This is a genomic window from Bradyrhizobium sp. USDA 4506, assembly GCF_054058795.1.
This window is the reverse complement of the sequence record NZ_JBSSBM010000002.1, coordinates 3580974-4023059: the sequence shown is the minus strand read 5'-3', so window position 1 is coordinate 4023059 and position 442086 is coordinate 3580974. Positions and strand designations below refer to the sequence as shown.

Below are 442086 nucleotides of genomic sequence, written 5' to 3'. Positions count from 1 at the left end.
GACCGCCGCGTCCTCAATGGCATCTTCGTGCGCAATTTCGGAATATTAGAAGAATGTCCCTGGGTTGCCCGACGTGTCAAGTCGCCTGGTCGAACGCCGGCCCGAAAGGCCGGAGGAGACGGTGTTGGGCGGCATGGACGCCGCCCAACACGATCATGAATCTCATTTTGCCATTGCCGTCCTGGCGGCCTCGATTTTAGCCTTCACGGAATCGAGGTTGAAGCTCGCGCCCTTCTGCATCGGCGGAAACTCGATTGCGGTCATGGCCAGCTTCTCGACCTCCTGTTGAACGAACACGAAGCGCCAGAACTCATATTTGAACCAGTCGAAGTACTGTTGGGCGCCGTATTTGGTCCCGCTGTCGGGCCAGCCCGTTCGCTCGAACGGATCTAGGCGGAGGTTGATCAGGTAGGGGACGTCAACCTTGGCTTTTTCGCCCAGCCAGCCACCGGGCTGGTCGATGAAACGATACTTGTAGTCGTCGATGCGCACGGCCCCCAGTTCGCTCTCGCCGAAGTACCAGATTTCGTGTCGATTCGACGGCCCCTTGCCGGTGATCATGTCCATCTGATTATAGCCATCCAGATGGCACTTGTAGTTGCGATCCCCGATTTGCTTGCCCTTCTTCAGTTCCTCGGCAATGTTCGGGTTGCCGGCAGCCGCCAGCAAGGTCGGGAACCAGTCCAGCCCGGAGATGATGCCGTTCTCGACCTTGCCCGCCGGCACCTTGCCCGGCCAGCGGATCATCGCCGGCGCGCGGAAGCCGCCTTCCATCACCGTACCTTTGCTCTGCGCGAAAGGCGTCTGTCCGCCATCCGGCCAAGTGAAGACCTCGGTGCCGTTGTCCGTGGTGAAGATGACAATGGTGTTGTCATCCACGCCCATGTCCTTGAGCTTTTTCATGACGAGGCCGACATCGTCGTCGAGCTGCGCCATGCCGGCTTCATGAATCGACCAGCCGTTCTTGGAGTTGCGCATCGCCTCGTACTTCGGCGACAAATGCGTGACGATGTGCATGCGGGTCGGATTGAGCCACAAGAAGAACGGCTTGTTATCGGCCTTGGCCCTTTCAATGAACGACAAGGCGAAGTCTCGGATTTCATCGTCCACCGTTTCCATCCGCTTGGGATAGAGCGTTCCGGCGTCTTCAATCCTCTGCTTGCCGACCTTGCCCCAGCGGGGATCCACGGTGGCGTCGTCCACATTGGTTGCCCACGAATGGATCATGTTGCGCGGGCCGACCTTGTTCAACAGCTCCTGCGGATAGGCAGGGTGAGCCGGATCTTCCATCGCGTCGAGGTGATACAAATAGCCGAAGAACTCGTCGAAGCCGTGCACGGTCGGCAGAAAGTCGTTCTTGTCGCCAAGGTGGTTCTTGCCGAATTGGCCGGTGGCATAGCCCATGCCCTTGAGCGCGGTGGCAATGGTCACAGCCTCCGCCGGCAAGCCTGTGGGGGCGCCGGCCTGGCCGACCGTTGTCATGCCGGTGCGGATCGGCAGCTCGCCGGTGATGAAGTTGGCGCGGCCTGCGGTGCAGCTCGCCTCGGCGTAATAATCGGTAAACAGCATGCCTTCTGCGGCGATCTTGTCGAGGTTCGGCGTCCGGCCGGCCATCATGCCACGATGGTAAGCACCGATATTCCAGATGCCGATATCGTCCCCCATGATGACGACGATATTGGGCCGCTGGCCGCTCGGTGCCTGCTGCGCCTGGGCCAGTGCCTTTTCGACCGATGCGGCGGCGCCTAATGCGGATGCCGCCGCCAGGCTTGTCGTCGCGAGCAAAACATTTCGACGGCTCATATCGCGTGAGGCGTTATCCTTGTCGTCGCTCATCACTTGCTCCCTTCCTTATGATGCATCGAAGGCCAACATGGCTCGTGGACGTATCCACCGCTTCCGCATGGCGCGCAGCCGGGCGATAGCGACGGCAGTAGTTCGGCGCGCAGAGATGCGAGCCGCCTTTGAGAACCTTGCGGGGAATCTTGATCTTGGGCAGAGACGGATCGTGGCTGTCTTGCTCTCGCCCGCCGCGTGGATCCTGAGGAACGCAGCACGCCTTGGCCGCGTCGGGCGCATGCCTGGTGGACCACCAATCGGTGGTCCACTCCCAGACGTTGCCGATCATGTCATGAAGGCCGTAGCCATTCGGTGGGAACGCCATCACCGGCGAGGTGCGCGCGTGACCATCGTCGCCAAGATTCTGGTATGGAAAAACACCTTGCCAGGTATTCGCCATTGGCCTGCCGCCGGGCATCAGCTCGTCGCCCCAGGCGAACTCGGCTCCGTCGAGGCCGCCGCGCGCGGCAAACTCCCATTCGGCTTCGGTCGGCAAGTCCTTGCCAGCCCATGTCGCGTAGGCCTCGGCATCGCGATAGGCAATGTGGACCACCGGATGATCGTCGAGGCCGCTGATCGAACTGCGGGGGCCATATGGCCGGCGCCAGTTGGCGCCAAATTTGAAATTCCACCATTGCGACCAGTCGCGCAAATCGACCGGACGCTTCGGTGGCGTGAAAACCAGCGAGCCTGCCTTGAGCATGTGCGGCAGTGCGCCCGGATAGTCCTTTGCGTCAGGCCGCGTCTCCGCTGACGTCACGTAGCCGGTTGCGTTGACGAACTTGCGAAAATCGCGATTGGTGACCGGCGTCCGGTCCATCCAGAAGCCGCTCACCGAGACGCGATGGACCGGCGCCTCTTCGGCATAGTGCCTGTCTGAGCCCATGCGGAACGTGCCGCCCGGAATCCAGACCATGCCCCTCTCACTGGGCCCATCCGACAAAGGTACGCCTGCCGCAACGCCAACGTCGTGCATGGGCTACTCGCAGTGAACGAGTTTCAAAGTTACGATCGCCGCCCCGAGCAATTTCGAGAATCTCTCGGCAGCTTTCTAGCTCGCCGATTCGTCGGGGGAGCGTTTAACGCCTTGGTCAGTCAGAAAAGACGATCGAGTATCTGGAGCGCGAGGCCGACTACGCCGTTCGCAGCGGCACAACCTAGAGTATCACGTTGTAGCCGGGCAGCAAAGGTTTGCAATCCGGGCAGCAAAGGCAATCATGCTTGTAACAACTAAGTGTGAAGGCGCGACTACAACCCAGAACATCCTGGATCAAGTCATGAGGACGTCCGATCTATCCCCCGGCAGCAGGCGCCGCGGCGACAGTGCGGGTTAGTTTGGAGCCTTTTTCTTTTTGCTCGCGCCCCGCAAAGCTGCTGCCGAGGTCGTGACTGATCCATCAGTCATTTGAAGACAGGTCAAGAGATCGACATAGCTCGCTTCGCCTATCGTCGCCTCGGCCTCACACTGGGTCCTGACTGCCGGGGAGTACGAAGACCAAATCGGGCTCAGCTGTTCACGCGCCGAGTTCTCATCGCTCAAACACTTGCCTAAACTTTGAGGCAAGCTCAAATTCATCGCCTTGTCGGCTTCTACCGACGCTCTGCAAGTAGCCTCGACGTTGAATTTTGGGACAGCATCGGAAATGGGCGTCAGCAATTGGGTAGCCGCCGCCATGGCCATGATTGCTGGGTGCATGGGATATCCTCTCCAATACCGGGCTGCCCAATGCGAGCCGCCCGTCATCCAAGCCGATCCGCGCCGTGATGCGGCGGATCCAGCAGAAGATTTTCAGCCGTGGCCATAACGACTGGCCCGTCGTTCAAGAGAAAGCGAATCTTGGGCAACGTCCGAGAAGATGGTCGATAGAAATGGAAGGCGCAGGTCCAAGTCACAACGCCGCGCCTACGAACCTAGCAAGATGAGATGCTTCCAGTAACGCATCCTTCATTTATTGATCTAGATCAATCGAGCCAGGCCGCCTCGTCTTTGCCGAGAGCCCCTGACGACTATGCAGAAAGTGCCAGGGTTGTGGCGTCAAGGACACAACCTTTCAATAAACCTCCGGCTGAACTCAACTATGCCGAATTCGCGTGGACGAACGGCGGCGTCAGCTTATTCTTTCCGAGTTTCTACCCCGCCGGAGCAATGGTGGGATCGCGAGAGTCGGGGAATCGGCGATGCGGTACTTTAAACCGAATTTGGGACGCAGATTTTTTTCGCAGTGGCATTTGAGTGTTGGGGTGCTTGCCGCTCTGCTGGTGCTTTCCACCCAAGCGGCTCGCGCCGATGAAAATGGCATCAGCTTTTGGATACCCGGATTTTTTGGCAGCCTCGCGGCCGTTCCTCAGCAGGCGCCGGGCTGGTCGGTAACCACGGTTTATTATCACACCTCTGTTTCCGCCGGCGGCGACGTGGCACGGTCGCGCGAAATCACGCTTGGTCGCTTTCCCGCGAATCTAACGGCCAACGTCAACGCGAACGTCAATGCGAATGTGAACCTTGGCCTTGTGGCCGGGACCTACACCTTTGCAACACCCGTGCTGGGCGGTCAGGCTTCTGCCAGCCTGTTGGCGACCTACGGCTCCAACTCCACGTCGCTGGCGGGATCGCTCGTTGGGACATTGACGGGACCAGGCGGCGGCACGTTCCCCTTCTCCCGGTTTGACAGCATCGACAGCTCGCTCATTGCATTCGGCGACCTGATCCCGCAGTTCGCGCTGCGCTGGAATGCCGGTGTCAACAATTACATGACGTACGTTACCGCCGACCTTCCGGTCGGCGCCTACCAGTCGGGCCGCCTGGCGAATCTGGGGCTTGGGCACTGGACAGTCGACGCAGGCGGCGGCTACACCTATTTCGATCCAAAGACCGGGCATGAATTTTCGACGGTGCTGGGATTCACCTACAACTTCGTCAACCCCTCCACCCAATATCAAAGCGGCGTCGACATGCACCTCGACTGGGGCGCATCGCAATTCCTGACCAAGCAGTGGCAGGTCGGCCTCGTCGGTTACCTCTATCAGCAGCTCGGCTGCGACAGCGGCTCCGGCGATCGCGTCGGCTGCTTCCGGTCGCGCGTGGCCGGTGTCGGCCCGCAGGTCGGCTACATTTTCCCGGTCGGAGACATGCAGGGATATCTGAACCTGAAGGGCTATGGCGAATTCGCCAATGAAAATCGGCCAGCAGGCTGGAACGTCTGGCTGACGTTCAATCTTCAGCCCACGGCGCCAACGCCGCCGACATCCACAAGGCCCAGATTCACGAAATAGCAATAGCGGTGACGCTGCCACCGGTGCCGTTCTGAAGGCTCAATCTGGCGCGGCGGTAGCGACGCAATCAGCCAATGGATACTCCGCGAGCGTGCGGACATGTCCGGGTTGGGGCCCTGGTTGGATTAAAGCAGGCTGAGATTAGGCTGCGCCCGCAAATTGGGCGCGTCCCTTCTCCCGCCTGGGGGCGAGGGGACGCGGGAGCAATTTCGGAATATTAGAAGAATATCCCTGAGTTGCCCGACGTGTCAAGTCGCTTGGTCGACAGTGTCAGTAGCTCGTGATCTGTCGCCTGTTTGTAGCTCGTGAAGTGTCGTGTTTTCGGTGCTCCGGAACAAGGGGGGCACGATGGGCACGGCATCCATTCACGAGGGTGTACGACGGATGCGGTTTTCAGATTTGCTGGATCGGACGGAGGCGAAGGAACTGACGCAGGAGGCAGCTTCGGAGGTTCTTGGGATCAGTGTTCGGACGTTTCAACGCTGGGCGGAGCGCTATGAGGCGGAGGGCGACGACGGGCTTGTCGACCGCCGGCTGGGGCGTCGTTCGCCACGGCGGGCGCCGGAGGAGGAGCTGGAACGGATGCTTGCGCTGTACCGGGACAAGTACGCGGACTTCACGGTGAAGCACTTCCACGAGCAGATGCAAAAGCGGCATGATTATGTGCTGGGCTATACGGTGACGAAGCTGGCGCTGCACGCGGCAGGGCTGGTGCGGAAGGCTCCGAAGCGTTCGGCGCACCGCAAGAAGCGGCCGCGGCGGCCGCTTCGGGGCATGCTGCTGCACCAGGACGGATCGCGCCACGTTTGGATCGAAGGCCTGCCCGCGAGGGACCTGATCGTCACGATGGACGATGCGACGAGCGAGATCTACTCGATGGTGCTGGTCGAGGAAGAAGGAACGGCCTCGACCTTCCAGGCCTTGCGCGAAGTGATTGGCGAGCATGGCCTGTTCTGCGCGCTCTACACCGACCGCGGCAGCCATTATTTCCTGACCCCAAAAGCTGGCGAGAAGGTCTCGAAGACGCAACAAACCCAGGTGGGACGGGCTTTGTCGCATCTTGGGATCGAGCATATCGCAGCCTATTCGCCGCAGGCGCGCGGGCGCTCCGAGCGGGTGTTCGGCACCTTGCAGGATCGGCTGCCGAAGGAGCTGCGGCTTGCCGGGATCACGACGGTTGAGGCTGCCAACGCGTGGCTGAAGGCGCATTACATCCCCGGGCACAACGCCGCGTTTGCGATCAAGCCCGAACAGGAAGGCTCGGCATTCGTAGCCGACCGGCATGAGGCCTGGCGCGAGGCGCTGTGCGTGATCGAGGAGCGAACCGTCGCCAACGACAATACCGTTGCATGGAACGGTCGGCGGCTGCAGTTGCCGGAGAGCCGGCTAAGACCTCACTTCGTCAAGGCCTTGGTGCGGCTACATGAGTATCCCGATGGCACCGTCAGCGTGTTCCTTGGACCGCATCGATTGGCGAGGTTTGCGCCTGACGGACAGCAGATCAGCCCCGACGCGCTTCAGCCTGGCGGCGTGCTCGGAGCCGTCAAGGACAAGCCCTGGCGGGCGCGCAAGCGCGCGTCCTTGACCGCTCCTGCGCGCGCCGCCGTCGAGAAAGCGCGGGTCGGGACGGAGAAACGGGCTTCAAGTCGAACAAAGAAACTCACCCACAGGGCTAAAACCGCCACAACAGCCGTGGCATGATCAATCAGGGAAAGCCGTCCCCGCCTTCCGGCTCCCCTGCAAATCAGAAACGAAGGCGACAGATCACGAGCTACAAAAACACGACATCTTCACCCGCTACGGACAGTCGCTTGGTCGACAGTCGCTTGGTCGAACGCCGGCCGCCGCCGGCTACTTTGCATGGGGTTGTTTTCGATATTTTGGCAGCGCCGCCTGCGACGGCCCCATAACTCAACCCGCTTTAGTGCCGCACCACCAGCACCGAGCATTTGGCGTAGCGCACTACGTGTCCGGCATTGGAGCCGAGGAAGTAGGTGCGCATCGCCGGCCGGTGCGAGGTCATCACGATGAGGTCGGCCTTCATGGTCGCGGCCTCCTCGAGGATCTCGTGATAGATGCCGCCCTGACGGACTACGCCCGAGATGCGGGAGGGCGCGATGCCGGATTCGCGCGCCACGATCGCAAGCGCTTCTTCCGACGTTTCGCGCTGCTGGCTGTCGAAATCCGCCGGCACATATTCGGCGAGCATCACCGGCGTCATCGGCAGCACGTTGAGCAGACGAACCGTCCCGTTCCATGTTTGCGACAATGTTGCAGCGGTTGCGATCGCCGGCTTCGCCAGATCGGTATCGGCGAGGTCGATCGGAACGAGAATGGACTTGTACATCTGCGCCTCCTGTCCGCGATTGGTCTGGAGCCGTTTGGTCCCGGTGCCCGGGACGCGCGCCTTCTTTTTCTTGAAGTCGTTCTGGTATCGACGCGAACCGGTCCCCCTGTCGCGCAGAGGCCAATATAGCATGGCCGCGCGGCGCTGTCCGCTTGCGTCAGCTGCGCGAGGCCTGCTTCAACAGCTTAGGGCTGATGAACAGGACGAGCTTGCCGCGCCGGAACGAGACGTCGTTCCAGTCGTCGGTCGCGAAGTCGAAGACGGCGAGCCCCGAGGTCGGCAGATTGTCGCCGAGCGCGCGCTTCGCGGCCTCGTCGCCGCTGCCGGTCAGCGTCAGCGCGAGCTCGTGCATGCCGGGATTATGGCCGATCAGCATCAGCCGCTTCGGATCGGTGACCGAAGCCATCCGGATCGCGGTCAGCAATTGCACCGGATCGGCGCCGTAGAGGTCCGGCACGAATTCGACTTTCGGCGCAGGCCCGGCGCCCTTCAGCACCTCGCGCACGATCTCCCAGGTCTGCCTGGTGCGGACCGCCGGCGAGACCAGCGCCAGATTGGGCGGGGGCGGATGACGGGCGATCCAGCCGCCGATCTCCGCCGCGTCGCGGTGGCCGCGCTCGTCGAGACGGCGGTCCTGGTCGTGCCCCGAAGGCGCGTCGTGTTCGGTCTTGGCGTGACGCAGCAGCAGCAAACGGCGCATGGACTTCCATTCTCGATTCGGTCAGGTCGAATTAAAATTCTACAGGCTCATGCCCTGGACAAGGTGACAAGCGCTGCAGCGGTTCGTAAGAAACGCTATGAGCGAGAGTTCCACAAGTGCGGCAGACGGCCCCGATCAGGCGGCCTCGCCGTTCCGCGACCGTCTGGCGTTCGACCTCGACGTCGACATTTGCGTAGTCGGGGCCGGGCTGGCCGGCCTGACTGTGGCGCGTGAGGCGGCGCGACTCGGTGCGAGCGTTGCGGTGCTCGAAGGCCGCCAGATCGGCTGGAACGCCTCCGGTCACCATCTCGGCACCGTGATGCCGGGATTCGGCCTGCCGATATCAGACGTGATCGAGCGTGTCGGCCGCGACGATGCCCGCGAATTGTGGGCACTGTCGAAGGAGGGCGCCGATTATGTCCGCGCCACCGCTACCGAGGATTTGATCCCGGGCATCAAGCCGAGCGACGGCGCGCTGGAAGTCTCCAATGTCGATGTCGGCGAGGCGCTGATCGGCCGCCTGCAGACGCTGGGCGAGGATTTCGCGACCGAGGTCGAGGGCTGGCAGGTCGATCGCGTGCGCAGCGTGCTGAGGACCGGCCGCTATTTCCACGGCATCTATTATCCGAAGGCGTTCCAGATCGATGGCCGCAAATATGTGGATGGCCTCGCCGCGCTGGCGATGCGGGCGGGCGTGCGGATCTTCGAGGAGACGCCGGTCGTCAGTATCGATTTTTCGGGCATCCGTAAGCGCATCGTGACGCCGACGGCGCGGCTGCGGGCCAACCATATCGTCCTCGCCGGCAACATCCATCTCGGTGCGCCGTTGAAGCGGCTGTCCGATACGCTGCTGCCGGTGTGGCGCTACGCGGCATTGACCGAGCCGCTCGGGGAGCGGCTGGCGGAGTCCATCGCCTTTCCCGGCTCGGTCGTCGACAGCGACGGCATCGACCATTTCCGTGTCGTCGATGGCGATCGGCTGTTGTGGGCGAGCCCCGAAACCACCTGGGACGCACGGCCGGAGCGCCTCGGCTCGGCGGTGCAGCGCCGCGTCGCCACGGTGTTTCCGCAGCTCGGCAAGGTTCCGATCGCGGAGATGTTCGGCGGCGCGGTCGGCGTCACCGTGCATGGCATGCCGCAGATCGGCCAGTTGCGCCGGGGCCTGTGGGTGGCGAGCGGCTTCGGCCGGCAGGGACTCAACACCTCGGCGCTCGCCGGGCAGCTGATCGCGCGCAGCATCCTGTGGGGCGACGATCGCTGGCGGCTGTTTTCGCCGTTCGAGCTGGTCTGGGCCGGCGGCGCCACCGGCCGCGTCGCCGGTCATTTCGTCAGCCTGTGGGCGAGGGGGGCCTCGTCCGTGGCGGGTGTTCTGGCGCGCTACCGCGAGGGTGCACGTGCGAAGGAACGCCTGCGCGAGGCGCGGCTCGCCGAGGCCAATCTCAGGGCGGGAACCAGGGGACCCGCACCCCGCCGTCCACCCCCGTCGGCTGTGCGGCCGGCGCGTCCGTCCGCGCCCAGGCCGATCGAGGACGGCGAGGCGCCGTATCCGGATGCCTCGCAAGAAAGTGAGCGGATCTCCGACGGGCGGATGTAACGTCCGGCGGCGGGGTTCGTATCTGTTGACGAACCTCGGGCGCGCCCCCTGAGCCGTCCGCACCGGAGATGATTGATGATCGATCGCCGCATCCTGCTTGCTTCCGCCGCCGGCCTGTTCGGCTTCGCCGCCTTCCGCTGGCTGCGCGCCTCGCCGGCGCAGGCCGCCGAGAAATTCGAGATCGAGAAGACCGACGCCGAATGGCGCGCGCAGCTGACGCCGCAGCAGTACGAGATCCTGCGCAACCAGGGCACCGAGCGGCCGGGATCGAGCCCGCTGCTCAAGGAGCACCGCAAGGGCACCTTCGCCTGCGCCGGTTGCGACCTGCCGCTGTTCTCGTCCGAGACCAAGTATGAGAGCGGCACCGGCTGGCCGAGCTTCTGGAAGCCGTTGGAGAATGCGGTCGGCACGACGTCGGACCGCACCTTCGGCATGGTGCGCACCGAGGTGCATTGCCGCCGCTGCGGCGGCCATCTCGGCCACGTCTTCGACGACGGCCCGAAACCGACCGGACTGCGCTACTGCATGGACGGTTTCGCGCTGGTGTTTCACCCGGCGGCGCCGTCAGCGACCTGACATTCCTTCCCGGCAATTGTTGCCGCTCCCGGCAAATGTGCCCCGGTCGAACGACCGGGGCATTTTTTTCAAGCGGATGATTTTGTTACGTTTTGTTTCGTGGCACGACCTTTGCGACATGCTCCGCCGATGCGGCCATTCCTGTGATTGCCAGCCGCCGGGAATCGAATTGGAGAACATGTCATGGGTATCTTCGGCGCTCTCACGACGGCTGTCGGTGGCTTGCGCGCGGGGTCGTACGCGCTCGAAAACATCTCCGGCAACATCGCCAACTCGCAGACCACCGCCTTCAAGCGCATCGATACCTCGTTCCTCGACCTCGTCCCGCAGACCGCGCTGACCGCGCAACTTGCCGGCGGCGTCACCGCGCAGTCCCGTTCGACCAACTCGGTGCAGGGCGACGTCCAGTCGGCATCGGTCGCGACCTTCATGGCGATCAACGGCAACGGTTTCTTCGCGGTGCAGAAGCCGGGCAGCTTCACCGACGGTGCCCCGGTGTTCGACGGCGTCGACCGCTACACCCGCCGCGGCGATTTCCAGCTCAACAAGGACGGCTATCTCGTCAACGGCGCCGGCTACTATCTCGAGGGCGTGCCGATCGACCCGACCACCGGCAACCCGGCAGGCTCATCGCCGCAGGTGCTGCAATTCAAGAACGACTTCCTGCCGGCGCAGCAGACGACCAAGATCGACTATCGCGCCAACCTCGCGTCCTATCCCTTGACCACCGCGCACGACACTTCGGTTCCCGGTTCCGAGCTGATCCGGCCGGGCGCGTTCAGCAGTGGAAACAATCCGTTGGTGCTGGGCACGCCGGCTGCGCCGTATACCGATTCCGCCATCACCGGCACCGCGCAAAACAACAAGGCGACGCCGTCGGTGGCCATTACCGCCGCGACCCTGCTTTCAGGCGCAGCCGGCACCGATTCGATCAATACCAACTTCAGCGCCGGCTCTGCGGGCCCGCCCGTCGTGCCCGCCGACACGATCACGGTCAACGGCACCGTCATCACCTTCGTGGCGTCGGGGGCGACCGGCAACCAGCTCAACGTCACCGACAGCATCGGAACGCTGCTCGCGAAGATCGACGCGATTACCGGTACCACGACGCCATCGACGATCAGCGGCGGCAAGATCACCCTGCACTCCGGCAAGTTGGCCGACCTCAACGTGACGAGCTCGAACGCGACCGCCTTCGCGGCGCTCGGCTTCACCGGCTCGGCGGTCGCGGTTCGCGGCGGCGGCGGCACGGTCGGCACCGGCCAGGTTATCGGCAACGACAACTCGACCTTCCTGAACGAATCCGTCTCGGGCGGCGCCGTCACGGCCTACGACGTCTCGGGCGCGCCGGTGAACCTGCAATTCCGCTGGGCCAAGACCGACAGCTCTTCGTTGGGCGGCACACATACCGATACCTGGAACCTGTTCTATCAGGTCAACCCCAATGCGACCGGCACGCAGGTCTCCTGGCAAAACGTCAACGTCAACTTCACCTTCGCCTCGAACGGCCAGATGTCGCCGGCGATCTCCTCGGTGGCGCTCACCAATGCCGTCGTCAACGGCGTGTCGCTCGGCAGCCCCGTGATCAATTTCGGCTCCGGTGGCGTGACGCAGTTCGCCGACGCCAACGGCAACGTTCAGGTCAACCAGATCCAGCAGGACGGTTTCCCCGCCGGCCAGCTGCAGTCGGTCAGCGTCTCCACCAACGGCCGCATCGTCGGCAACTACACCAACGGCCGCAACATCGACCTCGCCGAAATCTCGGTGGCGACCTTCAACGGCACCAACTTCCTCAAGCGCATAGACGGCGGTGCGTTCGAGGCAACCGACGAGTCCGGCGCGGCGCTGTTCGGCAAGGCCGGCACCATCGTCGGCTCCTCGCTCGAGAGCTCGAACACCGATATTGCCGACGAATTCACCAAGCTGATCGTAACCCAGCAGGCCTATTCGGCAAACACCAAGGTAATCACGACGACCAATTCGATGGTGCAGGACCTCCTGAACGTGGTGCGCTGATCGCGTCGTTGCTGCACGTGTGAAGAAGTAAAGGCGAGTACATATCATGGGTTTGAGCCAAGCCCTTTCCACCGCGATGTCGGGCCTGCGCGCCACGCAGGCCTCGCTCTCGCTCGTGTCGTCGAACGTCGCCAACGCGGAGACGCCCGGCTACGTCAGGAAGACGCTCAACCAGGTCACCGGCACCACCGGCGAGTACGGATCGAGCGTCCTCATCACCGGCGTCAACCGCCAGCTCGACGAATTCCTGCAGACCCAGCTTCGCACCGAGACGTCGGGCGCGGCCTACGCCGACGTCCGCTCGGATTTTCTGGCCAATTTGCAGGGCGTGTACGGCAATCCCGACTCCACCGGCACGATCGAGGACGCCTACAACAAGTTCCTGACCGCGCTGCAGGGGCTGTCGACCAGCCCGGAATCGCAGTCGGCCCGCATCGGCGTGATCAATGCCGCGCAATCGATGGCGCAGCAGCTCAACGCGACCTCGCAGGGAATCCAGACGCTGCGCGCCAACGCCGAGGCCGGCATCAGCGACTCCATCAACAGCGCCAACAATGCGTTGCAGCAGATTGCCCGCCTCAATGTCCAGCTGGCGGCCAATGGCGGCACGACCGATGCCTCGACCGCGGCATTGCTCGATCAGCGCGACCGCTACGTCACGCAGCTCTCGCAGCTGATGGACATCCGCACCGTCACCAACAGCCAGAACCAGGTGAGCGTGTTCACCAATTCCGGCGTGCAGCTGGTCGGCACCGAGGCCGCGACGCTCAGCTTCAACGCCCAGGGCACGATGACGCCCAACACGTTGTACAATACCGACCCGACCAAGAGCACGGTCGGCACCATCACCATCACGTTCCCGCATGGCGGCACCTATGACATGGTGTCGACCAACTCGATTCGCTCCGGCAAGATCGCCGCCTATCTCGAGTTGCGCGACAACACGCTGGCGCAGGCCCAGACACAGATCGATCAGTTCGCGGCCGCGATGTCGAGCGCGTTGTCGGACAAGACGGCCGCAGGCACCGCGGCGACGGCGGGGGCGCAGTCCGGCTTCGACCTCGACCTCTCGGGGCTGCAGAACGGCAACACCATCCACGTCTCCTACAAGGACAACACCACCGGCCTCACGCATAATCTGTCGATCATTCGCGTCGACGATCCGAGCGTGCTGCCGCTGAGCAATACCGCGACCGTCGATCCGAACGACGAGGTGCTGGGCATCGATTTCTCGGGCGGCATGAGCTCGGTGCTGTCGCAGCTCAACGGCGCACTCGGCGGAACCGGCCTGCAATTCTCCAATCCGTCCGGGTCGACGCTGCGCGTGCTCGACGACGGCGCCGTCAACAAGGCCGATGTGACCGCGGCGTCGGTCACGTCGACGGTTTCGTCGCTGACCTCGGGCGATCCGCACCTTCCGCTGTTCACCGACAATGGCGGACTCTACACCGGCGCGATCACCGCGAACGGCTCGCAGACCACCGGCCTTGCCGCGCGCATCAGCGTCAACACCGGCCTGATCGGCGATCCCTCGCGCATGGTGGTGTACTCGACCAATCCGCAGACGCCGGCCGGCGACACCACGCGCGCCAACCTCGTTCTGAACCAGCTGTCGAACGCCTCGTACAGCTATTCGCCGCAGACCGGCCTTGGCACGTCAGGCGCGCCGTTCACCGGCACGCTGCTCAACTTTGCCAAGCAGTTCATCAGCCAGCAGGGCGAGTCGGCGACCGCCGCCAAGCAACTGGCTGACGGCCAGGACGTCGTGCTGAACACGCTGCAGACCAAGATGGACTCGACCTCCGGCGTCAACATGGACGAGGAGATGGCGCATCTGCTTTCGCTGCAGAACGCCTATTCCGCCAATGCGCGCGTGATGTCGTCGATCAAGCAGATGTACGACGCGCTGCTGCAGCTCACGTGAGGGTAACATGTCGATCGACGGCGTAAGCGGCAGAACTTCCTATATCGGCACCACGATCCTCAACCTGCGGAATCAGCTCAATGACCTGACCACGCAGCTTGCAACCGGCAAGGTATCGACGACCTATGCGGGGCAGGGGCTCGATCGCGGTTTCGCGCTCAGCCTGCGCGCGCAGATCAGCGGCATCAACGCATTCTCCGATACCGCCACCAACCTCAACACGCGCCTGAGTGTCGCGAACTTCACCTTGCAGGGCCTGTCCGACGTCGGGACCCAGGTGAAGAACGCCGCGACGACGGCAACGCTGACGCTCAACGACAGCGGCCAGACCTCGGGCCAGATCACGGCGCAGGCGGCCTTCGCCAACGCGGTCGCGATGCTGAACAGCCAGTCCGGCGACCGCTATCTGTTTTCCGGCCGCGCGATGGATACGCCGGCCACGGTGTCCGCCGATACCATGCTCAAGGGCACGGCAACCCAGGCCGGCCTGACGCAGCTCATCAATGAGCGCAAGCAGGCCGATCAGGGCGCCGGCATGATGGGGCGCCTGAGCGTCTCGTCGCCGCCGGCGACCACGACGGTCACGAGTATCGCCGAGGACGGCTCGCCGTTCGGCCTGAAGCTCTTGTCGGTGCAATCGTCGTTGACGGGTGGCGCCACGGTGACGCAGCCGACCGGCACGCCGAAATCGGCTTCGGTCGATCTCGGCGCCGTCAATCCGAAGGACGGCGACAAGATCAAGTTCAACTTCACGCTGCCCGACGGCACCACCGAGGCGATCGAACTCACGGCGACGACGACGAACCCGCCGCCCGCCGGCTCGTTCCTGATCGGCACCGACACCGCGGCGACGACGGCCAACCTGCAGTCGACGCTGACCTCGTCGATCAAGACGTTGAGCGACACGTCGCTGGTCGCGGCGTCCGCGGTCGCGGCGTCGAACAATTTCTTCAATCCGGTCGCAACCGTCTCGGGCGCGGCGGTCAACAACCATAACACGCCGCCGGCGCCGATCAGCGGCGCCACGGCGCTGTCGGGGGCGGCGGGCACCGACTCGCTGTCGACGAGCTTTGCCGCCGGTGACACCATCACGGTGAACGGCACGCCGATCACCTTCGTGGCCTCGGGCGCCACCGGCAACCAGGTCAATGTCACCGACAGCGTGCAGACGCTGATGGCCAAGATCGACCAGATCAGCGGCACCAAGAACCCGTCGACCATCAGCAACGGCGCGATCACCCTGCACGGCGCCGATGGCGAGAGCCTGTCGATCTCGAGCTCCAACACGACCGCACTCGGCGCACTCGGCATCGCCAACAACACCACCGCAGCGCCGGCGCCGCTCAGGGTAGGGGGACCGCCGTTCGACACCGCCACCAACCTGGTCGCGGGCACGCCAGGCAACACCGTCTACTGGTACACCGGCGAGAACGGCCCGGGGTCGGCGCGCGGCACCGCGGTCGCGCAGGTCGATCAGTCGATCACCGTGCAGTATGGCGCGCGCGCCAACGAGCAGGCCTTCCGCTATTTGCTGCAGAACGTCGCGGTGTACGCAGCCGTCACCACCAATGCCAGCAACCCGAATGCGAGCGCGCAGGTGACGGCGCTCGCGCAGCGCGTGAGCGCCAACCTTGCCCCGCAAAACGGTCAGCAGCAGATCCAGGACGTGCAGGCCGAATTCGCCGGTGCCCAGACCGCGACCAAGGCGGCCACCGATCGGCAGACCCAGCTGAAGGGGATGGCGGAAACGATGCTCGACTCGGTCGAGGGCGTCAATCAGGACGAGGTCGCGACCAAGATCCTGGCGCTGCAAACCAGCTTGCAGGCGTCGTACCAGACCACGTCGATGCTGTATCAGACGACGCTGCTGAAATATCTGCCGATCAGCTGATCACGCGCCCCTGAACTCCAGCCAGCAAAAAGGCCTCCGCGCGGAGGCCTTTTTCGTGTGTGCCGAGCATGACCGGCAGCTTGGAGGTGGAAGTCCTCTATCCAGCCTGATGACGGTGAAGGATTAGCGAAGCGCAAGGGCGTCATCGCGAGGTGGGGTCTGAAGGAAGCGTGGAGCAAAGCCGCGGCCCGATGGACAAAAACCGGATAACGAGGCCTACCCGGCCGGACGAGCGAGCACGTGATCGCGAAGTCCACGGTCATCAAGGGCCGGGGTGGTAAATCCGGCGGGCGTGCGGCGAAGGCGGTCGATCTTACCTCGGGAGATCTGCGCTGCGTCTCGGCAACGAGACTGAGGTCGTCGTAAGGCGATCTGACCGCAGTGCAGAAGTCAGCAGAGGGCATAGTAGGCGGAACGAGTTTCGCCGAAGGCCTGAACGCTGGAAGTGACGAGTAGATGCAGCGATATCGCATCGGCCATGCGACTGAATTCCGGGCAACTGGCCTCGGAACGGCGGGAAGGGGTGAAACCCTGACTGACGCTGATCAGAGGAGTCGAAGCTGGCGCGACGATTGCTGACACCCAAACTACGGCGGCAACAGAACAACTCTTGCCGCTTAATCCAGCGAACCGCCGTATACGGACCCGTATGTACGGTGGTGTGGGAGGGGAGGGGCTGCGAGGCTCCCCCCTATCCCGATTCAGGCGAGTGGGGCTAGAGCGTTTTCAAGCGACGTGGACGCCGGTTCGCGCGAAGAAACGCGTCAAAACAAGAAGCTCTACGCGCTCTTGCGTGTGTCGTCCCGTTCGGCGTTCTGCTGGTCGCGCGCGGTTTCCAGCAGCTTCTCTTCGTGTGCGATCAGCTTCTTGGATTCCTTCAGCGCGTGATAGAGGTCGCCGTTGAGGATGAAGTTGTTGACGCTTTCGATGAAGGGCCACGCGCTCGGCATCGCGGTGATGATGTCGCGCACCAGACTGAAATAGGTCGGGTGGTGCGCCATCGGGTCCGGCGACAGATACATCAGCTGCACGGCCAGATAGATCAGCTTCGCGGGCGTATCCGCGGTCTCGGGCGTCAGGATATCCTTCTCGCGCAGGATCGGGATGCGGTCGCCGTCGATCAGCAGGCGGGCGCGCTGGTCGGTGTTGGTGATCACGCAATTGCCGACGATGATGCGTTCGTTCGGTTTGAGTTCGACCTTCAGGGCCATGACCGTTCTCCTTTGCCTGCAGTCGCGCGATGTCTTCGCTGGCGGAGCGAAGTGGTTCGGCACTGCTTAGCAGCCGCCGTTGCGGGCAGGGGCCGATGCGACAGCGATCCTTTCCCATGATGGTTAATGCTTGGTGAACGAGGGGCGGGCGCTAGCGTCGTTATCTAGCCGGAATTGTCAGTCGTCTCAGTAGTTTTCGGGGCGAACCTCGCCCAATGGCGACAATTTTATTCTTCGGCCTTTGTCTCAAATGCCGTGCTGGAGATTTCTTTTTCCTTCGCGGCCAGACCGCAGGATCGGCCATCCGCCCGATCAGAAAGGATTGGAGCGGCTTTTTCCTCAGTTTCACACCAGAAAGGTATGAAAATGTCCGATATCATTCTCTCCTCCTCCGTTCGTCAGAACCTCCTCTCCCTCCAATCCACCGCCGATCTGCTCTCCACGACGCAGAACCGCCTTGCCACCGGCAAGAAGGTCAACACGGCGCTCGACAACCCGACCAACTTCTTCACCGCGCAGTCGCTCGACAACCGCGCCAGCGACATCAACAACCTGCTCGATGGCATCGGCAACGGCGTGCAGGTGCTGCAGGCCGCCAACACCGGCATCACCTCGCTGCAGAAGCTGGTCGATACCGCGAAGTCGATCGCCAACCAGGTGCTGCAGAGCCCGACCGGCTACACCACCAGGTCGCAGGTCACCTCGACCGCGGCGCTCGGCGGCACGTCTGCCAACCTCGTCGACGGCACCACGATCAAGAGCGGTGACGTGCTGGCGATCGCGGCTTCGGCCGGCCAACCCGCCTTCAGCTTCACCTTCGGGGCCAGCACGTCGCTGGCGCAGCTGAACACGTCGCTGGCGGCCAGCAACCTCACGGCGAGCCTCGACAGCTCCAACAAGCTTGTCATCACCACGACCAATGACGCGGCGTCCTCGACGATCGGTGCGGTGACCTTCACCAACACCGGCGGCGGCACCGCGACGTTCAGCGCGGCCGGCACGGCGCCGGTTGCCGACCAGGCCTCGCAGTCGGCGCGCGCCGCTCTGGTGACGCAGTACAACAACACTATCGCGCAGATCACGACCACGGCGCAGGACGCCTCGTTCAACGGCATCAACCTGTTGAACGGCGACAGCCTGAAGCTGACCTTCAACGAGACCGGCAAGTCGACGCTCAGCATCACCGGCGTCACCTTCAATGCCAGCGGCCTCGGACTGAAGGCGCTGACCGCCGGCACCGACTTCCTCGACAACAACTCGGCGAACAGCGTCATCTCGTCGCTGAGCTCGGCGAGCTCCGCGTTGCGCAGCGAAGCCTCGACGCTGGGTTCGAACCTGTCGATCGTGCAGATCCGTCAGGACTTCTCGAAGAACCTGATCAACGTGCTGCAGACCGGTTCGTCCAACCTGACGCTGGCCGACACCAACGAGGAAGCGGCCAACAGCCAGGCGCTGTCGACCCGCCAGTCGATCGCGGTCTCCGCGCTGGCGCTCGCCAACCAGAGCCAGCAGAGCGTGCTGCAGCTGCTCCGCTAAACGCGCCGGCAAGTGCTTCGAGGACGGCGGGGGAAACCCCGCCGTTTTCTTTTGTCTCCGGGATATTACGGTGTCTGTCCATGCCGTCAGAACGACGCATTTCGTAACGCCTGCTAACCATATTTAAAGGCGCCGGATGCATAAATATCGGGCGCTAGAATTGCGTCTTCGCGGCTCGAGAAATCCGCATCCCATCGAGGTCATTGAATGTCGAATGCAGCCCAGGCCTACGCTCGTACCTCCACGACGACGGCGTCCCCACGTGAAATCGAAGCGCAGGCGCTGTTGAAGGCCGCGCGGCAGCTGCAGGAAGTCCAGACGAACTGGAACGGTCCCGACAAGGCGCTCGATCACGCGTTGCTGTTCAACCGCCGGCTGTGGTCGATCTTTCTCAGCGCCGCGCAGGGCGACGACAATCCGCAGCCGCTCGAGATTCGCCAGAACATCGCCAATATCGGCGTGTTCGTGATGAAGCAGACCGTCGACATCCAGATGAATCCGGATCCGGCGAAACTGAAGTCGCTGATCGATATCAACTGCAATATCGCCGCCGGCCTCTCGGGTCGCGGCTGATCGATCGATTCCTGACGGAGCCCTCGGCATGGCCGACGTGTTGAGCATCCTGTCGGCCAACTACAAGGCCGCCGGCCTGACGGTCCCGTCGAAGACGCCCTATGTGGCCGTCGATCCGAACCTCTATGAGGGCAGCTGGAGCGGCAAGTACGCCAACAACAAGTCGTTCAACATCTCGGTGTCGAACGTCGATGGCTTCCGCGCCAAGGTCCACTACCAGAGCGACGGCACCAGCAAGTATCAGGACGTGCTGATCAAGGATGGCGGGTTCCGGATCGGCGACACCAAGTTCGCGCTGGTGCAGCAGGGGACGGCGTTGATCGCCAATGTCGTCACCGATCCGGCCACCGGAGCGACCTATCTCGACAAGGCCTACGCCACGCAGAAGACCTGAGCGGTCGTTGCTCCGCGCCTAGGCGCGACGATCGGTGGCGCGCACCCGCGTCGGCGCGTCCTTGCTGAGATCGAGCGCGTGGAAATAGGCGCGGCGGCGCAATACGGCTTCTTCCGGAAACTGCCTCACCACCAAATTCGTGCGATTATCGACCACCTGATAGACCACGGCGCGCGCGTCGCGGTCGATGATGACCTGATCGCTGACCGACGGAGCCTGATTTGAAATCGATGCGTTGACGGCGTTGGGATCGATGGTGACGCGCACGCTCGGCTCCGGAGCGGTGACGCTCTGGCTCGCCGGCAGTTCAGTCTTGACCGCCTTCTGCGCCGTATCGCTCGTGGGAGAGACCATCGGCGCCGCGACCGGTGCCCCCACCGGCTTGATGCTGAAATCTGTACTCATGGCAGCCTCGTAGTGCACAGGCACTAGTTTGCTTGAGTCAAATCCCAACCCCTCACGGTCCGCAACTCTACGGGGAACCTCTCAATAGGCTGTTAGAAAACACGCTGAATGCCGCGCTGCCGGGGCGGCGTCGAATTGAGCTAAATTGTAGGCGTAGGCGTCAGAGTGTGCGGCTGATCGCGATCGGCGTCATGTTGCGGGGGCCCGGCGTGGCGCGCTGTCCGCTCGCGGTATAGGTGTTCGGAATGTTGCGGCGCTGCACCTCGGCATTGACGCCGCGCACGATGCCTTCGGAGACGGCGTGCGCGGTTGCAAGCACGGTCAAATTGACCTGCAGCATGGCGCGGAATGTCTCGTGATGACGGCGCAGTGTCGCGAGCAGCTCGGGATCGGTCTGCGACAGCATCTTCTGCATCGATTTCAGATGCTCCACCGCGAGCATGTAGCGCCGCGACAGCTCGGACTTCTGCGGCTCGAGCCGCATGCCCTCGCGGATCTTGCCGGCGCGGACGAACTCGGTCTCCTGCTCGATCACGGCAAGCAGGCCACTCATCACTTCGGTCAGCTCGTTGGCGAGACGCGCGACGTCCGGCGGCGTCGACGTCGCGGACCGCGCGGCGGAGGCGGATGCTACTGGCCGCGGCTGCTGTGGACGCTGGTTCATCGCGCTGCTCCTTGAAACCCTAGCTCTTGTTCGCCTGCTGCAGGATCAGCGAGCGGAACACTTCGTTGGAAATGCCGACGCCGCCGGCCTTGGCGAAATTCTTCGAGTATTCGTCGGTCAGCATCGACCGCCACGCGCCGGTGCCGACGGTGTCGCCGTACGGGCCATCGCCCTTCAGGCCGGTCGTCATCTGCGAGAACATCGAATTGAGGAACATCGATTCGAAATCGGTCGCGGTCGCCTTCGCCTTGGCGGCCTGCTGCGGCGTCACCTTCTTCAACGCGTCCTGCAGCACGGGATCGGGGCGGCCGTTGAACATCGGCATCAACGCCTTGTTCGGCATGCTGCCGGTGGTGCTGTTGATCAGGCTCGCCATCACATCACCTCGATGTCGGCTTCGATCGCGCCGGCGGCCTTGATCGCCTGCAGGATACTGATGAGGTCGCGCGGTCCGATGCCGAGGCCATTGAGGCCGTCGACCAGTTGCTGCAGCGAGACGCCGTCCTTGACCACGGCGAACTTCTTGCCGTCCTCGCTGACGCCGACGCTGGTGCGCGGCGTCACGACTGTCCGGCCGCGCGACAGCGGATTGGGCTGGCTGACCTGCGGACTCTCGGAGATCGAGACGGTGAGATTGCCCTGCGCGACGGCGACGGTGGCGACGCGAACGTCGCGGCCCATCACGATGATGCCGGAGCGCTCGTCGATCACGATCTTGGCCACCAGATCGGGATCGACCTGCAGCTGCTCGATCTCGGTCAGGAAGGCGACGACGTTGCCCTTGAACTCCGTCGGGATCGCAAGCTGCACCGTGGAGGGATCGATCGGCTCGGCGGTCTTGACGCCGAGATAGTCGTTGACCGCGGCGGCGATCCGCTTGGCGGTGGTGAAGTCGGCGTTGCGCAGCGCGAGGCGCACATTGGGCAGGCGGTTGAGCGCGAATTCGATTTCGCGCTCGATGATGGCGCCGTTGGCGATCCGGCCGACGGTCGGCACGCCGCGCACGACGCTGGCGGCGGCACCTTCGGCCGCGAAGCCGGCGACCGCCACCGATCCCTGCGCCACCGCATAGACATTGCCGTCGGCGCCGAGCAGGGGGGTGACGAGCAGGGTGCCGCCCTGCAGGTTCTTGGCATCGCCGAGCGCCGAGACGGTGACGTCCATGCGCGTGCCCTGGGTGCCGAACGCCGGCAGATTGCCGGTCACCATCACGGCGGCGACGTTGCCGGTGCGGATGGTTGCGCCGCGGATGTTGACGCCCATGCGCTCGAGCATCGCTTGCAGCGATTGCTTGGTGAAGGGGATGTTGTTGAGCGTATCGCCGGTGCCGTTGAGGCCGACCACGAGGCCGTAGCCGATCAGCTGGTTCTGGCGCACGCCCTCGATATTGGCGAGATCCTTGATCCGCGACGTCGCGGCCGCCGGCATGACGGAGGCCGCCAGCGCCAGCAACGCGGCGCAGGCCACTCCGAACAGATTTGCGATGCGGATGCCGGGCATCCCGATGCTCCCCTCGAACTGAACTCGCGGATTGCGCGACACTCCCATGACGGCGATCCGCCATTAACCATGCGAGCTGCGTGCCACTCCGCTTCGCTTTGGCAATGTGTTGATATATTTATCGAAATTGTCGGAGCGTCGTTTTACTCCGGTTCGCCAGGGAGCGCGAAACTGCCGCGCGGCGGCAGAAATTGCCGGGTCGTTTACGCGCCGTTAACCATAAAACAGCGATGCTCGGCCCATTCAGGCCTGCGGGATCATCACGACGATGCGCATCTACGGACCGAACGGCACCACGCTTGGCACGTCCACCAGCGCCACGCGGCGCACCTCGTCGAGCGGCTTCTCGCTGCCGGATGCGACGACCGCGCAGGAGGAGGTCCGCTCCACCGCAGCGCCGAAGGCCGCCACCAGCCTCGATGCGCTACTCGCATTGCAGGGCGTCGAGGACCCGACCGAGCGCCGCAAGCGCTCGGTGGCCCGCGGCAAGGGCGCGCTCGACGTGCTCGATGCGCTCAAGCTCGGCCTGCTGTCCGGCAATTTCGATTCCTCCACGGTGAACCGGCTGCGTGACGCCGCGGCGAGCCTGAAGGAATCTTCCGGCGATCCCGGTCTCGATGCCGTGCTCGGCGAGATCGAACTGCGCGTCGAGGTCGAGCTCGCCAAGGCCGGGCAATACTAGGCTCCTCCCGATCAACTCACCTGTCCGACGCCGCTGGTGCCTCAGGCCGCCAGCGCCTTGCGCTGCGCGTCGTAGCGGCGCTGCGCGGCCAGCACGTCCTTCAGATTCCGTTCGGCCCAGTCGCGCAGCGGATCGACGGCTTCGGCGAGCGTCGATCCGAGCGGCGTGATTGAATACTCCACCGTCACCGGCACCGTTGCGATCGCCCGGCGACGCAGCAGCCCGTCGCGCTCCAGGCTTTTCAGCACCTGCGACAGCATCTTCTGCGAGATGCCTTCGATCGCGCGTCGAAGCTGGTTGAAGCGCATCGGCTCGCTGCGCAGCAGCAGCAGGATCAGCACCGCCCATTTGTCGCCGACCCGGTCGAGGATCTGGCGCGTCGGGCAATTGGCGGCATAGGCGTCCGGCTTGAGGCTCGTGGCTTTCATCGCGGTTACTCCGGCGTGATCAGGTGAGGCAAGAGTGCCTTCTTCACACCTACATCCTTTTCGCTATCTAGTCACCATTGGAAACTATCAATCGGAGACTTGAGATGAAGATCGCCATCGCCGGCGCGTCCGGCCAGGCCGGCTCGCGTATCACCGCGGAACTCGCCCGCCGCGGCCACGCCGTCACCGCCATCGCCCGCAGCCCGGAGAAGATCGCCAGCCTGCCCAATGTCACCGCCCGCAAGGGTGACGCGAACGACCAGGCCGCCCTGGCCGCGCTGTGGGCCGGCCACGATGCCGCGGTCAGTTCGATCCATTTCCTGGCCAGCGACCCCGCCAAGCTGATCGGGGCGGCCAAGTCATCCGGGGTCGGCCGCTATCTCGTGGTCGGCGGCGCCGGCAGCCTCGAGGTGGCGCCGGGCGTCCGCCTGGTGACCACCCCCAATTTTCCGCCCCAATACAAGGCCGAGGCCTCCAAGGGGGCTGAATTCCTCGACCTGCTGCGCCAGGAGAAGGACCTGAACTGGACCTTTTTGTCGCCCTCGGCGCTGTTCGTGGCCGGCGAGCGGACCGGCAAGTTCCGCCTCGGAACCGACCAGCTTCTGACCGCAGCCGACGGCAAAAGCTCGATCTCGTTCGAGGATTTCGCAGTTGCACTCGCCGACGAAATCGAGCGCCCGGCCCATATCCGCCGGCGTTTCACGGTCGGCTATTGAGGGGCAGGGCCGTCCCCGGGCAGGGCGGATAAGTTTGCCTGTGCAAGGCCTTGGGGGCGGCCCGCCTTTCGCGGTGGCAGATATTGTCTGTCACATGACGTGGCTATATAAGGCGCCGCGCGGAGGAGTTGTGTTCCCTCCGCCTGACAGGGACATGGCTGCCTTTGGAAAAGCTGAAGAACTACCGGCCGACTGAAAAAGAGCCTTTCATGAATGAGCGGCAGCGCGATTATTTCCGCGCCAAGCTGCTGGCCTGGAAGGATGAAATCCTCCGCGAATCGAAGGTCACGTTGCAGACGTTGCAGGAAGAGAACGTCAATCATCCCGACCTCGCGGACCGAGCGTCCTCGGAAACCGACCGCGCGATCGAACTTCGTGCCCGCGACCGTCAGCGCAAGCTGATCTCCAAGATCGACGCGGCGCTCCAGCGCATCGAAGACAACACCTACGGCTATTGCGAAGAGACCGGTGAACCGATCTCGCTGAAGCGGCTCGAAGCCCGCCCGATCGCAACGCTGTCGGTGGAGGCGCAGGAACGCCACGAGAAGCGCGAGAAGGTCTATCGCGACGAATAGTGGCGACGGATCGCCACGGATTGCTGCCGGCGCGTACCGGTTGTACGTTCGCGCCGCCATGATGACACGCGCTCTCAGCATCGCTTCGGTGTTTTTGCTGGGCTGATCCCGCTTCCTCCTGGAAGCGCTGAGCGGCCCCACGAGCTTTCGCTCCTGGGATTCCAGTGAAACCGAATGAGCCGGTCAGGTTCCGCGCATCGCGGAGCATCGATGGCTGGCGACAGTTTGAGAGACAATCATGACCCATCGAAACGACGCGCGTGCGCTTGACGGCGCGCAGATCGAGCAATTCATCCAACAGGGCTTTGTCCGGATCGACAGCGCCTTTCCCCGGGAACTCGCCGACCAGGGACGCGCCATCATGTGGCGTGACCTGCCGTGCAGCGAGCACGACCCTGCGACCTGGACGCGCCCGGTGATCCGGCTGCCCGGCTACGGCGGCGCGCCGTTCCGGCAGGCGATCAACACGCCGCTGCTGCACCGGGCGTTCGATCAGATCGCCGGTCCCGGCCGCTGGCGCCCGCGCGACGACATCGGAACCTTTCCGGTGCGCTTCCCGCATCCGGACGATCCCGGCGATGCCGGCTGGCACATCGACGTCAGCTTCCCCGGCGAGGATTGCGACCCCAACGAGCGCAGCGACTTCTCCGCCTGGCGGGCCAATGTCGTCTCGCGCGGCCGGGCGCTGTTGCTGCTGTTCCTGTTCTCCGACGTCGGAGAGGACGATGCGCCGACCCGGATCAGGGTCGGCTCGCATTGGCCGATGGCCCGCTACCTCGCGCCGGCGGGCGAGGCCGGGCGCGCACGCATGGTGCTCGACGATGTCGGCGCCGACTGCGAGGTCGCGCTCGCGACCGGGGAGGCCGGCACGGTCTATCTGTGCCATCCGTTGCTGGTGCATGCCGCGCAGAAGCATCGGGGCACGACACCGCGCTTCATGGCCCAGCCGTCGCTCGCTGCCGGCGAACCGTATCGGCTGGAACGTGCGGACGGCGCGTATTCGCCGGTCGAGATCGCGATCCGAAAGGCGCTTGGCATGGAGTGATCGGACGCCGATCTGAAGGCGAGGCGATATTCAGGCCAACCCGGCTCCGAGTATCGCCTCGCTTGCCTCCGCCTGACGGCGCGGGCCGAACGTCTTCGACCATGCCAGCAATTCGCGGAAAGCCGGCGTCAGGCTCCAGGCCGAATCCGTCAGCTCGTATTCGACCTGCAGCGGCTTCTCGGCGAGCACCTTGCGCGCCACCAGGCCGTCGCGCTCGAGCTCGCGCAGCTGCGCGGTCAGCATGTGCTGGGTGATCGGCGCGAGCGCGCGGCGCAGCGCGCCGAACCGCACGCCGCCATTCATCAGCGTGAACAGGATCTCGAGCTTCCATTTTCCCCCGAGCGCGTGGATCGCGTGCTTGAATTCGATCAGCACATTGGGGTCGGTGGGACAGCTCTCGCATTCACCGCCGTCACACATATCGCTGGTATTGTTTTCCATACCGGTCTCGAATTTCATCCTACTTGTCCAAGGTCAGATAGTGACCAGATGCGGCCTGTGCAGGGCGGGCAGTGCAATGTTGGGCCCATCCGCCGAACCATGAAGAGGGCAGGGACATGAGCACGGTTTTGGTCACAGGCGGATCGGGATTCATCGGCGTGCATACGATTCTGCAGCTGCTCGCCGACGGGCACGCGGTGCGAACGACGGTGCGCAATCCGGGTCGCAGCAACGACGTGATCGCGATGCTGCGCGAGGGTGGCGCGCTGGCGCCCGACCAGGTCGGCTTCGTCACCGCCGACCTGCTGCGCGACGATGGCTGGCGCGAGGCGGCCACCGGGTGCGACTACGTGCTGCATGTCGCATCACCGCTCGGCGCCTATGTGCCCGAGGACGAGAATGAGCTGATCGTCCCGGCGCGGGAAGGCACGCTGCGGGTGTTGCGCGCCGCGCGTGACGCAGGCGTCAAGCGCGTGGTCGTGACGTCGTCGTTCGCGGCAATCGGCTACGGCCATCCGCCTCAGGCGGCGCCGTTCAACGAGACCGTGTGGTCCAATCTCGATGGCGAGGGCGTGCAGGCCTATCCGAAATCCAAGACGCTGGCCGAGCGCGCCGCCTGGGATTTCGTGGGGCGCGAAGGCAATGGCCTCGAGCTTGCCGTGGTCAACCCCACCGCGGTGTTCGGCCCGGCGCTCGGTGCCGATTTCTCCGAGTCGATCGGCATCATCAAGGCGCTGCTCGACGGCGCGATGCCGGTGGTGCCGCGGATCCATTTCGGCCTCGTCGACGTCCGCGATGTCGCCGACCTGCATCTGCGCGCCATGATGTCGCCTGAGGCCAGCGGTGAGCGCTTCCTGGCGGTCGCCGGCGAGACCATGTCGATCCTCGGGGTCGCCCGGGTGCTGCGCGCAAAGCTCGGCAGCAAGGCGCGGCGCGTGCCGCGGTTCCAGGCGCCGGACTGGATGATGCGGCTCGCCGCACGGCGCAACCCGATGGCCCGTGCCGCGCTGCCGCTGCTCGGCAAGGTGCGCCGCGCGACCAGCGCCAAGGCGCAGCACCTGCTCGGCTGGCGCCCGCGCGGCAATGAGGAGATGATCGTCGCGACCGCCGAGAGCCTGATCCGGCTCGGCCTCGTCAAGGCCTGACGGTAGCTCCCGTGCAGCGTGCTTGCCAGACGCGTCGGCGAGTGCTGAATTGCAGCGAGCAGACGGAGGCGCCACCGCGCCGCCGAGAACACCAGGGAGGCTGCGCAGATGGATCGGGTCCTCGCGGCCGCAAAGGCGATCGCCAGCGCGCGCCGCAGCCGGGCGCCGCTCAAGGCGCTTCCGAAGGACGTGGTGCCGCGCGACGAGGCCGAAGGCTATCAGGTGCAGTACGCGTTGCACGCTCTGATGCAGCCACACGTCGGCAGCCTCGTCGGCTACAAGATCGGCTGCACCAGCGCGGTGATGCAGGAATATATCAACATCCCGCACCCCTGCGTCGGTGGCGTGTTCGAGAAGGTCGTGCATGACAGCGGCGTGCGGCTGCCGGCGGCCGAGTTCGTCCATGTCGGCGTCGAGTGCGAGATCGCGGTGCGGCTCGCCCGCAATCTCGCTCCCAGCGAGGCGCCGTTCACCGCCGAATGGGTCGCGGAAGCGATCGATGCCTACTATCCCGCGATCGAGATCGTCGACGACCGCTACGTCAAATGGGAGACATTGGGCGCGCCGACGCTGATTGCCGACGACTTCTTCGCCGCCGGTTGCGTGCTCGGGGAGGAGGTGCCGCGCATCACCGTGCCCGATCTGCGCGCGGTCGCGGGACGCGCGATCGTCAACGGCAAGGAAGAAGGCCGCGGCACCGGCGCCGACGTGCTCGGGCATCCCCACAACGCGCTCGCCTGGCTCGCCAATCATCTCGCTACTGAAGGCCGCGGCCTGCATGCCGGCCAGATCGTGCTGACCGGCAGCCTGGTCAAGACGGTGTGGCTGAACGCGGGCGACACGGTCGTGATGGAGCTCGACGGCCTCGGCAAGGTGGAAGCGGCCTTTACGTGAGGTGACGTTGTGCGAGCCTGCCTCCATATGAGGACGTCGTCCCTGCGAAAGCACTAGGGCATTTACACATCTCTTCGAGGCTAGAAAACCGACTCATCATCAAGGGGTTAGCTACTAGGCGAGAGCCGAAATCGGCGGGCGCAACCCTAGTGCAGATGAGTAAGTTCTCTGCGGTTTTCGGCCAACTCTTTGAGAAGACTCCGGAAAGACTGCGGAGGATATGTATATACGCTAGTGCGAAAGCAGGGACCCATAACCACGAATGCTGATTGTTGCGCGGCGCGGGAGCGACGAGCGCGGTTCGCGACAGCCGCTGCGGGGTATGGGTCCCTGCTTTCGCACTAGGGCATGCACACATTTCTGAGGCTCCATCCGAGAGCGACGGCGCGGAAGTAATCGAGACCGTTTTTGAAGGTGATGGGGCCTGGTGGCTTGGAGGACGGATAGCCGTCCCATCCTCCAATGCGGCCGATAATCCAGGCCGCCCAGGCAAGACGATCGGACGGATGCGGGTTCTTCAGTCGTCTGTTCCTGGCTTCAAGCTGCTGATTGAGGGCGGTCAACGCATCGATCTCGCTGGGATTGAAGGCAACGTGAAGCGACTGCTGGCTCCCGTTGCGCGCTTGCAGGAGCTGGATGGTGATGATCGCGGCCTTGGCAGCGATGGCAACCAATTTGAGAAGCCGGCCGGCGGTGCCGATCTGGCTATCCTCGAGCTTGAAGCCCTGCGTCTTGAGGACGCGGAAGAACTGCTCGATGATCCAGCGCTGCTTGTACCAGGCGACGATGCGCCAGGCATCGTCTGAACTGGTGACCTCGTGAGAGGTGAGAAGACGCCAGTGCAACGGCTCGACGTTGGGATCGGCATTGATCTCGCGGACGTCAACGATGGCCAGATGCAGGCTTTTCGGCAAATGGCGCAGGAACTTGCTTTGCGGCCGGGCCAGCTCGATTGCGCCGAAGCGAAGTTCGAGGTCCATCGGACGTGCAGGCCGCCCCGCACGCGCAGGCAACTCGATGATGCGACGCTCTACCGCCGTCATGGCGTCGATCGCCGCATACAAACCCGTCGTGTCGGCCAGCTTGCGATCATGCATGCTGCGGGCGATCACGCGGTAGTCTTGCTCGGCTGCGCTGGCATAAAGAGCAAAGATGTCGCTCTCGCGGTCACCAAGCAGGGTCACCATTGCAGCACCGGTAAGCAGCGGCTTGGCCGCAAGGGCGGTGGCAATCCAGCGCTGCGATTCCTTGTCCGACAGGTCGCGGCTGTCATGCGAGACGCTCCGAGGGCCTTCACGCGTCCACACCTCGCCGCTCAAAAGTCCCAGGCAGGTGCCATTGTCCGCATCCACCGCCAGCATCGGGTGCAGCAGCACGCCGTGGTGATTGCCCTTGCCGATCTCCCCGAGCCCGCGCCGGCGTTGCGGCGTGGTGTTGAAGTGGATCTCGCTGGTGTCCTGGATCGCCAAAACATGGCGGCCTGTAACCGCCGCAGCCGTGCTTTCGCTCCAGCTTTCGATGATGCGCTCCTTCGTCACCTTGGAGTTACCGAGAAAGCGGTTGAACCGCACCTCCAGCGCGCGGTCTCCCTTGGAAAGCCGCCGAAGGCATACATCCTTGCCCGCGACCATGCGTCCGATGAGCGCCGCCCCCCTTTATCGAGACGACCATCCTCGAACCGGCCCAACGTCCAGTCAATCCGCGACAACATGCTGGCACCTCCGCCCAAGCCGAAGTGCCGTAATAGAAGTCACCGAGACCCCCGATTCTGGAATCCCCAATCTCTGACCCGAGTCAATCCGTCGCACCAGATGTGTGCATCCCCTAGTGCTTTCGCAGGGACGACACCGAGTGTGTAGCGCGACCTTGACCTGACTTTACTGAATTCACCTGACTTTCAAGTCGCCGGGCGCTTGGCGTCCGTGACCAGTTCGACCTTGCCGTCGGTCAGCCGGTAGACCGCGCCGACCACCCTGAGCTTGCCCTGATCGACCGCGGCGCTGAGGATCGGCGTTGCCGATTTCAGCTTCGCGACGTTGTCGATGACGTTCTGCCTGATGGCGTTGGCGAGCCGGTCGCCTCCCTTGCCTTCGGTCGCCTTCACCGCCGGTGCGATCGCATTGACCAGCGAGGGCAGATGGCCGGGCAGGGTGGTGTTGTCCTTCAGCGACTTGATGGCGGCGTCGACCGCCCCGCAGCTGTCGTGGCCGAGCACCATGAACAGCGGCACGTTGAGCACGGCCGATGCATATTCCAGGCTCGCGATGGTCTCGTCGCTGGCAAAATTGCCCGCGATGCGGCAGACGAACAGATCGCCGCGGCCGGTGTCGAAGGCGTATTCCGGTGCGATGCGGGAGTCCGCGCAACTCAGGATGCCGGCGAACGGATTCTGTCCGCCGGCCAGCGCCTCGCGCTCGTGCTTGAAATCATGCCGCCGCGAGACGCCTTCGACATAGCGCAGATTGCCCTTCACCAGCCGCTCCAGCGCCGCGTCCGGCGCCAGCACATTCTGCGGCTTCGGCGGCGATTTGGTTTCCCTGGCGGAAACCGGCGGGGCAAGGGCGAGGCTGGCGGCGGTGCAGGCCGCGGCAGCGAGGAAGCGGCGCCGGGAGGTCTGGGTGGGAGCTGCGATTTCGCAAAGCTGGCACATCAAAAATCTCCGTAAAATTATCCGAGAATAGCAATCGCGTCCGTGCAAAGGTTGTAGATCATGCGCAGTGCCACCGCAACGACACGGTTTCATGCTCGGTCCCTGCTCCCATGTGCAATTGCGCACAAGGCAGGGATGACGGTGATGACGAGTCGCAATTCAAGATGTCAAACAGCGCGGTGTGATGACCCGCTAAAGCGAAAGCGGGTGATCCAGTATTGCAGAGACGGCTGTGCTTGAGCCGAGAGGCCGCGGCGTACTGGATCGCCCGGTCCCGTCTTCGCCAAGGCTTCGACGAGGCCATGCATCCTTGGCGCGCCGAAGCTTCAGCGGAGGCGGCGAGCCGGGTGATGACAGAGCGGATTCCACACACACACGATCGTCGTCCTGGCGAAAGCCAGGATCCATAACCACCGCACTTGATGATGAGCGGGATCGTGGCCCCAGCGTCGCGCAACAACAAACGGCTGGGGTAATGGGTCCCCTGAGTTCACAAACGAAGTGCAACACTTCCTTGAGGAGGTGTTGCCATGGGGCGGACTTACAAGCAGCTCTCTCTGGACGACCGATGCGAGATTGCCTGCCTATCGGCCAATGGCAGCTCGGTCCGGCAAATCGCGGCAGCTCTGGATCGCTCGCCATCAACGATCTCTCGGGAACTGAGGCGCAATCGGGGGAGCCAGGTCGGCTACAAGCCGAGCTATGCCCAGCACCAGATGCGAGCGCGGCGCTGGACGGGCGGACGCCTCGAACGGGAGCCCGGCCTGCGCCGCGCGGTGTTGCAACGCCTTCGCCGCGGCTGGTCGCCCGAGCAGGTCGCTGGCCGGCTGGCCCGCGAGCACGGGCGCAAGGTGATCTCCCACGAGACCATCTAGCGCTTCATCTATGGCCAACTCAGGCGCACCACGGACTTCAACTGGCGGCGCTATCTGCCGCGCGCCAAGAGCAAGCGCGGCTGCCGCGGCAAGCGGGGCGGCAGCCCCGCAAGCTTCATCGAAGGCCGTGTATCCTTGGCAAATCGGCCGCTCGAAGTGGCCGACCGCAGCGTGCCCGGACACTGGGAGGCCGACCTGATGATGTTCTCGAAATACGGTCAGGCCGTGCTGACCGTGCACGAGCGCACCTCGCGGCTGCTGCTCGGCATCCGCCTTGCCAGCAAGGTCGCGCGCGGTGTCGCCCGCCATCTCGTGGGCTTCTTCGCGCCCCTTCCACAAGAGCTGCGCCAGAGCGTTACCTTCGACAACGGCACCGAGTTCGCCGGTCACCTGGCGCTGCACCGCCTCTCGATCGCGACCTTCTTCTGCGATCCCCATGCCCCCTGGCAGAAGGGTGGCATCGAGAACGCCATCGGCAGGATGCGCCGCTTTATTCCCCGCAAGACGGATCTCGTCACCCTCTCGACCGCCAGGTTCCGCCAGTTCATCGCCGCCTACAACAACACCCCGCGCAAATGCCTTGACTACCGCACGCCTGCCGAGTCCTTTGCTCAAGTGTTGCACTTCGAATGTGAATCCACCTCCTGGCTTTCGCCAGGACGACATGGAATGTGTTGCGCGATCTGTGAGTCAAACTTCCGCATTCTCGCGACATGATTTGCCCGAGCTTTGCTCTTCGTTCCGCCCTGAGTTGCCCGACGGGCCGATCGCCGCCACCGGATAACCTGCGGGTTATGAAAGGCGCGGGCGGTCTTGTTGTGCCATCGAGCCGGAAAGCCTCAGGTGGCGCGGCCGCCGTCGAGCCGCCGAAGTTTGCGATTGACTCATCCATAGCTGGTTGGTTATACGTCAATCCATAACCAATGGGTTATTGATCGCAAATGCCTGACGCTCACGACATCCTGTTTCGAACCCTTGCAGACCCGACCCGCCGGGCCATCTTCGAGCGCCTGTGCCGCGAGGGCGAGCAGACCGTCGGCGCGCTGACGGCCCGCGCCAGGATCTCGCAGCCGGCGGTGTCGAAGCATCTCGGCGTGCTGAAGCAGGCCGGGCTGGTGCGCGACCGCCATGAAGGCAGGCAGACCCATTACAGCGCGCAACTCGGCGCGCTGGCGCCGCTGATCGACTGGACCAGCCAGATGGCGGGCTTCTGGCAGAACCGGTTCGACCACCTCGAAGATCTCCTCAAAAGGATGGACCAATGAACAAGACCACCGCTGAAACGCGTTCCGCGATCGTCGAGCGTGAATTTCCTCATCCGCCGGAAAAGCTCTGGCGCGCGCTGACCCAACCGCATCTGATGGAGGAGTGGCTGATGAAGAACGACTTCAAGCCCGAGGTCGGGCACAGCTTCAACCTGCGCGGCGAGTGGGGCGGCGTGCTGGACTGCAAGGTGCTCGCTGTGGAGCCGCACAGGACGCTGTCCTACACCTGGAATTTCGTGCATGCGGATGCCGCCTACAATCTCGAGAGCGTTGTGGTCTTCACGCTGACGCCGACGGCGACCGGCACCCATCTGCGCGTCGAGCAGTCCGGCTTCCAGCCGCATCAGAAGCAGGCCTATGGCGGCGCTCATGCCGGATGGAAGCAGTTCCTCGAGAATCTCGATCAGCTGATGGCGCGGCAAGGTTGACGGCCTCTCTCTCTCGTCATTGCGAGCTAACGGGTCGGCGCATAGCGCCGCCCGATGACAGGCTCCGCGAAGCAATCCATCGTGCCGCATACACGGATAGATGGATTGCTTCGTCGCTTCAGCGCAAAATTGCTCTGCAATTTTGTCGGGAGCTCCTCGCAATGACGCTGGATCATTCACTCACCAACAGGAGGTCACATTGAACTGGAACAACTGGATCCGGCAATCGCACCGCTGGCTCTCGATCGCCTTCACGGTCGCCGTCATCATCAACATCGTCGCCATGGTCCTGCAGCAGCAGGCGGTCTGGATCGGCTTGCTAGCGCTGTTCCCGCTGATCTTCATGCTGCTCAGCGGCCTTTATCTGTTCGCGTTGCCATATCTGTCGCCGCGGCGTCAGCATGGGGGATCGACGTCCGCGTCCCAAGTGTGATTGCATGACGTGACGACTTGGGGCGGATGAGGCGCGAGAGACAGCAATGACGGCATCGGAACGTATCGACCAGATGATCGAGGACCTCACCGACTGGCGCGGCAAGACGCTCGCCAGCCTGCGCAAGAGCATCCTCGCCGCCGATCCTGAGATCATCGAGGAGTGGAAGTGGATGGGCAGCCCGGTGTGGTCGCGCGACGGCATCATTGCGGTCGGCAACGCCCACAAGGGCAAGGTCAAGCTGACCTTCATGTATGGCGCGCAGCTGCCCGACCCCGACAAGCTGTTCAACACCGGCTTCGAGGGCAATGCGCGGCGCGCGATCGATCTGTTCGAGGGCGACAAGATCAACGCCCCTGCGCTGAAGACGCTCATTCGTGCTGCGATCGAACTCAACCAGGCCAAATCCAGGAAATCTGCGAAGAAGCCGGCAAAGAAGGCCGCGGGTACCCGCGCGACCGCAAAGAAGAAGGCGTGAGCTGCGCCGCCATGGTGCTCGCGATCCATCCGCGATGATCAAGACCAGGCTCGCCACATTGTCCGATGCGGACGCCATCTCCGCGCTGTTGACGGCCAACAACGGGGAGCACGGTGGCATGCTGCTCGGGCAATGGCCGCGCGACGTGATCGAGACGCGCATTGCAAGCGGGCAATCGATCGTCGTCGCGACCGACGATGAGGGCAGACTGCTCGGCGCGCTCCTGACGTCGGAGAAGGGATATGGCGAGGCGCCGCCGGTGCAGGCCATGCTGAAGGCCTGGCCGGGGCGGGCAGATGCGTATGTTTATGGTCCGGTGTGCGTCTCGCGGGACGCGCGCGGCCTTGGCGTGCTGGATGCGTTGTACGCGAAGCTTCAGGCGACGTTCCCCGGCCGCGAGGCAATCCTGTTCATCAGGGAAGACAACCCGCGTTCGCTCAAGGCGCATCTGCGGCTCGGCATGCGCGAGGTCGCGCGATACGACTTCGGCGGCAAGGTCTTCATTGTCCTGAGCGACAGGCCCGACGCGTGAATGCGGCCGTCGCGCTCCCGCGCAGGCAAGCTAGGCCGAGATGTCGACCGCCTGGCCGGCCTTGCCGGCGTTCTTCTGGAACGCCTGCTCGATCAGCTCCTTGATCTTCTGCTCGACCGCGGCGCGCTGATCCGGCGTCATGTTCTTGAGATCTTCTTCCGACATGCCCATGCTTTTGAGGATGTTCGCGCGCATCCGGTCCATCGGGCTGATCTGCGCATATTTGAGAAACTTCTGCTCGACGGTGTCGCCGAGCGAGCTGCCGCCGGTGGCGTCGGCGGTCAGCGGTTTCTTCAATGTGCCAGTCGTCATGCTGGCGGTGACCGATCCAAGGGCCGAGATCGACGTCATCTGCGCGCGCAGTCCCCATTGCAATGCTGCAATCGTGGAGCAAATGGCGTGCCATCCGTTGCAGCCGTGATTTCAACGGGATCGCGACGCCGCCACGCGCGCACGACGCGCAGCCGGCAGCTTCTGCCGGGCGAAGTTTGCCGGTTGCGGCCTTCAGGCTATGGTATGCACGATCACTGGACCCGCAACCCGGTTGCGGCCGTTATGCCTTGGTATGCACGATCACCGGACCCGCAACCCGGTTGCGGCCGTTATGCCTTGGTATGCACGATCACTGGACCCGCAACCGCGGTGGCCTGGCCGACCAGCAATGGGCCGAGATTGTCATCGATCCAGGCCAGCGCGCGGCGGTTGGCCTCTTCGGCGCCGGCATGGTTGTTGAAGACGCTGATCGCGGTGACGGTATCGTCGCCGGCATAGACCACGTAATAGGCCATGAAGCCTTCGACATCGCTGATGATCGGGATCGCGCCTTCCTTGATCCGGCGCGCGAGCTCCTCGGCGCTACCAGTCTTCGCCTTGGCGTGACGGATGGCGGCATACATTCGTTCCTCCTTCCGGCTGCATCGATCGGGCTGCGCTTCGCGCAAGCGCGATCGTACGCCGGACCGGGTGGCGACGCCATCGGGATTGCGGACGGATTAGCTGAAACGCCTGCTCACGACCGTCGTGCGCCGGCCCGGGAGCTTCGGCAGCCTCGCCACACCCGCGCGCGTCGTCGTGATCCTTGGGCCGGGGGCGGGCTCCGGCTCCTGTTGCTGCAGAAACAGCGTGGCTTCGAACAGCACGCCGGGGGCCTGCTTGGCCGTGCCCGAGCACACCGCCCGGTTGCCGTTGAACGAGCCGGTCAGCTGCGCCTCGACCTCGTCGCATCCGAACACGGTGGTGAACGGGCCGTCGGCATAGCGATGCGTCGTCAGCGTCGCCGTGAAGCGGTCCTGATCGAGCTGGTAGGTGCCGCCATAAATGAACATGGCGTCACCGCCCGAGATCCTGCCATTTGCAAGCTGGACTATTCCGGTGCCTTCGCCCCGCGGCGTCCGGAACCACGCCGCATATCGTCCGTCTCTTTGCATGACCGTCATACAAACAGAAAACCCTGCGTTGTCGTCTCCCTACGTTGCAAGCGCCGGGACTTCTACTGTGCGCTGCTGCGAGGGTTAACGAACCGACAAGGCGATGGCGCGACTTTCGTGAAGCGGTATCGGACTGCGCGCGGCGACCGCGCCGGCGCACGCCACCGGTCACAAAAAGCCACGGCCCTCGCCAGGGGAGCTAGCGAGGGCCGTGTTGGTACACCGCGCCGCGCCTAGGTTCGCGACGAGATGTGGGAGCTCGTAAAAGTCCTACTCAGGCATGATCCGTTTCCGAAAACCGGTTTCCACTCTTCGGGATCATGCCGTCAGAAGGGCAGCAGCACGTCGAGAACCTGCTGGCCGTAGCGCGGCTGTTGCACGTCGGTGATCTGGCCGCGGCCGCCATAGGCGATGCGGGCCTGCGCGATCTTCGAGGAATCGATGGTGTTGTCGCTCTGGATGTCCTCCGGGCGCACGATGCCGGCCACGATCAGCTCGCGGATTTCGAAGTTGACGCGAATCTCCTGCTTGCCTTCGACCACGAGGTTGCCGTTCGGCAGCACCTGGGTGACGACCGCGGCGACGTTGGTCTGCAACGCTTCCTGGCGGTTCACCGAGCCCTTGCCGTCGCTGGAGGCCGTGGAGTCGGCGGTCAGGATGCGGCCGGGCAGGATCTTGTTCGGCTGCGTGATGGTCTGCGAGCCCAGGAAGTTGGTGACGCCCGAATCCTCGGAGTTGGTACGGCTGCGCTGGGTCTCGTTGGCGATCGCGGCCTTGTCAGTGAAGTTCACCGTGATGGTCAGGATGTCGCCGACGCGCGCGGCGCGCTGGTCCTTGAAGAAGGCGCGGGAGCCGCTGCGCCACAGCGAGTTCGGACTGTAGGAGGCGACCTCGGGCTTCGGCATCGGCATCTGCACCGGCTTGTAGCCGGGCTGGGTGGTCGGATTGTCGATCGACGACAGCTTCGGCTGCTCGCCGATCTGCGAGAGACGGTCGATCGACGAGCAACCGCTGGCGATCGTTCCGAGCGCGAGCAGCGCACCGGTCAGGACGAGGCGGTTGATGCGGTACTGGGACATGAACTTTACTCGGCGTTTGGTGCGACTGAACTCAGCTTGACGGAAGCGGAATTGGATTCGGTGGCGTCGGCGGTCGGCGCCGGGCGCGGGGTCGCGACCGAGATCGAGACCTCACCGCGGCCGGTGACGACGCCGGAGACGGCACGCTTGGACTGCAGATTCATCACGCTGACGGTGTCGCCCTCGGCGCCGCCATCCATCGCCTTGCCGCGGATCGTGAGGTAAAGGCCGGCGGTGCGGTAGATCAGCGTGACGTTCTGGTCGCGGGTGACGAGATCGGGCTTCGCGAGGTCGGCGACGCGCAGCGCCTGGCCGGGGCGGAGCTGGCGGCGGACCTGCATGCCGACGGCGCTGTCGCGCACCGCCGCGTCGTTGCCGATTTCGGCTTTCGGACGGCGTTCGACGATCACGTCGGAGGCCTTCAACACGTCGCCGCGCTCGACATTGCGCGTCAGCACGGCGGCCTCGATAGTTTCGATCGCGGTTCCGGTGAAGCGCAGCTTCGACGGCGCGGCGCCGGCGTCGTTGCCGATCTCGAAGGTCAGGTCGAAACGCGTCGAGCGCGGGTCGTAGCGCACGGCGATCGGCTGCATCGCGCCGGTATTGGTGGCCTCGAGGCGGATGTCGCCGGGATCGCGGTCGAAGGTCAGCGCGATGTTGCCGGCCCTGCCGAGCCCGTGGCGGCCCTCCAGCGCGCGCGACACCTGCTGCTCGATCTCCTTGCTGTCGATGGTGCGTGCCAGCCGGGTGACGGTGATCTCCTTCAGCTCGCGGGTATCGACGCCGATCACCTGGTGCGAGCGCAACACGTTCAGCACCTGCGCGACCGGCAGCGTGCCTGTCGTGCCGAGGTCCGGAGCGCGGTAGACCGCGACGCTGCCGGCGCTGCCGGCGTTGTCGATGAGGTCGCCGACCCGCACGATGTCGTCGGCGACCGTGATGCTGGCGCGCAGCATCGGCACCGCGATGGTCTCGCGGCGGCTTTGCGCGGCGGACGGTGCCACGGTGACGGCGAGGAGCGCAGCTGCGATCAGGAGTGAGCGGGCGATCATCGACATCATCCTCAGCGGAACAGGTTGGAGGTCGACTGCATCATCTGGTCGGCGGCGGAGACCACCTTCGAGTTCATCTCATAGGCGCGCTGTGCGGCGATCAGGTCGGAGATTTCCGAGACCACCTCGACATTGGCCTGTTCGAGGTTGCTCTGCTGCATGTCGCCATAGCCGTCGGTGTTGGCGGTGCCGTCCTGCGGCTGGCCGGAGGCCGGCGTTTCCTGGAACAGATTGTCGCCGATCGGCATCAGGCCGGCCTTGTTGATGAATCGGGTCAGGCCGATCTGGCCGATGTTGGTCGATGCGGTCTGGCCCGGCAGCGTCACCGAGACCTGGCCTTGCGCATTGATGGTGAGGCCGGATGCGTTCTGCGGGATCGTGATCGTCGGCTGCAGCAAATTGCCCTGCGCGTTGACGATGCGGCCCTGATTGTCCATCTGGAACGAGCCGTCGCGGGTGTAGGTGAAGGTGCCGTCCGGCATCAGGATCTTGAAGAAGCCTTCACCGCGGATCGCGATGTCGAGATCGTTGCCGGTCGGCGACAGCGTGCCCTGGGTCATCATGCGCGGCGTGCCGACGGTCTTGACGCCGCCGCCGAGGTCGATGCCCATCGGTATGATGGTGTTCTGATCGGAGGCCTGCGCGCCGACCCGGCGCACATGATCGTAGATCAGGTCCTGGAACGCGGCGCGCTGCTTCTTGTAGCCGGTGGTGCGCAGGTTCGCGATGTTGTTGGAGATCACCTGAACGCTGAGTTCCTGTGCCGCCATTCCGGTCGCAGCTGTATAAAGTGCGCGCATCGGTCAATCCCCCCGATCAGTTCGGCACGTCGGCGAGTTTCTCGATCGCCGATTTGTGCAGGTCGCTCTGCTGCTGCAGCAGCGAGGCGATTTGGGTGTAGGTCCGCGTGATCTCGATCATGCGGCTCATCTCGACGACGGAATTGACGTTCGACTTCTCGATGAAGCCCTGGCGGATCTGGGCCTTGGTGTCCGGCAGCGCCTGCGTGCCTTCGCCCGGCGCGTAGAGGTTGGAGCCTTCCTTCAGCAGGCGCTGGGCCTGCGCGAACGAGACGAGGCGCAGCTTGCCGCGGATCGAGTCGAGGCGGGAGGTGCCCTCGAGCACGGTGATGTTGCCGTCGGCGGCGATCGAGACGTCGTGGTCGGTCTGCTGGAAGGTGATCGGGCCGGCGGTGCCGAGCACCTGATAGCCCGAGGCGGTGACCAGCTGGCCGCGATTGTTGATCTGCAGGCTGCCTTCGCGGGTATAGCGCTCGCCACCCGGCGTCTGCACCACCAGGAAGGCATTGCCGTCGATCGCGACGTCGAGCGGGTTCTTGGTCTCTTCGGTCGGACCCTGCGAGAAATCGTGGAAGGTCGCGCGGTCCTGCACGAAGGAGACGCGGCGGTCGGAGGAGGCGAAATTGTCCTCATGTGCGTTCGAGGACAGATATTCCTGGAACAGCGACCGGTCGGCCTTGTAGCCGTTGGTGTTCATGTTCGCGATGTTGTTGGAGACGACATCCATCTGCCGTTCCAGCACCATCTGCTTCGATAGGCCGACCAGAAGCGTATTCTGCATCGGTGGTTCTCCCCTGTGAGGTGATCCGAATGCAGGTTCTCCCAAACCTTCACGCCGGACCGTCGGTAACCATTGGGTTCTCCCAAACCCGCGGGTTACGCCGTCCTCTCAGCGAAAGCCGTGCCAACTTAGAATATTCAAATATTTGAATGACTTAGGTGTTTGTCTGGAGGCCCGGTAGGGCGGCAGAAAGGTCTTGTTGACCATGTTTGCCCGGCAGTTTTTTCCTAGTGGAAGGTAAATCCTAAGCTTCCGTTAACCATTATGACCCCAGTGTTGCCGGCATTGGGGCGCGTGTGCGCCGGCGGCATTTGTATCGCGTCTTCAGGCCAAGGCTGGGGCAAATCGCGTTCGCATCCTTCAGAGTGAAGCGGGCGGACGATGGCGGACGAGGAAAAGACGGACAGCGGCGAGGGCGCGGCCGCTCCGACGAAGGGCAAGCTCAAGCTGATCATTGCCGTCGTCGGCTTCCTGGTCGTGCTCGGCGCGGGCGCCGGCGGCTGGTTCTTCTTCATGCGCGGCCACGGCGAGGAGCAGCACGCCGAAGCGCCGCCGCCGAAGCCGCCGAGCTTCGTCGACGTGCCGGACATGCTGGTCAATCTGGTCGGCGCGCCCGGCGAGCGCGTGCAATATCTCAAGCTGAAGCTCGTGCTCGAGGTCAAGGAAGAGAAACAGGTCGAGGCGATCAAGCCGGCGCTGCCGCGCGTCACCGACCTGTTCCAGACCTACATGCGCGAGCTGCGCCCGAGCGACCTCAACGGCTCGGCCGGCCTGTTCCGCCTCAAGGAAGAGCTGACCAAGCGCGTCAATCTCGCGCTGGCACCCAACCAGGTCAACGCGGTGCTGTTCAAGGAAGTCGTGATCCAGTGACGGGGTGGATGTAAAGCCATGGCCGGCAACGACCAGATGGACCAGGACGCCATTGCGGCGCAGTGGGAAGCCTCGCTCGATTCCGAGGATCCCGCGGCGGCCGCGGCGGAAGCGGCCAAGAACGAGCTCACCGAAAACATGGCGCTGCAATGGGCCGCCATGGTCGAGGACGGCAGCCGCGACTTCGGCAGCAAGAGCACCAATGGCGAGCGCGTGCTGTCGCAGGAGGAGATCGACAATCTCCTCGGCTTTACGGTCGGCGATGTCAGCCTCGACGACCATTCCGGCATTCGCGCCATCATCGATTCCGCGATGGTGTCCTACGAGCGTCTGCCGATGCTCGAAATCGTGTTCGACCGCCTGGTGCGGTTGATGACGACCAGCTTGCGCAATTTCACCTCCGACAACGTCGAGGTCTCGCTCGACCGCATCACCTCGGTGCGCTTCGGCGACTACATGAACTCGATCCCGCTGCCGGCGGTGCTCTCGGTGTTCAAGGCGGAGGAGTGGGAGAACTTCGGGCTCGCTACCGTCGATTCCAGCCTGATCTATTCGATGATCGACGTGCTGCTCGGCGGCCGCCGCGGCCAGACCCAGCTGCGCATCGAGGGCCGGCCCTACACCACGATCGAGACCAACCTCGTCAAGCGCCTGGTTGAGGTGGTGCTGTCGGATGCCGAGCAGGCGTTCCGGCCGCTGTCGCCGGTGACCTTCACGATCGACCGGCTCGAGACCAACCCGCGCTTTGCCGCGATCAGCCGCCCGGCCAATGCCGCGATCCTGGTGCGTCTGCGCATCGACATGGAAGACCGCGGCGGCAATGTCGAATTGCTGCTGCCCTACGCCACCATCGAACCGATCCGCAACGTGCTGTTGCAGATGTTCATGGGCGAAAAATTCGGTCGCGACCCGATCTGGGAAGGCCATTTCGCCACCGAAGTGGCGCAGGCCGAGATCTCGGTCGACGCGGTGCTCTATGAAGCGGACATTCCGCTGAAGGAGCTGATGAAGCTCAAGGTCGGAGACACCCTTCCGCTGGATATCCGCTCCGACGCGCTGGTCTCGGTGCGCTGCGGCAACGTCACCCTGACGGAAGGGCGCATGGGCCGGGTCGGCGACCGTGTCGCGATCCGCGTCACCAAGAATTTGCGTAAACCCCAAACCACCTTCGCGATGTTCGAGAAGGCGGACGAGCGGACCAAGATGATGGAGGCACCATGAGTCATGTGCTTGGACTAGCAATCGAGAGTCTGGTAGCCGTGCTGCTGATGCTGACGATCGGCTATTGCTGGCTGCTCAACAAGCGGCTGCAGCGGCTGAAGGCCGACGAACATTCGCTGAAGGCGACGATCGCCGAACTGATCACCGCGACCGAGATCGCCGAGCGGGCGATCGGCGGGTTGAAGCACGCGGTGCGCGACGTCAACGAGAACCTCGGCAATCAGCTCGATGCGGCGACGCAGATGTCGGCGCTGCTGAAGAACCAGCTGGCGGAGGGTGACCACGTGGTGCGCCGCCTGTCCAAGATCGCGATGGCCGCGCGGCCGTCCGAGCCCGCGCAGGCACCGGCGCAAGCAGCCGCGCCAGTGGCGCCGGCGCCCAGGGTCTCGGCCGCGCACGCGGTTGTCGCGGCGGCTGAAGCCTTCACCGAGCGCAGGAGGGCCGGCGGTCTCGCTGCATGAAGTTGCTTCGTGACATCAGAGTGATGCCCGTGGTGCTGGTCGCGATCTTCGGCCTGATGGTGCTGAAGGTCGCCGGCCTCGTGCTCGATGGCGGTTACGTGTTCGCCGACGATACGCCGCCGGCCGGCCCGGCTGGCCCATCTTGGGCGCAACAGAATTTCAACTTCCCCGGCGCCGGCAAGGCGGTGGTTGACAGCAAGATCAAGGCCGATCCCGGCGACATCACGGGATCGGTCGAGCACAAGGACGCCAAGAAGGACGAGGCGCCGAAGCCGGCCGCACCGGCCGCGGAGCCGTCCAAGCCCGATGGCGTCGTCGTCAACCTGGATGCGCCGCCGCAAGTGTCGGCATCCGAGCGCGCGATCCTGGAGCGGCTGCAGGCGCGCCGCCGGGAGCTCGAGACGCGTGCGCGCGAGGTCGAGATCCGCGAAAGCCTGCTGAAGGCCGCCGAGAAGCGCATCGAGGCCAAGGTCGAGGAGGCCAAGGCCAATGATGCCAAGACGAATGCCGATGCCGCGGCAAAGGCGGAAGCCGATGCCGCGCGCTTCAAGGGCATCGTCACCATGTACGAGAACATGAAGCCGAAGGACGCCGCGAAGGTGTTCGATCGCCTGGAAATGAATGTGCTCTACCAGATCGCCTCGCAGATCCAGCCGCGCAAGATGTCCGACATCCTCGGCCTGATGCAGCCGGAAGCCGCCGAACGGCTCACGGTCGAACTCGCCCGCCGTGCCGGCGGCGACAAGTCGGCCTCGACCGACGATCTTCCCAAGATCGAAGGCAAGATGCTCACGCCGAAGACGAATTGATGGGAGCTATCGGAAAGTCCGCCAATTGGCGGTGGCCTGGTCAGCCGTAAGCCAGATCCGACTTAACACCGGGTTGCCTGCATCGCATCCATATCATCGCGACGAGGGTCGCGCACATGAACGGACCGACGGGCACGAGCGCGACCGGGTAGGTAAACCCCGCCAGGACAAGCACGCCGAACCCGATCCGTAGTTCGGAGCGATTCGAGAGAAGCGCGCCATGTTCGGCCATGGGCGCGTTCATGAGAAAGATGATCGCGAGAGCCAGTAGCGCCGTATCGTAGATCGCGAAGTAGGGAGAGACGAGCAGGGTCGCGACGAGCAGGCACGCGGCCTTGACGGCGAAGCTGACGTTGCGGCGCCATATGATCAGCGTCCACGTCGCGGCTGCCGCAGCGACCGCGACGTGCAGTGCCATGGCCGATCCATAGCCAAAACCGGCAAACCGAAGCACGCCGTAGACGCTCTGCAGTTTGTACCAAGCCAGCGTGCCGGTGAGATGGAACTGCGTCGTTGCGAAGACGGCGGCCTCACGGAACCCCTCAAAAGTGTCCCAGCCGAAGGTAAGCCCGGTAAGCAGCAAGAGCACCGGTGTCACCAAACTGGCTGTGATGAAGACGGTCCAGCGTCCAGTAGCTATCAAAACGAGGGGAAGCAGGACGCCATATTGCGGCTTGAAGATCAGCAGCGCGATCAGGAAGCCGCTGACGATCGGACGCCGGTCCAGCGTCAGCAGAATCGCGCCGAGCAGCGATGCCGCCAGCAAGGAGCTTTGGCCGACGATGAAATCGTACAGGACGGCCGGCACGGCGAATGCCAGCAGCAGTACGGCGAAGCGCGGCCGGATGGCGGAAACAACGAGCGCCCAGCACAGCAGCTTTGCGGTGCTCCAGATCCAGAACGCGGTCGGAAACGGCAATAGTGCCAGCAGTGCCGCCGCAAAGAGAAAAAACGGCGGGTAGAAAAACGGTATCGGTACTTCGTAAACGGGGAACGGAGCGTCGTTCAAGCTGGGATGTATTTGAATGATCGCTTGCCGCAACCGCGGCCAATCGTAGGCGGTGGCGGCATGGCCATCGAGGGCCATTTTCCCCGCGCTCCAAAAGCACGAAAAGTCGAGCCCGGTCGCGCCGGTACCGTCAACGACTTTCGGTAACACGCAGTACAGCGTAAAGCCCAACACGATGAGGCAGGCAATGGCCAATGCACGGTCGTATCCGCTGCGCTCCGCACGGGCGCGCACCATTCCAAATCCGTTCATGAAACTGCCAGAAACTAAGAATTGCTTGAAATGCAAGCGGTTGTATACCGCAACTGGCGGTGGCGCAAGCGAGTGGCCGATCTCCCTGCGGCGTTGGGTTAATCGCTGGAAGTTCCGCGGATGCCCGGTGGATCGAGGTTAATCCTCTCGTGCAAAGGCCGAAGCCGGCGCCGTCCGGAGGCGCTGCAGCGCCATGTGCCGGCTGGCAGACGCGGATGTTCGCCTCCTCCGATGGTGTGGGCTCGACGAGGTCTCCGCGAAGCCAAACGCCTATCGACGCCGAGAAGTGTACGCCGGTTATGGTAGCCTTAAACGGTAGCGTTAAGTTGCAACCGATTTGTCATTCTGGAATTGAAGTCGCTATGTCTCAAGGTGGTGTTTTGGGAATTGCCAATGCTGAAAGACATGCCATGGCTCACCGCGCCGCGCGCCCGATTATACGTGAGTGGCATCGCAATTGTGCTGGTGCTGACCCTTGCGAGGTCGCTTTTGCTGTTTTACCGCGATGGCGGCTATGGCGCGAATAACTTTCTGCTCGGCTCGGACTTTTTGACCTTCTGGGCCGCGTCGCTCCAGGTGTTGGCCGGGCATCCCGCCGAGGTTTATGTGCCCGAATTGCATCTGCTCGCGGAAGCTCCATACCTGCGAGAGGGCTACGAGGCGTTCTTCTATCCGCCGACGATGCTGCTTTTGTGCGTGCCGCTCGCGCTCGCGCCGTATTTCGCCTCGCTGTTCGTGTTCATTGGTATGACGGCGGCGTCGTTCGCCGCGGTGATCTGGCGTATCTTGCGAACGCCTTGGTGCCTGGTCGCGATCCTTGCCTATGCGCCGGTCTATCTTAATGCCGTGGCGGGGCAGAACGCCTTTCTGACGGCATCGATCCTTGGGTGCGGTCTCAACATCATGGACCGGAGGCCGAAGCTCGCGGGCGCGATCCTCGGGCTGATGGTGATCAAGCCGCATTTGGCGCTGGCCGTGCCGATCGCCCTGATCGTCACAGGTCGCTGGCGGACGCTGATCTGGGCAGGCCTGTCGTCGATTTCGCTCGTCGTGCTGTCCGCGCTGCTGTTCGGCCTCGATACATGGCTCAACTTCCTCGACGTCTCTCACTCGGCCCGTCAGGCTCTGGAGAACGGCGACGTCGAGTTTTCATTGCTGCAGAGCGTGTACGCGACAGCGCGCCTGCTCGGCGCCGGCGTCAACACGGCCTTTATCATTCACGGCCTCGTGGCGCTGGGCATGACGTGTGTGCTGGTCTGGATGTTGCGTCAGAAGATCAGTGCTGCGACTGAACGCTCGATCATCGTGCTCACCTGCCTCCTGATTACGCCGTTCTGCCTGTTCTACGACATGCTCATCATGGCGCTGCCGCTGGCCTGGATGCTCAGCGAATGGTTGAGGGTCGGCTTTCCGGCCTGGTCGAAAATGGTCCTTGGCGTGACGTTTCTCGCGCCGATGGTCTTCTACCTACCTGTCCTCTATCAGCTGTCGGTCGTGAAGCCGCTGCCTTTTGGTTCTCCGGTCATCATCCTGTTCTGCTGGTTGCTGGTCCGGGAGAGCATGCAGACGCGGCAAGCGGCGCATGGCGAGCGAGAGGTCGCGACGGTCTGAGTTCGGAGCACCTCACGCGGACCTCCGTAACATCGCGGGGAGTGTCCAGTGCTGGGCTGCTGGGCTTTGATTCGGCGGAGCATCCACCGCCGCGATAAATCAGTCGCGTTGCCATTGGCGCGGGAGCAAGGGCGCAGAACAACGCTGGCGGCGCCAAGGCCATTGCAACCGAGCCATCGCGGACATTGCCAAAGTGCTTGATGCGGGTCTAGCATTGGCGTGAGGAAGGCCAGCGTGACTTCGCTGTTTTGGAGCCTTCCGCGATTGCGATCGCATGGACCGCCGCTTGAGTTGATTGATTGAATGCTCTTGTGCCGGGCGCGAAGCTGCGCCCGATCAGAAATTGAATTTTTCATCACCAAGAAATTTCGAGGAAACCAATATGCGTAGCCTGTTCATGATGCTTGTCGTCATCGCCACCGCCAATCTGGCATGGGCCCAACCCGAACTCGTCAAGCGGGGCGATTACCTTGTCAACGGCATTCTGGCTTGCGGCAATTGCCACACGCCCAAAGGACCGAACGGCGATGTTTTGGAGAAGGCGTTCTCGGGCGGGGGATACTGGGACGAGCCGCCGTTCACAGTGCATGCCGCCAACATCACGCAAGACAAGGAAACAGGCATCGGAAGCTGGAGCGACGCCGATATCAAGAAACTGCTGCGGACCGGGCAAACCCCAAAGGGCGTGCATACCGCGATGATCATGCCGACCAGCTTCTATCACATCCTGACGGAAAATGATCTCGACGCGGTCGTCGCATATTTGCGTACGATCACGCCGGTCCACAACAAGGTGCCCGATCCGATCTACAAGGTGCCTCAAGTCGAGAACGTTCCGCCGGGCGGCGAGAACCCATTCGCCGAACCGATGATGAGCGACAAGGTGCAGAAGGGATTCTATCTCGTCACGATCGCGCATTGCATGGCGTGCCATACGCCGATTGGACCGAGGGGACGAGAATACAAGAGCAGTCTTGGCGCGGGTGGCGTCAAATTCTCCGGGCCGTGGGGTATCTCGGTTTCACGCAACATCACGCAGAACAAGACCAATGGGATCGGCGCATGGAGTGACGACGAGATCAAGCGTGCGATCACCGACGGTGTCAGCCGCGACGGCAGCCGTCTCGGTCGACCGATGGGATACCACTACTACGCACGGATCAGTTCAGATGACCTCGATGCCATCGTGGCGTATTTGCGCACGGTACCCGGCAGCGCGGAGTAAGGCTCGTTGCAAGGCCAATTCCTGTCCGGTCACAGCCGCGCAGCGGGCCCCTGGCTGACTCCAATTCTGCGAGGATAGCGCGCGCCGCGATCTGCGCAGCTAGGCGGCGCTCGGAACAAGCTTCAGCTTCAAACCGAGCGCTTTTGTCGCCTTGTTCAGGGTTTCAATAGTCGGATTGCCGCCGGGCCGGAATGACTTGTAGATCACTTCGCGGCTCAAGCCAGTTTCGCGCGAAAACTGCGATACGCCGCGAGCTCTGGCGATGTCGCCGATAGCTGTCGCGATGAACGAGGGATCGTCCTCTTCCAGCGCCGCTTCGAGATAGGCGATCTGCTGCTCTAGCGTCTTCAGATGATCCTTGATATCGAACTTGGTCGTCTTGAGCGGCATCTCAAATCTCCTTCACCATCGTCTGGGCCGCCTTGACGTCCTTGCTTTGGGTTCGCTTGTCGCCACCGCAGAGCAGGAGCACGATGGTTTTGCCTCGACGCGTGAAATATACCCGGTAGCCGGGGCCGTAATCGATCCGCATCTCGCTCACGCCTTCGCCCACCGATTTCACATCGCCTGGATTTCCGAGTTCGAGACGCCGGATGCGTGCGCCGATCCGGGCGACCGCTTTTATGTCGGCTAGCGAGTTGAGCCAGTGCGCAAAAGCGTCGGTCTGAACGACCTGGATCAGGTGTATTATCATACACAACGCGGTCGATTTGTCAACTATAGTACACAGTCATTCCGTGGCAGGGGCCGGTCCGAAACAATCCGTTGACGTTAACAGCTCCTTAACGCCGCCCGATCCAAGATCGGGAAGCGTGGGCGAGGGCGCTTCGCGCTTGGTATGGCTGGGGTCCCGAGAAAACGTTTCGAGATGGCGCGAACGGCTGCCGCTGGAACATGGTCGCTAGGCCGCGCCTGGGCGCGGACCGCGCGTCTGTGCCTGCTTGCCACCGCCCTTGCGCTTACAACCCTTACCTATCCGACTGCGGCGCGGGCCGAAGACGCGGTGCCAGGTGAGGCGACATTCTCTGCCGCGAACGGCTATGCCCGGCTGGTGCTGAAGCTGAAGGAGGATGTCGAGTCGGAGGTCACGACCGCCGGCTCGATCATCGTGATCCGCTTCAAACGTCCGGTCGATATCCCCGTCGAGAAACTGCAGGATGCGGTGCCCGATTATGTCGGCGCCGCGCGCCGCGATCCCGACGGCTCGGCGATCCGTCTGTCGCTGGCGCGCCGCGTCTCCATCAACACCATGACCGCCGGCGAGCGCATCTTCATCGACTTCCTGCCCGACAGCTGGACCGGCCCGCCGCCGTCGCTGCCGCAGGAGGTGATCCGCGAGCTTGCCGAGCGCGCCCGCGCCGCCGAGCGCCTGCTGCGCATGCAGCGTGCCGCCGACGCCGCCAAGAAGAAGCCGCCGGTGCGGGTTCGCGCGCTGGTACAACCCACCTTCGTCCGTTTCGTGTTCGATGTGCCCGACGGGGTCAGTGTCTCCTCGGTGCTGAACGAGCAGAAGTTGACACTGTCCTTCAACTCGGTCCTGACCTTCGACCTTGCCGATGCCAAGGTCGCCGCCCCACCGAATGTCGCGTCGATCAGCGCGCGCGCCGACACGGACACGTCGGCAGTCGACGTGTCGCTGATGGGCGATGTCGACGTGCATTCGTTCCGCGACGAGAAGAACTACATCGTCGACGTCGCCTTCCAGCAGAACGAGCAGCAGGCGGCAAAGCCCTCGCTGAGCTCAATGTTGCCGACGCCGCGCGCCAAACCGAAAGGCGCCGCGGCGATCGCGCCGGTGACGTCGGAAAGCATCGCCCAGCAGGCCAAGATCGAGATCAAGCCTGAACAGTCCAAAACCGAACCGCCGAAGTCCGAGCCTGCCAAGTCCGAACCGCTGCGCTCCGAGCCGCTCAAGCCGGAGCAAGCCACGAGCGAGCAACCGGCGGCCGCGCCCGCCAATACGGAGCAGCCCCGATCGGAACCGTCCGATCCCGAGCTGCCGAAAATCGCGGCGGCACCTGCGGCCAACGCCGAGAACGCTGCTGCGCCGACCCCGCCGCACGACGGTGGTGCCGGCTCTGCGGCGGAACAGAACACGGCGCCCGTGACCGACGCACCACGGCCGGTGCCTGCTGTCGCCGCCGCGCCGGCGATGGAAGCGCCGGAGGCGGCTGCGGCGCCATCGCCGCCCGCTGCGGAGGCCCGTGCCGGCGGCAAGCCCGCGGTCGAGGCCCAGCGCGACAGCGACGGCCTGCGCGTGACGTTCTCATTCCCCGGCGCGACGCCGGCGGCGCTGTTCCGCCGCGCCGACACGGTTTGGATGGTGTTCGACACGGCTGAGGCAATCGACGTCGATCCGGTCCGCGCCAAGGCCGGCTCGCTGATATCAGATGTCAGCCGGATCGCGCTGGAGAAAGGCCAGGCGGTGCGCTTCCGCCTCAACCGGCCGCAGATGCCGTCGCTCGAAAGCGACGACCGCTCGCGCGGCGTGAGCTGGACGCTGACCTTTGCCGACCGCGTGCAGAAGCCGCCATTGCCGCTCACCGTGGTGCGCAACATCTCGGAGCCCTCGCTCGCCAATGTCAGCGTACCGCTCGCCAATCCCGGCCAGCTGCACAGACTGGTCGATCCCGACGCCGGCGATACGCTCTGGGTGGTGACCGCGCCGCCGCCGACCCGCGGCATCATCAAGCGGCAGGATTTCGTCGAGCTCTCGCTGCTGGAATCGATCCACGGCGTCGTGGTTCATCCGAACGCGGACGACGTCAAGGCCGAGGTCGGCGCCGACAAGGTGATGCTGGGCCGGCCGGGCGGCCTGACGCTGTCATCGGCCGACGTCGCCGCCGAGCGCGCGACCGCGGCGGTGAAGCCGTTGTTCGATCCGGACGAGTGGCGCAAGAACCAGTCAGACACGTTCCTCAAGCAGCTCGACGGCCTGATTGCGGCGACCGCGTCGGCCAATGCCGAGCAGCTGCCGCAGGCGCGGCTCGATCTCGCCGACTTCTACATGGCGCGCGGCATGTACCAGGAAGCCCATGGTGTCGCCAATCTGATCCTGTCCGAGAGCAAGCGCGGCAGCGAGACGGCGTCGGTGGTGATGGTGCACGCGGTCGCCAGCATCCTGATCGGCCACCCGGCGCAGGGCCTCAAGGATCTCGCCAATCCCGTGATCGGCAACGGCTACGATTCCCAATTGTGGAAGGGGCTCGCCTTCGCCCGCGAGGGCAAATGGGCCGAGGCGCGCGAGAAGTTCAAAAACGCCGAATTCGCGGTGGCGACGCTGCCGCCCGATTTGCAGCGCATCGTCACCATGGACTCGATGAAGGCCTCGCTCGAGGTCAAGGACTATGCCGGCGCCGCGCGGCGCAAGAGCGATCTCGACGTAGTCGGCGTTCCCGGCGAACTGAAGCCCGCGGTTGCGGTGCTGCGCGGCCGGCTGGCCGAGGCGCTCGGCCAGGAGAAGGATGCGCTCGACGCCTATCGCTTCGCCGCCAATTCGGCCGATCGCCAGGCTGCCGCCGAAGGCAGGTTGCTGGAGACGCTGCTCAAGCAGAAGCGCGGCGAGATCGGCCGCGACGATGTGCTGAAGGAGCTCGAGCTGCTGTCGATGCTGTGGCGCGGCGACAATATCGAGCTGAAGACGCTGTATGTGCTGTCGAAGATCTACGCCGAGACGGCGCGCTATGCCGACGCCTTCGCGGTGACGCGTGCGGCGACCCGGCTGCAGCCGAATGCGCCGGAATCGCGCCAGGCGCAGGATGGCGCCTCGGCCTTGTTCGTGCAGCTCTACCTCGGCCCCAGGGGCGACGAGATGTCGCCGATCGATGCGCTCGGCACCTTCTACGAATATCGCGAACTGACGCCGATCGGCCGCCGCGGCGACGAGATGATCCGCCGTCTCGCCGACCGCCTGGTCGGCGTCGATCTGCTCGACCAGGCCGCCGACCTCCTGCAATACCAGGTCGACAAGCGGCTTGAAGGCGCGGCCCGCGCCCAGGTCGCGGCGCGCCTTGCGATGGTCTATCTGATGAACCGCAAGCCCGACCGCGCCATTGCCGCGCTGCGCTCGACGCGGATCGCGGATCTCTCCGGCGAGCTGCGCCAGCAGCGGCTGCTGCTCGAGGCGCGCGCGCAGAGCGACGTTGGCCGGCACGATCTCGCGCTCGACATCATCTCGAACATCACCGGCCGCGAGGCAATCCGGCTGCGCTCCGACATCTATTGGGCGTCGCGGCGCTGGCGCGAGGCGTCCGAGCAGATCGAGCTCTATTATGGCGACCGCTGGCGCGACTTCACCCCGCTCAATCCGGGCGAGAAGGCCGATATCATCCGCGCCGTGGTCGGCTACGCGCTTGCCGAGGACGCCATCGGGCTGTCCCGGTTCCGCGAGAAATACGCGCCGCTGATGTCCGGCGATGCCGACAAGCTCGCCTTCGACTCGGCCAGCAAGCCGGTGGCGACGTCCAGCGCCGAATTCGCCCAGATCGCGCGAATGGCCGCCAGCGTCGACACGCTCGACGGCTTCATCCGCGAGATGAAGACCCGCTTCCCCGACGCCACCGCCCGCGCGCCATTGCCCGATCCGGTCGCGACCGGATCGGTGACTGACAAGCCAAAGGTCGCGCCGGTGAGCGCGCTGCCGGCGATCAAGGGCGAGCGCCGCGCCAGCGCGGCGCCGTAGCCGCGCTGGGTCTCACGGCCCGGCAGACACCCACGCGGTCGAAATGATCCCGGTGGCGTCGAGCGCGATCCGCCAATGCGAGGCGCCGTTGGCGTGCCGCACACTGTAGACATCCTCGCCCTGCGCGCCGACGCCGAGGAAGCGGGTGGCTTCGATCGCGCCGAGGTCGGCGAGGAAAGGCTGCAGGTGTGGCAATTGCTCGCGGGTCGCCGCGGCGAGCGCAGGGGTCATGTCCGCATAGTCGGGCTGTCCCGATGCGACCCCCTCGATCAGGCGGCGGACCGCAGCCTCGGTTCCTGGAGCCGGCGACTGTTTCTTCACACGCTCTGCGGTGCGATCCGCAATCTGTTTCGCACTTGCAGCGTCAATGCGCGGCATCGGCTTGTCGCCATTTTGATGCAGGATCAGTGACGTCGCCTGACCGTCAGCCGCGATGACAAAGCTGATCTGCGCGTCGACCTCCCTGGCGAAAAACTCGGTCTGGCTCTCCGCAAAGAACGGTACGGCACGCTGCCCGGTGAGCTGTACAGCCAAGTGGTGATCCTCGCGCATCACACTGAGGACGGCCTGCTCGCTGAGCTGGTAGAAGCCGGCATAGCGGTCGAGCACCGCCACAGCGACTGCGATCTCTTGCCGCATGACGTCCGGCGGCGATTGCTGAGCGGAAGGCAGCACATCGGCGGATCCGCCGGCGGCCCGTATCCGTGCCGCCAGCGTGTTCCAGTCGCGCTGGCCGAATAGTTTGGCGATCAGTTCCAGGCTGTCGCTGTGGGTGAGGGGGATCGATTTGGCGCCGAGCGCTTCGCGCAGCGTCTGAGCCATGGCCTTGGCATCACGAAAGTCGCGCATGGGATCAACCTTTGCATCGACGAACGGAAAGCGTCAGGGGCTTGCGTTGCTGACCCGTTCGTGCGGGCAAAGGAAGCCTGAAGCATGGCTTGATACCTTCACCGTCCCCGGGCGGGGTGCAAGCGGCGGGTGGTATCGACCCTGCCAAATGTTCGCCGGGGACGAGTATTTTGTCAATTGCAACTGGTTGTGATCGCACGCGATGCTCTCGACATCGTGCCGTCAAATCGGCAACCATGGCGTCCGTTGCACAGCGCCGGGAGGACGTCGTTACATGAGCAAGCCGATCAAGACCGAAGCCGAACTGATCGCGATGGCGCGGGCCGAGTTGAAGGCCCATGCCGACTGCCCCGACGGCATCGACATCTCCGTGCTGCGCGACGGCGACAGCTGGGAGTTTCGCGCCAGCGCCGATGACGCCACGGTGGCGAGGCCCGGCTATCCCGAATGCGTCGCGATGCTGGTGCAGATCGGCGACCATCTCAGCAAGCAGTATGACGTGGAGGCCGACTAAGGCCTGCATCGACGAATGCCTGTGGCCGCTTGCCCCGAGAGCGGCGCCAGGCAGCCACGCCTATGTTGACGCCATGGGCCAACCGGCGACATTCCCGATCTCGATCATTCAACCGAATCCATGGTATCGCTAAGGGCTCGTTGAACCCAAGCATTCCCGACCAATGCTTTCAGTCTTGAGCAGCAGAATAGCAATGGTCCTCCTCGCTTTGGCATGTTCGCTGGCGATCTCGGCCGGTCACGCCTTTGGCGATGACGAACAGGCCTGGGTGGCATTGAAGCGAGGCGGCATGGTTGTCCTGCTGCGCCATACCCACGTCGATATGCGAGAAGGGATCGGGCACCTCGCGCCCGGAAACTGCTCCGAGGAAGTAAACCTTTCCGCCCGCGGCATTGAGCAAGCCAAGCGGATCGGCGAAGCGTTCCGTGCCCACGGGATTGCGGTCGGAGAGGTCCTGACCAGCCCGTATTGCCGTTGCATCGACACTGGGAAGCTTGCATTCGGTCGCGCGGCGCCTGTCCAATATCTGATGCCTCCAGGTGTGTTGTCCGAAAGCCAGGCGAATTCGGATCAGGAGCGGGTCTTGCAAGACATCCTTGAGTATCGGTCTTCCGCAAACCTGGTGATGATTACCCACGATCTCAACATCTCAAACATCGTTCTTGAACCATCGATCGCCATGGGAGATTTCTTTGTACTTCGGCCCAATGGGACGAATTTCGATGTCATCGGCAAGATACAGTTCGGCGACAAGTGAGAGATCGACGTCAATGTCGTCCAAGGTGTCTCCAGCGAAGGAGCCGTCATGGACCGCATCGACGCCATGAAAGTTTTCGTTGCGGCGGTCGACGAGGGCAGCCTCGCCGGTGCCGGCCGGAAACTGCGGCGCTCGCCGGCGGCGGTCAGCCGGGCGATCGCTTTCCTTGAGCACTATGTCGGCGCCGAGCTGCTACATCGCACGACGCGCTCGCTGAAGCTGAGCGATGCCGGCCAGCGCTATGCAGCCGCATGCCGTCGTATCCTCAGCGAGCTCGAGGAAGCCGACATCTCGGCGGGTGGCGAGCGGTCGGTGCCGCGCGGCACGCTGACCGTCACCGCGCCCGTCGTGGTCGGCGAGGATTTGCTGCGGCCGGTGCTCGATGCCTTCATGACGGACTATCCGGCGGTGTCGGTGCGGCTCGTGATGCTCGATCGCACCGTCAATCTGATCGACGAGGGGATCGACGTCGCGCTGCGCATCGCCCATCTCGCCGATTCCAGTTTCATCGCGATCAAGCTCGGCGAGGTGCGCCGCGTGGTGGCGGCATCGCCCGGCTATCTCGCGCAGCATCCGCTGATCAGCGAGCCGGGTGATCTGACGAAGCACCAGATCATCGCCATGACGCATTTCGGGCTCGACTCCTGGAGCTTCCCGCCGGCCGCGAAGTCGAAGATCGCGCGCGCGGTCCAGTTCACGCCGCGGCTGGTCGTCAACACGGTGCGCGCGGCGGTGGCCTCCGCCAGCGAAGGACACGGCGTCACCCGGCTGTTCTCGTATCACATCGCCGACGAAATCCGTGACGGGCGGTTGCAGATCCTGCTCCCCGGCGACGAGCATCCGCCGCTGCCGGTGCATCTTTTGGCGCCGCAGGGCCGCTTCGACGTGCCCAAGGTGCGCGCCTTCGTCGATTTCGCGACGCCGCGGCTGAAACGCTATTTCGAGCGGCTGTCGCGCGAGGCCAGCAAGGCTGGCGCCATTCGTTCGCGCCGCGGAAGAGTGTCTGCCGAATAGCGGACATTCGCGCGGAAAGCGGATGTATCTAGCTTCTTCTCCATCGAAGCGGCGCTGGGTCGCTTCAGCAACAGATGGAGAGAGATCATGGGTGCAGAGCAGAAGGTTGCCATCATCACCGGTGCGTCGCAGGGCCTCGGCGAGGCCATCGTCAAGGGCTATCGCGACCGCAATTGGCGCGTCGTCGCCAATTCCCGCAGCATCAAGCCGTCGACCGACAGCGACGTTCTGACCGTCGCCGGCGACATCGGCGATCCCGAAGTTGCCGACCGCATCGTCAAGCAGGCGCTCGGGCGCTTCGGCCGCATCGACACGCTGGTCAACAATGCCGGCATCTTCCTGGCCAAGCCGTTCACCGACTACACCGACCAGGACTACGCGCAGGTGCTGGCGACCAATCTCAACGGCTTCTTCTACATCACCCGGCGCGCCGCCGGGGAGATGGAGAAGCAGGGCTCCGGACACATCGTGCAGATCACGACCAGCCTCGTCGATCACGCCAACAGCAACGTTCCCTCGGTGCTGGCCTCGCTGACCAAGGGCGGCCTGAACGCCGCCACCAAGTCGCTCGCCATCGAATATGCCGCCAAGGGCATCCGCGTGAACGCGGTCTCGCCCGGTGTGATCAGGACACCGATGCACGCGCCGGCAACGCACGACTTCCTCGCCAAGCAGCATCCGGTCGGACGCATGGGTGAAGCCAAGGACATCGTCGACGCCGTGCTGTTCCTGGAAGGCGCGGGCTTCGTCACCGGCGAGATCCTGCATGTCGACGGTGGCCAGAGCGCCGGTCATTAACGAGCACGATCCGGAGAGTGCCATGCCTATCGTCACCATCCAGGTCACGCGTGAGGGGACGGCGCCGGGGGCGTCGTCCACCACGCCGGAGCAGAAGGCTGCATTGATCAAGGGCGCCAGCGAGTTGCTGCGTGACGTGCTTGGCAAGCCGATGGAGTCGACCTTCGTCATCATCGAAGAAGTCGATACCGATAATTGGGGCTGGGGCGGGCTGCCCGCGCTGGACTATCGCAAGAAGCTCGCTGCAGCTGCGGCGTCCAAATCTTCCCGCTGAAGGCTTCCCCCAAACCGAATGTGCACCTCTCCCGATCGGGAGAGGTGAGCCGTGATCGCTGCGAGCGATTGCTGCGATCGCAACTAATCATTTTTCACGAACGGCCGGAGGGCCTACTGCGATGTTCATGTCAGCCAACGTCAATCATCAGCCGCGCCATCATCACGCCGCGCCGTATCGCGATGCAGGCGGGCCGTTTTGGCTGTCCGCGGCCGCGGGGCTGTGCGCCTCGCTGGTCGGGCTCGGACTGGCGCGCTTCGCCTACACGCCGCTGATCCCGGCTTTGATCGCCGCAAAGTGGTTCACGCCGGCGGAAGCGGTCTATCTCGGTGCGGCCAACCTTGCCGGCTATCTCGCCGGCGCGCTGATCGCCCGCGATCTCGGAGCGCGCATCGGCTCGGTGTGGGCGCTGCGCGGCATGATGGTGCTCGCCGCGATCACCTGCTTTGCCTGCGCGGTGCCGATCTCCTTCGTGTGGTTCTTCGGCTTCCGCTTTCTCGCCGGCGTCAGTGGCGGCGTGATCATGGTGCTGGCGGCAACCGCGATCCTGCCGCATACCGCGCCGAGCAAGCGCGGCCTGATCGGCGGCGTGATCTTCGCCGGCGTTGGCCTCGGCGTCGCCGCATCCGGCACACTGGTGCCGCTGTTGCTGCAGCAGGGCGTCAAGCAGGCCTGGTACGGCCTTGGCGTGCTGTCGGCGGTGCTGACACTGATCAGCTGGAGGGCGTGGCCCGCCGAAGCTCCTGCCGCGCGTGGCGTGGTCGAGCAGCCCGTCGCGTCGCATGGCCTGCGCTCGCCGCTGGTGATCGCGCTGTGCCTGGAATATGGCCTCAACGCGCTGGCGCTGGTGCCGCACATGGTATTCCTGGTCGACTTCGTCGCGCGCGGCCTCGGGCAGGGCATCGCGGCGGGATCGCATTACTGGGTGCTGTACGGTATCGGCGCCGTGATCGGACCGTTGCTCACGGGACACCTCGCCGATCGCGCCGGCTTTGCCGCGGCGCTGCGCGCGGCGTTCCTGATCGAGGCCGTTGCGGTTGCGCTGCCCGCCGTGACGAATTCGCCTGCTGCGCTGATCGCGTCGAGCCTGATCGTCGGCGGCTTCACGCCCGGCATCGTGCCGCTGGTGATCGGCCGCATCCACGAGCTGATCCCGCATTCCGCGGCGAGCCAGCGTTCAGCCTGGGCGCAGGCCACCACGACCTTCGCGCTGTTCCAGGCGGCGGGCGCTTACGGCCTGTCCTGGCTGTTCGCACGCAGCGGCGGCGACTATGCGCTGCTGTTCGCGATCGGCGCGGCCGGAGTGGTCGTCGCGCTGGCGATCGAACTGTTCGGCGTCGTCGGACTGCGGCACAAGTCCGGCTAACCGCGCAGCGCTTTGGTCAAGACCGCGACGAGGCGATCGACATCGGCCTCGTCGTTGAAAACGTGCGGCGAGATCCGCATCCGGCCAAGCCGCAGCGCGACATGGATGTTCTCGGCGGCGAGCCGCGCGATCAGCTCCTTCGGGATGCCGCCGGCCATGCCGAGGCTCAGGATGTGCGGCGCACGTAGGTCGCGCGCCAGCATATCGAGCTTGAGATCACGCACGCCGCCCGCGATCCGCTCGTTCAGCATCGCGAGCCGCGCGCTGACGGCCGCGGCGCCCCATTCCGCCATCATCTCGATGCCGATCGAGGCCATCTCCAGGGTGATGAAATGATCGCGCTCGCCCATGTCGTAACGCGTGGCGTTGTCGACATAGGCGAGATCGCCGAAATAGACCGGATTCTCGGAGTTCACGTTGCGGCGGCCGCTGGAGGTCTGCTCCAGCGGCACGCCGTTCTGGTGGCGTTTTGCAATGTAGAGGAAGGCGCGCCCGTAGGGGCCGATCAGCCATTTGTAGGTCGGAAACATCACGGCGTCGGGGTCGAGCCTCGTCACGTCCATCGCCACGACACCCGCGCTCTGCGTCGCGTCGATCACGAACATTGCGCCGTGCTGCCGAAGCGCGGCCTGCACCTTGTCGACGTCGATCATGCCGCCGTCCGACCAGTGCACCGAGGAGATCGAGGCGAGGCCGACCGGCGGCGCGCCCGGCCGCTCGATCGTTGCAAGCACTGCCGATGTCCAGTCGCCGTCGGCGGGCTGGCGCACGGTGTCGACGACGAACCCTTGCGCCTCGGCGCGGGCGTGCCATTCGAGGACCGGCGAGGAATGGTCGTTCTCCAGCACGATGACGCGGGTGCCGCGCGGAATGCTCAGCGCCTTCGCCACCGTCGCGACGCCGTAGCTGATCGCGGGGATCAGCGCGACATCGTCAGGTGCGGCATTGATCAGGCGGGCCGCCGCGCTACGGGCGCGCTCATGCTGCCGGCCGGCGAAGCCGGGATCGATCGTCCATGGCTGGCCCTTGCGTCCCACCGCCGCGCGGCCGGCATCGAGCGTCTTCAGCGGCAGCGGGCTGTAGGACGCCGAATTCAGGTAGCAGACCTCGCGTGGAATCTCGAACAGATGGCGCTGGGAGGGAAGCATGTCGTCTCGTTTGCTGGAATTTGCGGATCATGACGTGACGCCGAAGAGCGCGCGCTCATCCGTCATACTGGTCCGGCCCCATCGCCCAAGGCGCCTGGTCATAGCCGTTGGCGAAGGTGCGGTTGGTCTGCGCCGGATTGCGATTGACCAGCGGCCGCAGAAACATCGGATGCGTGGCGCTGCGCACCTCGTGCTCGACGGTGAACAGATGTCGGCCGTCGGCCGGATCGACGATATCGCAGAAGCGGTACTGGTATTGATTGTCTTCGCGGGAGACCAGATTGCGTTCGCGCAGTCGCTGGTAGGGGCCCGAGAAGTCCGTGATGTAGATCTGGATGTGATGGCCGTCGAATTCGCCCTGCGCAGCGTCGCTCTCGCGGAATTGCAGGTACTGATCCTTGCCGACTTTTGCGCGCGCGACGACGCCGTCGCCGTTCACGACGCTGGCGGGGATGCCCATGATCTCAGGATAGAACCTGCAGATCGCCTCAGCCGTGCCGCGCGGCACCTCGAACTCGACATAGGGTATGCCAAGCGCGATGCGCCCGAACCGTTCGGCGTCCGGTTCGAAGCAGCGCAGGCGGTTGCCCCAGGGGCAGATGGCCTCGACGTGATCATTGCGCTCGCGATAGCTGAACGCGGTGCCCTCGAGCTTGGGCGCGACGGCGGCGAGCCGCTGCAGCAGGGCCTGCCGCCCGGCGATCACGATGCCGGTGTGGCCGCGCAGCACCTGCTGGCGGCCGCTCGGCAGATGAAACTGGCTGCGGCCGACATTCACCCACATGTTGCTGTCGGAGACCATCAGATAGGGATCGCGGGTCAGCCCGATGCCGGCGACGTAGAACAGCGTGGCGAGGCGCTGGTCCGGCACCTGCACGTTGACATGCTCGAGATGGATGGCGTTGCCGAGATCTTCTGCGGCGCGGTCGAATGGCTGCTGCACGGCGCGGCTCCCTGGATGCGGTGCCGCGCATGATAGTGCAACGGTGTGGCCGATCCAGCTGACCGGCCATGAATGTTTCGCAGGGCGCTACCCGCCGTAACTCTGCACCAGGCTGCCGGCGACCAGGGCCCAGCCGTCGACCAGCACGAAGAAGATCAGCTTGAACGGCAGCGAGACCACCACCGGCGGCAGCATCATCATGCCCATCGACATCAGGACCGAGGCGACCACGAGGTCGATGATCAGGAACGGCAGGAACAAGAGGAAGCCGATCTCGAAGGCGCGTTTCAGCTCGGAGATCATGAAGGCCGGCACCAGGATGCGCAGCGACATCTCCTCCGGCGTCGCCGGCGGCGGCTCGCCCGAGAGGTCCATGAATAGCTTCAAATCCTTCTCGCGGACGTTCTTCTGCATGAAGCCGCGCAAGGGGACCGAGGCGCGCTGCAACGCGTCCTCAACGCCGATCTGGTTGGCGACCAGCGGCTTGATGCCGTCGTCATAGGATTTCTGCAGCACCGGCCCCATCACGAAGGCGGTGAGGAACATCGCAAGCGCGATCATCACCGAGTTCGGCGGCGCGGTGGCGGTGCCGAGCGCGGTGCGCAGCAGCGACAGCACGACCACGATGCGCGTGAACGACGTCATCATGATCAGGATCGACGGCGCGATCGACAGCACCGTCAGTAGCGCAATCAGCTGGATCGCGCGCTCGGTCACGCCGCCATTGCCGCCGCCGAGATTGATGCTGATATCCTGCGCCATCGCCGGATCAGCGAGGGATCCGGCGGCGATCAGGACAGCGATGAAAAAAACTCTACGCGGGACTGCCCCTGGCCTCACGAAGGATTCTTCGGTCGGCCGAGCAGCGAGGCCATCTCGTCCTCGAGATTCTCGAACCCGCTCTTCTGTCCGCCGGCGGGCGGGGCGGGCGGCTCGCTGCGCTGCGGGCGCGCCGGCGGCGCCTCGGGCGCAACCGGCGGCGCGACGGTCTCGCCGGCGCCGGTCGGGCGGCGCAGCGCCGCTTCGAGCCGTTGCGCCATCTCGGCGAGATTGGCGTCGGCGTTCGATGGTGGCGGCGGAGCCGGAGGCGCCTGCGTTGCAGCCGGCGGCGGTGCCTGGGGAGGCGGTGGCGGCGGCGTCACGGCGCGCTCGGTTGTGCGCAGCGGTGGCGGCGCCTTCGGCGGCTCGGCGGCGCCGCGCGGCGGACGCGGGACGACCGGCTCGGAGCGCGGCGGCAGGCGTGGCGGCATCGGATCGGGCCGCGGCTCGCCGCGTTCGGGCGTGAAGCCCGCTAGCGGATCGCTGCGACGCTCGGCGATCGGCGACGGGGGCCGGCGCAGCTCGTCGGCGAAGGAGGGCCGCGTCTGACGCGGCGGCAGCTCCGGCTCGGGAAGGTCGAAATTGTCGGAGCGGGCGGCTTCGCTCTCGTTCCAGGCTGCATCCGGAAGCGGCGCCACGCGCGGCGGCGCGGCATCGGCTGCGACAGCGGGGCGGGTCGACATTTGATCGCGCGCGGGCATCGCGCGGACGATATTCGGCTCGACAACGATATCGGTGGGGCCGCCGATCATCAGGAGATGCTCGATATTGTCGCGGCGGACCAGCACCAGGCGGCGCCGCCCGTCGACGGCGGCAGCGTCGATCACCGCCAGGCGCGGCATGCGTCCTCGGTTGGCGTTGGCCCCGAGGCGGTTTCCGGCGAAGCGGCGGACGAGCCATGCGGTCACGCCGATCAGCGCCAGCACGACAACGAATGCCAAGACGAATGTAATGACCTGCATATTGGAGTCCCCGGCCATCTTGGCCTTCCTCAGCTTTCGCCATCAACGGGCGCGGATTGATAGGTGCGGTTTGCGCAGCGAATCGCGCCCGAGATTCGCCTTATTTCTTAATTCCCAGCGGCTTGCAGCCCACTGTTCTATTAATAAACCAAGAATCGCTTGTCCCAAAACGACTTCTCAGTGCCCCACACTGTCTTGGTTTGTGCTGGTTAACGCAGCATTCGTGGCGAAAATGCGCTCGCAGGCTGCAGTTGCGGCGTTCTCCACGGATCCGTCCGGCATTTTAACCACCCGTTAACCATACACCGGGCAAATTCTGCCTACCTCGGAAGAGCCCAGAGGTTAACGGAGCCGCGGCGATGGCCATGAACGATCTCCCGATCCTGTCGGCGTTGCGCACCAAGATGCAGTGGCACCAGGAGCGCCAGCGGGTGCTCGCCGAGAACATTTCCAATTCCGACACGCCGAACTTCCGGCCGCGCGACCTGGTCGAGCCGAAGTTCGACCGGGCCGGCGCCACGGTTGGCGGCGGCGTGGGGACGCTGCCGATGATGCAGACCAGCGCTACCCACATGGCGGCGTCCGGCGCGCCCGACAGCTTCGACAACGATCGCGGCAAGAGCGGGTTCCAGACCCGTCCGGCCGGCAACGCGGTCAATCTCGAGGAGCAGATGCTGAAAGTGTCGGCCAACCAGATGGACTATGCGGCCGTCACCGCGCTCTACAGCCGCAGCCTGCATCTGCTGAAGACTGCGATCGGCAAGGGCTAGAGCAAGGGTAGCCCGCCTGACGGCGGCAGGAGGATCCCATGGCAGATGGAACAAGCGATTTCGCCCGCTCGATGAGCATCGCGACCTCAGGCCTGCGGGCGCAGGCGGGGCGCATGCGGGTGATCTCGGAAAATATCGCCAATGCCGATTCGACGGCGCAGACCGCGGGCGGCGACCCTTACCGCCGCAAGGTGCCGACCTTCTCCTCCACGCTCGATCGCACGCTCGACGCCCAGGTCGTGGCGCTGGGCCGGATCCGCCCCGACCAGTCTTCGTTCCGTGTCAAGCACGAGCCGGGCAATCCGGCGGCGGACGCCTCGGGCAACGTCAAATATCCGAACGTCAATGCGATGGTCGAAATGACCGACATGCGCGACGCCCAGCGCTCCTACGAGGCCAACCTCAACATCATCAGCGCGACGCGGCGGATGATCCAGCGCACGCTCGACATCCTCAAGTCCTGACGCAACAAGAACAGGGAACGTAAATCATGGCTTCACCGACAGTCGCCGCCAACGCCTACGCCAACCTCGCCAAGATGATGGAGCGCGGCGGCGCCGAGAAGGCCGGGCAGGCCGTCGCCGGCCCATCCTTCAGCGCGCTGCTGAAGGACTCCGTCGGCAGCGTCCTGGAGGCGGGCAAGAAGTCCGACGCGCAGACCATGGCGATGACCTCGGGCAAGGCGAACGTGATGGATGTGGTGACGGCGGTCGCCGACACCGACGTTGCGGTGTCGACGCTGGTCTCGGTGCGCGACCGCGTGATCCAGGCCTATGAAGACATCATGAAGATGCCGATCTGACGTCGCTTGCGACGCCATCCCGGGGCGATGCGCAGCATCGAGCCTCAGATGTGCAATTGCACATCAAAGATCTCGAGGTTCCGGGTTCGATGCGTTGCATCGCCCCGGAACGACGGTGCAAACAACTGACAGCGAGAACTCAACAATGACCGGCCCCGAAACCCTCGACGTGGCGCGCGATGCGATCTGGACCATCGTGGTGGTGTCGTCGCCCCTGATGGTGGTCGGCCTCGTGGTCGGCGTCGTGGTGTCGCTGTTCCAGGCGCTGACGCAGATCCAGGAACAGACCCTGATTTTTGTGCCGAAGATCCTCGCGATCTTCGTCACATTGCTGCTGGCGCTGCCGTTCATGGCGGACTCGCTCAGTAGCCACATGATGCGGATTTCGTCGCGAATCATCGGCGGTTGATGCACTAATGCCGCGGTCATGCGCATCGATGTCTCCCTGCTGCCGGCGCTGGCCGCGATCTTCGTGCTGGTCTTCGCGCGCGTGGGCGCGATGGTGATGCTGCTGCCCGGTTTCGGCGAGAGCAACATCCCGGCGCGGGTCAAGCTGTCGATCGCGCTGTTGCTGACGCTGATCATCCTTCCCCTGCATCGCAACGCCTATCATGTCGACCTGACGTCGATCTCCTCGCTCGGCGTCCTGATGGTGCATGAGCTCATCATCGGCATCGTGCTCGGCGCGACCGCGCGGGTGACGTTGTCGGCGCTCAACGTCGCGGGCTCAGTGATCGCGCAGCAGCTCGGCCTCGGCTTCGTCACCGCCGTCGATCCGACCCAGGGGCAGCAGGGCCAGATTATCGGCAACTTCCTCACCATCCTCGGCCTCACGCTGCTGTTTGCGACCGACAGCCACTATCTCGTCATTGCGGCGCTGAGCGAGAGCTACCGCATTTTCTCGCCGGGCGAGATCATGCCGACCGGCGATGTCGCAGCGCTTGCGACCTCGGCCTTCTCCGCCGCCTTCAAGATCGGCCTGCAGCTGTCCGCGCCGTTCCTGGTGTTCGGCCTGGTCTTCAACATCGGGCTTGGCGTGCTGGCGCGGCTGATGCCGCAGATGCAGGTCTATTTCGTCGGCGTGCCGCTCTCGATCATGGTCGGGTTCCTGATCTTCGGCGTCGTGCTCGCCGCGATGATGAACACCTATCTCGACTATTTCCTCGGCGTCATGCGCCAGCTCGCTCCGATGAATTAGGGGGAGAAGCAGTGGCGGACGATACCGAAGACAAAACAGAAGACCCTACGCAAAAACGTCTCGATGAAGCCCTCGAGAAAGGTGACGTTGCCAAGAGCCAGGAGGTCAATACCTGGTTCGTGATCGCCGGCGGCACCTTGGTGCTGTCGACCTTCTCGGGCTCGATCGGCAGCGGCATCTTGATGCCGCTGCGCAACCTGATCGCCAATTCATGGATGATCCGCATCGACGGCGCCGGCCTGCTGGCGCTGACACAGTCGCTCGGCTACGCGGTGGTCGCCGCGATCGGCGTGCCGTTCCTGTTGCTGGCGCTGGCCGCGATCGCGGGCAACATGGTGCAGCATCAGCTGGTGTGGTCGGGTGAGCAGCTGAAGCCGAAATTCTCCAAGATCTCGCCGGCGGCCGGCTTCAAGCGGCTGTTCGGCAAGCAGGCGGTGGCGAATTTCCTGAAGGGCCTGTTCAAGCTGATTGCGCTCGGCGCCGTGATGGTCGCGGTGCTGTGGCCCGACCGGATGCGGATGGAATCCTTCCTGCGAGTCGATCCGGCCGAGCTGCTGCCCGCCATCACCGGCATGACGGTGCACCTGTTGGCGGCGGTGGTCGCCATCCTCGCTGCGGTCGCGATCGCCGATTACTTCTTCCAGTACCGGACCTGGTACGAGCGTCACAAGATGTCGCTGCAGGAGATGAAGGAGGAGTTCAAGCAGTCGGAAGGCGACCCGCACGTCAAGGGCAGGATCAAGCAATTGCGGGTCCAGCGCGCCAAGAAGCGCATGATGGCCCAGGTTCCGAAGGCCTCGGTGATCATCACTAACCCGACCCACTATTCGGTGGCGCTGGCCTACGACCGCAGCATGTCGGCGCCGATCTGCGTCGCCAAGGGCGTCGACAATCTTGCCTTCAAGATCCGGGAGATCGCCAAGGAGCACGACATTCCGATCGTGGAGAACGTGGCGCTGGCCCGGGCGCTCTATGCGACGGTCGAGCTCGACCGGGAGATCCCGGTCGAGCACTATCACGCGGTTGCCGAAATCATCGGCTACGTGATGCGGCTGAGGCGCGGCCTGTCCGGCCTGCGGCAGTAAGGGGCGGAAAACCCGCTTGAAATGCGCGTAACTTGCGAAATTGCCGCCTGTTGGACTTGCGTTTTCGGGTCCGATTCAGGCACTCAGGGGCGAGGTGGCCGGCCGGTCGCCTTCGTGATGCAGACGAGCCATGTCTCTCCAGATGACCGCCGATAGCAACGATCCTTCCGTGACCGAGCCGTTCGTGGCCCACGGGCCAGCGCGGCGGAACGGCAGCATCCTGCTGGTGGTCCTGATCGCCGCCGGCATCGTCGCGGTGGCGGTCTGGCTGATGACCATCGGCCGCACCGAGGCGCAGCCCTATATCCTCGGCGTGCTGGCGCTGCTCGCCACAGTCGGGCTGTTCAACCTGTTCGCCCTTGCCGCCGGCATCATCCGCTTCTCCGACCGTGCCACCGATGATCCGGTGATGGCGCGGATCGCCGACCAGGCCCAGGAAGGGCTCGTCGTCACCGACTCCCGCGGCCACGTGGTCTATTCCAACGCCGCCTATCTCACGCTGACCGGCGCGGCCGGGCCGCAGGACGTCCGTCCGGTCGAGCGCGTCTTCATCGGCAACCCCGACGTCTCCGAGGCCGTGTTCCGCCTTTTGAAGGCTGCCCGCGAGGGCAAGCGGCAGCAGGAGGAGGTCCGCGTCGCCGGCCAGGAGGCCGGCCAGGGCCGCTGGCTGCGCCTGCGGGTACGCCCACTCGGCGAGGGTAAGCGCGATGCGAAATATGCGGTTTGGTCGATCGCCGACGTCACCCGCGACCGCGAGCGCCAGGAAGACGTGTTCCAGGAGCTGCGGCACGCGATCGAATATCTCGATCACGCGCCATGCGGCTTCTTCTCGGTCAATCCGGCCGGCGAGATCGCCTATGTCAACGCCACGCTGGCCAACTGGCTGGACTACGATCTGGCCGAGATCGGCTCGGGCGGCCTGAAACTGACCGACATCGTCTCGGGCGACGGCGCGGCGCTGTTGACCTCGATTGCGGCGGTGCCGGGCGAGGTCAAGACCGAGGTGTTCGACATCGACCTGCGGATGCGCGGCGGCAAGACCGTGCCGGTGCGGCTCTATCACAAGCTCGCTTTCGGCTCCGACGGCGCGGCGGGCGCCTCGCGCACGCTGGTGATCAGCCGCGCCCGCGACGAGCATTCCGATCCGGAGCGCGCCGCCGAGGTGCGCTTCATGCGCTTCTTCGACCATACGCCGATGGCGATCGCGACCGTCGATCGCGGCGGCAATGTGGTCGGCGCCAATGCGCGCTATGCCAAGCTGGCGCAGGGCCTGAACGGCGACGGCGGCGCCGCCAAGTCGATCTTCCGCGCCGTCAATCCGCGCGACCGCGGCCTGCTGATCGCCGCGATCAACCAGGCGGCCGAGGGCCAGGGCGACATCGCGCCGGTCGAGGTGATGCTCGACGGGCCCAAGGAGCGCTTTGCCCAGTTCTTCGTCACCACCGTCGAGAAGGACGAGCGCGACGCCGAGACCGCGATCGTCTACATGCTCGAAACCACCGAGCGGCGCGCGCTGGAAAACCAGATCAACCAGTCGCAGAAGATGGAGATGGTCGGCCAGCTCGCCGGCGGCATCGCGCACGACTTCAACAACGTGCTGTCGGCCATCATGATGGCCAACGACTTCCTGCTGAACGCGCACAAGCCGACCGACCCGTCGTTCCAGGACATCATGCAGATCAAGCAGAACGCCACCCGCGCCGCGACGCTGGTGCGGCAGCTGCTTGCATTCTCGCGCCGCCAGACGCTGCGGCCGCAGGTGCTCGATCTCGGCGATGCATTGAGCGACCTCACCATGCTGCTGCGCCGGCTGATCGGCGAGAAGGTCAAGCTCGACCTCGTGCATGGCCGCGACCTGTGGCCGGTGAAGGTTGACGTCTCGCAGTTCGAGCAGGTGGTGGTCAATCTCGCGGTCAACGCGCGCGATGCGATGCCCGACGGTGGCAAGCTGATCATCCGCACCGCCAATGTGCCGACCGAGGAAGCCGCCCAACTCGCCAACAAGGGCATGCCGGCGGCGGACTATGTGAAGATCGAGATCGCCGACACCGGCACCGGCATTCCGGCCGAGATCATCGACAAGATCTTCGAGCCGTTCTTCTCGACCAAGGAAGTCGGCAAGGGGACCGGTCTCGGCCTGTCCACGGTCTACGGCATCGTCAAGCAGACCGGCGGCTTCGTCTATGTCGATTCCGTGCCGGGCGGCGGCACCACGTTCCGGATCTATCTGCCGCGGCATCGCCAGCAGCAGGAGGTCGCACCGGAGGCCCATGCCGGCAACGGTGCGGCCAAGGAAACCGCCGCCGTCACGGAAGCCGCCAAGCCGAAGCCGGACCTGACCGGGCAGGGCACCATCCTGCTGGTCGAGGACGAGGACGGTTTGCGCTCGCTCAATGCGCGCGGCCTGCGTTCGCGCGGCTACAGCGTGATCGAGGCGGCGAACGGCGTCGAGGCGCTGGAGGCGTTCGAGGAGAAGAACGGCGCCGTCGATCTCGTCGTCTCCGACGTCGTGATGCCGGAGATGGACGGCCCGACGCTGCTGAAGGAAATGCGCAGCCGCAACGCGGAGCTGAAGATCATCTTCGTCTCAGGCTATGCCGAGGACGCCTTCGAGAAGAGCCTGCCGGAGAACCAGCAGTTCGCGTTCCTGCCGAAACCCTTCACGTTGACGCAGCTGGTCGCCGCGGTGAAGGAAACCATGACGGCGAACTAGCCGGTTGCCGCGGCAACCGGCTTTACTTCTCGCAAGTGCGAGGCGAAATTCCGCGGTAACTGTGGTTGAAACCGGGCCTCATCCCGCGGTAGGACGCGCCGTCGCATCCACAAGGACCATAGTGTCACATCTCCGCGACCGAGGGCCGCAGCCGCGGTTCCCGTTTCCCGCTTCACTTTTAACCGTCCCTGCCCATCTTAGGGGCGTTTCCCCATGCCGGGGAATCCTTTGAGGAAACCAACATGAATTTCTCGCAACGCACGCGTGGAATTGTTCGGGCGATCGCCGTCGCGATGGCACTGGCGCTGCCCGTGATGATGACCGTTTCGGCGGCCGACGCCCGCGTTGGCGGCGGCGGCTCGCGCGGCTCGCGGACATTCTCCGCGCCGCCCTCGACCAACACGGCGCCGGGCTCGGTTGCGCCGATGAACCGCACCTTCAGCCAGCCTGGTAGCCCGAACATGGGCTCGCCGGCGGCGGCAAATTCCGGCGGCCTGTTTGGTCGCGGCGGAATGGGCCGCGGCCTGCTCGGCGGCCTGGCCGCGGGCTTCCTTGGCGCCGGCCTGTTCGGCATGCTGTTCGGCGGCGGGTTGTTCTCGGGTCTCGGCGGCTTGTCGTCGATGCTCGGCCTCTTGCTGCAGATCGGTCTGATCGTGCTCGTGGTTCGCCTTGCGATGTCGTGGTGGCAGCGCCGCAACACGCCGGCGGCCGCCTATGCCGGTGGCCCCGACGTCGGCCCCGGTCCGCAGGCGAACGCCCGCTCGGGCTTCGGCTTCGGCCTTGGCGGCGGATCGAATGCGCCGGTCGAGATCACGCCTGGCGACTATGAGACGTTCGAACGGCTGCTCGGCGACATCCAGACCGCGTGGTCGAACGAGGACATCGCGAAGCTGCACACGCTCGCGACGCCGGAGATGGTGTCGTACTTCTCGAAGGATCTCGAGGAGAACAAGGCGCGCAACGTCACCAACAAGGTGACCAATGTGAAGCTGCTGCAGGGCGATCTGGCGGAAGCCTGGCGCGAAGGCGACAGCGAGTATGCGACGGTCGCGATGCGCTACTCGCTGGTCGACACCGTGCTCGAGCGCGGCACCGGCCGTCAGGTCGGCGGCGGCACGCAGCCGGAGGAGGTCACTGAGGTCTGGACCTTCGTACGCCAGCGCGGCGGCAATTGGGAGCTTTCGGCGATCCAGCAGACCAACTGATCGGTTGCCGGAGAATGGCAGATACAAGGCGCCGCGGCCTCGTCCGTGGCGCCTTTGTTTTGTGCCTTCATTCACATGTCGCGGCGCCGGAATATCCGGAGGCCCTGCGGGTTGATCTCAGCGGACCATAACAACCATCGGGAGGATTGAGATGAAGATCGTTGCGCATATTGCGGTTCCGGCCTGTCTTGCGTTCGTCGTCGTGGCGGCGCCGCCGGCGGCGGCGCAGACCGCCGACACCAGCTTCTTCCTGACCAGCAACGGCATCGGCAACGGCGGCAATCTCGGCGGGCTCGCCGGCGCCGACAATCATTGCCAGACGCTGGCGCAGGCCGCCGGCTTCGGTGCGCCGAAGACCTGGCGCGCCTATCTCTCGACCCAGGCGGCCGACGGCAAGGCAGCGGAGAATGCGCGCGATCGTATCGGCAAGGGACCGTGGAAGAATGTAAAGGGCGTCGTGGTCGCCAAGGACGTCGCCGACCTGCACAGCGCCGGCAACAATCTCACCAAGCAGACCGCGCTGTCCGAGAAGGGCGAGGTCGTCAACGGTGCCGGCGACACGCCGAACCGCCACGACGTGCTGACGGGGTCGCAAGCAGACGGTACAGCGTTTGCGGCCGGCGAGGACCGCACCTGCAAGAACTGGACAAGCAGCACACAAGGCGCCGCCATGCTCGGGCACTTCGACCGCAAGGGCCTGCGCGACGACGAGCCGTCAAAATCCTGGAACACGTCGCATCCCTCGCGCGGTCCCGACGGCGGCTGCTCGCAGGCTGACCTGAAGAGCACCGGCGGCGACGGCCTGCTGTACTGCTTCGCGGCTAACTGAGAGAGCGCATCTGCTTCGTCATTGCGAGTGCAGCGACGGAATCCATCCTACCATAGGCCCGGAGCGATGGATTGCTTCGTCGCCTCGCGCCTCGCAATGACGGGATAGCACGATCGCGCTCAGCTCTTCCTGCGCTTGACGGTCTTCTTTGCGGTCTTCTTCGCGGCCTTCTTTTTCTTCGCGGTTTTTTTCTTCGCCGCGAAATAGGCTTCGACCTTCTTCGAGGAATGTCCGACCGCGGCGACCGCGGTCTTGAGCCGGGCAGGGGTCACCTTGAACTTCTTCGACCAGTAGCGGACCTCGTAGGGCTCGCTGATCGCGATCCGCGCGCGGTCGGCGGCCTTGTGGCGCTGCTCCTCGAAATGGGCTTCCACCTTCTTGGCGGAATGCCCGACCTTCTTGACCGCGGCCTTCAGCTTCGCCGGCGTGACCTTGAACTTCTTGGACCAGTACGCAACTTCGTAGGACTCGCTCAACGCGATCAGAGCGCGATCTGCCGCGCCCCGCTTCTTCTTGCTGTCCGCCATAAGATGATCCCTCATCGAAAGATTCGACGTTGGAACCTTAGCAGCCTCTGTGCGGTTCGCACAGGCAGCGGTGCGCGATGGACGATCTGACCGCGGCGTGGCTACGATCGAGGTGAAGCGAAGCGATGCGGCGAAGTTTTCGGAGGTAAGTGCATGCACTATCAGCTTTACTACTGGCCGATGATCCAGGGCCGCGGCGAATATGTCCGCCTCGCGCTCGAGGATGCGGGCGCCGGCTACACCGATGTCGCGCGCGCCAAGAGCGGCATGGGTGCCATGACGAAGATGATGGAGGCACACAAGGGCACGCCGCCCTTCGCGCCGCCGTTCCTCAAGGCCGGCAGTCTCGTGATCGGGCAGACCGCCAACATCCTGCTCTATCTCGGCGCGCGCCACGGCCTCGCGCCGAAGGCGGAGGGCGGAAAGCTCTGGGTGCACCAGCTGCAGCTGACGATCGCGGACTTCGTGGTGGAGATCCACGACACCCATCATCCGCTCGGGCCATCGCTGTATTACGAAGACCAGAAGGCTCCGGCGAAGAAGCGCACCGCGGAGTTCTGGGATTCGCGGGTGCCGAAATATCTCGGCTATTTCGAGGATCTCGTGCAAGCCAACCGCGGTGCGTTCGTCACCGGACGCCGGCTGACCTACGCCGACCTCTCGCTGTTCCAGATCGTGGAGGGCCTGCGCTACGCGTTTCCGAAGCGGATGGCGGCGTTCGAGAAGAAGATCCCGCGCCTGATCGCGCTGCGCGATCGCGTCGCCGAGCGGCCGAACATCAAGGCGTATCTGGCGAGCGAGCGGCGGATTCCATTCAACGAAGAGGGCATTTTCCGGCGCTACAAGGCACTGGATTTGTGATCGCCGTCATTCCGGGGCGCGAAGCGAACCCGGAATCTCGCGCCACAATCTCTGGATTCCGGGTTCACGCTCCGCGTGCCCCGGAATGACGGCGTGGAAGGCTACCGGCTCCGCCCATCCACCGGCGTCATCGCGATCCTCGACAGATCGATGCCATCGATGCAGCTGACATTCAGCGCCACGATGTCGGTGCCGTCGGGCTTCTTGCCGCGCGCGAACACGTCGACGCCGCAATCGACGCAAAGCTGATGGCGGATCGCATGGCGGTTGAAGAGATATTCCTTGAGGTTCTCGGCGCCGGCGCGAAGCTGGAAGCTCGACGGCGGCATGAACACGAAGTGCAGGCCCTTCTTGGTGCAGATCGAGCAGTTGCAGGCCGTCACCATGGCCATATCGGTGGTGCATTCGAAGCGGACCTGTCCGCAATGGCAACCGCCGGTGTAGGTCTTGCTCTCTGCCATGATGATCCCTCACCACAGCCCGGGTACGAGGCGGTAGCGCACCCGTGCCGCATAATCGGCGTAGCCTGACAACCCCGTCACCAGCGCGCGCTCCTCGATCCCTGTGCGGATCGCAAACATCACGAAGAACACCGGCACGAAGGCGAGGCCCCACCAGGAGCCGAGCGTCAGCGGCACGCCGATGAAGAACAGCATCACGCTCGTATACATCGGATGGCGGACCAGCGCGTAGGGACCGGTCGAGATGACGTGATGGTCGCGCTCGGTCTGCACCTTCACGACCGGCGCGGCGAACGAGTTGGTGCGGAACACCCACAGGATCGCCACGGTCGAGACCAGATACAGCACAAGGCCGAGCACGATCAGCGGCACGCCGTCATTGACGTCGCCAAAGCGCCGCTCGAGCCCCATCGCGACGAACCACAGCACGGCAACGACCAGGAACACCAGCATGAACCGCTTGTCCTCGGTGGGCTGGCCTTCACGCGCGGTGAGGCGCATGCGCTCGGCCAGCAGCCCGGGATCGACCTTGGCGAGCCACAGCCCGCAGGCCGGGCCGATCACGGCCGAGGCGATCAGATAGGCCCATGCGCCGGGCCAGTGCAGCGTACCTGCGAAGGCAAACAGCAGCACGGCCATGGCGATGACGAAGAAGGTATTCTGCAGAAGGAGCTTTGCGATCATGAGCGGCTCCGCGCGATTCCAGTTGATATTATCGCACCGTTTTCCCGGCAAACATGCGACCGCAGCGATCAACTTTCGGAGCAGGCGAGACGTTCCAGCGTCGCGACTGTCTTGACAATCATATAAGCAATTGCTTATATACTTTCATGCCTGTCGCCACGCAGCTGACCGATGTGTTGAAGACCCTCGCGGACCCGACGCGGCGAGCGGTGTTCGAGCGGATCGCGCGGGAAGGCGAGATCGCCGCGACCGGCCTGGTGCAGGGTTCAAAGGTGTCGCAGCCGGCGGTGTCGCAACATCTGCGCGCGCTGCGCGATGCCGGGCTGGTCGCCGAGCGGCGCGAGGGCCGCCATATCCATTATCGCATCGCGCCGAAGGGGCTCGGTCCGCTGATCGACTGGCTCGGCCACTACGAGACGTTCTGGACCGAGCGCTTCGCAAATCTGGAACGGCTGTTGAAGGAGAGTGAGTGATGGGTGAGACGCACGCGATCACGGTCGAGAAGGTGCTGCCCTACGCGGCCGAGAAGATCTGGCGGACGCTGACGACGAGCGATCGGATCACGAAATGGCTGATGCCGAACGATTTCGTGCCGGCCGTTGGCCATCGCTTCAATTTCCACACCAAGCCGATGGGCGACTGGGACGGTGTCGTGCATTGTGAGGTGCTGGATTGCGATCCGCCGCGCCTGTTGCGCTACTCCTGGAAGGGCGGCGCTGATACCAATCCGGAATACGGCTCGAAGCTCGACACGATCGTCACCTGGACGCTGACGCCGGTCGAGGGCGGCACCCATCTGCGGATGGTGCATGACGGCTTCGTGCTGCCGGGCAACCGCTTCGCCTTCGACATGATGAGCCCGGGATGGGGCCGGGTGCTCGACGCCATCGCGCGCATCACCAGCGAAGGCTGATCACTCGTTGTTGCCGCGGCGAACCGTGATCGAGGCGTCGGTCTTGTTGCGGGTGCATTCGAGGTTGAGGCGGCGATAGCGCATCGTGATGGTGTTTGCCGCGCAAGATGCCCATGCGCTTCAGGCAGCGCGAGGTGCCGGTGACGGCGTCGTCCTTCGGCACGGTGAAGATCAGCGCGGTGGCGGAGCCGACCAGGTTGAAGAACTCCGGCTTCATCTTGCGATCGGTCTTGGCGTAGAGCTCGATCGAATAATCCTTGCCGCGGCAGCCGAGCGACAATTCCTTTGCCGCCGGATGCGTGAGGTAGGTGATGTTGGCGGCGCTGAAATTGACCTTCAGTCCGTCGATCTGGCCGGCGAGCTGCTTGGCGATGTCCACGCAGGGATCGGCATGCGCAGGCGCTGCGACGAAAACCGTCGCCAGCGCGATCAGCGCGGCCGGCAGAGTGGAGCGGATGCCCAAAGGCAAGCGTCGGCGCAACGATGCTGTCACGAAATACCCCCCGCGGTATGAAAGTACGCGAAGCTACATGCAGGCTCCCGCGGAGCGCGTCAATATGGCCACGTCAGGACGCGCACCTGCCGTCCTGCGCTTTGGAAGCCCCGGCGGCCCGGCGCTCGCAATCATTGCCATAGGTCTTGCCGTCGCAGCCGCATACGGGCTTGAAGATCTTGTTGCAGATCGTCGGGCGGAACGCGCAGGTGCCGGTCTGGTCGAAGCGGCCGCAGGTCCCGGGCTTGAACTGGCAGAACTGGCCGCGACCGCTGCATTGCAGTCCGGCAAGGCCGCCGCAGGGCCTGCCGAGGCGGGCGGCATCGGCGCCGGTCGGGATCGCGATCAACAAGGCCAGCGCCGCGAACCGGACGAAAAGCGCTGTCTTCATGAAGGTCTCCTGATGGCTTCCTGATGGTTTCCTTGGCCGTTCCGCGGCTTGCCGGCGTTGTGGCAACTTGGGATTACGATGGCATGAAACATAGCACGTGGATTGCCAGTCCCGCGCATGGCTGGAAGGCGGCCCGCTTCCCTTTCCTTTGTCGGAAAAAGGCTTAGAACGGCTCTACATTGCCGGCGGCCCCGCGGCCGGCACCGGCCTTTCGAAACCGACGAGCAGCTCATGAACGCCCCCTCAGCCTTTCCCGACCAGCAAAAGCCTGTTCCGCCCTACAAGCACACGCCTCTGTTCCCGCTTGGTGCCGACACCACGCCCTACAAGAAGGTCACGAGCGAGGGCGTCCGGGTCGAGAAGGTGTTGGGCAAGGACATGCTTGTGGTGTCGCGGGAGGCGCTGCGCGCGCTCTCCGAGGCCGCCTTCGGCGACATCAACCACTATCTGCGGCCGGGTCATCTGAAGCAGCTCCGCTCGATCCTCGAGGACAAGGAAGCCAGCGACAACGACAAGTTCGTCGCCTTCGACTTCCTGAAGAATGCCAACATCGCGGCCGGCGGCGTGCTGCCGATGTGCCAGGACACCGGTACCGCAATCATCATGGGCAAGAAGGGATGCAACGTCATCACCGACGGTGACGACGAGGCTGCGCTGTCCGAAGGCGCGCGCGATGCCTATCTGCGCCGCAATCTGCGCTACTCGCAGGTCGCTCCCTTGTCGATGTATGAGGAGAAGAACACCGCCAACAACATGCCGGCGCAGTGCGAGATCTACGCCGAGGGCGATGATGCTTACAAGTTCATGTTCATGGCCAAGGGCGGCGGAAGCGCCAACAAGAGCTTCCTGTTCCAGGCGACGCCCTCGGTGCTGACCAAGGACCGGTTGCTGGCCTTCCTGAAGGAGAAGGTGCTGACGCTCGGCACCGCGGCGTGTCCCCCGTACCACCTTGCGATCGTGATCGGCGGCACCTCGGCCGAGCTCTGCATGAAGACCGTGAAGCTTGCCTCGGCCCGCTATCTCGACGCGCTGCCGACCCACGGCTCGGCCGACGGCAATGCGTTCCGCGATCTCGAGATGGAGCAGGAAATCCTCAAGATGACGCAGTCGCTCGGCGTCGGCGCGCAGTTCGGCGGCAAGTATTTCTGCCATGACGTGCGCGTGATCCGCATGCCGCGCCACGGCGCCTCGCTGCCGATTGGGCTCGGCGTCTCCTGTTCGGCGGACCGCCAGGTGCTCGGCAAGATCACCAGGGACGGCGTCTATCTCGAGGAGCTCGAGCACAACCCGGCGCAGTATCTGCCTGCGGTGGAGCAGTCGCTCGGCGGTGAGGTCGTCAAGATCGACCTCAACAAGCCGATGAAGGAGATCCTGGCGACGCTGTCGCAATATCCGATCAAGACCCGCGTCTCGATGACCGGCACCATGATCGTGGCGCGCGACTCGGCGCACGCCAAGCTGCGCGAGCGGCTGGAGAAGGGCGAGCCGTTGCCGGATTATTTCAAGAACCATCCGGTCTATTACGCCGGTCCCGCCAAGACGCCCGATGGCTACGCCTCCGGTGCATTCGGCCCGACCACGGCGGGACGCATGGATTCCTTCGTCGACCAGTTCCAGGCGGCCGGCGGCTCGATGGTGATGGTTGCCAAGGGCAACCGCGCGGTCGCTGTGCGCGAGGCTTGCAAGAAGCATGGCGGCTTCTACCTCGGCTCGATCGGCGGCGCCGCGGCGAACCTCGCCGAGCACTGCATCAAGAAGGTCGAGGTGGTCGAGTATCCCGAGCTCGGCATGGAAGCGATCTGGCGCATCGAGGTGGTCGATTTCCCGGCCTTCATCATCATCGACGACAAGGGCAACGACTTCTTCAAGGAATTGAATCTCGGTTGAGGATCGGGGTTGATTGCGGTCGGCCTCGACGGGTTCTCCAAGGGCTGGGTCGCCGTCACCATCGACGGCGACCAGCGTACGATTTCCTTTCACAGCGATATTGCGGACGCGCTTTCGCGTCCGTTCGATCGCGCCGGGATCGATATCCCGATCGGTCTGACCGATGACGGCGAGCGCGATTGCGACCTTCTTGCGCGCGTGCGATTGCGCCCGCACACCTCGCGCGTCTTCACCGGCGCGCGGCGCTGGCTGTGGCAGCAGTTTGACGATCCCGATCTCGCGAATGCGGAAGCACTGCGCCGCGGCCAGACCCGTGTGTCGCGCCAGCTCTGGCATCTCGGCAAGAAGATCATGGAGGTCGATGCGTTCGTGCGCGCGAACGCCACGCGCGATGTCCGCGAGGTGCATCCCGAACTGGTGTTCTTGCAGCTGAACGGCGGCGAGCCCTTGCCGCGCAAGAAGTCGGAGGAGGGCGATGCGCTGCGCTGCAGGCTGCTGAAGCGATCAGGCTTCCGCGAGATCGATCGCTGGCTCACCCGGATGCGGATCGGCACCGGCGCGAAGCGCGACGATGTGCTGGATGCGTGTGCAGTGGCGCTGGCTGCGCGCGAACCATGCGGAAGCGTTCCCGAAGCGCCGCCGCGAGACGCGCACGATCTGCCGATGCAGATCTGGTTCTAGCTGCAGTTCGTCACCTGGTTGGAGCACAGGCTGCGCCACCAGCCGCGCACGCCGTCATGGCTCTCCACCAGCGCCCAGTGCCCGCTGCAGGCGAGGATGCGTTTCGGACCGTCGTCGGTGTCGAACTCACCGCCAAGCTTGCGCAGCGCCGGCGTCCATTTGGCATCGACAAAGGGCGCCTGGAACAGCCCGCCCATGCGGGTGTAGCCGTTGGCGTAGCTCGCGCCGACCTTGTTGGCGGCAACCCATCCGCGCCCGGCATAAGGCTTTGGCGCGTTGCGCGGATAGCGTTTGTCGTCCTCGTAGGCCTTGCCCGGCGGCATCGCGCCCTCGATCAGGAACCAGCCGTCCTTGAACCCGATGATACGAAACTCGGTGAGCCAGCCGCCCTCCGGCGTGTTCTCGGCCCCGCCCATCTTGAGATGGTAAGGCGGCGGCAGCTTGCCGAGCACGCGTGCCTTCACTGACGGCTCCGCGCGCACGTTGAGGCCTGCGAGGTCCTTGTCCTCCGACCAGGCGCCGAGGTCGCATGGCTCGGTGCCAGCGGGCAGTGCGTTTCGCTTCGCGTCAAGCTCGGCCTGGCGTGCGGCAAAGTCATTGTCCGACCCGTCGGCATGTCCGGTCGCGATGTCGCCGGGACCGCGCGGCTTCAATTCGGCCGACAGCGCCGTCGTGCCATCCTTGCTTAGGGTCACAACCATCATCTGACGCGGCGCGAAGACGCTTGCCGGCGTCTTCGGGTCGTCTGCGCTCGCGGCATAGACCGCGAGGTAGCCGGTGGTGCCGGCGGTATCCGTGCTGGAAGAGCTGCCCGCAACATATCCGGCCGGCACCAGCGCGACCGCGCTCGCGCGCCACGCCGGTTCGGCTTCGCTTGCCTGCTGTGCGGAAGCCGTCGTGGCTGATAACGCCAGGACGGTAACGGATGCCAGGATGCGCATGCGTGGTGCGCGTGCTGCGGTTACGCCCGCGTGCCGGTGAAGGGGAAGCTGCCCATCGGGCCGATGCCCATCTCGCCGGAGATGCCGTCGCCGGAGACCTTGCCGGTGAATTCGAGCGTCAGCGGCATCGGGTTGGTGATGGAAACCTTCCAGGCGACGTCGTCGCCGTTCACGGTGCCGTCGAAGATTTCGGTGGAGTTGCCCTCGGCGCCCTGCGTGCCGGTGAGCGTGCCGCCCGAGCTTGCCAGCGACAGCGTCGCCTTGCGCTCGCCCATCGGCGTCGTCATCGTGAGATTCCAGTTTCCGTCCACCGCCATTGATGTCTCCCCTCCAGGTGAAGCGCCTTCAAGCGAAATGGCTACCGGTTCGCGTGAAGAAAACGCTTGCGCGGGTATAGCCCATCTTGCCGCGCGCGCCTAGTTCGCGGCTTGCTGCGATCAGGCGCGGGCGGCGGCGCGCAGCCGGCTTCCGACCAGGACGCGGAAGGCGACATACTGGATCGCGAAGGCGGCGATCTTGGCGCCGACCAGCACCACCGACACGTAGAACGCCCACAGCTTCATGTCGCCGGTCGCCGCGATCGCAATGGTGCCGGCGGCGAGAATGAACATCAGCCCGGCCCAGGCGTAGCCGGCGAGGGTGGCGTATTCCGGAATTGTCTCGGTCACGATCGGCGGCAGATAGCGCAGCATCCAGCCGCGCTTGAGCATGATCGCGCCGATCGCGATGTGGCCGATGGCCGGCTTCGCCAGCACGAAGCGCGGATCGTTGGTGAAAAGCGTCGCGCCGCCGAGCACGATCACCAGCCCAAGGCTCGCCCAGGTCATGTAGCCGAGCGACTGTCCCTTGACCCGCGCATAGACCACTTGCGCGATTGCGCCCGCGATCGCAACGCCGGTGGCGATCAGGACATTGTCGGTGGCGAAATAGACCACCAGGAAGACGATGGTGGAGAGGAAGTCGCTCGCAAGCCTGGCAAATACGCTCTTCATCGTCGTGGTTTCCGTTTCCTCGGGATGATCGTGGTGATGTCGTTATGGTAGCGTCTAGCGTGAGGGCAGCGCGCCGGCCGGCGGCGTCGCGTCCTTGACCGCGCGATAGTGCGGATACCAGTGGGTAAAGCCGACCGCGGCATTGCGTGCGGCGAAGGCGATCAAGAGGCCGGTCCACAGCGGCAGCGCCGGCACGTATAGCACCGCAACGTTGCCAATCAGCATGAGCAGCATCGCGGCGGTCCAGGCGCCGGTGATCAGGTAGTTGGCATGGAGGAAGCCGGGCAGCTTCGCGGTCTCGGCATCGACCTGCTCCAGCGCATATTGCCGCGTGAAGGGACGGCCGATCATGATCGAGCCGAGCGACACCAGCAGGATGCCGGCATCGACCGCGATCTTCACCGCGGTGTTGCTCGGCGTCGCATCGACGAAGGTGAGGTAGAAGCCGATCGCGGCGAAGATGACGACCGAACCGACGCCGAGGATCTTGATGCTGCGGCCGCGCGCGACATCGAACGCGATCACGGCAAGGCAGATCAGTGCAGCACTGAGCAGGCTCACCGTGGCCGAGGTCACCAGCATCAGCATGGCGAAGGCGCCGTAGGGAGCGAGGATCAGGAAGATCGTCATGGTGAGCCTCATCGGCTTATCTTTACAACGTAAAGATACCCTAACGGTGAGCAATGGAGGCGTCAAGCGAAATCTTTACAGTGTCAAAATCGTGAGGTGGCGGAAAAATAAAAGATTTGCCAATGACATAAAGTGGCGACCGCTCGTTTTCGGTCGGCGGCGGCAACGACGTGGATGCCCGGGACAAGCCCGGGCATGACGCGTGGAGGGGTTGGCGCACTGACGTCCGGGGTGGTCGTCGGCTACTCCGCCCCCACCCAATTGCCGTGGAATCCATCGGGCACGCGGTGGCCGAGATGGACCAGCGCGGTCGGGCCCGCTTCGACATCTTGCGCGTTGAACACGGCGAGGTCGCTGCGGTTTTCGCGGGCGCGCCAGACCACCGCGAGCAGCCAGCCGTCGCCTTCCGCGGCGTCAGCGCTGCGCTCGACGAACACAGGCTCCGAGATCGTGTCGCCGGCGGGCAGCAGATAATGGCCGAGCCGCTTGCCACGGCCGTCGACATGCACGATGCCCGACAGCGCACCGAACATCGGCAGATCCGGGTTGGCGCAGGCGTACCAGCCGTGATTGCTGGCAAATCCGGCGCGCCGATCGTCGACGCGGGGGAATTCGCCGGTGAGGTCGTCGAGATAGGTTTGCGTGAAGCGGTCGGTGTTGCCGGAGAGGTCGAAGGTCCAGCGGCAATAGCGCGCGCGGTTCTTCTGCGGATCGGTCGGCGAGCCGTCGGGATGATTGAACAGCGGCGCTTCCTCGAACTGCATCACGTCGGCGATGATGCGGTTGCCATCTTCCCACGCGTTCATCACGTGGAAAACGTAGCAGGTCTCGGCGCGGAACCAGACGATGTCCTTTGACGCGCCGCTGCGCTTCATCACGCCGACATAGGCGCCTTTCTCCGGCTCCCAGGCGTACGGCGCCTGTCCGCGCATCGCGCGCTGCATGCTGCCGGTGATCGGCAGGATCGGAAACAGCACATGATTCTCGGTGACGATGAAGTCGTGCACCATGCTGGCATAAGGCGCCTCGAAGCGTTCGAACCGCGTCACCACGCCGGACGAGCTCACCGCGCCGAACGACAGCGCCGGCGTCAGCGGGCCCGCGGCGTTGTAGCCGAAGAACACCATTTCGCCGGTCGCCGGATCGATCTTGGGATGCGCGGTGAAGGGGCCGGAGATCGCACCCTTGTAGTCGCAATAGCCGAGGCGATTGAGCGTGCCGGGCTCGATCTCGGTCGGCAGATGGCCTTCCTCCAGCGCGAGCAGCCGGCCGCCATGGAAGATGATGTTGGTGTTGGCGACGCCGCCGTCCGTCGTCGTGGTGGCCGGCGCATCCGGCATCTTGCGGCCGAAGCCGCCGAACAGCGCGCGGCCGGCATCGTGCTCGGCCTGCCATTTCGGCGTACGGACCCAGCGGTTGCGGTAGCTGGCGCGGCCGTTCTCGAGATGGAAGGCGTGCAGCATGCCGTCGCCGACGAACCAGTGCGCACCCGGCGCCTCGAACTGCGGATTGGGGCCGTTGCGATAGAGCGTGCCGTTCAGCTCGCGCGGCAATTCGCCCGAGATCTTCAGGAACGGCGCGTCGGCTTCGAATGGGATCGGCGCCAGATTGGTGCGCGCAGCGTTGGATGTGACCTGGTCGAGCATTCCGCATCTCCCTGCATTATGATCTTTACATCGTAAAGATATCAGTAAGGATGACGCCGCCGATCGTCAAGCAAAATCTTTACAGTGTAAAAATTGCGACCTATAAGGGCCCGATGGCAAGAATCTCCAAAGAAAACAAGGCGACTCGCCCGGCACGGGCTCCGACCCGCCGGGTTGGACGGACTGTGGCAGCTCGTCCGGTCCAACGGCGGCGCCGCGCCAACGACACGCCGTATCACCATGGCGATCTGCATGAGGCACTGTTGAAGGCCGCCGAGCGCGTGCTCGAGCGTGATGGATTGGCGGGGCTGACATTGCGTGCGGTGGCGCGCGAGGCCGGCGTATCGCACGCCGCCCCGACGCATCATTTCGGCGATCTCACCGGTTTGCTCAGCGAACTCGCGGCGATCGGTTTCCGGCAATTTGGCCTCGCGATGGCGGCTGCGGACGCTTCGGCGGCCACGACGCCCGAGAAGGGCGTGGCGAGCGCCAAGGCTTATGTTGCCTATGCGCAGGCACATCCCGGCATGTACGGGCTGATGTTCCGCAGCGAGCGGCTCGATCATTCGCGCCCGTCGCTGCACGAGGCATCCGAGGCTTCGTTCGCAGGGCTGACCCGCGGCGTCGGCGCCAGCCGGCACGAGCAGATTTCCAAGGAGCAGCTTACGCTGGATCAGGCCGCCGCGATCGCGTCGGCCTGGTCGCTGGTGCATGGTTTCACCATGCTGCTGCTCGACGGACGCCTCAAGACGATCCTGGATCGGTCGCCCGAGGGCACATCCGCGGAAACGCTGTTGACCGCAATGCTGCGATTGTCCGCGGGCCGCTCGGCGCGGCAATAACCGGTGCTGCCCGTGGACTAGTGTCCCGAATCCGAAGTTCGCATCATTTGCCGCACCTTCGGAGCGAACTTCGGATTCGATAAGGACACTAGCAAACTTATGATTCTAGTGTGCTTTATGAATGCGAAGTTCGTGAAAGTGGCTGCCGCGAAATCGCACGAACTTCGCATTCAGCGCACTAGCGCCTCACAAGCGACGTGGTCCGGCCGCTCTGTCCGATCGTCTTCACCGTATCCGTGCCGCATTTGAAATCGCGGGCGAAATCGTCGGCGGCCTGCCGCGCCAGCGCGTTGGCGTTGGGATTGGCCGCGACGTCGACAAAGGCGACATGGCAGACATCGCCCGGCGGCAGCCGGGTCACGGCGAGCATTGCCCGCGAGACAGGACCGCCGCGCTTGTCCTGTTCGCTGTTGTCGGCGATCTGCCAGCGCTGGATAATCGCAAACGGCCTGCCGCCGGCTGCACGCCATTCGACCCTGTCGCCGGTCGAACTGAACGGGCCGAACCAGGCCTGCGCGGCCGGTTCCCTGGCGGCTGCCTCGCCGTTTCGGCCCACCGAGACCACTTCACGCAGGTCGCCCTCGTTGATCAGCACCACAAGCCCGGATTTTCCCGGACAGACCCTGGTGGTGCTGCCGTCCTTTTCGCTGGGCTTGCCGATCATGCGGCAGGCCTTCGGCGCGGTCGATGTGTAGCTGCTGCTGATCGTCTCGGAGCCGGCATGACCGGGATTTGCGCTGGCAGCCGCCATAAAGACTGTTGCAAAAGCAAGGTATTTCATCGGGGGAAACCTACGATCCGGACGTTACTTTGTCTCTGACATATGCAATCTGGGGAAGGTTCAATAGACATGCGGGAAACACCTGACAGGCGCGCGGAATCGTCCTAGAAGGGCGGCTTCGCAACTTCTGTCGCGTGCACCTGCGTGCCGTAACCTCGATCGTCATGCCCACGATATCATCCAACAAGCCCTATCGCGTCGGCCGTTCCCGTACCGGTCTTGGTCTTTTCGCCACCAAGCCGATCAAGAAAGGCACCAAGATCATCCGTTATTTCGGGCCGTTGCTCGACTCGAAGAAGAAGGATGAGGACGCGATCGAGAACAAATATCTGTTCGAGCTCACCAACCGCTGGACCATCGACGGCTCGATCCGCGAAAACGTCGCGCGCTATATCAACCACGCTTGCAGGCCGAACGCGGAATCCGACGTTCGCCCACGCAAGCGCAAGGTGTTCATCCGCGCCATCAAGGACATCGAGCCGGGCGACGAAATCAATTACGACTACGGAACCGACTATTTCAAAGCCTATCTGAAGCCGATCGGCTGCAAGTGCGATGCCTGCGAGAAGAAGCGCAAGAAGAAGCGCGCGGAGGCGAGGGCGGAGCGGGTGCGGCTGAAGGAAAGGGCCGAGCGGAAGGCACAGCGCAAGGCCGAGAAACTGGCCGAGGAGCGGGCCAGGCAGAGGCAGGCGAAGAAGGCAGCCAAAGCAAACGGCAAGCTCGCCAACGGCACGGCGCTGAACGGCAAGCACCTGAATGGCCACAGCCTGATCAACACGGCGGGCAAGAAGGCTGCCTCGTCGAAGCGCGGCACCGCTCGGGCGCTGAACGCCTGAGACTCACGTCGCTCGAAAACGCTCTAGCCGCTCGGCCGGTGCGCCGCGCGTGGCAACGGTGAATTGCCGAAATCCAGCGTCGAGCGCTGGATGATCGTGCCGTGCTCGTCGATAACGAGACGGAAACGCTTGCTCCCCGAGAAGAATGTGAGGCGATGGCGCCCCTGATCGGCGTCGAGCCCGCGCTCCGAGCGCGTCGTGATTGCGCCCGAGCGCATCCCGGCCTGCAGCAGCGGAACCCCGATGCCGAGGCCTTCGGCGACGATGTTGGCGTCGACCTCGAACGCGCCGTCCGAGAATGTGATCGTCGTCATGATGCCCTCGCGGGATGGCGGACGGGACGCGGCAGGTAGGCGCATTCGGCGAGCGTCGTTCCGTCGAGCTCGCGCATGAAGGCCTCGCGTGCCGCCGCAAGCTTCGCCTTCAGCCGGCAGCGCGGCAGCAGCAGACAATCTCCGCCATCATCCCTGAAACATTCGACCAGCGCGCTGTCGCCTTCCAGCGCACGGACAACCTGGCCGAGGGTGATGGTCTCCGCCGGCCGTGCCAGCGAAAACCCGCCACCGGCGCCGCGCTGGGTGGCAATGAAGCCGGCGTCGGCAAGGTCGCGCACCACCTTGGCGAGGTGATTGCGGGAAATGTCGAACTCGGCCGCGATCTCGCTGGTCGCAAACGACCGGTCCGGCTCGCCGGCCAGCCGCATCAGGGCGCGGAGCGCAAAATCCGTGAACGATGTCAGGCGCATGGAAGCCCTTCGAAATCAGCACTTGGCGGATCAGCTATAGCAGGCTAAATAGGCATTTGAAATACCTATTTAGGATGTAAGCCATGACAGGAGCAGAGCGCCGCGAGCAGATCACCGCCGGGATTGTCGCGCGGACCGGGATCACCGAGGCCATGATCGAGCAGCTGGTGCACGCCTTCTACGCCAAGGTCCGCAAGGACCCGATGATCGGGCCGGTGTTCGAGACCAGGATCAGCAATTGGGAGCCGCATCTGGCGCAGATGTGCGCGTTCTGGTCCTCGGTCGCGCTGATGACCGGGCGCTATCACGGCACGCCGATGATCAAGCATATGCCACTGCCGATCGACGCCGCGCATTTCGACCGCTGGCTCGAACTGTTCGAAGCGACCGCGGCCGAGCTGTGCCCGCCTGACGCGGCGGCGCATTTCATCGATCGCGCGCGGCGCATCGCCTCGAGCCTCGAGATGGGCGTCGCCAGCGGACAGGGCCTGATGCTGGCGGTCGGCGAGCGTTACAGGCGAAGCGAAGCAGGAGCAGTGCAATGAGGAACAGGGCGAAGGCAATTGCGCGCGCCATCGACGGCGCGTGGTTTCATCAGGATCAGGCCGATCCGTTTTCCGGCAGCAGTCTGGTGCCGATGCTGATCATCGGCCTGGCGCTGACCTTTGCCGGCATGATCGTCGCGGTCGTGCTGAGCTGACGGAAACGGCCGCCGCGTTTGCCGCGACGGCCGCTCGTCACGTCCGGCATTCGATTTACGCCGCGACCGCCTCACCGCTGCGGCGCAGCCCGACATATTGCAGCTCGGCGAAAACGCCGGTGGCGATCGCCTGGGCCAGGATCACGATGGTCCCGAAGAGGTTCGGCGACACCGCGCCCGACAGCAGCAGCGCGATGCTGGCGAGCGTCCAGGCCGCGTTGCCGACGACCACCAGCATCACCAGCGGCTTCGGCACCGACATGCGCGTGCCGAGCCAGCCGACCAGCGCGGTATAAGCGATCAGGAACAGGCCGGTCTCGCGCAGCAGCGCTTCCGGCAGGCCGAGCAGCGATGCCAGCGCGCCGGCGTCGAGCACCATGGCTATGGCGGATACGCCGCTGAAGACGGCGTCGGCAAGCAAGGCGCGGCGCAGCAGCTGGGACGAATGGATCATGGCAGTGTCTCCTCTGGTTGGGATGGGGGTGGTCAGCGGAACTGCGACTGCAGCTGACGCCACAGCCGGAGCGGACACAGCGCCTTGCCGACCCTCATCTCGACCGCATAGACCTGCGCGAAGACGAACACGCCGGTCGCGTGCACGAGCGGCTGCGGCATGTTGAGCGAGCGCGCCAGCAGCCAGGTGGCCAGATGCACCAGCCACGGGAGCAGGACGGCGAGGACGCGGACAAGGGACAGCATCAGCATGGTCATCTCCTGTGTCGTCGAAGATGATCCGGCCGGCGCGCCAATTCGATTACCTCAGGCGTAATGGAACGGGCGAATTCCGCATGGTAGGTTTTGCACCATGAACGCACATGCATCCATGGCGCGGGCCGAGCCCGCCAAACCCGTCCCGATCGGCGAGCACCTGCGCGAGTGGCGGCAGCGCCGTCATCTCAGCCAGCTCGACCTTGCCGTCGATGCCGAGATCTCGGCGCGGCATTTGAGCTTCGTCGAGACCGGCCGCTCGGCGCCGTCGCGCGACATGGTCCTCAAACTGGCGGAGCGCCTCGACGTGCCCCTACGCGAACGCAACGTACTGCTGGTCGCCGCGGGTTTCGCGCCCGCATTCCCGCAACGCTCGCTGGATGATCCGGCGCTGAAATCGGCGCGCGAGGCCATCAACCTGGTGCTGAAGGCGCACGAGCCGAATCCGGCGCTGGCCTATGACCGGCACTGGAATCTGGTCTCCGCCAACCGCATGGTGGCGCCGCTGCTCGAGGGCGTGCCGCAGCGGCTGCTCGGCCAGCCCTTCAACATCCTGCGGCTTGCCTTCCACCCCGAGGGCCTCGCCCCGCGCACCGTGAACCTCGCGGAATGGGCCGCGCATCTTCTGGAGCGGCTGCATCGGCAATGCGAGGCAACGGCCGATCCGGAGCTGCTCAAGCTCTACCAGGACCTGAAGTCCTATCCGATCCCGGCGCGGTCGGCCCCGATCACCACCGACAACAACGTCGCGCTTCCCTTCAAGCTCCGCCTCAATGGCGAGATCCTGAGCTTCATCTCGACCACCATGGTGTTCGGCACGCCGGTCGACATCACGCTGCAGGAACTGGCGCTGGAGACCTTCTTCCCGGCCGATGAGCTGACCGCCGAGCGGATGCGGCAGATGGCAGCCAGTATGAAATAGCGGCTTGTCTTGGGGCGCGTTCGGCCTAACCTTGGGGTTCCATTTTCCGCCGGGAACCCCGCCATGAGCGATCTGAAGCCGCTTCGCCTCGACATCGTCTCCGACGTCGTTTGCCCCTGGTGCTATATCGGCAAGCATCGGATCGAGGATGCGCTCAAGCTGGTGCCCGATGTGCCGGTCGAGGTGCATTGGCGGCCGTTCTTCCTCAACAATTGGGTGCCGCGCGAGGGCATCAGCCGCGAGGAATATCTCACCGCCAAGTTCGGCTCGGTCGATGCCTATAAGGGCATCGCCGGCCGCGTGGTCGCGGCCGCCAATGAGGAGGGGCTCACCTACCATCCCGAGCTCGTCAAGCGGCAGCCCAACACGATCGACTGCCATCGCCTGATCCATTGGGCCGAGGCCAAGGGCAAGGCGGCCGAGATGAAGCAGCGGCTGATGGAGCTGTATTTCCGCGACGGCGGCGATCTCACCGACAGCAACGTGCTGGTGCAGGCGGCAAGCGATGTCGGGCTCGATGCCGACGACGTGCGCAAGCGTCTTGCCACCGACGAGGATGTCGCCCTGGTCTCGGCGCAGGCCCAGGAGGCCGCCGAGAAGGGTATTTCCGGCGTGCCGACCTTCGTGTTCGCGCAGAAATACGCGGTGTCCGGCGCCCAGCCGGCCGAGCAGCTCGCCCGCGCCATCCGCCAGGTCTCGGCCGAGATCAACACAGAGGCTGCGGAGTAGTCCGCAATCCCTATCGAAAGCCCGGCTCATGCCGGGCTTTTTCGTTTGCCCACATCATCCATCGGAAACAATCAGGGGAGACCACCATGATCTATGAGCTGCGCACCTATACGGTCCGTCCAGGCGCCGTCGGCGAGATGGTGAAGGCGGCGAGCACGATCTCGCGCGATATCCGCGCCGACAATTTCGGCAAGCTGGAAGGCTACTGGATCACCGAGATCGGTCCGCTCAATCAGGTCATGCACATGTGGAGCTACGCCGATCTCAACGAGCGGACGCGGCTGCGCGCCGAGCTCGCCAAGAACCCGCGCTGGACCGGCGAGTATATTCCGGTGATCCGTCCGCTGCTGGTGCGGCAGGAGGTGCGGCTGCTCAATGCAATCATCCCGCCGGTGGCGCCGGCGACATCAGGCAACATCTACGAATTCCGCAACTACCGCGCCAAGCCGGTCGGCGGCGCCAAGCAATGGCTCGATCTGATCACCGGCGTGATGCCGGAGCGCGAGAAATACTCCAAGATCGTCGGTCTCTGGACCACCGAAGCCGGGCAGCCCAACGAGGTCTGCCACATCTGGGCCTATCCCGATCTCAACGCCCGCGCCGCCGCACGCGGCAATGCGATGAAGGATCCGGCCTGGCTGGAATTTTTGAGCAAGGGCACGCAGGTGCTCGAGGAGATGCACTCGACCATCATGCTGCCGGCACCGCACTCGCCGTTGCAGTAAGGGCAGGCGCTGGTCGCGCCGCGTTTCCCAATGATGCGCCGAGCGCGAGACAGAGAGGCCGCCGGTTGAGGCGGCCTTTTCGTTTGCCGTCAGGACGTCGCGAGCGCCGGCAAAAAGCCCCATCCGATGTTTCCATCAGATGAGGCTTTCGAAGCAAGGGCGCGCGCCGTCTGAGAACCAGCGCGCCGCAACGCTAGTCGGGCCAGCTGACACCAACCTGACGGCAGCAGTCACTTGTTTCCCGATGTGTCTGCATGCCTACGAAAGGGTAAACCGCATTATCCGGGCTTGCCGCGCCGGCTGCGGATGAAGCGGACGGCGCCGCGCGCCCCTTCGTAGGCGAAGTTGTTCAGGGTCAGCGCGGCGTGAATGGCCGGCACCAGCGGATCGCGGCGCCGCAGCGGCAGCAAGACGTCGCCGATCGCGAAGCGGCCGCGCCAGATCGGGTCGATCATGGGGTGGCCGGGCGCCGCGGTGGAATCGGCCGAATTGATCGCGGGATCGGCGCAGAGATGGCGCGTCAGCTCCAGCGTCAACTGCGTGCCGGGCGAATGTTTCGCAAAGCGCTCGTCGACGCCGATCTTGAAGAAGAAGGCGCGGTCCTGGTGGCGCACCACGATGCCGCCCGCGACCGGCGTGTCGCCCGCATGCAGCGTGATGATCTCGCAGCGGCCGGCTTCGGCCATTGCCGACGTCGCGCGGCGGATGAAGGCCGCATCGCCGGCATGCTGGCTCAGCGCCGTGCCGCGCTTTCCCTTCCAGCCACCGGCTTCGAGGACAAGGAAAGTCTCGAGCGCCGTCGCAACCTCGCGCGGCGTGCAGGCGACATCGAAGCGCACCGCGCCGTGGTCGGACAGGCGATGATGCTGGCGGCGCAGCTCCTTCAGCTTCTTGGGCCCGAGCGCGTCGCGCAACAATTCGTCGGCATCGCGCGTCGCATCCAACTGGGCGCGCTGATAGGCGCTCACTATGCGCGGCTGCAACCCGTCTCGGGCCAGCACCGCGCGGATCGCCGCCATGGCCGGGCCCTCGAGCGACATGGTGCGCAGGATCAGCGCATGCGCGCCCGCATTGCGCGCCTGCCGCAGCATCTTGCCCACCGCTTCCTCGGCGGCGTCGCGGTCGAGCAGCGGCGTGCACAGCGTGCCATAAGGTTCGGCGCCGACCAAAGCGGGCAGGGGAATCCGGTAGATCCGCCGCATCGGAACGACCGGCAACAGCCCGATCAGTTGCCCGGCATCGCCGGCGGCGCTGAGCAGCGCCGCGCCGGTGCGGCCGCGCGCGGAGGCATCGACCGCCAATTCCCAGTCCGCCTGATAGTAGCCATTGGCCTCGATCGCGCGCGCGGCAAGCGCGCGCCATGCATTGAGCGGCGTGGCCGACAACGGCGGCAAGGTGCGATCGTCCGTGGCATCCTTGCGCGATGCACGGTGGATCATTGCCTGGTCAGCAATATCGGCCACGTCCCTGTTTCCCCAGTCCGCGAGGCTGATTGGCCTTGCGTTCGTCAGGGCAACGCTAGTGGAAAGAAATGGAAAATGCCGTTGAGGCCACCGCGCAATTTGAACGGTCGTGTTAACGGGCCGTTCAGCATACCGGTGCGCGGCGGCCCGGCCGGGTCGCCGGCTCAAGCGCTAGGGTTTGGCGCTCCGTTGCGCTTCCGCCGCAACGGTGCTCTCGACCGGTTCGTAAGTCTCCGTCACGCAATTGTCGTCGGCCCCGACCTGCCGGCGATCGAAGATCGAGCCTTCATTGATGAAGACGCGATAGGTCTGCGTCCCCAGCGGCTTGCCGATCACCGATGTCAGTTCGGCGCGCACGCAGGCGGTCCAGCCGGTGCCGCGCGGGTCGTGCAGCGGGGCGGAGACCCGCACATGGGTCGGCTGTGAACCGGCCGTGAACACCGAATCCAGCTTGCCCGCGACCAGCCGTTTGACGTCCGGAGGCATCTCGAGCGGCGCCGGCTCGGCGGCCTTGACCTTCAAGGCCTCCGGCCACACCGCGTGGCTGTCCGCCAGCCCGCAGCCACTCAATATTAAGGCGACGCCGGCCAGCAGCGCCGCCAGATGTACTTGTCCCTGTCCCATTCAGCGCATTTAATGTGCCGCCGTCAGGATTGCGCCCCCTGGTGGCGCTGAATTCGCATCAGGCGGCGCTTTGTCGATCAACAAATGTCGAGCGACAAGTTATCGTTGGGGTAGAGGTATTACCGGATGTTGCTGCGGCGGCGGGGAGACAGACTGACATGAAACGCTTCACGGTTGCTGCCGTCATTCTGGCGCTGCTCGCGACACCCACCCTGGCCCAGGGCCGGCGCGGGGGCGGTGGAGGCGATACGAAGACGGAGCAGAAGCCCAAGGTCGACGAGAAGGCCTACAAGGCCGCGCTCGATCGGATCCCCGAGCCCAAGGAGAAATACGATCCCTGGGGTGTCACCAAGCCGGCAGCGGATCCGGCCAAGAAGCCGAAATAGCCGGCCTCACCAGGTCTCGGCGGCCATTCGACATTCGACCGGCGTCGGTCGGCAGCACATTTGCCGCAAGGCATGAACCTTGGCCTGACGGCCTCCGACCCATCTTCGATGTCATTGTCGGAGGTCGCCATGCTTCGCCGTTCGCTCCTCAGCCTGATCGTTCCGGCAGCGATCCTGCTCGGCGCCGTGCCGGCGTCGGCGGAAAACCGGCTGGCGCTGGTGATCGGGCAGTCGGCCTACAAGTCGGTGCCCGCGCTGCCGAATCCGGCCAACGACGCCAAGGCTGTGTCGCAAATGCTGACCGATGCCGGATTTGCGGTGACGGCCGCATCGGACCTGTCGCAGGACGAGATGCGCGCACGGCTCAGCGATTTCGCTGGCCAGGTGGCGGCGAAAGGCGCCGATACCGTGGCGCTGGTGTTCTATGCCGGGCATGGCCTGCAGATCGACGGCGAGAACTATCTGGTGCCGGTCGATGTCGATCCGAAGCGCGAGGCTGATATCCCGATCCAGGCGGTTCGGCTCAACGACGTCCTGAATACGCTCACCTCAGTTCCGAGTCGGATGCGCATCGTGCTGCTCGATGCCTGCCGCAACAATCCATTCCCGGAACTCAGCAAGACCGCGGGGCATGGGCTCGCCATCGTCGATGCCAGGGTCGGCGCGCCCGGCACGTTTGTCTCGTTCTCGACCTCGCCGGGAGCGGAAGCCGAGGACGGCAGCGGCGCCAACAGCCCCTACACCACCGCGTTGCTGGCCTCGGCCAAGGAGCCGGGTATCCCGATCGAGGACACCTTCAAGCGCGTTCGCCTGGCGGTGAACAAGGCAACTGACGGCCGCCAGACGCCGTGGGACTCGTCCTCGCTCACCGACGACTTCCGTTTCATGGCGGGTGCTGCGGCGTCGCCCGCAGTGACGCCGCCGCCGGCCGCGGCCAAACGCACCGTCGACGAATGGAAGCGCGAATTGCAGGGCAAGCCGATCGAGGCCGCGAATGAACTGATGGTGATCGATGGCTCCGACGAATCCTATGAGGCCTTCGCCGCGATCTTCGCCGGCACGCCGCGCGGCCTGCAGGCGCGCGACTGGCTCGACCGGCATCGCCGCATGCTAGCGTGGAATAACGCGATCCTCATCAACACGGCGGCGGCCTATCGCGGCTTCCTCGCGCAATATCCTGACACCGACCTGACAGCGACCGCGCGCAAGATGATCGAACGGCTGCGCTACCGTCCCGATCCGGCGCCCGCCGTCGCGCTCAGCGTGCCCGCGACCAGCGTCGCGCTGGCGGCACCGACCTGTCCCTGCAACGCGGCGCCGCCGCAACAGCCGCTGCAGCAGAGGGCCAACGTGCCGGTGAAAAAGCGTGCCGATCCCGATCCGCCGCGGCGCGCGGGCAAGAGCCCGCAGCGCGTCGTCGTTGAGGACGACGTCGTGGTGGTGCGCCGTCCGCCTCCAACCGTGGTCTACGAGCCTGCCGGACCGCCGATCGGAATCGGAATCGGGATCGGCATCGGCGGCGGCGGTGGTGGTTATCGCGGTAACTACGGCGGCGGCTATCGCCGGGGTGGATACTGACGCGACGATCGCGTAAATGCTTTCCCGCATGAGATGCGGCGCCCGGTGATCGCATCCTGGGGGAGGACGCGATGCGGTCGCTGTTTTGCCTGCTTGCCGCGCTGCTGCTGTGTGGTCAGCCGGCGCGCGCCTGGGAGTATTGGGGCGGCGACCGCGGCGGACAACGCTTCTCGCCGCTGACGCAGATCACATCAGACAATGTCGGCAAGCTGCTGCGCGGCTGGGAATTCCGCACCGGCGATCTCGATACTCGCCCGCCCGAGGTCATGAAGCGCACCAAGTTCGAGGTGACGCCGCTGTTCGTCGAGGACAGCCTGATCCTCTGCACGCCGTTCAACGAAGTGATCGCGCTCGATCCCGGCACCGGTGCGCAGAAATGGCGTTTCGATCCGAAGATCAGCATGGCGCAACGGCCGGCCAATCGCTTTGTCTGCCGCGGCGTCGCGTACTGGACGGATGATCGCGCGGCGGAAGGCGCCGCCTGCAAGTCACGCATCTTCACCGGCACCAACGACAGGCGCCTGATCGCGCTCGACGCCAGAACCGGCAAGCCTTGCGCCGATTTCGGCAACGGTGGCGAGATCAAGATCGACGTTGGCATGAAGCTGGAATGGCCGGGCGAGTTTCAGATCACGTCGGCGCCGGTGACGGGACGCGGCGTGGTCGTGGTGGGGTCCGCGATCGGCGACAACCGGCGGGTCGACGCGCCGCTCGGCGCGGTGCGCGCCTTCGATGCGCGAACCGGCCAGCCGCGCTGGAGCTTCGATCCGCTCGTGCATAATGGCGTCGAGGCCGGCCACAGCAATGTCTGGGCGCCGATGTCGGTCGACGAGGAGCGCGGCCTGGTGTTCCTGCCGACGACATCGCCCAGTCCGGACTTCTGGGGCGGCAAGCGCGCGCCGGCAATGACGAGCACGCCAATTCCGTGGTCGCGCTGCGGATCGAGACCGGCGAACTCGCATGGGCATTCCAGACCGTGCATCACGACGTCTGGGACTACGACCTGCCGGCGCAGCCGACGCTGGCGCGGATCGACACCGGCGATGGTCAGCGCGACGTCGTGATCCAGCCGACCAAGCAGGGCTTTGTGTTCGTGCTCGATCGCGACACCGGCAAGCCGGTGTGGCCGGTCGAGGAGCGCGCGGTGCCGCAGAACGGTGCCGAGGGCGAGAGGCTGTCGCCGACGCAGCCGTTCCCGACCCATGTGCCGCCGCTGCTGACGCAGCGGATGACGGCCGACGATGTCGACGGCCTGCTGCCGGGCACCGGGAGCTCGGCTTGCGAGACGCTGCTCGCGCAATCCCGTAATGAGGGCCTTTACACGCCGCCGTCGACGCAAGGCACCGTGATCTATCCGATGACAGGCGGCGGGGTGAACTGGGGCGGCGCGGCGTTCGATCCGGTCAATCAGCTCCTCTACGCCAATGTCAGTCATGCGGCGCACATCGTCACACTGATTCCGCGCGACCAGGCCAAGGGCTTCAATCCGCCGCCGGGTCATGAATTCGGCCAGCAGGAAGGGGCGCCGTTCGCGATGTCGCGGGCGCTGGCGAAGTCGGCGGTCGGGTCGCCCTGCAACAAGCCGCCATGGGGCGAGACGGTGGCGGTCGATCTCAAGGCCGGCAAGATCCTCTGGCATTCGTCGGTCGGCACCAGCGAGGATCTCGCGCCGCTCGGCATCGCGCTCAATACCGGCACGCCGCTGGTCAACGGCGTCGCGATCACCGCGGGCGGCCTGGTGTTCACCGGCGCGATGGATGCCTATCTGCGCGCGTTCGATGCCAGGTCGGGAAAGCAGCTGTGGCTCGGCCGGCTTCCGGTGCCGGGCGTCGCCAATCCGATGACCTATCTCTGGAAGGGCGAGCAGTACGTCGTGATCGGCGCCGGCGGCCATTCCGAAGCCGGCACCTCAATCGGCGATAGCGTGGTGGCGTTTCGCCTGCCGCGCCAGGGCGAGGATGCTTCGCTGTGGACCCGCCTGATCGATCGTCCCGGCGGGCGGTTCACCGCCAAGGCTGTGGCCGGCGGTCTTGTGCTCGTCGCCATCGTCGCGCTGTTGTGGCGCTGGCGGCGGAGCCGTCGCTCGCGATCCGCTTAGGTGCGGCCTGCCGCAGGCGCGCCGCCAAAATATCGAAAACAACCCCATGCAAAGGAGCCAGCGGCTGCCGGCGTTCGAAACGCAACTTGACACGTCGGGCAAATCAAGGCTATATTTCCACTATTCCGAAATTGTGCAAGCATCGCCTCGCTCCGCTAAAGCGCGATGAATTCAGGTTCTTCGCCGCCTCTGACTGGTCCGGTATTGGGTGCAGTCCGGACTTCTCATCAACGATCCTCGACCGCCGCATTTGACCCATCTCCGACATCATCCCTCCGGCACCCCGGCTACGCGCATGCCCTCGCAAAGGCGCTCTTGTCCCGCGAGATAAATAGGATTGTCGCTTATCTTGGCGGCGCGCAAGCGGCGGATCGTAAAGCCTGGGTTGAGCGCAAATCCCGCTTTCGCAGCAGTTCGCGCCTCATCCAGCGCGCCGAGCAAGCCCAAGGCAGCGGCGAGCGAAAAATGGGCAAGAGGATGAGTGCGGTTGGCCTCAATGCTTCGTCGCAGCCAACTGACCGCTTCGGCATCCGCACCGAGCTGTAGCTTTGCAGTGCCCACAAAACGCATCAACCGGTTGGCAACGAGATCGCGAGGGGACAGACGGAGAGCCTCGAGTACATGGCCTTCAGTCTCGGTAGGACAACCCATATAGAGTTTGGCTAAACCGATAACGCCATGAGCATAAGCCAAATTGCGATCAAGTGCTAATGCCTGCTCGCATTCGGTAATCCCTTGCGCGGCGCGGTTTGTGTTAATGTAGACGAGTGCGAGTATCAGACGGGCCGCGGCAATGTTGGGAGCTAGTGAAAGTGCTTTGATCGCGTTCGCTTCGGCTGCCGAAAGAAGCGCGGCTCGCTCGTCCGTTAGCAGGTCGGCTCCCACTGTCAGATCGACGTTTGCCATGCCGATCAACGCCCAAATCGCTCCGGCCCCTCGGGGATCGATCACCAAAGCACGCTCAAAAAAGCCGCGCGCCCGGGTCGCGTGTTCAAGGGTCGGCCCGTTGTAGAAGCAGGCAGTACCCTGAAAGAACAGGTCTATTGCGTCGGGGTGCAGCAACCGCTCCGCCTTTCGTGCCTCGACTACAAAGAGCTGGACACCTAACGAGTTGGCGAGCCTTGATACGATTTCGTCCTGCATATCGAAAAGATCGGCGACAGGTTTTTCGAAGCGCTCGGCCCAAAGATGTTTGCGGCTTTCTGCATCGGTGAGCTGCACGTTCACTCGAAGCCGCTTGCCGCTGAGCTGCATGGAACCTCCAAGCACGTACCGGACGTTCAACTCGCGGCCGACTTGCCGTACGTCGATTGCTTTGCCCTTGTACGAGAACGCGCTGTTCCGGGCGATTACGAACAAGCCACTGATGCGCGACAAGTCTGTCGTTAAGTTCTCGGTTACACCGTCGACGAAATAGTCCTGTTCAGGATCGCCGCTGAGGTTGGCGAATGGCAGCACAACGATGGAAAGACGAGGCGGTGAAAGCGCGCTCGATTCCGTGCGGTGAGATCGTGTCGTTGGGCCGGATTCATCCCACGTCACGGCATAGGTCCGGACCGGGCGGGTGATGTTTTTGAAGTTTTGATCGCCCAAATCGACGAACTCAACGCCGACCTTGCCTCGCACTTGATCGTAGGCAGAAGACGAGATGCAGATGCCGCCCGGCTCTGCGAAACCTTCAAGCCGCGCCGCGATGTTAACGCCGTCCCCGAATATGTCATGGGCCTCGACGATTACGTCGCCGATGTTGACTCCCACGCGGAAGGCAACGCGCCTTTCTTTCTTCTCTTGGATTGTTAGTTCCTTGATGTGGGTCTGAAACTGTATGGCGGCTCGGACAGCCTCAACTGAGCTTGTAAACTCCGCCAAGAACCCATCGCCAGTGTTCTTCACGATACGTCCGCCGTGTTCAGCGATTGCTGGCACAACAGCGTCCGCCAGGAGCGCTGTCAATTTGGCGTGTGTCGTCTCCTCGTCATCGTGCATGAGCCGCGAATAGCCAGCCACATCGGCGGCTAATATCGCCGACAACCTCCGCTCGACAGGGAATGGCCGCTCCTGCACCATGGCTCTCAACCCAACCGACGAGATATTGTACGACGGATCGGGAGATCGGGCTACACTGCTAATATCGCCTGATGGCCTCGAGCGGACATTCACCGCAGCATCGCCGATGTCGGCTTTTGAGAGCGACACCGACCTCGCTATCCCCGCTCGCATACACTGGATTCTCGACTACACGCCCTGTTCTCATCACGCTTTAGCGCGGCGCCGTCACAAATCAGAAACACGAATTCTCAATCCGTGCACTGAAGCGACGTGCAGGCAAACTTGCGCGATGCCGTGCTTGCGTTCGATGTAACGCATCGCTTACGGGTCGCGGGCGGACACGCTGGCTTTCCCAGCGACCGGTTCATTCCAGATCATTGCCCATGGAGATTGCGATGAAGATCACTGCCTCGATCATGCTTGCCGCCGCGCTCGCGCTGTCGTCGGCACCGGCCAGCGCGGCCGTGCTCGATCTCTCGACCATGACCTGCAAGCAGTTCGTCGACGGCGGCGACGACACCATCAAGATGGTGCTGGTGTGGATGGACGGCTGGTACAAGGGCGATTCCGACGAAGCGATCATCGACACCGACGTGTTCACCGAGAACGCCAAGAAGTTCGGCACCTATTGCGGAAAGAACCCGACGATCAGCATCGTTAATGCGGCGGAGGCCGTGCTCGGCAAGTAAATCTTGCAGCGTGATTAGCCTGAACCCTCATGGTGAGGAGCGCGGAACGCGCGTCTCGACGGAATTGGTTTACTCAGCTTGCTCAGTGTCATCACCCGCGCATGCGGGTGATCCAGTATTCCAGAGACGGTCGTGCTTGAGCCGATAGGCCGCGGCGTACTGGGTCGCCCGGTCGAGCCGGGCGACGACAACAGTAGATGCGGACAAAGCCTCACATCTCTCAGGATGACGGTGAGGCAGCGTAGTTCATTCCACGCGCGTCGCCTCAGCGTCCTATCCCGGCAGCATCGCGAACGCGCTCGACACCATCGCCACCGGCTTGTTGTCGGTGGCGGAAGATAGCGTGACGCGACCGAAGCTCATGGTGCGGCCGAGCCGGACCACGCGAGCGTCGGCCAGCACGTCGGACGCCGTCACCGCGCGCATGAAATGCGTGGTCTGGTCGACCGTCGTCATCGGCCGGTAGCCCTTGTTGGCCGCGAGGTTGGCGAGCACCATCGCGGTGTCGGCGAACGCCATCAGCGCCTGGCCGCAGACGATGCCGCCATTGCGGCACAACCGCTCGGAAAACGGCATGCGCAGGATGGCGCCGGGCTGCCAGTCGGCATCGCCGGCAGGCGGCGTGATGTCGAACTGCTCGATCGACAGATTGAGGTCCTGCACCCATGGCGCAAAGACGTCGCCGAGCACGCGTTTCGCGTCGTCGATCCCGAATTCCCCGGCTTGCTGCTGCATGACGTCCCGTTCCCTCTGTTGATGCTATCTATCTTGTTCTAGTTGCGCGTGACATGCACGGCCGGCGTGTTGCCCGCATTCCACTTGCCGTCGATCGCCCGTTCGATCTGGGCGGCGAGCTGCAGCAACAGCCCGTCACTCGCTTGCTTTCCGATCGCCTGAATGCCGAGCGGCAGGCCGTGCTCGTTGGTCGCGAGCGGCAGCGAGATCGCGGGGATGCCGCAGAGATTGGCGAGCGGCGTGAAGGCGAAGTTGCGCCAGAGATTGCCGAACCAGTCCAGCACCGACGGATTGTCGCTGATGGTGAGATATTCCGTGGTGCCGACCTTCGGCGTCGGCAGTGCCGTGATCGGCGTCAGGATGATGTCCCAGTCCTCGAAGAAGGCGCCGAAGCCGCGCGAGGTGGTGTTGAAGACGGCCTGCATGCGTGCGCGATCGGCGAAGCTGAAGTCGCGGCCATGCTCCCAGATGCGGATGTTGATCGGCTCGATCAGCTCCGCCGGCGGCCGCTCGAGGCCGCGCGCGGCGAGCATGTTGCCGATCACGACGGCGAAATTGCTGATGTAGCAGGTGGTCTGCGCCGCGAAGGCTTCCCGATAGTCGATCGCCGGCAGTGCGTAATCGACCTGATGGCCGAGGCCTTCGAGGAAACGTCCGACCCGCTCGAGCTCGGCTGTGATGTGCGGCGTCGCGCGATAGTCGCCCCATGTGTGCGACAGCGCGATTCTGAGCCGGCCGGGATCACGCGCGATCATCGCGGCATATGGCTCGGGCGAGGTCCAGAACGGCATGAACTCGCCGGGCGCAGGTCCCCGGCAGGCATCGACGAAGCCAGCGGTGTCGCGCACCGTGCGCGACTGGCAGCCCTGGATCGAGACCAGCCCGGTGAGATCGGACAGATGCGGCGCGAGCGAGAACACGCCGCGCGAGACTTTCAGGCCGATATTGCCGTTGACCCCGGCGGGAATGCGGATCGAGCCGCCGCCGTCGGTCGCATGCGCGATCGGCACCGCACCGGCGGCGACCATCGCCGCGCTGCCTGCCGACGAGCCGCAGGTGGTGTAGTCGGTGTTCCAGGGATTGCGCGTGACATAGACCGCGGGATTTTCCGCCGAGCTGCAGACCCCGAACTCCGGCGTCGTGGTGCGGCCGATCAGATTGAGGCCGGCCTTGCGCATCTTCGCCGTCAGGAAGGTATCCGCCGCGGCGCGATTGCCGCGCATCATCAGCGAGCCCATCTCCTGCAGCCGTCCCTTCAAGGTCGGGCCGAGGTCCTTCATCAGGAAGGGCAGGCCGGCGAACGGGCCGTCGAGGTCGGCGCCGTCGCGCGCCGGATCGGCGATCACATCGTCGAACAGCTCGACGACGCCGCAGAGCGCGGGATCGACCTTGGCGACGGCGCTGGCTGCCTGCGACGCCAGCTCACGGGGCGTCAGCTCGCCGTTCCGGACGCGCTCCGCGAGCGCCGTCCCGTCGTGCTGCGTCCACTCGTCCCAGCTCATCGCCAAAGTCATTTGATCGATTCCTTTTCTGCTTTGTTGCGCAGTGTAATTTGCGCGGCCGCCCGGTCAAACCAGTGCGCGCCGGCAGCCCGTCCGACGCGCGCTTGCGCTCCGACGCGCACTGCGCTGCGCTGCAAGCGCCGTGCCCGGCTTGAAAATGCCCCAGTTTCGGCGCCCAGTCGCCTGCTCGCGAGTGGTGGGGGCGTACATGTTCCGCAGGTTGGTGGTGCTCGGCGGCGTGGTTGCGATCGGACTTGCGCTCAGCGGTTGCACGCGCTGCGGTCCGATTTGGGACGACTGGATGCAGTCGCCGAAATCCTGCAAGTCAGACCATCTCTAGGGGCATGATCCGGAAAAGTGGAAACCGGTTTTCCGAAAAAGATCATGCTCAAACAAAGAGATGAGATCATGATGCGATTCCGTGGAAACGCATCATGATCCAGGGCCGGGGCGGGCGCGCTTGGCGGCGGCTTTCTTGCGGTGATATACCGCCGACGAAAACGCAGGGAGTGTTCTTATGAGAGTTTTGAGCGCAGTTGCGGTTGCGGTGCTGCTGTCGGCGCCGGCCTATGCGCAGATGCCGAACGTCAACCTGATGCCTGAGGTCAAGACCAGGACCCAGGAGGAGAAGGAGCAGGACGCGGTCAGGGACAAGGCCTACAAGGACTCGCTCAGCAAGATTCCCGATGCCAAGGGATCGTCCGATCCCTGGGGCGTCGTGCGCAGCGATCCGCCGAAAGCGGCCGCCCATCCCGCCAAGCCGAAGACCAAGACCGGAAGCTCGGCGCAGCCGGGAAGCGCCGCGCCGCGCAGCCAGTAACGCCCATTCGGGGCGACGTCGTCCGTCTCCCGCAGACTCGGATTCTCCCGCCGCCGCCCCTATATTGGGGTGTCGTCAGTTGGTCCGGAGTTGCGGAATGGTGTCTCGTCCGCGCGATCTCGCCAGCCGGATGGCCGAGCGGCGAAAGCCGGACGACGGCTATCTGCGCGAGACCTTCAGCCTGCCACGCGATCAGGCCCGCGTGAGGGCGCGTGACTTTCTCAAGCGCTACCCGAAGGCGGCCTATATGAGCGCCGTCGAGAGCTGGCGCGAGCTTCCCGGCGGCGACATCGAGTTCACGATGCGGCGGCTGGCCAGCGCGGATTGAAGCGTTTTCGAGCGAAGCGGGCGCCGGTTCGTGTGTTCTAATTTTAATTAGAACCGAAGCTCTGCAGGCCAGCGCGTCAGGGCACCGGGGCGTGCACGATAGACTGTGCCTCAGTCCCCATTGCTGCCGCGGGTCCGTTTCCGCCCCAGATTGTTCAGCTCGCGATCAATCCGCAGTTGCACGCGGCGGATTGCCAGAAGATCGAGCTTTGCTTCGGTCTTGCCCGTGAAGACGCGATCGCCGATCTGGAAGCGCCATTTCCAGACGCCGGCCATCAGCTGAGTGACGCTGAACTCGATGCCCCTGTGGATCATCTGTAACGGTTCCGCGAATGAAGGGCGGTCGTCGATATTTAAACCATTAGTTGTAGTAATGATCAGCACCCGTGAAAAGATCGTGTGAAAGGCCGCGCCCGTTCGAGCCGTTGTTGTGGATTCCGGAAAGGATTCGTCCGCCGGCAGCGTCGCCACGGAACGGTCGCCAGCAATGTTGGCTGCCCAGCGCCGCGCAATTCGCGTTGGTTGGGCAGGCCAATGTTACGAACACTGGCGGAACCTGAGTCTTCCGTCGAACGCTACGGAGTTTTTCCAGGGCTCAGGAGGGGTACGAAGGTAGTATGCAGATTGTGCCAGCCGTTATCGGACGCCGTCGAGCCTGTCAGGTTAACTTGTTGATTATCAGGGAAACTTCGGGCGCGAAGCATGTCGCATGGCCCGGAACTTTGTTCTTGGCCGGAGAACTACGGAATTTTAAACGGCCCCGACAGGGGGCCGCCAACCCGTCCCGGAGGCGGGTTTTCCTCCAGCAGTCGGGGGGCTACCTGTCTGGCTGGGGGCCCTGAAATAAGGGCACTGCCGGGTCGATTGTTCCAGTAAACATTCCGCGAGAACAGATCGCGACCCGCAGGAAATTATAGGGCCAGAACATCTGAGGGCCTTCTCAGTAGTCCTACCGAGAACATCGGCTAACCCTTGGTTACGACGGGGTTAAACCCAAACCGGGCCACTCGAAAAATCAAACTGTGAATGGAAACAGGCCGGCACCGGTCCGTTGGTGCTGGCCTAGTTAGGACGCTCGCTTGGGGAAATCAGGACACTCATTCACTTATGCAAATGCCCTTCCGCGCCATGGAGGTTCTAGCTTGAGGTGGGGGTGTCCAGAATCTTTCCCTACCCCACGGGCGCTCCTCGGCCTCAGCCTCCCTGTCGGGGTGCTGGGGCTGTTTGTTTATGTAGAATCCAGTTCAGCTGGGGCCGCAACACTCGGAGCGGTCCCTGCCCAGTAGCGGCGCGGTGAGGCGGCCTCAGCGTTCGTTCCAACGCGCTGGGGCCGTTTCTTCAGGACGCCTGATGCCGGCGAACTTCCCCGACCGCCATGTTGAGAATTGGGATGTGATCGGCGGCCACCTGTCGCTGAATGAGGCTAACAGCCCATCCCTCCGGGATTGCATCCAGCACTCGGTCAACGGCTTCTTCGCGCGAGGTCGCGGCGAGCCAGATTTGGACCTCGCCGTCATCGGTCGTCACGCGGACTAGATGAACCTCGGTCGCCTGTTGCATGAGCAATAAAAGCGGCATCGTGGGAATCGTTTCAAAAATCTTCGCTTAAGTTAAGGCTGGAACCGCAATTAGGGCGCTGACGCTGACATGCCTACTTTAATGCGGACACGAAGGCCGTGGCGCAAGCTCCCTGTATGTTCAGGCTCAGTCACCACGACGGCGTCGAGTACAGCTTCAGGGCGTTGGCGGCGATATCGTTCGTAGCGCTCATCGTAGGCATAGGCGCCCTGTTGATCGGGTGAGCCTGTCATCTCATGGATGATCCAACCGCCTTGGCCTCAGCGTGTACCCCCTCGCTGGGGCCATTCTTTGGACTAAGAAAAAAGCCCGGCTCGCGCCGGGCTTCATAGTTTAAGCTGACCTGCGAGATAGCGCCGCTTCTCGACTGCCGCGATGTCGAAAGCCTTTCAGCACCTCATTCACGCGACCGGGATTCACGTCATATGTTGTCGCAGCGATTCGACGGGAAGGGCCTGTAATGAAAGAGGCCGCCAAGGTGGGGCGGCCTCTTTTCTCACATGAGTATTGCAATCGCAGCGATAGCAATGGGGCACAGCCCCAGCACCACAATGCTCGCTCTAAAAAGTAGGTCACTGGTCATGACACAACCTCTGCGTGAGGTTGGAATCTAACTCGGGATGACCACCAAAACAAAGTGCAGTTTGTGCCACGCTAGGAAATTAATCGTGCGCTAGATGAGAATAGGCCGTCAACTGAGGTGGCCCTTTACTCTCCCAGCTCTCTGCGGATTCGGTCGCGGTGCTGAACGTGCAAAACCTGGCATGAGTAGAAGTTATCCAGAAGCTTCTTCGCTTCCGCTAGATCATGCCCGTGATTGGCAAGGTGCTCGATCAGTTCCTCTTGCTCGGCGATGTGTCGCTCGCCTTGGGCAATATGCTGCTCGGCTTGCTCCAAATGGCGAAGCTGCATCTCGCGGTGCGCTATTGTGGAATGGTTCGGCATGGCCGCGCTCCCTTCCTATGCAGGCGGGAGCGCTGTTGGTCTCTCAGCCACCGACGCCTACGGGCAAAGCCTTGGCCGGTGATGGTGATATCGTATCACGTTCCGTTGCCCCCGGTTCGTTCTCTCAAGATTAAATTCCCTGATCTCGGTCAAAGGCGGGACGGGGATAGAGCATCCGATGGGGTGCCTCGGTAGTCCTACTGAGAACACCGGCCAAGCTACGGTTTCCGTTCGCTTAATCCGAACTAGGACACTCCAAAAATCAAATTAGGGTACGGGGGCTTAAAGACGGACAGCACTTGGTCTGCTGGTGCTGTCCTAATTAGGACACCCGCTGCCGGGAACTAGGACACCTTCCGATCCGTTACAGAAGTCGATCCCTTATCGCTGGGAGGGATGATTTCAATGCGGCTGTATTCTGATCGGATAGACGGTGTGGAGATTGCTCTCGTCGGTCTCGTGGCGGTCTCGTTCATCTCGCTTCTTGCCAGCATAGTGTGGCTTCTGTTCGCGTGATTAACCCTCCGCTCGCTGGGGCCGTTTCTTTGGGGCCCCAAAAAGCCCGGCTCGCGCCGGGCTCTCGGATCATGCGGCTACTGCATGAATCTCTTGCAATAGCTTACGACCGTATCGGGACTGCTCTAGCCGGCCACCTGTTTCTGAGACGGCGCGGTTGACCTGCCTTACCATCTTCGCGCGGATTACGCTTTCTAACGTCAGCGATCCGCGCTTGTACATCCATCGAGCCACATGGAACCAGTCCCATAGCGGGCTCTCACTTGTGATGCGCGAAACAGGGGCAGGGAAGTCCTGACCGCGCTCGCCCTTCGCAAATAGAGAGATGGCGGCCCGCGACATGTTGGTCCTGTCACCGTTGCGGCATGGTGAACCATGTCTATTATCCACTTGCTCAGAGCAGCGGGAAAATCTTCGAACTTCTCAAGGCGCATAAGACGCGCGGAGGAGATCGAGCGAAGAAGCTATTTCAGTTTTTGAATATCATCGGAGCGCGCGCGCTGGGCAGGCACCTTAGGGCGAGTGCTGGAAATGGCAGAGTCCTCCGAGGATAAACAGGAATACGAAAACAAAATCGCCAAACGATTTGGTTTCGAACATCAGCTTGAGTTGCCAATCCCGTTGCCGCCTGATGCACCGAAAGAGGCCGCCAACTGAGGCGGCCTCCGTTTTTCACATCAATAGGACGATAGCCACTATTGCGATGGGGCTCAGCCCGAGCGCCACGATGAGCGCATTGAAAGGTAGGTCACTGCCCATGACACAACCCCTGCGGTTGGGGTTGAAATCCTATTCCTGAATGCCGGATAGCCGCTAGTGCAATTTGTGCCACGGCAACGCGCCATGGGGTGGTAAAATGCCTGGTTCTCGGAGCATACTAGCCTTTATGAGACAGTGGCTAAAAACGGCGCTGATGGTTCTCGGCTTATGCGCAGGCTGGATGGTCGTCGGTTTACTGACCGTCGATGACGACGACGAATTCCGCCAAGTCATTGCGATTTACAAACCGCGCTAACAGACGCCGGCTGTTCCGCTCGTTGAGCTAAATCAAGAACAGATAGCGTCCCACGGAAATTGATGGACCCCATCTGCTCCCCTTGAGGGCACGGCCCGAGTTGCGGGTATGCTTGTGCCCCCTCAGATCGACAATCGAGGGATTGATAACTTCAAGACGAAAATGGCCGTGTCGATGCAGGACGACCGAGTCGAAATCATCGCGGTTTTGTTCGATCAGGAAAATATCCAGAAACTCATTGATCGGCTTACCGGGATCAAGACGTTCTATCCCGAGAAGAACGTGTTTGACTGATAAATGAAAGAGGCCGCCAACTGAGGCGGCCTCAGCGCCTCTTGATCTGCGTCAAGTTCCGGGGCGGCATGACAGATTAACAGTCCTCCACGAGCTAGGAGGATCGGCCATGAAATCCGGCATCGCGTTGCTTGCTCTGGTTCTGGCTGCGCTCTCGGCTATGGCTCAGCAGCAAGAGAAGCCGAAGCGGCTTATTGATGAGCATCGCCCCGGCGTGACCTATGAAGATTGCGTCGCGAGGTGCGATGCATGCATGGGCCACAGAAACGAGGCGTGCATCGCTAATTACTGCCGTGGCTATGAGCGCCGAAAGCCCGGTGCAAAGCCGTTGCCGATTGTGTGCCCGAGCTACGGCGGCTAACCAAAAGATGGGGATATTCCATGGGTCGCTGTCTGGTTATCGTTGCTGTGATCGGCTTGTTCACTTCGTCCGCCAACGCCATGACCATGGAGGAGTGCCGGGCGCAGTACAAAGCGGAATACAACCACCCCGCAAAGAAAAAGGGGATCGGTATCGATTGGCATGGCTATCAAACCAAGCGCTGCGGTATTGACCCGAACGCTAGCGTGCCAGCGCCGAAAGACGCTCCAAAGCCTCACTGATTTCAAACTGAGGCGAGGCTCAGTGCAAGCGCTCGCGAAGCTTCTTTATGATTTCGCGAAGGTCTTTGGCATACTCCTCGATGATGCGCCGAGCCTCCTCTAAGCGCGTGGGGCGCTTTGGCTCCTCCTCAGGCTTGACGGGTTCCTTCATGCCCGGAGGGTTGAGCCGGGCCAGGTGCGGCCGATTGAGTTAGATCAAGGGCACCTCTAATCCCGCCATTTGGCCCTCTTTTTCTGCCTCCGCTCGGAACTTCGTTCCCCCACGGAGAACACCCGGTAACTCCTCCGCTGGGGATAGCGAACACTTGGCGGACCATAACCATTGCTATGGTGAGAACATCCACCGCGCGGTTCAGTAGTCTTACCGAGAACATCGACTAACCCTTGGTTGCAACGGGGTTAATGGCAAACTAGGCCACTCCAAAAATCAAAGCAGGCCACTAGGGATGGAAACAGGCCAGCACCGGTCTGCTCGAAAGAACATATTGCGAACATAGAACAAACGTGGTACGTAGGTTCCCATCAACAATGCATTCCGCCTGATCTCATCGCCCGTTTGTCCCGCTAGCGAATCCCCGCAATAAGGAGCACATCCCAAATGTCCGCCACTGCACTGCGTATCGTCGAAGGATCCTCCATGGACAAGTCCAAGGCCCTCTCAGCCGCGCTCTCCCAGATCGAGCGCCAGTTCGGCAAGGGCTCGGTGATGAAGCTCGGCAAGAACGACCGTTCGATGGATGTCGAGACGGTGTCGTCGGGATCACTCGGGCTCGATATCGCGCTCGGCGTCGGCGGTCTGCCGAAGGGACGCGTCGTTGAGATCTACGGGCCGGAATCCTCGGGCAAGACCACGCTGGCGCTGCACACCGTGGCGGAAGGGCAGAAGAAGGGCGGCATCTGCGCCTTCATCGACGCCGAACACGCGCTCGACCCGGTCTATGCACGCAAGCTCGGCGTCAACATCGATGAGCTCTTGATCTCGCAGCCGGACACCGGCGAACAGGCGCTGGAAATCTGCGACACGTTGGTGCGTTCCGGCGCAGTCGACGTGCTGGTGGTCGATTCGGTTGCGGCGCTGGTGCCGAAGGCCGAGCTCGAGGGCGAGATGGGCGATGCGCTGCCGGGCCTGCAGGCCCGCCTGATGAGCCAGGCGCTGCGCAAGCTGACCGCCTCGATCAACAAGTCCCATACCATGGTGATCTTCATCAACCAGATCCGCATGAAGATCGGCGTGATGTACGGCTCGCCGGAGACCACCACCGGCGGCAACGCGCTGAAGTTTTATGCCTCGGTTCGTCTCGACATCCGCCGCATCGGCGCGATCAAGGAGCGCGACGAAGTCGTCGGCAACACCACCCGCGTCAAGGTGGTGAAGAACAAGCTGGCGCCGCCCTTCAAGCAGGTCGAGTTCGACATCATGTATGGCGAGGGCGTTTCCAAGATGGGCGAGATCCTCGACCTCGGCGTCAAGGCCGGCATCGTCGAGAAGTCCGGCGCCTGGTTCTCCTATGACAGCCAGCGGCTCGGCCAGGGTCGCGAGAATTCCAAGGCGTTCCTGAAGTCGAATCCCGACATCACCGCCAAGATCGAAGCCGCGATCCGGCAGAACTCCGGCCTGATCTCCGAGCAGATCCTCGCCGGCACGCCCGAGCGCGACGCCGAGGGCGAGGAGCCGACGGAAGAGTAAGCCTCCAGCATGATCCGGAAAAGTGCGAAGCGGTTTTCCCTCGCGACAAACGCGAAGCGTTTGCGCGGAGATCATGCTCAAGCGATCACATGACTTCGCTGCAAGCGGGCGCTGAGGACGTTGAGTTGCCGACGTCCTCGGCGCCCGTTTGGTTTTGTGTGTCTTTTGTAAAGCAGTTGATCCTCAGCTTGCGGTGCTGATGCCATCCCGCGTAGCCGGAGAGCATCGTGACAAGTCTGATCCTGGCGACAAGTGAACTCGCGAGCTATCGCCTGAGGCAGGCGGGAAGGGCGGACATCGTCGTCGGGTTGAGGCCGCGCTTCGTTTGGGGGAAAATGCCCTCGTCGGATGACCTCACGACCCTGCTGGAACCGCGTTCCGCAAAGCACGTCGATTTCGACACGCACTGGCTCGACTTCGCCAGTTCAAGATGGACCGGCTCGATCGGTCGGGACATTGGGCTTGTCGAGTTGTGCGAGCGTTGCGATAGCGTCGAGCTATGGGCTGATCCCCAGCCGAATGACCAGTTGGTGCTGGCCTGGTTGCTCGACGTGCTCCGCCCGCACCGCCACATCGTAGCAAAGCTCAAGCTGGTCCAGACCGATGTCGAGATCGGCAGGTACCGAGGCGAGAGCTTGGCGAAATGGCGATTGCCTGCACTTGCGGTGACCGATGATCGGCTGGAATTGGCCGGTCGCGCCTGGACTGCCTATCGCGCTCCGACGCCCGAGCCCTGTTTCGACCTTCTCATGCAGGATCTGTCGGCCATCCCGCAGCTCCGCGCGGCACTGATTGCGTTGCTCGAGGAGCTACCCGGGCAAGACACCGGCCTCGGCGCGTCCGAACTGCGGATGCTGGATCTCGTCGCCGACGGCGAGACAAGCCCACAGGTCCTTTCAAGCGAGCTGAACAGGTAACGCGGCGTGTTCGATTTTCAGGAAGCGGAGCTGATCCTGGACCGGCTCGCCTATTGTCCATCACCGGTCCTGACCGGATTCCCCGCGGAGATCGAAGCGCCCGACGATCTGAAGGCCCGAAACAACCGACTCCTGCACAGTCGGCTGTCGCTCACCGATTTCGGCCAGGAAGTGTCGGATCGCGAGCTCGACTTCAGCCAATACAACACGATCCATCGCTGGTGGGGCGGCACCGAACTGACCAATGAGCGGCTGTGGCGCTGGGACGCCGAGAGCCGAGCCTTGGTTGCCCCGTAAGCCTGATCCGCACAACGTGTGTGCGCAATCAGCCTATGCCTATGCCAGCGTCTTCTCCCGGCTTGCGATCAGTGCCCGCAAATCCTCGGCCACCGCGACCGACTGATGGGTCTTCTGATCGGTCGCGACCCAGATGATCTCGCCGGTGGCGCGCAGTTCATCGGAGCCCTTGGCGAAGATCGCGAGCGCAAGATTGATCGAGGAGCGGCCGATCCGCGCGACGCGGACGCAGACCTCGATGTCCTCGTCGAACCGGATCGGCGCCTTGTATTCGACGACCGATTTCACAGTGTGGAAGTCGATGCCAGTCCGCGCCACCTCGCCGAGATAGTCGTAGCCGAGCGCGCGGAAATATTCGGTGATGGCGGTGTCGAAATAGGTGAGGTAGTGGGCGTTGAACACCACCGCCTGTGCGTCGACCTCCGAATAGCGGACGCGAAACGGGAAATGGAACCAGAATTCCTCGCGCATGTTTCCTCCTGCCGCGGGCGGGCCAGTCCGTCATTCCGGGGCGCGACGAAGTCGCGAACCGCAGATGCGCAATGGGCGCATCGGGGAATCCAGAGGTCGTGGATCGAGATTCCCCGGTGCGCAGTTGCGCACCTGAGGTTCTCGCTTCGCGAGCCCCGGAATGACACCCAGTGAATCAGGCGTCAGAGACGCAACGCCACATAGCTGCAGTAGCTCCTTACTCCGCCGCCTGCGCGTAATCCTCGACCGGCGGGCACGAGCACACCAGATTGCGGTCGCCATAGACGTTGTCGACGCGGCCGACCGGGCTCCAGTATTTGTCGGACCGTGACACGCCGGCCGGGAAGCAGCCCTCGGCGCGGGTGTAGGCCCGGTTCCAGACATCGTCGGCGATGTCGTGCACGGTATGCGGCGCGTGGCGCAGGGGCGAGGCCTCGACCTTCCAGCGGCCCTTCTCGATCTCCGCGATTTCGTCGCGGATCGCGATCATGGCGTCGCAGAAGCGGTCGATCTCGAACTTCGATTCCGATTCCGTCGGTTCGATCATCAGCGTGCCCGCCACCGGGAAGCTCATGGTCGGCGCGTGGAAGCCGTAGTCGATCAGGCGTTTTGCGATGTCGTCGACGGTGACGCCGCTGGTCGTCTTCAGCGGCCGCGGATCGACGATGCACTCATGCGCAACGCGGCCGCGCTCGTTGCGGTACAGCACCGGAAAGTGCGGCTGCAGCCGTGCGGCGATGTAGTTGGCGTTGAGGATCGCGATCTCGGTGGCGCGCGTCAGACCTTCGCCGCCCATCATCAGGATGTAGATGTAGGAGATGGTCAGGATCGACGCCGAGCCAAACGGCGCGGCCGACACCGGGCCGATGGCGTGCGCAGTTGCCCCGTCGGTTGCGGGATGGCCCGGCAGATAGGGCGCAAGATGCGCCTTCACGCCGATCGGGCCCATGCCGGGGCCGCCGCCGCCATGCGGAATGCAGAAGGTCTTGTGCAGGTTGAGATGGCTGACATCGGCGCCGTAATCGCCGGGCCGCGACAGTCCGACCTGCGCGTTCATGTTGGCGCCGTCGAGATAGACCTGGCCGCCATGGGCATGCACGATGTCGCAGATCTCGCGGATATGCTCCTCGAACACGCCGTGGGTCGACGGATAGGTGATCATGACCGCGGCAAGGTTGGCGGAGTGCTTCTCCGCCTTGGCGCGAAGATCATTGACGTCGACGTCGCCGCGCGCATCGCACGCGACGACCACGACCTCCATGCCGACCATCGCAGCCGAGGCCGGATTGGTGCCGTGCGCGGAGGAGGGGATCAGGCACACCTTGCGGTGCGGCTCGCCGCGCGCGAGGTGATAGCCGCGGATCGCCAGCAGCCCGGCATATTCGCCCTGCGCGCCGGAATTCGGCTGCAGCGAGACCGCGTCATAGCCGGTGATGTCGCACAGCCATTGCTCCAGCCGCTTGAACAGCGCGTGATAGCCCTTGGCCTGATCCGCCGGCGCGAACGGATGCAGATTGCCGAACGCCGGCCAGGTCAGCGGGATCATCTCGGTGGTGGCGTTGAGCTTCATCGTGCAAGAGCCGAGCGGGATCATCGCGCGGTCGAGCGCGAGGTCACGATCGCTGAGCTTGCGCATGTAGCGCAGCAGCTCGGTCTCGGAACGATGCGTATTGAACACCGGATGGCTGAGGAAGGCGCTGGTGCGCCGCAGCTCCTTCGGCAGCGCCTCGTGCGCGCCGGCCTCGATCTCGGCATAGCTGAGCTTGCCGCCGAACACGCGCCACACCGCCTCGACCGTCTCCGGCGTCGAGGTCTCGTCGAGCGCGATGCCGAGCGTGGTCGCGCCGATCCGCAGATTGATCCGTTCGGCCTGCGCGCGGGTGACGAGCTCGATCTGCTTGCTACCTGCCTCGACGGTCACGGTATCGAAGAACGCTTCGCTGGTCGGCGCAAAGCCGAGCTTGCGCAGGCCGGCGGCGAGCACGGTGGCGCGACGATGCACGCTGCGTGCGATATGGGTCAGGCCCTCGGGACCGTGATAGACCGCATACATCGAGGCGATCACGGCGAGCAGCACCTGCGCGGTGCAGATGTTCGAGGTCGCCTTCTCGCGGCGGATATGCTGCTCGCGGGTTTGCAGCGCGAGGCGGTAGGCCGGCGCACCGCGCGAATCGACCGAGAGGCCGACGATGCGGCCGGGCAGCGAGCGCTTCAGCGTGTCGCGCACCGCCATGTAGGCGGCGTGCGGTCCGCCATACCCCGTCGGCACGCCGAACCGCTGCGCCGAACCGATCGCGATGTCGGCGCCGAGCTCGCCGGGCGAGGCGAGCAGCGTCAGCGACAGCAGGTCCGCCGCGACGATCGCAAGCGCGCCCTTGGCGCGCAGCGACGCGATCGCAGGCTTAAGGTCGCGTACCGCGCCCGATGTGCCCGGATATTGCAACAGCGCGCCGAGCACATCGGCGTTGTCGAGCTCGGTCAGGGGATCGCCGACCACCAGCGCCCAGCCCAGCGGCGCGGCGCGCGTGCGCATCACCGCCAGCGTCTGCGGATGCACCTCCTTGTCGACGAAGAACACCTTCGCTTTGACCTGCGAGTGGCGCTCGGCGAGCGCCATCGCTTCCGCCGCGGCGGTCGCCTCGTCGAGCAGCGAGGCGTTGGCGACGTCGAGCCCGGTGAGATCGCAGATCATGGTCTGGAAGTTGAACAGCGCCTCGAGCCGGCCCTGGCTGATCTCCGGCTGGTACGGCGTATAGGCGGTGTACCAGGCCGGGTTCTCCAGAATGTTGCGCTGGATCACCGCGGGCAGGATGGTGCCGGAATAGCCCTGGCCGATCAGCGAGGTGAACACCTGGTTCTGCGCGGCGAGCTCGCTCATATGCGCGAGCGCCTCGGTCTCGCTCAGCGCCCGGCCGAGATCGAGCGGCGCCTTCTGCCGGATCGACGCCGGCAGCGTCTCGTTCATCAGCGCCTGCAGGCTCGCGGCGCCGACCGTCTCCAGCATCGCGTTGACGTCGCGGGGCGACGGTCCGATGTGGCGGCGCACGAAATCGGTGGCGGCTTCGTTGATCGGCTTGAAGGGCGCGTTCATGACGTGATCCTCGGGGTGATCCTTTAGGCGGTGTGCGCGGCGTAGGCGGCCTCGTCCATCAGGCCGCCGAGCTCGCCCTTGTCGGCAATCTTCAGCTTGAAGAACCAGGCCTTGCCGCCGGCGTCGGAATTGACCAGCGCGGGCTCGGCGGCGAGCGCGTCGTTGACCTCGACCACCTCGCCGGCGATCGGCGCGTAGACGTCGGAAGCGGCCTTGACGGATTCGACGACAGCGGCGGCCTCGGCCTTCTTCAGGCTGCGGCCGACCTTGGGCAGTTCGACGAACACGACGTCGCCGAGCTGCGACTGCGCATAGTCGGTGATCCCGATCGTGGCGACGTCGCCCTCGATGCGGAGCCATTCGTGGTCGGACGTGTACAGCGTCGTCATGGGGTCGATCCTTTGGCGTTCAGCGTTTGTAGGTATTGGGGACGAAGGGCGTAGCGGCGACTTTCAGCGGCAGCCGCTGGCCGCGCACTTCGGCGAAAACGGTGGTGCCGACGGCGGAAAGGGCCGTGGGCAGGTAGCCCATCGCAACCGGCGCATTGAGGCTCGGGCCGAAGCCGCCCGAGGTCACCTTGCCGATCTGCTCGGTCGAGCCGGCATCGGCGAACAGCGCGGCGCCTTCGCGCACCGGTGCGCGGCCGTCAGGCTTCAGGCCGACCCGTCGGCGCGCAGCGCCATCTGCGAATTGCGCGAGAATTTTGTCGGCGCCGGGGAAGCCGCCGGCGCGGGCGCCGCCGCTGCGGCGAACCTTCTGCACCGACCATTCCAGCGCGCCTTCGACCGGCGTCGTCGTGGTGTCGATGTCATGGCCATAGAGGCACAGCCCGGCTTCGAGCCGCAGGCTGTCGCGCGCGCCGAGCCCGATCGGCAACACGTCGGGATTGTCGAGCAGCGCGGTGACCAGGGCTTCCACCTTGTCTGCGGGCACCGAGATCTCAAAGCCGTCCTCGCCGGTATAGCCGGAGCGCGAGACGAAGCAGTCGACGTCGCCGACGCCGCGCGGACCGGCATCCATGAATTTCATCGAACTGACATCCGCACAAAGATTCGCCAGCGCCGATTCGGCTTTCGGGCCCTGCAGCGCGATCAGCGCGCGGTCGGCCAGCGAGATGATCTCGCAGGCGTCGGAGAGATGCGCGCGGAGATGCGCCTCGTCCTCGGCCTTGCAGGCGGCGTTGACCACCAGGAACAGGTGATCTCCGAAATTCGCCACCATCAGGTCGTCGAGCAGGCCACCGTCATTGTTAGTGAATTGCGCGTAGCGCTGCCGTCCCGGCGCGATACCGACGATGTCCTGCGGCACCAGTTTTTCCAGCGCGAGCGCGGCATCCGCGACCTTGCCAGATTTGGCCCTCAGCACGAGCTGGCCCATGTGCGACACATCGAACAGGCCGGCTTCCTTGCGGGTGTGCAGGTGCTCCTTCAGCACGCCGGCCGCGTATTGCACCGGCATGTCATAGCCGGCGAACGGCACCATCTTGGCGCCGCGCGCAAGGTGCAGCGCGTGCAGCGGGGTCTGTTTCAGCGGGGAGGTTTCGCGCGCAAGCATCACAGGGCCCTCGCGGTTCCCGCCGGGGACCTATTTCCCCTTGAGAAACCTGCAGAAAGCCCCATCTGTCGCTGTGCCTGAGAGTATTATCCCGTCGGCGGACGCATCGGGGCGAACCCCAGCGTCTCTTTCCAGATGTCAGACGTCACGCGGTCCTTTTGCCTGAGAGTTTCCGGGGCGGTTGCTCCTTCGGCGCCGGCGGTAAGGCCGGTCTCTCCCGACGTGACTAGGTATAGGTAGGTAGAAAACACGGCGCCACCAAGACTGTCAACGCAGCTGCAGCAACTATCCAATGGGCTTTGTGCTGCCGCGGCAAGCCCATGATCCGCCTGCACAGTTTCTGGACACCGCAGCTGGCAATGTCTAAAAGCGTTCGGCCGGAAAATGACGCCTTTTTGCGGCTGGCCGGCCCCTTTTTCCGATTGGATGAACATGAGCAGCGTCAACGACATCAGGTCGACATTTCTGAACTTCTTCAAGGAGAACGGGCACGAGATCGTGGCCTCGTCGCCGCTGGTTCCGCGCAACGACCCGACCTTGATGTTCACCAATGCCGGCATGGTGCAGTTCAAGAACGTCTTCACCGGCGTCGAGAAGCGCGGCTACCAGCGCGCCACGACGTCGCAGAAGTGCGTGCGCGCCGGCGGCAAGCATAACGACCTCGACAATGTCGGCTACACCGCGCGCCATCTCACCTTCTTCGAGATGCTCGGCAACTTCTCGTTCGGCGATTACTTCAAGGAGCGCGCGATCGAGCTCGCCTGGAATCTGATCACCAAGGATTTCGGGCTGAAGAAGGACAAGCTGCTGGTCACCGTCTACCACACCGACGACGAGGCGGCCGGCTACTGGAAGAAGATCGCGGGCTTCTCGGACGACCGCATCATCCGCATCCCGACCTCGGACAATTTCTGGGCGATGGGCGACACCGGCCCGTGCGGACCGTGCTCCGAAATCTTCATCGACCGCGGCGAGCACATCTGGGGCGGCCCTCCGGGCAGCCCGGATGAGGATGGCGATCGCTTCCTCGAATTCTGGAATCTGGTGTTCATGCAGTACGAGCAGGTGACGAAGGAGGAGCGCGTAGCGCTGCCGCGTCCCTCGATCGACACCGGCATGGGGCTCGAGCGCATGGCCTGCATCCTGCAGGGCGTCGAGAGCGTGTTCGAGACCGATCTGTTCCGCAATCTGATCGATGCCGCCGCGTCTACCCTCGGGCACGGTCCGAACGAGCAGAACGTTGGGTCGTATCGGGTGATCGCGGACCATCTGCGCTCGTCCGCGTTCCTGATCACCGACGGCGTGCTGCCGTCGAACGAGGGCCGCGGCTACGTGCTGCGCCGGATCATGCGCCGCGCGATGCGCCATGCACAGCTCTTGGGCGCGAGCGAGCCGCTGATGCATCGCCTGGTCTGGGCGCTGGTCCGCGAGATGGGCCAGGCCTATCCGGATCTGGTCCGTGCGGAGAAGCTGATCGAGGAGACGCTGCGGCTGGAGGAGACGCGCTTCCGCAAGACGCTGGCGCGCGGCCTGTCGATCCTCGACGAGAAGAGCGCCGGCCTCAAGAAGGGCGACATGTTCGACGGCGACACCGCGTTCACGCTGTACGACACCTACGGCTTCCCGCTCGATCTGACGCAGGACGCGCTGAAGTCGCGCGGCATCAGCGTCGACCAGGCGTCGTTCACCGACGCGATGGAGCGGCAGCGCGTCAAGGCGCGTGCCTCGTGGGCGGGCTCGGGCGAGGCGGCGAGCGAGGCGATCTGGTTCCCGCTGCGCGAGAAGCTCGGTGCGACCGAATTCCTCGGCTACGAGACCGAGAGCGCGGAAGGCGCGGTGACGGCGCTGATCAAGGACGGCGCCGAGGTCGAGAGCCTGAAGGCCGGCGAGAGCGGCGCGATCGTGCTGAACCAGACCCCGTTCTACGGCGAGTCCGGCGGCCAGGTCGGCGACACCGGCGTGCTGACCGGGGAGGGCGTCAAGTTCCGCGTCACCGACACGCAGAAGAAGGCCGGCGATCTGTTCGTGCATCTCGGCACGGTGGAGCAGGGCACGCTCGGCGTCGGCACCACATTGCAGCTCGAGGTCGATCACACCAGGCGCTCGTCGATCCGCGCCAACCATTCGGCGACGCATCTGCTGCACGAGGCGCTGCGCCAGGTGCTCGGCGATCACATCGCGCAGCGCGGCTCGCTGGTCACGCCGGACCGGCTGCGCTTCGACTTCGTGCATCCGAAGCAGATCACGCCGGAAGAGCTCGCCCGGATCGAGGACATCGCCAACGATGTCGTGCTGGAGAATGACGAGGTCACGACCCGGGTCATGGGCGTCGACGATGCCCGCGAGGCCGGCGCCCGCGCGCTGTTCGGCGAGAAATACGGCGACGAGGTTCGCGTCGTGTCGATGGGCAAGGGCGCCCGCGATCATGGCCAGAACGCGCTTGGCTGGTCGGTCGAGCTCTGCGGCGGCACCCATGTCCGCCGCACCGGTGACATCGGCATGATTTCCGTGACCAGCGAGGGCGCGGTCGCGTCCGGCGTGCGCCGTATCGAGGCGCTGACCGGGCATCATGCGCGCAAGCACGCCAACGACACCATCGCGCTGGCCAAGACCGCGGCGCTGGAGCTGCGCACCACGATCGACGACGTGCCGGCGCGCATCACAGCTCTGATGGAAGAGCGCAAGAAGCTCGAGCGCGATTTGTCCGACGCCCGCAAGAAGCTCGCGATGGGCGGCGGCGGTGCGTCGAACGGCGCCGCCTCAGCCGTTCGCGAGGTCGGCAATGTCAAGCTGCTGGCGCGCGCGGTCGAGGGCGTCGAGACCAAGGATCTCAAGAGTCTCGTCGACGACGGCAAGAAGCAGATCGGCTCGGGCGTGGTCGCGATCGTTGGCGTCACCGAGGACGGCAAGGCCGGCATCGTGGTCGGCGTCACCGCCGATCTGACCGCGCGGTTCAACGCGGTCGAGCTCGTGCGCAAGGGCTCCGAGGTGCTCGGCGGCAAGGGCGGCGGCGGCCGGCCCGACATGGCGCAGGCCGGCGGGCCCGACGGCGCCAAGGCCGACGCCGCGCTGTCGGCGATCGAACAGGCCATGACTCAACAGGCATCGGCCGGCGCCTGACGGAGAGGTTGATCGTGGCGACGGCTCCGCTCAAGCCCACGATCAGCGATCCCGGGCTGCGCGACCGTCTCTACGAGCTGCTCGAACGCGATGATCTGCCGCATTCGGGCGGCTTGCGCTTTGCCCGGGTCATCGTCGCCATCATCGCCGTCGATGTGCTGGCGGCGATCCTGGCCTCCGTGCCCGAGATCGACGCGCAGTTCGGCTGGCTGCTGACGACCATCGAGATCGCGGCGGTCATCGCCTTCGCGCTGGAATATGCCGCGCGGCTCTGGAGCGTGGTCGGCCACTCGCTGCGCGACATGACGCCGGCGCGGGCGCGGCTGGAATACGCCTTCTCGGCGCTCGGCGTGATCGACCTGCTGGCCTTCCTGCCGTCGGCCGTCGCGCTTGCGACCGGCGACAAGACCGCGCTGGTGCTGTTCGGCATGCTGCCGTTCCTCAAGCTGGTGCGCTATTCGACCGCGATGCGCTCGCTGCTGGCGGCGCTACATGCCGAGCGGCGCACGCTGTTCGGCTGCGTGGTGATCCTGACCGGCGCCGTGCTGCTGTTTGCCTCGCTGCTCTATGCCATCGAGCACAGGGTGCAGCCGGACAAGTTCGGCACCATGCCGCAGGCGATGTGGTGGGCGATCGTGACGCTCGGCACCGTCGGTTACGGCGACGTCGTCCCGATTACGCCGCTCGGCCGGACCGTCACGGTGGTCGCGATCGTGGTCGGCTTCGCGATGATCGCGCTGCCGGTCGCGATCATCTCGACCGCGTTCGCCGACGAGGTCCGGCGCCGCGACTTCGTCGTGACCTGGGGCATGCTGGCGCGGGTGCCGCTGTTCTCACATCTTGGCGCTGCCGATATTTCCGACATCATGCGCTTGCTGCGGTCGCAGACCATCGAGGCCGGCGAGGTCTTGGTGCGACGCGGCGATGCGGCGTCATCGATGTATTTCATCACCGCGGGCGAGGTCGAGATCGACCTGCCGAGCCAGCTTGTGCGGCTTTCCGACGGCGCGTTCTTCGGCGAGATCGCGCTGCTGCGGCGGACCAGCCGCTCCGGCACGGTGACGGCGACGCGCAAGACCAAGCTCCTGGTGCTCGATGCGCAGGACTTCCATGCCCTGATCGAGCGCATGCCGGCGCTCGCCGCGCATGTCCGGGAGACCGCGGAGGCGCGGCTTGCCGATCCGCTTGCGGCCGGCGGCGACCTGGCCGCCGCGGAGATCGCCCAGGCGCCGCGCGAGACCGACGGCGGCATCCGCGACTAGAATCTCATTCCGATTGAATCGGAACGAGGCTCTCGATTCTTCGTTTGGCGCGTTTCTTCACGCGAACCGGTATCCACTTCGCTCGAAAACGCTTAGTCCCGCCGCAGGAACACGTAATCCGCCGAGTAGGCCGCGCCTTTCAGCGCGCCTGATTTGTCGCAGGCGCCGCTGAGCTCGCCGCCCGAGGTGTTGATCCGCTGCACGGTTGCGACGCCGGAGAGCAGGCCGTTGCCGCGGTGGGCGATCACCTCGAGCTTCAGCCAGGGAATATCGGCGGCGGTGGTGCCGGGTGCGCTGCCGGCGGTGCGGGCGGTCACGACACTGCCGTCGACATGCTCCCAGTTCGGACCCGCATAATGCCGGCCGACCGTGCGACCGTCGGCGATCAGGGTCGCGATCGGTTCGCGGAACGACCAGGCGAGCTTGCCGTCGCTGACCGGCTTGCACTCATAGACCTGCACGCCCTCGGCATGGACGGTGAGGATCTTGGACTCGCCAGGCGCCGCGACGGCGTCGGGCAGGGGATCGGCAGCGAATGCCGCCGACGCGGTTAGCGAGAACGATGCGAGCACGACGGCTCTGACAAGGGCCATGGTCATGCTCGCACCTGTCTTCCCAGGATGACGGCCTCAGGCCGCGATCGCCTTCACGAGGTTGTCGGACACCTTGTCGAGGAATCCGGTGGTCGAGAGCCAGCGCTGGTCGGCGCCGACCAGGAGCGCGAGGTCCTTGGTCATGTAGCCCTCTTCGACGGTGGCGACGCAGACCTTCTCCAGGGTGGTGGCGAACTTGGCCAGCGCCTCGTTGTTGTCGAGCTTGGCGCGATGGGCGAGGCCACGGGTCCAGGCGAAGATCGACGCGATCGAGTTGGTCGAGGTCTCCTTGCCCTTCTGGTGCTCGCGGTAGTGGCGGGTCACGGTGCCGTGGGCGGCCTCGGCTTCCACGGTCTTGCCGTCCGGGGTGAGCAGCACCGAGGTCATCAGGCCGAGCGAGCCGTAACCCTGGGCCACGGTGTCGGACTGCACGTCGCCGTCATAGTTCTTGCAGGCCCAGACATAACCGCCGGACCATTTCAGCGCCGAGGCCACCATGTCGTCGATCAGGCGGTGCTCGTAGGTCAGGCCCTTGGCCTCGAATTCCTTCTTGAACTCGCGGTCGAAGACGTCCTGGAAGATGTCCTTGAAGCGGCCGTCATAGACCTTCAGAATCGTGTTCTTGGTCGACAGATAGACCGGGTAGTTGCGCATCAGGCCGTAATTGAACGAGGCGCGGGCGAAATCGGTGATGGAGTCGTCGAGATTGTACATCTCCATCGCGACGCCGGCGCCGGGCGCCTTGAACACTTCCTTCTCGATCACGGTGCCGTCCTCGCCGACGAACTTCAGCGACAGCGTGCCCTTGCCGGGGAACTTGATGTCGGTGGCGCGGTACTGGTCGCCATAGGCATGGCGGCCGATGATGATCGGCTTGGTCCAGCCGGGAACCAGGCGCGGCACGTTCTTGCAGATGATCGGCTCGCGGAAGATGCAGCCGCCGAGGATGTTGCGGATGGTGCCGTTCGGCGACTTCCACATCTGCTTCAGGCCGAACTCCTTCACCCGGGCCTCGTCGGGGGTGATGGTGGCGCATTTGACGCCGACGCCGACCTTCTTGATGGCTTCGGCGGCGTCGATGGTCACCTGGTCGTTGGTCTCATCGCGGTATTCCATGCCCAGATCGAAATAGAGCAGTTCGACATCCAGGAACGGGTTGATCAGCTTGTCCTTGATGTACTGCCAGATGATCCGGGTCATCTCGTCGCCATCGAGTTCGACGACGGGGTTGGATACCTTGATTTTTGCCATGACGGGGAGGCCCTCTTGGGAACGGCGCGCTTTTGACGGCGGGGGTGGAAAATACGCCTGCGCTATAGCACCGCCCGGGGGCGGGCGGAAGCGGAGGGGTTATGCACTTTCAGCCCATCTTTTCACCGAGAACCGCCATTCTGGACGGACCAGAATAGCGCCTCTCGGCCCTTGTTCTTGACGGGTTTTCTTCACGCGAACCGGTGCCCACTTCGCTTGAAAACCCTCTAAAACGCCGCCTGCGTCGCCGTCCCGGCCACGATGTACCAGGTCACGAACAGGCCCGCGATCAGGGCCCCCGGCAGGCTCGATCCGGTCCGCCGCCAGGTGAAGGTCGCGATCACGGCGACGATCGCGAGCAGGGGCACGAACTGGATCGCGACGATGGTCGAGAGCGGCACGAAACCGGGGTCCGGGACCGGGTTGAACAGCTTCCCCGTCAGCCACAGCGTGCCGTATTGCAGCACCAGCAACACGATGAAACCGAACGTCAGCGCCAGGATGTTGGTCAGGTACAGCGCCCCGCGCGGCGCATCCATGGTCGAGAAATTCCGGTGCAGCACGTGCAGCGCCACGACGAAAAACGCCGTGAACGGAATCAGATAGATCAGGAAGATGAGGAATTGCTTCGCGCTCATCAACTTGAGTGCGACGATCCAGAAGCGGAAGTCGATCTTGAAGGCGAGGTCGGCGAGCCATAGCGCGGCATAGCCGACCGCGACCGAAGCCAGCGCGATCACGACGGATTGACCGACGAGGCCGGTCCGGCTGGCGCGGTTCGGGGCGAACCGCATCAGGGCGAGCGTGATCAGGCCGTTGATGATGGCCCAGACCAGGATCTGGTTGGTGATGCCCTGCGGCAGGAACGCGCTCGGGGTGACGAAAGTGCCGCCCAGTGCAAAGGCCGGGTAATAGGTCAGCGCCGGGATGAAGGCGGACAGGATGAACGCCGTGGTCCAGCGCCGGCCGCTCGCGGCCTGATGCGGCGGCATGGTGCCGTCGGCAACCGCCGGCAGCCGAAGGCGGGAGAACATCGGCGCCTCCAGCAGCCCGTCGAACGTCCCGATGACCAGGGCAATGAAACCGATCAGCGCGACCAGCGTGCCGATCTCCTTGCGGAACCAGATCTGGTCGTCGACCGGCCGCGCCGTGCCGCCCTTCAATGTCTTGGCGAACCAGTCGAGGCTGTAGCCGATCGCCTCATGTGAGATGTGCTCGGCCGGATGGGTCATCGCCGGGGTGTACAGCACCCGGGCCGTGCCGTTGGCCGGATCGCCATAGACCTTGCCCGGCTCGACCGCGCCTTGTGTGCCGAACAGCGCCCAGAGCTTCGGGCTCGTGGTGACGTCACGCGCCAGCTGGACACCCCACATCAGGTCGGGGAATTCCTCGTACTGCGCGAACACGAGCGCGGTATTGCGCGGCCAGCTCGCAGTGCCCTCGGCAGCGAACGGCTTGCCGGTGGACGAGCCCTCCAGCACCATCGACTTGTAGTCGTTGGGCATCGCGGCGGCGGCCCCCAGCACGGTCCAGCCGCCCATCGAATGGCCCTCGAGCCCGATATTCTCCTTGTCGACGAATTGGAGGCTGCGGAGATAGGCAAGGCCGTCAGGTCCGCCAAAACCGTTGGCGAAGGAGGGCGGGTCGCTGTAGCCGTGGCCGGTCTGGTCGAGCGCCAGCACGACATAGCCGCGGCGGGCGAACTCGATCGCGAAGCCGTCCTGGGTCTCGCGCGAATTGATATAGCCGTGGACGGCGAGGATGCCGGGCGCCGGGATCTGCGGCGTGGCATTCGGTGGGATATAGAGCAGGGCGCTCATGGTATTGCCCTTGGCGCCGTTGAAGCGGACATCCTCGATCCGGATGCTGCCGGCGGTCTGCGTGAAGTGGGCGAGCAGGCCCCCCGCCACGATCAAGATCAGGCCCAAAATCGCCAGCGTCCATCTGCCCCGCATCGTCGTCCCCCCAATGTGCCTCGCCGTTGAAACCGGCGTCTCAAGCGTGCCTTTACAGCTTCGCTTTGGTTGTGGTTGATAGCCTATCCGAAGGCCAAGTGCGCGCAAGCGGCAGCCTTCGCTTCGTGCGATTGGGACTCCGATTGAGGATTCGCAAACGCCGCTAACCCTGTTATCTCCTTGGAGAAAATGGTCCCGCGCAGAACCGGTGCAAAGCTGGTCGGTGCGGTCTTGGACCCCTGCATGAGATTTTGAATCAGCCTCCTAGGAAGCTGATTCAAAATCTTCAGACGTTGAATCAGAAAGTGAAGTGAGATGTCCGGCACCGACAAGACCAAGGCAGGGCACGACCTTGCCGGTCCCGTCGTCATCCTGGTCGAACCGCAGCTTGGCGAGAACATCGGCATGGCCGCGCGCGCGATGGGCAATTTCGCGCTGTCGAGGATGCGCATCGTCAACCCGCGCGACGGCTGGCCGAACATTGCGGCCCAGCGTGCCGCCGCCGGCGCCGACCACATCATCGGTTCCGTCGAGCTGTTCGACACGGTCGAGCAGGCGATCGCCGATCTCACGCTGGTATTTGCGACCACCGCCCGGGCCCACGACCAAGCCAAGCCAGTGGTCGGGCCGGAAGGCGCGGCGGGTGAGATCGTCGGTCATGTCGCATCCGGCGGCGGCGCCGGCATCCTGTTCGGGCGCGAGCGCGCCGGCCTGACCAATGAGGAGGTCGCGCTCGCCAACCGCATCATCACCTTCCCGGTCAATCCGGGCTTCGCCTCGCTCAATCTGGCGCAGGCGGTGCTGTTGATGGGCTACGAGTGGTTCAAGCTCTCGACCGCGGGTGCGCTGCCGTTCGCGATGCCCGAGCGGTCCGAGCCGGCCTCCCAGCACCAGATGCAGGCCTTCTTCGACAACCTCGTCGCCGAGCTCGACAAGGTCGAGTTCCTGCGACCGGCGGAGAAGCGCGACACCATGCTGGTGAACCTGCGCAACATCTTCACGAGGATGGATCCGACCAAGCAGGACATGCACACGCTTCATGGGGTGGTGATGGCGATCGCCGAGGGCCGCAAAGGCCCGGCCAAGGGCGGGGTGCTCGACGGCGCCCAGGCGACGCGCTTGCGGGCGCTGCTTGCCGAGCAGGGGCAGGGCGGCGCGACCGCCGACAGCAGCAGCACCGTGCGCGGGCTCGCCCGGCTGCTCCGCCGCAACCCGACCGACGCCGAACGGATCCTGTGGCAGGCGCTGACGCGGGACCGCCGCTTCGCCGGCCAGTTCAAGCGCCAGACCCCGGTCGGCCGCCACATCCCCGACTTCGTCTCCTTCGTGCACCGGCTTGCAATCGAGCTGGTCAACCCGAACGAGAGCGAGGCCATCGGTGCCGACCGTGCCAAGCGCAGAGCCTGGCTCGAGGCGCGCGACTATCGGGTGGTCGACATGCGGGTGGCCGATGTCGAGCGCGACCTCGACGCCGAGCTCGCGCGGCTGGAGGCGGGGCTGCAGCAGGAGCGGTAGCTTACGCAATTGCTCTGTCCGCGGAGCAAGAACGGGATTCGAGTAAGCGACTCTTTCCACACGTCGTCCTGGCGAAAGCCCATAGGCGCTAAAATAGGATTTGCGCCTTGGATTCGCTTGTGATTCCAAGATGGAATGGCACACGAATCGCTTGTGAACAAAGATTGGGCGCGCGTTGTCGCCCGACTTGGCGGAGCCGAGGCTCTGAACATTAGCGCGCGCAAGACGAAGGCGTTTGTCCGTCCGCGGGAGATCAGCAATGCGGTCGACTTGCTGCGCCTGATCTTGGCTTATTGCCTTGGTGAGAAAGGGCTGCGGTTGACGGCGGCATGGGCCACGTCGGTTGGGCTTGTCGATATCTCCAACGTGGCTCTGTTGTATCGCTTACGTCAGTGCGGAGATTGGCTGGCAATCTTGGTCGAGCAGGCGCTTGCCGCCGCGGCGCCGAAGGCGAGCCGCGGTCGTCTGATCCGTATTGTTGACGCCACGACGGTCCCCAAGGCTGGGACGAGCGGCAGGAACAAGAACGCAGTGTGGCGTATCCATAGCGCGTTCGATCTTCCGCAGGAGCGCTTTGGTCACTTCGAACTGACCGATCAGCGAGCGGGCGAGACGCTGGATCGGATACCGGCGGTTGCCGGTGAGATCCGTCTTGCCGATCGCGCCTATCTGCAACCGGAGCGCATGGCGCATCTCGTCGATGCCGATGCGGACTTCGTGATCCGGGCCGGCTGGAAGAGCGCGCGCTGGCTCGATGCCGAAGGTAATCTTGTTGACCTCACTGCCGAACTGCGCAACGCCTCGGCGCGTGGCCTGATCGATCGGCCGATTTGGATAAAGCGCAAGTCAGGTGCGCCGCCGCTCGCAGTGCGTCTGGTTGCCGCGAAGAAGCCGGCGCAAGCTGCTGCGGCTGCGCGACGCAAGGCGCGCCGGACTGCACAAAAGGGAGGTCATCAGCTCTCCAGGCAAACACTTGACGCCGCAGATTGGGTGATCCTGGTGACCTCACTCAGGCCAGAGGACTTCACGACTGCAGATATCCTCGCCCTCTATCGGCTGCGATGGCGCATTGAGCTCGGCTTCAAGCGGCTGAAAAGCCTGATTGGCCTGAAGGGACCTCCCGGAACCGACGAGCGGTCCGCCAGACCCCATATCCTCGCTCATCTGCTGATCATTCTATTGCTCGAGCCGCTCGTCGACGAACTCGAAGACTCTCCCCGCTTGGCCGACGCCGCCTGACCCACCCAGTGACGTGGCGTCTGCTGCGCCAGCTCGTAGCTTCGCTACGGCAAGCGATCATTCCACAGCCCGCAATCGCTCTACTCTGCAGAGCCAGTCACGCTCTCCGGCGACATCTACGCGAGCCACCCAGACATAAGCGCCACTATCAGACTATGATCAAACTATCTTAGCGCCTATGGGCGAAAGCCAGGACCCATAACCACCGCATTGGATTGTGAAAGGGATCGAGGCCGCAGCGTCGCGCAACAATTGAGATTTGGGGTAATGGGTCCTGGCTTTCGCCAGGACGACACCGTGTTGGTGCGCCGCAGATGGCACGATTTCTGCCGTCACAATCCCGAAGGCAGCATCTCGCTAGGCTAGTGCCGACACGAGCCACAGACCCACATGCAGGTCGCGGCCATCAGCTCCGAGGCTTGCGGCGAGCGCGTTGCGTACCGCTTCCATGGCGCGATGACGTTGATCGTCCGTGGCATTCTCGAGCAGCGCAGGCAGCGGGCCGGCCTGCGTGATGAAGGCCATGCTTTGCGCGATGTCGCCGCCATGGATCGGTACGTCGGTGGCCTTGAGCGCAATCTCGTGAAACCCGGCCTCGGTCAGGATACCGCGAACGCGATCCTCGCGCGCGAACGAAAACATCCCGGGCGCCAATGGATCGAGCGGCGGCTGTGGCGGCACGTGCGGTCGGGCCGCCTCGATGGGTACGCGAAACCACGGCGACTCCGGCATGGTGCGAAAACAGACGAACACCAGCCGCCCGCCCGCTTTCATGCCGCCGCGGATGTTGGTGAAGGCCTTGACCGGGTCATCGAAGAACATCAGGCCAAAACGCGAATACATCAGATCCGCCCAGCGCGGTTCGAAGCCGTAGATCGTTGCGTCGGCCAGCGCACAGGTCACGTTGCCAAATCCCGCCTCGGCGACACGATGCTTGGCCAGATCCAGCATCGGGACCGAGATATCGACACCCACCACAGCACCCGACGGACCAACAGCCTTGGCGAACGCCAACACTGTGTCACCGGTGCCGCATCCGATATCGATGACACGCTCACCCGGCTTTGCCGCCGCGGCACCCAGGCTGACGTTGGTGACCGACGTGAAGACTTCGCTGATCACGGCTTGCTGCGAAACCCATGAGTGCCCCATGGTGCTGTTCCAGAACTCTGCTCCTCGGGGGTTTGGCGTAGGCGTCTGCATTTGATCAATCTCCTGGTGCTGAAAATGGAGTGTCGTCTGAAACAAACTGCACAAAATTCCAGATCGAACGCGAAGCTGAATCTCCGTACCGGGCATTAGCGAATTGCAGCCGACGTGCTTTGCATCTCGGCTCTAGGCCATCAGGACGTCTTCGCGCGATCCGCATCTGATCGATGCTGGACGGCGCTCAGGTGGTGGATTCATTGCCGCCGCCCTTCGGCTTGGAAATCGGAGGGATGCAGCTACCGAAGCGTGGATCGAGCGGATCGTAGCGCGACCTCATTCTCGCAAAAATATAGAGCGCCGCCAGTGCGAAGGCGCCGAGCAACAGCAGGCCCCATGCAGGTGGCGGACCTGCAACCAAAAGCACTGCTGCTCCAACGAGGACTAACGCGATAATGCCCGAAGACAGTTTTGAAGCCATGACCGGCTCCGCAGTTAGCGCAAGGACGGGATACTACCCCCGAAATCGATCTATTGGCGAGAGGCCGGCTGCGACACGCCAGCGCAGATATTTCCACCTGCGCCGTGGACGGAGCAACGGCCTGTTCGCTCACCGCCGCGAAGGTAACTATCGAGTTAGAGGTTGAGTTCGCCCGGGCTCACGTACTCACTGCCGCGTGGATGGCGCAGCAATGTTGTACCAGGGCGTCGTGCGAGACCACGAATTGCTTCAACGGCGTCTCGATGTCGTAGAAGTAGATATTGGCCACGAAGCCATAGATGCCGGCGTCGATAGTCGTCGGCCTGTCGCCATGCACATAGCCTTGGCTCGGGATCAGGCTCGCCAGTGCGGCGAGATCGGCGAGGCCGCGGGCCATCGCGGCGTCGGGCTCGAAGCGGCCGATGCCCTGGTAATAATAGCGCTGCGCGTTGAACTCCTTGGCCTTCATCAAGCCGTCGTCGGTGAGGGCTGGATGCTCGCGCTTGAGCGCGTCGCGGAATTGGGGCCAATAGCGCGCGTCCTGCCAGCGCGAATAGGACATCACCCAGTAGAGATCGTCGAGCGTCCGCGTGACGAGGAGGTTGGTCGTGCGCTGCGCCGGCGTCAGCGCGGCATCCAGCGTCACGTCATATTTTCCGGTGACATAGGCGAGGATGGTCTCGCTGTCGCCGACAGTGTCGTCGCCGTCGACGACATAGGGCAATTGCTTGCGCGGTGCCTTCGATGCATCGAAAATATGTTCGTGCCGGAACGGTACGCCGGCGAGCTTCAGAAAAGCGAACACCTTCAGACCATAGCCATTGTTGTCGGCGACGCCGAACAGCGGCGGATAGGAATAGAGCGTGAGCATGATGGCTCGCCACGTTCGAGGTCGCTACACGCTACCTCAGAATCCGTCGGTTGGATACGTCAGGCAGGCAAGCCCGCCTGTTGCGTCGCAGCGCCTGAAACGATTGCCTACAATCCGTAGTTGATGTCTTATTGTCGTCCTTGTCCCGGGTCGGGCGCGCGGTTTCGACAAAGCCTACGGGCGCATTTTGCGTCGGCGGTGCACGCCCCGGACGATCAAGCCTTCGAGATGCCGCCGTCGATCACCGGTCCCATCGGCTCGTAGCGCTCGCCGCTGAAGCGCACCAGTTGCAACTGCTCGAGCGGATAATGGTCTGATGGCGAGGTGTTGATCCGGATGCCGGGCAGCAGCATGTCGGATTCGAAATCCTTCAGGTTGGCCGCCTGCTTGATGATGCTTTCGGACGAGACGTCGTCGCCGCACTGCTTGAGCACCTGGACCAGGATCTGGCTGGTGAGATAGCCGGTGACCGCGTAGATGTCGTTCTTGGCGGCGGCCGGATCATATTTGTCGAGGAACGCGCGCCATTTCTGGATGGCGGGATCGCTGTCCCAGGCGGCGTCGACGGGATCCTTCAGGTAGGCGCTCGAAATGATCCCCTTGGAGACGTCGAAGCCCGCGGCTTTCAGCGTCGAGCCGGCGGAGGAGGCGTTGTTGCCGATGTAGTGCGCCGGTTGCCAGCCGAGCTCGGCGATCTTCTTGATGCCTTGGGCGGCGAATTTTGGTGTGGTCATGCTCATGAACACGTTGGCGCCGGCGGATTTGCAGCGGACCACCTGGCTGTCGATGGTCGGGTCGGCGGTCTCATAGGACAGCTCCGCCACGATTGCGGACGTCCTGGCGCCAAGTCCGTCCTTGAAGCCCTTCAGCACGTCGCGGCCGAAATCGTCGTTCTGGTAGACGATGCCGATTTTGGGATCGTTCTGTGTCGACAGCACATGCTGCGCGAAGGCGCGGCCCTCGATCTGGTAGCAGGGCTGGAAACCCATGGTGTAGGGGAAATTCTTGTAGTCGCCGAACTTGGTCGCGCCCGAGGCAATGAAGAGGTGCGGGACCTTCTTCTGGTTCATGTACTTCATGATCGCCGCATTGGTCGGCGCGCCGAGCGGCGCAAACAGCACGTCGATCTCGTCGCCTTCGACCAGCTTGCGCGCCTGCTCGACGGTCTTGGCCGGGCTGTAGGCATCGTCATAGGTGATGTACTTGATCATGCGGCCGTTGATGCCGCCTTGCTCGTTGATCATCTTGAAATAGCCGCCGGGGGTGCGGCCGATCGACGAATAGACCGCGGCCGGTCCCGAATAGGCGTCGATGTTGCCGATGACGATCTCGGTCTTGCCCTCCGTCTTGCCTCTGGCGATCGCGGGCCTGCCGAGCAGCAGCGCGGCTGACGTGGCCGCGGCGCCCTTGATGAGATGACGGCGCGATAGCCGGGGCGAACGGTTCCTTGTCATTGTAGTCCTCCGCTTCTTCTTGTTGGCCGTTTGGCAGCCTCTGACGGGCATGTCGGCGCGCAGCATTCCACAGCGGTGCTTTGGGACTTGTGTGCAGTCGCTACCATCTGAAATTTTCGCACGATGTCAGCCGCGGAGGCCGCGTTCCCCCATCCTCGGTTACCGACATGCCGTCCGGGATTGCTATACTGCGGCGACTGTCGTGGTGATCTCAGCAGGGTGGACCGATGGCGAAAGTGTTGGAAGGCAAGGTGGCGGCCGTGACCGGGGCGGCGTCGGGGATTGGACTGGCGAGCAGCGAGGCGATGCTGGCCGCGGGCGCGCGCGTGGTGATGGTCGACCGCGATGCCACCGCGCTGCAAGCGCTCGCCCGCAAGCACGGCGATGCGGTGGTCCCGCTGGTGATCGACCTGCTCGATCCCGCGCAGTGTGCAACCTTGCTGCCCAAGGTGCTCGAGAAGACCGGCCAGCTCGACATCCTGCACGCCAATGCCGGCATTTATGTCGGCGGCGACCTCGTCGATGCGGATACGATTGCGATCGACCGGATGCTGAACCTCAACGTCAACGTCGTGATGAAGAACGTGCACGACGTGCTGCCGCACATGATCACGCGCGGCACCGGCGACATCATCGTGACGAGCTCGCTCGCCGCGCATTTCCCGACGCCGTGGGAGCCGGTCTATGCGTCGTCGAAATGGGCGGTCAACTGCTTCGTGCAGACGGTGCGGCGCCAGGTGTTCAAGCACGGCATCCGTGTCGGCTCGATCTCGCCAGGACCCGTGATCAGCGCGCTGCTGGCGGACTGGCCGCCCGAGAAGCTTGCGGAGGCCAAGGCGGCCGGAAGCCTGCTGGAGGCCAGCGAAGTCGCCGAGGTCGTGATGTTCATGCTGACCCGGCCGCGCGGCATGACCATCCGCGACGTCGTGATGCTGCCGACGAATTTCGACCTGTAACGGCGAGCGCCGCGCCTCAGGCGGCGCTGCGATCGGTGGCGGGCGCGTGGCCGTGCTGCGTGAGGCGGCGCAGCGCGGCGACATTGGTCGCGACGGAAGCCATCCGGCACCGCGCCTTGCCTTCGGATTTCGCCTCGTACAGCGCGGCGTCGGCGGACGCCAGCAGCTGTTCGGCCTCGGTGCCGTGCTCAGGCGACACCGCGATGCCGACGCTGACACCGACCTCGGCCGAGATGCCGCCCGCGAGCTGATAGGGCATCGTGACGGTCTGGATGATGCGCTGGCCGGCCGTGAGCGCCTGTTCCGCCGTGACGCCGTTGACCAGCACCACGAACTCGTCGCCGCCGAGCCGTGCGATTACCGCGGTTTCGGGCAGCGCACGCCGCAGCCGCTCCGCGGTCAGCATCAGCACCTGATCGCCGGCGGCGTGGCCATAGGTGTCGTTGACCGGCTTGAAATTGTCGAGGTCGAAGAACAGCAGCGCAAAGGGCCCGCCATTCTCGGCGGGGGCCGCCAGCTTTGCGTTCAGCGCCGCGACGAAGCCGGCGCGATTGCGCAGGCCGGTCAGGGTGTCGTGATGGGCAAGATGGCCGTTCTCGCGCTCGGCGCGCATCGTGGCGATCAGCATCTTGTTGAGGCGGAAGGCTGCCACCGTCATCGCCGTGAGATACAGCGGCACCTGCATGACGACGATGAAGAGCAGCGGCTCGCCGGCAAGGGCCGCGCCCGGAACGATCGGGCCGAGGCTGAGCAGGATCATGGTGCCGGCAAGGCGCGGGGCACTGAAATTGCGGAAGCAGATGCCGCCGACCATCGCCGCCGCCGATAGCGAAGCCAGCAGCGCAACCACCCAATCGCCGCTTGCGAGGCTGATCAGGATGCCGAAGCCGACGCTGGCGCTCCAGGCGACTGCAAGCACGAGATGCAAATCGGTCGGGGTCGGCCGCTGCTCGCGCGCGGCGCGATGCGCAACCACGAGCACGGCGAGGCGCGAGAGGCAGATGACGAGTTCGAGGACGACCCAGGTGATGAACAGCGCGGTCGGCTCGCGGATCGCAACCACGGCCGCGACTGCGACCGTATTGACCGCGCCAGCCGCAAACACCGGCAGCGAGCCGTAGAGATCCCCGATCAGCGCCGCGCGGATGTCGTCAGGTACGCCCGGTCCGGCGTCGGCGAGCCAGCGCGTCACGCCCCAGCGCGGCTGGCTGTATCGTCCTTTTTCGGACTGCATTGTTCTTGCCTCGTACTTTCACCGCGCAACTGACCCGGCCCGACCTAACAGGCGTTTAAGGCCGGCGCCGATCGCGCGGCGTGATTGACGGCAGGTAAACCCGGCGGGCGATCGCGCCGCAGAAATACCGACGCCGGAGGTCGCGACGATCGGTTCGGCCGGCGGCGAGAAGGATGAAGTCTGCGCCAATGCCGGCCTTGCCAGGGTGGCGGACGCGCCGAAACAGCGCGGACGCCGCGTCGGCAGACTACGATATGTGAGAAGGGCAGGACTGCCGCGGATTGCGGCGGCCGTCGCGTTACACGGCGAGGAGCTGTTGTTCCGCCGCGCCGCCGGCGCGCTTCGGCTTCTTCGCCTTGGCGGGCGCGAACAGATTGCTCGCGGCAAGGCCCGCGGTGTCGGCGACGGTCGGATCACACGACACCATGGCCGCGACGATGGCGCCGTCGATCAGCAGCGCGAGCTGGTGCGCCAGCACGGCCGGCTCGGCCGCGCCCATCTCGCCGGCGAGCTTCTCGATATGCGCCAGCACCACCTTCTTGTGCTTCAGCGCGATGTTGCGGAACTGCTTGGCGTCCTTGTCGTGCTCGGCGACCGCGTTGATGAAGGGGCAGCCGTAGAAGCGCTCCTCGGCGAACCAGGTCTTCAGGGCAGGGAAGATCCGCGACAGCTTGGTCTGCGGATCGCCGCCGCCGGCCTCGATCGCGCCGATGAACCATTCGCGCCACTGGCGGCCTTCGCTCTCCAGCACCGCATGCACGAGGTTGGTCTTCGAGCCGAACAGCTTGTAGAGCGTGGTCTTCGCGGTTCCGGCCTCGTCGATGATCGCATCGATGCCGGTGGCGTTGATGCCGTTCTTGCAGAACAGATGGGTTGCGGCGTTCAGCAGGCGCCCGCGCGCCGATTCATTGTCGCCGGCGGTGAACGCCGCGGCAGGTTTTTTCTTCGCAAGCGATTTGGCCATGCGCGGCAGTAAATCGGAGCGCGCCGAAATCATCAAGCCGCATCTTCACGGGGGCGGGCATGTGCGCCGTCCTGCGCTCAAAATAATCGCGGCGGCGCCGCAGATGCACCGCGTTTGAGCAGCCGCGCGCTGATCAATCCGCAGGCAGGCCCGCTTAAGCGCCTGCAGGATTTCGCCTTTTGATTTGCGGCGGGACTGGCACGCTTCGTGCAGGAAACAGACCGTTCGGTATCCTAACCAAATCCATCGCTCCCAGGGAGAAAACTGATGACCGCTGTCGCCCAGAAAACCGCACTGACCGGCTGCCTCGCGCCGATCGACAAAGGCGGGCTCGAGCAGCTGATTGCCAATGGCAAGGCCAACCCGAAGGTGATCAAGACCTTGAAGTGCAAGACGGTGGCCGAGGGCAAGTTCCGTCACGCCAACTACATCCGCAACCTCGCGCCCTACATCGTCGACGAGCCGCCGGGCCTGCTCGGCGACGACACCGCGCCCAATCCCTCCGAGGCCTCGCTCGCCGCGCTCGGCTCCTGCCTTGCGGTCGGCCTGCACGCCAACGCCGTGCATCGCGGCTGGATCGTCAACAAGCTCGAGCTCGAGCTCGAGGGCGATCTCAATATCACCGCGGTGTGGGGCACCGGCGACGTCAGCGAGAAGCCGGTCGGCTTCACCGACGTCCGCGTCAAGGTCGACATGGAGTGCGAGGGGGTCTCGCAGGCCGAGATCGACGCGCTGGTGGCGCATGTGAAGAAGTGGTCGCCGGTCGCCAACACCTTCACCCGTCCCGTCAATCTCGAGGTCAGCGCGTAAACGCCCGACCGGCAATTCAAGGTGCGGAGATCATCCATGGGTTCACTGGCTTTATCGCGGGTCGCAGCTCAAGATCCCGCACCGACCATTGCGGACGAGGTTGCCCGCCTTGCCCGTCAGGAGCTGGCGCCGATCGCAGCCGCGATCGATGCCGGCTCGGTCTATCCCGGCGAATTCCTGCGCCGGCTCGGCAAGGTCGGCGCCTGGAGCAGCCATGTGCCGCAGGAGGGGCCTGCCGACCTGCGCTGGGCCATCCAGTCGATGGCGGCGCTCGGCGAGGTCTGCGGCGCCACCGCCTTCATGGCGTGGTGCCAGAACACGCTGGTCTGGTACGTCGCCAATTCCACCAACATGAAGCTCGCCGCGCGCTTCGGTGACTGCTTCGCCCGCGGGCGCGCGCTCGGCGGCACCGGGCTCTCGAACCCGATGAAGAGCTTCTTCGGCATCGAGCGGCTGAAGCTGAAGGGCCGCAAGGTCGATGGCGGCTACATCGTCCGCGGTGCGCTGCCCTGGGTGTCGAACCTCGGGCCCGGCCACTACTTTGGCACGATCTTCGAGCGCGAGGACGAGGGCACCAAGGGCGAGCCGGGCGGCATCGCAAGCGGCGAGCCGGGCAGCATCGCAAGCGGCGAGCTGGGCAGCACCGTGATGTTCCTCGCCGACTGCTCCGATCCCGCGATCACGCTGACGCCCTGTAAGCCGTTCCTGGCGATGGACGGCACCGGCACCTATGGCGTCCAGTTTCGCGACGTGTTCGTGCCTGACGAACTGATCCTGGCCGAGCCGGCCGCGCCGTTCGTCAAGAAAATCCGCGCCGGCTTCATCCTGTTGCAGGCCGGCATGGGTCTTGGGCTGATGAAGGATTGCATCAATATCATGGACGAGGTCCATGCGCCGCTCGGACACGTCAACCGCTATCTGCCGCAACAGCCGCTGCAATTCCGCGAGCTCCATGCCGAGTTCGAGAAGGAGGCAATGGCGCTGGCAAGCGATCCCTACAATGCCGATGACAGTTACTGGCGCCGCGTCGTCGCACTGCGACTGCGGATCGGCGATGCCAGCGTCGCATTCGCACATGCCGCGATGCTCCATTGCGGCGCGCGCGGCTACCTGATGAGCCACCGCGCCCAGCGCAGGCTGCGCGAGGCCTATTTTGTCGCCATCGTCACGCCCGCCACCAAGCAGCTGCGCAAGATGCTGGCGGACGGCTGAAGCATGATCCGGAAAAGTGGAAACCGGTTTTCCCTCGCGACAAACGCGGAACGCGTTTGCGCGGAGATCATGCTCAAACAAGTTCGGGACCACCACAACTGCAACCACAGACAGGAGAGGCTGCCATGACGGACGTTCTGATCACCGCCGGCGAACTTGCCGAGCTCGTCAAGAAAGACCCGTGTGTCATCATCGACACGCGGAATCCGGATGCCTATGCGGCCGGCCATTTGCCCGGTGCCGTCAATGTGCATGACATCTTCACCTTTCTTGCGACCTCGACGCCGGAAGGCATCCACGAGCTCAAGACAAAATTCGCCGACGCGTTCGGTGCCGCCGGTCTCTCCGGCAAGGAGACCGCGGTGATCTACGAGCAGTCGATGAATTCCGGCTTCGGCCAGTCCTGCCGCGGCTACTACCTGCTCACGATGCTGGGCTATCCCAGGATCAAGGTGCTGCATGGCGGCTTCGATGCCTGGAAGGCGGCCGACCTGCCGGTGACCACCGACGTGGCGGTGCCGGCGAAGGCCTCCTTTGCGATCGTACCGGAGGCCGGCGATATCATGATCGACGCCAAGGCGATGCTGGCGGCGGTCGGCAAGCCCGGTGTTGCGATCCTCGACGTGCGCGACGTCGACGAGTGGATCGGCGAAAGCTCCTCGCCCTACGGCAAGGATTTCTGCCCGCGCAAGGGCCGCATCCCCGGTGCGGTGTGGCTGGAATGGTACCGCATGATGAAGCCGACCGCCGAGGGCCCGCGTTTCAAGTCGAAGGACGAGATCCTGGCGGAGTGCGCCACCGTCGGCATCTCGCAGACCACGCCGGTCTATCTCTACTGCTTCAAGGGCGCACGCGCCTCGAACACCTTCCTGGCGCTGAAGAACGCCGGCGTGAAGGACGTGCGGATGTACTTCGGCTCCTGGAACGAGTGGTCGCGCGACCCGTCGCTGCCGATCGACGAGGGCTTGCCGACCGCGGCCGTCGTCACCGGCAAGGCGGCATAGAACCTGCATGTTTGTTGGTGTCCGGCGGCGCAAAACGCGGCCGGACGCCGATCAATGAACCGGATCGCGGAGTTCTCCGCGTTTCGGTGCGACAATGGGGCGCAGTATGTCCATGTCAGATGATCCCTTCGACGCCGACCGCGTGCTCACGCGATCGGGTTGCGCCTGCGGCTGGCATCGCTCAGCCGCCGAGCATGAGCAGGCCGCGCGCACGTTGCGCTGCGAGCCGGTCGCCGACCTCAGCGAACAGAAGCGTTACGAAGGCATCGTTGCGTCGGCGGTGATGCGGGCGGTGTTTCCGCAGGATGTCGCGCGCCGCGCTTTCCTGAAATCGGTTGGCGCCGCGACGGCGCTCGCCGCGCTGTCACAGTTCTTCCCGCTGAAGACGGCGACAGAGGCGTTCGCCGACGCCGGACCGCCGGAGAAGAAGGACCTCAAGGTCGGCTTCATCCCGATCACCTGCGCGACCCCGATCATCATGGCGGCGCCGCTCGGCTTCTATGCCAAGCAGGGCCTCAACGTCGAGGTGGTGAAGACCGCCGGCTGGGCGGTCATTCGCGACAAGACCATCAACAAGGAATACGACGCCGCCCACATGCTGGCGCCGATGCCGATCGCGATCTCGCTCGGCCTTGGCGCCAACGCCATCCCGTTCACGGTCCCTGCGATCGAGAACATCAACGGGCAGGGCATCACGCTGGCGATGAAGCACAAGGACAGGCGCGATCCGAAGGACTGGAAGGGCATGAAGTTCGCCATTCCGTTCGACTACTCCATGCACAATTACCTGCTGCGCTATTACCTCGCCGAGCACGGGCTCGATCCGGATACCGACGTGCAGCTTCGCTCGGTGCCGCCGCCTGAGATGGTCGCCAATCTGCGCGCCGACAACATCGACGGTTTCCTCGCGCCCGACAATATCTGCCAGCGCGCGATCTATGACGGGGTCGGCTTCCTGCACATCCTCTCCAAGGAGATCTGGGACGGCCATCCCTGCTGCAGCTTTGCCGCCAGCCGCGAGTTCATCACGACGGCGCCGAATTCCTTCGCGGCGCTGACCCGCGCGATCGTGGATGCCACCGGCTACGCGGCGAAGGCCGAGAACCGCAAGCAGATCGCGGAAGCGATTGCGCCGGCCAACTACATCAACGCGCCGGTGACGGTGCTGGAGCAGGTGCTGACCGGCACCTATGCCGACGGGCTCGGTGGCGTGAAAACCGATCCGAAGCGCGTCGATTTCGATCCGTTCCCCTGGCAGTCCTTTGCGGTGTGGATGCTGACGCAGATGAAGCGCTGGGGCCAGATCAAGGGCGACGTCGACTACAAGGCGGTCGCCGAGCAGGTCTATCTCGCCACCGATACCAAGAAGGTGATGGCCGAGATGGGCCTCGCGCCACCCGCCACCTCGTACAAGTCGTTCTCGGTGATGGGCAAGAGCTTCGATCCGGCCAAGCCCGACGATTATCTCGCGAGCTTCAAGATCAGGAAATCGTCGTGACGGGCGAGGCTTTCTCCACGGCGTCGTCCCTGCGAAAGCAGGGACACATACGCCGTGCTCTCTCGGTTAGGCGCGCGGGGAGACACTTAGCGCAACAATTGGGGCCGGTGGTTATGGGTTCCTGCTTTCGCAGGGACGACGCGGGGAGGGAGTGCGAGTGACCTTTTCCCTCCGTCTCCGCGCCGCCATCGTCTCGATCGCGCTGCTTGCCGGCTTCCTCGGCGCCTGGCACCTCGCCACCCGCAGCAGCGGCACGACGGCGGCGATGAGCCCCGAATACGCCAGGCTGATGGGGCTGACCGCGACGCAGGGCAAGTCGGCGATGCCCGGGCCGCTCGATGTCGGTGCCAAGCTGTGGGAGCATCTGAAGCGGCCGTTCTACGACAATGGCCCGAACGACAAGGGGCTCGGCATCCAGCTCGCCTATTCGATCGGGCGCGTCGGGCTCGGCTATCTGATCGCGGTCGTCGTCGCGATTCCGCTCGGCTTCATGATCGGCATGTCGCCGCTGATCAGCAGGGCGCTCGATCCCTTCATCCAGGTGCTGAAGCCGATCTCGCCGCTGGCCTGGATGCCGCTCGCGCTCTACACGATCAAGGATTCCTCGATCTCGGCGATCTTTGTCATTTTCATCTGCTCGGTGTGGCCGATGCTGCTCAACACCGCGTTCGGGGTCGCCGGTGTGCGCAAGGAGTGGATCAACGTTGCGCGCACGCTCGAGGTCGGCACCGTCAGGCGCGCCTTCACGGTGATCCTGCCGGCGGCGGCGCCGACGATCCTGACGGGCATGCGGATCTCGATCGGGATCGCCTGGCTCGTGATCGTCGCCGCCGAGATGCTCGTCGGTGGTACCGGCATCGGCTACTTCGTCTGGAACGAGTGGAATAACCTGTCGATCACCAACGTGATCATCGCGATCCTCTTGATCGGCCTTGTCGGCATGCTGCTCGACCAGGTGCTGGCGCGGTTCACGCGCATGGTAACGTTTCCGGAGTAGCGATGACCGACAGCCGCATTGCAGCCCCTTCACCTCGCCCCGCCTGCGGGGAGAGGTCGATCGCAAAGCGATCGGGTGAGGGGGAGTTTCCGCGGGTCTATCTGCCGCCGTGCTCGCGGAGGAAGCCCCTCACCCCAACCCTCTCCCCGCGAAGAGCGGGGCGAGGGAGCGCAGTCCATTCGTGGAGCTACCGCGGATGACCGACAAGTTCATCTCGATCGAGGGCATTGCGCGGCGCTATCCCGGCGCCGGCGGCGGGACCACCACGGTGTTCGAGAATTTCTGGCTGTCGATGGCGCGCGGCGAGTTCGGCTGCGTGATCGGCCATTCCGGCTGCGGCAAGACCACCGTGCTGAACATCCTCGCCGGCCTCGACGAACCGAGCGAGGGCACGGTGATCGTCGACGGGCAGGGGATCGAGGGCACCAGCCTCGACCGCGCCGTGATCTTCCAAAGCCATGCGCTACTGCCGTGGCGCACCGTATCGGGCAATGTCGCTTATGCCGTCGGCTCGAAATGGCGCAAATGGGACCGTGCGCGGGTGAAGGCGCATGCGCAGAAGTTCATCGATCTCGTCGGGCTCACCGGCTCGGAGCAAAAGCATCCGTCCGAACTCTCCGGCGGCATGAAACATCGCGTCGGCATCGCGCGGGCGCTGTCGATCACCCCGAAGATCATGCTGATGGACGAGCCGTTCTCGGCGCTGGACGCGCTGACCCGCGGCACGCTTCAGGATGAGGTGCGGCGGATCTGCCTGGAGACCGGGCAGACCACCTTCATGATCACCCATGACGTCGATGAGGCGATCTTTCTCGCCGACAAGATCTTCCTGATGACCAACGGTCCCGGCGCCGTGCTGGCCGAGATCGTCGAGAACCCGCTGCCGAAGGAGCGCGGCCGCATCGACCTGCACCGCCATCCCTATTACTATGCGCTGCGCAACCATATCGTCGATTTCCTGGTCAGCCGCAGCAAGAGCTTTGCCGCCGAGGTGACCGGTCACGATCCGCGCCGCGTGCCGACGGTGCGGCCCGGCGTCGGCGAGCCCGTGATCGTCTCGCCGCCACGCGCCGTCGAACCCAATCCCGCGCAGAGCGCTGCGCGCTGAAGCCCAAGGAGGAAACCTGATGAAACGCGAAGACCTCACCGAGAAGCTGCTCTACATCAAGCGCGAGAAGGGCTGGAGCTGGAAATACATCTGCGAGAAGATCGGCGGCTATTCCGACGTGCTGATCACGGGCGCGATCCTCGGCCAGATGAAATTGACAAAGCCGCAGGCGGCGAATGCCGGCGAATTGTTCGGGCTGTCGAAGGCCGAGATCGCGATGCTCAACGAGGTGCCGATGCGCGGCACCGGCACGCCGATGCCGCCGACCGATCCGCTGATCTACCGCTTCTACGAGATGGTGATGGTCAACGGCCCGGCCTGGAAGGCGCTGATCGAAGAAGAATTCGGCGACGGCATCATGTCGGCGATCGACTTCGACATGGCGCTGGAGCGCGTCGCCAATCCGAAGGGCGACCGCGTCAAGATCACCATGAGCGGCAAGTTCCTGCCGTACAAATATTACGGCGCCAGCGGCAACGTGCCTGAATACGGCTTCAAGGAAGAGTAAGGCGAGGGGGCGAATGGCGAGTAGCGAATGGATTCCTGCCCATTCGCTACTCGCACCTCACCAATCGCTACAGGATCGTGCCCGGGTTGTAGCGAGCCGCCTCAGGCTTGGCCTTGGCCAAAGCCTCGACCTGCTCGGCGAAGAAATCGACCTGGGCGCCGGCGTCGCCGGAGTTGGCGCGACCCTGTTCGAGCACGTGCTGCAACTCGGCTGCGCTCAAGCCAAGACGCTTGTCGGCGGCGAGGCGCTGCAGCAGATCGTTCTGCACGATCTTGCCGGTGCGCAGGTCGCCGATGGCCGCGACGGCATGCTCCTTGATCGCCTCGTGGGCGCCTTCGCGGCCCGCGCCCTTCTTCACCGCTTCCATCATCACCGTGGTGGTCAGCAGGAAGGGCAGATAGCGGTTGAGCTCGGTCTCGACCACGGCTTCGAACACCTCCATCTGGTCAAGCACCGTGAGCAAGGTTTCGAGCAGGCCATCCATGGCGAGGAAGGCATCGGGCAGCATGACGCGGCGGACGACCGAGCAGGAGACGTCGCCTTCGTTCCACTGATCGCCGGCAAGGCCTGCGGCCATCGCGAGATAGCCCTTCAGGATCACATGCAGGCCGTTGATGCGCTCGCAGGAGCGGCTGTTCATCTTGTGCGGCATCGCGGAGGAGCCGACCTGGCCCTTGGCAAAACCTTCGCTGGCGAGTTCGTGGCCTGCCATCAGGCGGATGGTCTTGGCGAAATTGCCGGGCCCGCTGGCGAGCTCGGTCAGCACGCTGACCGCACGGAAGTCGAGGCTGCGCGGATAGACCTGGCCGACGGCATCGAGGGCCTTCGGCAGGCCGAGGTGAACGAGGACGCGCTGCTCGAGCGCGCGCGCCTTGCCGGCATCTCCGTTGAACAGGGTGATCTGATCGAGACGGGTGCCGACCGCGCCCTTCAGGCCGCGGGCGGGATAGGTCTGCAGCACATTGACCAGGCTCTGATGCGCCAGCAGCATCTCCTCGCCGGACATGGCGATGCGCTTGCCGAGCGTCGTGACCTGCGCGGCCACGTTATGGGTGCGCGCGGTGAACGGGATGTCGCGCAATTGCTTCGCGCGCGTGGCAAAGCGGATGAGTGCGGCGATGCTCTTGGTCTCGATGAGCTGCAGCGCGCGGTAGACCTGCAATTGCTCGACGTTCTCGGTGAGGTCGCGGCTGGTCATGCCCTTGTGCAGGTGCTCGTGACCGGCGAGCTCGCAGAACTCCTCGATGCGCGCCTTGACGTCGTGGCGGGTGACGCGCTCCCGCTTCATGATGGAGGCCAGGTTGATCTGGTCCTTGACGCGCTCGTAGCTTTCGATCACGCCATCCGGCACCGCGATGCCGAGATCGCGCTGGGCCTTCAGCACGGCGATCCAGTAGTCGCGTTCGAGGCGGACCTTGCCTTCGCCGCTCCAGATGGCGCGCATGGCGGGCGAAGCGTAACGTTCGGCGAGGACGTTGGAAATGTGATCTTGGGACATCCCGCTCTCTTGGCATTGCCTGAGGCTGGCTGCAAGCCGCGACCTGCGATGAATCGTCAGGTCTGGTAACGCTCGGCCGGGCTTGCGGTGCTGGCGCCAGCATACCAGATTCAGGAAGGCGCCGCCTCGGGCAATCCGGGGCGGCGCAGGCATGCTTCGCCCCGCGTCAGAGCGAGAAGGTCACTGCGGCGGGTCCGCAGCTCAGGCCGGCCGTGTTCGGCACGGCCGTGTCGCTGGTCCAGTTGTCCTCGCCGTCAGTGGTCTTGTACAGGAACTGGCCGTCGGGTCCCTGGTGCAGGACGTACAATGTGTCGTTGAACACGACCGGCGCGGCATTGCCGAAATTGCCCGGCGTGTCGGGGACCTGGCGGTCGGCTCCCCAGCTGCCAATGCCGTCGAACCGCTTGAAGAAGAGGCCCGTGGGGTCGTTGAAGAACAGGTAGATCCAGTCCTTGTAGGAAGCCGCGCCCGGACCGTTGCTGAGGCCTTCCGTGCCGGCAACCGGATTGCTTCGCCAGGTGCTGCGGTCGAAGGTCGCGTACCAGAAGCGGTTCATGTTGCCGGGTTCGCTATAGCCGGGCCCGCGGCCGAACACGTAGAGCGTGTCGCCGCGCACGACCGCGGCCGGGGTGTCGACGTTCTGGTAGGCGACGGAGATGAGATGGTTGGTTCCGGATGTGTTGATCTCGGGTCCGAAGCTGGTGCCGTCGTAGGTCTTGTACATCAGGTCGGACTGGCCGGGATTCGAGTACAGCAGATAGATCAGGCCGTCATACACGGCGGCCGCCACTCCTCCGCCGACGCCGGCCATGTTGGGCACCTGGGCTGCCGCCGTCCACAGCTCGCCGTCATAGACTCTGTAATAGAGGGACTGGTTGATCGGATAGAACACATACAGGTTGGTGTTGAAGACGACGGCTGCCGGCGTGTTGCTGATCCAGGTGTTCCCCGGCATCGGGACATCGCCGCTCCAGGCCTCGCCGTTGAAGACGTTCGTAAAAAATTGCGGACTGTTTCCAACGCCCTTGTGCAGGGAAAACAACCAGCTCTTCATTTTGGAAATCCCCCATGGCGACGAGACGCCGCCTCTGATCAGCGGTGTAGATTGGATCGACGTGCGCAGGATCGATTGGAATGAACTGATCGTACGCCTGCGCCCGTCGTGTTCTACGTCCGATTCACCGACGGTTGTGTGAAGCTGTTCACTCACCCTGGAGGAGGAGACCATATATGTCGTGCGCAGACTGAGAATCGAGGCCGCGCAAGGCACGCCGCGACGTGAGTGGCGACTTGTCGGAAGACGGACTTCGAGGAGATGAGAGAAGCGCGAATAGCGAATGGATGCTTTCCGATTAGCTATTCGCTGCGCCCTATTCGCTCTTCGCTGCGGCGAATGCCGCGCGGACCTCCTTCACCGGCGCCATGTCGCGGACGAAGCTGAATGCGCCGTTGTCCTTCATCTCGCGGGCACAGCGCAGGAACGCAGCCAGCGCGTGGCGCTGCATCGCGCCGCCGACGCTGATGCGCTTGACGCCGACGGCGGCGAGTTGCTCGACGGTCAGGGTCGGATCGGCAAAGCCCATCACGAGGTTGAACGGCTTGTTGATCGATGACACCACGGTCTTGATGGTGGCGAGATCGTAGAGGCCCGGCGAATACAGCACGTCGGCGCCGGCGGCCTCGAACGCCTGTAGCCGCTTGATGGTGTCGTCGAGGTCCTTGCGGCCGTGCAGGAAGTTTTCCGCCCGCGCCGTCAGCGTGAACGGGAAGGGCAGCGCCCGTGCGGCCTCGACCGCGGCCTGGACCCGCTCCACGGCGAGCGTGAAATCGTAGATCGGGCGCTGCGGGTCGCCGGTCGAGTCCTCGATCGAGCCGCCGACCGCGCCGGCCTCGGCGGCGAAGCGGATCGCCTCGGCCGCGAGCTTCGGCATGTCGGCGCCGCATTTTTCCAGATCGGCATTGACGGGCAGGTCGGTGGCCTCGGCGATCACCCGGCAATTCTCGATGATCCCATCGAGGCTGACCGTCGAACGGCCGAGCGTATTGGCGAGCCCGAGGCTGGTGGTTGCGAGCGCCTCGAAGCCCATGGATGCGAGCAGCTTCGCCGTTCCGGCGTCCCACGGATTTGGAATGATGAAGGTGCCGGGCCGCTGATGCAGCTCGCGAAACCGTGCTGCCTTGTCCGCCTGGGTGCGCATGTGAACTCCTGCTGTTGTCAAAAGCGACTGAAAGCAGCGATAGGGCGGTTTCGCCCATCAGACAAATTTGTTATTTCTCTCGATATCATCAGCTTTTTGCATGGGAGAGCGATGGACAGCGACGCGCTCAACACGTTCCTGGTGGTGCATCGGCGCGGCGGGATCTCGCATGCCGCCAAGGCGCTGCACCGCTCGCAGCCGGCGATTTCGCGGCGCATAGCGCTGCTCGAGCAGGAGCTCGGGGTGCCCCTGTTCGAGCGGATCGCGGGCAAGACGCGGCTGAGCGATGCCGGGCGGGTGATGGTGCCCTATGCCGAACGGGCGGTGGCGGCGGCGCAGGATGCCGAGAACGCGGTGCGCGCGCTGCTGCGCGACAATTCCGGCCCGGTGGCGCTGGCGGTGACCGGTACCCTCGCCGGCGAGCGGCTCTCGAACGTATTGAAGCGCTTTGCCCGCCGGCACCCGGACGTTGCGCTGACGCTGCGCACCGCGACCAGCGCCGAGGTCAGCGACCTGATCCGGCGCGGCGAGGCGACGATCGGGTTGCGTTACGACCGCGACCGCTCGCGCGACCTCGATTGCGAGGTGCTGTTTGCCGAGCCGCTCGGGGTGGTCTGCGCGCCGGACCATCCGCTGGCGGGACGCCGGGTCGGCAAGCTTGCCGATCTCAGGGATGAGCGCTGGATCGCCTTCCCGGAGGTGCCGGGACGCCGCGAAATCACCGCCTCGCACGTCTTCGCCCTGTTCCTGACGCACGGGCTCGGCGAGGTCGCCTGGACGCCGGTCGACAGCCTGACGGCGCAGAAGCGGCTGGTCGAGGCCGGGCTCGGGATCGCGCTGCTGTCACAAAGCAATGCGGCGGAGGAATTGGGTAGCTCGAGGATCGCGACGATCCGCGTCGGCGATCTCGCCGCAAGTCACGAGGTCGTCGCCGTGACGCGGCATGGCGGCTTCCTTAGCGCCGCCTCACGCCGTCTGTTCGACATCCTCCGTGCCGACTTCACCAAGGCGAGGGGCACAAATACGTCGCGCCGGAACGGTGTCCGGCGCGCGTAAAAGTCGACTTGGTAGGGTGTACCGGGAACTCAGCTTCCCGCCTTGACCTGGGCCGCGGCCACCGCCAGCAGCTCGTCCATCTTGGCGCGGATATCGCGCTCGGTGACGGCCTGGTCCTTGGCGGAGAGGTCCTTCAGAACCTTGTGCAGCACGTCGTTGTCGCCGGCTTCCTCGAAGTCGGCGGCGACCACTTCCTTGGCATAGGCGCTGGCGGCATCGCCCGTGATGCCGAGCTTCTCGGCGGCCCACAGGCCAAGCAGCTTGTTCCGGCGGGCTTCAGCCTTGAACTTCTGCTCCTCGTCGAGGGCGAACTTCTTCTCGAAACCTTCCTCGCGTTTGTTGAATTCGCTCATGGCTGAAGTTCCAATTCCCTTGCTGAATGAGGGCCGCCGCGCGTTGCGGCAACCCCGATGCCTGCCTAGATAGGTGGGAGGAATCGGCAAGACAACGAGCCGTTAAGCCGCAGGCAAAACTGGCGGAATCGGCCCTTTATGATAGGGCGGTATAAGTGCCCTCAAGGGGGCACTATCGATTGTGCTGGATGGGCCAATCGGATAGGTTGCCAACAGGCATGGTTCTTGTTCTGTTTCCAGTTGGATTGCCCAGGTTCCAGGCCTCCGCGGCAGCTCCGTCGTGGGTCGTAACCCCAAGTCATCCGGAGCACCCAAATCCATGGATTTCAACAAAACACGGTACATCCCAATGAGCCGTCGACGCCGTATTTATGAAGGCAAGGCCAAGGTGCTTTACGAAGGCCCCGAGCCGGGAACCCTGATCCAGCACTTCAAGGACGACGCGACCGCGTTCAACGCCAAGAAACACCAGGTGATCGAGGGCAAGGGCGTCCTCAACAACCGGATTTCGGAGTACCTGTTTCAGCACCTCAACGACATCGGGGTGCCGACCCACTTCATCCGCCGCCTCAACATGCGCGAGCAGCTGATTCGCGAGGTCGAGATCGTGCCGCTCGAGGTGGTGGTGCGGAACGTCGCCGCCGGCTCGCTGTCGCAGCGGCTCGGGATCGAGGAGGGCACCCAGCTGCCGCGCTCGATCATCGAGTTCTATTACAAGAACGACCAGCTCAACGACCCCATGGTGTCGGAAGAGCACATCACCGCCTTCGGCTGGGCGACGCCCCAGGAGATCGACGACATCATGGCGCTGGCCATCCGCGTCAACGACTTCCTGACCGGCCTCTTCCTCGGCATCGGCATCCGCCTCGTCGACTTCAAGATGGAGTGCGGACGGCTGTTCGAGAACGAGATGATGCGGATCATCGTCGCCGACGAGATCTCGCCGGACTCCTGCCGGCTGTGGGACATCAAGTCGAACGAGAAGCTCGACAAGGACCGTTTCCGCAGGGATCTGGGTGGCCTGCTCGAGGCCTACACCGAGGTCGCCAAGCGGCTCGGCATTCTGATTGAAAACGAGCGGCCGGCCGGTAGCGGCCCGGTGCTGGTGAAGAGCTAAGGTGAAGGGACGACCGTGAAGGCACGTGTGACTGTGACATTGAAGTCGGGCATCCTCGATCCGCAGGGCAAGGCGATCGAGGGTGCGCTGAAATCGCTCGGCGTCGACGGCGTCGCCAGCGTTCGCCAGGGCAAGGTGTTCGACATCGAGCTCGCCGCGACCGACAAGGCCAAGGCGGAAGCGGCGCTGAAGGCCGCCGCCGACAAGTTGTTGGCGAATACCGTGATCGAGAATTATGCCATCGAACTGAAGGCGTAAGGGGCGAGCAAATGGCCGACGTGACGATGGAGCTGATGTTCGAAGTGATGAAATCGGTCCAGGCGCGTTTGGCTCAGGTCGACGGCAAGATCGATGAGTTGAAGCAGGAAATGCAGGCATCGCGAACGTCTCAGAATGGTATCCGCCAGGAAATTACCGGCGTGTTCCAGGAGATTTCCGGTATTCACGCGACGCTGGTTCGCCACGAAGGGCGTCTTGACCGCATAGAGACACGTCTCGAATTGAACGTAGTACCAACTCCATGAAATCAGCCGTCCTCGTCTTCCCCGGCATCAACCGCGAGCGCGACATGGCGCGCGCGCTCAAGCTCGCATCCGGCAATGAGACCGCGATGGTCTGGCACGCCGAGACCGCGCTGCCCAAAGGCACGGACCTCGTGGTGGTGCCCGGCGGCTTCTCCTATGGCGATTACCTGCGCTGCGGCGCGATCGCAGCGCGCGCGCCGGTGATGGACGCGGTGCGCGACTTCGCCGCCAAGGGCGGGCTCGTGCTCGGCGTCTGCAATGGCTTCCAGATCCTCTGCGAGTCGGGGCTGCTACCGGGCGTGCTGATGCGCAATGCCGGGCTGAAGTTCATCTGCCGCGACGTGCATATGCGCGTCGAGCGTTCCGACACGCCGTTCACCCGCGGCTACAATGCCGGCCAGGTGATCCGCGTGCCGGTGGCTCACGGCGAAGGCAATTACGAGGCGGACGAAGAGACGCTGAAGCGGCTCGAAGGCGACGGGCGGGTGCTGTACCGCTACTGCTCGCCGGAGGGCGTGGTCGACGAGGCCTCCAATCTGAACGGCGCCGCGCATTCGATCGCCGGCATCGTCAATGAGCGCGGCAACGTGCTCGGCATGATGCCGCATCCCGAAAACCACGTCGAAGAGATCATGGGCTGCACCGACGGCCGCGGCCTGTTCGCAGGCCTGGTCCAGCAGTTCGAAAAGGCGGCGTAATCACCATAGCGTTTTCGAGCGAAGTGGGGACCGGTTCGCGTGAAGAAAACGCGTCAGAATAAAATGCTGCGGCGGTGGTGCGTTGCCGCGGCTGCGGCGCTTGTGCTTGCGACGTCGGCCTACGCCCAGGACTTCCCGAAGCGTCCGATCACGATGATCGTGCCGTTCACGGCCGGCGGCACCTCCGACGTGATCGCCCGCGCGGTCGCCGACCAGATGAGCGCTGCGCTCGGCCAGAGCATCATCATCGAGAATGTCGGCGGCGCCGGCGGCTCGACCGCGCTCGCCCGCGCCGCGCGCGCCGAGCCGGACGGCTACACCATCGCGATCGGCAATGCCGGCACCAACGCCGCGACCTACACGATCTATCCGAAGCTGCCGTTTATGCCTGACTCCTTCGCGCCGATCGCCGTGGTCGCCAAGACCTTCGGCATCGTCGCGCTGCGCAAGGATTTTCCGGCCAAGGACCTCAAGGAATTCATCGACTACGCCAGGAACAATCCGGGCAAGGTCAATCTCGGCCATGCCGGCGTGGGCTCCTCGAATTACCTGATCTGCAAGAGCTTTGTTCATGCCGCCGGCATCGACGTGCAGCTGGTCGGCTATCGCGGCGCAGCGCTTGCGCTGACGGACGCGATCGGCAGCCAGATCGACGGCGTCTGCGATGCCGCGGCCTCGGTGTCGCAGGCGATCGACGACAAGCTGGTGAAAGCGGTCGTCGTTGGCTCGACCGTGCGGCTGGCCTCGCTGCCGGAACTGCCGACCTCGGCCGAGGCCGGACTGCCCGAGTTCGAGGCGCAGGGCTGGAACGGCCTGTTCGCGCCGAAGGGCACACCGCCCGAGATCATCGCCAAGCTCAACGCCGCCGCGCGCACCGCGGTTGCGAGCGAGGCGGTGAAGAAGCGCTTCGCCGACCTGTCTACCGTCGCCCCCGACGCCAATGAGCTCGCGCCCGAGGCGCTGCAGCAGCTCGTGACCCGCGACGTCGCGAAATACCGCACGCTGCTGGCGGACGATAAGAAGTAGAGGGTCATCGTCGCTGCGTTGGCTCTGCCCTCGACGCGGTCGCCGAGGCGGCGAGCCTTGCGTCAGCCGCTCGCCAGACTGGCCTGAAATTTGCTGGTGATCTCCCGATCGATCAGGACGGGAGCGCATCATGCTCATTCGCAAGGCTCACTGCACGATTGCGTTCCTATGCGCGCTGCTGTGGTCGCATTGGGCGATGGCCGAGACCACGTTGCGCATCGCCATGACGGCGTCCGATATCCCGACGGCCACCGGGCTGCCGAATAACGGCTTCGAAGGCATGCGCTTTCTCGGTTATCCGATCTTTGAAGGTTTGGTGCTGTGGAATCTGAGCGGAACCGACCGCTTGGCGACTTTGCGTCCCGGACTCGCGGAGAAATGGGAACAGGACCCGGTCGACAACAAGACCTGGATTTTCCATCTGCGCCAGGACGTCAAATTCCACGATGGTACCGATTTCAATGCCGATGCCGTGATCTGGAATCTCGATCGCTACTTCAACAGCGAGAGCCCGCAATTTGAGCCGCCGAGTTCGGCGATGTCGCGGGCGCGGGTCCCGGTGATGGGCAGTTACCGGAAGATCGATGACGCAACGGTGGCGATCTCGACGACGAAGCCGGCATCCTATTTTCCCTATATGGCGGTCTATCTTCTGTTCACCTCGCCCGCCTCATTCGAAAAGGCCGGCCGCGACTGGGCCAAGGTCGCGACGTTGCCGGCTGCCGGCACCGGGCCGTTCCGCATCACCAGGATTGTGCCGCGGCAAGAGGCAGATCTGGCGCGTTGGGACAAGTATTGGGACACGAGCAAGACAGCAAAGGTCGACAATGTCGTGTTGCTGCCGATCCCCGAGGCCAATTCGCGGCTGGCCGCCTTGCGTGCCGGCCAGGTCGACTGGATCGAAGTGCCGCCGGCCGATGGCGTCGACTCGCTGAAATCCGCCGGCTTCACCATTACCACCGGCTCCTATCCGCATGTCTGGCCGTGGTTCTACAACATCGGCGCCGCCAACAGCCCGTTCAAGGACGTCAGGGTTCGCCAGGCCCTGAACTACTGCATCGATCGGGACGGGCTGGTGTCCCTGCTCAACGGGACCGCAGAGCCGTCGGTCGGCTGGCTCAAGGCCAGCGATCCCGATTTCGGCGCGCCGGTCAATCACTACAAGTTCGATCCGACCAAGGGCAAGGCGCTGCTTGCCGAGGCGGGTTACACGTCGGCGAAGCCATTGGCGTTCAAGGTGCTGATCTCGAATTCAGGCTCGGGGCAGATGCTGCCCCTGCCGATGAACGAATTCCTGTAGCAGAACCTGAAGGAAGCCTGCGGGGTCGATGTGGAATTCGACGTCATCGAGTGGCAGGTGCTTCTGACGGCGGCCCGGGCCACGCCCGACAGCCCAACTTTGCGCGGCGCCATGGCGCTCAATATCAGCTCGCCTTCGTCGGACGCCGGCGTGATGGCGCGCTATTTCCTGGCCGCCAATTTTTCACCGAACGGTTTCAATTTCGAGCAATGGAAGGACGACGAGTTCGAAGCCGCACTCAAGACGATTTCGGAAGCGACCGATCCGAAAGTGATCTCGGCGGCTTACCGCAAGGCGCATGAGCGCCTCGTCGACGATCCGCCCTGGCTCTATATTGTCCACGATCTGAACCCTCGCGCGATGAGTCCGAAGGTGAAGGGTTTTGTGTCGCCCCAATCGTGGTTCGTCGACCTCACGCTGGTCAGCGTGCAATAAGCCGGGATCCAGCATCGTCGCCCGCATGGCTGCGCCCGAGTGCGAGCGAAGCGGTGAAGAAGCGATTCGTCGACCTGTCGACGGTCGTACCCGACGCCAATGAACTCGCGCGCCGAGGTGCTGCAGCAACTCGTGACCCGCGACGTTGCGAAGGACGACAAGAAGTAGCATTTCTGCGGCGTGCAACGCCCTGATGCGGACACAGTCCGCGACGAGCCTGAGTTCAGGTCTGATCGGGGAAAGCGGCCATGCGCCGTGTGATCTTGCGTTGCTGCGCCGGCATGGCGCTTGCTTGGCTGGTTGCCGGCCCAGCAGCCGGCGAACAGGCTACGTTGACTTATCCCCCTGGACGAAGTTCTGCATAGCCGACACCTGCATTGTCGGGCGAGAGGGGCGATCGAAGATAGAGAACATAGACTGCGGGGCAGTCGTGGCAGCCGCGCTGATCGCGCGCACCGGAGATTCCAGGAAGACGTTGCGCGTTTTCTTGCCGACCCGGGTGATAGTCGAACGTGGTGTTCGGATCATTATCGATCAGGGACAAGCGATTGAGCGGCCCTACGCGGGCTGCTTTGCCTACGGTTGCACGGCTGACTACGACGCCGGACCGGAAATGGTCGACCAGCTCAAGCAAGCGCATGCGCTCACTCTGGAAGCCTTCGATAAGGCCAATTCGCCGATCAGCCTGACCGTGCCGCTCGCCGGATTCGCTGATGCCTACGATGGACCCGCACAAGAGACGAAGGTCATCGAGGAGGTGCTTTCGGCGGAGGAAAAGCAGGCGAGATCGGAGCGTGCGAAGCGCGCCGAAGAGGAGCGCAAAGCGCGCTGTGAAGCGAGATAGGCGACCGCAAATAGCGGGTCTGTCAGATTCGATGAGCAGCAGCTAAAGCCTGCGCAGCCACCGTTTGACTGCTTCGCCCGGCACCGTCATCGCGGCGACGCCGGCCATGACCAGCACGAGGCCGAGCGCGAGATTCGACGGCACGGATTCCCCGAGCAGGATCACCGACAGCGCGACGCCGATCGGAATGCGAAGATAACCTTGCGCATTCGTCGTCAGCGTGCCGAGCCGCGTCAGGCACATGTAGAACAGCATCAGGCCGAACGCGCTGGAGAAGATGCCCATCACGACGGTGGCGACCAGCGCCTGCGGCGTCGGGTGCAGGGTCCAGGGATGGTCGACGATCAGGGCGACCGGCAGCAGCACGGTGCCGCCGAACAACAGCGAGCCGGCCGCCACGACCATCGGATCATAGTCCGACAGCCGAAGCCCGAAGATCGTGGCGCAGGCGAACGAGACGGTGGCGAGCAGGATCGCGATCTCGGCGAAGATCTCCTTGCCGAAGCCTGAGAGTGCGTCGAGGCCGATGATCGCGACCGTGCCGGCGAGGCCGAGGATCGCGCCGACCAGCTTGAGCAGAGAGGCCGGCTCGTGTCGCGTGATCGCCCAGGTGATGAGGAAGGCGAAGATCGGCGTCGTCGAGGCCAGCACCACGGTGTTGGATGCCGGCACGTAAAGCTGCGCCCAGGTGATCACCAAAAACGGGATCGTGGAGTTGATGGTCTGCTGGAAGGCGAACAGCTTCCAGGCCTTGAGGTCGGTCGGGATGCGGATGCCGCGAATGCGCAGCACGATGAGCAGGAAGGCGGCGGCCACCAGCGAGCGCGCGGAAATGAAGGTCACCGGCGGGATCGAGCCGAGCCCGATCTTGGTCAATGGATAGGTAGAGCTCCAGCAGCAGGCGAGCGCCAGCAGCAGCGCATAGTCGCGCCAGCCGCGCGCGCCCGGCGCTGGCGTGGGCGAGGTGGGCACTTTCTCGGGAGCCGTCACGCCGCCCGTTTTCGCTGTGCTCTTCGGCACCTTGATTTGGCTCCCTTCGCGCATTGGCGCGCGAAGCAGCAATCTAGCGCGGCGGCGCGATGCAAGGCTAGGGTATTGAATTTACGCCGATATCCCGCTTGGAGGAATTGGCGGGCTGCGTCTGTGGGACTGAGGCTGGCGTCGTCCGGGTGCCAATCCGACGCCTCCGGCGTATGCTACCGTTTTGTGACTTGGCCCACACGGGCGTCTGGCTCGTCCTGCTAGGCTCAACAGCATGACGAAGCATTTCAAATTACCGATCATTTTCACTGCACTCGTCGTCGCAACGCAATGCTTTGCTGCGGAGACCAAGGGCGCGGGCTCAACCTTCGTGTCGCCTGTGATGGCGAAATGGATCGATGCCTACAAGGCCAAGACCGGCAACACGGTCAGCTATCAATCGGTGGGCTCGAGCATCGGCGTCGGCCTGATCAAGAAGGCCGCCGTCGATTTCGGGACGAGCGATATGCCGCTCGATCCGAAAGAGCCGGACAGGCTCGGCATGGTGCAATTCCCGATCGTGATCGGAGGCGTCGTGCCGGTGGTCAACATCGCGGGCGTCAAGCCCGGCCAGATCCAGTTCACCGGACAGCTGCTCGCCGACATCTATCTCGGCAAGGTCAAATCGTGGAACGATCCGGCCATCCAGGCGGTCAATCCCGATCTGAAGCTGCCGCGCACGGCGATCACCGTCGTGCATCGCCTCGATGGGTCGGGGACGACGTTCAATTGGTCGAACTATCTTGCGAAGGTCAGTGCGCAGTGGAAGGCAAGCGTCGGAGAGGGCTCGTCGGTCGAGTGGCCGGTAGGGCTCGGCGGCAAGGGTAATGATGGCGTCGCCTCGCTCGTCAGTTTGATTCCCGGGGCGATCGGCTATCTCGAATATGCCTACGCGCTGCAACGGCTTGACCGGATTTCCTTCGGTCTGGTGCAGAACAGTGCCGGCAATTTCGTCACTCCGGACGCCGCATCGTTCCAGGCTGCGGCGTCGAGTGCGGACTGGACGACGACGCAGGATTTTTACCAGGTCCTCACCAACGCTCCCGGCGAGGACGCATACCCGATCACGGCCACGACCTTCGTCCTGATGCACAAGCAGCCGAAATCGCCCGACGGGTCGGCTACCGCGATCGACTTCCTGCGCTGGTCATTGCAGAGCGGCAAGCCGCAGGCTCAATTGCTCAACTACGTTCCCCTGCCGGCCACGCTGGTCGAGCAGATCGAGCAGTATTGGCAGCATAATTTCGAGGCGCTTACGGCGTCGGCAGCGGCGTCCGGAAAGCGGACTGATCGGTAGACCACGCGGATACGCTACTTAAATCCGATCACCATCGAATCCGGGCCAACGAGCGGTTCGACCCGCGTTCGGGAAAATCCGACGTCGCGCATCCAAGCCTGACAGTCTTCGCCTGTGTAGTCAAACCCACCGGCGGTTTCGATCAGCATATTCAAGCTCATCAGAAGCCCGAAAGCGTTTTCGCGGCGATCGTCATCGATGATGGCGTCATAAACAATGATTGCGCCACCTTTCGGAAGCGCATCGAATGCCTTGCCGAGAAGCGCCCGTTTCTTGGCAAGGTCCCAATCATGAAGGATGTGACCCATGATGATGACGTCAACCTCCGGCAGCGGGTCCTCGAAGAAGTTTCCTCGCCGAAACCGCACCCGATCCTCCAGCCCGCGCTGAGCGATAAATTCCTCGAACACCGGCTTGACCGCGGGAAGGTCGAAGCCGATGCCGGTGAGGTGCGGATGGTCGTGTGCGAGCGTGGCAGGCACCATGCCCTGAGCCGAACCGAGATCCATGAAAGTCTTGTACTCGCTCCAAGGGAACTTGCCGGCAATAGCATGCGCCGCACCCGCGCTTATTGCGCTCATCGCGGTCAGAAATCCCCGCAACCGATCCGGATCGGCATACAACGCCGCAAATAAGTCTTCTCCTCCGCCCTTGCCCTCGTTCTGCAATTCGCCGCTGCGCAGGGCCTCCGTGAGCGATCCCCAAAAGCCATAGAGCCGGGCATTCGCCATCTCCAGAATGCCTCCGATGTAGGATGGCTTGGCGCGATCGAGATACAGGTCCGTGTCCGGGGTGTTGCTGTAGATGCCGTTCTCGCGCTCAAGCAATCTGAGCGCCACCAGCGAATCGAGGAAGTCGCGGGCCGATCGCTGATGCAACGCAAGCGTCCTTTGCAGCGTCGGCAGGTCAGCGGGGCCATCGGCCAACGTACTGAACACGCCCAGTTCGACGGCGCTCAAGAGCGTTTTGGACGCCCAAAAGCCCAGACCAATCTGCATAATATGTTCCGGTGTTGCCGCGCTCATGACTTGATCCCAATTGGTTGTCACTGCTGGTGCAGCCGGGTGAACATGTCGCCCCTGGTTCGGGCCTGGTGCGCCGGGAGGGTGGCAGGGGTTCACCACGGCGTCATTTCAAATAACGGCGAATAAATTTGATTTTGACACTTCCGTTCGGTGAACGCCAGTGGCGCAGGATTGGCGAGAACGAATCAGCGATGGACGCCGCTCCGGCGTCCATCGCGTGAGCTGTGCCTGAAATGCCGGACCATGCTCTAGCGCAGGACCTGGCCCAGCACCTCGCCGTCGACCTGCTGCGGTGCCGAACCGAGGATCCGCATGATGGTCGGCGCCACGTCGATATTGCGCATGTGCCGCACCACGGAGTCCTTGCGGATCTGCGGGCCCGCGGCGATGAACGTCGCGCTCATCACCGGAAGCTCGGGGTCGTGACCGTGGGCGCCATAGAAGTTCGGCATCGACAGCATGGTGGTTGCCGCGTTGAACGGCGCGTCGCCCTGGCGCGCGACGCCAGGGTTCTGGATGCCGTCGAAATTGTAGCCGGGCGCCATCAGCGCGAACACGTCGCCATAGTCCTGGCCGATGGTCTTGCTCATGCATTGTCCGGTTCCGGCGTCGCATTGCAGCGGCCGGGTCTCGACGACGGTGAAGATGCGCTGGTCCTTGAGTGAGTAGTTGAAGCGGGCATTGGGGTCGACCGCGTTCTTCACCGCGTCAGTGATCTGCGCCACCAGGGTGCGGTAGGTCGCCAGATCAACGGTGCCGCCGAGCTCGCGGTTCTGCAGGTTGATGTAGATGTCGGCGGCGGGGCCGGAGGTGCGGATCCCGACCTTGCTGGTGTCGATCCCGGCGTTGCGCAGGATGTTGGTGAGATTGACCGAGGTGTGGAACGGCGCGAAGCCGTGGTCCGACACCACGATCACGTTGCTGTCGCGGCCCGCCGCATCGGCGATCTGCTTCACCGCCTTGTCGGCCGTCTGGTAGGCGAAACGGATGTAGGACGCGTAGCGCTTGACCTTGGCAGCATCCTGGTTGGCGCCGATCGAATTCGGATCGGTCGGGTTGGTGCCCTGGCGGGGATCGGTCAGCAGGAACTGGTGCTCGGAGCCGTCGGGCTGCTCGATATAGACCATGACGAGGTCGGCGTCCGGATGGGTCTTGATCGCGCGCTCGCCGATATTGGCCTGGTAGCGCACGAAGGTCTTCACCATGTCCTCGAACATCGTCTCGATCTCGACGTCGGAGAAGCTGGTGAAGCCGGGGCTCAGGCGCTCCGGAATGCGGAAGTCGGCCTGCGGACGCCAGAACCCGATGTTGTTGTTGATGTCGTCGACGTCGGCGAGCACAGGCGTATTGCGCGGGATGTAATTGGCGCCGTAGCGGGCGAAGCGCACCACCGAGAGATCGGGAGACAGCGCAGAGACGAAGTACGCGGCACCAACCTTCGCCCCGCTGCCTTCAAAGAAGAACGGTGCGTTCTCGCCGCCGAACTTGACATAGGCCGGTCCGGTCGACGGCGCGTGGAACGGTCCTGCGGTGATGCCGCGGTTGGCGTCGAAGAACACCAGCGTGTCGTAGTTCACCTTGCGATCGTTGGTGGTGTCGATCGCGGCGACGCGGATCGAATATTTGACATCGAGCGTCGAGGCATTGGTGCAGGTCGCGGTTGCCGCGGCCGAGCAGGAGAACGTCTCGATCGGTGCCGAGGTCACCAGCACCGGGCTGAACGAGAAATGGCCGGCAGCCTGCAGCGCCGTCACGATGCTCGGGTCGGCCGTGAAGTCGCCTCGCGACAGCGAGAAGCCCTGGGCCCCGATGCCGCCGAACGCGCCGAACGGGACCGTGAAGTCGGTGATGCGGGTCGGCTGGGCCGGCTGCACCACGGTCTTGTTGATGGAGATGTCGGCGCCGTCGCCGCCGGGCCAGGTCGCCGTGACAACCTTCTTGCCCTGTTGGCGCAGCTGCACCCACAACGGCACCGCGGTCGGGTGCGGCGACGGCCCGAGCGGATTCTCGCTGTAGCCGCCGATCGGCGCCGCAAAGCCGCTGATGCTGCCGGAGATCGGCCCGACGATCGGCTCGAACGTGTTCGAGGGGATGTCGTTGTGGACCGCCGTCGAACCGGTCGCGATGGCAATATGCGACACCGCGGTGAGCGACGGTGACGCCGTCACGTTCTGCAACGCCACTGCGCCGCGTCGGCTGAGCCGGGCGAGGCCGCCGTCGCGCGGCAGTACGCCTTCCTCGATGAATTTCTGGATGAAATCGGGCTTGGCACCGTCAAGCGAGATCATCACCACGCGCGGCTCGCGGCCGTGATGACCGCCGTCATGATCCTGGTCTTGATCCTGATCATGACCGCGAGCATCGCCAACGCCGCGATCACCATTATCGCCGTCTTGACCGGCGCGCACCGGAGTTGCAGTCCACACCAGCGATGCGACAAGCGACATCGCCGTCGTAACGGAAACGAACGTCTTCAATTTCATGAGAATGCCCCAACTTCGCTGCGCGAACGCACAAACGGAAACCGTTCAGCAATCTTCGGGGGCTTGCCTGACGCGCATGTGACGCGCGCGCGACGACGCAACGACAGTGCGTCGATGCGTCACAACCGCAGTTCGTATTGCCTCACGCGAAGAACGCGCGTGAACACAACGCGCTAGAGCTGTGCTGTCGATTCAATCCGTGGCGATGTAACGGCTGGATGACGGCGTGCGTCCACAGACGTCACACGCTTTACGCCGTTGCCTGCGCCGGCGTCCTGCGCTTCACCCGCTTGATGGTGCCGGAGAAGGTGAACAGCGGCCGCTCCGCCGATGTCAGCATGCCCCGCACGAAGATCAGCGACATGCCGGCGCGGGTGACCTCGCCGGTGCACTCGATCAGGTCGCCCTCGCGGGCGGCGTCGAGGAATTCCGAGGCGAACGACACCGTGACGCCGGGGCCCTGCAGCACCGAGCCGGCGAGCGCGAACAGGCAGTAATCCGCGAAGGTCATGAAGCAGCCGCCGTGGACGTTGCCGGAGCCGTTGAGATGCTTCTTGCCGACCCGGAACGCGCAGGTGATGCGGCCGTTCTCGTCCATGCGGTGGTAAAACGGGCCGGTATGGGTCTCGAAATTGTCCCGGGTCCAGGTTCGCCAGCCGGCGAATTCGCCCTCGGTTTCGACGTGCAGGTCGGGGCGGCGGTTGAATGCAGTTTTGGCGAGCTCGTTCACGAAATATGGCCTTCAATTATCGGGTTCGGGTCCTTAAATCCGATCCATCCCCATTGTGCAAATCCCGGGAGCAGATCCCGGGCCGCGGTCAGCTGCCGCAAAGCTCTGGACAGGCCGGAAATGGGCCCTAAAAGGCCTTTTCGCCCCCGTTCTATCTACCTATTAAGGGTCCCATGAACGCGCCCAAGAACGACCCCAAGAACGAGCCCCAAATCACCCCCGAACTCGTCGCCGCCCACGGGCTGAAGCCGGACGAGTACGAGCGCATCCTGAAGCTGATCGGGCGGGTTCCGACCTTCACAGAACTCGGCATCTTCTCGGCGATGTGGAACGAGCATTGCTCGTACAAGTCGTCGCGCATCCATCTGCGCGGGCTGCCGACCAAGGCCCCCTGGGTGATCCAGGGCCCCGGCGAGAATGCCGGCGTGATCGACATCGGCGACGGGCAGGCCGTGGTCTTCAAGATGGAGAGCCACAATCACCCGAGCTACATCGAGCCCTACCAGGGCGCGACCACCGGCGTCGGTGGCATCCTGCGCGACGTCTTCACCATGGGCGCGCGGCCGATCGCCTGCCTGAACGCGCTGAGCTTCGGTGCGCCCGAGCATCCCAAGACCCGGCATCTGGTGTCCGGCGTGGTCGCGGGCGTCGGCGGCTATGGCAATTCCTTCGGCGTGCCGACGGTCGGCGGCCAGGTGCGTTTCCACACCCGCTATGACGGCAACATCCTGGTCAACGCCATGGCGGTCGGCCTCGCCGACGCCGACAAGATCTTCTACGCGGCGGCCTCCGGCGTGAACATGCCGATCGTCTATCTCGGCTCCAAGACCGGCCGCGACGGCATCCACGGCGCCTCGATGGCCTCGGCCGAATTCGACGACGCCTCCGAGGAGAAGCGCCCGACCGTGCAGGTCGGCGATCCCTTCGCCGAGAAGCTCTTGCTGGAAGCCTGCCTCGAGATCATGGAAAAGGGTTGCGTGATCGCGATCCAGGACATGGGCGCGGCGGGCCTGACCTGCTCGGCGGTCGAGATGGGCGCCAAGGGCGATCTCGGCGTCGAGCTCGACCTCAGCGCGGTGCCGACCCGCGAGACCGGCATGAGCGCCTACGAGATGATGCTCTCGGAGAGCCAGGAGCGCATGCTCATGGTGCTGAAGCCTGAGAAGGAAAAAGAGGCCGAGGCGATCTTCCGCAAATGGGGGCTCGATTTCGCCATCGTCGGCTACACGACGCCGACCAAGCGCTTCGTCGTCAAGCATGCTGGCGACGTGATGGCCGATCTGCCGATCAAGGAGCTCGGTGACGAGGCGCCGGTCTACGACCGTCCGCACGTCGCCTCGAATGCGCTGCCGGTGATCCGCGGGCAGGACGTCAAGCCGCCGCTCGGCATCGCGGAGGCGCTGGAAAAGCTGATCGGCACGCCCGAGCTGTGCTCGAAGCGCTGGGTGTGGGAGCAGTACGACCACGTCATCCTCGGCAATACCATGCAGCGCCCCGGCGGCGATGCCGCGGTGGTTCGCGTCGAGGACGGACCGAAGGGCCTTGCGCTCACCGTCGACGTCACGCCGCGCTATTGCGAGGCCGATCCGTTCGAGGGCGGCAAGCAGGCGGTCGCGGAAGCCTGGCGCAACATCACTGCGGTCGGCGGCCGGCCGCTCGCGATCACCGACAATCTCAACTTCGGCAATCCGGAGCGGCCCGAGATCATGGGCCAGTTCGTCGGCTGCCTGAAGGGCATTTCGGAGGCCTGCCGCGCGCTGGACTTCCCGGTCGTGTCCGGCAACGTCTCGCTCTACAACGAGACCAACGGCCGCGGCATCCTGCCGACGCCCTCGATCGGCGGCGTCGGCCTGCTCGACGACTTCACCAAGTCCGCGACCCTGGCGTTCAAGGCGGCCGGCGAGGCGATCCTTCTGGTTGGCGACACGCAGGGCTGGCTCGGCCAGTCGGTCTATCTGCGCGACGTCTGCGGCCGCGAGGAGGGCGCTCCGCCGCCGGTCGATCTCGCCGCCGAGAAGCGCAATGGCGACGTGGTGCGCGGCATGATCCATGCCGGCACCGCGACCGCGGTGCACGACGTCTCCGACGGCGGTCTTTTGATCGCGCTCGCCGAGATGGCGATCGCCAGCGGCATCGGCGCGCAGCTCATGGCGGCGCCATCCTCGATCGTGCCGCATGCCTACTGGTACGGCGAGGATCAGGCCCGCTACATCGTCACCGTGCCGGCCGCCGACGCAGGCCTCGTGCTGGCCAAGATGAAGGGCGCCGGCGTGCCCTGCGCGCGCATCGGCACCACCGGCGGCGACGCGATTGCGGTGGCTGGGGAGTCGCCGGTTGCGGTCGAAAGCCTGTCGCGCGCCTTCGAGCACTGGCTGCCGAACTACATGCACGGCACTGCCGCCTGATCCGGCTGGATCAGGCGCCGCGAGCAACGATTCAATGGCGCGATGAACCCATCATCGCGCCATTTCTATTCCGAACGTGATCCCTTCGGATCATGCCTTATGTCGCGCCGCGGACCGCGCGCCAGGCAAAGATGATGATGCAGGCGCCGATGAAGCCGGCGACGAGATAGCTGAGCCAGCCTCCGCCGAGCGATACGCCGAGCAGACCCAACAGCCAGTTCGCCAGCGCGGCGCCGACAATGCCGAGGATGATATTCATGAAGATGCCGGTTCCGGATTTCATGAACATCTCGGCGAGCCAGCCCGCCAGTCCGCCGACGATGATGGCGGCGATCCATCCAACTTGAGGGTCGTTCATCTCAGGACTCCCTAGGGTCAAGCAGTCCGGCCAGCATACCTGAGAATCACCTGGCGGGATGTGACCAAAGGCAGGTTGTGCGCAACTTGTCGGCCGCGAAAATGCCGTCAGCCCCGCCGCTTGCGCCGTGCCCGGCGTTCGGCTGCGGTGATCAGGATGCGCGGGCCCGGCCCCTGGGCGCCGAGCTTGTCGTCGCAGTTGCGCAGCGGGCAATCGGTCACCGACAGGCAGCCGCAGCCGATGCAGTTGAACAGCTTGTCGCGGAGGTCGGTGAGATCGTTGATGCGCTGCTCCAGCGTCTCGGTCCAGGCCCGCATCGCGCGCTCCCATTCGCGCACGGTCGGCGCGCGATCGAGCGGGATCGCGGCGAAGGTCTGCCTGATCTCTTCCAGCGGGATCCCGGCGCGCTGCGCGATCCTGATCACCGCGATCCGCCGCAGCACCCCGCGCATGTAGCGGCGCTGGTTGCCGCCGGTGCGGCGGCTCGCGATCAGTCCCTTGCTCTCGTAGAAGTGAAGGGTGGAGACGGCAAGTCCGCTGCGCCGCGCCACCTCGCCGACTGAAAGCTCCTGCGCAAGCGTCATTGCAAATCCTGGATTAGAAGTCCTGCAAGCTCCCAGCCTTGACCTCAACCATACTTGAGGTTCTATATCAGTTGCGGGCTTGCAGGGGCAAGCTTCCGGCCGACACGCCGGGGTTCGTTCTTGGAAGCAATATGCCGTCCGCATCATTTTCGTCGCGCCGCTGGCTCGGGCTTCGTGCCAGGCCGTTCGGCATCACCGTTCTGTTGCTCGCCTGTGCCGCGGCCGGCTTGTTTGCCTGGCGCGCAGGCGGATCCAGCGCCTCGGCCAAGCCCACCGCCGAAGCCCCGCCGACGCCGGTCGCGGCGATGGTGGTGCGGACCGAAACCTTGCCGCGCTCGATCGAGGCGATCGGTTCGCTGCAGGCGGTGCGTCAGGTGATTCTGGCGCCCGAGGTTGCCGGCCGCGTCACCGCGATCAATTTCGATGCCGGCATCGATGTCGCCGAGGGCGCGCCGCTGGTGCAGCTCTATGACGCGCCGCTGCGCTCCGCGCGTGCGGTTGCGGTCTCCAAGGGACGTTTCGCGCAATTGCAGGAGAAGCGTTCGCAGGGCCTCGCTCCGTCCGGCTTCGTGACCCAGGAGACGCTGCAGCAGCGGCAGGAGGATCTGAAGCAGGCCGACGCCTCGCTCGATCAGCTCGATGCCCAGATCGCGCAGATGACGATCCGCGCGCCGTTCGCGGGCCAGGTCGGTCTGCGCAAGGTCAATCTCGGCCAATACGTCAATGCCGGCGATGCGCTCGCGACGCTGACCGCGCTCGACCAGCTCTATGCCAATTTCACCGTTCCGCAGCAGCGCCTGTCAAATCTGAAGGTCGGAGGCGCGGTGACGATCCGTACCGATGCTTTCCCCGATCGGGTGTTCGAGGCCAAGATCAACGCCATCGAACCGCAGGTCGCCGAGGACACCCGCAATGTCCTCGTGCAAGCCCTGTTTCCTAATCCCGACCGGCTGCTGCGGCCGGGCCTCTTCGTGATGGTGAACGTCGTGCTGCCGCCGCAGGCCGACGCCATCGTGGTGCCGGTCACCGCGATCCAGACCAGCGCATCCGGCGAGAGCGTGCTTGTGGTGCGCGACAACAAGGCGGTCGGCGTCGCCGTGAAGACCGGGCAACGGATCGGCGAGCGTGTCGTGGTGGAGCAGGGGCTTGCGCCCGGCGATCACATCGTCACCGCGGGCCAGCTCCGCGTCATGCCCGGCGCGGCCGTCCAGACGACCATGGCGGAGACGCCGGAGAAGGGGCGCTGACCCGCGAGCGGTAGGCGACCAAAGGCAAGCATCATGCATTTCACCGACATCTTCATCCGCCGGCCGATTCTGGCGACGGTCGTCAGCCTGCTGATCCTGTTGATCGGCACCGCAGCGATGGTCTCGCTGCCGGTGCGGCAATATCCCAACATGGAGAGCGCGACGATCCAGGTCGACGTCTCGTTCCCCGGTGCGACCCAGGACGTGATGCAGGGCTTCGTCACGTCCGTCATCGCGCAGTCGATCGCGACCGCCAACGGCATCGAGTACATGACCTCGAACTCGACGCTTGGCCTCAGCCAGATCAAGGCCAAGCTGGTGCTCAACGCCAATGCCGACCGCGCCATGACCGAGGTGCTCGCCAAGGTGCAGCAGGTCAAGTACCGGATGCCGACCGGCGTGTTCGACCCTGTCATCACCAAGATCACCGACGGCGCCTCGGCGGTGCAGTACATCGCCTTCACCAGCGACACGCTGACGCCGGCGCAGATCACCGACTTCGCGACCCGCGTGGCGCAGCCGCTGCTCACCTCGGTGCCCGGCGTGGCGTCGGCCGACACCTCGGGCGGATCGTCGCTGGCGATGCGGGTGTGGATCGATCCGTTCAAGCTCGCGGCACGCGGGCTGACCGCGGCCGATATCTCCGCCGCGCTGCGGTCCAACAACGTGCAGGCGGCGCCGGGGCGGCTGCGCGGCGAGATGACCGTCACCAACATCACCGCGGCGACCGATCTGCGCAATCTCGACGATTTCCGCAAGATGGTGATCAAGACCGGCGCCGGCGGCGGAGGCCTGGTGCGGCTCGGCGACGTCGCCACCCTCGAGATCGGCGGCGAGAACTACGATTCCAACGCACGCGACAGCGGCAGGCCCACCGTCTACATCGCGGTGCAGCCGACCCCCGACGGCAATCCCCTGGAGATCGTCGCCGCCACCGCCAAGGTGATCGAGGACCTCAACCGCGTGGCGCCGCCCGGATTGAAGGTCGCCGACGTCTTCAACATCGTGCACTTCGTCAAGGCCTCGATATCGGAGGTGCAGCATTCGCTGGCCGAGGCCATCGCGATCGTGGTGGTGGTGATCCTGCTGTTCCTGGGCTCGTTCCGCTCCGTGCTGATCCCGGTGGTCACCGTGCCGCTGTCGCTGGTCGGCACCGCCGCGATGATGCTGGCGCTCGGCTTCTCGATCAATCTGCTGACCCTGCTCGCGATGGTGCTGGCGATCGGGCTCGTGGTCGACGACGCCATCGTGGTGGTGGAGAACATCCATCGTCACATCGAGGAAGGGCGGAGCCCCGGCGACGCCGCCTTGATTGGCGCGCGCGAGATCATCGGTCCCGTGATCGCGATGACGATCACGCTCGCCGCGGTCTATGCGCCGATCGGCCTCATGGGTGGCCTGACCGGCAGCCTGTTCCGCGAGTTCGCCTTCACACTGGCGGGCTCGGTGGTGGTCTCGGGCGTCATCGCCCTGACCTTGTCGCCGATGATGAGCGCGCAGCTGCTCGGCGAAGCCACCTCGCACGGCCGATTTGCCCGTTTTGTCGAGCATCAGTTCTCAAGGCTGTCGCGTGGCTATGGCCGGCTGCTGGCCGCGACGCTCAAGATGCGCGCAGCGGTGCTGCTGGTGGCATTCGGCGTGCTGGCGGCGATCGTGGTGCTGTTCCTCGGCAGCCAGCGCGAGCTCGCGCCCTCCGAGGACCAGGGCTATGTGTTCACCGTGCTCCGCGCGCCGCAATATGCCAGCGTCGATTACACCACGCGCTCCTCCGACCAGATCGAGCAGCTGTTTCGCTCGTTTCCCGAATACCATGCGAGCTGGTTCATCAACGGTACCGACGGGCAGAACCATGCCTTCGGCGGCATCACCCTGACCGATTGGGACAAGCGCAAGCGCTCGGCCAACGACATCCAGAACCAGCTCTACGGCATGTCCTACGGCGTGCTCGGCGCCAGCGTGACGCCGTTCCAGCCGGCGGCGCTGCCGGCGGCGACCGGCGGCCTGCCGTTTCAGATGGTGGTGCGCTCGGCCGGCGATTTCGCCACCATCTATCAGGAGGTCGAGACGCTGAAGGGGGCCGCATGGAAGAGCGGGCTGTTCGCCTTCGTCGACAGCGATCTTGCCTTCGACAGCCCGACCGCGCGGATCACCATCGATCACGCCAAGGCGGCCGAGGCCGGCGTCAGCATGCAGACCATCGCCGACACTCTCGCGGTGCTGGTCGGCGAGAATTATGTCAACCGCTTCAATTTCTTTGAACGCTCCTACGAGGTGATCCCGCAGGTGCGCCAGGCCGACCGGGTCACGCCGGAAGGGCTCGGAAACTTCAACGTCCGTTCGAGCTCGGGGCAGATGTTTCCGCTGTCGACGGTGATCAAGGTCAACGTCAAGCCGGAGCCGAACCGGCTGCCGCAGTTCAATCAGATGAACGCGGCGACGATCTCGGCGGTGCTGAGGCCCGGCGTCACCATGGGGCAGGCGGTGTCGTTCATGCAGGCGCAGAAGCTGTCGCCGGGGATGACCGTCGACTGGCTGTCGGACAGCCGGCAATATGTCCAGGAGGGCAACCGTCTCATCGTCACCTTCGGCATGGCGCTGATCGTGATCTTCCTGGTGCTGGCGGCGCAGTTCGAAAGTTTTCGCGATCCGCTGGTGATCATGGTCACGGTGCCGCTGGCGGTCTGCGGCGCACTGCTGCCGCTGTATTTCGGCTTCACCACGCTGAACATCTACACCCAGATCGGCCTCGTCACCCTGATCGGGCTGATCTCCAAGCACGGCATCCTGATGGTGAGCTTTGCCAACGAGATCCAGCACCACGAAGGGCTCGACCGGGTCGCCGCGATCCAGAAGGCGGCCGCGGTGCGGATGCGGCCGGTGCTGATGACGACAGCCGCGATGGTCGCGGGCCTTGCCCCGCTGCTCTATGCCGACGGCGCCGGCGCCGCGAGCCGCTTCGCCATCGGCATCGTCGTGGTGATGGGCATGCTGATCGGCACGCTGTTCACGCTGTTCGTGCTGCCGACCTTCTACATCCTGATCGCCCGCGACCATCGCGCCGCGGCCGCCCCGCGGCTGGAAAGCGTGGCGGCGAGGGGCGAGATCGCTGCGTAGGCGTAGGGTGGGTAGAGCGCAGCGAAACCCACCATCTCGATGCACGGCACGAAAGTGATGGGTTTCGCTGCGCTCTACCCATCCTACGGCTTCATCGAACTAAAGCACGTATCTCGAGCCGGGAATCTTGCGCAACACGGCCGTGACCGCCCAGCTCAGCGCCACGGTGGCGAAGAACGCGATCGCGGCCTTGGCGAAGGCCGGCAGATCCATATCGAACAGCCAGTATTGCAGCCACAGCACGATCGGATAGTGCACCAGGAACATGCCGTAGGCGTCGCCCTGCATCCGGTCGAGCAGCGTCGGGCCCGACGATTTCGATTGCAGGAAGTAGGCCAGGATCGCGAACAGGATCGAGGCGCTGAACAGCACATAGAAGGTACCGTAGATTCCGAGATACCAGCCGGGCAGCGGATCGGGGTTACCGATGATCATGCGCTTGATGTAGATCATCACCCACATCAAACAGTACGGGATCAGCGTGATGCCGGTCCAGAACCAGCGGCGCTCGGTCAGCCGTCCGTGCGCGCTGAGCACGCCACCCTCGAGGTTCGCCGCCCCGATTCCCGCGCCGATGAAGAAATAGGACGCGTACAGCAGCACGCGACTCGCCTGCACCGAAAACGGCCCGAACTCGAACCAGTAGTTCTGGCCGTAATGGACCAGCATCGGAAGGTAGGCGGCGACACTGACGATGACGAGGAACAGCCAGAACTTCGAGGGACGTTGAAATCCCTTGATCGACAGACGGTTGATCGGATCGAGCAGACGCGGCGACACCCGGTACAGCATGCTCGCCGTCAGGTCGAAGGCCATCAGGACATAGACGAACCAGATCGGGCCGCTTGGCCACGGCCCGACCGTCATGGTTTTCCACCAGAATTCGGAGAAGCTCAGCCCCGGCGTCGCGCGCAGCGCGATCGCGTAATAGGCGATCGGAATGATCGTGACAGCGCAGATCACGAACGGCAGGCCGAGCCGCAGCAGCCGGTCGCGCAGGAAGATCAGCCATGGCTTGTTGCCGAGCCCCGGCCAGACGAACAGCCCCGACAGGAAAAAGAACATCGCCATGAAGAAGCTGTCGGTGGCGAGCACCACGCAGTCGAAGCCGATCCACGATGTCGGGTCGGTGTGCCCGAAATAGGTGTAGGGGATCACCGCGTGGTGCAGCAGCACGACGAGGGTCAGGAAGGTGCGCGCGCGGTCCAGCGCGACATTGCGCTTGTGGAGCTTCGGTGCTGCCTGGATGTCGACGGCCGGAGCCGCGTGAGCAATCGATTTCATGGTGCCACCAGCCGGGTCTGCACCCTGATGTTGCAGTCGGGAACCTGATTCAGCAAGGCCCAATCGGCCGGACGGGGGAGTATCGAGGTCGGTCATCTCGGCGAAGCTGTTTCGTCTTTGGAACTGCGGTCGGGTGCGGGCGTTCTCGTCCGACCTGGCGGACACGCGCGGTGATGAGGAGCGGGTAATGACAATTCTGAAATGGGCGCTGATCTTCCTTGTCGTATCGATCATCGCGGGTTTGCTTGGCTTCACCGGCATTTCCGCCGCCTCCGCCGACATCGCGCGCTTTCTGTTCTATGTGTTCGTCGTGATCTTCCTGGTGCTCCTGATCCTCGGGCTCACGATATTCAGGGTATAGCTGGGATCGGGGCCAAGCGCTCCCGACGTCATGCCCGGGCCTCGCCCGGGCATTGCCGTTCTGCAGGCTGGGTCAGCGCGCGACCAAAGGCCGGGCGAGGCCCGGCGCTTGCGGCAGGCGACCCTAGGCGACTTCCTCGATCTTCACCTTGTCCGGATAGAAGGCGAGGTGGCCGGCGATCTCGGTCATCGCCGGGAAGGGCTCCTCATAGGTCCAGATCGCGTTGTCCAGCGTCTTGCCGTTGGCCTTGATGCTGAAGTAGTTCGCGTCCCCCTTGTACGGGCAATGCGTGGTCCGCTCGGTGCGGGTCAACAGCTCCATGTTGGCGTCCTGCCGGGGGACGTATTGCACGGCCGGATAGCTCGCTTCCTTCAAGGTCAGCGCATGGGTGGTCTCGGCGATCACGACGCCGTCGGCGATGACGCGGACGCGCTTGGCATTGGGCGTGATCGTGATGGGATGATCGGGGCCGGGGAGCTTCATGATTCTGCGCCTCTTCTGGTCATTTCGGTGTGATGGCTTGTGACCGATTGATGCAGGTTTAAATCGCTGGGAATGGGAATATAGTGTGCCCGGGATGACCTAGAAGACCCCAAGGGCTAGGTTTTATCCTTAGGTTTATCTGGCCGATCTGGCCCTGATTCGAACGACCTGACGGAGGTGGACTGGGATGCCGATGGACGCCCGTGATATCGAATCGATGATCAAGGCAGCGATTCCCGATGCCGAGGTGACGATCCGCGATCTGGCCGGCGACGGCGACCACTACGCCGCCACTGTTATTTCCGAGTCATTCCGCGGCAAGTCCCGCGTCCAGCAGCACCAGATCGTCTACCAGTCGCTGAAGGGCCAGATGGGCGGCGTGCTGCACGCGCTGGCCCTGCAGACCGGCGTGCCGGAAGGCTAGGGCCCGGCAAAGCTGCGGGCGGGGGCCTCAAGCATGGTGGACAATCCGCGTGGCGCGATGTTTCGCGTCATCGTCCCGAACCAGCACAGCCGCGTCACCAATGCCGAGCTGTTCTTCGACCTCGTCTTCGTCTTCGCCGTCACGCAGCTGTCGCATACGCTGCTGCACCACTTCACCCTGCTTGGGGCGGTGCAGGTCACGCTGCTGTTCCTCGCGGTGTGGTGGGTGTGGGTCTACACCACTTGGGTCACCAACTGGCTCAATCCCGAGCTGACGCCGGTCCGCCTGCTGCTGTTCGTGCTGATGCTGGGCGGGCTGTTGCTGTCGACCTCCATACCGACCGCCTTCGAGGGCCGCGGGCTGTGGTTCGCCGGGACCTATGCGGCAATGCAGGTCGGCCGCACCACGTTCTGGCTGCTGGCGACGCCGCGGCGCCGGACGGCGGTGCGCCACAACGCCATCCGCATCCTGACCTGGCTGTCCTGCTCGGCCGTGCTGTGGATTCTCGGCGGATTCGCCGAACATGAGACGCGGATGTGGCTCTGGATTGCGGCGCTGACCATCGAATATATCGCGCCGGCCGCGCGATTCTGGACCCCTGGGCTCGGCTTTTCCTCGATCGAGGCGTGGTCGGTCGAGGGTGGCCACATGGCCGAGCGCTGCGCCGGCTTCATCATCATTGCGCTCGGCGAGGCCATCGTGGTCGATGGCGCGACCTTTGCCGAGCTGACCTGGACGCCGGAGAATGTCACCGCGTTCATCTCGGCGCTGGTCGGCAGCATCGCGATGTGGTGGATCTATTTCCACAAGGGCGCCGAGGCTGGCTCGGATATGATCTCCAGGTCAGAGGAATCCGGCCGCGTAGCACGGATCGCCTATACCTATCTGCACATGCCGATCGTCGGCGGCATCATCCTCACCGCGGTGGCCGACGAACTGGTGCTGAAGCACCCGTCCGGTCATTCCGATCTGAACACGATCGTCAGCTCGGTGGGCGGGCCCATGCTGTTCCTGGTCGGGACCATCCTGTTCAAATATGTGATCCGCAACTTCCTGCAGCTGTCGCACGGCGTCGGCATCGTCGCGCTGGCGATCACGGCCTATTTCGCGCGCGAGATGTCGCCGCTGGTGCTCTCGATCGTCACCACCGCGATCATGATCGTGGTCGCCGCGTGGGAGTCGATCTCGCTGCGATCAACGGGGGAAGAGGAATAGCGGCCGCCGTTACTTGCGGCCGGCCTTTGCTACCAGGTGCTGCCAATAGACGAACAGCGGTGCGCCGATCACTTCGAGCGCGGTGAAGCCCACGAAGGGCAGCGGCGGCAGGCCGACCATCAGCATCGACAAAAGCCTGCCGATACCGCCGAGGAAGATGCCGCCCCAGACCACCCGAAACAGCACGCTCTCGCTTTCGATCCGCGGCACCAGCCAGAGCAGCGCGAGGCCGAGACCGAGCCAGACCCCGCCGAAGAAGCGCAGATTGCTGTCGAGCACCGGCAGTGCCGGGACGCCCGCGGAGGCGTAGAGCGGATCGCTGACGCCCAGCATGGTGATGATGCCGGTCAGGATCGGGACCAGGGCGAGCAACGCCGTCGCGATCTGCAGCGGACGCCTGCCCATGATTTGCCCCGTCTCTTGGTTTGGGCGCTAGTCCGCGACCAGCGCGTGCACCGAGAACATCGTGTTGGCGTCGGTCCAGCTCTCGCGCACCGTCCAGCCCGCGCTGCGGGCGAGCGCGGTGAAGCGCTCGATCGAGTATTTGTAGCTGTTCTCGGTGTGGATGCTCTCGCCGGGACGGAACGCAAAGGTATTGCCGAGGATGCGCACGGTCTGCGCCTTGCGGCTGATCAGGTGCATCTCGATGCGATGGCGATCGCGGTTGTAGATCGAGCGGTGCGTGAAGCCCGACAGATCGAAATTGCCGCCGAGCTCGCGGTTGATGCGAACCAGCACATTGAGGTTGAACCGCGCGGTGACGCCGGCCGCGTCGTTATAGGCGTCGTACAGCACGCGCTCGTCCTTCTCGAGGTCGACGCCGATGATCATCTGCGCGCCGTGGCCGAGGATTTTTCGCGCGCTCCGCAAGAAGGCCAAGGCCTCGCTCGGCTCGAAATTGCCGAGCGTCGAGCCGGGAAAGAAGCCGACCTTCGGCATCGCGGCGACGGCCTCGGGCAGCGTGAACGGCGTGGTGAAATCGGCCGCGACCGGGTAGATGCCGAGGCCGGGGAAATCCTTCCGCAGCCCGTCGGCCTGGGCTTTGAGGAAATCGCCTGAGATATCGACCGGCACATAGGCTCCGAATTCGCAATGCTCGAGCAGCAGGCGCACCTTGGTGGTCGCGCCGGCGCCGAACTCGACCAGCGCCGCGCCGTCAGGGATGATCGCGGCGATCTCGTCACCGCGGTCGCGCAGGATGCCAAGCTCGGTGCGCGTCGGATAATATTCCGGCAGCACCGTGATCTGCTCGAACAGCTCGGAGCCGGTGGCGTCGTAGAAATATTTCGGTGACAGCCGTTTCGGGTGACGGGCGAGATCGCCAATCACGTCGCCGGCAAACATCGATGTCGCTTCGTCGAACGGATACGCTTTGGCCAAAGCGGCGGCATGCACATTCATGATACTCTCCCGAACGCGCTTACCGACGCGTTATTGATGTCGACAGGACTCAATCAGGCATAGTCTGCGAGGCGTAACCCCGTGAATTGCCAGCGATGGTGTGGATAGAAGAAGTTGCGATAGGTGACGCGGCTGTGACCTGAAGGCGTCGCCAGCGACGAGCCGCGCAGCACGAGCTGGTTGACCATGAACTTGCCGTTGTACTCACCGAGCGCGCCTTCGATCGCGCGGTAGCCCGGGTAGGGCGAATAGGAGCTGCGGGTCCATTGCCAGACGATGCCGTAGGCGTCGTTGAGCAGGCCGGCGCGCGCGGCGACCTCCCATTCCATCTCGGTCGGCAGGTGCTTGCCGGCCCATCGGGCGAAGGCGTCGGCCTCGTAATAGCTGACATGGCAAACCGGCGCTGACGGATCGATCGGCTGCAGGCCGCCGAGCGTCATGATCCTCCATTCGCCGTCAATCTCGCGCCAGTGGCCGGGTGCCTGCCAGCCCTCGTTGCTCACCGTGCCAAAGCCATCCATCAGCCACAGCGTGGCGGTGGAATAACCGCCGTCCTTCATGAAGGCGAGCCACTCTGCATTGGTGACGAGGTTCTTCGCGAGCTTGACCGGGCCGACCAAAGCGCGATGCGCGGGCTTCTCATTGTCGAAATGGAAGCTGTCGTCGCCATGGCCGACGGTGTGGATGCCTTCGTTGAGCGTCACCCATTCCTCAGGCCCGTGCTGCGACGCCGGGAAGCGCCACGCCGGATCGTAGGCCGGCGGGATCGGGTTCTGCGCGAAGGCATGCAGGATGTCGGTGTACATCAGCTCCTGATGCTGCTGCTCGTGATTGAGGCCGACCTCGACCAGCGGCACCAGCGCCTCGAGCGTATCGGCACCGGCAGTCTGGAAGAATTTCACCACCTCGGCGTCGACATGGCGGCGGTAGGCGGTGACTTCGTCGGCGGTCGGGCGGGTCAAATGGCCGCGCTGGTGGCGGGCGTGCCGCGGACCGGCGCTGACGTAATAAGAATTGAACAGATAAGCGTAGTCCGGATGGAATGGCGTGTAGCCCCTGACATGCTCGCCGAGCAGGAACTGCTCGAAGAACCAGGTGGTATGGGCGCGGTGCCATTTGGCCGGGCTCGCGTCCGGCATCGACTGGATCAGCTGGTCTTCGGGCGACAGCGGTGCGGCCCGCCGTTCGGTCTCGTCGCGGACGGCGCGATAGGCGTCCACCAAGCGCTGGGTGAGCGGTCCGGATTCGGAGGACAGTGACGGGGGGACGGCGGGAAGGGCGGCCGCGGCAGAGGCTGGTTTCGTCACAGGGGTCTCCGATTCAATGGAGAGAACGTTGCTTCGGCAAACTGGTTCCCAACGGACAGTTCGTCCTAGATAGGGGCTCCGTTACGGGAAAAAAGCCTCCCCCCGCGATGATATTGGGGCCGTCAGATAATCCCGGCCCATTTGGGGCGCCCGCAGCGCCCGGCGCATGCCAGATTTCCGCCATTTTGCTTTGGATGCACAATGGTTTGAGCTACATATATAGTCAGTCACGGGTTAGAAGGGCGGGCCGGCCCGTCAAGGCCTGAGAGCGTCGCCCCCGAAGGAAGCGAAAATGAGCATCGAGCAATTCATCGACAACGAAGTGAAGTCGAACGACGTCGTCCTGTTCATGAAGGGCACGCCGCAATTCCCGCAGTGCGGGTTTTCCGGTCAGGTCGTGCAGATCCTCGACCACATCGGCGTCGGCTACAAAGGCCTCAACGTTCTCGAATCCGCCGAGCTGCGCAACGGCATCAAGGTCTATTCGAACTGGCCGACGATTCCGCAGCTCTATGTGAAGGGCGAGTTCGTGGGCGGTTGCGACATCATCCGCGAGATGTTCCAGGCCGGCGAATTGCAGCAGCTGTTTGCCGACAAGGGCATCCCGGTCGACGTGGCTGCCTGACCTTGACGGCGCGCCAGATCGGCAAGGCGCGGCTCGAAGTCATCGTTACCGACATCACGACCCTGCGCGTTGACGCCATCGTCAACGCGGCCAATTCATCGCTGCTCGGCGGCGGCGGCGTCGACGGAGCGATCCATCGTGCCGCGGGCCCCGAGCTGCTCGCCGAGTGCCGCACCCTGCACGGCTGCAAGGCCGGCGACGCCAAGATCACCAAAGGCTATCGGCTCCCGGCCAAGCACGTGATCCACGCCGTCGGCCCGATCTGGCACGGCGGCACCCAAAACGAGGGCGCGCTGCTCGCATCCTGCTATCGCCGCGGCATCGAGCTGTGCCACGCCAATCAGCTTGGCTCCATTGCATTTCCCGCCATCTCGACCGGCGTCTATCACTTCCCGCCGGACCGCGCCGCCGACATCGCGGTCAAGGCCGTCGTCGATGCCCTGGCCGCCGCACCCGGCCTCGCGCAGGTGATCTTTTGCTGCTTTTCTGCCCAAAGCGGCGAGCTTCATCAGAAGGTCCTGGGGGCCTTTGGCAGCCCTTGTGCCTGATGATACCGCCGCTACACTTCCCCGTGATTTCCGGGGAGGGATAATCCAAATGCATTCATTTCGTTTGACGTGCGCGGCCGCGGCCGCCGCGGTGGTGCTGGCGGCGCCGGCGTACCCGCACACCGAGGGCACCTACGAGATTCCGGCGGGTGCGCATTTCAACCGCGACAAGCTCGCCAAGATCAGCGAGTTCTTCAAGAACGAGGTCGCGACCGGGAAGATTCCCGGCGCCATCGTCTTGATCCAGCAGCACGGCAAGCCGGTCTATCACGAGGCCTTCGGCGTGCAGGATGTGGTCAGCAAGGTGCCGATCACGGACAAGACCATCTTCCGGCTGGCTTCGATGTCCAAGTCGATCACCGCCGTCGTCTCAATGCAGCTGCTGCAGGAGGGCAAATACAAGCTCGACGATCCGGTCTCGAAGTACATCCCGTCCTTTGCCAACGTGAAGGTCGGCGTCGAGAAGAAGGCCGAGGACGGCACCAAGACGCTGGAGCTGGTGCCGCCAAAGCGGCCGCTCACGATCCTCGATCTGATGACGCATACGTCGGGTATCACTTACGGCTTCTATGGCGACAGCCTGGTCCGCAAAGCCTACAAGGAAGCCAATATCTACGGCGGAGATTTTGATCTCGCCGAATTCGCCGAGCGGATCGCCAAGCTGCCGTTGCACAACCAGCCCGGCGCGCTCTGGCAATACGGCCATTCCACCGACATTCTGGCGCGCGTGATGGAGGTGGCCACCGGCGAGAAGCTCTCGGCGATCGAGTACGAAAGGCTACTCGATCCGCTCGGCATGAAGGACACCGGCTTCTTCGTCACCGATCCCGAGAAGCAGAAGCTGATGGCCGAGCCGATGCCGAACGACAGCGACTTCCGGGTCGGCCGGGTCAACGATCCGACCAAGGTCAAGAAATGGGAGTCCGCCAGCGGCGGCATGGTCTCGACCATGGCGGATTATTCGCGCTTCGCGCAGATGCTGCTCAATGGCGGCACCCTCGACGGCAAGACCATCCTGAAGCCCGAGACGTTCAAGGAGCTGACGACCGACCGCGTCGGACCGGGCTCCGGCGTCGAGCGCGACTTTTTCTACTTCCCCGGCGACGGCTTCGGCTTCGGGCTTGGGATCGCGGTGCGCACCGATCCCGGCACTGCGAAGCCGCCGCCGCCCGGCGATCTCGGCGAGCTGAAATGGGACGGCGCCAGCGGCTGCTATTATGTCATCGACCGCAAGCAGGACTTCTTCTTCGTCCTGCTGGAGCAGACGCCGACCGAGCGTCAGCGCATCCAGCGGACGCTGAAGCAGCTCGTCTATGAAGCCATGGAAAACTAGAGCGTTTTCGAGCGAAGTGGATACCGGTTCGCGTGAAGAAACGCGTTGAAAAGAAGGGAATGACGGCATGATCCGATTCAGGCGGATCGGCTCATGCGCTTGCATGCGTGGGCGCCGCGCGTTCGTCGCGGTACTCGCGTTCGCGTTGGTCGCAACGGTTGCGAAGGCCGGCTCCGCGGGGCCGGCCGCGCACAGCTTCTCGGCGGAAAGCCTCGCCAAGGTTTCCGACTATGTCAGAAACGAGGTCGCGACCGGAAAGATTCCGGGCGCGATCCTGCTGCTGCAGCAGCATGGCAAGCCGGTCTACTACGAGAAGTTCGGGGTTCGCGATGTCGCCACTGAATTCTCGATGAGCGCCGATACCATCTTCCGCCTCTATTCGATGTCGAAGCCGATCACCACGGTCATCGCGATGATGCTGGTCGAGGAAGGCAAGCTCGCCCTCGGCGATCCGGTGTCGAAATATATCCCGGCCTTTGCCGATATGAAGGTCGGGGTGGAAAAGCGCGGCGATGAGGGCAAGATGGCGATGACGCTGGAGCCGCTGAGGCGCCCCATCACCATCGAAGACCTGATGCGCCACACCGCCGGCCTGCCTTACGGCTATTACGGCGGTGGTGTCGTGAACAAGACCTACGCCGATGCCGGCCTGTTCAACAACGATCCCGACAATGCCGAATTCGTGGCGCGGCTTACGGCATTGCCGCTCGCCGAACAACCCGGCACGCAATGGGACTACGGCCATTCCACCGACGTGCTCGGCCGCATCATCGAGGTGATCACGGGGAAATCGCTGTTTCAGGTCGAGAAGGAGCGGCTGCTCGGCCCGCTCGGGATGAACGAGACCGCGTTCTATGTCGCCGACCGGGCGAAATGGCCGCTGATCGCCGAGCCGATGCCGAAGGATCGCACTATCAGTCCGGTCGCCGACGTCCGCAATCCGCGCAAGCCGCTGCGATGGGAATCCGGCGGCGGCGGCATGGTCGGCACCATCGGCGACTATGCGCGCTTCTCGCAGATGCTGCTGAATGGCGGCAGCTATGAGGGCAGGCGCTATCTGAAGCCGGAGACCATCGCGCTGATGGCGAGGGACCATATCGGTCCGGAGACCGGCGTCGTGCGCGACCAGAACTACTATCCCGGTCCGAATTCCGGCTTCGGCCTCGGCTTCGCGGTCCGCACCTCGGTGCCGGCGAACACAGACTGGCCGCTGGGCGAGTATCGCTGGGACGGCGTCGGCGGTACCTTCTTCTTCATCGATCCCGCGGATGACCTGTTCGGGATCTTCATGGTGCAGACGCCGTCGCAGCGCGGCCGAATCCAGCAGGAGCTGAAGACGCTGATCTACCGGGCGATGGGGCGGTAGACGTGGCGCGCGGAGGTGGTCATGCAGGCGATGACATTCACTTTCCGCAAGCTCATCCTCGCGGCCGTCACGTCTGCAGCCATGACTGCGTGCTGGCCTGTTCTGGCCGAAGAACCTCGCCGCCCCAGTGATGCCGACGTCATGCAGCGGATCGACCATGTCTTGACTGCGAACAGCGCGCCTGTCCGGGTCGAGCACGAGCCCGGCAAGCAGGACCGCTATTCCGGCAGCGGCTACACGATCGTTCAGCAACTGCTCGTCGATGTGACGGGACGGCCGTTTCCCGCGCTGCTCGACGACGTCGTCCTCAAGCCTTTCGGGATGACGCATTCCAGCTTTGCGCAACCATTGCCTGCGGATCGTTTGACGATGGCCGCCACACCGTACCGGTCGGACGGCGCGCCGGTGCCTGGCGGCCCGCATGTCTATCCCGAACTGGCCGCCGCGGGATTATGGACGACGCCGACCGATCTCGCCCGTCTCTTGCTCGGCGTGTTGGATTCGTTAGCCGGTCGGAGCAATCCCGTTCTGTCGCAATCGATGACGGCCGCGATGCTCTCGCCGGTACTCGGTAGTGCCGACGGGCTACCCCCTGGGATCGGACGACGCGGGCTGGGCTGGCTGGTTCGCGGCTCGGCGCCGAACCGGCAATTCTGGCACAACGGGGTGAACGAGGGCTTCATCGACACCATGGTCATTTTCGAGAACGGCGATGGTGCCGTCGTGATGACGAATGGTTGGGGCGGTCGGATCCTCGTCGACGAGATCCTGCGCAGCATCGCGGCCGAGTACCGCTGGCCGGATCGCCAGGCCAAGGTCGGCAAGTTCATTGCAGTGAGCCCGCAGGCGCTGGATCGTCTGGTCGGAACCTATCGGTTCACGCCGGAATTTTCGATCCGCGTCACGAGGGAGGGCAATCGCCTGTTCAGCGAGGCGACAGGGCAGGAGCGGCGTGAAATCTTCGCCACCAGCGATCGCAAGTTCTTTTTCAAAGTCGTCGATGCCGTGCTGTCATTCGACACGGACGGTCGGAACGCGGCAATGCAAGTGACCCTTCACCAGGAAGGAACTGACCATGTCGGAAAGCGGCTGCCGTAGTTTGGCAGCCCGGATTTCGTGCAGTTCCATCCGGGCTACGGGAGTTACGCCGCGCGCACGATGTCCCTGACGTGTCCGATCGCTTCCTCGATCATCGCTGCCGTGACATCGAGATGCGTGCAGGCCCTGATCCGGCCGTCCATCATCGCCAGCGTCACGCCGCGCTTGCGCAGCTCGGCGACCATCTTGTCGCCTGATACCCCGGCACCGTCGGGCTTGAAGAACACAAGGTTGGTCTCCGGCGCCTGCACCGCGATGCCGTTGATCTGCGACAGGCCGCGCGCCAGCGCCCGGGCATTGGCGTGGTCGTCGGCGAGGCGGTCGACATGGTGATCGAGCGCATGGATGCAGGCGGCGGCGCAGACGCCGGACTGCCGCATCGAGCCGCCGAGCCGCTGCTTCCAGCGCCAGACATCGTCGATGAAGGCCCGGGTGCCGGCGATCACGCCGCCGATCGGCGCGCCGAGGCCCTTGGAGAAATCGATCCAGGCGGAATCCCAGCCCGCCGTCATTTCGCGCGGCGTGATGCCGGACGCCACGGTCGCATTGAGCAGCCGCGCGCCGTCCATGTGGGTGACAAGGCCGTGGGCCTTGGCGGTGCGCACGACCTCGTCGAGCACCGCCTTCTTCCAGATCGTGCCGCCACCGATATTGGCGGTCTGCTCGACGCTGACGAGCACCTGCGGCGGCTGGTAGCGGGTGCGCGGATGCAGCGCGGCCTGGAAGGTCTCAGGCGTGAACTGGCCGTCATCACCCGGCAGCTGCGTGATCTGGAAACCGCCGAGCGCGGCATGGGCGCCGCCCTCGCGCGCGATGATATGCGCGGTCGCATGCGCCAAAATCTCGTCGCCGGGGCGGCAATAGGCCAGCGTCGCCGCGACGTTGCACATCGTGCCCGACGGCATGAACACGGCGGCCTCCTTGCCGAGCAGATCGGCGACGCGGGCGCAGAGCTCATTGGTGGTCGGATCGTCGCCGACCTGCTCGTCGCCGACCTCCGCCTTCGCCATCGCCTCGCGCATCGCCGGCGTCGGCCTGGTCTGCGTATCGGACAGAAGGTTGATGCGGACGGGCGGGGCCTTGGGATCGGGCCGGGCAGGGGTGTAGTGCATGGGCTTTCCTCATCGCTCCGCTGGCGTGCGGAATCGCCGCTAGCGTATAGGCCTCCGGGCAGCGTGACGAAACCGCATAATTATGATCTCGGTGGGCGTCACGCGATAGTCGATCAGGTAGGGATAAGGTGTCGCCGAAAGCCGGCGGACGCCTGAGCGGCTTGTCGGGCGCCCTGCACGCGGCTGCTCTTGCAGCAGCGTGACAAGTGCCAAGATGCGGTCCCGCACGTCGACCGCCCCCTGGGGCGATCGTGTCTCGATATAGGAGAGTGCCTGATCAATCTGAACAAGAGCGCGTCGCGTGTAACGGACGTTCACAGCCCGTGCTTTGCCCACATCGCACGGACTTCCTCGGCCGTTGCCAGCTCGCCGCGTGCAATCTCGGAGTCGGCTTCAGCCAGATCGGCGTGTTCTTCCGGCGCGAGCTGAAGCGGTGGTTGGTCGACGCCGGCAAGCTGCAGCATGATGCGCGCGAGCTCGTCCTGCTCTGTGTCAGGCAAGTTTGAAACTGTCTCGAAGGCCTGTTCCAGTAACCGGGTCATCGGCAAGAAACCTCAACGGGCAGTCATCTGCCAAGTCCCGAATATCATAGTCGTCTTGTGGGCAAACAAAAAGGCCCCGGCAAAACCGGGGCCTTTCGGATATCGCAATGCTGCAGTGATCAGCGCGAATAGAATTCGACGATCAGATGCGGCTCCATCTGCACCGGGAATGGCACGTCCGAGAGGCCGGGGGTGCGCGCGAACGTCGCGGTCATCTTGGAGTGATCGACCTCGATGAAGTCGGGCACGTCACGCTCAGGGAGCTGGGCCGCTTCCAGCACCGGCGTCAGCTGCTTGGAGGAGTCCTTGACCTCGATGAGGTCGCCGACCTTCAGCTTGTAGCTGCCGATGTTGACCTTGCGGCCGTTCACCTTGATGTGGCCGTGGTTGATGAACTGGCGCGCGGCGAACATCGTGGAGACGAACTTGGCGCGGTAGACCACGGTGTCGAGACGGCGCTCCAGGAGGCCGATCAGGTTCTCGCCGGTGTCGCCCTTCAGGCGGCTGGCTTCGACATAGATGCCGTGGAACTGGCGCTCGGAAATGTTGGCGTAGTAGCCCTTGAGCTTCTGCTTGGCGCGCAGCTGCACGCCGAAGTCGGAGAGCTTGCCCTTGCGGCGCTGGCCGTGCTGGCCGGGGCCGTATTCGCGGCGGTTCACGGGGCTCTTCGGGCGGCCCCAGATATTCTGGCCCATGCGGCGATCGATCTTGTACTTCGCCTCACTGCGCTTTGTCATCGCGTCCTCTTTGTACAGCCGTCGCACCCAGCGCCCGGCGTTTTGTCAGTCTAGGGTTTGAGGAGACGCGCCCTCCTGTGTACCGGCCAAAAGGCCTGTACCGACAGGTCCGCCTCGAAAGCTCGGGGAGGACCACGGGTCGCGAAACGCATCGCGGGCCGAAACCGGCCCGCGAGCAAGGTGGTCTTAAGGAGAAAGTCCGGTTCTGTCAAACAAAACGCAGGGCATTTTGGGCCGAATCGGCGTCAAAATTGGCCAATTTCGTCCGTTAGAGGCGGCTTCCGGCCGCCCGGACCAGCCGGGCATCGGCTTGCGGCCGGCCCGCGCCCAGTTCGGCGGCGATTTCGCCGCCCAGCACCTGCTCGAGGCGGATCAAGGTCTGCGCGATCAGGGCGGCGTCGCAGACCAGATGGTCCCAGCGCACCACCACGTCGACGGTGTGGTCCGGCCTGATCACGCCATAGCTCAACAGGAATGGCCCGGGGCTCAGCGCGTGCAATTCGCCGGGGCCATAGGCCGCGACCGAGGTCACGCCAAAGCTGCCGCAGAAATTGGCGCGCTGCCGGCCAAAATTCATCCCGATCGCCCACGCCAGGCGGCGCAGCGGAAGCGGCAGGCGGGTCACGCAGAGCATTTTGCGGAACGAGGGAATTTCGTGCAGCGGCGCGGTCTTGGCGCGGCGGATGAGCGCGTCGACCTCGGCGAGCGGCATCTCGTCGGCGGCACAGACGCGCTCGAACAGCACACAGTCCTCGCCCTTCTCGACGCGGGCAATCGCCACCATGCCGACGCTGCGCGGCAACTCGTAGAGGCAAGGCCAGGGCCATTTGACGTGCAGCGTGCGCAAGGTTGGCTCGGTCCTGGCGACCAGCGCGAATGCCTTGACGAAGATGGCGGCCCAGCCCGGTGCCTGCGCCGCACGTGCACGAGCCTCGACGATTGCCCGCACGTTCAGGGTGCGCTTCAGGGAGACCAGCGGCACGCCGGCCGATGCATGCATCAGATCGGCGACGAGACGGCGCGGCAATGAAATTTGACGAAATTTACCGCGCATCCGTTCGGTTCAGTTCCTTAGCAAACAGGCAAAAAATCAAAGGCCCGGCGAGCTCAAATGGTTGCTCGCCGCACCTGAAGCTCAGATGAACCAACTGGTCGGAGACCAAGGGGTTCTGCTCACGGCGCTGGTTTTGCCAACGGCTCGCCGGCCTTGACCACATAGACGCCGAGCACCTTGAGCGGCTGGTCGCCGGACGTCTTGGCGTCGTGCACCGCGCCTTCCGGGATCTGGTAGGAATCGCCCGCCTTCAGCTTCAGCGGCGGCTTGCCGTCGATCAGAAGCTCGAGCTCGCCTTCGAGCAAATAGCCGGTTTCAGCGCCGGGACGGGTGTGACGTCCCGACGCACCCCCGGCCGGAACCTCGGCGATCGCGGTGACCGTGTTGTAGCCCGGCGGAAAATCGACCTTCTGCAGCGCCGTCCGCTTGATGCCGCTCTGCTGCGCCAGCGCAGCGCCGGCACCGGCAAGGGCAATCACGGTGAGACCAAGCAGTAATTTCCTGAACATGGATTTTCTTCCCAACCCGCGAATCTCTAGCAGCGCGGAATCGCGGCGGAAAGCGGGCGATGTGTGATGTGCACTTGCGACGTTGGGATTAGTCGGTTCATCCAATAGCGCAGGTTTGCGCAGCTTATTCATGAGCTACTCAGGCGAACGAGCTGTATCGGCGACACGCATCGTTCACTCCGTCGCAGGCGCGATGCCGGAAGTTGCACCCGCGGTTCCTTCACGACGTGACTGGAACCTGCTCGCCGGCAGCTGTGAACAAGCGGAGCGCCGCGCGGCCGCGTTTGACGCCTACCGCTTGATCCCCGCGAACGCGGCCGCAATGCCGCGCTGGAACAGCGACCAGTCGAAGCCGAGCGCGAGCGCGAGGTAGCCGCGCTCGATCATCGCATTGGCCTGTTCGGCGGTGCGTGCGACGCCGCCGATCGGCACGCCGCTCTTCATGATGCCTTGTTCGGCGCGCTGCATCAGCGCGACCACTTCGGGATCGTCGGGCAGACCGCGCTTGTTGATCGAGGTGGCGAGATCGCCGGGTCCAATCACCGCGAGGTCGATGCCCGGTGTCGCCATGATCTCGTCGATGCGGTTCACGGCATCGACGTGCTCGATCGTGATCATGCAGATCATGTCGTCGTCAGCGGTCGCCATGTAGTCGTTCATCGAGACGCCCCAGCGGAACGGCGCATGGAACGGTCCCCAGAGCCGGTCGCCTTGCGGCGGATAGCGCACGCTGCGCACCGCCTTCACCGCATCGCTTGCGTTGCAGATCATCGGAAAATTGATGCCGAGCGCACCGATGTCCATCGGTGCCTTGGCGAGATGCGGCTCGTTGGCGGCGATCCGCACCATCGGCACGCAGGGCGTGCCCGAGGTCGCCACGATCATCGCATGGGCGGTGCCGAGATCGATCGGCCCGTGCTCGAGATCGACGATGATCCAGTCCAGCGACTGCGCCATGATCTGCACGGTCTGGATGCTCGGAATGGTCGCGATCGCGCCGAAGGTCGGGCGCTTGTCGCGCCACGCCTCGCGCAGGCGATTGAGCGGCGTCAGCGGGGCTGCGGTCAAATTCGGTCCTCCTTCGAAGGAGAGCAGAGGCTAGCAGCGCGTTGTGACGGCGAAAAGGATCAGGCCGGGACGCGGCCGCCGAAGAATGGCGTCAAGGCTTCCGTCAGCGCGTGCGGGCGCTTCGAGGTGAAGATCATCTCGGCGCCGGCCTGGTCGCTCTCGTGGCCGGCAGGGCCGAGCAGGTCGGCGACGCGGCGTGCGATCGCCGGCGCCGGATCGATCCAGTCGACCGGCCAGGGCGCGAGCCTCCTGAGGCGTTCCAGCAGCAGCGGATAATGCGTGCAGGCGAGCACGACGGTGTCGGTGCGGGTGGGGTCGTGGGCGCCATCGCCGACGAAGCAGGGCGCGAGCTCGGCCGCGATATCCTCGTCACGCACGCTCGCGCCGCTGAGGGCGGCCTCCGCCAGCGAGGCGAGCTCGCCGGAGCCGACCAGCGTCACCTCGCAGCCCTGCGCAAAGTCCGAGATCAGCTTGCGGGTATATTCGCGCTTCACGGTGCCCCTTGTGCCGAGCACCGACACGCGCTTCGTTTTCGACGAGGCGCAGGCCGGCTTGATCGCCGGCACGGTGCCGACGAAGGGCAAAGGATAGGCGTCGCGCAGATGCGACATGACCAGGGTGGATGCCGTATTGCAGGCGATCACGACGAGGTCGGGCGCGTGGGCCGCGATCAGCTCACCGACCAGCGGCACCACACGGGCGATGATCTCGTCCTCGCCGTGGTGGCCATAGGGGAAAAAGGCGTCGTCGGCGACATAGACGTAATGCGCGTCGGGCCGGGCGCGGACGATCTCGCGCAGCACGGTGAGGCCGCCGAGGCCGGAATCGAACACAAGGATGGTCGGGGGAGTGGACACGCGAAAACTCTATCCGAAGCAGGGTTACCATTCAGTTGTTTTTGGCTATCCGGCCGCTTCGGCCGACAAAAGGCGGTGAAGCCGGGAATTTCACATGGCCTTGACCGATAGCTGCAAGTATCACGGCAAACTATTGCTGCGACGTGTGAAATCCAAAAATGCGGCCGCAAGGGGGCCACGCGACATGATCCGCAATACCGCCGCGAGCTGGGGCTCGCTCGCCCGCGCGTTCCACTGGGTGCTCGGCATCGCCATCATCGGCATGCTGGCCTATGGCTGGTGGATGAACCACGTCCCGGCGCGGGCGGACAAGTTCTTCTACCGCTCGATCCACGCCGATATCGGCTACCTGGTGCTGCTGCTCACCGTGCTGCGGCTGGTCTGGCGCGGCGTCAACCCGACGCCGGCGCTGCCGGCCGAGATGCCCTCCTGGCAGCGGATCGCCGCCCGGGTCAGCCACGGCGCGCTCTACGCCGTCACCCTCCTGGTGGCGATGCTGGGGTGGGCGCATTCCGGCGCCCGCGCCCAGGATTATTCGAGCTTCTTCGGCCTGTTTCACGTTCCCCAGATCACCTCGCCCGACAAGGCGGCGGCGGATGCCTTTGAGGATCGCCACATCTTCTTCGCCTATGTCTTGCTGGCGCTGATCGTGCTGCACCTCGCCGCGGTCGCCCTCCACCACTTCGTCAAGCGCGACCGTGTCGCCGCGCGGATGGTGGGGACAAGCGAGGTCGACCCCGCCCGCTAGGCGGGGGCGGCCGGCTCTGTGCGTTCCAAAAATGGTCGCCCGCGCGGGGACACCTGCGCTACCCTGTGACGAACGGGGGCGGCCATCGCGGTTCGAATGCTCATGAACGATTCTGCACGACATCAAACGAACTGGCGCATGCCGGACGAGGGCGCCCCGCATGCCGCCACCTGGATGGCCTTTGGCGCCGACGTGGAGCTCTGGGGCACGAAGCTGCTTCCCGTCATCAGAAATAATCTCGCCAGCGTTGCCAAGACAATCGCGGTCTATGAGCCGGTGAAGATGCTCGTGCGCGAGGAGGACTACGACATCGCCGCGCGGCTGTGCGGTCCCTCGGTCAGCCTCGTCGTTCAACCGCTCGATGATGTGTGGCTGCGCGATACCGGACCGGTCTTCGTGACCAATCCGGCCGGGCAGCTCGGCGCCGTCGGGTTCAATTTCAACGGCTGGGGCAACAAGCCGCAACCGTATGCACGCAAGCAGCATCTATATGCACGCGATGCCAAGGTGGCAGAGCATCTGGCCGGAGCCGCGCAGGCAATCTTCTTGAAGGCCGATCTGGTGCTGGAAGGCGGCGGGATCGAGGTCGACGGCGAGGGGACGGCCATCATCACCGAGAGCTGCGTCCTCAACCCAAATCGCAATCCCGACGTCCCCAAGGCGAAATGCGAAGACGAATTGTCTCGCCTGCTCGGACTGGACAAGATCATCTGGCTACCCGGCTGTCACAACAAAGACGACATTACCGACGGCCATACCGATTTCTACGCGCGCTTCACCAGCCCGGGCGTCGTTGTCGCGGGCCTGGAGATGGATACGTCGTTCGACGATTACGAGGTGACGAGAGAACACCTGGCAATCCTGCGCAAGTCGACAGACGCAAGAGGTCGACACCTGAAGGTCGTGGAGTTGCAGGGACCGTCGACGGTCCGTCCAAAGTACGGAAACGACGACGGCTTCGCCGCCGGCTACATCAATTTCTACGTTTGCAACGGTGCCGTGATCGCGCCGGAATTCGGTGATGCGGCAGCGGACCGCAACGCGCGCGACAAGCTGCGCGACCTGTACCCGGACCGGGAAATCATCCAGCTCGATATCGACGGCATCGCCGCCGGTGGCGGCGGCATCCACTGCGTGACGCAGCAGCAGCCGCGCTTGTGAAAGCTGGCGGCCCGGTCGCGAAGCGGGCGACCGGGCCGTGGCTGCACGAGCGGCGCTAGCCCGCCGGCATCTGCTTCTCGACCAGCCGCACCCAGTAGGAGGCGCCGTGGCCGAGGATGTTGTCGTTGAACTTGTAGGCGGGGTGGTGGCACATCGGACCGTCGCCCATGCCGAGGAAGACGAACGCGCCGGGTCGCGCTTCCAGCATGAAGGCGAAATCCTCGGCGCCCATCACCGGCACCAGATTGTCGTTGACGCGGTCGGCGCCGACCACATCGCGGGCGACCTCGGCGGCGACGCCGGCCTCGCGCGCGTGGTTCAACGTCACCGGATACATGCGTCCATAATCCGTCTCGGCCGAGCCGCCATAGGCCTTGGCGATGCTGGAGGCGACCTCGCCGATCCGGCGCTCGACCAGGTCGCGCACACCGGGATCGAGCGTGCGCACGGTGCCGCCCAGCGTCACGGTCTCCGGGATCACGTTGAACGCGGTGCCGGCCTCGAACATGGTGATCGAGATGACCGCCGATTTCAGCGGGTCGACATTGCGCGATACGATCGACTGCAGCGCATTGATGATCTGGGCGCCGATCAGCACGCTGTCGACCGCCTCGTGCGGGGCGGCGCCGGCGTGGCCGCCCTTGCCGTGGACCACGATCTTCAACGTGTCTGACGAGGCCAGCATCGGGCCCGGCGTCGTCGCGAAGTAACCCTCGGGCAGGCCGGGCATGTTGTGCAGGCCGTAGACCTCCTGGATGCCCCACCGGGTCATCAGCCCGTCGTCGACCATCGCCTTGCCGCCGGCGCCGCCTTCCTCGGCGGGCTGGAAGATCACGACCGCGGTGCCGTCGAAATTGCGCGTCTCGGTGAGATATTTGGCGGCGCCGAGCAGCATTGCGGTGTGGCCGTCATGGCCGCACGCGTGCATCTTGCCGGGAATCTTCGAGGCGTAGGCGACGCCCGAGGCCTCCGCGATCGGCAGCGCGTCCATGTCGGCGCGCAGGCCGATGGTCTTTCCCGAAGTGGACTTGCGGCCGCGGATCACGCCGACCACGCCGGTGCGCCCGATCCCCGTCACCACCTCGTCGCAGCCGAACTCGCGCAGTCTGTCGGCGACGATGCCGGCGGTGCGGTGGACTTCGTAGAGCAGTTCGGGATTCTCATGGAAGTCATGGCGCCAGGCGGCCATTTCATCCGAGAGGGCGGCAACGCGATTGACGATGGGCATGGGGAGCGTCCGTTTCTTGTGAACTTTGGTGGGCGGGTCAGCGTAGCGTAACCCGCCGACTTGTCACGCGGGAATGGCGTCAGTATCCCGGATGAGCGCAAGCGATATCCGGGGATATGCACAACCAGCCCCGGGTGTCGCTGCGCTCACCCGGGCTACGGGAACGGGCTACAAATTCGCCAGCCCGCATTCGACGGCGAGGCGGACCAGCTGGGCGTCGGTCCGCATGCCGGTCTTGGCCTTGATGAGGTAGTGATAGTTCTGCACGGTCTTGGTGCTGAGGTTGAGGTTGGCGGCGATCTGCTCCTTGGTGCTGCCGGCGGCCAGCTGCCGGAGGATTTCGATCTCGCGCTCGCCGAGCTGGTCGAGCGCCGATCGGGTCGGCACCAGGCTTTCCATCGCCAGCACGCGGGCGACGTCGTCGCTCATCGCATGCTCGCCGCGCGCCACCGAGCGGATCGCCGCGATCAGCTCGGCCGGTTCGCTGCCCTTGGTGACGAAGCCACTGGCGCCGGAGCCGAATGCCGCTTTCACCTGGGCCGCCTCGCTGTGCATGCTGAAGACGAGGATGCGCGCGTCGGCGTCGCGGGCGCGGATGTTGCGGATCGCTTCCAGTCCGCTCGCACCCGGCATCGAGATATCCATCACCACCACGTCCGGCTGGTGCGACTTGAACGCGCGATAGGCACTGGCGGCGTTGTCGGCTTCGGCGACCACGTGGAAATCGTCCTGATGCTCGAGCACGCGCCGGTAGCCCTGGCGGACCACCGGATGATCGTCCACCAGCAGGATCGAGATGCCCCGAATCTTCGCCGTTGTCGTCGTCACGGTTGTCATCTCAGGCGGCGAGCGGGATCGTGGCGGCGACCGACAGGCCGCGGCTGGCGCGCGCGATCGACAGCGAGCCGCCGAGGGCGGTGACGCGTTCGCTGACGCCGGTGAGGCCGAAGCCCGCGGATTGCGCCACCTTGGCCGCATCGCCGCCGCCGTCGTCCTCGACGCGCACCAGCAGGGCGTTCTCGCTTCCGGTGCGCCGCTCGATCCGCAGCACGATCTCGCGCGCCGAGCTGTGGCGCAGCGCATTGGTCAGGCATTCCTGCGCGACGCGATAGGCGGTGGCGGCGACCGTGCCGCTGATGTCGGCAAGGTCGCCCTGCAGATCGAGCTGGATCATCGGCTGCGCCGTGCGCGACCGCCAGCTGTCGACGAGATCGACGAGGCTTGCCTCCAGCCCGAGCTCTTCGGCCGGCGGATGGCGCAGCCGGTTCAGTGTATCGCGCAGGCACGCCATGATGCGGCGCGTCGCCTGCGAGATCATCCGTGCATCCTGCGCAATTTCGGTGCCGGCGGCGTACTTGTCTCCGGCGCTTGCCTCGATCGTGTTGGCGAAGGCGAGGATCGCGGTGAGATTCTGGCCGAACTCATCGTGCAGCTCGCGCGCCAGCGTGCGGCGTTCGTCGTTGCGGATTTCGAGCAGCCGCCTGGTCAGCACCGTGCGTTCCTCCTCGGCAAGCGCGAGGCGGTCGCCGAGATCGCTGACGGCGCGCCCGATCATCGCGAGCTCCATCGAGCGGACGCGCGGCAGCGGCGTACGGTACTCGCCGTCGGCCATCCGCCGCAGCGCCGACACGATCGAGTGGGCGGGCGCCAGCGTGTGCGCGATCGCAAGCGAAGCGAGCAGCGCGATGGCGAGGGCCATCAACAGCGCGACATGGATGTTGTCGAGAATGTGCTGCCAGGCGAGCGCGATCGCGGCGTCCGGATCGGCGATGGCGCGGACGGTTCCCGCGGTCGCGGCGCGGGCGCTGATCGGCCGCTCCACGGTGGCGTGATCGCCGAGTATCATCTGCACGGTGGCCGCGAACCAGCGCGGCGGCGCCTTGCCGATCCCCTTGCTCTGGCCGCAGAGCGGCTTCTCGAAGGCGCCGGCCGGTTCGAACTGAACGCAGATCCCGGGCGCGATCAGGCCCATGGTTTCGATGGTGCGCCAGTCCGGTGCCGGCAGCAATTGCTCGCGCATCCGGTTGCTGCGCAGCAGCAATTCGCGCCAGTACAGCGCCTCGAGCGATTGCGAAACCCGCTCGGCGGATGCCTGCGTGGCACGATCGACACTGCGATAGGCGTCGATCGTGGCCCAGACGGTGGCCGCGCCGAGGCATAGCGCGACGATCACGAGCAGGCGGGCGACCAGTTGAAGCACAAGGCGCATGCGATCACTCCACGGCCAGAGCATGATCCGGAACGGAGAGAAGCGGCTGGTCATGCTCAAACGAGAGGTGCGATGCTAACAGCACCGCTGTTCCCCGCCAATCGCAAGCATGCGAAGCTATGCAGGTCGGGAAATTTGCCTGACGGAATCTGGGCAGATGTCTTTGGACGGCGCAGGCCGGCTCTGCTCTAACGGAAGGTGAGGCCCGCGCCGCGCCTCACGGAACACAGGGAGCTCACGCAGCATGGATGCCAAGGTCGACGTCGCGGCCGCATCGGCCGGCACGGACGCGGCGGAGCGCAGCGCCCTGCTGCTCTGGATGATCTTCACCGGCCTTTCGGTGTTCGCCGCATTCCTGCTGTGGCGCTACGGGCTGATCCGCCTCATGATCAGTTCCGACCGCACCTACATTTCCAGCGTCATCGCCGTCCTTTACATCGTCACCTGCATCCATTGCTTCTGGCGGACGCGGGCGATCGCGCGGGAAGGCGAGGTCGCGCGCTCCTGCCGCACCATCCTCGCCGCGCCAGATGGCGCCAAGATCCTTGCATCAGGGGCGCTCGCATCAAATGCCCGCGGCCTGCCCGGCGGGCTCGTCACCGATCACATCAAGAGCCTGGTGCAGAAGGCCGAGGCGCAGGCCAAGGGGCGCATCGACCAGACCCTGCTGCTGCGGACGCTGGCGGACCGGCTGCGCGGGTCCAACGGCTTCGGCGCCTTCGTCTCCGACACGCTGATGAAGCTCGGCCTGCTCGGCACCATCATCGGCTTCATCATCATGCTGGCGCCGATCGCTTCGCTGGATGCCGCCGACAAGGTCGCGATGAAATCGTCGATGGGCCTGATGAGCGACGGCATGGCGGTCGCGATGTACACGACGCTGGCCGGGCTGATCGGATCGATCCTGGTCCGGATCCAGTACTACATGCTCGATTCCGCGACCCAGCGGGTGTTTTCCGACGCCGTCGTGCTGACCGAGACGCACGTCACGCCGGCCCTGGAACGTCGCCTCGGTACGCCGTCATGATGGATGAGTTCGGGCTCTATCCGCGTGAGGAGCCGTTCGATCCGCTCGGCGTGATGTTGTTCAAGGCGCTGCAGGTCATCGCCTTCCTGTTCTTCCTGGCGCTGCTTGCGGTGTCGCCGGACTCCAAGGAAGGCAAGATCGAATCCAAGGCGGAGTTCATCATCACGATGGACTGGCCGGACAACCATCCTGACGATCTCGACCTGTTCGTGCAGGATCCGGCCGGCAACATCGCCTGGTACCGGCATCGCGAGGCCGGCTTCCTGACGCTCGATCGCGACGACCGCGGCGGCGCCAACGACTTCATCGTGGTCAACGGCAAAAAGATCGCATCGCCGATCCGCGAGGAGATCGTCACGCTGCGCGGCGTCGTCGCCGGCGAATACACCGTCAACGTCTCGCATTTCCAGGCGACGACCGGCCAGCCAGTGCAGGCCAATGTGAAGGTGCAGAAGCTCAATCCGACCGCGCAGGTGATCTTCGACGACAAGCTGACCGTCGATCACACCGGCGACGAGAAGACCGCGGTCAGGTTTCGTCTCGATGCCGAGGGCAAGGTGATCAACGTCGACCGGCGGCCGAAATCGCTGCTCGAGACCTTCCGCAGCAGCTGGCGCAACGGCGGCGACCTCGATCCGAACACCGGCGTCCCGAAATCCGGCGTCAGGGTGCTCCGCAATGATTAGCTTGCAGTCGGTGATCCTCACGCTTGCGGTCGCATACGCGGTGGTCGGTGCGCTGCTCTTGATCGTGCTGGTCTATGCGCGGCTGCACTGGTCGCTGAAGGCTGTCGTCATCGTCGTGACCAGCGCGTTCTATTTCGTCAGCTTCGGCGGCATGCGCGATCTGCTCGGCTGGGCGTCCGCGGAAAAATTGCCGGCGAATTTCAAGCTGCTGTCGACGCGGATCGTGGAGCCGCATTCGCTGGAGGGCGACCCCGGCTCGATCTATCTCTGGGTCGAGGAGCTTGACGAGGACAACCGGCCGAGCGCGATCCCGCGCGCTTTCCGCATTCCCTATAGCGACGCGCTGGCGGAGCAGACCCACACCGCCGAGAACGAGATCAAGGCCGGGCACCCGCAAGGCGGACGGGCGGCGGATTTCGGCGGCGGCGACGGCACCATCATGGACTTCGTCAGGGAGTACATCACGCCGAAGACGATCCTGGAGACGACCGGCGGTGATTCCACGACGGGGACGTTCGTGGCCCCGCCGGCCGGCGCGCAAGGGTCGGTGTTCACGCCGCTGCCGCCGCCCCGGATGCCGCCCAAGGACGAGCAGCGATAGCGGGATGCCTCCCCGGGAGGGTGGCACAAAAATAGGGATCGGGAATAATCAGTCAGCGGGATGGACAGTAATCATCCGGAATTCCTCAATTGCCTGAAGCGTGTACTCTTGGAGCTAACCGGGGCTAGATTTTATCCCCAAGCCATTTTTCCCGGCAAAGGGGCCGCTGCGTGAAGCGGCCCCTTTCGATTCCGGTGGCAAGGTACGGCGAGGGGCCGGCGCGTCGAGGCGGGCTCACAGCACCGTCAGGAATGCGATCGCAAGAACCATCAGCCACCCGACAATGACAAGCGAGACCACCGCGCCCGCGGTGATCTTGGCGATCTCCTTCAAGGTCACTGGCCGGTCCATGCAAGTCTCTCCCAGGTAGCCCCGAGCGAGACATAGGCGCGGATTGGCAGATCGCCCCCGCTGCTCACGGAACGTTGTAGCGCCCATCAGCCGGGGGCTTGCCCGGGAGGATCGCTGTCATTTCACAAAATATTGTCTGACAGATATTGAAATCTGTCAGCGGGATGGTGTATATACTCATCAGCCCAAGGGAGGAGGGCGCCCAGTGGCTGTTCCGGCGTTTGGCCGGCGGAGCCGGACTTAATTTGACTACCTCGAAGGACTACCTCCATGACCATAGAAATCTTTCAATTGACCGCCCAGATTCAACAGTGGCTCAATCTTCGCGTCGCCCGCCACTTGGCCGCCCAGGCCGCCAAGTTCACCCGCGGGCAGGACAGCGATAACCAGACGGTAAACGCATGAACGAGGCGGTGGTTTTGACACCCGAGCGGATCCTTGAGGCAACTGAGGATGTCTTGAGGCGCTTCGGGCTGACCAAGGCCACCGTTGTCGACGTTGCCCGCGCGCTGGATGTCAGCCACGGCAGCGTCTACCGTCACTTCCCCAGCAAAGCCTCACTGCGCGATGCCGTCGCCAAGCGCTGGCTCGACCGCGCCAACGAGCCGCTGTGCAAGATCGCAGCCGGCGATGGCCCGGCGCCGGAGCGGCTGGAGCAATGGCTGCGCACCGCCTTCACGATCAAGCAGAAGAAGGTCTGTGACGATCCCGAGATGTTCGCGACCTACCTGGCGCTGGCGCAGGACGCGCGCGAGGTGGTGGAAGCCTACAAGGACAAGCAGGTCGATCTGATCGCGAAAATCCTGTCCGACGGTGTCGCGCAGGGCGTGTTCGAGATCGACAATGTGAAGGCGACCGCGCGCGCTGTGTTCGACGCCACCATCCGCTACCATCACCCGGCGCATGCTGAGGAATGGGCCAAGCCGGAATGCCCGGGGCGGATCGATGCGCTGCTGGCCCTGCTGCTGAAGGGCCTGCGGGTCTGCAAGCCCTAGCTGAGCTTTCTGCCGACATCCCCTGACCACCTGATGCCTTTGGCCCGATTGCCGGCCCGGGGCCGCGTGTGCTTGATATCGGATAGGGATCAGCAACGCGGATCACGATGCGGCTTGCACTGTTCGCCGATATTCACGCCAACCGGCAGGGCTTCGCCGCCTGCCTCGACGCTGCGCATGCGCGCGGCGCCGAGCGGCTGATCTGCCTCGGCGATATCGTCGGCTACGGCGCCGATCCCGAATGGGCCGTCGACACGGTGATGGACCTCGTCGCGAAGGGCGCGGTCGCGGTGCGCGGCAATCATGACAATGCGATCGGCGTACCGAGCGACAGCATGAATGCCGAGGCGCAGGCCGCGATCGACTGGACCCGCGGCCGGCTCAGCGGCGAGCAGAAGGCGTTCCTCGCCGAGCTTCCGATGTCGCGGGAGGAGGACAATCGGCTCTACGTGCACTCCGAAGCTTCGGAGCCTGCGAGGTGGCGCTACGTGCGCGACACCGCCGACGCCGCGCGCAGCATGATGGCCACCGAGCTGCAGATCACGTTCTGCGGCCACATCCATCGTCCCGGCCTCTATTCGATGTCCTCGACCGCCAAGATGACGAGCTTCGTTCCGACTTCGGGCATCGCCGTTCAGTTGCTGCCGGGGCGGCGCTGGCTTGCGGTGCTCGGCTCGGTCGGCCAGCCACGCGACGGCGATCCCGCGGCGTCGTTTGCGATGTTCGATACCATAAGCCGCGAGATCACCTTTCATCGCGTGCCCTACGACGTCGCAACCGCGGCGGCGCGGATCAAGGCGAACGGCCTGCCGCACTGGCTCGCCGACCGCCTGCCGCTCGGCCGGTGACGCCGATGGCGGCGCTGGCGATGCAGGCGGGCGCCGAGATCGATGGCTTCACCATCGGCGAACGCGTGCACCGCGGCGGCATGGCGACGCTGTGGAGCGTCACCCATCCCGGCATCACCGTGCCGCTGCTGATGAAGGTGCCGCTCACCTCGGAGGGCGAGGATCCGGCCGCGATCGTCAGCTTCGAGATGGAGCAGATGATCCTGCCGCGGCTGTCGGGGCCGCACGTGCCGGCCTGTTTCGGCACCGGCGACTTCGAACGCCAGGCCTATGTCGTGATGGAGCGCATCCCCGGGCAGACGCTCTACAAGCGGCTCGGCGAGCTGCCGATGCCGTATGAGGAGGTGAGGGTGATCGGCGGCAAGGTCGCCACCGCGCTCGCCAGCCTGCACCGGCAGAACGTCATCCATCACGACATCAAGCCGAGCAGCATCATGTTCCGCGAGCGCGGCTCGGCGGTGCTGATCGATTTCGGCCTCTCGCATCACCGGCATCTGCCCGATTTGTTGCAGGAGGAGTTTCGGCTGCCTTACGGTACCGCGCCCTACATGGCGCCGGAGCGCCTGCTCGGCGTCCGCGACGATCCGCGCAGCGATCTGTTTTCGCTCGGCGTGCTGCTCTATTTCTTCACCACCGGCGTGCGCCCGTTCGGCGAGACCGAAAGCCTGCGCGGCATGCGCCGGCGGCTGTGGCGTGACCCCTATCCGCCGCGCGAGCTGAAGCCCGACTATCCGCCTTGGCTGCAGGAGATCGTGCTGCGCTGCCTGGAGATCGACCCCGCCGCGCGCTATCCGACCGCGGCGCAGCTTGCCTTCGATCTCGGCCATCCCGATCAGGTGAAGCTGACGGCGCGGGCGCAGCGGCTGCGCCGCGATCCGCTCAGCACGGTCTGGCGCCGCCGCTTCAATCTCGGCGCGGTGCCGCCGCGGCCGAAGTCCGATGTCGCGGCCCAGCTCGCCTCGAGCCCGATCGTGGCCGTCGCGCTCGATATCGGCGAGGGTGCCGAGGCACTGAACGACACCATCCGCGTCACCGCCGAGCGGGTGCTGTCGACCTCGCCGTCGGCGCGGCTCGCCTGCGTGAATGTGCTGAAGCTCAATCGCCTGGCGATCGACCGCACCCATGACGAGCAGGGCCAGAACAAGCATGTCGACCGCCTGGTGGCGCTGCAGCACTGGGCGCGGCCGTTCGGGCTCGAGGAGGGGCGGCTGACCGTGCATGTGCTGGAGGCGATCGATCCCGCCGCCGCGATCCTGGAATTCGCCGCGGTCAACCTGGTCGACCACATCATCATCGGCGCGCGGCAGAACTCGCTGCGGCGCGCGCTGCTCGGCAGCGTGTCCGCCAGGGTCGCGGGGGAAGCGCCGTGCACGGTGACCGTGGTGCGGCCGTCGCGGCTGGCGTCGCAAGCGGACGACGGCGAGGGCGATGAGGCGGCGGAGCAAGCGGCGAATGCCGCGGCCACGCCGCCCGCAGTGTTCTAGCTCCCCCGGATCATCAGATCGCTTCGCCGCGTGCCTCGGCCGCCGCATGGCGGATCGCGGCGATGTTGGTCTTGTAAGCCTCGACCGTGCCGCCCTTGAACACGGCGGATCCCGCGACAAAGGCGTTGGCGCCGGCGGCCGCGAGCTGGCCCGCGACGTCGGGTGCAACGCCGCCGTCGACCTCGATGTCGATCGGGCGGCCCGCGACCATCGCCCTGACATCGCTGATCTTGCCGATCGCCGAGCGGATGAAGGCCTGGCCGCCGAAGCCGGGATTGACCGACATGACCAGCACGAGGTCGATCAGGTCGAGCACATATTCGATCGCGCTCGCCGGCGTTGCCGGATTGAGCGAGACGCCGGCCTTCTTGCCGAGCGCGCGGATCGCCTGCAGCGAGCGGTGCAAATGCGGGCCGGCCTCGGCATGCACCGTGATGTGGTCGCAGCCCGCCTTGGCGAACGCTTCCAGGTAGGGATCGCAGGGCGAGATCATCAAATGGGCGTCGAAGATCTTTTTGGTGTGCGGCCGCATCGCCTTGATGACGTCGGGGCCGTAGGAGATGTTCGGCACAAAGTGTCCGTCCATCACGTCGAGATGGATCCAGTCGGCGCCGGCCTGGTCGACGGCGCGGACCTCCTCGCCGAGCTTTGAGAAATCCGACGCCAGGATCGACGGAGCGATAACGAGGGGACGCGGGGTGAATGACTGAGTCATGTCAGCTGTTCCGGAAGACTTCAGGGGGCGACGGGTGAGTCCGCCTAACATGCGGACGCGTGGCGGGCAATGCGAGCGGACGGCGCTCTGCGACCGGAAAATTCTTCCGCCGGCGGCAGCTCTTGCCGGGTGCGCGGAACCCGCTTCGAAGTGGGAACGCCTGGTTTTACTGGGTTTTTGCCATGGCACGCCCTTTGCTCAGCCACTGACCAGCGTTAGAGCCGCCAGGCGCGGCCCTGTTGGAGTATTGCCATGCTGTTCGCCCTTGGCGCTGCGTCGTCGGCCATTGACCTCTTGAGCTCGCTGATGTCGTCGAAGTCGACGACCCAGACCGGCGGCTCCAGTCAGGGGACTAAGACCACCGGCCTGTTCGCCCCCTCGACCGGTACATCGACGTCGACAGGCAGCAGCACCGGTACCGGCTCGGGCAGCGGCTCTCCGCAGATCTCGCCGCTGACGATGGGCGCGCTGATTTCCGCGCAAAGCCAGTCCCAGACCGCGGTTTCAAACAGCCCGACGGCGGCCAGCCGCTCGGATGCGCTCAAGGACCTGTTCTCGCAGATCGATGCCGACGGCAACGGCAAGATCACCCAGTCGGAATTCGAGAACGCGCTCGGCGCCGGCGGCACCAACACGGCGCAGGCCGACGACGTGTTCTCCAAGCTCGACAGCAATGGCGACGGTAACGTCAGCCTCGACGAGATGTCCCAGGCCTTGCAGGGCCACAAGGGCGGCGGCCATCATCGCCATCACATGGCCAGCGGCTCGACCGACGGATCCGGCTCCGGCGCGGGCGGATCGAGCTCCGATCCCTTGATGCAGGCGCTCGACGGTGCGACCTCGACGTCGGTGACCAACAGCGACGGCTCGACCACGACGACGACGACCTATGCCGACGGCTCGAAGGTGGCGATGACGACGCCGGCCGCATCCTCCGCGACCCTCAACGCGGCCTCGTCCTACAATATCGTCGAGCAGCTGATCCAGCGCCAGGCGAAGGCGATCTCGGCGCAGGACTTCGCTGCGATTTCGGTCAGGGCCTAAGGCGAATTTGCTACTAGCCGTCATTGCGAGGAGCTCGGCGACAAAATTGCAAAGCAATTTTGCGCTGAAGCGACGAAGCAATCCATGTCTCCGCAAGCGGCGAGATGGATTTGGATTGCTTCGCTTCGCTCGCAATGACGAAGGCGGCGCCGGGCTGTAAAACCCTTCGCCTAACCGAACCGATCGTGCCAGCTCGGCAGCGCGCCGGCGAATGGCAACGCGGTCGCTGAATGGACGCCGCGGGCGATGGCGCGCGCCACGGTGTTGGCGGCGAGCGCACCGAGCCTGGTGAGGCCGAACAGCGGATCGATCGGCTTGGCGCCGGTCGCGGCGGCAAACACCACGTCGCCATCGAGCGGGGCGTGCACCGGATAGATCGCGCGCGCCATGCCGGTCTGCGCGATCATCGCAAGCCGCCGCGCCTGCGGCTTCGTCAGCTGCGCATCGGTCACCACGACGACGAGGGTGGTGTTCTCGGCGGCGCTGGCGTCGGCGCCGCCCTTCAGCCGCGCCTTCAGCATGTCCGGCGTGAACGAGGGCGGCAGGCCGCGCCCGCCGAATTCGCCGCCGACCTCGAATGGCGCCGCCCAGAACCAGGGGCCGCTGCCGACCGTGACGCTGCCGACCGCGTTGACCACCGCGAGCGCCGCGACCGTCACGCCGTCGTCGGTCATATCGGACGCCGAGCCGAGGCCGCCCTTCAGGTTGGCCGTGGTCGCGCCCATGCCGGCGCCGACGCTGCCGAGCTCGAAGTCATCGGAGGCGGCATTGGCCGCCGCGTAGCCGAGGTCGCGATAGGGCGGAAAGCGTCCCCACGCCTTGTTGCCGCCGTTGAGCAGGTCGAAGCAGATCGCGCCCGGCACGATCGGGATCACCGCGTCGCGGATGCGGAAGCCGCGGCCGCGCTCGGCGAGCCAGGCCTGCACGCCGCCGGCGGCGTCGAGCCCGTGCGCCGAGCCGCCGGACAGCGCGATGGCGTCGATTGCCTCGACGACGTTGTGCGGCGAAAGCAGCGCTTCCTCGCGGGTGCCCGGACCCCCGCCGCGGACATCGATCGAGGCGACCGCCGGCCGCTCGAACAGGATGGCGGTGACGCCGGAGGCGACTGTGGGATCGTCGGCATGGCCGACGGCAACGCCGGCAATATCGGTGAGAAGGTTTTTCACGATGGGTCCATCCGCCTGCTGTCCGATCGATCCGGTATAGCAGCCGCGACGGATGCATCAACCGTCGGGCACGGGCGGGCGGAGACGTGCGGTAAGACTTGCAGGCATCCGGCAAACAGAAAAACGCCCCGGCGGATCGGGGCGTTCTCGTATCTCTGATTGGATCAGACGCGCGAGAGGCTCAGGAGCCCTTCGGATTGATCTCGGTGTAGTTGCCCTTGGCGTCCCACTTGTAGACGACGTAATCGATCGCCTTGATGTCGCCCTTGGCGTCGAAGGCCATCTTGCCGAGCACGGTGTCCCACTCGCCGGCCTTGATGGTGTCCATCACCTTCTTGGCGTCGGTCGAACCGGCCTTGGCGACGGCCTGCGTCCAGACCTGCATCGCGGCGTAGGTGTAGAGCGTGTAGCCCTCGGGGTCGATGTTCTTGGCCTTGAACTTCTCGACGATCGCCTTCGCGGTCGGCTTGTTGCGCGGGTCGGGGCCGAAGGTGAACAGCGTGCCTTCGGCGGCGGGGCCGGTGATCGAGGCGAATTCCTTGTCGTTCATGGCATCGCCGGCCATCAGCACGGTCTGCAGGCCCTGGTCGCGCATCTGGCGCAGGATCAGGCCGGCTTCCTGATGGTAGCCGCCGACATAGACCAGATCGATGTTGTCGCGCTTCAGGCGGGAGACGATCGAGTTGAAGTCCTTGTCGCCCTTGTTGTAGGACTCGAACATCTTCTCCTGGAAGCCGGCCTTGTTCAGCGCCTTCTTGGTCTCGTCGGCGAGGCCTTTGCCGTAGGTGGTCTTGTCGTTCAGGATCGCGACGTTCTTGCCCTTGTAGTTCTTCATGATGTAGTCGGCGGCGACCAGGCCCTGCTGGTCGTCACGGCCACAGACGCGCGCCACGTTCCAGAGCTTGCGCTCGGTGAACAGCGGGTTGGTCGAGGCCGGGGTGATCTGCAGCACGTTGGCGTCGGCATAGGCCTCGGAGGCCGGGATCGAGGACGACGAGCAGAAATGGCCGGCCACGAACGGGATCTTCGAAGAGCCGATCTTTTCCGCGATCGAGCGCGCCTGCTTCGGATCGCAGGCATCGTCGTCGGCTTCCAGCGCGAGCTTCTTGCCGAGCACGCCGCCGGCGGCGTTGATGTCGGCGACCGCTTGCTCGGCGCCGTTCTTCATCTGCCGGCCGAAAGCGGATTCGGAGCCCGTCATCGGGCCCGCGACGGCGATGGTGATGTCTTGCGCGAACGCGCTCGCCGATAATGCGAACGAAGCGCCAAGTGCCAGGCCGATCAGCTTCAGTGATTTCATGAGACGTCCCTCGTGGTCGTTGCCTCTTGCGGAAGGGCCCGGCACGCCGGGCCCCAAAACCGCGGGCATTCTCAGCTGATTTCGCGGCGAAGTCACCGGCAATTTTCAGGCAAATCGACGCTGCATCCGCCGCGTCTTGCTTGCGGGGGCGGCACGGAACGTCAAGCTAGCCGCGGCGGCCGCCTTCCAGATAGGCGGCGCGGATTTCCGGGCGCTGCAGCAATTCGGCGCCGGTTCCGGCCAGCGTGATCAGCCCGTTGACCATGACATAGCCGCGATGGGCGAGCTTCAGCGCATGGTTGGCGTTCTGCTCCACGATCAGGACGGTGAGGCCGTCCTGCCGGTTCAGCGTGCGGATGGCCTCGAAGATCTGGCGCGCGATCAGCGGCGCGAGCCCGAGCGAGGGCTCGTCCAGCATCAACAGCCGCGGCCGGCTCATCAAGGCGCGGCCGATCGCCAGCATCTGCTGCTCGCCGCCCGACAGCGTGCCGCCGCGTTGTGCGACGCGTTCCTTCAGGCGCGGGAACAGCGCGAACACCCGCTCCAGCCCGGCTGCACGTTCGGCCTCGCTGCATTCGGTGGCATCGGCGCCCATCTGCAGGTTTTCCGCGACGCTCATGCGCGGAAAGATCCGCCGGCCCTCCGGCGATTGTGCGATGCGCAGCCGCGCGATCTCGTGGGTCGGCACGCCGGTGATGTCACGGCCGTCGAACTCGATGGCGCCGGCGCGGGCGCACGGCCTGCCGAAAATCGTCATCATCAGCGTCGACTTGCCGGCGCCGTTGGCGCCGATCAGGGCGACGATCTCCCCGCGATTGATCTCGATATCGACGCCCTTCAGCGCCTCGATCTTGCCATACGCCGCGCGCACGCCGCGCACCGCGAGCAGGGGTGTCGTTGCCTGTGCCGCGCTCACGTGCCGCTCTCCATCACGGCGATCGCCTCTTCCTCGTCGGCGCCGAGATAGGCGGCGATCACCTTGGGGTCGTCGCGCACCGTCTGCGGCGTGCCTTCGGCGATCTTGACGCCGTAATCCATGACCACGACGTGATCGGAGATCTCCATCACGACCGACATGTCGTGCTCGATCAGGAGGATCGAGGTGCCCTGTTCGTTGCGGATCGACAGCAGCAGCTCGTTGAGCCCGCCGCTCTCGCGCGCGTTCAGACCGGCCGCCGGCTCGTCGAGACAGAGCAGCACCGGTTCAGTGCACATCGCGCGCGCGATCTCGAGCCTGCGCTGGTCGCCATAGGGCAGGTTGCCCGCGGCATCGTCGGCGCGGTCGAGCAGGCCGACGCGCGCGAGCCAGGTCCGCGCCAGATCGATGGCGCGCTGCTCGGCCTCGCGCCAGGACGGCAGGCCGAGCAGCCCGAGCAGGGTCAGGCCCGAGGCGCGCATCAGCGCGTTGTGCTGGGCGACCATCAGATTTTCCAGCGCCGTCATGCCGGGAAACAGCCGGATGTTCTGGAAGGTCCGCGCCACCTTGGCCTGCTTGGAGATGCGGAAATCGTTCAGCCGCTCGAGCTGGATGGTGCGTCCGTCGTCATGGGCGAGGCGGATCGCGCCCCCGCTCGGCCGGTAGAACCCGGTGATGCAGTTGAACACAGTGGTCTTGCCGGCGCCGTTCGGCCCGATCAGCGCGGTGATCTTGCGCCGTTCGGCCGCAAAGGACAGCTCGTTGACCGCGACGATGCCGCCGAAGCGCATCATCAGGCGGTCGACGGTGAGGATAGGGTCGCCGCTCATCCGTGGCCCTCCTTGACGAGGTCGGACGAGATCGCCTGGTTGCGTTCCAGGAACACGGTCGGCGCGCGATGGCCGATCAGCCCGCGCGGCCGCCAGATCATCAGCAGCACCATCGCCATGCCGAACACCAGCATGCGGTATTGATCGAGGCCGCGGAACAGCTCGAAGCCGCCGATCATGGTCAGCGCGGCGAGCGCCACGCCAAGCTGCGAGCCCATGCCGCCGAGCACCACGATCGCCAGCACCAGCGCCGATTCCTGGAAGGTGAAGGATTCCGGGCTGATGAAGCCCTGCCGGGTGGCGAAGAACGCGCCGGCGAGGCCGCCGAACATCGCACCCGTCGCGAACGCCGTCAGCTTGGTCGTCGTGGTGTTGATGCCGAGCGCGCGGCAGGCGACCTCGTCCTCGCGCAGCGCCTCCCAGGCGCGGCCGATCGGCAGCCGCCGTAGCCGGATCGTCACCCAGTTGGTGATCAGCGCCATCGCCAGGATCAGATAGAACAGGAAGACGAGGCGGTGGGTCGGCGAGAATTCGATGCCGAGCTTGGCGGCGAGCCCGTCTTCACCCGCCGTCAGCGGAATGCCGAACATGGTCGGGCGGGGAATTCCCGAGACGCCGTTGGGGCCGCCGGTCAGGCTCTGCCAGTTGATGATGACGAGGCGGATGATCTCGCCGAAGGCGAGCGTCACGATCGCAAGATAGTCGCCGCGCAGCCGCAGCACCGGGAAGCCGAGCAGCACGCCCCAGAACGCCGCCAGGATGCCGGCAAGCGGCAGGCAGACCCAGAACGACAATCCGAAATTGGTCGCAAGCAACGCATAGGAATAGGCGCCGACCGCGTAGAACGCGACATAGCCGAGGTCGAGCAGGCCGGCGAGGCCGACCACGACGTTCAATCCCCATCCCAGCATCACATAGGTCAGGACCAGGATCGACAGGTCGAGAATGTAGCGCTGGTTGTAGAAGATGACAGGCACGAGGAAGGTGAACACCAGGAGCGCCGGCGCCAGCCAGCGGCCGGCGAACGACATCGCCGATTGCACCGGCTTCGGCACGATGCGGTCCTTGTCGACCGGTCCCCACCATTGCCGCAGCAACTCGACGACGATGCTGCCGCCGAACACGGTAGCGACAAGGGCTGCGAGGTCGCCGAACCGCGTCCAGTAGATCAAGCCGCCCTGCGGCCCGGCCTCGGTGCGAATGCCGATCATCAGCGAGAACAGCACCAGCGCGACAAGGGCGCTGATCAGGGCCTTCTTGAGAATGAAGGCGCTGCCCGAGGGCTGCGCGGCGTGCGAGGGGCGGGCTGAGGTCGCGCTCACGAAGTGCCTGTCAGACTTTTTCGACTTCGGGACGGCCGAGCAGGCCGGTCGGCATGAAGATCAGCACCACGATCAGGATCGAGAACGCGGCGACGTCCTTGTACTCAACCGAGAAATAGGCCGACCAGAACGTCTCGATCAGGCCGATTGCGAGCCCGCCGAGCATCGCGCCCGGCAGCGAGCCGATGCCGCCGAGCACGGCGGCGGTGAACGCCTTGATGCCGGCGACGAAGCCCATGAAGAAATCGACCAGGCCGTAATACAGGAGATACATCATGCCTGCGACGGCGGCGAGCGCGGCGCCGATCACGAAGGTCATCGAGATGGTGCGGTCGACGTCGACGCCGAGCAGCGCGGCCATGGTCTGGTCCTGCTCGCAGGCGCGCATGTCGCGTCCGAGCCGGGTGCGCGAGACCAGCCAGGTGAACAGCGCCAGCACGACGATGGTGGCGAGCACGACCATGATCTGGATGTTGGAGAGCTGCACGGCGAAGCCCGACGAGCCTTCATGCAGCGTGTAGCCGCCGGTGATGATCGGCGGCACCGGCTTCACTCGCGCGCCCTGCGACACCTGTGAGAAATTGGTCAGCACGAATGACATGCCGATCGCGGACAGCATCGGCGCCAGGCGGAACGAATGCCTTAAGGGTCGGTAGGCGATGCGCTCGATGGTCCAGCCGTAGAGCGCCGTGATCGCCATCGAGACCAGCAGCACGATCAGCAGGATCAGGGGGATCGCGGTGAGGCCGAGCGACACCAGCACCAGGAACGAGATCAGCGCGATGAAGCCGCCGATCATGAAGATGTCGCCATGGGCGAAGTTGATCATGCCGACGATGCCGTAGACCATCGTGTAGCCGATGGCGATCAGGCCGTAGATCGAACCGAGCACGAGGCCGTTGATCAATTGCTGGGCGAAATAATCCATACGCTGCCGTCAGAGCCTGTTCGGTTGAGAACCGACCAGGCTCTCGTGTTGATCTGGACGCGCTTTCTTCACGCGAACCGGTTCCCACTTCGCTCGAAAACGCTACGTCGAGGGTGACGCGGCGAGGGCCCCGGCAGCCTGATCCGTCGCGTCGTGTCGTTTTCTAACAGTGGAACCCCGGCCGCGGCAACAGCGTGGCAGCAGCAGAAAGGGCTTGTACATAACTAGTTTGGCGGATGCGGTTCCGATGTCACAGGGCCGACATGGCCTTGCCTTGCAATGATCACGCCGGAACCCGTGTTCCCCGAGCAACCGCGCTTCCGACGCGCGCGTTGTCCACAGCTTGATGAAAGCAAAGGGAGTAGCTGAATGAGCAACCCAAATCAGAATCCGGGACAGCCGAACCAGAACCCCAATCAGAAGCCCGGCCAGCAGCAGCAGGGCGGCGGCCAGAAGCCCGGCCAGCAACAGCAGGATCCGGGCCGGCAGGGCCAGAAGCCCAATCCGGAGCGCTAATTCGGACAATTGAGCCGAACTAGCAGGGAGGCCTCGCCGAAAGGCGAGGCCTCCCTTGTTCAGGCTTAAACTCTTTTCGCTTGGGCTGTCTTGTTCAGGCCAACTGGTCGGCGAAGCGGCCGCGGAAGGCGTACGAACCGAAATGCGTGAGCTCGCTTCGAAGGTCGAGCCAGATTTCGCCGCCGAGATCGATCCAGCGCCGGCAGAACGCGTAATCTTCGGATAGATACTCGCCGATTGTCTTGTCGATCATGCATTCGAACAGCGAGACGCGGTCGAGGTCGGCGCGAACCAGGTCGCCGGTGTTCAAGTCGTTGCTCTTGTGGTTCGCCCGATATTTGAGTTCGGGATGGGCGTCGCACAGCCTGACGAGGGCGGATCGCTTCATCATGAGAAAGCCGGTTCCGGCATAGCGGACCTTGGCGAAGCCGTCGCCGCGAGATGTGATCTGGTCGCCCTCCCATGTGACGACATAGTCCAGCGAGGATGACGCGAGGTTCTTGCGCTTGGCGTCCGCAGCCCGCTGCACCTTTGCCCAATCGATGTGCTTGAGCGGATAGGCCGCGGCCGAAACATCAGTGCCGCAATCCAGCAACCGGAACACGGACTCGGGTTCGAACCCGATATCGGCATCGATGAACAGGAGATGGCTGGCGCCGGATGCAAGGAATTGGTGGGCCAGTTCGTTCCGAGCGCGGACAATCAGCGATTCGTTTCCGATCAGATGAAACTGGATGTCGATGCCCCGGGCGGTGGCCGCGGCCTGAAGCTTCAGGGCGGAGAACACATAGGCCATCTTCAGATCGCCGCCGTAGCAGGGCGTTGCGACGAAAACGCGCGTTCTTTCGGTCATTTTGCCCCCTTTATCCCCGGCCGGCGCCGATCTTGCGCAGATCCCGGCCGGGCCCGATCGCATCGATCCGGAACCATCGCATCGCGCTTAACCTTAACAAAGGGTTTAAATTGCTGCCGGCAATTGATCGGCGTTAGCTCGCGCCCTGAACCGTCGCCGGTCTGAAAGGCGCGGGAAGCACGGGAAGCGGCAATGTCGAACAACTGGCGGATCAGCTCCTTCAATGGCGCGCTGCTTGCGGCCTATTTCATTCCGGTCTGGACCATCATCGCCTTCAGCATCATGGTGTCGCCGATCCACGGCCTCTATGAGCGGCCGAGCGTGTCGATCGCGTTCTATGCCAGCGACTATCTGCACCTCGGCAAGATGGCGACGGTGCGCCTCGCATGGCTGCTCGCGCTGGCGCGGATCACCGTGGTGGCGTTCTTCACAGTCTTCCTCGCGATGGCCGCTTTCTCGCCGCTGCGCAAGAGCAGCAGTGGCGCCGACGAGGCGCTCGCGGTGGCTCTCTGCCTTGGCAGCGTGCTGAGCTTCGCCAGCATGATGATGGCTTCCAAGGTCGGCGAGGTCGAAGCGATGCGCATGCATGCGTCCGAGCTTCTGATGCTGCTCGGGACCGCGATCGTGATGCTGTTCGAGACCTCGCCGAAGCGAGCTCAAGCGTCTGCCAATGCAGCAACGACCACCGAAACGCCCGCAGGCCAGCTATCCCTTCAGCAGCCCTAAAGCGCGATAGTCTTCGCGCTTTAGTCGTTTTTTGCGCATGATCTTTTCGGAAAACCGCTTCGCACTTTTCCGGATCATGCTCCTAGCTCGGCAATGATCGCGCCGGCTTCCTTGACGGCGTGGTTGGCCGCTGGCACGCCGCAATAGATCGCCTGCTGCAGCAGGATCTCCTTGATGTCCTCGGGCGTGAAGCCGCCCTCGGCGAGCGCGGCGCGCACATGCAGGCGGAATTCGTCCCACTGGCCGAGCGCGACCATGGTGCCGATCACAAGCACGCGCCGGGTGCGGTGATCGAAATGCGGCCGGGTCCAGATGTCGCCCCACGCATAGCGCGTGATCAGGTCCTGGAAGTCGGTGTTGAACGCGTTGCGGTTCTTGATCGACTTGTCGACCCATTCATTGCCGAGCACCTTGCGGCGCTGCGTCATGCCGTCGTCGCGGCGCTGATTGTCGTCCATGGATGTCTCCTCATGAAATCGTAGCCCGGATGGAGCGCAGCGCAATCCGGGGCTTCAGCGTTGGCCGAAGGACTTGTCCCGGATTTCGCTTCGCTGCATCCGGGCTACGTGCTGATTGTCGCCCATAGAGCATCTTTCCCGGTTACGTCATTCCGGGGCGGTCCGCAGGACCGAACCCGGAATCTCGAAGTTATGGATGCGGATCGAGATTCCGGGTTCGATGCTTCGCATCGCCCCGGAATGACGATGACCGTTACCGTTGCGTCAGGAAGCCGACCACGGCCTCGGTGAAGGCGTGCGACTGCTCGACGTTGGAAATGTGCGCGGCATCGAGCAGCGTCATGCTGGCGCCGGGAATGCCGCTGCGGATCATTTCGCCTGCCGACACCGGCGTCGCCATGTCCTGCTTTCCTGCAATCACCAGGGTCGGGCTCTTGATCTTCGGCAGCAGCGCGCGCTGGTCGAGTGTCGACAGCGCCTCGCAGCAGGCGAGATAGCCTTCGACCGGCGAGGCAACCAGCATCGCCTTCATGCGCGCCGCGGTCTCCGGCTCGCGCTCGCGGAAATCTGCGGTCAGCCAGCCCGCGATCACGGTATCGGCGACCGCGGCGATGCCGCCTTCCTTCACCGCCTTGATGCGGTTCAGCCAGTTGGTCGGATCGGGATAGTAGCAGGCGGTGTTGGCGAGGATGATCTTGCCGAATCTTTCCGGGGCATTCGCTCCCAGCCACTGTCCGACCATGCCGCCCATCGACAGGCCGCACCAGTGCACCTTCTCGATGTTGAGGTCGTCGAGGATCGCCAGCACGTCGCGGCCGAAGCGCTCCATGGAGTAGGGGCCCGCCGGCACGCCGGACTTGCCGTGACCGCGGCGGTCGTAGCGGATGACGCGGAACAGCTGCGTCAGCGCCCGCATCTGCGGCTCCCACATCTGCAAGGTGCAGCCGAGCGAGTTCGACAGCATCAAGGTCGGTCCGCCGTCGCGGCCGTCCACCTGGACGTTGAGCAGGCACCCGTCGGCGTTGATCATCGGCATCGTCTTGTCCCTCTCGTCATGCGCTTGCCGGGTCATCTGCGCGAACATGCGCTTCGCGCTGTTGCCCGGCAATGACATCGTCGCTATTTGTCATCCAGTGAAGCCAGCAGGCGGTCGATCAGCGCTTGCGAGGCGCCCTGATAGGCCATCGGCTCGAACAATTCCGCGATTCGTTTCGCGTCGAGATGCGCGGTGACCTTGGCATCCGCCGACAGCACCTCGCGCAGGTGCTTCTTCTCCGCGACCGCGCGCTTGCTGGCGGCTTCGATCAGATGATGGGCGTCGCTCTTGCCGATCTTGTCGGCCAGCGCAAAGGTGACGGCTTCCGCCATGATCAACCCCTGAGTCGCATCGAGATTGACGCGCATCCGCGCCGGATCGACCTCGAGCCCTTCGGCGAGATCGACGATGGCGGCAAGCGCGCCCGAGGTCACCAGCATCAGGCCCGGCAAGGTCGGCCATTCCGCATGCCATGGACCGGCGCTGCGCTCATGATCCTGCACCTGCGCGGCGAAGATCGTCGCGGCGAGATTCGGCGCCATGGTCGCAGCCCCCAGCGCGCTCGCGGCAGCGACCGGATTGCGCTTGTGCGGCATGGTCGAGGAGCCGCCGCGGCCGGCGCCGGCACGCTCGAAGGCCTCGCCGACATCGGTCTGCATCATCAGCGACACGTCGCGCGCGATCTTGCCGCAGCTGCCGGCGAGGATCGCGAACACCGACGCGGCCTCGGCGATGCGGTCGCGATGGGTATGCCAGGGCGCATCCGGCAGCGGCAGATCAAGCTCTTGCGCAAGGGCGGCGGCGACCGCCAGCCCCTTGTCGCCGAGCGCTGCGAGCGTCCCGGCGGCGCCGCCGAATTGCAGCGCCAGCGTCTCGCGGCGCAGGCGCAGCAAGCGCTTGCGGGAGCGATGCAGCGCCGCGGCATATTCGGCGAGTTTGAGGGCGAACGGCATCGGCAGCGCATGCTGCAGCCAGGTCCGCGCCACCACGGCGGTGTTGCGATGGGCGCGCGCAAGCCCGGCGAAGCCGGCGACGGCGCGGTCGAGGTCGGCCAGCAGCGCGTCGATCCCCGCACGCAACGACAGCATGGTCGCGGTGTCGATGACGTCCTGGCTGGTCGCGCCCCAATGCACGTAGCGCGCCGCCTCAGCGTCCGCCCTGGCGACATTGGCGGTCAGGGCCTTCACCAGCGGGATCGCCAGATTGCCGGACCGCGTCGCGGCGTCGGCCAGCGCGGCCAGGTCGAATGATTCGGCCTTGCAGGCGGCGCCGATTGGTCCTGCGCCAGCTGCGGGAATCACGCCGCAGGCCACCTCGGCGCGGGCCAGCGCGGCCTCGAAATCCAGCATGTTCTGCAGCGTGGCGGCGTCGTCGCACACCGCGCGCATCGCGGCGCTCGACAGCATCGGCGCAAGCAGGGGAGAGAGGGCTGTGCTCATGGCCGGCGACCTAACCACTCCCGCGCGTCGATGCCAATGCCCCGGGGCTGCCTGCATTTTCAACACCGGGGATTGCGCGATTTCGTGAACGATCGGCTTGGCTTGCTGCGGTTGCGAATATGCATCGCTCATCCTCCGAAGGTGCCCTTTCCTTTGCGCCCCGGCTGCTTTACTTGGGGGATAAAGGTTCTAGCGATCGAGGAGATCCCCCATGGCCATGACAATGACCGGCGAAGTCCAGCTTGCAGCGCCGCGCCAGGCTGTGTGGGACAAGCTCAACGATCCCGAAGTGTTGAAAGCCTGCATTCCCGGCTGCGAAGAGCTGGAGAAGACCGACGAGGGCGGCTTCCGCGCTACCGCCAAGATGAAGGTCGGCCCGGTCTCCGCCCGCTTCAAGGGCAAGGTCACCTTGAGCGATCTCGACCCGCCGAACGGCTACAAGATCTCAGGCGAAGGCGAGGGCGGGGTCGCCGGCTTTGCCAAGGGCGGCGCCACCGTGGGCCTTGCAGACAAGGATGGCGGTACGCTTCTGAGCTACAATGTGGAGGCGCAGATCGGCGGCAAGCTCGCCCAGCTCGGCCAGCGCCTGATCAACGGCGCCGCCAAGAAGCTGGCCGATGAATTCTTTGCAAATTTCGCCAAGGCGGTGCAGGGTTAGCCCCGCCTTTCGGCTGGATTATTCAGGTCCGGCCATGTCCTGGAGGGGTGGCTCGAAAGGTTGCCCATCGCGGGGCGCGCCCATATTATGCCGTCTGGAGTGATTTAAAACCGCCTGCTTCGCCGATATGCGGTGGCGCAGATAAGAGAGTGCTGATGGCCAAGATTTCAATGATCGTGAACGGCACCCCCGTGAACGCGAATGTCGACCCCCGTACCCTTCTGGTCCAGTTTCTGCGCGAAAACCTGCGGCTGACCGGCACCCATGTCGGCTGCGACACCTCGCAGTGCGGCGCCTGCGTCGTGCATCTGGACGGCAGGGCGGTGAAGTCCTGCACGACGCTTGCGGTGATGGCCGACGGTCACGAGGTCAAGACCATCGAGGGGCTGGCGGCCGATGGCGCGCCGCTGCATCCAATGCAGGAGGCCTTCCGCGAGCATCACGGCCTGCAGTGCGGCTTCTGCACGCCGGGCATGATCATGACCGCGGTCGACCTGGTCCATCGCAAGGGCCACGAGCTCTCCGACGAGGTGATCCGCGAGGAGCTGGAAGGCAATCTGTGCCGCTGCACCGGCTACCAGAACATCGTTGCTTCGATCGCCGCCGGCGCCAAGGCGATGGCGAAGTCGGACCTCGCCTAGTCAGCAATTCATCGCGAGCGCGATCAGGACATTCCAATGTACGAATTCAAATATCACCGTCCCGGCACCGTGCGGCAGGCCGCCAACCTGCTGGTGAAGAACGAGGACGCCAAGCTGATCGCCGGCGGCCACACGCTGGTGCCGGTCATGAAGCAGCGGCTCGCCAGCCCGCCGCATCTGGTCGATCTCTCCCACATCGAAGGTCTCGACACGATCGAGATGAAGGGCCGCTCGCTGGTCATCGGCGCCACCGCCAAGCATGCCGAAGTCGCGAACTCCGCGGTCGTGGGCGAGGCGATCCCGGCGCTGGCCGAGCTTGCCGGCCTGATCGGCGATCCCGCCGTGCGCCACCGCGGCACCATCGGCGGCTCGCTCGCCAACAACGACCCGACCGCCGACTATCCGGCCGCGGTACTGGCGCTGGGCGCGACCATCGTCACCAACAAGCGCCGCCTCAAGGCCGAGGAGTATTTCCAGGGCCTATTCTCGACCGCGCTGGAGGCCGACGAGATCATCACCAAGGTGATGTTCCCGGTGCCGAAGAAGGCGGCCTACGTCAAGTTCCGCAACCAGGCCTCGCGTTATGCGTTGGTTGGCGTGTTCGTGGCCAAGCGTCCGTCCGACGTGCGCGTCGCGGTCACCGGTGCGGGCTCCGACGGCGTCTTCCGCGTCACTGCGTTCGAGGACGCGCTGAAGAAGCGCTTCTCGCACAAAGTGCTCGACGGCATCGCGGTTTCGGCCGACGGGCTGAACAGCGACCTGCACGGCAGTGCCGAATACCGCGCGCATCTGATCGGCGTTTTGACGCGCAGGGCGGTGGAAGCCGCGAACGCCAAGGACTAAGTACCAAGGCGTGACTTTGCTGACCTCTGTTCGAAGACTGGCTATTCCATGAGTGCATCGGCGTTACCCACTTCCGTCGATGCGCTCGAGGATCTCCTGACCTCGCGCGGCTACCTCGCCGAGCGGTCGCTCGCGACCGTGACCTATCTCGCGCTGCGGATGGGCCGGCCGCTGTTCCTCGAAGGCGAAGCCGGTGTCGGCAAGACCGAGATCGCAAAGGTGCTGTCGGCGGCGCTCGGGCGCAAGCTGATCCGCCTGCAATGCTATGAAGGCCTCGACGTCGCCTCCGCCGTCTACGAGTGGAGCAGCGCGGCGCAGATGATCGCGATCCGCCTTGCGGAGGCTTCCGGCGATACCGATCGCGACCAGCTCGCCAGCGACATCTTCGCCGAGCGATTCCTGATCAAGCGGCCGCTGCTGCAGGCGCTCGAGCCCGATGTCGCGGGTCCTCCGGTGCTGCTGATCGACGAGCTCGACCGCGCCGACGAGGCGTTCGAGGCGTATCTGCTGGAAATCCTCAGCGACTTCCAGGTCACGATCCCCGAGCTCGGCACCGTGAAGGCGCCGGCGCCGCCGATCGTGATCATCACCTCGAACCGCACCCGCGAAATCCACGACGCGCTGAAGCGGCGCTGCCTCTATCATTGGGTGGATTATCCCTCCGCCGAGCGCGAGCTCGCGATCGTCAAGTCGCGGGTGCCGAACATCTCCGCAAAGCTGTCGCAGCAGGTCGTCCGCTTCGTGCAGGCGCTGCGCAACCAGGATTTCTACAAGTCGCCGGGTGTCGCCGAGACCATCGACTGGGCGACCGCGCTGTCCGAGCTCGACGCCCGCTCTCTGACCCCGCAGGTCGTCGGCGACACGCTGGGCGCGCTCTTGAAGTATCAGGACGACATCGCGCGCATGCAGGGCGATGCGTTGCAGAAGACATTGAAGGAAGCGACGAGCGACTAGCCGTCATTCCGGGGCACGCGAAGCGTGAACCCGGAATCTCGCGCCGCAATCTCCAGATTCCGGATCCGCACTTCGTGCGGTCCGGAATGACGAGGCCAAACAACAATGGCGATCAACCACCTCGCGCCTCCGACCGGCCACATGGCCGACAACGTGATCGGCTTTGCCCGCGCGCTGCGGGCGGCCGGGCTTCCCGTCGGGCCGGGCTCGGTGATCGATGCGCTCGACGCGCTGCAGCTGATCGAGGTCGGCCATCGCTCCGATTTCTACGCCACGCTGGAAGCGATCTTCGTCAAGCGCCACGAGCACGCGCTGATCTTCCGCCAGGCCTTTATGCTGTTCTTCCGCGCCGCCGAGGAGTGGAAGAGCATGCTGGATTCGGTGCCGCTGCCGGACCACGCCAGGAAGAAGCCGCCGCCGGCCTCGCGCCGCGTCCAGGAGGCGATGGCGCAGCCGGCGCGGAGCGAGGAGCGGCCGCAGGCCCAGGAGCAGGAGCTGAAGCTCTCGGTCTCCGACAAGGAGATCCTGCAGAAGAAGGATTTTGCGCAGATGACCGCGGCGGAGATCGCCGAGGTGACGCGCGAGATCGCCAAGATGCGGCTGCCGCAGGCCGAGCTCGTGACCCGCCGCTACCAGCCGGACGCGCGGGGCCTACGGCTCGACATGCGCCGCACCGTGCGCAACTCGCTGCGCACCGGCGGCGAGATCATCGACATCCGAAAGCTCGGCCGGATCGAGAAGCCGGCGCCGATCGTGGCGCTGCTCGATATCTCCGGCTCGATGAGCGAGTACACCCGCCTGTTCCTGCACTTCCTGCACGCCATCACCGACGCCCGCAAGCGGGTCTCGGTATTCCTGTTCGGCACCCGCCTGACCAATGTGACGCGCGCGTTACGGGCCCGTGACCCCGACGAGGCGCTGGCGAGCTGCTCGTCCTCGGTCGAGGACTGGGCCGGCGGGACGCGGATCGCGACCTCGCTGCACAGCTTCAACCAGCTCTGGGCCCGCCGGGTGCTCGGGCAGGGCGCCATCGTCCTCCTTATATCCGATGGACTAGAACGGGAGGCGGATGCCAAACTGGCCTTCGAGATGGACCGATTGCACCGTTCCTGCCGCCGCCTGATCTGGCTCAATCCGCTGCTGCGCTACTCCGGCTTCGAGGCCAAGGCGCAGGGCATCAAAATGATGTTGCCCCACGTTGACGAATTTCGCCCGGTGCATAACTTGACGTCCATCAAGGGCTTGATCGGGGCGCTGTCATCCCCGCCGCCGGCGCACCACCGCAGCCTGATCCGCTCTGTTGCTTGAGGAGACGCTCTCATGCTCAACCGCGACGAAGACATTCTTCAGGCCGCCGAGACCTGGCAGAAAGAGGGCCATGGCGTGGCGCTTGCCACCGTGGTCGAGACCTGGGGCTCGGCGCCGCGTCCAGCCGGCTCGAGCCTCGTCATCAATGACGACGGCACCTTCCTCGGCTCGGTCTCCGGCGGCTGCGTCGAGGGCGCGGTCGTAACGGAAGCGCTCGACGTGATCGCGAGCGGCCAGCCCAAAATGCTCGAATTCGGCGTCGCCGACGAGACCGCCTGGAATGTCGGCCTGTCGTGCGGCGGCACCATCCGCGTCTTCGTTGAGAAGGTTGGTTAGCCGTGAAACTCGAGATCCTGAAAGAGCTGAACGCCGAGCGCGCCGCGCGCCGCCCGGTCATCATTGTCACCGACACCGCCAATGGCGATCAGCGCCTGGTCAAGGCCGCGGACATCGCCGCCGATCCGCTGCGCGCCGAGCTCTCAAAGCAACTGCGGATGGGCAAGAGCGGCAATGTCGAGGTCGGGACCAAGAAGCTGTTCCTCAACGTCTACGCGCCGACCGCAAAGCTCGTGATCATCGGCGCGGTCCATATCAGCCAGGCGCTGGCGCCGCTGGCGCGCTCGCTCGACTATGACGTCACGGTGGTCGATCCGCGCACCGCGTTTGCGAGCCCGGAGCGCTTCCCCGACGTGCCGCTGGTCGCCGAATGGCCCGACGTCGCGCTGCCGCCGCTCAACGTCGATCACTACACCGCCTTCGTCGCGGTGACGCATGATCCGAAGATCGACGATCCGGCGCTGCTGCACGCCTTCGACCGCAACTGCTTCTATATCGGCGCGCTCGGATCGCGAAAGACCCACGCCAAGCGCGCCGAGCGGCTGCGTGCGCAGGGCGCCAGGGACAGCGACATCGCGCGCATCCACGCGCCGATCGGCCTCGATATCGGCGCGGTGTCGCCGTCGGAGATCGCGGTCGCGATCATGGCCGAGATCACCGCGCAGCTGCGCTTGCCCCCCAAAGAAAAAGAAGAAGCGGCATGAAATTCGGTCCCGCCAGTCCGGCCGACGCGATTGGCGGCGTCACCGTGCATACCCTCCGCCGGGGCGCGCTGGTGCTCAAGAAGGGCACCACGATCGGCCTCGCCGAGGTCGAGGCGCTGACCAAGGCCGGCGTCGACGAGATCGTCGTGGTGCGGCTCGACGAGGGCGACGTCTCCGAGGACGCCGCGGCCGCCAGCGTCGCGCAGGCGGTGGCGGGCGACGGCGTCAATGTCGAGCGCGCCTTCACCGGCCGCGCCAATCTGTTCGCGGCCCGTCCCGGTGTGCTGGTGATCGATCGCGCCGCGGTCGACCGTATCAACGACGTCGACGAGGCCATCACCTTCGCAACGCTCGCCGCGTTCAAGCCGGTGGTCGAAGGCGAGATGATCGCGACCGTCAAGCTGATCCCGTTCGGCGTCGAGGGGCGCTTACGCGATGCCGCCGTCGCGGTCGCCGGCAAGGATACGCTGCGGATCGCGCCCTATGTGATCCAGAAGGTCGGCGTGGTCTCGACGCTGCTGCCGGGCCTTGCACCGAAGGTGATCGACAAGACGCTGCGCGTCACCGCCGAACGGCTCGCGCCGGCCGGCGCCACCATCATCGCCGAGCGCCGCGTGCCGCATGACGAGACGGTGCTGGCGGCCTCGATCAAGGAATTGCTCGTGCTCGGCGCCGAGCTCGTCATCGTGTTCGGCGCGTCCGCGATCGCCGATCGCCGCGATGTCATTCCTGCTGCAATCACTGAGATCGGCGGCGCGGTCGAGCATTTCGGCATGCCCGTCGATCCCGGCAATCTGCTGCTGATCGGCAGCGCCGGCGGCGTGCCGGTGCTGGGCGCGCCGGGCTGCGCGCGCTCGCCGATCGAGAACGGCTTTGACTGGGTCTTGATGCGGCTGCTCGCCGGCATCAAGGTGACGCGATCGGATCTCACCGGCATGGGCGTCGGCGGCCTGTTGATGGAGATCGTGACGCGGCCGCAGCCGCGCACCGTGCCGGACACCGAAGGCAACCGCAACGTCGCCGCGATCGTGCTTGCCGCCGGCCGCTCGACCCGGATGGGCGGCCCGAACAAGCTGCTCGCCGAGCTCGACGGCAAGAAGCTCGCGCGCATCGTCGCCGAGCAAGCGCTGGCCTCGAAGGCTTCCGAGGTCATCGTCGTCACCGGGCATCAGGCCGAGCTGGTCGAGCAGGCGCTCGATGGCCTCAAGGTCAAATTCGTCCGCAACCCGGATTTCGCCGGCGGCCTCGCCAGCTCGGTGAAGGCGGGAATTGCGGCGGTGTCCGACAGCGCCGACGGCGCGATCGTCTGCCTCGGCGACATGCCACTGATCGATGCGAAGCTGATCGATCGCCTGATCGAGACCTTCGCGCCGGACCGCGGCCATCTGATCGCGGTCCCCGTCAGCGAGGGCCGCCGCGGCAATCCGGTGCTGTGGTCAAGGCGCTTCTTCAAGGAGCTGATGACGCTCGACGGCGACATCGGCGCCCGTCACTTGATCACCAAGCATGCCGAGGTGGTCGCCGAGGTCCCGGTCGACGGCGACAGCGCCTTCCTCGACATCGACACCCCGCAGGCGCTGGAAGCCGCAAGACAGGGCTGAACATTCTCCGCGCCGTCCCGGCGAAGGCCGGGACCCATTACCACCAATCGTTGTTGTTGGTGGGACAGCGGCCAGAGCCTCGCGCAATCATCACCATCGGTGGCTATGGGTCCCGGCCTTCGCCGGGACGACGAGTGGATAGAACTCGCTCTCAACCCGTCATTCACCATCTGGAAACGACCCCTGCGTACAGTCCGCGCCGGGCTTTGGGGGATTTCCGCTTGATCATTTCGACCGCCGTCGCGCAGCGTCGCGCGTTGACGATTCTCGTCCTGACATTGCTGCTCGGCGCCACGCGTTTCTCCGTGGAAACCTTCGTGCCCAAGGCGCGCGCGGCCGGTGCGTTCGCGGTCGGCAAGTGCGGGGCCTATGGCCAGGCCTACGACTATCCGGCGGAAGGCGCGGCGCGTGCCGCCGCGTTGAAGCAGTGCAAGGGCGATTGCACCACGGTGACCATGAAGCGGGCCTGCGCCGCGCTCTCGATCGACATGAAGAATCCCTGCGGCGCCCATGGCTATGCCGTGGCGCCGAAGATCTCGAGCTCGCTCAATGCCGCGACCAAGAAGTGCTACGACTATGGCGGCAAGGAATGCGTGATCCGCGCCTGGGCCTGCGACGCCAAGGGGTAGGGCGGCCGCCACAATCCGCCTGGCGGGCAAAGCGCTGATGGCCTGCACTCCGAGCCGCGCTCAGACGGCGCCATAGAAGTGTCGGTATTGCCAGGCGGCGTCGCGCTCCAATTGATCTTCAGACCACGATTGGTCTTTGAACCGCATGACCGACATCGGCGATAGATCGACGGGCGGCTTGCCGTCCACGATCCAGGCCGCAAGCGCCTCGCCGACGGTCGGCGAGATCGACAGACCGGCGACGTTGCACCCGCTTGCAAAATAGAAGCCGGCCACGCCAATGGCTGGGCCGAGAATATGATGGCCGTCGGCAGTCATCGTCGGAATGCCGCCGCGAAACTCCCGCACCTTGGCGGTTTGCAGGAACGGGAGCTGGTCCTTGACCTCATCGGCGGCTGCATGAAGCACGCCGATGTCGAGCGGCATGTCCTTGACGTCGAAGCCGGCCCCAAGCGACTGCATATCGAAGAAGCGCGGCGTTTCCTCGTAGACACCCCACAGGAAACCGCCCTGACACGGACGGGCATACACCGCGGCATCCATGATGCGGATCATCGGCAGGTCGGCCCGCGCGCCATCCAAAGGCTCGGTCACGATCAACTGCTGCCGGGTCGGCACCAGCGGCACGCGGATCCCGCTCGCCTCCGCGACCTGCCGTGTCCACGCGCCGGCCGCATCGACGACAACCGGACTTTCAATGACGCCGTTCGCGGTGGTCAGGCCGATCACGGTGCCGCCGACGATGTTGACGGCGCGCACGTCGGTCTTCGGCAGCAAGATTGCACCGTTGGCCGCCGCGGCTGTGGCGAAACCGACGGCAACCTGCGCCGGGTCGAAATACCGGTCGTCGCCGATCCGCATCGCCGCAACGACGCCCGCCGGCTGCAAGAACGGATTGAGACTGCTCGCCTCTTGCGGAGAGATCAGCTCGACGTCGAGGCCGGTGCGGCGTCCGCGCTCGAAATCGTCCTCGATCACTTCGGCGTCCTGCGGCCGGCGCGCAATCTTGAGGCTGCCCGAATGCACCCAGTCGAGCGGCTGGCCGGTTTCTTCCGTGAACGCCTCGATCTTGCGGCATGCGTCCTTGATGAGGCCAATCATCAAGTCGCTCTTGCGCGCACAACTCACCATGCCTGCCGCGCGGGGCGAGGTTTGCGATCCGATCTCATGCTTGTCGACAAGGGCGACGCTGAGACCTCCACGCTTGCTCAGGTAATAGGCTGTGGCCGCGCCCAATCCGCCCGAACCAATAACAACAACATCGGCCTTGCTGATCATGATGCAATGCCCTGAAATATGCTGATGGTCATCGAACGCCCGAAGCCTACTACGCGGCGCAGGAGCTGACTATCGCTTTCCGTCCCGGCAGGGATCGGGCCCTTGCGACGTCGCACGGCTAGCGGTCGACGTGTGGGTTGAGCTTCTTCGCCGCAGCGATATCAGCTTCGCCAGCCGCGACGTCGCCCTTCAGGCGGGCAGGGTCCGCCCGTGGGTTGCTCAAGAAAACTAACGTCAGCGCCTGGCGGGCAGATGAGGGATGCGCGGTCAGAACTGGCGTTTGTCGTCAACCTGCGGATAGAATTATCGCCATGCAGTTCGACACCAAGATCGCGGTCGTGATCCGCACCGACCTGGAAGTCTGGCAGAAGCTCAACGTGGCGTCGTTTCTTGCCGGCGGCATCGCGGCTTCCTTCCCCGAATGTATCGGCGAGAATTACCAGGACGGCTCGGGGACCAGATATCTCTCCCTGATAGGCCAGCCGATTCTGATCTACGGCGCCGACGGGCCTGCGCTATCGCGAGCGCTGGAGCGCGCGCTGGCGCGCAACGTGCAGCCGGCGCTCTACACCGAGGACATGTTCAAGACCACGCATGACGCCGCCAACCGCGAGGTGGTGAAGGCGGTCGTGCGCAGCGAGCTCAACCTGGTCGGCCTCGCCATTCGCGCCGAGCGCAAGGTGGTCGACAAGATCCTCGACGGGCTGAAGTTTCACACGTAGCGGACAGCGCGCGTAGTGCGGTCCGGCGCTTATCGGCTCGCCTCCTTGTCCGGCATGATCTGCAGCAACGGCGTCGGCGCAATCGATATCTGGCCGGTGAATGGTCGATCATGCGCGGCAATCAGCAGAACCGATGTGGCCACGCCGGTCGCGAACAGGCCCATCGCGATGGCGGATCCCAACCGGTTGTCGCAGTGAACAAGGGCAATGACCAATAGCTCGCAGATGGCCTGAAGGTAGAGGCACCACCATTTGATCGAGTCGACTTCGGTCTGGCTGACGATGATCCGTTGTCGTCGCGCATCGAGTGCCGAATTCAGATTGGTGATGATCTCGTGCTGGGTCGTCTGCTGGCCCGGGTTTTGCGCGGGCGTTGACACGACAAGGCGCAACGCCGCGGTCAGCGCGGGAGGCGCTGCCTTGAGCGATGCAGCCTGGCGCGCCATCATCGGCCATTCCACGGCGACCGTTTCCTCGACGTATTCGCGAACGAGGCCGCGCAGGCGCGCCTCCTGCTCCGGCGGCAGACCGCCGGCGAGCAAGATGACCGCCCGCAACGAGCTGGCTTCGCGGCTCACCGCCGCGGTGGCGCGATCGCTGTCACTCCAGACCTGTGCCGCGGTGAACGCGACAAACAGGCCGAAAAGGATGCCGAGCACCGGCAACATGCCGGGAGAGATCGATTTGAAAGACGTTGCGCGCTCCTTGGTCGACAGGATCGCAACGCCTGCGAAAATGAGAACGGCAACAAGATAGGTGAAGCCGAAGACGATGAAGGCCATCCACGGCACAGAAAGGTTGTGTAACCAATCGCTCATAGGTGTTTCCCCCAGCCGATCACTTGTATCAAAATCCCCCCAATCCCGCCGGGGAGAGCACGAGGTGAGCCGTAGCCGATCGCGCAGGGAAAGCCGGATTGCTCCGGTTACACCTGTGGTGCCACCCCTGTGCCTTTTTGTTGCACAGGGCCCGCGGGTGCGATCGCCACCCGGCTTTCCCTGCGCCCACTGTTCCCAGAAGGGCGGAAATAAGCAGCAAATTCGGGCATTTGCGCCGCGAGATCGCGAATCTATGCGCATCCTGAGGACCCGGAAAGGCCGACAGGAACGCTTCCGGCCGGCAGGCGTTTTCTCTGAACGCATTGACGATGACTGACTGGTCAGTCATATTATGGCCATGACAAAGCGCATCGAAGAAACGAGCCGCTCCCGGCCTGCCAGGCGCCGGACCACCGCGATCCGGGCTGCCGCGGCGAAGATCCCGAAGGTGGCCTCGGCAAAGCTGCCTGAGCCGAAGCCCGCCGCGAACCGCGCCGAGAAATCGGCGGAGCGGCGCGCTGCGATCGTCGAGGCGGCGATGGACGAGTTCATTGCGCGCGGCTTCGCCGCGACGCGGCTCGACGATGTCGCTAAGCGGGCGGGCGTCGCCAAGGGCACGCTCTATCTGTACTTCAAGGACAAGGAGTCGATGTTCGAGGAGTTGATCCGCACCGCAGTCGTGCCCTTGGTCAATCGCATGGCCGCGCCGCCCACCATCACCGGTCCGGTGCGCGATGCGGTGGAGAGGTTTGCCGAGACCTTCATCCGCGAGATCGTGTCGACCCGGCGCGGCGACATCGTCCGCCTGATCGTCTCCGAAGGGCCGCGCTTCCCGACGATCGCCGACTTCTATTTCCGCGAGGTGGTGTCGAAGGGGATGGCCGCGATGCAGGCGCTGATCCAGCTTGCGATCACGCGCGGCGAGATCAGGCAGCGCCAGCTCGCGCAGTTTCCCCAACTCGTCGTGGCGCCCGCGATCGTCGCGGTGATCTGGCAGAGCCTGTTTGCCCGGCACGCGCCGCTCGATGCTCTCGCGATGTTCAAGGTTCATCTCGATCTGATCTTCGGCGAACGGAGCAAGTCATGACCGTCTCGCGCATGATGAAGCTCGTGACCGCAGTCGTGCTGGCGGCGGCGCTGGCCGGTTGCCAGGAGAAGCGTGATCCCGGCTTCCAGGGCTGGGTCGAGGCCGATATGATCTTCGTCAGCCCCGATGAATCCGGCCGCGTCATCAAGCTCAATGTGCGCGAGGGCGACGAGGTCAAGCCCGGCGATCTGCTCTATTCGGTCGACGACGATTTGCAGCGCGCCGATCTCAACCAGAACAACGCGACCCTTGCCAACGCGCGGCAGAGCTATGACCGCGCGGCCTCGCTGCGCGGCACCGGCGCCGGCACCCAGGCCAATCTGGATTCCGCGGTCTCGGCGCTGCGCGTCGCGGAGGCGCGGGTCAACACCTCGCAGACCCGGCTCGACCGCCGCAAGGGCTTTGCGCCGATCGCGGGCTCGATCCAGCAGATCTATTTCCGCGAGGGCGAGATGGTGCAGGCGCAGCGCCCGGTGCTGTCGATCATGCCGCCCGGCAACATGAAGCTGCGCTTCTTCGTGCCGGAGGCCGAGCTGCCGAAGCTCGCGCTCGGCGACGAGGTGAGGGTGACCTGCGACAATTGCGCCGCCGACCTCACGGCAAAGATCTACTTCATCGCCACCACGGCGGAATACACGCCGCCGGTCATCTACAGCCTCGATGAACGCAACAAGCTGGTCTATCTGATCCAGGCGCGGCCGAGCCGGCCCGATGTGCTGCGCGTCGGTCAGCCGATCAGCATCTACCTCAATCCCAAGACGCCGGTGGCGGAGCGCAGATGAACGGCGGCTCCACCAGCGCGCGGTCCAACGCACCCTCCATCGCGATCGATGTGAAGGGCCTGACCAAGTCGTTTGGCGGACGCGAGGTCGTCCATGACCTGTCGATGCAGGTCAAGCGCGGCTCGATCTACGGCTTCCTCGGTCCCAACGGCAGCGGCAAGACCACGACCATCCGCATCCTGTGCGGCCTGCTGACGCCCGACAGCGGCGAGGGCACCTGCCTCGGCTACGACATCCGGCGCGATGCCGACAAGATCAAGCGCAAGGTCGGCTACATGACGCAGCGCTTCAGCCTCTACCAGGATCTGTCGGTGCGCGAGAATCTCGAATTCGTGGCGCGGCTCTACGGCATGCCGGACGCGCGCGGGGCTGCGGCCGACATGATCGCGCGGATCGGGCTGAAGGGCCGCGAGGAGCAGCTCGCCGCCAACCTTTCCGGCGGCTGGAAGCAGCGGCTGGCGCTCGGCGCCTGCACGCTGCCCAATCCGCAATTGCTGCTGCTCGACGAGCCGACCGCCGGCGTCGATCCCAAGGCGCGGCGCGATTTCTGGAACGAGATCCACGCGCTCGCCGCCGAAGGCCTCACCGTGCTGGTCTCGACCCATTACATGGACGAGGCCGAGCGCTGTCACGAGATCGCCTACATCGCCTACGGCCATCTGTTGGCCCATGGCACGGTGGACGAGGTGATCGCCGCCTCCGCGCTGTCGACCTGGACGGTGACGGGTGAGGATTTCAACGGCCTGATGGCCGAACTCACGGACAAGCCCGGCGTCGACATGGTGGCGCCGTTCGGCACCAGCCTGCACGTCTCCGGCCGCGACAAGGCGGCGCTCGAGGCCGCGATTGCGCCCTATCGGGACAATTCGAAATGGCATTGGCAGGCCAGCGAGCCGTCGCTCGAAGACGTCTTCATCGATCTGATGGGGCGCTCCAAGGATAACTTTCAAGGATAATTTCCAGGGATAATTGCGATGAGCGCAACGGAAACGATCCAGAACAGCGAGGCGAGGGAGCCGGCATTCGGCTTCTGGCGGCGCAGCTACGCGATGCTGGTCAAGGAGTTCATCCAGCTTCGCCGCGACCGCGTCTCGTTCGCCATGATCATCATGCTGCCGGTGATGCAGCTGACGTTGTTCGGCTACGCCATCAACACCACGCCGCGCAATCTGCCGACCGCGGTGCTGACCCAGGAGGACAGCGATCTCGGCCGTTCGATCCTGAAGGCGATGGAGAACACCGCCTATTTCCATTTTGTCCGCGAGGTCCACACCGTCGAGGAGTTCGACGAGCTGCTGCAATCCGGCAAGGTGCTGTTCGGCGTCGAGATCCCGCGCGGCTTCGAGCGCGCGGTGCGGCGCGGCGACAGGCCGGCGCTGCTGGTCGCGGCGGATGCCACCGACCCGGTGGCGTCGGGCTCGGCGCTCGGCGCGCTCGGGCCGCTGGTGCAATCGGCGCTGGCGCATGATCTGCACGTCGGCGATCCCCCGGACATGCCGTTCGAGATCCGCGCTCACGCCCGTTACAACCCGGCGGCGGACTCGCGTCTCAATATCGTGCCCGGCCTGGTCGGAACCATCCTGACCATGACCATGCTGATCTTCACCGCGCTCTCGGTGACGCGCGAGATCGAGCGCGGCACCATGGAGAGCCTGCTGTCGATGCCGATCAAGCCGGTCGAGGTGATGTTCGGCAAGATCATCCCCTATGTGCTGGTCGGCTTCATCCAGGCCACGCTGATCATCGCCATCGGCATTTTGCTGTTCGGCGTGCCGGTCCTCGGCAGCCTCACGCTGTTGGCGCTGCTCACCACGCTGTTCATCACCACCAATCTGTCGATCGGCTACACCTTCTCGACCATCGTCCAGAACCAGCTGCAGGCGATGCAGCTTTCGATGATGTTCTTCCTGCCGAGCATCCTGCTGTCCGGCTTCATGTTTCCGTTCGCGGGCATGCCGGTCTGGGCGCAATATATCGGCGAGGGGCTGCCGCTGACCCACTTCGTGCGCATCGTCCGGGCAATCATGCTGAAGGGGGCGGCGATGCAGAACCTGCAATACGACACCGTCGCATTGGTCGCCCTGATGCTGTTCGCCATGACGATCGCGGTGACGCGCTTCCGCCGCACGCTCGATTGAGGCTATGATGGATGCCATCAATGATCGTCATTCCGGGGCGATGCGAAGCATCGAACCCGGAATCTCGAGATTCCGGGTTCGCTTCGCGCCCCGGGATGACGGGGTGGGAGGCATGGCGGAATCTTCGGACAAAAGCGGCGCAGCGGCAGACACAACCGTATCCGCCGATTTCCATCACGCCCTGATGCGCGAGGTGATGACCACCGAGCTGCTCCGCATCAAGGTGCTGATCGCTACCGCCGCTGCTCTCGCGGCGATCAGTCTGCTGGTGTATTTCTTTGCGCCCGACGCGGTCAGCCGCGTCTGGCACGGCAACCTCAGCCCCGTCTACGTCTTCTACGTCACCATTCCGCTGATCCTGTTCGAGCTCTGGGTGCACGGGGCAATCAGCTGGCACATGCGCAAGGGGCGCGACCTGCCGGTGGTCCGGCGCTACATCGGCGTGCTGGTCGAGACGTCGCTGCCGACCGTCGTGCTGGCGCTGCACATGAATAGCATGGGGCCGCAAGAGGCGCTCGGCTTCGTGGCGCCGCTGATCTATTTCGTCTTCATCATCCTGTCGACGCTACGGCTCGACTTCTGGCTCTCGACCTTCACCGGCTTCGTCGCGGCGGTCGAGCTGTTCTACATGGCGGTGTTCTTCCATCCCTCGGGCGGCGGCGCGGCCGAGACCAGCATCTACTATCACGCCGCGCGGAGCTCGATCATCCTGATCTGCGGCATGTTGGCCGGCGCGGTCGGCATGCAGCTGCGCCGGCAGTTCGCGGCTAGCATCGCGGCCGCCACCGCGCGCGATCGCATCACCAATCTGTTTGGCCAGCACGTCTCGCCGCAGGTGGTCGAACGTCTGATGACGGAGGGTGCCGGCACCGGCAGCGACATCCGCCGTGTTGCGGTGATGTTCGTGGATTTCCGTAGCTTCACGGCCGGTGCGCGCACCCGCTCGCCGCAAGAGGTGGTCGACAGGCTCGATGGCGCCTTTGCCGTGCTGGTCGATATCCTCGATCGCCATGGCGGCATCGTGAACAAGTTTTTGGGCGACGGCTTTCTCGCGCTGTTCGGTGCCCCGTTCGAGACCGGCGACGCCGCGCATCAGGCGGTCGCCGCCGCGCGTGAAATGCTCGCCGCGAACGAGCGCACCAACGCGGCGACGAGCTGGCCGCTGCGCATCGGCATCGGCATCCACATCGGCGAGGTCGTCGCCGGCAATATCGGCTCGCCCCGGCGCAAGGAGTACACCGTGATCGGCGACACCGTGAATTTTGCCGCGCGGCTCGAGGCGCTGAACAAGGAGCTCGGCTCGCAGTTTTTAATTTCCTCCGCGGTGCGCGAGGCGCTCGGCGATGACTGCAAGGACGCGGTGTCGCGCGGCGAGATCCCGGTGCGGGGCTACGAGCACCCGGTGCACGTCTGGCAGTTGGGGTAGGCGGCGACGCTCACATGATCCGAGGCAATCACGCACGGCTCCTCAAGCCGCGCGAGCTGCCTGCATGTGACTACCCGCGATTGCACCGAGTGCTCTGAAGGGCATCGCGCGCGCCGTGCTACGATGACGTCATCGGAATGACCGGAGCACGAGGACAAGCAAGATGCAGCGGCGCTATATCACCGTCGACGTTTTCACCGACCGCGCCTTCGGCGGCAACCCGCTCGGCGTGGTGCTCGACGCCGAAGGGCTGTCGACCGAAGCGATGCAGGCGATCGCGACCGAGTTCAACTATTCCGAGACGACCTTCGTGCTGCCGCCGCAGGACAAGGCCAACGACGCCCAGGTTCGCATCTTCACGGTGCGCTCGGAAATTCCGTTCGCCGGCCATCCCAATGTCGGCACCGCCTTCGTGCTGGCAAGCCGGGCCGCGAAGGCGCCGGCGCGCTTGAGGTTCGAGGAGAAGGCGGGGCTGGTGCCGGTCGAGATCCTGTCCGACGGCGGCAATGTGATCGGGGCCGAGCTGACCGCGCCGCAGGCGTTGCAGCGGACCAACGAGGTGAGCGCGGCCGCGGCCGCCGCGTGCCTGTCGCTGACGGCGGCTGATGTGAAGACCGATCGGCATGCCCCGCAGGTCGTCTCGGTCGGGCTGCCGTTCCTGGTGGTCGAGATCGCCTCGCGCGAGGCGCTGAGGCGCGCCAGGCCCGATGCTGCGGCGTTCGCCAGGACGCTGGCCGAGATCGGCCGCGACGTCGTCTATTTCTACACAAGCGACGTGCCGGCGAGCGAGCAGCCGCTCGACCTGCAGGCGCGCATGTTCCATCCGGGCGCCAGCGGCCTGTCCGAGGATCCCGCCACCGGCAGCGCGACCGCGGCTTGCGCGGCGCTGCTCGCCGATATCGATCCCGCGCGCGATGGCGAATTGCGGCTGCGGATCGGGCAGGGCGTCGACATGGGCCGGCCGAGCCTGTTGCTGACGCGCGTGCGCAAGCAAGGCGGCGCGATCACTTCGGTGCATGTCGGCGGCGGCTGCGTGACGATGATGGAGGGAACGCTGAACGTGCCGGGCGAGGCAGGCTAGAGCTGCGGTGCCGCCAGGTTCTCGATCCCGACGCCGTCGCGCTCTTCGATGATCTCGGCGATCCATCGACGGTGGCAGTGCTGGTGGTCGCGCTCGTAGCAGAGGATGCAGACCGGGCCGGACTGCTTGACCAGCGCCGACAGCTCGTCGAGCTCTTCCTTGGCCTGCGCCGTCTTCAGGTGCGCCGAATAGATCTTGTGCAGCAGCGCATATTGCCCGCTGCGTGCCGCTTCCCGTCCGCTTTTCGGGGTGCCGAGACCGCGCAGATGGACGTAGCCGATGCCGCGCTCGTCGAGACCGGCGGCGAGCTGGGTCTTGGAGAAGCCGGGCCGGCGCGAGGAGGCGATGGCGCGGACGTCGACCAGCAGCTTGACGCCGGCCTGCTCGAGCTCGTCGAGCACCGCCTTCGACGGCGTCTGCTCGTAGCCGATGGTGAACAGCTTCCTGGCCTTCGCCATCGGTTCTCGCTCACTTCACCCGTTCGATCAGCTCCATCGCGCCGGCCGGCGCGCGGACCTTGCCCTCGTGGATCACATAGGCGAACACGTCGCGGGGCGCCTTCTTGGGCGCGGCCTTGTCGACCTTCGGCAGGTCGTCGGGCTCGCTGCCGCCGGCCCAGTCCTGAAACCGCTTGGCCCAGGCGTCGAGCTGCTTCGGCGGATAGCAGGTCTTCAATTCGTCATCGCCCTTCTGCAGCCGGGCATAGACGAAGTCGCTCGCGACGTCGGCGATCGCCGGATATTTGCCGTGCTCGGCGAACACCACCGGCACCTCGTGTTCGCGAATCAGGGCGACGAATTCGGGCACGCAAAAACTGTCATGGCGGACCTCGACGACGTGGCGCAGCGCGCGGCCGTCGAGCTTGCGCGGCAGCAGCTCGAGGAACTTGCCGAAATCGGCGCCGTCGAACTTCTTGGTCGGCGCGAACTGCCAGAGCACCGGCCCGAGCCGGTCCTTCAGCTCCAGCACGCCCGAATCATAGAACCTCTTCACCGAATCGCCGGCCTCGGCGAGCACGCGGCGGTTGGTGGCGAAGCGTGGTCCCTTCAGCGAGAAGATGAAGCCGTCGGGCACTTCGCTGGCCCATTTGCGAAAGCTCTCCGGCTTCTGCGAGCCGTAATAGGTGCCGTTGATCTCGATCGAGGTCAGCTTGGAGGCGGCGTAGGACAGCTCCTTCGCTTGCGCGAGCTTCTCCGGATAGAACACCCCGCGCCACGGCTCGAAGGTCCAGCCGCCGATGCCGATATAGATGTTGCCTGCGTCGGTCTTGGTTGCCTTGGTGTCTGTCTTGGTCGCCTTGGTGGGAGCTTTGGCCACGACTGCACTCATCGTGAGGGAGGGAACAGGAAGCAAGACTAATCAAAATAATCGTGATTGGCCAGTTTGCCAGATCGGCACGGCGGCGCTTATCGTCGCTGTCGCTCTTCGCTACGATGCGCCAAAATGGAGAACAACAATGCGCATGCTGGTTGCGGCCGCCCTCTTGATCATGTCCTCCGCCGCCATATCCTCCGCTGCAATGGCCGATGAGGTCGACGATGCGCACAAGCTCGCGATCACCGGCCGCGACGCCTACTGGAATTGTCTCGCCCGCGAATATCCCCGCGACAGCAACAAGGCGATGTCCGACCAGGAGTTCACCTCGCTGATCGCCAATGTCTGTCCGTCGGAGCGGCAGAACTTCCGTGTGTCGCTGATCGACTTCCTGTCGCTGCAATTTCCGAAGCAGGACGCCGACGCGAATCTGACGACCGCCAACCGTGCGATCGAGCTCGCGCAGAAGGACATCGTGACCGCCTTCACCCGGCGCAGGGCCGCGGCCAAATAGGTTCCCAAATCCTGTTGCGGCCGGCCGATTTTTGATATCAATCCGCGCAGGCGAGGGGATCATCGGCATGAGATCACAATCGACGGCAGGTTTCTTGGGCGCACTGGTCGCGGCCGTCGCGCTGGCGGCGGCGTTCATCTACGGGCCGTCGCCGAGCCAGCTCCGTAACCCGAGCCGGTCCGCCGCACAGCCGCAGGCGGCTCCAGCTGCCGAGGCCGCGCCGGCAGCCCCGGCGCCACGCGGCCCGGTGATCCGGGAAGTCCCGAACAACTAGCGCCTCCTGCGCCCCTTGCGGACCGCCTGGGGCCTTCCTATCTTGCTTGCAACGGCGACGTTGCAGCTTCAGGGCTCCGGCGCCGGACGACCACGACATTGATTGGCTGCGCCGGATGTACGCGCGCCCCTTGTTCGTGGTCGTTGGCATTTTCAGGGGTGTTTTGCCCCGTTTTCCCGCTTTCCGAGCGTGCGTTTGGGTCGGCCTGCCTTGGCAGCGGGAGAGGCTGCGGCTATACGCTGGCGCTCATGAACCAAGCCATCAAGCCGAGCCCCGAAACCTCATCGCAGGCAGCAAGCTTGCCGCTGCTTTCGGTGGTCGTCCCGACCTTCAACGAACGCGACAATGTCACGGTGCTGTACCGCCGGCTCGACGCGATCCTGAAGGACGTGTCCTGGGAAGTCATCTTCGTCGACGACAATTCGCCCGACGGAACCTGGGACGTGGTGCGCGCGCTGGCGCGGAAGGATTCCCGCGTGCGCTGCATCCGCCGGATCGGCCGGCGCGGCCTGTCCGGCGCCTGCATCGAGGGCATCCTGGCCTCGAGCGCGCCCTATGCCGCGGTGATGGACGCCGACCTGCAGCATGACGAGACCCAGCTGCCGAAGATGGTGGCGCTGCTGCAGAGCGGCGAGGCCGAGCTGGTGGTCGGCAGCCGCTATATCGAGGGCTACAAGGCCGACGGCTTCAACAAGCAGCGCGCCGGTGCCAGCGCGTTCGCCACCGAGATCGCGCGCCGCGCGCTGAAGGTCGAGATCGCCGACCCCATGAGCGGCTTCTTCATGATCCGCCGCGACCGTTTCGAGCAGCTCGCGCCGCAGCTGTCGACGCAGGGCTTCAAGATTCTGCTCGACGTCGTGGCGACTGCGGAGGGCAAGCTGCGCGCGGTCGAGATTCCCTACACCTTCGGTGCCCGCCAGCATGGCGAGAGCAAGCTCGACTCGATGGTCGCGCTCGACTTCCTCGGCCTGGTGCTGGCGAAGCTGACCAATGATCTGATCTCGCTGCGCTTCATTCTGTTCGCGGCGGTCGGCGGGCTCGGCCTGGTGGTGCACCTCACCGTGCTGTTCATCGCGCTCGAACTGTTCAAGGCGCCATTCCCGGAGGCCCAGGCCACCGGTGCGATCGTCGCCATGACCAGCAATTTCATCCTCAACAATTTCCTGACCTATCGCGATCAGCGGCTGAAGGGCTTTGGCATCCTGCGCGGCCTGCTGCTGTTCTATCTGGTCTGCAGCGTCGGCCTGCTCGCCAATGTCGGCGTCGCGTTCTCGGTCTACGACCAGGAGCCGATCTGGTGGCTGGCGGGCGCAGCCGGCGCGCTGATGGGCGTGGTTTGGAACTACGCGATGTCCGGGCTGTTCGTCTGGCGCAAGCGATGACGGCGGCATGAACGCGAGCGAGGCGCGGCTGGCCCGAAACACCGCGCTTGCGGTGTGCGCGCTGGTCGTGTTGCGGCTGGCCGCCGCGGCATGGACGCCGCTGACTTTCGACGAAGCCTATTACTGGATGTGGTCGAAGTCGCTCGCCGGCGGCTATTACGACCATCCGCCGATGGTGGCGGTGGTGATCCGGCTCGGCACCATGATCGCGGGCGATACGCCGTTCGGCGTGCGGCTGGTGTCGATCCTGCTCGCACTGCCGATGAGCTGGGCGATCTACCGGGCGGCCGGCATCCTGTTCGGCGGCCGGCGCGTCGCCGCGAGCGCAACGATCCTGCTCAATGTCACGCTGATGGCCGCCGTCGGCACGCTGATCGTGACGCCGGATGCGCCGCTGCTGGTCGCTGCCAGCCTCCTGCTGTACGCGCTGGCAAAGGTGCTGGAGAGCGGTCGCGGCGAATGGTGGCTTGCGGTCGGCGCCAGCGCCGGCGCGGCGCTGCTGTCGAAATACTCGGCGCTGTTCTTTGGTCCGGCGATCCTGATCTGGCTTGCGATGGTGCCGAAGCTGCGGCGCTGGTTTCTGTCGCCCTGGCTCTATCTCGGCGGCCTGGTCGCGCTCGGCCTGTTCAGCCCGGTCATCCGCTGGAATGCCGACCATCACTGGGTGTCCTTCATCAAGCAGATGGGCCGCGCGCGGATCGAGGATTTCCGCCCGACCTACATCGCCGAGTTGATCCCGACCCAGTTTGCGTTCGCAACGCCATTGGTCTTCATCCTCGGCGTGATGGGCCTCTACGCGCTCTATCGGCGCCGCGCCGGCGCGCTGGAGGCGCGCGTGCTGGTCAACACGATGTTCTGGACCATCGTGGTCTACTTCACCTGGCACGCATTGCATGCGCGGGTCGAGGCCAACTGGTTCGCGCCGGTCTATCCCGCCTTTGCCGTAGCGGCCGCGGTCGCGGCAGTCCAGGTGCAGTGGGCGTCGCGCGAGCAGCGCACGGTCGATTTCTGCCGCCGCTGGGCCGCACCCGTCGGCGTCGTGCTGTTCGCGCTGCTGATCGTGCAGGCCAACACCGGTTTGCTCTCGGGCTACCGCCGCGACGCCACCGTGCGCAGCGTCGGTGTCGGCTGGCAGGAGCTTACGGACGAGATCGAGGCGACCCGCGTCCGGACCGGCGCGAGCTGCGTGCTGGCGGCGGACTACGGCACCACCGGCTGGCTCGCCTTCTATCTCCCCAAGGGCACCTGCGTCGCCCAGCAGGGCCAGCGCATTCGCTGGGTCAACATGCAAGAGCCGAGCCCGGCGCAACTGGCTGGCAAGCTGCTCTATGTGCATGAGGTCGAGCAGGCGATGCCGGCCTCGCTGCGCGACAATTTCGCCCGTGTCGAAACGGTGGCCGAGGCCAAACGCATGCGGGGGCCGTTGACCATCGAGACCTACGCGCTCGACCTGCTGGAAGGCGCAAAGGGCGAGATCCTCGACCGTTCCCCGCCGCCGGAACTGCAATAAATCCTCGCCGTTGAGTGTCGGATCGTCCGGGTCCGGGTCGTCTTCCAGACAGCCCGTCAACCACGCGAGGTTCCAACATGACCAGTTCCGTCCTCAAGCCTGCTGCCGAACTCGCCACGACCAATGTCAGGCGCTTTCCCAATGAGAGCGCCGAGTATCGAAGCGCCCGCCAGGAATTGCTCGTCGAAGAGATCGAGCTGCGCCGGCATATCGAGCGCGTCGCCGCGCTACGCCGCGCATTGCCGCCGGGCGGCGAGGTGATCAAGTCCTATGAGTTCATCGGAGAGGCCGGTGCGGCATCGCTCGCCGATCTGTTCGGCAGCAAGCCGACCCTCATCATCTACAGCTACATGTACGGCCCGCAGCGCGAGAAGCCGTGTCCGATGTGCACGTCGTTCATGAGCACGTGGGAGGAGAAGCTGCCCGATATCGAGCAGCGCGTGTCGTTCGTGTTCGTGGCGCGCTCGCCGATCGCACGGCTGATCGAGGCGAAGAAGGCGCGCGGCTGGACGCGTCACAGGATCTACTCGGATGCGTCGGGTGATTACACGCGCGACTATGTCAGCAAGGATGACAGCGACCTGCCGGGCTACAATGTCTTCACGCGCCACAACGGCACGATCCGTCATTTCTGGGCAGGCGAAATGGGTGCGGGCACGATGGACCCCGGCCAGGACCCGCGCGGCGCACCGGACATGGATCCGCTGTGGACCTTGCTCGACACGACGCCTGAAGGACGCGGCAAGGACTGGTATCCGAAGCTCAGCTACTGAGAGATGGTTTTTGCTCGATCCCCGCGCGATTACGGGGCGATCGGCAAGGAAATTCTCCCCTGAATATATTCCGGTATGCCGCGCTGGAGCGGCATACCGGAATGTCCCATGATGGGACAGAAAAGCCGCTTTGGCGGTCCAATGTCATCTTAAAAAAGCCCTACGCCACAGGCACTTCCCGCGCTGCAGGGGATCGCATCCGGTTAAGTCGCATTTAACTAAAAGTCGCCTTAATGGCCGTCTGTGCCCCCGCGCGACGTTGAGCCGAACACCCGTTCGACCCCGCGTCGAGTGAGGGACAAAGGTGGACCTGTTTTGAGCGCCGGGCGTATGGGTACGAGTGCGAGTGCGAGTGCGTATGTTCTTGGGGCGCCAAGCCGCAAGAAATCCTCCCGAAAAATTCTCCCACAGCATTTCCTCGGCAGCGCCGCGGTGGCGGGGCTGGTGCTTGGCTGCGCCTGGACCGTCTACGCCAACATTTTTGCGGCGAGCGTCTATCCCTCCGTGGGCAATGCGTCGTTCGATGCGCCGGTGGTGAAGCGGCCCGTCGCGGTCGCTGCGCGGCCGACGCCGGCCTTCAACGAGGTGTTCGCGTCCTTGACGCCCGCACCGGCGGCGCCCGCGAAGACCGAGGTCGCGAAGTCGGAAGTCCCGGCATCGTCGCTTATGTTTAACGATCGGTTTGCGGCCGCCTCGCCCGAGGGCGTCGCGTCCAGCGTCGTGGCTGACGCCGCATCGCAGATCGACCCGATCAAGCAGGCCGCTGCTCCCAAGGTCGCCGAAGCGGCGAGGGCGGTCGCCTCCGCGGAGCTTGCCGAGACATCGAAGCCGTTGCCGGCGCCGAAGTCGGTCGAGACCGCCAAGAAGCAGGCCGCCGCCAATCTGAAGGTGGCGCTCAACGATCCCACCGCGGACGTTCAGCCCAAGGGGGCCGAGAAGGCGTCCGAGGCGAAGCCTGCCGAGGCCAAGCAGGCTGCGAAGTCCGGCGGCGTTCGCGACATGGCCGCGCGCGCCAAGGCCGCGGTGATGTCGATCGCATCGAACGAGCGGCAGACCATGGTCGAAAAACTGTGGGGCAAGCGGGAGTCGAGCGGCGGACTGCTCTCCTTCGCTTCAGCCGATGCGAACGTGACCGGCAGCATCCCCTCGACGTTGGACCAGAACCCGATGCTCGGCGGCTCGCCGCCCTATGACCGTCAGACCGCGGTCTACGACATCTCAGCCAAGACCGTGTACCTGCCCGACGGCACGCGCCTCGAGGCGCATTCGGGCCTCGGCTCCAGGCTCGACGACCCCAGGTCCTCGCATCTGAAGATGGTCGGCGTGACGCCGCCGCACATTTACGAGCTCAAGCCGCGCGAGGCGCTGTTCCACGGCGTGCCGGCACTGCGGCTCAATCCGATCGGCGGCGAGGGCAAGATCTTCAACCGCGACGGCTTGCTCGCGCACACCTTCATGCTCGGTCCGAACGGCGACTCCAACGGTTGCGTCTCGTTCAAGGACTATTACGCGTTCCTCGACGCCTACCGTAACAAGGGCATCCGCCGTCTCGCGGTGCTCGCGCGGATTCAGTAGTCAGAGCGGGCAGCGGCCCACCGCCGCGGCCTGATCGACGTCTGGAACTGGATGCCATAGTCGCTATACTGCACTGATCCAGAGCGAGTCCAAGCTCGGCAACGGATCTGGTGCAACGCGAACATGTCTCCCACACACTCCATCGAAACCCCGCCGCCGATCACGACCGAAGCGTTCGTCGATGCCGCAGCCGCCGTTGTCCGCCTCGAAGAGATCTACGAGCGCAACACCGGCTTCCTGCGCAATCGTTTCGAGGCCTATGTCAACGGCGTGCCGTTCACGACGCGGGTGCGGGCGCATTATCCGTTCGTCCGCATCACGACCTCGTCGCACGCGCGGCTCGACTCGCGGCTTGCCTACGGCTTCGTCGCAGGACCCGGTGTCCACGAGACCAGCATCACGCGGCCGGATATCTTCCGAACCTATCTCACCGAGCAGATCGGGCTCCTGATCAAGAACCATGGCGTGGCGGTCGAGATCGGCGAGTCGCAGGAGCCGATCCCGATCCATTTCGCCTACCGCCGGGACATCAATATCGAGGCGGCGCTGACCATCGCCGACAGTTCGGCGTTCACCAGGTCGCTGCGCGACATCTTCGATACGCCCGATCTCGCCGCGATGGACGATGCGATCGCCGACGGGACCTTTGAGCTGACGCCGGGCGTGCCGGAGCCGCTGGCGCTGTTCCGCGCGGCGCGGGTCGATTACTCGCTGCGCCGGCTCTACCACTACACCGGCACCGATCCGGAGCACTTCCAGAATTTCGTGATCTTCACGAACTACCAGTTCTATGTCGATGCCTTCGTGCAGCTCTCCCAGCAGCGGCTTGCGTCGGGCGAGGCCGGTCTCGAGGCCTTCGTCGCGCCCGGCAATGTGATCATGCACAATGCGCGGCTCGGCGGCGGCACCACCGGGACCCCGTCCGAACGCGTCCCGCAGATGCCGGCCTTTCATCTGGTCCGGCCCGGCTATCGCGGCATTACCTTGATCAATATCGGAATCGGTCCGTCCAATGCGCGCAACATCACCGATCACGTCGCGGTGCTGCGGCCGCATGCCTGGCTGATGATCGGGCACTGCGCCGGACTGCGCAATACGCAGCGGCTCGGCGATTATGTGCTCGCCCATGGCTATGTGCGCGGGGACCACGTGCTCGATCACGAGCTGCCGCTCTGGGTGCCGATCCCGGCGCTTGCGGAGATGCAGGTCGCGCTTGAGGAAGCCGTCGGCGAGGTGACCGGGCTCACCGGCTTCGAGCTCAAGCGGCTGATGCGCACCGGCACGGTCGCCAGCGTCGACAACCGCAACTGGGAGATCAGCGGGCCGCAGGTGATCCGGCGCATGTCGCAGTCGCGCGCGGTCGCGCTCGACATGGAATCGGCGGCGATCGCCGCCAACGGCTATCGCTTCCGCGTACCCTACGGCACGCTGCTATGCGTCTCCGACAAGCCGCTGCACGGCGAGATCAAACTCGCAGGCATGGCCAGCGAATTCTACCGCCAGCGCGTCGGCCAGCACCTTGAGATCGGTCTCAGGGCGCTGGAGCGGCTCAAGCAGCAGGAATCCGAACGCCTGCATTCGCGCAAGCTGCGCAGCTTTGCCGAGGTCGCGTTTCAGTAGCGAACGCAGAGCGGAGCGGCCCTCAGGCGAGCGCGTTGCCGCGGGCGATGATCGCGAAGCGGTCGGACAGTTCGGCGAGCGCGACGTCGTGAATCAGCCTTGCGGCAATCGTGCCGCCGACGCCGTCGGGCAGGTCGCGGGTGGCGCAGCTGTCGGCGTCGATCGTGGTGCGGAAGCCGAGATCGAGCGCGGCGCGGGCCGTCGAGCTCACGCACATATGCGTCATGAAGCCGGCCAGCACCAGCTCCTTGCGGCCGGTCGCGGCAAGCTGCGCGTTGAGGTCGGTGCCGGCGAACGCGTTCGGCAATTGCTTCTCGATCACGATCTCGCCCGGCCGCGGCGCCAGCGGCGCGACGATCGCGCCACGCTCCGCGCTGCGGTCGAACAGGCTGCCCGGCTGGCCCTTGTGCGCGATGTGGATGATCGCGGCGCCGCTTTCCCGGGCGCGCGCGAGCAATGCGGTGGCGCGCGCAATCGCCGGGTTGGCGTCGGGCAGCGCCAGCGGACCGGCCAGATATTCGTTCTGGATATCGATCAGCACCAGGCAGCTGTCGCCGAGGCGGGGCGGGGTGAGGTCGATACCGGCAAGCTGCATCAATGTCTTGGCTGACGTCATGGTCGTTCTCCAGCGGATGTGTCGCCGAAAACATAGCCCGAGATCGGCCTGCTGTTATGCAGGGATATTGCAGCCAGTGGCTGCGTTATTGCAGGCGGCAGCCGCGCGATGTAGCCTGCCGCCATGAACTGGGACGATCTTCGCATCATCGCGGCCGTCAGGGACGAGGGCACCTACGCGGGCGCCAGCGCGCGGCTGCGCATCGACGAGACCACGGTCGGGCGCAGGCTGGCGCGGATCGAGCGCGCGCTCGGCCTGCGCCTGTTCGAGGCCGTCGATGGCGTCCGCAAGCCGACTCGGCAGTGCGACATGGTGCTCGCGCATATCGAGGCGATGGCGGCGCATGCCGAGGAGATCGGCCGGATCGGCGAAAGCCTGCCTGGTCCGGTCGGGCGGCTGCGCATCGCCTCCACCAGCGCGATCGCCGAGGAGGTGCTGGCGCCGCGCACAAGTGAATTCCTGCGCGCCCATCCAGGTCTGACGCTGCAGTTTCTGACGTCGAGCGACAATGTAAAATTCTCGCGCTGGGAGGCCGATCTCGCGATCCGCTTGCGCAAGCCGGACAAGGGCGACTTTGCGATCTCGAAGCTTGCCGAGGTCAGGTCGTATTTCTTCGAGCCGGCCGCGACGACAGCGGGCGAAGCGATGCTGTGCGCCTATCCCGACGAGCTTGGAGGGATTCCGGAAATGCAGTTCCTGCGCACGAAGCGACTTCGCGCGCGCTGCGTCACCGACAATGTCCGGATCATCCACACGCTGATTCAGTCGCATCACGCGGTCGGCGTGTTGCCGGAGCACAGCTGTGCCGACCTGCTGACCGACCGACGTTTGCGCGCCACGCTGCTGCCGAAGCGACGCGACGTCTGGCTCCTGGTGCAGAACCATCTCAAGCGCGACGCGGCGACGCGCGTCACCATCGACTGGCTGCGCGCCTGCTTCCAGGATGCCACGCAGAGGGGGTGAGGTGCCTCGCAATGACGGGACGTGCCGCGACGCGTGGGTCACAGCAGCGCCCCGTCATGAAAAAATCACACGCAGCCCTCTTGCAACCCGGACGTGCTTCGTCTATTAGCCCGCTCCTTCGCTTCGGCCACGGGTTCGGGCTCGTTGAGATCCCGACTGGCGCGAGCCGCTTTGCGGTGTCGTGTTCCGCCGAAATGAAGATCGCGAGATGAAGCTCATGGTCGAGCGTCGGGGATGAAATCCCGAAGGCATCGGTTCGAATCCGGTCTCTCACAAAGGATAGCTCAGTTGGTTAGAGCAGGTGAATGATACTCATCGGGTCGCGGGTTCGATTCCCGCTCCAAGCGCTCCGTTTCAGCCTGTAAAGCTGATACCTCTGAAGGGGACCGGACGCGCGCTTCAGTCGCAGTCCGGCCGTCCTGCCGCAAGGCATTTCGTCCGAACATCGACACTGTGAGACCGGCTTTGCGCCGCGGTGGATACCGCTTGCGCTGATGCCGGGTGGCTCCGCTCGGCCGCGCGACATTCGTCGCGCGAACGCGCGCGTGCGCCCGTCATCGCGCAAGCCTTAAGCCACGGCCCGCTTGGCTGACAGGAAGCCGCGTTCGCGTCCTCACGTCCTTTGCCAAATGCAACCCGCTCTCAGGCCCATGGGCCTGAAGGCAAACGATGGAGGCGTGTCATGACCTGGCACTTCTTGACGACCAATTTGACGGTGAAGGATGGCGAGCGCGCGTTGCTGACGCGCAACGGCCGGCTCGAGCAGGTGCTCGCGCCCGGACGTCACCGCCTGTTCGATCCCCTGCATCAGCTCAAGGCCGAGCTGTTCAGCGTCGTGCGGACCGAATTCCCCGCGGATCGCTTCGCGGTGATCAAGGCCGCGCGGCCTGATCTCGCCGACGAGCTGTTCGAGGCGGTGGAAACCCGCGCGAACGAGATCGCGATCGTCAGCCTCGACGGCCGTCCCGTGCAACTGATGACGCCTTGGCAGACGCGCGTGTACTGGAAGGTCGCGACGTCGGTCGAGGTCGAGCGCATCGACGTCACCAGCGATCCCAGGGTCACGGCACGCCACCTCGCGATGATCCAGCCCAACCGGGCCGGCGTCATCACCGAGGCGGTGGTCGAGAACCACGAGGCCGGTCTGCTCACGGTCGAGGGCAAGCTGGTCGAGCGGCTCGCGCCCGGTCGGCACGCGTTCTGGATCGCGGGCCGCAAGATCGAGGTCAAGCGCCTCGATCTGCGTCCCCAGGCGGTCGAGATCACGGCGCAGGAGATGCTGACCAAGGATCGCATCGCGCTGCGCGTGACGCTGACCGCGTTCCGCCGGATCATCGATCCCGAGCGGGTCGTGGCAACGGTGCCCGACGTGGATGCGTGGCTGTACCGCCTGGTGCAGTTCGCGATCCGCGAGGCGGTGGCCGGCCGCACGCTGGACGAGGTGCTGTCCGCGAAGACGGCGCTCGACACGGAGCTTCGCGACTTCGTCCGCGATCGTGTCGCGGACAGCGGTGTCGAGGTCACCGAGCTCGGCGTGAAGGACGTGATCCTGCCCGGCGAGATCCGCGAGCTGGTCAACAAGGTGGTGGAGGCGGAGCGGGTGGCGAAGGCCAACCTGATCCGCCGCCAGGAGGAGACCGCGGCGACGCGTTCGCTCCTGAACACCGCCAGGCTGATGGAGGAGAACCCTCTGCTGCTGCGGCTCAAGGAGCTGGAGTCGCTCGAGCGTCTGGTCGAGAAGGTCGGCCGCATCGACCTGCATGCGGGCGAGGGCCAGGGCCTCGATGCGCTGCTGACCAAGCTGGTGCGTCTCAAGGCGCCCGAGAGCGCGTAAGACAGGAAGGGCCGCCCACGGGCGGCCCTTCGATTTTTTAGCCGGGACGGACCGACGGCAATCGTACGAATGTTAGCGTGCAGACGGCTGTAACGGGGCACCGCCACGGCCCAATTCGCATGTCCGGCTCCGGGCCGCAAAACAGAGGTGCCACTCCGGTCAGATTGCGATAACGTTCATGCACCGTGGTCCATTCGGCCAGCCGTCAACCCGTCGGTGAAGCCAGTGCAGCAGATTGCGGAATGGCTCGAGAAGCTGGGACTTGGGCAATACGCGCTGCGTTTTGCCGAGAACGGGATCGACCTCGGCGTTCTTCCCGAATTGACGGATGAAGACTTCGACAGGCTCGGCGTCCTGCTCGGCCATCGCCGCAAGATGCTGCGCGCGATCGCCGATCTCAATCAAGCCGAACTGATCGCCGCGCCGGTTTCACCGCACGATGCCGAGCGCCGCCACCTCACCGTGATGTTCTGCGATCTGGTCGGCTCGACGGCGTTATCGGCACGTCTCGATCCCGAGGACATGTGGGAGGTGATCCGCGCCTATCGCGCAGCCTGTGCGCAGGTGATCACGACATATGACGGCGCCGTAGCCAGATTTATCGGCGATGGGATCCTTGCTTATTTCGGCTATCCCCGCGCCCACGAGGATGATGCGGAGCGCGCGGTGCGCGCCGGCCTCGATGTCATCGCTGCAATCGGCAAGCTCGAGACCCGCGCGGAAGAGGGCGTTGCGGTACGGATCGCAATCGCGAGCGGGCTTGTCGTGGTCGGCGACCTCGTCTCCGGCGGCGCGTCGGAGGAGCAGGCGCTGGTCGGCGATGCGCCGAACATCGCGGCGCGGCTGCAAAGCCTGGCGGAGCCGGGCGTGGTCGTCGTGGCGGCCTCGACCCGCCGGCTGCTCGGCAATCTGTTCACGCTGCGCAACCTCGGCCGCCGCGAGGTCAAGGGTATCTCCGAGCCGATCGCGGTGTGGGCCGTCGAAGGCGAGCCGGCATCGGAAAGCCGTTTCGAGGCGGTGCGCACCGCGCGCTCGATCGGCTTCGTCGGCCGCAAGGCGGAGATCGAATTTGCGCTGTCGCGCCAGCAACTGGCGTGGCAGGGCCAGGGCCAGGCGGTGCTGATATCGGGCGAAGCGGGTATCGGCAAATCGCGCATCGTGGCGATGCTCTCCGACAGCCTGGCGCCCGGAACACACCGCCGTGTGCGGTATCAATGCTCGCCCTATCACACCAACAGCGCGCTGCATCCCTTTGTCGGCCAGCTCGAGCGCGCCGCCGGTATCAGGTCGGAGGATGCGCCGGAGCAGAAGCTGGACAAGCTCGAAGCCATGCTGGCGCTCGGCACGCAGCACGTGCCTTCCGTGACACCGCTGATCGCAGCGCTGCTGTCGATCCCGACCGGCGACCGCTATCCGCCGCTCGGCCTCAGCCCGGCGCAGCAGCGGCGGCAGACATTCGCAGCGCTGCTCGACCAGCTCGAGGGCCTTGCCCGGCAGCAGCCGGTGCTTGTCGTCTGCGAAGACGTGCATTGGGCCGATGCCACATCGCTCGAGCTGCTCGACCTCGCGGTCGACCGGATCAGAGGACTGCCGATCCTGATGCTAATGACGTTCAGGCCCGAGTTCGAGCCGCCATGGGCAGGGCTCGCCAATGTCAGCCTGCTGCGGCTCGATCGGCTCGACCGGCAGGATACGCGCGCGCTGATCGAGCAGGTGACCGTCGGCCGGTTGCTGCCCGGCGAGATGATGGCGCAGATCGTCGAGCGGACGGACGGTGTCCCGCTGTTCGTCGAGGAGCTGACCAAGATGGTCATGGAGTCGGGGCTGCTGGTCGAGAAGGCCGGGCGCTATCGCCTCGACAATCCGCTGCCGCCGCTGGCGATCCCGGCAACGCTGCAGGACTCGCTGATGGCACGGCTCGACCGGCTGGCGCCGGTCAAGGAGGTGGCGCAGATCGGCGCCGCGATCGGCCGCGAGTTCTCATATGCGCTGCTGCGCAGCGTGGCAGGGCGCGACGATCTGACGCTTGCCGCGGCGCTTGCCCAGCTCGAAGAGGCCGAGCTGCTGCTGCGCCGGGGCGTGCCGCCGGACGCAAGCTACAGCTTCAAGCACGCGTTGGTCCAGGAAGCGGCTTACGAGAGCTTGCTCAAGAGCCGCCGGCAATTGCTTCACAAGCATATCGGCGATGTGTTGCGCGACAAGTTTGCCGAGATGGCCGAGATCGAGCCGGAAGTCGTCGCCTACCATTTCACCGAGGCAGGGCTCGGCGAGACCGCGCTGGCGTGGTGGCGCAAGGCCGGTCAGCAGGCGCTGAAGCGCTCGGCCTATTGCGAGGCGATCGCGCATCTCGGCAAGGCGGTCGCCATCGCCGATGAACTGCCCGACGAGCCGGATCGGATGATCGGCCGGCTCCATCTGCAAATCGCCTACGGCCGCGCGCTGCGGGGCAGTCTCGGGCACAGCGCGCCCGAGACCGTCGCCGCCTGGACGCGCGCCCGGCAGTTCGCCTCCGATATCGATGATCCGATCGAACTGGCGCCGATCCAGTCGGGCCTCTTCAACGCCTGCTTGACCCACGGCGAGCTCGCGCCGATGCGGGAGCTGGCGGAGGCGATCATGGGCGCAGCGGAACGGCATCCGCAGTCGCCGGTGGCGACCATCATCGCGCGCTGGGCCAGCGGGGTGACTTGCTGGTTCGCGGGCGAGTACGTGAACGCGGGCATCCATCTCGAGCAGGCCTTCGCGGCCTATGCGACCGAGCCGGATCCGGCAACCTTCAAGGCGTCGACGCTCGACTTGCCGTTCGTCATCATGAGATTTCTCGCCCTGGTGCTTTGGCCGTGTGGCGAGATCGATCGGGCACGGCAGCTCGCGGGCGCGGCCGTGGACGTCGCCGGGAAGCAGCGCGCGCTCGCGCACGCCAATGCGCTGGTTCACAAGGCCGTCTTCGACGGGCTGTGCGGCAGCAGGTTGCGCCAGACCGACACGATCCTGGCCCTCGGCCTGGCGCGCGACCACACGATGCCGTTGTACGTCGCCGCCGGCACCTATCTCAATGGTCTGGAGAAGTGGCGTGCCGGCGACCGCGCCGCAGGTCTCGCGGAGATGCAGCGTGGCTGGTCGTTGCTTCACGAGAACGACTGCTATCTCTGTGAACCGTTCTGGGGATTGCAGATTGCCGTGGCGAATGCGGAGGCCGGGCATGTCGATGCCGGGCTCGACATCATCAATGAGTTGATCGAGGCGACGGAGCAGTCCGGGCAGCACTGGCTGGATGCCGAGCTGTACCGCGTGCAGGCTGGGCTGCTGTCGCATCGTCACAGCCCCGACATGTCCGGCGCCGAGGATGCCTTCCGCCGTGCCCTCGAGATTGCTCGAAGGCAGCAGACCAGGACGTTCGAGCTGCGCAGCGCGCTGGGACTTGCACGTCTTTACAGCCGCAGCGGCCGGGCAGAGGAGATATCGCAATTGCTGGCGCCGGTGCTCGCCGGTTTCGATCCGGCGCTCGACCTTGCCGAGATCAAGGACGCGCAGGAACTGCTCGCGCAGGCGCGTCGGTGGCCGGACCGGCACTCGCGCGCGTCTTGACGGGTGCCGCAGCGAGCGGTCACACCGCGTCCGCTACCTTCCTGCGCCCGCGCAGATAGTGAAAGAGCAGGTTCGGATGTCGCGCGCGGCGCGAGCGATGCGAAACTGGAACTGTTGGGTTCCCGAAGTTCTACGGTGTAACGATGTGCATTTTGCTATTGCGTCCGGCGGCGCATTTGCATCTAACTTTAAGGACGCCGCCGCGGAGAATTCCGCCTTGCGGTCAAACGTTTGGAATATGTTTTTGATCCCGTGTTTGAGTGAGTATGCTGTGCGACCCTTGACGTTCCCGCAGGTGAGCATTTCCGGTGGAACTTGTAATCGCCTTCTCGCGACATTGTCGCCGGCGGATCTGGACCTCCTGAGACCCGAACTTGAGACCGTTGCGCTCGAACAGGATGCAGTCCTGGCGCGCGCCGGTGACGAGATCGACTACGTCTTCTTTCCTCACAGCGGCGCGATCCTGTTGATGATCGACATGGCGGATGGGCAGACGGTCGCAACCGGCGTGGTCGGATGCGAAGGGGCCGTGGGCAGTCTTTCGGTTCTCGGAGCCTCGCCGTCAGGCATTACCGCCGTCGTTCGTGCGGCTGGTACCGCCTCGCGGGTTCCGGCGGCGCGCTTTCACGCCGCTTTCGGGCGCAGTCCGGGGATTCGGCAGGCAATCCAGAAGCACGTCAGATCGATGCTGATCCAGTTTCAGCTCGGCTCCGCTTGCAATGCGCTCCACCCGGTCGAGGCGCGGATGGCGCGCTGGCTGCTTCAGCTTCGCGACCGCGTCGACAGCGACGTCCTCCCGCTGACCCAGCAAGCGCTGTCGCAAATCCTCGGCGTGCGACGAACGACGGTGACCTTGCTGATGGGCAATCTGCGCAAGCGCGGTGCGATCAGGTCAGATCAACGAGGCCAGATCGAGATCGACCGGGCGCGGCTATTGGCGGCGGCGTGCGAATGCCATCGCGTCATGCGTATCGAGGCCGAGGAGATCTTCTCGGGCGACAGGGTTCGAACGCGAGGAATGGCGCCGGCTAACGATCCGGGTATCCCGGAAATCGAGGCTGACGACGCCGTGTGAGCGCGTTCCCTGCTGCGATCAGCTTCCCGGCCGCCGATCAAGCTCCCGTGTCGGGGAGGATACCCTTTCGAGCTCCGCAATCTCACGCAGCACCTTTGCGGTCTCGCGCAACTCATTGCGCTTCGGACCGGGCTTCAGCCGTCGTGCTTCATCGAGAAAGTCCTTGGCCTGCAGCAGCCAGGCAGACGTTTCGGTCGAGATCTGTACCTGCGCCATGGTGTCCCTCCATCGCGGTCGTCAAAAGTGGTGGCCACTTTCAGGCCGGTGAACCGCCGCCGCGGCGTCGCCGCACGCGGATGCTCGGCTCGTCGACCCAGGCGTCCCGCGCAAACCAGGCGTGATCCGCGCGGCAAAATGGACAGGGCGTGCGCGAGAAGAACACGGTACTGCGTCGAAAGCTCTCGCGATCGGTCTTGATTCCGGTGGAAATCGCGTGCCCGGTTTGCGGACATCTGACCATCACCATGCCCATGAGCGCCTCCCTCCCATATTGCCTTTTGCTTTTTGCCTGTTGCCTTGCAGAATAGTCCGGCCGGTTGGATTGGCCTGATCGGTGCGCGGGGTAGTTGGGGGGGCATCGCGCACCTGCGGCGGTTGACGGAGCATCGGGCAGTGGGGGCTGCATGCTCTCGTCACTGGGCTTCTTCCAACCGGCCAGGTCCCTCCTTGAACGAATCCTCGATGTGACTTCAACGCCGCTTCTTCAGGCGGCTCGGCTGAAAACCTTGTCGCTTTCGCTCACTGCACTGCCTCCCTCGCAAGTGAAAGCATTCTCCGCAACGCTTGCCCGCGTCACGGGAGCTGACGCTCCGTGCTCAATTCAGATTGTTGAGAGTGAACTTCGATCTTGTCCCGAGCCTACTGTGCGGGACGAAGATGACGCTGTCGGTTCGGTTTGCGACTCTCGCGCGAAATTTTTTTTGAAATTGTCAACTCAGACCAACGTATATTTACGGAGAGTGTTGTGAATAACGTGCATGCTGTGAGCAGCGTAAGGCTCCTGGTAAGTCGCCCGGCGAGCCTGCCCCAAACAAAAACCCCGGCATCGCTGCCGGGGTTTTGCATTTCGTTGTCGTTGAGCGAGATCCCGGCTCTGCGGTGCACCGCTTCGCGCTGCACCGCGTCCGGGACGACTTCGTCGCTTAGAAGTCCATGCCGCCCATGCCGCCGCCCGGAGGCATCGCGGGGCCGCCGGCGTTCTTCTTCGGCAGCTCGGCAACCATCGCTTCCGTGGTGATCAGGAGCGCGGCAACCGAGGCAGCGTTCTGGATCGCGGTGCGCACGACCTTGGTCGGGTCGATGATGCCCTTCTTGACGAGGTCGGCATAGTCGCCGGTCTGGGAGTCGAAGCCGTAGTTGTAGGTCTTGTTCTCCAGGATCTTGCCGACGATGACCGAACCGTCTTCACCGGCGTTGATCGCGATCTGGCGAGCGGGAGCCGACAGCGCCTTGCGCACGATCTCGACGCCGGTCTTCTGGTCGTCGTTCTTGGTGCGCAGGCCCTTGAGCTGCTCGGACGCACGGAGGAGGGCGACGCCGCCGCCCGGGACGATGCCTTCCTCGACAGCCGCACGGGTCGCGTGCATCGCGTCATCAACGCGATCCTTGCGCTCCTTCACCTCGACCTCGGTCGCGCCGCCGACGCGGATCACCGCGACGCCGCCTGCGAGCTTGGCGAGACGCTCCTGCAGCTTCTCACGGTCGTAGTCCGAGGTGGTCTCCTCGATCTGCGCCTTGATCTGGGCAACGCGGGCGTCGATGTCGGCCTTCTTGCCGGCGCCGTTGACAATCGTGGTGTTCTCCTTGTCGATCATCACCTTCTTGGCGCGACCGAGCATCTGCAGCGTGACGTTCTCGAGCTTGATGCCGAGGTCTTCCGAGATGGCCTGGCCGCCGGTCAGGATCGCGATGTCCTGCAGCATGGCCTTGCGGCGATCGCCGAAGCCCGGAGCCTTGACGGCCGCGACCTTCAGGCCGCCACGCAGGCGGTTGACGACGAGGGTGGCGAGCGCTTCGCCTTCGACGTCTTCGGCGACGATGACCAGCGGCTTGCCGGTCTGCACCACGGCCTCGAGCAGCGGCAGCAGCTCGTTCAGCGAGGAGAGCTTCTTCTCGTTGATCAGGATGTAGGCGTCGTCCATCTCAACGCGCATCTTGTCGGCGTTGGTGACGAAGTAGGGCGAGATGTAGCCGCGGTCGAACTGCATGCCCTCGACGACGTCGAGCTCGGTCTCGAGCGACTTGGCTTCCTCGACCGTGATCACGCCCTCGTTGCCGACCTTCTTCATGGCGTCGGCGAGGAACTTGCCGATCTCGGCATCGCCGTTGGCCGAAATGGTGCCGACCTGGGCGATCTCCTCGTTCGAGGTGACCTTCTTCGAGTTCTTCTGGAGGTCCGCAACGACGGCTTCGACCGCGAGGTCGATACCGCGCTTCAGGTCCATCGGGTTCATGCCGGCGGCGACCGACTTGGCGCCTTCCCGCACGATCGCCTGGGCGAGCACGGTCGCCGTGGTGGTGCCGTCGCCGGCCGCGTCAGCGGACTTGGAGGCGACTTCGCGCACCATCTGCGCGCCCATGTTCTCGAACTTGTCCTCGAGCTCGATCTCCTTGGCGACGGTGACGCCGTCCTTGGTGATGCGGGGAGCGCCGAACGACTTCTCGAGCACCACGTTGCGGCCCTTGGGGCCGAGGGTGACCTTCACCGCGTTGGCGAGGATGTCGACGCCGCGCAGCATCTTGTCGCGCGCGTCAACGGAGAATTTGACTTCTTTAGCTGCCATCTGGGTTTTCCTTGGAATGATTTACTGGGAGGGAAAGAGGCGCTTAGGCGGCCTTCTTCTTGGAAGCGGGGACGTCGAGCACGCCCATGATGTCGCTTTCCTTCATGATCAGCAGGTCTTCGCCGTCGATCTTGACCTCGGTGCCGGACCACTTGCCGAACAGGACGCGGTCGCCGACCTTAAGGTCGATCGGGATCAGCTTGCCAGCTTCGTCGCGGCCGCCCGGGCCGACAGCGGTGACTTCGCCCTGCGAGGGCTTTTCCTTGGCACTGTCCGGAATGATGATGCCGCCAGCGGTCTTCTCTTCGGCGTCGATACGCTTGACCACGACGCGGTCGTGAAGCGGACGGAATTTCATGCAGTCCTCCTAAACATTTGTAGATGCTGTAGATTTTTGGAGAGTTAGCAGTCCAGTCCAGCGAGTGCCAGACTGGCTGGGCAGGAGATAGGCCAAGCCTTGGCGGCGGGCAAGTGCCTCTAGCAGAAAAATTGGCACTCGTAAGTGTCGGCTGCCAAAAGGATACCGAGATCATTTCGGCATCCTTAATACCGCCCCGTGGGGCGCTGCGGCTATTAGCAGATGCGGTAAGCTGCTGCCAACGCAAGAAATTTCAACAACCTATTAAACATTTAGGCTTGAGATGGGTTAGTCGCGTGCGTCACATTTCTCTCATGTGAGCGCATCCATTGCCGGTGGTCCGGCGGGGAGGTCGGCCACCACGTGAATGCGCTCCGTCACAGGAGGTTGGCATGGTCTCGCGAGTTGGTGGGGTTGTTTCCGACGATTTCCGGAAGCAGTTGCTGGGGTACGGGCTGACGACGGCGCAAATCCTCTATCGGATGCCGGATCACCCCTCGTTGCTGCAGACCTATGTCTGGCAGAACTACGACCTGTTTCCGAAATTTCCGGCGCTGCAGGATTTCCTCGCGTTCTGGCAAGCGAAGCTCGAAGGCCCGCTGTTTTCGGTGACGGTGGCGCATTCCAAGCTGGTCAAGCCGGCCGAGCTGCGTGCCGTCGACGGCGTGTTCCGGCTGCATTAGCTGGCAAGGAGGCAAAAGCGCGCTGTGCGCCTTTGCTCGCCTCGCGGCGCGCGACTTGTGTTAGCCTCTCTCCGTCACAAAAAGACGGGAGGCGAAACAATGGCCAAGAAGACGGCATCAAGATCGGCAGCCAAGACCGCGGTGAAGAAGAAATGGTCGGGGCTTGGCGCAGGCGCCAAGAAGACGTCCGCGAAATCGTCCGCGCGCAAGACCATCAAGTCGAAAGGCCGCGTCTCGGCGGCCAAGAAGAGCGCGCCGAAAGCTGCAGCCAAGGCGCGGCCGAAGCAGCGCGTCGCGATCAGCCATCACCGCGAAGAGGACTTTAAGGCCGACGGGCTGCGCGCCTACGCCAAGTACCGCGACCTCGGCATCGCCGCCGCCTCGCATGGCCTCGCGCAGGCACACGTCATCCGGCTGCAGGGACCGTGCAATCCCGATGAGGTGTCGAAGCTGCACTTCCACGATGTCGACTTCCAGATGGTCTATGTGCTCAAGGGCTGGGTGAAGACCTACATGGAAGGCGAGGGCGAGACGCTGATGCAGCAAGGCAGCGCCTGGACCCAGCCGCCGCGCATCCGGCACATGATCCTGGACTACTCCGACGACGTCGAACTGCTGGAGGTGATCCTGCCGGCCGAGTTCAAGACGGTGGAGTTGAAGGCGTAGGCTTTTCGCGGCCGTCATGGCCGGGCTTGACCCGGCCATCCAGCTTGCTTCGAAAGATTCTCCTTGGTCGATGGATGCCCGGGTCAAGCCCGGGCATGCCGATTTTCTAGCACTACTTTGGCAGATTGTTGATTTTGCCGCGTTTTATAGGATTCCCGAATCAATTTTTCAATGATTCATGGGTGGTCGGCTCTTGGAGGGCTGACCATGCCGAGATGGGAAGACGAACTCGAACGCTGGCTAATGCCGTTCTTGGACCGGCTGGGTCATAAGACCCGGCAGCGGATGTGTCCTCTGTATGTTGCGGGATTGATCGGTCCGGGCGATCGCAAGAGCGTTCAGCCGATGGCGGAACGCCTTGCCACGAGCAACTACGACCAGTTGCACCATTTCATTGCGGACGGTGTCTGGGATGCGACGCCGCTGGAGACGGAGCTGCTCAACCAGGCGGACCGACTTGTCGGCGGCAGGGATGCGATGCTGGTTATCGATGACACCTCACTTCCCAAGAAGGGTGAGCGATCGGTCGGTGTTGCGGCTCAATACGCGTCGGCTCTCGGTAAAACCGCAAATTGCCAAACGCTGGTGTCTTTAACGCTTGCACGCGGCGAAGTGCCAGTGATGGTCGCGTTACGTCTCTTTCTGCCTGACAGCTGGACAAGCGACATGTCTCGTTTGAAGCGCGCTCGCGTGCCAGTCGAACACCGAACGCCACGGTCCAAGCCGGAGATCGCTTTGGCCGAGATTGACCGCGCGATGGCAGCCAACATGCGCTTTGGATGTGTGCTGGCGGATGCAGGATACGGCCTCAGCGCACCGTTTCGACAAGGGCTAACAGAGCGCGGGCTGACCTGGGCTGTCGGTATCCCTCGGCACCAGAAAGTGTATCCGGTCGATGTGAAGCTCATTTGGCCGATCACCAAAGTCCGTGGCAAACCACGAAAGCACCACGTGCCCGATATCTTATCGATTGCGGCCGAACAAATGCTGGCCAGCGCCAAATGGAAAACCCTGAGTTGGCGTAGCGGGACGAAAGGTCGGCTCAAAGCTCGATTTGCTGCTCTCCGTGTCCGCACCGCCGACGGCCCTCCGCAGCGAATATGGGATAAAGGTCAGCAGCATCTGCCAGGCGACGAAGCCTGGCTCATTGGTGAGCAAAATACTATCTCGCCAATCTTCCGGCGGCGACGGATCTGCGCACGCTGGCCGCCACCATCAAGGCACGGTGGATTTGTGAGCAGGCGCATCAACAGCTGAAGGAGGAGCTTGGACTTGATCACTTCGAAGGGCGGTCATGGCAAGGTCTTCATCGCCACGCCTTGATGACAATGATTGCCTACGCCTTCCTGCAACATCGTCGCCTCGCATACGCGGGGCGGAAAAAAAAGAATCAACGGGCCTCCGCCTCAGCCAACCATGCCAGCCGTACGTCACGCCATCGTCGATCTCATCCTTCGGCCGCCGCCTCAGCAGTGCCCATATTGCCGAAAGGAAATCCCTGAAAAACAGCGGCGAAAACACAATCTGCCAAAGTAGTGCTAGGCCGTGTACGCATAAAACCGTCGGCGTGACTCTACGTCCGCTTTGCCCCGATAGCGACCAAGTTCGTGCGGCAACGCAAGATGTCGCGATGGGCCAAGAGCGGATATCGACGTACTCTTGATCCGCGCGGGCTTGAAATTCGGCGAGGTTACGCCGATCAATCCCGCGCTCTTTCAAGCGCGTGTCGCATGACCTTTTGATCGTCGCTCGAGAGCTGCGTTGGCCCGAGGTTGAATGTCAGCTTGTCGATCTTGCCGGTAAATTGGAACGGCAGCTTGTAGCTATCATCCACTCCTGTACGGGTGTCGATTCCGATGTCGAAGGACTCGTCGATGGCCATGAGAAATGCAATTGAGTGCGGAATCGACTGACGGGAAAGTTCCTTGCCGTCCACCGAGAGCACCCCGGTGCCACCCTTGCCGAAGCCAGGCCCGTCATATTTGAAGTCGAACACGATAGTGTGCTTGCCCGGCTTGAGCGCAGTGCCCAGCCAGTCCCGCGCGCCTACCCCGCTCTCCCAGCGGTATCGCTTCAAATCCAGCATGTTGTAAACGAAGACGGGCTTGCCCTTGAGCAAGTAAAGGCCATACCCGCTGAACCGGCCGCCAAGGGTTGCAATCATACCCTCAGCTCCGCCCGGCGGGACGGTTACCTCAGCAGTGATCTTGAAGTCCTTGTTCATAATGTTGGGGGCGCTTTCGACCGGAATGCCGGGATTAGCACCACTATAGGTGAACACGGCTCGCCCGGCGGTCGCACTGGGGCGTGGAGTGATCAAGCGCGGAAGCACGGAGTTGTCCAGCGGCAAGACCTGGTACTTGCCCGCCTCGCTAAGAAACAGCGTCTGTAGCTCCTTCAGCTTGTCGGGATTTTTGGCGGCAACGTCGTTGCTCTGTGAGAAATCCTCGGCGAGATTATACAGTTCCCATTTGTAATCGTTGATCTCAGGAAGCTTGGCCGTGCCAAGTAGCCACGGCGGCGCTGGAGGCGTCGTGCACGCGTACCAGCCATCGTGGTAGATGCCGCGGTTCGCGAACATCTCGAAGTATTGCGTGCTGCGCTTTGACGGCGCGTTGGCGTTGGCTTGTTCGAACGTGTAGGCCATGCTCACGCCCTCGATGGGCTTTTGCGCAATACCGTTGACCGTCCCCGGAGCCTGAATGCCCGTGGCCTCAAGAATCGTCGGTACGACATCGATGATGTGGTGGAATTGGGAGCGAATGCCCCCGACATCCTTGATGTGACCGGGCCATGAGATTGCCATCCCCTGCCGCGTGCCACCGAAATGCGAGGCTACCTGCTTCGTCCATTTGAAAGGCGTATCGAAGGCCCATGACCACGCCACCGACATGTGCGGATAGGTTTTGTCGGAGCCCCAGTCCTCATAGTGCCGCATCAGTTCAGCTTCTGGAAGTTTCAGGACGCCGTTGTACGCGGTCATCTGATTGGGAGTGCCTTCCAGGGTACCTTCGGCGCTGGTGCCATTGTCGCCACTGATGTAGATGATCAGCGTGTTGTCGAGCTTGCCCATGTCCTCAACGGCCTGAATGACACGGCCGATTTCGTTGTCGGTGTAGGCCGCATATCCGGCAAATACCTCGGCTTCGCGTGCATACAGCTTCTTTTGAATGAACGAGAGAGAATCCCACTTCGGTAGGGTATCAGGCCAAGCCGTCAGTTGAGTGTTCGCAGGGATTACTCCGAGCCGCTTCTGGTTGGCAAAAATCTGCTCGCGCAGCTTTTCCCACCCCATGTCGAACTTGCCCCTGAACTTGTCGACCCATTCTTTCTTCGGCTGATGCGGCGAATGCGTGCCTCCGGGTACATAGTAGACAAAGAATGGCTTATCGGGCGCCGCCGCGTTCAGACCCTTCATGTAGTTGATTGCTTCGTCGGCCATATCGGTGGTCAGGTTGTAGCCCGACTTGCCGACCCACGGGAAAATCTGAGTAGTGTTCTTGAAAAGGTAGGGCGTCCACTGGTCGGTCTCGCCGCCCATAAAGCCATAGAAATATTCAAAACCCATTCCGATCGGCCATTGGTCGAACGGTCCGGCAGCGCTGTAAAGATACGTCGGGGTGTTATGGTTCTTCCCGAACCACGAAGTAGCAAAGCCATTGTCTCGGAGGATCGTCCCTATCGTCGCGCTCTCAGGTCCGATGACGGAATCGTAGCCGGGATAGCCGGTTGACATTTCACCGATCACGCCAAACCCCACCGAGTGGTGGTTGCGACCGGTAATCAGGGCTGCCCGCGTGGGCGAGCAAAGTGCCGTTGAGTGAAACTGCGTATAACGCAAACCGGCCTTGGCGACGCGATCCATGGCAGGGGTCGGAACGACACCACCAAAAGTGCCGGACACGCCGTAACCTTGGTCGTCAGTCATGATCAAGAGCACGTTCGGCGCACCCTTAGGCGGCACGACGGATGGCGGCCAATAAGGTTTTGATTCCTTGGCGGTTTCATTGATCACGCCGCCGAATTTCGGAGGGTCGGGTGGTAGCTGCTTGCCATCGATCGTGATGGTGGCGCTAGGTGCACCCGGTGTACCCGTGATTTGCTGCGCGTATGCCGTCGTTGTTAGGAAAAATAGCGAAGTCGCTGCAAGCAAGGTTCCTCTACTGGTCAGCTTCGAAGACGCTGGCTTGAAATTGCTCATCACTGAAGCTTCCTTGTGCCCGGAATGCATCGACGTCGGAAAGCCGTTGTGCTTCGGACTAAACCACCAGTTGTTGATTTAAGTCAACGACGTCCGCTTCGGGTCATTCACGTCGAATCGCATCGGGCGGAGCCGCCGGTCGATGTCCGCAATGCTCCGTTTGCGTCCACGCCGGCACTGCGCGGCAAACGACGCTAGGGGCCAATAGCTGCCCACAATGTTGAGACGGCGGCGCGCACTTCGAAACTAACACCGGCACGTCCGGTCGAATCTTCCGTGCCAACGCGACGCGCTCGTTCCAACCGCAAGTAAAAAGGCGAAAACCCTCTGAGAAATCTGCTACACTCGGCCGATGAAAACCTTTTCAGATAAGGTCCGCGACATCGTGCGCAAGATCCCAAAGGGGAAGGCTATGACGTACAAAGCTGTCGCTGCTAAAGCCGGCAATCCGAAGGCTGCACGCGCGGTTGGTGCCATAATGCGCACGAATTACGACCCATCGATCCCCTGTCATCGCGTTATTGCAAGCGACGGCTCAATGCGCGGCTACGTGCGTCCGCGCCGTCGGCCGGCCCAACAATGATCCGCTTGACGGGGAGCTTCATCGCGTCAGCACCGCCCCGGATTGCGCTGAGCCTGTCATCGGGCGCGCGTTCGCGCGACCCGTTGGCTCCATCCGGGCCACTACGCCTGCGTCAACATCCCCACGATCGCGCCCATCAGGCAGGTCGTCAGCGTGCCTGAGACGATCGACTTCAGCCCGAGCGCGTTGATCTCGTCGCGCCGCTCGGGCGCCATGATGCCGAGGCCGCCGATCATGATGCCGAGGCTCGCGAAGTTCGCAAAGCCGCACATCGCGTAGAGCACGATCAGCCGCGAGCGCGGATCGAGCGCGTCGGGGCCGAGCTTCGACAGGTCGACATAGGCGATCAGCTCGTTCAGCACGGTCTTGGTGCCCATCAGGCTTCCGGCCGTGATCGCCTGCGGCCAGGGCAGGCCCATCAGCCAGCACACCGGCGCCATGACGTAACCAAGCAGGCGCTGCAGCGAAATCTTCGCGCCGCCGATCTCCGGCAGCAGGCCGATGATCGCGTTCGCCAGATACACCAGCGCAACCAGCACCAGCAGCATCGCGATGATGTTCATCAAGAGCTCGAGCCCGGCTGCCGTGCCCTTCACGATCGCGTCCATCGTCGACGACACCTGGATATCGGGATTGTCGAGCGATCCGCCGGTGCGCTTGTCCGACGTTTCCGGCACCATGATCAGGCTCACCAAAATTGCGGCCGGCGCGCCGAGCACCGAGGCGATGACGAAATGCGCGGCCGCATCCGGGATCAGCGGCGCCAGCAGCGTCGCGTACAGCACCAGCACCGTGCCGGCGATCCCGACCATGCCGCCGGTCATCACCAGAAACAACTCGCTGCGGGTGAGCTGCGCCAGATAGGGGCGGATGAAGAGCGGCGCTTCGACCATGCCGAGGAAGATATTGGCCGCGGTCGAGAGCCCGACCGCGCCGCCGACGCCGAGCGTGCGCTCGAGCAGCCAGGCCATGCCGTGCACAACAGGCGGCAGCACGCGCCAATAGAACAACAGCGTCGTCAGCACGCTCATGACCAGCACGATCGGCAGCGCCTGGAAGGCGAGGATGAAATCCGAGCCGGGCGCCTTGGGATCGAACGGCGCGGGGCCGCCGCCGACATAGCCGAACACGAAGGCGGTGCCGGCGCGCGTCGCGGCCGCGATCGTGCCGACCGCGTCATTGATCGCGCCGAAGGCCTGCGTCACCAGCGGCACCTTGATCAGCACCAGAGCCGTGACGATCGTGACGACAAGCCCGATCGACGCCTGGCGCAGCGACACCTTCAGGCGATTCTCGCTCAGCGCCCAGGCAATCAAGAGCAACGCCACCACGCCGAACGCCGATTGCAACTGCAGCATCACGCCCCCAAGAACTCTCGCGGGATTATGGGCAGGGGCCTCGCGCAGCGCAATGCTGTTGCGCGTTCTCTCTCCTGCCATTGACAAGTTGCAGGCGCTCGGCCACGCAATCATCCATGTCCTCCGCCACGCCGGCCGGCGCCCGCGATCTGCTCGGCCACAGACCGTTCCTGTTCTTCTTGTCGTCGCGCAGCCTGTCGCGCTTCTCCAGCCAGATCGGCGCGGTGGCGATCGGCTGGCAGATCTATGATCTGACCGGCAGCGCGTTCGACCTCGGCATGGTCGGACTGGTGCAGTTTCTGCCGACGGCGCTGTTGGTGTTCGTCGCCGGCCACGCCGCCGACCGCTTCGAGCGCAAGCGCGTCGTGCAGGCCTGCCAGATCGCGGAGGCGCTGACCGCATTGTTTCTTGCCGGAAGCACTTTTGCCGGCACCATCTCCGAGATACAGATCTTCGTCGCGACCTTCGTGCTCGGGATCGCCGGCGCGTTCGAGAGTCCGGCGACCGCCGCGCTATTGCCGCTGATCGCGCCGCAAGGCTCGCTGCAGCGGGCGACCGCGATATCGAGCGGCGCGGCGCAGGTCGCGACCATCACCGGACCCGCGCTCGGCGGCTTTGCCTATGCCCTGATGCCGAGCGCGCCCTACGGCATCATGATGGTGTTCTGGCTGTTCGGCGCGCTGCTCACCGGCGGCATCGGCCGGTTGCAGCAGGCGCCGGTGAAGAACGGCGGGTCGTCGGACGACCTGTTTGCCGGCGTCACCTTCGTTCGCAGCAATCCGGCGATCCTCGGCACCATCTCGCTCGACCTTTTCGCGGTGCTGTTCGGCGGCGTCACCGCGCTGCTGCCGATCTATGCGCGCGATATCCTGCAAGCTGGCCCGCTCGGCCTCGGCATCCTGCGCGCCGCGCCCGCGGTCGGTGCGCTCTTGATGACGATGGTGCTGGCGCGGCACACCATCAACCGCCGCGTCGGCATGCGCATGTTCCAGGCGGTGATCGTGTTCGGCGTCGCGACGGTGGTGTTCGCGCTGTCGCACTGGCTGTGGCTGTCGGCGCTGGCGCTCGCGGTGCTCGGCGCTGCGGACACGATCAGCGTCGTGATCCGCTTCTCGCTGGTGCAGCTCGCCACCCCCGACGAGATGCGCGGCCGTGTCGGCGCGGTGAACTTCCTGTTCATCAACGCGTCGAACCAGCTCGGCCAGTTCGAGAGCGGCGTCACCGCGGCGCTGCTCGGCACCGTGCCGTCGGCCGTCCTCGGCGGCGTCGCCACGGTTGCGGTCGCGCTGCTCTGGATGAAGCTGTTCCCGACGCTGCGGGACGTCGAGAAGCTGGAGTAGGGAGTTCTCTCCACCCGTCATTGCGAGCGAAGCGAAGCAATCCATCTCACCGCATGCGGAGATATGGATTGCTTCGTCGCTGACGCTCCTCGCAATGACGGAATCGGCTCCGGCTGCAACAGATGTGATATCCCCCGGAGCGAGGGCACTTGCGGGATTTCGGAATAATGGAAAAGTATCGCTGATTTGCCCGACGTGTCAAGTTGCCGTGTCGAAAGCCGGCAGCTGCCGGTTCCTTTGCATGGGGTTGTTTTCGATATTTTGGCGGCGCGCCCCTGCGACGGCATGGCCGGGACAAGCCCGGCCGGCCGTCGCGATAGTCCTGCCGCAAGCAGGGAGAAGGAGCAGATCAGCCCCGGCCGACGAACGGCATCTTGGTCGCCATCACAGTCATGAACAGCACGTTGGCGTCGAGCGGCAGGCCGGCCATGTAGGCAACGGCATCGCCGACCGCCTTGGCGTCCATGCGCGGCTCGTGCTTGGTGGTGCCGTCCGGCTGCAGCACGCCGGGGCCGTTGACCATGCGGTCGGTCATCGGGGTCGCGGCATTGCCGATATCGACCTGACCGACCGCGATGTCATACATCCGGCCGTCGAGGTTGGACGACTTGGTGAGGCCGGTGATGGCGTGCTTGGTCGAGGTGTAGGCGGCCGAGAACGGCCGCGGCGCATGCGCCGAGATCGAGCCGTTGTTGATGATGCGGCCGCCGCGCGGCTTCTGGTCCTTCATGATGCGGAAGGCGTGCTGGGTGCACAGGAACGGCGCGGTGAGGTTGGTGTTGACCACCGCCTGCCATTGCTCGAGCGGCAGATCCTCGAAGTTCACCGGCGGCGCGCCCATGCCGGCATTGTTGAACAGCACATCGAGCCGGCCATAGGTCGCCTTCACCTTGTCGAACAGCGCCGCGATCGCGGCCGGGTTGGCCATGTCGGCCGACACGCACAGGCTCTTGCCGGCGGGACCGAGCTTGGCGGTCTCTTCCAGCATCTCCATGCGGCGTCCGGCGAGCACTACGGTGTAGCCCTTGTCCATCAAAGCGAGCGACGCGGCGCGTCCAACGCCGGTGCCGGCGCCGGTCACGAGTGCGATCTTGCTGGTTGCCTCAGTCATCCGAGTTTCCTCTTACTTGGTTTTTGCTTCGGTTTCGTTCTTGTAGGGTGGGCGTGGAATGTTCTGGTGCGCCGCACGGAGCGCCGCCGACCAGCGCGAGCGCAGGTCGTGGAAATAGGGCTCGCCGGCCTCGATGCGGTGATTGAGATCGGCCTCGCAGGCGTCCGTGCGCACCACCAGCACGTCGATCGGCAGGCCGACGCCGAGGTTGGAGCGCATCGTCGAATCCATCGAGATCAGCCCGGTCTTCAGCGCCTCGTAGAGCTCGACGTCGTAATGCATGGCGCGGTCGAGCACCGGCTTGCCGTATTTGTGCTCGCCGATCTGCAGGTACGGCGTGTCGGTGGTGCATTCGATGAAGTTGCCGGCGGTGTAGACCATGAACAGGCGCATCCGCGAGCCCTTGATCTGGCCGCCGAACAGGAACGAGACGTCGAAGGAGACATCCTCGGCACGCAGCGCGTCGCCCTCGGTGGCGTGCACGGAGCGGATGGCGCGGCCGATCCGCTGCGCCGCCTGGAACATGGTCGGGGCGTTCATCAGCGTCTCGAGCTCGCCGGTGTCCGGATTTTCCATACCCTCGGTCAGGGTCGACAGCACCGACTGGCTGATCGCCAGATTGCCGGCGCTGGCGATCGCCATGATGCGCTCGCCGGGCTTTTCGAAGATGTGCAGCTTGCGGAAGGTCGAGACATTGTCGAGGCCGGCATTGGTGCGGGTATCGGCGATCATGACGAGCCCGTCGCGCACCAGAATTCCGCAGCAATAGGTCATTTAAAGCCCTCAGACGGTCCGAGTTTCTCGGCGGGAAACTAGTAGCCAATTTCGAGGATGCATCCAACCCCAATTCCCCGTGACGGGACGTGCGATGGCCGGTCACGTGGGCCGGGCGCCGGTCCTGGCGATGGTCCGTCCGGGTGCCCTGTTCCGGCCATCGAGGTCGCGAGCATTCCGGTCTCGCTCTGCGTGGCGCGCAGCCGGCAATGATCTTGGCCTCGCGTCGTTGCGAGGGGCGGGGTGTTGTGCTCGACTGCCTGCAACCGACGACAACAAGAAATTTCGGGAGGCGGGAATGTCGTTCAAACTGGCCGCGTGCATTGTGGCATTGGGTATCGCGGCGATGGCCGCGAGCCCTGCATCGGCGCAGAAGCAGGGCGGCACGCTGCGGCTCTATCACAACGACAATCCGCCCTCGACCTCGCTGCTCGAGGAATCCACCATCGCCTCGGTGATGCCGTTCGCGGCCGTCTTCAACAACCTCGTGGTGTTCGATCCGGCCAAGGTGCACGAAAGCATCGACACCGTGATCCCCGATCTCGCCGAGAGCTGGTCGTGGGATCAGACCAACACAAAGCTTACCTTCAAGCTGCGGCACGGCGTGAAGTGGCATGACGGTCAGCCGTTCACGGCCAAGGACGTGCAGTGCACCTGGCGGATGCTGATCGGCAAGAGCGAGACCCAAGACGTCAAAACACAGGACTTCAAGCGCAACCCGCGCAAGGTCTGGTACTCGAAGCTCAAGGATGTCAGCATCAATGGCGACGATGAGGCCACTTTCGAGCTGACCGAGCCGCAGCCCGGTCTCTTGGCGCTGCTCGCCAGCGCCTTCTCGGTGGTCTATCCCTGCCACGTGCCGCAGCAGGTGATGCGCACCAAACCGGTCGGCACCGGGCCGTTCAAGTTCGTCGAGTTCCGGCGCGGTGATTCGATCCGTCTGGTCCGTAACCCCGATTACTTCAAGAAGGACCGGCCGTATCTCGACGAGATCACGGTGCGCTCGATCGACAGCCGTGCCACGCGGATGCTGGCATTCGCGACCGGCGACTACGACATCACCTTTCCGTCCGACGTCAGCATTCCCCTGATGAAGGACGTCAAGGCGCGGGCGCCGAACGCGATCTGCGAGATGACCTCGACCAATTTGCAGATCAATCTTCTGGTCAACCGCGTCAATCCGCCGTTCGACAATCCGGAGATCCGTAAGGCGATGTCGCTGGCGCTGGATCGCAAGGCCTTCAACGGTATCCTGTTCGAGGGCAGCGGGCGGCTTGGCGGCGCGATGCAGGCCAAGCCCGAAGGCGAGTGGGGCATGCCGCCGGAGATCCTGTCGACGCTGATGGGATACGGCCCCGATACCGGAAAGAACCTCGCCGAGGCACAGGCGATCATGCAGAAGCTCGGCTACAGCGACGCCAAGCCGCTGTCGATCAAGATCCAGACCCGCAATCTGCCGACCTATCGCGACCCGGCGGTGATCCTCGGCGACCAGCTCAAGAAGATCTACATCACAGCCGAGCTCGACATTCTGGACACGCCGCGCTGGTACTCGCGGCTGCAGCGCAAGGACTACACCATCGGCCTCAACGTCACCGGCGTCAGCGTCGACGATCCCGACGGCAATCTGGTCGAGAACTATTCCTGCAACTCCGAGCGCAACTACACCCAGTATTGCAACGCCGAAGTCGACAAGCTGCTGGCGGCGCAGTCGCGCGAGGTCGACAAGGACAAGCGCCGCAAGATCGTATTCGACATCGAGCACCTCTTGGTCGACGACGCCGCGCGGCCGGTCATCCTGCACTCATCGGCCGGCAATTGCTGGCAGCCCTACGTGAAGAATTTCCATCCGCACGACAACAGCCAGTACAACAATCTGCGCTTCGAGGATGTCTGGCTGGATAAGTAGCGCGTGGTGGCCCGCCGGCGACGACGTGTGCCGTTGCCCTCGTGCGCTTCGTATCCTTATTTATTCACACGACCAAAGCCGCGGCTGGTCCTGCGCATGCGCGCACTCCCGCGCCGATCGCCGGGGCAAGTCTGCGACGGCGCCCGTCAGTCAGGCCGCGCAGAGATCCATCGGGATATCCGACGTAGCTACGGGAGCTCGGATATCAGCTTGGTCCACTCCGCCTCCGGCCAGGCCCGTGAGGTGCAAGTGCGTATGTTTCCCAGAGAGCTGAGGGCAAGCGCGAGCTTTGTGATGTTGTCGCCGAGCGGTGCTTCGGCGAGGAGAAGGATGTCATGCTCGCCGGAGGTGAGATAGACCTCCTTGATTTCGACACCGAGAGTCTTGGCGAGTTCTTTCGCCGCTCGGCTGCGCTTGGGAGCTTCCTTGACATTACGAATTCCCTGGTCGGTCCAGTCGATCCTCAATATGAATGTCGCCATGTCGTCCTCCAAGGGTTAAGCACTGCCCTTGTCTGCCGCGCGCGCGGCAGGCCAACCTGCTTCATGTTGAAGTTGAGGGAGCGCCACATAAGGCAGGCGCTGCTTTCAGACTGCGATGCCTGCCGACGGCCTGACCGCTGCCCGTTACTTCAAACGGCGACGTCGGCCCGTCCCGTCCAAGGGCAGCTCGCTGCAGATTACGCCATGTCCCTTGCTCGAGAAAGAGGGCTCCCCGCGTTGTGATCGGGACCGCGTAAGCGAGGGTGCCGCGTCAAGATCACACCCTCTGCGCAAGGATGCGGCCGCAGACCATCGCGCGCCGGACAGCTATCCGATGCAAGTCAGGTGTGGGTGTAGTCACCGGGTTTCAACCCGAGCGCCTTCACAGCCGCTTCGGGAAGCGGCCCCAACGCTTCGACCGTTTCATTGGGGGCCATCACGTCCGCAATGATCGCCGTAGCCTTTGCCGCGTCTCCTTCGGCTACGAAGAAGACCGAGCGGACCGGCGGGCCGCCGTCCAACGGTGCAGTTGTTACGAGGACAACCTGACCATTTGCCATGCTCTCTTATACCGCAGTCGCGGCGCTGTTCCACGGATCCTGTCGATCGATCCTCACGACCCGGCCGCTGACGCGTGCGCCAAGAGCGATGCTGCCACGGTATTGCATCGTCGCGGCCCTAACACCAAATAACTGAATGTGGGAGGCAGAACCGCTCCAGGAATGAGCGCGTGGCCAGCAAAAGAGCAAACGAAGAGCTCCCCGTCATTGCGCGCTTTGAGGTGCGCCGCCGCAATTACCTCGCGCCCGACGGCTCGATAGAGCGGCCGCTTCCTGCCTTCGCCACCGATGCCAAGCTGCTGGTCGAACTTTACCGGTCGATGGTGCTCTTGCGTCTGTTCGACCGAAAGGCTGTTGCATTGCAGCGCACCGGTCGGCTGGGAACCTATGCCATTTCGCTCGGCCAGGAGGCGGTGTCGGTCGGCATCGCGAGTGCGATGCGGGAGGATGACGTTCTGTTGCCCTCCTATCGCGACAACGGCGCGTTGCTCTGGCGTGGCGTCGCGCTGGAGGAGATCCTGCTGTTCTGGGGCGGCGATGAACGCGGCAATCAATTCTCCGGTCCGGTGCACGATTTCCCGTTCTGCGTTCCCGTCGGATCACAGGCGCCGCATGCCGCCGGCGTTGCCTACGCCCTGAAGTTGCGCAAGGAGCCGCGCGTGGCCGTCTGCATGTTCGGCGACGGCGCCACCTCGAAAGGCGATGTCTACGAGGCCATGAATTTCGCCGGCGTTCACAAATTGCCGCTCGTGTTCGTCGCCACCAACAATCAATGGGCCATATCGGTGCCGTTGCGTCTGCAGACGGGTTCCGAGACGCTGGCGCAGAAGGCTATCGGCGCCGGGTTCAGCGGCGAGCAGGTGGACGGGAGTGACGTGGTGGCGATGCGTGCAGCGGCCGAGGAGGCCATTGCCGCTGCCCGCGACGGCAAGGGCCCTCACTTCATCGAAGCGGTCACCTATCGGCTCGGCGATCACACGACGTCAGATGATGCATTGCGCTATCGTTCGGCCGAAGAAGTCCAGGCGCATTGGAAGGAAGAGCCGATCGCGCGCCTCCGGTCCTATCTTGTGGGTCAGAAGATGTGGACCAAGGCGGATGAGGAGCGGCTTGCCGCCGAGTGCCATGAGCGCATCGAGGCGGCGGTGGAGCGCTATCTGAAGACGCCGCCACGCCGAGCAGAAACCATGTTCGACAACCTCTATGCCGATCTGCCCGAGGCGTATGCCGCGCAGCGTCGCGAACTCGCGGGAGAGGACGATGCCTGAACTCACGTTGGTCGAAGCCATCAATCAGGCGCTCGGCCGCGCGATGGCGGATGATCCCGATGTGGTCGTGCTCGGCGAGGATGTCGGCGTCAACGGCGGCGTCTTCCGCGCGACCGTCGGCTTGCAGGAGCGCTTCGGTCCGGAGCGCGTCCTCGATACGCCGCTTGCCGAACTCCTGATCAGCGGGCTTTGCGTCGGCATGGCCGCGCAGGGACTGAAGCCGGTCGGCGAAATCCAGTTCATGGGATTTATCTATCCCTGTCTCGATCAGCTGGTGAACCACGCATCACGGATGCGCAACCGTACCCAGGGACGGCTCACTTGTCCGATGGTTCTGCGCACGCCGCATGGTGCCGGCATTCGCGCACCCGAGCATCATTCCGAGAGCACTGAGGCGATGCTGGCCCACATTCCGGGCTTGCGTGTCGTGATGCCTTCGTCGCCGGAGCGCGCCTATGGACTTCTCCTCGCCGCGATCCGCGATCCCGATCCGGTGGTGTTCCTGGAGCCGACGCGGTTGTACCGCGCCGTGAAAGGCGAGGTCGAGGACAACGGCGAAGCCTTGCCGATGGATCGCGCCTTTGTCGAGAGGGAAGGTCGCGACGTCACGCTGATCAGCTGGGGTGCGATGCTGAAGGAAACGATGGCCGCAGCGGACGCGCTCGCCGACGAGAGCATCGCTGCCGAGGTTATCGACCTCGCCACGCTCAAGCCCTACGATGAAAACACCGTGCTCAGGTCGGTCGCAAAGACCGGGCGCTGCGTCATCGTGCACGAGGCCGCGCACACCGGCGGATTTGGCGCGGAGATCGCAGCCATGATCGCCGAGCGCGGACTATCCTCGCTGCTCGCACCCGTGACCCGCGTCACCGGCTACGACACGATCGTCCCGATGGCCCGCCTCGAGCAACGCTACATGCCGTCGGTCGGACGCATCGTGACCGCAGCCCGAAAGGCGCATCAGTACAACTGAACACCAACGGACCTTGTGCCATGCGCCAGTTCACGTTGCCAGACCTTGGTGAAGGTCTTGAAGAAGCCGAGATCGTCACCTGGTACGTCAACGAGGGCGATCACGTCGTAACCGATCAGCCGCTCGTTTCGGTCGAGACCGACAAGGCGGTGGTCGAGATACCGGCGCCGTCGAGCGGACGCATCGCGCGCCTGTTCGGTGCCAAGGGCGATATCGTGAAGGTCGGCGCGCCGCTCGTCGAGTTTGCCGAGGACGCAGGGCAGGACACCGGCACGATTGTGGGCGAACTCGACACCGGCGAGCAGCGGCCGGCGCCAGTAACTGCTTCGCCGCCCAGCGGGCAGGGAGCCCAAGTGTTTCCGGCAGTGCGCGCCCTTGCGCGCAAGCTTGACGTCGCGCTCGATCTCGTCGAGGCGACCGGGCCCGGCGGCACCATCACGCGGGCCGACGTTGAGAGGGCGGCGAAGCGGATGTCTCACAGCGGACCCGCCGAGCCGCTGCGCGGCTTGCGCCGCGCGATGGCCCAACGCATGACGGCAGCGCATGCGGAAATCGTCCCCGCGACGGTCACCGATGAGGCCGACATCGACGATTGGCGGCAGGGCGAGGACGTGACAATCCGCCTGGCGCGGGCGATCGCCGCTGCCTGCAAGGCAGAGCCCGCGCTCAATGCCTGGTATCATTCCGGTACAGGAGAACGGCGCCTGATCGAGCGCATCGATCTCGGCATCGCCGTCGACACCGGCGGCGGCCTGATCGTTCCCGTGCTGCGCAATGTCGCGGAGCGGAGTGTATCGGACCTGCGGGCCGGACTCGACCGTCTGCGAGCCGACGCAATCGCGCGCGCGATACCCCCGGAGGAACTGCGCGGTGCGACGATCACGTTGTCGAACTTCGGAATGATCGGAGGCCGGTTTGCTAATCTCATCATCGTGCCGCCGCAGACGGCGATCGTCGGCGCCGGGCGGATTTCGGAGCGCGTGGTCGCGCTTCGGGGGCAGGTTGCGGTCCGACGCACGCTGCCGCTATCGCTGACCTTCGATCATCGGGTGGTGACGGGCGGCGAAGCTGCCCGTTTCCTGGTTGTCCTCAAATCCGACGTTGAGCGCATTTCGTGACATCACTCATTGCGAGACAGGCAGGGCCGTCACGGCTCCCGGCTTCGTTCCGCAGGTGCATCGACCAGGAAGGCCTCGTCGACCGGTACGCCGAGCGCCGTGACCAGCCGGTTGGTCTCGGCGGCCATGCCGACGATTGCCAGCATTTCCTGATATTCGGCGTCAGTCATGCCCTTGGCGCGGGCGCTCGCGGTGTGCGAGTGAATGCAATAGCTGCAGCCGTGGGCCACCGAGACGGCGACGTAGAGCATCTCCTTGACCTTCGGGTCGAGCGCGCCGGGTGCCATCACCTCCTTGATGCTCTCCCAGGTCCGCCGCAGGGTCTTCGGATCATGCGCCAGCGCGCGCCAGAAATTGTTGACGAAGTCCGAGTTCCGCGCCTTGCGGATGTCGTCGAAGACGGCGCGTGCTTCCGCCGAGAGCTCGTCGTCGGAAAGCAGTTTTACGGTGGCCATGGCTTGTCCCGCTGGTGTGGTTTGAAGCAGCGATCATAGCACCCCTGCGGACATTGCGAGGAGCGAAGCGGCGAAGCAATCCATGCCTCCGCAAGCGATCAGATGGATTGCTTCCCGGAGCCTGTCATCGGGCGCGCGTTCGCGCGACCCGTTGGCTCGCAATGACGGACGCGGAGAGGGATCAGCCCTACGACTGCGTCTGGCTCTGCCACTGTCCTGGACGGCCGGCCTGGTCGACCTTGACCGCGACCGTCAGCGTCTCGTTGCCGCCGCCATAGCGGGTGCCGCGGACCGGGGCGGCGCCGAGATAGTCGAGGCCGATCGCGACGCGGGCATGGGCGTCGGTGGTGCAGATGCCGTTGGCGGCGTCGAAGCCGATCCAGCCAAGATCGGGCACGAAGGCCTCGGCCCAGGCATGGCCGGCCTGCTGGTTGACCATGCCATCGGAGCGCAGGAAGTGGCCGGAGACGAACCGCGCCGGAACGCCGCCGGCGCGCGCGCAGGCGATCAGGATGTGCGCGTAGTCCTGGCAGACCCCGCGCTTCAGCGCGAACGCCTCGGCGGCCGAGGTGGCGCTGTTGGTCGGGTCCTCGTCGAAGGTCATGTGCTCGTAGATCTGCACCATCAGCGCGTGCAGGAAACCGAGCACGTCGGCGCCGGCTTCCGCGCGCAGCTCGCGCACGACGGCCGTCATTGCCGGGTTGAGGTCGGTCAGCGGTGTGGGACGCAGGAACAGGCTCGGCGGAAACCGCTCGTCGCTGCCGCGCAGCACGCCGCCGGTATCCTGGGTCTCGATCAGGCCCTCGCAATGGATCGTGAGGTCACTGATCGAACCATGCGTCAGCACATGGGTGACGTTGCCGAAGGCGTCCTCATGGGTGTCGAGCCGGGAATCGGTCGAGACGTCGATCTGCCAATCCGCGACATACTGGCCGTCATGGCTGCCGGGCGTCATCCGCAGAATCTGGATCACGCCCGAGGCCGCCGGCTCGTAGCGATAGGTGGTGGTGTGGGCTATCCGCAGGCGCATGGCTCAACCGGTGTTCAATCGGTCTTTTCAGGGCAGGAGTGTCATGCCCGGACCCTTCCCGGGCACCCACGTCTTTCTTCCTAATCGGCCGCGAAATCAAGATGTCGATGGCCGGGGGTCACCTATGTCACGAAAGACGCGCTTCGCGCTTTTGCCCGGCCATGACGAGATTTTGCCTCAAAACCGGTCAGATCAGATATTGCTTGGTGATGATCTCACCCAGCCGTGAGTTGTCCGCGATGAACTCCTGGATGAATTCGTGCACGCCGTGCTGGAAGATATCGTCCATGTTGCTGTGCTCGAGCCGGTTCCTGATGCCGCGGGCATGGCGTTGCGAGGCGCCCTGGCGGCCATAGGCGACGCCGATCTGGTCGAGGTTGCGCACTAGGTTGCTGTAGCAGCTGGCAAGCGAGCGCGGCAGCGTATCGTTGAGGATCAACAGGTCGGCGATCAGCCAGGGCTTCAGGGTTTCCCGGTAGACCCAGTGATAGGCGGTCGTTGCCGACACCGAGCGCAGAATGGAGGTCCACTGGTAGTAATCCAGCGGGCCGCCGACATGCTCCTCCTCGGGTAACAGCATGTGATACTTCACGTCGAGAATCCGCGCCGTGTTGTCGGCGCGCTCGAGATGGACGCCGAGCCGCGAGAACCAGTAGGCGTCGTTGCGCAGCATGGTTCGGTAGGCCGAGCCGTCGAAGCGCAGCGAGGTCTCCTGCACGAAGCGCAGGAATTTGGCGAGCTCCTCGCGGTTGGCGGGACCCTTGTTCCAGACCGCCTGCAGCTCGATCCACGCCGAATTGATGGTGTCCCACATCTCCGACGTCAGCGCTGTCCGTACCGAGCGTGAATTGAGCCGCGCCGCCTCGATGCAGTTCTTGATCGAGGACGGATTTTCCGACGAGAAGGAGAGATACTCGATGACGTTCCGCTCGTCGGCTTCCTCATAGTGATCGTAGAAGCTTGCGCCGACGCCGGCGGTGAGCAGTGCGGAATCCCACTCATTGGTCTTGCCGACATAGGCCGCGGGCAGCGCGGTGACGCGCAACGTCGCATCGATGGTGCGCGCCAGATATTCGGCGCGTTCGACATAACGGGCCAGCCAGAACAGGTTTTCGGCGGTGCGCGACAGCATGCGATAGTCCCTACAAGGCGAAACGTGTTTCACCTCCCCCTGAAAGGGGGAAGTCGACGCGCAGCGGCGGGTGGGGGTTTTCTCTCCATTCGGCGTATGCGGCCGACCCCCACCCCGACCCTCCCCCTTGCAGGGGGAGGGAGGGCTCGCGCAGCGCGTTTGGCTTCAAATCACTCACTCAGTATCCAGGTGTCTTTGGTGCCGCCGCCCTGGCTCGAATTGACGACGAGCGAGCCTTCCTTCAGCGCGACGCGGGTCAGCCCGCCGGGCACGATGGTGGTGTGGCTGGAGCCGGTCAGCACGAACGGGCGGAGGTCGACATGACGCGGCGCCAGCCCCTTGTCGGTGCAGGTCGGGCAGGTCGACAGCGCCAGCGTCGGCTGGGCGATGAAGCCTTCCGGCTCGCGCTTGAGCTTGTCGCGGAACGCCTCGATCGTCGCCTTGGTGGCGGCGGGGCCGATCAGCATGCCGTAGCCGCCCGAGCCGTGCACCTCCTTGACGACGAGGTCGGCGAGGTTGTCGAGCACATAGGACAGATCCTGCGGTTCGCGGCAGCGCCAGGTCTGCACGTTCTTCAGGATCGGCTCCTCGCTGAGATAGAATTTTACGATGTCCGGCATGTAGGAATAGATCGCCTTGTCGTCGGCGATGCCGGTGCCGACTGCATTGGCGAGCGTGATGTTGCCGGCGGCGTAGGCCGACATCAGTCCGGGGACGCCGAGCGCGGAGTCCGGCCGGAAGGTGAGGGGATCGAGGAAATCGTCGTCGACGCGGCGGTAGATCACGTCGACCCGCTTCAGCCCCTCGGTGGTGCGCATGAACACCTCGTCGTTCTTGACGATGAGGTCGCGCCCCTCGACCAGCTCGATGCCGAGCTTGTCGGCGAGAAAGGAGTGCTCGTAATAGGCCGAGTTGTAGACGCCCGGCGTCATCAGCGCGACTGTCGGCTCGGCGGAGGCGCTGTGCGGCGCGACCGACCGCAGCGCCGACAGCAGCTCGTCCGGATAACGGTCCACCGGCGCGACGCGGTGCCGCGCGAACAGGTCCGGAAACAGCCGCATCATGATCTCGCGGTTTTCCAGCATGTAGGACACGCCGGATGGCGTGCGCGCATTGTCCTCCAGCACAATGAAATTGTCGGGATCGGTGCGGATGATGTCGATGCCGGCGATGTGGACGTAGATGTCGTGCGGCACGTCCTGGCCGTTCATCTCCGGCCGGAACACCGGGTTCTGGAAGATCAGGTCCTCGGGGATGACGTTGGCGCGCAGGATGTCGCGGCCGTGATAGATGTCCTTCAAGAACATGTTGAGCGCGAGCACGCGCTGCTTGAGGCCCTTCTCCAGCAGCGTCCACTCGGTCGCCGACATGATGCGGGGGATGACGTCGAAGGGGATCAGCCGCTCCTGGGCCTCGGCGTCGCCATAGACCGCGAAGGTGATGCCGATCCGGCGGAACAAGAGCTCCGCTTCCTGGCGTCGATATTCGAGCGCATCCGGCGGCGTCTCTTTGAGCCAGCGGGAGAGCTCCTGGTAGGCCGGGCGGAGATCCTCGCCGAGGCCATTCATCTCATCGAACGCGACTGCCATATAGCCCGACTGCCCTCCCAAGCCATGTGACACAGTGCATGACTTGATGGGATGGTAGCAAGGGGCGGGCCAGCGCGATATGCATTGGCTTGCGGCATTTGCTATGGGTGAAGTGGAAGGCCTGCCCGAAAAACCGGCTGAGGTCTGCTTAATTCGGCGGCAAAACCCCGTGACATCAAGGCATTGGATCGGCAATGTCAGGGGATCAAGTTAGGGAATGTGACCATGAGCGAGATCGTCACGGCGGGGATATTGGTGATCGGCGACGAGATCCTGTCCGGCCGGACCAAGGACAAGAACATCGGCTTCATCGCCGAATACCTGACCAACATCGGCATCGACCTGAAGGAGGTCCGCGTCGTCGCCGATGACGAGGCCGACATCGTCTCCGCCCTTGATGCGCTGCGGCATAGGTACACCTACGTGTTCACCACCGGCGGCATCGGGCCGACCCATGACGACATCACCGCCGACAGCGTGGCGAAGGCGTTCGGGGTCGATATCCATCATCACCCCGAGGTGGTGGCGCGGTTCAGGGAGCGCTGGAGCGAGCAGGACCTCAACGAGGCGCGACTGCGGATGGCCCGGGTGCCTGACGGCGCCGAGCTGATTCAGAGCGCGACGATCCTGGCGCCGGGCTTCAAGCTCGGCAATGTCATCGTGATGGCCGGCATCCCCACCATCATGCAGGCGATGATGGACATCGTGGCGCCGACGCTGAAATCCGGCGTGCGGATGCTGTCGGACTCGGTCAGGGCCGACGCGCGGGAAGGCGACATCGGCGGCCCGCTGCGGGCGATCGCGGAAGCCAATCCGGACACCATCATCGGCAGCTATCCGTTCCAGGACGAGAACCAGAAGCCGAACACCAATCTCGTGGTCCGCTCGCGCGATCCGGAAAAGCTCGCCGCGGCGATGATCGCGGTGAAGGAGATGCTGAAGCAAGTGCAGGCCGCGCAGAAGAAGCCGGCGGGTTGAGACGATATGGCTGAACGAAATTCCGAACCGAGTGCACAGGAGCGAGCCGGCAGGCCGTTTCCGGTCTCGTGGGATCAATTCCATCGGGACTGCCGGGCGCTGACCTGGCGGCTCAATGAGGTCGGCCCGTTCCAAGCGGTGATCGCGATCACCCGCGGCGGGCTGGTGCCCGCAGCGATCGTGGCGCGCGAGCTCGGCTTGCGGGTGATCGATACCGTCTGCGTCGCCAGCTACGACCACGACAAGCAGGGCGACCTGAAAGTGCTCAAGGGCATTTCGGAGCAGACTGCCAAGCTCGGCGGCGGCACCGGCAAGGGGCTCTTGATCGTCGACGACCTCGTCGATACCGGCAAGACCGGCAGGCTGGTGCGCCAATTGCTGCCCGATGCGCATTTCGCGACCGTGTACGCCAAGCCGAAGGGCCGGCCGCTGGTCGACACCTACATCACCGAGGTGTCGCAGGACACCTGGATCTACTTTCCCTGGGATACCGCGCTGTCGTTCCAGCCGCCGATCCGCGACGGGGCGGCGTGAGGAGTCACCTCGCCCCGCTTGCGGGGAGAGGTCGATCGCGGAGCGATCGGGTGAGGGGGAGTCACCGCGAGTTCATCTCTCACTATCTTTGCGGACAAGCCCCTCACCCCAACCCTCTCCCCGCAAGAGCGGGGCGAGGGGGAAGTAAGAAACATGCCCCTGCAAAACCGCGTCACGCCCACCGGCGACATCGTCGCCTCAGACCATCGCGGCACCTTCACCGGCAATCGCGGCATCATCCACGATCCGGCGACGCGCACGCTTCTGAACAAGCGCTGGTCGAGCCCGGCCTGGCTCACCTGCGTCTGCGAGTTCAGGGGACGGCGGCGCAAGGTGATGAGCCGTCAGAGCTGGACCGAGCTGTTCTTCCTCGATGAGGCCACCGCGTTTGCGGCCGGACACCGGCCCTGCTTCTACTGCCGCCGTGACGATGCCAAGCGGTTTCGCAGCTGCTGGGAGCAGGGCAACGGCGTGAGCGATCTCAGCGCCAAGGCGATGGATGCGGTGCTGCATGCCGAGCGGCTCGACCGCGGCAAGAAGCGGCTGCATCCGCTGCCGACGCGATTGCGCGACTTGCCCGACGGGACGATGGTGCAGGCGAGCGGGGACAGCTACCTCGTCGCCGACGGCGCCATGTTGCGCTGGTCGTTTGCCGGTTACGGCCGGGCCGACGTACCGGAGCCGGCAATGCTGCTGACGCCGCCATCGACGTTGCGCGCCTTCCAGGCCGGCTACCGGCCGGTGTTGCATCCGAGCGCGATGGCCGTTCTGGGTTGATCGGCCGGCGTCATCCTTACGCCAGCCGCTGCCGAGCCAGCTTGGCACCGGCGCCCAGCGCGATCAGCTTGGCTTCCGCGATGTCCCGCCGCATCGGCGCCATGCCGCAATTGGTGGTCGCGATGATGTTGCCCTTCGGCACGTGCCTCGCGACCGCCTCGATCACCTTGACGACGTCCTCAGCGGTCTCGATCTCGTCGCTGGCGACGTCGATCACGCCGGCCTGCACGATCTTGCCGGGAAGCGCCGCGAGCAGTTCGATCGGCACCTTCGAGTTGCGGCATTCGATCGCGACCTGCTGGATCGTGCTCTTGTCGATGACGGGGAAGGTCTCCTCGTATTGCCGCCACTCGCCGCCAAGCGTCTGCTTCCAGTCGGTGTTGGCCTTGATGCCGTAGCCGTAACAGATGTGCACGGCGGTGGCGCAGGTCAGGCCTTCGGCGGCGCGCTCCAGCGCCTTGATGCCCCAGTCGCGCACTTGGTCCATGTAGACGTTGAAGGCGGGCTCGTCGAACTGGATCATGTCGACGCCGTCGGCCTGCAACGCCTTCGCCTCCTGATTCAAAAGCTCGGCGAAAGCGAAGGCCATCTTCACACGGTCGCCGTAATACTTGTCGGCGATGGTATCGATGATCGTCATCGGGCCGGGCATGGTGAATTTCAGCCGGTTCCTGGTGTGCGCGCGCGCCGCACGGGCCTCGCTCTCGTGGACGCGTCCCTTGAGCTGCAGCGGTGCGACCACCTGCGGCACCATCGCCTTATAGCGGTCCTTGCGGATGCCCATCTCGACCTTGTGGGCGAAATCGATGCCCTCGATTCGCTCCAGGAAGCCGTGCACGAAATGCTGGCGCGCCTGCTCGCCCTCGGTGACGATGTCGACGCCGGCATCTTCCTGCAGCTTGACCGCCAGCACCGTGGCATCGCGCTTGGCGCGGGCGAGCTCGGCGCCCTCCGACTTCCAGGGTGCCCACAGCATGTTCGGCTCCGCCAGCCATTCCGGCTTCGGCAGCGAGCCTGCGATCGTCGTTGGAAACAGCATGGGTGCCTCCCGTTGGGTTCTGATTGAGGGCCTGTGTGCCATGTCCTAAGGTGGAGGTACAGAACAACAAAAGTCTTTGTGATGGGAATAGAACGCCGATGATCGATCTGCACTACGCGCCGACGCCGAACGGCTGGAAGATCTCGATCATGCTGGAGGAACTGGGGCTGCCCTACAAGGTGATCCCGGTGAACATCCGCGCCGGCGAGCAGTTTCGGCCCGAATTCCTGGCGATCAGCCCGAACAACCGGATCCCCGCCATCGTCGACCATCAACCGGCCGACGGCGGCGGGCCGTTCTCGGTGTTCGAGACCGGCGCGATCCTGATCTATCTCGCCGACAAGACCGGCCGTTTCCTGTCGCGGGAGTTGCGTGCGCGGTCGAACGTCATCCAATGGGTGATGTGGCAGATGGGCGGCCTCGGGCCGATGCTCGGCCAGCACGGCCATTTCGCGCTCTATGCGGCCGAGAAGATTCCCTACGCGATCGAGCGCTACCGCGACGAGACCGCGCGGCTCTATGGTGTGCTCGACCGCCAGCTCGGCAGGACCGGCGCCTATATCGCCGGCGACGACTATTCGATCGCCGACATCGCCTGCTTCCCCTGGACCATGACCCACAAGGCGCAGGGTTTTACCCTCGACGATTTCCCGAACATCAAGCGCTGGTACGCCACCGTGCGCGCCCGCCCGCAGGTGCAGGCGGGGCTTGCGATCGGAAAATTCGTCAAGGAGCCGTTTGACGAGGAATCACGCAAGAACATGTTCGGCCAGCGTGCGAAGGAATTGGTCGAGAAGAAATGATGCCCGTTATTCCGCGGCGCGACACAGTCGCGAGCCCTGCGCCTTGCGGTGCATCCCGGAATGACGAGAATGAATGTGGAAAAGACAAAGGGAAACGCCATGATCGAATTCTTCTTCGACTGCTCCAGCCCGTGGACCTATCTCGCCTGGCACAACATCCAGCCGCTCGCGAAGGAGTTCGACGCTCCGATCACCTGGCGGCCGATCCTGGTCGGCGGCATCTTCAACACCGTCAACCCGTCGGTCTACGCGCAGCGCGAGAAGCCGGTGCCGCTGAAGGCGCGCTACATGAAGAAGGATCTCACCGACTGGGCGCGCTCGGCCGGCCTTGCGATCAAGATGCCGCCGACCGTGTTCCCGGTGAACAGCGTCAAGGCGATGCGCGGCTGCATCCTTCTCGGCAACGAGAAGATGGTGCCGTTCGCCCGCGCGGTGTTCGAGGCCTATTGGGGTGACGACAAGGACATTTCGCAGGATGCGGTGCTGACCGAGATCTGCACTAAACTCGGGATCGATCCGGCGCAATTCCTTGCCGGCATCGGCGACCAGGCGATCAAGGATCAACTCAAGGCCAACACCGAGGAGGTGATGGCGCGCGGCGGCTTCGGCTCGCCGACGATCTATCTCGACAAGACCGACATGTATTTCGGCAACGACCGCTTGCCGCTGATCCGCGAGGCGCTGGCACGCCTCAAGGCGCGGGCCGCCTGATGCCGAAAGCCGTCGTTTGCCGCGAGCTCGGCCCGCCCGAGCGTCTGCAGCTCGAGAACTTTGCCTCGGTGCCCTTGCAGCCGGGCCAGGTGCGGGTTGCGATCCGGGCCGCCGGGATCAACTTTCCCGACATCCTGATGGCCGCGGGCGAGTACCAGCTCAAGCCGCCGCTGCCGTTCACGCCGGGGTCGGAAGCCGCCGGCGATGTCGTCGAGGTCAATGGAGCATCCGGTGTCGCCGTCGGCGACAAGGTGATCGTCAAGATGCGCTTCGGCGCCTATTGCGACGAGACGGTTGCAACGCCGTCGCAGCTCGTGCCGGTGCCGTCGACTTTCGACTACGCGGAAGGCGCGACCTTCCTGGCCGCGCACGGCACCGCCTATCATGCGCTGATCGATCGCGGGCAGATCAGGCCGGGCGAGGTGCTGCTGGTGCATGGCGCCGGCGGCGGCGTCGGACTTGCCGCGGTCGAGATCGGCAAGCTGCTCGGCGCCACCGTGATCGCCGCGGCTTCGAGCGAGGAGAAGCTTGCGATCGCCAAGGCGCGTGGCGCGGACCATCTCGTGCTCTATGCGCGCGAGCCGTTCCGCGATGCGGTCAAGCGCCTCACCGACGGTCGCGGCGCCGATGTCGTGTTCGATCCTGTCGGCGGCGAGGTGTTCGAGAACTCGATGCGCTGCATCAACTGGGGCGCGCGGATTCTCGTCGTCGGCTTCACCGGCGGCATCGGTCTTGCCCGCACCAATCTGTTGATGATCAAGGGCGCGAGCGTGCTCGGCGTTCGCGCCGGCGAGGCGGTGCGCAAGGATCCCGCGCTCGGCGAGGTCAGGTTCAAGGCGCTGAGCGAATGGGCCGAGGCCGGCCGGGTGCGGCCGAATATCTCGCACCGGCTGCCGCTGGAAGACTATGCGAAGGCGATGCGGCTGTTGATCGAGCGCAAGGCGATCGGGCGTGTGGCGCTGCTGACGAGGCCGTGAAGCCATAGATCCGTCGGGCAGGCGGCTTGCCAGCGTCCGCCATGCACCGATAGCAGACCAAATTCTGCAGTGCAGCCAAATGACGCGATGGGCCCGGCGTTCAAGGAATCGAACCCAGGTCCGTCGCGTGATATCCTCTGCCGGCTGAGTGTCGTTGCAGGGGGGAGGATATGACATGCGTATCGCTGTGATGGCGGCCGGTGCCCTCGGCGGTTATTTCGGAGCACGTATGGCCGCGGCAGGGCACGACGTGTTCTTTATCGCACGCGGCTCCAACCTCGAGGCGATCAGAAAGAACGGTCTCAAGGTCGAGAGTGTGCTCGGCAATCTTCATTTGCCCGAACCCAACGTGACCGATGATCCTGCCACGGTCGGTCCGGTCGATATCGTGCTGTTCGCGGTCAAGCTTTGGGACAGCGAGACGGCAGCCAGGTTGTCTCTCCCCCTGGTCGGACCGCGCACCCGGGTGATCCCGCTGCAAAACGGGGTCGATAGCGCCGAGAGGATCGCCCCGATTCTCGGCGCCGACAATGTGGTCGCCGGAAGTGCCTACATTGCTACAGTGCTGTCCGCGCCTGGCGTCGTCACCCACACGAGCCAGTTCGCGCGCATGGTCTGCGGCAGAACCGACGGTAAGCCCGATGACGGCCTCAAGGCCTTTGCCGACGCCGCTCAAGCGGCCGGCATCGACATCTCGGTGTCCGACGGGATTGACCGCGAGCGCTGGCAGAAATTTGTATTCCTCGTCGGACTATCAGGCGCGACCGCAACGACTCGCCAGCCGCTGGGGCCGATCCTGGCCGACCCGGATACGCGAGCGTTCTTTTACAGCCTGATGAGCGAGGTGGTGGCGGTCGGCCGTGCCAGGGGCGTTCCCATTCCGGAGAATTTTGCCGAGGACCGAATGAAATTCGCGGAAGCCTCGCCGCCCACCTTCAAGGCTTCCATGCTGCACGATCTCGAACGCGGCAACCGGCTCGAACTCGACTGGCTCGCCGGAAAGGTGGTGGAGTTCGCCCGCCCGCTTGGCATTCCTACGCCAGCCAACAATGCGGTCTATGCCATGCTCAAGCTGCACAGGATGGGTAACGCCCACGCCTAGTCCACCTGACGATTTGTGCTGAATTGCCCCTCTCGCAAGAACGCGATGGTCTGCGCGATCGCATCGGCGTTGCGCACCAGCCAGGGATGCGAGGTGCGGATCACGATGTGATCGGCCATACCCTCGAGCCTGGTGTTGGCGACCGACACCCGGCCGTCATGCGGCCGCGGCAGGGCCATGGAGGTGATCGGATAGACCGAACGGTTGCCGGCAATGATGCCGGCGGAATAATCGATCGGCGGCAGCAGCGCGCTGGTCGCGGCATCGCGGCGGGTGACGAGCTGCTGCCCGGCCGGACCGAAATAGGCGCGATAAGCCGCGAGGTTCTTCAGGCGGTCGGCGATCTCGCTGCCGCCGTTCGGCGTGCCCAGCATCACGACGCGGCCGAGCCGCGCCGGGCGATGCCTTGCCAGATAGACGCGCACCAGAAGCCCGCCCATGGAATGGCAGACGAAGTTCACGGAGCCGTCGAGGCTCTCTGCGAATCGATCGAGCGAGGGGCGGATGTCCTCGGCCAACACGTCGAGTGGCTTGCGCCGGCTATCATAGTCGAGATTGAGGGTGGCAAAGCCGGCAGCCTTCAGTGCCAGCTCCATCCTGCGAAACGAGCGCGCCGTCCTGCTGATGCCGTGCAGCAGGACGACGCCGTCAAGTGTGGACGCCGCTTGACGCCGTTCGTTCACTTATAGTCGCGCTCTTGCCACCACGGGAAATAGTCGGGCATGTCCGACGACACCTTGTTCTTGAACTGCGCGGGGCGCTTTTCCAGGAACGACACCACGCCTTCCTTGACGTCGTCGGAGCGGCCGCGGGCATAGATGCCGCGGCTGTCCACCTTGTGCGCCTCCATCGGATCGTCGGCGCCCATCATGCGCCACATCATCTGGCGGATCAGCGCCACCGACACCGGCGCGGTCTTGGCCGCGAACTCCTTGGCGAGTGCACGCGCGGTCGGCAGCAGATCGGCCGGCGGCACCACCTTGCTGACGAGCCGGCCGGCGAGCGCTTCCTGCGCCGGGAAGACGCGGCCGGAATAGCACCATTCCAGCGCCTGCGAGATGCCGACGATGCGCGGCAGGAACCAGCTCGATGCGGCTTCCGGCACGATGCCGCGCTGGGAGAACACGAAGCCGAAGCGCGCGGCGTCGGAGGCGATGCGGATATCCATCGCAAGCTGCATGGTGACGCCGATGCCGACCGCCGGGCCGTTCACCGCAGCGATGACAGGCTTCAGGCACTTGAAGATGCGCAGCGTCACTTGTCCGCCGCCGTCGCGCACCTGCGGATCGCTGTAGTCGACGCTGCCGTCAGCATTGCGCTTGACCGGGCCGCGCCGCGCATCGCGGTCGAACGTGTTGGCGCCGGATGAGAGATCGGCGCCGGCGCAGAAGCCGCGGCCCGCACCGGTCACGATGATGGCCCTGACGTCGTCGTCCTTGTCGGCTTTGTCGAACGCGTCGATCAGCTCCTGCTGCATCGTGGCGTTGAAGGCGTTGAGCTTGTCGGGCCGGTTCAGCGTGATGGTCAGGATCTGCTCGGCGACCTCGTACTTGATCGTCTCATACGCCATGGGGATGATTTCCTTCCTTTTATTTGTCATTGCCGGGCTCGACCCGGCAATCCATCTCTTCTTTATGAAGAAGATGGATGCGCGGGTCGAGCCCGCGCATGACAATTTGGAAGGCCGAGGCGCTACTTCTTCGGCGGCGTCGGCCACGGCTTCTGCGGGCCGCGCAGGCTTTCGAACGCCTTGCCCATGCCGAGCACGCCGATGTCGTCGAAGCGGCGGCCGATGATCTGGACGCCGATCGGAAAGCCCTTCTTGTCGTAGCCGCCGTTGATCGACAGCGCGGGGTTCTCCGACATATTCCACGGCACGGTAAAGCAGATGTGCTCGAACGGCTTTGCGGGGTCGTTGAGCGGCGCTGCGAACTCCGCCGGGAAGTTCACCACCGGCGACACCGGCGAGATCACGTAGTCGACCTCGCAGAACAATTTCGCGGCGGCCGCGCGGATCGCCATCGTCATGTTGAAGCCGCGCACCACATCGACGCCGGAGAGCTTTGCACCGGCCTCTGCCCAGTTGAGGATGTAGGGCAGGGTCTTGCCGCGGTCGGCCTGCGACAGTTTTGACAGCTCATCCCAGGTCCGGGCGCGCCAGAAATTGTCGAGCCCTTCGAGCATCTCGGGCGTCAGGATGCCGTCGATCTCGGTGATGACGGCGCCGGCGGATTCGAACGCCTTCGCAGCCTTCACGACGACCTCGCGAACCTCCTTCTCGACCTTCTGGCCGGAGCCGGCGTCGAGCATCAGCCCGATGCGCAGCTTGCGCGGCGACTTCTCCAGCGCCTTCCAGTTCACCTCGAGCGCCGGCAGGCTCATGCCGTCGCGGCGGTCGGGACGCGACAGCACGCTCATCATCAGCGCGGCGTCATCGACGGTGCGGGTCATCGGACCGGCGACGCGGCCGACATAGGGCGGGTCGATCGGCACGCGGCCGAGGCTCGGCTTCAATGCGACGAGGCCGCACCAGTTGGCCGGCAGCCGCACCGAGCCGCCGATATCGGTGCCGAGATGCAAGGGACCATAGCCGGCGGCACCTGCCGCGCCAGCGCCGGCGCTCGAGCCGCCGGGGTTCTTGCTGACATCCCAGGGATTGCGGGTCAGCGGATGGAACGACGACAGGCCCGACGACAGCATGCCGTAGTCCGGCATCGTGGTCTTGGAGAAGATCACGCAGCCGGCCTCGCGCAACCGCGCCGCGGGCGGTGCATCCTTCTCCACGGGCGCCAGCTTGACGCTCGCCGCGCCCAGCGGCACCGGCTGCCCCTTGGTCGCGACATTGTCCTTGATGGTGGCGGGAACGCCATCGAGCGTGCCGGCCGGCTCGGCCTGCTGCCAGCGCTCGGTCGAGGTCCTGGCGACCTTCCGCGCCCCTTCCGGGTCGTACAGATACAGCGCCTTGATGTGCGGCTCCCAGGTCGCGACCTGGGAGATGATTTCCTCCAGCACCTCGGACGGCGAGAACTGCTTGGCACGATAGCCGGCGAGCAGGTCGACGGCGGAGAGATCGTGCAGCGACGTGATGGCGTCCCCTTTGGGCTTATGCATGCGCACCTGCCGGCATGCGTTTCTCGATGATGCGGGCGAACATGCTGGCGCCGATCGGCAGGATCTTGTCGTCGAGAACGTAACCGGGATTGTGAACGGGCACGGAGCCGTCATGGCCGACCCAGAAATACGCGCCGGGAATGGCCTGCATCATGTCGGCGAAATCCTCGCTGCCCATCTTCGGCGTCGAGCGCGTGATGACCTTGGCGGGGTCGACGACGGTGCGCGCGACTTCCTCGACGACGCGGGACTGCTCTTCCTGATTCACCAGCACGCTGAAGCCGTCGCGGATCTCGACCGAGATTTCGGCGCCATATGCCGCCGCAAAGCCGGCGGAGATTTCGCGCATGCGCTTGCGGATCAGCTCACGAATCTCGTCGGAGAAGCAGCGCACCGTGCCGCACATCCAGGCTTCGCCGGGAATGACGTTGTACGCCGACCCGGAATGGATCTGCGTGATCGACAGCACCGCAGCCTGCAGCGGATCGACGTTGCGGCTGACGATCGACTGCAACGCCTGTCCGAGCGTCATTGCGATCACGACCGCGTCCTTGGAACGCTCCGGCATCGCGCCATGGGCGCCATAGCCCTGGATCCTGATGTCGAAGAAGTCGGCTGCGGCCATTGCCGGGCCCGGCAGGATCGCGATCTCGCCATGGTTGAGGTCCGGCGCGTTGTGCAGGCCATAGACCTCGTCGCAGGGGAACTGCTTGAACAGGCCGTCCTTGATCATGGCGCGGGCGCCGCCGAGGCCTTCCTCGGCCGGCTGGAAGATGAAATGCACGGTGCCGTCGAAATTGCGGGTCTCGGCGAGATAGCGCGCCGAGCCGAGCAGCATCGTGGTGTGGCCGTCATGGCCGCAGCCGTGGAAGCGGCCGGGAATGGTCGAACGCCACTTCAGATTGGTGTTCTCTTCCATCGGCAGCGCGTCCATGTCGGCGCGCAGGCCGATCTTCTTGGTGCCGTTGCCCTTGCCCTTGAGCACACCGACCACGCCGGTGCCGCCGAGGCCGCGATGCACCTCGATGCCCCAGCTCGTCAGCTTGTCGGCGACGATGCCCGAGGTGCGGACCTCCTCGAAGCCGATCTCGGGATGTGCATGCAGATCCCGTCTGATGGCGGTGAGTTCGTCGGCAAAACTGTCGATGCGCTCAATGGTCGGCATGGCTCTCTATCCGTTTGTGCGTGATGGGGAGGTGGGTGTGAAAGTAGGGCCGTTCGGCTTGATACGAATGCCGGGACGCAAATGTCTCCACGGCAGCGTGGCGGTATCGGCGGGCATCGCGCCGGGAGCGGCGCAGATCAAGAGCTTCTCGGCGATCGGCTCGAAATCGGCGCGGAAGTGCACCGAGCTCTTGTTGACCAAAATCTTCTGTGCCGTCGGCTCGATGCCGACATAGCGGTACATCGCCTGGTCGGCAAGCTGGGCCTTGTAGGAGCCGACCACGACGCGGACGTCGCCGACCCGCAGGCAGGCCGAGGGGCCCATGTCCATGTCGCGGCCGCCGAAATAGGGACCGGGAGCCACGAATTTTCCATCCGAGAGCTGTTCGACGACAAAAGTCTCCCGGTATGGCGCGTCGCCGGGAATGCCGGACTTGCCGCCGAGCTCGAGCGTGACTGATGCCCCGACACCGGCGCTGTGCGCGGCCTTCGCGGATTGCGGGTCGTAGATCACGCCGGTTGCGGCACTCGCCTTGTTGCGCACCAGCGCGCGCAGCATGCCGGTGGTGTCGGAATCGCCGCCGGCGCCGGGATTGTCCTGGGTGTCGGCGATGATGATCGGCTTGCTGGCCGATTTCGCCAGTTCCATCGCCAGCCGCACGCCTTCGTCGGGCGAATAGATCCGGCCGTCGAAATCGTCCTCATGGCTCTCGACCAGGGCGACGACCTTGTCGGCGGCGGCATCCGCATCGGCCTGGGTCCGGCCGTAAGCGAATACGCTCGGCCCGCAATCCCTGAAATCGGCGGCCGGGAAGCCCGGCGCAAACGACAGCGTCGGCACCGCGTCGCTCTCGAGTGCGGCGAGCTTCTGATAGATGCCCTTGGTCGGCTGGTCGTTGGTGCATTGCCAGCTGATCGGGATCAGGAACGGCAGTTGCCGGAATGCCTTTGCGAAGCGCTGCCTGGACTTGAGCATCAGCGCCAGATGCCGGGCGCAGGCGCGGCCGGTTTCGGCCATGTCGACATGCGGATAGGTGCGGTAGGCAATCAGCGCATCGGCATGCTCGATCATCTTTGGCGAGACGTTCGCATGCAGATCGAGGCTCGCCACCAGCGGCAGGTCGTTGCCGATCGCCTTGCGCACGCGGGCCAGCGTTTCGCCTTCACCGTCGTCATAATGCTCGGTGACCATGGCGCCGTGCAGGTCGAGATAGACGGCATCGATCGGTCCGGCCGCGGCGATGCCGTCGACCATTTCCGTCACGATCCGCTCGAACGCATCCTTGCTGACATGCGCCGACGGGCTCGCCGCGGCGAAGATCGTCGGCACCAGCTCCCAGCCATTGGCTTCCGCCGCCTCGACAAAGCCGGCGAGGCCGACATTGATCTTGCGCATGACCTTGAGCACGTCGGCGCCATGCGTCATCGACGGCCAGCCACCGCCATGCACGAAATCGTCATAGGTTGCCTTCGTCGGTGCGAAGGTATTGGTCTCGTGCAGGAAGCCGCCAACGGCAATGCGGGTCATCAAGTCGGTCTCGATACGTTTCTTCGATCATGATGCGATCATAACGACGCGCGTCATGATCTCATCTCGTTGGTTGGAGCGTGATCTCCGGGGAAGACCGGCGTCCACCTTCAGGGCCACGCTCTAGCGCGCGACGTTAAGCGTGTCGTCGCGCCCAGCGCAAGCCGGGGAGCACCAGCGGATTTGCATGCCCTGTGGGCGGAAAGGCTTGAGGCTAAAGACCTAGGCCGTCGCCACAATGCCTTCCGAAACCGGGCGGAAATTCGCAAAATCCCAGCCGCGTCCGGGCGCCGCATCGAGCAGCGCGCGGGTATAGGCCTGCTGCGGATTGGTCAGCACCTCGGCGGCCGGTCCCTGCTCCACAACGCGGCCATGTTGCATCACGGCGACGTCGTCGCAGATTTGTGCGGCGACGCGCAAATCATGCGTGATGAACAGCAGCGCGATGCCCAGCCGGCGCTGGATTTCGTCAAGCAGATCCAGAACCTGCGCCTGCACCGAGACGTCGAGCGCGGACACCGCCTCATCCGCGACGAGCACGTCGGGATCGAGCGCCAGCGCGCGCGCGATCGCGATGCGCTGGCGTTGGCCGCCGGAGAACTGGTGCGGATATCGCGAGATCGCGTCGGGCGGCAAATGGACGAGCTCGAGCAGCTCGCGCGCGCGCGCCAGCGCATCCTTGCGCGGCATGCCGTAATTGACCGGGCCTTCCGCGATGCTCTCGCCGACGGTGACGCGCGGATTGAGCGAGCGGTAGGGATCCTGGAAGATGATCTGGATCTTCTGGCGATGCGGCTGCAACAGCCGGCGCGACAGGTCGGAGATCTCGCGGCCGGCGAGGCGCACCCCGCCGGAGGTCGGATCGATCAGGCGGACGATGCATCGCGCGACCGTCGACTTGCCGGAACCGCTTTCGCCGACGATGCCGAGGGTGCGGCCCTTGCGCAGAGTGAGCGTGACGTTGCTGGCGGCGGCGACCTCGCGGGCTTTGCCGTACAGCGACCGCTCCCGGTAGACCTTGCTGAGCTCGTTGGCTTCCAGCACCACGGGCTCGGTCGTCTCCGGGCGCGGCGCGCGCGGCACCAGGCTCGGCACCGAGGACAAGAGGTTGCGGGTGTACTCCATCTTCGGATTGCGCAGCACGTCCTGCAGCGGGCCGGTTTCGACCAGGCGGCCGTGCCGCATCACCGCGACGCGGTCGGCGATCTCGGCCACCACGCCCATGTCGTGGGTGATGAACAGAACCGCGGTGCCGTGATCGCGTTGCAGGTCGCGGATCAAGGTGAGGATCTGCTTCTGGGTGGTGACGTCGAGCGCGGTGGTCGGCTCGTCCGCGATCAGGAGCTTCGGCTCCAGCACCAGCGCCATCGCGATCATGATGCGCTGGCGCTGACCGCCCGAGAGGCGGTGCGGGTAGGAGGAGAAGATGCGCTCCACGTCCGGCAGCCGCACATGCTCCATCATCGCCAGGATTTTCTGGCGCCGTGCGCGGGCATCGAGATCTGTGTGGGCGCGCAGCACCTCGTCGATCTGGCGGCCGACCGGCACGACGGGATTGAGCGCGGTCATCGGCTCCTGGAAGATCATCGCCATCCGCGTGGCGCGGAGTTGCCGCAGCCGCCGGTCGCTGGCGGTGAGCAGTTCTTCGCCGACCAGCTTGACGCTGCCGCCAGACGGCACCAGCGTGCCCTTCTGCTGCAGGCCCATCACGGTGAGCGATGTCACCGACTTGCCCGAGCCGCTTTCGCCGACCAGGCACAGCGTCTCGCTTTCACGTACCTGCAGCGAGAGGTCGTCGATGATGCGATGCGCATCCGCCTTGCGGCCGAGGCCGACGACGAGATTGCTGATGTCGAGGACGACGTTGGTCATGTCAGGGTCTCTTGGCGCTGCGAAGGAATTTACCCACTGTCATTCCGGGATGGTGCGCCAGCACCAGACCCGGAATCTCGAGATTCCGGGTTCGATGCTTCGCATCGCCCCGGAATGACGGCTTCAGAAGAGCTGAAGCCGTCACTTGCCCTCACGCTGCTTCATGCGGGGATCGAGCGCGTCGCGGGCGGCGTCGCCGATCAGGTTGACGCTGAGAATGGCGATCGAGAGCAGCAGCCCCGGCCAGAAGATCAGCGACGGCTTGACCTGGAAATAGGCGCGGCCCTCGGCCATGATGTTGCCCCAGGTCGGCGTTTCCGGCGAGATGCCGGCGCCGAGGAACGACAGGATCGCCTCGGTCAGGATCGCGGACGCGCAGACATAGGTGCCTTGCACGATCAGCGGCGCGATCGTGTTCGGCATCAAATGCCGCCACATGATCTTCGGCAGGCTGGTGCCGAGCGAGATCGCGGCCTCGACATAAGGTTCCTCGCGTGCGGTCAGCACCACCGAGCGCACCAGCCGCGCCACGCGCGGGATCTCGGGGATGGTGATCGCGACCATCACGGTCCAGATGCTGGCGCCCGACAGCGACACCACGGCGATCGCGAGCAGGATGGCGGGGATCGCCATCAAGCCGTCCATCACGCGCATCAGCACCGCATCGACCCAGCGGAAGAAGCCGGCGACGAGGCCGATCAGAAGGCCGATGGCGATCGAGCAGACGGCGGCGCCGAGCCCGATCACCAGCGAGATCCGTGCGCCGTAGATGATGCGCGACAACAGGTCGCGGCCATAAGCGTCGGTGCCGAGCAGATATTGCGCGCTCGACGGCTTCAGCCGCTGCGACGGCGTCAGCAGCAGAGGATCGTGCGGCGCAAGCAGCGGCGCGAAGATCGCCATCAGGATGATGAGGGCGAGGCTGATCGTCGCAACCGCGATGATCGGCGTCGACGTCAGGAAGCCGAACTTGACGCGGAACGGCCGGGTGACGGGAAGCGAGGATTCGGGAAGGGTTTCGATCGCCATTGCTCAGTACCGGATACGAGGATCGAGCAGGGTGTAGGCGAGGTCGATCAACAGATTGACCGCGACGTAGATACCCGACGTCAACAGGATCATCGCCTGGATCACCGGATAGTCGCGCGCCAGCACCGCATCGACGGTGAGGCGGCCGATGCCGGGCAGATTGAACACGCTCTCGGTGACGACGACGCCGGAGATCAGCAGCGCGAAGCCGGAACCGATCACCGTGATGACCGGCACGGCGGCGTTGCGCAGCGCATGGCGCAGCAGCACGCCGGTCTCGCCGATGCCCTTGGCCCGCGCCGTGCGCACGTAATCCTCGCCGAGCACATCGAGCATCGAGGCCCGCGTCATGCGTGCGATCAGCGCGACATAGATGAAGGAGAGTGTGCAGGTCGGCAGGATGAGGCGCTGGAAGAACGGACCGAAGCCGGCCGAGATGCTCTTGAAGCCCTGTACCGGAACCCAGCGCAGATCAATCGCAAAGATCTGGATCAGCACGTAGCCGATGACGAACACCGGCACCGAGAAGCCGAGCACCGAGAGCCCCATCACGAAGCGGTCGATCCAGGTGCCGTGCTTCCACGCCGCGATCACGCCGAGCGGCACCGCCACCAGGATCGAGAGGATGATGGTGGCCAGCGCGACCGAGATCGAGGGCTCGAGGCGCGGGACGATCATTTCGAGGATCGGCTTGTTCGAGATCAGGGAGACGCCGAGGTCGCCGTGCAGCAACTTGGCGATCCAGGTGTAGAACTGGATGTAGATCGGCTCGTTCAGACCAAGCGAGGTCCGAATGCGTTCGAGCTGTTCGGGCGTCGCGTTGTCGCCGGCGAGGATGGCGGCCGGGTCGCCCGGCGTCAGCCGCAGCAACAGGAACACGAACAGAGCCACCACGCCCATCACGGGAATGGCGGCGAGGATGCGGCGAAGCAGATATCCGAGCAAATTTGATCCGTTGGGTTGTGGTCGATGAAGTCCGCAGCGGGACCGTTGCACACCAGACCGTAGCACAGATGGTAGCAGACTCACGGTAGAACTTGAGCAAGTCCCATGCCATCGGTGCTGCGGATTTTGCGGTGCAGCTAATCAGTCCTGTTGGCCGCGATTATTCCTCCGGTGAAGTTCGAAGCAGTCCACTGGAAGGTGGATTGATTTCAGCTTTGCGCGCGTCGGCGGGCACATCGAGCCCGGCGCCGAACGACGGCGCCATCGGCGGCGTGTCGAGGTCGCGCCAATCGTCGATCGCCTGGGCCACCATCTGCGCCGTCGCCGCCGACAGCGTCCAGCCGAGATGACCGTGGCCCGTATTGTAGAACACGCCCGGAATCCGTCCGGCGCGAACCACCGGCATCATGTTCGGCATCATCGGGCGCAGGCCCGCCCATGGCACGACTTTCGACGTATCGATCTCCGGGAAATGATGCCGCACCCAGTCCACCAGCGGTTGAATGCGATCGGCGCGAATGTCGCGGTTGAAGCCGTTGAACTCGGCGGTGCCGGCGACGCGGAAGCGGTCGGCGCCGAGCCGGCTGGTGACGATCTTCGCAGCTTCATCGAGCAGGCTGACGGTTGGGGCCGCATTCCGGCTTTGCGGCGCATCGAGCTGCACCGTGATCGAATAGCCCTTCACCGGATAGACATTGACGCGGTCGTTGAGCAGGCTGGCGAAGTGGCGGCTCGCCACGCCGGCGCAAATCACGATCCCGTCCGCCTGTAGCTGCTGTCGCGTCGCGACCGCAGCATCATGTGAAGCAGCTTCGTTCCAGCCGATGCGGAAGCCGTCATCGCCGTGTGCGATCGTGTCGACGTCGGCTTCATGGACGAAGCTCGCGCCACGGCGGATGCAGGCGTCGGCAAGCCCACGCGTGAATTTGTGAATATCGCCGGTCGCGTCGGACGGCGTGAAGAAGCCGCCATAGCAGGTTGTCTGCAGCGCGGGTTCGATGACGCGGATCTCGTCCGGGGTCACCGGCCGGCGGTCGAGCCCGCCTTGCTGCAGCAGCGTGTTGACCTTGAGGCCGGCTTCGAAGCCGGCCCTGTCGTGATAGACGTGCAGGATGCCGCGGCGTTCGAGATCGAAGGCGATGTTTTCGCGCTCTGCGATCGAGAACAGATGCTTGCGCGCTTCGATGGCGAGCTTCGTGGTCTCGATGGTGTTGCCGCGATAGCGCGTGATGTGGCCTACGAACTCGCCGATCCAGGAATATTTGTGCCAGCTCGGCTTCGGGTTCATCAGCAGCGGCGCGTCGCTTCTCAACATCCAGCGCAGCCCCTTCAGAATGGTCGCGGCGCTGTTCCATACCTCGGCATTGCTGGCGGAGAGTTGTCCGCCATTGGCGAACGAGGTTTCCATCGCGGCGTAGCGATGCCTGTCAAGGACAGTCACCTTGTAGCCGCGTTCAAGCAGGGCATAGGCCGTCGTTACGCCGGTGATGCCGGCGCCGATAATCGCGATATGTGGCATGATGGTTGTCAGGCTCCCGTGGGTTAGAGTCGCCGAACCACCGGTCAAACCGGCATTCGGCGCCCCATCTGTCACGGTACCTGAGAGCTTGATCCGCATCGGGCCGGGGCCAGAAGCGAACTATCCCCTTCGGTGGACGTCATGGCCCTTGATGTGCGGCCATGTTCGTCTCTCTCCAGATCGTCCTGACGATACAGTCCTTTTGCCTGAGAGTTTCCGGGGCGGTTGCTCCGTCGGCGCCGAAGGCAACAACACGAACGTTGTCGCTTCGATCTCTCCCGCATCGTCGCGTTGGACGGCCGGACCGTAGGCGAAGCCTTAAAAATGGACAAGGCTAAATTTCGATCCGGCAGTGCCAACGTGTTGTGCAGTGCAAATCGATGTCAGTCCAGCGTCGCCAGCAGTGCCGCCATCAGGCGGCCGCGTTCGGCGAGGCTGTCGACCTCGATGTGCTCGTTGAGCGTATGTGCATCGGCGCCGCGAACGCCGAGGCCGTCGAGCGTGGGGATGCCCATCGCGCCGGTGAAGTTGCCGTCCGAGCCGCCGCCGGCGCTGCCGTGCGGCAGATCGAGACCCATCGCTGCAGCAAGGCCTTTTGCCTTTTCATAGAGCGCCATGGTGCCCGCATCGGGCTCCCACACCGGGCGGGTGACGCCGCGCGTCACCTTGAAGGTCACGTCGTTGGCGGTGCCCGACAGTGCCAGCATGCGCTCGACGCCACGGTCGAGATCGGCCTGGCGCTTGGCCATGCTGAGCGCTTCGCCGGTGCAGGTCGTTGCGACGCAATTGACCCACTGGCCGCCATGCACGATGCCGACCGAGAAGGTGCAGTCCTCGGTGGTCATGCCGTCGATGGCGATGATCTGCCGCGCCATCTCGCGGATCGCGGAGCGGCCGGAAGACAGCGTTGCGCCGGCATGGCTGGGCTTGCCGGTGGCTTCCAGGTTGAAGCGCGCGATCGCATAGCGGCCGGTGACGACGCCGTTGTTTGGACGGCCGGGCTCCGGCACCAGCACATATTTGTTGCGCGCGGCTTCCGCCTCGATGATGTCGCGCGTCGACGGCGTGCCGACCTCTTCGTCGGGGGTGAACAGCACGGTGATCGGCAGCGGAGTCGTGAAAGAGGCGCGCGCCAATTGCCTGATCGCCTCGATCGACAGGTAGTTGCCGCCCTTCATGTCGAAGATGCCCGGCCCGAAGCACTTGTTGCCTTCGCGCCGCCACTTCAGGTTCTCGATGGTGCCGACGGGGTGAACGGTGTCCAGATGGCCGGCGATCAGGATGCCGGGCTGGCCTTGTTTCGGATGGGGAAAACGGGCGCGGACGCAGCCCGCGAAGCCCTGGCGTCCGGCGATGCGCTCGATCGTCGCACCCATGATCGCCATCTCGCGGGCGGCGAGATCGAGCATGCGTTCGACCGCGGCGGCGTCCCAGGTCGGGCTTTCGCATTCCACCCAGCTGCGCAGGCCCTGCAGCATCGTTTCGGAATCAAAGGGGAGATTGGCGGGGTTCATCGTTGTTCTCTCTTGTTGTTCTGACGGCGCCGGCATCGCGCGCGCGTTACGAAAATCTCAGCCGACGATTTTGTAAAGCCAAAATCTGGCGCGCGGCCTCATTCGTTTGTGTACGTCCGATGCGACCTGAAACCGATTGACGCGCTTGGCGCTTGGTGCAAGTCTCGATTTCACAAGCCATACAGCATGTTAGTTCGCCTAAATAACGAACCACATGCATAACGAATAAGCCGGCTTTGACCAGTTACACGTCAGGAGAGATTGCATGTTCCCTATCTCGCGTTGGAAACACCGCACGCTAGCGGCCGCGTTGACGGCGCTCGCGCTGTCGTTCGCGCCGCAGGAATTGTCATTCGCGCCGCAGGCGATGGCCGCGGGCAAGACCATCACCGCGGTGATGCACTCGGATCTGCGCGTCATCGATCCGATCATGACCACGGCCTACATCACCCGCGATCATGGCTACATGATCTATGATACGCTGCTGGCGACGGATTCCAATTTCAAGATCCAGCCGCAGATGGCGGACTGGAAGGTTTCCGACGACAAGCTGACCTACACGTTCACGCTGCGCGACGGTCTGAAGTGGCACGACGGCGCGCCGGTCACCGCGGAAGACTGCGTCGCCTCGCTGCAGCGTTGGGGCAAGGTCGACGGCATGGGCCAGAAGCTGATGGACTTCGTCGCGAGCCTGGAGGCGACCGACGCCAAGACCATCACGCTGAAGCTGAAGGAACCCTACGGCCTCGTGCTGGAATCGATCGGCAAGCCGTCATCGCGCGTGCCGTTCATGATGCCGAAGCGTCTGGCCGAGACGCCGCCGGACAAGCCGATCCCGGAACAGATCGGCTCCGGACCGTTCAAATTCGTGCAGGCGGAATTCCAGCCGGGCGTGAAGGCGGTCTATGAGAAGAACAAGGACTACGTGCCGCGCAAGGAGCCGGCGAGCTGGACCGCGGGCGGCAAGGTCGTCAAGGTCGACCGCGTCGAGTGGGTCACGATGGCCGATGCGCAGACCGCGGTGAACGCGTTGCAATCCGGCGACATCGATTTCATGGAGAACCTTCCGTTCGACATGCTGCCGGTGCTCGAAGCCAATCCGGATCTCAAGATCGACGTCCTCAACAAGTTCGGCTTCCAGACCCTCGGACGCATGAACTTTCTCTATCCGCCGTTCGACAATCCGAAGGTGCGCCGGGCTGCGTTCCTGGCGATGAACCAGAAGGACGTGCTCGACGCGCTGGTCGGCAACGCCAAGTACCAGAGGGTCTGCGGCGCCTTCTTCGTCTGCGGCACGCCGCTCGAGACCGACGTCGGGGCCGAAACGCTGGTGAAGGGCAACGGCCTGGCGGAAGCCAAGAAGGCGCTTGCCGCATCCGGCTATGACGGCACCCCCGTGGTGATTATGGCGCCGGGCGACGTCACGACGCTGAAGGCGCAGCCGGTCGTGGCTGCGCAGCAGTTGCGCGAGGCCGGCTTCAAGGTCGACCTGCAGGCCACCGACTGGCAGACCGTGGTGACCCGCCGCGCCAGCCAGAAGCCGCCGAAGGAAGGCGGCTGGAACATGTTCTTCACCAACTGGGTCGCGGCCGACGTCTCCGATCCGATCGTCAACGCGTCGATCACCGGTCGCGGCAAGAATGGCGGCTGGTTCGGCTGGGCCGAAGACCCGAAGATCGAGGAGCTGCGTGACAAGTTCGCGCGCGCCGGCTCGGCTGAGGAAAAGAAGAAGATCGCCGCGGAAATCCAGACCGAGGCCTACGATCAGGTGATCTACGTTCCGCTCGGCCAGTACACCATTCCGAGCGCATGGCGGAAGTCGCTGACCGGTGTGCTCGACGGCCCGGCAACGCCGATCTTCTGGAATATCGACAAGTCCGAGTAAGCTTGCGGCTTGACGCAAAACAAATGGCCGGGACTTGTCCCGGCCATTTTTCTTTTTCGCGCTGTCGCGTGTCAGGTGTGGCTGTCGCGGAGCTGCTCCAGTCCGTCGCTGAGCGGTGGTCCGCCTTGTGGTGCGTGCTGCGGCGGGGAGGGGCGCTCCTTGCGCTGATCGGGTTGGTCGGTTGCGCGCTGCGCGGATGGATCGTCGTTCGGCATCGTCATGCTCCAATTGCGGCATGACAACGAATACGCAGGGTGCGGGTTCCGAACCGGCGACCGCTAATCGCCGTGGTCTGGTCTCATGCTGCTCGGGCTCGACAAGCTCGTGAGCTGTGTCTGTCCGATGCCGGTTCCGCTCATCCAGACCACCGCTCCAGCGGCAAACGCGAGCAGTCCGTACACCATGATCGCGCCGCGGATCCATCGCCGGTAGATCGCGCGGTCGTCGGGCGCAGCGTCGCGGAAATTCTGGGCATCGAGCCCGTTGCTGCAATGAGCTGCATCGTCGCAGTGTTCGAGAGTAAAGGCACCATGATCGCGCGCCGTTTCGCTGGTAATCCGATTGCAGTTTGCAATCCGATTGCGCTTCGCAATCTCCATCGCCGATCTCCGACAAAAATTGATTTCGAAATGCAACAGCCGCGAAAATGCGCGGCCGGAATTTCCAATGCGGGCAAGACTACGACAGACAGCGACCGCGGCGTGTGAACTGCGCCACAGCCGGAAAACACGACGCTGGCCCGCTCGGGTGCGCGTGGCATGCGAAGGTTGGTGCGGGCGGTGGGACTCGAACCCACACGACGTTGCCATCGAGGGATTTTAAGTCCCTTGCGTCTACCAGTTCCGCCACGTCCGCGTTGCGCCAGGCGCGCCGATTTCTAGCGCGTTTGGGCGCCGAGTGGAATTGTCATTATCCGGTGCTAACAGGTGAGCTTTCAAAGGCTTAAGCGGCGGCCCGCAATTCCATTTGCCTCGGCGGCCGGGCATTGGGATAAGCAGCGCGCCGCCGCGATTGAGCCTCAATCCGGACACCGGTGGCTGCTTTAGGCAATCTCAACACTGTCCGGTTAAGAAAGCTGAATGTCCGTTCGTTTCCCACGCCGCCTGAAGCTGTCGCGCGCGGCGGCCGTCATCGCGCTGTTCGCCTCGGCCGCGGGCGTTTCCGGCTGCGCGCAGATCGGCGACACCGTGCCGTCGGCATTCGCCGATCCCGCCAAGTACGAGCTTTATGATTGCAAGCAGCTCGAGAACGAGCGCAGCAATCTCAAGACCCGCGCGGCGGATCAGGAAAAATTGATGGCCAAGGCGGAGACCGGCGTCGGCGGTACTGTCGTCTCCGAGATGGTCTATCGCAACGAGCTGATCTCGATCCACTCCCAGCAGAAGCTGGCGGATGAGGCCTGGCGCAAGGGCAAGTGCCATGAAAGCCCGCCGGACACGCCTGCGGCCGCTGCCCCCGCTACCCCCACGCCGGCGGCGAAGGGCCCGCGCGCGCCACGGGGCCTCGTCCACTAAGCCGGCGTTTCCAGACGGGTCGGTCGTGATTGGCCGAGCTCAGGCGCGCCAGTCGTAAATCCAGTCCTGCCGCGCCAGCATGCGCTCCGGACCGATGGCGCGGATCGCCAGATCGCGCGCGATCGCCGCGGGCCCACGCAAATGATAGATGCGGCCCTGCTGTCGCGCCAGGCGCTGCACTTTCAGCACGCGCCCGCGCCGCACCCGTGCGTAGCGCTTCAACGCGGCGGGAATGCCCGCGGTGTTTTCCCCGGTGCTGTCGCTCAAGGCCTTGGCGAGCACGGCCGCATCCTCGATCGCCATGCCGGCGCCTTGGGCGGCAAACGGCAGCATCGCATGCGCGGCATCGCCGAGCAGCGTCACCGCGCCTTCGCTCCAGCGGCCGATGTCGGGCAGGGTGAACAGCGCCCATTTGCGCCAGCCGTCGACCGCGCCGATCAGCATCCGCGCTGTAGTGGGCCAGCGCGCGGTGGCGAATGCAGCCTTGATCTCGTCGATGTCGCCGGGCTCGCTCCAGCCCGGCCGGTTCCAGGTGCCCGATACGATCGCGACCACGTTGATCTGGCGTCCGGCCGAGATGGGATAGGCGACGAGATGCGCGTCCGGTCCCATCCAGAGCTGCACGCGCGGTGCGGTGTATTCACGCGGCAGGGCGGTGGCGTCCAGCGTGCCGCGCCAGGCGATCAGGCCGGAGAATTGCGGCTGCACATCCGGAAACAAATGCCCGCGCACCGACGACCAGATGCCGTCGGCGCCGATCAGCGCGACGGCCAATTCCTCCTGCCGTGAATTGCCGCGGCGTTGGACGACGGTGAGGCCTCGCGCATGCTTGGTCACATCCTCGAACTGGCAGCCGAGCCGCAGATCGATATCGGGATGGTCGCTCGCGGCGGCCTGCAGCGCGGCCTGCAAGTCGGCGCGGTGGATTACCCAATAGGGTGCGCCGGCGCGGAACTCGGCGGCCTGGCCAAGCGGCATCCGTGCGATCTCGCCACCGGCCCGCGCGCTCAGGATGTTGACGGATTCAGGCGTGACCGCGCGCCGCGCAAGCGGTTCCTTGAGCCCGAGCTCGACCAGGATGCGGCTGGCATTGGGAGAGAGCTGGATGCCGGCGCCGGCTTCCTCGAGCCGTTCGGCCTTCTCCAGCACGACGACGCGAAAGCCCTGTGCCGCCAGTGTCAGCGACGCCGTCAGTCCTCCGATCCCGGCGCCTGCAACGATGACGGTTCGCGTCAGCGCCACGGAGCGGTCAGGCGACCTTGTCTTTCAGCACGCATTCCGGCGGCCGCGCTTCGCCGGCCGCGAGGTCGGATGCGAAGCGATAAAGCGTCGAGCAGTACGGGCAGATAATCTCGTTGTCATTGCCGAGGTCGAGGAACACGTGCGGATGGTCGAACGGCGGGTTGGCGCCGACGCACATGAACTCCTGCGATCCGATTTCGATCACCGAGACACCGGCATCGTTATGGAAGTGCGGGACGACGTGGTCGGACATATTCTCACCTTGATGGCAACGATGGGCAGACGCAATCAACAGCATGCGGCATCGCGAAATGCCGCGCACCATACTGGCGGGAACAGTTGATTCCTAGAGCCCCGATGGCTCATTTGCTCATGCAAATTCGACACAATCTTGTCGTCCCAGAGAAGCCCTCCTTTGGTCGGAGCCGTTGTGTCGCAAAAACGGCACACTATCTCCAAGGCGAATAAAACTAGAGGTTTTATCGGGATGAATCGGGTGCGCGTCAGCTTGGCGGTGGTCGGCGTGGCAGCAAGTGCTGCCGTGGGCGCGGCTATTTGGCCGCACGCCCGTGACGCCGGCACCGTGCTGGCGGCGCGGGACGATCCCGCTGCGCTCGCCGACATCAGGCTCAATTCCGTGCTGCGCAACAACCCGGCGTTGATCTCGGACAATATCGAGGCGGCGCTGGCCTCCGGCGATGCCGACCTTGCGGCCAGCTTTGTCGAACTCGCCGGCGAGAAGAACATCGCGCTCAGTGATGACCTCACCAAGCGCGTCGATGACGCGCGCGCCGAGCAATCATCCAGCATGCATTTCGCCAAGGGCTTCGCCACGGGCTTGGTGACCGGCAATGCCGACGATGTCGCAAGCCTGTCCGGCACGGTCGCCGGCGACCTGTTCGTATTCGGCGATGTCAGGGATGTCGTGCGCGAGGGCAAGCACCTCGTGATGGGCGAGGACACCGACCAGCTGGTGCTCGGCCTCGCGGCCGCCGGGCTCGCGGTGACCGCGGCCACCTATGTGTCGGTCGGCGGCGCCGGGCCGCTGCGCGCCGGGCTGACGCTGGTCAAGGATACGCGCAAGGCCGGACGGCTGAGCGAGGGGATGATCGAATGGGCCGGACGCTCGACCCGCGAGGTCGTCAATCAGCCGGCGCTGCGCGAGGCGGTCGTATCCGGCTCGGTGCTGCGGCCGATGGAAACCGCAACCGCGATCCGCGCGGCCTTCCGCGCCGAGAAGGCCGGCGCGCTGGTGCGCGTCGCCAAGGACGTCGGGCGCATCGGCGAGGCGGCCGGGGTTCGCGCTGCGCGGGATACGCTGAAGGTCGCCGAGAATCCGAGGGAGATCGCGCGGGCGGCGCGGATCGCCGAGGTCAAGGGCGGCCAGACCCGCGCGATCCTGAAGCTGCTCGGCCGCGGCGCGCTGCTGCTGGCGGCCGGCGCATTCAATCTCACCATGTGGCTGTTCGGCGCGCTGCTGGCGCTGTTCGGCTTCCTGTCGTCGATCAAGGCCACCACCGAACGGGCCACCGCCTGGTGGCTCAGACGAAGCAAGGTGCTGCGCCTGAAGCGGCAGATGGCCGCTCAGGCTACCTTGGCGAGTATGCCCGCCCAGGGTTAGGCTTGCGGTCGCCTGTCGATCGCCAATCGCAAATCCCAAGAACAAACGGAATGGATGATGCCGAGTTTCCATCACGGCGATGTTGAAATTGCCTTTATCGACGAAGGCGCGGGCGAACCGATCGTGCTGGTGCACGGCTTTGCCTCGAGCAAGAACGTCAACTGGATCTACCCGACCTGGGTGTCCGATCTCGTCAAGGCCGGCCGTCGGGTGATCGCGCTCGACAATCGCGGCCACGGCGAATCCGCCAAGCTCTACGATGCCGCGCAGTACGAGATCGCGACCATGGCCGGCGACGTGATCGCGCTGATGGACCATCTCGGAACCGCGCGCGCCGACATCATGGGCTATTCGCTGGGCTCGCGGATGACCGCGATCCTGGCGCGAGAGAATCCCGATCGGGTGCGCTCGGCGATCCTTGGCGGGATCGGCATCGGACTGATCGAGGGCGGCGGCCCCGGCGAGGCGGTCGCGCTGGCGCTGGAGGCGCCGTCGCTCGACGATGTCACCGACCCGGTCGGCCGTACCTTCCGCGCCTTTGCCGATCAGACCCGCTCCGACCGCCGCGCGCTCGCCGCCTGCCTGCGCGGCTCGCGCCGCCTGATGACGCGCGAGGAGGCGGCCGGCATCCGCGTGCCGGTTTTGATCGCGGTCGGCAGCAAGGACGAGATAGCGGGCTCGGCGTCAGCGCTCGGCCGGATCATTCCGGGTTCGGAGGTGCTCGACATTCCGAACCGCGATCACATGCGGGCGGTCGGCGACAAGGTCTACAAGACCGGGGTCACCGACTTCCTGTCGCGGCGAAAATAGATCGTCGGCTTCATCCCTGGCGAAGGCGCGCGCGGCCGCGATCAGCACCACGAAGGTCGCGACCCACACCATGCGCGCGCCGTAGCGGTCGTGCGGTCCCGAGATCACGCCGCAGACAAAGGCATTGCCGAGCAAGGCGAGCGTGACCGTGCCCGCCAGCAACGTCAGATCGTCGAGCCGCCGCTGCCACAGTCCGCGGCCGAACAGGATGACGACCAGGAGCATCGAGCCCAGCGCGACCGGCACGTGGATGCGGTTGATCGCGGTGAAGTCGAGATGCCAGCGTTGCTGCCGCGCCGCGCGCATCGGCCGGACCTGTTTGGGAATGTAGCGCTCGATGATGCCGTAGGTATGCGGGATCCAGCCATTGGTGCCTTCACCGGTCGCGACGTGCATGAGCTGGTCGGCGGTTGCCGTCAGCGCCGCCTTTGCCTGCCATTCCGGATATTCGGCCAGCGAGCGCAGCACGATGGTGCCCATCTCGTCATTCAGTCCCTTGAAGCGGCCGAGCGTGTTGAACATGCTGTGGCCCCACAGGAAGTCGTCCGCGGTCGGCGGCAACTCGTTGCGATAGGGGCAGAGCTTCAGCTTCTCCGTCGCGCAATGATCGTGCAGGTATTGCGCGACGATGCCATCCTGCAGCATGCGGCCGAAGGCGACGCCATAGCCGCCGGGCGTCCAGGCCAGCTGTCCGGACAGCGCAAAGTTCGCCGCCAGCAGCATCGCCGCGCCGGCGACGGTGGTCAGGCTGCCTTGTACCAGGCCCGCGACCGGAATGCGGCGGCCGAGCCACGGACGCAGCATCCAGCCGACGCAGCACAGGCCGAGCAGCACCGCCAGCGTCGCGCTGTGCGTGGCGGCCGAGAACGCGATGAACCCGAACAGCACCGCCTTCTCCAGCGTCGAGATCCGTTCGCCGTGCAGGACGAGGATGAAGAGCGCGAGCACCGAAAGGCCGGCGAAGATGTCGGTCAGCAGCATGCTGGCCAGCCAGGGCAAAGCGGTGGTTGCGATCAGCGCGAGGCTGATCGCGATCAGCCGGACCGGCCGGGCGAGGCCGAGCACGCGCAGCGTCAGCTGCAGGATCCACAGCGTCGCCAGGGTCTGGATGCCGAGGTTGAGCCAGAAATCCGATGTCTCGCCGACATGGAGGTAGATGCCGAATACCGTGGACCGGCTCGGCACCAGGTAGCCCTCATACCAGCGCGCCAGATAGCCGCCGGTATCCCATTGGAGCAGCGGATAGCCGTTCCAGAAGGCAGGGGCGAGCAGCAGGAGGGGGATGGCAATGGTCGCGATCCAGACCGACCGTGCATCGGTCAGGCGGGCACCTAAACTCCGGGTATTGATGATGTTTCCCCCTTTTATTGGGGCCGACCATGCCCAAAACCACACGGGGGACGAAATCCGCCAATAGTTGCAGAAGCACGGCTTGATTTCGGCAAAATCCCGACCAATTCCCCTAGACGCCGGCCCGGGGGTGTTCGGCTGGGGTTTACCGTACTGAGCCATCCCGGGACGCGCTGGGTCCATCGTGCTATAACGCACATCAGAACAACCGAATTGCGAGAGCAGCTATGGCAGTTCATCAGGTCAATCCGCAGGGAGGCAAGCTTGCGGCGCTCGATCCGATCTGGGATCGAATCCGCGGGGAGGCGGAGGACATCCTGCGGCGGGAGCCGGAACTCGCATCCTTCATCTATGCGACCGTGCTGCATCATGAGCGGCTGGAAGATTCGGTGGTCCATCGCATTGCCGAGCGGCTCGATCACGCCGCGCTGTCGGGCGACTTGATCCGCCAGACCTATGGCGAGGCACTGCGCGATGAGCCCGATATCGGCAACGCGTTCCGCGCCGATCTCGTCGCCGTCTATGACCGCGATCCGGCGACCTCGCGCTTCATCGATCCCTTGCTCTACTTCAAGGGCTTTCACGCGCTGCAGACCCACCGTCTCGCGCACTGGCTCTATCAGAAGGGCCGCAAGGATTTTGCCTTCTACCTGCAGAGCCGCTCCTCGGCCGTGTTCCAGACCGACATCAACCCGGCCGCCAGGATCGGCCGCGGCATCTTCCTCGATCATGCCACCGGTTTCGTCTGCGGCGAGACGGCGGTCATCGAGGACGATGTCTCGATCCTGCATGGCGTCACGCTCGGCGGCACCGGCAAGGAGAACGAGGATCGCCATCCGAAGATCCGCCACGGCGTGCTGATCGGCGCCGGCGCCAAGATCCTCGGCAATATCGAGATCGGTCATTGCGCGCGCATCGCGGCCGGCTCGGTCGTGGTCAAGCCGGTGCCGCACAACGTCACGGTCGCGGGCGTGCCGGCGAAAATCGTCGGCGAGGCCGGCTGTGCCGAGCCGTCGCGTACCATGGACCAGATGCTCAGCGCGATCGGGCTTTGATTTCACTCGCTTTCTGATCGCGGCGAAAAAGCGCCCAAGCAAGAGTCGTGTGCGCAACATCACGTCGCCAAAGCCTGAAAAGGCTCTGGCGATCTTTGCCGTCTCGTCCTAAAACTCCCCCGAAAATCATCGACCCGATTGGAGACGGCCGTGGACGTTCAGGAAGTCAGGAAGCTCGACGCGTATCTCAAACGCGTGTTCAGCAATCCCAAGATCCGCGTGGTGCCGCGGCCCAAGAAGGACGACTCGGCCGAGGTCTATATCGGCGAGGAGTTCATCGGCGTGTTGTTCGTCGACGACGAGGACGATGATCGCTCGTTCCAGTTCCAGATGGCGATCCTGGAAGAGGATCTGGCCGAGTAAGGCGGAACAGCCTCGCCTTCACACGTCGTTACGACGAACTCGCGACAAAATTGCAGAGCGATTTTGCGCTGGAGCGACCGTCCTTCGCGGACACGTCGCTCCGCTTGCAATGACTGTGTCATCCCTTCGCGCTGTGCATCTGCGCGGAGAGACGGTTCATCGCGGTGGCGATGTCGCGCCACTGCGCGAGCCAGCTGCGCGGAAAGCGAAAGATCAGGTCGGCGCCGTCGATGCGCCGCTCACTCAGGCACATGCCGGGCGTCGAGGTGTCGCGCGTGCAGCGCGCGGTCAGCTGCGGCTCGCTCGCGGTGAACAGGTCCTCGCCGCCATAGGGCGTGCCGTCGCGGAACGCGCGCGCCGTCAGGCCGTCATCAATGTTTGCGCGCTCGTCGAGATAGCGCGGATAGATCGTGCGCAGGCGCATGTCCGGCGCGAGTGAATCGTGGTGCGCCGCGATCGATACGAAGATCCTGTCGATCGGCTGCACCTTGTCATCGACCGTATCGGCGCTGTAGTGCTTCGGAGCGGCGGGCGCGTCCAGCGACGGATAGAGGAAGCTCAAATCGACGCGCTCCTGCGGCCCGGAGTGGCGCTGGATCTTCATGCGCACCGCCATCGTCGGCACGTTGAACAGCGTGCCGCCGACGCTCACCGGCAGCCGCGACGGATCGCTCGGCGGGATGGTCGTGTAGGTCGGCCACAGCAGATAGGCGACAAGCGCGACCGCGCCCGCCGCGATCACCGCCGAGGCGATGATCGGAACGAGATGCGCGCGCGGGTTGCGGCGGGTGTCGCGGGCGAGATGTTGGGCGGTCGAGAGAAGCGTCATGAGCGAGGCTGAGATCAGGTCGGGAGTGGCCGAATCATCTGCCGAATATGCCACGTAGCGGGGAATTTCCGTACGATTCCAATGGAATCCGGGACCGAATGGCCATGCGCAAACGCCGCGCCTAATGTGTCCGGTTAACCTTTCCTTAAGGATGATGTGGCGGCAGGCTGCCAATTCTGCGAAGCAGGGCGGGTGGCCTGTTGCGTAGCGGAAGTTCCGATGTCGCCCGATACCTTGAATTCCCTGTTCTCGCTCTTGATCGGTTTCGCGCTCGCGGGCGCGCTGGCCAACGGTTACCAGGCGATGGCGGAGCGCCCGGCCGGTTTCGGTCTGCTGCAGGAGGGCGCGGCGCCGAAGACCTTCGCCGCGGTCCCGTTCCTCGTCTTCGCCGCACCGTTCATCATCATGCGCAACACGCTGCGCGGGGCGCGCATCGAGCGCCGCCGCTTCGAATTCGTGATGATGGCAACCGTCATCTCCGGCTTCTGGAGCCTGATGTCGGGCACCTTCTTCGTGATGACGCTGCGCGCTGCGGGCGTGCTGGCCTGATCCGATCATGATCCGCGGCCGATCACGGTCGCGCTTGCTTGAAACCATGTCGGCCGTCGTGCCAAGGTCTCCTGCGATCAGGGCTTCGGTTCTGATTGAATCAGAAACCGAAGCTCTGGATTTTCGTTTCGACGCGTTTCCTTCACGCGAACCGGTGTCCACTTCGCTCGAAAACGCTCCAGGGAGACCTCAATGGCGATCTACGAACTCGACGGGCAGGCGCCCGATCTTCCCGCCGACGGCAGCTACTTCATCGCCGACAATGCCGTTGTAATCGGCAAGGTCCGCCTCAAGTCCGCCGCGAGCGTCTGGTTCGGCGCCGTGCTGCGCGGCGACAATGAGTGGATCGAGATCGGCGAGGGCTCCAACGTCCAGGACAATTCCACCCTGCACGTCGATCCCGGTTTTCCCCTCAGCATCGGCAACAACGTCACCATCGGGCACAATGCGATCGTGCACGGCTGCACGCTGGAAGACGGCGTGCTGATCGGGATGGGATCGATCGTGATGAACGGCGCGCGGATCCGGCGCGGCAGCGTGGTCGGTGCCGGCTCCGTCATCACCGAGGGCAAGGAGTTTCCGGAAAATTCCCTGATCATCGGTGCGCCCGCGCGTGTGGTGCGTACGCTTGACGCTGCGCAGGCCGAGGCGTTGTCGCGGCCGGCGAAGTCCTACGCGATCAGGGGTCCGCAATACAAAGCGGGACTGAAGAAGATCGGCTGAGGCCTCAGCGCTTGCGGCCGCGCTTGCGCGCGGCGTTCGCTGCCGTGGTGCGAGGCTTCGCTGCGTCTTGCGGTCTCGTTGCCTCCTGAACTCTTGCGCTCTTGCGCAGTGCATCCTTCAGGTCAATCGGAATGCCGTGCTTCTTGAGCAGGTCGGCGAAAGCTTCGTCGGCGAGCTCCTGCCAGGTCGCCATCCGGTCGCGCCCCAGCTGTTTCAGCTTGTCGAAAGTGTCGTCGTCAAACTCGATCAGCTTGCGCAAATTGCATTGCTCCCAAACTGTATTGCTCCAACGCCTGCGGGAACCGGCCTTTTGCGGACTCGTTGACGTCCGCAAGGGAGAATTGCCATGCGCAAATTATCTGTCACCACCGCGCTCGCGACAATCGCGATTGTGCTGACGCCCGCGGTTACCGTCGCCCAAGGTACCGGGAGCGGCGCCGGGACCGGCAGCCCTTCGTCAGCCAGCCCGACATCGCCGCAAGCCACGTCGCCGCCGGCCGGGACCAACAGCGCCGGGACCGCGCAATCCTCCGGCGGCCCCAATACCGGCAGAGGCGTTACCACCGGATCGGCAACGACGACCGAGAGCGTCGACAAGGCCATCGCCGACAAGAACGAAAAAGTCGAGCGCCGTACGAAAGGCATCTGCCGCGGCTGTTAACTTCTGACGGCCGTGCTTTGATGAACGCGGGTCGCGCAGATGTGAGCGCGACATAGGCGCGCGGTAGAAGCCGCGGTCCTAGATTGAGCTAGCATACGCAGGACGCGGCGGAGGAGGCTTGAAAACAAAGCCTTTGAAAAGAGGAGTAACGGGTAATGTTGCGTAAAACGATGATTGCCTTGCTGGCGACGGCCTCGGTCGGTCTGTTCACCGTCGATGCTGCGTCGGCACGCGGTGGCTTCGGTGGCGGCGGCTTTCATGGTGGTGGCGGCTTCCGCGGCGGCGGATTTGGCGGCTTCCACGGCGGCGGCGCTGCATTCCGGGCGATGGGCGGAGGCGGTGGCTTCCGGTCGGCTGCGATCGGCGGCGGCGGTTGGGCCGGCCGCGGCTGGCACGGTGGAGGCTGGCGTGGTGGCGGCTGGAACGGTGGCTACTATCGGCGCGGCTGGGGCGGCGGCTGGGGCTATCCGCTCGCGGCGGCAGCGGTCGGCTTCGGGCTGGGCTATGGCGCCTACGATTACTATGACGGCTACTATGGCAATCCATACTACGCGGGCTACGGCTATGACGACGGCTACGGCTACGGTTACGGCGGTTGTTACGTCGTGCGCCGCGGCGTGATGACACCGTATGGCTGGCGCGTTCGGCCGGTGCAGGTTTGCAATTGAGCCATTCGCTCATGCATGGCCGGTCCATTCGCTCGCCATGCTGATGGTCTTGCAATGATCGGCGCGGCCGGCGTTTCGATGCCCGGCCGCCGCGTTCTCTGTCGCGCACTAGTGTGCTGAATGCGAAGTTCGTGCGATTTCGCGGCAACCACTTTCACGAACTTCGCATTCATAAAGCACACTAGAATCATAAGTTTGCTAGTGTCCTTATCGAATCCGAAGTTCGCTCCGAAGGTGCGGCAAATGATGCGAACTTCGGATTCGGGACACTGGTATGCAGCTTGCACCGCCTTGCAGAAGTCCGTGCGTGAGCGCGCCGCGAAAACAGATGGCCCGGCCGCGATTGAAGCCGGGCCCAGAGGACATCAAAGATGCTGACCATTCCGGACCTGACATTGCTGCTCATGGTGGTTGTTGCGAGCCTTGCCGTTGCGCTGATCTACATGCTGCGCGAGCTCGAGCCGAAGCTTGCGCGGCTGCGACTGCGAGGTGGTCGCGTCTCGCGCGATCGCACCGAATAGGGCGGCAATTCCGTTCGCCGCGGCTTTGGCCGCGGTGACGCTGCGCATCCAGAGTTGTCAGCCGAGCACGCCGTATTTCTTCAGGCGGTCTGCATCTTTCGCGCGGCGAGGGCCGCCTTCGGGATCTCGAGCCGGAGCTTTCCTGCCGGGCGGTCGCGAGCGGGATTCAAGGACCCCAAAAAACAAGGCCGTCGACGTAGTATACCGTCAACGACCTTGCCAGCCCCGGATATTGAAATCGGCTCACGCCATCCGGTCATTCGAAGATGACTCGGATTCGAAGGCCGATATGTGAACCAGTTCACAAAGTCAGGATTAATTCACGGTAACGGGCACTCATGATCGGCCGCCGCCGGCAGCCCTCGAGCGCGAAAGTTCCCGTTAGATGATGATCTTGCTCGGGATTTGGCGCATTTTTATGGCTGGTCACCTGGGTGGGCGGGGTCTGCGGGGGCGTCAACCGCGCGACCTGTGGCGCTTCCGGTTGGCGCTACGGGTGGCCTTCGAGCGCTTGCGGGGCGCGGGCTCGGCGGCCGGCTCGTTGGCCTGCGCACTCGCCAGCGACTGGCGCAAACCCTCGACCTGTTCGGTCAGCGCGGCGACCTGGTCGGAGAGCCTCTTGGCATCGGCCGCCTGCAAGGCGAGCTGCTTGCGCATGGTCTGCAGCTGGTCCTGCACCTCCTGCAGCTGGTCGATGGATTCCTGCTGGGTCGCCTCCATGCCCTTGGTCTTTTCCACCAGGGCCTCGGAGACCTGCGCGGTCCGCGCCTGCAACTGCCGCGCGGCGACCATGCGGTCGGTCTCCGGCACGTTGCCGGTGTAGGCGCGCCACAGCGCGATCGAGCCGATCCCGAACAGCACGAGCACCAGCGCCACGGCGCCGATCGCAATCGGCTGCACGCCAATCAGGCTGCTGGCTTGTGAATTCCGGGGGGCAAGTTCGACCATGCGACCAACAACCGGACATCAATTGAAAGGTTCGAAATAGCACAAACCCCGGCGCGGGCAAAACCGGGGGGGTGTGTAGACCACTGCGGCAGCAGCGAAATTTGTATCATATGTTAGTTTTCGGCCGTGCTGCCCGGCCTGCTCGAGGCACGATCGGCCTCTGGCCGACCCGAACTCAACCTCCCCGAATTCAGCCTCTGGGCGCGATCAGGCCGACCCGCATGTCCTTTGCCAGATAGACGCAAGCGCCGTCTGCGAGCACCCGGCCGTCGGCGATGCCCAGCACCAGCCGGCCGCGCCTGGCCTGGCGTATGTCGACCTCATAGCGCACCAGCCTGACATCCGGCGTGATGTGCCCCCTGAACTTGACCTCGCCGACCCCGAGCGCGCGGCCCTTGCCGGGCGAGCCCGACCAGCCGAGCCAGAAGCCGATGATCTGCCACATGGCGTCGAGGCCGAGGCATCCGGGCATCACGGGGTCGGCGGCAAAGTGACAGGCGAAGAACCAGTGGTCCGGCGCAATCTCGAGTTCGCCGGCGACGTGGCCCTTGCCGAACGCGCCGCCGTCCAGGCTGATCTCGGTAATGTGGTCCATCATCAGCATCGGCGGTGCCGGCAGCTGCGCATTGCCCGGGCCGAAATAGCCGCCTTCGCTCGAGCGCAGCAGATCGTGCTTGCTGTAGGACGATTGCGGTGCGTGAAAATCGTGCGGATTGAACAAGATGGCCATCGATGTTTGGGTTCTGGGTGAAGCTTAGCTGCGGCTGCGCCGCGTGGCTCCTGGCCGCGCGGACAGGGGTTTGGCAGGCAAGCGCAGCGCGGCGGCCATGAAGGCCCAGATGTCGCCGGTCAGCCTTGCCGGATCAGGCCGTCTTTCGCTCATGAGCGCGCCGATCAGCGCCTGGCGGATGCCGCCGATCATCAGCGCAATGGTGAGGTGAGGGTCGATGCCGCCGGGCACGATCCCGTCGCGCTGGGCCGCCTCGAGCATGCGGGCGCCGGCTGCAAGCTGCCGGCCGGTGAAGGCGGTCTCGACATCGAGCACCTCGGGCGCGGGGCTGAGCGGTCCGATCACGAGGGGCGCAAACGGGTGGTCATAGTGAAAGGCGACATAGGCGCCGATCCGCTCCTTCTCCCGGTCCGCCCAGTCCGTGGCGGACAGCTTGGCACCGCCGAACGCCGCTGCATCAAGTTGTTCATAGAAGCCTTCGACCACGGCGGCGATCAGGCCCGCCTTCGATCCGAAGTGGTGGTAGGCGAGCCCGACCGAGACCTGCGCCCGCCTTGCGACGGCCTGCATCTCGAGGTGCCCATGGCCCTCGATGAGCTCGGCCTGCGCTGCCGAGAGCAATCGTTCCCGTGTCCCGAGGCTCGCCGCGTCCATCGTGGGCCCTTCGCTGAATTGAATTCAATTCAATCGCTCCGATGCTAGGATGTCAAGCCGCCGACGCGGATGACAAAGCGAGCCGGTGAAAGGATGCGATGGCGTTTGCGATCAAGACCGAGATCCGAAATGCGCGGGCGAAGGTGTTCACCTTCACCGCGCAGAAGACCATGTATGGCGGCAAGCACATCGCGGCCGATGACATCGTGTTCGTGTTCGCGAGCGAGAACGAGGGCGGCAACGGCCTGATCGCCCGCGCGATCGTCGCGTCGGCCGACGCGACACCGCGCAAGGTCGGCATCATCAGGCAGACGCCGCGCGTCAGCATCACGGTCAGACGCACCGCATCCGCGGCGCGGCTGCTCGGGCGCGACCAACTCAGGCGCTTCAAGGATTGGGGCGACGGCCGGCCCGAGACCGAACTGAATTTCAAATTCTATCGCCAGGCCACCAACAAGATCGTCGGCATCTCAGACGAGACCGCGGCGTTTCTCGAGCGGTTCTTCTAGTGTCCCGAATCCGAAGTTCGCATCATTTGCCGCACCTTCGGAGCGAACTTCGGATTCGATAAGGACACTAGCAAACTTATGATTCTAGTGTGCTTTATGAATGCGAAGTTCGTGAAAGTGGCTGCCGCGAAATCGCACGAACTTCGCATTCAGCACACTAGGCGTCGGTCGACGCCGCTCAAAAAAGGTGCGGCCACCCTTTGGGGGAAGGGTGGCCGCGCGCGAACCGGTCTGGGACGGGGAGGGGTGGGGATGTGACCGGGTCGCGAACTCGAAATTTCCTGTTCTGCTCAGCGCGAGCTTGCCGTTGCAACTGCCGGGCGGTTGTCACCGAGCGAGACCCACACATTGGGATCGCCCTGCGACTGCCGCTTGACGAAGCGGTAGCCAGTGTCGGTCCAGGCGACGATGCTCTCGTTCTGGTTATCGAGCACGAACTCGCCCTTGTCGGTCTTCACCGTCAGCACCGCGTGGCCTTCGCCCTTCTTGTCGCGGACCACCGTGATCAACAGCGCCTCGCGGGGCCAGCCGGCGTCCATCAGCATCTTGCGCTTCAGGAGCACGTAGTCCTCGCAGTCGCCGTAACCGTCGGATGGCAACGACCATTTCTCGATCACGCCCCAATGATCCATGTCGGTCATCGGCTTGATGGATTCGTTGACCCACTTGTTGACCCGTACGAGGTCCCGCCAAGCGGTCTGCGACAACACGATGTCGCGTGGTTGCGTCGCGCCGCCGCGGCATTCGCCCGGATTGTCGGCACAGAATTCGACCCAGCCGATCGGCGAACGCGCAACGTCACCCAGGCTGGCGTAGACCACGTCGCCGGCCTTGGCCGACACGCACGTCGCAAACAGAATGGCGGCAACCGCCAAACCTTTCCCCTGTCCCCTGAACCCAAACATCGTGGCCCCCGTTCTTCTTGTTGGGACCACGTTTCGCACAAAGCTTTTGCGCCGCCGCTAAGTACGCAAAGTAGATTTGACGCGAATACTGGTAAAACCTGCGGCGAATTCGAACTGTACTTGAATCGAATTCGCGTAAAATTTGAAACAACTGCAATTGATTCAAATTTTATGCATTAACGCCGCGCGCGCTGCGCCAGCGCGGTTTGTTGCGCCAAACGCTGCGGCCGTTAACCGCCGATTTTCACCGGGGCCAAACGCGCCGACGGCGGCCACCGGTGCACCGGTGGCCGCCTTCGCGGGCAAAAAAAGCGGTTTTGAGCGGTTTTTCGCTTTACCTCGCGGTAACGCTCTCTTCGAGCGTTTCCGCCGATTGCTCGTGGACGAACTCGAGCGCGAAGCCTTCCTCGAGATTTCGCACCACGCGGGACTGTACCCGCCCGAGCATCACGAGCGATTTCAGCGGCGGGCGGTTCTCGGCAGCAATCGCAGCACCGGACAAGGAAAGGTCGATGATGCGGCAGGTCATCCGCGTGCCGTCTTCCTGGGTCAGCAGGGCGATCGGGTTGCGCGGCACGATACGGTCGTGGCGGCGATCCTCGGGCAGATTGAGGATGTCGCGGTTGGCGAGCCAGGTCAGCTGCGCGGCGAGCTTGTCGCGCTTGCGCGCGGTGGCGCCGATCGTCATCGCAAAGCCGTTGTCGATGATGCGGGTGATGCGTCCCTCGACCCGGCCGATATGGTCGAGATAGGCGATCACACGGTCGCCGACATTGCCGATGCCCGGCGCCAGCAAAGCGAGGCCGCCCGGCGACATGTTGATAATCTGGCAGGGAAACTCGCGCCGGTCGGGCAGCATGTAGCGGCCGAGCAGGTGCACCTTGACGCGCTGGAAGCGCCGCCGCTCCTCGGCTACGGGGACGACGGTAGTTTTCTTCTGTGCAAACGACATCACGACAAACCCGGCCACCGTCCATTCGGAGCCCCGACGACCCTAAGGCTGATAGGGTTAACGGGGCGTTACGGTTGAGGCAGGGAACTCGCACACGGTGCAAGAGAAGTGTGAGTGGAAGGGGCAGGGCCGCACATCAGGTTCGCCGAACCACCGCGACATGACCTGAGCGGCTTCATCGATGTGGGGGGCGGTGTCGGCGGCCCATGCGACGAAGCCGTCGGGGCGTACGAGCACGGCATTAAGGCCCAGCCGATCCCGCGCGTCGCTTGCGACATAGCCGATCCGCCCATGCCAGCGATCGGCAAGCGTTTGCAGGGGCGCGCGCCGATCAAAGTCCAGCAGCAGGCCGCGACCATCTCTGAGCAGCTCGCCGAGCTTAGCCCCGCAAACGAACTCGAAGTCGGGGGCGCTGCGGCCCGCCAGCGGATGGTTGCTGCCAAGATCGTAGCGCAGCGTAACGCCCCACACGCGCTCGGCAAAGTAGGTCGCGCCGTCTGATGTCGCGATCAGGTCGCGGATGATGGCTTCGAGCGCGCGCGAACTTCGGCTTGGCCGCATCAGCGCGACCTGGGCGCGCGACCAGTCCAGCACCTGCGCGCCCAGCGGATGCCGCTCACGCGAGTAGCTGTCGAGCAGGTCCACCGGTGTGTCGCCGCGGATCGTGGCCGCGAGCTTCCAGCCGAGGTTCATCGCATCGCCAAGCCCGAGATTGAGCCCCTGGCCGCCGAGCGGAGAATGAATGTGCGCGGCATCGCCCGCGAGCAGCACGCGCCCCTTGCGGTAATCCGTCGCCTGGCAGGCGCGATCGGTCCAGGTGGTGGCAAGCCGGAGCGCCGTCAACGTGACGTCTGTGCCGGAGACGCGGCGCAGCACCGCCTGCACGTGCTCGCGCGTGATCGGCCGGGTTCGGTGGAAGGCGCCGCCGTCGAACTCCACCATCGCGATCGTGCCGGGCCGTGCGTAGGTATACATGCCCGTCGGCGTGTAGTGACGGCCGGTGCGGAGCTTGTCCGGATCTGATATATCGACCTCGACCGAATAGCCGGTGAACTCGGGATCGGTGCCGACGAATTCAAAGCCGCCGGCCTTGCGCACCATGCTGCGGCCGCCGTCACAGCCGACCAGCCAGCGTCCGTGGAACGTCTCGGCACCGTCGCGAACGATCACGCCATCATCCGATTGTTCGAACGCCTCGACGCCTGTGCCGCGCCTGATCTCAACCCCCATCGCGGTTGCGCGCGCGGCGAGGGCGGATTCGAGCGCCTCCATCTCGACCGCCATGCTGGTGCCTGCCGGGCTCGGCAGACGAAACAGCCACTTCGACGTGTCGAGATCATCGTGAAAGAACTGGATGCCGGCAAAATGGCCGGCCGGGCGGCGCGGCTGTTGCATCCAATGCGCGCCATTCGATGCGCTGCTGCCCGAGCCATCCTTTGCGTGCTGTCGTGCCGCGATGTCATCCAGCATCCCGCGACGATAGAACGCCTCGATGCTGGGCGCCGAAAGGCCGCGCATCCCGAAGGGGAGCCGTTTCAGCGGCGAATGCGGGTCGGCGGCCTGCTCCAGCACCAGCACCGAGCACCCTGCGAGCCGCAGCTCGCAGGCAAGCAGCAGGCCGACCGGGCCGGCACCGGCAATCACGACATCATGGGGAAGGGGGCGGCTGGCGTGCATGAACTGCTCCTTTGTCGGTGTTCGACCGGAGCGGTTCGTCGGGTTGAGAACCACACGGACGAACATTGGGCGCCTGGATGGCGTCCGGTGTTCGTCGTGGGGATCTCATGCATGAGGCAGAAGACCAGAGCTTTCGTTCTCGAAAGGACTTCGATCCGAAAGGACTTGGGCTTACCAAACCAAGTCTGCCTTTTCCGACGCGGCGTATATAGCTGCGTGGCGTTCGATCCGCAACGGAAGATGCGCGGCTGCGGATTACTGGAACAATGCGCGGCCGCGATGTCGCGGCGCGACTGCATCGGCGTTGCCTGGTTCGTCGACGCGGCGCGCGCCCGGGCGGGGCGCAAGATTGTCCGGCGTCTTGATGTTGCTCGCGAGTCCTGCGGCTTCGAATGCCTTGATCAACCACCAGCCGAGGTCGATCTGACCCGGCAGCAGCCCGAGCTTCGCGGAGCCGGGATAGGCGTGGTGATTGTTGTGCCAGCTTTCGCCCATGCTGATCAGGCCCGCGATGCCGACATTGTAGCCCTGGGCCGCGACGCCTTCGATGATCCAGGTCTGTCCGCCCTTGCGATGCGAGTAATGACCGATCAGCCAGTGACCGGTGACGCAGACGGCGACGCGGACGCAGATGCCCCAGACCAGCCAGCTCCACGAGCCGATCGCGAGGAACAGGATCGCCCAGGGCAATTGCTGCCACATCCAGGTTCGCTCGACGAAGGCGTAGAAGGGGTCATCGGCGAGCCGCCGTTCGAGCCGGAATTCGGGCGGGTGTTTCAGCACCAGCGTGCAGTGCAGTTGCCACCACGCGTCGCGCCAGAAACCGGCGCGGTGGCAGGAGTAGTCGTGGCACGCCGTCTGGCGCTGCGCCCAGTCGCGGAAATCGTGCAGCCGCACCATGCCGTAGGGGCCGGCCATCCCGACCAGCGTGCCGAGATAGACGCAGAGCCGCTCCAGCCACAGCGGACAGTCGAAGCTCGCATGGATCAGGCGGCGGTGCATGCCGACCGAATGCCCGAAGCACAGCGTGATCGCGCTGGTGACGATGAATAATGCGAACGCGCTCCACGTGAACAGCAGCGGCCCGAGGATGATCGCGACCGCGGTCATGCTGCCAAGCCACAGCGATTTCGCCGGCGCCCATCGCACGCGCCCGTCCAGTGGATCGGTGCTGGCGTCCACGAAGATTCGCTCCGAGCCGGGTTGCGGCTTCATTCCGTCACCTGAGGTTGCATCGCAGGTTGCGGTGAAGCGATCGTCGCTGTCAATCGGCCGCGCACGTCCGTCATGTCGCAGCCCGTATTGGCGTCTGCGGCGGCTTCAGCCGGGTGGCGGCACCCGGCGGATCCGGGGTGTGCGGAAGCGGCGCGGTGAGGTTATTTGGCCTCGGCGTCCATTTCCGGTTCGACACCCGTTTCCGGTTCGACTGCCGCCGCTGGTGGTTCAACAGCCACGGCTTTCAGCACCTTTCGCTTCGCCGCGCGGACCTCAATCTGCAGCGGCGGCTGATAGGATCCGCTTGGCGGCACGAAGACGAAGGCATGGTGTCCATCGCCCTTGTTGAGCTTGAGAAGATCGTTGCGGAACTGATCGGCGACGACCTCGCCAACGAGGTTGCCGTTGAAGTAGATATCGATCGCGACCCTCTTGTCGGGGTGTTGGTTGTACAGCGCCCAGCCGGAAATCCTTTTTTCGTTGATGACGTCGACATGGCCGATGATCTCGCCATACAGGCTCTCGATGCCCGCCTCGATCACCTCGAGGTCGCTCCTGTAGATCGATCTCGTCACATCGAAGCTGAAATTCGCCGTATCGACGCATTGGTCGAGCAAGCCCTGTCGATGCTCCTTCATCCGTTGCAGCGTGTCCAGTTCGCCCAACTTGACGTACATGCCGACGATGCCTTCGATACCAGGATTCATGGTGTCGTTCCCCGCAATGCTACCAGCCAATTCGCCCTCGGCTGCTTTCACAATCGATGCCTCCTTGCGGAAATTACTCCGCCAGGACTAGAAGCGCCTCGTTCCGCCAAGGTCTGTCATGAAGACCTTCATGACAGGCCTTCATGACATCCCAATCGTCCTGACCTAAAGTCGGCTCGGCCGAACCCGGCCCAACGACAAGGACAGGGAGAGCGAACCGATGGAGCAGATCCGCGTCTGCACGCATGATGGACCTGGAGCCAAGCCGGTAATACGGACAGTGCCATGGCCGGAAATCGGCAAAAAGGCGGCCTTGATCAAGGTGGGCGCCTGTGGCGTTTGCGGAACCGATCTGCACATCCTGAAGGGACATTGGCCGAAGCCGTTGCCGTGGCCGTTCACGCTCGGCCACGAGCTCGGCGGCGTGATCGTGGAATGCGGCGCGGAGTTCACCGAGGATTTCATGAGCAAGCCGCTGCAGGTGGGATCGAAGGTGATGATCCCGCCCTTGATGCCGTGCGGCCGCTGCTACTACTGCATCCATTATCCCCAGAGCGCCAACAAGTGCCTGACGCCGGTCTATTACGGCCGCTATCTTGGCTTCGACAAGGCGCCGCACATGTGGGGCGGCTGGGCTGAATATGTCTATGTCGATCTCGACATGCTGCCCGGCACCAAGATCTACAAATTGCCTGACGACATGTCGCTGCGGCTCGGTGCGCTTTCCGAGCCTCTGACCTCTTGCATCCGCGCCTTCAACCGCGCCACCCGCGCCGGCGGTTTCAGCTGGGGCGACACGGTGGTGATCCAGGGCTCGGGGCCGATCGGTATCCTCGCGGTCGCCGCCGCGCAGGAAATGGGCGCGGGGCGCGTGATCTGCGTCGGCGCGCCGGAGGCGCCGCGCCTTGCGCTGGCGCGCAAGTTCGGCGCCGAGGCGACTGTCGATATCGAGCAGCTCAAGACGCCGGAGCAGCGCATCAAGGCGGTGCGTGACATCGTCGGCGGTTTCGGCGCCGACCTCGTCATGGACTGCTCGGGCCATCCGACCGCCGGCCCCGAGGGCATCGAGATGCTGCGCGACGGCGGCACCTATGTCGAGATGGGGCAGTTCACCGATGCCGGCTCGATCAACACCTCGTGGCACCGCATCTGCACCAAGGATCTCAACGTGCTCGGCTCCTGGGGCTTTACCGGCAACGACCTGCCGCTCGGCGTCGACATGCTCTACCGCACGCGCAACAAATATCCCTGGCTCGACATGCAGACGATCTATCCGTTCACCGAGGATGGCGTCGCCCGCGCGGTTGCCGACGCAATGGCGATGAAGACGGTGAAGTCGACCATCGTGCCGTGGCCGGAACTGGTCGGGTGAATCAGATGGCGGATGTTGCAAATCCTGCTGCAGTGCTCCCAAGGATTTGTGTCCATGGTGCGGCCGATTGGGCCCTGATATCGCTCGCCGGGACGACGGCCCGGCGCTAACATCGGATCATGCATTCGAACCGTGTGCCGCCGAGCGCGACGTTTGCGTGGGGAAACGTGTCCGAGGACTTCGCGCTGTTCAGAACCCTCAGCGCGGAGCAGCGGCTGATCGCCTTTGGCGCAATGACCCGGCGCGACCTCGTGCGCGGCGAGCTGCTGGTCGAGCAGGGCGGCGCCTCCGACGCGCTGTTCCTGGTGCTTCATGGCGCGCTCGCGGTGTACCGAACCAGTCATCCCGAACCGATCGCGGAACTTCGCGCCGGCGAACTGGTCGGCGAGATCGGCTTCTTTGCCAACATCCCGCGCACCGCCAATGTGATTGCGATCCGCGACACCAGCGTGCTGGTGTTGACGCGCGCCGCCTATACGACGCTGGCGCGGGAAACGCCCGAGATCGTCGAGGCGCTGCTGGCTGCGCTCGCGCGGCGGTTTGCCACCGAGACTGCGCGCCTGTTGCCGCTCCGGGCGTCGCCGAAGGCGCGCACCGTCGCGCTGATCCCGGGCGGACGGGAACCGGTGCCTGCCGCCTTTGAGCACAGGTTACGCGAAGGCCTTGCCGCTGCCGGTGCCGAGATCGTCGACCTCGCGCGGGTTCAGGCGATGTTTCCCGGCCGCGCGCTCGACGCATCCGAGGTCGCCGACTGGCTCAACAGGATCGAGTACGACGCGCCGCTGGTGGCTTATTTCGGTGGTCCCGACGCATCGGAGTGGGCGCGCAAAACCATCCGCCAGGCCGATCTTGTCGTGTTCGCCTGCCGTGGCCATGCGCCGACGCCCGATCTGACGGAGATCGAACGCTTCGCCTGCGCCGTGCATCCGGCGTCGACGCGGCGCCTCGTCCGGGTTCATGACGTCAGGCGCCACGAAGTCAGCGGCACCGCGGCGTGGCTGGCGCGGCTGCCCTGCTTCATGCATCATCATGTCGCGCTCGAGGACCAGCTCGACATCGACAGCCTGGTTCGCTTCCTGTGCGGTCGCGCCGTCGGATTTGTCGCCGGCGGCGGCGGCAGCCTCGGCACCGCGCATGTCGGCGTCTACAAGGCGTTTCGTGAGCGCGGCGCGATGTTCGACATCTTTGTCGGCACCAGCGTCGGCTCGGCGATGGCGGCGGGCTTTGCCAAGAACTACGACGCCGAGCATCTCGAGCGCGGCACACATGAGATCTTCGTCTCCAGTCGCAGCTTCCGCCGCCCGACCTGGCCGCGCTACGCCTTGCTGGACCACAAGGCGTTCGATGCCGCGCTCGCCGATCAGTACGGCCACAATTGCCGGATCGAGGACTGCTGGCGGCCGTTCGCGGCGGTCGCGACCAATCTGTCGACGCACAGTCTCGAATTGATCCGCACCGGTCTGCTGTGGCACGCGGTGCGGGCGTCGAGCGCCATCCCCGGTCTGCTGCCGCCGTTCTATACAAGGGACGGCTCGATGCTGGTCGACGGATGCCTCGTCGACAACGTTCCGCTGGCGCAGATGCACCAGATGAAGAGCGGACCGAATCTGGTGGTCCATTTCGGAGACCCGGCAACCGAGATGTTCGACGTCGACTATGCCGCGCTGCCGGGGCGGCTTGAGCTGCTTGCATCGCTGCTGACGCCGTTCCGCAAGAAATTGCTTCCGGCCGCGCCGAGCGCCGTCAACGTGCTGTGGCGAAGCCTCGTTGCGCATCAGCGCTATGATACGCTGCCGACCACGCCGCTCGACATGGTGATGCGTCCGCCGACGCCCGACGGCATCGACGTCACCGATTTCGACCGTCATCAGGAAATCTTCGAATCCTCGTACCGCTGGGCCCGCGAGACCATTGCTGCCTCGGAGGCGGTGCATAATCCCGCCATTGCGGCCATCGTCACGTCGGCCAACGGAGCGGACAAGGGATCGGACATGGTCGCCGACGAGGGCGCGGATCGCGCGACAGCGACCGCGCCGGTTTCTGAGCAGGCCCGCGTCGGTTGAGCGGCTTGCAGGCGCCGGCGAAGTCGACCATCGTGCCGGACCGAATCCGGAGAACACGATGCCTTTCGATTTGATCCTGCGCGGCGGACGGGTGATCGACCCGTCGCAGAAACTCGACGCCGTGACCGATATCGGCTTTGCCGCGGGCAAGGTCGCTGCGCTCGGCCGCGAATTGCAAGCCGATCCCGCCACCGAGGTCCGCGACGTCTCGGGGCTGATCGTCTCACCGGGCATCATCGACCTGCACACCCATGTCTATTGGGGCGGCACCTCGCTCGGCATCGACGCGGAGGAGTTTTGCCGCAACTCCGGCGTCACCACGTCGGTCGACACCGGCAGCGCCGGCCCGGGCAACTTTGCCGGCTTCCGCAAGCATGTGATCGAGCCGAGCCAGGTCCGCATCCTCGCCTATCTGCACGTCTCGCACGCCGGCATCTTCGGCTTCTCGGATCGCGTGATGGTCGGCGAGAGCGAGGAGCTGCGGCTGATGAATCCGATCGACGCGGCGCGCGTCGCCGACGAGAACCGCGACCTGATCGTCGGCATCAAGGTGCGGGTCGGCCTGTTCGCCTCGGGCACCTCGGGGCTGGTGCCGCTCGAGATCGCGCTCGAGGTTGCCGAGCAGGTCGGCATGCCCCTGATGGCGCATATCGACCATCCGCCGCCGAGCTATGAGGAGGTGCTCGCGCGCCTGCGTCCGGGCGACGTGCTGACCCATGCGTTCCGTCCGTTCCCCAACACGCCCGCGACCGCGCAGGGCACGGTGAAGCAGGTCGTGCTGGAGGCGCGCGAGCGCGGCGTGCTGTTCGACATCGGCCATGGCAAGGGCTCGTTCGCCTTCAGGACGGCGCGCGCGATGCTCGCCAACGGCTTCTATCCCGACACCATCTCCTCCGACATCCATCAGCTCTGCATCGACGGCCCGGCATTCGACCAGGTGACGATGATGTCGAAATTCCTCTGCATGGGGATGCCGCTGCCGGACGTGATCGCGGCGTCCACCGTCAATGCCGCGATGGCGTTGCGGCGGCCGGAGCTCGGCAGCCTCAAGCCGGGCAGCGTCGGCGACGCCACGCTGCTCTCGGTCCGGCAGGGGACGTTCGACTATGTCGATGTGGTCGGCGAGCATTTAACGGGCGATCGCAAGATCGCATCCGAAGGCGTCGTGATCGGCGGACGCTGGTGGCATCCGCGTCAGGATTGATGGACGCGCCGCTGAGGGCGTCGAGGTGACTGACATGGTCTTCTGGATCGCGGGTGTGGCTGGACTGGCGATCGCCTATCTGCTCGGTTCGACGCCGTCGGGGTATCTGGCGGGGAAGCTGCTGAGGGGCATCGATATCCGCCAGCAGGGCTCCAAATCCACCGGGGCAACGAACGTATTGCGAACCCTGGGGAAGTGGCCCGCATTGGCGGTGCTCCTTGTCGACGTGCTGAAAGGCGTGGCGGCAATCCTGTTCGCCCGCTGGTTTTATCCCTGGCTGTACACCTTGCCGTCCGTCACGCCGCCGGCAGCGCTTGATCCGCAAACGTGCGTGTCCTGGGCTGTCTGCCTGGCCGGGCTTGCCGTGTTGCTGGGGCACGGCCGTTCGATCTGGCTGAATTTCACCGGCGGCAAATCCGCTGCGACCGGGCTCGGCGTGTTGCTGGCGATGTCCTGGCCGGTCGGCCTCGGCGCTGCGGCGGCCTTTGGCGCTGTGGTGGCTGTCTTTCGGATTGTCTCCCTCGGCTCGATGCTGGCGGCATTGACGGCGATCGTCCTCGTCTGCGGCCTGGAGCAACCGTTGCCCTATCGCTTGCTGGTGATCGCAGGCGGCATCTACGTGATCGTGCGCCATCGTGCCAACATTCAGCGGCTGCTGGCCGGCACGGAGGCGCGGCTCGGGCATTGATAAGTGGTTCGGATTTCCTCAGGGAAGGCCGGTCGATCAATCCGATGATCCGGCCTTGAGCGCTCCTGAGCGAAGTCGGTACCGCTGTGCGTGAAGAAAACGCGTTTGAACCATGGATATGGAATCCCGTTCCGATTCAATCGGAACGGGGAAGGCTCTAGTCGGCGACGACCGGCCCGAAGGGCTGCCATCGCTCACCGGTGAAGCGCATCATCCGGAACTCCTTCACCACGCGATAGTCGGCGCGGCTGGTATTGATGGCGAGGCCGGGCAACAGCAGATCGAGTCTGACATCCTTCAGGCTCGCGGCCTGGCGCACGATGTTGTCGCGCGAGAGATCGTCGCCGCATTGGTGCAGCACGCGCACCAGCAGCTCGGCGGCGCTGTAGCCGTAGGTCGTGAAGAGGCTGTTCCGGTCGCCTTCCGGGTAGTAGGAGGCCATGAAGGCGCTCCATCGTTTCATGCCGGCATCGTCGGCCCAGGTCGGGTCGGTGGCTTCCTTGAACGAGCTCGCCGAAATCAGCCCGCGAGCGTGCTCGATCCCCGCCGGCACAAGCACCGCGTCGATCGAGGACGAGCCGACACCCAGCAAATGCAGCGGCTTCCAACCGAGCTCGGCGGTCTTGCGGATGGCCTGCGCGGCGAATTTCGGCGCGGCCATGTCGATCAGCACGTCGACCGCCGCAGCCTTGAGCCGGACCACCTGCGAGTCGATGGTCGGGTCCGTCATGTCATAGGGGGCTTCGGACGCCAGCATGGCCGGCGCCCGCGCGCCGAGCGCGTCCTTCAGCCCCGCGAGATATTCCTTTCCGCTCTCGTCATTCTGGTAGAGCAGGCCGATCCTGGCGTTCGGGTAATTGTCGAGAATGAAACGCGCATAGACGCGGATCTCGGTCCGCAGGTTCGGCGCGAATCCCATGGTCCAGGGAAAGTTGACGGGATCCTCGAACCGCATCGACCGCCCGCCCGCGAAGAGCTGGGGAACGTGGCGGTCGTTGAGATATTTCTGGATCGCGATGTTGGGGGCGTTGCCCACCGACTGGAACATGAACAGGACTTCGTCACTTTCGACGAGCTTGCGGACCTGCTCGACCGTCTTCGCCGGCGTCGCGGCATCGTCGTAGGAGATCAGGTTGATCCGGCGGCCGTTGATGCCGCCCCGCTCGTTGATCATCCGGAAGTAGGCGGCCTGCACCTTGCCGATGACGGAGAATACCGACACCGGGCCGCTATAGGGCATCGTCTGTCCTATCCTGATCTCGGTATCGCTGGCACCGGGATCGTATTTGCGGCCTTCGGCAAACAGATCGGCCGCAGCAAGCAGACCGAGGCTGATGATCGCAACTCCGATTGTCGGCCTGAACCAGCCCTTGCGCATCGCGCGGCTCCACGGTCGGCAGTCATGATGGCGAGTCATCCGCGCACCGGGTTGTGGCAGGCGTGGTACGACCGTCGAGGAGGCGCCGGCGCTTGGCTGCCTGCTGCCGCGCAAGCATTCCCTCGTAACAGACTCCTAGCATTCGCGCGTGCAGGCGGTCTCGCAATGTCATCGGGCGTTTTGCCCGAAGCGGCGTGGAAATACTCCCGACCCTTGCCAAATTTCAACTAGATCAGCGAATGCAAGGCCATGACCGCGGCCTCACGGCTCTCCACCGGAACAAAGAAGCTTACCGAATGCGATGACAAAACATACTTGTCGGCGATGATTCCGTGGCGTTGCAGAATCTGAACCGCCTTGTACGGCAGGTCCGAGGAAATGCCGCCGAAGCAAGTGAGGCTCACCGAACTCAGCGTCTCGCGCTGTTTGCGCAGGTCTTTGCTCCGATCCAGTGTGCGCAGCAACGCGTCGAGTGTTTCCGAATCGCAAGTCATCATGATGCGGGTTTTTTCGGCGGTGAAAGCCGAGGCGAGGAGTTGCGGCCAAGGCAAGCCATTTTGCTGGAGATGCTGCGCGAACTTCTCAAAGCCTTGATTGAGGTCCGCCGAATCGATCTCCACATGCTCGATGCGAGCCATCGAGTTGACGGCCAGGACTTTTCCGTTCTCCATGTCTGCGACCTCCTTCATCACTTGCGTGCTGTGTCGCGCGCCGCCCCACTTTCTCAGGACCAAAGGCACGTTTTGGCTGTGGGCCAGCTCCACGCTGCGAAAGTGCAGGACCTTGGCGCCCCAGAAGCACATTTCGGATAGGGATGCGAAATCCAGCTGACGCAAGGGTTTTGCGTCCGCGACGATGCGCGGGTCAGCCGAGCAAACTCCGTCGACCTCCTTGATGATCTCGCAGCACTCCGCCTTGAGCGCCGCAGCCATGGCGACCGCGGTGGTATCGCTGCCACCTCGGCCAAGCGTCGTGATTTCCTTGGTCAGCGGGTTCACGCCCTGAAAGCCCGCCAAAACCACGATGCGTCCACGATCGAGTTCTTCGCGCACGCGAATGGGCCGCACGTCCAGAATGCGTGCGGAGGAATGGGACCCGTCGGTCATGACACCGGCCTGACTGCCGGTAAAGCTGATCGCCGGCACGCCGAGATCAGACAGCGCCATGCTCATCAAGGACATGCTGATGCGCTCGCCGGTGGTCAACAGCATATCGAGTTCGCGGCGATTGGGATACGGGCTGACCTGATAGGCCATCCTGACGAGTTCATCGGTGGTCTTGCCCATCGCGGAAACGATCGCCACGACACGATGACCACGGCCATGCAAATCGGCGACACTGCTCGCGGCCGCGCGGATTCTTGCCGGTGTTTCGAGACAGACGCCGCCGTATTTTTGCACGATGATGGAATTGCTAGGCATTGTTGCCCGCGTCGTGTTGGAAGGCGCAGCTGAACCCGATCAGATCGTTCTCCCCTTCGACGCCTTTGCGGTCTTTGATCGTTTCGCCATGACCCGCACAGCGCCCCGGTCGCGCTTCTTGCGATCCGCTTCCGCGTGCTGAGCTTTCGTCCCGCCGCGGTGAGCGGCGTATTCCTTGCCGTCGATCGGCGCGACATGCGGTGGATCTCGATCGAGATACGGTCGCCCGATTCCAAAATCCGGTCCACGCGCATCGATCCATTTCCAAAGGGCCTCGGTGGAGACCCAACGCTCCGCCCGCGTCGCGCCTTTGACGCTCACGACATCGACGGCAAGCCCGTGGCCATAGCCGCCGCGGAAGCTCCCTCCATGGTATGACTTGTCGGACGCCGCCTTCAGGCCGCTCGCGATCGATTGACGGTAGTCATCGCGGAACGCGCTGGTGATGCCGGGCGCCAACCCGGCCTGCTCCGCCGCGTAAAGTGCGTGAAACAGCTTGAGTTTGAAGTTTCGATCCACCCCTCCAATCACGTAGTCGATCATCGGCATGCCCACTCGTTCCGCCGCCTTCGGATCTTTCCACGTGAAATCGTTATCGACGCGCCTGGTGAACGTCCTGGTGACAGTCACCGTCTTGCGCTTCTTCTTGACGGTCACTTTCCGCTGCTCTTGTACGCTGATGGTGTCTTGCTTCGGCGTCCGCTGGTAGAGCGCCCACAGGTACCGGTCGATGCAGACATCGACGACGAGGCACTCCTCGAAAATATCGAGGGGTCTCGCGGCCTCCTCGGTGTCACCAGACACTGGAGGCGGGCTCGCCGTCGCCGCCTGCACCGGCGATGTTTCGACCGGCAGCGTCTGCGACGAATCCGGCAAGGCAGCCACGACGATTGACTTCGGCTCGCTCGAGGTTGCTGTCGCATCAGGGGGCGTCGCCGGCACCGATTCAACCGCCATCGCCGCATCGGCGTTGGCGACAGCATTACCCATGACGCCTGCCTGCGGCGGGGCGATCGTGTCGGACGCCGGCCCCGTTAGGGGTTCTGCAGCCATCGCTGCTTCAGCATTTACTTTGGTGACGTTGTCGACTGCCGTGGCCTGTCGCGTATCGGCCAGTTCGGCGTTGGCGGCGAGAGATGGTGCGAGGTCCCCGATGGACACTGCGCCGCTGTTCCCGATGCCGGCAGAGCCGGCAAGCCAGGCAAGGAGCCACCCTGCGAGAACGACCGTCCCGCACAACTCCGGAGTCGCAATTCGCCGCGGGTTCATCACCCCGTAGCCTCCAAGGGCTCGATCCGAGCCCTGTTGCACCGCCCAGCACGCGACGGCATCGATCATTCGGATCAAAATGGAATTGCGCAATGGGCGGAAGCCGTTGGCGCTACGCTTTTCCAGAAAGTGTTGCCCGACCGCAACGCGCGGCCGCGAGCAACCCGGCACGGTGCGTGCTGCTGCGTTCGGTGATTTTCGCAGCGATCGAGCTCTGATTTCCGCTCTGGGTCTTGGTCGTGTAAAAACGCCAGTCCCGAGGCAGTCGGGACTGGATTGGTGTCATGCCGCGATCGCAGCCATCAGCGGCTTGATCCCGACGATGTTCATGACCCGTGTCAGATTGTAGGCCAGGACGGAGAGCGCCATTTCGGCCGCCACTTTCGGAAGCGTTTTGGTGAGGAAGTGTGTCGCTCCCATGCGGGCCTTCATGGTGCCGAACGGATGCTCGACAGTTTCGCGGCGCTGACGCATGGCGTGCGGGCTTGCATCAAGGCGCTGCTGCACAGCCTCGAGCAGATGCTCATGCTCCCATCGCGTAATCCGCCGTTCTGACCCAGGCGTGCATTGGGTCTTGAGCGAACAGCTTTGACAGGCCGTGGTCCAGTAGCGCCGCAGCACCTTGCTGTCTTCTTCATTCGTATAGCGATATGATAGCCGCTCCCCGGCCGGGCAGCGATAGACGTCCTCCTCTGGCAAATAGGCAAAGTCCTGTTTACCGAAGCGTCCGTCTGCCTTAGCGCCGGACGTTAGCGGTTTGGGCAGAGTTACCGTGATGCCCGCTTCGTGGCACGCAAGGATCTCTGGGCTGTTGAAGTAGCCGCGATCGGCTACAGCTTCGAGCGTCTCAGTCTTCAGAACAGCCTTCGCCCGCTTGGCCATATTGGCAAGTTGTGCCCGATCCGAGCCGCTGTTCGTCACCTCGTGCGTCACAATCAGATGGTGTTCGGTGTCTACGGCGACCTGTACGTTGTAGCCGACAACACCAGAGCCGCGCCCGCTCGTCGCCATCGAGCGGCTGTCGGGGTCGGTCAGGGAGATTTGCTGGTCGGGTGACGCAAGCATCTGCTTCTCGTAGACGGCAAGCTTGCCCATTTCCTCCTTCAGTTTCGTCAGCTTCTCGGTAAGCCTCGTCACCTTCGTGGCCAGGGCCTCGGTCGGCTCCTGGCGGTCGGCCGTGTCAAGTTGGCTCAGATAGCGCGCGACGCTCTCCTCCAACTGAGCACGCCGTCGCTCCATCTTCGCGCGCGTGAAGTTCCTGTCCCGGTTGTTCACGGCCTTGAACTTGCTGCCATCGATGGCGACGCTCGCCGTCGCCAGCAGACCCATCTCTCGGCAGAGTTCGACGAAGCGCGCACATACCCTGCGCAGCGCCAGGCCGTTGTCCTTGCGGAAGTCCGCAATCGTCTTGTGATCGGGAGCGAGCCGACCCAGCAGCCACATCACCTCGACGTTGCGCCCGGCCTCTCGTTCCAGCCGCCGGCTCGACTGTACCCGGTTCAGATAACCGTAAATGTAAAGCTTCAGGAGCACCGAGGGATGGTACGACGGCCGACCGGTGGCCGCCGGCTCCACACCCTCAAAGCCCATCTCAGCCAAACCGAGCGCATCGACAAATACGTCGATCACGCGAACAGGGTTGCTCTCGTCAATGAAGTCATCGAGGCATTCGGGCAACAGCGACCGCTGTCCACGATCCGCCTCTTCAACGAAGCGCCTCATCGATTCCCCCAAAGAATCACAGGAGAATCATAACAGCAGCCCAGCGTTTTCACACAGCCAGGGTCAAAGGCGTCGTTTTAGCAATCAGTCGGGTACTTCCGGTCTACCCCAATGAACGGACATCTTCAGAGCCGGTCGCCATATCTCAAAGGTGCTACTTCCAGGATTCGCAGCACGCCTCAGAAGTAGACGTTCGCGTTACGCGGACCGGCCGCGACACCACCTGTTATCAGGCCCTGCCGCAGGACATCGCCGCTGGTGGCAGATATGCGCCACTCACGATGAACATGCTGCCGCTCGGCGCCCGCGCTTGAACTCCTAAGCCGTCCCTGCCGGCCAGGCTGGAGACCCAGCTTGCGTACTTTCAAGATTCCGCTCTACACTCTTGGAGTGTATCGACACGCTAAAGTATTCACAAGTTGTGTCTCGCAATTAACGGGACATTAACCTGCGGGTCAAGCGCGTACCGTGGCCTTGTCGGACAGGAGTGGACCAGCCCCATGTGGAAAGACCCCATCAAGAGCACGCCTTCGATCATCCAGACCGATTTCGGGCCCTTCGGGCAGAGCCTGCCGGGGGACGGTGAAGCCTATTGCGGCCCGACGTCGATGGTCATGGGCCTTTACTGGCTGTCGGCAAACGGCTTCACGCAGGTTGCTCCTGTGGTCTACGACGGCGAGGACGACCCCGTGGCGATCAACCTTGAAAGGGTGGTCGCGGGCTTGGTGCGGACGTCGAGCGAGAGCGGCAGCTTCGTGGACGGCATGACGAGCGGGATGGCCGACTATCTGTCGGCCTGCGGAATCGGGCCTGATCTCTATAATTTGACGAGCACTTCTAATCCGGACCTCGCGTGGCTTGCCGATCAGTTGGCCACGAACGTGTCCGAGAGTCCGCAGACGATCGTCTTGGCCAATTTCGCGGTTGGCTGGTATTCCGTTTCCCAGACGACGAAGGGATACATGGAAAATAACGGCGGCCACGTCCTCGCGCCGCTCACGGTGAACCTGACGGGCGGCACGATCACCATCAACAACGCTTTCCCCGCCTCGTTCGAGAACGTACCCAACCTCCCGTCTAGCAATCCGCAGACCGTCCAGATCGCGCAAATGCCCAGCGGATGGACGCTGGAAAATCTGCCGCTACCCTCCGAAGACTACAGCCAGGTCGTCACCGACGCGCTCACCGGGTGGGGCGTCTACGCCGTGCTCTGGCAGGGGCAAGCTTGGGCGATCTCGCCGTCGGCGCTGCCCTCGACATCCGGATATGAACCCAGCACTTGGACGATCAACCAGCCTAAGGTCATCAATACGAACGGCGGCACGCTGACCGTCGTCGCGCCGATCTCCGGGCTGGGCGGCCTCCACAAATACGGCGAAGGCACGCTCCTGCTCACCAACACGAACCAGCTGATAGGACACAACACCGTAGGCGCTGGGACGCTGGCAAGTACCCGGACATCCGGCACACCATTTGGCAGCTTCAGGGTGACGGTGACGAACGGCGGAATACTCGAGCTTCGTTCGGACGGCGCGACGGTCGATGTGCAGATCGCCTCGGGATCTCTGGCGACGTTCGTCATCGGCTCTACGGGAGGCGCCTTGCAGCTTTCCGGAAGCGGCAACTATCGCGTCGTAATCGGGGGCAATGACGACGGTACCCTGACGAACATTGTCCGCAACTCCGGCGGAACTCTTGTTATCGTGCCGGGCGGCGGCATGGCCCAGCTTGGGCTGACGCAACAGGTGTTCGTGGCAGGAACGGGAGCAAACCTGCCCATCGTCATGAACGGGATCGTCGCTCCCTACATTCTCGGAGAGGACGACGACGCGGCCAGCTCGGGCAAGTTCCTGACCTATTCGCCCTCCGAGGGCTTCGCGAGCGCGGCGACCGTGTCGTCGACCAATGTCAGCATCAACGATGTTCCGGCCGATGCCGTCTACGAGGTCGTCGACAGCCAGGCGGTCGAGAGCGGCGGTGTGCCGCAGGTGGCGGCGCTCGAAGTGAACGGCGGGGCGATTACGGGCGGCGATGCGAGCATTCTGGTCGGAAGCCAGGCGAGCGGCGACGCCGCGGGCCTCATCATGAACGGCGGCAGCATCGCTACTGCGAGCCTTTCGTTCGGCGCGGCAGAAGGCCTGATCTACACCAATGCTACCGGCGGTAGTTCGCAGATCGCAGCCGCCATCGAGGGATCGGCGGGCCTGACGATGTTCGGTCCCGGCACGCTGACCCTGAGTGCAGACAGCAGCGGCATGCTTTCCGGTCTGATCAGGGTCAATGGGGGTACGCTGATTGCCGGCGGTACCGGTGGATCAGCAACGGGTGCCGGCGAGGTGCTGGTATCCTACGCGGCGACGCTGGAGGTCGCCGGCACGGTGACCGGCGCGGTTGTTGTCGGCGAGTCGGGCACACTGTTCATGAACGGTGGGACGGTCTCGGGCCCGGTCACCATTGCAGCGACCGGCACCGATTCGCCTGCTCCCGGCGGCACACTACAAGGGAGCGGAACAATCAGCGGGACCACCTCAATCAGCGGCATCATCCAGGCAGGCCCGCAGGCTGGCCTAATCACGTTCACCGGCGAGACCACTATGACCGGCGACGCGAGCTTCTATTGGCGGCTGCAGAAGCTCGTGGACGATGCTGATCCCGGAGCCGGACCTGGGATCTACTGGAACGCGCTGCAGTTCAACTCGCCGGATACGAACCTCGGCACCAAGAATGCACCTCTCTGGCTCTTCCTCGATTTCAGCGCTCTCGACGGGGACCCGGACGGCGGCAACGCGTTCTGGAAGAAGCCCCATACCTGGACGCTCTTTACCTACGCAGCCGAGGCCGGCTACTTTTGGCCGGCGGGCGAGAACTTCTCGTACCAGTCCGGGAGCTTCAACACGGTCTTCGACAACTGGGTCGTGTCCCTGCAGTGGAAACCGGCCGCCTCGCCGCAGAGCCTCCCGGAGCGATGGCGCGCGAACGCTCGTGCGAGAAGCCGGTAACCGACCCGCGGCAACTGGATAGCCGTGCCAGTCTGTGCCCAAAATTGCGCGCGCCGGGGGACTTCCGCTTTCCCCCGATAGCGGCCACAGAGCGGATATCGCTGGATGTCTCGAACGGGCCGATTCCGTTGAAAAAGACGGCTGTTGCGACGCAGTGATATCAGTGATTCAGTCTGTCTAGTTGGCAGGACTGAAGATCATGATGGGGCATCGACAAGTAGACCAGGCTGCTTTGTTCTATGAGTTCTCGCTCGAAAGACATATCCTCGCCGACCACTTGCTCCGGTCGATCGACAGGTTTGTCAACCTTGAACGGGTCAGGCAGGAGCTGGCGCCTTTCTACAGCAGCATCGGCCGACCTTCGATCGATCCCGAGCTGATGATCCGGATGCTCCTGATCGGTTACTGCTTCGGCATCCGATCGGAGCGGCGGCTGTGCGATGAGGTTCACCTCAATTTGGCCTACCGGTGGTTTTGCCGGCTCGGTCTGGATGGGGCGGTGCCGGATCACTCGACATTCTCCAAGAACAGGCATGGCCGCTTCCGGCAGAGCGACCTCTTCAGTCGCGTGTTCGAGAGCGTCTTGTGCCGCTGCATCGAGGAGCGACTGGTCGGCGGTGAAGGATTTGCAGTTGATGCGAGCCTGATCAAGGCCGATGCCAATCGGCAGAAGGGGATCGAAGGCGACAAGGGACTTCCGCCGGAGGCTGCCGGCCGAGCAATCGATGAGTATCTGGCTGTCCTCGATGATGCCGCTTTCGGAGCCGCGACCGAGGTTACCCCGAAGTTCGTGTCGCCCTCCGACCCGGCGGCGCGCTGGACGGGGGCGCACGGCGGCCAAGCGTTTTTCGCCTACTCGACGAACTACCTGATCGACATCGAGAATGCGATCATCGTCGATGTTGAGGCAACGACGGCAATCCGGCAGGCGGAGGTGTTGGCCGCCAAGCGCATGATTGAGCGCTCGCTGGAGCGGTTTGATCTCTATCCGAGCCGGCTCCTCGGTGACAGCGGCTATGGCTCGGCCGAGATGCTCGCCTGGCTGGTCTATGAGCACGGCATCGAGCCGCACGTTACAGTCTTCGACAAGTCGGCCCGCACAGATGGGATCTTCTCGCGCGACGACTTCGCCTATGACCATGCTGGGGACATCTATCGTTGCCCTGGTGGCAAAGTTCTTACCACGACCGGAACGTTGGTGAATGATGGTGCCACCATGCTTTACCTCGCCAGCAAGCGCGATTGTGATCGATGCGCATTGAAGGCTCGGTGTTGCCCCAAGCAGGCTTCACGGAGAGTGCCGCGCTCGATCTATGAGGGCGCTCGCGACATGGCGCGCCAGATCGCAAGGTCGTGGGAGGGAGGCACCTCGCGCCGGCTCCGCAAGAAAATCGAGATGCTGTTCGCGCACCTCAAGCGCATTCTCAAGCTCGACCGTTTGCGTTTACGAGGCCCAAACGGCGCGCGCGACGAGTTCATCCTCGCAGCCACCGTCCAGAACCTTCGAAAGATGGCCAAGCTGATCCCGATGCCCAGCCCGAGGCTCGCATAGGGTCGGTAGAGCAGTTCGGCCACGTCGCGACGGAGCTATTACAACGAAAACTGCCGGCCTTTTTCAACGGAATCGGTCAAAAGCAGTGGACGACGATCCAGCATGGCAATTGCTGCATCGCCGTCGGAAGCGGACTTTTGTGAGCCCACGCCCTCGTTATCGGCAAGGCTGGGGTGCTGCGAATGATGCGCAGTCGCAGCCAATGGTTCGGCTGGAGGGGGAGGCTGATTTCGGAATATTGGAAATATATTCCTGATTTGCCCGACGTGTCAAGTTGCCCGGTCGAACAGTTGCCCGGTCGAACAGTTGCCCGGTCGAACGTGCCCGGTCGAACGCTGGCGGCCGTCGGCTCCTTTGCATGGGGTTGTTTTCGATATTTTGCGGCGCCCGCAAGCGAGAGCAGTGAAGCGCCTAGGCGGCTGAAACGATGAACCTTCCGACGTGCATCGGCTGGCCCAACGTTGATCAGCGGCGCGCGTCGCTCGCGCCGCTGGTCCTATTCGGTCTTGTCGACATTCCAGAACACCGGCGGCGCCGGGCCTTCCAGCACCCCGGTGAGCGATTTGCGCCAGGCGCTCGGCAAGCGGAACTGGCCGAGCGGAATATAGATCACCTGCTCGTAGGCTTGCTTTTGAATCTCGACCGCGACCTTCTTCTGCTCTTCGGGGGAGGTGGCGCGCGCATAGGCGTCGCGCATCTGCTCGAGCCTGGCGGAGGAGCGTTCTGCGCGAGAATTCGACCATTCGCCGTCTCCCGATCTGTCATTGCGCCGGCATGCTTCACCAATCCGTTGTTGAAAGCAAGCAAGAGCCGCGCCATCGCGTTTGGTCCGGTTGCGAGGTTGCGCAGCCGTGTGCGCTCACTGCTTGAGCAGGTCGCCGAGCAGGCGTTGGTTCCGGGCTTCGCCGCGAGCAGCACGCGCCGACGAGGTTGAGGAGGACTTAACCGGCTGCTGACACTTGTATCGCCTGGGTTAGCCGGGGTTGGACACCTTTCCGGTAGCTTGCCTGATGAGTATTAGGCGGTCGAACCGCCGCGTCCCTTTGAGAGGCAAGACGCCATGCGCCGCGGTCTGCTCGTTCTTCTCATGTTCATCGGCATGGCAGTGTCCGGTCAGGACGTACGCGCCGCGGAGTTCGGCACGCGATACAGCTACCAGCAGCTGCAGGACCTGACCGAGAAGGGTCCCAAGGGCGAAGCGCTCGCGCTAGGCTATGTGAGCCTCACGCACTCCTTCATCCTGCCCTACAAGATGACGGGCTACTATGCCCTGATGGTCAAGGGCTCCGGCAGAGACCTCAACGGCCGCCCGCTCAACGTTTACCACGAGCTCTCGCAGGAGAAGATCGAGCAGATGCAGCGTGCCGGCGCGCTGCCCAATCCGCTTCCCCCTTACCGGCGCACGATCTTCGAATACATGTTCGGCTATGTGTTGTGGTGGTGCATTCCGGCGGCGCTGCTCATCATCGGGATGTTCTCGATGCTTGGTATCGGCTCCGGCAAACGCGGTCAGGCCTGACCGATCTGGTTGGCGGCCTCGTCGCGGCCGGTCGCGAGCGCCACGAAGCATAGGCCGCGCGCCGCCGCCGGCACGCACAAGTCCGCATCCTGCATAGGAGCCTGCGCTTCCTGCCGCACCTCGCAGGCTGTTCGGACCCCGATCCGCCGTGTAGGCTCGCGGTCTGCCGGCCAGCAATAAGGCCACATCCCGCAAATCCTAAGGGAACAAGCAGTCGAGGGAGACCGAAAGAACCGTCATGACCGATATCCGATACGTAGCACCGCGCACGCTTGACGAAGCGATTGGCGCATTTGCTGCCGCCGGGAGTGCCGCCCGCGTTATGGCAGGGGGCACCGACTTATTGGTGCAAATGCGCTCCGGCCTGGTGCGGCCGGGACTGATCGTCGACATCAAGAAGATCGGCGAGATGACCGAAATCAGCGAAACCGCCGATGGCGGTTTCCGCGTGGGTGCCGCCGTCTCCGGCATGGAGCTCGCCGAGCATGCGCGCTTTGGCAAGGTATGGCCCGGCGTGCTCGAGGCCGTGAACCTGATCGGCTCCAAGCAGGTGCAAGGCCGCGCTTCCGCCGGCGGCAATCTCTGCAACGGCTCACCGGCCGGCGACAGCGTGCCGGCGATGATCGCGGCGGGTGCCGTCGTCACCGTGCAGGGTCCGAACGGCCGGCGGGACATGAAGGTTGAGGATGTGCCGGCCGGACCTGGCCGTACCAACCTCAAGCCGGGCGAGATCCTGGTCAGCTTCACGTTACCGCCGCGGCCGAAAGGCTCGGGTGACGCGTACCTGCGGATGATCCCGCGCACCGAGATGGACATCGCGGTGGTCGGCATCGGCGTCAGCCTGACCTTGAAGGATCGCGTCTGTACCGCGGCCCGCGTCGGCCTCGGTGCAGTGGCACCGACCGCGCTGCTGGTTGAGCCTGCCGCCCAGGCGCTGATCGGCTCGAAGCTCGACGATGCCGCGCTCGAAGCCGCCGCTGCCGCGTGCCGCGCCGCCTGTCGTCCGATCGACGACAAGCGCGGCACCATCGCCTACAGGACCAAAACCGCCGGCGTGCTGCTCAAGCGCACCGCCGCGATCGCCGCCCAGCGCGCGGGAGGACACTAGCACCATGGCGAAACTGCACGTCACCACCTCAGTCAACGGCGAGCCGGTCGAGTTCCTGTGCGAGCCGTACGAGACCATGCTCGACGCGCTGCGCGGGCAATTGGGGCTCACCGGCTCCAAGGAGGGCTGCGCGTCCGGCGATTGCGGCGCCTGCTCGATCACGCTCGACGGCCGCCTGGTCTGCTCCTGCCTGATGCTCGCGGCTGAGGCCGAGGGCCACGAGATCGGGACCATCGAGGGCATGGCCAAGGGCGATCGGCTGCATCCGCTGCAGCAGAAGTTCCTCGAGCATGCCGCGCTCCAGTGCGGCATCTGCACCTCGGGCATGCTGGTCGCCTCCGAGGCGCTGCTCGCCAAAAATTCCAACCCGACCGAAGAGGAAGTCCGCTTCTGGCTCGCCGGCAATCTCTGCCGTTGCACCGGTTACGACAAGATCGTCCGCGCGGTGATGGAGACCGCGGCTGAAATGCGGCAAGGAATGGTGGAGACCCGCCCATGAACGTCGTCAACAACAAATGGATCGGCCAGCGCACCATCCGGCCCGATGGCGTCGACAAGGTGACCGGCCGCGCGGCGTTTGCCGCCGACACCACCATGCCCGGCATGATCTGGGGCAAGGTGCTGCGCAGCCCGCATCCGCACGCCCGCATCAGGTCGATCAACACCGCCAAGGCCGAGGCGCTGCCCGGCGTCAAGGCGGTGGTCACCTCGCGCGACATCGTCGACTTCACGATCGAGAAGGGCGCCGTCATGCTCGGCATCCAGGACATGCGCTGGATGTGCCGCAACGTGATGGCGCGCGACAAGGCGCTGTTCCCCGGCCATCCCGTCGCCGCCGTCGCCGCGACCACGGAGGCGATCGCGGCGGAAGCCTGCAAGCTGATCGAGGTCGACTACGAGGTGCTGCCCTGGGCGATCGAGATCGACGACGCGCTGAAGGCGGATGCGCCGATCCTGCACGAGTTCAACAGATTCGAGGGCAAGCCCTCGAACATCATGGGCCGCCTCGAATCCAAGAAGGGCGACATCGCGCAGGGCTTCAAGGATGCCGAAGTCGTCATCGAGCGCTCCTTCACCACGCGCCCGGTGCACCAGGGCTATATCGAGCCGCATGCCTGCCTGATCTCGGTCGCGGCCGACGGCAAGACCACGATCTGGTCGTCGAGCCAGGGCCAGTTCATGGTGCGCGCGATGACCTCGATGCTGACCGGCATCCCGCAGAGTGACATCCGCGCCATCCCCGCCGAGATCGGCGGCGGCTTTGGCGGCAAGACCATCGTCTATCTCGAGCCGCTCGCGACCTTGCTCGCCAAGAAATCCGGTCGCCCGGTCAAGATGGTGATGACGCGCGAGGAGGTGATGCGCGCCACGGGGCCGACCTCGGGCTCGAAGAGCACGGTGAAGATCGGCGCCAAGAAGGACGGCACCATCGTCGCCGCCCATGGCAGCTTCTATCTGCAGGCCGGCGCCTTCCCGGGCTCGCCGATCCGCGGTGCGGTCGGGTGCAGCTTCGCGCCCTATGACATCCCGCATGTGCTGTCGGAGGGGTTCGACGTCTGCTCCAACCGCTCCAAGGTCGCGGCCTATCGCGCGCCCGGCGCGCCGATCGGCGCCTATGCGGTGGAATGCGTGCTCGACGAGCTTGCCGAGGCGCTCAAGATGGACCCCTTAGCGCTGCGGCTGAAGAACGCGGCGAAGGAAGGCACCAAAGCGGCGCACGGCCCGGTGTTCCCGCGCATCGGCTATATCGAGACGCTGGAAGCCGCCAGGAACCATCCGCATTATGCCGCGCCGCTCGGCAAGCTGCAGGGCAGGGGCGTCGCCTCCGGCTTCTGGTTCAACGCCGGCGGTGAATCCTCCGCGCAGGTCAACATCACCGAGGACGGCAACGTCGTCGTCACGACAGGGCATCCCGACATCGGCGGTTCGCGCGCCGGCATCGCCAATATCTGCGCCGAGCTGCTCGGCATCGACTACAAGCGCGTCTCCGTCATCATCGGCGACACCCAGACCGTCGGCTTCTCCAACCTGACCGGCGGCAGCCGCGTGCTGTTCGCCTCCTCGATGGTGGTGACGCAGGCGGCCGACAAGGTGATCGCGACCTTGCGCGAGCGCGCGGCGAAGCTCTGGGAGATCGACCCTGAAGCCGTGAAGTGGGAGAACGGCGCCGCGCATCCGGTGAGCCCGAATGCCGGCCAGTTCGAGCCGCTGACGCTCGCCGATCTCGCCGAGAAGGCGCCGTCGCAGGGCGGTCCGATCGGCGCCAGCGTGCAGCTCAACACCCAAGGCGCCGAGGGCGGCTTCGGCACCCATATCTGCGACGTCGAGGTCGATGTCGATCTCGGCATCGTCCGCGTCGTTCGCTACACCGCCGTGCAGGATGTCGGCCGCGCCGTGCATCCGAGCTATGTCGAGGGCCAGCTGCAGGGCGGCGTCGCGCAGGGCATCGGCTGGGCGCTGAACGAGGAGTACATCTACAACAAGGACGGCAAGGTCGATAATCCCGGCTTCCTCGATTATCGCATGCCGGTCTGCTCCGACCTGCCGATGCTCGACTGCGCGCTGGTCGAGGTGCCGAACCCGAAGCATCCGCAGGGCGTCAAGGGCGTCGGCGAGGTGCCGCTGGTGCCTGTGATGGCCGCGGTCGCCAACGCCGTCCACAACGCGCTCGGCAAACGCTTCTACAGTCTGCCGATGTCTCCGCCGAAAGTGTCGGAGGTGCTGGACGCACCGACGCAGCAGGCCGCGGAGTAGGGAACGTAGGGCGGGTTGCGGTTCGCAAGCCGCCCTGCGGTTCTACAGCGGTTACCGTGTAGCCCGGATGAGCGAAGCGATATCCGGGGGAGAGCTTCCCGCATGTCGGTTCGCTCATGCGGGCTACTCGCCGCATCAGGCTCACCGTGAACGGCTAAGATGACCCACCCCGACGAGCTGTCCGCCTACATGATCTTCGGCCGCAGCGATTGGGCGGCCTTGCGCGCCAGCACGTCGCTGACGCTCTCGGACGCCGATCTCGCGGCGTTGCGCGGCTTGAACGAGCCGATCAATTCCGCCGAAGTCAGCGACGTGTATCTGCCGCTGACGCGCTTGTTGAACCTGCATTTCGCGGCGGCGCGCAACCTCGCGCACGTCAAGGCGGAGTTTCTCGGCCGCCCGGCACGCCGTTCGCCCTACATCGTTGCATTGGCCGGCAGCGTCGGCGTCGGCAAGAGCACCTTTGCCCGCGTGCTGTGCGCGCTGCTGGCCCGCTGGGCCGATCATCCGCGGGTCGAGTTGGTGACGACCGACGGCTTTCTGCATGCCAACGGTGTTCTCGAAGAGCGCGGGCTGATGCGGCGCAAGGGCTTTCCCGAGAGCTACGACCTGCCGCGCATGCTGCGATTTCTCGCGGCGGCGAAGGCGGGCGAACGCGAGCTCGAGCTGCCGGTCTATTTGCATCTGATCGGCGATATCGTGCCGTCGGAACGCCAGGTCATCCGGCAGCCGGACATCCTGGTCTTCGAGGGCCTCAACGTGCTGCTGGCGCGCGGCACGGCGCCGGTGGTGGTGTCGGATTTCTTCGACTTCTCGATCTATCTCGATGCCGATGAGGCCGACATCCAGTCCTGGTATGTCGAACGCTTCCTCAGGTTGCAGCCGACAGCGTTCCGGAATCCCGCCTCCTATTTCCACCACTACAGGGACCTGCCGCCGGGTGACGCGCGCGAGGTCGCGGAGCGGCTGTGGCGCGAGCATCATCGCGCCAATCTCAGGGAGAACATCTTGCCGACGCGGACGCGGGCCGACGTCGTGCTGCGCAAGCGCGCCGATCACTCGATCGGCGAGGTCTGGCTGCGCGAGATGTAGATGTAGCCCGGATGAGCCAACGGGGCGCGCGCATTCGTGCGACCCGTTGGCTCATGCGGGCTACAGAACAGTTCCGCTTACCGCAGCTCCTTCCCCAGCTGCGCAAGCACCGTCTCGCAGGTCATCAGATCCAGATGCCCGCCGCCGGCGTTCTTGAAGAAGGTGATGTCGCTATCCGACAGCCGCCCGGCGACCTTGCCGCCGGCGAGATCGTAGTGATCGCCGAGCACGTCGCTCTCGGTGATCGCACCGCTCGCGATCGGTTGCAGGATGTCGCCGACGCCATCGAAGGCGGATTCGCGGCGGTCGACGAAGATGCGCGAACGCCGCGCCGCCTCGTCGTCGGACTCGCGGGTCTCCGGGGTGAAGCCGCCGACCAGATCGAGATGGGTGCCGGGCTTAAGGTTGGCGCCCTTGACCAGCGGCTCGCGCGAGCGGGTGCAGGTGGTGATGATGTCGGCCTCGCGTGTCGCGGCGTCGAGATCGGAGACGGCCTCGGCCGCGATGCCGTCGCCTTCCAGCAGCGCGGCGAGCTCCTGGGCGCGTTCAACTGTCCGGTTCCAGACCCGCACCCGCTTCAGCCGCGGCCGCACGGTGCGGTGGCCGCGCACCAGCCAGCGCGCCATCTCGCCGGCGCCGACCACCAGCAGCGTCTCGGCATCCGGCCGCGCCAGGTGTTTTGCGCCGAGGGCGGAGTCCGCGGCGGTCTTCCAATGGGTGATCTCGGCGGCGTCCATCACCGCGAGCGGACGCCCGTCATTGCCGTCGAACAGCACGCAGACCGCCTGAACCGCCGGCAGCTTGCCGTGGGCGAGGTTGCCGGGAAAGCTGGTGTAGAGCTTGGTCATCATGAAGCGGCCGGCATCGACCGCGCTGCGCGTCACCAGCTGCTGGCCCTTGTCGTCGCCGAGATAGCCGTCGTGCACCGCGATCTTCGGCCGTCGGTGCGCGGCCTCGATCGCCTCGATCAGGATCGGAAAGCTCAGGACGCGGTTGACCTCGCTGTCGTCGACGATATGCACGTGGTATCTCCTCTGGAGTGCCCCTCGCGCTCTCGCCGGGCGTCCCCCAAACTGTCCGGACTGGATAGCGCGTGGGGGCGGCTAGTCAACCGGACATGCACCATTGGGCGTCCCTTGCTATCCTGCGGACCTGATTCTCTCGCAGGTTTTCGCAAGCCGTGGTTGCATTCATCGTCGCCGTCCTGATCTTCACCCTGCTCGGCGGCGCCGCGCTTGCGACCATGGCGATCCATGCCCGGCTCGCCGATCATCACCGCAGCGACGAGACCAACACCTCGGTACGCCTGGTCGCGACGCTGTTCGTCACCATGCCGTCGCTGCTGCTCGGCCTGATGATGAATAGTGCCGCCAACACCTATGTGGCGGTCGACCGCAATTTGCATGTCTTCGCCACCGACCTCATCCTGCTCGATCGCGGCCTGCGGCCGCTCGGTCCGAGCGCCGACGAGCCGCGCAAGCGGCTGCTCGCCTATGTCGAGCAGGTGCTCAAGGATGTTCCGATCTCCAGGGCAAGCGCGGTGTCCGAGCGCCTGCTCGACGAGGTCGGCACCAGCCTCCGCGAGCTGCGGTTCGACGACGAGCAGAAGGTCGCGCTGTGGAACGACGCGCGCTCGGTCTATCGGCAGGCGGTGCAGCAGCGCTGGACCTTTGTCGAGCAGTCCGACGGCTCGTTTCCGTCGCCGCTGATCTGCATCCTGGTCGGGTGGCTGACGCTGATGTTCGCCACCCTCGGCTTTCGCGCGCCGCGCAACGCGGTGGTGATCTCGACCACCGTCGCCGCCGCGGCGCTGATCTCGGCCGCGATTTACCTGATCCTCGAAATGAGCACGCCGTTCTCCGGCCCGATCCAGCTCTCCGACCGCCCGCTGGTGCGCGCGGTCGAGGAAATCAGGCGGTAGCATATTCGGTGTTGTAGCCCGGATGAGCCAACGGGTCGCGCGAACGCGCGCCCGATGACAGGCTCCGCGATATCCGGGGCGGCTCCCGCATGTCGCTCCGCTCATGCGGGCTACGGGACGGTATCGGCACGCGCCTGCGGCTTTATTCCCCTCGCATTGATCGCCGTCCCGAAAATTCTTCGCGCGCCGTCAGCGGAATAGTGCGCGCCCTTCGGCGTCCTTACGCATGCAAGCCATTTGCATTCGAACAGGAGACATCATGAAGACATCGATCTCGCTCGCGCTCGCCACCGCCGTGTCGCTTGCGTTCGCCTCGGCGGCCTTTGCCGCGCCGCCGACCAAGACCGGAACCACCGCGAAGGGCTCCGTCCTCACCGACGCCAAGGGCATGACGCTCTACACCTTCGACAAGGATTCCGAAGGCAAGTCGGCCTGCAACGGCCCGTGCGCGACGAACTGGCCGGTCTTGAAGGCGGACGCCAGCGACAAGGCCGAAGGCGGCTACACCATCATCTCGCGTGACGACGGCTCCAAGCAGTGGGCCTACAAGGGCAAGCCGCTCTATACCTTCGCCAAGGACCAGAAGGCCGGCGACATCACCGGCGACGGTTTTCTCAACGGCGCCTGGCACCTCGCGCAGCCCTGAGGCTTGCAGGTGGATTGAGGGTATGGCGGGTTAGCGCAAGCGTAACCCGCCATCTCTCCGCGCATGAAACGTGCGGCGCGTCACGCGGAGCTTGCCATCGGGCCGCCCTGCGAGCGGACCCGTTGGCTAACCCACCCGTCGATCGTGCCTGAGGCGACGATCGCGCCTCACGCCCTGCGCTTCAGCGCCATGCCCATGCTGATCCAGCTCACGCCGGCGCAGATCAGGTCGACGCTGAGGAAGATGCCGAGCACGTAGAGGCTCGAGACCGGCCAGCGCGCCAGGATCATGGCGCCGAGCACCAGCGTGATCAGGCCGGAGATCGCGACCATTCCCCACGGCGCTTCCGAGTTCATGCCGAACGCGAGGAAGATGCGGACGATGCCCGACACCACCAGCGCGATGCCGAGGAACAGCGTCAGCGTCGCCGCGGCGAGCAGCGGGTTCTCGAAGGTGATGAAGCCCGCCACGACATAGAGCGCGCCGAGCAGCAGCCAGAACAGGAATTTGCCCCAGGTCTTGAACTGGAACGCGTTGATGATCTCGGCGACGCCGGCGACGATCATCATGGCGCCGACGAACAGCACGCTGACGACGGTGGCGAAGAAGACGCTGCCGAAGGCGAGCACGCCGGCGATCAGGTAGATCACCCCGAGGGCGACGATCCAGCCCCACTTGGCGCGGAGGTTGGAAAGCCCGGATCCGAGGCTGTGAGGAGGTGTGGCGGGTGAGCTGGACGCAGTGGACATCGTATCGCTCCCGAATACTTGATGAAACCATGCTACCATAGGTCAAGGCACGGACAAGGGCGGGTGCGCAGCTGGCACGAAATGCATGCTGGCACCAAAGGCGCCGCGACACGTTGATTCAATTCGTCCGGCGTGTTGCCGCGCAGCATTCGTCGGTTTTGACGATGGCCGGCCCGCATCGGACGATGGACTGTCCGAACCGCAGCGCAAGCGGTCCGGGTCGCGCATCCACAGAGGAGGTCGACATGCCCGCCACGCACGACAAGGATCACGTCTACAAAATCCTGGAACTGGTCGGATCATCGGACAAGAGCATCGAGGCGGCGATCGAGAACGCCGTGAGCCGCGCGTCAAAGACGATCCGGGAAATGAAGTGGTTCGAGGTGGTGCAGACGCGGGGCCATATCGAGGACGGCAAGATCCGGCACTATCAGGTGGCGCTGCGGGTCGGCTTTACGCTGGAGTAGGGCGTTCAGGTCGCTTGCGCCTTGCAGCCTGCAGGATTACTCGGGACCCATGGGTGCGATCGGCATCCGGCTTTCCCTGCGCCCTCTGTCATCAGAGCGGCGAAACGAAATGCAAAACTCGCGCTGCAGAGGCCGCGAGAATGCCGGTGTATGACTCACCGGCCGCGCAACACATTCGCTGTCGTCCCGGCGAAGGCCGGGACCCATAACCACCGAAGGTGATTATTGCGCGACGCTGGGGCCACAGCCTTCCTTGCCAATCCAATCCTGTGGTTATGGGTCCCGGCCTTCGCCGGGACGACGAATGGAAAGTGTCGTGCCCATCACCGTCGCGACAGCGGCGCGGGGGGCGGCGGGGCGGTGGCGCCGGCGGCGAGCGAGCGCTGCACCATCATGGTGTCGGACCAGCGGCCATAGCGATAGGCGACACCGGGCAAATGCCCGACGCGGGCGAAGCCGAAGCGGTCGTGCAGCGCGAGCGAGGCGGCGTTGTCGCTGTCGATGTAGCCGATCATCTGGCGGAAGCCGGCGGCGGCGCAGGTGTCGATTAACTCCTGCAGCAGCCGGCCGCCAACGCGCTGGCCGGTGAAGCGGTGATGCACGTAGATCGAATGCTTCACCGTGTAGCGGTAGGCCGGACGCTTGCGAAACAGCACGACATAGGCATAGCCGACCACCTCGCTGTCGCAGATCGCGACGAGGTGGGGCAGGCGGGTGTTGCGCAGATTCTTGCGGCGGTCGCGCAGATCGTCGGGCTCCGGCGTGCCGCTGTCGTCGACGCTTTCCTCGACGCCGCGGCGGATGTGGTGGCGGTAGATCGACAGCATGGCGTCGACGTCGCTGTCGCGGGACGGGCGGACGGTGATCTTGTGATCATTCTCCATTGTGTTGCGTCCGTTCGCCTATTCGGACACTACATAGGTGTAGAAGCGGACGCGGCCGGAGTCGTCGATCTCCTTGTAGATGCCCTGGACCTCGACCTCGAAGCCGGGGAACGCATTGAAGCTCGCTTCGAACACCTTCAGATAATCGATCATCGGCTTGCTGCGTTCCGACAGCCGCTCGCCGGGCACGATGGTGGCGATGCCGGGCGGGTAGACCACGAACGGCGTCGCGGCGATACGGCCGAAGATCTGGTCGATCGGCAGATAGTCGACATCGTTGCGCACCAGATAGCGCGAGGCCTCGCGCGGCGACATCGCGATCTCGGGCAGGTGCTCGGGCATGAACTGTCTGGCCTGCAGCGCGCTGACGCCGGCATCGCGAAAGAAGCGGTGCATGTCGCCGCAGAGGTCGCGCAGCCGCACCCCGGCATAGCGGCCCGGACGGCGGCGGTAGAATTCCGGGATGACGTCCTCGAGCAGCGCGTTGTCGTCGTGCAGCTTCTTGAAGGCGACGAGCCCGGAGACCAGCGTGCCGGCCTTGCTGGCCTCGACGCCGGGCGTCAGCAGGAACAGCAGGGAATTGAGGTCGTTCTTTTCGGCGACGATCTGGTTCTCGCGGAGATATTGCGCCACCACCGGCGCGGGGATGCCGTGATCGGTGTAGGCGCCGGTGGCGTGATCGAAGCCCGGCGTCAGCAATGTGAGCTTGTTCGGGTCGGTCATGGCGAAGCCCGCGGTCAGCTCGGGAAAGCCGTGCCAGGTCTCGCCGGGACTGAGCTGCCAGTAGGACGGATTGGTCGCGAGCTGATCGGTCGAGATCGTCTCCCAGGCGACATTGTGCACGCCGTTCTCGCGCGCGACGTCGGGGATCTTCACGCGGTCCGGCACGAACGGCTCGAAGAACCAGCGCCGCTCGGGGCGCGTCTCCTTCTCCTCGAACTCGCGCTTCACGGCGCGGATCTTCTTGCGCAGCTCGATGCCGAGCCGGATCGTGTCGTCCCACAAGACTTCGCCGGAGCGGCCCTTCATCATCTGCGCGCCGACATCGAGCGAGGCGAACAGCGGGTAGAACGGCGACGTCGAGGCGTGCTGCATGAAGCTTTCGTTGAAGCGGCGATGCTCGACCCGGCGCTTCTGGCCCTTGATGTGGCGGTCGCGGATGTGGATCTGCGAGGCCTGCGAGAAGCTCGCGAGCTGCTTGTGGGTCGATTGGGTCGCAATGATGCCGGGCGCCTCGGGGCCGAGATCGGACAGTCCCATGGCGAAGCGGCCGGCATAGATCGGGTGGAATTTCATGAAGCCGGCCCAGGCCTCGTCGAACAGGATGTAGTCGCAGAGATGGCCGATCCGCTTGAGGATCATCTCGGCCGAGTGGATGGTGCCGTCATAGGTGCACTGCTCGACCACGGCGACGCGGAACGGACGCTCCTTCTTCCAGGCGTTCTCGTCCTTGACCAGCGGGTGCTTGCGGATGTGGTCGCGCAGCGTGCCCTCGTCGAGCAGGTCCCAGCGCATCGGCCCGATCAGGCCCCAGGCGTTGCGCACCGTCGGCACGTAGACCGGGATGCCGCCGCCGATCAGCAGCGCGCCGTGATGCGCGGCCTTGTGGTTGTTGCGGTCGAACAGCACGAGGTCGCCGTCGGTGACCAGCGAGCCGAGCGCGACCTTGTTGGAGGTCGAGGTGCCGTTGAGCACGAAGTAGGTCTTCTCGGCGCCGAAGATCCGGGCCGCCTCCTTCTGCGCCCGCAGCGCCGGCCCTTCGTGGGTGAGGAGGTCGCCGAGGTCGAGCACGGAATTGTCGAGGTCGTCGCGGAACACCGCTTCGCCAAGGTGTTCGACGAACACCCGTCCGATTGGGCTGCGGCTGTAGAACACGCCGCCATTGTGGCCCGGGCAGGTCCAGAGCTGGTTGCCTTCCTCGGCATAGTCGACCAGCGCGCCGAAGAACGGCGTCTTCAAATTCTCGGCATATTGCTTCAGCCTGGAGATCAGGTTCTTGGCGATGAAGGGCGGGGTTTCCTCGGACAGGAACACGTAGCCGTCGATGAAATCGAGCACCTCGACCGGCAGGTCCTCGAACCGCTTGCGCCGGATCAACAGGATGATCGGGAAGTCGAGGCCGCGCCGGCGCATCAGGTTGATCAGCGCCGCGGTCTTGCCCTCAAGGCCCTTCTTGCCCCAATCGACCACCATGCAGCCGATCGCGGCGTCGGTCTGCACCGCGATCTCGGCATCTTCCAGCTTGCGGGCACGAACCACCTCGAAGCCGGAGCGCTCGATCTCGGCGATGATCTGGTTGAAGCGGATGCCCTCGAGGTCGTCGGCCTCGAACACCGGCGCAGCGAACAGGAAGTTGAAGCGTTTGAAATAGTCCATGCGTGTCCCCGAACTGGTCCGGCGCTGACGTGTCGGCACAATTCATGACGGGCAGATGACAATGGAGCGGATGGAGGATCGAATACGTTGTTGGGGACGCAATCCCTCACTGCACGGCGTCAGCCCGTGGGTATTCGAGCTGCATGGCGACGAAGTCCGCCGTATCACGGCCATAGCGTGTTTCGATCCCGGCAAGCGCCCGGTCGAGCGCCTGCGCGGGCGGCGCGGTGCCGACCGCGGGCAGCAGACGATCTGCGGACCAATCCGGCGCCACGACTTGCGGATAAATACGCAGGCCGTTGCGGGTCGTCACCGCGTCGCCGGTCGCGGCGAACGTCACGGCATGCGAGCGGTAGGTGCGCGACCAGCTGTCGGCGACCAGCGCCAGCGAGACCTCGTCGACGCCGGGAGCCAGCGCGAGGCCGAGCTGTTCCCGGTTCCAGAACGCCAGCGTGTTCCGGATGGCGGTCAGCGCGAAGGGACGCGTGAACTTGAAGGCGTTGCTGTCATGCCGCGCGTCCCAGCCGGGCAGGCCGATCTCGCGCGCGACGGCCTCAGCCCTGGTACGGCCGGCGATCGCCTCGATCAGGGTCAGCGACATCGGCATCGAGGCCGAAATCCCGGTCGTCGTCGCGACGCCGCGATCGACCACGATGCGGCGGTCGGCGACGTATTGGATGGCGGGATGTTTGCTGCGCCAGTTCTTCAGGTAGAACCAGTGCGTGGTGGCGCGCCTGCCGTCGAGCAGGCCGGTCGAGGCGAGCACCTTGGCGCCGGCGCAGACGGCGACGATCACAGCGCCTTTCTCCGCCTGCTGCCGGATCCATTGCATGACCGCCGGATCGTCGTCGCGGCTCATCGCCGGCACGATGACGTAGTCGGCGCCGTCCGGATGTGCGGCGTCGAATGCGGCGATGGTCGCATCAGGCTCGACCTTCAGCACCGGGAATAGCGCGACCGGACCGGGTCCCGTCGCCAGCGTGACGACATCGGCAACATCGGCGCGCTTGAGGATGCCGTAGGGCATCAGATAGTCGGTGGTCTCGGTCATGTCGTTGATGCCGAGCATCGCGATCTGGGGGCGCGACCGCTTCGGCGGCTTCAGCGCCGCGAGCGTTGCATCCTGCTCGGCCTTGGCGATCGGAGGCGGAACCCGGAACGCCGATGCGGCGGGCGGGGTGAAGAGCCAGATGCCGCCGATGATTGGAACCAGCGCGGCAACGGCGATGCCGCTCCACGCGAGAAGCCGCCAGGTCATGATGATCGATCTCAACGTATCCGCGTGCGTCGCCCGGCACGCAAGCTACTCGCCGGCCACGTCGACCAAAACGGCGAAATTCCCGCAAAAACGGACACGCGAACAATGCGGCTCACAGGCATAGCCCGGACGAGCGACAGCGACATCCGGGGCCGGTCCTTCCCCGCATGTCGCTCCGCTCATGCGGGCTACGCGACGCGCTCAGTAGACGAGGTTCGTACCCGGCGGCTTTTCCAGTGCCGCCGCCAGCGTCCGATACTCTTCGCATTCGGTGCCACAGATCTCGGCGATCCGCTGCAGATGATACTGCGCCTGGTCGCGGTTTCCCTGTTCGATCTGCCACAGGCCGTAGTAATTCCACGTCAGGACGTGGTTCGGATCGGCCTTGAGCGCACGTTCGTACCAGACCTGCGATTGCTTGTAGTCGCCGAGCTTGCGATAGGAGTAGCCGATCAGGTTCGCGACGTTCGGCTGATCATCGCGGCCGAGTGCGTGCAACTGATCGATCGCGGCGGTGTAGTCGTTGCGTTCGTAGATTGTCGCATAGGCTGCGCGATAGCCGTCGCGGAACGCCGGGTCTTCGAAGCCGGACTGCTTGACGGGCTTCTTGATCTTGTGCGTGGTCTTTCTGTCCTTTTGCTGGGGATAGGACGGCGCGGGAGTGCCGTAGCTCGACCCGTATGGGTCGCCACCACCACCACCGCCGCCACCTCCGCCAGCCGCGACGGCGGTCTGCGGTGGGAACAGAATGATCGGCGCTGTCAGGAATGCCGCAAGCATCATCGGTGACTTGATCATGTACGCCTCCGATTTGACAAGGACAGTTATTGACCTGAAGCACTAACTCCCGATCGCGGGAGACATTCCGCGCGTTTTGAGAAATTGTTTGCCGAAGCGGCAATCGCACTGTCTCTTCGGGACGTCGCGCTTTCACGTGCACGCCGGCCGAGTGTTTCGTTCGCGCCATCGGACATCGGAGTCGAAACTAACATCGGTGTTAGAATCGCACTCAGATGCTCAATGGCCATCTGGACCCGCGGCAAGGAGGACGATCGATGATGAAAACGGACCTCGCCGAGATCTACCGGAACTACATTGCCTGTTTGAATCGCCAGGACTGGCCGCAACTCGGTCAGTTCGTTGACGAGGATGTGTGCCACAACGGCCGGCGGTTCGGGTTATCCGGCTATCGCGCGATGCTGGAAGGGGATTTTCGCGACATCCCGGACCTTCGCTTCAACATCGTTCTGCTGGTGTCGGATGCGTCCCATGTCGCGAGCCGGCTGGCATTCGACTGTTCGCCGAACGGCACGTTTCTCGGTCTCGGCGTCAACGGCAAGCGCGTCTCCTTCGCCGAGAACGTGTTCTACGAATTCCGCGACGGGAAGATCGTGCAGGTCTGGTCGGTGATCGACAAGGCTGCGATCGAGGCCCAGCTGTAGCGGCAGAGCCGGGATGAGCGTGACGCGGCTACTTCCGCTCCAGATGCCAGGCGCCGTCCCAGTCGGCCGCTGGCGGATCTTGCCTGAACGCTGCGACGCGCGCCTTCATGGCGATCGACGGGCCGTCGCCGGGCGCCGCAGCCAGCGCGGCGGCGAAGGCTTGCTCGGCGTCATCCCAGCGGCGCTCGCGATAAGCGGCGAGACCGTCCGCGTAACGCTGCCGCAACTCGGTCTGCGCCGGCGTCAGTTCGTCCTTCTTGCCGAGGATCTCGAACACCGCGACCGGCTGGGTCTGCCCCATCACCACGAGGCGGTCGATCTCGCGCAGCTCGATGGTTGCGGCGCAGGCCGCGGCGGTGGCCTCCGAGATCAGGCTGCGGCTGCCGTAGAACTTGTTGGCGCCTTCCAGCCGCGAGGCGAGGTTCACCGTGTCGCCGAGCACGGTGTAGCTCATCATGAACTCGGAGCCGATGCTGCCGACCAGGGCCTCGCCGGTGGCGATCCCGATCCGGATGTCGCAATCGGCCGGGATCACGCGGACGCCGAGCAGTTCCGGCAGATCCTTGCGCAGCTGGTTGACCTGGCCGATCATGTCGATGGCGGCAAGCGCGGCCAGATGGGTCTGCTCGGCCTCCTCGACGAAGGGCGCGCCCCAATAGGCCATGATGGCGTCGCCGATATATTTGTCGATGATGCCGCGGTGCGCATGGACCGGCGCCGACATCGTCGACAGATAGAGGTTCATGATCTTGACGAGGCCGCTCGGCGTCACGCCCTCGCTCAGGCTGGTGAAGCCCTTCATGTCGCAGAACATCACAAAACCGTCATGACGCGGCGCTGTCCTTCGGTCGCGGCGATCGCCGGCTGTTCGAGCAGGCCCTCGGCGATCCGCGGATTGATGTAGCGGCCAAACGTCTCGCGGATGCGCTGGTTGTGGCGCAGCGTCTCGATCATGCGGTTGAAGGCGGCCGACAGCTGGCCGATCTCGTCCTGGGTCGTGATGGTGATAGCGCCGTCGAGGCGGCCCGCCTCGACCTCGCGGGTGCTTTCGAGCAGGCGCATCACCGGACGCGTGATGCCGCTGCCGACCAGCATCGCGAACACGAAGCCGAGGATCGCGGCAATCGCGGTCACGACGCCGGAGATGATGATCGCCCGCTGCTGGGCACTCATCACCTTCGCGGCGGCCGAAGCGACCTGCGCCAGCATGTCGGCGCGGATGCTCTCGATCCTGGTGTTGAAGTCGTCGCGCAGGGCGTCGGCGCGCAGCGTGGTCGCTTTCGCCGCCGCAAAGTCCTTGGCGTCGATTTGCTCGAGCAGCGTCTTGTTCTCTGCGTTCAGGCGCATCAAGAGGTCGTTGACGGCATTGTCGATGCGGTCATCGAGGCGTCCGAGCGCGGCGTTGTCGGATGGCGTCGAGGGATCGGCGATGATCGCATCGATCAGCACGCGTGCGGCGTCGGCCTCGCGCTTGATCAGGGGCTCGATCTCGTCGAAGGCCTTGCGCGCGCTTTCGTAGCCGGAATCTTCGCCCGGCGCCTGCATCTTCGCCATCATCATCCGGCGCATGGCGAGCGACCGCTCCAGCGCGCGGATGTTGACGCGGGCGAGGTGGCCATAGGCGGGGATGTAGCGGTTGGTGAGCTCGTCGAGGAGATGGCCGACCTGGCCCGCCATCACCATCGACAGCAGCGACGTGATCACCGCGAGGATGATGAGTCCCGCGGCAATGCCGACGATCTTTTGCCTGATCGAATTCCGAAACATGCCCAGCCCGGCCGCAGCTGCAATGAGCGGGTCCACCCCGCCGTGACGGCCAGACAGCTAATAGAGTTCCGCGGGGCGGGGTGCAAGCGACCGGCGCCTGCCATCCCGTCCCAAGGCGGGCGCCGGCAGCTAGCGGAGGCCTTCGTAGACCATCAGGCCGCGCGCGATGGCCAGCTTGCGCAGGGTCCGCGGCACGAACCGCTCCTGGGGATGCAGGTAACGCCACGAGGTCAGCACCAGGTCGTGCAGCCGGCCGACGTCGTCCTCGAACGGGGCGAGCAGGCCGGTGAGGCTCGCCGGCATATGAACGCGGCTCGTGAAGGGCAGCAGCAGCAGTTCGAGATGCGCCTTGGCGCCGCTCTCGGTCGTGGCGGTGATGCCGGCGATGGCCGGCAGGGTCTCTTCGACGACGCAGGTGATGATGTCTTCGATCTCGCCGCGGCTCGCGCCGGTGAACAGGGCGGAAAAGCTCCGGTTCTTGAGGTCGCAGCCGAGCAGGGCGGAGGTGCGGGTGCCGGCCACGCGGAACGGAAAGCGGGTCTCGCCGTCATAGGACAGCACGAAGATGTCGGACAGCAGTTCGCGTACCGCGGACGGCTCGAACTCACTCCGGTCAGGTGCACGTGCGGTGCCGCGCTTCGCATTCCAATATGCGAAGAACTCGCGGCTCGAGCTGTGTTTCATCTAAACCTTGCCCGGCACCTGTCTCGGCGGGACACATCTGTCCCGGTTTTGCTCAGGCGCCTTCCCTTCTCTGTTGTGCAGGGAAGGCTGTGCAGCGTCCATGCCGTGGCCGCGCTTTGGGCGGCTTATCGGCAGCTTTGTGTTGTTAACGTAAATTTAACTATGTCCTTGGCCCCCGCGGAACCAGTGGGTAGGGTCCGCGCGTTCCCGTTCGCGCCGGCTGCCCCAAGCGCCGGCGCCGTTGGTACACAGGTGGCGTCAAACAGTTTGGTCACCGTGCGGGGAGGGGTGGGGACGTTTCCCGATCCCTCCGGGGCACGAGAAGACCAGCCGATCAGGGAGGGCGTTCTCAGCGCCCTCCCTTTTCTTTTGTCCCGATTCCGCACTGCGCGACATCCGGTGTCCGATTTTGGGATTGTGCACTTGCACAGGGGTGCGAAAGCCGCCTATCTCTGATCCACCGCCGCATCGAGGTCGCCGACCCCTTGGACTCCCATCCCGAATCCCCGCTCGCGCCGCCGCCGGAGGCGCCGCGCGAGCCGATCCTGACCTTGCCGCCGGCGCTCACCGCCTACATCCTCCTGATCGCGGTGATCCATCTGCGGGTGCTGCTACCGCCGGAGCTGGAGAACTGGACCATCGACGTCTTCGGCTTCATCCCGAAGCGCTACGATTCAACGCTGCTCGACATCACCTTTCCGGGCGGCGAAGGCGCCAAGGTCTGGACCTTCGTCACCTATTCGCTGCTGCACGCCAACCTCACCCATATCGGCTTCAACGTGCTGTGGCTGCTGCCGTTCGGCAGCGCGCTGGCGCGGCGGTTCGGCGCGCTGCGTTTCTTTGTCTTCATGGCGGTAACGGCGGCCGCCGGCGCGCTTGCGCATCTGTTGACCCATGAGCACGCGATCGCGCCGATGATCGGAGCGTCGGCTTCGGTGTCGGGCACGATGGCGGCGGCGATCCGCTTTGCCTTTGTGAAGGGCAGCTTCCTGTCGTTCAGCCGTGGCGATGCCGAGGCGGCGGCCAAGGTGCCTGCGCTGTCGCTGTGGCGGGCGCTGCGCAACGGACGGGTGCTCGCCTTCCTGGCGATATGGTTCGGCGTCAACATCTTGTTCGGCGCCACCTCGCTGTCGCTCGGCGGCGAGGGCGCGAGCGTCGCCTGGCAGGCGCATATCGGCGGCTTCCTCGCCGGACTGCTGCTGTTCTCGTTGTTCGATCCGGTGCCGCGCACGCGGGACGATGCTGCAGATGCGTCGTCGGTGGATCAGTCGGGGCGCGTCTGATCGCCGCTTGCGGCCTGGATCGAATTCCTCCATCATCTTTGTGACGCAGAAACAAAGCGGGCCGACAAATCGAGCCCTGCTACTCACCCGCGCCTCGGAACCGAAATCGGCGCGGAACTGTTGATTGAAGACTCTGGCGAACAGGCTCGGCTCCGCTCAAGCGGGGCACGAGCGGATTCAGGGAGGCCGACAATGACGGTACGTTCCATTCTCGATGCAAAAGGCCATCAGGTCATGAGCGTCGCGCCCGGCGCGAAGCTCTCGGCCGCGGTCAAGCTGCTCGGCGAGCGTAGGATCGGCGCGGTGCTGGTGATGGAGCAGAGCCGCATGGAGGGCATCCTGTCGGAGCGCGACATCGTGCGCGTGCTCTCTGAGCGCGGCGCGGGCGCGCTGGACGAACCGGTCAGCGCGGTCATGACCAAGAAGGTCGTGAGCTGCCGCGAGTCCGATACGGTCAGCGGCATCATGGAGATGATGACCACGGGGAAATTCCGCCATCTTCCTGTCGTCGAGGACGGCAAGGTGGTCGGGCTGATCTCGATCGGCGACATCGTCAAGCGGCGCGTCGAGGAATATGAGCGCGAGCAGGAGGCGCTGCGCGACTACATCAAGACCGCCTGAGCGCTACTTCCCGGTGCTGTCCGCGCCGCTCGACGGCGGCGCCAGGATGTCGATCGCTTCCTCGATTGCGCTGATGGAGCGTTCGGCGGCGCGTATCCCGTGCGCGATCAGGTCGTCGGCGCGGTGGAAGTCGAACCAGCCGATCTGACCGACCCGCGGCGAGATCAGCATGTCAGGCGGATCGCCGGCAAGGCGTGCGCGGGTGATGCGGTCCTGCATGATGTTGAAGGCGTCGACCATGACGCTCGAGATGCCGGGCCGGCTGGCGCTGCCGAAAAACTCCCGCTTCACGGTACGTTCGGCGGAGAAGAAGCGGCCAAACCGGCGCTTCGGCGGCTCCGGCTCGAGCTCGGCCTCGGCGGTCACCGCAACCGTCACTTCGGGCGCGGCGGACGGGCCGTGATTGTAGATCGTGGTCGAGTGCGCGAACACGTCGCTGGAGAGGTTCGCCGCAATGACGATTTCGGCGCCGAGCGCGCGCGCGGCCGAGACCGGCACCGGATTGACCAGCGCGCCGTCGACCAGCCAGCGGTCGCCGATCAGGACCGGCGCGAAGATGCCGGGCAGGGCGTAGGAGGCGCGCATGGCGTCGACCACGCGGCCCTGGGTCAGCCAGATCTCGTGCCCGGTGCGCACTTCGGTGGCGACGCTGGCGAACTTGACCGTGAGGTCCTCGATCATGACCTGGCCAAGCGCCGCCTCGATCTCGGCGGCCAGCTTGGCTCCGCGGATCAGGCCGGAGCCGTTGAGGCGGATATCGAGGTAGCCGAGCACGCTGCGCGGCTGCAGGCCGCGCGCCCATTGCTCCAGCGTCTCGATATGGCCGGCCGCATAGGCGCCACCGACCACGGAGCCGATCGAGGTGCCGACCACCACATTGGGGACGATGCCGTGGGCCAGCAGGGTCTTGATGATGCCGATATGGGCAAAGCCACGCGCGGCGCCGCCGCCGAGCGCAAGCCCGATGACCGGCCGGCGAACCGTTCCCAGGCCTACCTTGTCGGGGCCGTCGGAGCTCTTGTGGCCTCGGCCCATCCAGCTATCCAACACGACAAATCTCCTGCCAGCGCGAGACTAGGCTGCGCAGCATGGCTGCGCCAGCGTCGTCCGTCTTCATGGTTATTCCCACAGGCATGATTCATGCCCCGGGTAGTCCGCGGTAGGCAGGGAATGTGACTGGACCGCGACGGTAGAGCTAACATCGGCTTGATCGCGCGGTTCCAAATGGCGGACGCCGCCCGCCCGGACTGTGACAAAGCCTTGGACGCCCCTTGGACGAAGGCTTGAATTTGCCGCGTTTTCGTTGAAAAGCATGGAGATGACTTCGAGGGGCAACGGCATCGGCGGATGCGGGCGGGGCATGCGGCTCCTTCCGCTGCTGACGCTTGCGGCATTTTTGCTGGCTCTGATCCCCGGTTCCGTATCTGCACAGTTCTTCAGCGACCGGCCGCCGCCGATTCCGCCCGCTTCTGTCCCGGAGGTGCCGTCCGGTCCGGCACTCAACCTGGCGCCGCCATCGGGCGGCGGTTCAGGGCCCGTTCTGCCCGGTCCGCTGAACCAGCCGACCATCGTCCAGCCCTCGATTGCGACCGTGCCGCCGGTGGTAGCTGTGCCGCCGGCCGGCTCGCCGGCCGCGGGGCAGGCGGTGCTGTCGCTGACGGCGCGGTACGGCAAGGACCTGCCGGTCATCAATGCCGGGCTGGTGTGGCGGGTGTTCGCCGACAAGCCTGACGACAACGGCACCTACAAGCTGGTCCGCGAAGAGCGCGGGGCGACGCCCAACGTGGTGCTGCCGCCCGGCAACTATGTCGTCCATGTCGCGCTCGGCCTCGTCAGCGCGGTGCGCGCCGTCAGTCTGAAGTCGGAGACCGACCGCGAGTCGTTCGTGCTCCCGGCCGGGGGCCTGCGGATCGAGGGTCGGGTCGGCAGCAGCAAGATCCCCGCCAACCAGATCTCGTTCGCGATCTACAAGGGCAGCCAGTTCGACGGTTCGGACCGTGGACCAATGGTGCCGAACGTTGCAGCCGGCGACGTCGCGCTGCTGCCCGAGGGCACCTACTACATCGTCTCCAACTATGGCGACGCCAACTCGGTGGTGCGCTCCGACATTCGCGTCGCGGCGGGCAAGCTGACCGACGTCACCGTCACCCATCGCGCCGCCGTCATCACGCTCAAGCTGGTCAGCGAGCGGGGCGGCGAGGCGCTCGCCAACACCGCCTGGTCGGTGATCACGCCGGGCGGCGACGTGATCAAGGAATCGATCGGCGCGTTCCCGCGCGTCGTGCTCTCCGAGGGCGAGTATCGCGCGATCGCCAAGAACGAAGGCAAGGTGTTCGAGCGTCCCTTCAATGTCGTCAACGGTGTCGATGGCGAAGTCGAGGTCGTGGCGCGCTGACGTCCGGCCGGCCCTGCATTTCATGCAGCTGTCATAGTCTCTAATGTGAACTAACCATCGCGCGAATTTGAGCCGTCATAATCGCTCGCGGCGAAGCCGGGCCTGCCTATTTTTACATGACGTTAAGCCGCGGCATGACTTGGATGTCGCGGGGACTAGTGTTTGCGTGGGGCGCGCCATGGTCATGGCCAACAAGAAATCAGCAAAAGCATCGGCCAAATTCAATTCCGAGATGTTCGCCGACGTACCGGTTCTGCAACGCAAGTGGCAGGCCGCGGTCCGTCCCGGCGAAAAGCTGCCGCACTATGAAGACGTGATGCTCGGCAGTCTCGGCCGGCTCGCGGATCATATCGTGCTGCTGCGGAGCGTAGATGGCATGCTCAGCGTCTCGCACGCCGGCCGCTATGTCCAGACATGGCTGAACGACGAGCGCTGGGACATTCCGCTCAGCGCCCTGCCGCCGGATTGCGCCACCGCGTTGACCGAAGCCGCCGCAAACGCGCGCGAGAACTGCCGGCCCTATCTGGCGTCGGCGCATTGCGTCCGCGACGGGTTGGTGCGGACCTTCGACGTGCTGGCGCTGCCGACGCGGTCGCGCTGGGGCGGTATCCTGGTCGGCGTCTATGTCAACGAGCGCAATGCGCAGTACAATCTGCTCGATACGATTTTCTCGGCCACCGACGAGGGCGTGCTGTCGCTCGCCGCGATCCGCGATGCGCGCGGCGAGCCGGCCGACTTCCAGATCGTGCATCTCAACCAGGGCGCCGCAAGGCTGCTGATGCAGCCTGCGACCGAATTGCTGTGGCGCCGGCTCAGCGCCGGCGGCAACCCGCTTGCGGCGTCAGCGGTGATGAGCCGTCTGCGTGGATTTGTCGGCGGCGGCCCGGGCGGGCAGTTCGAGATCGACAGCGGCGATCGCTGCCTGCGGCTCGGCGTCACGGCGTTCGGCGACATGCTGTCGCTGACCGTCTCCGACGTCACCGCGCTGAAGCAGCGCGAGCTGTCGTTCCGCCTGCTGTTCGAGAACAACCCGATGCCGATGTGGGTGTTCGACGCCGGCACGATGGAATTCCTCAGCGTCAACGACGCCGCCGTTCAGCACTATGGATACAGCCGGGAAAAGTTTCTCGGCATGACGCTGCGCCAGATCTGGCCGGTGGATGAGTGGAGCGTGCACAGCGCCGCCTTGCGCGAGATCGGCGACGTCTATCAATCGAGCCGCGACTGGCGGCACATCAGGGCCGATGGCAGCGAGATCCATGTGCTGACCTTCGGACGCAAGGTGGCGTTCGAGGGCCGCGACGGCTATTTGGTCGCGGTGGTCGACATCACCGAGCGCCGCGCCGCCGAAGCGCGGATCGCACATATGGCGCACCATGACGGGCTCACCAATCTGCCGAACCGCGATTTCTACCAGGAGCGCCTGCGCGAGGCGCTGGAGCGCGGCCGCAGCGGCAACAAGCGCGTCGCGGTGATGTGCATCGACCTCGACCTGTTCAAGAACGTCAACGACTCCTTCGGGCATCCGATGGGCGACCGGCTGCTCAAGCTGGTGGCGGAGCGGCTGCGCGAGGTGGTCCGCGACGACAATGTGGCGGCCCGCCTCGGCGGCGACGAATTCGCGATCGTGCTTGCGGCCGACGTTTCGCCGAACGAGGCGAGCGCTTTCGCCGAACGGCTGATCGAAGCGCTGAGCGCGCCCTACAACATCGACGGGCTCGAGGTCGTGGTCGGCGCCAGCGTCGGCATCGCGCTGTCACCGGGCGACGGCACGACGTCGGAAGAATTGATGCGCAATGCCGACATGGCGCTGTACCGCGCCAAGTCCGAGGGGGGCGGCGTGCATCATTTCTTCGAACCGGAGATGGATCAGCAGGCGCAGAAGCGCCGCGACATGGAGCGCGATCTGCGCGCGGCCTTCAGCAACGGCGAGTTCGAGCTGCACTACCAGCCGCTGGTCGACATCGCGGCCGACCGCATCTCTGGCTTCGAGTCGCTGCTGCGCTGGCGGCACCCGCAGAAGGGCATGGTCTCGCCTGCGGAGTTCATCCCGGTTGCCGAAGACATCGGCCTGATCGTCGCGCTCGGCGAATGGGTGCTGCGCGAAGCCTGCTCGGAGGCGATCAAGTGGCCCGCCGACGTCAAGGTCGCCGTCAATCTGTCGCCGGTGCAGTTCCGCAGCCGCAATCTGGTCCAGGCCGTGATCTCGGCGCTGGCGCATTCCGGCCTGTCGGCGCGGCGGCTCGAGCTCGAGATCACCGAGTCGGTGTTCCTGGCGGAAACCGAGGCCAACCTCGCGATCCTGCATCAGCTGCGCGAACTGGGCGTCAGCATCTCGATGGACGATTTCGGCACCGGCTATTCCAGCCTGAGCTATCTGCGTAGCTTCCCGTTCGACAAGATCAAGATCGACCGCTCCTTCGTGAAGGATCTGGCGCGGCGCTCCGATTGCCTCGCGATCGTGCGCGCGATCTCGGGCCTTGGCCGCAGCCTCAGGATCACCACGACCGCGGAAGGGGTCGAGACGACAGACCAGCTCGACTGGCTGCGCGCCGAAGGTTGCAACGAGGTGCAGGGATTTCTGTTCAGCGCGGCGAGACCGGCCGGCGAGATCGCGGCCTTGCTGAGCGGCTTTGCGGAGCGTGCGTCGAAGGCGGCGTAGTCGTCATGCCCGACAATGGCGAGGGCTTTTGTAGCCCGGGTGAGCGAAGCGACACCCGGGACGAGTGTCCCGCATATCGCTCCGCTCATGCGGGCTACAAGGCTATACCCTAGAACCGCGTCACGATATCGGACAGGGCCGGGCGCGGGCGGTCCTCGCTCGGCCTGGTCGGGGTGCCGATGTGAATGAGCCCGGCGAGCTTCTCGTCCGGCTTCAGGCCGAGGCCGTCGAGCACGTCGCGGTCGAAGACAAACCAGCCGGTCAGCCAGCAGGCGCCGTAGCCGAGCGCGGTCGCCGCGGTAACGATGTTCATCGCGCTGGCGCCCGCCGACAATTCCTGCTCCCACGGCGGCACCTTGGGGTGCGGCTTGGTGAAGGAGACCACGCCGATCACCAGCGGCGCGTCGGTCAGGCGTTTCTTCTCGACCTCGATGTCGGAGGCCGGCGCCCCGGGATTCTTCCGGGCGAAGACCTTTGCGATCACGTCGCCGGCCCGCGCGCGGGCATCGCCCTCGAACACGATGAAGCGCCAGGGCGCGAGCTTGCCGTGGTCGGGTACGCGTGCGCCGATCGTCAAAATGGTCTCGAGCTCGGCCGCGGACGGGCCCGGGCCGGTCATCTCGCGCGGTTTCATCGAGCGGCGCGTCTTCAGGAGTTCAATGGCATCGGGCACGGAGATGTCCTTCAAGGGGAGTCGTGCCCCCAAGATGGGGGCACGACCGAGCCAATGAAAGCCAGTTTAGACCGATTGTGAAGATCAGGCGACGGATCGCGCCCGCTTCACGTCGGGCGGCGTCGCCTCATCGACCAGCGCGGCGATCGCCTCATCGGTCGGCATCACCGTCTGCCGCTCGCTGCCGAGACGGCGGACCGAGACCGAGTGGGTCTCGGCTTCCTTCTTGCCGACGACGAGCAGGGCCGGGATCTTGGCCAGCGAGTGCTCGCGGACCTTGTAGTTGATCTTCTCGTTGCGCAGGTCGATCTCGACCCGCAGCCCGGCGCGGCGCGCGGTCGCCGCCACCACCTTGGCGTACTCGTCGCCTTCGGAGGTGATGGTCGTGACCACGAGCTGGGTCGGCGCCAGCCAGAGCGGGAAGTTGCCGGCATAGTGCTCGATCAGGATGCCGATGAAGCGCTCCATCGAACCGCAGATCGCGCGGTGCACCATGACAGGCGCCTTCTTCGAGCCGTCATGATCGATGTAGAACGCGCCGAACCGCTCCGGCAGGTTGAAGTCGACCTGGGTCGTGCCGCACTGCCAGTCGCGGCCGATGGCGTCGCGCAGCACATACTCGAACTTCGGTCCGTAGAACGCGCCTTCGCCCGGATTGATCTCGGTCCGGATGCGGTTGCTGCCCTTGGCCTTGATTTCCGACAGGACCGTCGCCATCACGCGCTCGGCGTGATCCCACATCTCGTCGGTGCCGACGCGCTTCTCCGGCCGCGTCGAGAGCTTGACGGTGAGCTCGCCGTCGAAGCCGAAATCGGCGTAGGTCGACAGGATCAGGTCGTTGATCTTGAGGCACTCGTCGGCGAGCTGCTGCTCGGTGCAGAACACATGGGCGTCGTCCTGGGTGAAGCCGCGCACCCGCATCAGGCCGTGCATCGCGCCCGACGGCTCGTAGCGATGCACGACGCCGAACTCGGCGAGCCGCAACGGCAGGTCGCGGTAGCTCTTCAGCCCGTGCTTGAAGATCTGCACATGGCCCGGACAGTTCATCGGCTTCAGCGCGAACCAACGCTTGTCCTCGGCCTCGTCGCCGGCGGACTGCGCCGCGAACATGTTCTCGCGGTACCAGTCCCAATGGCCCGAGGTTTCCCACAGCGCCTTGTCGAGGATCTGCGGAGCGTTGACCTCGTCGTAGTCGCCGAGCAGCCGGCGCCGCATATAGGCGATCAACTGCTGGAAGATGGTCCAGCCCTTGGGGTGCCAGAACACCACGCCCGGGCCTTCCTCCTGGAAGTGGAACAGGTCGAGCTCGCGGCCGAGCTTGCGGTGGTCGCGCTTCTCGGCTTCCTCGATCTGCTTGAGATAGGCGTCGAGGTCTTCCTGCCTGGCGAATGCCGTGCCGTAGACGCGGGTCAACATCGGATTGTTGGAATCGCCGCGCCAATACGCGCCCGCCACCTTCATCAGCTTGAACGCGTTGCCGATCTTGCCGGTCGAGGTCATGTGCGGGCCGCGGCAGAGATCGAACCAGTCGCCCTGGAAGTAGATCTTGATCGGCTCGTTGCCGGGAATGGCGTCGACCAGCTCGACCTTGAAGGCCTCGCCCTTGTCGCGGAACACCTGCTTGGTCTTCTCGCGATCCCAGACTTCCTTGGTGAACGGCTTGTCGCGCGCGACGATCTCGCGCATCCGCTTCTCGATCGCGGCAAAATCTTCCGGGGTGAACGGCTCGTTGCGGAAGAAGTCGTAGTAGAAGCCGTTCTCGATCACCGGGCCGATCGTGACCTGGGTGCCCGGCCACAGCGACTGCACGGCCTCCGCCAGCACATGCGCGGCATCGTGCCGGATCAGTTCCAGCGCGCGCGGATCTTCGCGGCCGATCAGCTCGATTTTGGCGTCGGCCTCGATCGGATCATTGAGGTCGGCAAGCGTGCCGTCGAGCGCCATCGCGACGGTGCGCTTGGCGAGCGAGGGCGAAATGCCTTTGGCGATGTCGAGACCGGTGGTCCCTTTCGGGAAATCGCGCCTCGCTCCGTCAGGGAAGGTGAGGACGATCTTGTTCACGGGTTCTGCGGGTTTGAGGTTAGAGAGGCTGTACTGGAATCCGGATTCGGATTTGGGTGGCGTATCGGCCATGGTGTCTCCTGTAGCTCACTCCTGCGAACGAGCGCAGGTAAGCGGAAAGCAGCGGTATAGCAGGGGATTTGACGCCTGCAATCCGGCAATATCAAGAAAATGGGCCTCCGGCCGCGCGGATTTGAACAAGGCTCGGCTGCAGGCGACGCCACGGATCGTTGCGACGCTGCCGATCATCGTCTAACGTCCGGCCTCCATTTTCCGCCATCGCGCGATCCGCAAGGTTCATGTTTTCCCGTCTCCTGTTTTTCGTGGCGTTGCTTCTGATCCCGGGCGTGTTGCGGGCGGAAGAGACATCGGTCCAGAAGGCCGGATTTGCGAAGAAGCTGACCATCTATCTCGCCCATGGGCCGGCGAACGCCTGCGGCGCCGGCTGCGATCGCTGGATCGCGATCGAAGGCGAGATCGATCGGGAAGCCGCGCAGCGGATTCGCACCTTCCTGTTTGCCAACAAGGACAGGCAGCTTCCGATCTACCTTCATTCGCCGGGCGGAAACGTCGAGCAGTCCTATGGGATCGCGCGGTTCCTGCGCGCGCACAAGGCAATCGCCCGGGTCGGCCGTACCATCGTGCCGGCCTGTTCCACCGGCACGCAGATCGACGCCGCCTGCCTGAAGATCAAGGCTGCCAAGGGGGAGGTCGAGGCCGAGCTCACCACGCGCAACGCGATGTGCGTGTCGGCCTGCGCCTATCTGTTCCTGGGCGCGACCAGCCGCGAAGTGGCGCCCGATTCGGTGCTCGCGGTGCATAACTCCAAGCTGATGTTCGTCGTGCACGGACATCCGCCTGCGCAGGTCGTCGCGGACTTCAGGCGGCGCGAGATGGTGAGCGCCGATCGCGACCGCAATGTATTCCTCGCGGCGATGGGCATCAGCCATGAGCTCAGCGACCTCATCAAGTCCGTGAAGTTCGAGGACCTGCACGTGCTGACGCGGCCGGAGCTTTATCGATTCGGCATCGATACGCGGCCGCTGCCGGAAACCCTGTGGGCGGTGGAGAAGGAAACACGGCCCTATGTTCGCAAGATCGTGCAGCAGAAAAGGGCCGACGGCAGTGCGTTCCGCATGATGGAGTGGCGGCTGTTCTGCGAGAGCAAGGATCGCGGGCGGCTGATGTTCGTGCGCGAGTTTGAGGAGGGGGCAGCCGGCAAGAGCACGGTGCTGATGATGGCCGGCGCGACCAGGACCGTTGCATTCGGCCGGTCGGCGCGGTTCGGCAAATACGAGGTCTGGAGCGAGGCGGTGACCTCGGACATCGTCAAGGCGATGCTCGCGGCCCCGCATCTGCAGATCGGCGAAAGCGCGCCGGCAACCGACGCCAAGCTCGACGCCAAGTCTGACGTCAAGTCCGGCCTTGCGACATTCGATATCGGCACCACCGGGCTGGAGCAGGGGTGGACGCAGCTTCTGGCATCATGCCCGGCGGCGACCGCCGGCCCGAAGCCTGCGAGCCCGTTGCCGGCCGCCGCGTCGCCGAGCGTTAGTGCGGTGCCGGCGGCATCGCCGTCGCGATGAGCGCAAGAGGCGCCGTTCGATAAGGTGCCATGCATTTAGATGCAGTTGCATCGATCTCGGCGTCTGCTAACAACGCGGCGTGAAACGCTTCGCTCCCACCGCATTGATGCTCGGCAACATCGTCACCGGCTGCTCGGTGCTGGCGCCGGCCGGCATGCTGGCGGAGTTGTCCGACGGACTCGGCGTCACGATCCACACCGCGGGTCTCCTGATCACCTTCGGCGCGATCGTGCTGTGCGTGGGCTCGCCGGCGACGGCGTGGCTGACCAGCCGGATCGAGCGGCGGGCCTTGCTGACGGCGACGCTGCTGGTGCTGACGCTGACCAATGCGGCATCCGCCTTTGTGCCGAACTACGACAGCCTCCTGATCATTCGGCTGGTGATGCTCGCGGTCGGCGTGCTCTACACGCCGCAGGCGGCGGGCACCGCGGCACTGATCGTGCCGGTGGAGAAGCGCGGTAGCACGATTGCCTACATCTTCCTCGGCTGGTCGCTTGCTGCCGCGATCGGGCTGCCGCTGATCACCTTCATCGCAAGCCGCTACGGCTTTCGCGCGACCTATGGCGCGATCGCGCTGACCGGGCTCGTCAGCTCCCTGCTGCTGTGGTGGCGGCTGCCAGGCGGACTGCACAGCGCGCCGGTTGACCTCAGAACCTGGGTCGATCTCGGCCGCAATCCGATGGTCATTCTGCTGCTGTCGATCACGACGCTGCAGATGTCCGGCCAGTTCGTGGTGTTCACCTTCATGGGACCGCTGCTCGCCAAACTGACCGGCGCCAATGCGGACGCCGTCGGGATCGTGTTCGCGCTCTACGGCATCTTCGGGTTCGTCGGCATCGTGATCGCAACGCGCGTGGTGGACTCGTGGGGCGCCTGGAAAACCTCGGTCCTGTTCACCGTGCTGCTGCTCGCAGGCGTCGCCGGCTGGGCGCTGAGCGCCGGCGCCTACGCCCTGATGGCCGCCTCCGTCGCGGTGTGGGGCCTCGGCTTTGCATCGACCAATTCGATGCAGCAGGTACGCCTGGTCGGTGCGGCGCCGGCGCTCGCTTCGGCGTCGGTCTCGCTCAATACCTCGGTGCTGTATATCGGCCAGGCCATCGGCTCCGCGATCGGCGGCTTGCTGTTCGCCCGCGAATGGCTGCACAGCGCAGGCTACGTGGCTACAGCCTTCGTCGCGGCGGCGCTCGCGGTCGTGGTCGTTACGCGGCCGCGACGGACGGCCGCCACCGCCGCAGCCGAGTGAACGGTTGGCTTTCACGTTTGTGTTCGCGAGAGCATCCCAACAACGATCCGCGTGCGGAACATCAGGGAGCTCGACTGCGCGTCACCACCTCACGCTTTGGCTGGGCACGATGAACGCCGTCGTGCTCGGCTTGTTCGGATTGTGGGTGAAGTAGCCGTAGGCGGCGACGATCACGACGAGCAAGGCAAGCACGGCCAGCAAGTCGATCTGCCGGGGATCATGACCGTTGTGGCTGATTTTCCAGCGCATTGTTGTTTCCTCCCCAAAGGGGGCAATGAAACAATGCGCCAACTATCGCCACAGTTCCGCCGGGCAGCAATGCGCGCTGCGCTTGGACGTGCCGCAGCAACCGATCAATTGTCGTTGACGCCGCGTCAACCGTTGTTGGCGCCGCGTCAGCCTTCGTTGACGCCGCGCCAGCGGCCATAGCGCCAGGGCAGGTACCAGCGTGCCCCGGGCGGCTTCGTCAGCGGGACATTATCGATCCCGGATGTTCCCCAGGGCTGGCAGCGCAGCAGCCGCGCCAGCGTCATCCAGCCGCCGCCCCACAGGCCGAAGCGTTCGATCGCCTCGTCGCCATAGACCGAGCAGGTCGGCAGATGCCGGCAGTTGTAGCCGACCAGCGGCGACAGCGTGTGCCGGTAGATCCAGATCAGGGCGCGGCCGAGGTTGCGCGGCAAGCGGCGCATGGTGCTGGCACAGTCCATGCATCGTGGATGGTGTGTCGTTGAATGGTTTGTCGGCGGCATACGCAAGTATGTACGTAGTCTTGCGGGGGTTCCAAGCCAAGGAACTGTTTTGTTGCAGATATTTACGCCACAGTTCGTTATTATTGCACAGCACCGATGGCGCTGCAGCAAGGGCTCTATGGACGGTCCGGGTCAGCAACGCTACCGTTCCCATAACGCGCCGCTGACAGAATCGTGGCGCACTGCCATGGGGCCATTGCCACCGCTCGCATCACCAAGGGCTTGGGGGAAGGAACCAAATTGAGGCTCGTCAAGTCGCTCTCGTTGCGCAGTTGGGCGCTTACCGGCGCCGTTGCTCTTTGCTTCGCAGCTTCCGGCACCGCCGCCATGGCGGGCGGTTCTGCGCAGGCCAATTCGACCCTCGAAGAGCGCAAGCTGCCGATGAAGTTCAGCTGGATCGCCTGCCAGCCGAATTGCCGCGGCTGGGTGTCCGCGGTCGGCATCATCACGGCCGATAGTCCGAGGGAATTCGACGAGTTCGCGCGCGGCCGCCAGCTCAACGGCGCCACCGTCGTGCTCGATTCCAGCGGCGGCTCGGTCAACGACGCGATCGCGCTCGGCCGCCGCTTCCGCGGTCTCGGCGTGCTGACCACGGTCGGTACCAGCGTCGTCAATCAGGCCGCGCAGGGTGGCCGCGCGAGCGTTCTGCCGGATGCCTATTGCGAGTCGATGTGCGTGTTCCTGCTGTTGTCGGGCAAGACGCGCTACGTTCCGCCGGCCGCCCATGTCCGCGTGCATCAGATCTGGATGGGCGATCGCGCCGACGACGCCAAGGCCGCGAGCTACACCGCGCAGGACCTGATGATCGTCGAGCGCGATATCGGCCGTCTTGCCAAGTACACCTTCGACATGGGCGGCGCAGGTGATCTGCTGGCGCTCTCGCTCAGCGTGCCGCCGTGGGAAGACCTGCACGAATTGTCGGCGGCCGAATTGCGGCTGACCAATCTCATCACCACCGATGCGGTTGCCGACGTGCTGCCGCGGCAGGACAACACCAAGGACAACGCAATTCCCGTCGCCGAGGCGAAGCCGAAGAACAACGATCGCTTCTTGAGCAGCGCGATGGAGGGCGAGGCGTCGCAGGCGAGAGCGACCAAGACCGCCGAGGTCGTGGTGCCGACCGGCGGCAGCGCGGCGCCGGCGCCGGTCCAGCCCGCGCAGTAAGAACGCACATTGTCGCGTCGTTCCGGGACGCGTAAGCGGACCACAGATGCGCAATTGCGCATCGGGGAACCTCGAGATTCCGGGTTCGATGCTGCGCATCGCCCCGGAATGACCTGACATGCAATTTTACGCCGGCTGCTTCGCCTTGGCCTCGATCTGGCCGATCGCATCGACCACGGCATCGAAGGTCAGCAGGGTCGAGGCATGGCGGGCCTTGTAGTCGCGCACCGGCTCGAGCAGCGCGATATCGGCCCATTTGCCGCCCTGCGGGGGCTGGCCGTTTTCCTTCAGCATCTTGCGGACCGTCTCGCGCAATTCGCGCAGCTCGTCCGCGGTCGAGCCCACCACCCGGCTCGCCATGATCGAGGAGGAGGCCTGGCCGAGCGCACAGGCCTTCACGTCATGGGCGAAATCCGTCACCACGGGACCGTCCATCTTGAGGTCGACCTTGACGGTCGAACCGCACAATTTGGAGTGGGCGGTGGCGCTGGCGTCCGGGTCGGCCAGCCGTCCGAGGCGCGGAATATTGCCGGCCAACTCGATGATCCGCTTGTTGTAAATGTCGTTCAGCATGGGGACAGATGCCTGGTTCCGGCGGTGCCGGGCGCTCTTGGCGGCTGGGTTGCACCGTCCTATATATGGGCGGCAACGCCGGAAACATAGCCCGGCCATGCAGCCACCGCGGCCCACCTCCGCCGCGGCGGTGCTACAATTGTGGGACTCAGGCGCCCGGCGGTCGAACCATCCGCCCCGTCTGCCCGGTGACACATCCGGACCAAGGTCAAATCCGAGGGCCGGTCGAACGGAGAAGACATGGACGCCTTGATCAAATCGATTCGCCCCAACAAGCCGGCCGACGCGAAGCCCGGCGAGCTCGACCCCTCAGAATTCATGACGGCGGCCGTCCGTGCCGACCAGCCGCGCCCGTCGCGGGCGGAGGCGGAGGACGCCGTGAAGACGCTGCTCGCCTATATCGGCGAGAACACCGGCCGCGAGGGCCTGCTCGACACGCCGCGCCGGGTCGTCGAGGCCTATGACGAGCTCTATCAGGGCTACCACCAGTGCCCGGCCGAGGTGCTGAACCGCACCTTCGGCGAGACCGCCGGCTACGACGATTTCGTCCTCGTCCGCGACATCGAGTTCACCTCGCAGTGCGAGCATCACATGATGCCGTTCTACGGCAAGGCGCATATTGCCTATACGCCGGTGGAGCGCGTCGTCGGCCTCTCCAAGCTGGCGCGGTTGACCGACATCTTCGCCCGCCGTCTGCAGACCCAGGAGCATCTCACCGCGCAGGTCGCGGCTGCGATCGACGAGGTGCTGAAGCCGCGCGGCGTTGCCGTGCTGATCGAGGCGGAGCATACCTGCATGTCGGTGCGCGGCGTTGCCAAGCATGGTGCATCGACCTTCACCAGCCGCTTCACTGGCATGTTCCGCGACAATCCGGCGGAGCAGCAGCGTTTCTTGTCCCTGGTGCGAGGACCGAACCGGTAACCTCGCATTTTCCTGAGCGAGGTTTTCCGTGTCCGCAGCGACCCACGATCACGACCGCGAGGAGGGGCTGGCCTTCCAGCCCAAATTCGACGCGGCAGGCCTTGTGACCTGCGTCGCGACCGATGCCGCGACCGGCGATGTGCTGATGGTCGCGCACATGAATGACGAGGCCCTGCGCAAGACGATCGCGACCGGCGAAGGCTGGTACTTCAGCCGCTCGCGCAATGCGCTGTGGCGCAAGGGCGAGAGCTCGGGCCAGACCCAGCGCGTGGTCGAGATCCGGATGGATTGCGATCAGGACGCGGTGTGGATCAAGGTCGAGCAGATCGGCGCCGCCTGCCACACAGGACGGCGCTCCTGCTTCTATCGCGCGGTGAAGGACGAGGGCGGGCATGTCAGCCTGTCCTTTGTCGACGCCGAGAAGCTGTTCGATCCGGCGCAGGTCTATCGCAAATAGATCATTGATCTGAATCAAGTACAGCGCGGCGAAGTCGTGTACTTCGTGGCCCCTGTTACGCCATGCGCAAGCCGTTGCGCAGGGTCGTCACTGGGGGTGAACTGTGGCGCATCGCCTGATACCGCTTGTTGGGTTTTTTGCCTGGGCTGTGTGGCCGATCGGCGAGGCGCAATCGCAAACGACCGAGCGTGCGCCCGATACGATGGCCGCGCGCGTCCTTGCCTGTGCGCCGTGTCACGGCGCCGAAGGCGAGGGCACCAGCGACGCCTATTTCCCGCGGCTGGCCGGCAAGCCGGCAGGCTATCTCTACAACCAGCTCATCGCATTCCGGGATGGACGGCGGAAATACCCGCCGATGAACTACCTGCTGGAGTTTCAGACCGACGATTACCTGAAGAAGATCGCTGAATATTTCGCCTCGCTCAGGCCGGCATTTCCGCCGCCGGTCCCGCCGGTCGACAGCAAGGAGATCCTGGCGCGCGGCGAGACGATCGTGAAGAACGGCGATCCGCAGCACGGCATTCCGCCCTGTTCGGCCTGCCATGGTCCCACATTGGGCGGCATGGAGCCCGGCATTCCCGGCCTGCTTGGCCTGCGCGCGGCCTATATCAGCGGCCAACTCGGGGGCTGGCGCTACGGCACGCGGACCGCGTTCGCTCCCGATTGCATGCAGATCGTCGCGGGCCTGCTGACGGAGGACGACGTGAAGGCGGTGGCCGCCTATCTGTCCTCGCGTCCGGCGCCGGCGGATCCATCCTTCGCGCCGCGAGGCAGCCTTCCGATGCCGCTCGAATGCGGCAGCGAACTGCATTGAAGGGATCGTGCCGATGTCGCGAACCTTAACAGGACTGCTTGTCGGACTGATGCTGGCATTGTCGCCGATTGGAGCAGCGGCGCAGCAGAAGGCGGCCGATCCGGCCGTCCTCGCCAAGGGCGAGTATCTCGCACGCGCCGGCGATTGCATCGCCTGCCACACCGCGCGCGAAGGCAAGACCTTCGCCGGCGGCCTCCCGATGAAGACGCCATTCGGCACGCTCTACACGTCGAACATCACGCCCGATCCGCAGACCGGGATCGGCACGTGGACCTCCGATCAGTTCTACCAGATGATGCACAATGGCCGCTTTCCCGACGGCGGCCTGGTCTATCCGGCGATGCCGTTCGCCTCCTATACCAAGGTGACGCGCGAGGACAGCGACGCGATCTACGCCTATTTGCGCACGGTGCCACCGGTCAGGCAGCTCAACAAGCCGCACGACCTGACATTCCCGTTCAACAACCGCTCGCTGATCCTCGGCTGGCGCACGCTGTTCTTCAGGGAAGGCGAGTTCAAGCCTGATCCGACGAAGTCGGCGGAGTGGAATAGAGGTAACTACCTGGTCGAGGGGCTGGGTCATTGCGGGATGTGTCACACCCCGATCAATGCGCTCGGCGGCAGCAAGCAGTCGCAGGCCTTCGAGGGCGGCCTGATCCCGATGCAGAACTGGTACGCGCCGTCGCTGACCTCCAACAAGGAGACGGGGCTCGGCGACTGGACGATCGAGGAGATCGTCGACTATCTGCGCAAGGGCGTGTCCGCCAAGGGCGCCGTGTACGGACCGATGGCCGAGGTCGTCTACAACAGCCTGCAATATCTCAATGATGATGATGCGCGCGCGATGGCGGTCTACCTGAAGGGCCTTGCGCAGGGCGGTCCTCCGGAGAAGGCGTCGACTTCGCTGCCGTCGGCCGAGAGCAGTCTGCTGCTGTCCTTTGGCAAGTCGATCTATGACCGCGACTGCGCAAGCTGTCATGGCGCGACCGGGCAGGGCATGCCGCCGGATTATCCGCCGCTTGCCGGCAATCAGTCGATCCAGATGGTCTCCGCGGTGAACCCGATCCGGATGGTGCTCAATGGCGGGTATCCGCCGGGTACGTCGGGCAATCCGATGCCCCACGGCATGCCGCCGTTCGCGCAGAAGCTGTCGGATGACGAGGTCGCGGCTGTCGTGACCTACATCCGAACGGCCTGGGGCAATCGCGGCGAGCCGGTGTCGGCGCGGCAGGCCAACGAACTGCGGGCAGCAACGCTGAACTAAAGCATGATCCGGAAAAGTGCGAAGCGGTTTTCCGAAACGATCATGCTCAAACAAAGGAGCTAAAGCGCGATGACTAGTCAACCTCGTCTCGTCGCGCGTTAAGGGGAGCGCGATCATGATCAACTCGTCTTCGCCGCAACCGCCGGCATCGGGCTCGGAAGACGATGATGTCGAGACCATCGTACGCGCCGGTCCAGGTGGCGCGGTCGCGGTCGCGGGCATTGCGACGGCCGTCGTGGTCGGGTTGTGGTTTGCATTCTATCTGCTGGTCTTCCTGCCGCGGAGCGTTCCCTGATGGCGAGCGAGACTGACCACAGCCTCGGTGAGGCCGTTGCCGCACGGATCGAGCGGCGCTGGGCGACGCTGTCGATCGTCATTGTCGGCGTCCTGGTCGGCATGGCGACCTATATCGGCATCCATCAGGCGACGATGCCGCAGGGCCGGGTCGAAACCGCCGATCCCAAGACGCTGCATCTGTCGGGCGAATTCGTCGAGAGCAATCTCGGCAGCGAAATGCTGGCCGACGGATCGGTCACCGTGCGTGCGATTGGCCAGCAATATTCCTTCACACCGCAATGCATCGTGGTGCCCGCGGAGACGCCGATCACCTTCCGCGCCACCAGCGCCGATGTCGTCCACGGTTTCCTGATCGAGGGCACCAACATCAACACGATGCTGGTGCCGGGCTACGTCACCGACCTGCCGGTGCGCTTCAAGGCGCCGGGCGATCACGTGATGCCGTGCCAGGAATTCTGTGGCATCGGCCACCAGGGCATGTGGGGCAAGGTCAAGGTGGTCGACAAGGCTGCGTTCCGTGACATGGCGGCAGCGAAGCGGAGGCTGACCTGTGTTGATTAACAAGCGACTGATCGCGGCGCATTTCTGGCTTGCCTTCATCGTGTTCGGCGTCGCGCTGGTGCTCGGCGCCTGGCAGATGTTCGTGCGCAGCCCGTTGAACGCCTGGCATTTCAATCCGGAATTCTACTATCGCTCGGTCACCGCCCATGGCTCGGCGATGGGATACGTATTCCCGACACTGATCGCGATGGGATTCGGTTACGCGATCACCGAAGCCTCGCTCGAGAAAGAGCTGGTTGGACGGCGCTGGGCCTGGGTGGGCTTCTTCCTGGTCGCCGTCGGCGCCGTTGTCGCGATGATCCCGGTGTCGCTCGGGCTCGCCTCGGTGCTCTACACCTTCTATCCGCCGATGGTCGGCAATCCCTTCTATTACATCGGCGTCGTCATGGTCGTGGTCGGCTCATGGATCTGGGTCGCGCTGATGGTGACCAATTTCGTGATCTGGAAGCGCGAGAACCCGGGCAAGCCGGTGCCGCTTGCGATGTATGCCAATGTTGCGGGCTCACTGCTCTGGGGCTGGACCGCGGTCGGCGCGGCGCTTGAGATCCTGTTCCAGATCCTGCCCGTGGCGCTTGGGCTGAAGTCGACGATCGATGCGGGGCTGGCCCGCGTCTTCTTCTCCTGGACGCTGCACGCCATCGTCTATTTCTGGCTGATCCCGACCTACATCGCCTATTATACGATCTTCCCGCGGGCGATCGGCGGCCGGCTCTTTAGCGACCCGATGGCGCGGATCTCGTTCATCCTGTTCGTCGTGGTGGCGATGCCGATCGGCGTGCATCACCTGTTTGCCGATCCGCAGGTCGGCGCCGGATTCAAGTTCATGCACTCCGTGTTCACCGGCCTCGTCGCGCTGCCGACGCTGCTCACGGTGTTCACGATCTGCGCCTCGGCGGAGATTGCCAGCCGCCTGCGCGGTGGCCGCGGCGCCTTCGGCTGGATCGGCGCGCTGCCATGGTCCAATCCGATCATGCTGGCGACGGCGCTGTCGCTGGTCATGCTCGGCTTCGGAGGCGCCGGCGGTCTGATCAACATGAGCTATCAGCTCGATGCCACCGTGCACAACACGCAGTGGATCACCGGCCATTTCCACCTGATCTTCGGTGGCGCCATCGTCATCATGTATTTCGCCATCGCCTATGATCTGTGGCCGCATCTGACCGACCGTGCGCTGGACAGTTTTGGCCTGATGCGCACGCAGCTCTGGCTGTGGTTCATCGGCATGATCGTGACCACCTTCCCGTGGCACTATGTCGGTATTCTCGGCATGCCGCGCCGCATGGCCTATTATGACTATGCCAACCCGGCGATCTCGCCGCAGGCCTTGTCGGTCACGATGTCGGCAATCGGCGGGTTCATTCTTCTGATATCGGGCCTGCTGTTCCTGCTGGTGCTGATCCGCGGGCAGTTCGGCGCGCGAGGCGAGGCGGGTGCGTACCGCTTCGCGGTGCCGCTGCACATGCCCGCGCGGATTCCGGTCGCGCTCAACTCATTCGGCCTGTGGCTCGCGTTGATGGTCGGTCTCACCGTGGTGAATTATGGTTTCCCGATCGCGCAGCTGATGGCGCTGAACGAGACCAGCGTGCCCGCGGTCTATGTCGGAGCCGGCCGATGAGCGACCAGCCGCTGTTCTCGCTTCGCAATCCGTGGTTCGGCGCCAGCGTCGGCATCACGGTTGCCATCGCTGTGTTGTCGGCCGTCGCAGGCCTGATCTGGTTGCCGCTGGCGCAACCCAATTTGAAGCTTGCCGGCGTCTGGGATGCGATCTGCAGCGCTGCCGGCGTTCCGCGTGCCGCCGTGCAGGAGGCCGGCATCAAGCCGGATTTCAAGACGTCCAAAGTCGTCATGACATCGGAGATGCTGACCAAGGCAGATCAGGTCTCGATCGGGCGGGGCGCAACGCTGGCGCAGCGCTGCGCGATCTGCCACGGACCGCAGGGCGTCAGCGACGCCCATTCACCGAACCTCGCCGGGCAATTTGCTGCGGTGACCTACAAGGAGCTGAACGACTTCAAGACCGGCGCGCGGGTCAGCGTGGTGATGAGCCCGTTCGCGGCGGCGATGAGCGATCAGGACATGAAGGATGTCGCGGCCTATTACGCCTATCTGCCGCGGGTGCCTTCGAACAATCTGGATACCGGGCGTCCCGCGCCGGCGATCGTGGTGACGGGCGCCCCGATGCGCAACATCGCGCCTTGCGGCTCCTGCCACGGCGATGTCGACAACAAGGCGGGAAGCCCCTGGCTCGGCGGCCAGTCGGCGGTCTACATCAAGGCGCAGCTCGAGGCCTTTGCATCCGGGGCCCGCCGCAACGATATCAGTCAGCAGATGCGCAACATCGCGCGCCAGATGACGGCCGAGGAGATCGACCAGGTCGCGCATTACTACGAGGCCCAGCCCTGAACCGGCGCTATTAACGCGCCATTAACCATAATTACGGCACCTTGACCGGACATGGGTGCCGATTGCCGGCGCCCGGCAAGGCACCCGGACAGATGGCGGTCGACCTCTTCAATGCGACGGCTTCGGCAGGTGTCGATTCCTCGCGCCTGAAGGTCGCAAGCTCGATCAAGCAGGCGGCCGCGACCACCGGCACGAGCTTCGAATATCTGCTCACGACCGCGAAGATGGAATCCAATTTCAACCCGCGGGCCGGCGCCACGACCTCGTCGGCGCATGGACTTTATCAATTCATCGACCAGACCTGGCTCGGCACCGTCAAGGAGGCTGGAAGCCAGCTCGGTTATGGCCAGTATGCCGACGCCATCACCAGGAATTCCGACGGCAGCTATTCGGTCAGCGATCCCTCGGCGCGCGCCGCGGTCATGAAGCTGCGCGACGATCCGGACGCGGCGTCCTCGATGGCGGCGGTGCTGACGCAGTCCAACAGCTTCAAGCTTACCGGCAAGCTCGGCCGCCGTCCGACCGATGCCGAACTGTACATGGCCCATTTCATGGGCGTCGGCGGCGCCGGCAAGCTGATCTCGAGCGCCGAGGACAGCCCGAGCGCCAATGCGGCCGCGATGTTTCCGAAGGCGGCAGCCGCCAACCAGTCGATCTTCTACGACAGGTCGGGCAACGCGCGCAGCGTCAGCCAGGTCTATTCGGTGTTGACCACGCGCTACGCCGCGGCCGCGAACTCCCAGGACACGCGCACCGCCTTCGCCGCGGCCGGCGGCGACACCATGTCGCCTTACGCGATCGCAGGCACCGCGCCGACGACGGCGCTGACCATGGATACCGCGTCCTATCTCTCGACCTTCCCGGACTCCCGGTCGGCCGCGCCCGTCGCCGCGACCTCGGCTGTGGCATCGGCACAGCCGGCGCCGACCTTCCGCTCGCTCTACCAGGCCGGCGACCGCTCGGAGCCGATCTCGCCGGCGGTGCAGGAGCTGTGGGGCAATTCCGCCTCGCTGACGTCATCGGCGACGCCGAAGGTCCGCGCGCCCGGACGGCTCGACCTGTTCAGCGATCCGAGCGGCACCTACAGCAACGGCTAGGACCAATCCACATTCAGGATTCCCATAGCTGAATGATGCTGAATCAATGCGTTCCGGACGTTTTGATTCGGAGCGTGCTGATGGGTGTGAAGCGCTATGAGCTAAGTGATGCGCAATGGGCTCGGATTGCGCCTCTGCTGCCAGGCAAGGTGGGCGATCCCGGCCGCAGCGGTGTCGACAATCGCCTGTTCGTGAACGGGGTTTTGTGGGTTCTGCGGTCCGGCGCCTACTGGCAGCACCTGCCGGAGCGCTACGGCAAGTGGAAGAGCGTACACGCGCGTTTCACCCGCTGGGCCAAGGCTGGCGTTTGGGAGAAGGTGTTTGCCGAGCTGATCAAGGATCGCGACAACAAATACCTGATGCTCGACACCACTCTGGTTCGTGTCCACCAGCAGGCTGCGAGCGGAAAAGGGGGGCCAAAACTCAGGAACTGGGGCGTTCCCGAGGTGGTTTGACCACCAAGATCCACATGCTCTGCGACAGCCTCGGTCGGCCGCTGCGCTTCATGCTCACCGCCGGACAACGACACGACAACCTCACCGCAAAAGCCCTGCTCGAAGGCTTCAAGGCCGAGGCCGTGTTGGCCGATAAGGCCTACGACAACAATGATCTACGCACGACCATCGCGGACATGAACGCCGAAGCGGTAATCCCCTCAACCCGCTCTCGTAAGATCCCCATCCCGCATGACGAGACGATCTACAAGCTACGCAACCGCATCGAGCGTTGCTTCAACAAGCTCAAACACTTCCGCCGCTTTGCCACGCGATATGACCGACGAGCAGACTACTTCCTCGCATTCGTCCACCTCGCCGCAATCTGCATTTGGCTCCGCTGAATGTGGATTCGTCCTAGCGCTGTCTTGCTGCGCGCGCGAAGCCGCGCGCCATTGCGGCTTTAACGAAACGTCAATAATCCCAAACGTTTATGGTGAACCCTTTGTTAAGCGTCATGGTTTATTTTTTCTTGCAGTGGCGTCGTATGTCGATGCCGTTTCGTTGCGTAAGCCGGAAGGACCATGATCGTTCGGCAGTTTATTAGTTGGATTAGGACCGCTCCTGCAGGTGAGCGAGCAGAGGCAACGCGGGCGTTGGCCCGGGCCTGGCTCATCTCGGATCTCACCGAGGACGACCGCATCGCAGCCGAAGGCGCGCTGCTGATGCTGCTCGACGACCCGTCGCCGCTGGTACGGCAGGCGATGGCCGAGGTGTTCGCGCGCAGCGCGGACGCACCTGCCGCAATCGTGCAGGCGCTGTCGGCCGACCAGCCGGCGATCGCGCTGCCGGTGCTGGAACATTCACCGCTCTTAATCGATGCCGACCTCGTCGACATCGTCGCCACTGGCTCCGACGAGATGCAGTGCGCGATCGCGCGCCGCACCAATCTGCCGGCCTCCGTCGCCGCCGCGATTGCCGAGGTCGGCTCGGCGGCCGCCGCGCTCGAGCTGATCGAGAATCCTTACGCCGGCCTCGCGCCGTTCTCCTGGGATCGCATCGTCGAGCGCCACGGCCATCTCGCCGCCATCAGGGAATCGATGCTGCAGCTGGAAGACTTGCCGTCGGCAACGCGGCTGGCGCTGGTCGCAAAGCTCTCCGACACGCTGGCGCAGTTCGTCGTCGCGCGAAACTGGCTCGGCAGCGATCGGGCCGGCCGGATCGCCGGCGAGGCCAGGGAGCGCTCGACGGTGAACATCGCCGCGCGCGCCTTCGGCGACGACATGCAGAACCTGATCACGCATCTGCGCGCCACCGGGCAATTGACCGCCGGGTTGATCCTGCGCGCGCTGCTGTCGGGCAATCTCGATCTGTTCGGGGCGGCGCTCGCCGAACTGTCCGGGCTGCCCTATGGCCGCGTCTCCGCGCTGTTGAACGACCGCGGCGGCAACGGCCTGCAGGCGCTGCTGCGCCGCGCCGGCTTGCCGGAATCCACCTACGCCGCGTTCCGCGTCGCGCTCGAGGCCAGCCACGAGGTCGGCTATGTCGACAGCGGTGACGGCGCGGCGCGGCTGCATCGCCGCATGGTGGAGCGGGTGCTGACGCATTGCGAGACCGATCATTCGGCGGCCGAGCCGCTCCTGATCCTGCTGCGCCGCTTTGCGACCGAATCGGCCCGCGAGGACGCACGGATGTTCTGCGAGGAGCTCGCCGCGGAAGACGCCATCGCGGTGCTGCCCTACGACGACGATCTCATCGCGGCCTGAGGGCCGCGCTTCCTTCCCATCGATGGATACTTGAGCGGGCTGCGCAACGCGAGCAGCCGGCCGCGCGGCTATTCGCCGGGCGCGATGCTCGGCGCGAGGATCGCCTCGAGGTGCTCGGGACGGTCGCGGTTGGCGTGGGTCAGGAATTCGTCGGCGATGCCGCGGAGCTGCTTGCTCAGCACGCCGGCGACGACCGCGGTGTCGAGCTTGGTGCGGTTGCGCACGATCGCCTGCACGGCGTTGATGTGGTGCGCAATCAGCTGCGGCGGCACGGCGCCGAGATCCGGCGCGTGCTCGATGATGCGGCACAGGCTCTCCGCGGCTGCGGCCGCCGACGGATAGCCGAATGTCGCGGCATCACCCTTGATGTCATGCGCGGCGCGGAACAGCTCCTCGCGCGTCTTGTCGCTGAAGCCCTCGCGCAGCACGGTGGCGTGTGCGGCGGAGAGGCGGTCGGCCTCGATCGTCATCCACTCCTTGAACTCGCCCGACAGCCCGGCGAGCGCCTTTTCGGCGCGGCCGACCGGATCGTCGAGATCGCTCTCGGGGACGCGCAGCAGCATCTTGCGCAGCGGATTGGGCTGCGTGATGACGTGGTGCGTGCCGAAACTCTTGACCTCGATCGTCCCGGGTTTGTCTTTCGCCATGGCGATGTCCTAGATGGCCGAGCGCGCCTTTTCGAGCAGCGACGGTTGTTGCAGCACCTCGACCTCGCCGCTGCCGCGGCGTTCGGGGCCGATATAGGTGTTGGTGGTGTTCCGGCGGCGGTCGGGGCCGAAATAGGTCTTGGTCTTGATGAACGGGCGCGGGTTGGCGACCACGTTCATGATGCGCTGGTAGAGGCCCTTGGCCGAGATCGGCTTGGCCAAGAATTCGGTGACGCCGGCATCGCGCGCCACGGTGACACGGCGCTTCTCGGAATGCCCGGTCAGCATGATGATCGGCGCGTAGGGGTTGCCCTTGGATTCCGGCTGCCGGATCATCTGCGCAAGCTCGAGCCCGTCGAAGATCGGCATCGACCAGTCGGTGATGACGATGTCGGGCACGTAGTGCGTATACATCTCGAGCCCGGTGGCGCCGTCCTCGGCCTCATACACCTCGCGCGCGCCGAACGAATGCAGCAGCGTCCGCAGGATGCGGCGCATGTGCGGATTGTCGTCGCAAATCAAAAATCGCAGCTTGTTGAAATCGATGCGATACATGGTCCGGCCCTGATAGGGCATACCGGGCCAATGCGGTATTACCCGACGTTAACCATATCCCGCCCGGGGTTAATGATTGGTTGCCGGGCAAGGAGGCAGACGCCGTCAGTAGCCGAACTGCTCGCGCAGGATGCGTTCTTCCAGCGAGTGGCCGGGGTCGAACAGCATCCGCATCGCGATCGTCTTGTCGGACAACACCTCGACCCGGCGGACGTCGCGGACCTCGTCATGATCGGCGACCGCGGCGACCGGGCGCTTCTCGCCCTCGATCACCTCGATCACCACGAAGGCGGAATTCGGCAGCAGCGCGCCGCGCCAGCGCCGCGGCCGGAACGCGCTGATCGGGGTCAGCGCCAACAGCGCCGCGTTGATCGGCAGGATTGGCCCCTGGGCGGAGAGGTTGTAGGCGGTCGATCCGGCCGGCGTCGCCACCAGGATGCCGTCGGCCATCAGCTCGGGCATCCGCTCGTGCTCGTCGATCAGGATGCGCAGCTTGGCGACCTGGTAGGTCTGCCGGAACAACGCGACCTCGTTGATGGCATGATGCAGATGCACGGCGCCGTGGATGTCGGTCGCGCGCATCAACAGCGGATTGATCAGCGACTCCCGCGCGGCGGCAAGCCGGGCGCGCAGATCATGCGTCGAATATTCGTTCATCAGGAAGCCGACCGTGCCGCGGTGCATGCCGTAGATCGGCTTGCCGCTGCGCATGTTGGCGTGCAGCGTCTGCAGCATCAAACCGTCGCCGCCGAGCGCGACCACGACGTCGGCATCCGCGGGTAGATGGTTGCCGTACATTTCCGTCAGCTGCTCGAGCGCCGACTGCGCTTCCACGCTCGCGCTGGCGACGAAGGCGATCTTGTCATACCGCTTGGAGCTGGCCATTCGCTCACGAACTCGTTTGGCACGGAACACGCCGCGCTCGTCTATACATCCCGGGCGGCCTTGTCGAGATGGTCCGGGAACGGACCGCATGCCACGCCGGCGCCGCCAAACTAGCGCAGTTTGTTGCTGGATTGCGTAAATTGGGGCGCGGGGAGTGAACGATATGGCTAACAGTCTTGCGACACGGTTCGCCGCGGCGTTGCTGGTGGCCTGCCTTGCGACCGCGGCGCGAGCCGACGATGACGTCCCGCAGCCATCGCCGTCGCCGAGCGCGCAGGCCCCAAGCGGCCAGAACCCAGGTGGTCAGAACCCGAGCGGCCAGAAAGGGCGGGCAGGACGCGGCGGCGAGGCCGGCTCCGGCGCCGGCACTGCTGCCAATGCCCCTGCAGCCGAGCAGCACCGCCTGCCGCCGGACTCCACGACCAAGCAATCGGTCGCGCTGCCGAACCGTACCCTTAACTTCAGCGCGACCGCGGGTTCGATCCGCGTGTTCGACGACAAGGGCGAGCCGCTGGCCGACATCGCTTATACGTCCTACCAGCTCGACGGCGCCGAGAAGGCGAACCGGCCGGTGACCTTCCTGTTCAACGGCGGTCCGGGCTCCGCGTCGGCCTGGCTGCAATTGGGCAATGTCGGGCCGTGGCGGCTGCCGTTCGACGGCGCGGTGTCCTCGGCCGCGCCCGAGCTGCAGGCCAATGCCGATACCTGGCTCGATTTCACCGATCTCGTCTTCATCGACCCTGTCGGCACCGGCTACAGCCGCTTTGTCACCACCTCGGAGGAGGCGCGCAAGCGCTTCTTCACCGTCGACGGCGACGCCAATTCGGTCGCGCTGGTGATCCGCCGCTGGCTGGAGAAATACGACCGGCTGACCTCGCCGAAATATCTCGTCGGCGAAAGCTATGGCGGCATTCGCGGGCCCAAGGTGGTGCGCAATTTGCAGATGCAGCAGGGCGTCGGCGTCCGCGGCCTGGTGCTGATCTCGCCGGTGCTCGATTTCCGCGAATATACCGGCTCCAGCCTCCTGCAATATGTCGCAAGCCTGCCGACCATGGCGGCGGTCGCGCGACAGGCAAAGGGCCCGGTGACGCGCGAGGATCTCGCCGACGTCGAGAGCTACGCGCGCGGCGATTTCCTGCTCGACCTCGTCAAGGGGCAGGCCGACACCGAGGCCACCACGCGGCTCGCCGACAAGGTCGCAAGCCTGACCGGGATCGATCAGGTGGTGAGCCGCAGGCTGGCCGGCCGCTTCGACATCGGCGAATTCCGCCGCGAGTTCGATCGCAAGAGCGGCAAGGTGACCGGCCGCTACGACGCCTCCATCGAGGGCTTCGATCCCTATCCGGATTCCAGCTATTTCCGCTTCAACGATCCGTCCGGCGATCCGCTGATGGCGCCTTTGACCAGCGCCGCCGTCGACCTCACCACGCGCAAGCTGAACTGGCGGCCGGACGGCTCCTATCATCTGCTCAGCGAAAGCGTGAACAAGGCCTGGGAGTTCGGTCACGGCATCAGTCCGGCGGAGTCGGTGACGCAGCTTCGCCAGGCGCTGGCGCTCGACCCCAACCTGAAACTCCTGGTCGGCCACGGCCTGTTCGATCTCGCCACGCCGTACTTCGCCTCGAAGATCATCCTCGATCAGTTGCCGGCCTTCGCGGGCCCGAGCCGCACCAGGCTCGCGGTCTATCCCGGCGGCCACATGTTCTACTCCCGCGACGGCTCGCGCCAGGCGTTCCGCAAGGAGGTCGAGGCGCTGATGAGGTAAGGGGATGTGGCGGTGTGGATTGCGCCGTCGCTGCAAATACGGTCGTCGTCCTGGCGAAAGCCAGGACCTATAACCACCAAATTCGATTGTGAACGGGATCGCGGCCCCGGCGTCGCGCAACAAATGCCGCTTGGGGTAATGGGTCCTGGCTTTCGCCAGGACGACATCGATAGTGTGACACGGCCGACATCCACCTTCGTCGTCCCGGCGAAAGTCCGCAGCGGAAGTTGGGAGCGGACCTCGTCGTTCCAACATCGCGCAATGGTTCGCGGAATGTCGGGGTTCGTCGCCGGCCAGGCCGCGGCGCGACAATAAATTACGTCCGCTTGCCGCGGGAGCGATCAAGCTCGCGCCGGTTCTTGTTTTGACGCGTTTTCTTCACGCGAACCGGTAGCCGCTTCGCGCGAAAACGCTTAGCGCTCACGGCTCCACGGGAAGAGGGAGGCCGGGAAATCGGCCGCGTAGCGGTGACCGATCGGCGGGCGGGGCTCTTCTTGCGGAGGATTCCGGTCAGGCTCGACCACCTTCCTGTAAAGATGCCAGGTCGCATGACCAAGCACCGGCAGAACGACGCAGAGACCGACGAAGAATGGCAGTGAGCCCACGGCCAGCAATACCGCAACGATCAATCCCCACGCGGCCATCTCAATTGGATTCATCATCACGGCCCGTATCGAGGTGCGGATCGCATCGATCGCGGTCGCATGACGGTCGAGCATCAGTGGAAAGGAGACGACGCTGACGCACAGGGCAACCAAGGCGAAAAGGAAGCCGACGCCGCATCCGACGATGATGAGCGACCAGCCTTCGGGCGTCGTCAACACGCGCTTTGCGAAATCAGGGATGCTCGCAGCCGGCGCATAACCGAACGTCATGATGTAGATCGCGTCCGCGGTGGCGATCCAGACCCCGAACAGAACGAACAGAAGAACGCCAAGTTCGAACATGGCGCCGAACGACGGCGCGCGCAGCACCTGCATCGCATCCCAGGCTCCTGGCTCCTCTCCGCGTTCGCGCCGTCGGCTCAGTTCGTAAAGGCCGAGGCCGGCGAAAGGACCGATCAGGGCGAAGCCGGCGGCGAGCGGAAACAGCAGCGGCAGCACCGAATAGCCAAGCACAAGTCTGAACAGGACAAGTCCGAGCACGGGATACATCACGCACAGGACGATTGCGTGGGTCGGGATGGCCTTGAAGTCTTCCCAGCCGAGGCGCAACGCGTCGCCCAGGTCGGAAAGGCTGATCTTGCGAACGACGAAGGCGGTAGAGACGCCAAACAATTGCAGCTTGGGTCGTGCGAACACCGTGGTCATGGTTCCGGTCTCCTTGCTTGTGGCCGCAGGGGAACGGAGCGCCATCAACACACGCACATCCGCCTCATGCGCGAAAATCGCGACTGAGTCCGGCAAATCAGATTCAACCAGAAGGAGCTTGCCGGACGACGTCTGTCGCAACCGGTCAAGTAAAACTAGTCCGATGCGCGGCAGAAGCAAGGTGGCGAATGCGGTCGGGAGAATTGTGCAGATGCACAAACGAGGTCTTGCGATGCACCATGCGATTGGGGAGGGCCGATCAGTGTTCGCGGCATCCAATGCATTCCCGCCAACACGCGCCGGACAGCGGCGGGCATTACTCCTCTATTGACGTCTGGCTCGATGGGTACCATGTTGATGCTTGACGCCCCCAGCTCCGATGAGGTTGCGGCCGTGACGTTGAGTTTTTGTCATGTCCCAGCATCGCGACCGGCAGAATGGGCGAGGCAAAAGCCACGGTGATGGTGAACGTGAGACCATCCCTCTGACGTGAGCTCCGCCCTTTCGTTCGTCTCCGCAGCCTTCAATGGCAAGGAGGAATGAGGGATGGCTGTAGCGATTTTACTGCTCCTGGTTGCCGTCGCCTCGGTGCTGTTCCACCTCTACAGCCCCTGGTGGTGGACCCCGATTGCCTCGAACTGGAGCTATATCGACCACACGATCAACCTGACATTCTGGATCACCGGAGCGGTGTTCTGCGCGGTGATCGTGTTCATGGCCTATTGCGTCCTGCGCTTTCACCACACCGAGGGACGGCGCGCCCACTACAATCCCGAGAACAAGAAGCTCGAATGGTGGCTCAGCATCGGCACCGCGATCGGCGTCGTCGCCATGCTGGCGCCGGGCCTCATCGTCTGGCACCAGTTCGTCACCGTTCCCGCCGACGCGACCGACGTCGAGGTCGTCGGACAACAGTGGATGTGGAGTTATCGGCTTCCGGGAAAGGACGGCCGGCTCGGCACCTCAGATGCGCGCCTGATCAGCTCCGACAATCCACTCGGGTTGAATCCCAATGATCCGAACGGGCAGGACGACATCGTCGTGCAAAACGAGGATCTGCATCTGCCGGTCGGGAAGCCGGTGAAGGTGCTGCTCCGCTCGATCGACGTCCTGCATGATTTCTACGTGCCCGAGTTCCGGGCGAAGATGGATATGATCCCTGGCTCGGTGACCTACTACTGGCTCACGCCGACCCGGACCGGAACCTTCGACGTCCTCTGCGCGGAGCTTTGCGGTGCCGCGCACGCACAGATGCGCAGCAAGGTCGTCGTGGAAGAAGAGAAGGAATATCACGCGTGGCTGGACAAGCAGCACACGTTCGCCGCCTTGTCCGGCCAGCGCAACGTCGCGAAGGCCGCGTACAAGACTGGCAGCGAATGAACATGCCGACGAGGATCGGCCGGATGTTCGGCCGGATATGAAGTGAACTCGTCGCTGAGCGGAAGACCAAGGAGGGTATTCCGATGGTCGATATCCCGTTTGATGAGGTCGCAGGCATCCCGCCCGCCGAAGTAGGTGAGGTCGAGCTCTATCATCCGCACAGCTGGTGGACGAGGTACGTCTTTTCGCAAGACGCCAAGGTGATCGCCGTCCAGTACTCGATCACGGCGATGTCGATCGGAATGGTTGCGCTGGTGCTGTCGTGGATGATGCGGCTGCAACTGGGGTTTCCCGGCACGTTCTCCTTTATCGATGCCAACCAGTACCTTCAGTTCATCACCATGCACGGCATGATCATGGTGATCTACCTGCTCACGGCGTTGTTCCTTGGCGGCTTCGGCAACTACCTCATCCCGCTGATGGTTGGCGCGCGGGACATGGTCTTCCCCTACGTGAACATGCTGAGCTATTGGGTCTACCTGCTCGCGGTGCTGGTGCTGGCCGCGACGTTCTTCGTGCCGGGCGGGCCGACCGGCGCCGGTTGGACGCTTTATCCACCCCAGGCGATTCTCTCCGGTACCCCCGGGCAGGACTGGGGCATCGTTCTCATGCTGGCCTCGCTGATCCTGTTCATCATCGGCTTCACGATGGGCGGGCTCAATTACGTGGTAACAGTATTGCAGGCCCGCACCCGCGGCATGACCTTGATGCGCATGCCCTTGACGGTGTGGGGCATCTTCACCGCCACCGTGATGGCGCTGCTGGCGTTCCCGGCACTGTTCGTGGCCTCGGTGATGCTGCTGCTGGACCGCCTCCTTGGAACCAGCTTCTTCATGCCGACACTGGTCGAGATGGGCCAGCTGACCAAGTATGGCGGCGGCAGCCCGATCCTGTTCCAGCATTTGTTCTGGTTCTTCGGCCATCCCGAGGTCTACATCGTCGCGCTACCGGCGTTCGGCATCATCTCGGATCTGATCAGTACGCACGCGCGCAAGAACATCTTCGGCTATCGCATGATGGTCTGGGCGATCGTGGCGATCGGGGCGCTGAGCTTCGTTGTGTGGGCGCACCACATGTATGTCAGCGGCATGCACCCGTATTTCGGGTTCTTCTTCGCCACCACGACGCTCATCATCGCGATCCCGACCGCGATCAAGGTCTACAACTGGGTGCTGACGCTTTGGCGCGGTGACATCCATCTCACGGTGCCGATGCTGTTTGCGCTCGGCTTCATCGTCACCTTCGTCAATGGCGGCCTGACGGGGCTGTTCCTCGGCAACGTTGTCGTCGACGTTCCACTGTCGGATACGATGTTCGTCGTCGCGCACTTCCACATGGTGATGGGGATTGCGCCGATCATGGCCGTGTTCGGCGGGATCTATCATTGGTATCCGAAAGTCACCGGGCGGATGCTCAATGACGCGCTCGGACGCTTCCACTTCTGGGTGACGTTCATCGGAGCCTATGCGGTGTTCTTCCCGATGCATTATCTTGGCCTGCTCGGGATGCCGCGTCGCTATCACGACATCGGCGAGACCTCGTTCGTCCCGGCCTCCGCCCATGACCTCAATGCGTTCATGAGCGTGGCGGCGCTGATTGTCGGGTTCGCCCAGCTCGTCTTCCTGTTCAATCTGGTCTGGAGCCTGTTCAAGGGAAGAGAGGCGGGCGGCAATCCCTGGGGTGCCACCTCGCTGGAATGGCAGACGCCGGAGACCCCGCCGGGGCACGGCAACTGGGGCAAGGAGCTCCCCGTCGTCTATCGCTGGGCTTACGATTACAGCGTGCCCGGTTCCGCGAGGGACTTCATCCCGCAGAATGAACCGCCGGCCAAGGTGCTGGCCCAGGGAGCCCATCCGTGAGTGCCATCGTCCTGTTCATTGCTACGATTGCAGCGATCGCGGGATGGTGGCTCTCGCAGCAACGGCTGGCCGCCAAGCCGTGGCTGGAGCAGGGCGGGGGGGGGGGGGGGGGGGGGGGGGGGGGGGGGGGGGGGGGGGGGGGGGGGGGGGGGGGGGGGGGGGGGGGGGGGGGGGGGGGGGGGGGGGGGGGGGGGGGGGGGGGGGGGGGGGGGGGGGGGGGGGGGGGGGGGGGGGGGGGGGGGGGGGGGGGGGGGGGGGGGGGGGGGGGGGGGGGGGGGGGGGGGGGGGGGGGGGGGGGGGGGGGGGGGGGGGGGGGGGGGGGGGGGGGGGGGGGGGGGGGGGGGGGGGGGGGGGGGGGGGGGGGGGGGGGGGGGGGGGGGGGGGGGGGGGGGGGGGGGGGGGGGGGGGGGGGGGGGGGGGGGGGGGGGGGGGGGGGGGGGGGGGGGGGGGGGGGGGGGGGGGGGGGGGGGGGGGGGGGGGGGGGGGGGGGGGGGGGGGGGGGGGGGGGGGGGGGGGGGGGGGGGGGGGGGGGGGGGGGGGGGGGGGGGGGGGGGGGGGGGGGGGGGGGGGGGGGGGGGGGGGGGGGGGGGGGGGGGGGGGGGGGGGGGGGGGGGGGGGGGGGGGGGGGGGGGGGGGGGGGGGGGGGGGGGGGGGGGGGGGGGGGGGGGCATTGCCGTGGATCTTCGCGGCGATCTCGGCTCTTCGGTGCCGGCGGCGAAAATCGGCCTCGGTGTTTTTCTCGCGGTGGTCGGCTCGCTGTTCGCGCTCCTGATCAGCGCCTACTCGATGCGCACCACCATGGTGGACTGGCGCGAGTTGCCGCTGCCGAAGTTAGTCTGGTTCAACACCGGCGTCCTCGTCATCAGCAGCGTGGCGCTGCAATGGGCGCTGATGGCCGCGCGCCGCGACGACCATGAGGGCCTGATCGCGGGCCTCTTGGTCGGCGGTGCATCGGCCGTGATGTTCCTGATCGGGCAGCTCGTGGTGTGGCAGCAGCTCAATGTCGCCGGCTATGTCATGGCGTCGAATCCGGCCAATTCCTTTTTCTATCTGATCACCGCGCTCCACGGGCTGCACGTGACCGGCGGCCTGGTGGCGCTCGGCAGGGCGACCGTAAAACTGTGGCGCGGCGCGCCGATGACGCAGATGCGCCTGAGCGTCGAGCTTTGTACCATCTACTGGCATTTCCTGTTGTTGGTCTGGCTGGTCCTGCTCGGCCTGCTGACGGGCTGGACCGACAATTTCGTCGACATCTGTCGCCAGTTGCTCACCTAGCGAGGGCAGGAAGCGATGACCGAAACCACATTCGCAACCCCCAAGGCGCTGCCCGGAACGATACCCGGATTGCGCGGCATCGCCGCCGACTGGGCCTCGGACCAGCGCGCGTTCAAGAACGTGTCCTGGGGGAAGGCCATGATGTGGATCTTCCTTCTGAGCGACACCTTCATCTTCAGCTGCTTCCTGCTGTCGTACATGACGGCGCGAATGTCGACGACCGTGCCGTGGCCCAACCCCAGCGAAGTATTCGCGCTCAATATCGGCGGTCAGCACATCCCGCTCATCCTGATCGCGATCATGACCTTCATCCTGATCAGCAGCAGCGGGACGATGGCGATGGCCGTCAACTTCGGTTACCGCCGGGATCGCGTCAAAACGGCCGCCTTGATGCTGGCCACCGCGGCATTCGGCGCGACGTTCGTCGGAATGCAGGCTTTCGAATGGACCAAGCTGATCATGGAGGGCGTGCGGCCCTGGGGCAACCCGTGGGGCGCACCGCAATTTGGCGCTTCCTTCTTCATGATCACCGGCTTCCACGGCACCCACGTGACCATCGGTGTGATCTTCCTGATCGCCATCGCGCGAAAGGTTTGGCGGGGAGACTTCGACGTCGAGCGGCGCGGCTTTTTCACGAGCCGCAAGGGCTACTACGAGATCGTCGAAATCATGGGCCTGTACTGGCATTTCGTCGATCTGGTCTGGGTGTTCATCTTTGCCCTCTTTTATCTCTGGTGAGGTCGCGCATGACAGAAGCAGCGGTACATGTGGAAGGGCAGGCAGCACAGCATGCGCTACACAGCTATGTGCATGGTGCGGTGGCATCGGGCGCCGCGCATGCAGAGGGCCAGCAGCACCCGATCAAGCTCTATCTCGTGGTCTGGGGATGGTTGTTCGTGCTCAGCACTTGCTCCTATCTCGTCGACTATTTTGGTATCCACGGCCACCTGCGATGGTCGCTGATCCTGCTGTTCATGGTGCTGAAGGCCGGCCTGATCGTCGCTGTATTCATGCACATGGCCTGGGAGCGGTTGGCGTTGGCCTACGCCATCCTGTTGCCGCCGGTGCTGGTGCTGGTTTTTGTCGGGATCATGATGTTCGAATCCGACTATACGCACCTGCTTCGGGTCATGTTCTTCGCGTCAGCAAGCTAAGAATGGGACGGCCATGACCGCGTGGGTCATGCTGGACAAGGCAAGGCGTCCTGAAGGCGGAGGACTCGCCAGATCGTCCGGAACCCTGCGATGCAGGCCTTTGGCCGATGGTTTTTTCGAACCGACGAGGAATTAGTCTCGTGCAAATCAATCGTTCAATTCTTCGCCGGAGCTATGCCAACATCGGAGACTACGTCGCACTGACGAAACCGCGCGTGATGTCGCTGGTCGTCTTTACCGCACTGGTCGGTCTCATGGTCGCACCAGGCGGCATCGATCCCTTCACCGGGTTCGCCGCTCTTCTTTGCATAGCCGCGGGAGCTGGCGCCGCAGCTGCGCTCAATATGTGGTACGACGCCGACATCGATGCGGTGATGGCGCGCACCGCCATCCGTCCAATTCCCAGCGGCCGCATATCGCGCCCGGAAGCATTGGTCTTCGGATTGATGCTCGGCACGTGCGCGGTCCTGGCCCTCGGCACCTTGCTGAACATGGCCGCTGCTGCGCTGCTTGCTTTCACAATCTTCTTCTACGTCGTCGTCTACACGATGTGGCTCAAACGCCGAACGCCGCAGAATATCGTCATTGGCGGTGCCGCCGGCGCGCTCCCTCCGGTGATTGGCTGGGCTGCGGTCACGGGACATGTCGGGCTCGAGCCGCTCATCCTGTTTCTGATCATCTTCCTTTGGACGCCACCCCACTTCTGGGCACTGTCGCTCAATCTTGCTGGAGAATATGCCCGTGCCGGTGTGCCGATGTTGCCGGTCGTGGCTGGCAAGACAGAAACAAAGCGCCAGATTCTTCTCTATTGCATGCTCTTGGTTCCGATCTCACTGCTGCCTTGTGTACTGGGGTTCGCGGGCGCCGGCTACGGCGCGGCCGCGGCGACGCTGGGAGCGATCATGATTTTTCTCGCATGGCAGTTGCGCCGGAGCGACGACAAGGAAAGGCGGCCTGCTCGTCGCTTGTTCGTGTTTTCGATGCTCTATCTGGTCCTGCTTTTTGGGGGGCTGCTGATGAATGCTGCACCCTACGCTCAGTCTCACTGACTGGACGCATTCGAATCGACAGCCGCGCAGGGCGGTATTCGGAAAAAGCGAATATTGTTGCCGGGCGGGCTTGCGCCGCCGGGCAGCTCAGTGATTGAATTTTCGCGGGGCTCCCGCCAGGGACGGCCCTAGCGCTCGTCTCGCATATATGGACTTCGCTGGGAGACGAGTCTCAAGTCTTGATCTGCCGACATCGTCTGGAGCCCGTGCATATGTGGCCCGCTCGTCGGGTTGCCCAACAGGATCCAGGCGATGGCGCCCGTGGCCAGCATTCCGCCGCAAATAACCAAAAGGTCCCGCCTCATCGCGCGTCCTCCGCATGTGGCCATTTCCAAGCATAAATCAGGCCAATCCATTCGGGCACGGACAGGTGCGGCGCACAGGATAGCGTTGGACAAGTAGGACAGGCTCGCCCTAAGCTTCGCCCATTGCAGCAACCAGGCGCGGTTCAAGAATGGACTGGTCCTACTATCTCGGGGGCACTGCTATTGTCCTGCTCCTTCTTGCCTATCGGCTGCATGGCGGGCTGTTTAGGAAGAATTCACGGCGGGACGAGAAACTAAATCGACTGATTGATGAACGCATCGGACGCTTGGACCTGAAGCGCCGCAACGATTGAACCGCCCTGAAGCGGCACCTCGAGGCCAACGCAACGCCACTCTCCGGAATCATCCTTACGGCGACGGCAGAGCTACCTTGGTCTCCCGAGATGACCATCTCGGCAGATGATACTTTTTATGATTTGAAAAGAGTTGTTTGAGCAATCGAATGAAAGTCTGGGTCTATACCGACACAAGCAAGCCCGTTGGCGAGCCGGAACATCTGAAGATTTTCGCGACCAATGACGCCGCGCAGTCGTGGTTCAAGCGAAACGTCCCGGGGGGCGCCGCATTTGCTTACGAGATTATTCTGGGGCCACGTTACCTCGCCAAGACGCTCCTCGTGCTGTCCGTGCTGCTTCTCGGCATCGCCGATCTCTACACCACCAACACGATCCTGAATCTCGGCCTCGGCGAGTTGAACCCGTTCATGCATGTCGCTCAGACATGGCTCGGCCCCTGGTGGCTTATCCCGAAGCTCGGCTTGACTTATTTCATGATGTGGCTGCTTTGGCGCAGCAACAACCCCTACAATATCGCGATCGTGGCGGCGTTTTGCTGCACGCCCGTACTCAATAATCTTCTGATCATCGCAAGCACGAAGTAGCGAGAAACACCAGTGGTGCCTCCGCCAGGGCAGGCGCGAGACATCACTGGCTTCGCATCGGCTCGCCCGCTGCGGCGATTACTGGCAGTAGTCCCAGAATCCTTGCGTGCGAGACGGATCGGTATAGTACCAGCACATGCCGGGCGCCGGCGCAGCACCGGCCCACGCCGCGGCCGTTGCCGCCGTCACGACCCCGATGGCTGCGCCGGCCGCGATTGCGCCGCCCCTTGGCCAGTAATACCGGCCCGGACGCGCCCATCCGCCGCCTCCCACCACCGTCCGGCCGCGAACCGCGACGTTGCCGCGGGGCCCGACGACGGCGGTGCGGCCGCGATAGGCGCCACCGCGCGGCCCAACGGCTGCGCCACCACGGTGAACGACGGCACCTCCGCGGGGACCGACCGCTGCGCCGCCACGGCGGCCGGCCGCGCGGACTGCAACGACGTCGGATGATTGCGCGACGTGATTACCGATCGGCATCGCGCCGAGCAGCGTTGCAGACGCGGATTCAACCGGCATCGCCGCAATGATCGAGGCGGTGAGGATGGACGCTGCAAGCATCGTAGTACGCTTCAAGTCAAGCATCGGTGTATCTCCTGCTTAAATTCGGTTACGTCCACCGATCGATCCGGTGGGCGCGGCACTGTCCTCCGTCGATCAATCCGCTGCCGCACTCGATGCCGTCCGAGCTCGAAAAGACGAGACTGCCCGAGAGATGACCGCTGGACATCTAGGTCGCGTCAAGGCCCGCGCCGCGAACGGCGTCGCTCAGATCTTCAATTCTCGAGATGGGAAGGCGCGTCCAAACCTCGGCAGGCAGCATGTCGCGCCTCACTTGAACGAAAGCCGCCCGGCGTCGGCGCGACGGCCTCATTGCACATTCTCATCCTACGCGCTCCGTCGCGACGTTACAACCTTGGCCAGTCGCGTTGAGCGGTTTGGCCGCGGCGATCTGTCTCAGCCGTAGGTCTCCACGATGAAGTCGATCAGCGCGCGCAGCTTCGGCGTCATCTTGCGATGCTTCGGCCACAAGATCTGGCGCGCGCGGCTCTGCGTCGCGTAGTCCGGCAGCAGGACCTGCAGCCGTCCCGCGGCGATATCCTCGGCCAGCAGCTCGTCGCGCATCAGCACGATGCCGGCGCCCGCCAGCGCCGCGTAACGGATGCCGAACGCGCTGTTGATGAAGAGGCGGCTCGCGACATCGACATGCACTTCGCCCTCCGGCCCGGAGAAGGTCCATCGTTGCCCGTCCGACCAGCCGGGGTAGCGTAGGCATTCATGGCGGGCGAGATCTGCCGGATGGGTCGGCGTGCCGCGTTCGGCGAGATAGCTCGGCGCTGCGCAAACCACGCCGGTATAGGGCGACAGCGAGCGCGACATCATGGTGGAGTCGGTCAGCGTGCCGACCCGGATCGCCGCATCCAGCCCTTCCTCGAGCAGATCGACCATCCTGTCGCTGAGGATGAGGTCGACCGAGACTTCCGGATATTTCTTCATGAAGCGGACCAGTGCAGGCGCCAGGCTGTACGACCCGAAGGCGACCGAGGTCGCGATGCGGAGCTTGCCGCGCGGCGCGCTCAGGGCCTCCTCGACCAGCGCATCGCCGGCCTCGGCCTGTTCAAGCAATTGCTTGCAGTGATCGAGATAGCTGCGGCCGAGCTCGGTGAGGCCCTGCCGCCGGGTCGACCGGTTGATCAATTGCGAGCCGAGCCGGTCCTCGAGAAAGCGGATATGCTTGCCGATCATGGTCGGCGACATCCGCAACTCCTTGGCCGCCGCGGTGAAGGAGCCGAGATCGGCGACGCGGGCAAACACGGACATGCTGGTCAGTCGATCCATGATTATAAACCAATGGTTGTTTCACTGCGCATCAAGGCGCTACTTATGGGGTGCCTGAACTATATTTATTACCATAAGTGAGCAATCAGCGCGATGATCCGTCCGATTGCTTCGAAATGCTGCCGATTTCGCCCGGAGGGACGCAATCCCGCCGGAGCCTGAACCAGACAGGAGTGTCACGATGCCCTTCCAGATCACGATCAATGGGACCAGTCATTCGGTCGATGCCGACGGCGACACGCCGCTGCTCTGGGTGTTGCGCGACGTGCTGGGCATGACCGGCACCAAGTTCGGCTGCGGCATGGCGCTGTGCGGCGCCTGCACGGTGCATCTCGACGATACCGCGGTGCGCTCCTGCATCACGACCATCGACAGCATCGGCGACTCCAGGATCACGACCATCGAGGCGGTCGGCATGACGCCGGCGGGCAAGAAGATCCAGGACGCCTGGCTCGCGCATGAGGTGCCGCAATGCGGCTACTGCCAGTCGGGGCAGATCATGTCGGCCTCCGCGCTGCTCGCGGGCAAGCCGAAGCCGACCGATGCCGATATCGATGAAGCGATGTCGGGCAATATCTGTCGCTGCGGTACGTACGTGCGCATTCGCGAAGCCATCAAGCAAGCCGCGCAGTCGGGAGGTTGAGCCATGACGCTGATCGACAATCTGTCCGAGCGCGCTGCCGACCTGTCGCGGCGCAACTTCCTCCGCGCCGGCGCGATCGCGGGCGGCGGTCTGCTGCTCAGCGTGAGCCTGCCGTTCGCGAGCCGCGAGAGCGAGGCGGCGGCCTCCGACGGCTTCGCGCCGAATGCCTTCGTCCGGATCGGCGCCGACGGCAAGGTCGTGCTGACCATGCCCTATGTCGAGATGGGGCAGGGCACCTACACCTCGATCCCGATGCTGATCGCCGAGGAGCTCGAGATCGGCCTGACGCAGGTCCGGCTCGAACACGCGCCGCCGAGCGACAAGCTCTACGCCAACCCGCTGCTCGGCGTGCAGGCCACCGGCAATTCGAACGCAATGCGCGGCGCCTGGCAGCCGATGCGCAAAGCCGGCGCCACCGCGAAAGCGATGCTGGTCGCGGCCGCGGCGAAGCGCTGGAACGTCGAGCCTGGGACATGCCGCGCCGAGAACGGCGAGGTGCATCACGCGGCCTCTGGACGCAAGCTGGGTTACGGTGAACTCGCGACTGACGCGGCGCAGATGCCGGTGCCGGAGAATGTCACGCTGAAGAGCCCGGCCGAGTTCAAGCTGATCGGCACGCCGGCCAAGCGGCTCGATACGCCCTCCAAGATCAACGGCACGGCGGTCTACGGCATCGACGCAAGGCCGCCCGGGGTGAAGGTCGCGACGCTGGCGCAGTCGCCGGTGTTCGGCGGGCGGGTGAAGCGCGTCGACGATGCGGCGGCAAAAGCCGTCAAGGGCGTGCGCCAGATCGTGACGCTCGACGACGCAGTCGCGGTGGTGGCCGACCACATGGGGGCGGCGAAGAAAGGTCTGGCGGCGCTCACGATCGAGTGGGACGAGGGCCCTCACGCCAAGCTCGCCACATCGGATATCGCGCGCGAGCTCGAAGCCGCCAGCACCAAGCCGGGCACGGTCGCGCAAAATATCGGCGACGCCGACAAGGCGATGGCGGGCGCAGCGACGAAAGTCGAGGCGACCTATCAACTGCCATTCCTCGCCCATGCGACGATGGAGCCGATGAACTGCACCGTGCATGTGCGTTCCGACGGTTGCGAGATCTGGGTCGGCAGCCAGGCGCTCTCTCGTGCCCAGGCGGTAGCCGCAAAGGTGCTGAACATGCCGCCGGAGAAGGTGGTGGTGCACAATCATCTGCTCGGCGGCGGCTTCGGCCGCAGGCTCGAGGTCGATGGTGTCATTCGCGCCGTGCAGATCGCCAAGCAGGTCGATACGCCGGTCAAGGTGGTGTGGACCCGCGAGGAGGACATCCAGCACGACATGTACCGGCCCTACTGGTGCGACCGGATTGCGGTCGGCCTCGATGCATCTGGCAAGCCGGTTGCCTGGAACAACCGCTTCGCCGGCTCGTCGGTGCTGGCGCGATGGGCGCCGCCGGCGTTCCGCAACGGGCTCGATCCCGACACGACCGAGGGCGCGATCGATCTCGTCTACGACATTCCGAACTTCCATGTCGAATATGTCCGGGTCGAACCGCCGGGTATTCCGACCGCGTTCTGGCGCAGCGTCGGGCCCTCGCACAACGTGTTCGTCACCGAAAGCGTGATCGACGAGCTGGCGGCGGCGGCGAAGCAGGATCCGGTGGACTACCGCCGCGGGCTGCTCGGCAAGTCGCCGCGCGCCAAGGCGGCGCTCGAGCTCGCGGCGGCCAAGGCCGGCTGGGGCGGCAAGCTGCCGGCCGGGCGCGGACGCGGCGTGTCGCTGCAATTCGTGTTCGGCAGCTACCTCGCGCAGGTCGCCGAGGTCGAGGTCGCCAAGGACGGCTCGGTCCGTGTCCACCGCGTCGTCTGTGCGATGGATTGCGGCACCGTGGTCAATCCCGACACGGTGCAGGCGCAGCTCCAGAGTGGCATCAATTTCGGCGTCACGGCGGCGCTCTACGGCGAGATCACGCTCAAGGACGGCCGCGTCGAGCAGAGCAATTTCGACAGCTACCAGATGCTGCGCATCGATCAGGCGCCGGCGATCGAGGTCCATATCGTGCCGAGCACTGAGCCGCCGGGCGGCATGGGCGAGACCGGAACCTCGGGCATCGTGCCGGCGATCAGCAACGCGATCTTCGCGGCGACCGGCAAGCGGCTGCGCAAGATGCCGGTCGATCCGGCGGTATTGAAGCAGACCTAGGGGCGAGTGAGAGCCTCCCCCGGGTGCTGGCGCGATCGTGAAGCCGGACGGATTTGCGCCGTGCACTGATCCGTGCGAGAAGCGGGCATGCATCTGAGGCGGCTCGCCAATCTCTGGATTCTGCTGCTCGTCGCAGCCGGGCTGTTGCTCGCGCCCGTGGCGCCGGCATTTGCCCGGATGATGCCGGATGCCTCGGCCGCTGCGATGCAGGCGATGCCGGACGATCACGCCATGTCTGGACAGGCGATGTCCGAGCAGGCGCTGGCCGACGACATGCCGTGCTGTCCGGACCAGGGCAAGAGCAAGGGCTGCGACGACTGTCCGTTCCTCGCGCTCTGCATGTTGAGCGTTTCGCTGCCGGTGCCCGCCGGCGCCATGTCGCTGATCGAGCGCGATCCGTTGCGCAGCCGGATCGCCGCCCATGACGACCGTCTGCTCGACGGCCTTGGCGCCAAACCTCCCGACCATCCGCCTCGAACCACCGTCTGACGGGCGCGCCAGCGCCTGATCGCTGACGCGTGCGCCAATGGCGCGCGTGCCTTTGCATGCCGCTCACGCGGCTCATCAGACGTATCGAGGATTATCACGATGAAGTCTTTCCACCTGGCGCGCGCCACCGCCGCCGCGCTGATCGGCGTTGCCGTGACGGGCATGTCTGCCCACGCCGAGATCAAGAACTACGAATTCCAGCTCGTGCAGCCGACCGTCAAGGCGGGTGCCGATCGCATCGTCACAGTGCGGCTGGTCGACAAGACGAGCGGGAAAGCCGTGCCCGACGCGGTCATCTTCTCGACCCGGCTCGACATGGCGCCCGACGGCATGCAGGAGATGGCCACCAAGGTGACGCCGATGCCGGGCACCGAACCCGGCACCTACCGGTTCAAGGCGACCTTCGGCATGGCCGGCCGCTGGCAATTGTCGCTCGGCGCCAAGGTGCAGGGCGAGACCGGCGCGGTCGAGAACAAGCTCGTCGTCACGGCCGAGCAATGAGCCGCCGAGCAATGGGCGCCTTAACATGGGCCGGCGCTGCCGCTGCGATCACGGCAGCGGCAGGCGCCGCATGGATCGGCCGCGACCTGCCGCCGCGGCCGGCAACCGCTGCGGTCGTCTCCGTCGCGCGGGCGGCGGAGACTGCTGCGCCGATCTACTACCGCGATCCCGACGGCAAGTCGCTCTATTCGGCGACACCGAAGAAGACGCCTGACGGGCGCGACTATCTGCCGGTGTTTGCCGATGACGAGGGCGGGGCCGGGCAATCGGCAGACGCGAGCGCGCCCGCCGCGAAAGGCGAGCGCAAGGTCAAATATTATCGCAATCCCATGGGACTTCCCGACACCTCGCCGGTGCCGAAGAAGGATTCCATGGGAATGGATTACATCGCCGTCTATGACGGCGATGACAGCGACGACGGTTCGATCACGCTGTCGCCCGGCAGGATCCAGCGCAGCGGCGTCAAGTCCGAGCCCGCGCAGATGCGCCGCATCCGTACGCTGGTCCGCGCACCCGGCACGATCCAGCTCGACGAACGGCGCGTCTCCGTCATCGCGATGCGCGCCGAGAGCTATGTGCAGAAAGTCGCCGACGTCACGACCGGCAGCCGCGTGACGAAGGGCCAGCCGTTGATGGAGATCTACAGCCCGGCAATATCGTCCGCTGCGGCCGAATATGTCGCGACCATCACGTCGAAGGCGACTGCGAACATCGAGCCCTACGGGCGCGGCTCCAAGCAGCGGCTGACCAATCTCGACGTTCCCGAACCCGTCATCGCCGAGATGGAGAAGAGCCGGACGGTTCCGATCGCGATCCAGTGGCTGTCGCCGCGTGACGGCATCGTGCTGCAGCGCGCCGCCATCGAGGGCATGCGCGCGCAGCCCGGCGACGTGCTGTTTCGGATTGCCGACGTCTCTGTCGTGTGGGCATTGGTCGACGTTGCCGAGCGCGATCTCGGCAATATCGTGGTCGGGCAGAACGTGTCCGTGCGGGCGCGCAGCTATCCGGGCCGCAGTTTCGTCGGCCGGATCAGCGTGATCTATCCGCAGGTCAACAAGGAGACGCGCACCGCGCGGGTGCGGATCGAATTGCAGAATGCCGACCTCGCACTGCTGCCGGACATGTATGTCGACGCGGAGATCGACACCGGCAGCCCGGCGCCGGTGCTCGCGGTGGCGGAGAACTCCATCCTCGATACCGGGAGCCGCCAGACCGTGCTGATCGACCGCGGCAACGGGCGGTTCGAGCCGCGCGAGGTCAAGCTCGGGCGGCGCGGCGACGGCTATGTCGAAATCCGCGACGGCATCGCCGAGGGCGATGCGGTCGTGACATCAGCGACGTTTCTGATCGATGCCGAAAGCAACCTGAAGGCGGCGATCAAGGGCTTCGCCGAGGCCGGTGCTGCGCAGGCGGGCGAGGGCGACAGGACGGGGGACCGGCGATGATTGCCCGTGTCATCGCCTGGTCGGCGCGCAACCTGCTGCTGGTGCTGTTCGGCACCGGCTTTGCGGCAGCCGCGGGCCTTTACGCGCTGCTGCATCTGCCGCTCGATGCGATCCCCGATCTCTCCGACACCCAGGTCATCGTCTACACCGAATATCCCGGCCAGGCGCCGCAGGTGATCGAGGACCAGGTCACCTATCCCCTGACCACGGCGATGCTGACGGTGCCGAAGTCGAAGGTCGTGCGCGGCTTCTCGTTCTTCGGCGTGTCCTTTGTTTATGTCATCTTCGAGGACGGCACGGACATCTACTGGGCGCGCTCGCGCGTGCTCGAATTCCTCAACGGCGCGGCGTCGCGGCTGCCGGCCGGCGTCTCACCGACCATCGGGCCCGACGCGACCGGGGTCGGCTGGGTCTACCAGTATGCCGTGATGTCGAAAGAGCTGAACCTTGCGGACACCCGCACGATCCAGGATTGGAACCTGAAATTCGCGCTTGCCAGGGCGGAAGGCGTGGCCGAGGTCGCAAGCGTCGGCGGCTTCGTCAAGCAGTACAACGTGATCCTCGATCCGCAGCGGATGCGCGACCGCGGCATCACCATGCAGCGAATGCGCGACGCGATTCGTGCCAGCAACGCCGATGTCGGCGGCCGCACCGTCGAACTCTCCGAGTTCGAATATGTCATCCGCGGCAAGGGCTATCTGAAGGACATCAACGATCTCGGCAACATCGTGCTGAAGACCGACAGCGGCACGCCGGTGCTGCTGCGCGACGTCGCCCGCGTCGAGCTCGGCCCCGACGAGCGGCGCGGCATCGCCGAACTGAACGGCGAGGGCGAGGTCGCGAGCGGCATCGTGCTGCAGCGCTTCGGTGTCAACGCGCTCGATGTGATCGAGAACGTCAAGAAGCGTTTCACGGAGATCGCGACCAGCCTGCCGAAGTCGGTCGAGATTGTGCCGGTCTATGACCGCTCCAATTTGATCTATGCGGCGATCGACACGTTGAAGCGCACATTGCTGGAGGAGAGCGCGGTGGTCGCGCTGGTCTGCATCCTGTTCCTGCTGCATGTCCGCAGCGCGCTGGTCGCGATCCTGATGCTGCCGGTCGGCGTCTTGATGGCGTTCGGCGCAATGAAGCTGCTCGGCATCGGCTCCAACATCATGAGCCTCGGCGGCATCGCGATCGCGATCGGCGCCATGATCGATGCGGCGATCGTAATGATCGAGAACGCGCACAAGCACCTGGAGCGCGCCGAGCCCGGCAGGTCGCGGGTCGCGATCCTGATCGAGGCCGCGGCGGAGGTGGGACCGGCGCTGTTCTTCAGCTTGCTGATCATCACCGTGTCCTTCATGCCGATCTTCACGCTGGAATCGCAGGAGGGGCGGCTGTTCTCGCCGCTTGCGTTCACCAAGACGTTCGCGATGGCGGCGGCGGCGCTGTTGTCGGTGACGCTGGTGCCGGCGCTGATGGTGATCTTCGTCCGCGGCAGGATCGTCCCCGAGCACAGAAATCCGATCAACCGTTTCCTGATCTGGATCTACCGTCCGGTCATCAACGGCGTGTTGCGGGCGAAGACGCTGGTGATCCTGCTGGCGCTCGGCGCCGTCGCCGTCTCAATCTGGCCGGCGCGGCAGCTCGGCACCGAGTTCATGCCCGACCTCAACGAGGGCACGCTGCTCTATATGCCGACCACGCTGCCGGGGATTTCGGTGACCAAGGCGGCCGAGCTGCTGCAGATGCAGGACCGCATCATCCGCAGCTTTCCGGAGGCCGCTTCGGTCTACGGCAAGGCCGGCCGCGCCGCGACCGCAACCGATCCGGCGCCGTCGGAGATGTTCGAGACCATCATCAATCTGAAGCCGAAAGTGCAATGGCGCGCCGGCCTCACGCTCGACCGCCTGATCGCCGAGATGGATAAGGCGCTGCAATTCCCCGGTGTCTCCAACGCCTGGACCATGCCGATCAAGGCGCGCATCGACATGCTCTCGACCGGGATCCGGACGCCGGTCGGCGTCAAGGTAATCGGTCCCGATCTTGCCGTGATCGACAAGCTCGCCCGCCAGGTCGAGCAGGTGGTGAGGGGCGTGCCCGGCACCTCGTCGGCCTATGCCGAGCGCAGCCTCGGCGGCTACTATCTCGAGATCACGCCGAAGCGTGAGGCCTTGTCGCGCTACGGCATCGCGGTGCAGGACGTGCAGGACACCATCGCGACTGCGCTCGGCGGGCAGAGCGTGACCACGACGGTCGAGGGACGCCAGCGCTTCACCGTCAACATGCGCTATCCGCGCGATTTGCGCGACAATCCGGGTGCGATGGCCAGCGACATCCTGGTGCCGATGCCGGCGGGCGGCGCGGTGCCGCTCGGCGAGGTCGCCGACATCGCGCCGGCGCGCGGGCCGACCACGATCCGGACCGAGAACGGGCAACTCGCGACCTACATCTATGTCGACATCCGCGATCGCGATCTCGGCGGCTATGTCGCGGACGCGCAGCGCGCGGTGCAGGCCGGCGTGCAGTTTCCGCCCGGAACCTACGTGGTCTGGAGCGGGCAGTACGAATATCTCGAACGCGCCGCGGCGCGGCTCAGGATCGTGGTGCCGGTGACGCTGTCGATCATCTTCCTGCTGCTCTACCTCAATTTCCGCTCGGTGGCGGAGACGATGATCGTGATGCTGTCATTGCCGTTCGCGCTGGTCGGCGGCTTCTGGCTGATGTGGGCGCTCGGCTTCAACCTGTCGGTTGCGGTCGCGGTCGGCTTCATCGCGCTCGCCGGCGTCGCCGCCGAGACCGGCGTCGTGATGCTGATGTATCTCAACCAGGCGCTGGGCGAGATCACCGCGCATCGCGCTGAGGAGGGACGCACGATCGATCGTGACGACCTCAATCGCGCGATCATCGCGGGCGCGGTCGAGCGCGTCCGGCCGAAGATGATGACGGTGGTCGCCATCATGGCCGGGCTGTTGCCGATCATGTGGAGCACCGGCACCGGCTCGGAGATCATGCAGCGCATCGCGGTGCCGATGATCGGCGGTATGATCTCGTCGACGCTGCTGACGCTGATCGTGATTCCCGCGATCTTCGCCGGCGTGAAGGGCATCAAGATCGAAGCGAGAGTGTCGGCACCCGAAGTTGCTTCCTGCGCCGCGCGCCAGCAGGCAAGGATGTGATGGAAACATGACGCCTGTTGGTAGTTTCAAATCGGATTGAATGATACCCCAAGGGGGTATATAGCTGATGGCGGTTTGCAGCGAGCTGATTTGCGGTTAGCTTGCGGCGGTCGGAGATGCGAAGCGGGTGCTGGTGCGATTGACGAGATCAGGGCGGTTGCGGGCGGGATGTTCCATCATCCTGGCCTATCTGTTTTGCGTGCTCGCGCCGTCCTTCGCGCTTGCATTCGGGGCGCCGTTTCCGTGCCTGACCGATGAGGTGCAGCCGGCTGTGATGACGCATGTGCATGATGGCGCGATGCCGGTGACACACGCCGATGCTGCCGCGCGCGATCATGGCGGCACGCATTTGCACCACGCCGCCGATGCCGCCGAACCGCCGGCCAAGCACAGCCACGACGGCAAGAACGCGCCGGGGCCGTGCTGCGCCTTGATGTGCGTGTCGGCGCTGCCGGCCGATCTTCCTTTCGTCGCCAGTCCCTTGCACCCGATCGCGACCCGTCTCGCCGAGCCCACCCGGGGCCTGTGGAGCGAGGCTCCGGCGCGGCTCTATCGTCCCCCCATCGCCTGATCTCTCGCTGACATCGTGGCTGCGCCGCGCGCTCGCGTGCGCATGCCTGTGACTCATTTGATGATCGGGACAGATCCATGTTTTCGCATCTCGGGGCGAAGCTCGCCGCCGTGGCCAACTGGCTTGGCCGGCGCGCGCAATCCATACTGTTATCGCGGCTGACCGCCGTCATCGTCGCCGCCGCGCCGCTCGCCGGCTGCATGGCCGACGGCCGGCCGGTTGCCGTCGCGGGCGATCCTGCGGATTCGTCGACGGGCAGGGCCGGTGTCGGCTACCGCTCGACCATCGCGCCCTACAGCAGCCTGCGTCCGGCGACGCCGCTGCCCTGGCGCGAGCGCAACGACGGCGTGACGCCGCCGGCCAAGTCAGAACACTAGGAGGGCGCCATGCGACATCTGGCCATCGCGCCGCTTTTGCTGCTGACGTCAGCGCTCGCGGGATGCGCGTCGTTCTCGTCCGACAGCGGCATGGGCGTGGTCTCCGAGGTCACCGGGCAGGCGATCGGCAAGGACGTCGCCTTTGTTCGCACCGCGGACGAGGCCGCGACCGCCGGCGCCGCGGTGCAGCGGCTGCTCGCGCGCAACCTATCCGCGGATGCCGCCGTGCAGGTCGCGCTCTTGAACAACAAGGGCCTGCAGGCCGCCTATAACGAGCTGGCGCTGGCGGAGACCGATCTCGTCGCCGACAGCCTGCCGCCGAACCCGACCTTCTCGGTCTCGCGCATCACCGGCAACGGCGCCAGCGAGGTCGAGCGGCAGGTCGTCGGCGACATCCTCGCGCTGGCGACCCTTCCGGCCCGCTCCGAGATCGCGCGCGAGCGCTTCCGCCAGGCGCAGCTCAAGGCCGCGCTCGCCACCTTGCGGCTTGCCGCCGAGGTGCGGCGCAGCCATGTCGCGGCCGTCGCGGCAAATGAGATGGTCGGGCTGCTGACGGATGCGAAGGCGACCGCCGAGTCCACCGCGCAGCTCGCGAAAAAGCTCGGCGAGACCGGCGGCATGAACAAGCTCGACCAGGCCCGCGAGCAGGTGTTCTACGCCGAGATCACCGCTGACCTCGCCAGCGCGCGGCAGAATGCGACGAGTTCGCGCGAGCGGCTGGCGCGCCTGCTCGGATTGTGGGACGGCGATCTCGGCTTCCGGATTCCCGGCAAGTTGCCATTGCTGCCGAAGCGGCCATTGGAACAGCCGTCGATCGAGGTCGCGGCGGTTGGCCATCGCGTCGACCTGCAGATCGCGCGGATGGAAATCGTGGCGCTCGCCAAGGCGCTCGATCTCACCGAGGCGACGCGCTTCGTCACACTGCTCGACGTCGCCGGCATCGACAAGCGCACCCACGATCCCGAAGCTCCGCCGTTCAGGGAGCGCGGCTTCGACGTCCAGTTCCAGATTCCGATCTTCGACGGCGGCGAGGTGAGGGTGCGCCAGGCGGCGGAGACCTACCGCCAGGCGATGAACCGCCTGACCGAGAAGGCGATCAACATCCGCTCCGAGGCGCGCGACGCCTACCGCGTCTACCGCTCGACCTACGACATCGCGCGTCATTACCAGCGCGAGGTGCTGCCGTTGCGCCAGATCATCACCGAGGAGATGCAGCTGCGCTTCTCCAGCATGCAGGTCGACGTGTTCGCGCTGCTCACCGAAGCGCGGCAGCGGCTCGCCTCGCTGCGCGCGGCGATCGACGCCAAGCGCGACTTCCTTCTGGCGCAATCCGAGCTGCAGACCGCGATCAACGGCGGCGGCTCGGCCGGCGCAGCATCGACACCGTCTTCCATCGCCTCGGCCGCGCAGCCCGCGGCCGGTGGCGGTCATTGAATGGAGCAGCACATGTTTTCACGACGAGGATTTCTGGGCAGCGCGGCGCTGGTGACGGCAAGCGCGGTCAGCGGCCGCGTCCAGGCCGCCGCCATTCCCGAAGCGCCGACCATGGACAAGGCGGTGATGCAGCCGCCGCTACATCCCGCCAGCGGGCCGGACTACCGGCCGGTCGTCACGCTCAATGGCTGGTCGCTGCCGTGGCGGATGAACGGCGACTGGAAGGAATTCCATCTCGTCGCCGAGCCCGTGGTGCGCGAATTCGCCGACGGCATGAAGGCCAATCTCTGGGGCTACAACGGCCAGGCTCCGGGACCGACCATCGAGGCGGTCGAGGGCGACAAGGTCCGCATCTTCGTCACCAACAAACTGCCGGAGCACACCACGGTGCACTGGCACGGCATGATCGTGCCGTCAGGCATGGACGGCGTCGGCGGGCTCAACCAGCCGCATATCAAGCCGGGCAAGACCTTCGTCTACGAGTTCGAGATGAAGCACAGCGGGACCTTCATGTACCACCCGCATTCCGACGAGATGGTGCAGATGGCGATGGGCATGATGGGCATGTTCATCGTGCACCCGCGCGATCCGGCGTTCCGGCCCGTCGACCGCGACTTCGTCTTCATCATGAGCAGCTACCTCATCGACCCCGGCACCTATCTGCCGAAGGTCAATGAGATGACCGACTTCAACATGTGGACCTGGAACAGCCGCGTCTATCCCGGCATCGATCCGATGCCGATCCGGCTCGGCGACAGGATCCGCGTGCGGATCGGCAACCTGACCATGACCAACCATCCGATCCATGTGCACGGGCACAATTTCGCGGTGACCTGCACCGACGGCGGCTGGGTGCCCGACAGCGCGCAGTATCCGGAGACCACGACCGACGTGCCGGTCGGCGCGGTCAGGGCGTTCGACATGCTCGCCGACAATCCGGGCGACTGGGCGTTCCACTGCCACAAGTCGCACCACACCATGAACGCGATGGGCCACGACGTCAGAAATTTCATCGGCGTGTCGCGCCAGGATCTGGCCAAGGCGGTCGGCAAGCTCGCGCCCGACGCGATGGCGATGGGATCGACCGGGATGGCGATGGGCAACATGGAGATGCCCGCGCCCGACAACACGCTGCCGATGATGACCGGCACCGGACAATTCGGGCCGATCGAGATGGGCGGCATGTTCACGGTGATGAAGATCCGCGAAGGGCTCGGCCGCGACGATTACGCCGATCCCGGACCGTACAAATATCCGCCGGGCACGGTTGCCTATGAGGTCGAGGCGCCCGCCGCCGAGCCCGCGCGCCAGCCGCCGGCGGCGCCCGGGCGAAAAGCCAAGCCATCGATGAAGGGGATGAAGATGTAGCGGATCAAAGCGCCATCCGACGACCAGCAAGCATCAAACACAGAATGGAGAATCCAGTGAAGCAACTCACCAGCATCGGCATCGTGCTGATTGCGCTGTCCGTCACCGCCGCGCCATCGCGCGGCCACGAGAAGCACGGCCATGAATCCTATTCGGCCGGCGAGCCCGGCGATCCGAGCAAGCCCTCGCGCACGGTTGAGGTCGAGATGAAGGAAATGGAGTTCACGCCGTTCCGCATCGAGGTCAAGCGCGGCGAGCAGATCCGCTTCGTGATCCGCAATGCCGGCACCGAGGATCATGAATTCCTGCTCGCGACCACCGAAGAGAATCTGAAGCATGCCGAAGTGATGAAGAAGCATCCGCACATGGAGCATGACGATCCGAACGGCGTTCGCCTCGCACCGAAGAAGAGTGCGGAGATCGTCTGGAAATTCACCAAGGCCGGAACGTTTGAATATTCCTGCCTGATCCCGGATCACCGCGACTACGGGATGACCGGCCGCGTCATCGTGAAATGAAACCAGCAATGAAAGAAAGCACAACAATGATGAACAGGATGATCCAACTTGCCGGCGCCGGCGCGTTCGCGCTGGCTCTGACCCTGGGCGCGGCGCTCGCGCAGGCCGCCGCGATCAATGGCGAGGTCAAGAAGATCGACGAGGGTGCGGGCAAGATCACGCTCAAGCACGGCCCGGCCAAGACCCTTGGCATGGACGAGCCGATGACGATGGTTTACCGGGTCAAGGATCCGGCGCTGCTGAAGCAGGTCAAGGTCGGCGACAAGGTCCGGTTCGAGGCCGAGGAGGGCGACAGCGGCTACACCGTCACCGCGATTCAGAAGGCGAAATGAGGCGACGGCCCGCATCAGCAGGTTGGGCTGTCGGCTGAACGCAGCCGGCAGCCCTTGAACCCGCGACGCATGATCGCCGGAGCTGTTCCAGATGGATCGGCTTGAATGCGTTACGTGGCTGGCCTTATCCTGTCGTCTGGAAGGACGAGCGATGAACGATTGCTGCGGGCAGAAGACGACCGAATGCTGCGCGCCACCGCCGCTGACGCTGCCGATCAAGGCTCGTGTGCGGGCAGGGGACCGCGATGGCGCGGCCGCTTCGTGCGGCTGCTCAGGCGGCGTTCCGGTCTTTGACGGTCTCGATCCGCGCTACAAGCGCGTGCTCTGGACGGTCATCGGCATCAATGGTGCGATGTTCCTGACCGAGATGATCGCGGGTCAGCTTGCCGGATCGCAGGCGCTCAAGGCCGATGCGCTCGACTTCCTTGCCGATACGGTCACCTATGGACTGAGCCTTGCGGTGATCGGCGCCAGCCTGCGTGTGCGCGCCTCCGCAGCGCTGTTGAAGGGCGCGTCGCTGAGCTTGATGGCGCTGTGGGTGTTCGGCTCGACCGTCTACCAGACGTTCGTGCTCGGCGTGCCGAAAGCCGAGGTGATGGGCGCCATCGGCGCGTTGGCACTCGCGGCCAATCTAGGATCGGTTCTGCTTCTGCTGCCGTACAAGGACGGCGACGCCAATGTCCGCTCGGTCTGGCTCTGCTCGCGCAACGACGCGATCGGAAACCTCATCGTGATGGCGGCCGCCCTCGGCGTGTGGGGATCGGTCTCGGCCTGGCCTGACCTTGCCGTCGCCACCGTGATGGCGACGATATTCCTCACCTCGTCGGTGCAAATCCTGCGGCAGGCATGGGCCGAATATCGCGAGGCTGCGCAGCGCGACCCGGCGGCGGCGCATGGCTGACTGAGCTGGAAGCGCCTGCGCACTCCCGCCGGAGGTGGGCGCGGACATTCGCCTTGCATTTACCTTAAATCATGGCACCGGGGGAACGTCTGCGGCAGCGGCGCGTTGCTGTGCATCATTCGAGTGCAGAAGGCCCCCTCCATGACAATCAACGCGGCAATACTGATGGCGGCATTGGTGCTATCGGGAACCGTGTTGGCGCAAAGCTCCGGCCCTTCGGCCGGCTCGGCGGGGGCCGGGCAGGCCGCCAACGTGACCACCACCGGCGAGGCGCTGAACAGCGCCAAGAAGACCGGCGACAGCGGGCCGCCGGTGGAGAAGGCCGCGCGTCCGGCCAAGCCGGATGCCGGCGCTGCGGGCAACACGGTGGGGGCGAGCCGCCCGCAAAAGCCCGATCGTCGCCTCGAGCATTATCCGTAATCTTCATCCGTAACGTTTATGCTGATCCGTGGGATGGGTGGAGCGAAGCGATACCCATCACCTCCGATCCGCGCGGAAGCATGATGGGTTTCGCTGTGCGCTACGCAGCTACGCAGCAAAAAGCCGGCGCGGTCGTCGTGGCCACGCCGGCTCGATGTAGGAAGCGGTTGCCTTAACTCAGTAAACCAGGCCGGTGCCCGGGGGCTTCTCCAGCGCTGCGGCGAGCGAGCGATATTCGTCGCTGCTGGTGCCGGCGAGCTGGGCGATGCGGTTCAGATGGTATTGCGCCTGATCGCGGTTGCCCTGTTCGACCTGCCAGAGGCCGTAATACTGCCAGGTGCGGACATGGGCCGGGTCGGCCTTGAGCGCGCGCTCGTACCAGATTTGCGAGACCTTGTAGTCGCCGAGCTTGCGATAGGAGTAGCCGATCAGGTTGGCGACGTCGGCGCGATCATCCTGGCCGAGCGCCTTCAGCTGCTCGATCGCGGCGGTATAGTCGTGCTTGTCGTAGATCGTGGTGTAGGCGGCGCGATAGCCGGCCAGGAACTTCTGATCGTCGATCGCGGAGCTCTTGTCCTTCTTCGCCTTCTTGCCCTTGCTGCTGCCGCTGTCGGAAGCCGGCGGCGAGGGATTGTCGCTGCCCGCGGCGTAGGCCGAGATGACCGGCCCGGAGGCGAGCGTCATCGAGAGCACTGCGAGGCCCAAAAACTTCGTCTTCCTGCTCATTCCTGGTTGCTCCTGATCGTTCCTGATCGTGCTCGGTAATCCTACACCGAAGCCTGATGACTTGAACACCCAGGGGTGCAGAACATTCCCGGCCGATCCCACGATTGCGTGATCCTGCTTTTCCGGCCGTAGAGGAGAAAACATGACAGAGATGTCATGCACATGAATGAAGTCCGTCAGGGTCCTTCAGAACGGGTTCAGTGCGCGGCCCATAAGGTCACGTGCATTGATCGGTGAGGCCGACCATCCGGCCGGAGACCTCTCGATCCCGACGAGGAGGACCATCATGCTGAAGACGATTTCCGCCGCGCTGCTCGCCATGTCCGTGATCGCAGCGCCCGCGCTCGCCGTCGAGACCGGCAAGGCCGCAACGCCCGCGCCGGCGACCACGACTGCCCCGGCGACCAAGGCCGCTCCCGTGATCAAGAGCGAGCAGCTGCCGTCGAAGGTGCGCAACGCCAACGCCAAGATGCACCACAAGCACTATCGCCATCACCGCCACCACAAGCACATGGGCATGCTGAAGGTGAAGTCGCCGAAGCATGCGACCAAGCACGTCCACGCGAAGGTCGCGACCAAGCACGTCGCGCCGGCCAAACGCGGCTGACCCAAGCGCGGTTGAATCTGATCCGAGGGGCGTAGTTTCGATCCACATTGCCCCGCTGCGCCTTTTGGATGCAGAACCGGCCCGTCCGTCCATTGCTTCCCCAATGGCGACGGGCCGGAGTGCGTCTGGCTCCGGTTGTGAACCCGGGCGAGGAATAACCGAGTTGCGAATTCCCTTCGGCCGCCCGGCAGTTTATGAGACGCCTCCGGGGACTCAGGGAACAGCGTCGTTTGCGGATTTCATCACAACTGGCAGCCATCCTGCTGCTCTCGCTTCCGCTCGCCGGCTGCCTCACCAGCGATGACGGCGGCGGGCCGACCACCTTCACCGACGATCGCGGCGTCGCCAACCAGCCGTTCCCGGACCGCTACCGCGACCAGATCGTAGCCTTCATGCGGACCTACCTGAACAATCCGGTCGGGGTCCGCGAGGCTGCTATCGCCGAGCCGGCGCAGCGCACGGTCGGCGGCCGGCTGCGTTACGTCGTGTGCCTGCGCTACAGCGCGAAGGATACCGACGGCAGTTACCGCGCCGCCCGGGAGCGCGGTGTCCTGTTTGTCGACGGCCGGCTCGACCGCATCCTCGACAACCCCGCCGAGCCCTGCGCCGGCGCGACCTACGCGGCATTTCCGGAACTGGAAAAGATGTCGCGCTAAGACATGATCCGGAAAAGTGAAGCGGTTTTTCCGAAAAGATCATGCCCGAACAAGACGCAGAAGCGCGATCTGATCGCGCTTCTGCGCGGCGGCTTGTCGCAAGCCTGATCGAAACGTTAGCGAACTCCGATCACTTTTCGGGGAGCGTTGAACTTCAACTTAGCCGTCTGCGACCTACATCCAGCCGAGATGCGGTTGCTTAACCGGTGAAAAATCTTGCTGTGCCAGGGAACAAACGGGCGTTGTTGCGACCCTGTCACAACTCGGAAACATCACGGGTGCGGCATTGCCCCAAAGCAACCTAATTGAGGTCACGTTGTTTGGCTTAACAGCGCAGCGTTAGTAACGGGGATCAGAAATGAAGAAGTTTTTGCTCGGCACAGTCGCGCTGGCCGCCCTTGCGGGCCCTGCGTTTGCGGCTGACATGCCGGCCCGCACCTATACCAAGGCACCGCCGCCCTATACCGCCCCCGCCGTCGTCTACAACTGGACCGGTTTCTATATCGGCGGCCATGTCGGCGGCGCGTTCACCGACGGCAACAACCTGATGGGCAGCGACGCGCGCTTCATGGGTGGCGTGCAGGGCGGCTTCGACTATCAGTTCGCCCCGAACTGGGTGATGGGCGCCGAGGCGCAGTATTCCTGGCTGCCCAGCTCCTCGAACAATGGCGTGCTGCTCCCGGGCGGAACGCTGGTGACCGGCAATACCGACCAGATCGGTTCGGTGACCGGCCGCCTCGGCTACACCTGGGGTCCGGCGCTGCTCTACGCCAAGGGCGGTTATGCTTGGCGCGACAACAACAACATCACTGCGTCGGTCGGCGGCGTGCCGGCGTCCTTCACCACCGATGGCGGCCACAAGGACGGCTATACGGTCGGCGCGGGCCTCGAATACATGTTCGCCCCGAACTGGTCGGCGAAGGCCGAATACCAGTACTACAATTTCGGCAAGACCAACTTCACTAGCGGCCCGGCCGACCTCGTCGGCACGAGCTTCCGGAACGACGAGCACACCGTCAAGCTCGGGGTCAACTACCGCTTCGGCTGGGGTGGCCCGGTCGGCTCCCGCTACTGATCGCGGCTTCATCGCATCAATGAAAAGGCCGGCCTTCGGGTCGGCCTTTTTTGTGTGTGCCGAGCATGACCGGCAGCTTGGAGGTGGAAGTCCTCTATCCAGCCTGATGACGGTGAAGGATTAGCGAAGCGCAAGGGCGTCATCGCGAGGTGGGGTCTGAAGGAAGCGTGGAGCAAAGCCGCGGCCCGATGGACAAAAACCGGATAACGAGGCCTACCCGGCCGGACGAGCGAGCACGTGATCGCGAAGTCCACGGTCATCAAGGGCCGGGGTGGTAAATCCGGCGGGCGTGCGGCGAAGGCGGTCGATCTTACCTCGGGAGATCTGCGCTGCGTCTCGGCAACGAGACTGAGGTCGTCGTAAGGCGATCTGACCGCAGTGCAGAAGTCAGCAGAGGGCATAGTAGGCGGAACGAGTTTCGCCGAAGGCCTGAACGCTGGAAGTGACGAGTAGATGCAGCGATATCGCATCGGCCATGCGACTGAATTCCGGGCAACTGGCCTCGGAACGGCGGGAAGGGGTGAAACCCTGACTGACGCTGATCAGAGGAGTCGAAGCTGGCGCGACGATTGCTGACACCCAAACTACGGCGGCAACAGAACAACTCTTGCCGCTTAATCCAGCGAACCGCCGTATACGGACCCGTATGTACGGTGGTGTGGGAGGGGAGGGGCTGCGAGGCTCCCCCCTATCCCGATTGGCCAGCCGCTCGCCCCGGAATGACGGCGGATGCGGTATAGCCGTAGCCCGGATCGAGCGCAGCGTAATCCGGGGCAGCCGATCCGACGAGCGAAGTCCCCGGATTTCGCTCCGCTCCACCGAAGCTACGACCCCACATTCACCTGATGTTCAGGCCTGATCGTGCAATGCAAAAAATAATTCCTGCATTGCACGGAACTTTCATCGTGCTGCGCTATTATGCGATCGCCGGGCTGGTGGACAAACGAACATGCGTAGTTTTGCGTTAGGGCTGATCCTCTCTGCGGTCTCCGTGCCGTGCCTTGCCCAGACCATCCTCAAATCCGAACCCCTGGCGCTCGCGCCCTATGAGGTCGTGTTCGTGCAGGATGCGTCCTGCTCGGCTGGCAAGGTGCTCAAGGTGACCGGCGCGATCCGGGGTCTGCATCGGCGGAAGATTTGCGTTTCGCTCGCCGCCGAACAGGCCTCGCTGGCGACGGCAACGCCATAGGCGCGGGGCGACCGCACCCATCGCATTCCCGGCCCGCCGCTGCGCGCCGCCGGCCAGCCTAACGTCTGATCAGTTCAACCGCGGCTCCAGGCGCGCTTCGCGATCGGCATCGGCCTTGTTCTTGGCCGGATCCTCGTTTGGCTCGAGCTGACAGGGCCGGATCTCGTAGTCGTTATCCAGCACCGGGCGGGGCGCGGACTTCTCCTCGGAGATGGCATCCACCACCAGGCCGGATTTCCTGGCCAGCGTCCAGACATCCGCCTCGGTCGGGTAGGCCTTGCTCAGCTTGGCGTCCTGATAAAACAGCGCGTACGGCATTCGTCGTTCCCCAAACAACCGACAACGCCAGCCTCCGTTTTGGGTTTCAGGCAATATCGCCGTTCCGATCACGGAACCGTGAGCGAGCATTTGCGGCAAGTATCTGAAAATATGAGTCATTTCGGCCCTTTCACGGAATGGCCCTGAGTCCTTAACGGGTGGTAAACCCCCGAAAAAAGAATCCCCGGGACTCTCCGGGTAGAATCGCCGGATGCTCCGGCCATGAGAGCGATCCACCAGCCCCCTTACGAACGCGTGCAGCTCACGCTTGCGGTTGCGCTGCTTGCGGCCTGCGCCGCCAACGTGGCGCTGGTCTGGTCCTGGCTTTAGATCTCCCGGCTCCCGCCAAAATTCGTATGTGGTGGCCACCCGAAAACGCGAGGGCCGCGCGGCGCCGCTGGCGATTGACGGCACCGGCATTGCTCCCATCATTGTCGGCAGAACAAGCGCCCGCTGCGCCCTGCGCGGACGGGCCGCGATCGGGGAGCTGACATGATCGACACGCTGAAGGAACGGGTCAACGGCGACGCCGGCCTGGTGCGGCGCGGCCGCTATCTCACCACGACATTCCTGCTCGAGATCGGCGCGGCCGCCTGGCTGATCGCGATCCATGAGGGCCGGATCGTCGCGGTGACGAAGGGGCCGTTCGTGATGCCCTCGTCGTCGTTCGCGCTGCGCACCTCGGACGAGGAGTGGGACCGGTTCTGCGAACGGCGGCCGCCGCCGGGCTCGAACGACCTGATGGCGCTGATCAAGCGCCGTGTGCTGAAGGCCGAGGGCGAGCTGCAGATCTTCATGGCGAACCTGCGCTACTTCAAGGAGGCGCTCGGCAAGCTGCGCCGCGAGGGAGTCGCCGCATGAGCGCCAGGTTCGAACCGATCGTCGGCCGCTACATGCATCTGGAGCTGTTCGGCCGGGCCCACCGCGTCTATGTCGAGGAGGCGGGCGAGGGCACGCCGCTGCTCTGCCTGCACACCGCGGGCGCGGACGGGCGGCAATATCGCGGCCTGATGAACGATGCGCGCGTCACGCGCAACCATCGCGTCATCGCCTTCGACATGCCCTGGCACGGCAAGTCGTCGCCGCCGCAGGGCTGGCACGACGAGGAGTACCAGCTCACCTCCGCGCAATATACGACCATGATCCTGGCGGTGATGGACGCGCTCGACCTCGACAGGCCGATCGTGATCGGCTGCTCGATCGGCGGCCGGATCGCGCTGCATCTCGCGCTCGAGCATCCCGAACGCTTCCGCGCCATCATCGGCCTGCAGGCCGGCGCGCATGTCGATCCCTATTACGACCTGAATTTCCTGCACCGGCCGGACGTGCATGGCGGCGAGGTCGCCGCCGCCATCGTCTCGGGCCTCGTCGGCCCCGACGCGCCCGACAAGGAGCGGTGGGAGACGCTGTGGCATTACATGCAGAGCGGGCCCGGCGTGTTCAAGGGCGACCTCTATTTCTACAAGGTCGACGGCGACATCCGCGCCCGCATCGCCGAGATCGACACCAGACGTTGCCCGCTGTTTCTGTTGTCGGGCGAGTACGACTATTCCTGCACGCCGGAAGAGACGCTGGCGGTGGCGAACAGCATTGCCGGGGCTGAGGCCACCATCATGAAGGGCCTCGGCCATTTCCCGATGAGCGAGAATCCGGGCGAGTTTCTCAAGCACCTGCTGCCGGTGCTGGAGAAGATCGGCGGCCGCTAGCGCACGCCCAGGGTTGCTTTGGTCCTCGACCTCGGGCGGCGCGGTATGACAGACTGCGCATCCGCACGATTGGGCGTGAACCGGTTGCGCAGGAGGTCCCCATGCTTCCGAAGGCTGAAGCGGCCTATTTCGCGATTGCCGATATCTCCGGCTATACCAATTTCCTTGCGGCGGTCGAGCTCGACCATGCGCAGGACATCATCGCCGATTTCATGGATACGGTGGTGAAAGCGCTGCGCCCGCCATTCCGCCTCGCCAAGTTCGAAGGCGACGCCGCGTTCGTCTACACCACCGCCGAAAAGATCGACGGCTCGCTGCTGCAGGACGCGATCGAGGGCGCCTATTTCAAATTCCGCCGGCGCCTGCGCAACGTGCGCCAGGCCTCGACTTGCGAGTGTCAGGCCTGCGTCGCGATGGGCGATCTCGATTTCAAGTTCGTGGTCCATCATGGCGAGATGGTGAAGCAGAAGATGGGCGGCAGGGAGGAGCTCGCCGGGCGCGACGTCATTCTGGTCCACCGGCTGCTCAAGAACACGGTTGGTGAGAAGGTCGGCGGACGCGCCTACGCGCTCTACAGCGACGCGGCCATCCGCGCGATGGGTGTCGATCCGGTCGCCCAGGGTCTCATCGCCCATCGCGAAACCATCGACGTCATCGGCGACGTCACGCTGTGGGCGCGCGATCTGGAAGCGGCGTGGCGGCAGGAAGACGCGCAAACCCGGATGCAGGTGACGCGCGACGATGCCTACGTCATGCTGGAATTCGACATCGCCGCGCCGCGGCAGACTGTTTGGGAGTTTTTCACCGTGCCCGGGCAATGGCAGAAATGGTGGGACGCCGACACCATCGTCGAGGATTCCGGCAAGGGACGACGCGGTCCCGGCACCAGGAACCACTGTATGCACGGCAACCATACCGTCGTTGAGGAGATGCTCGATTGGCGTCCGACCGATTATTTCACGGTGGGCATCACGCTTCCGATTCCCGGCGCGCCGCGGATCGTGATGACTCGCGCCGTTCTGGACGGTCCAAACGGAATGACGCATCTGGAGCTGCGGGTCGCCAAACCGAAACCAAAGGATCGAGAGTTCGTCGACGGCGCCGCGGTGAAATATGCCGAACGCATGACCAAGGCGATCGCCGGATTGCGATCCATGCTGGAAGGGGAGCAGCCCGCCCTCGATGCAGTGGAGGAGCCGGCATTGACGCGATCGAGCGGACGCTTCCTGACCGAGCCGGTGAAATCGGGCGCGCGCGGCTGATGCCCAACGCACAGTCCGGGGTCTAATGGGGCTGCGTTACTTGCCCGAGCGCGGCAGCTCGTTGATCGCGGCGCGGACCTTGGCCATGGTCGTGGTGCAATATTCCTCGCGCTCCTTCAGGAAGCGCTGCTGCTGTGCGCGGAAATTGGCAACCCGCTCCCGCACCTCGGATCCGAAGTCGCCGCTGATGTCGAGCCTGGCAAAGTGCGGCAGCTGCGCCGGTTGAGGCGGGATTTCGACGACCGTCACCGCCAAAGGCGACGGAGCGGGGGGCAGGCCCTCGATCACGGTCGGCGCCGGAAGCGGAGGCGGCACGACCGCAGCCCGCACCTCAGCCTTGACGCTGAGCGTGGCGACCGCCTCGGCCAAGGCCTGTTCAGCGGCGATCGGCAACGCGGCGGCGGGGGCAGGTGTAGCGGAGGGCGGCGTGGCGGCCGGCTGGACTGCAGGCGCCGTCGCCGTCGCCGTCCGTGGGGCAGGCGCCGGCAGCTCGGCGTCGGGCAGCTTGCCCTTCACCGACTGTACGAAAGCCATTGTCTGCGCGATCAGGAGATCGCGTTCTTTCATCCACTTCATGGCGCACCCTGAGCGCGCGGATTCCAGCAAAGCAACCGCGCGGAATCAAGCGCTCGCCATCATGATGGTTGACGAAGACGCCTGTTTGGTAGGCGCGGTGACATAATTGTGACACGCCGCGCGGGCGTGGACGGTCAGCGTTGACGGGGATTGGTGTTCGGGACGAACGGGGTACCGACGATCCGGACCGGGGTCTGGGCCAATCCCTGATCCGATGCCGACGCGTGATTCGCGGGCGGCCGGGGCGTGGGGTTCGCCGGCGCGGGTGCCGGATCGAGCAGGGCGACGAGGCCGGCCGCGGCCACGCTGAGCAGCGTGAACGTGCCCAGAAGCAGCAGATTGCGGTCGGATTCGCGGACCCTCATGCGAGGAAAATCGCGTGAAAGGGCATAATGTTCCGAACAAATCCTCAGGGCGTTGTCGAGCGGATTTGGCCTCACCTTGAGGACGAGCATCAGGAGAGGACGAACCGGTGAGCCGTCCGGAACGGGGCGGGGGCCAGCCTAATGAGCCGCTATCGCGGCGGGCACCTGCTCGATGCTGCGGGCCTCGATCAGGTCGGCGTAGCGGCCATATTCCTCGGCCATTTCGAGCAACTTGTCGCGCACCGCGGCGTCGGTCACCTGCCGGGCCAGCCGTCGCGCCTGATCGGATTGGAAGCGGTAATGTGCTGTGTCGGACATCGTGGCGGCTCCTCACATATCTGTAAGGGCCACCCGGCAAAGGTTCATCAAAGCGTCATTGCAGCGTCGGTGGACGATCCGCCGGGGGAGCCGACGTGACCGGCGCCGTCTTGTCCTCGCGGACCTCGACTTCGAACCAGCCCATCTCCTTCAGCTCGCGAGCCTTCTTCTCGGCCGCGTCTTCGCTGTCGCGCTTCAGCACGATTCGGCTGGTGCCATCTCGGGCAAGGATCAAATAGGTCATTGGCAGAGTCCCACCCCGCATTCTGCATACCCCGTTTGGGGCCGCAAGAACAGAAGCAAGGCGAGGGATGGGTGATCTTACGGGAAGGATCCCACGATTCCTGCCAGGGGAGTGTCGCAGCGGCTTTCCGAACCGGCCCTGCGGCGCAGCGCCGGTTCGGAAAGGGCGAACTGCCTCAGCGCTTCACCACCACGTCGATGTGGCGGTTTCTGTCGTCCCATCGGCCGCTCTGCAGGCAGCTCTCGCGGTAGCTGTCGCAGATGGCGAGGTCGCCGCCATGGGTGCGATTCCAGGTCTTGCAGGTCGACGCGATGTAGGTGCAGGTGCATTTGCCCGACGCGCATTGGCGCTCGACAGCGGTTTCGGCGGTGGCCGCCGAAATGGTGGCGGCGAAGGTTGCGAGCAAGATCAGCAATCTCATGGTGATTCCTCAAAATGGTGAAGTCTGGTCGGCGATAATTTCAGGCCGATCAGGATTGGCGGTGTGCCTTAGCGTTGGGTGCAGACAAAGCGGGTGCCGATCTTCGTCGTGCCGGTGGCCCGGCTGCCCTTCTTCGCGACAGGATAGTTGTTGCCGTTCGGGAAGCCGGTGAGATGGATGTAGGCGCTATCGCCGCCATCATACGACCCGGAGATCAGACCCGGGGCGGAGCAGGTCCAGCCTGCGGCGCTTGCCGGGATGCAGCCGATGGCAAGGAAGGCAAGGGCGAGTCCGATTTTCATCTCACCCTCGAGGCTCATCGATAGCCCGCGCTGAAGTTATGGTCGCGAATGCCGATCGCCTTGGCCTGTGCTGCGGACACCCGATCCCGACACTGGATGTACCTCAGGACCTGCGCGTCGGTGCCCGCGGAGTGAGCGCGCCACATGTCGAGATTGAAGCCGTTCTTGGCCATGCAGGCCTGGGAGTGAGGGCTGTCATTGCGCTCCCTGGCGTTCGCCGGAGCGACGGCGAGTGTGGACAGGACAATCGCGGTGCAGAAAACAATCTTCATTTTGAAATTCCCAAAGGTGAAAGTGCCGGAACAATAGCCAGCGGGAACAAAATCACAAGTAGTCGTCGCGAGAGTGCTCAACGTTATCGCTAGCGCTTCCTGCAAAACATTGCGAAGCGCAGGGTCGTTGTATTGGCTAGCGGTGAGTGCGATCGACGATGTGGCACTCCCGACAACCGGAATACTACGGCTCGCTTTGTACATTGTGGGCAATCAGGCGAAGCGCTTTGATTGAATCGCGACGACGTGTTCGAATCGCAGCCGGGAACGACGCGGCGTAGGCCGCGCATATCTGATGGAGGACGCGATGCCCAGGCACTTCGGTTTGAAGGCAGCATCGGCCGCAGGACGGTCGGCGTTCACGGGGTCATCAAGGGATTTGCAGCAGCGGACTGCTTCGGCGTCGGCATCGAAGAAGCATGCTCAGGACGGCTCTGCAGCGTCGAAGCACGCTTCCCCATGCTCGGAACTGCCGTATTCGCCTGCGAGCTGGCGCGGCTGCTGCGGTCGACGGTCGATCTCGGCAGACTGAAGCTATCTCGCCATGGCCAAGACAGCACCGGAAATCCAAGCCAATTGGTGCCGGCTGAGGGGATTGAACCCCCGACCTTCAGTTTACAAAACTGCTGCTCTACCGCTGAGCTAAGCCGGCGAATTGGGAATGATTTGCGCGCTCGCATAGCAGACTTGGCGCGCCAGAGCCAGAACCAAGGCTTGAACCGAGCAGGCGAGAAGCGATCGCGCCCCCGTATCGGCCCGACAGCAAAAGGCGGCCCGCGGGCCGCCTTTTGCGCCGTCGGCCTAATCAGCTGAGCTACTGGCAGGGATGCTGGCGGCCGTCGCTGCCGCGGAACCAGGTGCCGGGGGTGCAGACAAAGCCGTTCTGCCGCGCATATTCGGCGCCGCCGATCGGGGCGCGGGCATAATCGGGGCCGCCAAACGGGGCGGTGGCGACCGCAGCCGCCGTGCCGACCGCGCCGCCGACGACGCCACCGGCCACGCGGGCCGCGGCGTCGACGGGCGCGAACGGGCCGGGGTCATAGCGGTTGTAGCTGCCCTGCCAGCCTTGGTCCCGCCGACCGATGCGCTGGTGATAGGCGGTGCGGGTGGTGCCCGGTGCCATCGCCTGGCATCGGGCGTCCGGCCAGGCATTCGAGCAGCGCGCGGGGGTGCCGATCGTCTGTTGCGCCATCGCCGGGCTCGCCAGCGCCGAGGCGAGCAGGGCTGCTGCGCCGAGGATTTTGAATTGTGTCATGCGAAATCTCCTCTCGTCGTCGAGAGCTAATCTCGCGGTGCCGTGCCTGTTCCAGCGCGGCCTTGCCCTGTGTTCAAAGCAGTGTGAAGTTCACCAGGTTCGTGCGCATGATGCGTTCCGGAGCATGCTGCCTTTGACGAGAATTGCGTGTACAGCGGTGAACGGACTGATGTCGGTGCCGACGCGGGGGATTGATGTTCGGAATTTTGAGTCTTGGCTTTCTGCTCGGCATGCAGCATGCGCTGGAGCCGGATCATATCGCGGCGGTATCGAGCATCGCGGCCCGCCGCAGCCATGTCGGTGACATCGTCAAGCACGGGCTGACCTGGGGACTTGGCCACACGCTCACTTTGTTCATCTTTGCCGGCGCCGCGATCCTGCTCGGGCGCGCGATCCCGGAAACGGTCGCACAGCCGATCGAGACCGCGGTCGGTATCATGCTGGTCGGCCTCGGCGCGCATGTGTGGTGGCGGCTGTGGCGCGACCGCGTGCACTTCCACACCCATTCGCACGGCGACGGCACGACGCACTTCCACGCCCACAGCCATGCCGGTGAAGCCGCATCCACCGTGGCGCTTGCGTCCACCGTGGCGCGTGCGTCCACCGTGCCGCACGTCCGCGCCGCGCACAGCCATGCGCACGGCTTCCGCTGGCGCACGCTCCTGGTCGGCCTGATGCACGGCATGGCCGGCTCGGCGGCGCTCCTGGTGCTGACGGTGTCGCAGGCCCCAAGTCCGGTGATCGGGCTCGGCTATGTCGCGCTGTTCGGCATCGGCTCCATGATCGGCATGGGCGTGCTGTCCAGCGTGATCGCGGTGCCGCTGGCAGCTTCGGCGCGCTGGCTGACCTGGGCCAATCGCGGCCTGCAAATGGCGGTCGGCGCGGTCACGATCGCGATCGGCGTCCACGCGATCGTCGAGAACGCCTTCACCTGACGGGTAGGCGGCTCTTTGTTTGAGCATGATCTCCGCGCAAACGCGTCCCGCGTTTGTCGCGAGGGAAATCCGCTTCGCACTTTTCCGGCTCATGCTCCCGGGCGCCCGTTAACGATTTCTGATTCCGCACGGCCGCATTGACCGGATGCCGATGCTTACGCGTTAGGCTTACCGGCAGTTTGGCCGGCGTCCTTAACCCTTCCGCCAAGCCGTTGGATTAGGTTGTGGTGGAACAATTCGGGACGCTGGGTGAACATGCGCGCAAGTCTTGCGCTGGCGATATTGGCTGCGATGAGCTCGACGGCGCTGGCCGGCGGCGGCTTCGACATTGTCGTGCCGGTGCGGCCCGGCGTGCCGATCATCATTAACGGCGTCGACGCCTCCTACGCCGTGGTCGAAAGCGCGATGGGGCTCGCTCGCAACGAGTCGATGGTGCCGACCGTCTATGGCGGCCGCCCGATCGATCCCCAGCCGAATGTCGGCCACTATTATCCGAGCCTCGGCCGCATGCCGGGTTACGGCCGCCTCGAGATCGAGCCGCCGGCCAACCGCCGCCTGCCCAAGCCGGCCGAGAGCTACCATCAATCGTGGGGCGCGGAATCGGCTCCGCTGCCGGCACAGTCCAACGTGCCGGTCGATCCGCCGCCGGTGATCTACGCGCCGGAGTTCAACGGGCCGCGGCCGCTGCCGCGCCCGTTCCCGCGGCCACCGCGACCCCGAGGATTCTGAAATCGACTGCCCGAAATCAAGAGCCCCGCGAAACGGGGATCCTGAATAGCCATCAAGAGCTACGCGACGACGAACAGAGAGACCTACAGGAGAGAGTAATGCGTCAAATGATCAAAGGACTGATTGCGGCGGTGGCCGTCATGGTGGCCGCGCCCGCAATGGCGTGCGGTTTCAACCCTTGCGGCTATTCCGCGCCCGTCGTGAATTACGGCTGCGGTGGTTGCGGTGGCTATGGCTACGGTTACGGTTACGGCGCCGTCGAACGTCTGCCCGACCCGGATGCCGCTTATCCCAGCGCGGCGCAGCAATACTATTACGTCAACCAGGGACCGACCTACACCGGTCCGGGCAACTGGGCACCGCGTCCGTACTACCGCGAAGGCTATGGTCGCCCGTATTACGGCTATCGCCGCTATGGTTACCGTCACTACGGCTACCGCCATCACTACGGCTATCGTTCGCACTACGGCTATCGCTACGGCCGCTACGGCCATCCGGTGCTGCGCCGCTACTATTGATCCGATCGTCAGTTCGAGACATCAGCGCCCGTTCGCGTCACGCGAGCGGGCGTTTGTCGTGTGTGCCGAGCATGACCGGCAGCTTGGAGGTGGAAGTCCTCTATCCAGCCTGATGACGGTGAAGGATTAGCGAAGCGCAAGGGCGTCATCGCGAGGTGGGGTCTGAAGGAAGCGTGGAGCAAAGCCGCGGCCCGATGGACAAAAACCGGATAACGAGGCCTACCCGGCCGGACGAGCGAGCACGTGATCGCGAAGTCCACGGTCATCAAGGGCCGGGGTGGTAAATCCGGCGGGCGTGCGGCGAAGGCGGTCGATCTTACCTCGGGAGATCTGCGCTGCGTCTCGGCAACGAGACTGAGGTCGTCGTAAGGCGATCTGACCGCAGTGCAGAAGTCAGCAGAGGGCATAGTAGGCGGAACGAGTTTCGCCGAAGGCCTGAACGCTGGAAGTGACGAGTAGATGCAGCGATATCGCATCGGCCATGCGACTGAATTCCGGGCAACTGGCCTCGGAACGGCGGGAAGGGGTGAAACCCTGACTGACGCTGATCAGAGGAGTCGAAGCTGGCGCGACGATTGCTGACACCCAAACTACGGCGGCAACAGAACAACTCTTGCCGCTTAATCCAGCGAACCGCCGTATACGGACCCGTATGTACGGTGGTGTGGGAGGGGAGGGGCTGCGAGGCTCCCCCCTATCCCGATTCACATCAGCCCGAGCCGGCTGGCGCCGATATAGAGCGCGAGCACACAGGCGTTCGACACGTTGAGGCTCTTGATCTCGCCGGGCATGTCGAGGCGGGCGACGAGGCGGCAGGTCTCGCGCGTCAATTGCCGCAAGCCCTTGCCTTCGGCGCCGAGCACCAGCGCGAGCGGCGCTTGCAGCGCGGCCTTGCCGAGATCCTCGGTGCCCTCGCTGTCGAGGCCGACGGTCTGGAAGCCGCGCTCGTTCAACTCGTTCAGCGCGCGCGCCAGGTTCTGCACGGTGACAACAGGCACCAACTCGAGCGCGCCGGAGGCGGACTTCGCCAGCACGCCGGTCGCCTCCGGGCTGTGACGGGCGGTGGTGACGATCGCCTTCACCGCGAACGCCGCGGCCGAGCGCAGGATGGCGCCGACATTGTGCGGATCGGTGATCTGGTCGAGCACCAGCACGATGCCCTCCAGCGCCAGCGTGTCGATGCCGGGCGAGGCCAGGGGATCGGCCTCCGCCAGGAGGCCCTGATGCACCGCATCGGGGGTGAGGCGCCGGTCGATCTCGCTGGGCCGGACGATCTCGGGGGTGACGCGGGTCGCGATGTCTTCGTCGGCGAGGCGCTTGGCCGCGTTCTCGGTGAGGTAAAGCTTGCGGATATGGCGGTCGGGGTTGGCAAGCGCCGCCGACACGGTGTGCCAGCCGTACAGAATCACCGGCCCGTCGGAACCGGATTCGCGTTCCCGCCGGGCCGGCGGGCGGCCGAATTTCGGCCCTTTTTGGAAGGGTTTACCGCCCTTGCCTCGGAAATTGGGTTTGCGGTCGCGATCGCTCATGTGAGGCTTGTGTCACGGCTCCTGAATATTGGCAATTTTACACAGCGTTTTCGAGCGAAGTGGGGTCCGGTTCGCGTGAAGAAAACGCGACAAAACAAGAATCTAGCCGCAAGACTCACTACTTTGGAACAGAGATCGCCCGAGCCTGCAAAAGTATCCCAATTAGATGGCTGGCTTGGTTGACTTTGGGGACCGCCTTCCCCCATAAACGCGCCCGACCGCGCACCCGCTTCGGGTCGGCCGGTTATCAGCGTCATTTCGATGACCGGTCCGCCGCCACTCGCGCGGCCGGTCTGATGCTGTTGGACGGGGGAGTGTCCCGAGTGGCAAAGGGAGCTGACTGTAAATCAGCCGCCTCATGGCTTCGCAGGTTCGAGTCCTGCCTCCCCCACCAGCCTTCGCTCGCTTCGCGAGCTACGGCTCGGCAGGCCGGGAAAACTCCATCGTAGCGAAGTGAGTGAAGGCTGCCACGCCATAGCCCGAAGGGCGACGGCGGGCTGTATCGGCGAGGCATGAGGCGCTTCGCGACCCACGGCTCGGCAAGCCCGGAAAACTCCATCGTAGCGACGTGAGCGAAGCTAGGCCACAGCCCGCTCATCCATTCGACACCCGCTTCTTCACCCTATCCGCGCAAACAGCTCCAGCCGCCGCCGGCGTTCCGTTGCTCGGCCCGCGAGTGCAATGGTAGATTGCGCCATTTCATGATTGAGCCGTTTCAGAGGATATGAAGAAAATTTTGCACTGGGACGCTTCTGCAGGAGATGACCCGGCGCTGATGGTTGCCTGCGTCATCTTGCTCGGGGTCTCGATCCTGGTTTCGATACCGGCATTTGTCGGTGGTGGCGGCCAGGCCGGAATCGATTTTTCATGTTTCTGGGGCGCGGGCGCGATGGCGCTCGAAGGCCATGCGGCGGCGGCCTACGATTGGGAGCAGCTGCATCAGCAACTTGTTCTCCGGCTGCAATCCCTCAATCACGCTCCGTATCCTTACGATCAGGTACCGGTTCCGTTCTTTTATCCGCCGGTGTTTTTCCTGGTTGTGGCGCCGCTGGCGCTGCTGCCGTTTCCGATCGCGTTCTGGGTCTGGAGCGCAGCGAAGCTGTCTTGCTGGCTGCTCGTCGTTCATGCCATCCGGCCACGCTCCGCCGCGCTGCTGCTGGCACTCGCTGCTCCGCCAGTATTCTACGACTTCATTTCCGGCCAAAGCGCACTGCTCGCCGCATCGCTGCTCGGCGGCATCCTGCTGACATTGGACAGGCGTCCGCTTCTCAGTGGAATCCTGATCGCGCTGCTCATCTTCAAACCTCAGTATGGCGTGCTGCTTCCCTTCGTGCTGATCGCCACCGGACGTTGGCGCGTCGTCATCACCGCCGCTCTGGTGATTCCGGTCCTCCTGCTGCTCGCCGGGCTGATCTTCGGTTGGGATACCTTCGATGGATTCCGCGCCGCCGCCACCTTCGCCACGACGCAATTCCACCTCAGTGGCGCGCTGCCATGGTACAAACTGCAGAGTATCTATGGGCTCTTGAGAGACGCCGGCCTCGGCTACGGTTTGGCGATGGCGGTCCACGTCGCCATCGCATCCGTGGTTGCGATTGGAGTGCTGATCCTGTGGCGCGGCCATGTCAGCTTCGCCGTAAAGGCCGCGAGCCTCCTGGCGGCAACGCCGCTGATTTCTCCTTACTTCGCGATCTACGATATGCCGATCCTGGTGGTCGCGTTGCTCTTTCTCATGAACGCCAGCGCGGGCCGCCTCGCGTCGCGTTCGGGTCGAAGCGCCTTCCGGATCGCTGTCAGCGTCGTCTTCGTATTGGGATACGCTTTCCCGTTCGTGCGCACGCCTCTCGGCCCCATGATGTGCGCAACCGTGATCGCGCTGATCTGGATGAGATACCGGCAAGAGGCCGGCGAGACAGCTACAGGCGAGGAGTTGCAAAAATCCGCGACCGTCGGAGGCTAGTGTTCCGATCGCGAACAGTCGCGAAGATCATTAGGATCAGCCGTCCTGCTGCGCTGGCGGCGTTGCCGTGCCGGGCACAGCCTCCGCGCCAACCGGGTGCCTGGTGCCCGACGGATCGTCGCGCTTGAGCATCGAGGCCCAGGCGAAAAATGGATAGGCCAAAAGCGCCAGGTACCTCGTGGGCATCGGATGATCGACGCCGAATGCCGTCGGCTTCTGCGCTTCCGGAAGATAGAGGCTGCCGAACAGCACATCGTAGAACGAGAACAGCCCGGCGTAGTTCTTGTCCCTGGCTTCCCGCTCGCTGCTGTGGTGCCAGTGATGAAACTCCGGCGACACCAGGACATGGCGTAGCGGGCCGTAGCCCAGGCGCACGTTGGCGTGCGCGAGCCAGGATTGCCAGTAGTAGATCGCAAGATAGGTCCCGATCGCCTCCGCGGAGAAACCGAGCGCGAACAGCGGGAACAGCGAACCAACCTTCATGAAGGTCACGTCAAGCGGGTGCTGGTGGATCGCGGCGAGCCAGTCCAGCTCTTCGACGGCGTGATGAACGGCATGGATGCGCCACATGGCGGGCACGACATGCAGGATGCGGTGGGTCCAGTAGATGCCGAGGTCCCCGATCACGATCGCGATCGGCGCCTGAGCCCAATACGGGAGATCGCTGACCGCCTGCTTGACGGCCGAGGGCAGGATCGATTGATTGACCAGCGTCGCCAGTGCGATGATCGCGGTCACGCCGATGAACACCAGCCAGCCGTTGAGAAACAGGAAGGCCATATCGGTCGAAAGACCACGCCTGAAGATCTTCTGCTGCCTCGCTGCAAAGAGTTGCTCGAACGGCACGAAGATCAGGGGCGCCAGCAAAAGCTGATATTGTTCCAATAACTCGCGCATTCAAATGGCCACGTGAAATGGCGACAGCCTACCACCCCGGTCCCCGATGGCGTCAATCGGAAACGAAACCCGGGTTGTGGGAGCGTTAATCAGCATCCCCGTGCCGCTACGGGGATCACCGGTGTCCGGGAGCCGGGTTCGTCCGCATGCCCCAATCCCACCGCGTCACTCCATCCTTGCGAACATCTCCACCAGCGTCTCGCGCAGCCAGCGTTGCGCGGGGACGGTGTCGTTGCGCTGGTGCCAGAACAGGCTGACGATGCGCGGCGGCGCCGGCAGCGGCACCGGCATGGCGTGCAGATGGGGCGCGTGGCGGGACTGGGCGCTGAGATCGCGCGGCAGCACGGCGATCAGGTCGGACTGGCGCACGATCTCGTAGGCGGCATTGTAGTGGTTGACGGTCGCGACCAGATTGCGCGACAGCCCGCGCGAGGCGAGAAACTGGTCGTAGGTCGGCAGCGTCTTGCCGGCGAGGCTGACATCGACATGCTTGGCGGCAAGGAAGCTCCGGGTGTTGAGCCGCTTCTGCCTGGCCAGCGGATGGTCCCGCCGCATCATGCAGGCATATTCGACGGTCCACAGCGAGCGTGAGCGGATCACGGCCGGCGGCTGCTGCGCCTCGTTGACATAGACGCTGAGCACGCAATCGACGCGGTTGTCCTCGAGCCGGTCGCCGATCTCCAGGATGGTGTTGGGCACGGTGTGGATGCGCGCGGACGGCGCCACTTCGCTGAAGCGGTTGAGCAGCCGCGGCATTACCAGCGAGGCAACGTAGTCGGACATCGACAGGATGAATTCGGCCTGGGTCTGTCGCGGATCGAAGGCGTCCTCGTCGAGCGCGTGGCGGACATGTTCGAGAGCATCGCCAATCGGCTGCCACAGCGCCACGGCGCGCTGCGTCGGGCGGATCCCGCTCGCGGTGCGCACGAACAAGGGATCGCCCAGCGCGTCGCGCAGCCGCGCGAGCGCGTTGCTGACCGCGGGCTGCGTCATGGTCAGCGCGCTGGCGGCGCGCGTGACGCTGCCCTCGGTCATCAGCGCCTCGAAGACTTTCAGCAGGTTGAGGTCGAGCGTGCGGAAGGACACGAGCAATATTCACAAGGGTGATGTGCCAGATAACGATTATAAATTATTCGGATAATATTGCTTTGTCTATCATTACCCGGCTGACCCTGTGGCGCGTGCCGCCGCGGGGCGAGGGGGGACTTTCATGTCGATGATCTCGGCGCGCATCGAGCGCCTGCCGTTCGCGCGGTTCCACGTGCACCTGCTGCTGATGGGCGGCCTCGGCTATCTCTTTGACGCGATGGATGCCGCCGTGCTGGCGTTCATCCTGCCGGTGCTGCGCACCGCCTGGGGGCTGACCAATGTCGAGACCGGCGTGCTCGGCAGCAGCACCTTCGTCGGTTATTTGTTCGGCGCGCTGCTCGCGGGGACGCTGGGTGACCTGATCGGCCGCCGCGCGGTGATGATGTCGGCGCTCGCGCTCTACAGTGCGGCCTCGCTGGTCAGCGCGGCGGTGGATAGCTGGCCGGCGTTCTTTGCCGCGCGCGTCGTCGCCGGCATGGGCACGGGCGCGGAGAGCGCGATCATCGCGCCGTACCTCGCGGAGTTCGTGGCGCGGCGTTACCGCGGCGCCTTCACCGGCGCGCTGGCGGGCTTCTTCTCGTTCGGCTTCGTCGCCGCCGCCTTGCTCGGCTATTTCATCGTGCCCGCCTACGAGAACGGCTGGCGCATCGTGCTGGTCATCACGGCCGTGCCTGTCGTGATGCTGCTGTGGTGGCGGAGATCGCTGCCGGAATCGCCGCGCTGGCTGGAAAGCCGGGGCAGGGCGAAGGAAGCCGAAGCAGTGCTCGACCGGATCGAGGCGAGCTTCGCGCGAGAGGGCCGTGCGCTGCCGCCTGCGGTCGCCGAGCCGGCCGCGCCAGTCGCCTCGTCGGGAACGCTGTTGAGCAATTTTGCCGCGCTGCTCGCCGGCCGGCAGGCGCGCATCACCACCATGACCTGGATCATGTGGCTGTCGATCACCTTCAGCTACTATTCCTTCTTCGTCTGGATTCCCGGCCTCTTGGTGCAGAACGGCATGAGCATCACCAAGAGTTTCGGCTATTCGCTCGCGATGTATTGCGCGCAGGTACCGGGCTATTTCACCGCCGCCTTTTTCAATGAGCGGATCGGACGGCAGGCGACGATTGCGACCTATATGCTGCTCGGCGGCGTCAGCGCGCTCGGGCTCGCCTTTGCCAAGAGCGATGCGGAGATCATGACGGCCGGCCTGCTGCTGTCGTTCTTCATGAACGGCACCTATGCGGGCGTCTATGCCTACACGGCCGAAGTGTTTCCGACATCGATCCGGACCACGGGTGCCGGGCTTGCCTCCGCGATCGGCCGCATCGGCGCGATCGTGGCGCCGATCCTGGTCGGCTACCTCTACCCGAATTTCGGCTTTGCCGGCGTGTTCGGCGTCACCACGTCCGTCCTCCTGATTGGCGCGCTGACCGTGGTGCTGATGGGCGTGCCGACGCGCGGCCGGTCGCTGGAAGACATCGCAAGCGAAGCCGCGTGATCGCGGCGCCTGGGAGATCATCATGGCTACGAACCTCTTCAAGAATGCCGCGCTGCTCGATCCGCTGCGGTCCGATCTGCTTGAAGGCCACCACGTGTTGGTGGAGGACCGCCTGATCAAGGAGGTGTCGGACCGGCCGATCGAGGCTTCCGCCGATCGGGTCATCGACCTCAAGGGCAAGACGCTGATGCCCGGCCTGATCGACCTGCATGTCCATGCGGTCGCGGTCGAGCTCGATTTGTCGCAGCAGGCGCGGATGGCCAACGTGCTGGTGACGCTGCGCTCGACCATGCTGTTGCGCGGCATGCTGAAGCGCGGCTTCACCACCGTGCGCGATGCCGGCGGCGCCGGCTATGCGCTGAAGCAGGCGATCGACACCGGTCTCACTGATGGCCCGCGGCTGTTCGTCTCCGGCCGCGCGCTCAGCCAGACCGGCGGCCACGGCGACGGGCGCGCCCGCTCGGACTATCTGGCCGACCCGACCTGCTCCTGCTGCGTGCGGGTCGGCGCCATCGCGCGCGTCGTCGACGGCGTCGATGCGGTGCGCAAGGCGGTGCGCGAGGAGCTGCAGATGGGCGCCGACCAGATCAAGATCATGGCGTCCGGCGGCGTTGCGTCGCCGACCGATCCGATCGGCGCCTACGGCTATTCCGAGGACGAGATCCGCGCCATCGTCGCGGAGGCGAGAGCGCGGCACACCTATGTGCTGGCGCATGCCTACACGGCGGAGGCGATCGAGCGGGCAATACGCTGCGGCGTGCGCACCATCGAGCACGGCAATCTGATCGACCTTCCGACCGCGCGGTTGATGGCCGAGCAGGGCGCCTATGTGGTGCCGACCCTGGTCACCTACGAGGCGCTGGCCAATGAGGGCGCGAAGTACGGCCTGCCTGCGGCGAGCGTCGCCAAGATCGCCGACGTTCGCGACGCCGGGCTGCGCTCGCTTGCGATCTATCGCGAGGCCGGGGTCAAGATGGGATTTGGCACCGATCTGCTCGGACCGTCGCAGCGGCTGCAGAGCGACGAGTTCCGGATCCGCGCCGAGCTGCTCGGCCCGCAGGCGGTGATCGCCAGCGCGACCATCATCGGCGCCGAGGTGCTCGGCATGGAAGGCAAGCTCGGCCGCATCGCGCCGGAGGCGTTTGCCGATCTGCTGGTGGTCGAGGGTAATCCGCTGCGCGACGTGGCGTGCCTGCTCGGGCAGGGCGAGCACATCCCGCTGGTGATGAAGGCCGGCAAGGCCGAGGTGGATAGGTTGGGCGGGTAGGGTACGCTAGCCTGCCGCCGCAGGGGCGCACGGCCAAAATATCGAAAACAACCCCATGCAAAGTAGCGGGCGCCTGCCGGCGAACACGACAGCTTGACGCGTCGGGCAAATCAGCGGCATTATTCCATTATACAGAAATCATGCAGCTTCGCTCGTCTCGACCCCGCACGCGGGGCGAGGTGAAGCGGCCTCACCACACCACGCGGAGGCCGGCGGTGCCCTTGTAGCTGTGGTTGTCACCGGCGTCCTGCAGGCTGGCGCGGTAGGTCGCTTCGCCGAACACGGTGTAGCGGCCGCCCGCCCAGCTGTAGCTGCCGCCACCGCCGATCGAGCCCCAGAGCCGGTCGTTGGCGCTGGCGAAGCCGGTGCCCGCGACGTCGACGTTGGTGCCGTCGAGGAATTCGTAGTGCAGGTTGCCGATCGCGTAGAGGTCGGAGCGAGCGCCGTCGCTCCAGCTCTTCCGGTGATTGAGCGACAACCCGACGCGGCCGAGCAGGCTGTCGGCATTGCCGAGCGAGACCAGCGCGCCGAAGCGGTCGGTGAAGCCGTCGAAGTCGACCTTCGAATAGGCGAGCTGCGCCTGCGGTGTCAGCGAAAACCCGTTGCCGATAGTGAACCGCTTGCCGCCCTCGACGCTGAACGCGTAACCGAGGCCTTCATTGCCGTGAGTCATGCTGCCGACGAGATCGGAGGTGAGATCGCCGCGATAGAACATGGTCTGCATCTGGCCGTCGATGTAGACGCCGTTGTCGCCGTACCAGGTCGCGGTGGCGCCGACGCCGGTGCCCTCGGCGCGGATGCGGCCGTTGCCGAAGAACGAATTCACGTATGCCGTCGTCAGGCCGTATTGCAGCGTGAGGCCGACGATCAGGCGGCCGTAATTGTTCTCGAGCGCGAGGCCGTCGAGTCCGGCCTGCGCCTTGAAGTCATCGCTGCTCAAGGTCGAGCCCGTGGTGTTCGACGGCCGCAGGCTGGTTTGACCGCCCTCGATGCGCCCCCAGAACGCCGATTGCGTCCATGAGCTGTCGGCCGTTGCCGCCGGCGTGACGCCCATCCGCGCCATCGCTTCGCTCGGGCCGCTATTGCCGCCCCAATAGCGGTTGCCGACGCGCTCCTGCAGCGAAGGCAGCGCGTTCATGCCGAGCAGCACCTGGGCGTAGTTCTCGTAAAGCGGCACGCCGGGCTGGTACAGCGGACCCGCGGGCGCGCCCCGCGGCGTCGGCGCGGTTGGATCGCTCGACGGTACCAGGCTGGAGCGCAGATACCAGTCGCCATCCGCCGGCGTCGCGATGCCGTTCTTCTGCAGCGTATAGGCATAGGCGCCGGCGACGATCGCCTGCTGACCCTGCAACGAATAATTGCCCGCCAGCGCGAAGACGCCGTTGGAGGCGCCGGTGACGTCGATCAGCTTGATGCCGTCGGCGGTCTGCGCGCCGCCGCCGCCGGCATTGTTGATCCGCACCGTCGAAGTACCCGACGTGCTTGCCGCGACCAGGCGGTCGGTCGCCGAACCGTCGCCGCCGAGCACGGTGTTGAACAGCAGCGTGCCGCCATTGCCGGCATAATTGCCGGCGACCGTCAGCGTCGTGCCGGGCGCCGCGCCGAACCGCAACGCGCCGGCGTTGCTGAATCCGCCGATGGTCTGGTTGAGGCCGTTGAGGTCGATCGTGGCGCCGGCGCCAGCGGTAATGGCAGACGCCGCGCTGAACGCATTGACCGCGCCGGCTTGCAGCGTGCCGCCGGTTACCGTGGTCGCGCCGCTATAGGTGTTGACGCCGGACAGGATCTGCGTGCCGCCGGTCAGCGCAAGCCCGCCGGTGCCGCCGATGGCTCCGGAGAACGTGTCGCTGGCATTGGTGATGGTCAGCGTCTTGGTACCGAGCGCGACATTGCCGCTGCCGGCGAGGCTCTGGATGCTGGTGCCGGCGCTTGTGAGGCCGGAGATGTCGAACGCCGAATTCGCCACCACATGGCTGGAATTGCTGATCGATCCTGCGCCCGTCAGCGCCAGCGTGCCTGCGGAGATCGTGGTCACGCCGCTATAGGTGTTGGCGCCGGACAGTGTCTCGGTGCCGCCAGCAAGCGTCAGGGCACCGCTGCCGCCGATCACGCCGGCGAACGTGTCGTTCGCGGCGGTCAGCGTCAGCGTCTTGGCGCCGAGGTCGACGCTGCCTGACCCCGACAGCCGCTGGATGCTGGTGCCTGCGCCGGAAAGGCCGGCGATGCTGAACGTGCCGTTCGCGATCACCTGGCTGGAAGCGGCGATGTCGCCGCCGCCGGTCAGCGCCAGCGTGCCGCCCGCGATCGTGGTCGCGCCGCTATAGGCCTGCACGCCTGATAGAGCCTGCGTGCCGCCGCTCACTTGCAGCCCGCCGATGCCGCTGATCGCGCCGGCAAACGTATCGTTCGCATTGGTGATGATCAGGTCCTTGGCGCCCAGCGTGACGCTGCCGGCGCTGCTGCCGGCGAGGCTCTTGATGTGCGCGTTGGGGTCCGAGATGACCGAAATATCGAAGTCGGCGTTATCGACCACCCGGCTCGAGGTGGCGACGGCATTACCGGAGCCGGCGGCGCCAGACAGCCGGAACGTGCCTTGCTGGATCACCGTGTCGCCGGTGTAGCTGTTGCCGACGCCGGTGAAGTTGAAGATCCCGGCGCCGGTCTTGGTCAAGCCGCCGACGCCGCTGAAGCCATTGGCCTGGAGGACGGTGAACCCATTGCTATCGATGGTCAGTCCGCCCGCGGCGAGGTTGTTCTGGGCAGCCGTTCCGCTGGAGACAATGGGGGTGTTGATGGCCGCGCGGAACGTGGCGTTGTCAAAATTCACCCGGCCGTTCGCGTTGCCGACGCTGATGCCGAAGCCGTGATTTATCAGTGTGGCATTGCTGACATTGAGCGTGCCAGTGCCGCCCCCAACCGCGGTGCCGAGTATGATTCGGCTTGTAAAGTTGACGGTCGCGCCGTCGGTGACGTTGAGGGTGCCCGTACCGGAAAGGCTGACGGTGATCGTAGTGGCGTTCCAATGCGATCCGGCTCCCGTTACTGTGACGGTCGCCGTACCGCCTGTGGTATTGGAAATCCCGGACGTGCCGCTTGTCAGCGTGCTGCCGTTTTGAATTGTGAGGTGGGTCGTTCCGCCAGCCGCGCTCTGAACATTGAAACTGCCGGCGGTGCCGATCGCCCCAGGGGTCACGCCGAGAACGACGTTTGAGCCCGGCGTAATAACCACCGTAGCACCGCCGGCCGGAGCCGCTCCGGTGTTCCAGTTCGAGCCCACCGTCCAGTCGTTGCTGGTGGCGCCGGTCCAGGTCTGCGCCGCCGCCGAGCCCGGCATCAGCGCCGCGAGCGTGGCGACCGAGGCGCTCAGCAGCAGCAGGCGCTGGAAGTCCGCGCGGGTGCGGGATTGCGATGCAGTCCGGCGTGGATTGAGTGTGGTGTCACCAACGTGTCGTGCGATTGTCGCAGCCCCGATGCATTCGCGCATGGCGCTCAGCCCCTTGTTCTTGCCGCTGCCCGACAGGTTGCATTTCGGCAAACATTCGCCGGCAGCGGATGCGTGTTACGCTATGTGACTCACTGTGAGCTGACAAATGAACCTTGCTGTTCCCCAGGTGAAACAAGGCGCGGTGTGTTCATGATGCAACGTCTGCGCGCTGCAATTAATCGATCGCTAACCAGTTGAATTGCGCCGGGCGCGATGGCATGCGTCGGCGGATGTGAAAACCGCCGGGCAGGGTGGCCATGCCCAGCCCCGGCCGCCCGGCGCGTCCGATCACGTTACCGCTGGCAGCGTTGACCTTACCGCGGGGAAGCACGACATATCGGTTCGCGATCCCACCCGCCGCTCCGGAGCAAGCCATGAACACCCCCAACATCGAATCCGTCACGCCGCAGCCTGGCGGCGACGTTGTGGCCTGGCTGACCAACGAGACCCGCGACGAGCGCTTCATCGACAATATCTTCGCCGAGCTGTGCATCCGGCTCCAGCAAACCGGCATCCCGCTCAAGCGGGCGACGATGAATCTGCTGATCCAGCATCCGCAATGGCTCGGCGCCCGGATCATCTGGGGCGACGGCAAGCGCGAGGCCGAGATCACGCGGGTGGACTACGAGGTCAGGGAGCGCTCGGAATATATCGGCAGCCCGGTCTACGAAATCCACCAGGGCGCTGGCGAAGTGCGCGAGCGGCTCGAACGGGCGCCTGGCCGCGCGCATGCGCTCTATGACGAGATGCGCGCGCAAGGCCTGACCGACTATGTGGCGTGGCCGCTGCTGCATACGCTCGGCAAGCGGCATGTCGTGACCTTCGCGACCGACCGGTCCGGCGGTTTCGATGACGCTGACATCGCCGAGCTGCGCAAGGTGCTGCCGGTGCTGGCGCTGGTCAGCGAAATCCGGATGAAGAACCGCCTGGCGCGGACGCTGCTCGAGACCTATGTCGGCACCCATGCTGGTGAGATGATCCTGGCAGGCGCGACGCGGCGGGGCAGTGGCACCACGGTCCGCGCCGCGATCATGATCTGCGATCTCAGGGACTTCACCCGGATCTCGGATTCCTGGCCGCGCGACGACGTCATCGATCTCCTCAACGACTATTTCGACGCGATGTCGGAGCCGATTGCGCGGCACGGCGGGGAAATCCTGAAATTCATCGGCGATGGTCTGCTTGCGATTTTCCCGCTCAGCGATCCCAGGGCCTGCGCCAACCTGCTGCACGCGGTGTCCGAGGCGCGGCAAGCGATGGCGGCGCTCAGCGAAAAGAACAGCATGATGGGCCGCGCCCCAATGAATTACGGCATCGGCGTCCATGTCGGCGACGTCATGTACGGCAATATCGGATCGCGCAGCCGGCTCGACTTCACGGTGATCGGCCCCGCGGTGAACATGGCCTCGCGGCTCGAGGCTCTGACCAAGCAGTTGGGACGAAACGTGCTGCTGTCGCGCGCCTTCGCCGATCTGGTCTCGCACGATTTCGCGCTCGAGCATGTCGGCGAGCATTCGGTGCGCGGTTTCAGCGAGCCGATCGAGCTGTTTGCCTATCGGGGCTGAGGCTCGATTGGCCAAAGCAGCGTGACGTGCGGCGCACGCACCCGGCTAAGACGGCCCAATGTCCAAAGGCTCCTGCCGTTAAGGAGATTGGCCGGACAGGTTTACTCTCGGTGCGCGCAGTAATTGCTGCTCGGCATAGTTGGCCAGACGATCGTACTCTTCGGCGATCTTCAGAAGATTCGCACGTGAGTTTTGGTATCTGAACAACTCCGCCTTGGCACGTGTCTTGGCGGCTCGATCCCGCCAATAGCCGGCGTTGGTCATGACGTTCTCGACCATGGTGCTTCCCCCTTTCTCAGGGATTGCCCATAGACCAACGTCGCCGCGACAAGTCCGCTCCCCGAGGAACCCGGAACTGGCGTTCACGCATGAAGAGTCACTGAAACATTCCGTTTGTTCCAGACGAAATTTATTCAAGCTGGATTCACACGTGTTGTTTTCCGGAACGCCGGATCGCGCGAATCTTCGGATGCTGGGCAGGCTTTTTCATTCAGGAAATTTTCAAGGCCCAGAGGGTCCGCCTGATTATCGGCACTGGCGGTTCGGCGTGAGCATGGGAATAGGACGGCCCCGGCAACGCAAGATGCCGGGGCCGTTTTCCCTTGATGCCGGGAATTCAGATCGAGGTGATCTTCTGCGCCGGCGCGGCGCGCTCGACGAAGCCCTTGGCGAGGGCGTGATAGACGCCTTCCTTGCAGATCAGGCGTGAGCTCGCGTGCGCAATCAGGGCCGCGGCCATCAAGGGCACGACCATCGCGTGATTGTCGGTCATCTCGGTGACGATCACGAAGGCGGTGATCGGCGCCTGCACCACGCCGGCGAAATAGGAGACCATGCCGAGCAGCATGATGGCCGGCAGCGGCGCGCCGTGAAACAGCGGCGCGATGTTGGAGCCGAGCCCGGCACCGACCGCGAGCGAGGGCGCGAAGATGCCGCCCGGCATGCCGCTGATCGAGGCGAACGTGGTCGCCAGGAATTTCCAGACGCTGAAGCTTGCCGGCAATTGTGTTCCGGCTTCGAGCGCGGATTTGACCTGCTGATATCCCGTGCCATAGATCGCGCCGTCGGACGCAATCCCGCAAATCGCAGCCGCTAATCCGCAGATTGCGGCAAAACCGACTGGATAACGCTTGATCGCGCTTCCGACTGGATTGGCAAACCCGCGTGCCATTGTGATCAGGATGCGACTGAACAGGCCGCCCGCAAGACCTCCGGCAATGCCGCAGAGCGGGACCGCGAGCCAGTCGGTGCCGTTGCGCAGGGCCGTCGCGCTGGTGCCGAAATACGTATAGTTGCCCATCAGAGCGAGCGAGGTCAGGCCGGCAGCGATCACCGCGCCGATGATCAGGCTGCTGGTTCTCGTCTCGAAGGCACGGCTCATTTCCTCGATGCCGAACACGATCCCGGCCAGCGGGGTGTTGAAAGCGGCCGCGACACCTGCGGCCGCGCCGGCAAGGATCAGGCCGGGTTGGCGCCGCGGCGAGAAGCGGCCGAGCGCAAACATGATCGAGGCGCCGATCTGCACCGTCGGTCCCTCGCGCCCGACCGACGCGCCACACAACAGGCCGAACAGAGTCAGCAGGATCTTGCCGGCGGCAACGCGCAGCGAAACCAGGCTTTCGCGCGCGGTCTGGTCGGTCAGATGGCGTGCGGCGATCGCCTGCGGGATTCCGCTGCCTTGCGCGTTCTGAAAGAAGCGGTTGGTCAGAAACACCGACAGCGCGAACCCGGCCGGCGTCAGCACCAGCGAGGCATAATGGAAACGGGATACCACCGCGCCGAACGCGATCTGTGCCAGATCGGCGAGCTGTGCCAGCGCGACGGCCGCCGCGCCGACCGCAATGCCGCCCAGCAAGAACAGGGCGCGGCGCTGCCAGCGCGCGGAGACCAGTCTGAACAGCCGCCTCTGGCGGTTGGAGGGGAAGGTCATTCTGACGAGTTCTGGCTCATGTCGTGGTCCGATACGCAGCGGATCACGTCATTCCTAGCACGCGTCGGCGGTATGCGAAGCTGAAGAAATCAGCACGGTGTGCCGGCGCAGCCGCCAAACTCCAGGGCCGAAATCTACCGCCTGAGGCCTCACTCTTCGGCGATCTCCGGGCGGCTCGCGCGTGAGTTTTGGTGTCTCAACGACTCCGCCTTGGCGCGTACTTCCCCGCCGTGACGCATGATTGAGGGACGCGGAAAATCTGGCACAAACTGCACTTTGCGCGGCTTCCGCCGCGGCGTATTTTGACTGCCCCATTGAAGGGCGCATGTCATGTCCGAAGTGATTGTTCGAGCGGGCATCGTCGTATTGGGACTTTGCCCAATCGCAATGGTTGCCGTTGCTCTGTTCATTTGATGGAAGCTCACCTGGCCCGACCGCGCCAACCGGGCCGGTAGACGGCCCCAGCGCCTGCCCTCCCAGGCCCCCATAGGTTGCTGGGGCCACTCAAGAAGGAGGCCGCCGGTTGGCGGCCTCCTTCTTTTGCCTGGTACCGAGTTGGGTACGTTACCGGGATCATTGCCGCGCGAATGACATGGGGCACTGAATCGAAAAGGGCCGTCGCATCGGCGGCCCTTTTCTGCCGGTCATAATAGGTCTGCAAAAAACTCAGTCGTGAAAAAATGCTCTGCAAAGAACGGCAACGCCGGCAGGGTTGGTATTACGACCGTCCTATCTCTCCGGAAATCCGGATCAGTACGGTGTTCCTGCGGTGGAACTCTTGGTCTGCGGATGTGTATCCGACGATCAATGATGGCGCACCGGAGAGGGTGCTGCGCTGGTCAGGACATTCGCCGCGGGGAATCAGGACATCTCATGTCGCCGCGCTTCGCCAAGCATCATGTTGAGCATCGAGATGTGCTCGGCCGTGAGCTGCCGCTGCATGAGGCTCACGGCCCATCCTTCCGGGATCGCGTCCAGCACCAGATCGAGGGCTTGATCTCGCGAGGTTGCGGCAAGCCAGATCTGGACCTCGCCGTCATCGGTGGTCACGCGTACCAAATGAACCTCAAGGGCGGCCTGCGTACGCGACAAGCACCGCCGAGGGAATTGGTTGCTGACTAACCTGTGTTATTTTTCGGGGGACTTCAGACCGGGCAGATAGCCGTCCCGCCGTGTGATCCTTCAGAGGGTCCGGGCCTCCGCAATTGAAGCACCGATAGAGGCGATTGCCCTTGCCGCCCGGAGGCAATGCGAATTCCAGTTTGCGCCCGCATTTCGGGCAAATCTCGGTTTTCGGTTCCATGACTCCACGCAACGATTAAACAAACTTACGTCGCGTCAAATTGCGGGTCAGCGAGCGCAGATAAATAACGTGCGTTGTCGCCTAGCTAAAAAGCCAGGGCCCTCCGGCGAGGAACCGACGCGGCGGAGCATGATTGTCACACGTTCGGTGCTGTCCCTGCCGGCAGCGTCTGGACGATCAAGGTAAACTCGCGGCCCCAGCTTGTGCCCCTCGCTGGGGCCGTTTCTTTGGGGTGGAAGCGCGGCACTTTCAAGCAGCGATGATCCCGCCGCCTATCTCCGGCGCCGTTGCTTGCTCGGAAACAGCCGGTCGCGGATGTAGCGGGAGGTCGGCGTCAGGCGAAGGCCCCGCGGCTTCTGCCAGGCGGCGCGGTCGATCTCCTTCTTGTCGCCGATCGCCAGTCGGCCCTTGGCGTTCTTGGCGATGAAGATCGCGTCGCTCATCCTGCGGCCGGAACGCTTGTTCCTGGCCGTCACTTCCTTCCACAGGCTGAGCCTGCCGAGCTTGAGCTTCGGCAGCTCCTCCTTGATCTCGCGCTTGAGGCAATCCTTCCCGGTTTCTCGCGCGCGCCTGCGCCCGCCGGGAAACATCCACAGCCCGTCAGATCGGCGTCTAACCAGAAGAACCTTGCCACGCTTCGCGGCTACCAGCTTGGAGGACTTGGGCATCGGAGTACTTGGGCATTTGCTGCGCAATGATCGAAATAGAATCGACCCATTTTAACTTGTCTATTTGTGTAGACAAGTTCGATGCCCACATTGTTCCACAGTCGTATGTCGGCCGTTTGTCTTTGACGGCTGCGATCCTCGCCGCGCGCGGTCGCCCGTGGCTTCTCTGATCCGGCTTGATGTTCGGTACCTCACGTTGAATTCGTGAAAGCTGTTACGGCCCGTGACTGCAACTCACCCGGTTGCGTCGTGATAACGATACCCATGACGGACGGCTTTCACTGCTTGACTCAATGTTCTTGTTTTGTTCTAATTGCCCTCCACCCGGAATTGGAGGACGCCATGGACAACCGCATCAGCGAAATTCGCAGGCAGATCAGGGCGCTGCGCGTCAGCATGCTCGAGGCCGAAGCCATCATGCGCCAGCAGATCAACCGCGATGAGGACTGCGCCTTCGTCGCCGGGGACCTCCTGAAGATGCGGCTGGTCATGAGCCGCCTGGTCGAGGAGCGGGAGGTCCTGGGCGACCGCGATCCGATCATCGTGCATGCGAGCGTTGCACCGCGCCGTCGCGCCGCGACGTCAGCCTTCATTCGCCCGGCGAAGCGAGAGCTGGCCGCCGGCGAAGCGCGTGCATGACCGAGTGCTCGGGACGCGGCGGCTGCGCGCCGAGCTGCAAGACGTGATGTGCCGGAGGAAAAGATGAGAGAGCCGCTTCGGTATTTCCACGACAGCGATGATCACGCGCCCTGGATCAAGGCGCTGGCCGAGGTCCGGCACATGGCGACGCGGGAAGGCTGGTGCTTTCACCACGTGCAGGCGATCATCGTGGCGATCGACCAGTATGCGGAGGCCGCGCTCGGCAATCGCGAGTTCTTCCTCAACCGGCCGCAGACCGTCGGTCCAGTGAGAAGAGGCGACGTGCCTTAACATGCTGACCGGCAGGCACGCGTGTTCGACGTCGCGGCAGCTCGACGCGCTGTCCGCGGCGGCGAAAAGCCTCGCTCAGGAAGTACCGACTATTTCGTGTAGCCTTGACTGCTGCAGTACCACCAGGATTCGGCGGGCGATGCGCCATGCTCGATCACGTATTTCCGGCAGGCTTCGTAGCTGACCGCATACCGCTTCCCGCACGGTACTGCAGAGATGCCGAAATTGCTGGTCGAGCATGTGGATGCGGCGTGGCCCGTCGACATCGACAGGACGCCGATAAAGGGCAGGACCGCTAGAAGTGACAGGGTCTTCATCATTGCCATCGCCTCCCAAGTTGGAGGACAGCGGGGCCGCCGTCCCCGCGGAGAACCTACTACATCGCACGCCGTTCACCACTGGATTTCGCGAGTCTCACGCGCGATCTGCATCGTCACGCACGCCGTGTTCGTCGTTATGCCCGGCGCGTGACGCCTTCCGGGCGCAGGGGCCAAATGTCCCGGCCTGCCTGAGGCGGTCGGGATGGCCAATCCGCTGCCAGCGACATATCGTGACGGTCCGAGGCCGAATCTGAGGCGGACCGTTCATCGCCGGGTCATGTCCATCCGGCCATCGTCAGCGCCGCGCCCGCGAGGGCGGCGGCATATTTGCGGAGGAGTTTCGGATGATCAGGGGCTGGCAGGTTGCGACGTCGGCGCTCGCCATCGTCGTGATGGTTGCAACGCTGGGGGCTGAAGCGAACGCGGCGCAGTGCGGCAACGGGCCCGGCGGGTTCGAAGCCTGGAAGCAGCAGTTCTCGGGCGAGGCGAGCGCCAAGGGGATCGGCGCCACCGCGATCGCCGCGCTGATGCAGACCCATTACGCCAGTGCGACGATTGCAGCGGATCGCGGCCAGCGCAGCTTCGGCCTGTCGCTCGAGCAGTTCATGGCCAAGCGGGGATCTGCGACCATCGTGGCGCGCGGCCGATCGCTGAAGCAGTCGCAAGCCGCGCTGTTCGCCTCGATCCAGCAGCGCTATGGCGTGCCGCCGGGACCGTTGATCGCGATCTGGGGCATGGAGAGCGGCTTTGGCAGCCAGCGCGGCAACCAGAACATGCTGTCCTCGATCGCAACGCTTGCCTATGACTGCCGCCGTCCGGAGTTCTTCACCGACCAGCTCTATGCAGCGCTGAAACTCGTCGACCGCGGCACTTTGTCCGGGAGCACGCGCGGCTCGATGCATGGCGAGATCGGCCAGACCCAGTTCATGCCGAAGAACGTCCTCGCCTACGGCACCGGCAATCTCGACGTCGCGGCCAACGCGCTGAGCTCGACGGCGAACTTCCTGCGCGCCCATGGCTGGCGCGCCGGTGCCGGCTATCAGCCCGGGGAACCCAACTTCGCCGCGATCGAGGCGTGGAACGCGGCAGGCGTTTACCAGAAGGCGATCGCCATCATGGGGCGGCAGATCGACGGCCAATGAGCGCAGGCGCGAGTTCCTTCATCGCCTGTTAACGCAACGATGCCCAGATCGTGCGCTGTGAAACGGAGCAGATGGAGACCGGCTCCATGCTCAAGAACGGCACCTACGCGGCGTGGTTTCGAACGTCGCTTGCGGACGGCACCGGCATCGTGCACGTCGCCGATGGCAGGCTGTGGGGCAGCGACGCGGTCATGCTCTACAGCGGCACCTATGAGGTCGACGGCGAGCGCTTCTCCGCGGTGCTCACCACGCAGCGGCACTCGAGAGACGGCACGACCGTGTTCGGCACCGACGACCTCGTGGTGCGGCTCGAGGGCATCTGGACCGGCGCGATCGCGACCTGCACGGGCAGGGCGGATGCCGTGCCCGATCTCGCCTTCGAGGTGACGCTGATTCCGAGCCAGGAGGTGGCACCCGAGCCGCCGCCGGATTTGCCGCTGCCGAAGTTCGACCCGAGCAAGCTTCCGAAGCTGCCGAAACGCTCCAGCCGCTAAGGCATGATCCGGAAAAGTGCGAAGCGGTTTCCCTCGCGACAAACGCTAAAGCCGTTTGCGCGGGGATCACGCGCTACGCATCGCTCGGGCCCGCGGTCTCCGGAAACGGCGCGCCGGGGATGTAGAGCTTCAGCGCGCGGATCTCGTAGACCGCCGACGGGTTGACGCTGCGCAGGTCGCGCGCCGCGGCGATCGCCTCCGCCTCATCGGCGCAATCGATCACGTAGAAGCCGAGCAATTGCTCCTTGGTTTCGGAGAACGGCCCGTCGATCACCATGCCGTGGCCGGGCCCACGCAGCGTGCCGGCATTGCGGGTATCGCCGAGCCGCGCAGCTGGGCCGAGCTTGCCCTTCAGCCGTTGATGGACCTCGCGCAGACCCGTCATCACGGCAGCGTCCTCCTCGGCGTTCCACGATTTGACCTCGGCTTCGACGTGATAGGCCAGGATGGCATAAAGCATCTGATGTGCTCCTTATTTCTGATGCGACTGGCCCAAGGACGTCTCGCGGCGATCCGAGCCGACATTTCATCTGTAGCGGATCGGACGGTCTCTGTGTTGCGACAAGGTATCCCGCCGTCCGGCATGGCGGCGGCGAATCGCGCAGGCCAAGACAGCAAAAAGGCGCGGCGGATGAGCTTCCGCCGCGCCCCCGATTTTGATGTCTCGCTGGTCCAGGGCTGAGAGCGCCCCGATGCCAGGCTGATTGCTCAGGGCCTAGCGGGCGATCCCAGCGAGGTGACAGCGCTTGAGACAAGACACTAGATCACCTCCTTTCTTTGTTGATGGGACTTCGAATATAGGTGCCGAATCCGCCGCTGTTAAGGCCGCCTCCGGCCCAGCCGCGCCAGGAAAGCGGCCGGATTGCGGCGAAATGGTTTCGTTTACCGGAGAACAGAACGCACGCCGGGCAGTTGAGGCCGCCGCCCGGCCGTGTTAGGTGAACCCGAGATGCGGGTGTAGCTCAATGGTAGAGCAGCAGCCTTCCAAGCTGAATACGAGGGTTCGATTCCCTTCACCCGCTCCAACATCCGCTTGCGGTACGGTCATGTGCATTTGGCGCGCTTTGGACGCCGCGCTCGCTGGCTGATCTCCTCGAAACACAGACCGATCTCGACGGATGGCTGGCTCAGCTCAGCGCCCGGATCGCAACTGCTGGTCCTGCGCCAACTTCCGGAACAGCTTTGTGAGACGACCTTCGGGCGTGAGATGGCCCTGGCCGTAACGCCACCCGATTTCACGGAGGACCTGTCAAATGCCGACGGGACGAGTCACGTCCGTAGGCAGTGCTCAACGAATTCTTGATTTCAGAAGAAGAGATCGTTCGCGACTTCGACGATTCTGACTTCCCTGTCAGAAACTATCTCATTCGTCATCTCGGACATTGCTCGATTCCGGCGAGAAATAGGAACCGCGGCGGGTCAACGGCATTCAAGCGTTCGGCGCCGTCAGCCAACTTGGCGCCCCGGCGACGCAAACCAAACAGGAGTTGATGATGAGAAAACTCGCAATCCTTGCGGCGGGCGTATCATTGCTCGCGGGCACTTACCCCGGCCAGGCATCCGACCATCTGTTCACGGCGGTCGGTGCGGGCGGCCTGACGACCTCCAGCAATCCGTTCGTCAAAACCAATGGTCGATCAGCCGACATCGTGCCGGGGCAGGGAAGTCCGCTGTCCGGCGCAGATCACACCACCCCGGCGGCCGAAGTAGAGTCGTTGCTCACGCATCACTTCACTCAGCCCAACACCAATGCCAATCCCGGCAACGGCACCCTGAAGACCCCTCCACCGGTCACGGCCGGAAAGACGGCGCCCTCAGCCAACAGTCCACATACAGCGGTCTTCATGCCCTGATCCGGCCCAGGGCGATCACTTCGGATCGCGGCCGCGGCGGCGTGGCGACGTCCCAGGCTATCTGGGTCTCGTCGCGCCGTCTGCGGCATCGGAAAGCGCGGCAGCTACGCCTGCTCTCAGCACGGAGGACCGCATCGGTCGGCGCGGTGAGATCATCATTCGTAAGGTCGATCAACCGAACGTCCCGCGAAAGCTTCTGGTGCGTGGAGCGCTGGGAGTTCTTGCGGTTGCCGCAACCTATCCGTTGTGGGCTCCGGATAGTCCGGTCTCCGCGATCGGGGACGGTCAGGATGACCTGCGCTATGTCAGCATCGCCCGCGACAACGTCGTGCAGAATGTCACCGCTTCCGGAACGCTCGAAGCGGTCGACACGGTCGAGGTCAGCTCCCAGCTGTCGGGTCAGGTCGCGAGGTTGATGGCCGATCACAATTCCCCCGTCCGGGCCGGCGAGCCGCTTGCGGCGCTCGACAGCGCGACCTTTGAAGTCCAGGTCAAGGAGGCGGATGCTGCCCTTGAGGTCGCATTGGCGCAGCACGAGGAGGCCAAGTCGGCGATCGAGGGCGTACAGGCACGTCACGATGACGCTCTGCGTGATCTTCAGGTCAAGAGCACGCTCAGCAGAAACGGCAGCGTTTCCCAGCGTGACGCCGAGCGCGCCCAGATGGCGGCGCGGTCGCTCGCCTCCGAATTGTCCGCGGCCAAGGCGCGCGAGCAGATACGCGCGGCCGGAGTGACGGCCGCGCGGGCTTCACTCGAACGGGTTCAGCTCGATCTCGAGCGAAGCATCATCAAATCGCCGATCGATGGCGTTGTCATCCGGCGCAGCGTGGAACTCGGTCAAACCGTGGCCGCGAGCCTGCAGGCGCCGACGCTGTTCACGATCGCGCGCGATCTTTCGGACATGCGGGTCGACGCATCGGTGAGCGAGGCCGACATCGGTGCGGTGCGAACCGGGCAGCGCGCTCGATTCGGCGTCGATTCGTATCCCGGGCGCACGTTCGAAGGGCGCGTGCTTGAGATCCGAAAGGCGGCACGGATGGTGCAAAACGTGGTGACCTACACCGTGATGATTTCAGCGCCCAATCCCGAAGGCTTGTTGCTTCCCGGCATGACTGCAGACGTCCGCATCGTGGTGCAGGAGCAGCAAGACGCGATAGTCGTTCCCAATGCTGCGCTGAGTTTTCGGCCAAGGCAGGAAGGCGCAAGCCACCCCACTCCCGGAACAGGGGTGATCTGGGTTCGCATGAAATCGGGCGCTTTGAAGTCCACTGCCGTTTCACTGGGCGCCAGCGGCGATTCCCTGACCCAGATTCTGTCGCCAGATATAAAGATCGGCGAACGGGTCGCCATCGGTTATCGGAGCAAACCTTAGTGGAGCCGCCCGGCGGTTAGCGCATGAGTCCGCTCGTCATCCTCGATCATATCCACAAGCAACATCGGCTCGGCAACCAAGCCGTTCAGGCGCTTTCGGACGTCTGTCTGGAGATCGATCGCGGAGAATTCGTCGCCGTCGTGGGTCCATCGGGATCGGGCAAGTCGACCTTGCTTTCGATCCTGGGCTGCCTCGACCAGCCGTCGCGCGGGCGTTACCTTCTCCACGGCGAGAATGTGTTTGCGCAGTCGAAGATCCGCCTGAGCGAGCTGCGCAATCGACGCGTTGGAATTGTCTTTCAAAACTTCAACCTGTTGCCGCGCCTCACCGCGCTCGAGAATGTCGCGCTGCCGCTCTTCTACCGGACCGAGCCGCTGCGCAATCCGCTGGCGCGTGCGCGCGCCGTGCTCGAAAGGGTCGGGCTCGGCCTTCGGATGCACCACGTGCCCGCAAAACTGTCGGGGGGAGAGCAGCAGCGCGTTGCAATCGCACGAGCCATCGTCAACGGCCCGGACCTTCTGCTGGCGGATGAACCGACAGGCGCGCTGGACACGAGCACGCGTGACGCCATTCTCGCGCTGCTCTGCCAGTTGCAGCGCACCGCACTCACGGTAGTGCTGGTGACGCACGACCCCGAGGTCGCAGCGTGCGCGCGGCGCATCATCAGGTTACGGGACGGCGCGGTCGTCGGCGAACCGGAACGCCACGTCACGTCATGAGCCTCGATCCACATGGGATTTCGATGCGATCGTTCGGCTATGTTGCTCTGGCGTTTCGGTCGGTACGTGCGCACATATTGCGCTCCATTCTCGCTGTGACCGGCATTATCATCGGCATTGCCGCCGTCGTGGTCGTCGTTGCGGTGGCGGAAGGCGCGCGTGCAGAAATCTCGAAGCAGATAAATTCGCTTGGCTCAAATCTGATGCTTGTGCAGCCCGGTGCGCAACTCGCGCAGGGCGTCCGGCATCAGGCCGGCACCATCCTCTCGCTCACAACGGCTGATGCGCTGGCGATCGCTCGCGAGGTGCCCGATATTGTCGTTGCGGCACCGTTCGTCGGTGAGCAAAAGACGACAATATCAGGGGACATGAACTGGTCGACCCTCGTAGCCGGTGTGACGCCGAATTTTTTTGAAGCGCGGGGGTGGAGGCTCGCGGAGGGCCAACTGCTTAGCGACGATCACGTTGTATCGGCCGCAAAAGTTGCAATTCTCGGCCGCACTTTAGCCCGTGAACTGTTCAAGGGCAGCGACCCGCTTGGCCGTTTCGTCCGTATTGATCGTTCGTCCTATCTCGTGATCGGAGTGCTCGCCGAGAAAGGCCAGGACTTCACCGGTCGGGACCAGGACGACGTCATGTTCATTCCGTTGTCGTCCGCGAAAATCTTCACGATTGGACGCAGCCAGGCTAACCCGGATGCCGTGCATAGCATTCTCGTGAAGACGGAGTCCGCTCAATCGATGCAAGCCGCGGAGGCGGCAATTGCGCAAGTCCTGCGGCTGCGCCACAAGATCGTGGGGCGCAAGGCTGACGATTTTCGCATCCAGAACCTCATCCAGATCGCCCAGACGAGCGACCGGGCCTATCGCCAGTTCACCTTGCTGGTGTCCACGCTTTCGGGAATCTCCCTGCTGGTCGGCGGCATTGGTGTGATGAACATCATGCTCGTATCGGTCACAGAACGGATCAACGAGATTGGACTCCGGTTGGCGTTCGGCGCCCGCCCACAAGACATCCGCGCACAGTTTTTGCTGGAAGGGGTACTCCTGTGTACCATCGGCGGACTGTTGGGACTCGTTGTCGGTTACCTCTGCGCACGCGTGATCCCCTCCGCTCTAGGCTGGCCTGTCGAGTTCAATGGACAGATGGCGTTGATCGCGATCGCCTGCTCCAGTCTCGTCGGTATTGTCTTCGGTCTTCTGCCCGCCGAACGGGCTGCGCGTTTGGATCCGGCGACGCTGCTAAGGTCCGGGTAGTCCGGGCGCGTGATCCGCGTCGCTGGGTGGTGGCCATGAGCTTTGCGAGACGGGGCGGGCCATTGCGATAGGCGCAGATCCACGCTTATGGTCGCGCATTCGCTTGCTGCCATCGTCCGAGGAAATGCCATGCCCAGGATCGATCTGACAAAAGTGCCGGAACGCAAGGAGACCGGCTATCCGGCGGAGTTCGCCGCGCCGTGCGCCGAGCGGGTGCGGCAGCGTCTCGGCGATGCCGGCGGGCTCGCCGACTTCGGCGTCAACCTGATGCGGCTGCCGCCCGGCAACTGGTCGAGCCAGCGCCACTGGCATTCGGACGAGGACGAGTTCGTCTATGTGCTCGCGGGCGAAGTGGTGCTGGTGGAAGACGGCGGCGAGACGGTGCTGCGCGCCGGCGATTGCGCGGCGTTTCCAAAAAAAACTCCGGCAACGGGCATCATCTGATCAACAGATCGCAGATGACGGCAACCCATCTCGAGGTCGGCTCGCGCTCGCGCGGCGACGTCATCACCTGCTCCGACATCGACATGATGAGCCCGAGCTCCGACGGCCGCTTCCTGCACAAGGACGGCACGCCGTACGAATAGCCGCACCAGCCGCGCCGGGCGCGAAATCGGGCGTTGCGGATTGGCCGGCGAAGGACCAATGTTCCGGCAAGGGAGCTTTGGTCGCGTCCATGGCGGAATGGTATTTCATCTGGGTCGACGGTCCGCGCGGACCCGAGCCGCAGAAATGGTCGTCGGACGCGCTGTGGGGCCAGCTCGCGCGTCAGGACGTGATTGTGCGTTTTCCCCTGAGCGATCGCGAGGCCGAATGCGCTCGGCTTGAGTCGGCATTCGCCCTTGCTGCTCCACGACACCAAGCGAAATCAACTGCCTCGCAAGGCCAATTTCCGCTATCTTGCTCGCTCAACCGGACAAGATGATCCCGGATGGATATGCCCGGCGCGATGGACCGTGCGAGATCCCGTACGTGGATTAGGAGGGGGGGAGCCATGCCGAGCTTCGTTCAGTTCCTGCAGAATTCGGGTGTGTACGCTGCGCAAAATTTCATGATCGTTCCTCGGGAAGGCTTCAACCTGGTCTGTCACCGCGACAGCAAGGACGTTGGCCTGTCGTATGATCGCAATCGATTACTGGTCGAGGATGTGCGGCTCGATGACGTCGAACGTGTCGCTCAGGAATACATCAAGACCCGCTTCAGGGAGCAAAAAGGCCAGGAGCGCGACGACCAGTTGCTGCGTCTGCGTACAGCGCTGTATGCCACTGCACGGCCGGACGGCCCTGCGCGCGGCCTCAAGGTCTCGCCCAAGGATAAAGGCATTCCCGAGCTTAAAGCCGTACGCGGCAGCACAAGCATCAAGTTGGATGTCGCCATTCTGCCGCGCAAGGATTTCACGATCGCGTTCAAATTCCTCAAGTACCTCGATCAATCCGGCAATCTGATCAACGCCACGAAATGGACGCCGGACGACGTGCCCTGGTTCCTCACCAAGCTGAACTGGACGTTCGGGGCTCAGGCAAATATCTTCTTCACCCCGGCAGAGGCGACTTGGATGACGGTCCGGAAAGCCCTGGGGCCAAAAATCTCGCGGGATGTTTTCCGCAAGGAGATCGTCCCGTTCAAGGTACGCGGCGCCGATCTCACGTGTTTTCTCGTCGGCGACTATGACGCAATGGATAACGAGGCGGCTGGAGAATATCTGCCCGACGAGCAGGTCTTCGTGGTTGTCGATCAGGGCAATCCACCCGTGTTCGACTATGGCGAGGCGTTCATTGGCGTCATGGCGCACGAGGTCGGTCACTTCCTGCACCACAAGCGGAACATTCCCGGCAGTGGGCACCATAATCGAAGCGGCATCTTGCTTTCCAGCGGCATGGAAAGCCTGTCCCTGGACAAGCAACTCGTCACCGACCTCAACGCGTGGTGAGAGCGCTCGTTCTCCGCTCACGCTTTGGCAGCAATGTACCCGTAATAATTCATAAGGAAGTCCACAATCGAGAGAGGCTTCTGAGCGCCACCCTTGCCCGGATGCGGGATCGCGTAATCTCCCTTGCCCCATGTGAAGATCGTTGTCGTCACGTTTCCATTCGACACTTGTATCCTGTCACGCAAGACGACCCAGTGCCGCGTCAACACCGAGCCTTCGTCCGACTGGTCGTCATATTCGATCATGTTGGCGCTTATGAACAGGCATACGCGGTATCCACTGGCGAGCAGGGCGTTGGCTTCGTTGACGCTGTCGATGCCTTTGCTGAATTTCAGATTGGTCTCCTCGCGCACGTCCTGGTATCCCGCCTTGCGGAACCATTGCTCCATTTCGCTCGGCAAGGTGATCCCCGCGACGTCGCTTACTCTGCCGGTGTCGTCAAAATCGAGGAACCAATTTTCGGAGTCGCGAATGGAGGCGCAAGTCAGCCAATCGACGTGGTCCAGCGAGTAGGGCGGCGTGTAGTTTTTCACGTCCTTTCCCGGCTTGATCAGCAGGCGGCCGAGGTTTGCCTGCCCCTTCTGATACAGATCGATGGCGAACCGCGCATATTGCCCCGGCTTGTCGGATGCGTAGCTGAACATCAGCGCGGACGGACCGCACATGCTCGCTTGATCCTGATCTATGAGGCTCGGCTTCGCAATTCGCCTGAGAATACCTATCCCGACGCGGTGCGGGTCGAGCTTCGGAAAGAACGTGGTCCTCGTGTTCTTGAGGAAATCGCAGACCATCTCCGCGGCAAGCTTCTTTTGATCCGAGTTGAGGTCGTACGGTCCAACCCCGAGCCACTTCTTCTTTTCGTCGCCGACGAAGAGCGTGATGAGTTTCTTCGAAGTCGGAGAAAGCGTTCTGGAGGTGTTTGCAATGGTGGTCAGGTCGTCCAGCTCGAATGCGGTGACCATGCCGTCCGTGACGGTCGCCCTGATGATGTCGACGACTTCCGCGTAGTCCAGCCTGGAATCGTCGAGCAGACCCTTGCGAAGTGCGGCATCGACGGATGGCGTCGCGATCCCGTCCCATTGACCCTTGGGAGGAGGAGGCTTGGCGGCTGCCTTTGTCGCGAGGTCGACCAGCCGAGTGAATGTTGGCCCGCCGGGCCGGATATAGCCGTCCGGCGTGCCCGGGAAGTTCTTCTGCTGGAAATACAGGATCGAGTTGTAGAGGCTGTCGCTGGCGTGACCCGTCACGACCATTTGCGGTTTGAGCGTGGTCTCGGCTCCTCCGTCGGAAATGGCGATCTTGTTGAGGAGCGAGATGACCAGCTCCTGGTCTTGCTTCCAGTTCTGGCAGCTGCGACCCGTCGCGGCAAACCGACCGACTTTGTCTTTCAATTGCGGCATGAGCAATCACCAGCAATATGATCGTTTTCAGTGGCGGATTGCAGGTTCAACTATCGCATTGGTGGTCGGCTGAAGCGTCCACGCTAGCTTGTCGATGAACTCGTACTCAAATAGCGCCTGCGGATCGGTTCCGAAATAATATCCATACTGATGCAGAATCTTGGAGCCCTTGGCGACCATCTCGCGCTTCCATTTCAGGTCCTTGGCAGAGCTGAACTGAAATCCAATCACCACCGCATAGTTTTCGTACGCTTCGGCCACTTGCAGAATGGTCGCGCGCGTCAGGATGCCAGCAGGGTCTTCCAGACCTTGAACTCTGAACGCGGTGATGCGGTTCATCAGATTTGATGCAACTTCCTCCTCGGACCAACCCATGACGCCCGCTGCAACGCCCTTTGCGAACCCCTCCTTGATGAACTTGACTTGAATGTTCTTGAGTGCCTCTCGGGCCGCGACCTTGTCAGCCACCATAAGGACCAGATCGGGGATCATCGCAGCGATGTTCTCGGCCTTGAAAGCCTCCTTTAAACCCGCCTTGAAGCCGGCCTTGGCCGCGCTCCAAAATCCTTCGCCAGCGACGGAGCCTGCCGGCGGCGGCGGGACCTCTGGCGGGGTCGGTGTGTTCCGCGGGACCTTCAGTCTCACCTCCGGTGCCCGGAAGTCGAGCGCTTGAACGCCTCTCCTGCGCATCGCAATGAGCGTTCCTCCGCTGTCCCTGGTCAGCAACACCGGATTCTTGATGCCGCGAGCCACTCCGCCTGCCCTGACCTGGGCAACAACATCGGAATCGAACGCGGAAAGCCCGTGATTCAAACCCTCATTGCCCCACTTCCAAACTTGCGCGCGGGGCACCTGGGTCATCATTTTGTCTTCGACGATCCGCAAGTCAGTGAGCAATTTTTCGCCGGACTGAGCACGCGCTCCCTTTAGAAATTCAAACTTGACCCGCGGTGAGATCAGAACCTCGTGACCGTCCTTGGCCAGATTGAGAATTTCATTCTCGAAGCGTCGGCTGAGCGCTTTCTCGGCGGTGCTCGCCGCAGCTCTTTGCCCGTTCTGTATGTCTATAAGAATATTGGTATCGAGCCAGACGGGGGGCTTTAAGGGCGCCATTGCAACAACACCATTGGCATAAACTGTAGGACGCATTTTGCGTCGGCGAGCCTATCCCTCAGTCGCGTCTGCTGAAGCGCCGGTTCAAGCGGCTCTGCCGCACCCTCGATCGCAGACATGCGATCGTCAGCGCGCGCCTTTCGGCTTGGAGCCAAGCAGATCATGCGTTCCACTGACGCTTAACGTTCCCGAGCACTCGAATCCTCCGAAAATGCCGCAGGAGCCGGTGACGGTGACGCGCAAGTCCTTGCGTTGATACAGGTCGACCGAAACGCCAAATCGCGAAAAATCGTTGGCGCTGTTCGGCAGGATCAGGTCGATGTGATCGATCGCCCAGCGCGGCAGGTGAGGATTGCTCTTCCAGAACAGTTCATTGACGGCGTGGTGGCCGAAATTCGGTCCGACCGTGAGGGCGCCGTCTGCGCCCTCAAACACGAAGCCGGTCTCGTCGATGTGAACATTGACCCGGTCCGGCGCTACCGCGAAATGCAGCGACGTGATGTCCTGCGGCTGCGGGTCCTTGCCGAACTGCGCGCTATAGTCGTCGCTCCATTGCCCTCGGCCGCGCCCGAGCCCGAAGCCGTGCCGGCCCGGAAGGTCTCGCGTCGAGAGCGGCCGGTCGGATAGCTTTGGGCGCCAGATCTCCCGGAATCCCTTGCCGATTGTGGCTGCCATCGACAGATCGAGGGCCCAATGCGACGGCTTCTCCGGGCTTTTGCCTTCGGCGAAGGCGTCGAATCCGTCCGACGTCTTGGCAATGCGCAGCGTCTTGATCAGGTCTTCCCAGTCCTTGGGCAGGAACGTGACGCCGTCGAGCGTGCTCGTCGCGGCCGCGACGCCATACTTCTCCAATTGGCGTCGGATATAGGCCTTCTCGTCATAGAGGCGGACATTGGGATTCGGCCCCGCGAAATATTTCGACAGATCGATCTGCGGCCGGAGCATGGTCAGCCGCGCCGCGATCTTGCGGTAAGTGTCGGTCGTGGTCGGGTCGGTGGTCGTCACGGGGCTGCCCTCCGAGTGAAAGCCAGTCCCCGATTTGTCTGATCCGGCCGGGGCCGGGTTCAACTGAACCTCCCAACCGGAAACGCCGACCACCATTCGTGGAGCAGTGTCAACAGCAAGGACGATCCGATGTCACTTCGGAGCAGGGTGCTAGACGTACTCAATGGCCCGGCGGTCGCACGCATTCGCTTCCGGTTTCCGATCCGTGGCAGCCACGTGACGATTGCACCGCAAACGTTCCATCACGTCGCTCGCGCGATCCGGTTGGGACAGGTCAGCGTCAGAGTTCCGACGGACCTCGCGGCAAATGTTGCGGCACAATATAACGACGTCGCGCGGACCCGGGCGGACGGTACGGTCGTCGCGGCGAATACGCTGGAGGTCGTGTCGGCGACGGGGCGAATGGACGAAGCCTATATCGTCCACGAGGCCTTGCATGCGGCTTACGATCTGCTGCGTACTGGCCTTGACGGCAATGCGGAGGAGGCGTCCGCCTATGTCTGTACCGCGCTCTACTGCCGCATGACGGGCCTGCCGCGACCCCGCTGGGCGAACGGCCCGATCTACGCCAATGCCGCGGAAGTCGCCCGAACGTTGCTGTCGCAATATCAGAAGGGTGATCCCGGCATTCCCTGGGTCGGCGAGCATGAATGGCAGATGCTGCGCGCCGGTGTCGGCCTTAGCGCGGTCTATGCCAGCGGACCCGGCGGCATTCTCACCGGGTGGCTGCTCGGCCAACAATACACCCACGACGGCTGATGGGACGTGGGGCGTCCGCTCCACAAAATGACGGGCCGGCTCCTTGCCGCCCGTCCTCAGGCCACCAGCAAACCCAGTTTGCCGACCGTCGCCAGCGAACGGTCAACGCTTTGTCGGGTTGACAGCAGCAACGGCTCGGCGGGCTGCCCGGCATCATCCAATTGCTTGACCTGGATGGTCGGTCCGAAGGTTTCAGTCATTTCGGCTGTGATTTGCTCGATCGTCCGGGAGCCGTCGAGCAGTTGCAGAAAGTGGCGCGTCCTGTCGTCCTCCAACTGCACGGTTTGGTGAAGCAGATTGGTGACCAGCGGGCCGCTCTGCGCCTGTCTGCGGGCGAGGAGACTCGCCTGCGGACAATCCGTGACTTCTTTCACGAGAAACGGCCGTGATTTCAGAAAGGAGACCTCGCCGCTGCAGGCCAGGATATAGAGCGCTTCCGTCAATATCCGTTGGTCATCGGCTGTTTGCCGGCCTTCCAGCAGCGTCCGGGCGCCATCGAGCAGTTCAGTGAACGAGAGTGCGCGCGGCCAGGCCCGGCCGAGACAAAGATGTGCGGCCTTCAGGAGCGGATTGGTCACGGTGATTCGGCTGCCGTCCTGATTTTCAAATTCCATCTCGGAATCGTCGGTCAGGCAGGCGTCGGGGCGACGTGGGCTGGTGGTGCTCAGCAGATAGAAGGCGGTGATGAAGTCGAGATCGACCTTGCGGTCAAGGGAGATGCCTTCGTGGCAGAGCAACGTACGCCGAAACCCGTTGCCGTCGATGAAGTCCTGATACTGATCGCGCGCCATGAACTCGCTTTCGGGAAAGCGCTGCAGCGTGGCGCGGACCTCTTCGGTGTAACCGGCAAGATAGCGTCGTGAGAAATCGGCGTCGCTCAGATATTGCAGCCCATGTCGGCCGGCGTCTTCGACGACTTCGTGCAGCAGGAACGCCGTCGCGCCAGAATCGAGATCGTCGTGAAAAAGCAACTCGTCCGGAGCCTTGAGCACGCGGTTGCACTGGTCGCGCATGACTGTACCGTGCACCGAGCTGGACTTCGATCCTTCGCTGAGAAATTTCACGATGGCGCGAGCTTGTCCCACTTTCTCCTTCATCCCGGTGATGCGCCGGGTGTGGTAGCGCATCATGTCGCGGACCATGTCGCGAAGATGCGAGAACGGGTGCGCGTTATAACTGACGTAGCAGAGCCCCTGTGGCGCCAAATTCCGTTTGAAGATGGACATCATCTTCTCGCGCACGATCGGTGGTACCCATGAATACACGCCATGGGCGATGATGTAGTCGAACTGTCCGAAGGCAGCGTCGACATCCATGATGTCGCAATGCAGAAGCCTGACGTTGCTCAAGCCCAATGCGGCGATGTTCCGCTGTCCGCGTTCGATCGTAACGCCGCTCAGGTCGATACCGATGAACTCGCTGTCCGGATATTGAAAAGCCATCGGCAACAGATTGCCGCCAACGCCGCAGCCGAGCTCCAGGACCCGGCTGCGCTCGACCGGAGCCGGCTGCATGCCGTAGACCGCAGCGAGCGTTGCCAGATGGTTCGGGTGGGTGAGCCCGTAGACATGCCCGGGATAATACACCTCATCGTATGGTGTGGTGCCGGTGGTCGGCTGGCGGTGCTCGGTCTGGATGTTCATCGCAGTCAGTTCCACGAATATGCAAACTTGTCGTTCACGATCGAGACGCGCGTCTGCTTGACCTCCTCCTTGGCGAGAGACTTGCTGAGGAATTCGCGCGACAGTTCGGGCAGCAGCGTGTTGGTGATGATGTTGTCGATCATCCGCCCGCCGGAGTCCGGATCGTTGCAACGGGATACGATGTGCTCGACGACTGCATCGTCGTAGCCGAAGGCAGCCTTGTGATTATCGCGGAGGCGCTGTCCGATCCGGTCGAGCTGCAATCTGACGATGCCGGCAAGCATCTCGTCCGAAAGCGGAAAGTAGGGGATCGAGACGATGCGCCCAAGCAACGCGGCAGGGAACACCTTCAGCAATTCCGGCCGCAGCAGCCTGGCGAGTTCTTCCGGCTCGTTGCGATACTTCGGATCGCGCGCCAGGCTCATGATGAGATCGGTGCCGACGTTCGTGGTCAGAATGATCAATGTGTTCTTGAAATCGATTCGCCGACCGTTGCCGTCCTCCATGACTCCCTTGTCGAACACCTGGAAGAAGATCTCATGGACGTCGGGATGGGCCTTCTCCACCTCGTCGAGCAGGATAACGCTGTAGGGCTTGCGCCGGACCGCTTCGGTGAGCCGGCCGCCTTCACCATAGCCGACGTAACCCGGAGGTGCGCCCTTCAAGGTCGAGACCGTATGGGCCTC

440 protein-coding genes, 6 tRNA genes, 10 pseudogenes and 3 riboswitches (1 of these 459 cut by a window edge) are annotated in these 442086 nt (G+C 64.5%); of the genes and pseudogenes, 257 read left to right on the top strand and 199 right to left on the bottom strand.

The window, feature by feature from the left end:
• Positions 1-162 precede the first annotated feature (162 nt).
• The 3 genes from ACVIHF_RS21395 to ACVIHF_RS21385 all read right to left on the bottom strand — a co-directional run bounded on the left by ACVIHF_RS21395 (position 163) and on the right by ACVIHF_RS21385 (position 3535).
• Positions 163-1803, bottom strand: a complete 1641-nt coding sequence (locus ACVIHF_RS21395; protein ID WP_456781892.1) for an arylsulfatase — start codon at positions 1801-1803, stop codon at positions 163-165.
• 13 nt (positions 1804-1816) lie between these two features.
• Positions 1817-2815 carry a formylglycine-generating enzyme family protein gene (locus ACVIHF_RS21390; protein ID WP_456780213.1) on the bottom strand — a complete coding sequence of 333 codons (999 nt, stop codon included), beginning with the start codon at positions 2813-2815 and terminating at the stop codon, positions 1817-1819.
• Between the two features lie 354 nt (positions 2816-3169).
• Positions 3170-3535: a hypothetical protein gene (locus tag ACVIHF_RS21385; protein ID WP_456792465.1), complete on the bottom strand. Its 366-nt coding sequence runs from the start codon at positions 3533-3535 to the stop codon at positions 3170-3172.
• Between the two features lie 482 nt (positions 3536-4017).
• On the opposite strand from ACVIHF_RS21385, the gene ACVIHF_RS21380 reads away from it, so the two are divergent.
• Positions 4018-5109, top strand: a complete 1092-nt coding sequence (locus ACVIHF_RS21380; protein WP_456780215.1) for a SphA family protein — start codon at positions 4018-4020, stop codon at positions 5107-5109.
• Between the two features lie 384 nt (positions 5110-5493).
• The gene (locus ACVIHF_RS21375) at positions 5494-6810 is read left to right on the top strand and encodes an ISNCY family transposase (protein ID WP_456792464.1); all 1317 of its coding nucleotides are present in this window, start codon (positions 5494-5496) and stop codon (positions 6808-6810) included.
• A gap of 220 nt (positions 6811-7030) precedes the next feature.
• Here ACVIHF_RS21375 and ACVIHF_RS21370 read toward each other — a convergent pair whose 3' ends face one another.
• Together ACVIHF_RS21370 and ACVIHF_RS21365 are read right to left on the bottom strand one after the other, a co-directional pair.
• Positions 7031-7456: a universal stress protein gene (locus ACVIHF_RS21370; protein ID WP_016840840.1), complete on the bottom strand. Its 426-nt coding sequence runs from the start codon at positions 7454-7456 to the stop codon at positions 7031-7033.
• Positions 7457-7613: 157 nt separating this feature from the next.
• Positions 7614-8156 (bottom strand): SixA phosphatase family protein, encoded by a 543-nt coding sequence (locus ACVIHF_RS21365; protein WP_456780216.1) that lies wholly within the window; start codon positions 8154-8156, stop codon positions 7614-7616.
• A 97-nt stretch (positions 8157-8253) separates the two neighbouring features.
• Here ACVIHF_RS21365 and ACVIHF_RS21360 point away from each other — a divergent pair, with 97 nt between their 5' ends.
• The 5 genes from ACVIHF_RS21360 to ACVIHF_RS21340 all read left to right on the top strand — a co-directional run bounded on the left by ACVIHF_RS21360 (position 8254) and on the right by ACVIHF_RS21340 (position 16157).
• On the top strand, positions 8254-9750 hold the full coding sequence (locus ACVIHF_RS21360) for an NAD(P)/FAD-dependent oxidoreductase (protein WP_456780217.1): 1497 nt from the start codon (positions 8254-8256) through the stop codon (positions 9748-9750).
• A gap of 75 nt (positions 9751-9825) precedes the next feature.
• Positions 9826-10326, top strand: a complete 501-nt coding sequence (gene msrB / locus ACVIHF_RS21355; protein ID WP_456780218.1) for a peptide-methionine (R)-S-oxide reductase MsrB — start codon at positions 9826-9828, stop codon at positions 10324-10326.
• A 183-nt stretch (positions 10327-10509) separates the two neighbouring features.
• Positions 10510-12342 carry a flagellar hook-basal body complex protein gene (locus ACVIHF_RS21350; protein WP_456780219.1) on the top strand — a complete coding sequence of 611 codons (1833 nt, stop codon included), beginning with the start codon at positions 10510-10512 and terminating at the stop codon, positions 12340-12342.
• A 46-nt stretch (positions 12343-12388) separates the two neighbouring features.
• A complete protein-coding gene (gene flgK / locus ACVIHF_RS21345) occupies positions 12389-14266 on the top strand; it encodes a flagellar hook-associated protein FlgK (protein WP_456792463.1) in 1878 nt (625 codons plus the stop codon).
• A gap of 7 nt (positions 14267-14273) precedes the next feature.
• Positions 14274-16157: a flagellar protein gene (locus ACVIHF_RS21340; protein WP_456792462.1), complete on the top strand. Its 1884-nt coding sequence runs from the start codon at positions 14274-14276 to the stop codon at positions 16155-16157.
• Positions 16158-16936: 779 nt separating this feature from the next.
• On the opposite strand, the gene flbT is transcribed toward ACVIHF_RS21340, so the two are convergent.
• On the bottom strand, positions 16937-17368 hold the full coding sequence (flbT, locus tag ACVIHF_RS21335; protein WP_028337700.1) for a flagellar biosynthesis repressor FlbT: 432 nt from the start codon (positions 17366-17368) through the stop codon (positions 16937-16939).
• A gap of 366 nt (positions 17369-17734) precedes the next feature.
• On the opposite strand from flbT, the gene ACVIHF_RS21330 reads away from it, so the two are divergent.
• The 3 genes from ACVIHF_RS21330 to ACVIHF_RS21320 all read left to right on the top strand — a co-directional run bounded on the left by ACVIHF_RS21330 (position 17735) and on the right by ACVIHF_RS21320 (position 19871).
• Positions 17735-18904, top strand: coding sequence for a flagellin N-terminal helical domain-containing protein (locus ACVIHF_RS21330; protein ID WP_028337699.1), 1170 nt, complete (start codon positions 17735-17737; stop codon positions 18902-18904).
• 207 nt (positions 18905-19111) lie between these two features.
• Entirely contained in the window at positions 19112-19477 is a 366-nt protein-coding gene (flaF, locus tag ACVIHF_RS21325; protein ID WP_016846762.1) for a flagellar biosynthesis regulator FlaF, read from the top strand.
• Between the two features lie 28 nt (positions 19478-19505).
• Entirely contained in the window at positions 19506-19871 is a 366-nt protein-coding gene (locus tag ACVIHF_RS21320; protein WP_016846761.1) for a hypothetical protein, read from the top strand.
• Positions 19872-19889: 18 nt separating this feature from the next.
• Here ACVIHF_RS21320 and ACVIHF_RS21315 read toward each other — a convergent pair whose 3' ends face one another.
• The 4 genes from ACVIHF_RS21315 to ACVIHF_RS21300 form a co-directional block, all read right to left on the bottom strand.
• Positions 19890-20276, bottom strand: coding sequence for a hypothetical protein (locus ACVIHF_RS21315; protein WP_253607861.1), 387 nt, complete (start codon positions 20274-20276; stop codon positions 19890-19892).
• Positions 20277-20436: 160 nt separating this feature from the next.
• Complete coding sequence (locus ACVIHF_RS21310; RefSeq protein ID WP_092084913.1) at positions 20437-20940, bottom strand: hypothetical protein; 504 nt, start codon at positions 20938-20940, stop codon at positions 20437-20439.
• 19 nt (positions 20941-20959) lie between these two features.
• Positions 20960-21316, bottom strand: a complete 357-nt coding sequence (gene flgJ / locus ACVIHF_RS21305) for a flagellar assembly peptidoglycan hydrolase FlgJ (protein ID WP_028337696.1) — start codon at positions 21314-21316, stop codon at positions 20960-20962.
• Positions 21316-22440 (bottom strand): flagellar basal body P-ring protein FlgI, encoded by a 1125-nt coding sequence (locus tag ACVIHF_RS21300; protein ID WP_038385504.1) that lies wholly within the window; start codon positions 22438-22440, stop codon positions 21316-21318. The genes flgJ and ACVIHF_RS21300 overlap by 1 nt, the downstream gene beginning before the upstream one ends.
• Positions 22441-22708: 268 nt before the next feature.
• Between ACVIHF_RS21300 and ACVIHF_RS21295 the strand changes: the two genes are divergently transcribed.
• On the top strand, positions 22709-23122 hold the full coding sequence (locus ACVIHF_RS21295; RefSeq protein WP_173637572.1) for a flagellar assembly protein FliX: 414 nt from the start codon (positions 22709-22711) through the stop codon (positions 23120-23122).
• A gap of 41 nt (positions 23123-23163) precedes the next feature.
• Here ACVIHF_RS21295 and ACVIHF_RS21290 read toward each other — a convergent pair whose 3' ends face one another.
• Entirely contained in the window at positions 23164-23550 is a 387-nt protein-coding gene (locus tag ACVIHF_RS21290; RefSeq protein ID WP_028337693.1) for a winged helix-turn-helix transcriptional regulator, read from the bottom strand.
• 104 nt (positions 23551-23654) lie between these two features.
• Here ACVIHF_RS21290 and ACVIHF_RS21285 point away from each other — a divergent pair, with 104 nt between their 5' ends.
• From ACVIHF_RS21285 to ACVIHF_RS21275, 3 genes are all read left to right on the top strand, one after another.
• Entirely contained in the window at positions 23655-24266 is a 612-nt protein-coding gene (locus tag ACVIHF_RS21285) for an NAD(P)-dependent oxidoreductase (RefSeq protein ID WP_456792461.1), read from the top strand.
• A gap of 209 nt (positions 24267-24475) precedes the next feature.
• Positions 24476-24841 carry an RNA polymerase-binding protein DksA gene (gene dksA, locus ACVIHF_RS21280; RefSeq protein WP_170991616.1) on the top strand — a complete coding sequence of 122 codons (366 nt, stop codon included), beginning with the start codon at positions 24476-24478 and terminating at the stop codon, positions 24839-24841.
• A 238-nt stretch (positions 24842-25079) separates the two neighbouring features.
• The gene (locus ACVIHF_RS21275) at positions 25080-25886 is read left to right on the top strand and encodes a phytanoyl-CoA dioxygenase (RefSeq protein WP_456792459.1); all 807 of its coding nucleotides are present in this window, start codon (positions 25080-25082) and stop codon (positions 25884-25886) included.
• Between the two features lie 30 nt (positions 25887-25916).
• Here the strand turns inward: ACVIHF_RS21275 and ACVIHF_RS21270 are convergent, their stop codons facing one another.
• Complete coding sequence (locus ACVIHF_RS21270; protein ID WP_152977807.1) at positions 25917-26345, bottom strand: winged helix-turn-helix transcriptional regulator; 429 nt, start codon at positions 26343-26345, stop codon at positions 25917-25919.
• 98 nt (positions 26346-26443) lie between these two features.
• Between ACVIHF_RS21270 and ACVIHF_RS21265 the strand changes: the two genes are divergently transcribed.
• Both ACVIHF_RS21265 and ACVIHF_RS21260 read left to right on the top strand, forming a co-directional pair.
• Positions 26444-27472, top strand: coding sequence for an SDR family oxidoreductase (locus tag ACVIHF_RS21265; RefSeq protein WP_456792458.1), 1029 nt, complete (start codon positions 26444-26446; stop codon positions 27470-27472).
• 108 nt (positions 27473-27580) lie between these two features.
• A complete protein-coding gene (locus ACVIHF_RS21260) occupies positions 27581-28366 on the top strand; it encodes a 2-keto-4-pentenoate hydratase (protein ID WP_057016665.1) in 786 nt (261 codons plus the stop codon).
• A 341-nt stretch (positions 28367-28707) separates the two neighbouring features.
• Here ACVIHF_RS21260 and ACVIHF_RS21255 read toward each other — a convergent pair whose 3' ends face one another.
• The gene (locus ACVIHF_RS21255; protein ID WP_225642830.1) at positions 28708-29997 is read right to left on the bottom strand and encodes an IS4 family transposase; all 1290 of its coding nucleotides are present in this window, start codon (positions 29995-29997) and stop codon (positions 28708-28710) included.
• 266 nt (positions 29998-30263) lie between these two features.
• Complete coding sequence (locus ACVIHF_RS21250; RefSeq protein WP_057018635.1) at positions 30264-31016, bottom strand: carbonic anhydrase; 753 nt, start codon at positions 31014-31016, stop codon at positions 30264-30266.
• Between the two features lie 530 nt (positions 31017-31546).
• Between ACVIHF_RS21250 and ACVIHF_RS21245 the strand changes: the two are divergent.
• The 6 genes and pseudogenes from ACVIHF_RS21245 to ACVIHF_RS21220 all read left to right on the top strand — a co-directional run bounded on the left by ACVIHF_RS21245 (position 31547) and on the right by ACVIHF_RS21220 (position 35027).
• Positions 31547-32608 (top strand): annotated as a pseudogene (locus tag ACVIHF_RS21245) (IS30 family transposase).
• A gap of 224 nt (positions 32609-32832) precedes the next feature.
• On the top strand, positions 32833-33156 hold the full coding sequence (locus ACVIHF_RS21240) for an ArsR/SmtB family transcription factor (RefSeq protein WP_016846748.1): 324 nt from the start codon (positions 32833-32835) through the stop codon (positions 33154-33156).
• Positions 33153-33584 carry an SRPBCC family protein gene (locus ACVIHF_RS21235; RefSeq protein ID WP_057018633.1) on the top strand — a complete coding sequence of 144 codons (432 nt, stop codon included), beginning with the start codon at positions 33153-33155 and terminating at the stop codon, positions 33582-33584. Before ACVIHF_RS21240 ends, ACVIHF_RS21235 begins: the two co-directional genes overlap by 4 nt.
• 199 nt (positions 33585-33783) lie before the next feature.
• On the top strand, positions 33784-34017 hold the full coding sequence (locus tag ACVIHF_RS21230; RefSeq protein ID WP_076825666.1) for a hypothetical protein: 234 nt from the start codon (positions 33784-33786) through the stop codon (positions 34015-34017).
• Between the two features lie 46 nt (positions 34018-34063).
• Positions 34064-34495, top strand: coding sequence for a DUF1801 domain-containing protein (locus ACVIHF_RS21225; RefSeq protein WP_253607867.1), 432 nt, complete (start codon positions 34064-34066; stop codon positions 34493-34495).
• A gap of 34 nt (positions 34496-34529) precedes the next feature.
• Positions 34530-35027 (top strand): GNAT family N-acetyltransferase, encoded by a 498-nt coding sequence (locus ACVIHF_RS21220; protein WP_076825662.1) that lies wholly within the window; start codon positions 34530-34532, stop codon positions 35025-35027.
• A 30-nt stretch (positions 35028-35057) separates the two neighbouring features.
• Here the strand turns inward: ACVIHF_RS21220 and ACVIHF_RS21215 are convergent, their stop codons facing one another.
• From ACVIHF_RS21215 to flgF, 7 genes are all read right to left on the bottom strand, one after another.
• Complete coding sequence (locus tag ACVIHF_RS21215) at positions 35058-35378, bottom strand: hypothetical protein (RefSeq protein ID WP_253607868.1); 321 nt, start codon at positions 35376-35378, stop codon at positions 35058-35060.
• A 251-nt stretch (positions 35379-35629) separates the two neighbouring features.
• Entirely contained in the window at positions 35630-35923 is a 294-nt protein-coding gene (locus ACVIHF_RS21210; protein ID WP_028337177.1) for a hypothetical protein, read from the bottom strand.
• Between the two features lie 96 nt (positions 35924-36019).
• Complete coding sequence (locus ACVIHF_RS21205; protein WP_456792457.1) at positions 36020-36352, bottom strand: hypothetical protein; 333 nt, start codon at positions 36350-36352, stop codon at positions 36020-36022.
• A gap of 428 nt (positions 36353-36780) precedes the next feature.
• Positions 36781-37533: a flagellar basal body L-ring protein FlgH gene (gene flgH / locus ACVIHF_RS21200; RefSeq protein ID WP_028337175.1), complete on the bottom strand. Its 753-nt coding sequence runs from the start codon at positions 37531-37533 to the stop codon at positions 36781-36783.
• 5 nt (positions 37534-37538) lie between these two features.
• Positions 37539-38594: a flagellar basal body P-ring formation chaperone FlgA gene (gene flgA, locus ACVIHF_RS21195; protein WP_456792456.1), complete on the bottom strand. Its 1056-nt coding sequence runs from the start codon at positions 38592-38594 to the stop codon at positions 37539-37541.
• A 2-nt stretch (positions 38595-38596) separates the two neighbouring features.
• Entirely contained in the window at positions 38597-39385 is a 789-nt protein-coding gene (gene flgG / locus ACVIHF_RS21190) for a flagellar basal-body rod protein FlgG (protein WP_076825657.1), read from the bottom strand.
• 16 nt (positions 39386-39401) lie between these two features.
• On the bottom strand, positions 39402-40166 hold the full coding sequence (gene flgF / locus ACVIHF_RS21185; protein WP_016846737.1) for a flagellar basal-body rod protein FlgF: 765 nt from the start codon (positions 40164-40166) through the stop codon (positions 39402-39404).
• A 381-nt stretch (positions 40167-40547) separates the two neighbouring features.
• Here flgF and fliL point away from each other — a divergent pair, with 381 nt between their 5' ends.
• The 4 genes from fliL to ACVIHF_RS21165 are packed head-to-tail and all read left to right on the top strand — an operon-like array spanning position 40548 to position 43527.
• Positions 40548-41036 (top strand): flagellar basal body-associated protein FliL, encoded by a 489-nt coding sequence (fliL, locus tag ACVIHF_RS21180; protein WP_456792455.1) that lies wholly within the window; start codon positions 40548-40550, stop codon positions 41034-41036.
• Positions 41037-41054: 18 nt separating this feature from the next.
• On the top strand, positions 41055-42257 hold the full coding sequence (fliM, locus tag ACVIHF_RS21175) for a flagellar motor switch protein FliM (protein WP_057018625.1): 1203 nt from the start codon (positions 41055-41057) through the stop codon (positions 42255-42257).
• Entirely contained in the window at positions 42254-42718 is a 465-nt protein-coding gene (locus ACVIHF_RS21170; RefSeq protein WP_456792454.1) for a DUF6468 domain-containing protein, read from the top strand. Before fliM ends, ACVIHF_RS21170 begins: the two co-directional genes overlap by 4 nt.
• A complete protein-coding gene (locus tag ACVIHF_RS21165) occupies positions 42715-43527 on the top strand; it encodes a MotE family protein (RefSeq protein ID WP_456792453.1) in 813 nt (270 codons plus the stop codon). The genes ACVIHF_RS21170 and ACVIHF_RS21165 overlap by 4 nt, the downstream gene beginning before the upstream one ends.
• A gap of 40 nt (positions 43528-43567) precedes the next feature.
• On the opposite strand, the gene ACVIHF_RS21160 is transcribed toward ACVIHF_RS21165, so the two are convergent.
• Positions 43568-44773, bottom strand: coding sequence for a glycosyltransferase family 87 protein (locus tag ACVIHF_RS21160; RefSeq protein ID WP_456792452.1), 1206 nt, complete (start codon positions 44771-44773; stop codon positions 43568-43570).
• A gap of 408 nt (positions 44774-45181) precedes the next feature.
• Between ACVIHF_RS21160 and ACVIHF_RS21155 the strand changes: the two genes are divergently transcribed.
• Together ACVIHF_RS21155 and ACVIHF_RS21150 are read left to right on the top strand one after the other, a co-directional pair.
• Positions 45182-46399, top strand: coding sequence for a glycosyltransferase family 87 protein (locus tag ACVIHF_RS21155; protein ID WP_316397389.1), 1218 nt, complete (start codon positions 45182-45184; stop codon positions 46397-46399).
• 382 nt (positions 46400-46781) lie between these two features.
• Complete coding sequence (locus tag ACVIHF_RS21150) at positions 46782-47624, top strand: c-type cytochrome (protein ID WP_456792451.1); 843 nt, start codon at positions 46782-46784, stop codon at positions 47622-47624.
• Positions 47625-47723: 99 nt separating this feature from the next.
• On the opposite strand, the gene ACVIHF_RS21145 is transcribed toward ACVIHF_RS21150, so the two are convergent.
• Positions 47724-48014, bottom strand: a complete 291-nt coding sequence (locus ACVIHF_RS21145) for an addiction module antidote protein (protein WP_028339801.1) — start codon at positions 48012-48014, stop codon at positions 47724-47726.
• A gap of 1 nt (position 48015) precedes the next feature.
• Entirely contained in the window at positions 48016-48318 is a 303-nt protein-coding gene (locus ACVIHF_RS21140) for a type II toxin-antitoxin system RelE/ParE family toxin (RefSeq protein WP_456780230.1), read from the bottom strand.
• Positions 48319-48492: 174 nt separating this feature from the next.
• On the opposite strand from ACVIHF_RS21140, the gene ACVIHF_RS21135 reads away from it, so the two are divergent.
• Positions 48493-52305 (top strand): tetratricopeptide repeat protein, encoded by a 3813-nt coding sequence (locus ACVIHF_RS21135; protein WP_456792450.1) that lies wholly within the window; start codon positions 48493-48495, stop codon positions 52303-52305.
• A gap of 12 nt (positions 52306-52317) precedes the next feature.
• Here ACVIHF_RS21135 and ACVIHF_RS21130 read toward each other — a convergent pair whose 3' ends face one another.
• Entirely contained in the window at positions 52318-53154 is an 837-nt protein-coding gene (locus ACVIHF_RS21130; RefSeq protein WP_253607875.1) for a glyoxalase superfamily protein, read from the bottom strand.
• A 274-nt stretch (positions 53155-53428) separates the two neighbouring features.
• On the opposite strand from ACVIHF_RS21130, the gene ACVIHF_RS21125 reads away from it, so the two are divergent.
• The 6 genes from ACVIHF_RS21125 to ACVIHF_RS21100 all read left to right on the top strand — a co-directional run bounded on the left by ACVIHF_RS21125 (position 53429) and on the right by ACVIHF_RS21100 (position 57877).
• Complete coding sequence (locus tag ACVIHF_RS21125; protein ID WP_253607876.1) at positions 53429-53668, top strand: hypothetical protein; 240 nt, start codon at positions 53429-53431, stop codon at positions 53666-53668.
• 193 nt (positions 53669-53861) lie between these two features.
• Positions 53862-54425 (top strand): histidine phosphatase family protein, encoded by a 564-nt coding sequence (locus ACVIHF_RS21120; protein ID WP_456792449.1) that lies wholly within the window; start codon positions 53862-53864, stop codon positions 54423-54425.
• 48 nt (positions 54426-54473) lie between these two features.
• A complete protein-coding gene (locus ACVIHF_RS21115) occupies positions 54474-55439 on the top strand; it encodes a LysR family transcriptional regulator (protein ID WP_253607878.1) in 966 nt (321 codons plus the stop codon).
• 87 nt (positions 55440-55526) lie between these two features.
• On the top strand, positions 55527-56237 hold the full coding sequence (locus ACVIHF_RS21110) for an SDR family NAD(P)-dependent oxidoreductase (protein ID WP_456780233.1): 711 nt from the start codon (positions 55527-55529) through the stop codon (positions 56235-56237).
• Between the two features lie 22 nt (positions 56238-56259).
• Entirely contained in the window at positions 56260-56511 is a 252-nt protein-coding gene (locus ACVIHF_RS21105; RefSeq protein ID WP_038385470.1) for a tautomerase family protein, read from the top strand.
• Between the two features lie 121 nt (positions 56512-56632).
• Complete coding sequence (locus ACVIHF_RS21100) at positions 56633-57877, top strand: YbfB/YjiJ family MFS transporter (RefSeq protein ID WP_456792448.1); 1245 nt, start codon at positions 56633-56635, stop codon at positions 57875-57877.
• Here the strand turns inward: ACVIHF_RS21100 and ACVIHF_RS21095 are convergent.
• From ACVIHF_RS21095 to ACVIHF_RS21080, 4 genes are all read right to left on the bottom strand, one after another.
• Entirely contained in the window at positions 57874-59025 is a 1152-nt protein-coding gene (locus ACVIHF_RS21095; protein WP_456792447.1) for an aminotransferase class V-fold PLP-dependent enzyme, read from the bottom strand. The genes ACVIHF_RS21100 and ACVIHF_RS21095 overlap by 4 nt on opposite strands.
• Positions 59026-59080: 55 nt before the next feature.
• Positions 59081-59968 (bottom strand): hypothetical protein, encoded by an 888-nt coding sequence (locus ACVIHF_RS21090; protein ID WP_253607882.1) that lies wholly within the window; start codon positions 59966-59968, stop codon positions 59081-59083.
• A gap of 87 nt (positions 59969-60055) precedes the next feature.
• Positions 60056-60808, bottom strand: a complete 753-nt coding sequence (fliP, locus tag ACVIHF_RS21085) for a flagellar type III secretion system pore protein FliP (protein WP_063709685.1) — start codon at positions 60806-60808, stop codon at positions 60056-60058.
• A complete protein-coding gene (locus ACVIHF_RS21080; protein WP_310880131.1) occupies positions 60805-61749 on the bottom strand; it encodes a flagellar biosynthetic protein FliO in 945 nt (314 codons plus the stop codon). Before ACVIHF_RS21080 ends, fliP begins: the two co-directional genes overlap by 4 nt.
• Positions 61750-62108: 359 nt before the next feature.
• On the opposite strand from ACVIHF_RS21080, the gene flgB reads away from it, so the two are divergent.
• The 9 genes from flgB to ACVIHF_RS21035 all read left to right on the top strand — a co-directional run bounded on the left by flgB (position 62109) and on the right by ACVIHF_RS21035 (position 70351).
• A complete protein-coding gene (gene flgB / locus ACVIHF_RS21075; RefSeq protein WP_456792446.1) occupies positions 62109-62519 on the top strand; it encodes a flagellar basal body rod protein FlgB in 411 nt (136 codons plus the stop codon).
• A gap of 38 nt (positions 62520-62557) precedes the next feature.
• The gene (flgC, locus tag ACVIHF_RS21070) at positions 62558-62983 is read left to right on the top strand and encodes a flagellar basal body rod protein FlgC (protein WP_018272466.1); all 426 of its coding nucleotides are present in this window, start codon (positions 62558-62560) and stop codon (positions 62981-62983) included.
• A gap of 26 nt (positions 62984-63009) precedes the next feature.
• Positions 63010-63321 (top strand): flagellar hook-basal body complex protein FliE, encoded by a 312-nt coding sequence (gene fliE / locus ACVIHF_RS21065; RefSeq protein WP_057018333.1) that lies wholly within the window; start codon positions 63010-63012, stop codon positions 63319-63321.
• Positions 63322-63466: 145 nt separating this feature from the next.
• A complete protein-coding gene (gene fliQ / locus ACVIHF_RS21060) occupies positions 63467-63730 on the top strand; it encodes a flagellar biosynthesis protein FliQ (protein WP_016844766.1) in 264 nt (87 codons plus the stop codon).
• 18 nt (positions 63731-63748) lie between these two features.
• Positions 63749-64519 carry a flagellar biosynthetic protein FliR gene (fliR, locus tag ACVIHF_RS21055; protein WP_016844767.1) on the top strand — a complete coding sequence of 257 codons (771 nt, stop codon included), beginning with the start codon at positions 63749-63751 and terminating at the stop codon, positions 64517-64519.
• Between the two features lie 11 nt (positions 64520-64530).
• Positions 64531-65604: a flagellar biosynthesis protein FlhB gene (gene flhB, locus ACVIHF_RS21050; RefSeq protein ID WP_456780239.1), complete on the top strand. Its 1074-nt coding sequence runs from the start codon at positions 64531-64533 to the stop codon at positions 65602-65604.
• A gap of 142 nt (positions 65605-65746) precedes the next feature.
• Positions 65747-68317 (top strand): cell cycle histidine kinase CckA, encoded by a 2571-nt coding sequence (gene cckA / locus ACVIHF_RS21045; protein WP_456781893.1) that lies wholly within the window; start codon positions 65747-65749, stop codon positions 68315-68317.
• Between the two features lie 242 nt (positions 68318-68559).
• A complete protein-coding gene (locus tag ACVIHF_RS21040) occupies positions 68560-69522 on the top strand; it encodes a Tim44 domain-containing protein (RefSeq protein WP_456780240.1) in 963 nt (320 codons plus the stop codon).
• Positions 69523-69673: 151 nt separating this feature from the next.
• Complete coding sequence (locus ACVIHF_RS21035) at positions 69674-70351, top strand: lectin (RefSeq protein WP_076825625.1); 678 nt, start codon at positions 69674-69676, stop codon at positions 70349-70351.
• Positions 70352-70470: 119 nt separating this feature from the next.
• Here ACVIHF_RS21035 and ACVIHF_RS21030 read toward each other — a convergent pair whose 3' ends face one another.
• Positions 70471-70878 carry a DUF3606 domain-containing protein gene (locus ACVIHF_RS21030; protein ID WP_253607885.1) on the bottom strand — a complete coding sequence of 136 codons (408 nt, stop codon included), beginning with the start codon at positions 70876-70878 and terminating at the stop codon, positions 70471-70473.
• A gap of 153 nt (positions 70879-71031) precedes the next feature.
• Between ACVIHF_RS21030 and ACVIHF_RS21025 the strand changes: the two genes are divergently transcribed.
• Positions 71032-71739: a glutathione S-transferase gene (locus ACVIHF_RS21025; protein WP_253607886.1), complete on the top strand. Its 708-nt coding sequence runs from the start codon at positions 71032-71034 to the stop codon at positions 71737-71739.
• A 101-nt stretch (positions 71740-71840) separates the two neighbouring features.
• Here the strand turns inward: ACVIHF_RS21025 and ACVIHF_RS21020 are convergent, their stop codons facing one another.
• Together ACVIHF_RS21020 and ACVIHF_RS21015 are read right to left on the bottom strand one after the other, a co-directional pair.
• Complete coding sequence (locus ACVIHF_RS21020) at positions 71841-72200, bottom strand: GFA family protein (protein WP_253607887.1); 360 nt, start codon at positions 72198-72200, stop codon at positions 71841-71843.
• A gap of 9 nt (positions 72201-72209) precedes the next feature.
• A complete protein-coding gene (locus tag ACVIHF_RS21015) occupies positions 72210-72884 on the bottom strand; it encodes a methyltransferase family protein (RefSeq protein ID WP_253607888.1) in 675 nt (224 codons plus the stop codon).
• A gap of 146 nt (positions 72885-73030) precedes the next feature.
• Between ACVIHF_RS21015 and ACVIHF_RS21010 the strand changes: the two genes are divergently transcribed.
• Positions 73031-73357: an ArsR/SmtB family transcription factor gene (locus ACVIHF_RS21010; protein WP_253607889.1), complete on the top strand. Its 327-nt coding sequence runs from the start codon at positions 73031-73033 to the stop codon at positions 73355-73357.
• Complete coding sequence (locus tag ACVIHF_RS21005) at positions 73357-73797, top strand: SRPBCC family protein (protein WP_225647937.1); 441 nt, start codon at positions 73357-73359, stop codon at positions 73795-73797. The genes ACVIHF_RS21010 and ACVIHF_RS21005 overlap by 1 nt, the downstream gene beginning before the upstream one ends.
• Here the strand turns inward: ACVIHF_RS21005 and ACVIHF_RS21000 are convergent.
• Positions 73798-74260 (bottom strand): annotated as a pseudogene (locus ACVIHF_RS21000) (hypothetical protein).
• A gap of 103 nt (positions 74261-74363) precedes the next feature.
• Positions 74364-74681 carry a Kazal-type serine protease inhibitor family protein gene (locus ACVIHF_RS20995; RefSeq protein ID WP_456792445.1) on the bottom strand — a complete coding sequence of 106 codons (318 nt, stop codon included), beginning with the start codon at positions 74679-74681 and terminating at the stop codon, positions 74364-74366.
• Positions 74682-74912: 231 nt separating this feature from the next.
• On the opposite strand from ACVIHF_RS20995, the gene ACVIHF_RS20990 reads away from it, so the two are divergent.
• Both ACVIHF_RS20990 and ACVIHF_RS20985 read left to right on the top strand, forming a co-directional pair.
• Complete coding sequence (locus ACVIHF_RS20990; RefSeq protein ID WP_038386003.1) at positions 74913-76568, top strand: fumarate hydratase; 1656 nt, start codon at positions 74913-74915, stop codon at positions 76566-76568.
• 9 nt (positions 76569-76577) lie between these two features.
• On the top strand, positions 76578-77249 hold the full coding sequence (locus ACVIHF_RS20985) for a DUF429 domain-containing protein (RefSeq protein WP_456792444.1): 672 nt from the start codon (positions 76578-76580) through the stop codon (positions 77247-77249).
• Here ACVIHF_RS20985 and ACVIHF_RS20980 read toward each other — a convergent pair.
• From ACVIHF_RS20980 to ACVIHF_RS20960, 5 genes are all read right to left on the bottom strand, one after another.
• A complete protein-coding gene (locus ACVIHF_RS20980) occupies positions 77246-78190 on the bottom strand; it encodes an SH3 domain-containing protein (protein ID WP_456792443.1) in 945 nt (314 codons plus the stop codon). The genes ACVIHF_RS20985 and ACVIHF_RS20980 overlap by 4 nt on opposite strands.
• A gap of 20 nt (positions 78191-78210) precedes the next feature.
• On the bottom strand, positions 78211-78507 hold the full coding sequence (locus ACVIHF_RS20975) for a hypothetical protein (protein WP_028337138.1): 297 nt from the start codon (positions 78505-78507) through the stop codon (positions 78211-78213).
• Between the two features lie 120 nt (positions 78508-78627).
• Positions 78628-79182 (bottom strand): inner membrane-spanning protein YciB, encoded by a 555-nt coding sequence (locus ACVIHF_RS20970; RefSeq protein WP_028337137.1) that lies wholly within the window; start codon positions 79180-79182, stop codon positions 78628-78630.
• 54 nt (positions 79183-79236) lie between these two features.
• Positions 79237-79812 carry a hypothetical protein gene (locus ACVIHF_RS20965; RefSeq protein WP_253609959.1) on the bottom strand — a complete coding sequence of 192 codons (576 nt, stop codon included), beginning with the start codon at positions 79810-79812 and terminating at the stop codon, positions 79237-79239.
• Positions 79813-80054: 242 nt separating this feature from the next.
• Positions 80055-81458: a carotenoid oxygenase family protein gene (locus tag ACVIHF_RS20960; protein ID WP_456792442.1), complete on the bottom strand. Its 1404-nt coding sequence runs from the start codon at positions 81456-81458 to the stop codon at positions 80055-80057.
• 113 nt (positions 81459-81571) lie between these two features.
• On the opposite strand from ACVIHF_RS20960, the gene ACVIHF_RS20955 reads away from it, so the two are divergent.
• Positions 81572-82300 (top strand): TetR/AcrR family transcriptional regulator, encoded by a 729-nt coding sequence (locus tag ACVIHF_RS20955; RefSeq protein WP_456780245.1) that lies wholly within the window; start codon positions 81572-81574, stop codon positions 82298-82300.
• A gap of 178 nt (positions 82301-82478) precedes the next feature.
• On the opposite strand, the gene ACVIHF_RS20950 is transcribed toward ACVIHF_RS20955, so the two are convergent.
• Positions 82479-83051, bottom strand: a complete 573-nt coding sequence (locus tag ACVIHF_RS20950) for a hypothetical protein (RefSeq protein ID WP_456794107.1) — start codon at positions 83049-83051, stop codon at positions 82479-82481.
• Positions 83052-83245: 194 nt separating this feature from the next.
• Here ACVIHF_RS20950 and ACVIHF_RS20945 point away from each other — a divergent pair, with 194 nt between their 5' ends.
• A complete protein-coding gene (locus ACVIHF_RS20945) occupies positions 83246-83917 on the top strand; it encodes an SET domain-containing protein (protein WP_076825821.1) in 672 nt (223 codons plus the stop codon).
• A 23-nt stretch (positions 83918-83940) separates the two neighbouring features.
• Here the strand turns inward: ACVIHF_RS20945 and ACVIHF_RS20940 are convergent, their stop codons facing one another.
• Together ACVIHF_RS20940 and ACVIHF_RS20935 are read right to left on the bottom strand one after the other, a co-directional pair.
• Positions 83941-84231: a DUF6522 family protein gene (locus ACVIHF_RS20940; RefSeq protein ID WP_456792441.1), complete on the bottom strand. Its 291-nt coding sequence runs from the start codon at positions 84229-84231 to the stop codon at positions 83941-83943.
• A complete protein-coding gene (locus tag ACVIHF_RS20935) occupies positions 84228-84662 on the bottom strand; it encodes an RrF2 family transcriptional regulator (RefSeq protein WP_057018350.1) in 435 nt (144 codons plus the stop codon). Before ACVIHF_RS20935 ends, ACVIHF_RS20940 begins: the two co-directional genes overlap by 4 nt.
• 83 nt (positions 84663-84745) lie before the next feature.
• Between ACVIHF_RS20935 and ACVIHF_RS20930 the strand changes: the two genes are divergently transcribed.
• Together ACVIHF_RS20930 and ACVIHF_RS20925 are read left to right on the top strand one after the other, a co-directional pair.
• A complete protein-coding gene (locus ACVIHF_RS20930; RefSeq protein WP_456792440.1) occupies positions 84746-85207 on the top strand; it encodes a group III truncated hemoglobin in 462 nt (153 codons plus the stop codon).
• On the top strand, positions 85204-85362 hold the full coding sequence (locus tag ACVIHF_RS20925; RefSeq protein WP_016844794.1) for a hypothetical protein: 159 nt from the start codon (positions 85204-85206) through the stop codon (positions 85360-85362). The genes ACVIHF_RS20930 and ACVIHF_RS20925 overlap by 4 nt, the downstream gene beginning before the upstream one ends.
• Positions 85363-85417: 55 nt before the next feature.
• On the opposite strand, the gene ACVIHF_RS20920 is transcribed toward ACVIHF_RS20925, so the two are convergent.
• Both ACVIHF_RS20920 and ACVIHF_RS20915 read right to left on the bottom strand, forming a co-directional pair.
• Positions 85418-85816, bottom strand: a complete 399-nt coding sequence (locus ACVIHF_RS20920; protein ID WP_157343192.1) for a hypothetical protein — start codon at positions 85814-85816, stop codon at positions 85418-85420.
• A gap of 32 nt (positions 85817-85848) precedes the next feature.
• Complete coding sequence (locus ACVIHF_RS20915) at positions 85849-86073, bottom strand: hypothetical protein (protein ID WP_253607898.1); 225 nt, start codon at positions 86071-86073, stop codon at positions 85849-85851.
• 94 nt (positions 86074-86167) lie between these two features.
• Here ACVIHF_RS20915 and ACVIHF_RS20910 point away from each other — a divergent pair, with 94 nt between their 5' ends.
• From ACVIHF_RS20910 to ACVIHF_RS20900, 3 genes are all read left to right on the top strand, one after another.
• Positions 86168-86992: a helix-turn-helix domain-containing protein gene (locus ACVIHF_RS20910; protein WP_038385984.1), complete on the top strand. Its 825-nt coding sequence runs from the start codon at positions 86168-86170 to the stop codon at positions 86990-86992.
• Between the two features lie 63 nt (positions 86993-87055).
• Complete coding sequence (locus ACVIHF_RS20905) at positions 87056-87721, top strand: DsbA family oxidoreductase (RefSeq protein ID WP_253607899.1); 666 nt, start codon at positions 87056-87058, stop codon at positions 87719-87721.
• A gap of 86 nt (positions 87722-87807) precedes the next feature.
• Positions 87808-88446, top strand: coding sequence for an NIPSNAP family protein (locus tag ACVIHF_RS20900; RefSeq protein WP_168854961.1), 639 nt, complete (start codon positions 87808-87810; stop codon positions 88444-88446).
• Between the two features lie 278 nt (positions 88447-88724).
• Here ACVIHF_RS20900 and ACVIHF_RS20895 read toward each other — a convergent pair whose 3' ends face one another.
• Both ACVIHF_RS20895 and ACVIHF_RS20890 read right to left on the bottom strand, forming a co-directional pair.
• Positions 88725-89909 (bottom strand): GNAT family N-acetyltransferase, encoded by a 1185-nt coding sequence (locus ACVIHF_RS20895; RefSeq protein WP_456780247.1) that lies wholly within the window; start codon positions 89907-89909, stop codon positions 88725-88727.
• 171 nt (positions 89910-90080) lie between these two features.
• The gene (locus tag ACVIHF_RS20890) at positions 90081-90533 is read right to left on the bottom strand and encodes a hypothetical protein (protein ID WP_253607901.1); all 453 of its coding nucleotides are present in this window, start codon (positions 90531-90533) and stop codon (positions 90081-90083) included.
• A 158-nt stretch (positions 90534-90691) separates the two neighbouring features.
• Here ACVIHF_RS20890 and ACVIHF_RS20885 point away from each other — a divergent pair, with 158 nt between their 5' ends.
• The 3 genes and pseudogenes from ACVIHF_RS20885 (at position 90692) to ACVIHF_RS20875 (ending at position 94595) form a co-directional block, all read left to right on the top strand.
• Positions 90692-90919, top strand: a complete 228-nt coding sequence (locus ACVIHF_RS20885; protein ID WP_016848541.1) for a hypothetical protein — start codon at positions 90692-90694, stop codon at positions 90917-90919.
• Positions 90920-91048: 129 nt separating this feature from the next.
• Positions 91049-92497, top strand: coding sequence for a caspase family protein (locus ACVIHF_RS20880; RefSeq protein ID WP_456780248.1), 1449 nt, complete (start codon positions 91049-91051; stop codon positions 92495-92497).
• A gap of 71 nt (positions 92498-92568) precedes the next feature.
• Positions 92569-94595: pseudogene (locus ACVIHF_RS20875) on the top strand (pyrroloquinoline quinone-dependent dehydrogenase).
• A 267-nt stretch (positions 94596-94862) separates the two neighbouring features.
• Here the strand turns inward: ACVIHF_RS20875 and ACVIHF_RS20870 are convergent.
• Positions 94863-96662 carry an adenylate/guanylate cyclase domain-containing protein gene (locus ACVIHF_RS20870; RefSeq protein ID WP_253609960.1) on the bottom strand — a complete coding sequence of 600 codons (1800 nt, stop codon included), beginning with the start codon at positions 96660-96662 and terminating at the stop codon, positions 94863-94865.
• 377 nt (positions 96663-97039) lie between these two features.
• Here ACVIHF_RS20870 and ACVIHF_RS20865 point away from each other — a divergent pair, with 377 nt between their 5' ends.
• Entirely contained in the window at positions 97040-97333 is a 294-nt protein-coding gene (locus tag ACVIHF_RS20865; protein WP_253607904.1) for an HdeA/HdeB family chaperone, read from the top strand.
• 273 nt (positions 97334-97606) lie between these two features.
• On the opposite strand, the gene ACVIHF_RS20860 is transcribed toward ACVIHF_RS20865, so the two are convergent.
• Both ACVIHF_RS20860 and ACVIHF_RS20855 read right to left on the bottom strand, forming a co-directional pair.
• A complete protein-coding gene (locus tag ACVIHF_RS20860; RefSeq protein WP_076828387.1) occupies positions 97607-98068 on the bottom strand; it encodes a PaaI family thioesterase in 462 nt (153 codons plus the stop codon).
• Positions 98069-98106: 38 nt separating this feature from the next.
• Complete coding sequence (locus tag ACVIHF_RS20855; RefSeq protein WP_253607906.1) at positions 98107-99582, bottom strand: amidase; 1476 nt, start codon at positions 99580-99582, stop codon at positions 98107-98109.
• A gap of 196 nt (positions 99583-99778) precedes the next feature.
• Between ACVIHF_RS20855 and ACVIHF_RS20850 the strand changes: the two genes are divergently transcribed.
• The 3 genes from ACVIHF_RS20850 to ACVIHF_RS20840 all read left to right on the top strand — a co-directional run bounded on the left by ACVIHF_RS20850 (position 99779) and on the right by ACVIHF_RS20840 (position 100718).
• The gene (locus tag ACVIHF_RS20850) at positions 99779-99910 is read left to right on the top strand and encodes a peptidylprolyl isomerase (RefSeq protein WP_253607907.1); all 132 of its coding nucleotides are present in this window, start codon (positions 99779-99781) and stop codon (positions 99908-99910) included.
• 177 nt (positions 99911-100087) lie between these two features.
• The gene (locus ACVIHF_RS20845) at positions 100088-100390 is read left to right on the top strand and encodes a hypothetical protein (protein ID WP_076828393.1); all 303 of its coding nucleotides are present in this window, start codon (positions 100088-100090) and stop codon (positions 100388-100390) included.
• A gap of 97 nt (positions 100391-100487) precedes the next feature.
• Positions 100488-100718, top strand: a complete 231-nt coding sequence (locus ACVIHF_RS20840) for a hypothetical protein (RefSeq protein ID WP_016848527.1) — start codon at positions 100488-100490, stop codon at positions 100716-100718.
• 110 nt (positions 100719-100828) lie between these two features.
• Here the strand turns inward: ACVIHF_RS20840 and ACVIHF_RS20835 are convergent, their stop codons facing one another.
• The 3 genes from ACVIHF_RS20835 to ACVIHF_RS20825 form a co-directional block, all read right to left on the bottom strand.
• Positions 100829-101032, bottom strand: a complete 204-nt coding sequence (locus tag ACVIHF_RS20835) for a hypothetical protein (protein ID WP_253609962.1) — start codon at positions 101030-101032, stop codon at positions 100829-100831.
• Between the two features lie 1023 nt (positions 101033-102055).
• Positions 102056-102295, bottom strand: a complete 240-nt coding sequence (locus ACVIHF_RS20830; RefSeq protein WP_253607908.1) for a hypothetical protein — start codon at positions 102293-102295, stop codon at positions 102056-102058.
• Positions 102296-103003: 708 nt separating this feature from the next.
• On the bottom strand, positions 103004-103240 hold the full coding sequence (locus ACVIHF_RS20825) for a hypothetical protein (protein WP_253607909.1): 237 nt from the start codon (positions 103238-103240) through the stop codon (positions 103004-103006).
• Between the two features lie 1047 nt (positions 103241-104287).
• On the opposite strand from ACVIHF_RS20825, the gene ACVIHF_RS20820 reads away from it, so the two are divergent.
• From ACVIHF_RS20820 to ACVIHF_RS20790, 7 genes are all read left to right on the top strand, one after another.
• Positions 104288-104413 carry a hypothetical protein gene (locus ACVIHF_RS20820; RefSeq protein ID WP_456780249.1) on the top strand — a complete coding sequence of 42 codons (126 nt, stop codon included), beginning with the start codon at positions 104288-104290 and terminating at the stop codon, positions 104411-104413.
• 466 nt (positions 104414-104879) lie between these two features.
• Positions 104880-105065, top strand: coding sequence for a hypothetical protein (locus ACVIHF_RS20815; protein WP_456780250.1), 186 nt, complete (start codon positions 104880-104882; stop codon positions 105063-105065).
• A 109-nt stretch (positions 105066-105174) separates the two neighbouring features.
• Positions 105175-105426, top strand: coding sequence for a hypothetical protein (locus ACVIHF_RS20810; RefSeq protein WP_456780251.1), 252 nt, complete (start codon positions 105175-105177; stop codon positions 105424-105426).
• A 20-nt stretch (positions 105427-105446) separates the two neighbouring features.
• Entirely contained in the window at positions 105447-105668 is a 222-nt protein-coding gene (locus tag ACVIHF_RS20805) for a hypothetical protein (RefSeq protein WP_253623718.1), read from the top strand.
• Positions 105669-106266: 598 nt separating this feature from the next.
• Positions 106267-107355, top strand: coding sequence for a recombinase RecA (recA, locus tag ACVIHF_RS20800; RefSeq protein WP_092090369.1), 1089 nt, complete (start codon positions 106267-106269; stop codon positions 107353-107355).
• Between the two features lie 227 nt (positions 107356-107582).
• Positions 107583-108272, top strand: coding sequence for a hypothetical protein (locus ACVIHF_RS20795; RefSeq protein ID WP_456780252.1), 690 nt, complete (start codon positions 107583-107585; stop codon positions 108270-108272).
• Between the two features lie 6 nt (positions 108273-108278).
• Positions 108279-108569: a hypothetical protein gene (locus ACVIHF_RS20790; protein ID WP_456780253.1), complete on the top strand. Its 291-nt coding sequence runs from the start codon at positions 108279-108281 to the stop codon at positions 108567-108569.
• Between the two features lie 39 nt (positions 108570-108608).
• On the opposite strand, the gene ACVIHF_RS20785 is transcribed toward ACVIHF_RS20790, so the two are convergent.
• The 4 genes from ACVIHF_RS20785 to gcvT form a co-directional block, all read right to left on the bottom strand.
• Positions 108609-109040 (bottom strand): acyl-CoA thioesterase, encoded by a 432-nt coding sequence (locus tag ACVIHF_RS20785; protein ID WP_310883390.1) that lies wholly within the window; start codon positions 109038-109040, stop codon positions 108609-108611.
• 217 nt (positions 109041-109257) lie between these two features.
• Complete coding sequence (gene gcvP, locus ACVIHF_RS20780; RefSeq protein ID WP_456780254.1) at positions 109258-112131, bottom strand: aminomethyl-transferring glycine dehydrogenase; 2874 nt, start codon at positions 112129-112131, stop codon at positions 109258-109260.
• Positions 112132-112154: 23 nt separating this feature from the next.
• On the bottom strand, positions 112155-112520 hold the full coding sequence (gcvH, locus tag ACVIHF_RS20775) for a glycine cleavage system protein GcvH (RefSeq protein WP_253607916.1): 366 nt from the start codon (positions 112518-112520) through the stop codon (positions 112155-112157).
• 19 nt (positions 112521-112539) lie between these two features.
• The gene (gene gcvT / locus ACVIHF_RS20770) at positions 112540-113685 is read right to left on the bottom strand and encodes a glycine cleavage system aminomethyltransferase GcvT (protein ID WP_456780255.1); all 1146 of its coding nucleotides are present in this window, start codon (positions 113683-113685) and stop codon (positions 112540-112542) included.
• A gap of 141 nt (positions 113686-113826) precedes the next feature.
• Positions 113827-113915, bottom strand: a riboswitch (glycine riboswitch).
• 202 nt (positions 113916-114117) lie between these two features.
• Here gcvT and alaS point away from each other — a divergent pair.
• Together alaS and ACVIHF_RS20760 are read left to right on the top strand one after the other, a co-directional pair.
• A complete protein-coding gene (gene alaS, locus ACVIHF_RS20765) occupies positions 114118-116805 on the top strand; it encodes an alanine--tRNA ligase (RefSeq protein ID WP_438072633.1) in 2688 nt (895 codons plus the stop codon).
• 11 nt (positions 116806-116816) lie between these two features.
• Positions 116817-118067: a cyclic nucleotide-gated ion channel gene (locus ACVIHF_RS20760; RefSeq protein WP_456794106.1), complete on the top strand. Its 1251-nt coding sequence runs from the start codon at positions 116817-116819 to the stop codon at positions 118065-118067.
• A gap of 92 nt (positions 118068-118159) precedes the next feature.
• On the opposite strand, the gene ACVIHF_RS20755 is transcribed toward ACVIHF_RS20760, so the two are convergent.
• From ACVIHF_RS20755 to ACVIHF_RS20745, 3 genes are all read right to left on the bottom strand, one after another.
• On the bottom strand, positions 118160-118666 hold the full coding sequence (locus ACVIHF_RS20755) for a DUF3455 domain-containing protein (protein ID WP_410469768.1): 507 nt from the start codon (positions 118664-118666) through the stop codon (positions 118160-118162).
• A gap of 30 nt (positions 118667-118696) precedes the next feature.
• Positions 118697-119911, bottom strand: a complete 1215-nt coding sequence (locus tag ACVIHF_RS20750; RefSeq protein ID WP_253607920.1) for an NADP-dependent isocitrate dehydrogenase — start codon at positions 119909-119911, stop codon at positions 118697-118699.
• Positions 119912-120138: 227 nt separating this feature from the next.
• Positions 120139-121866 carry an alpha/beta hydrolase family protein gene (locus ACVIHF_RS20745; RefSeq protein WP_456780256.1) on the bottom strand — a complete coding sequence of 576 codons (1728 nt, stop codon included), beginning with the start codon at positions 121864-121866 and terminating at the stop codon, positions 120139-120141.
• 315 nt (positions 121867-122181) lie between these two features.
• On the opposite strand from ACVIHF_RS20745, the gene ACVIHF_RS20740 reads away from it, so the two are divergent.
• Positions 122182-123381 (top strand): TrmJ/YjtD family RNA methyltransferase, encoded by a 1200-nt coding sequence (locus tag ACVIHF_RS20740; RefSeq protein ID WP_456780257.1) that lies wholly within the window; start codon positions 122182-122184, stop codon positions 123379-123381.
• Between the two features lie 270 nt (positions 123382-123651).
• A complete protein-coding gene (locus ACVIHF_RS20735) occupies positions 123652-124620 on the top strand; it encodes an IS4 family transposase (RefSeq protein ID WP_310885498.1) in 969 nt (322 codons plus the stop codon).
• Between the two features lie 357 nt (positions 124621-124977).
• Here ACVIHF_RS20735 and ACVIHF_RS20730 read toward each other — a convergent pair whose 3' ends face one another.
• The 4 genes from ACVIHF_RS20730 to ACVIHF_RS20715 form a co-directional block, all read right to left on the bottom strand.
• Positions 124978-125823, bottom strand: coding sequence for a class I SAM-dependent methyltransferase (locus ACVIHF_RS20730; protein ID WP_253607923.1), 846 nt, complete (start codon positions 125821-125823; stop codon positions 124978-124980).
• Between the two features lie 187 nt (positions 125824-126010).
• A complete protein-coding gene (locus ACVIHF_RS20725) occupies positions 126011-126247 on the bottom strand; it encodes a hypothetical protein (protein ID WP_253607924.1) in 237 nt (78 codons plus the stop codon).
• 178 nt (positions 126248-126425) lie between these two features.
• Positions 126426-127118, bottom strand: a complete 693-nt coding sequence (locus tag ACVIHF_RS20720) for a glutathione S-transferase C-terminal domain-containing protein (RefSeq protein WP_253607925.1) — start codon at positions 127116-127118, stop codon at positions 126426-126428.
• A gap of 215 nt (positions 127119-127333) precedes the next feature.
• Positions 127334-128572, bottom strand: a complete 1239-nt coding sequence (locus ACVIHF_RS20715; protein ID WP_253607926.1) for an ABC transporter substrate-binding protein — start codon at positions 128570-128572, stop codon at positions 127334-127336.
• Positions 128573-128799: 227 nt separating this feature from the next.
• On the opposite strand from ACVIHF_RS20715, the gene ACVIHF_RS20710 reads away from it, so the two are divergent.
• Positions 128800-129528, top strand: coding sequence for an SDR family oxidoreductase (locus tag ACVIHF_RS20710; RefSeq protein WP_253607927.1), 729 nt, complete (start codon positions 128800-128802; stop codon positions 129526-129528).
• Positions 129529-129544: 16 nt separating this feature from the next.
• Here ACVIHF_RS20710 and ACVIHF_RS20705 read toward each other — a convergent pair whose 3' ends face one another.
• The gene (locus ACVIHF_RS20705; protein WP_456792439.1) at positions 129545-130762 is read right to left on the bottom strand and encodes a diguanylate cyclase domain-containing protein; all 1218 of its coding nucleotides are present in this window, start codon (positions 130760-130762) and stop codon (positions 129545-129547) included.
• A gap of 298 nt (positions 130763-131060) precedes the next feature.
• Complete coding sequence (locus ACVIHF_RS20700; protein WP_456781895.1) at positions 131061-131726, bottom strand: TetR/AcrR family transcriptional regulator; 666 nt, start codon at positions 131724-131726, stop codon at positions 131061-131063.
• Positions 131727-131993: 267 nt separating this feature from the next.
• On the opposite strand from ACVIHF_RS20700, the gene ACVIHF_RS20695 reads away from it, so the two are divergent.
• The 7 genes from ACVIHF_RS20695 to cynS all read left to right on the top strand — a co-directional run bounded on the left by ACVIHF_RS20695 (position 131994) and on the right by cynS (position 138863).
• Positions 131994-132536, top strand: a complete 543-nt coding sequence (locus ACVIHF_RS20695) for an OsmC family protein (protein WP_225164216.1) — start codon at positions 131994-131996, stop codon at positions 132534-132536.
• A 36-nt stretch (positions 132537-132572) separates the two neighbouring features.
• Positions 132573-133748 carry an acyl-CoA dehydrogenase family protein gene (locus tag ACVIHF_RS20690; protein WP_456780258.1) on the top strand — a complete coding sequence of 392 codons (1176 nt, stop codon included), beginning with the start codon at positions 132573-132575 and terminating at the stop codon, positions 133746-133748.
• A 125-nt stretch (positions 133749-133873) separates the two neighbouring features.
• Complete coding sequence (locus tag ACVIHF_RS20685) at positions 133874-134752, top strand: sulfurtransferase (RefSeq protein WP_253607931.1); 879 nt, start codon at positions 133874-133876, stop codon at positions 134750-134752.
• A gap of 106 nt (positions 134753-134858) precedes the next feature.
• The gene (locus tag ACVIHF_RS20680; protein WP_253623727.1) at positions 134859-136250 is read left to right on the top strand and encodes a CmpA/NrtA family ABC transporter substrate-binding protein; all 1392 of its coding nucleotides are present in this window, start codon (positions 134859-134861) and stop codon (positions 136248-136250) included.
• A 157-nt stretch (positions 136251-136407) separates the two neighbouring features.
• On the top strand, positions 136408-137247 hold the full coding sequence (gene ntrB / locus ACVIHF_RS20675) for a nitrate ABC transporter permease (protein WP_253607933.1): 840 nt from the start codon (positions 136408-136410) through the stop codon (positions 137245-137247).
• 196 nt (positions 137248-137443) lie between these two features.
• Positions 137444-138355, top strand: coding sequence for an ABC transporter ATP-binding protein (locus tag ACVIHF_RS20670; RefSeq protein WP_456792438.1), 912 nt, complete (start codon positions 137444-137446; stop codon positions 138353-138355).
• A gap of 19 nt (positions 138356-138374) precedes the next feature.
• Positions 138375-138863 (top strand): cyanase, encoded by a 489-nt coding sequence (gene cynS / locus ACVIHF_RS20665; protein ID WP_456792437.1) that lies wholly within the window; start codon positions 138375-138377, stop codon positions 138861-138863.
• Between the two features lie 67 nt (positions 138864-138930).
• On the opposite strand, the gene purB is transcribed toward cynS, so the two are convergent.
• From purB to ACVIHF_RS20650, 3 genes are all read right to left on the bottom strand, one after another.
• Entirely contained in the window at positions 138931-140361 is a 1431-nt protein-coding gene (gene purB / locus ACVIHF_RS20660; RefSeq protein WP_253607935.1) for an adenylosuccinate lyase, read from the bottom strand.
• Between the two features lie 166 nt (positions 140362-140527).
• Positions 140528-141415, bottom strand: a complete 888-nt coding sequence (locus tag ACVIHF_RS20655) for a hypothetical protein (RefSeq protein ID WP_456792436.1) — start codon at positions 141413-141415, stop codon at positions 140528-140530.
• A 316-nt stretch (positions 141416-141731) separates the two neighbouring features.
• On the bottom strand, positions 141732-142559 hold the full coding sequence (locus ACVIHF_RS20650; RefSeq protein ID WP_456780262.1) for an isocitrate lyase/PEP mutase family protein: 828 nt from the start codon (positions 142557-142559) through the stop codon (positions 141732-141734).
• Between the two features lie 111 nt (positions 142560-142670).
• Between ACVIHF_RS20650 and ACVIHF_RS20645 the strand changes: the two genes are divergently transcribed.
• Positions 142671-143615: a LysR family transcriptional regulator gene (locus tag ACVIHF_RS20645; RefSeq protein WP_253589906.1), complete on the top strand. Its 945-nt coding sequence runs from the start codon at positions 142671-142673 to the stop codon at positions 143613-143615.
• Positions 143616-143644: 29 nt separating this feature from the next.
• Here ACVIHF_RS20645 and ACVIHF_RS20640 read toward each other — a convergent pair whose 3' ends face one another.
• Positions 143645-143968: a DUF1476 domain-containing protein gene (locus ACVIHF_RS20640; RefSeq protein ID WP_057018385.1), complete on the bottom strand. Its 324-nt coding sequence runs from the start codon at positions 143966-143968 to the stop codon at positions 143645-143647.
• 349 nt (positions 143969-144317) lie between these two features.
• Here ACVIHF_RS20640 and purC point away from each other — a divergent pair, with 349 nt between their 5' ends.
• From purC to ACVIHF_RS20600, 8 genes are all read left to right on the top strand, one after another.
• Positions 144318-145085 (top strand): phosphoribosylaminoimidazolesuccinocarboxamide synthase, encoded by a 768-nt coding sequence (gene purC / locus ACVIHF_RS20635; protein ID WP_016843454.1) that lies wholly within the window; start codon positions 144318-144320, stop codon positions 145083-145085.
• A 15-nt stretch (positions 145086-145100) separates the two neighbouring features.
• Positions 145101-145343, top strand: a complete 243-nt coding sequence (gene purS / locus ACVIHF_RS20630) for a phosphoribosylformylglycinamidine synthase subunit PurS (protein ID WP_057018386.1) — start codon at positions 145101-145103, stop codon at positions 145341-145343.
• Positions 145344-145354: 11 nt separating this feature from the next.
• A complete protein-coding gene (locus tag ACVIHF_RS20625) occupies positions 145355-145609 on the top strand; it encodes a hypothetical protein (RefSeq protein WP_456792435.1) in 255 nt (84 codons plus the stop codon).
• Complete coding sequence (gene purQ, locus ACVIHF_RS20620) at positions 145606-146307, top strand: phosphoribosylformylglycinamidine synthase subunit PurQ (protein ID WP_057018388.1); 702 nt, start codon at positions 145606-145608, stop codon at positions 146305-146307. Before ACVIHF_RS20625 ends, purQ begins: the two co-directional genes overlap by 4 nt.
• A gap of 63 nt (positions 146308-146370) precedes the next feature.
• Entirely contained in the window at positions 146371-147333 is a 963-nt protein-coding gene (locus ACVIHF_RS20615) for a tripartite tricarboxylate transporter substrate-binding protein (RefSeq protein ID WP_253609965.1), read from the top strand.
• A gap of 130 nt (positions 147334-147463) precedes the next feature.
• On the top strand, positions 147464-148633 hold the full coding sequence (locus ACVIHF_RS20610) for an ABC transporter substrate-binding protein (RefSeq protein WP_456780263.1): 1170 nt from the start codon (positions 147464-147466) through the stop codon (positions 148631-148633).
• A 30-nt stretch (positions 148634-148663) separates the two neighbouring features.
• Positions 148664-149068, top strand: coding sequence for a periplasmic substrate-binding domain-containing protein (locus ACVIHF_RS20605; protein WP_253607939.1), 405 nt, complete (start codon positions 148664-148666; stop codon positions 149066-149068).
• A 430-nt stretch (positions 149069-149498) separates the two neighbouring features.
• Positions 149499-149912: an invasion associated locus B family protein gene (locus ACVIHF_RS20600; RefSeq protein WP_456792434.1), complete on the top strand. Its 414-nt coding sequence runs from the start codon at positions 149499-149501 to the stop codon at positions 149910-149912.
• Between the two features lie 42 nt (positions 149913-149954).
• Here the strand turns inward: ACVIHF_RS20600 and ACVIHF_RS20595 are convergent, their stop codons facing one another.
• Positions 149955-150932, bottom strand: coding sequence for a DMT family transporter (locus ACVIHF_RS20595; protein ID WP_253607941.1), 978 nt, complete (start codon positions 150930-150932; stop codon positions 149955-149957).
• A gap of 235 nt (positions 150933-151167) precedes the next feature.
• Between ACVIHF_RS20595 and pstS the strand changes: the two genes are divergently transcribed.
• The gene (pstS, locus tag ACVIHF_RS20590; protein ID WP_456792433.1) at positions 151168-152229 is read left to right on the top strand and encodes a phosphate ABC transporter substrate-binding protein PstS; all 1062 of its coding nucleotides are present in this window, start codon (positions 151168-151170) and stop codon (positions 152227-152229) included.
• Positions 152230-152243: 14 nt separating this feature from the next.
• On the opposite strand, the gene ACVIHF_RS20585 is transcribed toward pstS, so the two are convergent.
• The 3 genes from ACVIHF_RS20585 to ACVIHF_RS20575 all read right to left on the bottom strand — a co-directional run bounded on the left by ACVIHF_RS20585 (position 152244) and on the right by ACVIHF_RS20575 (position 156467).
• On the bottom strand, positions 152244-153254 hold the full coding sequence (locus ACVIHF_RS20585) for a methyltransferase (protein ID WP_456780265.1): 1011 nt from the start codon (positions 153252-153254) through the stop codon (positions 152244-152246).
• A gap of 248 nt (positions 153255-153502) precedes the next feature.
• Positions 153503-155737: an alkaline phosphatase family protein gene (locus ACVIHF_RS20580; RefSeq protein ID WP_456780266.1), complete on the bottom strand. Its 2235-nt coding sequence runs from the start codon at positions 155735-155737 to the stop codon at positions 153503-153505.
• A 250-nt stretch (positions 155738-155987) separates the two neighbouring features.
• Positions 155988-156467, bottom strand: a complete 480-nt coding sequence (locus ACVIHF_RS20575) for a PaaI family thioesterase (RefSeq protein ID WP_092088532.1) — start codon at positions 156465-156467, stop codon at positions 155988-155990.
• Between the two features lie 173 nt (positions 156468-156640).
• Between ACVIHF_RS20575 and purL the strand changes: the two genes are divergently transcribed.
• Complete coding sequence (purL, locus tag ACVIHF_RS20570) at positions 156641-158872, top strand: phosphoribosylformylglycinamidine synthase subunit PurL (protein ID WP_456780267.1); 2232 nt, start codon at positions 156641-156643, stop codon at positions 158870-158872.
• 97 nt (positions 158873-158969) lie between these two features.
• On the opposite strand, the gene ACVIHF_RS20565 is transcribed toward purL, so the two are convergent.
• Together ACVIHF_RS20565 and soxR are read right to left on the bottom strand one after the other, a co-directional pair.
• On the bottom strand, positions 158970-159230 hold the full coding sequence (locus ACVIHF_RS20565; protein ID WP_016843463.1) for a GlsB/YeaQ/YmgE family stress response membrane protein: 261 nt from the start codon (positions 159228-159230) through the stop codon (positions 158970-158972).
• A 107-nt stretch (positions 159231-159337) separates the two neighbouring features.
• Positions 159338-159814, bottom strand: a complete 477-nt coding sequence (gene soxR / locus ACVIHF_RS20560; RefSeq protein WP_057018397.1) for a redox-sensitive transcriptional activator SoxR — start codon at positions 159812-159814, stop codon at positions 159338-159340.
• Between the two features lie 131 nt (positions 159815-159945).
• Between soxR and ACVIHF_RS20555 the strand changes: the two genes are divergently transcribed.
• Both ACVIHF_RS20555 and ACVIHF_RS20550 read left to right on the top strand, forming a co-directional pair.
• Positions 159946-161061 (top strand): efflux RND transporter periplasmic adaptor subunit, encoded by a 1116-nt coding sequence (locus ACVIHF_RS20555; RefSeq protein ID WP_456780268.1) that lies wholly within the window; start codon positions 159946-159948, stop codon positions 161059-161061.
• Positions 161062-161094: 33 nt separating this feature from the next.
• Positions 161095-164175: an efflux RND transporter permease subunit gene (locus ACVIHF_RS20550; RefSeq protein ID WP_456780269.1), complete on the top strand. Its 3081-nt coding sequence runs from the start codon at positions 161095-161097 to the stop codon at positions 164173-164175.
• A 99-nt stretch (positions 164176-164274) separates the two neighbouring features.
• Here ACVIHF_RS20550 and ACVIHF_RS20545 read toward each other — a convergent pair whose 3' ends face one another.
• Positions 164275-165459, bottom strand: coding sequence for an acyltransferase family protein (locus ACVIHF_RS20545; protein WP_456780270.1), 1185 nt, complete (start codon positions 165457-165459; stop codon positions 164275-164277).
• Positions 165460-165646: 187 nt separating this feature from the next.
• Here ACVIHF_RS20545 and ACVIHF_RS20540 point away from each other — a divergent pair, with 187 nt between their 5' ends.
• Positions 165647-165820, top strand: coding sequence for a DUF1328 domain-containing protein (locus ACVIHF_RS20540; RefSeq protein ID WP_024582607.1), 174 nt, complete (start codon positions 165647-165649; stop codon positions 165818-165820).
• Between the two features lie 123 nt (positions 165821-165943).
• On the opposite strand, the gene ACVIHF_RS20535 is transcribed toward ACVIHF_RS20540, so the two are convergent.
• Positions 165944-166303, bottom strand: coding sequence for a DUF427 domain-containing protein (locus ACVIHF_RS20535; protein WP_057018401.1), 360 nt, complete (start codon positions 166301-166303; stop codon positions 165944-165946).
• 187 nt (positions 166304-166490) lie between these two features.
• Between ACVIHF_RS20535 and ACVIHF_RS20530 the strand changes: the two genes are divergently transcribed.
• Entirely contained in the window at positions 166491-166727 is a 237-nt protein-coding gene (locus ACVIHF_RS20530) for a BolA family protein (protein WP_016843470.1), read from the top strand.
• A gap of 33 nt (positions 166728-166760) precedes the next feature.
• Complete coding sequence (locus tag ACVIHF_RS20525; RefSeq protein WP_092088544.1) at positions 166761-167942, top strand: low temperature requirement protein A; 1182 nt, start codon at positions 166761-166763, stop codon at positions 167940-167942.
• A gap of 9 nt (positions 167943-167951) precedes the next feature.
• On the opposite strand, the gene ACVIHF_RS20520 is transcribed toward ACVIHF_RS20525, so the two are convergent.
• Genes ACVIHF_RS20520 through egtB form a run of 3 tightly spaced genes read right to left on the bottom strand, consistent with a single transcriptional unit; the run spans position 167952 to position 170650 of the window.
• Positions 167952-168347, bottom strand: coding sequence for a DUF4345 domain-containing protein (locus ACVIHF_RS20520; protein WP_076828465.1), 396 nt, complete (start codon positions 168345-168347; stop codon positions 167952-167954).
• A gap of 27 nt (positions 168348-168374) precedes the next feature.
• A complete protein-coding gene (egtD, locus tag ACVIHF_RS20515; protein ID WP_092088546.1) occupies positions 168375-169343 on the bottom strand; it encodes an L-histidine N(alpha)-methyltransferase in 969 nt (322 codons plus the stop codon).
• 53 nt (positions 169344-169396) lie between these two features.
• Positions 169397-170650: an ergothioneine biosynthesis protein EgtB gene (egtB, locus tag ACVIHF_RS20510; protein WP_456780271.1), complete on the bottom strand. Its 1254-nt coding sequence runs from the start codon at positions 170648-170650 to the stop codon at positions 169397-169399.
• A gap of 292 nt (positions 170651-170942) precedes the next feature.
• Between egtB and grxD the strand changes: the two genes are divergently transcribed.
• The 5 genes from grxD to ACVIHF_RS20485 all read left to right on the top strand — a co-directional run bounded on the left by grxD (position 170943) and on the right by ACVIHF_RS20485 (position 175620).
• Positions 170943-171275 (top strand): Grx4 family monothiol glutaredoxin, encoded by a 333-nt coding sequence (gene grxD, locus ACVIHF_RS20505; protein WP_016843475.1) that lies wholly within the window; start codon positions 170943-170945, stop codon positions 171273-171275.
• The gene (locus ACVIHF_RS20500; RefSeq protein WP_176937137.1) at positions 171272-171823 is read left to right on the top strand and encodes an O-acetyl-ADP-ribose deacetylase; all 552 of its coding nucleotides are present in this window, start codon (positions 171272-171274) and stop codon (positions 171821-171823) included. The genes grxD and ACVIHF_RS20500 overlap by 4 nt, the downstream gene beginning before the upstream one ends.
• 49 nt (positions 171824-171872) lie before the next feature.
• Positions 171873-173156, top strand: a complete 1284-nt coding sequence (locus ACVIHF_RS20495; RefSeq protein WP_456780272.1) for a serine hydrolase domain-containing protein — start codon at positions 171873-171875, stop codon at positions 173154-173156.
• A gap of 103 nt (positions 173157-173259) precedes the next feature.
• Positions 173260-174522 carry a serine hydrolase domain-containing protein gene (locus tag ACVIHF_RS20490; RefSeq protein WP_456781896.1) on the top strand — a complete coding sequence of 421 codons (1263 nt, stop codon included), beginning with the start codon at positions 173260-173262 and terminating at the stop codon, positions 174520-174522.
• Positions 174523-174543: 21 nt separating this feature from the next.
• The gene (locus tag ACVIHF_RS20485; protein ID WP_456792432.1) at positions 174544-175620 is read left to right on the top strand and encodes a serine hydrolase; all 1077 of its coding nucleotides are present in this window, start codon (positions 174544-174546) and stop codon (positions 175618-175620) included.
• Between the two features lie 44 nt (positions 175621-175664).
• Here ACVIHF_RS20485 and ACVIHF_RS20480 read toward each other — a convergent pair whose 3' ends face one another.
• The 8 genes from ACVIHF_RS20480 to murI form a co-directional block, all read right to left on the bottom strand.
• The gene (locus ACVIHF_RS20480; RefSeq protein WP_456792431.1) at positions 175665-176732 is read right to left on the bottom strand and encodes a threonine aldolase family protein; all 1068 of its coding nucleotides are present in this window, start codon (positions 176730-176732) and stop codon (positions 175665-175667) included.
• A gap of 39 nt (positions 176733-176771) precedes the next feature.
• A complete protein-coding gene (locus ACVIHF_RS20475; protein WP_310881200.1) occupies positions 176772-177050 on the bottom strand; it encodes a type II toxin-antitoxin system RelE/ParE family toxin in 279 nt (92 codons plus the stop codon).
• Positions 177047-177274 carry a hypothetical protein gene (locus ACVIHF_RS20470; RefSeq protein ID WP_456780274.1) on the bottom strand — a complete coding sequence of 76 codons (228 nt, stop codon included), beginning with the start codon at positions 177272-177274 and terminating at the stop codon, positions 177047-177049. The genes ACVIHF_RS20475 and ACVIHF_RS20470 overlap by 4 nt, the downstream gene beginning before the upstream one ends.
• A 119-nt stretch (positions 177275-177393) precedes the next feature.
• Positions 177394-178011 carry a 30S ribosomal protein S4 gene (gene rpsD, locus ACVIHF_RS20465; RefSeq protein ID WP_076828559.1) on the bottom strand — a complete coding sequence of 206 codons (618 nt, stop codon included), beginning with the start codon at positions 178009-178011 and terminating at the stop codon, positions 177394-177396.
• 268 nt (positions 178012-178279) lie between these two features.
• The gene (locus tag ACVIHF_RS20460; protein WP_253607955.1) at positions 178280-179065 is read right to left on the bottom strand and encodes an acyltransferase; all 786 of its coding nucleotides are present in this window, start codon (positions 179063-179065) and stop codon (positions 178280-178282) included.
• Positions 179066-179184: 119 nt separating this feature from the next.
• Positions 179185-179574, bottom strand: a complete 390-nt coding sequence (locus ACVIHF_RS20455; protein ID WP_253607956.1) for a cupin domain-containing protein — start codon at positions 179572-179574, stop codon at positions 179185-179187.
• A gap of 291 nt (positions 179575-179865) precedes the next feature.
• Positions 179866-180642, bottom strand: a complete 777-nt coding sequence (locus tag ACVIHF_RS20450) for an HpcH/HpaI aldolase family protein (RefSeq protein WP_092088568.1) — start codon at positions 180640-180642, stop codon at positions 179866-179868.
• 59 nt (positions 180643-180701) lie between these two features.
• Entirely contained in the window at positions 180702-181499 is a 798-nt protein-coding gene (murI, locus tag ACVIHF_RS20445; RefSeq protein ID WP_057018411.1) for a glutamate racemase, read from the bottom strand.
• A 184-nt stretch (positions 181500-181683) separates the two neighbouring features.
• Between murI and ACVIHF_RS20440 the strand changes: the two genes are divergently transcribed.
• Both ACVIHF_RS20440 and ACVIHF_RS20435 read left to right on the top strand, forming a co-directional pair.
• Entirely contained in the window at positions 181684-182247 is a 564-nt protein-coding gene (locus tag ACVIHF_RS20440; RefSeq protein ID WP_253607957.1) for a cytochrome b, read from the top strand.
• A 138-nt stretch (positions 182248-182385) separates the two neighbouring features.
• On the top strand, positions 182386-183408 hold the full coding sequence (locus ACVIHF_RS20435; RefSeq protein WP_057018413.1) for an agmatine deiminase family protein: 1023 nt from the start codon (positions 182386-182388) through the stop codon (positions 183406-183408).
• A gap of 55 nt (positions 183409-183463) precedes the next feature.
• Here ACVIHF_RS20435 and ACVIHF_RS20430 read toward each other — a convergent pair whose 3' ends face one another.
• The 3 genes from ACVIHF_RS20430 to ACVIHF_RS20420 all read right to left on the bottom strand — a co-directional run bounded on the left by ACVIHF_RS20430 (position 183464) and on the right by ACVIHF_RS20420 (position 186845).
• Positions 183464-184636: a M20 aminoacylase family protein gene (locus ACVIHF_RS20430; RefSeq protein WP_076828489.1), complete on the bottom strand. Its 1173-nt coding sequence runs from the start codon at positions 184634-184636 to the stop codon at positions 183464-183466.
• Between the two features lie 168 nt (positions 184637-184804).
• Positions 184805-185473, bottom strand: a complete 669-nt coding sequence (locus ACVIHF_RS20425; protein WP_253607959.1) for a response regulator — start codon at positions 185471-185473, stop codon at positions 184805-184807.
• 1 nt (position 185474) lies between these two features.
• A complete protein-coding gene (locus tag ACVIHF_RS20420; protein WP_076828560.1) occupies positions 185475-186845 on the bottom strand; it encodes a histidine kinase in 1371 nt (456 codons plus the stop codon).
• A 244-nt stretch (positions 186846-187089) separates the two neighbouring features.
• On the opposite strand from ACVIHF_RS20420, the gene ACVIHF_RS20415 reads away from it, so the two are divergent.
• The 7 genes from ACVIHF_RS20415 to ACVIHF_RS20385 all read left to right on the top strand — a co-directional run bounded on the left by ACVIHF_RS20415 (position 187090) and on the right by ACVIHF_RS20385 (position 192837).
• Entirely contained in the window at positions 187090-187872 is a 783-nt protein-coding gene (locus tag ACVIHF_RS20415; protein ID WP_253607960.1) for a MotA/TolQ/ExbB proton channel family protein, read from the top strand.
• Positions 187869-188558, top strand: coding sequence for a hypothetical protein (locus ACVIHF_RS20410; RefSeq protein ID WP_076828495.1), 690 nt, complete (start codon positions 187869-187871; stop codon positions 188556-188558). The genes ACVIHF_RS20415 and ACVIHF_RS20410 overlap by 4 nt, the downstream gene beginning before the upstream one ends.
• Positions 188551-189159, top strand: a complete 609-nt coding sequence (locus ACVIHF_RS20405; RefSeq protein WP_253607961.1) for a hypothetical protein — start codon at positions 188551-188553, stop codon at positions 189157-189159. Before ACVIHF_RS20410 ends, ACVIHF_RS20405 begins: the two co-directional genes overlap by 8 nt.
• A gap of 621 nt (positions 189160-189780) precedes the next feature.
• On the top strand, positions 189781-189915 hold the full coding sequence (locus ACVIHF_RS20400) for a hypothetical protein (RefSeq protein WP_016843141.1): 135 nt from the start codon (positions 189781-189783) through the stop codon (positions 189913-189915).
• Positions 189912-190505: a TetR family transcriptional regulator gene (locus ACVIHF_RS20395; protein WP_456780275.1), complete on the top strand. Its 594-nt coding sequence runs from the start codon at positions 189912-189914 to the stop codon at positions 190503-190505. Before ACVIHF_RS20400 ends, ACVIHF_RS20395 begins: the two co-directional genes overlap by 4 nt.
• 107 nt (positions 190506-190612) lie before the next feature.
• Positions 190613-191353 (top strand): metallophosphoesterase family protein, encoded by a 741-nt coding sequence (locus ACVIHF_RS20390; RefSeq protein WP_456780276.1) that lies wholly within the window; start codon positions 190613-190615, stop codon positions 191351-191353.
• Between the two features lie 5 nt (positions 191354-191358).
• Positions 191359-192837: a serine/threonine protein kinase gene (locus ACVIHF_RS20385; RefSeq protein WP_253607963.1), complete on the top strand. Its 1479-nt coding sequence runs from the start codon at positions 191359-191361 to the stop codon at positions 192835-192837.
• Between the two features lie 13 nt (positions 192838-192850).
• Here the strand turns inward: ACVIHF_RS20385 and rpe are convergent, their stop codons facing one another.
• Entirely contained in the window at positions 192851-193552 is a 702-nt protein-coding gene (gene rpe / locus ACVIHF_RS20380; protein ID WP_028339914.1) for a ribulose-phosphate 3-epimerase, read from the bottom strand.
• Positions 193553-193804: 252 nt separating this feature from the next.
• Here rpe and ACVIHF_RS20375 point away from each other — a divergent pair, with 252 nt between their 5' ends.
• Positions 193805-194596 (top strand): EF-hand domain-containing protein, encoded by a 792-nt coding sequence (locus ACVIHF_RS20375; RefSeq protein ID WP_253607964.1) that lies wholly within the window; start codon positions 193805-193807, stop codon positions 194594-194596.
• A gap of 170 nt (positions 194597-194766) precedes the next feature.
• On the opposite strand, the gene ACVIHF_RS20370 is transcribed toward ACVIHF_RS20375, so the two are convergent.
• From ACVIHF_RS20370 to ACVIHF_RS20345, 6 genes are all read right to left on the bottom strand, one after another.
• Positions 194767-195762, bottom strand: coding sequence for a P1 family peptidase (locus ACVIHF_RS20370; RefSeq protein ID WP_253607965.1), 996 nt, complete (start codon positions 195760-195762; stop codon positions 194767-194769).
• 181 nt (positions 195763-195943) lie between these two features.
• Positions 195944-197062 (bottom strand): branched-chain amino acid ABC transporter substrate-binding protein, encoded by a 1119-nt coding sequence (locus ACVIHF_RS20365; protein ID WP_028339917.1) that lies wholly within the window; start codon positions 197060-197062, stop codon positions 195944-195946.
• A 166-nt stretch (positions 197063-197228) separates the two neighbouring features.
• Complete coding sequence (locus tag ACVIHF_RS20360; RefSeq protein WP_456792430.1) at positions 197229-197978, bottom strand: ABC transporter ATP-binding protein; 750 nt, start codon at positions 197976-197978, stop codon at positions 197229-197231.
• Complete coding sequence (locus tag ACVIHF_RS20355; RefSeq protein ID WP_028336791.1) at positions 197975-198808, bottom strand: ABC transporter ATP-binding protein; 834 nt, start codon at positions 198806-198808, stop codon at positions 197975-197977. The genes ACVIHF_RS20360 and ACVIHF_RS20355 overlap by 4 nt, the downstream gene beginning before the upstream one ends.
• Positions 198805-200130, bottom strand: coding sequence for a high-affinity branched-chain amino acid ABC transporter permease LivM (gene livM / locus ACVIHF_RS20350; protein WP_309145024.1), 1326 nt, complete (start codon positions 200128-200130; stop codon positions 198805-198807). Before livM ends, ACVIHF_RS20355 begins: the two co-directional genes overlap by 4 nt.
• Before the next feature lie 10 nt (positions 200131-200140).
• Positions 200141-201058 carry an ABC transporter permease subunit gene (locus ACVIHF_RS20345; RefSeq protein ID WP_028339921.1) on the bottom strand — a complete coding sequence of 306 codons (918 nt, stop codon included), beginning with the start codon at positions 201056-201058 and terminating at the stop codon, positions 200141-200143.
• Positions 201059-201427: 369 nt separating this feature from the next.
• Here ACVIHF_RS20345 and ACVIHF_RS20340 point away from each other — a divergent pair, with 369 nt between their 5' ends.
• Complete coding sequence (locus tag ACVIHF_RS20340) at positions 201428-201574, top strand: hypothetical protein (protein ID WP_162832451.1); 147 nt, start codon at positions 201428-201430, stop codon at positions 201572-201574.
• 94 nt (positions 201575-201668) lie between these two features.
• On the opposite strand, the gene ACVIHF_RS20335 is transcribed toward ACVIHF_RS20340, so the two are convergent.
• Complete coding sequence (locus ACVIHF_RS20335; protein WP_456780278.1) at positions 201669-202427, bottom strand: hypothetical protein; 759 nt, start codon at positions 202425-202427, stop codon at positions 201669-201671.
• Positions 202428-202619: 192 nt separating this feature from the next.
• Between ACVIHF_RS20335 and ACVIHF_RS20330 the strand changes: the two genes are divergently transcribed.
• A complete protein-coding gene (locus tag ACVIHF_RS20330) occupies positions 202620-203153 on the top strand; it encodes a hypothetical protein (RefSeq protein WP_253607968.1) in 534 nt (177 codons plus the stop codon).
• A gap of 74 nt (positions 203154-203227) precedes the next feature.
• Here the strand turns inward: ACVIHF_RS20330 and ACVIHF_RS20325 are convergent, their stop codons facing one another.
• The 3 genes from ACVIHF_RS20325 to ACVIHF_RS20315 form a co-directional block, all read right to left on the bottom strand.
• A complete protein-coding gene (locus tag ACVIHF_RS20325; RefSeq protein WP_028336796.1) occupies positions 203228-203611 on the bottom strand; it encodes a carboxymuconolactone decarboxylase family protein in 384 nt (127 codons plus the stop codon).
• 253 nt (positions 203612-203864) lie between these two features.
• Positions 203865-204647 carry a 3-oxoadipate enol-lactonase gene (gene pcaD / locus ACVIHF_RS20320; RefSeq protein WP_456781897.1) on the bottom strand — a complete coding sequence of 261 codons (783 nt, stop codon included), beginning with the start codon at positions 204645-204647 and terminating at the stop codon, positions 203865-203867.
• 83 nt (positions 204648-204730) lie between these two features.
• The gene (locus tag ACVIHF_RS20315; RefSeq protein WP_456780279.1) at positions 204731-206086 is read right to left on the bottom strand and encodes a 3-carboxy-cis,cis-muconate cycloisomerase; all 1356 of its coding nucleotides are present in this window, start codon (positions 206084-206086) and stop codon (positions 204731-204733) included.
• A gap of 211 nt (positions 206087-206297) precedes the next feature.
• Here ACVIHF_RS20315 and ACVIHF_RS20310 point away from each other — a divergent pair, with 211 nt between their 5' ends.
• From ACVIHF_RS20310 to ACVIHF_RS20270, 9 genes are all read left to right on the top strand, one after another.
• Positions 206298-206744: an SRPBCC family protein gene (locus ACVIHF_RS20310; protein WP_016840413.1), complete on the top strand. Its 447-nt coding sequence runs from the start codon at positions 206298-206300 to the stop codon at positions 206742-206744.
• A gap of 155 nt (positions 206745-206899) precedes the next feature.
• Positions 206900-207385 (top strand): (2Fe-2S)-binding protein, encoded by a 486-nt coding sequence (locus tag ACVIHF_RS20305; RefSeq protein WP_456780280.1) that lies wholly within the window; start codon positions 206900-206902, stop codon positions 207383-207385.
• Positions 207386-207421: 36 nt separating this feature from the next.
• Positions 207422-208228: an FAD binding domain-containing protein gene (locus ACVIHF_RS20300; protein WP_050383296.1), complete on the top strand. Its 807-nt coding sequence runs from the start codon at positions 207422-207424 to the stop codon at positions 208226-208228.
• Positions 208229-208276: 48 nt separating this feature from the next.
• Positions 208277-209182: an AAA family ATPase gene (locus ACVIHF_RS20295; RefSeq protein ID WP_028336801.1), complete on the top strand. Its 906-nt coding sequence runs from the start codon at positions 208277-208279 to the stop codon at positions 209180-209182.
• A gap of 105 nt (positions 209183-209287) precedes the next feature.
• Positions 209288-210490, top strand: a complete 1203-nt coding sequence (locus ACVIHF_RS20290) for a vWA domain-containing protein (protein WP_310881182.1) — start codon at positions 209288-209290, stop codon at positions 210488-210490.
• A gap of 12 nt (positions 210491-210502) precedes the next feature.
• The gene (locus tag ACVIHF_RS20285) at positions 210503-210826 is read left to right on the top strand and encodes an XdhC family protein (protein WP_018272401.1); all 324 of its coding nucleotides are present in this window, start codon (positions 210503-210505) and stop codon (positions 210824-210826) included.
• Positions 210827-210828: 2 nt separating this feature from the next.
• Positions 210829-211530, top strand: coding sequence for an XdhC family protein (locus ACVIHF_RS20280; RefSeq protein ID WP_057018431.1), 702 nt, complete (start codon positions 210829-210831; stop codon positions 211528-211530).
• Positions 211527-213131, top strand: coding sequence for an NTP transferase domain-containing protein (locus tag ACVIHF_RS20275; protein WP_456780281.1), 1605 nt, complete (start codon positions 211527-211529; stop codon positions 213129-213131). The genes ACVIHF_RS20280 and ACVIHF_RS20275 overlap by 4 nt, the downstream gene beginning before the upstream one ends.
• Positions 213132-213409: 278 nt before the next feature.
• Positions 213410-213760 carry a DUF4189 domain-containing protein gene (locus tag ACVIHF_RS20270; RefSeq protein ID WP_420888210.1) on the top strand — a complete coding sequence of 117 codons (351 nt, stop codon included), beginning with the start codon at positions 213410-213412 and terminating at the stop codon, positions 213758-213760.
• Between the two features lie 60 nt (positions 213761-213820).
• Here the strand turns inward: ACVIHF_RS20270 and ACVIHF_RS20265 are convergent, their stop codons facing one another.
• Positions 213821-215038, bottom strand: coding sequence for an NAD(P)/FAD-dependent oxidoreductase (locus ACVIHF_RS20265; protein WP_456780282.1), 1218 nt, complete (start codon positions 215036-215038; stop codon positions 213821-213823).
• 311 nt (positions 215039-215349) lie between these two features.
• On the opposite strand from ACVIHF_RS20265, the gene ACVIHF_RS20260 reads away from it, so the two are divergent.
• A complete protein-coding gene (locus tag ACVIHF_RS20260; protein WP_438072525.1) occupies positions 215350-215760 on the top strand; it encodes a DUF2000 family protein in 411 nt (136 codons plus the stop codon).
• Between the two features lie 29 nt (positions 215761-215789).
• Here ACVIHF_RS20260 and ACVIHF_RS20255 read toward each other — a convergent pair whose 3' ends face one another.
• Both ACVIHF_RS20255 and ACVIHF_RS20250 read right to left on the bottom strand, forming a co-directional pair.
• Entirely contained in the window at positions 215790-216542 is a 753-nt protein-coding gene (locus ACVIHF_RS20255; protein ID WP_456794105.1) for a bestrophin-like domain, read from the bottom strand.
• 381 nt (positions 216543-216923) lie between these two features.
• Positions 216924-217130 (bottom strand): hypothetical protein, encoded by a 207-nt coding sequence (locus ACVIHF_RS20250; RefSeq protein ID WP_253610085.1) that lies wholly within the window; start codon positions 217128-217130, stop codon positions 216924-216926.
• Between ACVIHF_RS20250 and ACVIHF_RS20245 the strand changes: the two genes are divergently transcribed.
• From ACVIHF_RS20245 to ACVIHF_RS20220, 6 genes are all read left to right on the top strand, one after another.
• Complete coding sequence (locus tag ACVIHF_RS20245; RefSeq protein WP_253641422.1) at positions 217042-217665, top strand: TetR/AcrR family transcriptional regulator; 624 nt, start codon at positions 217042-217044, stop codon at positions 217663-217665. The two genes, ACVIHF_RS20250 and ACVIHF_RS20245, sit on opposite strands and share 89 nt — an antisense overlap.
• The gene (locus ACVIHF_RS20240) at positions 217662-218447 is read left to right on the top strand and encodes an HlyD family secretion protein (RefSeq protein ID WP_253607975.1); all 786 of its coding nucleotides are present in this window, start codon (positions 217662-217664) and stop codon (positions 218445-218447) included. The genes ACVIHF_RS20245 and ACVIHF_RS20240 overlap by 4 nt, the downstream gene beginning before the upstream one ends.
• On the top strand, positions 218444-219403 hold the full coding sequence (locus ACVIHF_RS20235) for an ABC transporter ATP-binding protein (protein WP_057018437.1): 960 nt from the start codon (positions 218444-218446) through the stop codon (positions 219401-219403). Before ACVIHF_RS20240 ends, ACVIHF_RS20235 begins: the two co-directional genes overlap by 4 nt.
• A gap of 18 nt (positions 219404-219421) precedes the next feature.
• Positions 219422-220585 (top strand): ABC transporter permease, encoded by a 1164-nt coding sequence (locus ACVIHF_RS20230; protein WP_456780284.1) that lies wholly within the window; start codon positions 219422-219424, stop codon positions 220583-220585.
• A 112-nt stretch (positions 220586-220697) separates the two neighbouring features.
• Positions 220698-222011: an adenylate/guanylate cyclase domain-containing protein gene (locus tag ACVIHF_RS20225; protein WP_456780285.1), complete on the top strand. Its 1314-nt coding sequence runs from the start codon at positions 220698-220700 to the stop codon at positions 222009-222011.
• Between the two features lie 163 nt (positions 222012-222174).
• Complete coding sequence (locus tag ACVIHF_RS20220) at positions 222175-223092, top strand: PhzF family phenazine biosynthesis protein (RefSeq protein ID WP_253607978.1); 918 nt, start codon at positions 222175-222177, stop codon at positions 223090-223092.
• Here ACVIHF_RS20220 and ACVIHF_RS20215 read toward each other — a convergent pair.
• Both ACVIHF_RS20215 and ACVIHF_RS20210 read right to left on the bottom strand, forming a co-directional pair.
• Positions 223089-223550, bottom strand: a complete 462-nt coding sequence (locus tag ACVIHF_RS20215; RefSeq protein WP_456780286.1) for a DUF488 domain-containing protein — start codon at positions 223548-223550, stop codon at positions 223089-223091. The genes ACVIHF_RS20220 and ACVIHF_RS20215 overlap by 4 nt on opposite strands.
• Before the next feature lie 10 nt (positions 223551-223560).
• Complete coding sequence (locus tag ACVIHF_RS20210) at positions 223561-224409, bottom strand: DUF72 domain-containing protein (RefSeq protein WP_057018468.1); 849 nt, start codon at positions 224407-224409, stop codon at positions 223561-223563.
• A 139-nt stretch (positions 224410-224548) separates the two neighbouring features.
• Here ACVIHF_RS20210 and ACVIHF_RS20205 point away from each other — a divergent pair, with 139 nt between their 5' ends.
• The 7 genes from ACVIHF_RS20205 to ACVIHF_RS20175 all read left to right on the top strand — a co-directional run bounded on the left by ACVIHF_RS20205 (position 224549) and on the right by ACVIHF_RS20175 (position 232054).
• Complete coding sequence (locus ACVIHF_RS20205; RefSeq protein WP_028339943.1) at positions 224549-224920, top strand: hypothetical protein; 372 nt, start codon at positions 224549-224551, stop codon at positions 224918-224920.
• 67 nt (positions 224921-224987) lie between these two features.
• A complete protein-coding gene (locus ACVIHF_RS20200) occupies positions 224988-225194 on the top strand; it encodes a hypothetical protein (protein ID WP_456780287.1) in 207 nt (68 codons plus the stop codon).
• Between the two features lie 248 nt (positions 225195-225442).
• Positions 225443-226576, top strand: a complete 1134-nt coding sequence (locus tag ACVIHF_RS20195) for a glycosyltransferase (RefSeq protein ID WP_076828534.1) — start codon at positions 225443-225445, stop codon at positions 226574-226576.
• Between the two features lie 7 nt (positions 226577-226583).
• The gene (locus ACVIHF_RS20190) at positions 226584-228086 is read left to right on the top strand and encodes a glycosyltransferase family 39 protein (RefSeq protein WP_456780288.1); all 1503 of its coding nucleotides are present in this window, start codon (positions 226584-226586) and stop codon (positions 228084-228086) included.
• 77 nt (positions 228087-228163) lie between these two features.
• A complete protein-coding gene (locus tag ACVIHF_RS20185) occupies positions 228164-228859 on the top strand; it encodes a DUF899 family protein (protein ID WP_456792429.1) in 696 nt (231 codons plus the stop codon).
• Positions 228860-229291: 432 nt separating this feature from the next.
• Complete coding sequence (locus ACVIHF_RS20180; RefSeq protein ID WP_456792428.1) at positions 229292-230434, top strand: tlde1 domain-containing protein; 1143 nt, start codon at positions 229292-229294, stop codon at positions 230432-230434.
• Positions 230435-230557: 123 nt separating this feature from the next.
• Complete coding sequence (locus ACVIHF_RS20175; RefSeq protein ID WP_456780289.1) at positions 230558-232054, top strand: AMP nucleosidase; 1497 nt, start codon at positions 230558-230560, stop codon at positions 232052-232054.
• A gap of 22 nt (positions 232055-232076) precedes the next feature.
• On the opposite strand, the gene ACVIHF_RS20170 is transcribed toward ACVIHF_RS20175, so the two are convergent.
• Positions 232077-232670 carry a cysteine hydrolase family protein gene (locus ACVIHF_RS20170; RefSeq protein ID WP_028336826.1) on the bottom strand — a complete coding sequence of 198 codons (594 nt, stop codon included), beginning with the start codon at positions 232668-232670 and terminating at the stop codon, positions 232077-232079.
• A 123-nt stretch (positions 232671-232793) separates the two neighbouring features.
• Here ACVIHF_RS20170 and ACVIHF_RS20165 point away from each other — a divergent pair, with 123 nt between their 5' ends.
• From ACVIHF_RS20165 to ACVIHF_RS20140, 6 genes are all read left to right on the top strand, one after another.
• Positions 232794-233633 (top strand): LysR family transcriptional regulator, encoded by an 840-nt coding sequence (locus ACVIHF_RS20165; RefSeq protein WP_310881168.1) that lies wholly within the window; start codon positions 232794-232796, stop codon positions 233631-233633.
• A 203-nt stretch (positions 233634-233836) separates the two neighbouring features.
• Positions 233837-233908, top strand: a tRNA-Phe gene (locus ACVIHF_RS20160).
• A gap of 2 nt (positions 233909-233910) precedes the next feature.
• Positions 233911-233977, top strand: a tRNA-Ile gene (locus tag ACVIHF_RS20155).
• Between the two features lie 338 nt (positions 233978-234315).
• Positions 234316-235467, top strand: a complete 1152-nt coding sequence (locus ACVIHF_RS20150; protein ID WP_456780290.1) for an SPFH domain-containing protein — start codon at positions 234316-234318, stop codon at positions 235465-235467.
• Between the two features lie 225 nt (positions 235468-235692).
• Positions 235693-239055 carry an adenylate/guanylate cyclase domain-containing protein gene (locus tag ACVIHF_RS20145; RefSeq protein WP_456780291.1) on the top strand — a complete coding sequence of 1121 codons (3363 nt, stop codon included), beginning with the start codon at positions 235693-235695 and terminating at the stop codon, positions 239053-239055.
• A gap of 337 nt (positions 239056-239392) precedes the next feature.
• Positions 239393-240130, top strand: coding sequence for a Crp/Fnr family transcriptional regulator (locus ACVIHF_RS20140; protein ID WP_082653883.1), 738 nt, complete (start codon positions 239393-239395; stop codon positions 240128-240130).
• 18 nt (positions 240131-240148) lie between these two features.
• Here ACVIHF_RS20140 and ACVIHF_RS20135 read toward each other — a convergent pair whose 3' ends face one another.
• From ACVIHF_RS20135 to ACVIHF_RS20120, 4 genes are all read right to left on the bottom strand, one after another.
• The gene (locus ACVIHF_RS20135) at positions 240149-240346 is read right to left on the bottom strand and encodes a hypothetical protein (protein WP_057018449.1); all 198 of its coding nucleotides are present in this window, start codon (positions 240344-240346) and stop codon (positions 240149-240151) included.
• Positions 240347-240386: 40 nt separating this feature from the next.
• Positions 240387-240602, bottom strand: coding sequence for a hypothetical protein (locus ACVIHF_RS20130; protein ID WP_028352345.1), 216 nt, complete (start codon positions 240600-240602; stop codon positions 240387-240389).
• A 670-nt stretch (positions 240603-241272) separates the two neighbouring features.
• On the bottom strand, positions 241273-242913 hold the full coding sequence (gene groL / locus ACVIHF_RS20125; RefSeq protein WP_244071133.1) for a chaperonin GroEL: 1641 nt from the start codon (positions 242911-242913) through the stop codon (positions 241273-241275).
• Between the two features lie 43 nt (positions 242914-242956).
• Positions 242957-243271: a co-chaperone GroES gene (locus tag ACVIHF_RS20120; protein WP_038383333.1), complete on the bottom strand. Its 315-nt coding sequence runs from the start codon at positions 243269-243271 to the stop codon at positions 242957-242959.
• A gap of 392 nt (positions 243272-243663) precedes the next feature.
• Between ACVIHF_RS20120 and ACVIHF_RS20115 the strand changes: the two genes are divergently transcribed.
• The 4 genes and pseudogenes from ACVIHF_RS20115 (at position 243664) to ACVIHF_RS20100 (ending at position 246122) form a co-directional block, all read left to right on the top strand.
• The gene (locus ACVIHF_RS20115) at positions 243664-243954 is read left to right on the top strand and encodes an usg protein (RefSeq protein WP_026192965.1); all 291 of its coding nucleotides are present in this window, start codon (positions 243664-243666) and stop codon (positions 243952-243954) included.
• Positions 243955-244053: 99 nt separating this feature from the next.
• A complete protein-coding gene (locus tag ACVIHF_RS20110; protein WP_225163768.1) occupies positions 244054-244620 on the top strand; it encodes a cupin domain-containing protein in 567 nt (188 codons plus the stop codon).
• 16 nt (positions 244621-244636) lie between these two features.
• Entirely contained in the window at positions 244637-244795 is a 159-nt protein-coding gene (locus ACVIHF_RS20105; RefSeq protein ID WP_456792426.1) for a hypothetical protein, read from the top strand.
• Positions 244792-246122 (top strand): annotated as a pseudogene (locus ACVIHF_RS20100) (IS701 family transposase). The gene ACVIHF_RS20105 and the pseudogene ACVIHF_RS20100 overlap by 4 nt, the downstream one beginning before the upstream one ends.
• Before the next feature lie 197 nt (positions 246123-246319).
• Here the strand turns inward: ACVIHF_RS20100 and ACVIHF_RS20095 are convergent.
• On the bottom strand, positions 246320-248821 hold the full coding sequence (locus ACVIHF_RS20095; RefSeq protein WP_456780292.1) for an arylsulfatase: 2502 nt from the start codon (positions 248819-248821) through the stop codon (positions 246320-246322).
• A 352-nt stretch (positions 248822-249173) separates the two neighbouring features.
• Between ACVIHF_RS20095 and ACVIHF_RS20090 the strand changes: the two genes are divergently transcribed.
• Complete coding sequence (locus ACVIHF_RS20090) at positions 249174-249404, top strand: MGMT family protein (protein WP_092089686.1); 231 nt, start codon at positions 249174-249176, stop codon at positions 249402-249404.
• A 101-nt stretch (positions 249405-249505) separates the two neighbouring features.
• Here ACVIHF_RS20090 and ACVIHF_RS20085 read toward each other — a convergent pair whose 3' ends face one another.
• On the bottom strand, positions 249506-250762 hold the full coding sequence (locus tag ACVIHF_RS20085) for a NupC/NupG family nucleoside CNT transporter (protein WP_456794104.1): 1257 nt from the start codon (positions 250760-250762) through the stop codon (positions 249506-249508).
• Between the two features lie 116 nt (positions 250763-250878).
• Here ACVIHF_RS20085 and ACVIHF_RS20080 point away from each other — a divergent pair, with 116 nt between their 5' ends.
• Positions 250879-252102: an MFS transporter gene (locus tag ACVIHF_RS20080; protein WP_456780293.1), complete on the top strand. Its 1224-nt coding sequence runs from the start codon at positions 250879-250881 to the stop codon at positions 252100-252102.
• Between the two features lie 349 nt (positions 252103-252451).
• Here ACVIHF_RS20080 and ACVIHF_RS20075 read toward each other — a convergent pair whose 3' ends face one another.
• Positions 252452-253213 (bottom strand): SDR family oxidoreductase, encoded by a 762-nt coding sequence (locus tag ACVIHF_RS20075; RefSeq protein ID WP_016846385.1) that lies wholly within the window; start codon positions 253211-253213, stop codon positions 252452-252454.
• A 12-nt stretch (positions 253214-253225) separates the two neighbouring features.
• Positions 253226-253987 (bottom strand): peptidase, encoded by a 762-nt coding sequence (locus tag ACVIHF_RS20070; RefSeq protein ID WP_456780294.1) that lies wholly within the window; start codon positions 253985-253987, stop codon positions 253226-253228.
• A gap of 298 nt (positions 253988-254285) precedes the next feature.
• On the opposite strand from ACVIHF_RS20070, the gene ACVIHF_RS20065 reads away from it, so the two are divergent.
• Positions 254286-255896 carry an ABC transporter substrate-binding protein gene (locus tag ACVIHF_RS20065; protein ID WP_456780295.1) on the top strand — a complete coding sequence of 537 codons (1611 nt, stop codon included), beginning with the start codon at positions 254286-254288 and terminating at the stop codon, positions 255894-255896.
• A 188-nt stretch (positions 255897-256084) separates the two neighbouring features.
• Here ACVIHF_RS20065 and ACVIHF_RS20060 read toward each other — a convergent pair whose 3' ends face one another.
• Both ACVIHF_RS20060 and ACVIHF_RS20055 read right to left on the bottom strand, forming a co-directional pair.
• Positions 256085-256378 (bottom strand): GYD domain-containing protein, encoded by a 294-nt coding sequence (locus ACVIHF_RS20060; protein ID WP_026192964.1) that lies wholly within the window; start codon positions 256376-256378, stop codon positions 256085-256087.
• 341 nt (positions 256379-256719) lie between these two features.
• Positions 256720-256938: a hypothetical protein gene (locus ACVIHF_RS20055; protein ID WP_253607995.1), complete on the bottom strand. Its 219-nt coding sequence runs from the start codon at positions 256936-256938 to the stop codon at positions 256720-256722.
• Positions 256939-257108: 170 nt separating this feature from the next.
• Between ACVIHF_RS20055 and pdhA the strand changes: the two genes are divergently transcribed.
• From pdhA to ACVIHF_RS20040, 3 genes are read left to right on the top strand one after another with little or no spacing between them, the layout of a single operon-like run.
• Positions 257109-258206: a pyruvate dehydrogenase (acetyl-transferring) E1 component subunit alpha gene (pdhA, locus tag ACVIHF_RS20050; RefSeq protein ID WP_176937213.1), complete on the top strand. Its 1098-nt coding sequence runs from the start codon at positions 257109-257111 to the stop codon at positions 258204-258206.
• Positions 258199-259179 (top strand): alpha-ketoacid dehydrogenase subunit beta, encoded by a 981-nt coding sequence (locus ACVIHF_RS20045; protein ID WP_456780296.1) that lies wholly within the window; start codon positions 258199-258201, stop codon positions 259177-259179. The genes pdhA and ACVIHF_RS20045 overlap by 8 nt, the downstream gene beginning before the upstream one ends.
• 20 nt (positions 259180-259199) lie before the next feature.
• On the top strand, positions 259200-260297 hold the full coding sequence (locus ACVIHF_RS20040) for a dihydrolipoamide acetyltransferase family protein (RefSeq protein ID WP_456780297.1): 1098 nt from the start codon (positions 259200-259202) through the stop codon (positions 260295-260297).
• 29 nt (positions 260298-260326) lie between these two features.
• On the opposite strand, the gene ACVIHF_RS20035 is transcribed toward ACVIHF_RS20040, so the two are convergent.
• The 4 genes from ACVIHF_RS20035 to ACVIHF_RS20020 all read right to left on the bottom strand — a co-directional run bounded on the left by ACVIHF_RS20035 (position 260327) and on the right by ACVIHF_RS20020 (position 264503).
• The gene (locus ACVIHF_RS20035; protein ID WP_456780298.1) at positions 260327-260752 is read right to left on the bottom strand and encodes a carboxymuconolactone decarboxylase family protein; all 426 of its coding nucleotides are present in this window, start codon (positions 260750-260752) and stop codon (positions 260327-260329) included.
• 187 nt (positions 260753-260939) lie between these two features.
• Positions 260940-261782, bottom strand: a complete 843-nt coding sequence (locus tag ACVIHF_RS20030) for a transglutaminase family protein (protein WP_253607999.1) — start codon at positions 261780-261782, stop codon at positions 260940-260942.
• A 187-nt stretch (positions 261783-261969) separates the two neighbouring features.
• Positions 261970-262914, bottom strand: a complete 945-nt coding sequence (locus ACVIHF_RS20025) for an alpha-E domain-containing protein (protein ID WP_016846373.1) — start codon at positions 262912-262914, stop codon at positions 261970-261972.
• 170 nt (positions 262915-263084) lie between these two features.
• Positions 263085-264503 (bottom strand): circularly permuted type 2 ATP-grasp protein, encoded by a 1419-nt coding sequence (locus ACVIHF_RS20020; RefSeq protein WP_168856780.1) that lies wholly within the window; start codon positions 264501-264503, stop codon positions 263085-263087.
• A 225-nt stretch (positions 264504-264728) separates the two neighbouring features.
• Here ACVIHF_RS20020 and ACVIHF_RS20015 point away from each other — a divergent pair, with 225 nt between their 5' ends.
• From ACVIHF_RS20015 to ACVIHF_RS20005, 3 genes are all read left to right on the top strand, one after another.
• The gene (locus ACVIHF_RS20015) at positions 264729-265481 is read left to right on the top strand and encodes a competence/damage-inducible protein A (protein ID WP_028342907.1); all 753 of its coding nucleotides are present in this window, start codon (positions 264729-264731) and stop codon (positions 265479-265481) included.
• A gap of 6 nt (positions 265482-265487) precedes the next feature.
• Entirely contained in the window at positions 265488-266015 is a 528-nt protein-coding gene (gene gpt / locus ACVIHF_RS20010; RefSeq protein WP_057019092.1) for a xanthine phosphoribosyltransferase, read from the top strand.
• 153 nt (positions 266016-266168) lie between these two features.
• The gene (locus ACVIHF_RS20005) at positions 266169-266792 is read left to right on the top strand and encodes a hypothetical protein (RefSeq protein WP_456780299.1); all 624 of its coding nucleotides are present in this window, start codon (positions 266169-266171) and stop codon (positions 266790-266792) included.
• Positions 266793-266808: 16 nt separating this feature from the next.
• On the opposite strand, the gene ACVIHF_RS20000 is transcribed toward ACVIHF_RS20005, so the two are convergent.
• A complete protein-coding gene (locus ACVIHF_RS20000; RefSeq protein WP_253639494.1) occupies positions 266809-267831 on the bottom strand; it encodes a methionine synthase in 1023 nt (340 codons plus the stop codon).
• Positions 267832-267929: 98 nt separating this feature from the next.
• Here ACVIHF_RS20000 and ACVIHF_RS19995 point away from each other — a divergent pair, with 98 nt between their 5' ends.
• The 4 genes from ACVIHF_RS19995 to ACVIHF_RS19980 all read left to right on the top strand — a co-directional run bounded on the left by ACVIHF_RS19995 (position 267930) and on the right by ACVIHF_RS19980 (position 271424).
• Positions 267930-268634 (top strand): glutathione binding-like protein, encoded by a 705-nt coding sequence (locus ACVIHF_RS19995; RefSeq protein WP_076830192.1) that lies wholly within the window; start codon positions 267930-267932, stop codon positions 268632-268634.
• 99 nt (positions 268635-268733) lie between these two features.
• Positions 268734-269345 carry a 2-hydroxychromene-2-carboxylate isomerase gene (locus ACVIHF_RS19990; protein WP_168856778.1) on the top strand — a complete coding sequence of 204 codons (612 nt, stop codon included), beginning with the start codon at positions 268734-268736 and terminating at the stop codon, positions 269343-269345.
• Positions 269345-270322, top strand: coding sequence for an NADPH:quinone oxidoreductase family protein (locus ACVIHF_RS19985; protein ID WP_456780300.1), 978 nt, complete (start codon positions 269345-269347; stop codon positions 270320-270322). Before ACVIHF_RS19990 ends, ACVIHF_RS19985 begins: the two co-directional genes overlap by 1 nt.
• A 175-nt stretch (positions 270323-270497) precedes the next feature.
• Positions 270498-271424: a ketopantoate reductase family protein gene (locus ACVIHF_RS19980; protein WP_253608005.1), complete on the top strand. Its 927-nt coding sequence runs from the start codon at positions 270498-270500 to the stop codon at positions 271422-271424.
• Here the strand turns inward: ACVIHF_RS19980 and ACVIHF_RS19975 are convergent.
• The 10 genes from ACVIHF_RS19975 to ACVIHF_RS19930 all read right to left on the bottom strand — a co-directional run bounded on the left by ACVIHF_RS19975 (position 271421) and on the right by ACVIHF_RS19930 (position 284106).
• The gene (locus ACVIHF_RS19975; protein ID WP_456780301.1) at positions 271421-272107 is read right to left on the bottom strand and encodes an esterase/lipase family protein; all 687 of its coding nucleotides are present in this window, start codon (positions 272105-272107) and stop codon (positions 271421-271423) included. The genes ACVIHF_RS19980 and ACVIHF_RS19975 overlap by 4 nt on opposite strands.
• On the bottom strand, positions 272104-272994 hold the full coding sequence (locus tag ACVIHF_RS19970) for a crotonase/enoyl-CoA hydratase family protein (RefSeq protein WP_057019086.1): 891 nt from the start codon (positions 272992-272994) through the stop codon (positions 272104-272106). The genes ACVIHF_RS19975 and ACVIHF_RS19970 overlap by 4 nt, the downstream gene beginning before the upstream one ends.
• 122 nt (positions 272995-273116) lie before the next feature.
• Positions 273117-274535: an amidase gene (locus tag ACVIHF_RS19965; protein WP_456780302.1), complete on the bottom strand. Its 1419-nt coding sequence runs from the start codon at positions 274533-274535 to the stop codon at positions 273117-273119.
• Positions 274528-275700, bottom strand: coding sequence for a M20 aminoacylase family protein (locus ACVIHF_RS19960; RefSeq protein WP_016846360.1), 1173 nt, complete (start codon positions 275698-275700; stop codon positions 274528-274530). Before ACVIHF_RS19960 ends, ACVIHF_RS19965 begins: the two co-directional genes overlap by 8 nt.
• Before the next feature lie 6 nt (positions 275701-275706).
• A complete protein-coding gene (locus ACVIHF_RS19955; RefSeq protein WP_253608009.1) occupies positions 275707-277227 on the bottom strand; it encodes a M81 family metallopeptidase in 1521 nt (506 codons plus the stop codon).
• Between the two features lie 222 nt (positions 277228-277449).
• Positions 277450-279099, bottom strand: coding sequence for an ABC transporter ATP-binding protein (locus tag ACVIHF_RS19950; protein WP_253608010.1), 1650 nt, complete (start codon positions 279097-279099; stop codon positions 277450-277452).
• Between the two features lie 141 nt (positions 279100-279240).
• Positions 279241-280128: an ABC transporter permease gene (locus ACVIHF_RS19945; RefSeq protein ID WP_057019082.1), complete on the bottom strand. Its 888-nt coding sequence runs from the start codon at positions 280126-280128 to the stop codon at positions 279241-279243.
• Positions 280129-280131: 3 nt separating this feature from the next.
• Positions 280132-281073, bottom strand: a complete 942-nt coding sequence (locus ACVIHF_RS19940) for an ABC transporter permease (protein WP_028336105.1) — start codon at positions 281071-281073, stop codon at positions 280132-280134.
• A 160-nt stretch (positions 281074-281233) separates the two neighbouring features.
• Positions 281234-282592 carry a D-amino acid dehydrogenase gene (locus ACVIHF_RS19935; protein ID WP_456780303.1) on the bottom strand — a complete coding sequence of 453 codons (1359 nt, stop codon included), beginning with the start codon at positions 282590-282592 and terminating at the stop codon, positions 281234-281236.
• A 66-nt stretch (positions 282593-282658) separates the two neighbouring features.
• Positions 282659-282773, bottom strand: a riboswitch (glycine riboswitch).
• A gap of 3 nt (positions 282774-282776) precedes the next feature.
• Positions 282777-282883, bottom strand: a riboswitch (glycine riboswitch).
• A gap of 92 nt (positions 282884-282975) precedes the next feature.
• Complete coding sequence (locus ACVIHF_RS19930) at positions 282976-284106, bottom strand: M20/M25/M40 family metallo-hydrolase (protein ID WP_456780304.1); 1131 nt, start codon at positions 284104-284106, stop codon at positions 282976-282978.
• A 265-nt stretch (positions 284107-284371) separates the two neighbouring features.
• Here ACVIHF_RS19930 and ACVIHF_RS19925 point away from each other — a divergent pair, with 265 nt between their 5' ends.
• The gene (locus ACVIHF_RS19925) at positions 284372-285991 is read left to right on the top strand and encodes an ABC transporter substrate-binding protein (protein ID WP_456780305.1); all 1620 of its coding nucleotides are present in this window, start codon (positions 284372-284374) and stop codon (positions 285989-285991) included.
• A 278-nt stretch (positions 285992-286269) separates the two neighbouring features.
• Here ACVIHF_RS19925 and ACVIHF_RS19920 read toward each other — a convergent pair whose 3' ends face one another.
• Both ACVIHF_RS19920 and ACVIHF_RS19915 read right to left on the bottom strand, forming a co-directional pair.
• The gene (locus tag ACVIHF_RS19920; RefSeq protein WP_456780306.1) at positions 286270-286590 is read right to left on the bottom strand and encodes a hypothetical protein; all 321 of its coding nucleotides are present in this window, start codon (positions 286588-286590) and stop codon (positions 286270-286272) included.
• A gap of 169 nt (positions 286591-286759) precedes the next feature.
• Positions 286760-286846: transfer RNA gene (locus tag ACVIHF_RS19915), tRNA-Leu, on the bottom strand.
• A 224-nt stretch (positions 286847-287070) separates the two neighbouring features.
• Between ACVIHF_RS19915 and ACVIHF_RS19910 the strand changes: the two genes are divergently transcribed.
• On the top strand, positions 287071-287505 hold the full coding sequence (locus ACVIHF_RS19910) for a twin-arginine translocation pathway signal (RefSeq protein ID WP_456780307.1): 435 nt from the start codon (positions 287071-287073) through the stop codon (positions 287503-287505).
• A gap of 39 nt (positions 287506-287544) precedes the next feature.
• Here ACVIHF_RS19910 and ACVIHF_RS19905 read toward each other — a convergent pair whose 3' ends face one another.
• Together ACVIHF_RS19905 and ACVIHF_RS19900 are read right to left on the bottom strand one after the other, a co-directional pair.
• Positions 287545-288747, bottom strand: a complete 1203-nt coding sequence (locus ACVIHF_RS19905) for an FAD-dependent monooxygenase (RefSeq protein ID WP_456780308.1) — start codon at positions 288745-288747, stop codon at positions 287545-287547.
• A gap of 7 nt (positions 288748-288754) precedes the next feature.
• Positions 288755-289000 (bottom strand): zinc-finger domain-containing protein, encoded by a 246-nt coding sequence (locus ACVIHF_RS19900; RefSeq protein WP_018272338.1) that lies wholly within the window; start codon positions 288998-289000, stop codon positions 288755-288757.
• A 234-nt stretch (positions 289001-289234) separates the two neighbouring features.
• On the opposite strand from ACVIHF_RS19900, the gene ACVIHF_RS19895 reads away from it, so the two are divergent.
• Complete coding sequence (locus tag ACVIHF_RS19895) at positions 289235-290368, top strand: hypothetical protein (protein WP_456780309.1); 1134 nt, start codon at positions 289235-289237, stop codon at positions 290366-290368.
• Between the two features lie 57 nt (positions 290369-290425).
• The gene (locus ACVIHF_RS19890) at positions 290426-291178 is read left to right on the top strand and encodes an alpha/beta fold hydrolase (RefSeq protein ID WP_456780310.1); all 753 of its coding nucleotides are present in this window, start codon (positions 290426-290428) and stop codon (positions 291176-291178) included.
• 3 nt (positions 291179-291181) lie between these two features.
• Here the strand turns inward: ACVIHF_RS19890 and ACVIHF_RS19885 are convergent.
• Positions 291182-292573 (bottom strand): annotated as a pseudogene (locus ACVIHF_RS19885) (hypothetical protein); the annotation flags it as partial.
• A gap of 182 nt (positions 292574-292755) precedes the next feature.
• Between ACVIHF_RS19885 and cysE the strand changes: the two are divergent.
• Together cysE and ACVIHF_RS19875 are read left to right on the top strand one after the other, a co-directional pair.
• On the top strand, positions 292756-293583 hold the full coding sequence (gene cysE, locus ACVIHF_RS19880; protein WP_092089661.1) for a serine O-acetyltransferase: 828 nt from the start codon (positions 292756-292758) through the stop codon (positions 293581-293583).
• 150 nt (positions 293584-293733) lie between these two features.
• Positions 293734-293946 carry a DUF3126 family protein gene (locus tag ACVIHF_RS19875; RefSeq protein ID WP_021077729.1) on the top strand — a complete coding sequence of 71 codons (213 nt, stop codon included), beginning with the start codon at positions 293734-293736 and terminating at the stop codon, positions 293944-293946.
• Between the two features lie 118 nt (positions 293947-294064).
• Here the strand turns inward: ACVIHF_RS19875 and ACVIHF_RS19870 are convergent, their stop codons facing one another.
• Positions 294065-294775, bottom strand: coding sequence for a hypothetical protein (locus ACVIHF_RS19870; RefSeq protein ID WP_168856765.1), 711 nt, complete (start codon positions 294773-294775; stop codon positions 294065-294067).
• Between the two features lie 219 nt (positions 294776-294994).
• On the opposite strand from ACVIHF_RS19870, the gene ACVIHF_RS19865 reads away from it, so the two are divergent.
• Both ACVIHF_RS19865 and ACVIHF_RS19860 read left to right on the top strand, forming a co-directional pair.
• Positions 294995-295324, top strand: a complete 330-nt coding sequence (locus tag ACVIHF_RS19865) for a DUF6949 family protein (RefSeq protein ID WP_028336117.1) — start codon at positions 294995-294997, stop codon at positions 295322-295324.
• A 192-nt stretch (positions 295325-295516) separates the two neighbouring features.
• Entirely contained in the window at positions 295517-296047 is a 531-nt protein-coding gene (locus ACVIHF_RS19860; RefSeq protein ID WP_028336118.1) for a gamma carbonic anhydrase family protein, read from the top strand.
• Positions 296048-296051: 4 nt separating this feature from the next.
• On the opposite strand, the gene ACVIHF_RS19855 is transcribed toward ACVIHF_RS19860, so the two are convergent.
• A complete protein-coding gene (locus tag ACVIHF_RS19855; protein ID WP_456780311.1) occupies positions 296052-296306 on the bottom strand; it encodes a hypothetical protein in 255 nt (84 codons plus the stop codon).
• Positions 296307-296393: 87 nt separating this feature from the next.
• On the opposite strand from ACVIHF_RS19855, the gene ACVIHF_RS19850 reads away from it, so the two are divergent.
• The 3 genes from ACVIHF_RS19850 to ACVIHF_RS19840 all read left to right on the top strand — a co-directional run bounded on the left by ACVIHF_RS19850 (position 296394) and on the right by ACVIHF_RS19840 (position 297897).
• The gene (locus ACVIHF_RS19850) at positions 296394-296708 is read left to right on the top strand and encodes a hypothetical protein (protein ID WP_456780312.1); all 315 of its coding nucleotides are present in this window, start codon (positions 296394-296396) and stop codon (positions 296706-296708) included.
• Between the two features lie 155 nt (positions 296709-296863).
• A complete protein-coding gene (locus ACVIHF_RS19845; protein WP_456780313.1) occupies positions 296864-297376 on the top strand; it encodes a hypothetical protein in 513 nt (170 codons plus the stop codon).
• A gap of 371 nt (positions 297377-297747) precedes the next feature.
• Positions 297748-297897 carry a hypothetical protein gene (locus ACVIHF_RS19840; RefSeq protein WP_253608020.1) on the top strand — a complete coding sequence of 50 codons (150 nt, stop codon included), beginning with the start codon at positions 297748-297750 and terminating at the stop codon, positions 297895-297897.
• Positions 297898-298353: 456 nt separating this feature from the next.
• Here the strand turns inward: ACVIHF_RS19840 and ACVIHF_RS19835 are convergent, their stop codons facing one another.
• The 3 genes from ACVIHF_RS19835 to ACVIHF_RS19825 all read right to left on the bottom strand — a co-directional run bounded on the left by ACVIHF_RS19835 (position 298354) and on the right by ACVIHF_RS19825 (position 300229).
• Positions 298354-298845: a hypothetical protein gene (locus ACVIHF_RS19835; protein ID WP_076830140.1), complete on the bottom strand. Its 492-nt coding sequence runs from the start codon at positions 298843-298845 to the stop codon at positions 298354-298356.
• Positions 298846-299035: 190 nt separating this feature from the next.
• Positions 299036-299566: a bifunctional 3-hydroxydecanoyl-ACP dehydratase/trans-2-decenoyl-ACP isomerase gene (gene fabA, locus ACVIHF_RS19830; RefSeq protein WP_456781899.1), complete on the bottom strand. Its 531-nt coding sequence runs from the start codon at positions 299564-299566 to the stop codon at positions 299036-299038.
• A gap of 33 nt (positions 299567-299599) precedes the next feature.
• On the bottom strand, positions 299600-300229 hold the full coding sequence (locus tag ACVIHF_RS19825; protein ID WP_253608021.1) for a TetR/AcrR family transcriptional regulator: 630 nt from the start codon (positions 300227-300229) through the stop codon (positions 299600-299602).
• Positions 300230-300327: 98 nt separating this feature from the next.
• Here ACVIHF_RS19825 and ACVIHF_RS19820 point away from each other — a divergent pair, with 98 nt between their 5' ends.
• A complete protein-coding gene (locus ACVIHF_RS19820) occupies positions 300328-300738 on the top strand; it encodes a hypothetical protein (RefSeq protein ID WP_456780314.1) in 411 nt (136 codons plus the stop codon).
• Between the two features lie 290 nt (positions 300739-301028).
• Here the strand turns inward: ACVIHF_RS19820 and ACVIHF_RS19815 are convergent, their stop codons facing one another.
• The 5 genes from ACVIHF_RS19815 to ACVIHF_RS19795 form a co-directional block, all read right to left on the bottom strand.
• Positions 301029-301643 (bottom strand): transglutaminase-like cysteine peptidase, encoded by a 615-nt coding sequence (locus ACVIHF_RS19815; RefSeq protein ID WP_026192955.1) that lies wholly within the window; start codon positions 301641-301643, stop codon positions 301029-301031.
• A gap of 334 nt (positions 301644-301977) precedes the next feature.
• Entirely contained in the window at positions 301978-302595 is a 618-nt protein-coding gene (locus ACVIHF_RS19810) for a PilZ domain-containing protein (protein WP_028342942.1), read from the bottom strand.
• Between the two features lie 57 nt (positions 302596-302652).
• Complete coding sequence (locus tag ACVIHF_RS19805; protein ID WP_456780315.1) at positions 302653-304272, bottom strand: FAD-dependent monooxygenase; 1620 nt, start codon at positions 304270-304272, stop codon at positions 302653-302655.
• 255 nt (positions 304273-304527) lie between these two features.
• A complete protein-coding gene (locus ACVIHF_RS19800; RefSeq protein ID WP_225160270.1) occupies positions 304528-305487 on the bottom strand; it encodes an acyl-CoA desaturase in 960 nt (319 codons plus the stop codon).
• A 161-nt stretch (positions 305488-305648) separates the two neighbouring features.
• Positions 305649-306245, bottom strand: a complete 597-nt coding sequence (locus ACVIHF_RS19795) for a hypothetical protein (protein WP_456780316.1) — start codon at positions 306243-306245, stop codon at positions 305649-305651.
• A 169-nt stretch (positions 306246-306414) separates the two neighbouring features.
• Here ACVIHF_RS19795 and ACVIHF_RS19790 point away from each other — a divergent pair, with 169 nt between their 5' ends.
• The 4 genes from ACVIHF_RS19790 (at position 306415) to plsY (ending at position 311521) form a co-directional block, all read left to right on the top strand.
• Positions 306415-307566 carry a zinc-binding dehydrogenase gene (locus tag ACVIHF_RS19790; RefSeq protein WP_253608026.1) on the top strand — a complete coding sequence of 384 codons (1152 nt, stop codon included), beginning with the start codon at positions 306415-306417 and terminating at the stop codon, positions 307564-307566.
• Between the two features lie 167 nt (positions 307567-307733).
• Positions 307734-309629, top strand: coding sequence for a patatin-like phospholipase family protein (locus tag ACVIHF_RS19785; RefSeq protein ID WP_456792423.1), 1896 nt, complete (start codon positions 307734-307736; stop codon positions 309627-309629).
• A 58-nt stretch (positions 309630-309687) separates the two neighbouring features.
• Entirely contained in the window at positions 309688-310833 is a 1146-nt protein-coding gene (locus ACVIHF_RS19780) for an amidohydrolase/deacetylase family metallohydrolase (RefSeq protein ID WP_456780317.1), read from the top strand.
• A 34-nt stretch (positions 310834-310867) separates the two neighbouring features.
• Positions 310868-311521, top strand: a complete 654-nt coding sequence (plsY, locus tag ACVIHF_RS19775; protein ID WP_253608028.1) for a glycerol-3-phosphate 1-O-acyltransferase PlsY — start codon at positions 310868-310870, stop codon at positions 311519-311521.
• A gap of 157 nt (positions 311522-311678) precedes the next feature.
• Here plsY and ACVIHF_RS19770 read toward each other — a convergent pair whose 3' ends face one another.
• From ACVIHF_RS19770 to ACVIHF_RS19755, 4 genes are all read right to left on the bottom strand, one after another.
• Complete coding sequence (locus tag ACVIHF_RS19770) at positions 311679-312899, bottom strand: ABC transporter substrate-binding protein (RefSeq protein WP_253608029.1); 1221 nt, start codon at positions 312897-312899, stop codon at positions 311679-311681.
• 227 nt (positions 312900-313126) lie between these two features.
• Positions 313127-314320, bottom strand: coding sequence for an aspartate kinase (locus ACVIHF_RS19765; protein WP_253608030.1), 1194 nt, complete (start codon positions 314318-314320; stop codon positions 313127-313129).
• A gap of 39 nt (positions 314321-314359) precedes the next feature.
• A complete protein-coding gene (locus ACVIHF_RS19760) occupies positions 314360-315658 on the bottom strand; it encodes a peptidase M15 (RefSeq protein WP_456780318.1) in 1299 nt (432 codons plus the stop codon).
• 213 nt (positions 315659-315871) lie between these two features.
• A complete protein-coding gene (locus tag ACVIHF_RS19755; protein WP_253607763.1) occupies positions 315872-317311 on the bottom strand; it encodes an IS1182 family transposase in 1440 nt (479 codons plus the stop codon).
• Between the two features lie 500 nt (positions 317312-317811).
• Here ACVIHF_RS19755 and ACVIHF_RS19750 point away from each other — a divergent pair, with 500 nt between their 5' ends.
• On the top strand, positions 317812-320310 hold the full coding sequence (locus tag ACVIHF_RS19750; RefSeq protein ID WP_253608033.1) for an autotransporter outer membrane beta-barrel domain-containing protein: 2499 nt from the start codon (positions 317812-317814) through the stop codon (positions 320308-320310).
• Positions 320311-320509: 199 nt separating this feature from the next.
• Positions 320510-321862 carry a transposase gene (locus ACVIHF_RS19745; protein ID WP_456780319.1) on the top strand — a complete coding sequence of 451 codons (1353 nt, stop codon included), beginning with the start codon at positions 320510-320512 and terminating at the stop codon, positions 321860-321862.
• A gap of 496 nt (positions 321863-322358) precedes the next feature.
• Here the strand turns inward: ACVIHF_RS19745 and ACVIHF_RS19740 are convergent.
• Positions 322359-322574: pseudogene (locus ACVIHF_RS19740) on the bottom strand (ABC transporter substrate-binding protein); the annotation flags it as partial.
• Between the two features lie 348 nt (positions 322575-322922).
• On the opposite strand from ACVIHF_RS19740, the gene ACVIHF_RS19735 reads away from it, so the two are divergent.
• The 5 genes from ACVIHF_RS19735 to coaA all read left to right on the top strand — a co-directional run bounded on the left by ACVIHF_RS19735 (position 322923) and on the right by coaA (position 328335).
• Positions 322923-323381: a hypothetical protein gene (locus ACVIHF_RS19735; RefSeq protein WP_253608035.1), complete on the top strand. Its 459-nt coding sequence runs from the start codon at positions 322923-322925 to the stop codon at positions 323379-323381.
• Positions 323382-323628: 247 nt separating this feature from the next.
• Complete coding sequence (locus ACVIHF_RS19730) at positions 323629-324489, top strand: FAD binding domain-containing protein (protein WP_253609983.1); 861 nt, start codon at positions 323629-323631, stop codon at positions 324487-324489.
• A 4-nt stretch (positions 324490-324493) separates the two neighbouring features.
• Positions 324494-324988: a (2Fe-2S)-binding protein gene (locus ACVIHF_RS19725; RefSeq protein WP_253608036.1), complete on the top strand. Its 495-nt coding sequence runs from the start codon at positions 324494-324496 to the stop codon at positions 324986-324988.
• Entirely contained in the window at positions 324985-327243 is a 2259-nt protein-coding gene (locus ACVIHF_RS19720; protein WP_253608037.1) for a xanthine dehydrogenase family protein molybdopterin-binding subunit, read from the top strand. Before ACVIHF_RS19725 ends, ACVIHF_RS19720 begins: the two co-directional genes overlap by 4 nt.
• Positions 327244-327402: 159 nt before the next feature.
• The gene (gene coaA / locus ACVIHF_RS19715) at positions 327403-328335 is read left to right on the top strand and encodes a type I pantothenate kinase (protein ID WP_253608038.1); all 933 of its coding nucleotides are present in this window, start codon (positions 327403-327405) and stop codon (positions 328333-328335) included.
• 77 nt (positions 328336-328412) lie between these two features.
• Here coaA and ACVIHF_RS19710 read toward each other — a convergent pair whose 3' ends face one another.
• On the bottom strand, positions 328413-329357 hold the full coding sequence (locus tag ACVIHF_RS19710; RefSeq protein WP_253608039.1) for an ornithine cyclodeaminase family protein: 945 nt from the start codon (positions 329355-329357) through the stop codon (positions 328413-328415).
• 158 nt (positions 329358-329515) lie between these two features.
• Between ACVIHF_RS19710 and ACVIHF_RS19705 the strand changes: the two genes are divergently transcribed.
• Positions 329516-330256: a bestrophin-like domain gene (locus tag ACVIHF_RS19705; protein WP_253608040.1), complete on the top strand. Its 741-nt coding sequence runs from the start codon at positions 329516-329518 to the stop codon at positions 330254-330256.
• Positions 330257-330515: 259 nt separating this feature from the next.
• The gene (locus tag ACVIHF_RS19700) at positions 330516-330902 is read left to right on the top strand and encodes a COG4315 family predicted lipoprotein (protein ID WP_210262721.1); all 387 of its coding nucleotides are present in this window, start codon (positions 330516-330518) and stop codon (positions 330900-330902) included.
• Between the two features lie 167 nt (positions 330903-331069).
• Here ACVIHF_RS19700 and ACVIHF_RS19695 read toward each other — a convergent pair whose 3' ends face one another.
• A complete protein-coding gene (locus tag ACVIHF_RS19695; RefSeq protein ID WP_057017581.1) occupies positions 331070-331651 on the bottom strand; it encodes an HdeD family acid-resistance protein in 582 nt (193 codons plus the stop codon).
• A gap of 245 nt (positions 331652-331896) precedes the next feature.
• Here ACVIHF_RS19695 and ACVIHF_RS19690 point away from each other — a divergent pair, with 245 nt between their 5' ends.
• Positions 331897-332118 (top strand): dodecin, encoded by a 222-nt coding sequence (locus tag ACVIHF_RS19690; protein ID WP_026192947.1) that lies wholly within the window; start codon positions 331897-331899, stop codon positions 332116-332118.
• Between the two features lie 323 nt (positions 332119-332441).
• Here the strand turns inward: ACVIHF_RS19690 and ACVIHF_RS19685 are convergent, their stop codons facing one another.
• The 4 genes from ACVIHF_RS19685 to ACVIHF_RS19670 all read right to left on the bottom strand — a co-directional run bounded on the left by ACVIHF_RS19685 (position 332442) and on the right by ACVIHF_RS19670 (position 337434).
• A complete protein-coding gene (locus ACVIHF_RS19685; RefSeq protein WP_141341544.1) occupies positions 332442-333002 on the bottom strand; it encodes a GNAT family N-acetyltransferase in 561 nt (186 codons plus the stop codon).
• Between the two features lie 18 nt (positions 333003-333020).
• On the bottom strand, positions 333021-335378 hold the full coding sequence (locus ACVIHF_RS19680) for an Orn/Lys/Arg family decarboxylase (protein WP_456780323.1): 2358 nt from the start codon (positions 335376-335378) through the stop codon (positions 333021-333023).
• Positions 335379-335484: 106 nt separating this feature from the next.
• Positions 335485-336636 (bottom strand): DJ-1/PfpI family protein, encoded by a 1152-nt coding sequence (locus ACVIHF_RS19675; protein ID WP_456780324.1) that lies wholly within the window; start codon positions 336634-336636, stop codon positions 335485-335487.
• A gap of 201 nt (positions 336637-336837) precedes the next feature.
• Positions 336838-337434, bottom strand: a complete 597-nt coding sequence (locus tag ACVIHF_RS19670; RefSeq protein WP_375166734.1) for a tetratricopeptide repeat protein — start codon at positions 337432-337434, stop codon at positions 336838-336840.
• Positions 337435-337691: 257 nt separating this feature from the next.
• Here ACVIHF_RS19670 and ACVIHF_RS19665 point away from each other — a divergent pair, with 257 nt between their 5' ends.
• Complete coding sequence (locus ACVIHF_RS19665) at positions 337692-338078, top strand: ester cyclase (protein WP_253608044.1); 387 nt, start codon at positions 337692-337694, stop codon at positions 338076-338078.
• A gap of 28 nt (positions 338079-338106) precedes the next feature.
• Here the strand turns inward: ACVIHF_RS19665 and ACVIHF_RS19660 are convergent.
• Both ACVIHF_RS19660 and ACVIHF_RS19655 read right to left on the bottom strand, forming a co-directional pair.
• A pseudogene (locus tag ACVIHF_RS19660) lies at positions 338107-339845 on the bottom strand (adenylate/guanylate cyclase domain-containing protein).
• Between the two features lie 129 nt (positions 339846-339974).
• Entirely contained in the window at positions 339975-340529 is a 555-nt protein-coding gene (locus ACVIHF_RS19655) for a PAS domain-containing protein (protein ID WP_057019672.1), read from the bottom strand.
• A 485-nt stretch (positions 340530-341014) separates the two neighbouring features.
• On the opposite strand from ACVIHF_RS19655, the gene ACVIHF_RS19650 reads away from it, so the two are divergent.
• Positions 341015-341812 carry a rhomboid family intramembrane serine protease gene (locus tag ACVIHF_RS19650; protein ID WP_057019671.1) on the top strand — a complete coding sequence of 266 codons (798 nt, stop codon included), beginning with the start codon at positions 341015-341017 and terminating at the stop codon, positions 341810-341812.
• A 192-nt stretch (positions 341813-342004) separates the two neighbouring features.
• Entirely contained in the window at positions 342005-342433 is a 429-nt protein-coding gene (locus tag ACVIHF_RS19645) for a CBS domain-containing protein (protein WP_057019670.1), read from the top strand.
• 3 nt (positions 342434-342436) lie between these two features.
• Here the strand turns inward: ACVIHF_RS19645 and ACVIHF_RS19640 are convergent, their stop codons facing one another.
• Positions 342437-343483, bottom strand: coding sequence for a patatin-like phospholipase family protein (locus ACVIHF_RS19640; RefSeq protein ID WP_456780326.1), 1047 nt, complete (start codon positions 343481-343483; stop codon positions 342437-342439).
• Between the two features lie 268 nt (positions 343484-343751).
• Here ACVIHF_RS19640 and ACVIHF_RS19635 point away from each other — a divergent pair, with 268 nt between their 5' ends.
• Entirely contained in the window at positions 343752-344828 is a 1077-nt protein-coding gene (locus tag ACVIHF_RS19635; protein WP_253608046.1) for a hypothetical protein, read from the top strand.
• A gap of 178 nt (positions 344829-345006) precedes the next feature.
• On the top strand, positions 345007-347490 hold the full coding sequence (locus ACVIHF_RS19630; protein WP_310881616.1) for a putative bifunctional diguanylate cyclase/phosphodiesterase: 2484 nt from the start codon (positions 345007-345009) through the stop codon (positions 347488-347490).
• A 109-nt stretch (positions 347491-347599) separates the two neighbouring features.
• Here ACVIHF_RS19630 and ACVIHF_RS19625 read toward each other — a convergent pair whose 3' ends face one another.
• Together ACVIHF_RS19625 and thrS are read right to left on the bottom strand one after the other, a co-directional pair.
• The gene (locus tag ACVIHF_RS19625) at positions 347600-348163 is read right to left on the bottom strand and encodes a nitroreductase family protein (protein ID WP_076831733.1); all 564 of its coding nucleotides are present in this window, start codon (positions 348161-348163) and stop codon (positions 347600-347602) included.
• An 84-nt stretch (positions 348164-348247) separates the two neighbouring features.
• The gene (gene thrS, locus ACVIHF_RS19620; RefSeq protein WP_456792422.1) at positions 348248-350296 is read right to left on the bottom strand and encodes a threonine--tRNA ligase; all 2049 of its coding nucleotides are present in this window, start codon (positions 350294-350296) and stop codon (positions 348248-348250) included.
• 227 nt (positions 350297-350523) lie between these two features.
• Here thrS and ACVIHF_RS19615 point away from each other — a divergent pair, with 227 nt between their 5' ends.
• Both ACVIHF_RS19615 and ACVIHF_RS19610 read left to right on the top strand, forming a co-directional pair.
• Positions 350524-351810 (top strand): ATP-dependent Clp protease proteolytic subunit, encoded by a 1287-nt coding sequence (locus ACVIHF_RS19615; RefSeq protein ID WP_456780328.1) that lies wholly within the window; start codon positions 350524-350526, stop codon positions 351808-351810.
• Between the two features lie 106 nt (positions 351811-351916).
• A complete protein-coding gene (locus tag ACVIHF_RS19610) occupies positions 351917-353053 on the top strand; it encodes an MFS transporter (RefSeq protein ID WP_253609985.1) in 1137 nt (378 codons plus the stop codon).
• 81 nt (positions 353054-353134) lie between these two features.
• Here ACVIHF_RS19610 and ACVIHF_RS19605 read toward each other — a convergent pair whose 3' ends face one another.
• Positions 353135-353302, bottom strand: coding sequence for a hypothetical protein (locus ACVIHF_RS19605; RefSeq protein WP_016843922.1), 168 nt, complete (start codon positions 353300-353302; stop codon positions 353135-353137).
• A gap of 146 nt (positions 353303-353448) precedes the next feature.
• Positions 353449-353760: a membrane protein insertion efficiency factor YidD gene (yidD, locus tag ACVIHF_RS19600; RefSeq protein WP_076831624.1), complete on the bottom strand. Its 312-nt coding sequence runs from the start codon at positions 353758-353760 to the stop codon at positions 353449-353451.
• 282 nt (positions 353761-354042) lie between these two features.
• Between yidD and ACVIHF_RS19595 the strand changes: the two genes are divergently transcribed.
• Entirely contained in the window at positions 354043-354966 is a 924-nt protein-coding gene (locus ACVIHF_RS19595) for a hypothetical protein (protein ID WP_456780329.1), read from the top strand.
• Positions 354967-355092: 126 nt separating this feature from the next.
• Here ACVIHF_RS19595 and ACVIHF_RS19590 read toward each other — a convergent pair whose 3' ends face one another.
• The gene (locus tag ACVIHF_RS19590) at positions 355093-355539 is read right to left on the bottom strand and encodes an iron-sulfur cluster assembly scaffold protein (RefSeq protein WP_057019663.1); all 447 of its coding nucleotides are present in this window, start codon (positions 355537-355539) and stop codon (positions 355093-355095) included.
• Positions 355540-355779: 240 nt separating this feature from the next.
• Here ACVIHF_RS19590 and folE point away from each other — a divergent pair, with 240 nt between their 5' ends.
• From folE to ACVIHF_RS19535, 11 genes are all read left to right on the top strand, one after another.
• Positions 355780-356460 carry a GTP cyclohydrolase I FolE gene (gene folE, locus ACVIHF_RS19585; protein WP_016843918.1) on the top strand — a complete coding sequence of 227 codons (681 nt, stop codon included), beginning with the start codon at positions 355780-355782 and terminating at the stop codon, positions 356458-356460.
• A gap of 28 nt (positions 356461-356488) precedes the next feature.
• Positions 356489-356917 (top strand): phosphoribosyl-AMP cyclohydrolase, encoded by a 429-nt coding sequence (hisI, locus tag ACVIHF_RS19580; protein ID WP_057019662.1) that lies wholly within the window; start codon positions 356489-356491, stop codon positions 356915-356917.
• A 115-nt stretch (positions 356918-357032) separates the two neighbouring features.
• Complete coding sequence (locus tag ACVIHF_RS19575; RefSeq protein ID WP_456781900.1) at positions 357033-357731, top strand: c-type cytochrome; 699 nt, start codon at positions 357033-357035, stop codon at positions 357729-357731.
• Positions 357732-357744: 13 nt separating this feature from the next.
• Positions 357745-358995, top strand: a complete 1251-nt coding sequence (locus tag ACVIHF_RS19570; protein WP_456780330.1) for a c-type cytochrome — start codon at positions 357745-357747, stop codon at positions 358993-358995.
• 115 nt (positions 358996-359110) lie between these two features.
• Positions 359111-359290, top strand: coding sequence for a hypothetical protein (locus tag ACVIHF_RS19565; RefSeq protein WP_016843914.1), 180 nt, complete (start codon positions 359111-359113; stop codon positions 359288-359290).
• Positions 359290-359853 carry a cupredoxin domain-containing protein gene (locus ACVIHF_RS19560; protein ID WP_057019660.1) on the top strand — a complete coding sequence of 188 codons (564 nt, stop codon included), beginning with the start codon at positions 359290-359292 and terminating at the stop codon, positions 359851-359853. Before ACVIHF_RS19565 ends, ACVIHF_RS19560 begins: the two co-directional genes overlap by 1 nt.
• Complete coding sequence (locus tag ACVIHF_RS19555) at positions 359843-361468, top strand: b(o/a)3-type cytochrome-c oxidase subunit 1 (protein WP_456780331.1); 1626 nt, start codon at positions 359843-359845, stop codon at positions 361466-361468. Before ACVIHF_RS19560 ends, ACVIHF_RS19555 begins: the two co-directional genes overlap by 11 nt.
• Positions 361465-362256 (top strand): c-type cytochrome, encoded by a 792-nt coding sequence (locus tag ACVIHF_RS19550; protein ID WP_456780332.1) that lies wholly within the window; start codon positions 361465-361467, stop codon positions 362254-362256. The genes ACVIHF_RS19555 and ACVIHF_RS19550 overlap by 4 nt, the downstream gene beginning before the upstream one ends.
• A 92-nt stretch (positions 362257-362348) precedes the next feature.
• Complete coding sequence (locus tag ACVIHF_RS19545) at positions 362349-363353, top strand: transglycosylase SLT domain-containing protein (RefSeq protein WP_456780333.1); 1005 nt, start codon at positions 362349-362351, stop codon at positions 363351-363353.
• Positions 363354-363433: 80 nt separating this feature from the next.
• Positions 363434-364191, top strand: a protein-coding gene (locus ACVIHF_RS19540; protein WP_256558577.1) for an IS5 family transposase whose coding sequence is annotated in 2 segments (ribosomal slippage) — positions 363434-363770 and positions 363770-364191 — 759 coding nt in all. Because the reading frame shifts where the segments join, the coding sequence is not laid out codon by codon here.
• Between the two features lie 180 nt (positions 364192-364371).
• Positions 364372-365553, top strand: coding sequence for a DUF2336 domain-containing protein (locus ACVIHF_RS19535; RefSeq protein WP_456780334.1), 1182 nt, complete (start codon positions 364372-364374; stop codon positions 365551-365553).
• Positions 365554-365621: 68 nt separating this feature from the next.
• Here ACVIHF_RS19535 and ACVIHF_RS19530 read toward each other — a convergent pair whose 3' ends face one another.
• The 3 genes from ACVIHF_RS19530 to ACVIHF_RS19520 all read right to left on the bottom strand — a co-directional run bounded on the left by ACVIHF_RS19530 (position 365622) and on the right by ACVIHF_RS19520 (position 367640).
• Complete coding sequence (locus tag ACVIHF_RS19530; RefSeq protein WP_456780335.1) at positions 365622-366200, bottom strand: Hpt domain-containing protein; 579 nt, start codon at positions 366198-366200, stop codon at positions 365622-365624.
• Positions 366201-366209: 9 nt separating this feature from the next.
• Entirely contained in the window at positions 366210-366755 is a 546-nt protein-coding gene (locus ACVIHF_RS19525) for a response regulator (protein WP_456780336.1), read from the bottom strand.
• A 105-nt stretch (positions 366756-366860) separates the two neighbouring features.
• The gene (locus tag ACVIHF_RS19520; RefSeq protein WP_253608058.1) at positions 366861-367640 is read right to left on the bottom strand and encodes an NAD kinase; all 780 of its coding nucleotides are present in this window, start codon (positions 367638-367640) and stop codon (positions 366861-366863) included.
• A gap of 163 nt (positions 367641-367803) precedes the next feature.
• Between ACVIHF_RS19520 and ACVIHF_RS19515 the strand changes: the two genes are divergently transcribed.
• Entirely contained in the window at positions 367804-369405 is a 1602-nt protein-coding gene (locus ACVIHF_RS19515; RefSeq protein ID WP_456780337.1) for a S10 family peptidase, read from the top strand.
• A gap of 413 nt (positions 369406-369818) precedes the next feature.
• Here the strand turns inward: ACVIHF_RS19515 and ACVIHF_RS19510 are convergent, their stop codons facing one another.
• Positions 369819-370715: a DUF2189 domain-containing protein gene (locus tag ACVIHF_RS19510; RefSeq protein WP_026192934.1), complete on the bottom strand. Its 897-nt coding sequence runs from the start codon at positions 370713-370715 to the stop codon at positions 369819-369821.
• A gap of 546 nt (positions 370716-371261) precedes the next feature.
• On the opposite strand from ACVIHF_RS19510, the gene ACVIHF_RS19505 reads away from it, so the two are divergent.
• The 9 genes and pseudogenes from ACVIHF_RS19505 (at position 371262) to ACVIHF_RS19465 (ending at position 378638) form a co-directional block, all read left to right on the top strand.
• Complete coding sequence (locus ACVIHF_RS19505; RefSeq protein ID WP_076831602.1) at positions 371262-372095, top strand: cytochrome c oxidase subunit II; 834 nt, start codon at positions 371262-371264, stop codon at positions 372093-372095.
• 83 nt (positions 372096-372178) lie between these two features.
• Positions 372179-373954 carry a cytochrome c oxidase subunit I gene (gene ctaD / locus ACVIHF_RS19500; RefSeq protein WP_229159874.1) on the top strand — a complete coding sequence of 592 codons (1776 nt, stop codon included), beginning with the start codon at positions 372179-372181 and terminating at the stop codon, positions 373952-373954.
• Positions 373951-374049 (top strand): annotated as a pseudogene (locus ACVIHF_RS19495) (cytochrome c oxidase subunit 3); the annotation flags it as partial. The gene ctaD and the pseudogene ACVIHF_RS19495, both read left to right, overlap by 4 nt.
• Positions 374050-374659: 610 nt before the next feature.
• A pseudogene (locus ACVIHF_RS19490) lies at positions 374660-375229 on the top strand (cytochrome c oxidase subunit 3); the annotation flags it as partial.
• Positions 375230-375244: 15 nt separating this feature from the next.
• Positions 375245-375967, top strand: a complete 723-nt coding sequence (locus ACVIHF_RS19485; protein ID WP_456792421.1) for a heme-copper oxidase subunit III family protein — start codon at positions 375245-375247, stop codon at positions 375965-375967.
• Between the two features lie 8 nt (positions 375968-375975).
• Positions 375976-376383 carry a cytochrome C oxidase subunit IV family protein gene (locus ACVIHF_RS19480; protein WP_050384760.1) on the top strand — a complete coding sequence of 136 codons (408 nt, stop codon included), beginning with the start codon at positions 375976-375978 and terminating at the stop codon, positions 376381-376383.
• A 140-nt stretch (positions 376384-376523) separates the two neighbouring features.
• Positions 376524-377432 carry a heme o synthase gene (locus ACVIHF_RS19475; protein WP_456780339.1) on the top strand — a complete coding sequence of 303 codons (909 nt, stop codon included), beginning with the start codon at positions 376524-376526 and terminating at the stop codon, positions 377430-377432.
• Between the two features lie 454 nt (positions 377433-377886).
• Positions 377887-378051, top strand: coding sequence for a hypothetical protein (locus ACVIHF_RS19470; protein WP_168856726.1), 165 nt, complete (start codon positions 377887-377889; stop codon positions 378049-378051).
• A 149-nt stretch (positions 378052-378200) separates the two neighbouring features.
• The gene (locus ACVIHF_RS19465) at positions 378201-378638 is read left to right on the top strand and encodes a DUF5658 family protein (protein ID WP_225160229.1); all 438 of its coding nucleotides are present in this window, start codon (positions 378201-378203) and stop codon (positions 378636-378638) included.
• Between the two features lie 78 nt (positions 378639-378716).
• Here ACVIHF_RS19465 and ACVIHF_RS19460 read toward each other — a convergent pair whose 3' ends face one another.
• Positions 378717-379223, bottom strand: a complete 507-nt coding sequence (locus tag ACVIHF_RS19460) for a hypothetical protein (RefSeq protein WP_456780340.1) — start codon at positions 379221-379223, stop codon at positions 378717-378719.
• A gap of 372 nt (positions 379224-379595) precedes the next feature.
• Complete coding sequence (locus ACVIHF_RS19455; protein WP_253608062.1) at positions 379596-380477, bottom strand: LysR substrate-binding domain-containing protein; 882 nt, start codon at positions 380475-380477, stop codon at positions 379596-379598.
• A 181-nt stretch (positions 380478-380658) separates the two neighbouring features.
• On the opposite strand from ACVIHF_RS19455, the gene ACVIHF_RS19450 reads away from it, so the two are divergent.
• The 14 genes from ACVIHF_RS19450 to ACVIHF_RS19385 all read left to right on the top strand — a co-directional run bounded on the left by ACVIHF_RS19450 (position 380659) and on the right by ACVIHF_RS19385 (position 394821).
• Positions 380659-381120, top strand: coding sequence for a (2Fe-2S)-binding protein (locus ACVIHF_RS19450; RefSeq protein WP_057019645.1), 462 nt, complete (start codon positions 380659-380661; stop codon positions 381118-381120).
• Between the two features lie 3 nt (positions 381121-381123).
• Positions 381124-383301 carry a molybdopterin cofactor-binding domain-containing protein gene (locus ACVIHF_RS19445; RefSeq protein WP_456780341.1) on the top strand — a complete coding sequence of 726 codons (2178 nt, stop codon included), beginning with the start codon at positions 381124-381126 and terminating at the stop codon, positions 383299-383301.
• A gap of 87 nt (positions 383302-383388) precedes the next feature.
• Positions 383389-383790: a hypothetical protein gene (locus ACVIHF_RS19440; protein WP_168856723.1), complete on the top strand. Its 402-nt coding sequence runs from the start codon at positions 383389-383391 to the stop codon at positions 383788-383790.
• Positions 383791-383889: 99 nt separating this feature from the next.
• Positions 383890-384291, top strand: a complete 402-nt coding sequence (locus tag ACVIHF_RS19435; RefSeq protein ID WP_168856722.1) for a FixH family protein — start codon at positions 383890-383892, stop codon at positions 384289-384291.
• A gap of 11 nt (positions 384292-384302) precedes the next feature.
• The gene (locus ACVIHF_RS19430; protein WP_253608064.1) at positions 384303-385736 is read left to right on the top strand and encodes an efflux RND transporter periplasmic adaptor subunit; all 1434 of its coding nucleotides are present in this window, start codon (positions 384303-384305) and stop codon (positions 385734-385736) included.
• Positions 385733-388900, top strand: coding sequence for an efflux RND transporter permease subunit (locus tag ACVIHF_RS19425; RefSeq protein ID WP_456780343.1), 3168 nt, complete (start codon positions 385733-385735; stop codon positions 388898-388900). Before ACVIHF_RS19430 ends, ACVIHF_RS19425 begins: the two co-directional genes overlap by 4 nt.
• A gap of 127 nt (positions 388901-389027) precedes the next feature.
• Positions 389028-389471 (top strand): hypothetical protein, encoded by a 444-nt coding sequence (locus ACVIHF_RS19420; protein ID WP_456780344.1) that lies wholly within the window; start codon positions 389028-389030, stop codon positions 389469-389471.
• 77 nt (positions 389472-389548) lie between these two features.
• Positions 389549-389848: a hypothetical protein gene (locus ACVIHF_RS19415; RefSeq protein ID WP_456792420.1), complete on the top strand. Its 300-nt coding sequence runs from the start codon at positions 389549-389551 to the stop codon at positions 389846-389848.
• Positions 389849-389857: 9 nt separating this feature from the next.
• Positions 389858-391282: a TolC family protein gene (locus ACVIHF_RS19410; RefSeq protein ID WP_456780346.1), complete on the top strand. Its 1425-nt coding sequence runs from the start codon at positions 389858-389860 to the stop codon at positions 391280-391282.
• Between the two features lie 12 nt (positions 391283-391294).
• Positions 391295-392650, top strand: a complete 1356-nt coding sequence (locus ACVIHF_RS19405) for a multicopper oxidase family protein (RefSeq protein WP_253608069.1) — start codon at positions 391295-391297, stop codon at positions 392648-392650.
• 44 nt (positions 392651-392694) lie between these two features.
• Positions 392695-393168 carry a cupredoxin domain-containing protein gene (locus ACVIHF_RS19400; RefSeq protein ID WP_253608070.1) on the top strand — a complete coding sequence of 158 codons (474 nt, stop codon included), beginning with the start codon at positions 392695-392697 and terminating at the stop codon, positions 393166-393168.
• 29 nt (positions 393169-393197) lie between these two features.
• Positions 393198-393500 (top strand): copper-binding protein, encoded by a 303-nt coding sequence (locus ACVIHF_RS19395; RefSeq protein WP_456780347.1) that lies wholly within the window; start codon positions 393198-393200, stop codon positions 393498-393500.
• A gap of 151 nt (positions 393501-393651) precedes the next feature.
• A complete protein-coding gene (locus ACVIHF_RS19390; RefSeq protein WP_253608071.1) occupies positions 393652-394401 on the top strand; it encodes a cation transporter in 750 nt (249 codons plus the stop codon).
• Positions 394402-394542: 141 nt separating this feature from the next.
• Positions 394543-394821: a hypothetical protein gene (locus tag ACVIHF_RS19385; RefSeq protein ID WP_038381721.1), complete on the top strand. Its 279-nt coding sequence runs from the start codon at positions 394543-394545 to the stop codon at positions 394819-394821.
• 177 nt (positions 394822-394998) lie between these two features.
• Here the strand turns inward: ACVIHF_RS19385 and ACVIHF_RS19380 are convergent, their stop codons facing one another.
• Positions 394999-395547 (bottom strand): tetratricopeptide repeat protein, encoded by a 549-nt coding sequence (locus ACVIHF_RS19380; protein WP_253608072.1) that lies wholly within the window; start codon positions 395545-395547, stop codon positions 394999-395001.
• A 286-nt stretch (positions 395548-395833) separates the two neighbouring features.
• On the opposite strand from ACVIHF_RS19380, the gene ACVIHF_RS19375 reads away from it, so the two are divergent.
• The 4 genes from ACVIHF_RS19375 to ACVIHF_RS19360 all read left to right on the top strand — a co-directional run bounded on the left by ACVIHF_RS19375 (position 395834) and on the right by ACVIHF_RS19360 (position 399074).
• Positions 395834-396154, top strand: coding sequence for a His-rich protein BRANT (locus ACVIHF_RS19375; protein WP_063790156.1), 321 nt, complete (start codon positions 395834-395836; stop codon positions 396152-396154).
• A 230-nt stretch (positions 396155-396384) separates the two neighbouring features.
• Complete coding sequence (locus tag ACVIHF_RS19370; protein ID WP_253608073.1) at positions 396385-396810, top strand: hypothetical protein; 426 nt, start codon at positions 396385-396387, stop codon at positions 396808-396810.
• 358 nt (positions 396811-397168) lie between these two features.
• A complete protein-coding gene (locus ACVIHF_RS19365) occupies positions 397169-397885 on the top strand; it encodes an outer membrane protein (protein WP_057019633.1) in 717 nt (238 codons plus the stop codon).
• A gap of 949 nt (positions 397886-398834) precedes the next feature.
• Positions 398835-399074, top strand: a complete 240-nt coding sequence (locus ACVIHF_RS19360; protein ID WP_026192929.1) for a DUF6719 family protein — start codon at positions 398835-398837, stop codon at positions 399072-399074.
• Between the two features lie 69 nt (positions 399075-399143).
• Here the strand turns inward: ACVIHF_RS19360 and ACVIHF_RS19355 are convergent, their stop codons facing one another.
• On the bottom strand, positions 399144-399392 hold the full coding sequence (locus ACVIHF_RS19355) for a hypothetical protein (RefSeq protein WP_016843366.1): 249 nt from the start codon (positions 399390-399392) through the stop codon (positions 399144-399146).
• 492 nt (positions 399393-399884) lie between these two features.
• Here ACVIHF_RS19355 and ACVIHF_RS19350 point away from each other — a divergent pair, with 492 nt between their 5' ends.
• From ACVIHF_RS19350 to ACVIHF_RS19340, 3 genes are all read left to right on the top strand, one after another.
• Complete coding sequence (locus ACVIHF_RS19350) at positions 399885-400253, top strand: hypothetical protein (RefSeq protein WP_229162601.1); 369 nt, start codon at positions 399885-399887, stop codon at positions 400251-400253.
• Positions 400250-401098, top strand: a complete 849-nt coding sequence (locus tag ACVIHF_RS19345; protein WP_253608074.1) for an alpha/beta fold hydrolase — start codon at positions 400250-400252, stop codon at positions 401096-401098. The genes ACVIHF_RS19350 and ACVIHF_RS19345 overlap by 4 nt, the downstream gene beginning before the upstream one ends.
• Positions 401099-401199: 101 nt before the next feature.
• Entirely contained in the window at positions 401200-402360 is a 1161-nt protein-coding gene (locus tag ACVIHF_RS19340) for a DUF2652 domain-containing protein (protein ID WP_253608075.1), read from the top strand.
• A gap of 36 nt (positions 402361-402396) precedes the next feature.
• Here ACVIHF_RS19340 and ACVIHF_RS19335 read toward each other — a convergent pair whose 3' ends face one another.
• The 9 genes from ACVIHF_RS19335 to ACVIHF_RS19295 all read right to left on the bottom strand — a co-directional run bounded on the left by ACVIHF_RS19335 (position 402397) and on the right by ACVIHF_RS19295 (position 406113).
• Entirely contained in the window at positions 402397-402936 is a 540-nt protein-coding gene (locus tag ACVIHF_RS19335; protein ID WP_253608076.1) for a hypothetical protein, read from the bottom strand.
• 134 nt (positions 402937-403070) lie between these two features.
• Complete coding sequence (locus ACVIHF_RS19330) at positions 403071-403301, bottom strand: hypothetical protein (protein ID WP_253608077.1); 231 nt, start codon at positions 403299-403301, stop codon at positions 403071-403073.
• A gap of 138 nt (positions 403302-403439) precedes the next feature.
• Positions 403440-403619: a hypothetical protein gene (locus ACVIHF_RS19325; protein ID WP_253608078.1), complete on the bottom strand. Its 180-nt coding sequence runs from the start codon at positions 403617-403619 to the stop codon at positions 403440-403442.
• Between the two features lie 55 nt (positions 403620-403674).
• On the bottom strand, positions 403675-403863 hold the full coding sequence (locus tag ACVIHF_RS19320) for a hypothetical protein (protein ID WP_057019624.1): 189 nt from the start codon (positions 403861-403863) through the stop codon (positions 403675-403677).
• Positions 403864-404038: 175 nt separating this feature from the next.
• The gene (locus ACVIHF_RS19315) at positions 404039-404284 is read right to left on the bottom strand and encodes a hypothetical protein (protein ID WP_076831538.1); all 246 of its coding nucleotides are present in this window, start codon (positions 404282-404284) and stop codon (positions 404039-404041) included.
• A gap of 68 nt (positions 404285-404352) precedes the next feature.
• Positions 404353-404586 (bottom strand): hypothetical protein, encoded by a 234-nt coding sequence (locus tag ACVIHF_RS19310; RefSeq protein WP_168856709.1) that lies wholly within the window; start codon positions 404584-404586, stop codon positions 404353-404355.
• A gap of 14 nt (positions 404587-404600) precedes the next feature.
• Positions 404601-404858, bottom strand: a complete 258-nt coding sequence (locus ACVIHF_RS19305) for a hypothetical protein (protein WP_253608079.1) — start codon at positions 404856-404858, stop codon at positions 404601-404603.
• Between the two features lie 577 nt (positions 404859-405435).
• Positions 405436-405510: transfer RNA gene (locus ACVIHF_RS19300), tRNA-Thr, on the bottom strand.
• Positions 405511-405672: 162 nt separating this feature from the next.
• On the bottom strand, positions 405673-406113 hold the full coding sequence (locus ACVIHF_RS19295; protein WP_253608095.1) for a hypothetical protein: 441 nt from the start codon (positions 406111-406113) through the stop codon (positions 405673-405675).
• 194 nt (positions 406114-406307) lie between these two features.
• Here ACVIHF_RS19295 and ACVIHF_RS19290 point away from each other — a divergent pair, with 194 nt between their 5' ends.
• From ACVIHF_RS19290 to ACVIHF_RS19280, 3 genes are all read left to right on the top strand, one after another.
• The gene (locus tag ACVIHF_RS19290) at positions 406308-407048 is read left to right on the top strand and encodes a sulfite exporter TauE/SafE family protein (protein ID WP_057019619.1); all 741 of its coding nucleotides are present in this window, start codon (positions 406308-406310) and stop codon (positions 407046-407048) included.
• Positions 407049-407303: 255 nt separating this feature from the next.
• On the top strand, positions 407304-407777 hold the full coding sequence (locus tag ACVIHF_RS19285; protein WP_057019618.1) for a hypothetical protein: 474 nt from the start codon (positions 407304-407306) through the stop codon (positions 407775-407777).
• Between the two features lie 98 nt (positions 407778-407875).
• Entirely contained in the window at positions 407876-408295 is a 420-nt protein-coding gene (locus ACVIHF_RS19280; protein ID WP_253608096.1) for a hypothetical protein, read from the top strand.
• A 704-nt stretch (positions 408296-408999) separates the two neighbouring features.
• Here ACVIHF_RS19280 and rlmB read toward each other — a convergent pair.
• Entirely contained in the window at positions 409000-409824 is an 825-nt protein-coding gene (gene rlmB, locus ACVIHF_RS19275; protein WP_253608097.1) for a 23S rRNA (guanosine(2251)-2'-O)-methyltransferase RlmB, read from the bottom strand.
• 308 nt (positions 409825-410132) lie between these two features.
• Between rlmB and ACVIHF_RS19270 the strand changes: the two genes are divergently transcribed.
• Positions 410133-410218, top strand: a tRNA-Tyr gene (locus ACVIHF_RS19270).
• A 381-nt stretch (positions 410219-410599) separates the two neighbouring features.
• Positions 410600-411784 carry a glycosyltransferase family 87 protein gene (locus tag ACVIHF_RS19265; protein ID WP_456780348.1) on the top strand — a complete coding sequence of 395 codons (1185 nt, stop codon included), beginning with the start codon at positions 410600-410602 and terminating at the stop codon, positions 411782-411784.
• A 36-nt stretch (positions 411785-411820) separates the two neighbouring features.
• Here ACVIHF_RS19265 and ACVIHF_RS19260 read toward each other — a convergent pair whose 3' ends face one another.
• Positions 411821-412681, bottom strand: a complete 861-nt coding sequence (locus tag ACVIHF_RS19260; RefSeq protein ID WP_253608099.1) for a sterol desaturase family protein — start codon at positions 412679-412681, stop codon at positions 411821-411823.
• Between the two features lie 165 nt (positions 412682-412846).
• On the bottom strand, positions 412847-413773 hold the full coding sequence (locus tag ACVIHF_RS19255; protein WP_028335380.1) for a LysR family transcriptional regulator: 927 nt from the start codon (positions 413771-413773) through the stop codon (positions 412847-412849).
• A 118-nt stretch (positions 413774-413891) separates the two neighbouring features.
• On the opposite strand from ACVIHF_RS19255, the gene ACVIHF_RS19250 reads away from it, so the two are divergent.
• On the top strand, positions 413892-415247 hold the full coding sequence (locus tag ACVIHF_RS19250) for an MFS transporter (RefSeq protein WP_456780349.1): 1356 nt from the start codon (positions 413892-413894) through the stop codon (positions 415245-415247).
• A gap of 22 nt (positions 415248-415269) precedes the next feature.
• Positions 415270-416514, top strand: a complete 1245-nt coding sequence (locus ACVIHF_RS19245; RefSeq protein WP_456780350.1) for an amidohydrolase family protein — start codon at positions 415270-415272, stop codon at positions 416512-416514.
• A 190-nt stretch (positions 416515-416704) separates the two neighbouring features.
• Here ACVIHF_RS19245 and ACVIHF_RS19240 read toward each other — a convergent pair whose 3' ends face one another.
• Entirely contained in the window at positions 416705-420049 is a 3345-nt protein-coding gene (locus ACVIHF_RS19240) for an autotransporter family protein (protein WP_456780351.1), read from the bottom strand.
• A gap of 323 nt (positions 420050-420372) precedes the next feature.
• Between ACVIHF_RS19240 and ACVIHF_RS19235 the strand changes: the two genes are divergently transcribed.
• Positions 420373-421563, top strand: a complete 1191-nt coding sequence (locus ACVIHF_RS19235) for an adenylate/guanylate cyclase domain-containing protein (RefSeq protein ID WP_456780352.1) — start codon at positions 420373-420375, stop codon at positions 421561-421563.
• Between the two features lie 78 nt (positions 421564-421641).
• Here ACVIHF_RS19235 and ACVIHF_RS19230 read toward each other — a convergent pair whose 3' ends face one another.
• The 4 genes from ACVIHF_RS19230 to ACVIHF_RS19215 all read right to left on the bottom strand — a co-directional run bounded on the left by ACVIHF_RS19230 (position 421642) and on the right by ACVIHF_RS19215 (position 425464).
• Positions 421642-421842: a hypothetical protein gene (locus tag ACVIHF_RS19230; RefSeq protein WP_253608104.1), complete on the bottom strand. Its 201-nt coding sequence runs from the start codon at positions 421840-421842 to the stop codon at positions 421642-421644.
• Between the two features lie 337 nt (positions 421843-422179).
• On the bottom strand, positions 422180-423493 hold the full coding sequence (locus ACVIHF_RS19225; protein WP_456780353.1) for a chloride channel protein: 1314 nt from the start codon (positions 423491-423493) through the stop codon (positions 422180-422182).
• 861 nt (positions 423494-424354) lie between these two features.
• Positions 424355-424543: a hypothetical protein gene (locus tag ACVIHF_RS19220; RefSeq protein ID WP_456780354.1), complete on the bottom strand. Its 189-nt coding sequence runs from the start codon at positions 424541-424543 to the stop codon at positions 424355-424357.
• A gap of 525 nt (positions 424544-425068) precedes the next feature.
• On the bottom strand, positions 425069-425464 hold the full coding sequence (locus tag ACVIHF_RS19215; RefSeq protein WP_076831509.1) for an NUDIX hydrolase: 396 nt from the start codon (positions 425462-425464) through the stop codon (positions 425069-425071).
• 342 nt (positions 425465-425806) lie between these two features.
• On the opposite strand from ACVIHF_RS19215, the gene ACVIHF_RS19210 reads away from it, so the two are divergent.
• Together ACVIHF_RS19210 and ACVIHF_RS19205 are read left to right on the top strand one after the other, a co-directional pair.
• Positions 425807-426103: a hypothetical protein gene (locus tag ACVIHF_RS19210; RefSeq protein ID WP_076831506.1), complete on the top strand. Its 297-nt coding sequence runs from the start codon at positions 425807-425809 to the stop codon at positions 426101-426103.
• 63 nt (positions 426104-426166) lie between these two features.
• Complete coding sequence (locus ACVIHF_RS19205; protein WP_016843397.1) at positions 426167-426394, top strand: hypothetical protein; 228 nt, start codon at positions 426167-426169, stop codon at positions 426392-426394.
• Positions 426395-426483: 89 nt separating this feature from the next.
• Here the strand turns inward: ACVIHF_RS19205 and ACVIHF_RS19200 are convergent, their stop codons facing one another.
• Complete coding sequence (locus ACVIHF_RS19200) at positions 426484-426714, bottom strand: hypothetical protein (protein ID WP_225160192.1); 231 nt, start codon at positions 426712-426714, stop codon at positions 426484-426486.
• A gap of 344 nt (positions 426715-427058) precedes the next feature.
• Here ACVIHF_RS19200 and ACVIHF_RS19195 point away from each other — a divergent pair, with 344 nt between their 5' ends.
• On the top strand, positions 427059-427856 hold the full coding sequence (locus ACVIHF_RS19195) for a lytic murein transglycosylase (RefSeq protein WP_038383190.1): 798 nt from the start codon (positions 427059-427061) through the stop codon (positions 427854-427856).
• Between the two features lie 86 nt (positions 427857-427942).
• Complete coding sequence (locus ACVIHF_RS19190) at positions 427943-428350, top strand: hypothetical protein (protein WP_026192921.1); 408 nt, start codon at positions 427943-427945, stop codon at positions 428348-428350.
• 73 nt (positions 428351-428423) lie between these two features.
• Here ACVIHF_RS19190 and ACVIHF_RS19185 read toward each other — a convergent pair whose 3' ends face one another.
• Positions 428424-428810 (bottom strand): YciI family protein, encoded by a 387-nt coding sequence (locus ACVIHF_RS19185; RefSeq protein ID WP_456780355.1) that lies wholly within the window; start codon positions 428808-428810, stop codon positions 428424-428426.
• Between the two features lie 491 nt (positions 428811-429301).
• Between ACVIHF_RS19185 and ACVIHF_RS19180 the strand changes: the two genes are divergently transcribed.
• The 7 genes and pseudogenes from ACVIHF_RS19180 to ACVIHF_RS19150 all read left to right on the top strand — a co-directional run bounded on the left by ACVIHF_RS19180 (position 429302) and on the right by ACVIHF_RS19150 (position 435480).
• Positions 429302-429375: transfer RNA gene (locus ACVIHF_RS19180), tRNA-Gly, on the top strand.
• 468 nt (positions 429376-429843) lie between these two features.
• The gene (locus ACVIHF_RS19175) at positions 429844-430203 is read left to right on the top strand and encodes a hypothetical protein (protein ID WP_253636031.1); all 360 of its coding nucleotides are present in this window, start codon (positions 429844-429846) and stop codon (positions 430201-430203) included.
• Positions 430204-430402: 199 nt separating this feature from the next.
• The gene (locus tag ACVIHF_RS19170; RefSeq protein ID WP_310881668.1) at positions 430403-431575 is read left to right on the top strand and encodes an efflux RND transporter periplasmic adaptor subunit; all 1173 of its coding nucleotides are present in this window, start codon (positions 430403-430405) and stop codon (positions 431573-431575) included.
• 23 nt (positions 431576-431598) lie between these two features.
• Complete coding sequence (locus tag ACVIHF_RS19165) at positions 431599-432294, top strand: ABC transporter ATP-binding protein (RefSeq protein ID WP_310881669.1); 696 nt, start codon at positions 431599-431601, stop codon at positions 432292-432294.
• On the top strand, positions 432291-433550 hold the full coding sequence (locus tag ACVIHF_RS19160; protein ID WP_456780356.1) for an ABC transporter permease: 1260 nt from the start codon (positions 432291-432293) through the stop codon (positions 433548-433550). Before ACVIHF_RS19165 ends, ACVIHF_RS19160 begins: the two co-directional genes overlap by 4 nt.
• Positions 433551-433679: 129 nt before the next feature.
• Positions 433680-434137: pseudogene (locus tag ACVIHF_RS19155) on the top strand (cupin domain-containing protein).
• A 407-nt stretch (positions 434138-434544) separates the two neighbouring features.
• Positions 434545-435480, top strand: coding sequence for a hypothetical protein (locus tag ACVIHF_RS19150; RefSeq protein WP_456780357.1), 936 nt, complete (start codon positions 434545-434547; stop codon positions 435478-435480).
• Positions 435481-435497: 17 nt separating this feature from the next.
• Here the strand turns inward: ACVIHF_RS19150 and ACVIHF_RS19145 are convergent, their stop codons facing one another.
• The 3 genes from ACVIHF_RS19145 to ACVIHF_RS19135 all read right to left on the bottom strand — a co-directional run bounded on the left by ACVIHF_RS19145 (position 435498) and on the right by ACVIHF_RS19135 (position 438998).
• Positions 435498-436880 carry a hypothetical protein gene (locus ACVIHF_RS19145; RefSeq protein ID WP_456780358.1) on the bottom strand — a complete coding sequence of 461 codons (1383 nt, stop codon included), beginning with the start codon at positions 436878-436880 and terminating at the stop codon, positions 435498-435500.
• Positions 436881-436907: 27 nt separating this feature from the next.
• A complete protein-coding gene (locus tag ACVIHF_RS19140) occupies positions 436908-437993 on the bottom strand; it encodes a type II toxin-antitoxin system VapC family toxin (RefSeq protein ID WP_310881672.1) in 1086 nt (361 codons plus the stop codon).
• A gap of 126 nt (positions 437994-438119) precedes the next feature.
• Positions 438120-438998 carry a hypothetical protein gene (locus ACVIHF_RS19135; protein WP_057019602.1) on the bottom strand — a complete coding sequence of 293 codons (879 nt, stop codon included), beginning with the start codon at positions 438996-438998 and terminating at the stop codon, positions 438120-438122.
• Between the two features lie 129 nt (positions 438999-439127).
• Between ACVIHF_RS19135 and ACVIHF_RS19130 the strand changes: the two genes are divergently transcribed.
• On the top strand, positions 439128-439757 hold the full coding sequence (locus ACVIHF_RS19130; RefSeq protein ID WP_141339674.1) for a hypothetical protein: 630 nt from the start codon (positions 439128-439130) through the stop codon (positions 439755-439757).
• A 56-nt stretch (positions 439758-439813) separates the two neighbouring features.
• Here ACVIHF_RS19130 and ACVIHF_RS19125 read toward each other — a convergent pair whose 3' ends face one another.
• Entirely contained in the window at positions 439814-441400 is a 1587-nt protein-coding gene (locus tag ACVIHF_RS19125; protein WP_456780359.1) for a methyltransferase regulatory domain-containing protein, read from the bottom strand.
• Between the two features lie 5 nt (positions 441401-441405).
• Positions 441406-442086 carry the final stretch of a type VI secretion system ATPase TssH gene (gene tssH, locus ACVIHF_RS19120; protein WP_141339672.1) on the bottom strand. Its footprint extends 1956 nt past the window's final position, so only the last 681 of its 2637 coding nucleotides appear in the window; its start codon lies off the right edge, out of view; the stop codon is at positions 441406-441408.

What these genes read in the sequence shown, in the direction of transcription:
- ACVIHF_RS19865 (WP_028336117.1), top strand. Translation starts at nt 294,995, where the DNA reads ATGTCGCCCGATACCTTGAATTCCCTGTTCTCGCTCTTGATCGGTTTC.
- ACVIHF_RS20020 (WP_168856780.1), bottom strand. Translation starts at nt 264,503, where the DNA reads ATGGCAGTCGCGTTCGATGAGATGAATGGCCTCGGCGAGGATCTCCGC.
- ACVIHF_RS19130 (WP_141339674.1), top strand. Translation starts at nt 439,128, where the DNA reads ATGTCACTTCGGAGCAGGGTGCTAGACGTACTCAATGGCCCGGCGGTC.
- ACVIHF_RS20820 (WP_456780249.1), top strand. Translation starts at nt 104,288, where the DNA reads ATGGCAGAGTCCTCCGAGGATAAACAGGAATACGAAAACAAAATCGCC.
- ACVIHF_RS19735 (WP_253608035.1), top strand. Translation starts at nt 322,923, where the DNA reads ATGCGCCGCGGTCTGCTCGTTCTTCTCATGTTCATCGGCATGGCAGTG.
- ACVIHF_RS21235 (WP_057018633.1), top strand. Translation starts at nt 33,153, where the DNA reads ATGAACAAGACCACCGCTGAAACGCGTTCCGCGATCGTCGAGCGTGAA.
- flbT (WP_028337700.1), bottom strand. Translation starts at nt 17,368, where the DNA reads ATGGCCCTGAAGGTCGAACTCAAACCGAACGAACGCATCATCGTCGGC.
- ACVIHF_RS19440 (WP_168856723.1), top strand. Translation starts at nt 383,389, where the DNA reads ATGCATCTGAGGCGGCTCGCCAATCTCTGGATTCTGCTGCTCGTCGCA.
- ACVIHF_RS20150 (WP_456780290.1), top strand. Translation starts at nt 234,316, where the DNA reads ATGACCTGGCACTTCTTGACGACCAATTTGACGGTGAAGGATGGCGAG.
- fliE (WP_057018333.1), top strand. Translation starts at nt 63,010, where the DNA reads ATGGCTTCACCGACAGTCGCCGCCAACGCCTACGCCAACCTCGCCAAG.
- ACVIHF_RS20855 (WP_253607906.1), bottom strand. Translation starts at nt 99,582, where the DNA reads ATGACTTTGGCGATGAGCTGGGACGAGTGGACGCAGCACGACGGGACG.
- ACVIHF_RS20200 (WP_456780287.1), top strand. Translation starts at nt 224,988, where the DNA reads ATGAGATCACAATCGACGGCAGGTTTCTTGGGCGCACTGGTCGCGGCC.
- ACVIHF_RS19750 (WP_253608033.1), top strand. Translation starts at nt 317,812, where the DNA reads ATGTGGAAAGACCCCATCAAGAGCACGCCTTCGATCATCCAGACCGAT.
- ACVIHF_RS19720 (WP_253608037.1), top strand. Translation starts at nt 324,985, where the DNA reads ATGAACGTCGTCAACAACAAATGGATCGGCCAGCGCACCATCCGGCCC.
- fliM (WP_057018625.1), top strand. Translation starts at nt 41,055, where the DNA reads ATGGCCGGCAACGACCAGATGGACCAGGACGCCATTGCGGCGCAGTGG.
- ACVIHF_RS19965 (WP_456780302.1), bottom strand. Translation starts at nt 274,535, where the DNA reads ATGCATAAGCCCAAAGGGGACGCCATCACGTCGCTGCACGATCTCTCC.
- ACVIHF_RS21330 (WP_028337699.1), top strand. Translation starts at nt 17,735, where the DNA reads ATGTCCGATATCATTCTCTCCTCCTCCGTTCGTCAGAACCTCCTCTCC.
- ACVIHF_RS21290 (WP_028337693.1), bottom strand. Translation starts at nt 23,550, where the DNA reads ATGAAAGCCACGAGCCTCAAGCCGGACGCCTATGCCGCCAATTGCCCG.
- ACVIHF_RS20325 (WP_028336796.1), bottom strand. Translation starts at nt 203,611, where the DNA reads ATGGACGACAATCAGCGCCGCGACGACGGCATGACGCAGCGCCGCAAG.
- ACVIHF_RS21260 (WP_057016665.1), top strand. Translation starts at nt 27,581, where the DNA reads ATGGATCGGGTCCTCGCGGCCGCAAAGGCGATCGCCAGCGCGCGCCGC.
- ACVIHF_RS20040 (WP_456780297.1), top strand. Translation starts at nt 259,200, where the DNA reads ATGCGCCAGTTCACGTTGCCAGACCTTGGTGAAGGTCTTGAAGAAGCC.
- ACVIHF_RS19390 (WP_253608071.1), top strand. Translation starts at nt 393,652, where the DNA reads ATGAACGATTGCTGCGGGCAGAAGACGACCGAATGCTGCGCGCCACCG.
- ACVIHF_RS21320 (WP_016846761.1), top strand. Translation starts at nt 19,506, where the DNA reads ATGGCCGACGTGTTGAGCATCCTGTCGGCCAACTACAAGGCCGCCGGC.
- flgA (WP_456792456.1), bottom strand. Translation starts at nt 38,594, where the DNA reads ATGATGTCGATGATCGCCCGCTCACTCCTGATCGCAGCTGCGCTCCTC.
- ACVIHF_RS19820 (WP_456780314.1), top strand. Translation starts at nt 300,328, where the DNA reads ATGGCGTTTGCGATCAAGACCGAGATCCGAAATGCGCGGGCGAAGGTG.
- ACVIHF_RS19310 (WP_168856709.1), bottom strand. Translation starts at nt 404,586, where the DNA reads ATGAAAATCGGACTCGCCCTTGCCTTCCTTGCCATCGGCTGCATCCCG.
- ACVIHF_RS19385 (WP_038381721.1), top strand. Translation starts at nt 394,543, where the DNA reads ATGACAATCAACGCGGCAATACTGATGGCGGCATTGGTGCTATCGGGA.
- ACVIHF_RS20240 (WP_253607975.1), top strand. Translation starts at nt 217,662, where the DNA reads ATGACCGTCTCGCGCATGATGAAGCTCGTGACCGCAGTCGTGCTGGCG.
- ACVIHF_RS21160 (WP_456792452.1), bottom strand. Translation starts at nt 44,773, where the DNA reads ATGGTGCGCGCCCGTGCGGAGCGCAGCGGATACGACCGTGCATTGGCC.
- recA (WP_092090369.1), top strand. Translation starts at nt 106,267, where the DNA reads ATGTCCGCCACTGCACTGCGTATCGTCGAAGGATCCTCCATGGACAAG.
- ACVIHF_RS20695 (WP_225164216.1), top strand. Translation starts at nt 131,994, where the DNA reads ATGACCGCTGTCGCCCAGAAAACCGCACTGACCGGCTGCCTCGCGCCG.
- ACVIHF_RS20310 (WP_016840413.1), top strand. Translation starts at nt 206,298, where the DNA reads ATGGCCATGACAATGACCGGCGAAGTCCAGCTTGCAGCGCCGCGCCAG.
- coaA (WP_253608038.1), top strand. Translation starts at nt 327,403, where the DNA reads ATGACCCACCCCGACGAGCTGTCCGCCTACATGATCTTCGGCCGCAGC.
- ACVIHF_RS21125 (WP_253607876.1), top strand. Translation starts at nt 53,429, where the DNA reads ATGAGCAAGCCGATCAAGACCGAAGCCGAACTGATCGCGATGGCGCGG.
- ACVIHF_RS19700 (WP_210262721.1), top strand. Translation starts at nt 330,516, where the DNA reads ATGAAGACATCGATCTCGCTCGCGCTCGCCACCGCCGTGTCGCTTGCG.
- ACVIHF_RS20005 (WP_456780299.1), top strand. Translation starts at nt 266,169, where the DNA reads ATGCCCCTGCAAAACCGCGTCACGCCCACCGGCGACATCGTCGCCTCA.
- ACVIHF_RS21340 (WP_456792462.1), top strand. Translation starts at nt 14,274, where the DNA reads ATGTCGATCGACGGCGTAAGCGGCAGAACTTCCTATATCGGCACCACG.
- ACVIHF_RS21350 (WP_456780219.1), top strand. Translation starts at nt 10,510, where the DNA reads ATGGGTATCTTCGGCGCTCTCACGACGGCTGTCGGTGGCTTGCGCGCG.
- ACVIHF_RS19175 (WP_253636031.1), top strand. Translation starts at nt 429,844, where the DNA reads ATGAGAAAACTCGCAATCCTTGCGGCGGGCGTATCATTGCTCGCGGGC.
- flgF (WP_016846737.1), bottom strand. Translation starts at nt 40,166, where the DNA reads ATGCAGAATACGCTTCTGGTCGGCCTATCGAAGCAGATGGTGCTGGAA.
- ACVIHF_RS20870 (WP_253609960.1), bottom strand. Translation starts at nt 96,662, where the DNA reads ATGGTGCAGGAGCGGCCATTCCCTGTCGAGCGGAGGTTGTCGGCGATA.
- ACVIHF_RS20315 (WP_456780279.1), bottom strand. Translation starts at nt 206,086, where the DNA reads ATGAGCACAGCCCTCTCTCCCCTGCTTGCGCCGATGCTGTCGAGCGCC.
- ACVIHF_RS19665 (WP_253608044.1), top strand. Translation starts at nt 337,692, where the DNA reads ATGATGAAAACGGACCTCGCCGAGATCTACCGGAACTACATTGCCTGT.
- ACVIHF_RS20615 (WP_253609965.1), top strand. Translation starts at nt 146,371, where the DNA reads ATGCTGCGGCGGTGGTGCGTTGCCGCGGCTGCGGCGCTTGTGCTTGCG.
- ACVIHF_RS19615 (WP_456780328.1), top strand. Translation starts at nt 350,524, where the DNA reads ATGTTTTCCCGTCTCCTGTTTTTCGTGGCGTTGCTTCTGATCCCGGGC.
- ACVIHF_RS20930 (WP_456792440.1), top strand. Translation starts at nt 84,746, where the DNA reads ATGACAGGAGCAGAGCGCCGCGAGCAGATCACCGCCGGGATTGTCGCG.
- ACVIHF_RS20110 (WP_225163768.1), top strand. Translation starts at nt 244,054, where the DNA reads ATGGCCAAGAAGACGGCATCAAGATCGGCAGCCAAGACCGCGGTGAAG.
- ACVIHF_RS20260 (WP_438072525.1), top strand. Translation starts at nt 215,350, where the DNA reads ATGCAGTTCGACACCAAGATCGCGGTCGTGATCCGCACCGACCTGGAA.
- ctaD (WP_229159874.1), top strand. Translation starts at nt 372,179, where the DNA reads ATGGTCGATATCCCGTTTGATGAGGTCGCAGGCATCCCGCCCGCCGAA.
- ACVIHF_RS20655 (WP_456792436.1), bottom strand. Translation starts at nt 141,415, where the DNA reads ATGAAGAGCTGGTTGTTTTCCCTGCACAAGGGCGTTGGAAACAGTCCG.
- ACVIHF_RS19935 (WP_456780303.1), bottom strand. Translation starts at nt 282,592, where the DNA reads ATGCCACATATCGCGATTATCGGCGCCGGCATCACCGGCGTAACGACG.
- ACVIHF_RS20285 (WP_018272401.1), top strand. Translation starts at nt 210,503, where the DNA reads ATGCTCAACCGCGACGAAGACATTCTTCAGGCCGCCGAGACCTGGCAG.
- ACVIHF_RS19890 (WP_456780310.1), top strand. Translation starts at nt 290,426, where the DNA reads ATGCCGAGTTTCCATCACGGCGATGTTGAAATTGCCTTTATCGACGAA.
- ACVIHF_RS20745 (WP_456780256.1), bottom strand. Translation starts at nt 121,866, where the DNA reads ATGCGGGGCAGATGGACGCTGGCGATTTTGGGCCTGATCTTGATCGTG.
- ACVIHF_RS21370 (WP_016840840.1), bottom strand. Translation starts at nt 7,456, where the DNA reads ATGTACAAGTCCATTCTCGTTCCGATCGACCTCGCCGATACCGATCTG.
- ACVIHF_RS20805 (WP_253623718.1), top strand. Translation starts at nt 105,447, where the DNA reads ATGGGTCGCTGTCTGGTTATCGTTGCTGTGATCGGCTTGTTCACTTCG.
- ACVIHF_RS20555 (WP_456780268.1), top strand. Translation starts at nt 159,946, where the DNA reads ATGCCGTCCGCATCATTTTCGTCGCGCCGCTGGCTCGGGCTTCGTGCC.
- ACVIHF_RS20115 (WP_026192965.1), top strand. Translation starts at nt 243,664, where the DNA reads ATGGTCTCGCGAGTTGGTGGGGTTGTTTCCGACGATTTCCGGAAGCAG.
- ACVIHF_RS20535 (WP_057018401.1), bottom strand. Translation starts at nt 166,303, where the DNA reads ATGAAGCTCCCCGGCCCCGATCATCCCATCACGATCACGCCCAATGCC.
- ACVIHF_RS19850 (WP_456780312.1), top strand. Translation starts at nt 296,394, where the DNA reads ATGCGCAAATTATCTGTCACCACCGCGCTCGCGACAATCGCGATTGTG.
- rlmB (WP_253608097.1), bottom strand. Translation starts at nt 409,824, where the DNA reads ATGAGCGATCGCGACCGCAAACCCAATTTCCGAGGCAAGGGCGGTAAA.
- ACVIHF_RS20015 (WP_028342907.1), top strand. Translation starts at nt 264,729, where the DNA reads ATGAGCGAGATCGTCACGGCGGGGATATTGGTGATCGGCGACGAGATC.
- ACVIHF_RS21270 (WP_152977807.1), bottom strand. Translation starts at nt 26,345, where the DNA reads ATGAAATTCGAGACCGGTATGGAAAACAATACCAGCGATATGTGTGAC.
- ACVIHF_RS20255 (WP_456794105.1), bottom strand. Translation starts at nt 216,542, where the DNA reads ATGGCCTTCATCGTCTTCGGCTTCACCTATCTTGTTGCCGTTCTCATT.
- ACVIHF_RS20835 (WP_253609962.1), bottom strand. Translation starts at nt 101,032, where the DNA reads ATGATCCACAGGGGCATCGAGTTCAGCGTCACTCAGCTGATGGCCGGC.
- ACVIHF_RS19410 (WP_456780346.1), top strand. Translation starts at nt 389,858, where the DNA reads ATGCGACATCTGGCCATCGCGCCGCTTTTGCTGCTGACGTCAGCGCTC.
- ACVIHF_RS19835 (WP_076830140.1), bottom strand. Translation starts at nt 298,845, where the DNA reads ATGGTCGAACTTGCCCCCCGGAATTCACAAGCCAGCAGCCTGATTGGC.
- ACVIHF_RS20645 (WP_253589906.1), top strand. Translation starts at nt 142,671, where the DNA reads ATGGACAGCGACGCGCTCAACACGTTCCTGGTGGTGCATCGGCGCGGC.
- ACVIHF_RS20190 (WP_456780288.1), top strand. Translation starts at nt 226,584, where the DNA reads ATGAACGCGAGCGAGGCGCGGCTGGCCCGAAACACCGCGCTTGCGGTG.
- ACVIHF_RS20885 (WP_016848541.1), top strand. Translation starts at nt 90,692, where the DNA reads ATGAAACGCTTCACGGTTGCTGCCGTCATTCTGGCGCTGCTCGCGACA.
- ACVIHF_RS19380 (WP_253608072.1), bottom strand. Translation starts at nt 395,547, where the DNA reads ATGAGCAGGAAGACGAAGTTTTTGGGCCTCGCAGTGCTCTCGATGACG.
- ACVIHF_RS21010 (WP_253607889.1), top strand. Translation starts at nt 73,031, where the DNA reads ATGCCTGTCGCCACGCAGCTGACCGATGTGTTGAAGACCCTCGCGGAC.
- ACVIHF_RS20230 (WP_456780284.1), top strand. Translation starts at nt 219,422, where the DNA reads ATGAGCGCAACGGAAACGATCCAGAACAGCGAGGCGAGGGAGCCGGCA.
- ACVIHF_RS20625 (WP_456792435.1), top strand. Translation starts at nt 145,355, where the DNA reads ATGGCCGACGTGACGATGGAGCTGATGTTCGAAGTGATGAAATCGGTC.
- ACVIHF_RS19910 (WP_456780307.1), top strand. Translation starts at nt 287,071, where the DNA reads ATGTCCGTTCGTTTCCCACGCCGCCTGAAGCTGTCGCGCGCGGCGGCC.
- ACVIHF_RS20205 (WP_028339943.1), top strand. Translation starts at nt 224,549, where the DNA reads ATGCGCATGCTGGTTGCGGCCGCCCTCTTGATCATGTCCTCCGCCGCC.
- ACVIHF_RS20610 (WP_456780263.1), top strand. Translation starts at nt 147,464, where the DNA reads ATGCTCATTCGCAAGGCTCACTGCACGATTGCGTTCCTATGCGCGCTG.
- ACVIHF_RS19685 (WP_141341544.1), bottom strand. Translation starts at nt 333,002, where the DNA reads ATGGAGAATGATCACAAGATCACCGTCCGCCCGTCCCGCGACAGCGAC.
- ACVIHF_RS19860 (WP_028336118.1), top strand. Translation starts at nt 295,517, where the DNA reads ATGGCGATCTACGAACTCGACGGGCAGGCGCCCGATCTTCCCGCCGAC.
- ACVIHF_RS19200 (WP_225160192.1), bottom strand. Translation starts at nt 426,714, where the DNA reads ATGATGAAGACCCTGTCACTTCTAGCGGTCCTGCCCTTTATCGGCGTC.
- ACVIHF_RS19765 (WP_253608030.1), bottom strand. Translation starts at nt 314,320, where the DNA reads ATGCCTAGCAATTCCATCATCGTGCAAAAATACGGCGGCGTCTGTCTC.
- fliL (WP_456792455.1), top strand. Translation starts at nt 40,548, where the DNA reads ATGGCGGACGAGGAAAAGACGGACAGCGGCGAGGGCGCGGCCGCTCCG.
- ACVIHF_RS20345 (WP_028339921.1), bottom strand. Translation starts at nt 201,058, where the DNA reads ATGGATTATTTCGCCCAGCAATTGATCAACGGCCTCGTGCTCGGTTCG.
- ACVIHF_RS19460 (WP_456780340.1), bottom strand. Translation starts at nt 379,223, where the DNA reads ATGCTTGACTTGAAGCGTACTACGATGCTTGCAGCGTCCATCCTCACC.
- ACVIHF_RS20550 (WP_456780269.1), top strand. Translation starts at nt 161,095, where the DNA reads ATGCATTTCACCGACATCTTCATCCGCCGGCCGATTCTGGCGACGGTC.
- ACVIHF_RS19990 (WP_168856778.1), top strand. Translation starts at nt 268,734, where the DNA reads ATGATCGAATTCTTCTTCGACTGCTCCAGCCCGTGGACCTATCTCGCC.
- ACVIHF_RS19945 (WP_057019082.1), bottom strand. Translation starts at nt 280,128, where the DNA reads ATGGCGATCGAAACCCTTCCCGAATCCTCGCTTCCCGTCACCCGGCCG.
- ACVIHF_RS19450 (WP_057019645.1), top strand. Translation starts at nt 380,659, where the DNA reads ATGCCCTTCCAGATCACGATCAATGGGACCAGTCATTCGGTCGATGCC.
- ACVIHF_RS20440 (WP_253607957.1), top strand. Translation starts at nt 181,684, where the DNA reads ATGATCCGCAATACCGCCGCGAGCTGGGGCTCGCTCGCCCGCGCGTTC.
- flaF (WP_016846762.1), top strand. Translation starts at nt 19,112, where the DNA reads ATGTCGAATGCAGCCCAGGCCTACGCTCGTACCTCCACGACGACGGCG.
- ACVIHF_RS20815 (WP_456780250.1), top strand. Translation starts at nt 104,880, where the DNA reads ATGCTTGTGCCCCCTCAGATCGACAATCGAGGGATTGATAACTTCAAG.
- ACVIHF_RS19185 (WP_456780355.1), bottom strand. Translation starts at nt 428,810, where the DNA reads ATGCTTTATGCCATCCTGGCCTATCACGTCGAAGCCGAGGTCAAATCG.
- ACVIHF_RS21130 (WP_253607875.1), bottom strand. Translation starts at nt 53,154, where the DNA reads ATGCGCGACTTTCGTGATGCCAAGGCCATGGCTCAGACGCTGCGCGAA.
- ACVIHF_RS21100 (WP_456792448.1), top strand. Translation starts at nt 56,633, where the DNA reads ATGTTCATGTCAGCCAACGTCAATCATCAGCCGCGCCATCATCACGCC.
- cysE (WP_092089661.1), top strand. Translation starts at nt 292,756, where the DNA reads ATGGCAGTTCATCAGGTCAATCCGCAGGGAGGCAAGCTTGCGGCGCTC.
- ACVIHF_RS20000 (WP_253639494.1), bottom strand. Translation starts at nt 267,831, where the DNA reads ATGCTGTTTCCAACGACGATCGCAGGCTCGCTGCCGAAGCCGGAATGG.
- ACVIHF_RS20965 (WP_253609959.1), bottom strand. Translation starts at nt 79,812, where the DNA reads ATGACGATCTTCCTGATCCTCGCTCCCTACGGCGCCTTCGCCATGCTG.
- ACVIHF_RS20580 (WP_456780266.1), bottom strand. Translation starts at nt 155,737, where the DNA reads ATGAAATTGAAGACGTTCGTTTCCGTTACGACGGCGATGTCGCTTGTC.
- ACVIHF_RS21080 (WP_310880131.1), bottom strand. Translation starts at nt 61,749, where the DNA reads ATGCAGGTCATTACATTCGTCTTGGCATTCGTTGTCGTGCTGGCGCTG.
- ACVIHF_RS19545 (WP_456780333.1), top strand. Translation starts at nt 362,349, where the DNA reads ATGGCGGTCGACCTCTTCAATGCGACGGCTTCGGCAGGTGTCGATTCC.
- ACVIHF_RS21205 (WP_456792457.1), bottom strand. Translation starts at nt 36,352, where the DNA reads ATGTTCATTTATGGCGGCACCTACCAGCTCGATCAGGACCGCTTCACG.
- ACVIHF_RS21115 (WP_253607878.1), top strand. Translation starts at nt 54,474, where the DNA reads ATGGACCGCATCGACGCCATGAAAGTTTTCGTTGCGGCGGTCGACGAG.
- ACVIHF_RS19900 (WP_018272338.1), bottom strand. Translation starts at nt 289,000, where the DNA reads ATGTCCGACCACGTCGTCCCGCACTTCCATAACGATGCCGGTGTCTCG.
- gcvT (WP_456780255.1), bottom strand. Translation starts at nt 113,685, where the DNA reads ATGCTTGCGCGCGAAACCTCCCCGCTGAAACAGACCCCGCTGCACGCG.
- ACVIHF_RS20830 (WP_253607908.1), bottom strand. Translation starts at nt 102,295, where the DNA reads ATGCCGCTTTTATTGCTCATGCAACAGGCGACCGAGGTTCATCTAGTC.
- ACVIHF_RS20035 (WP_456780298.1), bottom strand. Translation starts at nt 260,752, where the DNA reads ATGGCCACCGTAAAACTGCTTTCCGACGACGAGCTCTCGGCGGAAGCA.
- ACVIHF_RS20045 (WP_456780296.1), top strand. Translation starts at nt 258,199, where the DNA reads ATGCCTGAACTCACGTTGGTCGAAGCCATCAATCAGGCGCTCGGCCGC.
- ACVIHF_RS19520 (WP_253608058.1), bottom strand. Translation starts at nt 367,640, where the DNA reads ATGGCCAGCTCCAAGCGGTATGACAAGATCGCCTTCGTCGCCAGCGCG.
- ACVIHF_RS19195 (WP_038383190.1), top strand. Translation starts at nt 427,059, where the DNA reads ATGATCAGGGGCTGGCAGGTTGCGACGTCGGCGCTCGCCATCGTCGTG.
- ACVIHF_RS19330 (WP_253608077.1), bottom strand. Translation starts at nt 403,301, where the DNA reads ATGAGGGTCCGCGAATCCGACCGCAATCTGCTGCTTCTGGGCACGTTC.
- ACVIHF_RS20055 (WP_253607995.1), bottom strand. Translation starts at nt 256,938, where the DNA reads ATGGCAAATGGTCAGGTTGTCCTCGTAACAACTGCACCGTTGGACGGC.
- ACVIHF_RS20385 (WP_253607963.1), top strand. Translation starts at nt 191,359, where the DNA reads ATGGCGGCGCTGGCGATGCAGGCGGGCGCCGAGATCGATGGCTTCACC.
- rpsD (WP_076828559.1), bottom strand. Translation starts at nt 178,011, where the DNA reads ATGACAAAGCGCAGTGAGGCGAAGTACAAGATCGATCGCCGCATGGGC.
- ACVIHF_RS21295 (WP_173637572.1), top strand. Translation starts at nt 22,709, where the DNA reads ATGCGCATCTACGGACCGAACGGCACCACGCTTGGCACGTCCACCAGC.
- dksA (WP_170991616.1), top strand. Translation starts at nt 24,476, where the DNA reads ATGAATGAGCGGCAGCGCGATTATTTCCGCGCCAAGCTGCTGGCCTGG.
- ACVIHF_RS19345 (WP_253608074.1), top strand. Translation starts at nt 400,250, where the DNA reads ATGAGCGCCAGGTTCGAACCGATCGTCGGCCGCTACATGCATCTGGAG.
- ACVIHF_RS21030 (WP_253607885.1), bottom strand. Translation starts at nt 70,878, where the DNA reads ATGGCGGACAGCAAGAAGAAGCGGGGCGCGGCAGATCGCGCTCTGATC.
- ACVIHF_RS20060 (WP_026192964.1), bottom strand. Translation starts at nt 256,378, where the DNA reads ATGGCGACATTCATATTGAGGATCGACTGGACCGACCAGGGAATTCGT.
- ACVIHF_RS20135 (WP_057018449.1), bottom strand. Translation starts at nt 240,346, where the DNA reads ATGGCGCAGGTACAGATCTCGACCGAAACGTCTGCCTGGCTGCTGCAG.
- ACVIHF_RS19565 (WP_016843914.1), top strand. Translation starts at nt 359,111, where the DNA reads ATGATCAACTCGTCTTCGCCGCAACCGCCGGCATCGGGCTCGGAAGAC.
- ACVIHF_RS21105 (WP_038385470.1), top strand. Translation starts at nt 56,260, where the DNA reads ATGCCTATCGTCACCATCCAGGTCACGCGTGAGGGGACGGCGCCGGGG.
- ACVIHF_RS19955 (WP_253608009.1), bottom strand. Translation starts at nt 277,227, where the DNA reads ATGACCCGCATTGCCGTTGGCGGCTTCCTGCACGAGACCAATACCTTC.
- ACVIHF_RS20030 (WP_253607999.1), bottom strand. Translation starts at nt 261,782, where the DNA reads ATGCGCCTGCGGATAGCCCACACCACCACCTATCGCTACGAGCCGGCG.
- ACVIHF_RS19525 (WP_456780336.1), bottom strand. Translation starts at nt 366,755, where the DNA reads ATGTATCGCATCGATTTCAACAAGCTGCGATTTTTGATTTGCGACGAC.
- ACVIHF_RS19150 (WP_456780357.1), top strand. Translation starts at nt 434,545, where the DNA reads ATGCCGAGCTTCGTTCAGTTCCTGCAGAATTCGGGTGTGTACGCTGCG.
- flgC (WP_018272466.1), top strand. Translation starts at nt 62,558, where the DNA reads ATGGCAGATGGAACAAGCGATTTCGCCCGCTCGATGAGCATCGCGACC.
- flgH (WP_028337175.1), bottom strand. Translation starts at nt 37,533, where the DNA reads ATGTCCCAGTACCGCATCAACCGCCTCGTCCTGACCGGTGCGCTGCTC.
- ACVIHF_RS21035 (WP_076825625.1), top strand. Translation starts at nt 69,674, where the DNA reads ATGAAGATCGTTGCGCATATTGCGGTTCCGGCCTGTCTTGCGTTCGTC.
- ACVIHF_RS21150 (WP_456792451.1), top strand. Translation starts at nt 46,782, where the DNA reads ATGCGTAGCCTGTTCATGATGCTTGTCGTCATCGCCACCGCCAATCTG.
- ACVIHF_RS19755 (WP_253607763.1), bottom strand. Translation starts at nt 317,311, where the DNA reads ATGAGGCGCTTCGTTGAAGAGGCGGATCGTGGACAGCGGTCGCTGTTG.
- ACVIHF_RS20825 (WP_253607909.1), bottom strand. Translation starts at nt 103,240, where the DNA reads ATGCCGAACCATTCCACAATAGCGCACCGCGAGATGCAGCTTCGCCAT.
- purB (WP_253607935.1), bottom strand. Translation starts at nt 140,361, where the DNA reads ATGTCCCAAGATCACATTTCCAACGTCCTCGCCGAACGTTACGCTTCG.
- ACVIHF_RS19455 (WP_253608062.1), bottom strand. Translation starts at nt 380,477, where the DNA reads ATGGATCGACTGACCAGCATGTCCGTGTTTGCCCGCGTCGCCGATCTC.
- flgG (WP_076825657.1), bottom strand. Translation starts at nt 39,385, where the DNA reads ATGCGCGCACTTTATACAGCTGCGACCGGAATGGCGGCACAGGAACTC.
- ACVIHF_RS19355 (WP_016843366.1), bottom strand. Translation starts at nt 399,392, where the DNA reads ATGCCGTACGCGCTGTTTTATCAGGACGCCAAGCTGAGCAAGGCCTAC.
- ACVIHF_RS19165 (WP_310881669.1), top strand. Translation starts at nt 431,599, where the DNA reads ATGAGTCCGCTCGTCATCCTCGATCATATCCACAAGCAACATCGGCTC.
- ACVIHF_RS19840 (WP_253608020.1), top strand. Translation starts at nt 297,748, where the DNA reads ATGCTGACCATTCCGGACCTGACATTGCTGCTCATGGTGGTTGTTGCG.
- ACVIHF_RS21315 (WP_253607861.1), bottom strand. Translation starts at nt 20,276, where the DNA reads ATGAGTACAGATTTCAGCATCAAGCCGGTGGGGGCACCGGTCGCGGCG.
- ACVIHF_RS19610 (WP_253609985.1), top strand. Translation starts at nt 351,917, where the DNA reads ATGCTCGGCAACATCGTCACCGGCTGCTCGGTGCTGGCGCCGGCCGGC.
- ACVIHF_RS19225 (WP_456780353.1), bottom strand. Translation starts at nt 423,493, where the DNA reads ATGACCTTCCCCTCCAACCGCCAGAGGCGGCTGTTCAGACTGGTCTCC.
- ACVIHF_RS20710 (WP_253607927.1), top strand. Translation starts at nt 128,800, where the DNA reads ATGGCGAAAGTGTTGGAAGGCAAGGTGGCGGCCGTGACCGGGGCGGCG.
- ACVIHF_RS21210 (WP_028337177.1), bottom strand. Translation starts at nt 35,923, where the DNA reads ATGTATGCCGCCATCCGTCACGCCAAGGCGAAGACTGGTAGCGCCGAG.
- ACVIHF_RS19675 (WP_456780324.1), bottom strand. Translation starts at nt 336,636, where the DNA reads ATGACCTGGCGGCTTCTCGCGTGGAGCGGCATCGCCGTTGCCGCGCTG.
- purL (WP_456780267.1), top strand. Translation starts at nt 156,641, where the DNA reads ATGAACGCGCCCAAGAACGACCCCAAGAACGAGCCCCAAATCACCCCC.
- ACVIHF_RS19485 (WP_456792421.1), top strand. Translation starts at nt 375,245, where the DNA reads ATGACCGAAACCACATTCGCAACCCCCAAGGCGCTGCCCGGAACGATA.
- purC (WP_016843454.1), top strand. Translation starts at nt 144,318, where the DNA reads ATGAGCCGTCGACGCCGTATTTATGAAGGCAAGGCCAAGGTGCTTTAC.
- ACVIHF_RS20175 (WP_456780289.1), top strand. Translation starts at nt 230,558, where the DNA reads ATGTCTCCCACACACTCCATCGAAACCCCGCCGCCGATCACGACCGAA.
- ACVIHF_RS19560 (WP_057019660.1), top strand. Translation starts at nt 359,290, where the DNA reads ATGGCGAGCGAGACTGACCACAGCCTCGGTGAGGCCGTTGCCGCACGG.
- ACVIHF_RS21015 (WP_253607888.1), bottom strand. Translation starts at nt 72,884, where the DNA reads ATGATCGCAAAGCTCCTTCTGCAGAATACCTTCTTCGTCATCGCCATG.
- ACVIHF_RS19925 (WP_456780305.1), top strand. Translation starts at nt 284,372, where the DNA reads ATGTTCCCTATCTCGCGTTGGAAACACCGCACGCTAGCGGCCGCGTTG.
- ACVIHF_RS20890 (WP_253607901.1), bottom strand. Translation starts at nt 90,533, where the DNA reads ATGGGACAGGGACAAGTACATCTGGCGGCGCTGCTGGCCGGCGTCGCC.
- flgB (WP_456792446.1), top strand. Translation starts at nt 62,109, where the DNA reads ATGGCCATGAACGATCTCCCGATCCTGTCGGCGTTGCGCACCAAGATG.
- ACVIHF_RS20400 (WP_016843141.1), top strand. Translation starts at nt 189,781, where the DNA reads ATGACCATAGAAATCTTTCAATTGACCGCCCAGATTCAACAGTGGCTC.
- ACVIHF_RS19815 (WP_026192955.1), bottom strand. Translation starts at nt 301,643, where the DNA reads ATGTTTGGGTTCAGGGGACAGGGGAAAGGTTTGGCGGTTGCCGCCATT.
- ACVIHF_RS20850 (WP_253607907.1), top strand. Translation starts at nt 99,779, where the DNA reads ATGTTCCGCAGGTTGGTGGTGCTCGGCGGCGTGGTTGCGATCGGACTT.
- plsY (WP_253608028.1), top strand. Translation starts at nt 310,868, where the DNA reads ATGGTCTTCTGGATCGCGGGTGTGGCTGGACTGGCGATCGCCTATCTG.
- ACVIHF_RS19630 (WP_310881616.1), top strand. Translation starts at nt 345,007, where the DNA reads ATGGTCATGGCCAACAAGAAATCAGCAAAAGCATCGGCCAAATTCAAT.
- ACVIHF_RS19375 (WP_063790156.1), top strand. Translation starts at nt 395,834, where the DNA reads ATGCTGAAGACGATTTCCGCCGCGCTGCTCGCCATGTCCGTGATCGCA.
- gpt (WP_057019092.1), top strand. Translation starts at nt 265,488, where the DNA reads ATGGCTGAACGAAATTCCGAACCGAGTGCACAGGAGCGAGCCGGCAGG.
- ACVIHF_RS20415 (WP_253607960.1), top strand. Translation starts at nt 187,090, where the DNA reads ATGGATGCCAAGGTCGACGTCGCGGCCGCATCGGCCGGCACGGACGCG.
- ACVIHF_RS20330 (WP_253607968.1), top strand. Translation starts at nt 202,620, where the DNA reads ATGTCGAACAACTGGCGGATCAGCTCCTTCAATGGCGCGCTGCTTGCG.
- ACVIHF_RS19405 (WP_253608069.1), top strand. Translation starts at nt 391,295, where the DNA reads ATGTTTTCACGACGAGGATTTCTGGGCAGCGCGGCGCTGGTGACGGCA.
- ACVIHF_RS21300 (WP_038385504.1), bottom strand. Translation starts at nt 22,440, where the DNA reads ATGCCCGGCATCCGCATCGCAAATCTGTTCGGAGTGGCCTGCGCCGCG.
- ACVIHF_RS20725 (WP_253607924.1), bottom strand. Translation starts at nt 126,247, where the DNA reads ATGGCTTCAAAACTGTCTTCGGGCATTATCGCGTTAGTCCTCGTTGGA.
- ACVIHF_RS20195 (WP_076828534.1), top strand. Translation starts at nt 225,443, where the DNA reads ATGAACCAAGCCATCAAGCCGAGCCCCGAAACCTCATCGCAGGCAGCA.
- ACVIHF_RS19160 (WP_456780356.1), top strand. Translation starts at nt 432,291, where the DNA reads ATGAGCCTCGATCCACATGGGATTTCGATGCGATCGTTCGGCTATGTT.
- ACVIHF_RS19770 (WP_253608029.1), bottom strand. Translation starts at nt 312,899, where the DNA reads ATGCGCAAGGGCTGGTTCAGGCCGACAATCGGAGTTGCGATCATCAGC.
- ACVIHF_RS20025 (WP_016846373.1), bottom strand. Translation starts at nt 262,914, where the DNA reads ATGCTGTCGCGCACCGCCGAAAACCTGTTCTGGCTGGCCCGTTATGTC.
- ACVIHF_RS20065 (WP_456780295.1), top strand. Translation starts at nt 254,286, where the DNA reads ATGTCGTTCAAACTGGCCGCGTGCATTGTGGCATTGGGTATCGCGGCG.
- ACVIHF_RS21265 (WP_456792458.1), top strand. Translation starts at nt 26,444, where the DNA reads ATGAGCACGGTTTTGGTCACAGGCGGATCGGGATTCATCGGCGTGCAT.
- ACVIHF_RS19805 (WP_456780315.1), bottom strand. Translation starts at nt 304,272, where the DNA reads ATGCACGCCAGCCGCCCCCTTCCCCATGATGTCGTGATTGCCGGTGCC.
- rpe (WP_028339914.1), bottom strand. Translation starts at nt 193,552, where the DNA reads ATGACTCAGTCATTCACCCCGCGTCCCCTCGTTATCGCTCCGTCGATC.
- ACVIHF_RS20305 (WP_456780280.1), top strand. Translation starts at nt 206,900, where the DNA reads ATGGCCAAGATTTCAATGATCGTGAACGGCACCCCCGTGAACGCGAAT.
- ACVIHF_RS20935 (WP_057018350.1), bottom strand. Translation starts at nt 84,662, where the DNA reads ATGCGCCTGACATCGTTCACGGATTTTGCGCTCCGCGCCCTGATGCGG.
- ACVIHF_RS19250 (WP_456780349.1), top strand. Translation starts at nt 413,892, where the DNA reads ATGTCGATGATCTCGGCGCGCATCGAGCGCCTGCCGTTCGCGCGGTTC.
- ACVIHF_RS19415 (WP_456792420.1), top strand. Translation starts at nt 389,549, where the DNA reads ATGTTTTCGCATCTCGGGGCGAAGCTCGCCGCCGTGGCCAACTGGCTT.
- ACVIHF_RS21145 (WP_028339801.1), bottom strand. Translation starts at nt 48,014, where the DNA reads ATGCCGCTCAAGACGACCAAGTTCGATATCAAGGATCATCTGAAGACG.
- ACVIHF_RS21220 (WP_076825662.1), top strand. Translation starts at nt 34,530, where the DNA reads ATGATCAAGACCAGGCTCGCCACATTGTCCGATGCGGACGCCATCTCC.
- ACVIHF_RS20520 (WP_076828465.1), bottom strand. Translation starts at nt 168,347, where the DNA reads ATGGGCAGGCGTCCGCTGCAGATCGCGACGGCGTTGCTCGCCCTGGTC.
- flgJ (WP_028337696.1), bottom strand. Translation starts at nt 21,316, where the DNA reads ATGGCGAGCCTGATCAACAGCACCACCGGCAGCATGCCGAACAAGGCG.
- msrB (WP_456780218.1), top strand. Translation starts at nt 9,826, where the DNA reads ATGATCGATCGCCGCATCCTGCTTGCTTCCGCCGCCGGCCTGTTCGGC.
- ACVIHF_RS20420 (WP_076828560.1), bottom strand. Translation starts at nt 186,845, where the DNA reads ATGCGCCTTGTGCTTCAACTGGTCGCCCGCCTGCTCGTGATCGTCGCG.
- ACVIHF_RS21165 (WP_456792453.1), top strand. Translation starts at nt 42,715, where the DNA reads ATGAAGTTGCTTCGTGACATCAGAGTGATGCCCGTGGTGCTGGTCGCG.
- ACVIHF_RS19920 (WP_456780306.1), bottom strand. Translation starts at nt 286,590, where the DNA reads ATGGAGATTGCGAAGCGCAATCGGATTGCAAACTGCAATCGGATTACC.
- ACVIHF_RS19995 (WP_076830192.1), top strand. Translation starts at nt 267,930, where the DNA reads ATGATCGATCTGCACTACGCGCCGACGCCGAACGGCTGGAAGATCTCG.
- ACVIHF_RS19470 (WP_168856726.1), top strand. Translation starts at nt 377,887, where the DNA reads ATGGACTGGTCCTACTATCTCGGGGGCACTGCTATTGTCCTGCTCCTT.
- ACVIHF_RS20335 (WP_456780278.1), bottom strand. Translation starts at nt 202,427, where the DNA reads ATGACCGAAAGAACGCGCGTTTTCGTCGCAACGCCCTGCTACGGCGGC.
- ACVIHF_RS20785 (WP_310883390.1), bottom strand. Translation starts at nt 109,040, where the DNA reads ATGCGCGAGGAATTCTGGTTCCATTTCCCGTTTCGCGTCCGCTATTCG.
- ACVIHF_RS20565 (WP_016843463.1), bottom strand. Translation starts at nt 159,230, where the DNA reads ATGAACGACCCTCAAGTTGGATGGATCGCCGCCATCATCGTCGGCGGA.
- ACVIHF_RS20480 (WP_456792431.1), bottom strand. Translation starts at nt 176,732, where the DNA reads ATGCACTACACCCCTGCCCGGCCCGATCCCAAGGCCCCGCCCGTCCGC.
- ACVIHF_RS20225 (WP_456780285.1), top strand. Translation starts at nt 220,698, where the DNA reads ATGGCGGAATCTTCGGACAAAAGCGGCGCAGCGGCAGACACAACCGTA.
- ACVIHF_RS20095 (WP_456780292.1), bottom strand. Translation starts at nt 248,821, where the DNA reads ATGAGCAATTTCAAGCCAGCGTCTTCGAAGCTGACCAGTAGAGGAACC.
- ACVIHF_RS19530 (WP_456780335.1), bottom strand. Translation starts at nt 366,200, where the DNA reads ATGGCGAAAGACAAACCCGGGACGATCGAGGTCAAGAGTTTCGGCACG.
- ACVIHF_RS19725 (WP_253608036.1), top strand. Translation starts at nt 324,494, where the DNA reads ATGGCGAAACTGCACGTCACCACCTCAGTCAACGGCGAGCCGGTCGAG.
- ACVIHF_RS21120 (WP_456792449.1), top strand. Translation starts at nt 53,862, where the DNA reads ATGGTCCTCCTCGCTTTGGCATGTTCGCTGGCGATCTCGGCCGGTCAC.
- ACVIHF_RS19245 (WP_456780350.1), top strand. Translation starts at nt 415,270, where the DNA reads ATGGCTACGAACCTCTTCAAGAATGCCGCGCTGCTCGATCCGCTGCGG.
- ACVIHF_RS19535 (WP_456780334.1), top strand. Translation starts at nt 364,372, where the DNA reads ATGATCGTTCGGCAGTTTATTAGTTGGATTAGGACCGCTCCTGCAGGT.
- ACVIHF_RS20080 (WP_456780293.1), top strand. Translation starts at nt 250,879, where the DNA reads ATGTCCTCCGCCACGCCGGCCGGCGCCCGCGATCTGCTCGGCCACAGA.
- groL (WP_244071133.1), bottom strand. Translation starts at nt 242,913, where the DNA reads ATGGCAGCTAAAGAAGTCAAATTCTCCGTTGACGCGCGCGACAAGATG.
- ACVIHF_RS19290 (WP_057019619.1), top strand. Translation starts at nt 406,308, where the DNA reads ATGTTCGGAATTTTGAGTCTTGGCTTTCTGCTCGGCATGCAGCATGCG.
- ACVIHF_RS19590 (WP_057019663.1), bottom strand. Translation starts at nt 355,539, where the DNA reads ATGCTGAACGACATTTACAACAAGCGGATCATCGAGTTGGCCGGCAAT.
- ACVIHF_RS20495 (WP_456780272.1), top strand. Translation starts at nt 171,873, where the DNA reads ATGCATTCATTTCGTTTGACGTGCGCGGCCGCGGCCGCCGCGGTGGTG.
- ACVIHF_RS20650 (WP_456780262.1), bottom strand. Translation starts at nt 142,559, where the DNA reads ATGCGCACCCAGGCGGACAAGGCAGCACGGTTTCGCGAGCTGCATCAG.
- ACVIHF_RS20990 (WP_038386003.1), top strand. Translation starts at nt 74,913, where the DNA reads ATGAACGCCCCCTCAGCCTTTCCCGACCAGCAAAAGCCTGTTCCGCCC.
- ACVIHF_RS19505 (WP_076831602.1), top strand. Translation starts at nt 371,262, where the DNA reads ATGGCTGTAGCGATTTTACTGCTCCTGGTTGCCGTCGCCTCGGTGCTG.
- ACVIHF_RS19480 (WP_050384760.1), top strand. Translation starts at nt 375,976, where the DNA reads ATGACAGAAGCAGCGGTACATGTGGAAGGGCAGGCAGCACAGCATGCG.
- ACVIHF_RS20900 (WP_168854961.1), top strand. Translation starts at nt 87,808, where the DNA reads ATGATCTATGAGCTGCGCACCTATACGGTCCGTCCAGGCGCCGTCGGC.
- ACVIHF_RS20640 (WP_057018385.1), bottom strand. Translation starts at nt 143,968, where the DNA reads ATGAGCGAATTCAACAAACGCGAGGAAGGTTTCGAGAAGAAGTTCGCC.
- fliQ (WP_016844766.1), top strand. Translation starts at nt 63,467, where the DNA reads ATGACCGGCCCCGAAACCCTCGACGTGGCGCGCGATGCGATCTGGACC.
- ACVIHF_RS21215 (WP_253607868.1), bottom strand. Translation starts at nt 35,378, where the DNA reads ATGACGTCGATCTCGGCCCTTGGATCGGTCACCGCCAGCATGACGACT.
- ACVIHF_RS19970 (WP_057019086.1), bottom strand. Translation starts at nt 272,994, where the DNA reads ATGGCGTATGAGACGATCAAGTACGAGGTCGCCGAGCAGATCCTGACC.
- ACVIHF_RS20715 (WP_253607926.1), bottom strand. Translation starts at nt 128,572, where the DNA reads ATGACAAGGAACCGTTCGCCCCGGCTATCGCGCCGTCATCTCATCAAG.
- egtD (WP_092088546.1), bottom strand. Translation starts at nt 169,343, where the DNA reads ATGAATGTGCATGCCGCCGCTTTGGCCAAAGCGTATCCGTTCGACGAA.
- ACVIHF_RS20275 (WP_456780281.1), top strand. Translation starts at nt 211,527, where the DNA reads ATGAAATTCGGTCCCGCCAGTCCGGCCGACGCGATTGGCGGCGTCACC.
- ACVIHF_RS20730 (WP_253607923.1), bottom strand. Translation starts at nt 125,823, where the DNA reads ATGCAGACGCCTACGCCAAACCCCCGAGGAGCAGAGTTCTGGAACAGC.
- ACVIHF_RS19140 (WP_310881672.1), bottom strand. Translation starts at nt 437,993, where the DNA reads ATGGCGCCCTTAAAGCCCCCCGTCTGGCTCGATACCAATATTCTTATA.
- ACVIHF_RS20375 (WP_253607964.1), top strand. Translation starts at nt 193,805, where the DNA reads ATGCTGTTCGCCCTTGGCGCTGCGTCGTCGGCCATTGACCTCTTGAGC.
- ACVIHF_RS19190 (WP_026192921.1), top strand. Translation starts at nt 427,943, where the DNA reads ATGCTCAAGAACGGCACCTACGCGGCGTGGTTTCGAACGTCGCTTGCG.
- ACVIHF_RS19205 (WP_016843397.1), top strand. Translation starts at nt 426,167, where the DNA reads ATGAGAGAGCCGCTTCGGTATTTCCACGACAGCGATGATCACGCGCCC.
- ACVIHF_RS19340 (WP_253608075.1), top strand. Translation starts at nt 401,200, where the DNA reads ATGCTTCCGAAGGCTGAAGCGGCCTATTTCGCGATTGCCGATATCTCC.
- ACVIHF_RS21225 (WP_253607867.1), top strand. Translation starts at nt 34,064, where the DNA reads ATGACGGCATCGGAACGTATCGACCAGATGATCGAGGACCTCACCGAC.
- ACVIHF_RS19280 (WP_253608096.1), top strand. Translation starts at nt 407,876, where the DNA reads ATGCGTCAAATGATCAAAGGACTGATTGCGGCGGTGGCCGTCATGGTG.
- ACVIHF_RS20880 (WP_456780248.1), top strand. Translation starts at nt 91,049, where the DNA reads ATGCTTCGCCGTTCGCTCCTCAGCCTGATCGTTCCGGCAGCGATCCTG.
- ACVIHF_RS20485 (WP_456792432.1), top strand. Translation starts at nt 174,544, where the DNA reads ATGCAGGCGATGACATTCACTTTCCGCAAGCTCATCCTCGCGGCCGTC.
- ACVIHF_RS20120 (WP_038383333.1), bottom strand. Translation starts at nt 243,271, where the DNA reads ATGAAATTCCGTCCGCTTCACGACCGCGTCGTGGTCAAGCGTATCGAC.
- ACVIHF_RS20670 (WP_456792438.1), top strand. Translation starts at nt 137,444, where the DNA reads ATGACCGACAAGTTCATCTCGATCGAGGGCATTGCGCGGCGCTATCCC.
- ACVIHF_RS21380 (WP_456780215.1), top strand. Translation starts at nt 4,018, where the DNA reads ATGCGGTACTTTAAACCGAATTTGGGACGCAGATTTTTTTCGCAGTGG.
- ACVIHF_RS19315 (WP_076831538.1), bottom strand. Translation starts at nt 404,284, where the DNA reads ATGAGATTGCTGATCTTGCTCGCAACCTTCGCCGCCACCATTTCGGCG.
- ACVIHF_RS20585 (WP_456780265.1), bottom strand. Translation starts at nt 153,254, where the DNA reads ATGAGCGCGGCAACACCGGAACATATTATGCAGATTGGTCTGGGCTTT.
- ACVIHF_RS20750 (WP_253607920.1), bottom strand. Translation starts at nt 119,911, where the DNA reads ATGGCAAAAATCAAGGTATCCAACCCCGTCGTCGAACTCGATGGCGAC.
- soxR (WP_057018397.1), bottom strand. Translation starts at nt 159,814, where the DNA reads ATGACGCTTGCGCAGGAGCTTTCAGTCGGCGAGGTGGCGCGGCGCAGC.
- yidD (WP_076831624.1), bottom strand. Translation starts at nt 353,760, where the DNA reads ATGGACTGTGCCAGCACCATGCGCCGCTTGCCGCGCAACCTCGGCCGC.
- ACVIHF_RS19425 (WP_456780343.1), top strand. Translation starts at nt 385,733, where the DNA reads ATGATTGCCCGTGTCATCGCCTGGTCGGCGCGCAACCTGCTGCTGGTG.
- ACVIHF_RS20430 (WP_076828489.1), bottom strand. Translation starts at nt 184,636, where the DNA reads ATGCCCATCGTCAATCGCGTTGCCGCCCTCTCGGATGAAATGGCCGCC.
- ACVIHF_RS20395 (WP_456780275.1), top strand. Translation starts at nt 189,912, where the DNA reads ATGAACGAGGCGGTGGTTTTGACACCCGAGCGGATCCTTGAGGCAACT.
- ACVIHF_RS21395 (WP_456781892.1), bottom strand. Translation starts at nt 1,803, where the DNA reads ATGAGCCGTCGAAATGTTTTGCTCGCGACGACAAGCCTGGCGGCGGCA.
- ACVIHF_RS20865 (WP_253607904.1), top strand. Translation starts at nt 97,040, where the DNA reads ATGAAGATCACTGCCTCGATCATGCTTGCCGCCGCGCTCGCGCTGTCG.
- ACVIHF_RS20105 (WP_456792426.1), top strand. Translation starts at nt 244,637, where the DNA reads ATGGCCGGGCTTGACCCGGCCATCCAGCTTGCTTCGAAAGATTCTCCT.
- ACVIHF_RS20215 (WP_456780286.1), bottom strand. Translation starts at nt 223,550, where the DNA reads ATGGCGAAGGCCAGGAAGCTGTTCACCATCGGCTACGAGCAGACGCCG.
- ACVIHF_RS19670 (WP_375166734.1), bottom strand. Translation starts at nt 337,434, where the DNA reads ATGATCAAGTCACCGATGATGCTTGCGGCATTCCTGACAGCGCCGATC.
- ACVIHF_RS20690 (WP_456780258.1), top strand. Translation starts at nt 132,573, where the DNA reads ATGGGTTCACTGGCTTTATCGCGGGTCGCAGCTCAAGATCCCGCACCG.
- ACVIHF_RS19895 (WP_456780309.1), top strand. Translation starts at nt 289,235, where the DNA reads ATGAATCGGGTGCGCGTCAGCTTGGCGGTGGTCGGCGTGGCAGCAAGT.
- ACVIHF_RS19325 (WP_253608078.1), bottom strand. Translation starts at nt 403,619, where the DNA reads ATGTCCGACACAGCACATTACCGCTTCCAATCCGATCAGGCGCGACGG.
- ACVIHF_RS20940 (WP_456792441.1), bottom strand. Translation starts at nt 84,231, where the DNA reads ATGACGACGATCACATTCTCGGACGGCGCGTTCGAGGTCGACGCCAAC.
- ACVIHF_RS19305 (WP_253608079.1), bottom strand. Translation starts at nt 404,858, where the DNA reads ATGAAGATTGTTTTCTGCACCGCGATTGTCCTGTCCACACTCGCCGTC.
- ACVIHF_RS20950 (WP_456794107.1), bottom strand. Translation starts at nt 83,051, where the DNA reads ATGGCGGCTGCCAGCGCAAATCCCGGTCATGCCGGCTCCGAGACGATC.
- ACVIHF_RS21240 (WP_016846748.1), top strand. Translation starts at nt 32,833, where the DNA reads ATGCCTGACGCTCACGACATCCTGTTTCGAACCCTTGCAGACCCGACC.
- ACVIHF_RS19235 (WP_456780352.1), top strand. Translation starts at nt 420,373, where the DNA reads ATGAACACCCCCAACATCGAATCCGTCACGCCGCAGCCTGGCGGCGAC.
- ACVIHF_RS21140 (WP_456780230.1), bottom strand. Translation starts at nt 48,318, where the DNA reads ATGATAATACACCTGATCCAGGTCGTTCAGACCGACGCTTTTGCGCAC.
- ACVIHF_RS20845 (WP_076828393.1), top strand. Translation starts at nt 100,088, where the DNA reads ATGAGAGTTTTGAGCGCAGTTGCGGTTGCGGTGCTGCTGTCGGCGCCG.
- ACVIHF_RS19760 (WP_456780318.1), bottom strand. Translation starts at nt 315,658, where the DNA reads ATGATCGATGCCGTCGCGTGCTGGGCGGTGCAACAGGGCTCGGATCGA.
- ACVIHF_RS19295 (WP_253608095.1), bottom strand. Translation starts at nt 406,113, where the DNA reads ATGACACAATTCAAAATCCTCGGCGCAGCAGCCCTGCTCGCCTCGGCG.
- ACVIHF_RS20945 (WP_076825821.1), top strand. Translation starts at nt 83,246, where the DNA reads ATGCCCACGATATCATCCAACAAGCCCTATCGCGTCGGCCGTTCCCGT.
- ACVIHF_RS19550 (WP_456780332.1), top strand. Translation starts at nt 361,465, where the DNA reads ATGAGCGACCAGCCGCTGTTCTCGCTTCGCAATCCGTGGTTCGGCGCC.
- ACVIHF_RS20925 (WP_016844794.1), top strand. Translation starts at nt 85,204, where the DNA reads ATGAGGAACAGGGCGAAGGCAATTGCGCGCGCCATCGACGGCGCGTGG.
- ACVIHF_RS19360 (WP_026192929.1), top strand. Translation starts at nt 398,835, where the DNA reads ATGCGTAGTTTTGCGTTAGGGCTGATCCTCTCTGCGGTCTCCGTGCCG.
- ACVIHF_RS19790 (WP_253608026.1), top strand. Translation starts at nt 306,415, where the DNA reads ATGGAGCAGATCCGCGTCTGCACGCATGATGGACCTGGAGCCAAGCCG.
- ACVIHF_RS21375 (WP_456792464.1), top strand. Translation starts at nt 5,494, where the DNA reads ATGCGGTTTTCAGATTTGCTGGATCGGACGGAGGCGAAGGAACTGACG.
- ACVIHF_RS19745 (WP_456780319.1), top strand. Translation starts at nt 320,510, where the DNA reads ATGATGGGGCATCGACAAGTAGACCAGGCTGCTTTGTTCTATGAGTTC.
- ACVIHF_RS19365 (WP_057019633.1), top strand. Translation starts at nt 397,169, where the DNA reads ATGAAGAAGTTTTTGCTCGGCACAGTCGCGCTGGCCGCCCTTGCGGGC.
- ACVIHF_RS20860 (WP_076828387.1), bottom strand. Translation starts at nt 98,068, where the DNA reads ATGCAGCAGCAAGCCGGGGAATTCGGGATCGACGACGCGAAACGCGTG.
- cynS (WP_456792437.1), top strand. Translation starts at nt 138,375, where the DNA reads ATGAAACGCGAAGACCTCACCGAGAAGCTGCTCTACATCAAGCGCGAG.
- ACVIHF_RS19230 (WP_253608104.1), bottom strand. Translation starts at nt 421,842, where the DNA reads ATGGTCGAGAACGTCATGACCAACGCCGGCTATTGGCGGGATCGAGCC.
- ACVIHF_RS20995 (WP_456792445.1), bottom strand. Translation starts at nt 74,681, where the DNA reads ATGAAGACAGCGCTTTTCGTCCGGTTCGCGGCGCTGGCCTTGTTGATC.
- purQ (WP_057018388.1), top strand. Translation starts at nt 145,606, where the DNA reads ATGAAATCAGCCGTCCTCGTCTTCCCCGGCATCAACCGCGAGCGCGAC.
- ACVIHF_RS20970 (WP_028337137.1), bottom strand. Translation starts at nt 79,182, where the DNA reads ATGAAGAGCGTATTTGCCAGGCTTGCGAGCGACTTCCTCTCCACCATC.
- ACVIHF_RS21365 (WP_456780216.1), bottom strand. Translation starts at nt 8,156, where the DNA reads ATGCGCCGTTTGCTGCTGCTGCGTCACGCCAAGACCGAACACGACGCG.
- ACVIHF_RS21020 (WP_253607887.1), bottom strand. Translation starts at nt 72,200, where the DNA reads ATGGCAGAGAGCAAGACCTACACCGGCGGTTGCCATTGCGGACAGGTC.
- ACVIHF_RS21250 (WP_057018635.1), bottom strand. Translation starts at nt 31,016, where the DNA reads ATGTGCCAGCTTTGCGAAATCGCAGCTCCCACCCAGACCTCCCGGCGC.
- ACVIHF_RS20740 (WP_456780257.1), top strand. Translation starts at nt 122,182, where the DNA reads ATGTCCGGCACCGACAAGACCAAGGCAGGGCACGACCTTGCCGGTCCC.
- ACVIHF_RS19395 (WP_456780347.1), top strand. Translation starts at nt 393,198, where the DNA reads ATGAACAGGATGATCCAACTTGCCGGCGCCGGCGCGTTCGCGCTGGCT.
- ACVIHF_RS20910 (WP_038385984.1), top strand. Translation starts at nt 86,168, where the DNA reads ATGAACGCACATGCATCCATGGCGCGGGCCGAGCCCGCCAAACCCGTC.
- ACVIHF_RS20165 (WP_310881168.1), top strand. Translation starts at nt 232,794, where the DNA reads ATGAACTGGGACGATCTTCGCATCATCGCGGCCGTCAGGGACGAGGGC.
- ACVIHF_RS20295 (WP_028336801.1), top strand. Translation starts at nt 208,277, where the DNA reads ATGAGTGCATCGGCGTTACCCACTTCCGTCGATGCGCTCGAGGATCTC.
- ACVIHF_RS19465 (WP_225160229.1), top strand. Translation starts at nt 378,201, where the DNA reads ATGAAAGTCTGGGTCTATACCGACACAAGCAAGCCCGTTGGCGAGCCG.
- ACVIHF_RS20460 (WP_253607955.1), bottom strand. Translation starts at nt 179,065, where the DNA reads ATGCGCGGTAAATTTCGTCAAATTTCATTGCCGCGCCGTCTCGTCGCC.
- cckA (WP_456781893.1), top strand. Translation starts at nt 65,747, where the DNA reads ATGACCGCCGATAGCAACGATCCTTCCGTGACCGAGCCGTTCGTGGCC.
- ACVIHF_RS20070 (WP_456780294.1), bottom strand. Translation starts at nt 253,987, where the DNA reads ATGACCTATTGCTGCGGAATTCTGGTGCGCGACGGGCTCGTCATGATC.
- ACVIHF_RS20300 (WP_050383296.1), top strand. Translation starts at nt 207,422, where the DNA reads ATGTACGAATTCAAATATCACCGTCCCGGCACCGTGCGGCAGGCCGCC.
- thrS (WP_456792422.1), bottom strand. Translation starts at nt 350,296, where the DNA reads ATGGCCGATACGCCACCCAAATCCGAATCCGGATTCCAGTACAGCCTC.
- ACVIHF_RS20075 (WP_016846385.1), bottom strand. Translation starts at nt 253,213, where the DNA reads ATGACTGAGGCAACCAGCAAGATCGCACTCGTGACCGGCGCCGGCACC.
- ACVIHF_RS20705 (WP_456792439.1), bottom strand. Translation starts at nt 130,762, where the DNA reads ATGCAGTCCGAAAAAGGACGATACAGCCAGCCGCGCTGGGGCGTGACG.
- ACVIHF_RS20525 (WP_092088544.1), top strand. Translation starts at nt 166,761, where the DNA reads ATGGTGGACAATCCGCGTGGCGCGATGTTTCGCGTCATCGTCCCGAAC.
- ACVIHF_RS20545 (WP_456780270.1), bottom strand. Translation starts at nt 165,459, where the DNA reads ATGAAATCGATTGCTCACGCGGCTCCGGCCGTCGACATCCAGGCAGCA.
- ACVIHF_RS19430 (WP_253608064.1), top strand. Translation starts at nt 384,303, where the DNA reads ATGGGCGCCTTAACATGGGCCGGCGCTGCCGCTGCGATCACGGCAGCG.
- ACVIHF_RS20680 (WP_253623727.1), top strand. Translation starts at nt 134,859, where the DNA reads ATGTCCATGTCAGATGATCCCTTCGACGCCGACCGCGTGCTCACGCGA.
- ACVIHF_RS20355 (WP_028336791.1), bottom strand. Translation starts at nt 198,808, where the DNA reads ATGAGCGGCGACCCTATCCTCACCGTCGACCGCCTGATGATGCGCTTC.
- ACVIHF_RS20530 (WP_016843470.1), top strand. Translation starts at nt 166,491, where the DNA reads ATGCCGATGGACGCCCGTGATATCGAATCGATGATCAAGGCAGCGATT.
- ACVIHF_RS20955 (WP_456780245.1), top strand. Translation starts at nt 81,572, where the DNA reads ATGGCAAGAATCTCCAAAGAAAACAAGGCGACTCGCCCGGCACGGGCT.
- ACVIHF_RS19335 (WP_253608076.1), bottom strand. Translation starts at nt 402,936, where the DNA reads ATGAAGTGGATGAAAGAACGCGATCTCCTGATCGCGCAGACAATGGCT.
- ACVIHF_RS20410 (WP_076828495.1), top strand. Translation starts at nt 187,869, where the DNA reads ATGATGGATGAGTTCGGGCTCTATCCGCGTGAGGAGCCGTTCGATCCG.
- ACVIHF_RS20090 (WP_092089686.1), top strand. Translation starts at nt 249,174, where the DNA reads ATGAAAACCTTTTCAGATAAGGTCCGCGACATCGTGCGCAAGATCCCA.
- ACVIHF_RS20960 (WP_456792442.1), bottom strand. Translation starts at nt 81,458, where the DNA reads ATGCTCGACCAGGTCACATCCAACGCTGCGCGCACCAATCTGGCGCCG.
- ACVIHF_RS20720 (WP_253607925.1), bottom strand. Translation starts at nt 127,118, where the DNA reads ATGCTCACGCTCTATTCCTATCCGCCGCTGTTCGGCGTCGCCGACAAC.
- ACVIHF_RS19960 (WP_016846360.1), bottom strand. Translation starts at nt 275,700, where the DNA reads ATGCCGACCATTGAGCGCATCGACAGTTTTGCCGACGAACTCACCGCC.
- flgK (WP_456792463.1), top strand. Translation starts at nt 12,389, where the DNA reads ATGGGTTTGAGCCAAGCCCTTTCCACCGCGATGTCGGGCCTGCGCGCC.
- ACVIHF_RS21095 (WP_456792447.1), bottom strand. Translation starts at nt 59,025, where the DNA reads ATGCTTCCCTCCCAGCGCCATCTGTTCGAGATTCCACGCGAGGTCTGC.
- gcvH (WP_253607916.1), bottom strand. Translation starts at nt 112,520, where the DNA reads ATGACGACGCTGTACACGTCCGACCACGAATGGCTCCGCATCGAGGGC.
- ACVIHF_RS19645 (WP_057019670.1), top strand. Translation starts at nt 342,005, where the DNA reads ATGACGGTACGTTCCATTCTCGATGCAAAAGGCCATCAGGTCATGAGC.
- ACVIHF_RS19680 (WP_456780323.1), bottom strand. Translation starts at nt 335,378, where the DNA reads ATGGACTATTTCAAACGCTTCAACTTCCTGTTCGCTGCGCCGGTGTTC.
- ACVIHF_RS20455 (WP_253607956.1), bottom strand. Translation starts at nt 179,574, where the DNA reads ATGTTCAGGAAATTACTGCTTGGTCTCACCGTGATTGCCCTTGCCGGT.
- ACVIHF_RS19260 (WP_253608099.1), bottom strand. Translation starts at nt 412,681, where the DNA reads ATGCGCGAGTTATTGGAACAATATCAGCTTTTGCTGGCGCCCCTGATC.
- ACVIHF_RS20700 (WP_456781895.1), bottom strand. Translation starts at nt 131,726, where the DNA reads ATGGCCAAATCGCTTGCGAAGAAAAAACCTGCCGCGGCGTTCACCGCC.
- ACVIHF_RS19215 (WP_076831509.1), bottom strand. Translation starts at nt 425,464, where the DNA reads ATGCCCAAGTCCTCCAAGCTGGTAGCCGCGAAGCGTGGCAAGGTTCTT.
- ACVIHF_RS19845 (WP_456780313.1), top strand. Translation starts at nt 296,864, where the DNA reads ATGTTGCGTAAAACGATGATTGCCTTGCTGGCGACGGCCTCGGTCGGT.
- ACVIHF_RS20905 (WP_253607899.1), top strand. Translation starts at nt 87,056, where the DNA reads ATGAGCGATCTGAAGCCGCTTCGCCTCGACATCGTCTCCGACGTCGTT.
- ACVIHF_RS19780 (WP_456780317.1), top strand. Translation starts at nt 309,688, where the DNA reads ATGCCTTTCGATTTGATCCTGCGCGGCGGACGGGTGATCGACCCGTCG.
- ACVIHF_RS19655 (WP_057019672.1), bottom strand. Translation starts at nt 340,529, where the DNA reads ATGAAACACAGCTCGAGCCGCGAGTTCTTCGCATATTGGAATGCGAAG.
- ACVIHF_RS21310 (WP_092084913.1), bottom strand. Translation starts at nt 20,940, where the DNA reads ATGAACCAGCGTCCACAGCAGCCGCGGCCAGTAGCATCCGCCTCCGCC.
- ACVIHF_RS19690 (WP_026192947.1), top strand. Translation starts at nt 331,897, where the DNA reads ATGCCCGCCACGCACGACAAGGATCACGTCTACAAAATCCTGGAACTG.
- gcvP (WP_456780254.1), bottom strand. Translation starts at nt 112,131, where the DNA reads ATGAACGCGCCCTTCAAGCCGATCAACGAAGCCGCCACCGATTTCGTG.
- ACVIHF_RS19265 (WP_456780348.1), top strand. Translation starts at nt 410,600, where the DNA reads ATGGTTGCCTGCGTCATCTTGCTCGGGGTCTCGATCCTGGTTTCGATA.
- ACVIHF_RS20185 (WP_456792429.1), top strand. Translation starts at nt 228,164, where the DNA reads ATGACCAGTTCCGTCCTCAAGCCTGCTGCCGAACTCGCCACGACCAAT.
- ACVIHF_RS19445 (WP_456780341.1), top strand. Translation starts at nt 381,124, where the DNA reads ATGACGCTGATCGACAATCTGTCCGAGCGCGCTGCCGACCTGTCGCGG.
- ACVIHF_RS19285 (WP_057019618.1), top strand. Translation starts at nt 407,304, where the DNA reads ATGCGCGCAAGTCTTGCGCTGGCGATATTGGCTGCGATGAGCTCGACG.
- ACVIHF_RS19400 (WP_253608070.1), top strand. Translation starts at nt 392,695, where the DNA reads ATGGAGAATCCAGTGAAGCAACTCACCAGCATCGGCATCGTGCTGATT.
- ACVIHF_RS19825 (WP_253608021.1), bottom strand. Translation starts at nt 300,229, where the DNA reads ATGGACGCGGCGAGCCTCGGGACACGGGAACGATTGCTCTCGGCAGCG.
- ACVIHF_RS20290 (WP_310881182.1), top strand. Translation starts at nt 209,288, where the DNA reads ATGGCGATCAACCACCTCGCGCCTCCGACCGGCCACATGGCCGACAAC.
- ACVIHF_RS19985 (WP_456780300.1), top strand. Translation starts at nt 269,345, where the DNA reads ATGCCGAAAGCCGTCGTTTGCCGCGAGCTCGGCCCGCCCGAGCGTCTG.
- fliR (WP_016844767.1), top strand. Translation starts at nt 63,749, where the DNA reads ATGCGCATCGATGTCTCCCTGCTGCCGGCGCTGGCCGCGATCTTCGTG.
- ACVIHF_RS20435 (WP_057018413.1), top strand. Translation starts at nt 182,386, where the DNA reads ATGCCGGACGAGGGCGCCCCGCATGCCGCCACCTGGATGGCCTTTGGC.
- grxD (WP_016843475.1), top strand. Translation starts at nt 170,943, where the DNA reads ATGAGCATCGAGCAATTCATCGACAACGAAGTGAAGTCGAACGACGTC.
- ACVIHF_RS21110 (WP_456780233.1), top strand. Translation starts at nt 55,527, where the DNA reads ATGGGTGCAGAGCAGAAGGTTGCCATCATCACCGGTGCGTCGCAGGGC.
- ACVIHF_RS20975 (WP_028337138.1), bottom strand. Translation starts at nt 78,507, where the DNA reads ATGGCGGTGGACGGAAACTGGAATCTCACGATGACGACGCCGATGGGC.
- ACVIHF_RS20390 (WP_456780276.1), top strand. Translation starts at nt 190,613, where the DNA reads ATGCGGCTTGCACTGTTCGCCGATATTCACGCCAACCGGCAGGGCTTC.
- ACVIHF_RS20405 (WP_253607961.1), top strand. Translation starts at nt 188,551, where the DNA reads ATGATTAGCTTGCAGTCGGTGATCCTCACGCTTGCGGTCGCATACGCG.
- ACVIHF_RS20235 (WP_057018437.1), top strand. Translation starts at nt 218,444, where the DNA reads ATGAACGGCGGCTCCACCAGCGCGCGGTCCAACGCACCCTCCATCGCG.
- ACVIHF_RS20250 (WP_253610085.1), bottom strand. Translation starts at nt 217,130, where the DNA reads ATGAACTCGTCCATCGCCGCCTCGACGATCGCAGCGCGCCGCTCCGCC.
- ACVIHF_RS19605 (WP_016843922.1), bottom strand. Translation starts at nt 353,302, where the DNA reads ATGCGCTGGAAAATCAGCCACAACGGTCATGATCCCCGGCAGATCGAC.
- ACVIHF_RS20840 (WP_016848527.1), top strand. Translation starts at nt 100,488, where the DNA reads ATGGTGTCTCGTCCGCGCGATCTCGCCAGCCGGATGGCCGAGCGGCGA.
- ACVIHF_RS20810 (WP_456780251.1), top strand. Translation starts at nt 105,175, where the DNA reads ATGAAATCCGGCATCGCGTTGCTTGCTCTGGTTCTGGCTGCGCTCTCG.
- ACVIHF_RS19125 (WP_456780359.1), bottom strand. Translation starts at nt 441,400, where the DNA reads ATGAACATCCAGACCGAGCACCGCCAGCCGACCACCGGCACCACACCA.
- ACVIHF_RS21155 (WP_316397389.1), top strand. Translation starts at nt 45,182, where the DNA reads ATGCTGAAAGACATGCCATGGCTCACCGCGCCGCGCGCCCGATTATAC.
- ACVIHF_RS21025 (WP_253607886.1), top strand. Translation starts at nt 71,032, where the DNA reads ATGCACTATCAGCTTTACTACTGGCCGATGATCCAGGGCCGCGGCGAA.
- ACVIHF_RS19800 (WP_225160270.1), bottom strand. Translation starts at nt 305,487, where the DNA reads ATGAAGCCGCAACCCGGCTCGGAGCGAATCTTCGTGGACGCCAGCACC.
- ACVIHF_RS19930 (WP_456780304.1), bottom strand. Translation starts at nt 284,106, where the DNA reads ATGAACCCCGCCAATCTCCCCTTTGATTCCGAAACGATGCTGCAGGGC.
- ACVIHF_RS20220 (WP_253607978.1), top strand. Translation starts at nt 222,175, where the DNA reads ATGCAGCGGCGCTATATCACCGTCGACGTTTTCACCGACCGCGCCTTC.
- ACVIHF_RS19570 (WP_456780330.1), top strand. Translation starts at nt 357,745, where the DNA reads ATGTCGCGAACCTTAACAGGACTGCTTGTCGGACTGATGCTGGCATTG.
- ACVIHF_RS20915 (WP_253607898.1), bottom strand. Translation starts at nt 86,073, where the DNA reads ATGACCATGCTGATGCTGTCCCTTGTCCGCGTCCTCGCCGTCCTGCTC.
- ACVIHF_RS21390 (WP_456780213.1), bottom strand. Translation starts at nt 2,815, where the DNA reads ATGCACGACGTTGGCGTTGCGGCAGGCGTACCTTTGTCGGATGGGCCC.
- ACVIHF_RS20470 (WP_456780274.1), bottom strand. Translation starts at nt 177,274, where the DNA reads ATGACCCGGTTACTGGAACAGGCCTTCGAGACAGTTTCAAACTTGCCT.
- ACVIHF_RS21385 (WP_456792465.1), bottom strand. Translation starts at nt 3,535, where the DNA reads ATGCACCCAGCAATCATGGCCATGGCGGCGGCTACCCAATTGCTGACG.
- alaS (WP_438072633.1), top strand. Translation starts at nt 114,118, where the DNA reads ATGAGCAGCGTCAACGACATCAGGTCGACATTTCTGAACTTCTTCAAG.
- ACVIHF_RS20540 (WP_024582607.1), top strand. Translation starts at nt 165,647, where the DNA reads ATGACAATTCTGAAATGGGCGCTGATCTTCCTTGTCGTATCGATCATC.
- ACVIHF_RS20425 (WP_253607959.1), bottom strand. Translation starts at nt 185,473, where the DNA reads ATGACAACCGTGACGACGACAACGGCGAAGATTCGGGGCATCTCGATC.
- ACVIHF_RS21285 (WP_456792461.1), top strand. Translation starts at nt 23,655, where the DNA reads ATGAAGATCGCCATCGCCGGCGCGTCCGGCCAGGCCGGCTCGCGTATC.
- ACVIHF_RS21360 (WP_456780217.1), top strand. Translation starts at nt 8,254, where the DNA reads ATGAGCGAGAGTTCCACAAGTGCGGCAGACGGCCCCGATCAGGCGGCC.
- ACVIHF_RS20365 (WP_028339917.1), bottom strand. Translation starts at nt 197,062, where the DNA reads ATGAAATCACTGAAGCTGATCGGCCTGGCACTTGGCGCTTCGTTCGCA.
- pstS (WP_456792433.1), top strand. Translation starts at nt 151,168, where the DNA reads ATGACGAAGCATTTCAAATTACCGATCATTTTCACTGCACTCGTCGTC.
- ACVIHF_RS21135 (WP_456792450.1), top strand. Translation starts at nt 48,493, where the DNA reads ATGGCGCGAACGGCTGCCGCTGGAACATGGTCGCTAGGCCGCGCCTGG.
- ACVIHF_RS21170 (WP_456792454.1), top strand. Translation starts at nt 42,254, where the DNA reads ATGAGTCATGTGCTTGGACTAGCAATCGAGAGTCTGGTAGCCGTGCTG.
- folE (WP_016843918.1), top strand. Translation starts at nt 355,780, where the DNA reads ATGGACGCCTTGATCAAATCGATTCGCCCCAACAAGCCGGCCGACGCG.
- ACVIHF_RS19980 (WP_253608005.1), top strand. Translation starts at nt 270,498, where the DNA reads ATGCGTATCGCTGTGATGGCGGCCGGTGCCCTCGGCGGTTATTTCGGA.
- ACVIHF_RS19210 (WP_076831506.1), top strand. Translation starts at nt 425,807, where the DNA reads ATGGACAACCGCATCAGCGAAATTCGCAGGCAGATCAGGGCGCTGCGC.
- ACVIHF_RS20490 (WP_456781896.1), top strand. Translation starts at nt 173,260, where the DNA reads ATGCGTGGGCGCCGCGCGTTCGTCGCGGTACTCGCGTTCGCGTTGGTC.
- ACVIHF_RS19510 (WP_026192934.1), bottom strand. Translation starts at nt 370,715, where the DNA reads ATGACCACGGTGTTCGCACGACCCAAGCTGCAATTGTTTGGCGTCTCT.
- ACVIHF_RS20085 (WP_456794104.1), bottom strand. Translation starts at nt 250,762, where the DNA reads ATGCTGCAGTTGCAATCGGCGTTCGGCGTGGTGGCGTTGCTCTTGATT.
- ACVIHF_RS19810 (WP_028342942.1), bottom strand. Translation starts at nt 302,595, where the DNA reads ATGTCGTTTGCACAGAAGAAAACTACCGTCGTCCCCGTAGCCGAGGAG.
- ACVIHF_RS19435 (WP_168856722.1), top strand. Translation starts at nt 383,890, where the DNA reads ATGAAGTCTTTCCACCTGGCGCGCGCCACCGCCGCCGCGCTGATCGGC.
- ACVIHF_RS20755 (WP_410469768.1), bottom strand. Translation starts at nt 118,666, where the DNA reads ATGACCATGGCCCTTGTCAGAGCCGTCGTGCTCGCATCGTTCTCGCTA.
- ACVIHF_RS20340 (WP_162832451.1), top strand. Translation starts at nt 201,428, where the DNA reads ATGAGCAACCCAAATCAGAATCCGGGACAGCCGAACCAGAACCCCAAT.
- ACVIHF_RS19695 (WP_057017581.1), bottom strand. Translation starts at nt 331,651, where the DNA reads ATGTCCACTGCGTCCAGCTCACCCGCCACACCTCCTCACAGCCTCGGA.
- ACVIHF_RS19635 (WP_253608046.1), top strand. Translation starts at nt 343,752, where the DNA reads ATGACTTCGAGGGGCAACGGCATCGGCGGATGCGGGCGGGGCATGCGG.
- pcaD (WP_456781897.1), bottom strand. Translation starts at nt 204,647, where the DNA reads ATGCCGATGATCAACGCCGACGGGTGCCTGCTCAACGTCCAGGTGGAC.
- ACVIHF_RS20265 (WP_456780282.1), bottom strand. Translation starts at nt 215,038, where the DNA reads ATGATCAGCAAGGCCGATGTTGTTGTTATTGGTTCGGGCGGATTGGGC.
- ACVIHF_RS19515 (WP_456780337.1), top strand. Translation starts at nt 367,804, where the DNA reads ATGGCTAACAGTCTTGCGACACGGTTCGCCGCGGCGTTGCTGGTGGCC.
- ACVIHF_RS19350 (WP_229162601.1), top strand. Translation starts at nt 399,885, where the DNA reads ATGATCGACACGCTGAAGGAACGGGTCAACGGCGACGCCGGCCTGGTG.
- ACVIHF_RS19950 (WP_253608010.1), bottom strand. Translation starts at nt 279,099, where the DNA reads ATGACCAACGTCGTCCTCGACATCAGCAATCTCGTCGTCGGCCTCGGC.
- ACVIHF_RS21275 (WP_456792459.1), top strand. Translation starts at nt 25,080, where the DNA reads ATGACCCATCGAAACGACGCGCGTGCGCTTGACGGCGCGCAGATCGAG.
- ACVIHF_RS20980 (WP_456792443.1), bottom strand. Translation starts at nt 78,190, where the DNA reads ATGCGCATCCTGGCATCCGTTACCGTCCTGGCGTTATCAGCCACGACG.
- ACVIHF_RS19145 (WP_456780358.1), bottom strand. Translation starts at nt 436,880, where the DNA reads ATGCCGCAATTGAAAGACAAAGTCGGTCGGTTTGCCGCGACGGGTCGC.
- ACVIHF_RS21040 (WP_456780240.1), top strand. Translation starts at nt 68,560, where the DNA reads ATGAATTTCTCGCAACGCACGCGTGGAATTGTTCGGGCGATCGCCGTC.
- ACVIHF_RS19320 (WP_057019624.1), bottom strand. Translation starts at nt 403,863, where the DNA reads ATGACCTATTTGATCCTTGCCCGAGATGGCACCAGCCGAATCGTGCTG.
- ACVIHF_RS19870 (WP_168856765.1), bottom strand. Translation starts at nt 294,775, where the DNA reads ATGACGCTTCTCTCGACCGCCCAACATCTCGCCCGCGACACCCGCCGC.
- ACVIHF_RS21255 (WP_225642830.1), bottom strand. Translation starts at nt 29,997, where the DNA reads ATGGTCGCGGGCAAGGATGTATGCCTTCGGCGGCTTTCCAAGGGAGAC.
- ACVIHF_RS20685 (WP_253607931.1), top strand. Translation starts at nt 133,874, where the DNA reads ATGACGGACGTTCTGATCACCGCCGGCGAACTTGCCGAGCTCGTCAAG.
- ACVIHF_RS20170 (WP_028336826.1), bottom strand. Translation starts at nt 232,670, where the DNA reads ATGACGTCAGCCAAGACATTGATGCAGCTTGCCGGTATCGACCTCACC.
- ACVIHF_RS21005 (WP_225647937.1), top strand. Translation starts at nt 73,357, where the DNA reads ATGGGTGAGACGCACGCGATCACGGTCGAGAAGGTGCTGCCCTACGCG.
- ACVIHF_RS20130 (WP_028352345.1), bottom strand. Translation starts at nt 240,602, where the DNA reads ATGGGCATGGTGATGGTCAGATGTCCGCAAACCGGGCACGCGATTTCC.
- ACVIHF_RS20920 (WP_157343192.1), bottom strand. Translation starts at nt 85,816, where the DNA reads ATGATCCATTCGTCCCAGCTGCTGCGCCGCGCCTTGCTTGCCGACGCC.